The 461,373-nt window shown below is 47.1% G+C and carries 459 protein-coding genes, 6 tRNA genes, 1 other RNA gene and 4 pseudogenes (2 of these 470 cut by a window edge); 236 read left to right on the top strand and 234 right to left on the bottom strand.

Annotated features, from left to right (window positions below; all coding sequences use genetic code 11):
• The 9 genes from SIB79_RS06260 to SIB79_RS06220 all read right to left on the bottom strand — a co-directional run.
• A protein-coding gene (locus tag SIB79_RS06260; RefSeq protein ID WP_063403881.1) for a hypothetical protein crosses the window boundary here: on the bottom strand, window positions 1-296 show its beginning. 916 nt of this gene lie to the left of the window's left edge; only the first 296 of its 1,212 coding nucleotides appear in the window; the start codon lies at window positions 294-296; its stop codon lies off the left edge, out of view.
• 23 nt (window positions 297-319) lie between these two features.
• Window positions 320-976: a translation elongation factor Ts gene (gene tsf / locus SIB79_RS06255; protein WP_063403882.1), complete on the bottom strand. Its 657-nt coding sequence runs from the start codon at window positions 974-976 to the stop codon at window positions 320-322.
• 82 nt (window positions 977-1,058) lie between these two features.
• Window positions 1,059-1,778: a 30S ribosomal protein S2 gene (gene rpsB, locus SIB79_RS06250; RefSeq protein ID WP_011129963.1), complete on the bottom strand. Its 720-nt coding sequence runs from the start codon at window positions 1,776-1,778 to the stop codon at window positions 1,059-1,061.
• 140 nt (window positions 1,779-1,918) lie between these two features.
• A complete protein-coding gene (locus tag SIB79_RS06245) occupies window positions 1,919-2,851 on the bottom strand; it encodes a glycosyltransferase family 2 protein (protein WP_196757627.1) in 933 nt (310 codons plus the stop codon).
• A 101-nt stretch (window positions 2,852-2,952) separates the two neighbouring features.
• Window positions 2,953-3,108, bottom strand: coding sequence for a hypothetical protein (locus SIB79_RS06240; RefSeq protein WP_011129965.1), 156 nt, complete (start codon window positions 3,106-3,108; stop codon window positions 2,953-2,955).
• Between the two features lie 37 nt (window positions 3,109-3,145).
• Window positions 3,146-3,835, bottom strand: a complete 690-nt coding sequence (locus tag SIB79_RS06235) for a DevA family ABC transporter ATP-binding protein (RefSeq protein WP_063403884.1) — start codon at window positions 3,833-3,835, stop codon at window positions 3,146-3,148.
• Between the two features lie 42 nt (window positions 3,836-3,877).
• Window positions 3,878-5,047: an ABC transporter permease DevC gene (gene devC, locus SIB79_RS06230; RefSeq protein ID WP_063403885.1), complete on the bottom strand. Its 1,170-nt coding sequence runs from the start codon at window positions 5,045-5,047 to the stop codon at window positions 3,878-3,880.
• Window positions 5,047-5,931, bottom strand: a complete 885-nt coding sequence (locus tag SIB79_RS06225; RefSeq protein WP_063403886.1) for an HlyD family efflux transporter periplasmic adaptor subunit — start codon at window positions 5,929-5,931, stop codon at window positions 5,047-5,049. The genes devC and SIB79_RS06225 overlap by 1 nt, the downstream gene beginning before the upstream one ends.
• Window positions 5,932-5,951: 20 nt before the next feature.
• On the bottom strand, window positions 5,952-6,746 hold the full coding sequence (locus tag SIB79_RS06220; protein ID WP_063403887.1) for a phycocyanobilin:ferredoxin oxidoreductase: 795 nt from the start codon (window positions 6,744-6,746) through the stop codon (window positions 5,952-5,954).
• 61 nt (window positions 6,747-6,807) lie between these two features.
• Here SIB79_RS06220 and SIB79_RS06215 point away from each other — a divergent pair, with 61 nt between their 5' ends.
• Together SIB79_RS06215 and SIB79_RS06210 are read left to right on the top strand one after the other, a co-directional pair.
• Window positions 6,808-8,004: a M16 family metallopeptidase gene (locus SIB79_RS06215; RefSeq protein WP_063404111.1), complete on the top strand. Its 1,197-nt coding sequence runs from the start codon at window positions 6,808-6,810 to the stop codon at window positions 8,002-8,004.
• Window positions 7,908-9,275: a M16 family metallopeptidase gene (locus SIB79_RS06210; protein ID WP_063403888.1), complete on the top strand. Its 1,368-nt coding sequence runs from the start codon at window positions 7,908-7,910 to the stop codon at window positions 9,273-9,275. Before SIB79_RS06215 ends, SIB79_RS06210 begins: the two co-directional genes overlap by 97 nt.
• On the opposite strand, the gene SIB79_RS06205 is transcribed toward SIB79_RS06210, so the two are convergent.
• Window positions 9,272-9,511, bottom strand: a complete 240-nt coding sequence (locus SIB79_RS06205; protein WP_041384313.1) for a DUF3148 domain-containing protein — start codon at window positions 9,509-9,511, stop codon at window positions 9,272-9,274. The two genes, SIB79_RS06210 and SIB79_RS06205, sit on opposite strands and share 4 nt — an antisense overlap.
• Window positions 9,512-9,567: 56 nt before the next feature.
• Between SIB79_RS06205 and SIB79_RS06200 the strand changes: the two genes are divergently transcribed.
• The 4 genes from SIB79_RS06200 (at window position 9,568) to SIB79_RS06185 (ending at window position 12,798) form a co-directional block, all read left to right on the top strand.
• Window positions 9,568-10,140, top strand: a complete 573-nt coding sequence (locus SIB79_RS06200) for a biotin transporter BioY (protein WP_011129973.1) — start codon at window positions 9,568-9,570, stop codon at window positions 10,138-10,140.
• Window positions 10,137-10,634: a signal peptidase II gene (lspA, locus tag SIB79_RS06195; protein WP_011129974.1), complete on the top strand. Its 498-nt coding sequence runs from the start codon at window positions 10,137-10,139 to the stop codon at window positions 10,632-10,634. Before SIB79_RS06200 ends, lspA begins: the two co-directional genes overlap by 4 nt.
• A 176-nt stretch (window positions 10,635-10,810) precedes the next feature.
• A complete protein-coding gene (locus SIB79_RS06190; RefSeq protein ID WP_236072655.1) occupies window positions 10,811-11,203 on the top strand; it encodes a carbamoyl-phosphate synthase subunit L in 393 nt (130 codons plus the stop codon).
• Window positions 11,200-12,798 (top strand): YcjF family protein, encoded by a 1,599-nt coding sequence (locus tag SIB79_RS06185; protein ID WP_063403889.1) that lies wholly within the window; start codon window positions 11,200-11,202, stop codon window positions 12,796-12,798. The genes SIB79_RS06190 and SIB79_RS06185 overlap by 4 nt, the downstream gene beginning before the upstream one ends.
• An 87-nt stretch (window positions 12,799-12,885) precedes the next feature.
• On the opposite strand, the gene SIB79_RS06180 is transcribed toward SIB79_RS06185, so the two are convergent.
• Complete coding sequence (locus SIB79_RS06180; protein ID WP_063403890.1) at window positions 12,886-14,298, bottom strand: pyridoxal phosphate-dependent decarboxylase family protein; 1,413 nt, start codon at window positions 14,296-14,298, stop codon at window positions 12,886-12,888.
• A gap of 102 nt (window positions 14,299-14,400) precedes the next feature.
• Here SIB79_RS06180 and SIB79_RS06175 point away from each other — a divergent pair, with 102 nt between their 5' ends.
• The gene (locus SIB79_RS06175; protein WP_063404113.1) at window positions 14,401-14,892 is read left to right on the top strand and encodes a nucleoside deaminase; all 492 of its coding nucleotides are present in this window, start codon (window positions 14,401-14,403) and stop codon (window positions 14,890-14,892) included.
• On the opposite strand, the gene SIB79_RS06170 is transcribed toward SIB79_RS06175, so the two are convergent.
• Window positions 14,834-16,018 (bottom strand): pyridoxal-phosphate-dependent aminotransferase family protein, encoded by a 1,185-nt coding sequence (locus SIB79_RS06170; protein WP_063403891.1) that lies wholly within the window; start codon window positions 16,016-16,018, stop codon window positions 14,834-14,836. The genes SIB79_RS06175 and SIB79_RS06170 overlap by 59 nt on opposite strands.
• A 548-nt stretch (window positions 16,019-16,566) precedes the next feature.
• On the opposite strand from SIB79_RS06170, the gene glnA reads away from it, so the two are divergent.
• Complete coding sequence (gene glnA, locus SIB79_RS06165) at window positions 16,567-17,988, top strand: type I glutamate--ammonia ligase (protein WP_063403892.1); 1,422 nt, start codon at window positions 16,567-16,569, stop codon at window positions 17,986-17,988.
• Window positions 17,989-18,855: 867 nt separating this feature from the next.
• On the opposite strand, the gene SIB79_RS06160 is transcribed toward glnA, so the two are convergent.
• The 4 genes from SIB79_RS06160 to mnmH are packed head-to-tail and all read right to left on the bottom strand — an operon-like array spanning window position 18,856 to window position 22,449.
• Window positions 18,856-19,857: an AI-2E family transporter gene (locus SIB79_RS06160; RefSeq protein WP_063403894.1), complete on the bottom strand. Its 1,002-nt coding sequence runs from the start codon at window positions 19,855-19,857 to the stop codon at window positions 18,856-18,858.
• Complete coding sequence (locus SIB79_RS06155; RefSeq protein ID WP_063403895.1) at window positions 19,854-20,936, bottom strand: AI-2E family transporter; 1,083 nt, start codon at window positions 20,934-20,936, stop codon at window positions 19,854-19,856. The genes SIB79_RS06160 and SIB79_RS06155 overlap by 4 nt, the downstream gene beginning before the upstream one ends.
• A 33-nt stretch (window positions 20,937-20,969) precedes the next feature.
• Window positions 20,970-21,323, bottom strand: coding sequence for a photosystem II reaction center protein Psb28 (gene psb28, locus SIB79_RS06150; protein WP_063403896.1), 354 nt, complete (start codon window positions 21,321-21,323; stop codon window positions 20,970-20,972).
• 25 nt (window positions 21,324-21,348) lie between these two features.
• Window positions 21,349-22,449 (bottom strand): tRNA 2-selenouridine(34) synthase MnmH, encoded by a 1,101-nt coding sequence (gene mnmH / locus SIB79_RS06145; protein ID WP_063403897.1) that lies wholly within the window; start codon window positions 22,447-22,449, stop codon window positions 21,349-21,351.
• Between the two features lie 39 nt (window positions 22,450-22,488).
• Between mnmH and SIB79_RS06140 the strand changes: the two genes are divergently transcribed.
• Window positions 22,489-23,205 carry a GUN4 domain-containing protein gene (locus tag SIB79_RS06140; RefSeq protein ID WP_011129985.1) on the top strand — a complete coding sequence of 239 codons (717 nt, stop codon included), beginning with the start codon at window positions 22,489-22,491 and terminating at the stop codon, window positions 23,203-23,205.
• Between the two features lie 64 nt (window positions 23,206-23,269).
• Window positions 23,270-23,740 (top strand): ATP-binding protein, encoded by a 471-nt coding sequence (locus SIB79_RS06135; protein WP_155724660.1) that lies wholly within the window; start codon window positions 23,270-23,272, stop codon window positions 23,738-23,740.
• 659 nt (window positions 23,741-24,399) lie between these two features.
• On the opposite strand, the gene SIB79_RS06130 is transcribed toward SIB79_RS06135, so the two are convergent.
• Together SIB79_RS06130 and SIB79_RS06125 are read right to left on the bottom strand one after the other, a co-directional pair.
• On the bottom strand, window positions 24,400-24,705 hold the full coding sequence (locus SIB79_RS06130) for a DUF3104 domain-containing protein (RefSeq protein WP_074161341.1): 306 nt from the start codon (window positions 24,703-24,705) through the stop codon (window positions 24,400-24,402).
• Window positions 24,706-24,884: 179 nt separating this feature from the next.
• Entirely contained in the window at window positions 24,885-25,139 is a 255-nt protein-coding gene (locus SIB79_RS06125; RefSeq protein WP_063403898.1) for a DUF6439 family protein, read from the bottom strand.
• 54 nt (window positions 25,140-25,193) lie between these two features.
• On the opposite strand from SIB79_RS06125, the gene SIB79_RS06120 reads away from it, so the two are divergent.
• The gene (locus SIB79_RS06120; protein WP_074161342.1) at window positions 25,194-25,466 is read left to right on the top strand and encodes a hypothetical protein; all 273 of its coding nucleotides are present in this window, start codon (window positions 25,194-25,196) and stop codon (window positions 25,464-25,466) included.
• Window positions 25,467-25,526: 60 nt separating this feature from the next.
• Here SIB79_RS06120 and SIB79_RS06115 read toward each other — a convergent pair whose 3' ends face one another.
• The 3 genes from SIB79_RS06115 to SIB79_RS06105 all read right to left on the bottom strand — a co-directional run bounded on the left by SIB79_RS06115 (window position 25,527) and on the right by SIB79_RS06105 (window position 27,740).
• A complete protein-coding gene (locus SIB79_RS06115) occupies window positions 25,527-25,808 on the bottom strand; it encodes a hypothetical protein (protein ID WP_063403899.1) in 282 nt (93 codons plus the stop codon).
• A gap of 96 nt (window positions 25,809-25,904) precedes the next feature.
• Complete coding sequence (locus SIB79_RS06110; protein ID WP_063403900.1) at window positions 25,905-26,978, bottom strand: class I SAM-dependent methyltransferase; 1,074 nt, start codon at window positions 26,976-26,978, stop codon at window positions 25,905-25,907.
• A gap of 522 nt (window positions 26,979-27,500) precedes the next feature.
• Entirely contained in the window at window positions 27,501-27,740 is a 240-nt protein-coding gene (locus SIB79_RS06105) for a Nif11-like leader peptide family natural product precursor (protein ID WP_063403901.1), read from the bottom strand.
• A gap of 854 nt (window positions 27,741-28,594) precedes the next feature.
• On the opposite strand from SIB79_RS06105, the gene SIB79_RS06100 reads away from it, so the two are divergent.
• Window positions 28,595-28,807 (top strand): hypothetical protein, encoded by a 213-nt coding sequence (locus SIB79_RS06100; protein ID WP_063403902.1) that lies wholly within the window; start codon window positions 28,595-28,597, stop codon window positions 28,805-28,807.
• 129 nt (window positions 28,808-28,936) lie between these two features.
• Here SIB79_RS06100 and SIB79_RS06095 read toward each other — a convergent pair whose 3' ends face one another.
• The 7 genes from SIB79_RS06095 to rsmA all read right to left on the bottom strand — a co-directional run bounded on the left by SIB79_RS06095 (window position 28,937) and on the right by rsmA (window position 35,099).
• Window positions 28,937-29,197 carry a hypothetical protein gene (locus SIB79_RS06095; RefSeq protein WP_011129994.1) on the bottom strand — a complete coding sequence of 87 codons (261 nt, stop codon included), beginning with the start codon at window positions 29,195-29,197 and terminating at the stop codon, window positions 28,937-28,939.
• Window positions 29,190-30,269, bottom strand: a complete 1,080-nt coding sequence (secF, locus tag SIB79_RS06090) for a protein translocase subunit SecF (protein ID WP_063403903.1) — start codon at window positions 30,267-30,269, stop codon at window positions 29,190-29,192. The genes SIB79_RS06095 and secF overlap by 8 nt, the downstream gene beginning before the upstream one ends.
• Window positions 30,270-30,272: 3 nt before the next feature.
• Window positions 30,273-31,760, bottom strand: coding sequence for a protein translocase subunit SecD (gene secD / locus SIB79_RS06085; protein WP_063404115.1), 1,488 nt, complete (start codon window positions 31,758-31,760; stop codon window positions 30,273-30,275).
• Window positions 31,761-31,763: 3 nt separating this feature from the next.
• The gene (locus SIB79_RS06080) at window positions 31,764-32,747 is read right to left on the bottom strand and encodes a pyruvate dehydrogenase complex E1 component subunit beta (RefSeq protein WP_063403904.1); all 984 of its coding nucleotides are present in this window, start codon (window positions 32,745-32,747) and stop codon (window positions 31,764-31,766) included.
• A gap of 203 nt (window positions 32,748-32,950) precedes the next feature.
• Window positions 32,951-33,304, bottom strand: a complete 354-nt coding sequence (locus SIB79_RS06075; protein ID WP_011129998.1) for a DUF3082 domain-containing protein — start codon at window positions 33,302-33,304, stop codon at window positions 32,951-32,953.
• Window positions 33,301-34,260 (bottom strand): 4-(cytidine 5'-diphospho)-2-C-methyl-D-erythritol kinase, encoded by a 960-nt coding sequence (gene ispE / locus SIB79_RS06070; protein WP_063403905.1) that lies wholly within the window; start codon window positions 34,258-34,260, stop codon window positions 33,301-33,303. Before ispE ends, SIB79_RS06075 begins: the two co-directional genes overlap by 4 nt.
• Window positions 34,257-35,099: a 16S rRNA (adenine(1518)-N(6)/adenine(1519)-N(6))-dimethyltransferase RsmA gene (gene rsmA / locus SIB79_RS06065; protein WP_063403906.1), complete on the bottom strand. Its 843-nt coding sequence runs from the start codon at window positions 35,097-35,099 to the stop codon at window positions 34,257-34,259. Before rsmA ends, ispE begins: the two co-directional genes overlap by 4 nt.
• A 39-nt stretch (window positions 35,100-35,138) precedes the next feature.
• On the opposite strand from rsmA, the gene SIB79_RS06060 reads away from it, so the two are divergent.
• Window positions 35,139-35,507 (top strand): hypothetical protein, encoded by a 369-nt coding sequence (locus tag SIB79_RS06060; protein WP_063403907.1) that lies wholly within the window; start codon window positions 35,139-35,141, stop codon window positions 35,505-35,507.
• A gap of 301 nt (window positions 35,508-35,808) precedes the next feature.
• Here SIB79_RS06060 and gdhA read toward each other — a convergent pair whose 3' ends face one another.
• Entirely contained in the window at window positions 35,809-37,164 is a 1,356-nt protein-coding gene (gene gdhA / locus SIB79_RS06055; protein WP_063403908.1) for an NADP-specific glutamate dehydrogenase, read from the bottom strand.
• Window positions 37,165-37,415: 251 nt separating this feature from the next.
• Window positions 37,416-37,796: a YraN family protein gene (locus SIB79_RS06050; RefSeq protein WP_063404116.1), complete on the bottom strand. Its 381-nt coding sequence runs from the start codon at window positions 37,794-37,796 to the stop codon at window positions 37,416-37,418.
• Between the two features lie 586 nt (window positions 37,797-38,382).
• On the opposite strand from SIB79_RS06050, the gene SIB79_RS06045 reads away from it, so the two are divergent.
• From SIB79_RS06045 to SIB79_RS06030, 4 genes are all read left to right on the top strand, one after another.
• Window positions 38,383-39,372, top strand: coding sequence for a DMT family transporter (locus tag SIB79_RS06045; RefSeq protein ID WP_236072656.1), 990 nt, complete (start codon window positions 38,383-38,385; stop codon window positions 39,370-39,372).
• A gap of 233 nt (window positions 39,373-39,605) precedes the next feature.
• Window positions 39,606-40,082 (top strand): pentapeptide repeat-containing protein, encoded by a 477-nt coding sequence (locus SIB79_RS06040; protein WP_063403910.1) that lies wholly within the window; start codon window positions 39,606-39,608, stop codon window positions 40,080-40,082.
• 22 nt (window positions 40,083-40,104) lie between these two features.
• A complete protein-coding gene (locus SIB79_RS06035) occupies window positions 40,105-40,536 on the top strand; it encodes a hypothetical protein (RefSeq protein WP_063403911.1) in 432 nt (143 codons plus the stop codon).
• 269 nt (window positions 40,537-40,805) lie between these two features.
• Window positions 40,806-41,006 carry a hypothetical protein gene (locus tag SIB79_RS06030; RefSeq protein WP_063403912.1) on the top strand — a complete coding sequence of 67 codons (201 nt, stop codon included), beginning with the start codon at window positions 40,806-40,808 and terminating at the stop codon, window positions 41,004-41,006.
• Between the two features lie 737 nt (window positions 41,007-41,743).
• Here SIB79_RS06030 and SIB79_RS06025 read toward each other — a convergent pair.
• Window positions 41,744-42,097, bottom strand: a complete 354-nt coding sequence (locus SIB79_RS06025) for a rhodanese-like domain-containing protein (RefSeq protein WP_063404117.1) — start codon at window positions 42,095-42,097, stop codon at window positions 41,744-41,746.
• A 532-nt stretch (window positions 42,098-42,629) separates the two neighbouring features.
• On the opposite strand from SIB79_RS06025, the gene SIB79_RS06020 reads away from it, so the two are divergent.
• Entirely contained in the window at window positions 42,630-43,004 is a 375-nt protein-coding gene (locus SIB79_RS06020; RefSeq protein ID WP_063403913.1) for a DoxX family protein, read from the top strand.
• Between the two features lie 539 nt (window positions 43,005-43,543).
• Here the strand turns inward: SIB79_RS06020 and SIB79_RS06015 are convergent.
• The 3 genes from SIB79_RS06015 to SIB79_RS06005 all read right to left on the bottom strand — a co-directional run bounded on the left by SIB79_RS06015 (window position 43,544) and on the right by SIB79_RS06005 (window position 45,475).
• Window positions 43,544-44,179 carry a gonadotropin-releasing hormone-like protein gene (locus tag SIB79_RS06015; protein WP_413681163.1) on the bottom strand — a complete coding sequence of 212 codons (636 nt, stop codon included), beginning with the start codon at window positions 44,177-44,179 and terminating at the stop codon, window positions 43,544-43,546.
• Window positions 44,180-45,068: 889 nt separating this feature from the next.
• Window positions 45,069-45,290, bottom strand: a complete 222-nt coding sequence (locus SIB79_RS06010) for a hypothetical protein (RefSeq protein WP_063403915.1) — start codon at window positions 45,288-45,290, stop codon at window positions 45,069-45,071.
• Entirely contained in the window at window positions 45,287-45,475 is a 189-nt protein-coding gene (locus SIB79_RS06005) for a hypothetical protein (RefSeq protein ID WP_155724661.1), read from the bottom strand. The genes SIB79_RS06010 and SIB79_RS06005 overlap by 4 nt, the downstream gene beginning before the upstream one ends.
• 8 nt (window positions 45,476-45,483) lie before the next feature.
• On the opposite strand from SIB79_RS06005, the gene SIB79_RS06000 reads away from it, so the two are divergent.
• The 4 genes from SIB79_RS06000 (at window position 45,484) to SIB79_RS05985 (ending at window position 47,897) form a co-directional block, all read left to right on the top strand.
• Window positions 45,484-45,936 (top strand): 23S rRNA (pseudouridine(1915)-N(3))-methyltransferase RlmH, encoded by a 453-nt coding sequence (locus SIB79_RS06000; RefSeq protein WP_063403916.1) that lies wholly within the window; start codon window positions 45,484-45,486, stop codon window positions 45,934-45,936.
• 358 nt (window positions 45,937-46,294) lie between these two features.
• Complete coding sequence (locus SIB79_RS05995; protein ID WP_063403917.1) at window positions 46,295-46,555, top strand: 2TM domain-containing protein; 261 nt, start codon at window positions 46,295-46,297, stop codon at window positions 46,553-46,555.
• Between the two features lie 346 nt (window positions 46,556-46,901).
• Entirely contained in the window at window positions 46,902-47,240 is a 339-nt protein-coding gene (locus tag SIB79_RS05990) for a cupin domain-containing protein (protein ID WP_236072657.1), read from the top strand.
• Window positions 47,241-47,420: 180 nt separating this feature from the next.
• Complete coding sequence (locus tag SIB79_RS05985) at window positions 47,421-47,897, top strand: LexA family protein (RefSeq protein ID WP_063403919.1); 477 nt, start codon at window positions 47,421-47,423, stop codon at window positions 47,895-47,897.
• A 113-nt stretch (window positions 47,898-48,010) separates the two neighbouring features.
• On the opposite strand, the gene SIB79_RS05980 is transcribed toward SIB79_RS05985, so the two are convergent.
• Window positions 48,011-48,649 (bottom strand): hypothetical protein, encoded by a 639-nt coding sequence (locus tag SIB79_RS05980; protein WP_063403920.1) that lies wholly within the window; start codon window positions 48,647-48,649, stop codon window positions 48,011-48,013.
• A 126-nt stretch (window positions 48,650-48,775) separates the two neighbouring features.
• Entirely contained in the window at window positions 48,776-48,949 is a 174-nt protein-coding gene (locus tag SIB79_RS05975; protein WP_155724662.1) for a hypothetical protein, read from the bottom strand.
• 64 nt (window positions 48,950-49,013) lie between these two features.
• Between SIB79_RS05975 and SIB79_RS05970 the strand changes: the two genes are divergently transcribed.
• Window positions 49,014-50,288, top strand: a complete 1,275-nt coding sequence (locus SIB79_RS05970) for a Y-family DNA polymerase (protein ID WP_063403921.1) — start codon at window positions 49,014-49,016, stop codon at window positions 50,286-50,288.
• Between the two features lie 428 nt (window positions 50,289-50,716).
• Here the strand turns inward: SIB79_RS05970 and SIB79_RS05965 are convergent, their stop codons facing one another.
• The 4 genes from SIB79_RS05965 to SIB79_RS05950 all read right to left on the bottom strand — a co-directional run bounded on the left by SIB79_RS05965 (window position 50,717) and on the right by SIB79_RS05950 (window position 54,705).
• Window positions 50,717-51,013 (bottom strand): hypothetical protein, encoded by a 297-nt coding sequence (locus SIB79_RS05965; RefSeq protein ID WP_011130018.1) that lies wholly within the window; start codon window positions 51,011-51,013, stop codon window positions 50,717-50,719.
• A gap of 39 nt (window positions 51,014-51,052) precedes the next feature.
• Window positions 51,053-51,307: a hypothetical protein gene (locus SIB79_RS05960; protein ID WP_011130019.1), complete on the bottom strand. Its 255-nt coding sequence runs from the start codon at window positions 51,305-51,307 to the stop codon at window positions 51,053-51,055.
• Window positions 51,308-51,652: 345 nt separating this feature from the next.
• Window positions 51,653-53,707: a DNA primase gene (gene dnaG / locus SIB79_RS05955; RefSeq protein WP_063403922.1), complete on the bottom strand. Its 2,055-nt coding sequence runs from the start codon at window positions 53,705-53,707 to the stop codon at window positions 51,653-51,655.
• Between the two features lie 185 nt (window positions 53,708-53,892).
• Window positions 53,893-54,705 carry a CsgG/HfaB family protein gene (locus tag SIB79_RS05950; RefSeq protein WP_236069647.1) on the bottom strand — a complete coding sequence of 271 codons (813 nt, stop codon included), beginning with the start codon at window positions 54,703-54,705 and terminating at the stop codon, window positions 53,893-53,895.
• A gap of 222 nt (window positions 54,706-54,927) precedes the next feature.
• On the opposite strand from SIB79_RS05950, the gene SIB79_RS05945 reads away from it, so the two are divergent.
• Window positions 54,928-55,842 carry a DMT family transporter gene (locus SIB79_RS05945; RefSeq protein WP_063403924.1) on the top strand — a complete coding sequence of 305 codons (915 nt, stop codon included), beginning with the start codon at window positions 54,928-54,930 and terminating at the stop codon, window positions 55,840-55,842.
• Between the two features lie 209 nt (window positions 55,843-56,051).
• Here SIB79_RS05945 and SIB79_RS05940 read toward each other — a convergent pair whose 3' ends face one another.
• Complete coding sequence (locus tag SIB79_RS05940) at window positions 56,052-56,267, bottom strand: hypothetical protein (RefSeq protein ID WP_063403925.1); 216 nt, start codon at window positions 56,265-56,267, stop codon at window positions 56,052-56,054.
• Window positions 56,268-57,114: 847 nt separating this feature from the next.
• Between SIB79_RS05940 and ruvA the strand changes: the two genes are divergently transcribed.
• The 3 genes from ruvA to SIB79_RS05925 are packed head-to-tail and all read left to right on the top strand — an operon-like array spanning window position 57,115 to window position 58,642.
• Window positions 57,115-57,792, top strand: a complete 678-nt coding sequence (gene ruvA / locus SIB79_RS05935; protein ID WP_063404118.1) for a Holliday junction branch migration protein RuvA — start codon at window positions 57,115-57,117, stop codon at window positions 57,790-57,792.
• 58 nt (window positions 57,793-57,850) lie between these two features.
• Window positions 57,851-58,120, top strand: a complete 270-nt coding sequence (gene rpsO, locus SIB79_RS05930; protein ID WP_011130024.1) for a 30S ribosomal protein S15 — start codon at window positions 57,851-57,853, stop codon at window positions 58,118-58,120.
• Between the two features lie 36 nt (window positions 58,121-58,156).
• Window positions 58,157-58,642, top strand: a complete 486-nt coding sequence (locus tag SIB79_RS05925; protein WP_063403927.1) for a PAM68 family protein — start codon at window positions 58,157-58,159, stop codon at window positions 58,640-58,642.
• On the opposite strand, the gene SIB79_RS05920 is transcribed toward SIB79_RS05925, so the two are convergent.
• From SIB79_RS05920 to trpD, 8 genes are all read right to left on the bottom strand, one after another.
• Complete coding sequence (locus SIB79_RS05920; protein WP_063403928.1) at window positions 58,631-62,146, bottom strand: DNA polymerase III subunit alpha; 3,516 nt, start codon at window positions 62,144-62,146, stop codon at window positions 58,631-58,633. The two genes, SIB79_RS05925 and SIB79_RS05920, sit on opposite strands and share 12 nt — an antisense overlap.
• A gap of 76 nt (window positions 62,147-62,222) precedes the next feature.
• Window positions 62,223-63,683, bottom strand: coding sequence for an Asp-tRNA(Asn)/Glu-tRNA(Gln) amidotransferase subunit GatA (gene gatA / locus SIB79_RS05915; protein ID WP_063403929.1), 1,461 nt, complete (start codon window positions 63,681-63,683; stop codon window positions 62,223-62,225).
• Between the two features lie 36 nt (window positions 63,684-63,719).
• A complete protein-coding gene (locus SIB79_RS05910) occupies window positions 63,720-63,977 on the bottom strand; it encodes a DUF1816 domain-containing protein (RefSeq protein WP_063404119.1) in 258 nt (85 codons plus the stop codon).
• Window positions 63,978-64,060: 83 nt separating this feature from the next.
• Window positions 64,061-65,668: a 23S rRNA (guanosine(2251)-2'-O)-methyltransferase RlmB gene (gene rlmB / locus SIB79_RS05905; RefSeq protein WP_063403930.1), complete on the bottom strand. Its 1,608-nt coding sequence runs from the start codon at window positions 65,666-65,668 to the stop codon at window positions 64,061-64,063.
• Between the two features lie 14 nt (window positions 65,669-65,682).
• On the bottom strand, window positions 65,683-66,090 hold the full coding sequence (locus tag SIB79_RS05900; protein ID WP_063403931.1) for a Mini-ribonuclease 3: 408 nt from the start codon (window positions 66,088-66,090) through the stop codon (window positions 65,683-65,685).
• The gene (locus SIB79_RS05895; RefSeq protein WP_081215514.1) at window positions 66,087-66,443 is read right to left on the bottom strand and encodes an STAS domain-containing protein; all 357 of its coding nucleotides are present in this window, start codon (window positions 66,441-66,443) and stop codon (window positions 66,087-66,089) included. The genes SIB79_RS05900 and SIB79_RS05895 overlap by 4 nt, the downstream gene beginning before the upstream one ends.
• 73 nt (window positions 66,444-66,516) lie before the next feature.
• Window positions 66,517-67,656 carry a glutamine-hydrolyzing carbamoyl-phosphate synthase small subunit gene (gene carA / locus SIB79_RS05890; protein ID WP_063403932.1) on the bottom strand — a complete coding sequence of 380 codons (1,140 nt, stop codon included), beginning with the start codon at window positions 67,654-67,656 and terminating at the stop codon, window positions 66,517-66,519.
• Between the two features lie 30 nt (window positions 67,657-67,686).
• Window positions 67,687-68,742, bottom strand: coding sequence for an anthranilate phosphoribosyltransferase (gene trpD / locus SIB79_RS05885; RefSeq protein ID WP_063403933.1), 1,056 nt, complete (start codon window positions 68,740-68,742; stop codon window positions 67,687-67,689).
• Between the two features lie 20 nt (window positions 68,743-68,762).
• Between trpD and SIB79_RS05880 the strand changes: the two genes are divergently transcribed.
• From SIB79_RS05880 to SIB79_RS05870, 3 genes are all read left to right on the top strand, one after another.
• Window positions 68,763-68,894, top strand: coding sequence for a hypothetical protein (locus SIB79_RS05880; RefSeq protein WP_268873547.1), 132 nt, complete (start codon window positions 68,763-68,765; stop codon window positions 68,892-68,894).
• A 348-nt stretch (window positions 68,895-69,242) separates the two neighbouring features.
• Window positions 69,243-70,994: an ABC transporter ATP-binding protein gene (locus SIB79_RS05875; protein ID WP_063403934.1), complete on the top strand. Its 1,752-nt coding sequence runs from the start codon at window positions 69,243-69,245 to the stop codon at window positions 70,992-70,994.
• 322 nt (window positions 70,995-71,316) lie between these two features.
• The gene (locus tag SIB79_RS05870; protein WP_196757629.1) at window positions 71,317-71,628 is read left to right on the top strand and encodes a TlpA family protein disulfide reductase; all 312 of its coding nucleotides are present in this window, start codon (window positions 71,317-71,319) and stop codon (window positions 71,626-71,628) included.
• Window positions 71,629-72,263: 635 nt separating this feature from the next.
• On the opposite strand, the gene SIB79_RS05865 is transcribed toward SIB79_RS05870, so the two are convergent.
• The gene (locus SIB79_RS05865) at window positions 72,264-73,097 is read right to left on the bottom strand and encodes an ABC transporter ATP-binding protein (protein ID WP_081215673.1); all 834 of its coding nucleotides are present in this window, start codon (window positions 73,095-73,097) and stop codon (window positions 72,264-72,266) included.
• A gap of 887 nt (window positions 73,098-73,984) precedes the next feature.
• On the opposite strand from SIB79_RS05865, the gene SIB79_RS05860 reads away from it, so the two are divergent.
• Entirely contained in the window at window positions 73,985-74,695 is a 711-nt protein-coding gene (locus SIB79_RS05860; RefSeq protein ID WP_063403936.1) for a lipase family alpha/beta hydrolase, read from the top strand.
• 176 nt (window positions 74,696-74,871) lie between these two features.
• On the opposite strand, the gene nadA is transcribed toward SIB79_RS05860, so the two are convergent.
• Window positions 74,872-75,864, bottom strand: a complete 993-nt coding sequence (nadA, locus tag SIB79_RS05855; protein WP_413681162.1) for a quinolinate synthase NadA — start codon at window positions 75,862-75,864, stop codon at window positions 74,872-74,874.
• Between the two features lie 64 nt (window positions 75,865-75,928).
• Here nadA and SIB79_RS05850 point away from each other — a divergent pair, with 64 nt between their 5' ends.
• The 3 genes from SIB79_RS05850 (at window position 75,929) to SIB79_RS05840 (ending at window position 78,899) form a co-directional block, all read left to right on the top strand.
• A complete protein-coding gene (locus tag SIB79_RS05850) occupies window positions 75,929-76,774 on the top strand; it encodes a TIGR04168 family protein (protein ID WP_074161344.1) in 846 nt (281 codons plus the stop codon).
• Window positions 76,768-77,844 carry a hypothetical protein gene (locus SIB79_RS05845; RefSeq protein ID WP_063403938.1) on the top strand — a complete coding sequence of 359 codons (1,077 nt, stop codon included), beginning with the start codon at window positions 76,768-76,770 and terminating at the stop codon, window positions 77,842-77,844. Before SIB79_RS05850 ends, SIB79_RS05845 begins: the two co-directional genes overlap by 7 nt.
• Before the next feature lie 278 nt (window positions 77,845-78,122).
• A complete protein-coding gene (locus tag SIB79_RS05840) occupies window positions 78,123-78,899 on the top strand; it encodes a glycoside hydrolase family 104 protein (protein WP_063403939.1) in 777 nt (258 codons plus the stop codon).
• A 12-nt stretch (window positions 78,900-78,911) separates the two neighbouring features.
• On the opposite strand, the gene SIB79_RS05835 is transcribed toward SIB79_RS05840, so the two are convergent.
• Window positions 78,912-79,694 carry a TPM domain-containing protein gene (locus tag SIB79_RS05835; protein ID WP_236072658.1) on the bottom strand — a complete coding sequence of 261 codons (783 nt, stop codon included), beginning with the start codon at window positions 79,692-79,694 and terminating at the stop codon, window positions 78,912-78,914.
• A gap of 58 nt (window positions 79,695-79,752) precedes the next feature.
• Between SIB79_RS05835 and SIB79_RS05830 the strand changes: the two genes are divergently transcribed.
• On the top strand, window positions 79,753-80,970 hold the full coding sequence (locus SIB79_RS05830) for a class I SAM-dependent methyltransferase (RefSeq protein WP_063400461.1): 1,218 nt from the start codon (window positions 79,753-79,755) through the stop codon (window positions 80,968-80,970).
• Here SIB79_RS05830 and aroB read toward each other — a convergent pair.
• Window positions 80,963-82,081 (bottom strand): 3-dehydroquinate synthase, encoded by a 1,119-nt coding sequence (gene aroB / locus SIB79_RS05825; RefSeq protein WP_063403941.1) that lies wholly within the window; start codon window positions 82,079-82,081, stop codon window positions 80,963-80,965. The genes SIB79_RS05830 and aroB overlap by 8 nt on opposite strands.
• A gap of 84 nt (window positions 82,082-82,165) precedes the next feature.
• Between aroB and SIB79_RS05820 the strand changes: the two genes are divergently transcribed.
• From SIB79_RS05820 to ssrS, 3 genes are all read left to right on the top strand, one after another.
• Complete coding sequence (locus tag SIB79_RS05820; RefSeq protein ID WP_063403942.1) at window positions 82,166-83,074, top strand: carbohydrate ABC transporter permease; 909 nt, start codon at window positions 82,166-82,168, stop codon at window positions 83,072-83,074.
• Between the two features lie 57 nt (window positions 83,075-83,131).
• A complete protein-coding gene (locus SIB79_RS05815; RefSeq protein ID WP_236072659.1) occupies window positions 83,132-84,313 on the top strand; it encodes a 5-(carboxyamino)imidazole ribonucleotide synthase in 1,182 nt (393 codons plus the stop codon).
• A gap of 6 nt (window positions 84,314-84,319) precedes the next feature.
• A non-coding RNA gene (gene ssrS / locus SIB79_RS05810) (6S RNA) lies at window positions 84,320-84,503 on the top strand.
• Here the strand turns inward: ssrS and SIB79_RS05805 are convergent.
• Together SIB79_RS05805 and clpS are read right to left on the bottom strand one after the other, a co-directional pair.
• Window positions 84,498-84,788 (bottom strand): DUF2103 domain-containing protein, encoded by a 291-nt coding sequence (locus SIB79_RS05805; RefSeq protein ID WP_063403943.1) that lies wholly within the window; start codon window positions 84,786-84,788, stop codon window positions 84,498-84,500. The genes ssrS and SIB79_RS05805 overlap by 6 nt on opposite strands.
• An 802-nt stretch (window positions 84,789-85,590) precedes the next feature.
• Window positions 85,591-85,887: an ATP-dependent Clp protease adapter ClpS gene (gene clpS, locus SIB79_RS05800; protein WP_063403944.1), complete on the bottom strand. Its 297-nt coding sequence runs from the start codon at window positions 85,885-85,887 to the stop codon at window positions 85,591-85,593.
• Window positions 85,888-85,959: 72 nt separating this feature from the next.
• Between clpS and petN the strand changes: the two genes are divergently transcribed.
• From petN to SIB79_RS05780, 4 genes are all read left to right on the top strand, one after another.
• Window positions 85,960-86,061, top strand: a complete 102-nt coding sequence (gene petN, locus SIB79_RS05795; protein ID WP_006041398.1) for a cytochrome b6-f complex subunit PetN — start codon at window positions 85,960-85,962, stop codon at window positions 86,059-86,061.
• 1 nt (window position 86,062) lies between these two features.
• Window positions 86,063-86,215 carry a hypothetical protein gene (locus SIB79_RS05790; RefSeq protein ID WP_167523912.1) on the top strand — a complete coding sequence of 51 codons (153 nt, stop codon included), beginning with the start codon at window positions 86,063-86,065 and terminating at the stop codon, window positions 86,213-86,215.
• A gap of 437 nt (window positions 86,216-86,652) precedes the next feature.
• A complete protein-coding gene (locus tag SIB79_RS05785) occupies window positions 86,653-86,796 on the top strand; it encodes a hypothetical protein (protein ID WP_236072660.1) in 144 nt (47 codons plus the stop codon).
• Window positions 86,793-87,707: a hypothetical protein gene (locus SIB79_RS05780; protein ID WP_236072661.1), complete on the top strand. Its 915-nt coding sequence runs from the start codon at window positions 86,793-86,795 to the stop codon at window positions 87,705-87,707. Before SIB79_RS05785 ends, SIB79_RS05780 begins: the two co-directional genes overlap by 4 nt.
• Here the strand turns inward: SIB79_RS05780 and psb29 are convergent.
• Window positions 87,674-88,402: a photosystem II biogenesis protein Psp29 gene (gene psb29, locus SIB79_RS05775; RefSeq protein WP_063404124.1), complete on the bottom strand. Its 729-nt coding sequence runs from the start codon at window positions 88,400-88,402 to the stop codon at window positions 87,674-87,676. The two genes, SIB79_RS05780 and psb29, sit on opposite strands and share 34 nt — an antisense overlap.
• Window positions 88,403-88,460: 58 nt before the next feature.
• On the opposite strand from psb29, the gene clpP reads away from it, so the two are divergent.
• Window positions 88,461-89,075, top strand: a complete 615-nt coding sequence (clpP, locus tag SIB79_RS05770; protein ID WP_071818070.1) for an ATP-dependent Clp endopeptidase proteolytic subunit ClpP — start codon at window positions 88,461-88,463, stop codon at window positions 89,073-89,075.
• 254 nt (window positions 89,076-89,329) lie between these two features.
• Here clpP and ftsH (SIB79_RS05765) read toward each other — a convergent pair whose 3' ends face one another.
• The 3 genes from ftsH (SIB79_RS05765) to pyk all read right to left on the bottom strand — a co-directional run bounded on the left by ftsH (SIB79_RS05765) (window position 89,330) and on the right by pyk (window position 94,587).
• The gene (gene ftsH, locus SIB79_RS05765; protein WP_063403946.1) at window positions 89,330-91,246 is read right to left on the bottom strand and encodes an ATP-dependent zinc metalloprotease FtsH; all 1,917 of its coding nucleotides are present in this window, start codon (window positions 91,244-91,246) and stop codon (window positions 89,330-89,332) included.
• Between the two features lie 320 nt (window positions 91,247-91,566).
• Window positions 91,567-92,796 carry an ABC transporter permease gene (locus tag SIB79_RS05760; protein ID WP_063403947.1) on the bottom strand — a complete coding sequence of 410 codons (1,230 nt, stop codon included), beginning with the start codon at window positions 92,794-92,796 and terminating at the stop codon, window positions 91,567-91,569.
• Window positions 92,797-92,802: 6 nt separating this feature from the next.
• Entirely contained in the window at window positions 92,803-94,587 is a 1,785-nt protein-coding gene (gene pyk / locus SIB79_RS05755; RefSeq protein WP_063404125.1) for a pyruvate kinase, read from the bottom strand.
• Between the two features lie 79 nt (window positions 94,588-94,666).
• Between pyk and SIB79_RS05750 the strand changes: the two genes are divergently transcribed.
• Window positions 94,667-94,996 carry a nucleoside triphosphate pyrophosphohydrolase family protein gene (locus SIB79_RS05750; protein ID WP_011130058.1) on the top strand — a complete coding sequence of 110 codons (330 nt, stop codon included), beginning with the start codon at window positions 94,667-94,669 and terminating at the stop codon, window positions 94,994-94,996.
• Complete coding sequence (locus tag SIB79_RS05745; RefSeq protein ID WP_063403948.1) at window positions 94,993-95,541, top strand: hypothetical protein; 549 nt, start codon at window positions 94,993-94,995, stop codon at window positions 95,539-95,541. The genes SIB79_RS05750 and SIB79_RS05745 overlap by 4 nt, the downstream gene beginning before the upstream one ends.
• Here the strand turns inward: SIB79_RS05745 and SIB79_RS05740 are convergent.
• Genes SIB79_RS05740 through ilvA form a run of 3 tightly spaced genes read right to left on the bottom strand, consistent with a single transcriptional unit; the run spans window position 95,532 to window position 97,973 of the window.
• Complete coding sequence (locus SIB79_RS05740; protein WP_011130060.1) at window positions 95,532-95,831, bottom strand: YggT family protein; 300 nt, start codon at window positions 95,829-95,831, stop codon at window positions 95,532-95,534. The genes SIB79_RS05745 and SIB79_RS05740 overlap by 10 nt on opposite strands.
• 26 nt (window positions 95,832-95,857) lie before the next feature.
• Window positions 95,858-96,391 (bottom strand): SMC-Scp complex subunit ScpB, encoded by a 534-nt coding sequence (gene scpB / locus SIB79_RS05735; RefSeq protein WP_063403949.1) that lies wholly within the window; start codon window positions 96,389-96,391, stop codon window positions 95,858-95,860.
• Window positions 96,392-96,428: 37 nt separating this feature from the next.
• Window positions 96,429-97,973: a threonine ammonia-lyase, biosynthetic gene (ilvA, locus tag SIB79_RS05730; RefSeq protein ID WP_063403950.1), complete on the bottom strand. Its 1,545-nt coding sequence runs from the start codon at window positions 97,971-97,973 to the stop codon at window positions 96,429-96,431.
• Between the two features lie 117 nt (window positions 97,974-98,090).
• Between ilvA and dxs the strand changes: the two genes are divergently transcribed.
• Together dxs and SIB79_RS05720 are read left to right on the top strand one after the other, a co-directional pair.
• Window positions 98,091-100,025 carry a 1-deoxy-D-xylulose-5-phosphate synthase gene (gene dxs, locus SIB79_RS05725; protein WP_063403951.1) on the top strand — a complete coding sequence of 645 codons (1,935 nt, stop codon included), beginning with the start codon at window positions 98,091-98,093 and terminating at the stop codon, window positions 100,023-100,025.
• A gap of 4 nt (window positions 100,026-100,029) precedes the next feature.
• Entirely contained in the window at window positions 100,030-101,247 is a 1,218-nt protein-coding gene (locus SIB79_RS05720; RefSeq protein WP_063403952.1) for an NAD(P)/FAD-dependent oxidoreductase, read from the top strand.
• Between the two features lie 21 nt (window positions 101,248-101,268).
• Here SIB79_RS05720 and psaK read toward each other — a convergent pair whose 3' ends face one another.
• The 3 genes from psaK to SIB79_RS05705 form a co-directional block, all read right to left on the bottom strand.
• Complete coding sequence (psaK, locus tag SIB79_RS05715) at window positions 101,269-101,529, bottom strand: photosystem I reaction center subunit PsaK (RefSeq protein WP_011130065.1); 261 nt, start codon at window positions 101,527-101,529, stop codon at window positions 101,269-101,271.
• A 68-nt stretch (window positions 101,530-101,597) separates the two neighbouring features.
• Window positions 101,598-101,936: a DUF3593 domain-containing protein gene (locus SIB79_RS05710; RefSeq protein WP_063403953.1), complete on the bottom strand. Its 339-nt coding sequence runs from the start codon at window positions 101,934-101,936 to the stop codon at window positions 101,598-101,600.
• On the bottom strand, window positions 101,933-102,235 hold the full coding sequence (locus tag SIB79_RS05705; RefSeq protein WP_063403954.1) for a DUF2499 domain-containing protein: 303 nt from the start codon (window positions 102,233-102,235) through the stop codon (window positions 101,933-101,935). Before SIB79_RS05705 ends, SIB79_RS05710 begins: the two co-directional genes overlap by 4 nt.
• Window positions 102,236-102,307: 72 nt before the next feature.
• On the opposite strand from SIB79_RS05705, the gene csaB reads away from it, so the two are divergent.
• Window positions 102,308-103,372, top strand: coding sequence for a polysaccharide pyruvyl transferase CsaB (csaB, locus tag SIB79_RS05700; RefSeq protein ID WP_063403955.1), 1,065 nt, complete (start codon window positions 102,308-102,310; stop codon window positions 103,370-103,372).
• Window positions 103,373-103,488: 116 nt separating this feature from the next.
• On the opposite strand, the gene SIB79_RS05695 is transcribed toward csaB, so the two are convergent.
• The 10 genes from SIB79_RS05695 to SIB79_RS05650 all read right to left on the bottom strand — a co-directional run bounded on the left by SIB79_RS05695 (window position 103,489) and on the right by SIB79_RS05650 (window position 112,523).
• The gene (locus SIB79_RS05695) at window positions 103,489-104,457 is read right to left on the bottom strand and encodes an ABC transporter ATP-binding protein (RefSeq protein WP_063403956.1); all 969 of its coding nucleotides are present in this window, start codon (window positions 104,455-104,457) and stop codon (window positions 103,489-103,491) included.
• On the bottom strand, window positions 104,454-105,272 hold the full coding sequence (locus tag SIB79_RS05690; RefSeq protein WP_011130070.1) for a carbohydrate ABC transporter permease: 819 nt from the start codon (window positions 105,270-105,272) through the stop codon (window positions 104,454-104,456). The genes SIB79_RS05695 and SIB79_RS05690 overlap by 4 nt, the downstream gene beginning before the upstream one ends.
• Entirely contained in the window at window positions 105,269-106,135 is an 867-nt protein-coding gene (locus SIB79_RS05685; protein WP_063403957.1) for a carbohydrate ABC transporter permease, read from the bottom strand. Before SIB79_RS05685 ends, SIB79_RS05690 begins: the two co-directional genes overlap by 4 nt.
• Window positions 106,132-107,400 carry an ABC transporter substrate-binding protein gene (locus SIB79_RS05680; RefSeq protein WP_063403958.1) on the bottom strand — a complete coding sequence of 423 codons (1,269 nt, stop codon included), beginning with the start codon at window positions 107,398-107,400 and terminating at the stop codon, window positions 106,132-106,134. The genes SIB79_RS05685 and SIB79_RS05680 overlap by 4 nt, the downstream gene beginning before the upstream one ends.
• 199 nt (window positions 107,401-107,599) lie before the next feature.
• The gene (rpmB, locus tag SIB79_RS05675; protein WP_063403959.1) at window positions 107,600-107,836 is read right to left on the bottom strand and encodes a 50S ribosomal protein L28; all 237 of its coding nucleotides are present in this window, start codon (window positions 107,834-107,836) and stop codon (window positions 107,600-107,602) included.
• A 66-nt stretch (window positions 107,837-107,902) separates the two neighbouring features.
• The gene (htpG, locus tag SIB79_RS05670; protein ID WP_011130074.1) at window positions 107,903-109,813 is read right to left on the bottom strand and encodes a molecular chaperone HtpG; all 1,911 of its coding nucleotides are present in this window, start codon (window positions 109,811-109,813) and stop codon (window positions 107,903-107,905) included.
• Window positions 109,814-109,903: 90 nt separating this feature from the next.
• A complete protein-coding gene (locus tag SIB79_RS05665) occupies window positions 109,904-110,128 on the bottom strand; it encodes an indolepyruvate ferredoxin oxidoreductase subunit alpha (RefSeq protein WP_011130075.1) in 225 nt (74 codons plus the stop codon).
• Window positions 110,129-110,163: 35 nt separating this feature from the next.
• Window positions 110,164-111,342, bottom strand: a complete 1,179-nt coding sequence (locus SIB79_RS05660) for an ATP phosphoribosyltransferase regulatory subunit (protein WP_063403960.1) — start codon at window positions 111,340-111,342, stop codon at window positions 110,164-110,166.
• Window positions 111,343-111,364: 22 nt separating this feature from the next.
• Complete coding sequence (locus tag SIB79_RS05655; protein WP_063403961.1) at window positions 111,365-112,252, bottom strand: inositol monophosphatase family protein; 888 nt, start codon at window positions 112,250-112,252, stop codon at window positions 111,365-111,367.
• A 133-nt stretch (window positions 112,253-112,385) separates the two neighbouring features.
• Complete coding sequence (locus SIB79_RS05650) at window positions 112,386-112,523, bottom strand: hypothetical protein (protein WP_155724663.1); 138 nt, start codon at window positions 112,521-112,523, stop codon at window positions 112,386-112,388.
• Here SIB79_RS05650 and SIB79_RS05645 point away from each other — a divergent pair.
• Window positions 112,491-112,577 (top strand) — tRNA-Ser (locus tag SIB79_RS05645). The genes SIB79_RS05650 and SIB79_RS05645 overlap by 33 nt on opposite strands.
• Before the next feature lie 343 nt (window positions 112,578-112,920).
• On the opposite strand, the gene pstB is transcribed toward SIB79_RS05645, so the two are convergent.
• The 3 genes from pstB to pstC form a co-directional block, all read right to left on the bottom strand.
• Window positions 112,921-113,739, bottom strand: a complete 819-nt coding sequence (gene pstB / locus SIB79_RS05640) for a phosphate ABC transporter ATP-binding protein PstB (RefSeq protein WP_063403962.1) — start codon at window positions 113,737-113,739, stop codon at window positions 112,921-112,923.
• Between the two features lie 68 nt (window positions 113,740-113,807).
• The gene (gene pstA / locus SIB79_RS05635; protein ID WP_063403963.1) at window positions 113,808-114,728 is read right to left on the bottom strand and encodes a phosphate ABC transporter permease PstA; all 921 of its coding nucleotides are present in this window, start codon (window positions 114,726-114,728) and stop codon (window positions 113,808-113,810) included.
• A gap of 1 nt (window position 114,729) precedes the next feature.
• Window positions 114,730-115,683 carry a phosphate ABC transporter permease subunit PstC gene (pstC, locus tag SIB79_RS05630; protein ID WP_063403964.1) on the bottom strand — a complete coding sequence of 318 codons (954 nt, stop codon included), beginning with the start codon at window positions 115,681-115,683 and terminating at the stop codon, window positions 114,730-114,732.
• 147 nt (window positions 115,684-115,830) lie between these two features.
• On the opposite strand from pstC, the gene dnaK reads away from it, so the two are divergent.
• The 5 genes from dnaK to SIB79_RS05605 all read left to right on the top strand — a co-directional run bounded on the left by dnaK (window position 115,831) and on the right by SIB79_RS05605 (window position 120,818).
• Window positions 115,831-117,825, top strand: coding sequence for a molecular chaperone DnaK (dnaK, locus tag SIB79_RS05625; protein ID WP_063403965.1), 1,995 nt, complete (start codon window positions 115,831-115,833; stop codon window positions 117,823-117,825).
• Window positions 117,809-118,711, top strand: a complete 903-nt coding sequence (locus tag SIB79_RS05620) for a DnaJ domain-containing protein (protein ID WP_063403966.1) — start codon at window positions 117,809-117,811, stop codon at window positions 118,709-118,711. Before dnaK ends, SIB79_RS05620 begins: the two co-directional genes overlap by 17 nt.
• A gap of 51 nt (window positions 118,712-118,762) precedes the next feature.
• Entirely contained in the window at window positions 118,763-119,173 is a 411-nt protein-coding gene (locus SIB79_RS05615) for a DUF3110 domain-containing protein (RefSeq protein WP_063403967.1), read from the top strand.
• A 2-nt stretch (window positions 119,174-119,175) separates the two neighbouring features.
• A complete protein-coding gene (gene murQ / locus SIB79_RS05610) occupies window positions 119,176-120,126 on the top strand; it encodes an N-acetylmuramic acid 6-phosphate etherase (RefSeq protein WP_063403968.1) in 951 nt (316 codons plus the stop codon).
• Window positions 120,127-120,389: 263 nt separating this feature from the next.
• Window positions 120,390-120,818 (top strand): peptidylprolyl isomerase, encoded by a 429-nt coding sequence (locus SIB79_RS05605; RefSeq protein WP_063404126.1) that lies wholly within the window; start codon window positions 120,390-120,392, stop codon window positions 120,816-120,818.
• Between the two features lie 20 nt (window positions 120,819-120,838).
• Here the strand turns inward: SIB79_RS05605 and ribBA are convergent, their stop codons facing one another.
• Window positions 120,839-122,599 carry a bifunctional 3,4-dihydroxy-2-butanone-4-phosphate synthase/GTP cyclohydrolase II gene (gene ribBA / locus SIB79_RS05600; protein ID WP_074161345.1) on the bottom strand — a complete coding sequence of 587 codons (1,761 nt, stop codon included), beginning with the start codon at window positions 122,597-122,599 and terminating at the stop codon, window positions 120,839-120,841.
• Window positions 122,600-122,611: 12 nt separating this feature from the next.
• Here ribBA and argC point away from each other — a divergent pair, with 12 nt between their 5' ends.
• Window positions 122,612-123,718 carry an N-acetyl-gamma-glutamyl-phosphate reductase gene (gene argC, locus SIB79_RS05595; RefSeq protein WP_063403969.1) on the top strand — a complete coding sequence of 369 codons (1,107 nt, stop codon included), beginning with the start codon at window positions 122,612-122,614 and terminating at the stop codon, window positions 123,716-123,718.
• Here the strand turns inward: argC and purN are convergent.
• On the bottom strand, window positions 123,715-124,437 hold the full coding sequence (gene purN, locus SIB79_RS05590) for a phosphoribosylglycinamide formyltransferase (protein ID WP_063403970.1): 723 nt from the start codon (window positions 124,435-124,437) through the stop codon (window positions 123,715-123,717). The two genes, argC and purN, sit on opposite strands and share 4 nt — an antisense overlap.
• Window positions 124,438-124,676: 239 nt before the next feature.
• On the opposite strand from purN, the gene SIB79_RS05585 reads away from it, so the two are divergent.
• The gene (locus SIB79_RS05585; protein WP_063404128.1) at window positions 124,677-126,374 is read left to right on the top strand and encodes a PDZ domain-containing protein; all 1,698 of its coding nucleotides are present in this window, start codon (window positions 124,677-124,679) and stop codon (window positions 126,372-126,374) included.
• Window positions 126,356-127,294: an N-acetylmuramoyl-L-alanine amidase gene (locus SIB79_RS05580; RefSeq protein ID WP_063403971.1), complete on the top strand. Its 939-nt coding sequence runs from the start codon at window positions 126,356-126,358 to the stop codon at window positions 127,292-127,294. Before SIB79_RS05585 ends, SIB79_RS05580 begins: the two co-directional genes overlap by 19 nt.
• Here the strand turns inward: SIB79_RS05580 and SIB79_RS05575 are convergent.
• The gene (locus SIB79_RS05575) at window positions 127,286-128,098 is read right to left on the bottom strand and encodes a hypothetical protein (RefSeq protein ID WP_063403972.1); all 813 of its coding nucleotides are present in this window, start codon (window positions 128,096-128,098) and stop codon (window positions 127,286-127,288) included. The genes SIB79_RS05580 and SIB79_RS05575 overlap by 9 nt on opposite strands.
• A gap of 87 nt (window positions 128,099-128,185) precedes the next feature.
• On the opposite strand from SIB79_RS05575, the gene SIB79_RS05570 reads away from it, so the two are divergent.
• Window positions 128,186-129,784, top strand: a complete 1,599-nt coding sequence (locus tag SIB79_RS05570) for a glucose-6-phosphate isomerase (protein ID WP_063404129.1) — start codon at window positions 128,186-128,188, stop codon at window positions 129,782-129,784.
• 6 nt (window positions 129,785-129,790) lie between these two features.
• Here the strand turns inward: SIB79_RS05570 and leuS are convergent, their stop codons facing one another.
• Window positions 129,791-132,427, bottom strand: coding sequence for a leucine--tRNA ligase (gene leuS, locus SIB79_RS05565; protein ID WP_063403973.1), 2,637 nt, complete (start codon window positions 132,425-132,427; stop codon window positions 129,791-129,793).
• Between the two features lie 57 nt (window positions 132,428-132,484).
• Window positions 132,485-132,706 carry an Hfq-related RNA-binding protein gene (locus SIB79_RS05560; RefSeq protein ID WP_063403974.1) on the bottom strand — a complete coding sequence of 74 codons (222 nt, stop codon included), beginning with the start codon at window positions 132,704-132,706 and terminating at the stop codon, window positions 132,485-132,487.
• Window positions 132,707-132,732: 26 nt separating this feature from the next.
• On the opposite strand from SIB79_RS05560, the gene dapF reads away from it, so the two are divergent.
• From dapF to SIB79_RS05535, 5 genes are all read left to right on the top strand, one after another.
• Window positions 132,733-133,635, top strand: a complete 903-nt coding sequence (gene dapF / locus SIB79_RS05555) for a diaminopimelate epimerase (RefSeq protein ID WP_413681161.1) — start codon at window positions 132,733-132,735, stop codon at window positions 133,633-133,635.
• A 191-nt stretch (window positions 133,636-133,826) separates the two neighbouring features.
• Complete coding sequence (locus tag SIB79_RS05550) at window positions 133,827-135,026, top strand: cysteine desulfurase family protein (protein ID WP_063403976.1); 1,200 nt, start codon at window positions 133,827-133,829, stop codon at window positions 135,024-135,026.
• Window positions 135,027-135,063: 37 nt separating this feature from the next.
• Window positions 135,064-135,699 carry a DUF1995 family protein gene (locus tag SIB79_RS05545; RefSeq protein WP_074161346.1) on the top strand — a complete coding sequence of 212 codons (636 nt, stop codon included), beginning with the start codon at window positions 135,064-135,066 and terminating at the stop codon, window positions 135,697-135,699.
• A gap of 122 nt (window positions 135,700-135,821) precedes the next feature.
• Window positions 135,822-136,337, top strand: a complete 516-nt coding sequence (locus SIB79_RS05540; protein ID WP_063403978.1) for a DUF4330 domain-containing protein — start codon at window positions 135,822-135,824, stop codon at window positions 136,335-136,337.
• Window positions 136,334-137,653, top strand: a complete 1,320-nt coding sequence (locus tag SIB79_RS05535; RefSeq protein ID WP_063403979.1) for a D-alanyl-D-alanine carboxypeptidase/D-alanyl-D-alanine-endopeptidase — start codon at window positions 136,334-136,336, stop codon at window positions 137,651-137,653. The genes SIB79_RS05540 and SIB79_RS05535 overlap by 4 nt, the downstream gene beginning before the upstream one ends.
• Here SIB79_RS05535 and SIB79_RS05530 read toward each other — a convergent pair.
• Together SIB79_RS05530 and coaD are read right to left on the bottom strand one after the other, a co-directional pair.
• Window positions 137,616-138,551 carry a hypothetical protein gene (locus SIB79_RS05530; protein ID WP_063403980.1) on the bottom strand — a complete coding sequence of 312 codons (936 nt, stop codon included), beginning with the start codon at window positions 138,549-138,551 and terminating at the stop codon, window positions 137,616-137,618. The genes SIB79_RS05535 and SIB79_RS05530 overlap by 38 nt on opposite strands.
• Before the next feature lie 20 nt (window positions 138,552-138,571).
• Window positions 138,572-139,045, bottom strand: coding sequence for a pantetheine-phosphate adenylyltransferase (gene coaD / locus SIB79_RS05525; protein ID WP_011130100.1), 474 nt, complete (start codon window positions 139,043-139,045; stop codon window positions 138,572-138,574).
• Between the two features lie 74 nt (window positions 139,046-139,119).
• Here coaD and SIB79_RS05520 point away from each other — a divergent pair, with 74 nt between their 5' ends.
• From SIB79_RS05520 to SIB79_RS05505, 4 genes are all read left to right on the top strand, one after another.
• Window positions 139,120-139,602 carry a flavin reductase family protein gene (locus tag SIB79_RS05520; RefSeq protein WP_063403981.1) on the top strand — a complete coding sequence of 161 codons (483 nt, stop codon included), beginning with the start codon at window positions 139,120-139,122 and terminating at the stop codon, window positions 139,600-139,602.
• Entirely contained in the window at window positions 139,559-141,562 is a 2,004-nt protein-coding gene (gene uvrC / locus SIB79_RS05515; RefSeq protein ID WP_063404130.1) for an excinuclease ABC subunit UvrC, read from the top strand. Before SIB79_RS05520 ends, uvrC begins: the two co-directional genes overlap by 44 nt.
• Before the next feature lie 66 nt (window positions 141,563-141,628).
• Window positions 141,629-142,216, top strand: a complete 588-nt coding sequence (gene hemJ / locus SIB79_RS05510; protein WP_011130103.1) for a protoporphyrinogen oxidase HemJ — start codon at window positions 141,629-141,631, stop codon at window positions 142,214-142,216.
• On the top strand, window positions 142,209-142,865 hold the full coding sequence (locus SIB79_RS05505) for a PHP domain-containing protein (protein ID WP_063403982.1): 657 nt from the start codon (window positions 142,209-142,211) through the stop codon (window positions 142,863-142,865). The genes hemJ and SIB79_RS05505 overlap by 8 nt, the downstream gene beginning before the upstream one ends.
• Window positions 142,866-143,426: 561 nt before the next feature.
• On the opposite strand, the gene cobN is transcribed toward SIB79_RS05505, so the two are convergent.
• Entirely contained in the window at window positions 143,427-147,206 is a 3,780-nt protein-coding gene (gene cobN, locus SIB79_RS05500) for a cobaltochelatase subunit CobN (protein WP_063403983.1), read from the bottom strand.
• Between the two features lie 79 nt (window positions 147,207-147,285).
• On the opposite strand from cobN, the gene SIB79_RS05495 reads away from it, so the two are divergent.
• Window positions 147,286-148,206 carry a branched-chain amino acid transaminase gene (locus tag SIB79_RS05495; protein WP_063403984.1) on the top strand — a complete coding sequence of 307 codons (921 nt, stop codon included), beginning with the start codon at window positions 147,286-147,288 and terminating at the stop codon, window positions 148,204-148,206.
• Between the two features lie 57 nt (window positions 148,207-148,263).
• Window positions 148,264-151,908 (top strand): methionine synthase, encoded by a 3,645-nt coding sequence (gene metH / locus SIB79_RS05490; RefSeq protein ID WP_063403985.1) that lies wholly within the window; start codon window positions 148,264-148,266, stop codon window positions 151,906-151,908.
• Window positions 151,909-152,004: 96 nt separating this feature from the next.
• On the opposite strand, the gene SIB79_RS05485 is transcribed toward metH, so the two are convergent.
• Window positions 152,005-152,235, bottom strand: a complete 231-nt coding sequence (locus SIB79_RS05485) for a hypothetical protein (protein WP_011130108.1) — start codon at window positions 152,233-152,235, stop codon at window positions 152,005-152,007.
• Window positions 152,236-153,708: 1,473 nt separating this feature from the next.
• On the opposite strand from SIB79_RS05485, the gene SIB79_RS05480 reads away from it, so the two are divergent.
• The 3 genes from SIB79_RS05480 (at window position 153,709) to SIB79_RS05470 (ending at window position 155,960) form a co-directional block, all read left to right on the top strand.
• Window positions 153,709-154,410, top strand: coding sequence for a SpoIID/LytB domain-containing protein (locus tag SIB79_RS05480; protein WP_236072664.1), 702 nt, complete (start codon window positions 153,709-153,711; stop codon window positions 154,408-154,410).
• Window positions 154,400-155,245, top strand: a complete 846-nt coding sequence (locus tag SIB79_RS05475) for an ATP adenylyltransferase (RefSeq protein ID WP_063403986.1) — start codon at window positions 154,400-154,402, stop codon at window positions 155,243-155,245. Before SIB79_RS05480 ends, SIB79_RS05475 begins: the two co-directional genes overlap by 11 nt.
• Window positions 155,246-155,330: 85 nt before the next feature.
• Window positions 155,331-155,960 (top strand): sigma-70 family RNA polymerase sigma factor, encoded by a 630-nt coding sequence (locus tag SIB79_RS05470; RefSeq protein ID WP_081215675.1) that lies wholly within the window; start codon window positions 155,331-155,333, stop codon window positions 155,958-155,960.
• 35 nt (window positions 155,961-155,995) lie between these two features.
• On the opposite strand, the gene SIB79_RS05465 is transcribed toward SIB79_RS05470, so the two are convergent.
• Window positions 155,996-156,181: a hypothetical protein gene (locus SIB79_RS05465; RefSeq protein ID WP_063403987.1), complete on the bottom strand. Its 186-nt coding sequence runs from the start codon at window positions 156,179-156,181 to the stop codon at window positions 155,996-155,998.
• 246 nt (window positions 156,182-156,427) lie between these two features.
• On the opposite strand from SIB79_RS05465, the gene SIB79_RS05460 reads away from it, so the two are divergent.
• The 3 genes from SIB79_RS05460 (at window position 156,428) to rlmD (ending at window position 161,734) form a co-directional block, all read left to right on the top strand.
• On the top strand, window positions 156,428-157,993 hold the full coding sequence (locus tag SIB79_RS05460) for a DUF3370 domain-containing protein (RefSeq protein WP_236072665.1): 1,566 nt from the start codon (window positions 156,428-156,430) through the stop codon (window positions 157,991-157,993).
• 28 nt (window positions 157,994-158,021) lie between these two features.
• Complete coding sequence (locus SIB79_RS05455; RefSeq protein ID WP_063403989.1) at window positions 158,022-159,095, top strand: hypothetical protein; 1,074 nt, start codon at window positions 158,022-158,024, stop codon at window positions 159,093-159,095.
• 1,241 nt (window positions 159,096-160,336) lie between these two features.
• A complete protein-coding gene (rlmD, locus tag SIB79_RS05450) occupies window positions 160,337-161,734 on the top strand; it encodes a 23S rRNA (uracil(1939)-C(5))-methyltransferase RlmD (protein ID WP_063403990.1) in 1,398 nt (465 codons plus the stop codon).
• On the opposite strand, the gene pheT is transcribed toward rlmD, so the two are convergent.
• Window positions 161,724-164,171 carry a phenylalanine--tRNA ligase subunit beta gene (gene pheT / locus SIB79_RS05445; RefSeq protein ID WP_063403991.1) on the bottom strand — a complete coding sequence of 816 codons (2,448 nt, stop codon included), beginning with the start codon at window positions 164,169-164,171 and terminating at the stop codon, window positions 161,724-161,726. The genes rlmD and pheT overlap by 11 nt on opposite strands.
• A 123-nt stretch (window positions 164,172-164,294) precedes the next feature.
• Here pheT and rpmG point away from each other — a divergent pair, with 123 nt between their 5' ends.
• From rpmG to SIB79_RS05430, 3 genes are read left to right on the top strand one after another with little or no spacing between them, the layout of a single operon-like run.
• Complete coding sequence (gene rpmG / locus SIB79_RS05440) at window positions 164,295-164,495, top strand: 50S ribosomal protein L33 (RefSeq protein ID WP_011826119.1); 201 nt, start codon at window positions 164,295-164,297, stop codon at window positions 164,493-164,495.
• Between the two features lie 38 nt (window positions 164,496-164,533).
• Entirely contained in the window at window positions 164,534-164,755 is a 222-nt protein-coding gene (gene rpsR / locus SIB79_RS05435; protein WP_011130118.1) for a 30S ribosomal protein S18, read from the top strand.
• Window positions 164,756-164,766: 11 nt separating this feature from the next.
• Window positions 164,767-166,818 carry a ribonuclease catalytic domain-containing protein gene (locus tag SIB79_RS05430; RefSeq protein ID WP_063403992.1) on the top strand — a complete coding sequence of 684 codons (2,052 nt, stop codon included), beginning with the start codon at window positions 164,767-164,769 and terminating at the stop codon, window positions 166,816-166,818.
• 42 nt (window positions 166,819-166,860) lie between these two features.
• Here SIB79_RS05430 and SIB79_RS05425 read toward each other — a convergent pair whose 3' ends face one another.
• Window positions 166,861-168,672, bottom strand: coding sequence for an FAD-dependent oxidoreductase (locus tag SIB79_RS05425; protein WP_063403993.1), 1,812 nt, complete (start codon window positions 168,670-168,672; stop codon window positions 166,861-166,863).
• A 698-nt stretch (window positions 168,673-169,370) separates the two neighbouring features.
• Between SIB79_RS05425 and metG the strand changes: the two genes are divergently transcribed.
• Both metG and lptC read left to right on the top strand, forming a co-directional pair.
• Window positions 169,371-170,915, top strand: coding sequence for a methionine--tRNA ligase (metG, locus tag SIB79_RS05420; RefSeq protein WP_063403994.1), 1,545 nt, complete (start codon window positions 169,371-169,373; stop codon window positions 170,913-170,915).
• A complete protein-coding gene (gene lptC, locus SIB79_RS05415) occupies window positions 170,915-172,099 on the top strand; it encodes an LPS export ABC transporter periplasmic protein LptC (protein ID WP_063403995.1) in 1,185 nt (394 codons plus the stop codon). Before metG ends, lptC begins: the two co-directional genes overlap by 1 nt.
• On the opposite strand, the gene SIB79_RS05410 is transcribed toward lptC, so the two are convergent.
• Window positions 172,071-172,694: a cofactor assembly of complex C subunit B gene (locus tag SIB79_RS05410; RefSeq protein ID WP_063404132.1), complete on the bottom strand. Its 624-nt coding sequence runs from the start codon at window positions 172,692-172,694 to the stop codon at window positions 172,071-172,073. The two genes, lptC and SIB79_RS05410, sit on opposite strands and share 29 nt — an antisense overlap.
• 68 nt (window positions 172,695-172,762) lie before the next feature.
• Here SIB79_RS05410 and SIB79_RS05405 point away from each other — a divergent pair, with 68 nt between their 5' ends.
• The 8 genes from SIB79_RS05405 (at window position 172,763) to SIB79_RS05370 (ending at window position 179,050) form a co-directional block, all read left to right on the top strand.
• The gene (locus SIB79_RS05405; protein ID WP_063404133.1) at window positions 172,763-173,170 is read left to right on the top strand and encodes a tellurite resistance TerB family protein; all 408 of its coding nucleotides are present in this window, start codon (window positions 172,763-172,765) and stop codon (window positions 173,168-173,170) included.
• 33 nt (window positions 173,171-173,203) lie between these two features.
• The gene (gene psb32 / locus SIB79_RS05400) at window positions 173,204-173,893 is read left to right on the top strand and encodes a photosystem II repair protein Psb32 (protein ID WP_063403996.1); all 690 of its coding nucleotides are present in this window, start codon (window positions 173,204-173,206) and stop codon (window positions 173,891-173,893) included.
• 10 nt (window positions 173,894-173,903) lie between these two features.
• Window positions 173,904-175,052 (top strand): proton extrusion protein PcxA, encoded by a 1,149-nt coding sequence (pxcA, locus tag SIB79_RS05395; RefSeq protein ID WP_063403997.1) that lies wholly within the window; start codon window positions 173,904-173,906, stop codon window positions 175,050-175,052.
• Window positions 175,039-175,599 carry a bifunctional adenosylcobinamide kinase/adenosylcobinamide-phosphate guanylyltransferase gene (gene cobU / locus SIB79_RS05390; protein WP_063403998.1) on the top strand — a complete coding sequence of 187 codons (561 nt, stop codon included), beginning with the start codon at window positions 175,039-175,041 and terminating at the stop codon, window positions 175,597-175,599. The genes pxcA and cobU overlap by 14 nt, the downstream gene beginning before the upstream one ends.
• A complete protein-coding gene (locus SIB79_RS05385) occupies window positions 175,596-176,096 on the top strand; it encodes a tRNA (cytidine(34)-2'-O)-methyltransferase (RefSeq protein ID WP_063403999.1) in 501 nt (166 codons plus the stop codon). The genes cobU and SIB79_RS05385 overlap by 4 nt, the downstream gene beginning before the upstream one ends.
• 119 nt (window positions 176,097-176,215) lie before the next feature.
• Complete coding sequence (locus SIB79_RS05380) at window positions 176,216-177,172, top strand: M23 family metallopeptidase (RefSeq protein WP_063404000.1); 957 nt, start codon at window positions 176,216-176,218, stop codon at window positions 177,170-177,172.
• A 37-nt stretch (window positions 177,173-177,209) separates the two neighbouring features.
• Window positions 177,210-177,283 (top strand) — tRNA-Met (locus SIB79_RS05375).
• 711 nt (window positions 177,284-177,994) lie between these two features.
• A complete protein-coding gene (locus tag SIB79_RS05370; RefSeq protein WP_413681160.1) occupies window positions 177,995-179,050 on the top strand; it encodes a peptidoglycan DD-metalloendopeptidase family protein in 1,056 nt (351 codons plus the stop codon).
• Between the two features lie 471 nt (window positions 179,051-179,521).
• Here the strand turns inward: SIB79_RS05370 and SIB79_RS05365 are convergent, their stop codons facing one another.
• Together SIB79_RS05365 and SIB79_RS05360 are read right to left on the bottom strand one after the other, a co-directional pair.
• Window positions 179,522-180,652, bottom strand: a complete 1,131-nt coding sequence (locus SIB79_RS05365; protein ID WP_063404002.1) for a CapA family protein — start codon at window positions 180,650-180,652, stop codon at window positions 179,522-179,524.
• Window positions 180,653-180,848: 196 nt separating this feature from the next.
• Window positions 180,849-181,142: a hypothetical protein gene (locus SIB79_RS05360; protein WP_063404003.1), complete on the bottom strand. Its 294-nt coding sequence runs from the start codon at window positions 181,140-181,142 to the stop codon at window positions 180,849-180,851.
• 171 nt (window positions 181,143-181,313) lie between these two features.
• Between SIB79_RS05360 and SIB79_RS05355 the strand changes: the two genes are divergently transcribed.
• Window positions 181,314-181,916, top strand: a complete 603-nt coding sequence (locus SIB79_RS05355; RefSeq protein ID WP_063404004.1) for a peroxiredoxin — start codon at window positions 181,314-181,316, stop codon at window positions 181,914-181,916.
• Between the two features lie 22 nt (window positions 181,917-181,938).
• Here the strand turns inward: SIB79_RS05355 and SIB79_RS05350 are convergent, their stop codons facing one another.
• Entirely contained in the window at window positions 181,939-184,791 is a 2,853-nt protein-coding gene (locus SIB79_RS05350; RefSeq protein ID WP_063404005.1) for a UPF0182 family protein, read from the bottom strand.
• Between the two features lie 32 nt (window positions 184,792-184,823).
• Entirely contained in the window at window positions 184,824-186,683 is a 1,860-nt protein-coding gene (gene ftsH / locus SIB79_RS05345; RefSeq protein ID WP_063404006.1) for an ATP-dependent zinc metalloprotease FtsH, read from the bottom strand.
• A gap of 86 nt (window positions 186,684-186,769) precedes the next feature.
• On the opposite strand from ftsH (SIB79_RS05345), the gene rpmF reads away from it, so the two are divergent.
• Window positions 186,770-186,946, top strand: a complete 177-nt coding sequence (rpmF, locus tag SIB79_RS05340; protein WP_011130135.1) for a 50S ribosomal protein L32 — start codon at window positions 186,770-186,772, stop codon at window positions 186,944-186,946.
• Here rpmF and SIB79_RS05335 read toward each other — a convergent pair.
• The 3 genes from SIB79_RS05335 to SIB79_RS05325 are packed head-to-tail and all read right to left on the bottom strand — an operon-like array spanning window position 186,910 to window position 189,021.
• Complete coding sequence (locus SIB79_RS05335) at window positions 186,910-187,941, bottom strand: kinase (RefSeq protein ID WP_413681159.1); 1,032 nt, start codon at window positions 187,939-187,941, stop codon at window positions 186,910-186,912. The two genes, rpmF and SIB79_RS05335, sit on opposite strands and share 37 nt — an antisense overlap.
• Window positions 187,931-188,266: a DUF565 domain-containing protein gene (locus tag SIB79_RS05330; protein ID WP_063404008.1), complete on the bottom strand. Its 336-nt coding sequence runs from the start codon at window positions 188,264-188,266 to the stop codon at window positions 187,931-187,933. The genes SIB79_RS05335 and SIB79_RS05330 overlap by 11 nt, the downstream gene beginning before the upstream one ends.
• Entirely contained in the window at window positions 188,263-189,021 is a 759-nt protein-coding gene (locus tag SIB79_RS05325) for an HAD-IA family hydrolase (protein WP_063404009.1), read from the bottom strand. Before SIB79_RS05325 ends, SIB79_RS05330 begins: the two co-directional genes overlap by 4 nt.
• A 69-nt stretch (window positions 189,022-189,090) precedes the next feature.
• Between SIB79_RS05325 and recJ the strand changes: the two genes are divergently transcribed.
• From recJ to SIB79_RS05245, 16 genes are all read left to right on the top strand, one after another.
• The gene (gene recJ, locus SIB79_RS05320; RefSeq protein ID WP_063404010.1) at window positions 189,091-190,989 is read left to right on the top strand and encodes a single-stranded-DNA-specific exonuclease RecJ; all 1,899 of its coding nucleotides are present in this window, start codon (window positions 189,091-189,093) and stop codon (window positions 190,987-190,989) included.
• Window positions 190,986-192,353, top strand: coding sequence for a chloride channel protein (locus SIB79_RS05315; RefSeq protein WP_063404011.1), 1,368 nt, complete (start codon window positions 190,986-190,988; stop codon window positions 192,351-192,353). Before recJ ends, SIB79_RS05315 begins: the two co-directional genes overlap by 4 nt.
• Window positions 192,354-192,547: 194 nt before the next feature.
• Window positions 192,548-192,922 (top strand): YkgJ family cysteine cluster protein, encoded by a 375-nt coding sequence (locus tag SIB79_RS05310; protein WP_063404012.1) that lies wholly within the window; start codon window positions 192,548-192,550, stop codon window positions 192,920-192,922.
• Between the two features lie 52 nt (window positions 192,923-192,974).
• Window positions 192,975-193,274 (top strand): TMEM165/GDT1 family protein, encoded by a 300-nt coding sequence (locus SIB79_RS05305; RefSeq protein WP_011130142.1) that lies wholly within the window; start codon window positions 192,975-192,977, stop codon window positions 193,272-193,274.
• An 8-nt stretch (window positions 193,275-193,282) separates the two neighbouring features.
• Window positions 193,283-193,591: a TMEM165/GDT1 family protein gene (locus tag SIB79_RS05300; RefSeq protein ID WP_063395925.1), complete on the top strand. Its 309-nt coding sequence runs from the start codon at window positions 193,283-193,285 to the stop codon at window positions 193,589-193,591.
• A 118-nt stretch (window positions 193,592-193,709) separates the two neighbouring features.
• Window positions 193,710-196,100, top strand: a complete 2,391-nt coding sequence (locus SIB79_RS05295; RefSeq protein WP_063404013.1) for an RNB domain-containing ribonuclease — start codon at window positions 193,710-193,712, stop codon at window positions 196,098-196,100.
• Window positions 196,101-196,103: 3 nt separating this feature from the next.
• A complete protein-coding gene (locus tag SIB79_RS05290) occupies window positions 196,104-196,712 on the top strand; it encodes a flavin prenyltransferase UbiX (protein WP_063404014.1) in 609 nt (202 codons plus the stop codon).
• Complete coding sequence (locus tag SIB79_RS05285) at window positions 196,709-197,242, top strand: hypothetical protein (protein WP_074161347.1); 534 nt, start codon at window positions 196,709-196,711, stop codon at window positions 197,240-197,242. Before SIB79_RS05290 ends, SIB79_RS05285 begins: the two co-directional genes overlap by 4 nt.
• Before the next feature lie 78 nt (window positions 197,243-197,320).
• Window positions 197,321-197,836: a DUF2996 domain-containing protein gene (locus SIB79_RS05280; RefSeq protein ID WP_063404016.1), complete on the top strand. Its 516-nt coding sequence runs from the start codon at window positions 197,321-197,323 to the stop codon at window positions 197,834-197,836.
• Between the two features lie 201 nt (window positions 197,837-198,037).
• Window positions 198,038-199,450, top strand: coding sequence for a TldD/PmbA family protein (locus tag SIB79_RS05275; protein ID WP_063404134.1), 1,413 nt, complete (start codon window positions 198,038-198,040; stop codon window positions 199,448-199,450).
• A complete protein-coding gene (locus SIB79_RS05270) occupies window positions 199,450-200,838 on the top strand; it encodes a TldD/PmbA family protein (RefSeq protein ID WP_063404017.1) in 1,389 nt (462 codons plus the stop codon). The genes SIB79_RS05275 and SIB79_RS05270 overlap by 1 nt, the downstream gene beginning before the upstream one ends.
• Entirely contained in the window at window positions 200,835-201,869 is a 1,035-nt protein-coding gene (fmt, locus tag SIB79_RS05265) for a methionyl-tRNA formyltransferase (RefSeq protein ID WP_063404018.1), read from the top strand. Before SIB79_RS05270 ends, fmt begins: the two co-directional genes overlap by 4 nt.
• Window positions 201,870-202,072: 203 nt before the next feature.
• Window positions 202,073-202,804 carry a hypothetical protein gene (locus tag SIB79_RS05260; protein WP_063404019.1) on the top strand — a complete coding sequence of 244 codons (732 nt, stop codon included), beginning with the start codon at window positions 202,073-202,075 and terminating at the stop codon, window positions 202,802-202,804.
• 892 nt (window positions 202,805-203,696) lie between these two features.
• On the top strand, window positions 203,697-205,007 hold the full coding sequence (locus SIB79_RS05255) for an aromatic ring-hydroxylating dioxygenase subunit alpha (protein WP_063404020.1): 1,311 nt from the start codon (window positions 203,697-203,699) through the stop codon (window positions 205,005-205,007).
• Window positions 205,008-205,153: 146 nt separating this feature from the next.
• Complete coding sequence (gene mfd, locus SIB79_RS05250) at window positions 205,154-208,735, top strand: transcription-repair coupling factor (RefSeq protein ID WP_063404021.1); 3,582 nt, start codon at window positions 205,154-205,156, stop codon at window positions 208,733-208,735.
• 81 nt (window positions 208,736-208,816) lie between these two features.
• Window positions 208,817-208,987, top strand: a complete 171-nt coding sequence (locus tag SIB79_RS05245) for a hypothetical protein (protein WP_196757461.1) — start codon at window positions 208,817-208,819, stop codon at window positions 208,985-208,987.
• 92 nt (window positions 208,988-209,079) lie between these two features.
• Here the strand turns inward: SIB79_RS05245 and SIB79_RS05240 are convergent, their stop codons facing one another.
• Genes SIB79_RS05240 through SIB79_RS05230 form a run of 3 tightly spaced genes read right to left on the bottom strand, consistent with a single transcriptional unit; the run spans window position 209,080 to window position 212,289 of the window.
• Window positions 209,080-210,435 (bottom strand): S41 family peptidase, encoded by a 1,356-nt coding sequence (locus tag SIB79_RS05240; RefSeq protein WP_063404022.1) that lies wholly within the window; start codon window positions 210,433-210,435, stop codon window positions 209,080-209,082.
• A 37-nt stretch (window positions 210,436-210,472) separates the two neighbouring features.
• A complete protein-coding gene (gene ispG, locus SIB79_RS05235; RefSeq protein ID WP_063404023.1) occupies window positions 210,473-211,693 on the bottom strand; it encodes a (E)-4-hydroxy-3-methylbut-2-enyl-diphosphate synthase in 1,221 nt (406 codons plus the stop codon).
• Window positions 211,690-212,289, bottom strand: coding sequence for a uracil-DNA glycosylase (locus SIB79_RS05230; RefSeq protein ID WP_063404024.1), 600 nt, complete (start codon window positions 212,287-212,289; stop codon window positions 211,690-211,692). Before SIB79_RS05230 ends, ispG begins: the two co-directional genes overlap by 4 nt.
• Before the next feature lie 305 nt (window positions 212,290-212,594).
• Between SIB79_RS05230 and SIB79_RS05225 the strand changes: the two genes are divergently transcribed.
• From SIB79_RS05225 to SIB79_RS05200, 6 genes are all read left to right on the top strand, one after another.
• Window positions 212,595-213,773: a pyridoxal phosphate-dependent aminotransferase gene (locus SIB79_RS05225; RefSeq protein WP_063404026.1), complete on the top strand. Its 1,179-nt coding sequence runs from the start codon at window positions 212,595-212,597 to the stop codon at window positions 213,771-213,773.
• Window positions 213,774-213,796: 23 nt separating this feature from the next.
• The gene (locus SIB79_RS05220; protein WP_063404027.1) at window positions 213,797-214,696 is read left to right on the top strand and encodes a putative selenate ABC transporter substrate-binding protein; all 900 of its coding nucleotides are present in this window, start codon (window positions 213,797-213,799) and stop codon (window positions 214,694-214,696) included.
• Window positions 214,693-215,436, top strand: coding sequence for an ATP-binding cassette domain-containing protein (locus tag SIB79_RS05215; RefSeq protein ID WP_063404028.1), 744 nt, complete (start codon window positions 214,693-214,695; stop codon window positions 215,434-215,436). The genes SIB79_RS05220 and SIB79_RS05215 overlap by 4 nt, the downstream gene beginning before the upstream one ends.
• Window positions 215,433-216,998, top strand: a complete 1,566-nt coding sequence (locus SIB79_RS05210; RefSeq protein WP_063404029.1) for a hypothetical protein — start codon at window positions 215,433-215,435, stop codon at window positions 216,996-216,998. The genes SIB79_RS05215 and SIB79_RS05210 overlap by 4 nt, the downstream gene beginning before the upstream one ends.
• Window positions 216,999-217,020: 22 nt before the next feature.
• Window positions 217,021-217,698: a GDSL-type esterase/lipase family protein gene (locus SIB79_RS05205; RefSeq protein WP_063404030.1), complete on the top strand. Its 678-nt coding sequence runs from the start codon at window positions 217,021-217,023 to the stop codon at window positions 217,696-217,698.
• A 166-nt stretch (window positions 217,699-217,864) separates the two neighbouring features.
• Window positions 217,865-218,548, top strand: coding sequence for a sigma-70 family RNA polymerase sigma factor (locus SIB79_RS05200; protein WP_236072668.1), 684 nt, complete (start codon window positions 217,865-217,867; stop codon window positions 218,546-218,548).
• 37 nt (window positions 218,549-218,585) lie between these two features.
• On the opposite strand, the gene SIB79_RS05195 is transcribed toward SIB79_RS05200, so the two are convergent.
• From SIB79_RS05195 to SIB79_RS05185, 3 genes are all read right to left on the bottom strand, one after another.
• A complete protein-coding gene (locus SIB79_RS05195; protein WP_063404136.1) occupies window positions 218,586-219,338 on the bottom strand; it encodes a DUF92 domain-containing protein in 753 nt (250 codons plus the stop codon).
• A gap of 307 nt (window positions 219,339-219,645) precedes the next feature.
• A complete protein-coding gene (locus tag SIB79_RS05190) occupies window positions 219,646-220,422 on the bottom strand; it encodes a 16S rRNA (uracil(1498)-N(3))-methyltransferase (RefSeq protein ID WP_063404031.1) in 777 nt (258 codons plus the stop codon).
• Window positions 220,423-220,430: 8 nt separating this feature from the next.
• Window positions 220,431-220,880: a DUF3531 family protein gene (locus tag SIB79_RS05185; protein WP_011130165.1), complete on the bottom strand. Its 450-nt coding sequence runs from the start codon at window positions 220,878-220,880 to the stop codon at window positions 220,431-220,433.
• A gap of 117 nt (window positions 220,881-220,997) precedes the next feature.
• On the opposite strand from SIB79_RS05185, the gene SIB79_RS05180 reads away from it, so the two are divergent.
• On the top strand, window positions 220,998-221,630 hold the full coding sequence (locus SIB79_RS05180) for an ABC transporter ATP-binding protein (protein WP_063404032.1): 633 nt from the start codon (window positions 220,998-221,000) through the stop codon (window positions 221,628-221,630).
• A 378-nt stretch (window positions 221,631-222,008) separates the two neighbouring features.
• On the opposite strand, the gene SIB79_RS05175 is transcribed toward SIB79_RS05180, so the two are convergent.
• The 4 genes from SIB79_RS05175 to SIB79_RS05160 form a co-directional block, all read right to left on the bottom strand.
• On the bottom strand, window positions 222,009-222,704 hold the full coding sequence (locus SIB79_RS05175) for a CPP1-like family protein (protein ID WP_063404033.1): 696 nt from the start codon (window positions 222,702-222,704) through the stop codon (window positions 222,009-222,011).
• 38 nt (window positions 222,705-222,742) lie between these two features.
• Window positions 222,743-222,994 carry a hypothetical protein gene (locus tag SIB79_RS05170; RefSeq protein WP_041374804.1) on the bottom strand — a complete coding sequence of 84 codons (252 nt, stop codon included), beginning with the start codon at window positions 222,992-222,994 and terminating at the stop codon, window positions 222,743-222,745.
• Window positions 222,995-223,070: 76 nt separating this feature from the next.
• The gene (locus tag SIB79_RS05165; protein WP_370520991.1) at window positions 223,071-224,753 is read right to left on the bottom strand and encodes a peptide chain release factor 3; all 1,683 of its coding nucleotides are present in this window, start codon (window positions 224,751-224,753) and stop codon (window positions 223,071-223,073) included.
• 411 nt (window positions 224,754-225,164) lie between these two features.
• The gene (locus tag SIB79_RS05160) at window positions 225,165-225,845 is read right to left on the bottom strand and encodes a class I SAM-dependent methyltransferase (protein WP_063404137.1); all 681 of its coding nucleotides are present in this window, start codon (window positions 225,843-225,845) and stop codon (window positions 225,165-225,167) included.
• Window positions 225,846-225,971: 126 nt separating this feature from the next.
• On the opposite strand from SIB79_RS05160, the gene nrdJ reads away from it, so the two are divergent.
• The 3 genes from nrdJ (at window position 225,972) to SIB79_RS05145 (ending at window position 229,304) form a co-directional block, all read left to right on the top strand.
• The gene (gene nrdJ, locus SIB79_RS05155; RefSeq protein ID WP_196757632.1) at window positions 225,972-228,314 is read left to right on the top strand and encodes a ribonucleoside-triphosphate reductase, adenosylcobalamin-dependent; all 2,343 of its coding nucleotides are present in this window, start codon (window positions 225,972-225,974) and stop codon (window positions 228,312-228,314) included.
• Window positions 228,315-228,486: 172 nt separating this feature from the next.
• Window positions 228,487-228,753 carry a spectrin repeat-containing protein gene (locus SIB79_RS05150; RefSeq protein WP_011130172.1) on the top strand — a complete coding sequence of 89 codons (267 nt, stop codon included), beginning with the start codon at window positions 228,487-228,489 and terminating at the stop codon, window positions 228,751-228,753.
• Window positions 228,754-229,109: 356 nt separating this feature from the next.
• Window positions 229,110-229,304 (top strand): hypothetical protein, encoded by a 195-nt coding sequence (locus SIB79_RS05145; protein WP_063404035.1) that lies wholly within the window; start codon window positions 229,110-229,112, stop codon window positions 229,302-229,304.
• A 76-nt stretch (window positions 229,305-229,380) separates the two neighbouring features.
• Here SIB79_RS05145 and SIB79_RS05140 read toward each other — a convergent pair whose 3' ends face one another.
• Entirely contained in the window at window positions 229,381-229,833 is a 453-nt protein-coding gene (locus SIB79_RS05140; protein ID WP_063404036.1) for a hypothetical protein, read from the bottom strand.
• Between the two features lie 145 nt (window positions 229,834-229,978).
• Here SIB79_RS05140 and SIB79_RS05135 point away from each other — a divergent pair, with 145 nt between their 5' ends.
• Window positions 229,979-230,230, top strand: a complete 252-nt coding sequence (locus SIB79_RS05135) for a hypothetical protein (RefSeq protein ID WP_063404037.1) — start codon at window positions 229,979-229,981, stop codon at window positions 230,228-230,230.
• Window positions 230,231-230,307: 77 nt separating this feature from the next.
• Window positions 230,308-230,394, top strand: a tRNA-Ser gene (locus tag SIB79_RS05130).
• A 97-nt stretch (window positions 230,395-230,491) separates the two neighbouring features.
• Here SIB79_RS05130 and SIB79_RS05125 read toward each other — a convergent pair.
• From SIB79_RS05125 to SIB79_RS05115, 3 genes are all read right to left on the bottom strand, one after another.
• Window positions 230,492-231,577, bottom strand: coding sequence for a fatty acid desaturase (locus tag SIB79_RS05125; RefSeq protein ID WP_063404038.1), 1,086 nt, complete (start codon window positions 231,575-231,577; stop codon window positions 230,492-230,494).
• A gap of 433 nt (window positions 231,578-232,010) precedes the next feature.
• Window positions 232,011-232,754 (bottom strand): type 1 glutamine amidotransferase, encoded by a 744-nt coding sequence (locus SIB79_RS05120; RefSeq protein ID WP_063404138.1) that lies wholly within the window; start codon window positions 232,752-232,754, stop codon window positions 232,011-232,013.
• Window positions 232,755-233,522: 768 nt separating this feature from the next.
• Entirely contained in the window at window positions 233,523-233,936 is a 414-nt protein-coding gene (locus SIB79_RS05115) for a hypothetical protein (RefSeq protein ID WP_063404039.1), read from the bottom strand.
• 949 nt (window positions 233,937-234,885) lie between these two features.
• Here SIB79_RS05115 and fldA point away from each other — a divergent pair.
• Window positions 234,886-235,410, top strand: coding sequence for a flavodoxin FldA (gene fldA / locus SIB79_RS05110; protein WP_063404040.1), 525 nt, complete (start codon window positions 234,886-234,888; stop codon window positions 235,408-235,410).
• Window positions 235,411-235,861: 451 nt separating this feature from the next.
• Here the strand turns inward: fldA and SIB79_RS05105 are convergent, their stop codons facing one another.
• The 4 genes from SIB79_RS05105 to SIB79_RS05090 all read right to left on the bottom strand — a co-directional run bounded on the left by SIB79_RS05105 (window position 235,862) and on the right by SIB79_RS05090 (window position 240,909).
• Entirely contained in the window at window positions 235,862-237,457 is a 1,596-nt protein-coding gene (locus SIB79_RS05105) for an iron uptake porin (protein WP_063404041.1), read from the bottom strand.
• 342 nt (window positions 237,458-237,799) lie between these two features.
• Window positions 237,800-238,729 carry a polyphosphate kinase 2 gene (ppk2, locus tag SIB79_RS05100; protein WP_063404042.1) on the bottom strand — a complete coding sequence of 310 codons (930 nt, stop codon included), beginning with the start codon at window positions 238,727-238,729 and terminating at the stop codon, window positions 237,800-237,802.
• 132 nt (window positions 238,730-238,861) lie between these two features.
• A complete protein-coding gene (locus SIB79_RS05095; RefSeq protein WP_063404043.1) occupies window positions 238,862-240,184 on the bottom strand; it encodes an ATP-binding protein in 1,323 nt (440 codons plus the stop codon).
• Entirely contained in the window at window positions 240,184-240,909 is a 726-nt protein-coding gene (locus SIB79_RS05090; RefSeq protein WP_196757633.1) for a response regulator, read from the bottom strand. Before SIB79_RS05090 ends, SIB79_RS05095 begins: the two co-directional genes overlap by 1 nt.
• Window positions 240,910-241,111: 202 nt before the next feature.
• Between SIB79_RS05090 and SIB79_RS05085 the strand changes: the two genes are divergently transcribed.
• Entirely contained in the window at window positions 241,112-241,576 is a 465-nt protein-coding gene (locus tag SIB79_RS05085; protein WP_063404139.1) for an EF-hand domain-containing protein, read from the top strand.
• Here the strand turns inward: SIB79_RS05085 and SIB79_RS05080 are convergent.
• From SIB79_RS05080 to SIB79_RS05070, 3 genes are all read right to left on the bottom strand, one after another.
• Window positions 241,573-241,974, bottom strand: coding sequence for a hypothetical protein (locus SIB79_RS05080; protein ID WP_011130185.1), 402 nt, complete (start codon window positions 241,972-241,974; stop codon window positions 241,573-241,575). The genes SIB79_RS05085 and SIB79_RS05080 overlap by 4 nt on opposite strands.
• 130 nt (window positions 241,975-242,104) lie before the next feature.
• Entirely contained in the window at window positions 242,105-242,722 is a 618-nt protein-coding gene (locus SIB79_RS05075) for a DUF4335 domain-containing protein (RefSeq protein ID WP_063404045.1), read from the bottom strand.
• Window positions 242,722-243,321, bottom strand: coding sequence for a DUF3038 domain-containing protein (locus SIB79_RS05070; RefSeq protein ID WP_236072670.1), 600 nt, complete (start codon window positions 243,319-243,321; stop codon window positions 242,722-242,724). The genes SIB79_RS05075 and SIB79_RS05070 overlap by 1 nt, the downstream gene beginning before the upstream one ends.
• Between SIB79_RS05070 and SIB79_RS05065 the strand changes: the two genes are divergently transcribed.
• On the top strand, window positions 243,320-243,883 hold the full coding sequence (locus tag SIB79_RS05065) for an adenine phosphoribosyltransferase (RefSeq protein WP_236072671.1): 564 nt from the start codon (window positions 243,320-243,322) through the stop codon (window positions 243,881-243,883). The genes SIB79_RS05070 and SIB79_RS05065 overlap by 2 nt on opposite strands.
• Here the strand turns inward: SIB79_RS05065 and SIB79_RS05060 are convergent.
• The 4 genes from SIB79_RS05060 to dapB form a co-directional block, all read right to left on the bottom strand.
• Window positions 243,874-244,086: a DUF2949 domain-containing protein gene (locus SIB79_RS05060; protein ID WP_011130189.1), complete on the bottom strand. Its 213-nt coding sequence runs from the start codon at window positions 244,084-244,086 to the stop codon at window positions 243,874-243,876. The genes SIB79_RS05065 and SIB79_RS05060 overlap by 10 nt on opposite strands.
• Window positions 244,087-244,107: 21 nt before the next feature.
• Window positions 244,108-245,298, bottom strand: a complete 1,191-nt coding sequence (locus SIB79_RS05055; protein WP_155724667.1) for an FAD-dependent monooxygenase — start codon at window positions 245,296-245,298, stop codon at window positions 244,108-244,110.
• A gap of 371 nt (window positions 245,299-245,669) precedes the next feature.
• A complete protein-coding gene (locus SIB79_RS05050; protein WP_063404047.1) occupies window positions 245,670-246,326 on the bottom strand; it encodes a hypothetical protein in 657 nt (218 codons plus the stop codon).
• Window positions 246,327-246,343: 17 nt separating this feature from the next.
• Window positions 246,344-247,195 carry a 4-hydroxy-tetrahydrodipicolinate reductase gene (gene dapB, locus SIB79_RS05045; RefSeq protein WP_063404048.1) on the bottom strand — a complete coding sequence of 284 codons (852 nt, stop codon included), beginning with the start codon at window positions 247,193-247,195 and terminating at the stop codon, window positions 246,344-246,346.
• Between the two features lie 115 nt (window positions 247,196-247,310).
• Here dapB and SIB79_RS05040 point away from each other — a divergent pair, with 115 nt between their 5' ends.
• Entirely contained in the window at window positions 247,311-251,354 is a 4,044-nt protein-coding gene (locus tag SIB79_RS05040) for a magnesium chelatase subunit H (RefSeq protein WP_063404049.1), read from the top strand.
• A 23-nt stretch (window positions 251,355-251,377) separates the two neighbouring features.
• Here SIB79_RS05040 and folP read toward each other — a convergent pair whose 3' ends face one another.
• From folP to SIB79_RS05025, 3 genes are read right to left on the bottom strand one after another with little or no spacing between them, the layout of a single operon-like run.
• The gene (folP, locus tag SIB79_RS05035; RefSeq protein WP_155724668.1) at window positions 251,378-252,244 is read right to left on the bottom strand and encodes a dihydropteroate synthase; all 867 of its coding nucleotides are present in this window, start codon (window positions 252,242-252,244) and stop codon (window positions 251,378-251,380) included.
• A complete protein-coding gene (tpiA, locus tag SIB79_RS05030) occupies window positions 252,198-252,929 on the bottom strand; it encodes a triose-phosphate isomerase (RefSeq protein ID WP_011130195.1) in 732 nt (243 codons plus the stop codon). The genes folP and tpiA overlap by 47 nt, the downstream gene beginning before the upstream one ends.
• A 33-nt stretch (window positions 252,930-252,962) precedes the next feature.
• Window positions 252,963-253,160 (bottom strand): RNA-binding S4 domain-containing protein, encoded by a 198-nt coding sequence (locus tag SIB79_RS05025; protein WP_011826035.1) that lies wholly within the window; start codon window positions 253,158-253,160, stop codon window positions 252,963-252,965.
• A 37-nt stretch (window positions 253,161-253,197) separates the two neighbouring features.
• On the opposite strand from SIB79_RS05025, the gene SIB79_RS05020 reads away from it, so the two are divergent.
• Window positions 253,198-254,976 carry an ABC transporter ATP-binding protein gene (locus tag SIB79_RS05020; RefSeq protein WP_063404050.1) on the top strand — a complete coding sequence of 593 codons (1,779 nt, stop codon included), beginning with the start codon at window positions 253,198-253,200 and terminating at the stop codon, window positions 254,974-254,976.
• A gap of 131 nt (window positions 254,977-255,107) precedes the next feature.
• Window positions 255,108-255,344, top strand: coding sequence for a DUF6447 family protein (locus SIB79_RS05015; RefSeq protein ID WP_196757634.1), 237 nt, complete (start codon window positions 255,108-255,110; stop codon window positions 255,342-255,344).
• A 559-nt stretch (window positions 255,345-255,903) separates the two neighbouring features.
• Here the strand turns inward: SIB79_RS05015 and SIB79_RS05010 are convergent.
• On the bottom strand, window positions 255,904-256,578 hold the full coding sequence (locus SIB79_RS05010; RefSeq protein ID WP_063404052.1) for a DUF3386 domain-containing protein: 675 nt from the start codon (window positions 256,576-256,578) through the stop codon (window positions 255,904-255,906).
• Between the two features lie 35 nt (window positions 256,579-256,613).
• Window positions 256,614-259,922 carry a carbamoyl-phosphate synthase large subunit gene (gene carB, locus SIB79_RS05005; RefSeq protein ID WP_063404143.1) on the bottom strand — a complete coding sequence of 1,103 codons (3,309 nt, stop codon included), beginning with the start codon at window positions 259,920-259,922 and terminating at the stop codon, window positions 256,614-256,616.
• Window positions 259,923-260,042: 120 nt separating this feature from the next.
• Between carB and SIB79_RS05000 the strand changes: the two genes are divergently transcribed.
• From SIB79_RS05000 to SIB79_RS04980, 5 genes are all read left to right on the top strand, one after another.
• Window positions 260,043-260,678: a DUF3318 domain-containing protein gene (locus SIB79_RS05000; protein WP_063400572.1), complete on the top strand. Its 636-nt coding sequence runs from the start codon at window positions 260,043-260,045 to the stop codon at window positions 260,676-260,678.
• The gene (rsfS, locus tag SIB79_RS04995) at window positions 260,671-261,039 is read left to right on the top strand and encodes a ribosome silencing factor (protein WP_063404053.1); all 369 of its coding nucleotides are present in this window, start codon (window positions 260,671-260,673) and stop codon (window positions 261,037-261,039) included. The genes SIB79_RS05000 and rsfS overlap by 8 nt, the downstream gene beginning before the upstream one ends.
• A 158-nt stretch (window positions 261,040-261,197) precedes the next feature.
• Window positions 261,198-262,175 carry an asparaginase gene (locus tag SIB79_RS04990; RefSeq protein ID WP_063404054.1) on the top strand — a complete coding sequence of 326 codons (978 nt, stop codon included), beginning with the start codon at window positions 261,198-261,200 and terminating at the stop codon, window positions 262,173-262,175.
• Window positions 262,176-262,223: 48 nt separating this feature from the next.
• Window positions 262,224-262,300: transfer RNA gene (locus tag SIB79_RS04985), tRNA-Met, on the top strand.
• A 310-nt stretch (window positions 262,301-262,610) separates the two neighbouring features.
• Complete coding sequence (locus SIB79_RS04980) at window positions 262,611-262,835, top strand: hypothetical protein (RefSeq protein WP_063404055.1); 225 nt, start codon at window positions 262,611-262,613, stop codon at window positions 262,833-262,835.
• Between the two features lie 47 nt (window positions 262,836-262,882).
• Here SIB79_RS04980 and SIB79_RS04975 read toward each other — a convergent pair whose 3' ends face one another.
• The 4 genes from SIB79_RS04975 to SIB79_RS04960 all read right to left on the bottom strand — a co-directional run bounded on the left by SIB79_RS04975 (window position 262,883) and on the right by SIB79_RS04960 (window position 266,782).
• Window positions 262,883-263,338 carry a pyrimidine dimer DNA glycosylase/endonuclease V gene (locus SIB79_RS04975; RefSeq protein ID WP_063404145.1) on the bottom strand — a complete coding sequence of 152 codons (456 nt, stop codon included), beginning with the start codon at window positions 263,336-263,338 and terminating at the stop codon, window positions 262,883-262,885.
• 1,045 nt (window positions 263,339-264,383) lie between these two features.
• On the bottom strand, window positions 264,384-265,034 hold the full coding sequence (locus tag SIB79_RS04970) for a ParB-like protein (RefSeq protein ID WP_063404057.1): 651 nt from the start codon (window positions 265,032-265,034) through the stop codon (window positions 264,384-264,386).
• 363 nt (window positions 265,035-265,397) lie between these two features.
• On the bottom strand, window positions 265,398-265,853 hold the full coding sequence (locus SIB79_RS04965; RefSeq protein ID WP_063404058.1) for a hypothetical protein: 456 nt from the start codon (window positions 265,851-265,853) through the stop codon (window positions 265,398-265,400).
• A 620-nt stretch (window positions 265,854-266,473) separates the two neighbouring features.
• On the bottom strand, window positions 266,474-266,782 hold the full coding sequence (locus SIB79_RS04960; RefSeq protein ID WP_063404059.1) for a hypothetical protein: 309 nt from the start codon (window positions 266,780-266,782) through the stop codon (window positions 266,474-266,476).
• A 538-nt stretch (window positions 266,783-267,320) separates the two neighbouring features.
• Between SIB79_RS04960 and SIB79_RS04955 the strand changes: the two genes are divergently transcribed.
• From SIB79_RS04955 to SIB79_RS04940, 4 genes are all read left to right on the top strand, one after another.
• Window positions 267,321-267,632: a hypothetical protein gene (locus SIB79_RS04955; protein ID WP_155724669.1), complete on the top strand. Its 312-nt coding sequence runs from the start codon at window positions 267,321-267,323 to the stop codon at window positions 267,630-267,632.
• A 3,108-nt stretch (window positions 267,633-270,740) separates the two neighbouring features.
• On the top strand, window positions 270,741-271,184 hold the full coding sequence (locus tag SIB79_RS04950) for a CopD family protein (RefSeq protein WP_063404062.1): 444 nt from the start codon (window positions 270,741-270,743) through the stop codon (window positions 271,182-271,184).
• A gap of 324 nt (window positions 271,185-271,508) precedes the next feature.
• Window positions 271,509-271,679, top strand: a complete 171-nt coding sequence (locus tag SIB79_RS04945) for a hypothetical protein (protein WP_155724670.1) — start codon at window positions 271,509-271,511, stop codon at window positions 271,677-271,679.
• Window positions 271,680-272,424: 745 nt separating this feature from the next.
• The gene (locus tag SIB79_RS04940; RefSeq protein WP_236072672.1) at window positions 272,425-272,655 is read left to right on the top strand and encodes a photosystem I reaction centre subunit VI; all 231 of its coding nucleotides are present in this window, start codon (window positions 272,425-272,427) and stop codon (window positions 272,653-272,655) included.
• A 485-nt stretch (window positions 272,656-273,140) separates the two neighbouring features.
• Here SIB79_RS04940 and SIB79_RS04935 read toward each other — a convergent pair whose 3' ends face one another.
• The gene (locus tag SIB79_RS04935) at window positions 273,141-274,010 is read right to left on the bottom strand and encodes a proton-conducting transporter membrane subunit (protein WP_413681158.1); all 870 of its coding nucleotides are present in this window, start codon (window positions 274,008-274,010) and stop codon (window positions 273,141-273,143) included.
• 312 nt (window positions 274,011-274,322) lie between these two features.
• The gene (locus SIB79_RS04930; RefSeq protein ID WP_063404064.1) at window positions 274,323-274,541 is read right to left on the bottom strand and encodes a hypothetical protein; all 219 of its coding nucleotides are present in this window, start codon (window positions 274,539-274,541) and stop codon (window positions 274,323-274,325) included.
• Window positions 274,542-274,759: 218 nt separating this feature from the next.
• On the opposite strand from SIB79_RS04930, the gene SIB79_RS04925 reads away from it, so the two are divergent.
• The 3 genes from SIB79_RS04925 to SIB79_RS04915 all read left to right on the top strand — a co-directional run bounded on the left by SIB79_RS04925 (window position 274,760) and on the right by SIB79_RS04915 (window position 277,446).
• Entirely contained in the window at window positions 274,760-275,008 is a 249-nt protein-coding gene (locus SIB79_RS04925; RefSeq protein WP_236066112.1) for a hypothetical protein, read from the top strand.
• 643 nt (window positions 275,009-275,651) lie between these two features.
• The gene (locus SIB79_RS04920) at window positions 275,652-275,807 is read left to right on the top strand and encodes a hypothetical protein (protein WP_196757635.1); all 156 of its coding nucleotides are present in this window, start codon (window positions 275,652-275,654) and stop codon (window positions 275,805-275,807) included.
• A 538-nt stretch (window positions 275,808-276,345) separates the two neighbouring features.
• On the top strand, window positions 276,346-277,446 hold the full coding sequence (locus tag SIB79_RS04915; RefSeq protein ID WP_063404066.1) for a metallophosphoesterase family protein: 1,101 nt from the start codon (window positions 276,346-276,348) through the stop codon (window positions 277,444-277,446).
• An 8-nt stretch (window positions 277,447-277,454) separates the two neighbouring features.
• Here SIB79_RS04915 and SIB79_RS04910 read toward each other — a convergent pair whose 3' ends face one another.
• On the bottom strand, window positions 277,455-277,853 hold the full coding sequence (locus SIB79_RS04910; protein WP_063404147.1) for a DUF2721 domain-containing protein: 399 nt from the start codon (window positions 277,851-277,853) through the stop codon (window positions 277,455-277,457).
• Between the two features lie 619 nt (window positions 277,854-278,472).
• Between SIB79_RS04910 and SIB79_RS04905 the strand changes: the two genes are divergently transcribed.
• A complete protein-coding gene (locus SIB79_RS04905) occupies window positions 278,473-279,582 on the top strand; it encodes a DUF389 domain-containing protein (protein WP_063404148.1) in 1,110 nt (369 codons plus the stop codon).
• A 131-nt stretch (window positions 279,583-279,713) separates the two neighbouring features.
• Here the strand turns inward: SIB79_RS04905 and SIB79_RS04900 are convergent, their stop codons facing one another.
• The 3 genes from SIB79_RS04900 to mscL all read right to left on the bottom strand — a co-directional run bounded on the left by SIB79_RS04900 (window position 279,714) and on the right by mscL (window position 284,197).
• Window positions 279,714-281,684, bottom strand: a complete 1,971-nt coding sequence (locus SIB79_RS04900; protein WP_063404067.1) for a mechanosensitive ion channel family protein — start codon at window positions 281,682-281,684, stop codon at window positions 279,714-279,716.
• A gap of 1,390 nt (window positions 281,685-283,074) precedes the next feature.
• Window positions 283,075-283,704 (bottom strand): isochorismatase family protein, encoded by a 630-nt coding sequence (locus SIB79_RS04895; protein WP_236072674.1) that lies wholly within the window; start codon window positions 283,702-283,704, stop codon window positions 283,075-283,077.
• Window positions 283,705-283,804: 100 nt separating this feature from the next.
• Window positions 283,805-284,197: a large conductance mechanosensitive channel protein MscL gene (mscL, locus tag SIB79_RS04890; protein WP_063404070.1), complete on the bottom strand. Its 393-nt coding sequence runs from the start codon at window positions 284,195-284,197 to the stop codon at window positions 283,805-283,807.
• An 809-nt stretch (window positions 284,198-285,006) separates the two neighbouring features.
• Between mscL and SIB79_RS04885 the strand changes: the two genes are divergently transcribed.
• The 3 genes from SIB79_RS04885 to SIB79_RS04875 all read left to right on the top strand — a co-directional run bounded on the left by SIB79_RS04885 (window position 285,007) and on the right by SIB79_RS04875 (window position 286,822).
• Complete coding sequence (locus SIB79_RS04885; protein ID WP_236072675.1) at window positions 285,007-285,429, top strand: hypothetical protein; 423 nt, start codon at window positions 285,007-285,009, stop codon at window positions 285,427-285,429.
• A gap of 277 nt (window positions 285,430-285,706) precedes the next feature.
• Window positions 285,707-286,114 carry a hypothetical protein gene (locus SIB79_RS04880; protein ID WP_074161348.1) on the top strand — a complete coding sequence of 136 codons (408 nt, stop codon included), beginning with the start codon at window positions 285,707-285,709 and terminating at the stop codon, window positions 286,112-286,114.
• Between the two features lie 225 nt (window positions 286,115-286,339).
• Window positions 286,340-286,822, top strand: coding sequence for a Fur family transcriptional regulator (locus SIB79_RS04875; protein ID WP_413681174.1), 483 nt, complete (start codon window positions 286,340-286,342; stop codon window positions 286,820-286,822).
• A gap of 16 nt (window positions 286,823-286,838) precedes the next feature.
• On the opposite strand, the gene SIB79_RS04870 is transcribed toward SIB79_RS04875, so the two are convergent.
• On the bottom strand, window positions 286,839-287,318 hold the full coding sequence (locus SIB79_RS04870; RefSeq protein ID WP_063404073.1) for a hypothetical protein: 480 nt from the start codon (window positions 287,316-287,318) through the stop codon (window positions 286,839-286,841).
• Complete coding sequence (locus SIB79_RS04865; protein ID WP_236072676.1) at window positions 287,315-287,587, bottom strand: DUF3721 domain-containing protein; 273 nt, start codon at window positions 287,585-287,587, stop codon at window positions 287,315-287,317. The genes SIB79_RS04870 and SIB79_RS04865 overlap by 4 nt, the downstream gene beginning before the upstream one ends.
• 35 nt (window positions 287,588-287,622) lie before the next feature.
• On the opposite strand from SIB79_RS04865, the gene SIB79_RS04860 reads away from it, so the two are divergent.
• The gene (locus tag SIB79_RS04860; RefSeq protein ID WP_081215681.1) at window positions 287,623-288,018 is read left to right on the top strand and encodes a cell division protein SepF; all 396 of its coding nucleotides are present in this window, start codon (window positions 287,623-287,625) and stop codon (window positions 288,016-288,018) included.
• Window positions 288,019-288,049: 31 nt separating this feature from the next.
• Here SIB79_RS04860 and arsS read toward each other — a convergent pair whose 3' ends face one another.
• Together arsS and stpA are read right to left on the bottom strand one after the other, a co-directional pair.
• Window positions 288,050-289,048, bottom strand: a complete 999-nt coding sequence (gene arsS / locus SIB79_RS04855) for an arsenosugar biosynthesis radical SAM (seleno)protein ArsS (RefSeq protein WP_063404074.1) — start codon at window positions 289,046-289,048, stop codon at window positions 288,050-288,052.
• Between the two features lie 584 nt (window positions 289,049-289,632).
• Window positions 289,633-290,838 (bottom strand): glucosylglycerol 3-phosphatase, encoded by a 1,206-nt coding sequence (stpA, locus tag SIB79_RS04850; RefSeq protein ID WP_063404075.1) that lies wholly within the window; start codon window positions 290,836-290,838, stop codon window positions 289,633-289,635.
• 324 nt (window positions 290,839-291,162) lie between these two features.
• Between stpA and SIB79_RS04845 the strand changes: the two genes are divergently transcribed.
• The gene (locus SIB79_RS04845; protein WP_063404076.1) at window positions 291,163-292,674 is read left to right on the top strand and encodes a hypothetical protein; all 1,512 of its coding nucleotides are present in this window, start codon (window positions 291,163-291,165) and stop codon (window positions 292,672-292,674) included.
• A gap of 123 nt (window positions 292,675-292,797) precedes the next feature.
• Here the strand turns inward: SIB79_RS04845 and SIB79_RS04840 are convergent, their stop codons facing one another.
• Together SIB79_RS04840 and SIB79_RS04835 are read right to left on the bottom strand one after the other, a co-directional pair.
• The gene (locus SIB79_RS04840) at window positions 292,798-295,506 is read right to left on the bottom strand and encodes an AAA family ATPase (protein ID WP_413681157.1); all 2,709 of its coding nucleotides are present in this window, start codon (window positions 295,504-295,506) and stop codon (window positions 292,798-292,800) included.
• A gap of 55 nt (window positions 295,507-295,561) precedes the next feature.
• Window positions 295,562-296,776 carry a DNA repair exonuclease gene (locus tag SIB79_RS04835; RefSeq protein ID WP_063404078.1) on the bottom strand — a complete coding sequence of 405 codons (1,215 nt, stop codon included), beginning with the start codon at window positions 296,774-296,776 and terminating at the stop codon, window positions 295,562-295,564.
• A gap of 198 nt (window positions 296,777-296,974) precedes the next feature.
• Here SIB79_RS04835 and SIB79_RS04830 point away from each other — a divergent pair, with 198 nt between their 5' ends.
• From SIB79_RS04830 to SIB79_RS04810, 5 genes are all read left to right on the top strand, one after another.
• Entirely contained in the window at window positions 296,975-297,199 is a 225-nt protein-coding gene (locus SIB79_RS04830) for a helix-turn-helix domain-containing protein (protein ID WP_063395174.1), read from the top strand.
• 909 nt (window positions 297,200-298,108) lie between these two features.
• Window positions 298,109-299,224 (top strand): phosphotransferase enzyme family protein, encoded by a 1,116-nt coding sequence (locus tag SIB79_RS04825; RefSeq protein WP_063404156.1) that lies wholly within the window; start codon window positions 298,109-298,111, stop codon window positions 299,222-299,224.
• A 20-nt stretch (window positions 299,225-299,244) separates the two neighbouring features.
• Window positions 299,245-299,793, top strand: coding sequence for a DOMON-like domain-containing protein (locus SIB79_RS04820; protein ID WP_413681156.1), 549 nt, complete (start codon window positions 299,245-299,247; stop codon window positions 299,791-299,793).
• A 750-nt stretch (window positions 299,794-300,543) separates the two neighbouring features.
• Complete coding sequence (locus SIB79_RS04815; protein ID WP_063404081.1) at window positions 300,544-301,590, top strand: SDR family NAD(P)-dependent oxidoreductase; 1,047 nt, start codon at window positions 300,544-300,546, stop codon at window positions 301,588-301,590.
• Between the two features lie 164 nt (window positions 301,591-301,754).
• Window positions 301,755-302,570: a CDP-alcohol phosphatidyltransferase family protein gene (locus SIB79_RS04810; protein WP_063404082.1), complete on the top strand. Its 816-nt coding sequence runs from the start codon at window positions 301,755-301,757 to the stop codon at window positions 302,568-302,570.
• Between the two features lie 304 nt (window positions 302,571-302,874).
• Here the strand turns inward: SIB79_RS04810 and SIB79_RS04805 are convergent, their stop codons facing one another.
• Window positions 302,875-303,942, bottom strand: coding sequence for a transglycosylase SLT domain-containing protein (locus SIB79_RS04805; protein WP_063404083.1), 1,068 nt, complete (start codon window positions 303,940-303,942; stop codon window positions 302,875-302,877).
• Between the two features lie 16 nt (window positions 303,943-303,958).
• On the opposite strand from SIB79_RS04805, the gene SIB79_RS04800 reads away from it, so the two are divergent.
• The 4 genes from SIB79_RS04800 (at window position 303,959) to SIB79_RS04785 (ending at window position 307,915) form a co-directional block, all read left to right on the top strand.
• Window positions 303,959-304,654, top strand: coding sequence for a hypothetical protein (locus tag SIB79_RS04800; protein WP_063404084.1), 696 nt, complete (start codon window positions 303,959-303,961; stop codon window positions 304,652-304,654).
• Window positions 304,655-304,697: 43 nt separating this feature from the next.
• Window positions 304,698-306,026, top strand: coding sequence for an O-acetylhomoserine aminocarboxypropyltransferase/cysteine synthase family protein (locus tag SIB79_RS04795; RefSeq protein WP_011130253.1), 1,329 nt, complete (start codon window positions 304,698-304,700; stop codon window positions 306,024-306,026).
• 14 nt (window positions 306,027-306,040) lie between these two features.
• Window positions 306,041-306,934, top strand: a complete 894-nt coding sequence (locus SIB79_RS04790) for a homoserine O-succinyltransferase (protein ID WP_063404085.1) — start codon at window positions 306,041-306,043, stop codon at window positions 306,932-306,934.
• Between the two features lie 246 nt (window positions 306,935-307,180).
• Window positions 307,181-307,915 (top strand): outer membrane protein, encoded by a 735-nt coding sequence (locus SIB79_RS04785; protein ID WP_081215682.1) that lies wholly within the window; start codon window positions 307,181-307,183, stop codon window positions 307,913-307,915.
• Window positions 307,916-308,348: 433 nt separating this feature from the next.
• Here SIB79_RS04785 and SIB79_RS04780 read toward each other — a convergent pair whose 3' ends face one another.
• Both SIB79_RS04780 and SIB79_RS04775 read right to left on the bottom strand, forming a co-directional pair.
• Window positions 308,349-311,027: a glycosyl hydrolase family 18 protein gene (locus SIB79_RS04780; RefSeq protein WP_063404087.1), complete on the bottom strand. Its 2,679-nt coding sequence runs from the start codon at window positions 311,025-311,027 to the stop codon at window positions 308,349-308,351.
• 497 nt (window positions 311,028-311,524) lie between these two features.
• On the bottom strand, window positions 311,525-313,195 hold the full coding sequence (locus SIB79_RS04775) for a bifunctional aminoglycoside phosphotransferase/ATP-binding protein (protein WP_236072678.1): 1,671 nt from the start codon (window positions 313,193-313,195) through the stop codon (window positions 311,525-311,527).
• A gap of 103 nt (window positions 313,196-313,298) precedes the next feature.
• Here SIB79_RS04775 and SIB79_RS04770 point away from each other — a divergent pair, with 103 nt between their 5' ends.
• The gene (locus SIB79_RS04770) at window positions 313,299-313,904 is read left to right on the top strand and encodes an alpha-ketoglutarate-dependent dioxygenase AlkB family protein (protein WP_063404088.1); all 606 of its coding nucleotides are present in this window, start codon (window positions 313,299-313,301) and stop codon (window positions 313,902-313,904) included.
• Between the two features lie 293 nt (window positions 313,905-314,197).
• Here the strand turns inward: SIB79_RS04770 and SIB79_RS04765 are convergent, their stop codons facing one another.
• Both SIB79_RS04765 and SIB79_RS04760 read right to left on the bottom strand, forming a co-directional pair.
• Window positions 314,198-314,635 carry a hypothetical protein gene (locus tag SIB79_RS04765; protein ID WP_063404089.1) on the bottom strand — a complete coding sequence of 146 codons (438 nt, stop codon included), beginning with the start codon at window positions 314,633-314,635 and terminating at the stop codon, window positions 314,198-314,200.
• A 356-nt stretch (window positions 314,636-314,991) separates the two neighbouring features.
• Entirely contained in the window at window positions 314,992-315,156 is a 165-nt protein-coding gene (locus tag SIB79_RS04760) for a hypothetical protein (protein ID WP_155724673.1), read from the bottom strand.
• A 1,175-nt stretch (window positions 315,157-316,331) separates the two neighbouring features.
• Between SIB79_RS04760 and SIB79_RS04755 the strand changes: the two genes are divergently transcribed.
• Entirely contained in the window at window positions 316,332-316,529 is a 198-nt protein-coding gene (locus SIB79_RS04755) for a hypothetical protein (RefSeq protein ID WP_074161349.1), read from the top strand.
• A 9-nt stretch (window positions 316,530-316,538) separates the two neighbouring features.
• On the opposite strand, the gene SIB79_RS04750 is transcribed toward SIB79_RS04755, so the two are convergent.
• Complete coding sequence (locus SIB79_RS04750; protein ID WP_236072680.1) at window positions 316,539-316,874, bottom strand: GRAM domain-containing protein; 336 nt, start codon at window positions 316,872-316,874, stop codon at window positions 316,539-316,541.
• 117 nt (window positions 316,875-316,991) lie between these two features.
• Between SIB79_RS04750 and SIB79_RS04745 the strand changes: the two genes are divergently transcribed.
• Together SIB79_RS04745 and SIB79_RS04740 are read left to right on the top strand one after the other, a co-directional pair.
• Complete coding sequence (locus SIB79_RS04745; protein WP_063404092.1) at window positions 316,992-317,300, top strand: hypothetical protein; 309 nt, start codon at window positions 316,992-316,994, stop codon at window positions 317,298-317,300.
• A gap of 66 nt (window positions 317,301-317,366) precedes the next feature.
• Entirely contained in the window at window positions 317,367-317,702 is a 336-nt protein-coding gene (locus SIB79_RS04740) for a DUF3303 domain-containing protein (RefSeq protein WP_196757636.1), read from the top strand.
• A gap of 670 nt (window positions 317,703-318,372) precedes the next feature.
• Here the strand turns inward: SIB79_RS04740 and SIB79_RS04735 are convergent.
• Window positions 318,373-318,699, bottom strand: a complete 327-nt coding sequence (locus SIB79_RS04735) for a DUF3764 family protein (RefSeq protein ID WP_236074540.1) — start codon at window positions 318,697-318,699, stop codon at window positions 318,373-318,375.
• An 86-nt stretch (window positions 318,700-318,785) separates the two neighbouring features.
• The gene (locus tag SIB79_RS04730) at window positions 318,786-318,956 is read right to left on the bottom strand and encodes a hypothetical protein (RefSeq protein WP_236072681.1); all 171 of its coding nucleotides are present in this window, start codon (window positions 318,954-318,956) and stop codon (window positions 318,786-318,788) included.
• Window positions 318,957-319,410: 454 nt separating this feature from the next.
• On the opposite strand from SIB79_RS04730, the gene SIB79_RS04725 reads away from it, so the two are divergent.
• A complete protein-coding gene (locus SIB79_RS04725; RefSeq protein ID WP_063404093.1) occupies window positions 319,411-319,680 on the top strand; it encodes a hypothetical protein in 270 nt (89 codons plus the stop codon).
• 44 nt (window positions 319,681-319,724) lie between these two features.
• A complete protein-coding gene (locus SIB79_RS04720) occupies window positions 319,725-320,042 on the top strand; it encodes a hypothetical protein (RefSeq protein WP_063404094.1) in 318 nt (105 codons plus the stop codon).
• 124 nt (window positions 320,043-320,166) lie between these two features.
• Here the strand turns inward: SIB79_RS04720 and SIB79_RS04715 are convergent, their stop codons facing one another.
• Entirely contained in the window at window positions 320,167-320,394 is a 228-nt protein-coding gene (locus SIB79_RS04715) for a hypothetical protein (protein ID WP_063404095.1), read from the bottom strand.
• A gap of 32 nt (window positions 320,395-320,426) precedes the next feature.
• Between SIB79_RS04715 and SIB79_RS04710 the strand changes: the two genes are divergently transcribed.
• The 3 genes from SIB79_RS04710 (at window position 320,427) to SIB79_RS04700 (ending at window position 321,653) form a co-directional block, all read left to right on the top strand.
• Window positions 320,427-320,645: a hypothetical protein gene (locus SIB79_RS04710; protein ID WP_155724674.1), complete on the top strand. Its 219-nt coding sequence runs from the start codon at window positions 320,427-320,429 to the stop codon at window positions 320,643-320,645.
• Between the two features lie 110 nt (window positions 320,646-320,755).
• On the top strand, window positions 320,756-321,196 hold the full coding sequence (locus SIB79_RS04705) for a cupin domain-containing protein (RefSeq protein ID WP_063404097.1): 441 nt from the start codon (window positions 320,756-320,758) through the stop codon (window positions 321,194-321,196).
• A 388-nt stretch (window positions 321,197-321,584) separates the two neighbouring features.
• On the top strand, window positions 321,585-321,653 hold the full coding sequence (locus SIB79_RS04700; protein ID WP_413681173.1) for a CCRG-2 family RiPP: 69 nt from the start codon (window positions 321,585-321,587) through the stop codon (window positions 321,651-321,653).
• Window positions 321,654-322,741: 1,088 nt separating this feature from the next.
• On the opposite strand, the gene SIB79_RS04695 is transcribed toward SIB79_RS04700, so the two are convergent.
• The 3 genes from SIB79_RS04695 to SIB79_RS04685 form a co-directional block, all read right to left on the bottom strand.
• Window positions 322,742-323,038, bottom strand: coding sequence for a hypothetical protein (locus SIB79_RS04695; RefSeq protein ID WP_155724676.1), 297 nt, complete (start codon window positions 323,036-323,038; stop codon window positions 322,742-322,744).
• A 260-nt stretch (window positions 323,039-323,298) separates the two neighbouring features.
• On the bottom strand, window positions 323,299-323,805 hold the full coding sequence (locus SIB79_RS04690; RefSeq protein WP_413681155.1) for a hypothetical protein: 507 nt from the start codon (window positions 323,803-323,805) through the stop codon (window positions 323,299-323,301).
• Between the two features lie 86 nt (window positions 323,806-323,891).
• On the bottom strand, window positions 323,892-324,350 hold the full coding sequence (locus SIB79_RS04685; protein WP_063404100.1) for a prepilin-type N-terminal cleavage/methylation domain-containing protein: 459 nt from the start codon (window positions 324,348-324,350) through the stop codon (window positions 323,892-323,894).
• A 129-nt stretch (window positions 324,351-324,479) separates the two neighbouring features.
• On the opposite strand from SIB79_RS04685, the gene SIB79_RS04680 reads away from it, so the two are divergent.
• On the top strand, window positions 324,480-324,632 hold the full coding sequence (locus tag SIB79_RS04680; RefSeq protein ID WP_236072682.1) for a hypothetical protein: 153 nt from the start codon (window positions 324,480-324,482) through the stop codon (window positions 324,630-324,632).
• A 34-nt stretch (window positions 324,633-324,666) separates the two neighbouring features.
• Here SIB79_RS04680 and SIB79_RS04675 read toward each other — a convergent pair whose 3' ends face one another.
• Window positions 324,667-325,368 carry a DNA-binding response regulator gene (locus SIB79_RS04675; protein WP_413681154.1) on the bottom strand — a complete coding sequence of 234 codons (702 nt, stop codon included), beginning with the start codon at window positions 325,366-325,368 and terminating at the stop codon, window positions 324,667-324,669.
• A 177-nt stretch (window positions 325,369-325,545) separates the two neighbouring features.
• Between SIB79_RS04675 and SIB79_RS04670 the strand changes: the two genes are divergently transcribed.
• Complete coding sequence (locus SIB79_RS04670; protein ID WP_236072430.1) at window positions 325,546-325,761, top strand: hypothetical protein; 216 nt, start codon at window positions 325,546-325,548, stop codon at window positions 325,759-325,761.
• 126 nt (window positions 325,762-325,887) lie between these two features.
• Window positions 325,888-326,025, top strand: a complete 138-nt coding sequence (locus SIB79_RS04665) for a hypothetical protein (protein WP_413681153.1) — start codon at window positions 325,888-325,890, stop codon at window positions 326,023-326,025.
• Window positions 326,026-326,113: 88 nt separating this feature from the next.
• Here SIB79_RS04665 and SIB79_RS04660 read toward each other — a convergent pair whose 3' ends face one another.
• Window positions 326,114-326,266 carry a hypothetical protein gene (locus SIB79_RS04660; RefSeq protein WP_196757577.1) on the bottom strand — a complete coding sequence of 51 codons (153 nt, stop codon included), beginning with the start codon at window positions 326,264-326,266 and terminating at the stop codon, window positions 326,114-326,116.
• Window positions 326,267-326,704: 438 nt separating this feature from the next.
• Between SIB79_RS04660 and SIB79_RS04655 the strand changes: the two genes are divergently transcribed.
• The gene (locus tag SIB79_RS04655; protein WP_063403033.1) at window positions 326,705-330,469 is read left to right on the top strand and encodes a hypothetical protein; all 3,765 of its coding nucleotides are present in this window, start codon (window positions 326,705-326,707) and stop codon (window positions 330,467-330,469) included.
• 1,221 nt (window positions 330,470-331,690) lie between these two features.
• Here the strand turns inward: SIB79_RS04655 and SIB79_RS04650 are convergent.
• Window positions 331,691-331,945, bottom strand: a complete 255-nt coding sequence (locus SIB79_RS04650; protein ID WP_011825842.1) for a guanylate-binding protein — start codon at window positions 331,943-331,945, stop codon at window positions 331,691-331,693.
• A 212-nt stretch (window positions 331,946-332,157) separates the two neighbouring features.
• Between SIB79_RS04650 and SIB79_RS04645 the strand changes: the two genes are divergently transcribed.
• Window positions 332,158-332,544: a hypothetical protein gene (locus SIB79_RS04645; protein WP_063403032.1), complete on the top strand. Its 387-nt coding sequence runs from the start codon at window positions 332,158-332,160 to the stop codon at window positions 332,542-332,544.
• Window positions 332,545-332,558: 14 nt separating this feature from the next.
• On the opposite strand, the gene SIB79_RS04640 is transcribed toward SIB79_RS04645, so the two are convergent.
• Window positions 332,559-332,744, bottom strand: coding sequence for a hypothetical protein (locus SIB79_RS04640; protein ID WP_236072520.1), 186 nt, complete (start codon window positions 332,742-332,744; stop codon window positions 332,559-332,561).
• A 30-nt stretch (window positions 332,745-332,774) separates the two neighbouring features.
• Between SIB79_RS04640 and SIB79_RS04635 the strand changes: the two genes are divergently transcribed.
• Both SIB79_RS04635 and SIB79_RS04630 read left to right on the top strand, forming a co-directional pair.
• A complete protein-coding gene (locus SIB79_RS04635; RefSeq protein WP_268873532.1) occupies window positions 332,775-332,903 on the top strand; it encodes a hypothetical protein in 129 nt (42 codons plus the stop codon).
• Window positions 332,904-332,971: 68 nt separating this feature from the next.
• Complete coding sequence (locus tag SIB79_RS04630) at window positions 332,972-333,181, top strand: hypothetical protein (protein ID WP_081215623.1); 210 nt, start codon at window positions 332,972-332,974, stop codon at window positions 333,179-333,181.
• Between the two features lie 60 nt (window positions 333,182-333,241).
• Here SIB79_RS04630 and SIB79_RS04625 read toward each other — a convergent pair whose 3' ends face one another.
• From SIB79_RS04625 to SIB79_RS04610, 4 genes are all read right to left on the bottom strand, one after another.
• Window positions 333,242-333,409 carry a hypothetical protein gene (locus tag SIB79_RS04625; protein ID WP_155724574.1) on the bottom strand — a complete coding sequence of 56 codons (168 nt, stop codon included), beginning with the start codon at window positions 333,407-333,409 and terminating at the stop codon, window positions 333,242-333,244.
• 578 nt (window positions 333,410-333,987) lie between these two features.
• Window positions 333,988-334,230, bottom strand: a complete 243-nt coding sequence (locus tag SIB79_RS04620) for a hypothetical protein (RefSeq protein ID WP_052646222.1) — start codon at window positions 334,228-334,230, stop codon at window positions 333,988-333,990.
• Between the two features lie 392 nt (window positions 334,231-334,622).
• A complete protein-coding gene (locus SIB79_RS04615) occupies window positions 334,623-334,829 on the bottom strand; it encodes a hypothetical protein (RefSeq protein ID WP_413681152.1) in 207 nt (68 codons plus the stop codon).
• Between the two features lie 20 nt (window positions 334,830-334,849).
• Window positions 334,850-335,077: a hypothetical protein gene (locus SIB79_RS04610; protein WP_155724573.1), complete on the bottom strand. Its 228-nt coding sequence runs from the start codon at window positions 335,075-335,077 to the stop codon at window positions 334,850-334,852.
• A gap of 309 nt (window positions 335,078-335,386) precedes the next feature.
• On the opposite strand from SIB79_RS04610, the gene SIB79_RS04605 reads away from it, so the two are divergent.
• Both SIB79_RS04605 and SIB79_RS04600 read left to right on the top strand, forming a co-directional pair.
• Window positions 335,387-335,548, top strand: coding sequence for a hypothetical protein (locus SIB79_RS04605; protein ID WP_196757576.1), 162 nt, complete (start codon window positions 335,387-335,389; stop codon window positions 335,546-335,548).
• Between the two features lie 49 nt (window positions 335,549-335,597).
• The gene (locus SIB79_RS04600) at window positions 335,598-335,858 is read left to right on the top strand and encodes a hypothetical protein (RefSeq protein WP_196757575.1); all 261 of its coding nucleotides are present in this window, start codon (window positions 335,598-335,600) and stop codon (window positions 335,856-335,858) included.
• A gap of 37 nt (window positions 335,859-335,895) precedes the next feature.
• Here SIB79_RS04600 and SIB79_RS04595 read toward each other — a convergent pair whose 3' ends face one another.
• Window positions 335,896-336,213, bottom strand: coding sequence for a hypothetical protein (locus tag SIB79_RS04595; RefSeq protein WP_413681151.1), 318 nt, complete (start codon window positions 336,211-336,213; stop codon window positions 335,896-335,898).
• A gap of 141 nt (window positions 336,214-336,354) precedes the next feature.
• Here SIB79_RS04595 and SIB79_RS04590 point away from each other — a divergent pair, with 141 nt between their 5' ends.
• A complete protein-coding gene (locus tag SIB79_RS04590; RefSeq protein WP_268873535.1) occupies window positions 336,355-336,570 on the top strand; it encodes a DUF3764 family protein in 216 nt (71 codons plus the stop codon).
• Between the two features lie 179 nt (window positions 336,571-336,749).
• Here the strand turns inward: SIB79_RS04590 and SIB79_RS04585 are convergent, their stop codons facing one another.
• The gene (locus tag SIB79_RS04585) at window positions 336,750-336,941 is read right to left on the bottom strand and encodes a hypothetical protein (protein ID WP_063403030.1); all 192 of its coding nucleotides are present in this window, start codon (window positions 336,939-336,941) and stop codon (window positions 336,750-336,752) included.
• A 17-nt stretch (window positions 336,942-336,958) separates the two neighbouring features.
• Between SIB79_RS04585 and SIB79_RS04580 the strand changes: the two are divergent.
• The 3 genes and pseudogenes from SIB79_RS04580 to SIB79_RS04570 all read left to right on the top strand — a co-directional run.
• Window positions 336,959-337,138: pseudogene (locus tag SIB79_RS04580) on the top strand (carbamoyl-phosphate synthase); the annotation flags it as partial.
• A 406-nt stretch (window positions 337,139-337,544) separates the two neighbouring features.
• Window positions 337,545-338,225 carry a hypothetical protein gene (locus tag SIB79_RS04575; RefSeq protein ID WP_155724572.1) on the top strand — a complete coding sequence of 227 codons (681 nt, stop codon included), beginning with the start codon at window positions 337,545-337,547 and terminating at the stop codon, window positions 338,223-338,225.
• A gap of 947 nt (window positions 338,226-339,172) precedes the next feature.
• On the top strand, window positions 339,173-339,391 hold the full coding sequence (locus tag SIB79_RS04570) for a hypothetical protein (RefSeq protein WP_063403027.1): 219 nt from the start codon (window positions 339,173-339,175) through the stop codon (window positions 339,389-339,391).
• Window positions 339,392-339,698: 307 nt separating this feature from the next.
• Here SIB79_RS04570 and SIB79_RS04565 read toward each other — a convergent pair whose 3' ends face one another.
• From SIB79_RS04565 to SIB79_RS04550, 4 genes are all read right to left on the bottom strand, one after another.
• The gene (locus SIB79_RS04565) at window positions 339,699-340,034 is read right to left on the bottom strand and encodes a hypothetical protein (protein WP_063403026.1); all 336 of its coding nucleotides are present in this window, start codon (window positions 340,032-340,034) and stop codon (window positions 339,699-339,701) included.
• Window positions 340,031-340,321, bottom strand: coding sequence for a SemiSWEET transporter (locus SIB79_RS04560; protein WP_063403025.1), 291 nt, complete (start codon window positions 340,319-340,321; stop codon window positions 340,031-340,033). Before SIB79_RS04560 ends, SIB79_RS04565 begins: the two co-directional genes overlap by 4 nt.
• A 293-nt stretch (window positions 340,322-340,614) precedes the next feature.
• Window positions 340,615-340,830 carry a hypothetical protein gene (locus SIB79_RS04555; RefSeq protein ID WP_236072511.1) on the bottom strand — a complete coding sequence of 72 codons (216 nt, stop codon included), beginning with the start codon at window positions 340,828-340,830 and terminating at the stop codon, window positions 340,615-340,617.
• Window positions 340,817-340,951 carry a hypothetical protein gene (locus SIB79_RS04550; protein WP_268873531.1) on the bottom strand — a complete coding sequence of 45 codons (135 nt, stop codon included), beginning with the start codon at window positions 340,949-340,951 and terminating at the stop codon, window positions 340,817-340,819. The genes SIB79_RS04555 and SIB79_RS04550 overlap by 14 nt, the downstream gene beginning before the upstream one ends.
• Before the next feature lie 81 nt (window positions 340,952-341,032).
• On the opposite strand from SIB79_RS04550, the gene SIB79_RS04545 reads away from it, so the two are divergent.
• The 3 genes from SIB79_RS04545 to SIB79_RS04535 all read left to right on the top strand — a co-directional run bounded on the left by SIB79_RS04545 (window position 341,033) and on the right by SIB79_RS04535 (window position 342,044).
• Window positions 341,033-341,173 carry a hypothetical protein gene (locus SIB79_RS04545; protein WP_196757578.1) on the top strand — a complete coding sequence of 47 codons (141 nt, stop codon included), beginning with the start codon at window positions 341,033-341,035 and terminating at the stop codon, window positions 341,171-341,173.
• A 170-nt stretch (window positions 341,174-341,343) separates the two neighbouring features.
• Window positions 341,344-341,622: a hypothetical protein gene (locus SIB79_RS04540; RefSeq protein ID WP_036912024.1), complete on the top strand. Its 279-nt coding sequence runs from the start codon at window positions 341,344-341,346 to the stop codon at window positions 341,620-341,622.
• A gap of 221 nt (window positions 341,623-341,843) precedes the next feature.
• A complete protein-coding gene (locus SIB79_RS04535) occupies window positions 341,844-342,044 on the top strand; it encodes a hypothetical protein (protein WP_236072509.1) in 201 nt (66 codons plus the stop codon).
• On the opposite strand, the gene SIB79_RS04530 is transcribed toward SIB79_RS04535, so the two are convergent.
• A complete protein-coding gene (locus tag SIB79_RS04530; protein ID WP_011130271.1) occupies window positions 342,032-342,772 on the bottom strand; it encodes an amino acid ABC transporter ATP-binding protein in 741 nt (246 codons plus the stop codon). The two genes, SIB79_RS04535 and SIB79_RS04530, sit on opposite strands and share 13 nt — an antisense overlap.
• Window positions 342,769-343,797: an amino acid ABC transporter permease gene (locus SIB79_RS04525; RefSeq protein ID WP_063403024.1), complete on the bottom strand. Its 1,029-nt coding sequence runs from the start codon at window positions 343,795-343,797 to the stop codon at window positions 342,769-342,771. The genes SIB79_RS04530 and SIB79_RS04525 overlap by 4 nt, the downstream gene beginning before the upstream one ends.
• A gap of 231 nt (window positions 343,798-344,028) precedes the next feature.
• Here SIB79_RS04525 and SIB79_RS04520 point away from each other — a divergent pair, with 231 nt between their 5' ends.
• The gene (locus SIB79_RS04520; protein WP_041384377.1) at window positions 344,029-344,265 is read left to right on the top strand and encodes a DUF6868 family protein; all 237 of its coding nucleotides are present in this window, start codon (window positions 344,029-344,031) and stop codon (window positions 344,263-344,265) included.
• A 175-nt stretch (window positions 344,266-344,440) separates the two neighbouring features.
• Here SIB79_RS04520 and SIB79_RS04515 read toward each other — a convergent pair whose 3' ends face one another.
• From SIB79_RS04515 to SIB79_RS04505, 3 genes are read right to left on the bottom strand one after another with little or no spacing between them, the layout of a single operon-like run.
• Window positions 344,441-344,950 carry an HdeD family acid-resistance protein gene (locus tag SIB79_RS04515; protein ID WP_063403023.1) on the bottom strand — a complete coding sequence of 170 codons (510 nt, stop codon included), beginning with the start codon at window positions 344,948-344,950 and terminating at the stop codon, window positions 344,441-344,443.
• Between the two features lie 29 nt (window positions 344,951-344,979).
• A complete protein-coding gene (locus SIB79_RS04510; RefSeq protein ID WP_063403022.1) occupies window positions 344,980-345,873 on the bottom strand; it encodes an ABC transporter permease subunit in 894 nt (297 codons plus the stop codon).
• A gap of 6 nt (window positions 345,874-345,879) precedes the next feature.
• Window positions 345,880-346,929, bottom strand: a complete 1,050-nt coding sequence (locus SIB79_RS04505; protein WP_063403021.1) for an amino acid ABC transporter substrate-binding protein — start codon at window positions 346,927-346,929, stop codon at window positions 345,880-345,882.
• Between the two features lie 840 nt (window positions 346,930-347,769).
• Here SIB79_RS04505 and SIB79_RS04500 point away from each other — a divergent pair.
• Entirely contained in the window at window positions 347,770-349,083 is a 1,314-nt protein-coding gene (locus SIB79_RS04500; RefSeq protein ID WP_063403020.1) for a hypothetical protein, read from the top strand.
• A 361-nt stretch (window positions 349,084-349,444) separates the two neighbouring features.
• Here SIB79_RS04500 and SIB79_RS04495 read toward each other — a convergent pair whose 3' ends face one another.
• From SIB79_RS04495 to SIB79_RS04485, 3 genes are all read right to left on the bottom strand, one after another.
• Window positions 349,445-349,834: a putative quinol monooxygenase gene (locus tag SIB79_RS04495; protein ID WP_063403036.1), complete on the bottom strand. Its 390-nt coding sequence runs from the start codon at window positions 349,832-349,834 to the stop codon at window positions 349,445-349,447.
• 332 nt (window positions 349,835-350,166) lie between these two features.
• Window positions 350,167-351,747, bottom strand: coding sequence for a SulP family inorganic anion transporter (locus tag SIB79_RS04490; RefSeq protein ID WP_063403019.1), 1,581 nt, complete (start codon window positions 351,745-351,747; stop codon window positions 350,167-350,169).
• Between the two features lie 32 nt (window positions 351,748-351,779).
• Complete coding sequence (locus tag SIB79_RS04485; RefSeq protein ID WP_268873534.1) at window positions 351,780-352,976, bottom strand: FAD-binding protein; 1,197 nt, start codon at window positions 352,974-352,976, stop codon at window positions 351,780-351,782.
• Window positions 352,977-353,219: 243 nt separating this feature from the next.
• Between SIB79_RS04485 and SIB79_RS04480 the strand changes: the two genes are divergently transcribed.
• Window positions 353,220-354,317, top strand: a complete 1,098-nt coding sequence (locus SIB79_RS04480; RefSeq protein ID WP_063403017.1) for a sirohydrochlorin chelatase — start codon at window positions 353,220-353,222, stop codon at window positions 354,315-354,317.
• 80 nt (window positions 354,318-354,397) lie between these two features.
• Here the strand turns inward: SIB79_RS04480 and SIB79_RS04475 are convergent, their stop codons facing one another.
• Window positions 354,398-354,598: a hypothetical protein gene (locus tag SIB79_RS04475; RefSeq protein ID WP_155724571.1), complete on the bottom strand. Its 201-nt coding sequence runs from the start codon at window positions 354,596-354,598 to the stop codon at window positions 354,398-354,400.
• Between the two features lie 108 nt (window positions 354,599-354,706).
• On the opposite strand from SIB79_RS04475, the gene SIB79_RS04470 reads away from it, so the two are divergent.
• The gene (locus SIB79_RS04470) at window positions 354,707-354,973 is read left to right on the top strand and encodes a DUF2811 domain-containing protein (protein WP_011130280.1); all 267 of its coding nucleotides are present in this window, start codon (window positions 354,707-354,709) and stop codon (window positions 354,971-354,973) included.
• On the opposite strand, the gene SIB79_RS04465 is transcribed toward SIB79_RS04470, so the two are convergent.
• On the bottom strand, window positions 354,954-356,609 hold the full coding sequence (locus SIB79_RS04465; RefSeq protein ID WP_063403016.1) for a GMC oxidoreductase: 1,656 nt from the start codon (window positions 356,607-356,609) through the stop codon (window positions 354,954-354,956). The genes SIB79_RS04470 and SIB79_RS04465 overlap by 20 nt on opposite strands.
• 131 nt (window positions 356,610-356,740) lie before the next feature.
• Here SIB79_RS04465 and SIB79_RS04460 point away from each other — a divergent pair, with 131 nt between their 5' ends.
• On the top strand, window positions 356,741-357,082 hold the full coding sequence (locus SIB79_RS04460; RefSeq protein WP_063403015.1) for a hypothetical protein: 342 nt from the start codon (window positions 356,741-356,743) through the stop codon (window positions 357,080-357,082).
• 92 nt (window positions 357,083-357,174) lie between these two features.
• Here SIB79_RS04460 and SIB79_RS04455 read toward each other — a convergent pair whose 3' ends face one another.
• Window positions 357,175-357,450 carry a hypothetical protein gene (locus tag SIB79_RS04455; RefSeq protein ID WP_063398190.1) on the bottom strand — a complete coding sequence of 92 codons (276 nt, stop codon included), beginning with the start codon at window positions 357,448-357,450 and terminating at the stop codon, window positions 357,175-357,177.
• A 218-nt stretch (window positions 357,451-357,668) separates the two neighbouring features.
• On the opposite strand from SIB79_RS04455, the gene SIB79_RS04450 reads away from it, so the two are divergent.
• The gene (locus SIB79_RS04450; RefSeq protein WP_413681150.1) at window positions 357,669-357,794 is read left to right on the top strand and encodes a hypothetical protein; all 126 of its coding nucleotides are present in this window, start codon (window positions 357,669-357,671) and stop codon (window positions 357,792-357,794) included.
• A 204-nt stretch (window positions 357,795-357,998) separates the two neighbouring features.
• Here SIB79_RS04450 and SIB79_RS04445 read toward each other — a convergent pair whose 3' ends face one another.
• Window positions 357,999-358,223 (bottom strand): hypothetical protein, encoded by a 225-nt coding sequence (locus SIB79_RS04445; RefSeq protein WP_041384382.1) that lies wholly within the window; start codon window positions 358,221-358,223, stop codon window positions 357,999-358,001.
• A 148-nt stretch (window positions 358,224-358,371) separates the two neighbouring features.
• Here SIB79_RS04445 and SIB79_RS04440 point away from each other — a divergent pair, with 148 nt between their 5' ends.
• The 4 genes from SIB79_RS04440 to SIB79_RS04425 all read left to right on the top strand — a co-directional run bounded on the left by SIB79_RS04440 (window position 358,372) and on the right by SIB79_RS04425 (window position 363,043).
• Window positions 358,372-358,554, top strand: coding sequence for a hypothetical protein (locus tag SIB79_RS04440; RefSeq protein ID WP_074161305.1), 183 nt, complete (start codon window positions 358,372-358,374; stop codon window positions 358,552-358,554).
• 114 nt (window positions 358,555-358,668) lie between these two features.
• On the top strand, window positions 358,669-359,118 hold the full coding sequence (locus SIB79_RS04435) for a hypothetical protein (RefSeq protein WP_063403014.1): 450 nt from the start codon (window positions 358,669-358,671) through the stop codon (window positions 359,116-359,118).
• 251 nt (window positions 359,119-359,369) lie between these two features.
• On the top strand, window positions 359,370-360,170 hold the full coding sequence (locus SIB79_RS04430; protein ID WP_063398253.1) for a prohibitin family protein: 801 nt from the start codon (window positions 359,370-359,372) through the stop codon (window positions 360,168-360,170).
• 626 nt (window positions 360,171-360,796) lie between these two features.
• The gene (locus SIB79_RS04425; protein WP_236072508.1) at window positions 360,797-363,043 is read left to right on the top strand and encodes a cation:dicarboxylate symporter family transporter; all 2,247 of its coding nucleotides are present in this window, start codon (window positions 360,797-360,799) and stop codon (window positions 363,041-363,043) included.
• Between the two features lie 292 nt (window positions 363,044-363,335).
• Here SIB79_RS04425 and SIB79_RS04420 read toward each other — a convergent pair whose 3' ends face one another.
• Window positions 363,336-363,698: a hypothetical protein gene (locus tag SIB79_RS04420; RefSeq protein ID WP_155724569.1), complete on the bottom strand. Its 363-nt coding sequence runs from the start codon at window positions 363,696-363,698 to the stop codon at window positions 363,336-363,338.
• 453 nt (window positions 363,699-364,151) lie between these two features.
• Window positions 364,152-365,003, bottom strand: a complete 852-nt coding sequence (locus SIB79_RS04415; protein WP_063403009.1) for a carbohydrate kinase family protein — start codon at window positions 365,001-365,003, stop codon at window positions 364,152-364,154.
• 202 nt (window positions 365,004-365,205) lie between these two features.
• Here SIB79_RS04415 and SIB79_RS04410 point away from each other — a divergent pair, with 202 nt between their 5' ends.
• Window positions 365,206-365,397: a hypothetical protein gene (locus SIB79_RS04410; RefSeq protein WP_196757574.1), complete on the top strand. Its 192-nt coding sequence runs from the start codon at window positions 365,206-365,208 to the stop codon at window positions 365,395-365,397.
• A 299-nt stretch (window positions 365,398-365,696) separates the two neighbouring features.
• Here SIB79_RS04410 and SIB79_RS04405 read toward each other — a convergent pair whose 3' ends face one another.
• Window positions 365,697-365,870 carry a hypothetical protein gene (locus SIB79_RS04405; RefSeq protein ID WP_155724567.1) on the bottom strand — a complete coding sequence of 58 codons (174 nt, stop codon included), beginning with the start codon at window positions 365,868-365,870 and terminating at the stop codon, window positions 365,697-365,699.
• A gap of 162 nt (window positions 365,871-366,032) precedes the next feature.
• On the opposite strand from SIB79_RS04405, the gene SIB79_RS04400 reads away from it, so the two are divergent.
• Window positions 366,033-366,218, top strand: a complete 186-nt coding sequence (locus SIB79_RS04400) for a hypothetical protein (protein ID WP_063395317.1) — start codon at window positions 366,033-366,035, stop codon at window positions 366,216-366,218.
• A complete protein-coding gene (locus SIB79_RS04395) occupies window positions 366,215-366,490 on the top strand; it encodes a hypothetical protein (protein WP_063403007.1) in 276 nt (91 codons plus the stop codon). The genes SIB79_RS04400 and SIB79_RS04395 overlap by 4 nt, the downstream gene beginning before the upstream one ends.
• A 184-nt stretch (window positions 366,491-366,674) precedes the next feature.
• Here the strand turns inward: SIB79_RS04395 and SIB79_RS04390 are convergent, their stop codons facing one another.
• Complete coding sequence (locus SIB79_RS04390; RefSeq protein ID WP_063403006.1) at window positions 366,675-367,007, bottom strand: TIGR02450 family Trp-rich protein; 333 nt, start codon at window positions 367,005-367,007, stop codon at window positions 366,675-366,677.
• A gap of 338 nt (window positions 367,008-367,345) precedes the next feature.
• Here SIB79_RS04390 and SIB79_RS04385 point away from each other — a divergent pair, with 338 nt between their 5' ends.
• Window positions 367,346-367,609: a hypothetical protein gene (locus tag SIB79_RS04385; RefSeq protein WP_236072505.1), complete on the top strand. Its 264-nt coding sequence runs from the start codon at window positions 367,346-367,348 to the stop codon at window positions 367,607-367,609.
• Window positions 367,610-367,782: 173 nt separating this feature from the next.
• Here SIB79_RS04385 and SIB79_RS04380 read toward each other — a convergent pair whose 3' ends face one another.
• The 3 genes from SIB79_RS04380 to SIB79_RS04370 all read right to left on the bottom strand — a co-directional run bounded on the left by SIB79_RS04380 (window position 367,783) and on the right by SIB79_RS04370 (window position 370,014).
• Complete coding sequence (locus SIB79_RS04380; protein ID WP_063403005.1) at window positions 367,783-368,436, bottom strand: OmpA family protein; 654 nt, start codon at window positions 368,434-368,436, stop codon at window positions 367,783-367,785.
• A 4-nt stretch (window positions 368,437-368,440) separates the two neighbouring features.
• On the bottom strand, window positions 368,441-368,929 hold the full coding sequence (locus SIB79_RS04375) for a hypothetical protein (protein ID WP_063403004.1): 489 nt from the start codon (window positions 368,927-368,929) through the stop codon (window positions 368,441-368,443).
• Between the two features lie 770 nt (window positions 368,930-369,699).
• Window positions 369,700-370,014, bottom strand: a complete 315-nt coding sequence (locus SIB79_RS04370; protein WP_081215620.1) for a SemiSWEET family sugar transporter — start codon at window positions 370,012-370,014, stop codon at window positions 369,700-369,702.
• 784 nt (window positions 370,015-370,798) lie between these two features.
• On the opposite strand from SIB79_RS04370, the gene SIB79_RS04365 reads away from it, so the two are divergent.
• The gene (locus tag SIB79_RS04365; protein WP_063403003.1) at window positions 370,799-370,978 is read left to right on the top strand and encodes a hypothetical protein; all 180 of its coding nucleotides are present in this window, start codon (window positions 370,799-370,801) and stop codon (window positions 370,976-370,978) included.
• Between the two features lie 570 nt (window positions 370,979-371,548).
• Here the strand turns inward: SIB79_RS04365 and SIB79_RS04360 are convergent.
• Complete coding sequence (locus tag SIB79_RS04360; protein WP_063403002.1) at window positions 371,549-372,430, bottom strand: DMT family transporter; 882 nt, start codon at window positions 372,428-372,430, stop codon at window positions 371,549-371,551.
• A gap of 72 nt (window positions 372,431-372,502) precedes the next feature.
• Between SIB79_RS04360 and SIB79_RS04355 the strand changes: the two genes are divergently transcribed.
• The 3 genes from SIB79_RS04355 (at window position 372,503) to SIB79_RS04345 (ending at window position 373,114) form a co-directional block, all read left to right on the top strand.
• Window positions 372,503-372,661 carry a hypothetical protein gene (locus tag SIB79_RS04355; protein WP_413681149.1) on the top strand — a complete coding sequence of 53 codons (159 nt, stop codon included), beginning with the start codon at window positions 372,503-372,505 and terminating at the stop codon, window positions 372,659-372,661.
• A 207-nt stretch (window positions 372,662-372,868) separates the two neighbouring features.
• A complete protein-coding gene (locus SIB79_RS04350; RefSeq protein WP_196757573.1) occupies window positions 372,869-373,027 on the top strand; it encodes a hypothetical protein in 159 nt (52 codons plus the stop codon).
• Window positions 373,028-373,040: 13 nt separating this feature from the next.
• Window positions 373,041-373,114 (top strand) — tRNA-Pro (locus SIB79_RS04345).
• Between the two features lie 35 nt (window positions 373,115-373,149).
• On the opposite strand, the gene SIB79_RS04340 is transcribed toward SIB79_RS04345, so the two are convergent.
• Window positions 373,150-373,332: a hypothetical protein gene (locus SIB79_RS04340; RefSeq protein ID WP_063403000.1), complete on the bottom strand. Its 183-nt coding sequence runs from the start codon at window positions 373,330-373,332 to the stop codon at window positions 373,150-373,152.
• A gap of 136 nt (window positions 373,333-373,468) precedes the next feature.
• Here SIB79_RS04340 and SIB79_RS04335 point away from each other — a divergent pair, with 136 nt between their 5' ends.
• The 5 genes from SIB79_RS04335 to SIB79_RS04315 are packed head-to-tail and all read left to right on the top strand — an operon-like array spanning window position 373,469 to window position 376,996.
• Entirely contained in the window at window positions 373,469-373,777 is a 309-nt protein-coding gene (locus SIB79_RS04335) for a hypothetical protein (protein WP_063402999.1), read from the top strand.
• Between the two features lie 33 nt (window positions 373,778-373,810).
• A complete protein-coding gene (locus tag SIB79_RS04330) occupies window positions 373,811-374,113 on the top strand; it encodes a hypothetical protein (protein WP_063402998.1) in 303 nt (100 codons plus the stop codon).
• A complete protein-coding gene (locus SIB79_RS04325) occupies window positions 374,110-375,042 on the top strand; it encodes a hypothetical protein (protein WP_063402997.1) in 933 nt (310 codons plus the stop codon). The genes SIB79_RS04330 and SIB79_RS04325 overlap by 4 nt, the downstream gene beginning before the upstream one ends.
• Window positions 375,039-376,661 (top strand): AAA family ATPase, encoded by a 1,623-nt coding sequence (locus SIB79_RS04320; protein ID WP_063402996.1) that lies wholly within the window; start codon window positions 375,039-375,041, stop codon window positions 376,659-376,661. The genes SIB79_RS04325 and SIB79_RS04320 overlap by 4 nt, the downstream gene beginning before the upstream one ends.
• Window positions 376,662-376,681: 20 nt before the next feature.
• The gene (locus tag SIB79_RS04315; protein WP_063402995.1) at window positions 376,682-376,996 is read left to right on the top strand and encodes a hypothetical protein; all 315 of its coding nucleotides are present in this window, start codon (window positions 376,682-376,684) and stop codon (window positions 376,994-376,996) included.
• Here the strand turns inward: SIB79_RS04315 and SIB79_RS04310 are convergent.
• Entirely contained in the window at window positions 376,993-377,145 is a 153-nt protein-coding gene (locus tag SIB79_RS04310) for a hypothetical protein (protein WP_413681148.1), read from the bottom strand. The two genes, SIB79_RS04315 and SIB79_RS04310, sit on opposite strands and share 4 nt — an antisense overlap.
• Window positions 377,146-377,505: 360 nt before the next feature.
• Here SIB79_RS04310 and SIB79_RS04305 point away from each other — a divergent pair, with 360 nt between their 5' ends.
• Window positions 377,506-382,026, top strand: coding sequence for a calcium-binding protein (locus tag SIB79_RS04305; RefSeq protein WP_155724564.1), 4,521 nt, complete (start codon window positions 377,506-377,508; stop codon window positions 382,024-382,026).
• A 432-nt stretch (window positions 382,027-382,458) separates the two neighbouring features.
• On the opposite strand, the gene SIB79_RS04300 is transcribed toward SIB79_RS04305, so the two are convergent.
• From SIB79_RS04300 to SIB79_RS04285, 4 genes are all read right to left on the bottom strand, one after another.
• Window positions 382,459-383,415, bottom strand: coding sequence for a hypothetical protein (locus SIB79_RS04300; protein ID WP_063402990.1), 957 nt, complete (start codon window positions 383,413-383,415; stop codon window positions 382,459-382,461).
• 525 nt (window positions 383,416-383,940) lie between these two features.
• Window positions 383,941-384,906: a hypothetical protein gene (locus SIB79_RS04295; protein ID WP_063402988.1), complete on the bottom strand. Its 966-nt coding sequence runs from the start codon at window positions 384,904-384,906 to the stop codon at window positions 383,941-383,943.
• A gap of 644 nt (window positions 384,907-385,550) precedes the next feature.
• Complete coding sequence (locus SIB79_RS04290) at window positions 385,551-385,811, bottom strand: hypothetical protein (protein WP_236072503.1); 261 nt, start codon at window positions 385,809-385,811, stop codon at window positions 385,551-385,553.
• 60 nt (window positions 385,812-385,871) lie between these two features.
• Entirely contained in the window at window positions 385,872-386,024 is a 153-nt protein-coding gene (locus SIB79_RS04285; protein WP_413681147.1) for a hypothetical protein, read from the bottom strand.
• A gap of 360 nt (window positions 386,025-386,384) precedes the next feature.
• Between SIB79_RS04285 and SIB79_RS04280 the strand changes: the two genes are divergently transcribed.
• From SIB79_RS04280 to SIB79_RS04270, 3 genes are all read left to right on the top strand, one after another.
• On the top strand, window positions 386,385-390,644 hold the full coding sequence (locus SIB79_RS04280) for a calcium-binding protein (protein ID WP_063402985.1): 4,260 nt from the start codon (window positions 386,385-386,387) through the stop codon (window positions 390,642-390,644).
• 48 nt (window positions 390,645-390,692) lie between these two features.
• Window positions 390,693-391,016, top strand: coding sequence for a DUF2062 domain-containing protein (locus SIB79_RS04275; protein ID WP_268873533.1), 324 nt, complete (start codon window positions 390,693-390,695; stop codon window positions 391,014-391,016).
• A 227-nt stretch (window positions 391,017-391,243) separates the two neighbouring features.
• A complete protein-coding gene (locus SIB79_RS04270) occupies window positions 391,244-391,411 on the top strand; it encodes a hypothetical protein (protein WP_155724562.1) in 168 nt (55 codons plus the stop codon).
• Between the two features lie 97 nt (window positions 391,412-391,508).
• On the opposite strand, the gene SIB79_RS04265 is transcribed toward SIB79_RS04270, so the two are convergent.
• Window positions 391,509-394,133: a hypothetical protein gene (locus tag SIB79_RS04265; RefSeq protein ID WP_155724561.1), complete on the bottom strand. Its 2,625-nt coding sequence runs from the start codon at window positions 394,131-394,133 to the stop codon at window positions 391,509-391,511.
• 558 nt (window positions 394,134-394,691) lie between these two features.
• Entirely contained in the window at window positions 394,692-395,642 is a 951-nt protein-coding gene (locus SIB79_RS04260; RefSeq protein ID WP_063402983.1) for a calcium-binding protein, read from the bottom strand.
• Window positions 395,643-395,940: 298 nt separating this feature from the next.
• Between SIB79_RS04260 and SIB79_RS04255 the strand changes: the two genes are divergently transcribed.
• Window positions 395,941-396,618 carry a transposase gene (locus SIB79_RS04255; RefSeq protein WP_063402982.1) on the top strand — a complete coding sequence of 226 codons (678 nt, stop codon included), beginning with the start codon at window positions 395,941-395,943 and terminating at the stop codon, window positions 396,616-396,618.
• 265 nt (window positions 396,619-396,883) lie between these two features.
• Here SIB79_RS04255 and SIB79_RS04250 read toward each other — a convergent pair whose 3' ends face one another.
• Window positions 396,884-397,891 (bottom strand): carbamoyl-phosphate synthase, encoded by a 1,008-nt coding sequence (locus SIB79_RS04250; RefSeq protein WP_413681146.1) that lies wholly within the window; start codon window positions 397,889-397,891, stop codon window positions 396,884-396,886.
• Between the two features lie 359 nt (window positions 397,892-398,250).
• Between SIB79_RS04250 and SIB79_RS04245 the strand changes: the two genes are divergently transcribed.
• A complete protein-coding gene (locus SIB79_RS04245) occupies window positions 398,251-399,276 on the top strand; it encodes a calcium-binding protein (protein ID WP_063402764.1) in 1,026 nt (341 codons plus the stop codon).
• 123 nt (window positions 399,277-399,399) lie between these two features.
• Here the strand turns inward: SIB79_RS04245 and SIB79_RS04240 are convergent, their stop codons facing one another.
• Window positions 399,400-399,522 carry a hypothetical protein gene (locus SIB79_RS04240; protein WP_268873526.1) on the bottom strand — a complete coding sequence of 41 codons (123 nt, stop codon included), beginning with the start codon at window positions 399,520-399,522 and terminating at the stop codon, window positions 399,400-399,402.
• A gap of 252 nt (window positions 399,523-399,774) precedes the next feature.
• On the bottom strand, window positions 399,775-400,947 hold the full coding sequence (locus tag SIB79_RS04235) for a tyrosine-type recombinase/integrase (protein WP_063402765.1): 1,173 nt from the start codon (window positions 400,945-400,947) through the stop codon (window positions 399,775-399,777).
• Window positions 400,948-401,128: 181 nt separating this feature from the next.
• Between SIB79_RS04235 and SIB79_RS04230 the strand changes: the two genes are divergently transcribed.
• From SIB79_RS04230 to SIB79_RS04185, 10 genes are all read left to right on the top strand, one after another.
• Window positions 401,129-401,198 (top strand) — tRNA-Ser (locus SIB79_RS04230).
• Window positions 401,199-401,369: 171 nt separating this feature from the next.
• Window positions 401,370-401,504 carry a hypothetical protein gene (locus SIB79_RS04225; protein WP_268873527.1) on the top strand — a complete coding sequence of 45 codons (135 nt, stop codon included), beginning with the start codon at window positions 401,370-401,372 and terminating at the stop codon, window positions 401,502-401,504.
• Window positions 401,505-401,507: 3 nt separating this feature from the next.
• A complete protein-coding gene (locus SIB79_RS04220) occupies window positions 401,508-401,711 on the top strand; it encodes a hypothetical protein (protein WP_236072436.1) in 204 nt (67 codons plus the stop codon).
• A complete protein-coding gene (locus SIB79_RS04215) occupies window positions 401,711-402,022 on the top strand; it encodes a hypothetical protein (protein WP_063402766.1) in 312 nt (103 codons plus the stop codon). The genes SIB79_RS04220 and SIB79_RS04215 overlap by 1 nt, the downstream gene beginning before the upstream one ends.
• The gene (locus tag SIB79_RS04210) at window positions 402,019-403,491 is read left to right on the top strand and encodes a DUF3854 domain-containing protein (protein WP_413681145.1); all 1,473 of its coding nucleotides are present in this window, start codon (window positions 402,019-402,021) and stop codon (window positions 403,489-403,491) included. The genes SIB79_RS04215 and SIB79_RS04210 overlap by 4 nt, the downstream gene beginning before the upstream one ends.
• Before the next feature lie 168 nt (window positions 403,492-403,659).
• Window positions 403,660-404,271 carry a hypothetical protein gene (locus SIB79_RS04205; RefSeq protein WP_063402758.1) on the top strand — a complete coding sequence of 204 codons (612 nt, stop codon included), beginning with the start codon at window positions 403,660-403,662 and terminating at the stop codon, window positions 404,269-404,271.
• 20 nt (window positions 404,272-404,291) lie between these two features.
• Entirely contained in the window at window positions 404,292-404,606 is a 315-nt protein-coding gene (locus tag SIB79_RS04200) for a hypothetical protein (RefSeq protein WP_413681144.1), read from the top strand.
• A 164-nt stretch (window positions 404,607-404,770) separates the two neighbouring features.
• A complete protein-coding gene (locus SIB79_RS04195; protein WP_236072446.1) occupies window positions 404,771-404,992 on the top strand; it encodes a carbonic anhydrase in 222 nt (73 codons plus the stop codon).
• A 782-nt stretch (window positions 404,993-405,774) separates the two neighbouring features.
• Window positions 405,775-407,127 (top strand): hypothetical protein, encoded by a 1,353-nt coding sequence (locus tag SIB79_RS04190; protein WP_063402779.1) that lies wholly within the window; start codon window positions 405,775-405,777, stop codon window positions 407,125-407,127.
• Window positions 407,128-407,140: 13 nt separating this feature from the next.
• A complete protein-coding gene (locus SIB79_RS04185; RefSeq protein ID WP_155724523.1) occupies window positions 407,141-407,635 on the top strand; it encodes a hypothetical protein in 495 nt (164 codons plus the stop codon).
• 139 nt (window positions 407,636-407,774) lie between these two features.
• Here SIB79_RS04185 and SIB79_RS04180 read toward each other — a convergent pair whose 3' ends face one another.
• A complete protein-coding gene (locus tag SIB79_RS04180; RefSeq protein WP_063402777.1) occupies window positions 407,775-408,875 on the bottom strand; it encodes a hypothetical protein in 1,101 nt (366 codons plus the stop codon).
• Between the two features lie 142 nt (window positions 408,876-409,017).
• Between SIB79_RS04180 and SIB79_RS04175 the strand changes: the two genes are divergently transcribed.
• From SIB79_RS04175 to SIB79_RS04165, 3 genes are all read left to right on the top strand, one after another.
• Window positions 409,018-409,164: a hypothetical protein gene (locus tag SIB79_RS04175; RefSeq protein WP_155724522.1), complete on the top strand. Its 147-nt coding sequence runs from the start codon at window positions 409,018-409,020 to the stop codon at window positions 409,162-409,164.
• A gap of 166 nt (window positions 409,165-409,330) precedes the next feature.
• The gene (locus SIB79_RS04170) at window positions 409,331-409,759 is read left to right on the top strand and encodes a hypothetical protein (protein ID WP_155724521.1); all 429 of its coding nucleotides are present in this window, start codon (window positions 409,331-409,333) and stop codon (window positions 409,757-409,759) included.
• Window positions 409,753-410,100, top strand: a complete 348-nt coding sequence (locus tag SIB79_RS04165) for a hypothetical protein (protein WP_063402775.1) — start codon at window positions 409,753-409,755, stop codon at window positions 410,098-410,100. Before SIB79_RS04170 ends, SIB79_RS04165 begins: the two co-directional genes overlap by 7 nt.
• An 83-nt stretch (window positions 410,101-410,183) precedes the next feature.
• On the opposite strand, the gene SIB79_RS04160 is transcribed toward SIB79_RS04165, so the two are convergent.
• Window positions 410,184-410,432, bottom strand: coding sequence for a hypothetical protein (locus tag SIB79_RS04160; RefSeq protein WP_063402774.1), 249 nt, complete (start codon window positions 410,430-410,432; stop codon window positions 410,184-410,186).
• A 592-nt stretch (window positions 410,433-411,024) separates the two neighbouring features.
• Window positions 411,025-411,207, bottom strand: a pseudogene (locus SIB79_RS04155) (carbohydrate kinase); the annotation flags it as partial.
• 189 nt (window positions 411,208-411,396) lie between these two features.
• Here SIB79_RS04155 and SIB79_RS04150 point away from each other — a divergent pair.
• Window positions 411,397-412,779, top strand: coding sequence for an urea transporter (locus tag SIB79_RS04150; RefSeq protein WP_236072444.1), 1,383 nt, complete (start codon window positions 411,397-411,399; stop codon window positions 412,777-412,779).
• Window positions 412,780-412,792: 13 nt separating this feature from the next.
• Here the strand turns inward: SIB79_RS04150 and SIB79_RS04145 are convergent, their stop codons facing one another.
• The 4 genes from SIB79_RS04145 to SIB79_RS04130 all read right to left on the bottom strand — a co-directional run bounded on the left by SIB79_RS04145 (window position 412,793) and on the right by SIB79_RS04130 (window position 416,741).
• Complete coding sequence (locus tag SIB79_RS04145) at window positions 412,793-413,983, bottom strand: substrate-binding periplasmic protein (protein WP_063402771.1); 1,191 nt, start codon at window positions 413,981-413,983, stop codon at window positions 412,793-412,795.
• Between the two features lie 116 nt (window positions 413,984-414,099).
• A complete protein-coding gene (locus SIB79_RS04140) occupies window positions 414,100-414,339 on the bottom strand; it encodes a hypothetical protein (RefSeq protein ID WP_155724520.1) in 240 nt (79 codons plus the stop codon).
• Between the two features lie 176 nt (window positions 414,340-414,515).
• Entirely contained in the window at window positions 414,516-415,247 is a 732-nt protein-coding gene (locus SIB79_RS04135; RefSeq protein WP_236072442.1) for a phosphatase PAP2 family protein, read from the bottom strand.
• 534 nt (window positions 415,248-415,781) lie between these two features.
• Complete coding sequence (locus SIB79_RS04130) at window positions 415,782-416,741, bottom strand: carbamoyl-phosphate synthase (protein ID WP_413681143.1); 960 nt, start codon at window positions 416,739-416,741, stop codon at window positions 415,782-415,784.
• Between the two features lie 223 nt (window positions 416,742-416,964).
• On the opposite strand from SIB79_RS04130, the gene SIB79_RS04125 reads away from it, so the two are divergent.
• Both SIB79_RS04125 and SIB79_RS04120 read left to right on the top strand, forming a co-directional pair.
• Window positions 416,965-417,111 carry a hypothetical protein gene (locus tag SIB79_RS04125; RefSeq protein WP_155724524.1) on the top strand — a complete coding sequence of 49 codons (147 nt, stop codon included), beginning with the start codon at window positions 416,965-416,967 and terminating at the stop codon, window positions 417,109-417,111.
• A 236-nt stretch (window positions 417,112-417,347) separates the two neighbouring features.
• The gene (locus tag SIB79_RS04120) at window positions 417,348-419,141 is read left to right on the top strand and encodes a M10 family metallopeptidase C-terminal domain-containing protein (protein ID WP_155724525.1); all 1,794 of its coding nucleotides are present in this window, start codon (window positions 417,348-417,350) and stop codon (window positions 419,139-419,141) included.
• Between the two features lie 204 nt (window positions 419,142-419,345).
• Here SIB79_RS04120 and SIB79_RS04115 read toward each other — a convergent pair whose 3' ends face one another.
• Complete coding sequence (locus tag SIB79_RS04115) at window positions 419,346-419,606, bottom strand: hypothetical protein (protein WP_155724526.1); 261 nt, start codon at window positions 419,604-419,606, stop codon at window positions 419,346-419,348.
• A 218-nt stretch (window positions 419,607-419,824) separates the two neighbouring features.
• The gene (locus SIB79_RS04110) at window positions 419,825-420,640 is read right to left on the bottom strand and encodes a hypothetical protein (protein WP_063402788.1); all 816 of its coding nucleotides are present in this window, start codon (window positions 420,638-420,640) and stop codon (window positions 419,825-419,827) included.
• A gap of 189 nt (window positions 420,641-420,829) precedes the next feature.
• Between SIB79_RS04110 and SIB79_RS04105 the strand changes: the two genes are divergently transcribed.
• The 5 genes from SIB79_RS04105 to SIB79_RS04085 all read left to right on the top strand — a co-directional run bounded on the left by SIB79_RS04105 (window position 420,830) and on the right by SIB79_RS04085 (window position 426,048).
• Window positions 420,830-421,612, top strand: a complete 783-nt coding sequence (locus SIB79_RS04105) for a neutral zinc metallopeptidase (protein ID WP_063402789.1) — start codon at window positions 420,830-420,832, stop codon at window positions 421,610-421,612.
• 10 nt (window positions 421,613-421,622) lie between these two features.
• Complete coding sequence (locus SIB79_RS04100; RefSeq protein ID WP_063402790.1) at window positions 421,623-423,935, top strand: ATP-binding cassette domain-containing protein; 2,313 nt, start codon at window positions 421,623-421,625, stop codon at window positions 423,933-423,935.
• A gap of 290 nt (window positions 423,936-424,225) precedes the next feature.
• Window positions 424,226-424,444, top strand: a complete 219-nt coding sequence (locus SIB79_RS04095; protein WP_155724527.1) for a hypothetical protein — start codon at window positions 424,226-424,228, stop codon at window positions 424,442-424,444.
• A 246-nt stretch (window positions 424,445-424,690) separates the two neighbouring features.
• Window positions 424,691-425,278, top strand: coding sequence for a COP23 domain-containing protein (locus tag SIB79_RS04090; RefSeq protein WP_063402792.1), 588 nt, complete (start codon window positions 424,691-424,693; stop codon window positions 425,276-425,278).
• Window positions 425,275-426,048 carry a S1 family peptidase gene (locus SIB79_RS04085; protein WP_155724528.1) on the top strand — a complete coding sequence of 258 codons (774 nt, stop codon included), beginning with the start codon at window positions 425,275-425,277 and terminating at the stop codon, window positions 426,046-426,048. Before SIB79_RS04090 ends, SIB79_RS04085 begins: the two co-directional genes overlap by 4 nt.
• Window positions 426,049-426,060: 12 nt before the next feature.
• Here the strand turns inward: SIB79_RS04085 and SIB79_RS04080 are convergent, their stop codons facing one another.
• From SIB79_RS04080 to SIB79_RS04020, 13 genes are all read right to left on the bottom strand, one after another.
• Window positions 426,061-427,806, bottom strand: coding sequence for a serine protease (locus tag SIB79_RS04080; RefSeq protein ID WP_063402794.1), 1,746 nt, complete (start codon window positions 427,804-427,806; stop codon window positions 426,061-426,063).
• A gap of 25 nt (window positions 427,807-427,831) precedes the next feature.
• Window positions 427,832-428,692: a protein phosphatase 2C domain-containing protein gene (locus tag SIB79_RS04075; RefSeq protein ID WP_063402795.1), complete on the bottom strand. Its 861-nt coding sequence runs from the start codon at window positions 428,690-428,692 to the stop codon at window positions 427,832-427,834.
• Entirely contained in the window at window positions 428,689-429,447 is a 759-nt protein-coding gene (locus SIB79_RS04070; RefSeq protein ID WP_063402796.1) for a vWA domain-containing protein, read from the bottom strand. The genes SIB79_RS04075 and SIB79_RS04070 overlap by 4 nt, the downstream gene beginning before the upstream one ends.
• 65 nt (window positions 429,448-429,512) lie before the next feature.
• Entirely contained in the window at window positions 429,513-430,847 is a 1,335-nt protein-coding gene (locus tag SIB79_RS04065) for a protein kinase domain-containing protein (protein ID WP_063402797.1), read from the bottom strand.
• Window positions 430,848-431,000: 153 nt separating this feature from the next.
• Window positions 431,001-432,644 (bottom strand): tetratricopeptide repeat protein, encoded by a 1,644-nt coding sequence (locus SIB79_RS04060; protein ID WP_413681142.1) that lies wholly within the window; start codon window positions 432,642-432,644, stop codon window positions 431,001-431,003.
• Window positions 432,645-432,715: 71 nt separating this feature from the next.
• Entirely contained in the window at window positions 432,716-433,213 is a 498-nt protein-coding gene (locus SIB79_RS04055) for a tetratricopeptide repeat protein (RefSeq protein WP_236072428.1), read from the bottom strand.
• 198 nt (window positions 433,214-433,411) lie between these two features.
• Complete coding sequence (locus SIB79_RS04050) at window positions 433,412-434,641, bottom strand: tetratricopeptide repeat protein (protein ID WP_081215601.1); 1,230 nt, start codon at window positions 434,639-434,641, stop codon at window positions 433,412-433,414.
• A 72-nt stretch (window positions 434,642-434,713) separates the two neighbouring features.
• Window positions 434,714-435,943 carry a tetratricopeptide repeat-containing serine protease family protein gene (locus SIB79_RS04045; RefSeq protein WP_413681141.1) on the bottom strand — a complete coding sequence of 410 codons (1,230 nt, stop codon included), beginning with the start codon at window positions 435,941-435,943 and terminating at the stop codon, window positions 434,714-434,716.
• A gap of 305 nt (window positions 435,944-436,248) precedes the next feature.
• Window positions 436,249-436,968: a tetratricopeptide repeat protein gene (locus tag SIB79_RS04040; protein ID WP_413681140.1), complete on the bottom strand. Its 720-nt coding sequence runs from the start codon at window positions 436,966-436,968 to the stop codon at window positions 436,249-436,251.
• Between the two features lie 502 nt (window positions 436,969-437,470).
• Window positions 437,471-437,665 (bottom strand): hypothetical protein, encoded by a 195-nt coding sequence (locus tag SIB79_RS04035; RefSeq protein WP_155724519.1) that lies wholly within the window; start codon window positions 437,663-437,665, stop codon window positions 437,471-437,473.
• A gap of 38 nt (window positions 437,666-437,703) precedes the next feature.
• The gene (locus SIB79_RS04030; RefSeq protein ID WP_236072440.1) at window positions 437,704-438,378 is read right to left on the bottom strand and encodes a hypothetical protein; all 675 of its coding nucleotides are present in this window, start codon (window positions 438,376-438,378) and stop codon (window positions 437,704-437,706) included.
• A 355-nt stretch (window positions 438,379-438,733) separates the two neighbouring features.
• Entirely contained in the window at window positions 438,734-440,323 is a 1,590-nt protein-coding gene (locus tag SIB79_RS04025) for a DUF4214 domain-containing protein (protein WP_063402769.1), read from the bottom strand.
• A gap of 715 nt (window positions 440,324-441,038) precedes the next feature.
• Window positions 441,039-441,254 (bottom strand): hypothetical protein, encoded by a 216-nt coding sequence (locus SIB79_RS04020; protein WP_236072430.1) that lies wholly within the window; start codon window positions 441,252-441,254, stop codon window positions 441,039-441,041.
• A 177-nt stretch (window positions 441,255-441,431) separates the two neighbouring features.
• Between SIB79_RS04020 and SIB79_RS04015 the strand changes: the two genes are divergently transcribed.
• On the top strand, window positions 441,432-441,812 hold the full coding sequence (locus tag SIB79_RS04015) for a hypothetical protein (RefSeq protein ID WP_413681139.1): 381 nt from the start codon (window positions 441,432-441,434) through the stop codon (window positions 441,810-441,812).
• Window positions 441,813-442,011: 199 nt separating this feature from the next.
• Here the strand turns inward: SIB79_RS04015 and SIB79_RS04010 are convergent, their stop codons facing one another.
• Window positions 442,012-445,647 (bottom strand): calcium-binding protein, encoded by a 3,636-nt coding sequence (locus SIB79_RS04010; protein WP_155724546.1) that lies wholly within the window; start codon window positions 445,645-445,647, stop codon window positions 442,012-442,014.
• 476 nt (window positions 445,648-446,123) lie between these two features.
• On the opposite strand from SIB79_RS04010, the gene SIB79_RS04005 reads away from it, so the two are divergent.
• Window positions 446,124-446,462: a hypothetical protein gene (locus SIB79_RS04005; RefSeq protein WP_196757562.1), complete on the top strand. Its 339-nt coding sequence runs from the start codon at window positions 446,124-446,126 to the stop codon at window positions 446,460-446,462.
• Here the strand turns inward: SIB79_RS04005 and SIB79_RS04000 are convergent, their stop codons facing one another.
• Window positions 446,463-446,621 (bottom strand): hypothetical protein, encoded by a 159-nt coding sequence (locus SIB79_RS04000; RefSeq protein ID WP_196757561.1) that lies wholly within the window; start codon window positions 446,619-446,621, stop codon window positions 446,463-446,465.
• A 12-nt stretch (window positions 446,622-446,633) separates the two neighbouring features.
• Between SIB79_RS04000 and SIB79_RS03995 the strand changes: the two genes are divergently transcribed.
• From SIB79_RS03995 to SIB79_RS03985, 3 genes are all read left to right on the top strand, one after another.
• On the top strand, window positions 446,634-446,909 hold the full coding sequence (locus tag SIB79_RS03995; RefSeq protein ID WP_196757560.1) for a hypothetical protein: 276 nt from the start codon (window positions 446,634-446,636) through the stop codon (window positions 446,907-446,909).
• A 551-nt stretch (window positions 446,910-447,460) separates the two neighbouring features.
• On the top strand, window positions 447,461-447,994 hold the full coding sequence (locus SIB79_RS03990) for a tetratricopeptide repeat protein (protein WP_236072479.1): 534 nt from the start codon (window positions 447,461-447,463) through the stop codon (window positions 447,992-447,994).
• A 276-nt stretch (window positions 447,995-448,270) separates the two neighbouring features.
• Window positions 448,271-448,732, top strand: a complete 462-nt coding sequence (locus SIB79_RS03985) for a hypothetical protein (RefSeq protein WP_081215610.1) — start codon at window positions 448,271-448,273, stop codon at window positions 448,730-448,732.
• A 195-nt stretch (window positions 448,733-448,927) separates the two neighbouring features.
• Here the strand turns inward: SIB79_RS03985 and SIB79_RS03980 are convergent, their stop codons facing one another.
• Window positions 448,928-449,872 (bottom strand): hypothetical protein, encoded by a 945-nt coding sequence (locus SIB79_RS03980; RefSeq protein ID WP_063402868.1) that lies wholly within the window; start codon window positions 449,870-449,872, stop codon window positions 448,928-448,930.
• 321 nt (window positions 449,873-450,193) lie between these two features.
• Between SIB79_RS03980 and SIB79_RS03975 the strand changes: the two genes are divergently transcribed.
• Window positions 450,194-451,192 (top strand): hypothetical protein, encoded by a 999-nt coding sequence (locus tag SIB79_RS03975; RefSeq protein ID WP_063402867.1) that lies wholly within the window; start codon window positions 450,194-450,196, stop codon window positions 451,190-451,192.
• A 736-nt stretch (window positions 451,193-451,928) separates the two neighbouring features.
• Window positions 451,929-452,657, top strand: a complete 729-nt coding sequence (locus SIB79_RS03970) for a calcium-binding protein (protein ID WP_063402866.1) — start codon at window positions 451,929-451,931, stop codon at window positions 452,655-452,657.
• An 89-nt stretch (window positions 452,658-452,746) separates the two neighbouring features.
• Here SIB79_RS03970 and SIB79_RS03965 read toward each other — a convergent pair whose 3' ends face one another.
• Entirely contained in the window at window positions 452,747-452,908 is a 162-nt protein-coding gene (locus tag SIB79_RS03965) for a hypothetical protein (protein ID WP_236072478.1), read from the bottom strand.
• 1,305 nt (window positions 452,909-454,213) lie between these two features.
• The gene (locus tag SIB79_RS03960) at window positions 454,214-454,444 is read right to left on the bottom strand and encodes a hypothetical protein (protein WP_063402864.1); all 231 of its coding nucleotides are present in this window, start codon (window positions 454,442-454,444) and stop codon (window positions 454,214-454,216) included.
• A 65-nt stretch (window positions 454,445-454,509) separates the two neighbouring features.
• Here SIB79_RS03960 and SIB79_RS03955 point away from each other — a divergent pair, with 65 nt between their 5' ends.
• Complete coding sequence (locus tag SIB79_RS03955) at window positions 454,510-454,989, top strand: nucleoside deaminase (protein WP_063402863.1); 480 nt, start codon at window positions 454,510-454,512, stop codon at window positions 454,987-454,989.
• Window positions 454,990-454,992: 3 nt separating this feature from the next.
• On the opposite strand, the gene SIB79_RS03950 is transcribed toward SIB79_RS03955, so the two are convergent.
• From SIB79_RS03950 to SIB79_RS03935, 4 genes and pseudogenes are all read right to left on the bottom strand, one after another.
• Window positions 454,993-455,643 (bottom strand): hypothetical protein, encoded by a 651-nt coding sequence (locus SIB79_RS03950; RefSeq protein ID WP_063402862.1) that lies wholly within the window; start codon window positions 455,641-455,643, stop codon window positions 454,993-454,995.
• Between the two features lie 352 nt (window positions 455,644-455,995).
• Window positions 455,996-456,463 (bottom strand): annotated as a pseudogene (locus tag SIB79_RS03945) (carbamoyl-phosphate synthase); the annotation flags it as partial.
• 138 nt (window positions 456,464-456,601) lie between these two features.
• Window positions 456,602-456,934 carry a DUF3303 domain-containing protein gene (locus tag SIB79_RS03940; protein ID WP_063400611.1) on the bottom strand — a complete coding sequence of 111 codons (333 nt, stop codon included), beginning with the start codon at window positions 456,932-456,934 and terminating at the stop codon, window positions 456,602-456,604.
• 99 nt (window positions 456,935-457,033) lie between these two features.
• Window positions 457,034-457,182: pseudogene (locus SIB79_RS03935) on the bottom strand (Nif11-like leader peptide family RiPP precursor); the annotation flags it as partial.
• 884 nt (window positions 457,183-458,066) lie between these two features.
• On the opposite strand from SIB79_RS03935, the gene SIB79_RS03930 reads away from it, so the two are divergent.
• Together SIB79_RS03930 and SIB79_RS03925 are read left to right on the top strand one after the other, a co-directional pair.
• Entirely contained in the window at window positions 458,067-458,483 is a 417-nt protein-coding gene (locus tag SIB79_RS03930) for a hypothetical protein (protein ID WP_063402861.1), read from the top strand.
• Window positions 458,484-458,912: 429 nt separating this feature from the next.
• Window positions 458,913-459,140, top strand: a complete 228-nt coding sequence (locus tag SIB79_RS03925; protein ID WP_063402860.1) for a hypothetical protein — start codon at window positions 458,913-458,915, stop codon at window positions 459,138-459,140.
• Between the two features lies 1 nt (window position 459,141).
• On the opposite strand, the gene SIB79_RS03920 is transcribed toward SIB79_RS03925, so the two are convergent.
• Window positions 459,142-460,836 carry a hypothetical protein gene (locus SIB79_RS03920; protein ID WP_155724543.1) on the bottom strand — a complete coding sequence of 565 codons (1,695 nt, stop codon included), beginning with the start codon at window positions 460,834-460,836 and terminating at the stop codon, window positions 459,142-459,144.
• A gap of 436 nt (window positions 460,837-461,272) precedes the next feature.
• A protein-coding gene (locus SIB79_RS03915; RefSeq protein WP_413681138.1) for a hypothetical protein crosses the window boundary here: on the bottom strand, window positions 461,273-461,373 show its 3' portion. 52 nt of this gene lie beyond the right edge of the window; 101 of the gene's 153 nt are visible here — the last part of the coding sequence; its start codon lies beyond the right edge, outside the window — the gene reads right to left on this strand; its stop codon occupies window positions 461,273-461,275.

Raw genomic sequence — 461,373 nt, 5'->3', positions numbered from 1 at the left:
CGTTCCATCTGGCGAACCAGATCCATCAACTGCTCGACAGTCAATAAGGAACAGCAATGACAGACCAATTGCTCAACCTGATCTTGAAAAGCTGCCCTTGTTTTGTCCGAAAGCCCACTCAGACGATTCTGATCCCGATCAGTTATCAACAGGAACAGGGCTTGACGGACAACATTAAGCAGTTCCCTCCGTAATAATTGCAGGTAGAGAGCTAAATCGTGGTACAGAGTCAGCGACAAGCGCTGACTCTGCTTTTTTAGTGAGGCAATCTGCTGATCGGGCTCGAAGCGTTGCAATCTCTACTTCTCCGCAGCCAAAATTAAGCAGTCTTCATGGACGCTACTTCCGTAGCGAAATCAGTCTGGTCGACTTCAATCCCCTCCCCAAGGGTGTAGCGGGTGAAGCGGCGAACCTTGATATTTTCTCCAATCTTGCCAGCAACTTGCTTGACGAGTTCCGCAACCGTCATGGAGCTGTCACGGATAAAGGGTTGCTCAAGCAAGACCAGTTCCTTAAGGCGCTTGCCAATTCGTCCTTCAACAATCTTTGCCTTGATCTGTTCAGGCTTGCCAGAAAGATCATCGCGACCCATCTCAATAGATTTTTCCTTTTCAACGACATCAATAGGAATCTCTTCTGTGCTCACGTATTCAACATTCGGGCAGGCCGCCACTTGCATAGCGACATCCTTTAAAAGCCCTTGGAACAAATCACCACGAGCAACAAAATCAGTTTCGCAGTTCAACTCAAGAAGTACCCCGACCCTGGCTCCGGTGTGGATGTAAGTACCAATGGCACCTTCAGCAGCAATGCGAGAAGATTTCTTCTCTGCACTGGCAATACCCTTCTGACGCAGCCATTCGCTCGCCTTGACCATATCTCCGTCACTCTCTGCAAGGGCTTTCTTGCAGTCCATCATTCCCGCGCCGGTCTTGTCGCGCAGGTCCTTGACAAGTTTGGCTGATACGTCCGCCATTGGTAATCGGGGTGAGGAGTATTAGGGATGCAGCCGACCAGATGAGGAGGACGGCGGCGAGAACTTAGCGCTGTAAATGGACTTAATCGTCGCTGTCGTCAGCACCTCTTTGGTCATTAGTGCCATGACGGCCTTCGTTGATGGCATCAGCCAGTCGGCCCAGCACAAGCTGCACAGAACGAACGGCATCGTCATTACAAGGGATCGGGACCTCGCAAAGGTCAGGATCGCAATTGGTGTCAAGCATGGACACCAAGGGAATGTCCAACTTTCGGGCTTCAAGCACAGCGTTGGTTTCACGGCGTTGATCAACTAGCACCACGACATCAGGCAACCGTCTCATCCCTTTGAGACCACCGAGGTACTTCTGCAGTCGCTCAAGTTCGCGACGCAAAACAGAAGCTTCTTTCTTGGGTCGCATGGCAATAGCACCACTGGATTCCATCCGCTCCAGATCCTTCAATCGATCAATTCGAGCCTTCATCGTGGTCCAGTTGGTGAGCATGCCACCAAGCCAACGTTGATTCACATAGGAAGCTCCGCAGCGAGTGGCTTCCAACGCCACCACTTCAGAGGCCTGCTTTTTGGTACCAACAAAAAGGAATCTCTTTCCACTTCGGGCGGAAGAACGAGTCCATTTGTAGGCATTGTTCATGCAGATCGCGGTCTGCACTAGGTCAATGATATGGACTCCATTACGCGCACAATAGATGTAGCGCGACATCTTGGGATTCCAGCGACGGGTTTGATGCCCAAAGTGGGCACCCGCCTCCATCATTTCTGAAAGCGTGACAACAGCCATAGGTTTTAGGTTTCGGGTTCGCCTCCACCTGCCAGGTATGCGAGACGATTCAGCCAAATGGCATGGGTCGACTCATTCATCACCCGAAACGGACAGGTGTGCGGAATGAAAGAACCATTGAAATTTATCAAAGCGACAGCTCAGCGCAGCCCTGTTAGTGCTGCTTCTTTGAAGAGAGCGCGTACCCCGATTCGGTTTAGGGGTAAACGCAAGAGCTCCATTGCCAAACCTTGATGACCGTTGCGAATCAACCAGCCAAGTAAAGGCCTGAGGCTGCGCTCATTAAGTAATCCACCGAGCGTAAGCAACTCCCATAACAACCGATGAAGCCAGGTGAATTGGATGATGAAACGCACCCGTCGAGTCGGGTGCTTGCGATAAAAGATCAGGCCCATTTTGGCCCGCTCCCGCTCAACTCTGATCAGGTCAGGAACTTGCTCAAGACGCAGGGCAGGATGCCAGTGATAACCAACTGCTTCGGGACATTTCACCAACTCAACACCCATCTGTCGAAGTCGTTCCCCCAGCTCTAGATCCTCCCAGCCATACAGACGGAAATTGGTATCGAATAGTCCAGAACGTTCAAGTACCTCTCGATCAATGGCCACATTGCCTGTCGCGAAGTAAGCCCATGAGTTGTCTTGGAATTTGTGAGGTTCTGTAGTGGGCTGCTCGAAATTTGCCGTGTTGATCACCGCGCCATAGGTGAAAGAAAGTCGATCACCGCGTTGCTGCCAACTTTTTTGCAAAGCTCTCGCATGACAGGCGAGAAACGACTCGGTGACAATGAGATCACTATCGATAAAAACAATTAGATCACCTCGGGAATTATCTACCCCGCGATTACGCCCCTCTGCCGGGCCCCCATGCTCTTGCTCCACCACGCGCACATGTGGAAAGCGAGACGCCTCATCCCTCAGCCAGCTCGGTGTGCCATCCGTGGAGCCGTCATCCACAACGACCACCTCATAACCATCTAGCTCAGAGAAAAGGATCTGTTGCTCGAGAGCTAACAGACACTTCTCAAGGATCGATCGACGGTTGTAGGTGGGTATCACGACGCTTGCGAACATTCGCAACCACATCTGCTGCTGACAAGCAACAGCCTAGAGACATGAAAAAAGGGGGCCCATCAATGCCCCCATCTCTTGATTTAAAAAGTCTGTCGATGGGATTAGTCGGCAGCACCACCGTTGTTGGCAGTTCCGGTTACACCATTACCAGCTCCCTCACCTCGGCCGTCATTGCGTAGCTTGCGCTTCTTGAATTTGCGGGCATAGGAGCGATTCCGCTCTTGCTTTTCTTTCTTGAGGTTTCTGCGCTTGGCCATGCTGTTAAAACTTCCAAACTAGAGATCTGTAACCAACCTAACCAAGAGAGGAGATCAGGCGACCATCTTCCATCTGCACCAATCGATCCGCGATATCAACAATGCGGGGATCATGGGTCACCATTAACACCGCACAAGACTGTTCTCGGGCCAATCGTTGAAGCAGCTCAACCACTTCCCTTCCTGTGACGCTATCGAGGGCTGCTGTGGGTTCATCGGCTAGCAATAGCTGAGGTTGAGCCGCCAGCGCACGTGCAATTGCGACTCGTTGTTTTTGGCCGCCAGAAAGATCATGGGGCAGTTTGCTGAGGTGATCGTCTAGCCCCACAGCCCGCAACCAATAGCGAGCCTGATCACGGCGAGCCCGATAAGACAGACCTGGCAACAAATCAGCTCCCATCTGCACGTTCTGTTCAGCTGTGAGACACCGCAAAAGATTGTGGCCCTGAATAATCATGCCGATATGACAGCGAAGCTGTTGGCGAAGGCGACGATCTGATCCCCGTAACTGATGGCCGAACACGCATATATCTCCTTCTTGAACTGTGCGTAGCGCTCCGATCAAAGTGAGCAGGGTGGTTTTGCCACAGCCTGAAGGCCCGCTGAGCAACACCACCTCGCCAGGGGCTATTTGCAGAGAAATGGACTGCAACACCTGACGTCGCATTGCACCAATGCCAAACCAGTGGCTGAGACCCTGAACTTCAACCATGAGCTTTTCATTCATGGCGATGTCTTCTGATCGAATGATTGAAAGAGAACAGACCCATCAGAAAATCTCTGCAGGGTCGGCATCGACCAATCGGCGCATCGCCAGCACCGCTGAGCCCATGCACATCGCCAGGATCAGGCTGAAAACAAGCACGGCACGCGGAAGATCCATTGCCACAGGAAGTTTTGTCGAACTGCGGACCAAGGCGTATAGGGCCTGGCCGGCGGCATAGGCCGGCACATATCCCATCACTGCCAGGAAGATCCCTTCGCGAGCCACCACGCCTAGAAGAGTCTTCAAGCGATAACCCATCGCCATCAGAGTGGCGTACTCAGGCAGATGATCGCTGACATCGGTGTAGAGGATTTGATAGACAATCACGCACCCCACAACAAAACCCATTGCTGCACCGAGGCTGAAAATGAAGCCAATGGAAGTACTGCTTCGCCAGTAATTCTTCTCAAACTCAATGAAAGCCTGCTTGGTAAAGACCTTCACATCGTTGGGCAAGCTCGCCGTGAGAGATCGAACCACAGCGTCTGGATCTGCCCCTGGTCGCAGCCTTAGCAAACCGATTTCAATGCTTCCAGGCGGATTGCTGGGTAACAGCTCAAGGAATGTTTCCCTGCTGGTGAGCAGATTGCCGTCAGCTCCAAACGATGGCCCCAGGCTGACTAATCCCGCTACCCGAACCCTTTTTCCGGCGAGCTCAGTCTCAACAGTTCGGCCCTCATCAAACCACTTGGCAATAGGTCCGAATTCATTTCGAGAACGCTGATCAAATAAAACTCGACCACGACTTGTGAGCGCTTTTGCCTTGGCCGCAAGCTCAGGATCTGTGAACAGCGAATCCCCCGGTTCAAAACCTAAGGCAAGAATCTGTCGGGTCGTGAGGGTTTGCGGATTTCTCCAAAGCAAAAAATTCCAGTTCACAGGCGTGATGCCCTGGACATCTGGATGTGCCATGGACTGCACCAACCGACGCCTTGGGAATCCACTCATGCTGATCGAGCTCATCGAGCGAGGGCTCATCAACACCAGGTCAGCATCAAAGAGACGATGCACGGTGACACTGGCATCGAACAAACCATCTCGGAAACCCAATTGCATGAACATCAGGATTCCGGCGAAGCAGATTCCTGCCAGAGCAACCAAAAGCCGTAAAGGTTGACGACTCAGTAGCAACCAAGCCAGAGGGATCCTCCGCTGTTGCCAAAAGCCAGACATCACGAGGGCTGAAAGCGAGCGATCACCTTCATCCCCGCGAGACTTCTCACCCGAGCAGCTGAGTTTTGGTCAAGACTGACCCGAACTTCAACTACGCGGGCATCTGCATCACCAGTTGGATCAGTTGAGAGCACATTGCGCTGACGAACCTGGGGGCTAATGCGTTCCACACGACCCATCAAAGTCCCATCGAATCCACCGTTTTCACTGGTTAAGCGAACAACTTGTCCAACATTCACTCGATTCACATCCGACTCATAAACTTCGATCAAGGCTTCCATGGTCTGATTGGCGCCAACTTCCATCACGCCATCACTACCTGGACGCTCCCCGACGCGAGTGTGCACCCTTAACACCACACCATCGAGGGGAGACTTCAATTGACTATCAGCGAGATCAGCCTCAAGTCCGCTGATTTCAGCCAAAGCCTCCCGACGTTGGCCATCGATTTTGACGAGTTCTTCCTGTTTTTCCTCCAAATCCACCAGAGATGAAGCTCCAACCAGGGCAGCTTTTTGATAACGAGTGACCTCCCGGCGCTGCATTCGCAACTGAACCTCGAGGGTCTCCAGTCGAGCTTGGACAGCTGCCAGATCAGCAAAAGTTTTAGGTCGGTTGTCGAACTCTGCTAGAACCTGGCCACGCTTAACCGCATCACCTTCACGAACACTGAGCTTGGCAACCCGTGGAGTGCCCCCAAACCCGCTAGCAGGGGCGGCCAAGCGACGGACATCACCAGCGGGCTCAAGTTGCCCCAAGGCTGCAACAGCTTCAATTGGTCTGGCAGCTGGAACCAGCACAGCACTTTCTTGAGGTGTCTCAGGCCGACGCGTAAGGCTCCAGATACCAATAGCTACAACAAGGCAGATTCCTCCGGTTATCAACCATCTCCAGGTTTTGTTGCTTAAAGGGGAGGTGGATCCTCGAACAAGATCTCCTCGATGTATCGATCCGCCCATTGAGGATTGAAGGCTTTCTCCAGCACTCCACGTGTCTTGTCGTTGCGTTTCTGTTGGATGCAATAGGAGAGTTGGCTCTTATGCCTTTGGATCGTAGATGCCGCATCAGAAGCATCGGGAGTCGCGTCAATGACGCTAGAGATAAGAGCTTTGAGATAGCCATCTGCCAAATCCACGAACCAGCTTTCCTCTTGGCTACTAGCTGGACGGATGAACTGGACAAACGGCGAGAAAATGGATCCCCATTCAGGCAATTCCCTCACCTGTTGAAACGCAGGAATGGGCAGTGACTCAAGGCCATGGAGTAGGGCCACTGGCATTGTTAGGCCTACAGGCGAAAGATCCACGATGGCCGCAGAAATACCGGCAGGACCAGCAACAATATCGGCTCCAAAAATTGGTAGATCAAAGCGAGGATCGGGAAAGAAGACGCAATGGAGTACTTGCAGTCCCCCTCCCAGCCTTGCTATCTCCAAATGCAACTTGCGCATCCCCCGACAACGATGCAATTCATTGCTAATCAGCAGCTCCTCTCCATCAAGCTGGCCGCTGATTGACTCCATCACTGAATCCAGTGCAAATGAACTGAGCTCCGGTAACTGCGCCCTGCGCTGCCTGATTCGTGCTGCCAACGACTCGATTAACGGATGAATTGCCGGGCCGCTTGTGGAGGGAAAAGGCAGCACGATGGCAAGAAGGATCAGAATGGGACTTTGACATGCACCTCTGACACGCTCCACCCCTAAACCCAGTCTTCAACACTGGGCTCTAAAGAACAAGACCCGCTGCGTGTTGGCATCCATGCCAGATGCACCACTGACTTGTTTAGACCTCTGGTGCAAAGCAGGTAGTTCAAGCGAACAAAAAGGAGAGGAAGGACTAGCCCACTTTCTTGAACACATGGTGTTCAAGGGAAGCTCACAGATGGAGGCGGGAGAATTCGATCGCAAAATCGAAGCGCTTGGAGGCAGCAGCAATGCCGCCACAGGTTTCGATGACGTCCACTTTCACGTTCTTGTACCACCATCGGCAGCTAGGGCAGCACTTGATCTACTGCTCAACCTCGTTCTGACTCCAGCTCTGCGTTCAGAGGCCTATGCCATGGAGCGAGACGTCGTATTGGAGGAAATTGCCCAATATCGAGATCAACCGGATGATCAAGTCCTCCAAAAGCTTCTCGAAGCATGCTGCGAAGATCATCCCTATGGCCGAGCCATCCTTGGCTGTGAAGCAAGCCTAAAAACAAGTACTCCCGAGCAAATGAGGGAGTTCCACAGCCGCCGCTATCGAGGCCCGAACTGTTGCCTAGCAATTGCGGGTGCCATTCCGATAGGCCTGGAAGAAATCTTGAACAACAGCCGTCTGGCTGAGTTGAATCAACAAACGATGGAGGACATTGATCCTCCCATTTCTCCAACGCTCAGCTTTCAAAAAGGGCGACGAGAAATTCAAGTCCCCAGGCTGGAATCCACCCGGCTATTGATGACCTGGCCGATGCCCCCTGCCTCAAACCAAGAGATGGTGATGGGAGCTGACCTGGCGACCACCCTGCTTGCGGAAGGACGTCGCAGTCGACTGGTGCATCACCTCAGAGAGGAATTGCAAATCGTGGAATCGATCGATATGGATGTAACCGTGTTGGAACAAGGCAGCCTTGTATTGCTAGAAGCATGCTGCAACGAGACGCAGCTGGACAGGGTGGAAAAGGAAATCCACCATTTACTGCAGACGAGCCTCGAATCAACACCCAAGAATCAGGAGATCGAACGAGCTAGCCAACTGGTTTCAAATGGACTGTGTTTCAGCCTTGAAGCTCCCAGTCAAGTAGCCGGCCTGGCAGGGAATCAAGCTCTTTGGAATCGTCCTCAATCCTTGTTGGCACCACTTGATCACCTGTCTGCATGGACGCCGACTCGACTTCTCGAGCAAATGCTTCCATTACTGCAACCAGAGCGGAGCTTCACCCTTGTTGCCAGACCGATGGAAGCAGACGAATGAATCCTCTCGATGTGGTTTTAGATCCAATCGCCGCACCGGGAGTTATCGCCGCCAAGCTCTGGGTTAGAGGCGGCAGTGGTGCTGACCCAAAAGGGCAACGGGGAGTTCATCAACTGCTCGGAGCCCTCTTGACCAGGGGCTGTGGACCCTATGACCACCTTGCTCTGGCCGATCTCGTTGAAGGCTGTGGGGCAGGTTTGCGCTGCGATACCCACGAAGACGGATTGCTAATTAGCCTCAAATGTGCTGATCGTGATGCCGAACGACTTCTTGATTTACTTGGCTGGATGTTGATCGATCCGCATCTGGATTCAAGTCAAGTAACGCTGGAAAGGGATCTCAGTCTTCAGGCCTTGCAAAGACAAAGAGAAGACCCATTTCACGTGGCTTTTGACGGCTGGCGGCAGATGGCTTACGGCAGTGGCCCCTACGGCCACGATCCCCTTGGCCTTAGCGAGGACCTCAACCAACTTGGTCGACAGCAATTAATTTCGCTAATCGACGGGCTAACAGCACAATCACCTGTGCTTGCCCTCTCTGGGACCCTTCCAGAGGATCTTGAACAGCGGCTGGAGGCAATGGAATCTTTTCAGCGCTGGCCCAATCAGCCACTTCAGCAAGCGAGAAAGTCTGAATCGAGCAAGATCTCAACAGAGAACATTCAGCTCGAATCCAACATTTGTCTTCAGCCTGAACCTACAAGTCAGGTGGTCATGATGCTTGGACAGCCAACCCTTGCGCATGGCCATGAAGACGATCTAGCACTGCGTCTACTGAACTGCCACCTGGGATTAGGCATGTCGAGCTTGCTGTTCAGGCGTCTACGAGAGCAACACGGGGTGGCCTACGACGTAGGCACTCATCACCCGGTACGTAAGTGTGCCGCTCCATTTGTCTTCCATGCCTCAACAAGCGAAGACAAGGCAAAACTCACCCTTCAATTGCTTCTAGATAGCTGGTGGGAACTCAGCCAGCAAGAGATATCAGAAGAAGACATTGAACTGGCACGCGCAAAATTCCATGGTCAACTCGCTCATGGAGCTCAAACCACTGGACAACGAGCAGAACGCCGAGCCCAATTGCGGGGACTAGGGCTGCCAACCAACTATGACCAGCACAGCTTGGAGGCAATCAAAAATCTTGATGGAAGCGCTCTGCAAAAGGCAGCTCAACGACATTTAAGAATGCCCTCGCTAAGTCTCTGTGGCCCAGAAAACAGCCTTCAAATCCTTGCCAAGGACTGGCAACAGCAAGTGGTTCAAAGCTCTTAATCCCCCTTTGCGCCATCAACATCTGAAAGGTCAAAGATCAGGCGATCCAGTGGGATCAGAAAGCTGCCATGACGAAATCGCACAACAGCCATGTCCTTGGCTCGCAGGCCAACGATCTCGCCAAGCTCTTCTGGGGAGACCAAATCCGGTGGCCGTAGCATTGGCATGGGATCCGCGGTCTTTAGATAAGGCAAAGGCACCTTTAAACGGACCTGTTGACCAATAACCGGTTCCATCAGAAATGAGCAATGCCACTCTCCTACTGCAGGATGGAGCAAGCTGAAAACCCTTTTTGCGAGCCCTGGCTACCTGGAGCGGCGCCCTCGCCGGCCTGATGATGATCCTTGTAGGAGGGTTGATCCCTGCTGCGCTGCTCTTGCCTGGCCTTGACTTACAACCGCACGTGTTAACGCTTCCAAGTACTTGGCAGGTGCCAGCTCTATTGCTGTGTGCACTCGTATGCGGTCCGCGTGCTGGAGTCATTGCTGCAGTTGCCTATCTCACCATTGGCCTCGTTGACCTACCCGTATTTCATGGTGGTGGAGGCCTCAATTATGTGCTGACACCAGGTTTTGGCTACCTGGCTGGATTCGTTCCAGCTGCCTGGCTCAGTGGTCGTCTGGCCCAGCAACCAGGCATGAATGATGTACTGAGCCTGACGATTGCAGCAATCGCGGGGCTGATCATGCTGCAACTTTGCGGCGTACTCAATCTGCTTATCGGATCTGCCCTATACCAATGGCCTGATCGCATTCCAGAACTGCTATTTAGCTATACCTTTGGGCCCCTACCCGCTCAACTAGTCCTCTGTGCAGGCGTTGGCGTACTTGCCTTGCCATTGCGAAATCTTCTGTTTGTTGAATGAATCAACCTCAAATACTGAAGCAACGTCAACTATCACGCAGGGCAATGCTGCTAATCAGCATCCTGCTGATGCTGATTGATCAGATCAGCAAAAGCTGGGCCCGTCAACAACTCAGCTCAGGCTTGGTACTCCCTTTTGTTCCTGGGCTATTGCAGTTGCGTCTGATCAGCAATACAGGCGCAGCTTTTAATCTTTTCAATGGAGCAACATTCCTCTTAGGGCTGCTCAGCCTGGCTGTGACCATTGGTTTGATGGTCTGGATTTGGAGAGCAGGACAGATGCCGATATGGCAAGGCCTTGCAATGTCCTTTCTGCTCGGCGGAACGATCGGCAATGGCTTGGACCGATGGCGTCTAGGGCACGTCACCGACTTTCTGCAACTTGTACCGGTGGACTTTCCGATTTTCAATGGAGCCGATGTGGCGATCAATTTGGCCGTGATCTGCTTCGGAATCGATGCCCTGATAAGACGCCATGGACAACAACACACCTAAGCCTTGTGCCATGGCTGGAGTGATCATCAATTAGATCAGTCAACCCGATCGAAAAGTTGTTCTTTAAAGCGATAGCTGCCGCTTTAGTGGAAACGTAAGGATGGAGTTTGCCCTTACTTGATCATCAAGACAAATATTTGGTCTCTAGATGATCTCAAACCCACCAATGCACGTTGTTGGCGTTGGAGGAGGGGGCGAGAGCTGGAATGATGCGACGCCGATCAAATCAAGATTTCACGATCCTCAAGGATCGAATGACCTATTCGCCTCATTCCTGCATACAGCCAGCGAAAGCATCAAAATTGCTGGTCTGGGCAGATTCAGAGCATGCCTTAAATGGTGGTGATGAACTGGACCAGTGCAATAGGTCTCTTGGCGATATGGAAGATGGCAAGACCGGCACAACCATTAATGCCAGAGATCTGCTAATGATCGGCCATGAGCCTTGCGGATACAAATTCTTGGTCTCTGGCTCAGCAATGATGCCAACAGCTCCAGATCCCAGACGCTGTCTTTCTGGTCAAAGATCATTGAACCTGCAGGCCAGCGGAAGCATGACAAACAAATGATCTCCCGTCAGCGGCTGCTCCTATGGACCGCCTGCGCGCTGGTGGTCTTGCTCGTCATCGGAGCTCTAGTGCAAGTGGTGAGGAACCTGCTCTGGGATTTGAGTTACCTACTACCTCCCTGGTTGCTAGGCCCGGTGTTGTTACTAACAGCAGGCCTCATCATCTTGATGATCTATCAGGTTGGATGGCCTTGGTGGAAGGCTTTTAAGCGTCAGAACTTAGAAACTGCTCAAAACAATCAACGGCCCCTTTCCCCTCCAAGTAGCCGTAATCAAGCAGCCAAGCAAAGTCTTGAAAACATTGATCGCCTGCTTGAACGCCTCAAAGACGAGGTCACTCGAGAAGGGCTTAAGCAAGAGAGAGAAAGGGTGGCTGATGAACTGGCCCGTGGTGATCTGATGGTGGTGGTGTTCGGTACTGGTTCCAGCGGCAAGACATCTCTGATCCGAGCACTCCTGAACGAAATGGTGGGTGAGGTTGGTGCACCCATGGGATCCACAACCAGTAGCCAGATTTATCGACTGCGTTTAAAGGGACTTGATCGAGGCCTTCAATTAGCTGATACCCCAGGAATTCTTGAAGCAGGCAGAGCCGGTTTAAGCCGAGAGAAGGAAGCAAGGCAACGAGCCAGTAGAGCTGACCTGATGGTGGTGGTTGTGGATTGTGATCTACGCGCTTCAGAGCTGGAGGTCATCAGTAACCTCGCCAATCTCGGCAAACGATTGCTCCTAGTTCTGAATAAATGCGATCTTCGCGGTGAAGAAGAGGAGCGACGGCTTTTGGCGCAGTTGCGAGGGCGATGCAAGGGCTTGCTTGAAGCTGAGGATGTGATCTCCTGTAGCGCTGCACCGCAGTCACTGCCGCGCCCCGGTAAACGACCTTTGCAGCCTCCTGCTGAGGTCGACAACCTGCTGCGTCGCCTTGCGTCAGTGCTACATGCCGATGGTGAAGAACTGCTTGCAGACAACATTCTGCTGCAATGTCGCCATCTGGGAGATGCCGGTCGCCAGCTGCTGGATCGACAACGCCAGGATGAAGCGCGTCAGTGTGTTGATCGTTACAGCTGGATTAGTGGTGGTGTTGTCGCTGCAACCCCCCTCCCAGGAGTGGATCTATTGGGGACGGCAGCGGTGAATGCCCAAATGGTGATGGAGGTCGCCCGGGTCTATGGAGTTCAACTCACTCGCAACCGAGCACAAGAACTGGCGGTATCAGTAGGGCGCACTTTGGCAGGACTTGGCATTGTTAAAGGTGGAGTGGCGATCATCGGCACAGCTCTCAGTGTCAACTTGCCCACCCTGTTGCTGGGCCGAGCGGTACAAGGGGTCGCTGCTGCTTGGCTCACACGCGTTGCTGGAGCCAGTTTCATTACCTACTTCCAGCAGGATCAAGACTGGGGGGATGGCGGTATGCAGGAAGTGGTGCAACGTCACTACGATCTCAACCGACGGGAATCTTCGCTGGAACGTTTTCTCACGACAGCCCTGCGGCGGGTGGTTGAGCCTCTTCAGCGAGAGAAACGGCGACAGCTCCCGCCACGCCCAGGGCCTCGGGGGGTGGCGGACGCATCGGACCTCGGGCATCCAGAACTGTGATCAAAGCCAGGTAGAACAATCCAATCGCTACTGATAAAACAGTCGTGATAATCGCCACCCAGCGGCCTCGTGGGGGTGATGAAGCCATTAGCGCAAACCCAGCAAAGATTGATTCATCAGAGTTGCCAACCGATTGAGATGAATCGATTGCGTATGGGGGTTGCCCAAGACCACCTTGAGGAAGTGACGACCATGATGCAAGGGTCTTGAGACCATCAACTGCTGTTCCAGCAAGTTTTGCCGAGTTGCTAATGACCAGACTGAGGCTTGATCTGCATCGGCGTTCTTAGGGGTACAGGCAATCAGATGCAATGGTCCGCTGAGAAGAATGAACCTGGATGCATCGAGTTGACGCGCGAGCGACTGACGACGCTGAATCGCCCCCTCCAGCAAGCACTGAATTCCCTGCTCCCCGAGTTGACGCAGACCCAACCAAAGCTTGAGCACCTCTGCTGGCCGAGTTCCTTGAAGGCCAATTTCACTTCCATGACCGTCTCCCCAGGCTGGTTCCATATAGGGCAAGCCAGTCGAGAAGGCTGAAGCAAGATGGGATTGGTTCGCGACTAGCAATAGGGATGATGTCTTAGTGATCCCAAGCAACTTTTGAGGATTCACTGTGATCGAATCGGCTAGAGAGATTCCTTCAACCACAGAAGCAGTGGCTGCTGTTAGAGCAAAGACCCCTCCAATGGCTCCATCGACATGCAACCAGACCTGCTCGCGTCTGCATAGCTCTGCTACCGCTACCAAGGGATCTACAGCTCCTTGGACAGTCGTCCCTGCTGTCGCCACAACGGCTAAGCATGGTCTCCCTTCTGCGCGGAGAGCTTTCAGTTGATGCTCTAGGGCATCGAGATTCATGCAGCCCTCTTGATCGACAGGCACCGTCTGCAAGGCATCGCTAGCCAATCCCATGACCCGAATGGCCTTAGCGAGTGATACATGGGCGTCGACACTTGCAAGCACCACTGCCCTGGGATCATCTTGAAGATCTGCCTGTTGGCGAGCTATCACCATCGCCATGAGGTTGCTGAGGCTGCCACCACTGGCTGCCACACCACCAGCCGTCAACGGCAGCCCCAAGCGCTCAGTAAACCAGCGGCACATCTCTCGCTCTAAACGCGAAAGACTGGGTGACAACTCCTCGGCCAAAAGATTGTTGTTTAGCCCTGCGCAGATCAAATCGGCAGCGATGGATGCCGTTAGAGGAGGCGGATCGAGATGAGCCAAAGCACCTGGATGGGAAGGCTGATAAGCCCCTTCCATCACCAACTGCAAATCGTCCAGCAAGGCATCAACTGAAAGACCTTGAGGCGGCGGCGCCACATCAGGCAAAGCACTAAGCGCTGGTAAGGGGCCTCGATTGCTTGCTGTTGCGAACCATTGACAAAGTCGAGCACTGGCCTGCTCCAGAAAAGTCTGCAGTTCTGGATCGAAACGGTCAGGCTTGGCAAAGGGCGCCAAGGTCGCAGTCGGCCTTATCTGGGGAGTGCCAGCCAATAACGCTCGTCATACAAGTTCTATTCTCCCTCCTGATGGCATTGTTTGATCAGGAGCTGCCACTTAGCGGTGCCTTTAGCGAAACCTCTTGAACTAACCAACATGCAATGCCGCTGTTGGATGTTGCGGCTACTGACTCGAGCAAAACAACTTGGCGATCTTGGAGACGTTCCTGTGAGTGCCGTAGTGCTGGATGCCGATGGCCGCTGTATCGGACATGGCAGCAACCAAAGGCATCGAAGACGTGATCCATTAGGCCATGCAGAACTGATTGCACTCCGACAGGCTGCCTGGCTCAGAAGTGATTGGCGATTTAATGACTGCACCCTGATTGTCACTCTGGAACCCTGCCCGATGTGCGCGGGAGCACTAACACAAGCGCGCATGGGCCAGGTGATCTTTGCTGCACACGACCCCAAACGAGGCGGGCTTGGTAGCACAATCAATCTGGGGGAACACCCCAGTGCACATCATAAAATGCGTGTTCTTGGCGGTGTAATGGAAGTTCAAGCCAGGCAGCAGCTAGAAGCCTGGTTCAAGCAGCAACGGCAACGTTTTCACGAAAACGAGGTAACTCTGACTCGAACAGATTGAGCAACAGCTCAACGTTTTTAGGGGTGGAGTTGTATCCCATCAAGCCAATCCTCCAGATCTTGCCAGCCAAGCTTCCTAAGCCGCCGCCGATTTCAATGCCGTGCTCATTCAGCAAATGCAGACGGAAGGCATTGCCATCAACTCCATTAGGAATGCAAACAGTTGTGATTGTGGGCAAACGCAAGGCTTCAGGTACATGCAACTCCAAACCAAGACTCTCGAGCCCTGCCCAGAGCACTTCGGCATTGCAGCGATGACGATCCCAAGCGTTTTCAAGGCCCTCATCCGCAAGTAATCGCAGCGCTTCACGCATCCCAAAGTTCATATTGACCGGCGCAGTGTGGTGATAAACCCTGTCGCTTCCCCAATACTGATTCAGCAGCGACACGTCTAGATACCAATTGGGCACCTTGCTACTACGGGCCGCAAGCTTCTCTTCGGCGCGGGGTCCCATGGTGAAAGGGCCAAGACCAGGAGGGCAGCTGAGCCCCTTTTGGCTGCAGCTGTAAGACAGATCAACCTTCCATTGATCCAGAAAAACCGGCACAGCGCCTAAGGAGGTGACCGTATCAAGCAGTAAGAGGCAATCGTGCTTATGGCAAAGATCGCCGACACCATCCATTGGCTGACAAACCCCAGTGGATGTTTCTGCATGCACTAGAGCCAGAATTGCTGGGCGATGCTCGATCAAAGCTGCTTCTAGCTCTGCAAGGGAAAAGGCTTCTCCCCAGGGTTTTTCAATCAACTGAACATTGGCTCGATAGCGAGCAGCCATATCGGCAAGGCGATTGCCGAAATAACCGTTTACCGCAACCAATACCGTGTCACCAGGTTCAACGGTATTGGCCAAGGTCGCCTCCATGGCAGCACTACCAGTACCGCTCATCGGCAGTGTGAAACGGTTGTCGGTTTGCCAGGTGTAGCGGAGCAACTCCTGAACCTCACCCATCAATTTCAGATAAAGGGGATCAAGGTGGCCAATCGGAGAGCGCGCAAGTGCCTGAAGCACCTTGGGATCGGCATTTGAGGGCCCAGGCCCAAATAGCAAGCGGGTAGGCGTGGCAATCGGTTCGAGAACCGTCTTATGAGATTGGTCAACCTGGGGAAGGGTTTGCGTCGTCGCCAAGGCCCTTGGTTAGTTCAATTATCTAGAGCCTAAGCAGTCACCCTTCATCCCCGGGACTTTTTTGAGGGATTGCAACGGCAACCAAGCAGGTCAATCAATAGCGAGGGCAATAAAAAAATACTGATTTTTTTTTTGCGTCTCTTGGCAGCAGAAGGGAAGAAAGTAAAAAAACGCTAGCTCGTCTGGCAAAGTCCCTTTGAAGCCTGATTCCCATTTACTGAAAGCAGGCTTCAAAACAGTTCATGCAGATCGAGCGAAGGCTGAAAGAAAATGGTTGTAGCAACCAATCAACCCTGTGATGAGATCAGCCATTGAGGACGAATGGACGACTTGGACGAGTTGAGGGATATAGAAGCTAAACAATCAAAATCAGTGATCAAGCCATAAAGTTCTCCCAGACTTAGATCAGCTCAAGCTGACAGAAACGGTTACGGAATCCACCCAGAAAGGAAACAAGGCTTCATTAGAAGGTACCTGTTGCTACAAAAAGGAGGCCATGCGGCTGATTACGGTCGCTCTCTTATCGCCGGCTCGGCCTCATCTTCGCCATGGGCAAATCACCCCAAGACGTCCTCCGCCAGATCAAGGACGAGGGCATTGAACTGATTGACCTCAAGTTTACTGATCTGCACGGCAAGTGGCAGCACCTCACCGTTTGTTCAGACTTGATTGATGAGGAAGCCTTCACTAATGGATTGGCTTTCGATGGATCTTCCATCCGTGGATGGAAGGCCATCAATGAATCAGATATGGATATGGTGCCCGACGCCAGTACGGCCTGGATCGACCCCTTTTATCGCCACAAGACTCTTAGCTTGATCTGTTCCATTCGGGAACCTCGTAGCGGTGAGCCCTATGCCAGATGCCCCAGGGCGCTTGCCCAAAAAGCCCTCGGTTACTTAGCCGGCACCGGCCTGGCCGATACTGCCTTTTTCGGCCCTGAGCCAGAGTTTTTCATCTTTGACGACGTCCGCTACAACTCTGGCGAAGGTGGTTGCTTCTACAGCGTTGACACGATTGAGGCCCCTTGGAATAGCGGTCGCATTGAAGAAGGCGGCAACCTTGCCTACAAGATCCAACTGAAAGAGGGCTACTTTCCGGTTCCACCCAACGACACCGCCCAGGACATTCGTTCCGAAATGCTGCTGTTGATGGGGCAATTAGGAATCCCGATGGAGAAGCACCACCATGAAGTTGCTGGTGCTGGCCAACATGAATTGGGGATGAAGTTCGCTGAGCTGATTGAAGCTGCGGACAACGTGATGATTTACAAGTACATCGTCAGGAATGTTGCACGTAAATACGGCAAAACGGCAACATTTATGCCCAAGCCGGTGTTCAACGACAACGGCACCGGGATGCATGTTCACCAGAGCCTCTTTAAAGGAGGCCAACCCCTGTTCTTTGGAGAAGGCACCTACGCCAACTTGTCACAGACGGCTCGCTGGTATATCGGCGGCATCCTTAAGCATGCTCCCTCCTTCCTGGCTTTCACAAACCCCACAACCAATAGCTACAAGCGTTTGGTGCCAGGTTTTGAAGCTCCTGTAAACCTTGTTTATTCCCAGGGCAATAGGTCTGCAGCTGTTCGCATTCCGCTCACTGGCCCAAACCCGAAAGCGAAGCGTCTTGAATTCCGCCCAGGCGATGCCTTGGCCAATCCTTATCTAGCTTTCAGCGCAATGATGATGGCGGGCGTTGACGGCATTAAAAACCAAATTGACCCTGGCGATGGTTTCGATGAGGATCTATTTGAACTACCAGAAGAACGCCTTGCCAGCATCCCCACAGTGCCAGCTTCACTTAATGGTGCGCTCGAAGCGTTAAATGCAGACAAGAACTACCTCATGGAAGGGGGAGTCTTCACCGAAGACTTCATTGACAACTGGATTGACATCAAATACGAAGAGGTGCAGCAATTGCGTCAACGGCCTCATCCCCATGAGTTCACCATGTATTACGACGCATGAGGTTGGGTGAAAAGATCACCATCTGTTTGAAAAATAGGGAAAGTTATTCATTTAAACTAATTTTCAAGTCCCCGCAATCTAGGCGGGGACTTTTTAATGACTTAGTATTCAGGAAAATATGGCTTGTTTTAAAGAAATTTCCTCCGATGCACTTTGACTATTGAAAGGAATTAGAATTTAATGGCTATGAATGCTTGTTCGTGGGACATGCATTGACAGCATGTTGTGATGCTTAATTGCTAGCATTAGTGTGTAAATAGTAAGCCATCTAAAATTAATATCAACTGCATTTTGCAGCAGAAGATTGAATGGAGCACTCATTCCTTTAGCTCAAGCTAAATGGTTAAGTCGAATACCATGAGTTCTTATGATTTGCAACCATTAAGTAATGGACAAGCTTGAGAAGAAACGTCTTCGTAGTCAATGACAGAAACAGCTAATAAATCATCCAATAATGCGGATACGGTTGTTTGTATGAACAACTTTACGGCTTCAAGTAGATTTTGACTTTGCTGAGCTTTTGAATTACTACATTCAAACTTTAAATTTATCAAGCTGCCTAGTCTAGAAAGGTAGTTGTATATCTATTCTGTGTCTGCTTACGCCTATTTCCTTGATGCAATCCAACAAAAAGACTTTCTCAATTCAAGAGAGAAAGGGTCCGTTGTTGTTATTCACCTTCCTGGCTCAGGGATGTGCAAGGGGGATGTGGAAGTGGTTAATTCTAAATGCAATACCAAATATATCTATAAATCCAAAAAGCTTATGGACATAAAATTGGCCAGCATGAAGTTGCAGTCGTGATTGACTTGTGTTGCCAATCATCAATAAATGACAGCCTCATAACAAGCGAATATTGTTGGATGATTACGCCCAACTATCCATGATCTGTTTAACAACCACCTTCTCCATTCCAACCTGCAAAACCACCACAAGTGGCAGAGCCAACAACACCCCTGGTAGACCCAATAAGGCGCCCAAGCTCAATTGAGCCATTAACGCCACGGTGGGAAGCAGGTTGACCGTACGCCGCAATAACAGCGGGGTGAGCAAAAACGCCTCAAGATTCTGCAAAATCAGCCGCAATACCAGAACTTGCAGCATTAGTAGGGGTGAAACAAGCAGTGCCATGGCCAATGGCAGCAGGGAGGCGGCCGTTGGCCCAATGGTGGGGACGAAGGTCAGCAAGCCACAGACCAATGCACTCAATAGGGCCAGAGGAACCTTGAGCAGTGCAAGCCCTGCCCAAGTGAGCACAAACACGCTGCTGGCTGAGATCGTCATCCCAGCAAGCCAGCCACCAAGAGCCAAACGGCATTGATCAAGCAATTCAGCCATCTCCTGTCGCGCAGGCCGAGGCGTTGCAGCAATCACCATTTGGCGATGGGATACAGGATCTAGCGCTAGCAAGACAGCCAGCAGGCTCATCAACAACAACTGAATCAGGCTGTTGGCGGCCCCGCCTGCCACGCCAAGCAATTGCGAGCCCAAGGGTTGGATCCGATCCCAGCTGAACTGTTCGGCAAAAGACTCTTCCAGATTCATCAGTCGCGGGTTGCTGACCAGCATCGATTTCAGCTTGGTCACCAGAGTGGGTACGAGGTTGCCCAACTCTTGAACCTGGGTGATCAACTCAGGCACCAGCAGCTGGAAAACCAAGGCACCGCCAAGCAGCAGCACCACCAGCACCACTGCTAGCGAAAGGGGACGAGGCCAGGAGAGGCGGTCCTGAAGTTTCTCAATTAGGACATCAAGTGCTACTGCTAATACCACTGCTCCAAACAGCACTAACAACACCCAACGCAGCTGCCAGGTGAGCAAAGCCAGCACCACCAGAGTGAGTGCGACAAGAAGGGTGCGGGCATTCATGGCGCCAATCGCTTTTTCTTCCAGGGATCAAGCAAATCGTGGATGACCACCTCGCGAATCAACACTTGCAGCACGACAGCGAGTGGCAGCGCCAACAGCAGGCCAAGAGGACCAAATACCACTGTGAAGACAAACTGGGCTGTGAGAGTCAGCCCGGGCAACAATTTCACCTGGTGATGCATCACTGATGGAGTGATCACATAACTTTCCAGGTTCTGAATCACCACATAGAGCCCAAGCACAGCGACTGCTTTCCAGGGTGCATCAAGTAGCGCTACCGACATCGGAAAGATCGTGCTCAAGGTTGGCCCTACATTTGGGATCACGTTGAGCATCCCAGCAAGCAAGGCATTCGCCATCACCAGCTTGATCCCAAGTAGTGAAAGGCCGATTGCGGCAAGCAGGGCCACACAAAAGGAACTGATCAGTACACCCACCATCCAGCTGCTCAGCGCATCTCCGCATTGGCTCAGGATCGAACGGGCTCGTCGCCTATAAAACGAAGGCAATAACGAGATGGCTACATCTCTGTATGCCGTCGGTTGCACCGCCACCATCAAGCTCATTGCCAACACAAACAGGAGTTGCACCAAGCCGCTGCCGAGGTTGCCTGCAAGGCCCAGAAGGCCTTGCAGGCCTTCCCTCACTCCTGAGGCCAAGCTTGCACCATCTGGTAATGCGTTTAACCCATTTGCAAACAGCTGTTCTTCCCAGCCACTCTTGTTGTTGTCAACTCCGTAGACCATTGCAGAGGTTTGGTTGATGGCGCCGATGGCCAGCTTCCAGAGTTCCTTCGCTGCTGAAGGAAGTTGTAAAAGCAATTGTTGGAATTGCTCTGTAAAGGGGGGCACCACAATGGCGGTCGCCATACTCACAACAAGCACAAGACCGACCAAGCAGATCAGGAGGGCCATGCTGCGAGGCATGGGTTTCCTTGAGCGCAGCTCACCTACCAGAGTGCAGAGAGCCATGGCAAGAACAACGCCTGCAAAGAGGTGGATCAGCACCTCTCTAAGGCTCCAAAACAGCACACCCGTGGCCATCAGAGCAGCCAGAGCAAGCCATTGGGAAAATTTCACCCGTGTTCAGGCGGCAGCCTTTGCATTCTCGCCTTAGCTTTGGGAGTAACCCAGACCGTTGCAAGCTGCATAGCGTTTGGCAAAACGCATGAAGCGTTCAAAATCCTCTTCTGATTTCCAGACGTAGGTGACTTCAAGTGCGCTTGGTTTGCCATTCACAAAACGTGCATTCACCTCACGCGTCACGAGTTCGCCTTCTTCGTCGATCATGAACATGCCGGTGATACCTGCCCACGTTTCCGGGGCCATGATCTCTGGCTGATCAAAGACAAAAAGAGCTCTGCCGGTACGGCCGTCACTACTGCGTGTGAGTTTGATGTCGGGAACGACAGGTTCATCAACACCACGTGTGAACTGAATTGCCGCAGTTTTGTTCGATTTAGCCATTGATCTCTACGACAAGATATGGATCTTACGTTGAGTTCATAACCAGCTGTGGCTTGGGGCTTGATCTAACAAGCTCTCGTTCAATCAACATCTCAACGGCTTTGGTTGTGTTCAGTCCGCAAAGATCCACGCTTTGTCTTTGAGGGGTCCTGCTTAGTTCGTAGTCATAGCAACGGTCGTAGTAATCCAACATGGCGCGACAGGCTTGGTCCCAGTTCTTAAGAGCGATTGCATCCAAGGCCTGTCGTGTGCGCTGTGGGCCTAAACGGCGGCTGATGCGTTGGGTCGCTTCCTGCAAAGACTCACGGCCATGCTGGCCATACACATCAACTAGTTGAGCAACCCGTTCATCAAGTGAACGGTTGATCTCCAGCACTGGTGCCATTTGCATCTGATGGAAAAGTGCTCTGGGGATTCTGCAGCAACCCACCTGTGAACTTTCCGCTTCCAGCCAGATTTCATCAGCAGAACTGTTTTGACAGCGCTGTAAATCTTCGGCAAGGAGATTTTCGTAATGTTCAGTGCTTGGTTGTGGGGGTAAGCCCAACCCACCAAAGCTGCTGCCCCGATGGTTTGCCAAACCTTCAAGGTTGACGACAGCGACCCCTCGTTGTGCCATGGCAATGAGCAGATTAGTCTTGCCCGTGCCTGTTCTTCCACCGAGTAATCGCAAAGGCCATGTTTGCTCAAATTGTTGCAGCACCCATCGCCGATAGCTCTTGTATCCACCCTCCAGAAGCACAGGCTTGAGATCCAGAAGACCCGCTAGCCAAGCAACACTCGCGGAGCGCATGCCTCCTCGCCAGCAGTAAATGCGTAGATCAGATGCAGAGGCGTCTTCTGATTCAGTGGTTGGATCTCTGCTGAGTTTCGCCAGGGCTTCAGCAAGACCTGACAGCTTTGGACCTGTGAACTCAAGACCCAGCTTGATCGCTTGCTGACGACCTTTTTTTTTGTAAGTGATGCCGACCGCCGCCCGTTGCTCATCGCTGAAGAGAGCAATGTTGATCGCACCTGGCCAATGTCCCTTATTGAATTCAGCTGGGCTGCGAACGTCCACAACCGGACCATTGGCCTGACGGAATCTTTCGATCGAGTAAGGAGTATGTGTACCCATTCCTGACATAGTGGGCCAGCGGCGAGCCAGAAGAGCCGGTTTCGATCCATGATCTCCGGTCCCCCCCCCTCCACCAACCAGAGCGTTGAAGAACTACTGGAACGATTTACCAGTGGTTCAAAGCGTCAACGGCTCAGCTTGGTGCCAACGATTGAAGAACGGGCAGAAGAGCTGGCTGCATTAGCTCAAGCAGCTCTTGCCTCTTTTGACCCAGACGGAGACGACTGGGCTGCAGGATGGATTCTGCAAGTTTTTCAGCGTCATCAGCCGCAGGTTTTGCCCAGCCTGTTGAGCAGTGAGTCGAGTGGCTGGTTCTCGACCCCATCAGCAGTGGGGATCGACTATGAGCCTTTGCAACGTGACCTACTAGCCGAAAACTTTGAGGAGGCAGATCGCTTCACCAGTGCAACGCTGCGCAAGCTCGCAGGACCTGGAGCCGAGCAGCGCGGTTACGTGTACTTCAGTGAGGTGCATGCGATCAATGGCCTCGACCTGGTCACAATCGATCGTCTCTGGACTGCATATTCACAAGGAAGGTTTGGGTTTACGACCCAAGCGCGCTTGCTGAACGCTCTCGATGGCAGGTATCACAGCCTCTGGGCTCGTATTGGTTGGAAACAGGATGGAACATGGACACGTTATCCAGGCTCCTTTACCTGGTCTCTCTCTGCCCCTGAGGGGCATATGCCTTTAATTAATCAGCTACGGGGTGTGCGCTTAATGGATGCGGTGCTGCATCATCCATCACTTGCAGCCCGCCGTTAGAGCAGATTTCAGCTTTAGGCATCGGCCTAGAGCACGCGAAGGGTTATGGTCAAAACAGGTCTGAATGGTCCTGATGCCTTCCTGGTCACGGGCAGCTTCTAGGCTTCTATTCAGCGTTAGCCCTCAAGGGGTGGCTCCGCTGTTTCGTTGGGCTGATTTCATTCTTCCTTCAACTCTGCAGCTCACTCCTTTGCTGGAGATCCTGCTTGAACCTGTTGCCTGTCATGACACCAGCTATCGCCTACAGCTTGGATTGCAGGAGGCATTGGTTAATGCAGTGCAACATGGCAATTGCGGAGATCCAGGCAAATCTCTTCGAGTTCGTCGAATCTTTACGCCTAACTGGATGATTTGGCAGATCCAGGATGAAGGGATCGGTGTACCGCTCAATGCTCGAGTTGGTTGCCTTCCAGCTCAACTCGAAGCCAACAGTGGACGTGGCATGTTTCTGATTTATCAGTGTTTTGATGATGTGCGCTGGAGCCAGCGCGGCAATCGCTTGCAGCTCGCTTGTCGTCGGCCGAAAAGCAGTTGAGACTGCTGACAGCGTATAAACTTGAATGCTCTTAATCATAAGAGCTAATAATTAGAAGCGAAGCCGAGGTGCACTTGGAGGTGCATTTGCCTTTTGATTAAACAAGAAAGCGGATCAATTCATTGTTTCAATTGACAGTAAAAGTAGTATCCACCTGATTCTCACTTTTTAATCAGTATTTCAGCGCTTTAACAGCTTCATTCATCGATAGACCACTTCTATTTGAAGCAGGCCTCCCCTCTAGCTAATCGGTATTTTTTGCAAGGCTATAGCTGACTAAAAGCTTTTTTTAATAGAGACTAAGCATGGACTTAGTGGACTTTTTGAAAGTAAGCTTGACGTTGGCAAGTGGCCTGCCAATATTTTTAAACAGAGAACTATTTTCTCTATCCAGGCCTTGCTTTTGTTAGGCTTAATCGGCAAAAAGTAAAGCAATCATCTCTTCTATGATCATTTCCATAGAGCCGTATGAATGCAAAAAGAGCCTAAGCGAAATTTCGATCATTCAGCATGAAATAGCGCCTTCATGATTCAATCTGCCAAAGTTTATCAAAATGTTCCCTTCCATAACATGAGCAAATTGATCAAACGTTGTTTCGTCTTGTTTTCTTCTCTTTAAAAGAGATAAAGTCATCATGCCTGCTGTTTGAACAAGGTGCTCACTTCTCGCTGATGCATGCGTTTTGTTGATGTTGAGATCTCACTGACCGGACTACCTTTGTGACTTGATCAGCATTGACGGTTTTGATTACACCAGTATCAATACAAGCGACCTGAAATAGAGACGGGTCAGGACCTCTAGCTCCAGAGACAATATGAATCACTTCTCCCATCCACCAACTCTCCGTTGCAGGACCTTCACTCTCTTGAACGATCACCACATCTCCACAGGTAACAGCAAGGAAGATTGATTCCTCTTGCAAAAAGCCTGGACCTACTTCTGCGGCCCTCGTTAGCGACGTCAACCTGCCCCGTGCTAGTACATCTGTTCTAACACGGGTATCGCGCTTTGCCTGGTTGAGTGATTGTGGGTTGCTTCGATCGCTGCAGGCCCAACCAACGGCCTGAATGGGAAGTTCTGATGCAGGTTTGCATGAGCATTAGGGCCATTGCTGCAAAGGCCATTCCTGTTGCAAGAACCGTCTTAATCCCTGCCGCAACCAGGAGCTTTCAGTTCGCGCCTTAGCCAGCGCAGGCTTTGATCGGTAAGGGCCTCAACATCAGAGCGTTCTCCACCTTGAAGCAGCTGGACTAAGGCTCCAGCAAGAAGCTCTGCAGCTCTGCGGTCGGCATCTCCTTTTTGTTGATGCCAGTTGTGATCATTGAGGCTTAACTGAGCATGAAGCTCCATGGCCTGGCGTTGGACCTCAATTGGCCACTCAGCTTGCTTGACTCCCATCTTTATCAGCGGATCACTTGGTCTATTTTGCTTGTGATAGTAAAAGCCGTCTGAATGGTGATACGGTCACGTCAGGTTCGACTCCGTTGGCTGCATGGGCTGTCAAGGCTGATGCTTTTGGGGCAGCGCCAGGACAGACTGAAAAGATCTCCCAAGATGCTGGCAGCAAGACGGAGCAAACAGAGGAGGCAGCTCGCGCGTCAGATACTGGAAATACCTTCAGAGCAATGGTTGCGGCCTAAGTCGTCTGGCGAGTGGATTTGGCGGGCCCTGCGTTGGGGTGGACCTGGAGTTGCCCTTGGTTGGTGGCTCAGCCAGAGCGGGTAATTGCGTTTGAATTCAGATCAAACGGCTGTTAGTAGATCCTGCTCGACTACTACAAGTGACTTAGAGATAGATATCTGGAATGGCATGCTCCAGAGGAGGCAGTGGCATCTCGCTAGGGTTTGAAGTCTGTTGACCGCGCATCCAAGCATTACGAAGAGATTGCCGTCGTTGATCTTCTGCAAGGACCAGTCGGTCTGCAGCGGCTGATGGGCTTTCACCGTGAAGTAATGCCGTTCGCAGGCAAATTCCCAACCCTTGTGCCTCGACTTGCACTTTGCCTTCCATTAAGACAATTTGGAAGGTCCATCCCTGTAACCACCGCAGTTGAAAGGGATTACTCATGTTGTCCCTTCAGGAAAAAATACACCGGATTTTGCATCTAACAAGAGCACCCTATTTGTGAGACTCGATTGAACTACCGAGTGTCAGGAAACCCGCTTAAGCGTTGTTTTGGGGCGGTTTGAAAGCAGTCCAAACTCGTGTCATGAAGTGAGACTCGGCAGCAATGCCCTCAAAACCGCTTGCTTGGAAACGTGCCTCAATGTTGTCGGAGATGTAATCGCGGTAGTACGGCTCATGAAATATCCGCCGGAAGTTCTCCATGGCAGGGATGAACTTGGGCGAGTCTTCCATTTGTACAGAATCTGCTAGGACCAAAACTCCGCCTGGTTCGAGCACGCGCCAGCATTCGTCAAGAACATTTTGCCGGGCCGAGCTCGGTAATTCGTGAAACAGGAAAACGCACGTGATGCCTTGCACACTTTGATCAGCAAACGGCAGCTGTTCAGCATTACCGCGCACCAGTTGCGCGAGTTCTCCATTGCGGCTATTGAGCGAGCGGCTGGCCTGACGTAAATAAGCTGCTGATAGATCCAACCCCAGCAGTTCAACTTTGGGTAGGGCGCTGCGAATCTGTTGCAGGGTTCGACCGGTTCCGGTTGCGACATCCAACACCCGAAGACTGGCGGAGCTGCGGTTTTGGAAGCGTTTCAGCCCGCGCTTGAGAGGCGCTAAAACCCTGCGCCGCATGGAGTCTGCAGTGCCGTTAAAGAGAATCTCTACCTGCAGGTCATAAAGTTCTGCAGAGTGGTCGCTTAGATAGCCATCGGTTTGATGATGAAAGTTTTGCAGGTAGTAATCGGGATAGATCTCTGAATCGACATCGTTTGGCAGATCATGAATATTGCGTGCCTTGCGCCGCTGCCATGTCGAGGGAAGATCTAACCAGACCAAGGGGTAACGGCTCGCCCATTCCAACCACGGAGCTTCAAAGAGCTGCGTTTTTGGATAAATGCCTTGTTCAGCTTCATGCCAGTCAAGTTGCTCGAGAGCTGACATTGAGCTGCGCAGCTCCATCAGCAATTCTCGCGGAATCGGTTCAATGCTTGGCATCGCATCAGGTGCCAGCAATTCCATCAGCTTTGTGCTCAATTCCTTGTGGGCCAGGCCCGCAAGAGTCTTGCTCTGCTGCAGGGTTTGATAAGCGAACTTGGTGAGGCTTGGCTGCGCCATGAACCTGATTTGGGTGTGCTCTATGTCAGCGGATCAGCCTTGCAATTGCTGAGATCTCAGATTATAAGCCTTGCCTATTCAATTAAGGATCTATGACAATGCATGTGAAATGCTTCGCGAAGCTTTCGCTTGTGATTGCTTTAAGCCTAATTTCTTGTTGATTAATCCAACAGATTAGGATCCAGTTACGAAGAATGATCAATGGCTAAAGGCCTAATCGTAAGGATGTTTCGTATTAATCATTGGAAGCATCTATTGATTTGTTGCTAATCAATTGGCCTTTGTGATTAATGCTATTAGAAAGAAGATTGGCGATCTAAATGCATCTTAAAGGCACAGGTCTTAATATTAAAGAATAATGCAAGTCAAAGGCTATATCAATAATGTCTGTGATGCGTTGCAGTGAATATCTTTGTAAGCTTATATAGAGCATTCGGTTGATATCAGAAGGAATGAAGAGATGAGCCAAATCGCGAAAGGTTCTTTGGCTAGATCAGTTTAAATTGCTACTCGTCCACAATTTTATAGCCAGGGACGCTCGTCTGCAGTTTGATTATTGAGCACTCCATCAGCCTGCTGAAGGTCTTTACTTTCTAAAGCCTGAGCTTGTTTTTTGAGGTTGTCCATTGTGATAGAGAATCCAGCTTCTTTGGCAAGCACCACAAACCAATGAGTGTCAACACGTTGTGCTTCAAGCTTCTGCTGAAGCACCGGATCTGATGCAACTTTGGAAAGCAACGCTTTAAGATCCTCCTCTGGCATGTTGATCAAAGAATGAAGAAGACAATGATTTTACTATAAATGGGAAATACTCTCGAAGAGAATCATATAAGTTGTTCATGTTTGCAGAGAATTTTGCTATTGATATCTTGCTTGGCTGGCCGATGTGCTTAGAAATAGTGCAAACCTGCTTTGCTTAGCTTCCTGCGAAGCTCTGTCATTGAGCTTCTGTGGAGTTCATCCCTTTTTCAATGTTGAAGGCTGTCCTGAAATAGGTCTCCTTGAATGAAAGAACACCATTGGGGCTGATTTCCTATTCTTGTGGTTGCATGAGAAACGTTTGCAGTTAGGCGCTTGTGGATCTTGTGGCTAACCATTCTCGCGCATTGAGAAATTGGCTGAGGTGATGCATCCGACCAATCTTCAGCTTTGAAGGTGGCATATGGAGACGAAACATGCGCCATGAATCGAAAGCGGTACACATGTACTAGCGTGCCAGTATCGCCTTGTCAACTCCAGCTGTCACTCCGCTCTCAAGCCAGGTCTGAATGGCTACGCCAGCCCATTGGTGCAGAACCCGTCCTTGCTGATTTCGTAAGAGAGGCCAGATCTTGCAGAGGGGCATCCCACGGGCCCCATGGATCACGCTGGTAAGTCAGATCGGCAGTTGACTGGCTAATATCTTTGGGGATCAAAGCCTGCTTGAGCTGCTAAGCCGAAATAGAAATCATCGAAGGGCACCTTTTAGCTGCCTTGCACAACGATGAATGCAACGGCATGGGCTGAAAATGCCATTGCTATCTATGCCTTCTTCCTGCTCAACTTAATGATCTCAACCCGAACTAATCACCGCGATTTCAGATAACATTAGTTTCTCTTCATTGAGGATCGTTAAGGTGCGCTCTGCAGCGATAACGAGTGTTGCCAAGCCCGGCTTCGATTGTGGTGCACTTCTCCCAGCTGATCGTTGCATCTGCATGTATTTGCTGCCAGTTTCGCTCGATGGCGTTGTTCTGATTCCAGCTGATTCAGCGGTAAAACTGCCGGCCCAACTCAATGGGACAACGAGCATACTGATGGGAAAACAGTTGCCTACGGTGAAGCTTTAAGAGTGAGCTGGAAGGTTGCAAAATCAGTCTTTTGATTGAGGACATTATTCCTTTTCTTAACTCGCCAACACGAATCCTAAGTAGTATCAATAACCTCGCGAAGAGATCATCCAAGCCTTAATCTTTGTATCATTCAATTGGCCCTTTAATGTTGCCGCCGGCATCTGAACGCCGCCGCGAGACCCCATATCGGCGCCAAAGCGAAGGACTGCAAAACAGCACAATCACAGCAAGGCAGTGATGGCGAACAGCAAAAATCAACTGTGTAAAGGTGAAATGCTCCCAGAGCAAGAGAAACTCTGTTCGTAAATCCCAGAGAGACAGACCCAAAAGAAGAACGGGCAACCAACGATCGCCAGATAGGCCACGGGAGCGGGCCCTTTCAGCCATCTGAAATCGTATCTCCTCCCTCAATCGGAGGCTGGGAGGAAGACAACGGCGGTTGTGGAGCAGCAGCAGGGGCTGATAAAGGCCCTGCCGGAGGACCACTGCCTTGCCAGAGGCTCAACAATGAAGGGGCTAGAGCAATACTCGACCAGCTACCAACCACCACTCCAAGAGCAAGTGCAACCGCAAACCAGTAGAGCGTCGCACCGCCAAAGAGGATCAGAGCGAGCAGAGGCAGCAGGGTCGTACCGCTGGTGTAGAGGGTCCTTGTGAGGGTCGCGGATACGGCACGATCAACCTGTTCCGTCAGTGGCAGGGAGTTGTCTTCACGACTGCGCTCACGAATCCGGTCAAAGACCACCACAGTGTCATTGACCGAGTAGCCGGCAATGGTGAGCAGCGCTACCGCGAAGAGGCTATCCACCTCAAGCGTTATCAACAGGCCCAGCCAAGCGAATATCCCACAAACAATGATCACGTCATGGGCAAGGGCCACAAGGGCCAGAAGGGCATATCGACGGTCGTAACGGAGGCTGATGTAGATAGCGATTCCCGTGAACGCAACCAAAAGAGAAATCAAGCTGCTGCGCAGCAATTGGCCTCCCAGACTTGGGCCAATGGTGTCGACCGATTGACCACCACTCTGAAACGGACCCGCTACAGGATCCATTGCCTTGATGACAGCTTGCCCCTGAGCAGCAGAGAGGAAGGGCAACCTCAAGACTAGAGACTGACCCCCATCAAGAAGCTGAACCCTGGCTCGTGAGAGGTTTGGAGCAACCTTGTCTTTGTTAGCGGGTAACTCAAGAGCCCCCAAAACCTCTTCAACACTTGTGGTTTTCAGCGACTGACAGCTCTTGCTACAGCTGCGCTCCAGCTGGATTTGAGTTCCACCAGTGAAGTCAAGTCCTGGACGAAGGGGAGCACCAATCGAAGGGTTCAGCCAACAGAGGATCAAGCCCACCAAACTCAAAACCACAAACAGGCCTGAGATTCCCCAAACTCGTCGTCGTTGACGACAAAGTTCAAATCTCAGTGGGCGTTGACGAGTTCCTGAAGATGATGAAACAGCCATGGATCAGGCGAGAGAAGAAGGCAACTGTTTGGCAGGCAAAAAGTTGGTAGGTCGCCTCAAAGCCTGATAGCCCATCAAAAAACGCAGCAGAGTGCGAGTGCAGCTCAATGCCGTAAACAAACTGAGCACAACACCGATGCCGAGGGTGGCGGCAAAACCTTTAACCAAACCCGTACCCAGAAAAAAGAGCGCTGCGCAACTAATCAGAGTGGTGAGATGGCCGTCAAGGATCGACGACAAAGCCTGGGAAAATCCAGTCTCGATCGAGCGAATCAAGGTGTTTCCACGCCGCAATTCATCTTTGACACGCTCAAAGATCAGCACATTGGCATCCACTGCCATGCCAATACTGAGGATGAAACCCGCAATCCCAGGCAGGGTAAGGATGACAGGAATCAGAGCATACATAGCGAGATTGAACAGGGCATAAAGACTCAATGCCAACACCGCCACCAAGCCCGCAAGGCGATAAGCAACCACCATGAAAACAGCCACCAAGGCGAGACCAGAGAGCGCTGCGATCAAGCTGCGGCGAATGTTTTCAGCACCAAGGGTGGGACCAATGGTTCGAACCTCGAGAATTTCTACTGGTAATGGCAACGAACCACCTCGTAACTGAACTTCCAGGTCGCGGGCATCTTCAGCATTGAAATTACCGCTGATCGTGGCCGCACCACCAGTAATGCCAGCGGCTCTGAACTGTTCCCCGACGCTGGCTTCACTGATCGACCTTCCATCAAGAACGATGCCAAGTAGACGACCTGTGCCAGCAATTGATTGTGTTAGCTCGGCGAATTGATCTCCGCCTTCTCGGTTGAAGCTAAGTGTCACCTCCCAGCTGTCAGGAACGTTCTGCTGTTGCTGACGCCCAGCTGTGACCAGATCCTTCCCGGTTAAGGACGTGGGCTCGAAGAGTTCAGCGATCTTGGTGCTGACTTTCTCATTCAATTGTTCCAGCTGCTCGACCTCACTGCCAACACTGCCTTGCAAACCAAAGGCCTGCTGCGCTTCAACAAGTTGCTGTTTGTCGAGTTCATCATCAGAGGGAGACTCTCCGGATATCGCACGCTCCTGCTTGGACTTGAGAATGCTCTCTACCTGTCGTTTTAGGCGCTGAAGGCCGCGAACCTCCTGTTCTGTGCCAGGTTTTTGAGCTCGAAACTCAAGTAAGGCCGTCTCGCCAAGCACCTTGGCAGCCCTGGTGGGATCCTGTTCTCCTGGAAGCTGCAACACCAGTTGATTGTCACCAATGGTCTGCAGGGTGGATTCGGCAACACCCAAGCCATTGACGCGACGATCCAAAACAGCTTTGACCGCCTCTAGCTGCTCCGATTTCACGCGAGTGATCTCACCAGCGGGCTGCACTTCAAGAGTGAGCTGACTGCCACCACGAAGATCAAGGCCCAACTCAAGCGGAAAGCTTGCAGTGACAGAACCTGCCGCAATGGCAAGAGCAAGAATGAGCGCAAACCAGCCTTGTTGACGTGCCATCAATCAAAGCCCCTTAAGAACAATCTGCTTAGCCGCTTCAACAATCTGATGAGGCTGAATGATCGTGAAATTCTCCAATTTGCCGTTATATGGAGTGGGAATATCCTGACTGGAGAGGCGAATTGGGCGAGCATCGAGTTCGTCAAAACACTGCTCAGTAATCAGCGCAATCAACTCAGCACCAATCCCACCAGTTTTCATACACTCTTCAACCACAATCACCCGATGGGTTTTACGGATGGAGCGAACAATGGTCTCCATATCGAAGGGCTTGAGACTAATCAAATCGATCAATTCCACATCGATGCCGTCTGTCTCCAACTGTTCAACAGCCTTGAGACAGTGATGACGCATACGGGAATAGGTGAGGATCGTGACGTCTTTACCCTCACGAACCAGATCTGCTTGATCTAGGGCACAGACATAATCACCGTCTGGGAGCTCCTCAATCAGGTTGTAGAGCAGCACATGCTCGAAAAAGAGAACTGGATTGTTGTCTCGGATCGCGGCTTTCATCAAGCCCTTGGCATTGGTTGGCGTGCTGCAAGCAACGATCTTGATCCCAGGCACAGCGTGAAAATAGGCCTCGAGTCGCTGACTATGTTCAGCACCGAGTTGGCGTCCCACACCACCAGGCCCACGCACCACGGTGGGAATTGTGAAATTTCCGCCACTGGTGTAACGAAGCATTCCCATGTTGTTGGAGATCTGGTTGAAAGCAAGCAACAGAAAACCCATGTTCATGCCCTCCACAATCGGGCGTAGGCCAGTCATGGCGGCGCCAACGGCCATACCCGTAAAACTGTTCTCGGCAATCGGTGTATCCAACACCCGCAACTCGCCATATTTCTCGTAGAGATCCTTGGTGACCTTGTAGGAGCCGCCGTATTGGCCGACGTCCTCTCCCATCACACAAACATGCGAATCTCTGGCCATCTCTTCATCGATGGCATCTCGAAGAGCATTAAAGAGAAGCGTCCCTGACACGTTTTCGTTGCAATCCCGGCCATGCCGGTGGAAGAGGCCAAGCTATCTCAGCCTGAGCAGCATTAGCCTCCTGCGGCAAATGCTGAAAGCAGCAAAACGGACAGCAACAGACCAGGAGAGAGCAACAGCACCAACTGACCAAGATCGTGAGGCGTCATCTGTAGAAGTCCTGAATCGGCAATCAGGCTGTCAACCCACAAAAGCTAGGCAGCATCTGGCTCCTTGCCAGCAAACAAACTGCGAATAAACACAAGGGTTAGTCCAAAACCAATGAAGGCAAAGCTGAATGTGGCTAGAAAACACATGCCGATGATCAGGGTTTTAAACCCCGAAGCAATGCTTTGGGCAATCGCAGAGCTGTAATTAGGCGAATGAAGAGCGAAATAAGTCACTGTCTTCTGGCTCAAAATCAGGCAAAGCCAGGCAAAAAGTCCACTGGTGATCGCCCCAGAAAGAAAACTGAGCGGGCCCTTACGTGGTGTCGCAGGCGTCTCTGCCAATGTGTTGGATGACTCTGCATCTGCCTTCTCGAAAGAGCTGTTTTTGGAATCGCTCATGCTTCCAGTTTGATGCCTTCACAGCGGAACGCGCAGCACCAACTGCTTAAACCAGCTGCGGCGAAGGCAGGCTGTTGGAGCTGAAGTGCAGCCTGAGCTGAAGCAACGTCAGCAAAAAGGGCAAAACAGCTTGGACCAGATCCACTCATCGATACTGCAAGAGAACCAGGCAAATCAGTGAGCAACTTCAATGTGGTTTGCACAGCCGAAACTTCGGGTGCAACAACCTCCTGAAGGTCGTTGCGCAGAGGTGGCGGATCATCAGCCCGTAAAGGATTCAGCCAAGAAGATTCTCTGAGCTGCTGACGATGTTGCTCAAAATCAGATTCCTTTGAAAGATAACGACTACTGAAAAGTTCCTTACAGCGTCCATAAGCCCAGGGGGTTGAAACGCTCACTGATGGATCCTTCACCAACACCACGGCCATTGATGCTTTCATCGCTTGTAGCGATTCCAACCTTTCCCCACGGCCGAAACACAATTGGCTTCCACCTGCCAGGCAAAAGGGCATGTCGGAGCCAAGCTCAGCCGCAAAACCTTCAAGTTGACCCTGAGAAAAATTGAGATTCCAGAGACCGTTTAACCCCACCAGTGTTGCTGCACCATCACTTGAGCCGCCCGCAAGACCAGCTCCAATTGGGATGCGTTTTTGCAATTCAATCGCGGCACCAAGGTCAGAGAACCCTGAGCGCTCGCGTAATAAATGCGCAGCTCGCACGATCAAATTGTCGCCAGCAGTGCTGAGGCTGGAATCATCGCAGCGAAGGCTGATGCTGCCATCAGCCGTATTGCGGAAATGAAGTTGATCAGCGAGTTCGATGCTCTGCATCACCATCGCTAGCTCATGAAAACCATCAGACCTCAGGCCAAGCACCTCAAGATGGAGATTGATCTTGGCTGGCGCCGAGACGCTAACCAGATGCCCTGAAGCAGCTGAAGGGTTAGATATGCTCATGGCTCAGGGTCTACTAGATCCGCCCGATTCAAACCCCTCGCCAATTCCACCCAAGTAGCAGGGGACAGTTCTTGGGGGCGTTGCTGAAGGCTGATGCCAAGATCATCAGCCAGAGCATTCAGTTCAGCAGCAGGAAGAACCTTGGCAAGAGTGTTGCGCAGCATCTTGCGCCTGGCCAAAAAAGCCTGACGCAGCAAAGACTCAACACGTTTGGCGAGCAGTGGCTCAAGGCGCTGTTCAGGAGCAAGAGGTTCAATCAAGATGACCTCAGAATGAACTTTCGGCGGCGGTTTAAAAGAGCGCGGCGGCACTGGGCAAACAGTTGTGCAACGAGCGAGCAACTGCAGGCGCACGCTTAGAGCACTAAAACAGCTCTGCCCGGGCAAGGCACGAATCCGTTGAGCGACTTCCTTTTGCAAAAGAAGCACAAGGCGTTTATAGGGATGATCAACAGGTCGATCCAAGCGACCGAGAAGACGCTCAAGCAGAGGACCGGTGATGTTATAGGGAATATTGGCCACCACTTTGGTCGCAGCACGGCCATCAGCAAGAGTCAATGGAACAGACAACACATCACCTTCTTGCAAGCTGAATCGGGCTTGATCTGCAAAACGCTGCCTCAACCCAGAGACCAGATCGCGATCAAGTTCAACAGCATGAACAGTAGAGGCAGAAGAGGCCAGCAACCTTTCAGTGAGTGCTCCACGACCAGGACCTACCTCCAGCAGACGATCATCTGGTTGAACATCAGCTGCATCGAGAATCTGAGTCAACACAGCGGCATCGATTAGCCAGTGTTGAGCAAAGCGCTTGCGAGCGTGATGTCCGGAAAAGGCCATCCCTCAACTTTGCACCAATCGGTATAGAGGGCGGCGCAATTGATTGAAGATCAAAAAAAGCTGCAGACAAAACTCGGAGTCAAACTCGCTGTTCCAATCAAAAGCGGCGATAGATCCCTGATTGTTCCAAGTCTGCGCACTGCATGGATTCTTGATTTGCATCAAAACAACTCAGCTCAAACAATTGGCTTCATCTATAGACCGACAACACCCTTTCCTGCTCATCCCACCAAGACGATCAAAATGGAGTGCTTTTGGAATCCGGGATCGATTACACCACTAACAACATTGGCTCCACATGATTCAAGGTCTATGCACGTGGTGGCGTTGAAATCTGGGATTCATCCAACCGAAACATCGATTGGAGAGCTTCTGCTGGTTTTACCGTCCAATTCTGATTCAAGCTAAAAAAATCAACACAACCCTGTTGATTCATTGAGTTGCTTTAATTAGCAGCATCAATGTCAAGGTCGTCAATTCGAATCCAATCGAGTGTGTTTCGATATTGACGGTCACATCTAATAGCGACTTCAAGGAAATCTGTATTTTTATTGGTTTTTTGCAATCTATGCAGGCACAATGAAAATGAGAGATTATTAAAGTTCTATCATCATCAACCCGATACACAGAGTGTAAAAATCATGAAACTTTGCTTGTCCCTTTATTCGACCTCAGCCGAACATAATCATATGTATCCAATGATATAAAATCAAACAATTCCATAAGCCAGCATTGCATCAGCAACTTTCGTAAATCCTGCAATATTGGCTCCTGTAATGTAATCAGTGTAGTCTTCGAATTTATGACTATGCTGAACACATTTGGAGTGAATTTCCAACATAATTGACTTTAAGCGTTGATCGACCTCTTCACGACTCCAAGATAGACGCAATGCATTCTGACTCTGCTCAAGGCCAGAGACTGCGACACCCCCAGCATTTGCAGCCTTGGCAGGAGCAAGTATTACTTTTGCATGACGAAATTGATGAATGCCGTCAAGATTGGTTGGCATGTTCGCACCTTCAACAACTGCTTTAACACCATTGTTGATTAGTTCCTGTGAATCTGCACGGTTAATCTCATTTTGAGTAGCACAAGGGAAGGCAATATCACAGGGAACATTCCATGGACGCTTTCCTGCGTAAAAATCAACGCCTTTGTAGTGATTAGCAAATTCATGGATTCGCCCACGGCGAACAGTCTTTAGCTCCTTGACAAACGCAAGCATCTCGAGATTAATGCCGTTTGGGACGTGTACAAAACCATCTGAGTCAGAAAGAGTAACAACTTTGGCTCCTAGTTCAATGGCCTTTTCAACTGCGTAGAGGGCTACGTTTCCAGAACCGGAGATGGAACATATTTTGTCAACAAGAGAGTCCTCTATATGATTGAGCATATTTTCACAGAAATAAGCACATCCGTAACCCGTCGCTTCAGTACGAACAAGACTTCCACCGAATGACAGCCCCTTGCCAGTCAAGATTCCACTAAACCGATTTTCAAGGCGCTTGTACTGACCGAACATATAACTAATTTCACGAGAACCGACTCCGATATCACCAGCAGGTACATCTGTGTCTTCACCAATATGTCTATGAAGTTCAATCATCAGAGATTGACAAAATCGCATTATCTCCCGGTCACTTTTACCTTTAGGATTAAAGTTAGATCCACCCTTCCCTCCACCCATCGGCAGACCAGTAAGACTGTTTTTAAAGGTCTGTTCAAAACCTAAAAATTTCAGGACACTCAAGGTGACATTGGGATGGAAACGTATTCCACCTTTATAAGGGCCAATGGAATTATTAAACTGTACACGCCATGCTCGATTTGTGCGGATATTGCCTGAATCATCTTCCCAGCAGACTCTGAAGATAACGACGCGGTCAGGTTCCGTCATCCGCTCCAGAATTTGTGCATCTTTGTAAACACGGTTGGAAAGAATAAAAGGAATTAGAGTTTCAACAACTTCATGGACGGCTTGATGAAACTCAGGTTCTCCAGGATTTCTCTTCATCAGACCTTTCATGAAATGATCTATCTCATGGCTAGTAGCATCAGACATCAGCTGTCCTTTCTCAAGAAGTCATTTAGTATGATTTCATGGCAAGCGCCTAAAGTGAATTTAATACAGAATATTATCCAGATCAGCTTAAAAGTATGACCAAGGCATTCTCAGGAATCATGAAAAACTTGGCAATAAACAGACAACAGCCTGATCCAGTTTTATGATGCATTTTATCCGCATAGCAAACAGTTGAGGAAGTTAAGGAACTGTCAGCAATCTGTCTTCAAGAGATGAAGAATACAGTTGCTTTAATCAGCAGCATCAATGTCAAGGTCGTCAATTCGAATCCAATCGAGTGTGTTTTGACTCGGCGGTAAGGGCACCAATGCCAACACCAACTCCAAGCTGTGTTCAGCGAAGTAAGGATGAGTTGCCAGCCAACATCCAATCGCACGCATCAATCGCAGCTGCTTTCCTTTGTTAAAGGCACACAATCCCCAATGATCTAATCCACGAGAACGACGAGACTTCACTTCCACAACCAGCAGCCATTGCTGCTTCTCAAGCACAAGATCTAACTCGCCATAGCGACATGACCAACGTTGGCTCACCAACTGCCATCCGTGTCTTTGTAGGAGGCGTAACACACGCTCTTCGCCCCAACACCCCTTCCGGGTTGAATCCATCATTTGCTGCTGCATTCACATGAGAATTCCACCCATGCATCGATGCTGTACCAATACACAAAGCAGCACGTATGAATTCAACGCGAAAAGTTCAAGAGAATGATGCCCCAATTATTGCTTATTAAAGTGATAGGTAGATTCATTACTTTAAAGCTAAACCCAATAGGATAGACAAGACCAGTAGTTTTTTTTATTGCTGACAAGGTTTAGATTGTGCTGCATTTAAAATCTATTCAATACACTTTGTGATTCGCCGGGCGATTGCCTTGTTTGATAGAATTGCATCTTTGAGACTATTTGAAAAAAATATTTTTCAGTGAATTAATTGAACGATATGTTTTTGAAGAGTTATCTCCACTTGGGGATTACTAAATTGAAGCGATTGAGGAATTTTGCTGGCAACAGTGCAGAGTAAAGTCCTAATGCAAAGCAGCATGAATGAACCTCAATGCTAAATTTGTAAACAAGATGAGATCAATAACGGTATTCTTATGCTTGTTTTTATTACAAGCTTTGGCTAATAAGGAAATGGTTTGCAGATGACCCTATTGATCATGCTCAAGTGATTGAGGTAAGAAGCCTTAAGCACATGAACTGGGATGCTTCTTATTGCAGTAGAATGATAAAATTTATAGAAAGAAATTCGATGGGACAGACAAATCAAATCCAGGGATCTCGATTTCGATATGTACTTCTCATCTTAATTACTCTAATCTGGGGATCTCAGTTCTTACTTAATGATCTTGCTCTAGAAGTCTTTACTCCTCAAGCAGTTTCATGGCTTAGAGCGACGATTGGCTTCCTAACACTGAGTGGATTCTTGTTGATCTTGCCTGAAGCTCATGATAATCCGGTTTCAAAGATAAGTTATTGGCGTCAAATCATTATGATTGGCTTCTTTGAAGCAACTCTTCCTTTCTTCCTTGTTGCCTGGGGTCAGCAACATGTCAACAGTGCTATTGCCGCGATCCTGATGTCACTCGTAGCAATCTTTACTCTTATTTTAGTTGTTATTTTTGTTCGTAGTGAGCCAGTTACGAGAGGAAAGTTTATTGGTATTGCCCTTGGTTTTGCAGGTGTTGTTGTGTTGTTATGGCCTCAGGTTAGCCTGTCTCAACAAGCCAACAGCCTACTTGGAAGTGCAGCAATTTTAACCGCTGCACTGAGCTTTTCCATTAGTCTTGTATTGATTAGAACCCTGCCAGAGATGGGTGCTCCGATAAAAATAGCAAGAGATATACTTCTTTGTGGTGCCATCGAGTTAGGAGCTTTACTGCTTTTGCTTGGCCAACCTTTAACACATCACCTTATCGAGAGTAATGCGGTACTAGCAATGGTTGCTCAGGGTGCTTTTGCTGGAGGTCTGGTTTATGTGTTGTATGTTCGTCTTGTTGGTCTTGCAGGAGCTACATTTGCCGGCTTCGTTAACTATCTAGTTCCTTTAGTAGGAGTTTTTCTAGGGGTTGTTTTCCTGCAGAATAAGCTTTCAGCAAGTGCCTATGCTTCTCTGTTGATTCTAGCGCTTGCAGTCTTTGCGAGTGAGTGGAAGCCAACCCCTAAATTAGTAGGTAGGCAATAATCTCAATAGTAAATCCTTAAACAGTCTTTTATTTTTTTTGGTATTGGTTATAGGATTTATTTTATTCGATTAACCTGATAAATTATCTACTTGGATGATTCATGGGTAAATGTTGATAGCACTCGTAGAAGCTTTTATGGGGATGCGGATGCGTAGCTCAGCAAACTTCTTTCTCAAGAGCCATCATTCCTCTACCTATGGACCTATGGTTTAACTATTTAACCCCTAACCCAATGTTCGCTCGACTACTTGGCTTTTCTGCTGCTGCCCTTCTACTTCTATTGCCATTGCAACCCAGTTGGGCAATCATGAATCATTCCCAACAGGTGTTGGTCAATGCAGATTTCTCGAACCAAGATCTGCGAGGTGACACATTTAATCTTGCCAACCTGCGAGAGGCCAATCTATCTGGGAGTGATCTAGAAGGATCCACCCTTTTTGGAGCCAAGCTTCACGATGCCAACCTCAGCAACACCAACTTGCGAGACTCCACCCTTGATTCCGCCATATTTGATGGAACTGATCTCACCAATGCAGTGCTTGAGGACGCCTTCGCCTTCAACACCCGCTTCAACAACGTGACCATTACAGGTGCCGACTTCACCAATGTGCCCCTGCGAGGCGATGCTCTCACAACGCTTTGTGAGGTGGCGGAGGGAACCAACCCGATCACAGGTCGCAATACGGCAGACAGCCTGGGCTGCAGCTAAATACTCCACGCCAACCACTCCGATGAGTTTTGATCCCCGCAGTCTTAAACGTCTACGTGAACTGGGTCGCCAGTTACCCCGGCCCTTGCCAACACCAGTTGCTTCAAGTACAGCAGAGCCTCGAGCAAGCAAACGTCGTCATCGCATCGAAACCGAAGACGATCCACAGGCCCTCTTCCAGGAATTGATGCAGGTGAGCCCTGATGGCACAGTTCCTCCTCACTTGATGGCCCGCCTTAAGGCCGCCGAAGCCAAACGACAGACTCAGGAGTCGGCTGAAGGAGTCCGCCAACAACAAGGCGAAATGAACCCCCTCGACAGATCCTCCTCCGCCAGAAAAGGTAAAACGACCGTTACCAAGACACCCCCGCTGACGCCTGGCAGCACAGAGGAGAGTCTTTATGTTGCTTTCGGGCAGCTGCTTCTCGAAGACGAAGACGAAGACGAGATTTGATCGTCTTAGAACTGAATCCGGCTTGATCAAGTCCCGTGAAGAAAGTGCTTAGCCTGCATAGCTTTTCTTAAGACAATGATCGATGCAAAGGGCATCTTCAAAGAGGGCTTAGGTAAAAGTCTCATTAACGAGAGAAGGCAACATTCAACGATAGAACCCTTCATCTGAAGGGTTGATCTAGAGCAGAAAAGGGTTTAGATCTAAATTGTTAACTCCAGAATCTTTGCTTTGAGACTTTCTTTTACCTCTTTTCATTTGAACCCTAACCGATGAAGTCAAACACTGGTTTGATTGTTTTCGTTTCCACTGGATTGCTTCGTGTCGTTCTTGCTGCAGTTTTAGCGGTAACAGCAATTCCATCAATGCGGATGTCCCTAGCAAACCCCGTAAAGAAACAATTTGAACTCACCACAAGCCAAAGGGAGTTTTTCGGCAGTTTGATCAAGAATTGGAATCAAGACTCATTCTAGTTTCTTTAAGTCTTTCAGCTGCTTCTATCGTCAAAGCAACAACACTTGCCTGTGGAGATGCCAATCTGAAAGGCGGTCACCTTTTGCCGTTGCTGTTAATGCTAGGCAAGCAGACCATGCAATAGATTGTTTTGAAAGCCCATTCACTAATAATAATGTCACGGCATGATGTTGATGACTAAGTTCCTAAAACTATGATCTTAGCCTATAAAGATTATAGAGGGCTGGAAGATTTTCTTTGAATAACTAATAACAAATCGTTTGTGTAATAAATCAATAATTTCTTGCGCAGACATGCCAAGAATGATTCAGCCTATGGTTTATCTAAGGCTCTTCATTTAGATATAATCCTTTCAGTCTCTTCTGGTTAAGTTTTTATGAATAGATCGGATCCTTTTTATATCCCAAATCTTGTTCAATCAATCGCTTCACCCGCAAATTAGACTTCTCTTTGAGCTCAAAATGGTTTTTTCCATCCTGATTGTCAATTTCAGATGGTCTTCATCTGCCAACATTTGCAATTGATGACTGCCCATCTTTCTAGATGAGCTATTATAATTTTTTCTTCTTTTTGCATGGCTATTAATAGTATAGATAGTGATCAGACCTGTTTTTAACTGTTCAACCTCTGTACAGATCGAGTAAGCTGACAATTCTTTAGTTAATTCCTACGTTAGAATAATTTTAACAGTAGTTCTATATCAATCTGGAGCTTTGCATGTGTTTTGAACACTTGCTTAATAGCGGGGCACGCTTGAGTCGACATTGATGCTCCAAGCGTCGATTCCGCCTTCTAGATTCCAGACCTGATAACCAATCTCCTGCTCTAAAAGCCAGGTCCCGAAGTTCCAACTGCGTATACCAGCATGGCAAATCACGACGACAGGACGGTCGTTTGGTAATAGTTGAGGAAGAGTTTCGATCCAATCAGAAGATCGACTCAGCGGTAAATGCAGTACATCGGCTGGGAATGGGGCTAACTCAAGCTCCTGGTCTTCTCTCACATCCACACAGATTGGTAGAGATGATGAGTCGCTTAACCAGCGATGCAGATCCTTTGCAGAAATAGGGGTTGGAGTGGGCTGATTCATTGTTAAATGATTGGCTTCGATGTGAGTTTCGTTCATCTCGTTCCACTTTGATCGCCATTGGTACGGATGATCCTGTATTTCAGTTTGATGTAACGCAATCACTATCAATCTGCCTTACCAAGGTTTACCCGAGAGACCATAGCCAACCCTTAGATGGAATCACATAAGTGTCTCACAGTCAAGTCAAACAAGATCATATTCATGACATTACTGTGCCTCTTAGCAGCCTGTAGGTTGTTCATCTTTTTTTGAAGAGTACTCCTTCCACTGTTCTTGCTGCTATCAGACCATTTTAATTGCAGATATTGGAACTAGTGGGTGCTTCATCCAAGCCTTTAGCTGGCTCTGATGACCAAACGCGTTGAGTGATCAAATCAGTAGACGCGTCTAGTCTTGAACACGCTCATGTTCATTGCAGATAGCTCTCAATCGATCAGGATTGCTTTCATGAATGCTTTTTTGTAAGGAATCCATACCAATTGGGTCAGTACAACATCATTCGTAGATAATTAGCAAAGAACCAATCAGACCAATGCCTCAACCACATGTATGGAAGTTAGTTGATTTCATCGGCAGGCTTTGTTTATCCGCAGTTTTTGTTGTCGCAGTTCCGTCAAAGATTATCAAGTTCTCATCAGTAGTTGAAGCAATCTCAGGGCAGGGGATCCCTGAACCATTAGCACCCTTCTTGTTGTTGGCAGCAATTGCCTGCCTTATTGTTGGCTCAGTACTTCTTGTATTTGGCAAAAGTCAAAAACTTGGAGCATCACTATTACTTATTTTTCTTGTGCCTACGACAGTCATCTTCCATGCATTCCCCTTTCAGCCTAAAGCACTATTTATGAATCTTGGGTTGATTGGTGGCCTTACTCTAGCCTTGACTAGACCGAAATTCATCGAAGGATAAGTTTGCCGATAAGCATTAAAGTATAGCTTTTTTGTTTTTCATCTATTATTCATAATAATAGCTCTTTTTTGTCTGGTCAGGTTAAATAAAAGCTTATATAGCTTTACTGAATAGCAACTATCCAATAGCTTTAACGACAACATCAGTCTGCCTTGTTAGCAGCTCTATCCTTGAACATTCTTAAACATTTAATTTTTAATCTAAAGGGGTCTTGTTCCGCCTCATGATCAACTCGATCACAGCAAGTTTAGGTACTATAAACATGAATCTCTTAATATTAATCTTATTCCCGTCTAATTTAGCAAGCGAGATCTGTTTTGTTTATTCAAAATGCTTGTTTTACTGTTAGACTAGATATTGAAACCATATGCCAATCCTTTCTTTGTTGACCCATTCCTTATTTTGGCATGATGATCTTCACTTTTAACCACTCTTTTAGGCTTTCAGTAATGCTTCGTGGTTTTGATCTCTGCTTTTTTATTGACTTGATATCATGATCAATACTAATGCTGTTGATTTAGTTTGCCAGATCAGTCGAATCAACCTAGTACAGGACCTGAATTAGAATCCAGGTAGTCTGCCTGACCACTATCTAAATAAGGCTTGATGGTGTTATTGAAATGATCTTCGCTACAAGTAAGCATGATCAATCCGTTGCTTATTTCCCAATACCAGTGTTGCTCTTTTTCTTGCTTGGCAAATTCTAAATTTCTTACTGTTAAAGGTAATGAGGATGTGATTAGTCTGATGCCCTCATTCTCTTGTTCTTCAATCACGTCATTACACTCTTCTTTTATAAAAGCATCCCATTGCTTTGCAATCGCTTCTAATTCCTTATTATTAGAGTTTTCAGAAAGCCACTGCCTATTGAAATCACTAGCGCCAATATCTCCTCTACTATCCTCAATAATAGATCTCAAGAGGTAGTCTTTATTTCGTTCAAAAAGTTCTATTTTCTGGCCATTCGATAACAGCAGTAGTTGTGCTGGAGGGGGAGATTTATAGGCTCTGCCAATAGAAGGAAGGTCAAGTCCACCGATCCTTCCCAGCACATCATCCCAACAATAATTTAACCAACGATCAACCCAGAAAATCTTATAGGAGATTAATTGTTGTTGACTAAGTCTGAAGTGGTCAAACAGGTAGTCTTCTTGCTTCATGATGCTTGCTGCCATAGGTGCCTTTTGGCTTGACAATAGATTACAGCTTCTACCACTGAAGTTGAGAAAATGTTTGAGAACTATGTGAATGGCCTTGTTTGTAAATACTTCTATTACCATTAGTTTTATTATCTTTATGCAGGTAATTAATTTGGTCGATGCTGATTCTAACCAGTTCATCACCTATCGATATCAATATTACTCCTATCAAGCGGAAATAAGAATAATTACTTTAGAGACAGTCTAATCATTCATGTTAATCTTTATCTAATTGTCTGTGCAGCTTTATTGATATCAGGGGTTTATGCCCAAATGTCTATTTTTTACAACTGTATTGGTGCGTCAATTCTTCATGAATCTATTCCATAAGTGTTGCTAAGGATTGGCTCCTTTTATTTTAAATCTAATTGGATTTACTTGCTACTTGCTACTTGCTTTGAACTCTACTCCCTGTGATTTTTATTTGCTTAAGATAAATCCTTTGTTATCATCTCAATCATCCAATCGCTAGTTCAAATTAATTGCTTCCAATCTTCGCATCGCGCATGTACTTTGCCTTGAATGTTGTAACGAGGATGCTTCCATGGGCTAGTCATCTTATGCCACGAATGCCTTTCTATATTGCATCTGTCTACAGTTAGATCCATATCTACGCCAAGATAATTATTAAGAATAATGCCTGCAGAGATAGCTTTAGGTTGACCAAGCCTTAGTTTTTATCGTGGCGTTCCATGTACATTGTTTTACTCTGGTTGAGATGGTTGTTTGCCTTCGATGCATTTAGCTTCTCGCTGATTACTCGCTCTGGAGGTGATCTCGCTCAAATGAAAGTGTGAGTTTGCTCATCGATCTCTAACTCCAGGAAATGCTCCGCTGGCGAATGGAGAGGGCTTGATGTGGCTGTCTACTTCCTTTCCTTCTTTGCCAGTTGTTTCTTTCGCCATTTCCTCCAGGGAGGGACTGTGTGATCACAAGCGACCCACCAGATTAATAAACCAGGCAAAAACCAGCCACTGCTGCCTCCGGCGAGCATCACCCAGATCCCAAGTGCAAATAAAGGCCAGGCCAACCATTGTGACCACTCCTTCGCATAGAGCTCCTGCCACTGCACCCAGATCTTTCTCACCCTTCTCCCCGTAGACGATATCGACCTTTTAGCAAACCATTAGATGCTGTTCTGACCGGTCCTAATCGATCGCGCCATTGCCGGCCTTCTATGCGCTGCTTCGCTCTGCGGTATTGCGCCTGAAGCACTTCAAGTATCTTTCTCTGCTGGGGATGTGTTGAACAGTGCTTATAACCGAGCATCATGGAGAGGGATGTTGCTGCAGCTGTACTTGAGAAACTGTGCGTTTAGAATCATCGCCGTTGGCAAGGTTCGCAAAGGCTGGATCCAAGACGGCCTAGCGATGTATCAAAAACGCCTACCAGGCTTGATTATCACAGAGGTTCGTGATGGATCTATGCCGCGAGAAGCGGAAGCGATCAGGGCCGCACTCAATAGCAACGAAGTGCTGATTCCTCTTAGCGAAGAAGGGGAAGCGCTGACTTCAGTGTCCTTTGCTAAACGCCTTGAAAAATATGGCTCTCAACGTCTTGCCTTTGTGATTGGTGGCGCAGATGGCCTATCAGCAGAGCTGAAAAACTCAACCCAATGGCAGCTCAGTTTGTCTGCGATGACGCTTCCCCATGAACTTGCTCGCCTGTTACTTGTGGAGCAGCTCTACCGAGCACAGACCATCCTGCAAGGAGGTAAATATCACAGGAGCTAACGATTGTGAAGATCTGAATTGCGATCACTGATAAAACAGCTGCATTAGATTAAAGCGATAACTCTTGAGCATACTGAAAAGGAAATCAGTTTAAGACAATGATGATGCTCAAATGTCAGATTGCTTCAGCAATATATACCACAACACTCTCTCCAGAATGAAATCCAACCATCCTCCTAGTCTTTATCAGTTGCCAGCCTGGGCGTCTGTTAATTCTTAGTTAGCCAAACAAGATCAGAACCTTAAAATAGGATGCTGTTCAAGTTCATGTCACTAATATTTACTTTGAGCTGACCAAACTTATAGTTGACTTTAAGCTGGTTATTGTCCACCAAATGATCAATAGAGGTCTTTTGATATGCCTGAAGATGAAATTTTGCGCAAAAAAGCGTTATCACAACTCAGGAAGAAAAGGATACTGAAGAGACAGGTTCAAACCTACTTCACTGTGAACCTTGCTCTGATTGTGATTTGGTTGGTAACTGGCATGGGCTACTTCTGGCCCATTTGGCCTATTTTTGGATGGGGCATTTCTCTTGCTGTGCAGTCTTGGAAGCTTGCTCATCCAGAGAGAGACTTCAGCACAGAAGAGATCGAGGCAGAGATGCGCCGCAATTGATTTAAATCAATACTATTACATACACCTATCTTTTTCAATTGGCTTCAGTTAAGTGAATGCCCAGAATGATAAGTGAGTTATGGCTTGAGGAATATTAAGACCTAAATGTTTCTGCTATCCGAATCTTTCTCTGGCCAGCTAATGACTTTCAAACGTGTTTCATTAATGCAGACTATGACGCTAAGTCCCTAATCTCCTTGCGCCTACACCTTTTTAATTGATCATGCAAAGACTATTTCTTGCGCCACTAGCAATTATTGTGGTTTCGACGATTTCATCAACGTCCTTAAATGCACATGATAATGCTAAATATAGCAAAGATCTTGGTGTTAAGATTGAAACACTTGTGCAAAGTACTAAGCAATGGGATGGAAACTTTCTTCCGGATTACCCAACCAGCAACGCTGAAATCACAGTTCTGCGTATCACGATTCCAGCCGGAGTCACCCTGCCATTGCATACCCACCCAGTCATCAGTGCAGGAGTAATCCTTCAAGGCACGCTTCAGCTAACTCTTCAAGATGGAACGACACGCCTTTTCAATCAGGGAGCTGCGCTGATTGAGACAGTGAATACAGTTCATACCGGAAAAAGTCTTGGTCCAAAAGACACTGTTGTTCTCGTTTTTTATGCAGGCAGCAAGCATCTTCCGAGGACTGTTCAGGTGAAAACGAAAGCCTTTTGAGAAAGGTTCCTTAGGCAGCGCTTAAAACTTAAAAGCTGGCAGGTGCTACAGAGCAGCTCGATCAAGCACGAGCGATCTTGTAAAGAGGTTGCTACCGCCCGGGGCACACCCCTATCAAGCCAAATCAGAAAACCACCCCAATGGAACGGGTGTACTATCGGATTGATGCCCGATGCCGCGATGGAGTTCAGCGAGCCTCTTCTTCATTTGTACTCCGAGCGGAAGCAGCAGATCCTGCCATTAGCGAGTGAGCACGTGGCGGCAGGCTTCCCCTCCCCTGCTGAGGACTATATCGAGATCGGTATCGACCTCAACGAACAGTTGATTCGTCATCCGGCTAGCACCTTCTTCCTGCGTGTTAGCGGCCACTCAATGACAGGTGTTGGCATCCACAATGGCGACCTCTTGGTTGTCGACCGCAGCCTGGATGCACGCCCCGGTCACATCGTGGTGGCGATTCTTGATGGTGCCTTCACACTCAAACAACTTGTCAGCCACCGTGGTGTATTGCGTCTAGAGGCCGCCCATTCCAATTACCCACCGCTGGATCTGGCCCGCTTCGGTGACGTGCAAATCTGGGGTGTGGCAGTGCATTCCATTCATAGCCTCAACCCTGCGCAGCAAATATCCCACTCAACACAACGCCTACATGAATAGGTTCAAAATAGGCAAGACGATGAATAAGATTGCCCAGCATGGCAATAGTGTTGTTGCTCATCTTTAAAGATATTGCCTTTAAATCGTATATAGAGATAGGCAAGTTTGGTGGATCAAATGGCTGACTTTTGTTCACCCAGATCGCGTAAGGCAAGGATGCGATCAGACCAATAACAATGAGAGGAGCCTTTGAAATCCCATAACGTGTCGGTCAACTGACCAAGCCATTGACGCCTTTCTTGTTGTTCATTTGCCTCTTGATCGGAAACCCAAGCAGAAACAGAGGTGTGGGAGTAATTCAGGGATTTCTCCTCCGGCCCCCTTGCCCAGCCAAGATCTTCCAGATACTCGTGAACACTTGCATCTACAAATGCAAACCAATCATGTAAGTGTTTAATACCATTGGCTTTAATCGCTTTTTGCTGAAGCTCTGATGCTCCTTCTGGAGACTCAACATGGCCATGCACAGCTAAGATTTCTTCTCTGATATTGAGCCATTCGCAATCACCCTGTGATTGAAGCTCATAGTAACGTTCGCGGAACTGATCATCTTCTTTGCAAAGCCATTCGATCCAGACCTCTTCCATCAATTCTCTGATCTCTTGCCTATCTCCTCTCGATAGCCATTCAGAGAAGGTTTCCTTATTGATTCTCTGAATAATATCTTTCTGATGCTTGCTTAGAGTTGGTGCCATTGCAAATCCTTTGGTCTTGTTGGTTTTACAAAAGACCCGACCGACGCGGTTGCTCATAACATGGAATCAACCTATGTGGCCAGGTTCAGCTAAGACGTCATAGACGACTTTTTGTAGACATTGTTAGGGATTCAGCTACGCCTAGCCGGCCATTGAGCCAGCATCCTCTATTGCAAAAGGCTTCTAGGTCACAACGACAGGCTTGAGGTTGGAAACCTTGATGCAGCCAAGCAAGACCAATGCAGCCAAACAACCAATCAAAGTAATGATTGGCCGCCAGTCTGCATTGACATTCTCCTCGCCACATTGACGACAACCATTGCGACTGGCTGTCACAGCAAAGCACGTTCTCGCCATCAAACAGGTGCTAGTGCATTTGTATTAGAGTAGGGCATGGTTTCGCTCGCTCCCCTTCAGTGCCATGTCTCGGGTCACGGCCCTGATCGACGGCAACAATTTCTATGCCTCCTGTGAGCAAAGCCTTGACGCCTCGCTGATCGGTCGTCCTCTGGTCGTGCTCTCCAACAACGATGGCTGCATTGTTGCTCGCAGCTCCGAAGCGCGTGCTCTCGGAATCAGTATGGGCACGCCCTATTTCAAGGTCCGTCACAAATTGGACCGACTTGGCGTTGTCGTGCGCAGCTCCAACTACGCCCTCTACGGCGATATGAGCCAACGACTGATGAGCTTGCTGGAAGCCCATTGTGAGGAGCTGGAGATTTACTCGATTGATGAAGCCTTTGCTTACATCAATGGCCCCTCTGATGACAACCTAAAGCCCTGGGCCCGTCAACTACGGGCCCAGGTGCATCGCAACCTGGGCCTACCGATAGCAATCGGACTTGGCGCCAGTAAAGGTCAGGCCAAACTCGCCAACCACCTGGCCAAGGCCATACCGGCTCACGCTGGAGTGTTCAACCTACTCACCGCTAGTGATCCAGATACATGGCTCGAGAGCGTCGCTATCGAAAATGTATGGGGCATCGGTCGCAAGTTGGCCCATTGGTGCCGACTTAGAGGCGTAACCAATGCCCGGCAATTGCGCGATATGCCACGTAGCCAACTTCATGCCCGCTGCGGCGTTGTAGGCATACGCCTACAACGAGAATTACAAGGTTATGCCTGCCTTCCTCTAGCCCTAGCCCCAACATCAAAACAGGAAACCTGCGTTAGCCGCAGTTTTAGCCGACCAATCGCCAACCTAGAGGAATTACGCCAGGCAATCGCAAGCTACGTGGTGCGCGCCAGTGAAAAACTGCGACGACAACAGCAACGGGCCGGGATCCTCACCGTATTCACACGTACCAGCCCATTTGCGCCATCGTTTTATAGCCAAGCCGCTACCATCCAACTGGATTTGCCAAGCAACGACACTGCAATCTTGCTAGCAGCAGCCTTGCCACTAGTAGAGCGAATCTACCGGCCCCATCGCCGCTTAAACAAAGCCGGGGTGCTGATGCAAAACCTACAGAGCGCAGACCATCTGCAACAACACCTGTTGGTAGCAGTTCATGCCGATGAGCAGCATCGTCGCGATCGACTAATGAACACCGTCGACCGACTCAATCACCGTTACGGCAGCGGAACCGTGAGTTGGGCTGTTTGTGGCATGCAGCCAGGATGGAGCATGCGTCGTCATCAACTCAGCCGCGCGGCCACAACTCGCCTCAATGACGTGCCGTTGGTGCTGGCCTGAAATTTAGAATTGAATGTCAACAGATCTCATTAGTTAGTGGATTGGGCTGGATTTGATTGGCTCGGTTCCATCCACATCTCCAATCCATAAAGAATGCGCCATACAGAGAAGAAAGAAGTGAGGATAAATAGAAAAGTTACTATGAAAAAAGTCTTGGTTATTAGACGAACAAATGAGAGCCTGGCTGATGGCCTAGAAGGCAACAAGTGCGTGGTTTCATGAGCCAGGCAAGTAGAGCAAATTATTGAAGACCCTCCCGTTCGCTGAATACTCTTGGCAAATGCTTCAGTAATCTCAACAGATTTACCGCAAAGTCTGCAAAGGTGACTGAACGCCATTAAAATAATCTCAAGGCAGAGTAACTGATCTACAGATATACAATGAAGAAGAGAGGTTTTGTTATTTGATCATTAGGGGGTGCATGCATTTTAAAATTGCTGCAGAAGCTGCACCTCCTCTTCGCGACGATTCAACAGCAATACCATGCGCTCACCATGGCAAGCGAGGCCGGTCTGATGACGCAGCAGTTCAGTACTAGCCAAGGCGACACCACAAGTTTCAACCAAAAGCACCGGCAAAGTTGCAGCATGACCTTGCATGCCCTGCAAATCAAGCGCCTGACGCACTGCGCGTTTTGATTTATCCATTCCCAGCCGTTCAACAAGCTGAGGCCAGAGATGATTCACCGGCGTGCAACCAGCAAAGGCAATAGGGACGTCACTCATCAGAGGCTAATCGCAGCAACCTTTGGATTAAAACAGCGATCATGAGGAAAGTTGTTGTACAGCTCCTGCAATCATCGCCGGGGTTACCGGAATCGTCTCGATTGCATCGGCATTATCAAGATAAGCGTCGAAGGAAGAGTAGTGATCCACATGAGGATTCGCCCCGTCCTTCGCACAGGCTTCTGTCCAGTCGCCATCTTCAGGTTTTACCACGATATAAGCCTGGAGAGACTCCTCTAAATCACCTCCATCACCAATGCCCTCACCGTGCCAAATCGCTTCGTAGAAGCTCATGCCATCAAATTTAAGAAGAGATCATCAGTTTAAAGAGCCATGGTGCAGTTAAAAGGCCTCAGTACACCTCCGTAGAGACAACCATCTGCTTAGAATGACAAGTGAGTTTCATCTTTAAGCTCCACAACTTGACGCCTTATCTAACAGCCCTACAAAGGATTCGCTGACCTGCGCAGCTGTTGCTAATGGACTGGAACGTAGATGGTAAAGCCTCGCTGAGCGGTGCATTCAAAAGCTAGAAAAGATCAGCGAGAAGATGCAAGCAGGAATCGTGATGGTCAATCAAGACAACAAGTTCTTTGATATCGCCGATTGGCTTGTGAAGCGCATCCACAGACTGATGACCTAAGCCGGAATGACATCCTGGCCTGAGAAGCCACCACACCGCTGCTGATCTAAGTGACCAATATGCTTGCGCTCGCTGTAATAAAGCTCCTGGAAACGCAACGCATCGCTGTTGAGCTCCTCAAACATTGCTTCGATACGCTTTTCCATATCGACTGATTCAGTAGGTTGCTGTCGCTCTTCTTGAATCAAAGCAGCAATACAACGCTCAAGAGTTTCAAGACGCTGACCACCCCAGGCCTCAAGAAGATGACGACAACGCTTGAGGGATTTCTGGCGTTCTAGAGCCGCTGCTGTGCCCCGGAGCTGAAGCAGTGGCTTAGCCATAGCCGCCAAATGAACCTCGCCAGGCTCTAATAACGGGGTAAGACGAGCGACTAGAGCACTGTTCTCCAGGAGCAACTGATCGGTAAGCAGCCGTGGTAACTCAATATCCTCCAAATCATGACCAGAGTCAGTTCCGCGACTGATCGCCTCTAAACGTCCTGCACCAAGATTGGTTTCCTCCAAATCAGTGATCGCCGCCCAAAGCAAACGGTGATGTTGTAAGGCAAAATCCTCCAGCTCTCGCTGTCGTAACTCCCTGCGAATGGCAGCCCGATGATTTGAGCAATGGAGATATAACCTCAGGATTTCCGCCTCGCTGCGCTCCCGTTGACTGGCCTCGCCAGGTTGCTCATGGCGACTTGAGCGGCCATGCCAGCGCTGCCCTTTCACTTGTTGGCGCAGATCTTCCTCCAACTGCAAGGCCAACCGGCCCTGCCCACCGCTCAAGCGTTCGGCAACCTGTTGCAGGTAGTGGGTCCGTACGGCCGACTGGGGCAACTTGCCGAGCAATGCAACCAGGCCACTCACTGCTTGCTGAAACTGATCCGCTTGACTTAAATCACGGCCCTCCAACACCTGTTGAATCTGCCAATCAAGCCAAAGAGGTGACTGATCTAATAGAGCCCTGTAATCGCCAGCACCATGATCTTTGAGAAATTCATCGGGGTCTTTGCCAGAAGGCAAATGAAGCACTCGTAATTCCAACTGGCCTTGCAAAGCCAGTTGTTCAACTTCGCCAATGGCTCGGTTCGCAGCACGAACACCGGCTCCATCAGCATCAAAATTAAGCACGATCCGCTTCCCTTCGCTGCAACGGCAGATCTGGGTGATCTGCTGACTACTCAAAGCAGTGCCTAAGGAGGCCACTGAATTGGTGACACCTGCAGCATGCAATGCAATGACATCGAAATATCCTTCGACTACCACAGCCCGGTCATCCTTACGGATGGCATTCGCCGCTCGATCCAGTCCAAACAAATGTTTGCCTTTCTCGAACACGTCTGTCTCAGGAGAGTTGAGGTACTTCGGCTCTGAGCCATCAAGACTGCGTCCACCGAAACCAATCACCCTTCCCTGGCGGTCGTGGATCGGCACCATCACACGATGACGAAAGCGATCGTAAAAACCTCCCCCCCCCTTGCGCGCCACAACAAGCCCGGCGGCTTCCAGTAATTCAGCAGACAAACCTTCCACCTGCTGGAGGTGCTTGAGTAAACCATCCCATTGCTCAGGGGCATAGCCAAGCCCGAAGGATTCCAAGGTGAGTTCACTAAGGCCCCGCTTCTCAGTGAGGTAATTCAGCGCACTTGCACCAACTGGCGTACGCAGCTGGCCACGAAACCAACCGGCCGCCAATGCAAGCGCACGATGAAGCTTGTCTCGACGAGAGAGCTGCTGACGTAGTCGTTCCTGCTGGGGCCCCTCGACCGTCTCAACAGGTAGTTGATACTTGCGAGCAAGCTCCAGCACCACATCACCAAAACTCTGGCGCTGAAACTCCATCAGGAACTTGATCGAGTTTCCACCAGCTCCACAAGAGAAGCAGTAATAAAACTGCTTCGCTGGCGAGACCGTCATCGATGGTTTGCTGTCGTCATGGAACGGACAGATCCCTACGAATTCACGGCCCTTTTTCTTTAGAATCACATGTTCGCCAACGACATCAACAATGTCGGCACGCTCCTTGACGGCCTCGATCGTGCGCGGGTGAAGACGGGGTACGGGCATGACCTTATTTTGCTGGTTGCGCCGTGAGAGGTCGAGAAGAGAACATGATCAGCAAAATCAATCCATACGACAAGCAAGGCCGAGATAAATAAGAACTCAAAACCTCTTCAAAATCGTCCTCTCTGTATTGGCAGCGCAAACGGCGTAATCAGCCCTGCCGCAAAACGACAAAACTTTGATCGAGATCAATCGAGTTGGAGCACATCACGTGTATTAGAGCGTCGAATTGATTCCTGCTGCTGATAAGACGCCAAACAGCCATCACGAATCACCAATAGGCAATTCACATAATCAGCACCATCAATGAGAGCTGCGCGAATGGCTTTTGCTGCGGGAGTGCGATTACTTTCGCTGGATGATTCTTCATAACTAAAAGTGCCTGCAGCCGCAAGGCCATAGGCCCCTGCCCCTCTTGCTCCGGTTGCACCTCCTACAAGCCCAGCCAAGGGAGCCAAAGATCCGCCGGAGCCTTTCTGTTTAGCTGTGCTGGTCGCACGCCCCTCTACTGTTCGCGCACCGACAACCTCTCCAGTGGAGGAATCCACCACCCGTAGGTCGATGGAAACATAAGCCTTGGATTCCGAAACAGTCTTTGAGCCTCCAAAACCCATAAAGCGCATCCCACTTCCAGATTGCTTTGTTTCAACCCCATCCTCGTAGCCACTCACACGCCCCATAATCAAATATTGGGCGCCACGCATTTGACGGCTACGTGCGGCGTTTCCGTCGTTTCGCACAATCCCCAACTCGGCAAGCTCTTGCTCAGAGAGGACGGCCTTGAGATTCTGCCGTTCCACGACTGTTAGTCCACCAGCAAGGGCTAGTTCATTGGAAAGAGCATCCGCGAGCTGACGGCTCACACGCGGGCTCCACCAAGACAACCTGCCTACCTGGTTTTTAAAGTCAGGTACAGAAACCGTTGGGCCAGCCCAGGCGGTTACTGGAACAAACACAAAGGAAGCCACTGCTGCTGCAACACCAAAGGAGGAGAGTTTCACGGCTTTTGAATCCATTAGATATTTCTACAGTCGGGCAATTTAAAAAGAATTAGGAGAGTGGGTTGCTTCTCGTAAAGCAACGCGACTTGCTATCACCAATTTGGAACGTCATGGCGATCTCAATCCTGTTGCTGGTCTTTCCTTGCTGCAATGGCTTTCAGGGATGGCCTCTTCTCTTGTGTTGTTGACTATGCCATTGCCTCAGTTCTGCGGATGAGATGAATGATGTCGATGCAGGGCAACAACCAACCGCAGACAATCAGCCAATGGCGTGGATTCAAATCACTCCTGCTCGCCGCTCTGGCCTTCAGCTTGATGACCGTTTGCGTCAAACACCTTGGTGGTCGTTTGCCTGTCGCAGAAATTTTGTTTGCAAGATCTCTGATCAGCCTGGCAATTACTCGGTTCATGCTCAGTCGGGTTGGGGTTTCCCCCTGGGGACACCGTAAAAGGTTGCTGTTATTACGAGGGCTGCTGGGCACAGCGGCATTGTTCTGTGTATTTGACGCCTTGGCGTCCTTACCCCTTGCTACAGCAACTGTTCTGCAATACACCTATCCAACTTTTGTTGCGTTAGCGGCATGGATGTTTTTAAGAGAAAGAATCCATCCTCGTATTGGCATAGCAGTATTTCTTGGTTGGTTGGGGATCACCCTGGTTTTAAAACCCGCATGGCTTGGCACAAGCTTCACCGGTTACTCCCCTTTATCTGTCTCTATTGCACTTTCAGGTGCTCTATTTACAGCTCTGGCCTACGTCTGCGTACGTGAGCTTTCCAAGCAGGAACATCAACTTGTGATCGTTTTCTACTTTCCATTGACATCAGTGCCAATAGCCTTGCTCTTCCTCGGGAATCAGGGAGTCTTGCCACTTGGAATCGATTGGCTCTGGATACTGGGTATTGGCCTATTTACCCAACTTGGGCAAATCTGGATTACCGAGGGATTAACTCTTTTACCAGCAGCTACAGCAGGTTCAATTGGCTATTTCCAAGTTTTGTTCGCAACTCTCTGGGGTGTACTGCTGTTTGCTGAACCTGTTGATGGCTGGTTCGTGATTGGAGCTCTGTTGGTACTGGGAGCAACACTCATCAGCTTCAGAAGCAGACAAGAAAATATCCTAAAGCAATCAACATGAAAACAAGATAGCGACCTCATTCTTGTTCATGGAGTTGTAAACGATGGGTGGCAATTTCTGTAAAAATACCTTAAAAGTGCACGCCTAGGAGCAACTGATAAGAAATAGATCTCGTTACTTTTAAGACATCTAAACCTGTCGTAGGTAGTCACGGTTGGTAGGGGAGTCATGTAACCCACTTGCTGGTCCTAAAATGGGGTCAGAACAACCTAGAAACTACTCCCACCGTAGGTCTTGAACCCAGAATCTTCCTTAACTTGACCATCCAAGTCCTCTAATGCTTCCTTTACATCTTTCGGGTTATTAGATTTTAGATCATATGGAACACTGTCTATTCCACCACTAACACCCTTCAGCTCATCATTTGAGAGTTCCTTGGCTCTTTCTTCCCAGTACTGAGAGTTCCTCGTTTCTTCGTCAGTCATTAGGTGTTTCTGCTAGGTATTCTAATGATAGGCCGTGTGAGGAGATGATCTAGTCACCTCTATCTAAAAGGGACGGAACCTTTATGGGTTCGTTAGTTATATTGATTGGAATTCAAATACCAATATCAATAAATGACCACAAGATAAACGAGTGTAGAAGTAAGCTGGAGATCTTGTATAGCTATCATCCCGCAAAAGACTCAATCATTAAGGGTAAAGGTTGGAATAAGGAGAAGGGTGAAAGTCTGAAAGAGAGAGCCAGAACTTGTAGATTATACTTGTCCAAAATCAATGGGGTCTATTGAGTCTAGCTTTACTCAGTAGATAAGCTTGTCTAACCTCGTCAAGCCTATAGGCAAAACGGTATTCAGGTTCTAGTTCTTCTTTGAGTAGACAGTTTGGGCTTCTCTTCTGAAGATGGTCATAAATAGACAGGCAAATACAACTTACTCTTTTTAAAAAATGCTCTAGAAATTATTTAACGAACTTTCTGCAGGTAGTGAATCACTAGGTAGCTGTTAAGCAAAGTCACCCATTACCCCCCAAGACCCAATTCTCACGTAGATGACTGTTATTTCGCTTGTCAACATGCACTCCACTCCTATCTGCTGAACTCCTCCTCTTAAGATCTAGGAGACTGGTAATAGCGGTATGCAACAACTCAATCTGTAGGACCAAGGCCTCTGGCGGACATCCACTGGCGAGGCTACTGATAACCATTGCAGGAATTGAGTTTTAGACCGGTTACGCAAAGCAAAACAAGCTCCAGAAGCTCTGAGCAGATCCTCGAACGATCAAGCAGAGGCTGGACATATCAGGCAGCATGGATGATATCAAGAGCAACCTTATGATTGGCTGGCTGCAAGGGCAAAAGGTAGAAGCCTGGCAGCAAGGGACTCGGCAAGGAGTCGTTCTGGCTTGTGCTGGTGTTGGTTACGAGGTTCAGATTGCACCGCGCCATCTCAGCGAAATGGAGCACGGGCAAAACACATTCATCCTCTGGATCCATCAGGTGCAGCGTGATGATGGATCCAGCTTGTTTGGCTTCCCGGAACGACGAGAAAGGGACATGTTTCGTACCTTGATTGGTGTCAGCGGCGTGGGGCCCCAGATGGCTCTCGCTCTTCTAGAGGAATGTCAGGCCGGAGAACTTGTAGAGGCGATTGTGCAGGGAGACCTACGCAAGCTTTGTCAGGCTCAAGGTGTAGGCAAGCGCACTGCCGAACGTCTTGCGGTGGAATTGCGCACAAAGTTGGCTGAATTTAGTTGTCGTAATCCTGGAATGTCCCTGGTGGACAATGGTGTGATCGATTCGCATCAGCTCAAGGATGCAAGTCTGCATGAGCTACAGATCACCCTCGGGGGCCTTGGCTACGAAGATCTTGAAATACGCCGTGCCATAAGGGCTGTGGCCAGCGGTGCTGCAATAGGAGCCAGTGACATGCCTGAGTCTGTCCCTTCCATCGACGACACTGACGCCTGGCTGAGAGCAAGCCTGCGCTGGCTTAGTCAGGAAGCTGCCTAAACAATGGTCCTCAAAGAGTTAGATTGTTTTTTTGGTCTCTTAGGGCAAAACGCCAAGCATGTCGCTCGATACAACAGAAAAGCAACAGCTGATCAATGCCAACCAAACCCATGGCACCGATACGGGGTCTGTGGAGGTGCAAGTGGCAATGCTTAGCGAGCGGATTACAAAGCTCAGCTCGCACCTGCAGGAGAACAAGCACGACTTCTCATCCCGTCAGGGACTGCTTAAGATGATTGGTCGTCGCAAGCGCCTGCTTAGTTATGTACGCGGAAAAAGTGAACAGCGCTACAACGGCCTGATCACCAAACTAGGCATCCGCGGTTAAATCCCTTTTGGCGATTTCCCTCTAATTCTTAAGCAGATGGCCGAACGAAGCAAAGCTATGCCTTTCGAGCCAGAAAAGAGCGGAACGGCCAACAAAAGCCTGCCCCAAAAGGGATCCAAATCGCCAAAGATCAAGAAACCAAAAGCGACTTCCAGCAGTCAGCAGGCTATTCCAAAGCCAGTGGCAAATCGCATGCTGCGGCGCGTGATCTTCGCCTCGGGTCTGCCTACAGCTGCAGGGATGGGTGTTTTTGTAGTTAGTTATCTGATTGTGAGCCGTGGCATTGCTGATATCTCACCATTCATCACGCTGATCACTTCAGCAGCCTGTTTCCTCGTTGGCTTGATAGGACTGAGTTATGGGGTTCTATCTGCCAGCTGGGAAGATGCCCCAGGCAGCCTGCTTGGACTGGAACACATTGGTCGCAACATAGGAAGAATGCGCGATTCAAGCAAAACTAATCAACCTGGCTCAAAATCAGAGACCAAGCCAAAGGATTCCGGACAAACATCAGACAAATAGTCGGTCGCTGCATCGAGCTTTGAATGCCTGCTGTTGAAGGGAACTGAGTGCAGCAGAAGCGTCTCGAACGCAGAACTGATGACCTAGGCATACGTAACGCACCTGGGGACCCTGGCGAACCGCTGCCACCACGGGCACTCGCACGCCAAATTCATCCTTGGCTGGGCGATGCTGATGGAGACATTCCCGAAGCTTGTGCTGCACAGTGATGTCACAGGCTTCATCAGGCATCAACTCCACCAACAGCAGTCGTAGGTCATCGATGGCGCGGCAATCATCAATGATCAATTGGATACGGTCGTCGCGACGATCAACAGAGGCCCAGATGAGCAGTCGCGCTTCCAACGTGAGGTGATCTGATAGACGGGCATAGCTCTTGGGGAACACCACAGCTTCGCAACTACCGGTGAGATCCTCAATCTTGAGAACTGCCATTCGATCGCCCTTGCGGGTTGTGACTTGGCGCATCTCCGTCAGCATCGTGATCACACTGACCTTCGCCTTGTCAGGCTGATCCTCAAGGCTGGCAAGACCAATGGGCGCAAGCAATTGAGCTGGAGCAGTGAGCTGCTTGAGAGGGTGATCAGAAAGGTAGAAACCAACCAACTCTTTTTCAAGTCTCAGCTTTTCAGTCGGTGGGTAATCGGTAACCGGTGCTGCCTTGGGTGCAGTGCTCAGCTCATCAGACGTTTGCTCGTCTGCTGCTCCAGCTACAAGATCAAATAGGTTGCCCTGACCACTGAGTCGATCACGGGCACGAGAAGCAGCCCAGTGGATCAGAAGCTCCAAGTCGGCAATTAACTGGGCCCGGTTCGATTCAGGGTCTATGGCATCTAGGGCTCCGCAATGAATAAGAGATTCCAACCCGCGACGATTCAGAACATTGGAGGGCAGACGATCACAGAGATCGGCAAGGGAGACAAAGGGGCCATCACCATCGCGATTTGCAATTAGCTGCCTGATTGCACCATCGCCAAGATTTCTCACAGCAGAAAGACCAAACAAGATGCGATCACCAGCAGGGGTGAAATCAATCCCTGAAGCATTCACATCTGGCGGCATCACTTCAATTCCCATCGCATTGCAATTCGAGATATAGCGCTGCACCTTGTCACTAGCGCCAGCATTGACTGTCAGTAATGACGCCATATAGGCAACTGGATAATGTGCCTTTAAATAGGCAGTTTGATAAGTAACAGCGCCATAAGCTGTTGAGTGACTCTTGTTGAAGCAATATTCGGCGAACAAAACCATTTGGTCGAAAAGCTCATCGGCGATCTTCTGATCAACACCACTTTGACTTGCTCCTTCAACAAAAATACTGCGATGTTTCTGCATCTCTGAAACCTTTTTCTTGCCCATTGCACGCCGTAGCAAGTCAGCTTCGCCCAGAGAATAGCCAGCAAGATCCTGGGCAATCTTCATGATCTGCTCCTGATAAACCATGATCCCGTAAGTCTCCTTAAGGATTGGTTCAAGGGCAGCATGAGCAAAATCAATTGCCTCTCGACCATGTTTCCGATTGATAAATTTTGGAATCAATCCGGCATCCAAAGGACCTGGTCTGTACAAAGCTAAAATTGAGGAGATATCTTCAAGAGATGAGGGGCGAAGGTCACGCACAATCTGTCTCATCCCAGTCGATTCAAGTTGAAAGATGCCCTCAAGATCTCCTCTTGCAAGTAAGGCAAAAGTTTCAGGATCCTCTGTTGGCAATTGATCAGGATCAATTCTCTCTCCATTGCTGACTTCAACAAGCTCAAGTGTTTTGTCAATCATGGTGAGATTCTTGAGCCCAAGAAAATCCATCTTTAATAACCCCATCGACTCCACATCCTCCATGAAGTATTGAGTAATTACCTGTCCATCGTTATTGCGCTGAAGGGGTACAAGATCATCTAGGGGCTCAGCAGCAATGACGACTCCAGCGGCATGAACGCCAAAGGTTTTATTTGTACCTTCAATGCGCATCGCCATATCGACCCATTTTGTAACTACTGGATCGTTCTGATACTTCTCACGGAATTCAGCATTCGGCGAATCGCTGCCGATCATCGCCGCTAGTTTTGCAGGCTTTCCCCTTACTACGGGAATAAGCTTGGCAAGTCGATCGGCATCTCCATAGGGAATATCAAGCACCCGGGCTACATCCTTCAAGACGGCCTTGGATGTCATTCGGTTAAAAGTGATAATTTGAGCAACCTTGTCTTCGCCGTAACGACGCGTGACATAGTCGATCACCTCACCACGACGTTCAATACAGAAATCAGTGTCAATATCAGGCATCGACTTACGCTCAGGATTAAGGAATCGCTCAAATAACAATCCGTTTTGAACAGGGTCAATGTTGGTAATACCAAGGGCATATGCCACGAGTGAGCCAGCTGCTGACCCCCTCCCTGGTCCTACTGGAATGCCCTGTTCACGTGCAAAGCGGATGTAATCCCATACCACCAGGAAATAGGTGGGGAAGCCCATCTGTTCCATCACGCCCAGCTCATAGGTGAGCCTTTCGCCGTAATGGTCATCAATTGGATCTGTCGTTGCCAGTTTCAACCTTTGCCGTAGCCCCTGCTCAGAGACCTCGTGTAGATAACTCACGGCGCTATGTCCTTCAGGAATCGGGAAACGAGGCATCTGATAACTACCGAGGATTGAGTATTCCTCTACTTTTTCGGCAACGGCTGCTGTGTTGGCAATAGCCTCTTGCAGCACATCAGGTTCGAGATGATCGGCGAATAGCCGTCCCATCTCCTGTTCAGACTTGATGTATTCAGTACCTGTGTAGCGCAGACGCTTCTCATCACTGATCAACTTGCCTGTCAGCACACAAAGCAGGGCGTCATGGGCCTCCACATCGTTCTTGCTGAGGTAATGGGCGTCATTGGTCGCAATCAGCTCAATCCCTAGTTCTTTGGCGATGTTCACAATCTCTACATTGACGATTCGATCTTCCGGCGAGCCGTGATCCTGAACTTCGAGATAGAAGTCTTTGCCAAAGACCTCCTGGTACCAACGGGCCACATCCCTTGCTACATCAATGCGACCGCGCAAGATGGCTTGAGGAATCTCCCCACCAAGACAAGCGGTGGCAACAATTAACCCCTCGCTATAGGCCTTCAGCAGTTCTTTATCAATGCATGGCCTTGCAAAGATGCCTCGGCCGCGCATGCCGCGCAGATGGCTAATGCTGGTGAGTTTCACAAGATTGCGATAGCCAACAGCGTTCTTAGCAAGCACCACCAGGTGATAACGACGCTCCTTCTTCGGTTGCGGATCCTCAATAGACCCGTTGATCACATACATCTCATTGCCGATGATCGGCTTGATCTCAGCGTTCTTGCAAAGCTTCAGCAGTTCAATGGCGCCATACATCACACCGTGGTCGGTGAGTGCCAGAGCGGGCATGCCTAGCTCCTTGGCTCGCTTCACCATCTGGGGGAGCTGTGTAGCTCCGTCCAGAAGGCTGTAGTCGCTGTGGTTGTGAAGAGGAACGAATGCCATGCCCCCAGCCTAGGAGGAGGCGCAAGATGCAGGGTTGCTCAAGTAGTCAAACCCTGCATCTAGTGCAATAGATCGTTTAGGGAATGAAGTTTCCCTGCGGGTGATTTGCCATCACGTTTGCTGCTTGCTCATAGTGAAAAGCCACTTGTAGGAGGCGTGACTCCTCCAGCACATTTGCAATCAACTGCACCCCGATCGGAAGGCCATCGTCATCGAATCCACAGGGAAGACTGATGGCAGGTAAGCCAGCCAGGTTGGCTGGGATCGTCAGCAGGTCAGCCAGGTACATGGCAAGTGGATCATCAGCGTGGGCACCGACTTGGAATGCAGTGGTAGGTGATGTGGGTGTCAGCAGCACATCGACCGTTTGGAAGGCTGCATCAAAATCTTGACGGATCAATGTGCGGACCTGCTGGGCTTTCTTGTAGTAAGCGTCCATGTAACCAGCCGACAGGGCATAGGTGCCGATCAGGATGCGTCGCTGCACCTCGCTACCAAAACCCTCTGCGCGACTTCGGGCTGTCATCGCGGCTAGAGCATCAGCTCCTTCAGCTCGGTAGCCGTACTTCACCCCGTCGTAACGCGCCAAGTTGGCCGATGCCTCCGATGGGGCAATCACGTAATAGGTGGCGATGCCATCGCTAAAGCGTGGGCAACTCACCTCAACCAGTTCCGCTCCCAAGGATTGCAGCTTCTCTGCCGCTGTCAAAACTGTTCTCTTCACTTGCGCATCCAAGCCGTTTTGGTCAAAGCACTCACGAATCAAGCCGATGCGTACCCCAGACATTGGTTGCGAAAGGGCAGAGCAATAATCGGGAACAGCAACATTGAGACAAGTGGAGTCACGAGGATCAGATCCTGCGATCACTTGTAAAAGCTCAGCAGCATCGGCCACGTTGGTCGTGAATGGTCCAACCTGGTCAAGAGAACTGGCAAAAGCCACCAAACCCCAACGACTGACACGGCCATAGGTGGGTTTAAGGCCTACGACTCCACAAAATGAAGCGGGCTGACGGATTGAGCCCCCAGTATCCGAACCCAAGGCAGCCATGCATTCACCTGCCGCAACAGCTGCTGCACTGCCACCAGAACTGCCACCCGGCACACGGCTGATATCCCAGGGATTGGATGTAGCCCCAAACGCAGATGTCTCGGTCGAGCTACCCATGGCGAACTCATCGAGATTTGTTTTCCCGAGAAGCACAGCACCGGCCTGCCAGAGGCGCTCAGTGACGGTGGATTCATAGGGCGGCACAAAGGTTTCCAGCATTCGACTGGAACAGGTGGTGCGTATTCCTTTCGTGCAGAGGTTGTCCTTAATTGCCAAAGGCACACCAGCCAGAGGTGGCAGAGACTCACCCGCAGCCAAGGCCTCATCGATGCGATCGGCATCGGCACGAGCTCGATCTGCTGTGATATCCAGAAAAGCGTGCAGAGTGGGATCCACCACTGCGATACGAGCAAGTTGGTGATCTGTGAGTTCCCTGGCGGAAACCTCGCCGAGCTTTAGTTGCTGACGCCATTCAGCGATCGCCATCGGCTTGCGGTGCTGTGCTGTGCAGCAGCGACGCTATCAGTCGTCTGACCAGCCTTCGACTGCGATCGTCAGCGGCTCAACGCGACGACAACGCACGAGGGTGTGATTCACAGACGCAGGTCCCTCAAAAGAGAGATCCGCAACGAAGGTCGATAGCTTGACCTCAAGACTCTTTCGGGTCAAAAAAGGGCCGAACCAATAGGTGACATTTGGTTCACGGGTTTCAACCCTGGCCCACCAAGCCAAACCAAAGCCATTGACGAGGCTACGCAGGGGCCTAATCAATGAGCCCATGATTGAGGTTTGCGGATGAGCATTATTTTGCCTCGTCATGTTCCAATTGGTGTTCCGCTGTCGGCTGCCAAGGAATTTTTGGATCAACGCTGAACACTCTCTTCATCAGGTGATTGATCCTCACGAACGTCAAAATTGCAATCCTGACTGGTCAGCAAATCCTCATCCTCAATCGAAGTTCTTTCTGCCTGCAAATCCCCTATTTGGCGATCCATAGGTGGTTCATCATCTTTGGAACAAAGTTGCTGGTTAGCCAAGCTGGACGGCAAAGCCTCCCCAAACCGCTCAATCTCATCTGGCTGATGGATTGGCGAATGATTGGTCTTGGCAATGGGTTCTGACTCCACGGAAATGGAGTCGCAAGAGATGACCGGCAAAGGGCATTGAGGCCGCACGATCCTGGGGGATGGAGTTTGGCCATGAACCCCCTTCATCCAGCCACGACGGGCAACCTCGTATAAACACATCGCAGTAGCAACAGAGGCATTCAGACTGGGAGTAACCCCCCGTAATGGAACGCGTACAAGCTGATCGCAATGGCGACGAGTTAGGAGAGAGATCCCCTGCTTCTCTGATCCCGTTACGATCACTAAAGGTCCGTCTAAATCGACATCTGGAAGGGTGATGTCCCCTTCCTCCGCCAGGCCAATAACTCGATATCCCGCCTGCTTCAGTGCTTCTAAAGAGCGATTGAGATTCACGACACGCGCTACTGGTAGATGCTCCAAAGCGCCTGCTGCAACCTTGGCCACCGAACCAGTGAGACCAGCACTTCGTCGTTGTGGGAGAACAACTCCATGGGCGCCAAGAGCCTCTGCAGATCGAATAATGGCGCCAAGATTGTGGGGATCCGTTAGGCCATCGAGGGCAAGTAAAAGGGGCGATTCCCCAAGACCCGCACATCCCTCGATCAGACTTTGCAAATCAAGAGTCTCCGCTGCAGCAGTCTGTAGAACAATTCCTTGATGCACAGCACCACCTGTGAGTTGACCGAGACGAGCCCAGGTAACTTCTTCCACCAGTACTCCTGAGGATTTGGCCTCACGAAGCAATTGCAAAAACCTTGGTGCGCTTCGTAAATCTGATGTGCACCAGATGCGATGAATCGGGCGCCCAGCTTCCAGAGCAGCTTGGCTGGCATGACGTCCCCAAAGCAAATCATCGGCAGCAGCAGGTCCAAATGTTTCTGCCTCTGGAACGCGATCCGAAGTAGATGGATCGAATCTTTTTGAAGGCAATTGCCTGTCTGCAGGACGTGAACGTTCTCCCAAGGAGGGACGTCGCCCTAGCCGTTCATCGCTGCGACGTCGTGATGGTCTCTCATCACGAAATCGACGAGCCTCTTTTCTGTCAGTTTCACTTGCACGCCCTTGTTCAGAGCGAGGCCGATCCCGGCTAAAACGCCCCTGCTCAGAGCGAGAACGATCACGGTTAAAACGGCCCTGCCCAGAGCCTTCACCATTGAATACTTTTGAAGGGCTATCACCAGCTTCTCCATCAGGCCTGGAGCGATACACCCCTCGCGGTCCAGAGGAACGACCACCCGATGGGCGGCTGCCGGAAGAGCGGCTTCCATAAGCAGATCGACCAGAAACCCCATCGCCATCCCGTCGGATCCCACCAGGACGACCTCCTCTAGGACGACCACCACGAGGGGGGTTGCCTGAACGGCGATCAAAGCGGGAGCTCATAAGAAGAGAAGAAGCTATAGCAAGTCGTGTTCGGTCTCCTCCAGTTGATCCAAGAGCTGCGCAAGCCGCGCCGGATTCTGCAAAAAGAGCCAGCCAACCATTGTCTCAAACCCTGTGGCCTTGCCGTAGGTCGCTGCATCTCCACGGCGTGGTCCTCGTCCGGATTTGTTACGACCTCGCCGTACCAAATCCTTCTCAAGATCTGAAAGATGCGGATCTAAGCGAAGCAGAGCTTCTGCCTGAGCAGCGGCCTTAACCTCGTCAACAACAGCTCGGTGTAGATCTTCAGATCTGCCAGGTTGGTAACAATTACGCAGACGCTGATGCAATTCCCAAACAGCATCACCAAGCCAAGCCAACTGTAACGGTCCCAGTTCATTAGCACCGCCAATCGCTGACTGACTACGAATCCAATTGTTCAAGCTTTCAACTGATTTAAAGCCGTACGCAGATCAACTGCCAGGTGGAGAAAATCCTCAAGCCTCACAAGTTTCACAGTTTGGACGACCCTTGCATTGCCCACAAGGGCAAATGACCGTTTGGCATCGGTGCACTTCTTGGCAGTTTGAACCAAAGCCCCTAGGCCAGAAGAGTCAAGAAAGTCAATCTTGTTCAGGTCAATAACCAAAGGAGCAGCATTGGCCAAGAGCACATCCTCTACGTAGGTGATGAACTGCTTCTCGGAATAAGCGTCTAGCTGGCCAGTGAACTGGAAAACCAGACAACCCTGCCGACGTTCAAAACCCCCTCTTAGAGAAACGGTCAGTCGCTGCAATTCTGTGATGGGACCAGTCCCCCGGGACGCAATGGCACGAAGTGTAGTGATACTGAGTGATCCGCACCACGCTTCAGCGACGATCTGCCATCAGCTCAACAAAGTGAGCGAAGTGGTGGTCTGCATCATGAGGACCAGGACTCGCCTCCGGGTGGTATTGCACACCAAAAACAGGTCGATCCCGATGCGCTATCGCGGCAACAGTGCGGTCATTGAGATTGAGATGGGTCACAACCACGCTGACCTGTGACAGAGAGGAGGCGTCAAGTGCGAATCCATGGTTTTGACTGGTGATCTCCACCTGCCCCGTTGTGCCGCAGGGATGGTTGAGCCCGCGATGGCCATAGGCCAATTTGAAAGTACGGCCACCCATGGCAAGCCCAATAATCTGATGACCCAGGCAAATGCCAAACAGGGGGATATCAACCTTATTGAGAAGATCTTTAACCAGGGCAATACCACCAGTCACGGCAGCAGGGTCACCAGGTCCATTAGATAGAAAAACGCCCTCGGGTTGTGAACTCAACACGGTGGCTAAATCGGAACTGGCCGGCAGGACGGTGACCTCACAACCGTGAGCGACCAAACGGTCGAGTATGGCCCGCTTGATACCGAAATCAATCGCGACAACGCGATAGGGCGAATCAATTTGTTGCTTCAACCTTTGATCAAAGCCCACAGCACAAGTTGATCTCCAGAGGTATGGATCTTTCGTTGAGACCTGATCTGCAAGGTTTAATCCCTCCATCGATGGAGCCTGCTGCAACAGTTCCATCAGCTGCTTAGGGGTGGAACCATTGCTGCTAATGACCCCATTCATGGCTCCGACCTCGCGCAGATGTCTCACAAGCGCCCTGGTATCAACACCTGAGATACCAACAACTCTTTTCTCCTCAAGCCAAGTCTGCAGCGACTGTTGGCAACGCCAACTGCTCGGCGTTGGGGAGAGTTGACGGGCGATGACACCCCTTGCATGAGGCCGGGATGATTCTTGATCATCAAGATTTACGCCTGTGTTGCCCAACTCTGGATAGGTGAATGTGACCAACTGACCGGAGTAACTGGGATCCGTAAGGACTTCCTGGTAGCCCGTCATGCCGGTGTTGAAAACCACCTCGCCCATCGCGTCACCGCGATGACCAAAGGCCTCCCCCTCAAGCACCGTGCCATCAGCAAGCATCAAGAGCGCCGAATTTCGCGATGAAGCAATCATCAGCAGAAGGATCCCGAAGTCATCGCAGTCTCATTCTCCAATTTGATGATCAAGTGCCATGCGGAGCCCTTCTAGCCGTTGCCAGGGGAGGCCTTCCTGCAGGCAAGTCTTTGCAGTAGAAACACCTGCTCGTAAATCATCTTGTAGGCCAGCAGCCCAGAGCACTAGGGCTGTGTTCAATGCCACCACATCCCGTTGAGGGGCGGTGCCACCTCCCTGAAGTACAGCGGAAAGAATCGCTTGATTTGTTGCCAAATCACCACCCTGGAGAGCCTGCAAAGGAGCTCTAGTAAGCCCGAGTTCTGCCGAATCGATCGATGCTTGTCGCAAGTGACCATTCTCAAGCAAACGCATTGCATTGGCTCCCTCCAACGACGCTTCATCAAGGCCTCCAGCGCCATGGACAACAACGGCACGCTGCAAGCCAAGCCGTTGCAATGCTTCCGCCATTGGATTGAGCAGCTCAGCCTTAGCTACCCCGAGAACCTGGGCATTTGGTTGCAAAGGATTCACCAGTGGACCCAGAAGATTGAAGACGGTGCGCACTCCAAGGCTGCGCCGCAATGGGGCCAAGTTGACCAAAGCGGGGTGCCAGGCTGGGGCAAATAAAAATGTGACGCCTACCTCAACCAGGGCCTCCACCACGGAGACAAGAGGGGCCTTGAGCTGTAGACCCAGGCCCTCAAGAACATCTGCTGAACCGACTTTGCCACTTGCACTGCGATTGCCATGCTTAGCCACATTCGCCCCGCAGGCGGCAGCAGTAAACGCCACTGCGGTTGAGATGTTGAAGGTGTCTGCACCGTCGCCACCTGTTCCACAAGTGTCGACCATAGGGATGTCTGGCAATGGGCAAGGCAAGGGACAAGCACCTCGCAACACCTGGGCCATGCCTGATAACTCATTTCCTGTTACTCCCTTGGCTCGCAAAGCCGCTAGAAACGCACCGGTCTGCACAGGGGTTAGTTGTTCCGCCAACCAAGCCTCCATCAAGGCAGTTGCTTCCACCTCAGGAAGGTTTTGTCCCTCGAGCAACATCTCGAGGATTTGCGACCAAGAGGAAGAGGCAGTGGCTGAAGTAGGCATCGGAGCAGAAAAAAACCCGGGTGCAAAGCACTCCGGGCTGGGTGATGGGGACAACACCACTATCCCCTAAAACTTTGCTACTGGCGAGAATTTCTACAAGAGAACAGCAAGAAAGACCTCTGATCCATCCAAACGGCGCTATTGAAGCTTGATAGGAACGACTTTCTGATTGCTGCAACTAGTGCCAAGGCCAAAGGTCTCAGGCATTTAGCGCTGCGTCATTCAATCCCAAAAACTTAAGGATCTTGAGAGATTGATACTAAAAATCTTGCACCCCTGAAGGACGATGAATCGAATCGACAATCAGGGCATAGAGACCAGATTGACATCCGGAGCTCGTTCGTTAGTGAGCAGCAACGTTACTTAATCGCCAGCATTTACCTGGATTGGATGGTTCTAATGCGCATTAGCTAAGGATCTGTGATCGCAATGTTTCAAGAATCCCTCTAGGCTCGCTCATTAAACTGGCTGCATAGGTTGAACCATGTAGCGATATCTGCATGGCAGCATTTCGCCTCGATCTCATTGGTCGTTATCTAAAGCCCCATCGCCGCACTGTGCTGATGGGTGCAATGGCCCTCGTGGTGGTGAACATTGTCAGCGTCATCATCCCCCTAGAGGTGAGGCGCATCATTGATGATCTCCAAGAAGGCTTTGCCATCACTGACGTGATGCGTCAGGCCAGCTGGATTGTGATTCTCGCCAGCATCATGGGCGTCGTGCGTTTGGTGTCTAGGCAACTGGTTTTCGGTGTCGGTCGCCAAGTGGAGGTGGACCTGCGCCAGCGCATCTTTGACCACATGCTTAGGCAGGAACCAGGCTGGGTGCAGGAGACCGGTAGTGGTGAAGTCATCAGCCGCGCAACCAGCGATGTTGAAAACATTCGTCGTCTACTTGGCTTCGCGATTCTTAGCCTTACCAACACTGTGTTGGCTTACTGCTTCACTCTTCCCGCGATGCTGGCCATCGACCCAGGCTTAACCCTGGCCGCGATCTCTCTCTATCCAGTAATGCTTGGCACTGTGCGCCTGTTTGGGGGGCGAATGATGCGCCAACAAAAACGCCAGCAGGAAGCTCTATCAAGTCTCAGCGAACTGATCCAGGAGGATCTCTCAGGCATAAGTGCCATCAAGATCTATGGCCAGGAGCAACCTGAACAGGATGCCTTTGCTGAGCGAAACAATACCTATAAAGATAGTGCTATTCGCCTGGCACGAACTCGCAGCACCCTCTTCCCCTTGCTGGGTGGAATCTCCTCGGTTTCACTGCTCCTACTTTTGGCACTTGGCAGCGGTCAACTGGAACAAGGCACCCTCAGCATCGGCGGATTGGTGGCCTTGATCCTTTTTGTAGAGCGCTTAGTTTTTCCTACGGCACTACTTGGTTTTACCCTCAACACGTTCCAGACCGGACAGGTGAGCTTGGAGCGTGTGGAAGAGCTTCTGCAGCGCATCCCGATGATTCGCAACCCAACCACACCATTAAGCCTGGAGACGCCGCTCAAAGGTCGAATCGAAGCACGTGAACTGCGGATTCGTTACGACAAAAGCAAGACCGACTCGCTGTCGGGACTGAGCTTTGTGATCAATCCAGGTGAACTCGTCGCCGTGGTGGGGCCAGTGGGATGTGGGAAAACGACCCTGGCAAGAGCTCTCGGAAGGATGGTGGAAGTTCCAAGGGGGCAACTTTTCATTGACAACCATGATGTCAATGATTTGCTGCTCGAGGATCTGCGCAGCAATGTGGCACTTGTTCCGCAAGAGGGCTATCTCTTCACCAGCAGCCTCGCCGACAACCTTCGTTACGGCGATCCTCAGGCCTCTATGGAGCGAGTTGAAACATCTGCTAGGCAGGCCCGACTGATGGATGACATCAGGGGCTTCCCGGATGGATTGGAAACGCTTGTAGGCGAAAGAGGCATCACTCTCAGTGGCGGGCAGCGTCAACGAACTGCTCTTGGCAGAGCACTTCTAGTGGAGGCTCCTGTTGTGGTTCTTGATGACGCTCTAGCCAGTGTGGACAACAAAACAGCTGCGTCAATCCTGAGTTCGATTCGTGCCCAACAGAATCAGACAATCCTGATGATTAGCCATCAGCTTTCTGCGGCCGCTGCCTGCGATCGAATTCTTGTGATCGAACAAGGACGCCTGGTCCAACAAGGCCATCACACTGACTTACTTGCTGTCCAGGGACCATACCGCAGCCTTTGGGAACGGGAGCAAGCGAGTGATCAAATGGAAGCCGTTGCCTAAGCAAATCAAAGCTTTTATCAATGATATGGGATCATAACAATGGAAAGACAATTTGCACTCTGCTAATATAAATCCAATGATTTTTTAACGCACAGCGCTCTAAGAATAAGGCTTGTAGTGTTGCTATTTTCTTTTAGACTATAGAGCTATGCAAATTTAGTTTTTAGATAGTTGTGATGATAAAATCATTTTACCTTAATATGATTAGCCTCCATTGATTTGGCTTCCGTTAATTTAAGAAATTTTTGGTAAATCTGCATTTCACTTAACTTTATATTTCATGGTAGCCTATTATGTAGCCACTCATTATCAACCGAGCATCATGGGATCAATCACAGTTTTAAAGTTCAGCTCAGAGGATTGTGGCACTTGTCACCGTATGAGTCATTACGATGAGTCAGTCAGTAAAGAGCTTGGTTATTCTTTTGTGAATGTCATGCTTCAGGATACAGATGTTTATCGCCGCTACCGGCGATTGCTTCTTGTCCAATACCCAAATAAAGTAGGCATGGGTTGGCCTACTTACCTGATCGTTAGTGATCCAGAAGGCGAATTTACAATCCATGGTGAACTTAAAGGAGGAATGCCAAAGGGAGATTTTCGCAACAGACTGTCCTCAATTGAAATCAACTGATACACCTACTCTCTTTAATAATTGATCTTTATCTTGTTAGCTACTAAGATATATACATTTGCCTTACATGACAATTAGAACTTTTATTTATTTTTTAGCTTATCACTAATAAACTCACATTTTGGTTAGCCTAATTCTTAGCATGTACTTTTCTTTTTGTATGTTATGTCCATGTCATTTATCTTTCTCCCTCTGTAATAAAATCTCTCTTTGATGTATTTCTGTTCTTCCGTTGATAACCTTTATTATTGACTCTATTGTATGAATTTATGAGCTCTAAATCCTGTAGTTCTTGTGGTGGCTCTATGTTTAGGGCCGACCGTTCGCTTGCCGGTCGGTTGGTTTGCATGAACTGTGGAACTCCATTAGGGGCAAACACTAGTAATAGGCAAAGTCATCTATCAAGAAGGACTACCTTAAGTTCATCATTTAGATTACGCTGGCAGACAATACTAGCAATCTTTATCATAAGTTTATTAATTATATTAATTATGGCTTGATCGCTTAAATTCTAATCTAATTTGTCAAAAAACAACCTCATTACTTAATTAAACTCTAATAATATAGCGTTCCTATTATTTTAAAAGCAGCTTAATGCTAAAAAACATTATTATATGCCATTGAATGTTTACAAACTAACCTGGAATGAGTTGATAATATCCATTTACAAAAATAATTTCAAGCGGTGTTTCATAGAGTTTTTCTAGTGGTTCTGATTGTAGTAGATCATTAGTCGCTCCATCGCGAATGATTGCTCCTTTCTTTAGGAATATGATTCTTTCAATTTCTTTTACTATATCTTCTACTCGATGTGTTATTAGAATGATCGTAGTTTTGCCTTTACACAAGCTGCGAATGCATTTTAGTAACTGGTGCCTTGCTTTTAGATCCAGTCCATTTGTGGGTTCATCTAATATTAAAACTTCAGGTTCATTTATCATTGCCCTAGCTATTAATAGTCGCCTCCTTTCTCCATCTGATAATTGACCGAATGATCTTACATCGATGTCTTCAAGTCCAAGCTCTGAAATAAGGTTCTGTACTTTTTTGATCTCTTTTTCGTTCGGGCTACGGTTACGGTTAATTCCTATTGAGCCATAAAGTCCAGATAACACAACATCCTTAGCACTAATATAATCTGGTGTTCTTGCCTCCAGGTCAGTGGAAACCACCCCTATACGCGAACGAAGCTGATTTAACTTAATTGTTTGATTACCAAAGATTTTTAGCGTAGAGCCCCTTTTTACGATCGGATATATATTTCGTGTGATTAATTTTACCAGTGATGTTTTGCCAGATCCATTTGGCCCTAGGATTGCCGTGTTTTCTCCTTGCTTCAATGTTAAGGAGAGGTTTCTGAAAACTTTGGTAGGGCCAAGCCAGGCCTCTACGTCCTTAATTTCCAGCCATGGGTTTTCATCTTTCATCAGCTTTAGAGCAAAATTTCTAAAACTCTCTTGCTCCTTCATTATCTTCTTTCTTTCTTTTCAGTCAAGCAACTGCTGTCTTAGTTGTTTCTATGCAACAATAATATTTGACTTCTAGCTCGCGCTATAATCACATAGTTATATAAGCCATTCTCTTAACAGCCTTACCATATAAATGGTAAGGCAATTTTTTATTGCCTTTTTACTCTCTCTTCCACATCATTTTTCATATTATAACCTTTTCACTCCATTCCCGAAGAGATGTAGCTCTTACCCGAACGCCATATGACTTCTATCTACAAAGCTTTACCTGCTTATCCATGCGATAATATCCTAAGGATACCTTTCTATTGAATTTAACTTGTATTTGAATATTCTCTTCTTTCCACATAGAATGTTTGAAAGTAAAGTCAACTAATGAAACAGACAGTTTTCTATCGCCTCATTACTTTGAGCACATTCTTCCTTTCTTGTTATTCATGGTGGCTTCTTTATAATCAACAGTCTTTATGGTGGATCTTGCTAGGGTTAATGTTGCTTATTACAATACTTACTTTTGTTTATGGTTTAAAGTCTGTTCGTAGGATTCTAGCCGTTCCTGGCCTGAGTCTCCCAATCTCAGATTTCCTACTCACGGCTTCTGCTATTGGATATTTTGCTTCAGCTTTGGTTGGATTTATGATTTTAATCTTTCAACTCCCATTTCACGATAAAAGCTTTATGATCTTCCCCCTAATTATCGCTATTTTAATGTTTGGAGGTGCAACCATTGGCCTTTACCACGATCAAATTTGATTGGCTTTGATTTTTTTATTCTTATTTCTAATTTAATTTATTCTCTAATGGCTACATCTGTTTAAATATTCTATCCAATTTGCTATAGTGATCTTATCTCTAGCATCACTCCCTCTGCGACTTAAGTTTACTCCATGCAATCTGTTGATCCTAATCAACCTGTTTTAATCCTAGGTGGTTTCTTGATCACAGATGAGGCCTATGCCTCTTTGGCTAGATGGATTCAGAACAATCAAGGTTCGATTGTAAAGGTCGTACCTTCTTCTAAATTTGACTGGCTGCTCACTTCATGGGCCATTGGTTGGCGCAGACTCCTTGATCGAGTGGATGCAATTGTTCAAGACCTTCAGTCTCGATCCAATACAGGAAAGGTAACACTTATAGGCCATAGTTCGGGTGGTGTCATGCTTCGCCTTTATCTCGGAGAACATCCCTTTTCTGGTCGTGTTTATAGTGGATATAAATCTTGCAATCGACTCATAACACTAGGTAGTCCGCATCAAGCTGTTCGTGCCACCCCTCTGCGGTCCCAGGTTAATACTCTCTATCCAGCTTGTTTTTATGCTGATCATGTAGATTATTTTTCTACTGCTGGTCGATTATCACTCGACAGTCAAAATGCCAGCCAGTTTGCCAGGTATACCGCAGCTAACTCATATCGCAGCATCTCAGATGACCCTCTATTAGATGGAGACGGCTTAGTCCCTGTCAGCTCCGCACTTCTTACTCAATCTCGAAATCTTGTTCTCAATGACACAGCCCACGGAGGCCTCTTTGGCGCTACTTGGTATGGCTCAATAGAGCGAATAGAACAATGGTGGCCTTCCGCTATGGGATATGCCTAAGGCATGAAGGTTTTAGTTTCCGTAGTATTTTCCTGAATACTTAAACAGTTAAATATTCTTGTCTTCTTTTCATTTCGCAGTATTGGCTAGTTTTTTCCACACCATCTTAAAACTAATAAGAATTATTTCTGAGAGTTCTCTCTTGTTGTGTTGATCCACTGATTCACCTTGAACAATTAATGTTCACTAGACTCCTGTGTTTCTTTCATGCTTAGCATCCGTTGAATAGGAATAAAAGCCTTTTGACGTAACTCCTCTTCGATTTCTATCGATGGCTTCATTGTGCTTAAGCAGCTCCATAGCTTTTCTAATGTATTCAATCGCATATATGGGCATTCATTGCAACTACATCCGTCAATACCTGGAACATCCATAAATTCTTTCTTTGGGTTCCTTAATTTCATCTGGTGTAGGATTCCTGGCTCTGTTAGTACGATAAACTTTGTGCATGAGCTTATCTCTGTAAATTCAAGTAATTTGCTCGTTGAGCCAATATAATCCGCCAACTCTAGTAAATTTTCTAGGCACTCCGGATGGGCTATTACCTTTGCTTCGGGGTGCATGATTTTTAATTTTAGTAGAGCTTCTTCGCTGAATGTTTCATGCACCATGCAGCGTCCAGGCCAGATCGTCAGTTTTCTTCCGCTCTGCTTTTGAACCCATCTGCCCAAGTTTTGATCTGGAGCAAAAAGGATTGGTTGATCCTTCGGTAATTGATTTACAAGTGCTACAGCGTTGCTACTTGTACAGATTAGATCGCTTTGGGCCTTAACAGCAGCTGTGCAGTTGATATAGCTCACCACAATGTGATCTGGGTGCTTGTCTCTGAATGCAGCAAACTCATCGGCTGGGCAGTCATCAGCAAGGGAGCACCCCGCTTCGAGATCTGGTAGCAATACAATTTTTTCCGGGCTGAGAATCTTTGCTGTTTCAGCCATGAAGTGCACCCCGCAGAACACGATCACATCAGCATTTGTGCTAGCAGCTCTACGTGATAGTTCCAGGGAGTCCCCAATGAAATCGGCGATGTCTTGGATCTCTGGATCCTGGTAGTAGTGAGCCAGGATCACGGCATTGAGTTTTTTACGTAGCTCAGCAATGGCAACCTTTAATTCTTTCCTAGTTGATGGCACTGGAGAGACCGTCTTGGCGGTGCAAACAGCGGTCATTCGGACCATCTAGGGCAGTATGGCCATAGCCTAGACATTTGCCACGTCACACCAGAGCCTCGCCATTGTTGGAGACCTCCATGGTGTTTGGACACCTGATGATCAGTACTTACTGACTGAACTTCAGCCAGATGCTGTGTTGTTTGTAGGTGATCTCAGCGAAGGTGATCTCAAGTTGGTCAAAGCAATACAACAGCTCGCTCTGCCGACAGCTGTCATTCTTGGTAATCATGACCACGGACGTGATCACAGCGGCGCAGTCCTCAGACGTCAATTGACCTTATTGGGCGACCGTCATTGCGGTTGGAGTTTGCGCCAATGGCAGTTTCCACCGATTGCTGTCGTTGGGGCCCGCCCTTGTAGTGCTGGTGGTGGCTTTCACCTCGCCAAAGCCGTTCAGGCGGTTTTTGGCCCGATGTCGGTCAGTGAATCTGCTGACCGTATTGAGGCCGCTGCGAAGCAGGCACCATCCCAATGGCCCTTAGTGATATTGGCTCATTCCGGTCCGACGGGCCTCGGCTCTGATGCTCAGAGCCCTTGTGGTCGCGATTGGAAAGTTCCCGCTCTCGATTGGGGCGATCAGGATCTTGCGATGGCCCTTGATCGCATCCGTAAGGATCGTTTGCCAGATCTGGTTGTCTTTGGCCACATGCATCATGAACTCAAACGCGGATCAGGTTTGCGGCAAACATGTGTTCAGGATCGCTTTGGCACTGTCTTTCTCAATGCCGCTTGTGTACCGCGGCGTGGAAGTGATTCCTCTGGTCGTCAGTTGTGTCACTTTTCCTGGGTCGAGTTCCTTGATGGACAGCTCAGTCAGGTGAGCCACCGTTGGTTTCTTCCAGATTCATCCTTGGCCTATGAACAGATTCTTTTTGAAAGAGCAACACCATTGGTGACACAGTGCTGATTTACCTCTGCTTGAGCAGCCATGGCTATGGCCATGCAGCACGCCAGGCAGCTGTTCTTATAGAACTGCATCGTCTTCAGCCTCAATGGCGATTCGTAGTGAGTACGGATGTGGACTTCCAATTCCTCAACCTTGCGCTGCAAGGTGTCCCTTTCGAACACCGCAAACTGCGCTGGGATGTGGGCATGGTTCAGGCGAATGCCTTAGCCATTGACCAAATGGCCACTCTCAAGGCTTTGCAGGAACTTGAACAACACATTCCTGCCCAAATTGCGGCTGAGGTCTCTTGGATCCAGTCTCAACAGATGTCGGTGCTTGTACTTGCTGACATTCCACCTGCTGCTGCTGAGTTAGCTGATCAGCTTGGTGTTCCTTTGGTATGGATGGGCAACTTTGGTTGGGATGAGATCTACGCCCCTCTAGGAGATTCTTTTCTTACCCATGCTGAAGCTGCGTCAGCTGAATACTCACGTGGGCAGAAGTTGTTACGTTGCCCATTCTCACTTGCAATGGACTGGGGGCTACCTGAACAGAGCCTGGGCATAACTGCGTCCTCACCTCGTTCACTACCGCTAGGACTCCAGCAGAAACTTGAATCTTTTCAAGGTCCAATCGTGATGGTGGGATTTGGCGGGCTGGGTTTGGCACTCGACTCAGAGTTGTTCCAACGCTGGCCTGATCACCTCTTTTTGATGCCCAAACGACGATCTGTTGACCTTTTTCTGAGCATGCAATCACCTGACAATGTTTTGTATCTACCCAGGTCAATTCGAGTTGTCGATGCTCTTCCTTACTGCTCTAGGCACCTTGGGAAGCCTGGTTACAGCAGTTTCTGTGAAGCCATCAGCTTGGGTGTCGGCCTTCATGTGGTTCTTCGAGAAGGCTTTGCAGAATCGGTAGCACTGATCAACGGCTTACAAAGCCATGCAGCCCATCGGCTGCTTGAGCGCGAGGCCCTCGAGCTTGGAGAATGGGAGTTAGATCAACCCTTGATACCAGCTTCTCAGCAACCGCTGGCTGTCGATGGATCCGTGGCGGCAGCAAGTGCTGTAGTTGAACTGGTCTCTTAATCAGAATTACTAATCAAAAATCTTAGATCGTTCAATAAGCACAACGCTGATTCTTCAACTTGGATTTCAGCGATCTTTGGGCCCAAATCAACCATTGCCGCATGTGGACGATCCTCGCACCGGCACACGAGGGCTGTCCCTTTGGGTCAGCTTCGTCAAAGTCAACCCGATTATTAAATAATTTGGTTTAATAGTCACCCTTGGCTCATCGGCAACTCCCATTCGCTTCTGGGAATTGCCCAAACCTTCCCCCCATTCCAAGGGTTTTTATTCTCTGAATGCAACGAATGATCGCTCCCGCATCGACTGTCTATCGTCTTCTATCAGTAGTCGCAGCTGGTTTTCTCCCTTTCTCAATAGCAGCTGGAGCAGCGCAAGCAACCAATACCCATATCCCTCTCCCTCCTTCACTTCCATCTCTTGAGCTAACAGCACGTTCCCAGTCGCTAAGTAATCCAGAACAGGTTCCCTCAGCGGCATTGCCATATGTGATCACCCCGGAGCGGCGGGCCCTTCTCAACACCATTCGCTTTGCAGAAGGAACTTGGAAGAATGGGCATGACCTTGGTTATCGAGTGATGTTTGGTGGAGGTCTCATGGCCTCATTAGATCGTCATCCCAATCGAGTCATTTACTCCTCTCGATATGCAAGTGCTGCAGCAGGGGCTTATCAATTCATGCCTTTTACCTGGGACATGGTGACCCGCAGTCTTGGTTTGCGTGGTTTTGGTCCAGAAGTTCAGGATCAGGGAGCTCTCTTTCTTGTTCAACGTCGCAAGGCTTTAGGTCTTACCGATTCAGGGTTTATGACCCCTCTATTAGCAGCAAAACTTGCGCCTGAATGGGCTTCATTCCCCACTCTGAGCGGCAGGAGTTACTACGGCCAGCCTGTCAAACGCTTTTCCAGCTTGCTTGGTTTCTACAAGTTCAACTTGGCGCAGCTCAGGTCGATCAGGGATCAGCGCCGTCATGATCTTGCGGCACCTGGTAATGACGCAGCTAGGAGACCTGTCTGCAAACCCCCCACAATTCTTTGCAGCATTCAAAGTCGCTGATATCAATTGAAGCTAAGGCTCTGACTCTCGCTTTTGCCTACCCCCCAATGTTGCTTGAGCAATAACGTATGCCGCTACAGCTCCTCCCAAAAAGCCCAGCCCGTTGCGAAGGAGTGGTAGAAGATCGCTAGTACGCGACACGACAGGGGCAATCCCGAAGATTCCAAACAACATGATCCATAGCGGGGAAGCGAGCAATAACCAAGGCCAAGCGATCAGTTCACCTTCTTTCCTGGGGTAGGAAGCAAAGCCAGCAACCAAACCACCAAGTAGCGATGTGGTGAATGTCAACAACCATTGCTCCAATGGCAGCCCAGGTACAAATTGACAACCACCTCGATCCAAACAGGTTTCTACGGCATTGAGTGAATCGAGGATTGCGATGTCCTCGCCATGATCCTTCACGTAAAACTGGTTCCCATAGCGGGTTTGCAGCTCTACCCAGTAGGTACGAGGCATTAGTGCATATAACGCATCACCCACGTTGAAGTTGAGAAGATTTCCACCGCGTGGGTCGGCGACAATCAGCAAACTACGTTCATCAAGCCCCCAGTACTCTCGAACTGCAAGCCCAGGAGTTCGTTCGTACTGGGTCAGTACACGTAATTTCCAGCCTGTTCTCGTCTCATAGTCGTCTAGTGATTTTTCCAGGTTGGTGAGTTGCTTTTCGCTGAAGACCTTCGCCAGATCAACCACTGGTGTTTGCTGCTGGGGAAGGAGTTCAGGATTGTCGTAGGCGTAAACCGATCCTGCGCAACAAAGCAAGCAAAATAACCATGCCAACAGGCTTTTCATGATTTTTCGCCTCTGATGTGCTCCCATGGGCCTGTTTCAGTGACAGGCATTCTCTCGAATGGATCTCTGCTCTGTGCCTTGTCCAGCTTGGTTGGTCAACCGAATAGTTCAGGCTGGAGGGAGCATCAGCTTCCATCAATATATGGACTGGGCCTTGCATGACCAAGTCTATGGGGCCTATGCCTCCGGTCAGCTTCGTATTGGTCGTCAGGGTGATTTCGCGACTTCTCCTTCCTTAGGAGCTGACTTTGCCCAACTTTTGGCCATACAACTGGTTGATTGGTTCCAGCAACTTCAGCAGCGTGTTGACAAGGGAAAGTCTTTATCGTTGATAGAGGTGGGGCCTGGTGAAGGCGATTTAAGTGCTGATCTGATCTCAGCCCTGGAGGATCTGTGCCCAGCGCTGATACCAAGACTGGAGCTGGTTTTGGTGGAGAGCAATAAGGCCATGGCCTTACGACAACGAGAGCGACTGAAATCTGTCACCAGTGTGCCGATTCACTGGCGAAGTCTTAATGAGTTGGCTCAAGCTCCCGCTATCGGCGTGATGCTTGCTCATGAAATGTTGGATGCTCTGCCGGTGGAGCGGTTGGTGTGGCGCGATCAACGTCTATGGCGGCAGGGTGTTTGTCTTGAGAACGTCGATTCGGTTGCTCATCTTCGCTTCACTGAGCTTTCTCTTACAGACGCTTTGCATTCAGCTTTAACTGAGGCCCGAATGTGTTTGGGCATTCAGATCCCCCCTCCTGATGCTGCTGATGGTTGGTGCAGTGAATGGCATGGTGAACTGAAATCGTGGTTGAGTCAGGCAGCCTCTGCTCTGCTTTGTGGCCCCTTACTTGTCATCGACTATGCCCTCGAGGCCCGTCGTTATTACAGCGCGATGAGACCCTGCGGAACTCTGATGGCTTATCGCCAGCAGAGAGCTAGTGGTGCATTGCTTCAAGATCCCGGTCGGTGGGATCTCACTGCACATCTGTGTCTCGAAACTCTTCAACACCAGGCCGAACAGCAGGGTTGGACCTTCCTCGGTGAGTCTCGACAGGGGCAAGCACTCTTGGCACTTGGCTTGGCAGAGAGGCTTCATGCTCTCCAAAGTCTTCCTACCAGTCAGCTCTCTGCTGCCCTCAATAGAAGGGAAGCACTGTTGCGTCTTGTTGATCCAGTCGGCTTGGGAGAGTTTCGTTGGTTGGCTTTTGAGTTGAGGCCTAAACCATCTCTTGATGCTGAGGTCGGTGAACTTCGCTGCCGGTTCCTAGAGGACCCAGTTAGCTGAGCTCTGATAGGCATTTTCGGATTTCTTCTCTGCTTACGTCATTTTTGATTTCGACGTTGCCAATGCCGGTAGGAATCACAAAGCGAAGCTTTCCATCTTTGACCTTCTTATCCCCTTGCAGGGTATACAGCACCTCCTCTGGATCTAGCTTGGGCCAAGCAATCGGCAGCCCTGCCTTTGCGATCAGCGACTTTTGCCTGTTGGCATCATCCCTGCTCCAGCTCTGTCGCAACACCGCCAGCTCCCCAACCGCCACCATGCCGATGGCGACAGCTTCACCATGCAGCCAGGTTCCATAGCCACAGAGGGTTTCCACCACATGCCCGAAGGTGTGCCCGTAGTTAAGGATGGCGCGCAGCCCGCCCTCTCGTTCATCTGAGCTCACCACTCTCGATTTCGCGAGTGCTGAACATTCGAGAATTTTCTCCAGAAGGTCTTGATGGAGTTGTGATGGTGTGTCTAGTTCTTGAATGCCTTCTAGGAGTTGAAAAAGTGCTGAATCACCGATCACCCCGTATTTGATCACTTCGGCCATCCCTGCGCGGAATTCACGTTCTGGCAATGTTTTCAGAGTTGAGGGATCGATTAATACAAGCCTTGGTTGGTGAAATGCTCCGATCAGATTTTTCCCGCCCGGGTGATTGACGCCTGTCTTGCCACCAATCGCGGCATCCACCATTGCCAGAAGGGTTGTAGGAAGTTGCACCACCGAGATACCTCTTAGCCAAGTAGCTGCTGCAAATCCAGTCATGTCGCCCACGACCCCACCGCCAAGAGCAACCATCAAGGATCCTCTTTCTAGCTTTGCTTCATAGGCTGCATCGTGAATTAACGCCACGCTCACTGGCGTCTTTTGATCTTCTCCGGCCTCGATCACCAGCAGAGTGGGCCTGAAACCGCTCTCCTTAAGGCTTTGGAGGCAAAGATCACCATATGGCTCAGCAACATCAGCATTGCTTACAACCAATACCTTGATTCCCTCTTTCAGCCCAGCACGGCGAAGCTCCTTACCAATACCCCGCAAGCCTTCCCCCCCAATGACCACCTCGTAGGGCTGGTGGCTCAGTGCTACTGGGATGCGTTGGGCGTCGATATTCACGAAAGCGGACATGAAAGAGCAAGTCTGCTGATCTCAGTTTGCCGGGTGGCATCAAACGCCCCCACGTAATCTCCTGTCAGTACAGGCATTGTGGTGATGGCTGGTCCTCTGTTTCGGGGATTAAGACAGTCTTGGAGGACCACTCTTGTGGCATGGGTATTCCTCTTGCCTGCGCTCGTCCTGCTCAGCTTGTCGGTGCTGATACCAGCGCTGATGGCTCTTTTGATGAGCTTCACCAAAACAGGTCTCGACGTTACAGACCCCCTTGTCTTTGTGGGTTTGGCCAACCTGCGACGTCTTGCTGGTGATCCGATGTTTTTTAAGGTGCTGATCAATACTTTGATCTACCTGGTTGGGGTGGTTCCACCGATTGTTTTGGGTTCTCTTGCATTGGCGGTGTTGTTGAACCGTTCATTACCAGGTATTCATTTTTTACGCGGTGCGTTCTACACACCCGTGCTCGTGTCGATTGTGGTTGCGGCCATCGCATTCCGTTGGCTTTATGCAGAGAACGGTCTTATCAATTCCTGGCTTTCCGCCTTTGTTGGCACAGATTTCGTGCCGATTGGCTTTCTCACGAATCCATTCTTGGCACTCCCGGCAGTGATGCTTGTAACCCTGTGGAAGGGGCTTGGTTATTACATGGTGATATTTCTTGCTGGCCTCCAAGGAATTCCTAAAGAGCTTTATGAGGCAGCCGAACTTGATGGTAGTGATGGCTTGCGCAAACACATCGACATCACACTGCCGTTGTTGCGGCCTTACGTAACCTTGGTTGCGGTGGTCTCATCGATTGCGGCCACAAAAGTGTTCGAAGAAGTGTTCTTGATGACTCAGGGGGGACCCGCCGACACCACTCGAACCCTTGTCTACTACGTTTACGACCAGGCTTTTGCTGAGCTTGAGATCAGTTATGCCTGCACGGTGGGCTTGGCGCTTTTCCTTTTGGTCCTGTTGCTCACTGCTGTGCGTTTGGCCTTTGCTGGTGATCAGGGCTTGCTCTGAAATCTCAATTTTGTTGGGATGCAATGCTTGCAGGATTGCGTGGTTGATTCTCTCTGCATGAGCAGCGTTAAAAGCCCAATGATTGGGGTCGTCGGTGGTGGTCAGTTGGCTCAGATGTTGGCGCAAGCAGCAAAAAGACGCGCTGTGGATGTTGTCGTGCAGTCTGGATCTGCAATCGATCCCGCTGCTGTTGAAGCAACTCGACTTGTCTTGGCCGACCCAGTGGATGTTGAAGCTACTGGCAAGCTCGTGCAGGGCTGTTGTGGCGTCACGTTTGAGAACGAATGGGTCGATATTGATGCTCTGATTCCCCTTGAACAACAAGGGGTGTGTTTTTCTCCGTCTCTTACTGCGCTTGCTCCATTGGTCGACAAAATCTCGCAGCGTCAGTTGCTTCGTGATCTAGATCTTCCTAGCCCTGATTGGACTTTGCTGAGTTCGATTTCTTTTGCTCAGCCAGAGCTTCCTACGGAGTGGAACTTTCCGGTGATGGCCAAGTCAAGTCGGTGGGGATATGACGGCAAAGGAACCAAGGTTCTCAAGAGTGTCGAGGATTTATCGCAACTTCTGCGTTCAGTGGATCCAACTCAATGGCTGCTTGAGAGCTGGGTGCCGTTCGAAAAGGAATTAGCCATTGTTGTTAGTCGAGATGCTCAGGGCCGTGTTCGTAGCCTGCCTCTTGCTGAGACTCATCAGTTCCAACAGGTGTGTGATTGGGTGATTGCACCTGCGAGTGTTGATCATGCTGTGGAAATGATGGCCTACAACATGGCAGCGTCTCTTCTAACAGAGCTCAATTACGTGGGCGTGCTTGCTGTTGAATTTTTCTACGGACCAGACGGACTACAGGTCAATGAAGTTGCACCTCGCACTCATAATTCCGCACATTTTTCGATCGAAGCCTGCAGCAGCAGCCAGTTTGATCAACAACTTTGTATCGCGGCGGGCTTGCCAGTGCCTGAAACCCATCTCCATGCACCTGGCGCCTTAATGGTGAATCTTCTAGGTTTGCAAAAAGGGGCTGAGTCCTCTCTAGATGAGCGCCTAGCGAAGCTGCGCAGTTGTGATCGCTTCCATTTGCACTGGTATGGAAAAGATTGTGAAACTCCAGGACGCAAGCTCGGTCATGTGACCGTGCTGCTTAATGGTGTTGATGCGCCCAGCCGTCAGCTCGAGGCGGAAACTGCCTTAAAGCATATTCGCTCAATTTGGCCGACGCAGGACACCGTTTGCGCTTAAATTCTGCTTGAACTGCTGTGTTGGTGACGGCCTTCTTCTAGTGCTCTGATCTGACTCTCTTTCGATTTGGGGAGGCTGTCGTGAAGGTGACGTAGACCGGACTTGCTTCCGGAAACGAAGCCCCACTTTGCTGCCCCTTCTGGTTCTTCCAGGTCGAACACTGGGGCTCGCACGGCATGGCGGTTCACCTCTTTTGAACGCCTGGACGACTGTGTTTAAGTCGTTTCAATAATGACCCTTCGTCCAATTTTGTGACAACAAAAACCTCCTGAGCTGAGCTGCCAAGTCTGGCAACCAGTTTGAAACCACCCTTGATCGGCGTTGTGATTCTCAGGCGAAGTTCTGGACAATGACCTTTGACGCGTCGGATGACGGCTGGTGTAATCGTTTGAATGCTCTTCTCCTCTGCAAGGGCCTTCAACCATGGAATTAGACCCTCTACGTAGGTGCTGTGCGTGATTACAACTCGGCCCATCGCAACTTTTTCGTGTAATTGATCGAAACTAGCCAAAGTTTCAAGTTGAAGGCAGCTCTGTCTAAGAGGCGATGCTTAAATCCTTTATTTTTGCTTGCGGCGGTTTCGATTCCAAGCATTCTACTTTTGCTCCCAGGTAAAGGCCCTCCCTGCAAGGTTCATGACGAAGAGATTCACGCGTTGTCTATCCACCCTGGCGAGGTTGTATTCAATGTGCCTGAGAGGGGTCTAACCCTTTTAATCGAGACTATAGGTAAATTTTATTTTTCTCACTCTTGCTAGGATCTTCATTCAAAGTTCAGATATATTCTGGGTCATTGTTAACCCAACAGTCAAGGATTGTTCTTCTTTGAGCAATCCCTCAATAACTATATTACGAATTAGTTTGTAGGCTAGATTCAGCTTTTGCTTACCAACGTCAGTATTTTGAACTCAGAGAGTATTGTTTGTTTGACTATTTTTGATAACTATCGAGCATGAGTCGTGGGGCCATTAGAGCGTTGTAATATTGAGATTTCTACAAATGAGTCTTTGCTGATTTTCTTTGTATTTGTTGATGGAAGTCGAACTATCTATGTTCTTTAAGTTGTCAACAATATTTTTTTGGCAGGATCTGTTCCTTTCAAGTTGATTAATCATGATTGTTTATATTAACGCTTCCAAGATTTTGTTCAATGCACATTCACCTAGGCATTGAGCGCTGAATGTTTTTGCCGTTGCTTCTCGAAAAGCCTTTTGTCAATCTTGAAAAAAGAAACAAGTACATTGTGCTGTATTGAAGGTTGATCAGCTTTGCCTTGTTTCAGCACCGTTCAAGTGGTGCCATTGTTAGCCCCTCCCCAGACAGTTGCTGGTGGTAGAGCTCGGCCTGCTCAAGTGGACCACACCAGACCTCTGCTGAACCTTGACCGTCGATTTGATGCGCAAGATTCCAGGCTCTCTCCTCGCTCATGCCTGGAATGATCCTTCGCAGACAATCAACGACGTGCTGAAAGGTGTTTACATCATCGTTGAGCACGATCACTCGAGCTTGTGGATACCTCTGAGTTTGCTTGGCACGTTCAATAAGTGGCGTAGTACCAGGAGTCGCGAACGTCATGACTGATGAAGGCTTTGACGTGTAAAATGGTTGAAGCCTTACCAGGCTAAGTCAATCTGATTTGCGTCTTCTATGTTGTTCACTCTCGCCTGGGCCTCACTGGCGGCTGTGTTCAGTTTCTCTATCGCCATGGTCGTGTGGGGACGTAATGGCGACGGTACACTGAACTTCTGAGGTGCCTGAGGCTTTCCAAAGCCTAGGGAGCAATCAGCTTCTCGCCGGAGCAGCTGTCATCCTTTTGGCCTTTGTGACCATTTCGGTTATTTATCTTTCAGTCGTTGATCGGCTAGATCGTCGTCGTCGCAAAAAGACAAATGAGAAAGTTTGATCCCCAGCTGCCATAGGTAAAGGGCGATTGGATGTCTCAGCATTCCCTAGGCCTCTTAAGGCTGAAGAAGATTGTCTACATCCCTTGTCGCTTTCCTGTCAGTTCGGCTGGAATTTGCTCGCTGCTTTTAATCCCAACGATCGTTTTCCTGCTTTTAAAGGGGCATTTGTCATCTAGCCGCACAGAACGGTTAGGGACACTTGCTCGCTTGATGACAGAGATGACTTTGATCCAGAGTTTTCGAGGAGATCCGCAAGGCCAAGCCCCGCGTCTATGGCAGGACCGTCTTGGCATGAACCTGGCCAAGGACCTTTGGCGACGTCAGGGTCGGGGTCTCTGGTGGCAGGCGTGGGCAAATGATGGCGAGGCTTATTTGCTTTTGCCAGAGATCCTTTGGCCGATGAGTGTTAATTCAAGCATTGCTTTTAAGCGTCTTGATGATGTGGTTGTCATCGCTTCAGATGGCTTGCATCGTCAACAGCTACTTCAAAGCCTTGGTGAAGGGTTTGTTCATTCTTCTGCTGCTCAATCGTCTTTACAGCGTTTTTGCAATTCTGTTCTACAACATGGGCCAGCGGTGAGCTGGAGTCCCGATGGCTTGGCTTCAGTGAGTGGAGCAATGGCACCACTTTTGCAGATTTCACGTTATGGATGTTTGTCACTGCGATTGGATCGTAATCAACTCAAATGGCAAGGAGTTGTTGGTTATCGCCCTTTTGGTTTGGCTCTAGTTGGCATTGATGCCAGCCCTTTTCAGTATCGCCCTATGGCGATCAAATCGCCAGGTAGACCTGATTCAGATCAGGCTCTCCTCAATATGCAAGTGAAGAGTATGGACTTGCTTTTTGGCAGTTTGCTTTCTAAGCAGATTATTCAGGATTCCCTTAATAAGAACTATGGCATTAATCAGCAATTAGGGTTGAGACTCGCATCATTACCACTTGATCTTAGCTTAGCCAAGCAACGTAAAGGGCCTTTTCAAGCCAGCATTCAAATCCAACTTAATCTACCAGAGGGCTCCTCACGATGGCAACCAGTTATCGATACTGTTAGTCAACATCTGGAAGCACAAAACTTCATTAAAGAAGATAACTCTGTTGTCAAAAATGATCAAAATACTGACGCTGACTTCTCTGGACTTACGCTCTGGAGACAACCTTACACGGATGGTGAGAGAGTTGTTGGTGGATGGGTTTGGCAAAAACAAAATGGAAAACCTACTCGTTTTGGTATTGCTATTGGCGACTCACCAATGCTCACTGAGATCTCTAATAAAACTATCAACCTAGTCCATCCTGATGTTATGAAAATGTCCGCTGATACAGCTGGATTGTATCGTTTAGGTTTACTTAATGGATCCTGGCCAGCCCCAGTTAAACAGGCTAAGTTGTTAAAGATGAACCTAAGTTATTTGCGGGGTGCCAAACTCAAAAAAACAGACTGGTGGTGGATGTCAGGTCAGCTGATATTGGAACAAGCTTCAACCCCCTGAGACATTTGCTCTGATGATCCAGTGTTGAGTTTTGCAGATTCATTTTGTTCCCGTTTGCGACGTTCAGATTCTAGAATTTGTTCAGTTAGTTCTACAGCCTGGGCCATCTTCTCGAGGTTGGACTTGTAGAGGTTCAGATCTTTTTCAACTCTGGCTTTGGAGAATCCAACTGATTCACTTAGTTCATAGGCGATTTGGCTTAGTTTTTCGGGATCAGAGGATTCATCACCTTGGGCAGATGCGAGAAGGCTGAGCAACCCCACGGCCATTAGGCGTGAGTAATGAAAAGTGGTGCTGCCAGTATTACGCAATGCCTTGGCGAGAGCTTCAGGAGCCCCTTTGCCTTGTTGTTGGATCCAGCCTTGGACCTCCTCAAGATCGTGACCCCGGACCGACTCAAGAGTTTGTTGGGCCTGCTTGCGCAAAGCATTTGGGTCGAAGCCGCAGCTTCGACATAGGGCATCGAACAAGGTCTTGACGTGAGCTTCTGGTCGGTAACCACGCGTGAAGACATCAAAAACTTGGCTAAGGCCAATAGCAAAGAGTGCGTCTGGGTGGAAATGCTTCTGGTGGCTCAGGAGATGCAGCTCGACAAGAAGTTCATCGGTTGTACGTCTGTACAGCGACGGGATGACATGAGGGAAATCATGATTAAACGCACGTTTGCTGTCAGCAATGGTCTTTCGGTCACTCAAGTGCTTGGCCCGACCTTTTCGCACCTGACCATAGCGCTGCTACGGCGCCGTTAAGATCGTGAAAACCGAGCAGAGCAGCATGATCCCGATTGTGATTGAAGAGTCGGGCCGCGGGGAAAGGGCCTTCGATATTTATTCGCGCCTTTTGCGTGAACGGATCATCTTTCTTGGCGAGCCTGTGACAAGTGATTCGGCAAATCGAATTGTTGCTCAGATGTTATTCTTGGAGGCGGAAGATCCTGAAAAAGATATCTATTTGTATATCAATTCACCAGGAGGTTCAGTATATGATGGCCTCGGAATATTTGACACAATGCAGCATGTCAAACCAGATGTTCAAACCGTATGTGTAGGGCTTGCAGCAAGTATGGGAGCGTTCCTCCTCTGCGCTGGGGCAATGGGTAAACGCAGCAGTTTGCAACATTCTAGAATTATGATTCATCAGCCGCTTGGTGGTGCCAGAGGGCAAGCGAGTGATATTCGTATTCAGGCTGATGAGATTCTCTTCCTAAAGGATCGATTGAACCGAGTATTAGCAGATCGTACAGGTCAACCTCTGGAGAGAATTCAAGAAGATACCGATCGAGATTTTTTCATGTCTCCCGCAGAAGCTGTTGGTTATGGACTTGTCGATAGTGTGATTGATAAGCGTCCGGTTCATTCAGTCAATTGACAAGGCTGCCTTGTGATAGGTAAGAATTGCAAGGCAAAAGAGTTTCTAATAGATATTTGTCAATCCATTAATTCTGAAGGAATTGTTTGACTTGTTTGTAATTATGAAAACATTTATCAAGAATCATCTTGGTGTCAAAATTGTTTTTATTCTAAAATTAAAGATTACATCTTGAAGCGAATGGGGATGCATTTTCAGGATCCATCCGCTGATGCTTGATTTCCTGGATGATTATTATTAAACTGCTAGTTCTATTAGCTCTGGAGGATAGGTATGCTTCTTTCCTTCTCTGGAACAGATGTAAACTCTGTTACTACTGAAACGAATTCTTCTCCGTCTATGGTTTCCTTTTCGATGAGGATTTCAACCAGTCTATCCATAGCTTCCCGGTGTTGCTTGACGATTTTTACAGTTTCGCTATAGCAATGCTTAACCATTTCCCGAACTGCCTCGTCTATTTGGCGGGATATTGCATCTGAAATCTCGCTTCGAGTCATCAGGTCTCGTCCAATAAATACTTCTTGATTTCCGCTCTCTAGAGAGACTGGCCCTAAATCGCTCATGCCAAAACGTGTCACCATTTGGCGTGCCATGGATGCTACTTGCTGGATGTCTCCACCTGCACCTGTTGTGATCTCTGCATCGCCAAAAACAACATCTTCTGCTGCTCTGCCTCCTAGTGCTCCCATGATTCGAGCCTTGAGTTGGGCTCGAGTCACCAGCATTTGCTCTTCATCTGGAGCAAACCATGTAAGCCCCTGAGCCTGACCTCGTGGTATCAGAGTCACTTTTTGGACAGGGTCATGATCTTTAACTAATGTTCCTATTAGCGCATGTCCAACTTCGTGGTAAGCGATCAATCTCTTGCTACGTCCATCAGTGAGTGGGCGCCCTTCCATGCCCGCGATGATTCTGTCAACGGCATCGTCAATTTCATCAAGGCTGATAGCCTTTTTACGACGTCTAGCCGTGAGGATTGCCGCCTCATTAAGTAGGTTGGCAAGGTCTGCCCCGGTAAATCCAGGTGTCCTTCGGGCTACATTCTTTAAGGAAAGATCTTCTTCAAGTTTCTTGTCACGTGCGTGCACCTCAAGAATTGCAAGTCGTCCTTTGATGTCTGGTGCATCCACACTGACTTGCCTGTCAAAACGCCCTGGTCGCATCAGCGCAGAATCCAGTACATCAGGACGGTTTGTTGCTGCAATAATGATTATTCCGCTATTACCTTCAAATCCGTCCATTTCTGTTAAGAGTTGGTTTAGAGTTTGTTCTCGCTCATCATTCCCACCACCTATTCCGGCACCACGTTGTCGGCCTACGGCATCAATTTCATCAATAAAGATTAGGCAGGGTGTGTTCTCTTTTGCCCGTTTGAATAAATCTCGGACTCGACTCGCGCCGACACCAACGAACATCTCTACAAATTCCGAACCAGAAAGTGAGAAGAAGGGAACACCTGCTTCTCCTGCAATTGCTTTGGCAAGCAGTGTTTTGCCAGTGCCTGGAGGCCCTACCAGCAGAACACCTCTTGGAATTTGAGCACCTACCGAGGTGAAGCGTTCGGGTTTCTTCAGGAATGTCACCACTTCCTCAAGATCCTGTTTTGCTTCAGTTACACCTGCAACATCATCGAATTTGACTCCAGTTTCAGCTTCCATTGCGAAGCGGGCTTTTGTCTTGCCGAACTGCATTGCCTGCCCTGGGCCTCCAGGCATTGAGCTTGATCGACGGGCCAGCAGAATTAGGCCGCCAATGAGGAGTAGCGGGAAGAGGAGATTGCCTAATAAGCCAAGCGCCGGCGGAGTGGTACGAGCAGGATGAATATCGAAACTGATCCCCTCGCTCTTGAGTGTGTTGATTAACTCCGGAGCAAGACCGGGGAGATCAACTCTTAGCCGTTGTACGCGATTGTCGAGTTCGGGATCTACGGCTTCCACTACTGCATTCCGTCCACCGTCGTAAATATCCACGGCGGTGACTCTTCCTGCTTCCACATAGTCGAGGAAGCGGCCGTAGCTCATCCGAGTAACCGCAGCATTACGCGGAGCGAGAGTTGCGTTACTCGGCTGCTCTCCTGTGAGCTTGCCATTTCCTAAAATTTGCCAGGCGAGCAGCAAGGCAACACCGATTGGCAGCAGCCAGAGAGCAATGAGACGCCAGCGTTGATTCATCTGCTAGAGGATGGTTCACTGACTGTAACGGTGTCGATGGTTAGATCGTTGGCTGCTAGATCCTCTTCTGGCACCATCTTTCTGAGCTTTTGAGCTCAGATTCCCACTTGCGCTTTTAGATGCTGCTTTGAGCAACCAACATCTTTGAGCCAAAAACCGTTTTGTTTTTTCCAGAAAGAACGCGTTGGTTGATTGAGTCATCAATCCCATGCAACCCGCTTTGCTTGCGTTGGGCGCTTGACCTCATTGTTTTCGTAGCGGGGGAGTTGTGATTGCTACCCCTTTTTTGATTTGCCTATTCTCTGAAAATCAAAAAGGATTTACAGGCGCCGGAGGGCAACGATTGGGTCAAGTCTTGCTGCACGTCTGGCGGGCAAAACACCAAAGATCAAACCAATTGATCCAGAGAGACTAACGGTGATTAGAACGACGCTTATTCCGATTGCTGCCGGGAGAGGGGTCAAAACTCCGATTGTTGTGACGGCGCCAACACCTACAGCTGTGCCAATGACGCCACCAAAGCTTGCAAGAACGAGTGACTCGATTAGGAATTGGCTCAATACATCGATATTGCGAGCTCCTAGGGCCTTTCTTAGTCCGATTTCCTCAGTGCGTTCACTGACCGCAACCAGCATGATATTCATGATTCCGATTCCTCCTACTAGCAGCGATATCCCTCCGATTGCTGCCAACATGAGGGTTAGTCCTCCGGTGATTGTGTTGACGATGCTGAGGGCATCTTTCTGTGATCGAACTGCAAAGTCGTCATCTCTCAGGATTCGATGTCGTTGACGGAGCAGGTTGGTGATCTGGAATTTTGCTGCCCCAGTGCTTTCTTCATTCTTGGCTTCCACACTGATAAAACTAAGGCTGACGCCATAGGTTGGATCTCTGCCTGTGAGCCGGCTAACCATTGTTGTGAGTGGAATATACGCGTTTTCATCTTGATTGTTTCCAAACACCGCTCCTTTAGGAGCCATTACACCGATTACTTCAAATGATTGATCCTTAATTCGTAGAGTCTTACCGACTGCAGCACTCGTTGGAAAGAGTTTGTTGACAAGGTCGGGACCAATCACAACCACATTGCGTGCGCTACGAAGATCTAGATCACTAATAAATCTTCCACGGGCTACTTCGAAGTTGCGCACTGGTAGAAACGATGGGGTCACCCCAGAGATTGAACTCGTAGCACTTTGGGCACCCGCTTGAATCACCTCGCTTGAGCTGATCTGTGGTGCAACTTCTTTCACGCTTGGGACTTGCTCAGCGATTGCATCTGAATCTTCGATGACGAGATTTCGCGGGAAGGCCACACCGCGACGACGAGTGTCGTTGTTGCCAGGCACCACAAACAACACATTGGCGCCCAGGTTGCTTAGTTGAGCCTCAGCCAGATTCTGAGCCCCCCTGCCAACCCCTACCAGGGTGATGACAGAAGCATTGCCTATCACAATGCCGAGCATTGTCAGGAGACTACGTAGGCGATTGGCTTTAAGGGTTGAGAACGCCATGCTCACCGTTTCGATGAGCGGAAGTGAGCTATTCATGAACCCTCAGAGCATTGAGTCGAGCTTCATTGGCAGCTTGCCGCCTGTGCCGCGATGAACTTTGCCATTACTGAGCTGCATTGTTACCACGTCTCCTTCAAGCAGGTTTCTCGTGGCATGTGCTATTCCAATGATGAACGGAATCCCTAGGCGTTTTGAGATAATGGCTGCGTGGGATTCCTCTCCTTCTTGTTCTGTAATCACTCCTGCAGACTTTCTGATTGCATCGAGATAGTCATCGCTTGTTTCATGAATGACCAGAATCTCCCCTGGTTCAATTTTTGTAGAGTCGTTTGGGGAGAAAGCAAATCTGACCTTGCCGCTAATGGTTCCTTTGCCAATACCGATCCCTTGGCCAAGCACTGCACTGACAATTCCTACTTTGACAAGATCTGTGGACCCGCTCACGCCAGCAAGGGTTCCTGCAGTTTGAATTGTTAGATCTCCTTCTTTGAGAAGACCCAATTCCTGGGCAACAGCAATTGCAGCACTGAAGGTTGCAGTGGTGCTTTTCTGGGTTGGGACAAGCAGTGGGGTGACACCCCATGCCAATTGAAGTTTTCTTGCTACAGCCAATTCGTTGGTTACGGCCAAAATTGGCGCTGCTGGGCGGAATTTACTGACGTTGTGGGCAGTGGCACCACTTTCAGTTAGTGGCACGATTGCTGCCGCGTTGAGATGACTGGCGATGCTGCTGACGGCTGAACTAATCGCGTTGGAAATGGTGCTGGCAAGATAAGTTTCGATTGGACGCTGTGGATAGTCCCGTTCAATCCGTCTGGCAATGGTGGCCATCGTTTGAACCGCCTCCACTGGATAGTCTCCTACAGCGGTTTCGTTCGAGAGCATCACTGCATCAGTACCATCTAGGATCGCATTTGCTACATCACTGACTTCTGCTCTGGTGGGCCTCGGGCTTGAGGCCATCGAGTCGAGCATCTGGGTGGCTGTGATGATTGGAATTCCAAGGCTGTTGGCCTTGCGAATCAAATCCTTTTGCAGTAGAGGCACTTCTTCGGCTGGCATCTCAACGCCTAGGTCCCCCCTTGCAACCATGACTCCATCACAGAGAGGAAGGATTGAATCGATTTGATCAATCGCCTCAAATTTCTCGATCTTCGCGATCACTGGGGTGCTGTGCCCATGATCCCCGATGAGTTTGCGGATCTCTTTCATGTCCGAAGGGTTTCGCACAAAGCTCAGTGCGACCCAGTCCACACCTTGCTGGAGTCCAAAGGCGAGATCTTGGCGATCTTTCTCTGTAAGGGCGCGAACCGATAGCTGTACATCAGGGAAGTTCACTCCCTTGTTATTTGAGAGCACCCCTCCCACTGTGACGATGCAGTGCAAGGTTTGTTCGCTTTGATCGATTTTTACGACTTTCATCTCCACTCGACCGTCATCAAGCAAGATTCGACTGCCAGTCGTGACTTCGTCTGCAAGCTTTTCGTAAGTGACGGTTGCCACTGACTGATTGCATTGAACTTGTTTGGAGGTCAGTGCGAAGGGATCGCCATTGGCCAAAGTGATAGGCCCCTTATCAAAACGACCCAGGCGAATTTTGGGGCCTTGCAAGTCTTGAAGAATGCCAATGTGCATCCCCAATTCATCAGAGACCTGGCGGATGGTGGAGATGCGCTTGGCGTGCTCGTCATGGTCTCCGTGTGAGAAATTCAGCCGGAAGGTGGTAGCACCTACCTGCACGAGTTCTCGGATTCGTTCGGCGGTCTCGGTTGCCGGACCTATGGTGGCAACAATTTTGGTCCGTCGTGTCAGATCAATCTGGGCCATCAACGGGACCTGAAACATCGCGGAAACTACCATCCAGGCCTCAAAACGTAGTTATTTTCAGCGTTGCCAATGATTTTCTATGGACATTAATCATTACCAGCATGGAGCTCGAGCTACGGCCCGCTATCCGAATGTGGGTCAGAACCCGATTTATCCAACCCTTGGGCTCACAGGTGAGGCCGGTGAAGTCGCGGACAAGGTCAAGAAGGTCCTTCGAGATCAACAAGGTGTTTTTGACCTGGATACGCGCCAAGCAATCAAGCTTGAGTTGGGAGATGTGCTTTGGTATGTAGCCCAGTTGGCTAGTGAGCTGGGCTTTGATTTAGAAGATGTGGCTCAAGCCAATCTCGATAAGCTTGCTAGCAGGGCATCACGTGGCCAGATCTCAGGAAGTGGTGATCAACGATGAAGGAGAATTTTTTGCAAAGCTCCATCTTCAAGGTAGTGCTCACTGCAGTTTTACTGGTTTTTAATCTGGTTTTCAGTGATCAAGCCTTAGCGGCAACCCTCAGTGTGGATCAGTTGAGTATCGATGCTTGTGATCAAAAGGATCCAGGTGCGCAGCCCAGTCTGACTAGGCCTATCGGCGCCAGTTGCTATGTGCTTTCAGGTGAGGTGACCAATCCAGGCAACTCTGCCGTGATTGATAGCGATGTTTTTGCTCAGATCTTGGATCCAAGTGGTGAACCTGTTTTGCCAAACCGTGCTCGGGTTGGTTCTATTGGCGACGTGCAACCCGGGTCAAGTATTTTTGCAGTGCGGTTGGCGATTCCGGCAGGAACTCCAGAGCCTTTACAAGTGAAGGGGGCAAAGGTAAAGGGATTCAAGGCTCCTGTTCGTACTCGTGCTGGAGACGATGATGAGCTGCTTCCGCTTGAACAGGCTGTAGACCCTGGTCTTTTATGGGGAACCAAGGCAGTGATCCCTTCGGAACAACCGCTAGATCAGCTGTAATAGCTCATTCCACTATTCAAGATCGCCACACTTGCAGTATTCAGCATTTGTTGCAGAAGACTCAGGGCTACTAACGCCAGGATCGCTGAGAGATCCAAGCCTCCAAGGGGAGGAATCAAGCCACGAAAAGCATTGAGGTAGGGATCTGTGATTGAGCTAACGGTGCTCAGTACTGGATTCGCCCAGTCCAGATTAGGGAACCAGCTCAGCAGCACGCGCACGATAAGCACTAGTGAGTAGATCTCAAGTGTCTGGGCTAGTACCTGTAGCAACGTGGCCAGGATTTGCATGGGTGAAGACAACTATTCTGAGAACTCTATGCAACCTGAGAAGGTTCGGCTGAACCTAAATCAGGAAGTACTGAGAAGGTTCGATGGAACTTTTCAGAGAGCGTGAGCCAATAAGACCTGCCCTCGCTCTGTCGTTTGCGTTCGATGAAGTTCTGTGCAACTAGTTCTTTGATGTGGTCGTAGGCGCCTGATCCACGTATATCGATCAGCTCCGATTGAAGAATTCTTTTTTTCAGGGCAATGGTGGCAAGGGTTCTGAGTGTTGCTATGGAAAGATCAACGGGTAAAAGGTTGTGGACCAGCTCGCCAAGGCCTGGACACAATTGAAGGCTATATCGACCATTGTTCTCTTGGATCTCTAAGGCTGTATCTCGCTGTGCATAGCCTGCCGTCAGCGCAAGTAGAGCTTGCTCAATCAGTTCTTCAGTCTCATTGGCTAGCTCTGCCATCTCTTTGAGCGTTACAGGGCGACCCTTCAAATAAAGAATGGCTTCTAAACGTGCTGGTAAGGAGAAGCTGGAGACCTCATCCCTCTCTTGAGCTGGGGAATCGGTGGCCATGGCAGGCCCTGCTATGGAATATGCCAAGTTACCGCGATCAAACGGTCTGTGCACCCAGAAATAAGCAGTAGGCGGGGTTGTTTGTTTCTTCCCAGTTTGGGTAGCCCAGATCTTCAAGAAAGCGCTGCCAATCGTCCATTTCGTTGTCCTGAACCAACACACCTACAACGATCCTGCCGACATCTGCTCCGTGATTGCGGTAGTGGAAGATGCTGATACTCCATTCAGGGTGAAGGGCACTAACAAAGTTCATAAGAGCTCCTGGGCGCTCAGGGAACTCAAAGCGATAGAGCAGTTCGCGACATCCATCTCGGCAAAGGGTTTTAGCTGAGGCAGGAAGCCGACCACCCACCATGTGACGAAGGTGCCCTTTGGTGAGCTCGTCGTTGCTGAGATCAAGGCATGCGAATCCTGACGACTGCAGTCGCGTTAAAAGCTTGGTTCGATCATCCAGGTCTAAAACCTGTACCCCGATGAATATTTGAGCTCTATCCCCTTCTGCCATTCGGTAACTGAATTCGGTGAGATTTTTCCCTGCTAGGACGTTGCAGAGTTTTCGCAGGCTGCCTGCCTGCTCTGGGATTTCCACAGCGAGTATTGCTTCCCTTTCTTCCCCTAGCTCTGCTCTTTCGGCGACAAAACGAAGCCGTTCAAAGTTCATGTTTGCGCCACATGCCACGGCCACAAGAGTGCGGTCTTGAAGATCACGTTTGGCGATATCTGCCTTCATGCCAGCAATTGCCAGTGCGCCAGCTGGTTCAAGAATTGAGCGGGTATCTTCAAAAACATCTTTGATCGCTGCACAGATTTCATCAGTGCTTACCGTCACCATCGCGTCTACGTGCATCTGGGCTAATGAGAAGGTGAGTTTTCCTACTTGACGTACAGCGACTCCGTCGGCAAATAGGCCAACATTGGGCAGCTGAATACGTTCACCAGCTTCAAGAGAGAGCTTCATTGCTGCAGCGTCGTAGGGCTCGACACCGATAATTTCGACTTGCGGCCACAAGCTTTTGACATAGGTGGCAATCCCTCCGATCAGTCCGCCACCGCCAACTGCGACATAGATTGCATCTGGTGGATCTTGGATCTGGCGCAGGATTTCTAGAGCAATCGTCCCTTGCCCAGCAATCACCTCTGGATCATCAAACGGGTGGATAAACGTGAGTCCATCTTTTTCACTGCGACGCATGGCCTCTTGATAGGCCTCGTCGTAGGTCTCTCCATGTAGTGCGACTTCAGCGCCAAGAGCACGGACTGCCCGTACCTTCATTTCGGGTGTGGTGATAGGCATCACAATCACAGCTCTGCAATTGAGATAAGAGGCGCTCAGTGCCACTCCCTGAGCGTGGTTTCCAGCACTTGAAGCAATCACGCCACGCTGCAACTCTTCTTTGCTGAGAAGGGACATGCGGTTATACGCACCACGCAGCTTGAATGAGAAGACTGGCTGTAGGTCCTCACGTTTCAACCAGATCTTGTTGTGAAGACGGCGACTGAGGTTTTTGGCCAGTTCCAGGGGGGTTTCATGGGCTACGTCATAGACACGTGCCCTCAGAATCCTCTGTAGATAATCGTCCATTACGACAGTCTTGCAATATTCAGATCCGTCAACTGTTTGCACTTGCCAGGGTTGCTTTCGTCGTTCTATAGCTGAGAAGACCTAGATTGAATGGGTTGGAGTGGGACAGGAACGCGAATGCGTCTGAGCGAGTTAACCCATCCGAATCAGCTTCATGGCTTGAGCATTGCCGAGCTTGAGGATGTAGCACGTCAGATACGGGAACGCCATCTTGAGGTGGTGTCCACCAGTGGAGGTCATTTGGGGCCTGGGCTCGGTGTTGTTGAACTCACTCTTGCTCTTTATCAAACTCTTGATCTAGATCATGATCGAGTTGTATGGGACGTTGGCCATCAGGCTTATCCACACAAGCTGATTACTGGTCGATATGGCGACTTCAATACCTTGCGTCAGCAGGGTGGTGTCGCTGGCTATCTGAAGCGTTGTGAAAGTTCGTTCGATCATTTTGGTGCCGGCCATGCCAGCACCTCGATATCAGCGGCACTCGGCATGGCCGTTGCTCGTGAGCGTCGTGGTGAATCGTTCAAATGTGTAGCTGTAATTGGTGATGGGGCTCTTACTGGCGGCATAGCACTAGAAGCGATTAATCATGCCGGCCATATGCCCAATACACCTTTTCTGGTTGTTCTCAACGACAACGACATGTCGATTTCTCCGCCAGTCGGAGCGTTGTCGACCCATCTAAACCGCATGCGCCACAGCGCGCCTGTGCAGTTCATCTCGGATAGCGTCGAGGAGAGGGTCAAGAGTCTGCCTTTCATGGGAGGGGAACTGCCTGCCGAACTCGACCTGCTCAAGGGCAGTATGCGCCGATTATCCGTGCCGAAGGTAGGGGCTGTTTTTGAGGAGCTTGGCTTCACCTACATGGGCCCTATTGATGGCCATGACATTGAACGCATGGTTCGAACCTTTGAGACGGCTCACAAGGTTGGTGGCCCTGTACTCGTTCATGTTGTTACGACCAAAGGCAAGGGCTATCCCTATGCCGAAGCAGATCAAGTTGGCTATCACGCCCAATCTGCGTTTGATCTAAGTACTGGGAAAGCTCTTCCCTCAAAAGGAAAGAAACCACCGAGTTACAGCAAGGTGTTTGGTGAGACGCTCATCAAGCTTTGTCAGCAGGACAGCACTGTCGTTGGGATCACAGCCGCGATGGCCACAGGTACTGGCCTTGACCTCCTGCAAAAGGCTGTTCCTGAGCAATACATCGATGTAGGTATCGCTGAACAGCATGCTGTAACTCTTGCTGCTGGGATGGCTTGTGAGGGGCTCAAGCCTGTGCTGGCGATTTACAGCACATTCCTGCAGCGCGCCTTCGACCAATTGATTCACGACGTGGGGATTCAGAACCTGCCAGTGACCTTTGTGATGGATCGCGCAGGCATTGTTGGCGCTGATGGACCGACCCATCAGGGTCAGTACGACATCAGTTATTTCCGGGCCATTCCTAATTTCACCGTGATGGCGCCCAAGGATGAGGCTGAACTTCAACGCATGTTGGTGACATGTCTTCAACATCAAGGCCCTGCAGCTCTCCGTATTCCAAGAGGATCAGGAGAGGGAGTACCTCTGCTTGATGAAGGCTGGGAGCCTTTGGCAATTGGTCGAGGCGAAGTGCTTTGTGAAGGTGATGATCTTTTAATCGTTGCTTATGGAGTGATGGTGCCTGCTGCGATGATCACAGCTCAGTTTTTGCAGGAAGCAGGTATCAAGGCCACTGTGATCAATGCTCGCTTCCTAAGACCACTTGATCAAGCCTTGATTCATCCGTTAGCCCGTCGTATCGGTCGTGTCGTCACGATGGAGGAGGGTGCTCTTGCTGGTGGTTTTGGTGCCGCTGTGGTTGAGTCCCTTAGTGATCAAGATGTCTTGGTTCCAACGTTCCGAATTGGAATCCCTGATCAATTGGTAGACCATGCCAGTCCCCAACAGAGCCGGGAAGCGCTGGGGCTCACACCAACACAGATGTCTGAACGAATTCAAGAACACTTTTGCTTGAATTCGAAGCCTTCTCTTGTAGGCCAGGAAGCACCGAAGGCCCTGTCAACCTGATCAATTGACTGTTTTGGTGGCAGGTGCAGGGCCAGCAGGAGCTCGGCTTGCACAACGACTTGCTAGCCAGGGGATTGCTGTAACTCTTGTTGAACGCTTAAGAGAAGCCAATCAGAATTCTTTTTCTAGTGCTGTCATCCCTATCCAGGCGGTGTCTGATCTCTGCATTCCTGCTGAAGCAATTGCAAGCCATTGGAAAGGGTGGCAATTGGTGGATCCAGATGGAATTCAACATCAATGGTGGTCTCAAGATGACCTTGGTGTGGTTCTCAACTTCGGCTCGCTACGTCACCAGCTCTGGCAGCAAGCGATAGAAGCAGGTGTTGAATTTTTATTGGGTTGGCGTGTTCACTCCGTTCTTACGGACAATGACGGCGCAAACGTTGAATTGATTGGTCCAAATGGCTTGTGTCAAACAAGGAGAGTGAGCTGGGTGGTAGATGCCACAGGTCATCGCCGCCTTTTATTGGGTTCAACTGCAGGATCCAAGCCTTCTGATACCGATTGCATGCTTGAAGGTGCTGGCGTTGAGTGGATCCTGCAGGGTGATCAAAAAACAACAGATCTCTGGCGTGACCGGGTTTGTTTTTTTTTGGGATGCCAGTGGATTCAACATGGTTATGGCTGGATTTTTCCCATGGCTGGTAATCAGTTGAAGGTAGGAGTTTGCCGTCTGCCTCCTCCACTGAAGGAGTGCCTCGAACCGATGAGCAGCATCTTGAACCGCCTGCTGATCAAGAACCAGCTTGATCAGCTACCAGTTATCGATAGACATGGCGGAATCTTGCGCAGCAGCTTAAGGCGCAGTGAAGCTCACGTTGTTGGCAGGATTGTTGGAGTTGGTGACGCTATTAGTACTGCCAATTTGCTCGGCGGAGAAGGCATCCGTCATGCTCTCGTTAGTGCAGAGGTGCTTACTCCTTTGCTTGTTGAAGCCTGCTGTCATCCATCCAGCTCAAATCAAGACAAAGACAACAAGGTCTTGATGCAATTTGAACGGCTCCTGCGTCTTCGTTTGGGTTGGCGCTGGAATCTTTCAGGTCGCTTGGCAAAGCGAACATGGTGGGGTTTGTGCGATCAAAAAGGCGATCGACGCTTGTCAGGTTTGATTAATGGGCTGTCAATGCGAGTCAGCGCTGAAGATCTGAGCCGATTGTTGTTCGAATACCGCTTTGAGCGCTACGGACTCCGCCTTCTTCCTTATTTAATGGGCTGGCGATGAATTCGCCAGCCCTAGTGCTGTTCAGAGAACGCCGCGTGAAGCTAATCCGAGGATTGTGCCCATGCCAAGGATGTGGCCTAAGCATTGGGATCCGACAACGGAGGCGTGGCTCATGCCTCCATAGAATTTGTTATTAGGCATGTCGAACCCTTCATTTTGGTGTTCGATGTTGGCCTTAGCAATGACAAATGCGAGCACGTTGCAAGCGATCATCACCATGCCCACCGCAGGCGACCAGGTGAATGTGGAAGGAGCAGCTGCAGCCAGGAGGTGCGTGAACATTTAGACCGTGGAAGCGACGCCTTATTGTCCGACATTGATAGGAGTTCTTGGCATACAAGCCATACCTCTTAAGAGTTTTTTACCACCTGTTGCTGGCCAGCACGAATAAATCCCAAAACCACGAGGGCATCGCTTAGCACTAGAAAGGCTTCTGCCGCCCCATGGAAAGTATCAACTTCAACCAGCTCAAGTCCATAAATTTGATCAGCCAGGATCGAAAAAATGATTGTCATAAACACAAAAAGAAGAGTGAGCCGGAATCCCCAGATGGATAGTCGTGGCAAGCTCTTGCTCTGTTGCGCCCACCACAGGAAACCGAGATAGGGAATTAAAGAAAGGCCATATAGAGGACCTGGGTCCATCTCAACGAGGGAGTTCAGAATCTCAGTAGAAGTGGCAAAAATCATGATTGCTGTCGTTCTGAACGCACCAAATTCCAGGTAGCTGCGGCCAAACAGCAGTTGCCAATCAGAGTCAGCCACGCTTGGAGCACAACAATTCCACTAAGGGCTTTGCTGTTGTCAAAAATATGCCAGGTGATGGCTGTCATTGCACTCACCAAGTTGGGGAGCATTGCTAGAGCCAACCATGACATTGCCCTGTTTTGGTTCCTTTTCCCCCATTGCACCACCAGCACAATCGCAAGCATCCATTCGAACAAGGATGCGAGGTGGATCCACCATGTGCCTAGAGATAGGGCGTGCACGTGATTCGCTCGATGGCAGCAGCCTAGGGAGGCTTGGTCGCCGTTAATGTTTGATGCAGCTATTGCTTGGCTATGGCAGTTCAGGCAAAGCAATGCAAGGCAGTGCTGTTATGCGGCTACTACGGCGAGCACAACCTTGGCGATGATGCTCTTTTGCAGGTTTTACTTGAAGAGCTTCCCTCACGTTTGCAGCCTTGGATCACGGCAAATGATTCAAATGTGATTAAGGGTTTAGCTCCGAAGGCTCAAGTCATTAACCGACGCTCATTGCTGGAGAGCATTAGGGCACTTTTTCAAGTTCAGGGTTTGATTCTTGGTGGTGGCAGCTTGCTGCAGGACAGCACGAGTTTTAAGAGCCTGATCTACTACTTGATCTTGATTGTGATAGCCCAACAACGTGGCGTTCCTGTTGTGCTTTGGGGGCAGGGCCTGGGGCCATTCCGTTATCGCTTGAGTCGATGGATGGTTAGGAGAGTCTTACGCAGGGTGCAGGCGATCAGCTGGAGAGATCCAGACTCTTTTCAGCTTGCTGAGCAGTGGTGCCTACCCTCTCCGATGCTGATGGCACCAGATCCAGTTTGGCAGCTTCCCTCTAGGAGCTGGGAGGGTGGCCAAGCAGTTGTGCTCTGTTGGCGTTCCACCTCAATGCTTGATCGCTTTGGCTGGCAGCATTTGCTCCAAGCCCTTGAGATGATCCTTATAGATATTGATGCTCCAGTTCATTGGCTTGCTTTTCATCAACGTCAGGATGAAGACCTATTCCGAACACTAGATAGACAAGGATTGATCAGTTCCAGCTTGAGATCAAGAAGTCATTCCTTTGCATTTGATTCACTAACAGAGGTTATGAATCAGTTCACGATGGCCAGATTGGTGCTCCCCATGCGACTGCATGCACTAATCCTGGCCCAATTGGCTGGTAGTCCCACAGTGGCACTCAGCTACGACCCGAAGGTGTCATCTGCAGCTTTGATGGCAAATGTGCCCTTTACTGATTTGCAATCGTTGCCTGACATTCGTTTGCTTGCTGGAATATGGAGGCAGGTCTTAGATGTTCCTCCTGACCTTGGAAAGATCGAAGCAATCCGCAAACAAGCTTCTCAACACAGTAAGATAATAGACAGGTTCTTTAATTAACGTTCAAGCTTCAGTTTGCCTTCTTTGACTATTGTTAAACATGACAATGACATATGAACTTTACTGATCAATACAATTCGCGATATTCTTTGCTAATTAAATCTTTTAAACTATTGTCAGCATCTTTCTCCTGAACTGGCATTGAAATGATGTTCTTTGTCTGGGGACCAATTCAGCTTAATGGTCTCGGGAATTGTGAGCTCGCTAGCGCAAAGCATCCTTAGTGGACCTCTGTTGCTCTCAAGAATGAGCAACTGGGATGTTCCCAGCCACTCCCTGTAGACAAGACGGCTAGGAATCCCATCTGAACTTAGTTGCAGATGTTCTGGTCGAATTGCTTTGATAATGCCTGATTCTGCTGGCAAAAGGTTGATCTGGGGGCGTCCTATAAAGCTGGCCACAAAGAGTGATAATGGATTGTTGTAGAGCTCTTGGGGAGTACCGATTTGCTCGATCTTTCCATCTCGCATTACGGCAATTCGATGTGCCATGGCCATGGCTTCATGTTGATCGTGTGTGACGTAGATGACTGGCTGACTGCCTTGAAGAATTAAATGGCGTAACTGGGGTCGCAGATCTTCGCGCAGCTGAGCATCCAGATTGCTCATTGGCTCATCAAGTAGATACACCAGAGGATCTCTGAGAAGAGCTCTGGCGAGTGCCACTCTTTGACGTTGACCACCTGAGAGTTCTGCCGGATGTCGCTCTGCAAGATCCTCTAATTGCATTAATGCCAGAACAGATGCCACTCGTTGTTTGCGATCAGTGGCGGATATTCCACGAACCTGAAGACCAAGTGCAAGATTGGCAAAAACTGTGAGATGGGGAAATAATGCATAGCTCTGAAACACCATGCCGATGCGTCGGTCAACAGGGGACACCTTCGTGACATCCTCGCCAGCGATAGTGATCGAACCTTCGTTGGGCTGGTCGAGTCCTGCTATCAGCCTGAGAGTGGTGCTTTTGCCACATCCACTTGGTCCAAGTAAGGCAAGGCATTCACCCTCGCCCACTTCAAGGTCTAGATGACGAACAATCCAGTTTCTACCGAAACAGCGACCGATGTTTTGTAGAACAAGATTCATCCTTTAATTGCTCCCTGTGTCAGACCGGAAACGATCTGTCGCTGAAAGATGAGCACGAGTAACAAGAGCGGCAGAGCACCTAGAACGGTGGCAGCTGCATAAGCGCCATAGGGAATTGAGTAGACCGATGAACCTGCAATTCGTGCTATGGCAACTGGAAGTGTGAGGAGATCAGCTCGACTAATCCAGGTCAATGCGATTGGATATTCATTCCAGGAGAAGAGAAAGACCAAGATGGCAGTGCTTGCGGTTGCAGGACCGATTAGGGGAATCAATACCCAGCGCAATCTTTGCCATAAGTCAAAACCTTCAAGCCTCGCGGCTTCTTCTAGTTCAGAAGGTAGATCGCGGAAGGCTGATAAAAGCAACAACACAGCCAACGGCATAGATAAGCCTGCATAGGGAAAACTGAGCGCAAGCAGATTGTTTCCGAGGTTGAAACTCCTTGCAAGTTCTAATAACGCCAAAAAAAGCAGAACATATGGAAATAGAGCTGCACCAAGCAATATAAGTTTGGCTGTTCTGGCAATATTTTGCGAGACCCTTGAAAGAGAATAGGCGGCTGGAATGGCAATCAGTAGGGTTAATCCTGTTGAGCTAATGCCAACGATGACACTGTTCAATAGATAACGCCAGAAGGGAGGGTTGGCTGTCAATACCTGGCGATAGTTGTCAAGTGTCCAACGCTGATTATGCTCAGCCAATGGTTGTAGAAGAGCTTCATGGGTGCAAAAAGATGTATAGAGCTGCCAAAGCAGAGGTGCTAAAGACCAAAGCAGGAGAACAATGATCCAAAGATTTCGCTGACGCATCATTTCATTGCCTCTCGCCAATGGCTGGCCTGGTTGATGATCAGCCAAACAAGCAGACAGGCAATAACAAGTAGAAGAAACCCGCTGATCATTACGGTGGCGCTATAGCCAAAATCTAGGAATCTCATTGCGTTTAAATAAGCATATAAAGCAAGGCTTTCCGTGCTTCCTGCCGGACCCCCACCAGTCATCACCTGAATCAAGTCGAAAACGCCGAAGGCCTGCGCAAGGCGAAATAAAAGACTAAGGAGTAAATAAGGTTGCAAGAGCGGCAAGGTGATCTTAAATAGTGCGGCTCGTGGATGGCCACCTTCGAGATAGAAAGCTTCGTAGAGATCATTGGGAATAGTTTGCAAGCCAGCCAAAAGAATCAGAGCAGCAAATGGCGTGGTCTTCCATACATCACCAACAACCGTGGCCAGCCAGGTGATATATGGATTCGAGAGGATGTTTAGAGGTTGTAGTCCAATCAGTTCGGTGAACTGCTCAATAGGTCCGTAAGGTGTATTAAAGATCCAACGCCAGCCAAGAGCCATCACAGTCGTTGGCAGAGCCCATGGGAGCAAACTGATGGCCCTTACAACACCTCGACCCCGCCAACGCTGATCGAGTAAGAGGGCTATCGCTATAGCAAGTAATAGTTCTAGGCTGACTGAAACTGTTGCGAAGCGGGCTGTCTGATAGGTGTCTTGCCAGAAGCGTTGGTCGTGCAGTAGACGAAGCCAATTCGCACCATGATTAGGAATCGCAACTAAGCCTGTGAGGACTGAATCAGCATGGAAGCTCAACCAGGAATAACGAAGTAGAGGGATACCAAAGACGAAGGCAATTAATAGAGCTGCCGGCAATAGAAGCAATTGGATCATTTAGTTTCTCTTGCCGCCATAAGAATCTTCTCGGTGTTTGCTTGGGCGTTGGCCATTGCATCGCTAACACTGGATTGGCCTGTTAAAATCGAACTAAGATTTCGTTGTAATACATCACTAATCTGTGCATAAAGAGGAGTTGATGGACGTTCATCAGTGCTTTCTAGGGCTTTAGCAAGCTCCGGAAGAATTTGTGACTTTGAGAGCAGCTCTTGGTCTTTGAATAGTTCAACTTTGGTTGGCGTATAACTTTCGTTCAAGAACAGTATTTTTTGTGCAGATGTTGAAGTGAGGAAGGCAATTGCCTCTGCTGCTGCTTGAGGGTTCGATGAGCCCTTGAGGATCGAGAAGCCCCAGCTGCCTAGGGTTGATGTGGATCGATTGCCAGCGGAAGCAACCATCGTGGTTACGCCAACATTGCCTCTAACATCGCTGTTAGGCTTCTGAAGTTCTCCCCAGGCATAAGGCCAGTTACGCATTAGCGCAACATCTCCAGACTTAAACGCTTGTAGAGCTTCATTTTCTGCGTAGTTGATCACTGCTTTGGGGCTTGCTCCACCGAGAATCAGTTCACGCAACCAACTTGCAGCCTTAAGACTTGCGGAGCTGTCGAGGCCAACATTATCGGTTTCGGGTTCAAGCCATTGCCCTCCAAATCCGTCAAGAACTTCTAGAAATACACAACTTAGGCCTTCATATTGACGGCCTTGCCAGACATAGCCATTAGCAACACGACCTTCTTTTTGGAGTTTAAGACTAACTTTAATAAGTTCCTCAGGGGTACGCGGTGGTTTACTCATCAAATCAGTCCGCCAATAAAGCAATCCCATGTCCGCCACAAGCGGCCATCGATACAGTTTCCCGTCGAAATTATTTCCAAGCATTGCCCCCGGAGCAATGGAATCAATCTTTTGTTGGTCGATCCATGGATCCAAGGGAATAAGCCATCCTGCGGCGGCGTATTTCGGCAACCAAGTTACATCAATTAAAAGTGCATCGAATGGACTTTTACCTAAAAGCAGACTGCTGATGGCTAAATCAGATACGGCTTCTGTTTCAAGTGGACCTCGAGTCACCCGTAGTTGGATCATGCCATGATGATCTTTGTTGAATTGTTGTACCAGATCAGTTGTTGACTCAGCAAATGGAGCTGGCATCAAGATATTGATCTGAATAGGGCGAGTACTCAGGGCCCAACTTGCAAATAGTGCGACACTGCTCAAAGAGAATAGAAGAGCTATCTTCGTAAATATCCTTCTCTTCATGGCTGCGTTGCTTCTATTTTATCAACCAAACTTTTCATTTGCTCTTCTCCACAATCTTTGACTGCGTATGAGTCGACAGTAGCAGTCGTTATCACATGGTTATTTTCTGGACTTCTAAGCATGCTTAGCATTTCTTCAGACAACTTAATGCCATGCTCCAGCATCTTGATGGTAACTAGTTTGCTAAATTATTTAGGGATTAGATCTTGTTCAGGTCAATCCCTAACGATTTGGCATAGACACCTAGACCTTTTTTTTGGATGGTTTTCAGTGCACGGGTGCTTACACGAAGTTTCACCCAACGGTTCCCTTCAGCCCACCAGAGGCGCCGCTGTTGCAGGTTGGCCTGTTGCAGCTTCTTTGTGCGGATGTGGGAATGGCTCACAGCCATGCCGTTGTTGGCGCGAGTTCCAGTGAGCTGACACACCCGGGACATGTCTTGATCCTCTACAGAGCTAGGGCGCTTAACCCAGACTAAAATTTTATCAAATCCAGCTTTCCTTTAAAAAGCTCGATCCATCAGCTGTCCCATCAACACAGCACTTCGGCTTTGGAATCCAGCAAGTTCATTGGGCTCCAAACCTCCTACACCGAGGCGAGCCATGTCGTATAGGTGACGGGCTAAGCCTTGTGCCAAGGATTCGGTTGGAGATACACCTGAAGTGCTGACCAGCACGGATCCAGATTTGAGTTTCAAAAGTCCTTCGACAAGTGGATGACGACGATTGACAAGAAGGACATGATGCTCGGGAAGACCTGGCAGCCTTTGATCCATGAGAGCTCCAATGTCGTTCATACGTCGCATCTGTTCTGGCAGCAAAATCATTGCTGGAGGTGCGTTATCTCCCTTAAGTGCTTGTACTTGTATGGTGACCTTGTCGTTATTAAGTGATTGCTTCATTAGAGTTCTCAGGCTTTCAGACTTGGTCTCTCCTTCCTGGTCAGTTAGTTCAGGTTTGTCCTCTTTAAGAGTGTCATCCAATTCGGCATCAACGCGCTGGAATCGGAGATCGTCATGACGCGCTTCAAGCCATGGAAGGAATTGGCTGTCTATAAACGTTTCGGTTTTAAGAATTTCAGCCCCCTGTGAAGTCCATAAGCTGAGGGCACTCGCTTGGGCAACTTCATCCGTGCAGTAAAGAATGCGATTGTTTGCTTCTGTACTCAGACGACTTTTGTATCCACTCAGCGTAGTGAAGGCTTTTTCCCCACAAGGAATTGGATCTGGAGTGCCCCCATCTGTTTCTTTTGAAGCCAGAGCAGTCGTACCAAATAGGATTAGATCGGCAACTTGATCAGCAAACTTTTCATCTTCCATTGATCCTATTTTGACGAATGGTGCTAACGCATCCCATGCTTCAGCATAAAAAAGAGGTTGTTCAGCCTTTAATCCTCGCAGACGATCGGCAACTTTCTTTGCAACAAAATTCCCAATAGATCTAACACGTCTGTCTGTTTGTAATGCGCTACGACTTACATTAAGTGGAATGTCAGGTGAGTCGATCACACCTCTTAGAGGAAGAAGGTAGTGTGGTACTACTTCTTTAATTGAATCACTGACAAATACTTGATTGCAGTAGAGTTTTATCTCACCTTTTTCCCAATCTGCGCGACCACCAATTCGAGGGAAATAGAGAATACCCTGAAGGTTATAGGGGTAATCAGTATTTAGGTGTACCCAAAGAAGAGGATCACCTTGGAATGGATATAGATAATTATAGAGTTCGATATACTCCTGATCAGTGATTTCTCTTGGGTTGCGCCTCCAAAGAGGATTTCGCTTATTGATTGACTCGCCTTCGAGTTTTACCTCAACAGGCATAAAGTCACAGTATTTTGTGATCAGAGTACGGATTCGACTTGGCTCGATGTATTCCAACTCTTCATCCATAAGATGAAGGATGACATCGGTTCCCGCTTCATTGCGTTCGGCTTCTTGGATGTTAAATCTTGGTGAGCCATCACAGCTCCAACGAATAGCTTTACTCTCGGAACAAGCAGACTTAGTGACTAGCTCTACATGCTTCGATACCATGAATGAAGAATAAAAACCTAGCCCAAAATGACCAATAATTCCGTCACTTTCCTGCTTGTATTTTTCAAGGAAGTCTTCTGCACTTGAGAAGGCAACCTGATTAATGTACTTCTTAACCTCATCGGTTGTCATGCCGATTCCGTTGTCAGAGATAGTGAGTGTCTTTGCTTCTCGGTCAATCTTGATATCAATAACTCCTTCTTCAGCTTCAGTGCAGTCACCTGCTATGGCTGCCATGCGTCTTTTGCTTATTGCATCGACGCCATTGCTGACTAGCTCTCTCAAGAAAACCTCGTGGCCGGAATAAACGGCTTTCTTGATGATCGGGAAAATATTCTCGGTGTGAATCTGGATTTGCCCTTCTTCCAGTACAGTCATTGGTTTCACTGTTTAGGATTTGACCTTAGGTAGTCTTTGCCTCAGTTCTCAAGCTGGTTTTAGGTGGGGTGACCGTACCTAGTGATTAATTCAGCTGCTTCGCTGTAGATCACGTCGCTCCTCGGGAAGGACAGCTCCTTCTACGGGGCAGACCTGGAGGCAGATACCGCAATCAATGCAGATGTCGAAATTAATCAAATAGAAATTTCTTCCTTTGTTGTTTTTGCCTTGACCAGGCTGAATGCAGCCGACAGGGCATGCCTGAGCACAGTCAGCAACCCCTTCACATATTTCTGTCACGATGCTGTGTGGCATGGCCTTGCAGATCGGACGACGAGACTCTCGAAATCCTAATGATCTAACCAGTCCAGTGTGCTACAGCCCCGATCTGATAGACGGCTGAAGGCATCTTCACGATCGCGACAGGCTTCAAGTTCAACAACAGCACGCTGGCCCTGCTTGTGCCAGTGACGCTGACGCTTGAGTGCATGTTCCAGCGTTGCTTGCTCGCCGTAGGCAACAAGGGTTGTTTCCACAGCGTCAGACGCTTTGATCTCTTTGGTCAGCAGTTCACGAATATCGTCTATGGCGAAACTAAAGCCCACCCCTGCTGCTTGAAGCCCTTTGGCACCGCAACGAGCTACAAGGTTGTCGTAACGCCCCCCACGAGCAATCACGACAGGTGCAGCATCGCTTTGACATACCAACTGAAACACCAGCCCGGTGTAGAGCTCAAAATGGGGCTGAAAGGTTGGATCCAGTTGCAGGTCAATCCCCTGATCAGCGGCCAGTGGACTCATCTGTTCAAATAGCCTTTGTAGGTTATTGAGTGCTTGTTGAGTTCCAAATAGGCCTGATAAGCGTTCGAGCACGTCTAGGGGTTCACCACGGCACTCCAAGTGATGGAGGAGGCGCTCGAATTGCTCATTCGGCAGTTGCAGGCTTTCAAGAGCAAGGCGGTCATAGTGGATCAATGCTGTTCTTATTTTTTCGCGTTGATCGTTTTGAAATGGCAGCATGATGAGATCCATTAATGCTGTGTGGCCAACGAGTAAACGTGGCTGGTGTCGTTTACTCAGTTCGAGAGTCTCCACTGCTGAAAACAGCAGGGAAAGAAGTTCCATTTCCGCATTGATGGGCTCGACCCCGAAGAGCTCTACACCGCTTTGAAGGTTTTCTTCGATGCAAAGGCTTCCTTCATCAGCAGTACGGCTTTCAAAAATTGTTCCTGCAGCCCATAGCCTCAAAGGACGAGGTCTTTGTTTAAGCCTTGTACAAGCGGCGCGAGCGATTGATGCTGTCATCTCTGGTCGTAGACCAAGGGGTTCATCGGCCACCAATCGCACGATGTCCTTACTGGCAATAGCACCACCAGCTTTCAAGGTTTCGAGCCGCTCGACCCTTGGAGGAGAGACTTCGTCGTAGCCCCATAGTCGATAAACCTCGGCAAGTCGCTGGCTAAGTTTTTGGTTTAGCTCGACCTGCTGGGGGTTCAGATCGCGAGCACCCGCTGCCGGTTGCAGGGCCATCCCTGATTTTCTCGGAGTGACTTCAGGATCCCATGCCCCTGAGTTCGGGAGCGCCAAATGAATCCGCTTCAAGGGGTTTTACTTTGCTGAGTTGATCAACAAGCAGTTTCTGCATTCCAGGCGGACAGGCCAGCACCCTGCCACTATTCAGATCAAATGTGTCACCGCGGTAATCAGTCACCTTCCCTCCAGCTAGCTCCACCAGGGCTACTCCAGCAGCAAGATCCCATGGAGCAAGACCGCGTTCCCAATAACCATCGAGTCGCCCAGCAGCCACAAAAGCCATGTCCACTGCTGCTGCACCACCACGTCGCACGCCACGTGTTCGGTGTGTCATCCAGCAGAATTCGGCGTAGTTGTTGTCTAAGCGGTTTTGCCTGTCATAGGCAAAACCGGTCACAAGCAAAGAATCAACCAGGCTTTTGCATGATGAAACCTTGATCGGTTTTTGATTGCAAAATGCACCCATGCTTGGGGCTGCCCAGTAGATCTCATCAAGGAAAGGCACAGCTATGGCGCCAAGGATTGGTGTTTGCCGCCAAGTGAGGCCAATCGAGGTAGCGAAGAACGGATAGCCATGAGCGAAATTGGTTGTTCCATCTAGTGGGTCAACACACCAACAAAGCGAACCTTGGCCAGAAAATGATCCGCTTTCTTCTGCGAGAAGGGCAATGTTAGGAGTTTCCTGCTGGAGAAATTCGAGTACACACTTCTCAGCGGCTAGATCTGCATTGGTGACAAGATCGCCAGTTCGCCCCTTGCTTTCGATGCTTTCAAGATGTCCATAGTGGCCCATCAAAATGGCACCACCACATTCAGAGGCCTTACGCGCTACAGCTGCAAGGCGCGCCAGATCTTCATTGTTCAACCCAGCTTGCTCAGCAGCAAGGGTGCAGTTCAGAGGTTTCAAGCTTCACTACCCATCAATTTGGTATGCCATCAGGAATTTATAGATTGAATGATCCTCTGAACCCCAGTCCATAGAGCGTGTCTTGTTCCTGCGTTTCCGTTTCCAGTGGAGTGATTGCTTTGTGCTCACAAAGTTAGGTCATCTCCTTTGTCGCTAGTGGACTGGGATTCTGTTTTTTGGTGTCATGTATGGGTCTACTGGAGAGCCCTGCTACATTCACGAGGGCCTGAAAGCCGCTGGAGAGGTGGCCGAGTGGTCGAAGGCGCAGCACTGGAAATGCTGTATAGGGGCAACTCTATCGAGGGTTCGAATCCCTCCCTCTCCGTTTCAAAGGAAGTCTGATACCGTCTGATTCGGTATGGGCTTCCTTTTGGAACGCTTTTATAGAAGTCGTTTTCGGGCATTTTCGGGCTTTCCTCCGTCTGATGCAATCTCATTGTGTATGACTGGTTTTTTGTTTTTTATGCGAAGCGTGTCGGCACGAAGACCAAGGCGTTTATGCACGGGCCGCCAAAATTAGGTAATCGATGTCGTTCACCTTTGGTATTAATGCCTTGTTTTAAAGGGAGCTTTAATTTTATTTGGCTCTAGAGAATAGCTAATAGCTATTAATCGCAACTACACATCTAGCTATAAACTTTGTATCTTTAATAAATACCATCATACCTTCAACCAAAGCGGCCGGATATATAATTCTGAGTAGCCTCCTGAGCAGGTGAATGGAAGATTTTCTCTGTTTCATTGAACTCAACAAGATAACCAACTTTTCCTGATCCACCTTCTTGTACCTCAGCATTGAAGAAAGCTGTGAAATCACTAACTCGAACAGCCTGTTGCATATTATGAGTGACAATTACAATCGTAAATCTATTTTTTAACTCATGCATTGTCTCTTCAATTTTAAGTGTAGAAATAGGATCAAGGGCTGAACAGGGTTCATCCATTAAAATCACTTCTGGTTCAATAGCGATTGTTCGTGCTATGCATAGCCTTTGTTGCTGGCCACCTGATAGAGAACATCCGCTTTCTTTAAGCTTATCCTTGCATTCATCCCATACAGCTGCTTGACGAAGTGAGCGTTCAACAAGCTCATTCATATCACCTTTATATCCATTAATTCTTGCTCCAAATGCAATATTTTCATAGATGCTTTTAGGGAATGGATTCGGTTGCTGAAATACCATCCCGATGCGTCGGCGTACCTCAACTGGATCGATATTTGGGGAATACAAGTCGTCTCCATCAAACATCACTCGACCTGTAAGAGAACATCCTTCTATCAAATCGTTCATGCGATTTAGAGATCGCAGAATTGTTGATTTACCACATCCAGATGGTCCGATTAAAGCTGTAATTTTGCCGCGGGGTATCTCGCAGTAAACATGTCGTACTGCTTCAAATTCATTGTAACTTATAGTGACGTTCTGAAGTGATATGCAGGGATCAGTTGAAATCTGTCTTGGCCGAGGAGAGGAAGTGGCTGTCATGGATCAGCGCGCGATTAATAATGAAGGCAATTCAGTTGTCAAGATAAAAATAGTCTTGTGTAAGTGACTCATTTTGAGGTTAAGTGGCCAATCCAGCGTGAAAGGATATTCATCGCGAGAATAAATACTACAAGAACAAATGATGCTGCCCAAGCCAATTCATTCTGAACTTGATAGGGTTGAGTTGAAAAATTATAAATCAAAACCGAAAGTGTCGCGATAGGATTGAAGAAAGCATCTGAACCACTAGGCCAAAAATATGAAAAGAGTGCTGTAAAAATCAATGGTGCTGTTTCACCAGCTGCCCGAGCAACTGAAAGAACGACTCCTGTAGCGATTGGAGTAAATGCCATTGGCAATGTAATGTGGGAAATGGTTACAAATTTAGAGGCGCCTACTCCAAGTGCACCTTTGCGAAGGTTGTCTGGTACCAATTTTAGGCCTTCATCAGTGGTTTTTATCACTGTTGGCAACATCAGGATTGAGAGTGCTACTCCGCCAGCTATCGCACTGTATGAACTGCCAAGAATGACACGTGAAGAGACAATTATATCGTAGACAAAGACGCCAGTAATAATTGAAGGAACACCTGAAAGAACATTGGTTCCAAAACGTATAAATTTAGAGAATGGTCCTTCACGTGCATATTCGGCAAGGTAGATACCTCCACCAACACCAACAGGTATAGCGATCATTCCTGCTATGGAGGTGACAATAATAGTTCCCAAGATTGCGTTGCCAATACCTCCGCCATCGAGTCCTGGGGGAGGCGGAAGCATAGTAAAAAGAGAGATACTTAATCTGGTTGCTCCTTTGAAAATTACATAGGTTAAAACAAGAATTAGTGGCAGAATGGCTACGAATGAAAATAATCCCGATAATATTGTGCAAATTCTATTAATTCTATTACGCCTCAAGCCTGGCTTGTAGTAAAGATTGGAGGATAGATCCCCACTTGTTGAAATCGCTTCGCTAGTCATTGATTTCATGTTAGTATTTAAGACTTAATCGTTTGACCATCCATTGTGAAACGATATTTACAGCAAGCGTTATCACCATAAGAATAAATGCTGCATAATAAAGTGATGAGACCTGAGTTCCATCAGCTTCTCCAAACTGATTGGCTAGCATCGCAGCGATTGTGTTGCCTGGGCCAAGCAATGACCAGCTAAAATTATTGGAATTTCCTATAATCATTGTTACTGCCATTGTTTCACCCATGGCTCTTCCCAGGGCGAGTAGTACGCCTCCAGCAATGCCCGAAATTGCCGCTGGTAGAATGACATTAATGATAGTGCTCCAGCGTGTTGCTCCAACCCCATAAGCTGCTTGACGCAGGCTAATTGGTACTTGATTGAGTGAGTCTCTTGAAATAGCTGTAATGATAGGAAGTATCATCACAACAAGTATCAAGATCGCTGGGGTCATTCCAGGCCCCATTGGCTGAGTACTAAAAAATGGAATCCAGCCAAAATATATATACAGGAAAGAAAGCCAGGGTCTTAGGAAGGGCTCCATTACAAAGATTGCCCATAGGCCAAGTACCACAGATGGAATGGCCGCTAGTAGTTCAATCATTACTCCTATGATGTTTTTAGCTCTTGTAGGTATAAAGCTTTCGGTTATAAAAATTGCTGTTCCAACCCCTAGAGGAATCGCAATTAATAGTGAAAGCAATGAGGTTACTGCTGTTCCATAGATGGCGGTTAACACTCCGTACTCATCATCAACAGGGTTCCAATTTGATGTCACTAGAAATTTCCACCCGTAGCGCCCCATCGATTCAAGTGACCCCCAAAAGACAACGATCAGGATCGCTACAAGTATCAGTGCAACCATGGATGCCATTGATATGGCGATAGTTCTAAAGCTGCTGTCGACGAATTTTTCATAAGCCGGACGTCTTCTGAGCACGTACAGCTCTTTCTGCACACCAGTTGGCATACCACAGCAATACAGACATAAGAAACCTAATCCTGAGAGGGGTGCTTTTGCATTAACAGGCCATTAACAGTCCAACATCCACATTGCTAAAAAGGCTTGGTTTAGGGTGCTTTTCGCCGTTACCTTGGAGCTTCAGTAAACGCGGCCATGGGGCGGATTGTTGGCATAGACCTAGGGACAACAAACTCCGTTGTGGCGGTGCTTGAGGCTGGTCGCCCTCAAGTGATCGCTAATGCGGAGGGCAGTCGCACGACTCCCTCAGTAGTGGGTTACAGCAAAGAAGCAGAGCTACTTGTCGGTCAATTAGCACGTCGCCAGTTGGTGCTCAATCCAAGAAATACCTTTGCCAATCTCAAGCGCTTCGTGGGACGAGGCTGGGATGAAATGGATGACAGCAGTCTCTCTGTTCCATACACCGTAAGGGCCAATGAACAGGGGAACGTGCGTGTCTCCTGTCAAGTGACGGAGCGTGAATATGCACCCGAAGAACTTGTGGCCAGCATCATTCGCAAGCTTGTGGATGATGCGGCGACATATCTAGGAGAGCCTGTTGAGGCTGCTGTAGTGACAGTACCTGCCTATTTCAATGATGCCCAACGTCAGGCGACTCGTGATGCCGGCAGGCTCGCTGGAATCACAGTGGAACGGATCCTCAACGAACCCACTGCTGCTGCACTGGCCTATGGCTTTGATCGCAGTGCCGCTCGCCGTGTTCTTGTCTTCGATCTGGGTGGCGGGACGTTTGATGTCTCACTGATGCGTGTCGCCAATGGTGTTTTTGATGTCAAGGCCACATGTGGTGATACACAACTAGGGGGCAATGATTTCGATCAGCGGATTGTTGATTGGCTCGCTGAAGCTTTTAAGACCAAGCATGACCTCGATTTACGCCGTGATCGCCAGGCACTTCAACGCTTGATTGAAGCAGCAGAAAAAGCCAAGCAGGAACTCTCTGGTGTTCTTAGTACTCCGATTTCTTTGCCTTTTATCGCAACGGGGCCTGATGGCCCTCTTCATATCGAGACCAGCCTTGATCGCCCCACATTTGAAGGCCTTTGCCCCGACCTTCTCGACCGTCTTCTGAATCCAGTGCAGACAGCTCTGCGTGATTCTGGCTGGTCTGCTGCTGATGTTGATGATGTTGTGCTTGTTGGGGGTGGCACCAGAATGCCGATGGTTCAGCAATTGCTGCGAACCCTCCTAGCCAGTGAACCGTGTCAATCTGTCAACCCTGACGAAGTCGTGGCTGTTGGCGGAGCTGTTCAGGCCGGAATCCTTACCGGTGAGCTTCGAGATCTGATGCTCAACGATGTCACTCCCCTTTCATTAGGGCTGGAAACCGTTGGTGGGTTGATGAAAGTGCTGATCCCACGAAATACACCAATACCAGTGCGCCAATCCGACGTGTTCAGCACCTCAGAGGCCAACCAATCCTCTGTTGAAATTCATGTCTGGCAGGGTGAACGTCAGTTGGCAGCAGATAACAAGTCTTTGGGTCGCTTTCGCCTGTCTGGCATTCCACCTGCACCAAGAGGTGTTCCCCAGGTGCAGGTTGCTTTTGATATTGATGCCAATGGTCTCTTGCAAGTGAGTGCAACTGATCGCACCACAGGCCGCAAGCAATCTGTGAATATTCAAGGAGGTTCCACCCTTAACGAAGAGGAATTGCAAGCCTTGCTCGCCGAAGCTGAAGCCAAGGCAGGAGAAGATCGTCGTCGTCGTGCATCAATTGATCGTCGTAATAGTGCACTCACACTTGTTGGTCAAGCTGAACGAAGACTTCGCGATGCAGCTTTGGAGTTGGGCCCATATGGGGCTGAGCGGCAGCAGCGGGCTGTAGAGACAGCGATGCGCGATGTGCAAGACCTGCTTGAGCAGAACGATCTACAGGAACTTGAGCTTGCCGTTGCTTCTCTTCAGGAAGCCCTTTTTGGCTTGAATCGACGAATTTCATCAGAACGGCGTACTGACGCCAATCCACTCCAGGGCATACGTAACACTCTTGGCTCGTTGAAAGATGAGCTCTTCTCAGATGATGACTGGGATGAAGATCCTTGGAACAGCCCTGCCCGGCAGTCCGACGGCCGACGCATCTACAGGGGACGTGAGCTAAATCCCTGGGACGATGACTTCTACCGCTAAACCGGATTACTGGTCTTTGCTAGGTGTCTCTCCAGACAGTGACGCCTCCCAGCTCAAAAGGGCATTTCGTCGCGAAGCACGGCGATGGCATCCAGACCTCAATGGCAATGATTACCACGCCGAAGAACGCTTCAAATTGGTTAACGAGGCCTATGCAGTTCTGAGTGATCCAAGACGTCGGGCTGCTTGGCAGGGATCGATGTCGACAGAGCAAGCCATTACTGATCCTTTCGCAGTTGGTTTTCCAACTTTCGATGAGTATCTGGAAGTGGTGCTCGGTTTGGAGCGCACAGACGAACAGCCTGTTGACGTTGCTGATCCTTTCCCCTCAGAACAAGTCGACTGGCCAGCGACGTCTCCACCACCACCTCCTCCTCCCGTACAGGCCAGTGATGATCTCGAGACGTTGGTCGAGTTGACCCCTGAGCAAGCCCTCTATGGAACTTCAGTGGATCTTGAGCTCGATGACGGCACTCTTTTAGAGGTTGACACACCGCCTTTGGCTGGCGATGGCTGGCGGTTACGTCTTGTGGGCGTAGCCCCTGGAGGAAGGGACCACTTCCTTCAGTTACGCGTTCAAACAGAAGACAGACTGAGGATTGACGGACTTCGTGTGCTTTATCGCCTTGAGTTGTTTCCACCTGATGCAGCTCTTGGCTGTGCAGTGGATGTCCCAACCCTGTCTGGTCCTGTCACACTCCAAGTGCCTCCAGCATCATCAAGTGGTCGTTTATTGCGCCTTCGCGGAAGGGGACTTGAGCTTGATGGACGCAGAGGTGATCAATTGGTTGAAATTGTGGTGGTTATTCCTGCTGAACTTGCTGAAGCCGAACGTGCCCTCTACCGACGACTTCAAGAATTGGCTCTTGATCCGGAAAATCTATAAAGCCGAATTAGATAATCGAGTGAGAGATCCCATCGGTCTGGCCTGATCCACATGCGCGTGTACGTCCTCCTCTATGACGCCGGTAAAGACAACGAGGGTATTCATTCCCTCGAACTTGCTGGCAAGACAGCTGTGCTGATGTTCGAAAACGCAGATGATGCCGAGCGTTATGCCGGTCTTCTTGAGGCTCAAGACTTTCCTTTACCGACTGTTGAAGTGATTGGCCGTGATGAGATTGAAGATTTCTGCCGCCAGGCCGGATATGAAGCTCGTTTTGTGGAGGTTGGCTTTATGCCAAAAACTGATGAGGAGCGTCTTTTATTTGCTCCACCAGAATCAAATCGAGATGTGAGTCACTGGCAGGATGAGGATCATTCCGTTGCAGACAGCAATGGATTGGATCAGCAAGTTGAATCATCAGATCTTGAAGAGATTCGTAAGCGGCTTGAAGGGTTGATTTGACCATGACCAATGTATTTGCAGATCTCAATTTGCATCCTTCAGATAATCGAGGGCATCTGTTGACTGAACAGGTCAATCCCAAAAGTGAATGTTTGGATCAACTAACCACAGAGTCCTTAGTGACACTTTTCTGCGAAGAGGACCGAGAGCCACAGCGCGCCGTCGCAGCGGCTACACCCGAACTTATTCAGGCAGTTGAAGCGATTACGGACCGGCTTCGAAGCGGAGGTCGCCTTTTTTATTTGGGTGCTGGCACCTCCGGACGACTAGGTGTTCTTGACGCCGCAGAGTGCCCACCAACCTTTTGCAGCGATCCTGACCTTGTTCAGGGTGTTCTTGCTGGTGGTAGCGCAGCTTTGCTGAAAAGTTCCGAGGGACTTGAAGACATTGAACAGTTAGGGCAAAAGGATCTTGAGGAGCGTGACTTTAGCCCTGCTGATTGTCTTGTCGGTATTGCGGCCGGGGGAACGACTCCTTATGTCAAAGGAGGACTTACATACGCAAAGGAAATCAATGCTTTGGCGATTGCAATTTCATGTGTGCCTATAGAACAAGCTGAGTTGCCATGCAGTATCGATATTCGTCTTTTGACTGGCCCTGAATTACTTACAGGTTCCACGCGCTTGAAGGCTGGTACCGCAACAAAGATGGCTCTAAATATTCTTTCAACCTGTGCAATGGTTCGGCTTGGCAAAGTCTTTGGTAATCGAATGGTTGATGTTTCTGCTACCAATATCAAGCTGATGGATCGTGCCTTGCGAATCCTGCATGATTTAGCTGATGTTGATCGAGTTCGTGGAACTGAGTTGCTTCAAGCAAGCGATGGATCTGTAAAAGTGGCTCTGCTGATGCATACTTGCGGTTTAGATGCTGAGGCTGCCCAGAAACTACTGATAGAGCATAATAATCAATTGCGAACAGCTTTGGCGAGTTGTAATAATTGCATTGCTTGATTTTAATTGTGTCATTGCAAGAAACAAGATAATAAGATCATTCTACTCGGTAGGTACACGATAGCAATAACAGATTCTAAACGATTTGCATATCTTCAAATGGCATATACAGCTTTCCTATGAATCGTTCCATGCCTTGTTGAATGCTGTTTATACAATTGAATCTATTGCTTTGATTTAATTAATATTTCTAGAGATGTCGCGAAAGTTGGCTTCACTGACTAGACTATTTTTTTGAGCATCCAACTGTGACCAAGGCCCTGATGGACACTGATGCTGGTTTGATTGAGTTGGACCTCTTTGATGATGATGCTCCCAACACGGTTGCCAATTTCACAAAGCTGGTTAAGGAGGGTTTTTATGACGGCCTGTCTTTCCATCGTGTGATCGATGGTTTCATGGCTCAAGGTGGCTGCCCAAATACTCGTGAGGGGGCAAAGGGGATGCCTGGAACCGGTGGGCCTGGATATACGATTAATTGTGAAATAAATAGCAAAAAGCATCTCGCCGGTTCTCTTTCTATGGCTCATGCAGGAAGGAACACTGGTGGAAGTCAATTCTTTCTTGTACATGATGCTCAGCCTCATCTCGATGGTGTGCATACCGTTTTCGGTCAGGCTGCCAACATGGATGTGGTCTTAGCCTTAAAGAACGGCTCTAGGATCAATAAAGTAACCATTCAAGAGAATTGAAAATATACAGCTGGTCTCTTTCACGACCAAAGGATCAGATTGGGAAAGCTCGTGGCATCCCAATCTTTTAGTGGGGAAAAATCATCTTTAAATAGTGTTTCCAACGACCGCTCTTCTCTCTTTAGATCTTGAGGAGGATGCATTGCTTGCTCAGCACGGTCAGTACGCAGAAGACCAATTCGACGGCTCCCTGACCATTGAATCAACTCTTGAAGCAGTAACTCCAGCGATGCTTTTTTAAGTGGATCTGATGAAACCTCAGAAGAGGTTTTCACTCGTGGACATACACGCCATACAAAGAGGGGGCGATCCCATAGAGCAAGTAGACGGGGTGAGCTTTCTGCTATGAGCTCAAGTTCATTGCTTTTGGCCCAATCATGTGCACGGGTCCTCAGCTTAGCTAACGTCTCTCCGTTCACCTCACCGTCCCAGGCAACCACAACAAAAGGTCCAACTTCTGGCGCTTTATTCTCTGATTTGCCAGCATCAATCAAGTGTCCAAGTTTTTCCCGCTTAACAGCTAAATAAGCGGCGTTGTGATCTCCAGGACAGATCACTAGGGGGACACGACTTTCGACTTGTAAGCCATATCCACCCAGTCCAGCAATTTTGCGTGGGTTGTTTGTAAGTAGACGTAAACGGTGGATGCCAAGGTCAGTGAGAATTTGAGCACCAACCCCATAGTTGCGCAGATCTGCAGGGAAACCCAAACTTTCATTGGCTTCCACAGTGTCTAGACCGCCATCCTGAAGGCTATAGGCCTTTAATTTGTTAATTAGTCCAATGCCCCGACCTTCCTGGCGGAGATAAACAACCACGCCTTCACCTTCCTGTTCGATGCGAGCTAACGCTGCCTCAAGTTGGGGGCGACAATCACAGCGCAGTGATCCAAAAGCATCTCCCGTAAGACATTCGGAGTGCATGCGCACTAAAACTGGTTCTTTCAGTTTTCGTGGATCGCCCTTGACAAGAGCAATGTGTTCCGATCCATCCAAACCATTTAAATAGCCGATTGCCTGAAAACTGCCAAAGAGACTTGGTAAATCGGCAGTGGCTTGACGGTATACAAAGCGTTCGTTCTCAAGACGGTAACGAATGAGATCGGCGATGTTGATGAGCTTGAGTCCCCAACGCCGCGCATAGTTTTGCAATTGCGGCAGTCTTGCCATTGATCCGTCTGAGTTTTGGATCTCGCAGATCACGCCAGCTGGAGCAAGCCCTGCCAGCTGTGACAAATCCACGGCGGATTCTGTATGTCCAGCCCTTTTGAGAACACCTCCTTGACTCGCTCTAAGTGGGAAAATATGTCCTGGGCGGCGTAGGTCTCTTGGACGAGTCTCCGGATGTAGGGCCACTTGAATCGTGCGCGCTCGATCCTCCGCTGAAATACCGGTAGAAACCCCTTTTTCAGGGCCTGCATCGATGCTTACGGTAAAAGCCGTTTGGTTGGCATCTGTGTTGCGATCAACCATCAGCGGCAGGTCAAGTTGATCTAGGCGACTGCCTTGCATCGCAAGGCAGATCAGACCACGAGCCTCTGTGGCCATGAAATTGATTTGCTCAGGCGTAGCGAACTGAGCAGCACAAATTAGGTCGCCCTCGTTTTCTCTGCGCTCATCATCAACAACCACAACGCATTCACCGTTTCGGATCGCGGCAAGTGCATCAGAAATGTCGTCGAAGCGGATCTCGACCGATTCAGCGGGTATAGGAGATGTCCTCAGGGCCTTAGGGATGAACGTACTGGGTTCATTATCGACACCAGTACGATCAGCCGGCATCCGCTGAAGGCAATGGAAAGTCCCCCTCGCTCTCCAGCCTCTGACATTTCTCAGGTTCGAGGCAGTCGAGTAGCGGTTATCGGCGCTACGGGCTACGGCGGTCTTCAAACCATCAGATTGCTTGAGGACCATCCCCACCTCCATGTGACCTACCTGGGCGGCGAACGAAGTGCCGGCAGGCGATGGAGTGAGCTTTGCCCTTTTTTACCCATCCTTGATGATCCTGAAGTTCAATCTCCCGATCCTGACAAGATCGCTGAATTCGCCGATTACGCAGTCCTCAGCCTTCCCAATGGACTTGCCTGCCAATTAGCACCGCAACTGCTGAAACGCAATGTTCGGGTTGTAGATCTCTCTGCTGACTTTCGCTATCGCTCACTGGAACAATGGAAACAAGTTTATGTCCATGAAGCTCAAAACCTCAATCGAGATGATGTTCAGCTTTGTAGAGAGGCTGTTTATGGGTTACCTGAATGGAAGGGACCTGAAATTGCAGTTGCAAATCTTGTCGCTGCACCGGGATGCTTCCCAACCGCAAGTTTGTTGCCCTTGCTGCCTTTTCTAAAACAGGGATTGATCGAAAACGATGGTTTGATTATCGATGCAAAAACTGGCACCTCTGGTGGAGGGAGGTTAGCGAAAGAACAATTTCTTCTGGCAGAGGCCTCGGAGTCGATCATGCCTTATGGCGTGGTAGGACATCGACATACATCAGAAATCGAACAACTTGCTAGTGAGGTTGCCGGACAGCCGATTGAGCTTCAGTTCACACCCCATCTCGTACCGATGGTGCGTGGACTGCTAGCGACGGTTTATGGACGTTTGAGAGATCCTGGATTGACCGCTGAGGATTGCACAACTGTGCTTAAAGCGGTCTATCGACATCATCCCTGCATCGATGTTCTTCCTGTGGGAACGTATCCAGCGACTAAGTGGGTGAAGTACTCCAACAAAGCTGTTCTTTCTGTTCAGGTCGATAACCGCAACAGCCGGCTTGTCTTGATGAGCGCTGTCGACAACCTGATTAAAGGCCAAGCTGGTCAAGGGGTTCAATGTCTAAACCTGATGGCTGGATTACCACCAACCACAGGGATGTCTTTACTGACCTTCTACCCTTAATTTTGAGCTGCGTTTCTCCAATTCTGGCCAGCAAGAGCAACAGATAATGGAAGCAGTTGATGCTCCATTCGCTGGATCCTTTTGCTGAGGCTCTGATGGTCGTCTGAGCTCAAAACTGGAACTGCAGCTTGCGCAAGCACCGGACCGTCATCTACTTGAGGTGTAACCAGGTGAACGGAACAACCACTGATAGGAACTCTCGCTTTAAGTGCTTGCCCAACCGCATCTAAACCGCGAAAGCTAGGAAGCAGAGATGGGTGAAGATTAATAAGGCGATTCGGGAAAGCAGCAATCAGGATTGGGGTGACGATTCGCATCCAGCCGGCCATCACCACGCCTTCTACAGCATGGTTGGTGAATGTCTTTACCAAGGCCTTATCCAGTTCTTCTCGACTACTGAATTCGCGATGATCGTGGATGACACAAGGCACACCTAGCCGTTTGGCCCGGAGACTTGCTTCACAATTAGGGTTGTTAACCACCAATATGGAAATATAAGCATCAAGTTGAGAATTTTGAATGGCTTTAACCAGTGCTTCAAAATTGCTGCCATTCCCTGATGCCATCACGCCAAGATTTAAGCGAGGGTTGAATTTTGGGCTGGCCTGGAGGGGTGGCCAGATCAGCGATCGCTTCGCATCCTTTTCATAGCAACTGTTCTGAAGAGGATTCGAAGCAGCACTGGTCAGAGAAATCTCCTTTTTATCTAAGTTGTTCATCTTGTTGACGATTGCGAAGACCAGCTACCTACATGCTCTAAGCACATCCAATTCACAACTTAATTCCTATGTGCAGCATCCAATTGGAACCCCTGCTGTGATCCATGATCTTTTTAGACAAAGTCAAGCCTTCAGATGGCTCAAGGCCATGATCAAGAACATCTTCCGTAAAGATACCCTTTTCCAGGGCCATTACAGTTGTTGCATAACGTCTTAGCTTGTTTTTGAGGTTGAGTGAGGTGGTCGAGGTTGTTGAAGTCCATCTTGATCTGTGTGACAAGGCAAGTCAGACCTTTAAGGTCAGCCTGAAATGGAAGCCAAGAACACATCGTCAGAGCTGGTCTCTGCCGATATGGACCCCAGGCTCATACACCATTAGAGACCATGTTCAGTATCTCCACAGTCTGAGCCTTTCTCAAGCCTCAAATGATTGTCAAGTGCAACGGATCGGCCCAAGTGGTTGGAAGGCTGATCTCGACACTCTTGATCTTGTCACCCTTGGCTATGTCATTGAGGCTCGACAGCTCACAGTGCGCACCTGCTACTTAGATCCGGAGTTTGCATCCCTTTGTCTTGCAGCGGCTGTGATGGAAATCGATGGTCAGCGTTGGACTCCTCATTGCCTCACCTTGGCCCTACCAGCGGGTTGGAATGCCTACGTTCCTCTCGCTGGAGAGAAACCACTCTGGGCTAAGGATTTTGATCATCTTGTTGATGCTCCTATTCATGCTGGCTGTTTCGTTTCTCAGCCCTTTGTTGTCAAAAAAAATTCTCATCAACTTCTCTGCATAGGTGATCCTCCTATGGGATGGCCAGCAAACCTTGTGAATGATGTCAGCGCTATTTGTAAAGCTACCTGTTGTCTAATGGATGAACCTCCACCAGCAGGAGATCTCTACCAATTAGTGATTCATATGTTAGAAACGGGTTATGGCGGCCTTGAACATGATTATGGCGCAGTTTTGCATTATTCCTGGCGGGCATTAACTGAGCCTGATGGCTATCGGAAGCTCCTACAATTGATAGGGCATGAGTATTTGCATCAATGGAATGTGAGACGTCTTCGACCCAGGGAATATCGACCTTACGATTATTCTCAAGCTGTGATAAGTGATGGACTCTGGTTTGCCGAAGGAATCACTAGCTACCTTGACCTCACCCTGCCATTCCTTGCTGGGCTGAGCGATCGCTCAACATTACTAAAAGATTTATCTCTAGAGTTTTCACCTCTATTAATCAACCCAGGTCGTCAAGTACAGAGCCTGGCAGACAGTTCACGTGAAGCCTGGGTGAAATTGTATAAAGCAACACCGGCCAGTACCGATTCACAGGTCAGTTACTACAGGCTTGGTGCTGCGATGGCCTTTTGCCTGGATGTTCGCCTACGCAAGCAAAACTCGTCATTAACGCAAGTACTCCGTGACCTTTGGCGGAAGTTTGGGGGTAGTCATCGAGGTTATTCCAGGTTAGACATCAAAGCTGCCATCGCTAAGTTCGATCCCAATACTGCTAATGAGGTTGATTCATGGCTTGATCAACCTGACTCTCTCCCGTTGACTTCGATAGTTACAGATCTTGGACTGAGGTTTGAAGAGAGATATTCAAACAAAAGAGAAATAGGTCTTACTTTAGTTGAACGAGAGGGGCTTATTTACGTGTCAAGAGTTGCTCTATCTAGTCCAGCCCATCATGCAGGTCTTGTAGTTGAAGATGAATTGCTTGCCGTCGGCGGATTTCGATTGCGAAAGGTCGATGATTTATACAAACTTATCTCCAATGAAGAGCCTGTATCGATCACTTTTTCAAGGCGAGGACGACTTAGTGAAACAGCACTTACGAGTGGTTTGCCCCAAGTCGATCACTGGGATATTATTATTGATTCTGAGGCACCAGCTGAGTTAAGCAATCTACGGGATCGATGGTTTCAGATTATTTAACCACTCTGATTATGTCTATTAGGAGCAAAACTAAACGATTGCTAATCATACTCATATTTTCAATAAGTGGTTTGATAATAATCACCTGGCATACAAAGAAGAGCATTTCTGATGATCAGTCAAAATTAAATCAAAGCCTCCAAAGCCATCTAGAACGACTTGGGCAATTCTCAGAAGAAGACAATCAAAAGTCAAATGGCCTGCCATCAACAAGTCAACAAAAGCCGCCGCGAGCAATATCATGGTCATCCCCACTTTCAAAGCAATGCTCTGATATCGATCAACGACTTAAGAAACGTCTTAACCACCGTCAACAGCAATTGGCAACTGAACGCAATTATGTAGTTATTGATTCATCGAATTATGGCAAAAGATATCGCTGGGATCTTTATGGCCGTCGAGTTGATCCGACTCCTAGTGTCGTAATTCTACATGAGACTACCGATTCGTATCAATCTGCAATCTATACATTTAAAGATTATCATCGCAAGGATGAAGATCAAGTTAGCTACCACACATTGATTACATTGGATGGGCGAATCATTGATGTTGTACACCCACTTAATAGAGCATATGGAGCAGGAAATTCTGCTTTTCTTGGTGAGTGGGTTGTGACAAATCCACGCTTTAAGGGATCCGTCAATAACTTCGCTTTGCATTTGAGCCTAGAGACACCATGGGATGGTCGCAATGGCTATCTAAAACATAGTGGTTATAGCGACAAACAATATGATTCTCTTGCTCTAGTCTTAGCAGATTGGATGGATCGCTTCAATATTCCCCCAGAAAATATCACTACTCATCAGCATGTTGATTTAGCAGGTGAGCGATCAGACCCCCGTAGTTTTGATTGGTCAAATCTACAGCGAAGACTAGCGGCGATTGGTTATCTTTGTGTAAGTAGCAATCCCTCAGATTAAGGGCAGCTGGGCTGAAGAACGTTGGGAGTAAATCAGACCATGTAGTTCAGGGTCTTGCATATAACGAAGAATTCTTGCGGGATAGTCAAGCTTGCCATTATGAAGATAAGCCAGTGTGGCGATCGCCTTGGCATGTTTATAAGAGCGACTAGCTTGGATTAAGGCATTAGAAGGTAAGCCTAAGTCATCCTTTAGACGCGCAATCTTTCCTGCAAGTAACTCAATATTAGATTCTGGATTGAGAAGTAAATTACGAGCACTTGAAATTTGTTCTGCCGTTGGATGCTGAGGCAAACGTTTTTGATGGATGAGTTCAGAGATGCCTAGTTGGGCTGGCCCATGGGTCTTCAATAGACCGGAATGAGCCACAAAAGGGATGTTTTCGCCTGGTTTTGAATGCTGAATTTCATCAAAGAGGATCGCTGTGACCAGCATTGGGTTGACGCGGTATCGCTTGGACTCGCGCACGATCACAGGTTTTAATTCATCCAGTCGATTGACTGTCTGAGCTCGCAGTGGCTGGAGGTGATCAATTCCTTGTGTGAACAACTGAGCTAAAGGCGTCTGAGGGCCATGTACCCCGAAACGTTTTTGAAGATATCTGAGCTCTTCTGCTGTGAAATCGGTTGGATCAAGGTGATTAACGGTTGCAATATTCAGCGGTGGTGATTGACGTGTCTGGCTTGCCTGCCGGCCATAATTCTCTGTCATGAGAACCAAGAAAAGCGAAGCCAGGACTACAAAGTCGGTTAGTCGAAGACCTCTTTTGAGTGTTTGTAGGATTCCGAAAAGAGTCTTGATCATCGCGCGAGGTTAGCCTGAGTGTCTGAGAAAATGGGCAGGCATTTTGATCGTGGATCGTTTCGAGCTGTGAGCGACGTGCATCAGCTGATTAGTTTCCCGGATTTCAGTGCCAGCGATGCCCAGGTTCAGTGGCAGCGCTTTAACAATTTGCTTTGGCATCACAACGATCTTGGAATTTGGCTGGACATCAGCCGAATGCATATCAATGCAGAAGATTTTGAACGGCTAGGGCCACGCTTTGATCAGGCTTTCAAGGCCATGCAGGCTTTGGAACAGGGAGCTATCGCTAATACTGATGAACAACGGATGGTTGGCCACTACTGGCTGCGTCAGCCGCAGCTGGCGCCTGATCAAGAGGTCTGTGATCACATTGCCAAGGAAATTGACCTGATTGAGACCTTTGGCAGCAATGTGATCAATGGCTTCATCAAAGCCCCCAATGGCAAAAAGTTCACCGATGTGCTTTGGATAGGGATTGGAGGCAGTGGCCTAGGACCTTTATTAATGATTCGTGCTCTTCAGAATGCAGAGCAGGGATTGCGATTCCATTTTTTCGACAATGTGGATCCTGATGGCATGAGTCGCGTTCTTGGCAGTCTTGGAGATGCCCTGAGCACCACTTTGGTGGTCACCGTCAGCAAATCTGGTGCAACTCCTGAACCACACCTCGGCATGGAGCAGGCTCGTCAACGCCTCGCAGCGATGGGAGGTCATTGGGCTGGACAGGCCGTTGCCGTGACGATGCTCAATAGCCAGTTAGATCAGCTTGCACAGAAGGAATCCTGGCTTAAGCGTTTTGACATGTTCGATTGGGTTGGCGGTAGAACAAGCATCACGAGTGCTGTTGGCCTTTTGCCGGCAGCTTTGATTGGTTGTGATATCCGCGCTTTTCTTGCTGGTGCTGCGCAAATGGATGAGGCCACACGTGTGTCTGATCTGCACAGCAACCCAGCAGCTTTGATGGCCGCTGCTTGGTTTGTTGCAGGAGATGGGCTTGGGCGTCGTGACATGGTTGTTCTTCCATATAGAGATCGCCTTGAGGTCTTTAGTCGTTACCTGCAACAGCTGGTAATGGAGTCGCTAGGCAAGCGTCTAGATCGGGATGGCAATGTTGTTCATCAAGGCCTTGCTGTATATGGCAACAAGGGTTCAACTGATCAGCATGCTTATGTGCAGCAATTACGCGATGGTGTTGACAATTTCTTCGCCACATTTATTGAGGTGCTTGAGGATGTTGACAACATACCGGCGATCAACAATGAGCATCCAGGTGATTTTCTCGATGGCTTCCTGCAAGGCACTCGCGCAGCGCTCAGCCAGGGAGGTCGTCAGAGCCTCACTATTTCGATGCGTCGATTTGATCCTCGTCGACTCGGCGCATTAGTTGCTTTGTTTGAGAGGGCAGTTGGTTTATATGGTGAACTTGTCAATATTAATGCGTATCACCAGCCTGGAGTTGAATCAGGTAAGAAAGCAGCCGCTGCCATCCTTAACTTGCAGTCTAGAGTTGAAGACTTGCTTGCTGATGGTGTCGAACGTTCAGCTGGAGAGATCCATCAAGTGATTGGAGATGGGTCAGAAGAAGCCATCTTTTGGATCATGAGGCATCTAACTGCGAATAAGCGTGGTTATGTTGCTGAAGGTGATTGGGGAATTCCGACTTCACTCCGTTTCAGCAAAGGCTGATCGTTTCTATGGCACTAGGTTCACCAATTTGCCTGGCACAATGATGATCCGTCTAGGAGGTTGACCCTCTAACCATTTAACGGCGATGTCACTGTTTAAGGCCAATTCTTCTAATGCCGTTTTGTCTGCGTTTGCAGGAACCTGGATTGTTCCACGTACCTTCCCTTTGACTTGAATGACCAGGTCAATCGTTTCGAGTACAAGTGCGCTTGGGTCGATTACAGGCCAGGATTGTTGATGGATGCTTCCATGCCCATGAAGCTTCAGCCAGAACTCTTCTGCAAGGTGAGGAGCAAAGGGTGCCATTAATCGAACTAAAACTGAAAAAGCCTCTGCAGCCACTTCAGTACGAACCTTATCTAGTTTTCCACTCAAGGAGTTGGATAGCTTCATGAGTTCGGAGATGGCTGTATTTAATTGAATGTCACCACTTAAATCCTCAGTTATTGCTTCTATCGCCTTGTGAGTAGCTCTTCTCATGTTGATCTCTTCTTCACTGAGATCAGCTGAATCTATGATCAAGTTTGCCGAAGAGATGGAGGCATTGTCACCATCAGTCTTAGGCCATGAAAAACTATCAATCAGACGAATAAGTCGTTGCAGAAAACGAAATTGACCTTCAACATCTGCATCATCCCATTCCAGGTCTTTCTCTGGGGGCGCTTTAAAAAGTATGAACATTCTAGCGGTGTCGGCACCGTATCGATCAATTACAACGGCAGGATCAACGCCATTATATTTTGATTTAGACATCTTTTCAAACAGGACCTCTAGTCTGTCTCCAGACTCTGGGTCCCTCGGATCACTATCATCACTAACAAGTTCAGGAGAAATATAACTGCCATTTTTAGCATTGCGGTAGGTGAGCCCTTGAACCATGCCTTGAGTAAGTAATCGATTAAATGGTTCTTTGAAGCCAATCAGATTTCTATCGTGGAGTGCTTTGGTAAAAAAGCGTGCATATAGGAGATGGAGGATTGCATGTTCAATACCACCTACATATTGATCAACAGGCAACCATTTATCAACAATATCTTTATCAAATGGACGTTGACTATTGAGTGGATCAGCAAAACGTAGGTAATACCATGAAGAACACATAAAGGTGTCCATCGTGTCTGTTTCCCTGTGAGCGTTTTCACCACAAATAGGACATTTGACCTCAACCCAATCCTGTTCTTGCGCTAAGGGGGACCCTCCTTTTCCTGAAAGATCTATGTCCCTAGGAAGGGTTACAGGTAGGTCCTCTTGCGGAACAGGCACTATTCCACAGCTTGCACAGTGAATGATAGGGATCGGGCAACCCCAGTAGCGCTGACGAGAAATGAGCCAATCGCGCAAACGGTATTGCACTTTGCTTTGAGCCCAACCCTCAGAGGCTCCATGGGTTGTAATCGCAGCCTTCGCTTCCTCTGTGGAGAGACCATCAAAGACACCGGAATTTACAAGTACTCCGGCTCCGGTCCAGGCTTGTCCATCATTGTGATGCTCGTCTGTATCTGGCATCTGAACCACAATGCGTATCGGTAGTTCGTAGCTGCGAGCAAAGATGAAATCCCGCTCATCATGAGCGGGTACTCCCATAACGGCTCCTGAGCCATAGTCAGCCAATACGTAATCGGCAATCCAAACGGGTAGTGATTCGCCATTGACTGGATTGATCACCTGTGCACCGATCGGGACCCCTCGTTTTGGTTGGTCCTCAGCGGTGCGATCCTTGACGCTGAGTTGGCTTATAAGGTCACAGAATGCAGTAACGGCAATACGTTGTTCCGGACTTGTTAGGGATTCCACCAAAGGGTGCTCAGGTGCCAAAACCACATAACTTGCTCCGTGAAGTGTGTCTGGCCTTGTTGTGAAGACCGTGATGATTGAGTTGGCTGCACCAGCGACTCTGAACTTGATCTCAGCACCATGAGAGCGACCAATCCAATTGGCTTGCATCGTGCGGACACGCTCGGGCCAACCAGTCAATTCATCAAGGTCATCAATTAACGCATCGGCATAGTCGGTGATTCGCAGGAACCATTGCTTGAGTTGTCGCTGTTCCACAAGAGCGCCTGACCGCCATGAACGACCCTCGCCATCGACTTGCTCATTAGCCAGAACAGTTTTGTCGACGGGATCCCAGTTGACTGTCGCTTCCTTCTGATAAGCCAATCCACCCGCAAAAAGTTCAAGGAACAACCACTGGGTCCAGCGGTAATAGTCCTGATGGCAAGTCGCCTGTTGCCGGTCCCAGTCAATCGACAAACCCAGTCGATCAAGCTGGGCCCTCATTTGGGCAATATTTTGGTCTGTCCAATCACCTGGATCTACGTTTCTGGCGATGGCTGCATTCTCAGCTGGTAAGCCAAAGGCATCCCATCCCATTGGGTGAAGTACCGCATCACCTCGCATGCGCTGCACCCTGGCAATCACATCGGTAATCACGTAATTGCGTACGTGGCCCATGTGCAGTTTCCCTGATGGATAAGGGAACATCGATAGGGCGTAAAAGCGTTTCTGGTTAGTCTCTGCGACTGGCGTTCGATCTAATCCTTGTCGTAACCACTCCTTTTGCCAACGCGTTTCAAGCTCAATAGGGTCATATCGAGCTGAGGATTGGCTGGAGGCAGACGTTGAGGGGAAAGACTCCGTCACGTACAAGTTTCACCAACTTTCGATCGTGCCATAACAAGATGACGCTAGGGAGTTGAGTTAGCCCAGTGGACGAATTATCAATACAGCCCGACGGTTAATCAGTACAGGTTGACTCGATCCAGGCCGTTCCAGGGCAAGGAATTCCGGGTCCTGCCAAAGCAAGCGGCCTTCCAATCGGAGCCCATCAGCTAATTCAAGACTGAGAGGGATCTCGTCCCGAACCCAACTCTGAATCAGACGAATCCCTGGAAGGCTGGGATTGAGAGGGGGGGTCTCCATAGGATTGGGATCGTTACATGCTGGTTATGTTGCAGTTCAGCAAATATCAGGGACTCGGCAACGACTTCCTCCTGATTGATGGGCGTGAGGATCAGCTGACTCAACAAGTGATCAATCCTGATCCAGCCTGGGTACGAAAAATCTGTGATCGACACTTCGGCATTGGAGCTGATGGGCTGATTCTTGCTTTACCACCTAGGGCTGATGGTGATCTGAGAATGCAAATTTTCAATGCTGATGGCAGCCTGGCCGAGATGTGTGGCAATGGCATCCGTTGCTTAACACGTTTCTTAGCTGATATCGAAGGAGATTTGTGTGTTCAGCGGTGGAACATAGAAACCCTAGCAGGAATAATTTGTCCAATTTTGCAGGAAGATGGACAAATTTGCGTCGATATGGGATCTCCATTCTTAGATCCAGAATCGATACCTACCACTCTGACAATCGGTTCTGCTGGATTGCCCCAGGGCGAGTGCCACTTGGGTGGTACATCATTGCATGTTGCAGCAGTAGGAATGGGTAATCCCCACGTGATCGTGCCTGTTGAAGATCTTGAAAGTATTCCGTTTGAAAATTGGGGACAAAGACTTGAAAAACATCACGCCTTCCCAGCCAAGACAAATGTTCATTTCTTGAAGATACACAGCCCGACTCAACTTGAAATTCGCGTTTGGGAGCGTGGGTCGGGACCAACCCTGGCTTGTGGTACAGGAGCCTGTGCATCTCTTGTAGCAGCTTGTTTGCTAGGTCTTTCTGATGACCATGCAGAGGTTCTTTTACCAGGTGGTGTATTACAGATCAGTTGGCCAGGACGTAGTGGTTCTGTTTTTATGACGGGGCCCGCTGAACCTATCTTTGACGGGGTTTTAACACCTCTTCTCTCACCAAGTCATGCTGAGGTCTTGCCTCAAGATGATCAGATTATTTGAAGACATTGAATAGTCTGAAAATATTTATAGCTCTTGAATTTATAGAGACTCCTATCTTGTATAAGATAAAAAACCTGAGGTTGATTCCCTTGAAACGGTGAATGATTGTTTAACTAGTATCTTGTTAGAGAGCTTGATCGCTCCTGCTTTTGATGCATCTGGGCATCACACTCGCATCGGTCTAGGAAAGGATGGACAGTTCTAGTTCGTGCCTATCTGAAATTTATCTGGATGCTTGTGCAACGACCCCGCCTCGACCAGAGGTGATTCAACGCATCTTGGAAGTTCAGGAGAGTGCCTGGGGTAACCCGTCGAGTCTTCATGGCCCAGGCCTGATCGCTGCTGAATTACTTGAACGCAGTCGTCAGAAGATTGCCTCATGCCTAATGGCTAGCTCAACCGAGCTGGTCTTGACCTCGGGGGCTACAGAATCTATTCATTTAGGCCTTTTGGGCATGGCTCGTTCCATGCAGTCGGACCGTCTAGTGATTTCAGCGGTAGAACATCCTGCTGTTCTTGCTGCAGCTCAGGTCCTCAAGCGTGAGGGCTGGGAGGTGTGTTACTGGCCTGTTGATCCACTCGGTCGCGTCAAACTTGAGGATCTAGATCTGATGCTTGCTCCGCCAACACGATTGGTCTCAATCATCTGGGGGCAAAGTGAGGTCGGTACCATTCAACCGATTGAGACGATTGGCTTAGCTTGTAGGGAGAGGGGCATTGTTTTTCACACTGATGCCACTCAAGTTCTTAGTCAGGGACTACTGCATTGGGCTGATCTGCCAATAGACTTACTTAGCGCATCAGCACACAAGTTTCAGGGTCCTAAGGGAATTGGCTTGCTTCTATTAAGACCTGAATTGATAGATGTTTTACAACCTTTGCAGGGTGGTGGTGGCCAAGAACAGGGGCTTCGGGCTGGTACTGAATCTGTCGCCTTAGCAGCAGGCATGGCGATGGCCCTCGAACAGTTGAAACTATCCAGGTCAGGGTGCGCTGATGTTGAGCTGGCCGATCAGGTGAAAGTTCAACGAATGCGTGACGCGTTAAGAATCAACCTGCAGAATTTGCCTGGACTTCACTTCACCGGCGATCCAATCAATCGTTTGCCTCACCATATATCCATGCTTGTGGGATCAGGAGATGACCAGCCCATCTCTGGTAGAGCTGTTGTGCGAGAACTTTCACGACTTGGCGTGGCAACAAGTAGCGGTAGTGCCTGTATGGCAGGGCAACCTAAAAACAGTGCTGTCCTGCAAGCCATGCAGATCAAACCTGAGTGGCTTCAGTCAGGATTACGTTTCTCTCTGGGTTCATGGTTAGACGAAACACAGTTGGATCAGATCCCTGATCTTCTGCAGCAGGCCATGATTGCAGCAGCATCGCCAGAATGAGCCTTACTTCTAATCCTTAAATCATCCACCCCAGCCTGTGATAAAAACTCTTCCCGCTGACCTCCACGCTGCCGAGAACATGGTTTTGGAGGCTCTACAAACCTCTTTAAAGGATCAACCCCTGGGGCGGTGGGAGGTGAACTTGAAGTTTGAGGGCTTGAAATTGATGCCCGTGGCTCTACGCCTGATGCAGAATCTGCAAGAAGATGGGTTTGAGATTGTTCTTGTTTGGCCTGATATGGGTGGTGCAGCACTGGCTAAACACAATGCTCCTGAACTTGCTAATCAGATCTCTTCAATCAATGATTTGCTCGGTGACCTGAATGGAAAAGATGATGATCGTATCTTTTTGGTTGTTGCACCACAACCCAGCGATTACGAGCAGTTTGAACTCCTCTGCAACAAACATTCAGGGGCTGTTGTCATGCTGAACGGCCGTTTGGAAGATAGTGCTGTTGGAATTGGAGGCGTTGCTAGACAACGTAGACGAGGATTTTTATCTTTATGGCGTAAGGCCTATTGGCTTGAACCATTGGAGTCTGGTGCGTTGATGCGTTCGCACCCAGGCGAATGGATCTTGTTTCGTGCTGATGTTGATGGGTATCGAGAGACGACGACCTTCGACCAGCGTCCAGATGCTGAAGCCATCGACGCTGCTCTTATTGGCACTTAGTAGATCAAGCGGACATGAGGCAAACAACAGTAATCAGTTCATTGTTTGCATCGCTTGAGAGACCAATGGTTGACTTGATCAATCGGATCGGTCTCCGTATGGTGCAGCTCTGAAGAGTTTTTATGAGTCGCCAAACCCTTTTGAAACAATTCACCCATATTGATGGGATTGCCGCAATCGTGGCACTCATCGCTCTGGGGGGTGTGTTGTGGAGTCCGAAGTTAAGTCATTCATTGGCCAGGGCCACAGGCGTCATGAGGCCTGTGAAGGTTTCTGTCGATGTTCGCAACGTGCCTACAGCTGAGCCAAATGCACTGATCGAAGCTGCATTGGCCCAGGGCCGCACCAGTATCGTTATTCGCAATCAGCCTGCAGGTTCACTGAAACTTAAGGGCATCGAAGACCTCAGAAGCAAGCTCGTGGCGGTCCAACCAGACGGCTCTGTCGTCATCGCAACGGATCCCAATTTGGCTGCCAACAGTATTCTTGATGCTCGCTTCATACTTGAAGGTGACGGCACAGTCTCCAAGACGGGAGTTGTGTTAGCTGGAACAAAACTCAAAATTGGCACACCAGTTGAGCTAGAGGGATCCAGCTATCGAATCAACGGAACCGTGAGTGGTGTCAGTGTTCAATGAGGATTCTCCATGCATGTTCCAAGATCGCCAAGAGAAACCATTCTCAATTGTTGATCCGAATTCTTGGAGCTGGGGGAATCCTGATCGGTTCAAATGTGAGTGCAGCACCAACAGTTCTTTCACCACCCCCTCCAGTTGCCGTCCAGGGCTGGCCTTCCCTTCAAACTGGGCGACTCTGCCCTTCCTTGCAAAGGAGTTTCAAATCCTTACTCGGCCAAGGCTCATCGGCATGGAGCGTGAGCGTCTTAGATCGTCATGGTCAGCTCCTTGCAGACATCAACGGAACTATTGCCAAAGTTCCAGCCTCCAATCAGAAGTTGATTACAACTGCCTTTGCGCTCGATAAGCTCGGCCCTGATTTCAAGTTGCGCACCCAACTTTTACGACGCCCTAATGGGGTACTTGAAATCAGTGGTGAAGGAGATCCTGATCTAGGTATCACAGAGATACAACGCTTTGCGATGGCAGCTCTTGGTCAGGGTGGTTCGCGCACTTTTCGTTCCCATGACGATCTCCAATTACTGATCCGAGAGGAGCCTCAAAAACGCTGGTGGCCTAGTGATTGGCACCCAGCTGACCGCATTTATGCCTATGGAGCACCGATCACCCGTCTTGCACTAACAAGCAATGCCCTTGATGTGGCTGTGACCAATCCAATTGGTCGTTTACAACGCTTGCTGGAGCGCGAAATACATCGGCAGGGGGGCAGCGCTCACTTAAGTCTTGTCAACCACGACCAGGTGAAGACAAGTTCTGCCCAGTCCGTTCTTCTTCATGAGGAAGATTCCGCACCAATGCATGCCTTGGTGAGTCTTGCTAATGCGGAGAGCCATAACTTCACAGCAGAGGTGCTGCTTCGACACGCCGCAGAAAGCTGGGATGTGAGGCTTGCCTCCAGGGAGGCTATGCGCTGGATGCAACGACAAAATCTTCCTCTGACAGGACTACGCATAGCCGACGGCAGCGGGCTCTCAAGGAACAACCGAATGAGCAGCCAAACTCTGGCGACTTTGTTGATGCGAATGGGGCATCATCCTCTTGCTCCCTACTATCAAGCCTCAATGGCCATCGCCGGACAGCGTGGGACGTTGCGCAAACTGTTTAGAGGTACTTCACTAGAAGGGAAATTCTGGGGAAAAACAGGCACTCTCAATGGAGTGCGTTCTATCTCAGGAATTCTTGAGACAGAAGATGGACCACGATACGTGAGTGCAATAGCTAATGGCGCCAGCTCACCAAATAGAACAATCGGCTTGTTGTTGAAGGCTACCCAACGCTTCAGCCCGTGTTCTTCATCGCTCTCAACTTCGAAGTAGCTCTACGCCCCCGATTGATCGGCACGGCCTTGTCTGTGTGTTGGTCAGTTGAACCGCGACTGTCATGGCTGCTGATAGTTTGAATTTTCACCAGCTCTTGGCGACCAGCAATGATGACTTGAGCGATTTCTTTGAGGCGCTGCTCAAGTTCTCCAAGGGTCTGTTCGGCATAACGGTTTGCACCGTCCTGGACACCAGCAGCTTCTTGACGACTGCGCTGAATAAGTGACTCACATTGCTGGTGAGTTTGCTGCCTGAACTGAAGAGCATCGTTATGTAGCCGTTCAGCTTCGTTCTGAGCTTCCTTCTGGAGTCGTGATCCCTCTGATCTGATCTGATCTAGTTCTTGAATTGCTTGTTGAAGGTTGCGTTCGTGCTGTTCGGTCAGCTGCCTCTTGATATCTATGGCTTCACGATCCAGTTGTTGTCGACGCTCCAGGGCCTCCTGCTCAAGTTGCTGTCGACGGCTAGAGAACTGCTGCTCAAGCTGAACAAGTTTCGACTGCATCTCATGTTCCAGCTGAACAGATTGCTGCCTGGTTGCTTGTAGCAGCTGTTCGCATTGTTGGCGGCTCTGATCACGAAGCTCGGCAACCTGTTTTTCCGCTTCTTGACGAATGGAAGCTGCATTGACCAATTGCTCGCGCTGTTGATTGGCCTGGTGAACGATCTCTTCGGCTTGTTTTCGCGCAGTTGTGATGAAATCATCACGTTTTTGGAGCAACTGATCGGCCTGGTTCACTTGCCCAGGGAGTGTCTCTCGAACGGCATCAAGCACTTCGATCGCTTCCTGTTCATTCACCAGGCGAGCGCCACTAAAGGGGATACGGCTGCCTTCCAGAACTATCTCTTCGAGTTGGTCGAGCTGTTCGAGAACGGTGAACCTAGGCTCGCTCATCACAGTTTTAGTTTTAAAGCTCAATTAAATAACCTGTGGAGGTCTTGTGCCACCACCTCAGGCACCATGTGATCAATATTGCCACCAAAACGGGCGACTTCCTTCACCATAGAACTACTGAGAAAGCTGTGATGAGCAGCAGTCGCAAGGAAGATTGTCTCAAAATCAGGAGCCAGGGAGCGGTTTGTATGAGCAATTTGGAGCTCATACTCAAAATCACTCATCGCCCTAAGACCACGCAGGATCAGATCAACCTGATTGTGACGAGCACAGCTCACTGTGAGGCCTTCAAAGCAGATCACGCTTACACCCTTGCAATGTGCTGTAGCCACATGAATCTGGTTAAACCTCTGTTGCAAGGTGAATGTTGATGTTTTGGCAGGGTTGCTTAAAACCGCTACAACAACCTCGCCGAAGAGTGCGCAGCCGCGCTCAATCAAATCCAGATGACCAAGCGTTAAAGGGTCAAAGCTGCCTGGGTAAAGGGCCCTCATGATCCAATCAAACCACTTCTGGATCCTATGCAGAGAGGTGCTGCTTAGAGTTGGTAGATCTGATGAGATGCTCAATGGCACTGGATCTAGAAACGAAAAAGGTCTTGCTTCGCAAAATCCCCCATGGTCTTTTTATTTGTGGAGTCCGCGAAGGTGACGAAATCAACGGCTTTACGGCAAGTTGGGTGACCCAAGGATCGTTCGAACCTCCCCTTGTTGTTATGGCAGTTCGATCAGAGGGAAGCAGTCATGGAATCATTGAGCGAACGAAGCATTTCTCGCTCAATGTGCTTCGGGCTGATCAGAAAGAACTTGCGGCAGTTTTCTTCAAGCCTCAGTCGGCGATGGGAGGGCGCTTTGAGTCAGCCCCCTTTCGTTATGGCGAATTGGGTCTACCCCTACTAGAGGATGCTATTGGAGGGGTTGAGTGTGAACTTGTGGGCCAGGTCGTCCATGGTGATCACACTGTGTTCGTCGGAGAAGTGAAATCAGCCCATCTAAATCAGGATGGGGATGCGCTTAACCTCGCTTCAACGGGTTGGTCATACGGCGGTTGAAAATAATTTGAGCAACGCTTCTCAGCGCACCATCCTTCTAAAGGATGAAAATAGACTTGAGCAAAGGCTTAAGGAGATTCCAGCTGAACCTGGTTGTTATCTCATGCGTGATGTAGAAGACAGGTTGTTATATGTGGGAAAATCAAAATGTTTACGAAATCGAGTCAGAAGTTATTTCCGAAATAGCAGTGACCATGGGCCGCGTATTCGATTGATGGTGCGACAAATTGCTGAGATTGAATTTATCGTTACTGATAGCGAGGCTGAATCCTTAGTCCTGGAATCTAACCTGATCAAAAATCAACAACCACATTTCAATGTGTTGTTAAAAGATGACAAGAAATATCCATATCTTTGCATAACATGGAGTGAGGAATATCCACGTATCTTTATCACAAGAGGGCGACGTTTCCGAAATAAGAATGATCGCTTCTATGGTCCATATGTAGATGTAGGACTATTACGTAGAACCTTATTTCTAGTCAAACGTTCGTTCCCGCTGAGACAACGACCACGGCCACTGCACCAGGATCGCACCTGCCTTAACTATTCAATTGGACGTTGCCCTGGCGTATGCCAGCAGAAGATCACACCACAGGATTATCATCAAGTTCTTCGCAAAGTTGCGATGGTCTTTCAGGGCAGGAATCAAGAGCTTAAGGTTTTGCTTGAGAAGCAAATGGAACGCTATTCAGATCGAATGGACTATGAGTCAGCCGCTAATATAAGGGATCAGATTAAAGGGTTAGAACAACTTACAGAAGGACAGAAGATGAGCTTGCCAGATTCAAGCGTAAGCCGAGATGTACTAGCCATTGCAAGTGATCATAGGGTTGCTGCAGTTCAGCTTTTTCAGATGCGTGCAGGTAAACTTGTTAATCGTCTTGGCTTTACTGCTGATGCAGTCGATCAAACTCTTGGAAGTGTACTCCAACGAGTTATCGAAGAACATTATAGTCAAGTAGATGCTGTAGAGGTGCCGCCAGAAGTTCTTGTTCAATACTCATTACCTCAGCAAGAATTGCTAGTTGATTGGCTCAGTGAGCACCGAGGTCGGCGTGTTCAAATCAGTTGTCCTCAACGCCAAGCGAAAGCAGAGTTGATAGAACTTGTTGAACGCAATGCAGTATTTGAACTATCGCGTGCGAAGAGTGGTCAGCAGCAACAGGAATTGGCAACAGAGGATCTTGCCCAGTTGCTTGAACTCACGAAACAACCAAGAAGAATCGAAGGATATGATATTAGTCATATCCAAGGAAGTGATGCTGTTGCATCACAGGTTGTATTTATCGATGGGCTTCCCGCTAAACAGCATTACCGAAAGTATAAAATTAAAAGTAGCAGTATCAAATCTGGCCATAGCGATGACTTCATGGCGATGGCTGAGATTATGCGCCGTCGCTTTCGTCGTTGGGCAAGGGTGAAGCAAGAAGGATCAAATTTTGAAAACCTGCAGCGCTGCAGTGGCAGTACCTTGCAGACAGATGGTCTCAATGATTGGCCTGATGTGGTGATGATTGATGGCGGTAAGGGGCAGCTTTCATCAGCCATGGAAGCATTACGAGAGCTTGACCTTCATGAGGATCTCGTCGTTTGTTCATTGGCTAAGAAGCATGAACAGATCTTTGTACCTGGACAAAGCAAACCATTGGATTCTGATCCTGATCAGTTGGGTGTTGTCCTTTTAAGGCGGCTTCGCGATGAAGCACATCGCTTTGCAGTGAATTATCACCGCCAACAAAGAGGGGTAAGAATGAACCGATCGCGGCTTACAGACATCCCTGGACTTGGCCCTAGGCGTGTCCGTGACCTTCTTGCCCACTTTCAATCCATTGATGCTATTCAGTTGGCTAGCGTCCAGCAAATCAGTCAGGCACCAGGGCTTGGACCAGCACTTGCCTTACAGGTTTGGACCTATTTCCACCCTGAAGCCGATATGGCTTTCGAGGAGGTTGCCTGATCAAGACAGATCACTTTTTTTAACTCTCACTACTAGTTCATCTCAGCAGATTGCTAATTGTTATCCATGACTTTTCCGCCCGAGGCATACCTGTGGTTTAAAACCCTCCACATTGTTGGGGTTGTGGTTTGGTTCGCCGGCCTTTTTTATCTTGTGCGCTTGTTTATCTATCACGTGGAAGCCGCTGACTTGGAACCAACTGTCAAAAAAGCATTTGAAGAGCAATACACGCTGATGGAGCGTCGATTGGCAAATATCATCACCACTCCAGGGATGATTCTTGCCGTTTCCATGGCTGTTGGATTGCTAATCACCCAACCGAGTTGGCTTAATCAAGCTTGGATGCAAGCAAAGCTTGCTTTGGTGGCTGGGCTAATCGCTTACCACATTTTCTGTTATCGGCTGATGGGTCAGTTGAATCGCGGGGAATGCAGCTGGAGCGGCCGTCAGCTTCGTGCCCTAAATGAACTTCCAACTTTATTCTTAGTATTAGTAGTGATGCTGGTTGTCTTCAAAAACCAGTTTCCAACAGGTGCAGCTACTTGGTTGATCGTTGGCCTTGTACTGTTTATGGCTGCTTCAATTCAGTTTTATGCACGATGGAGACGATTAAGACTTAGTCGACAATTGGAAAGCCCGTTAAATAATGGCTAATGTTTCTCATCCTCTAAGTGAAATCCTCTTGGGTGTTAGTTCTGAGAGTTGTCCAAATATTATGAATTTTCACTGTCATACTATTTTCAGTGATGGCAGCCTTGAGCCTGAGCTTTTAATTGCCCAAGCAAGCCAAAGAGGTTTGCAACATATAGCAATCACTGATCACCACAGCACTCAGGCCCATCATCCTATGACGGAATGGCTTGCTAGGCGAAGTGATCAAGGATTACCAGTTCCAAGACTTTGGAGTGGTTTAGAAATCAGTTGCTTGTTGAAAGGTTGTCTTGTCCATGTCCTGGCTCTTGGCTTTGAGGTTGGGCATCGTGCTCTTCATACCTATTGCCAAAACAACTCTGCAACCGGGGGATCATTACAAGCTAAAGCTGTAAAAGAGGCGATTCATGAGGCCGGAGGATTGGCAGTATTAGCCCATCCAGCTCGATACCGCTTGCGGCATGAACTTCTTATAGATGCAGCCGCTGAACTTGGCTTCGATGCTGGTGAGGCATGGTATGACTATGACTTTAAGACTAATTGGCATCCAACACCATTCATATGTGAAGCAATCGATGATCAGTTGCAGGGTCTTGGGCTAATGCGTACATGTGGCACTGATACTCATGGATTTGACCTCAGCGGACGCTAAATCGCATCTAGCTCATTAACATGACTATAGTTTTCAGATTATGCTTAGAAATATTGATCGATCAATGCTCTTGTTACATGTTTGGGATAACAACTTGTAATAAATAGAATCCCTGAAATATGATTACAAATAAGGCAACAATTAGGTTTTACTTGATGGCATTAGCTTGGTATTAATAACCCCAGCCAACATCAAAAGATAATTCAGGGCCTTTATTAAAAATAAATCTCAATAGTTAGTCGATGGCATCAAAAGATAGGCTTTTATTTTCCAATGGACGCCTGGCCTTGCTTTTAAATCTTTTAGTTACATGATGAGTTTCTTAACCCTTTTCAGCTGGATGCATTACTTATCCAGAGCTTGAAAAAAATATGGCCTTAGCAGTGAGCCGACTAGCGAGGAAAAAATAAAGCTGCAAGGTATTTACTCATCAATTTATCCCTTGACAAATTGTTCTCACTGCTATAAATAATGACCCTTAAAGTTAGAAACGTTAAGCTGGATTCGCGTCGAATACAATTGCTAGAGAATAAATCAGTATGATTATTATTATTCAGGGAATCATTTTACAGGCAAAAAGTCATCTGGCTTTGATTCAATCTGAGCCTCACTGGTATAAACAAGTTGTTTGAGTATTGCTATCTTTTCGAGCGATGCTGACTCCCACATGCCACGGTTTGCGGCTTCCAATAAGCGTTCGGCCATATCTCTAAGAACCCATGGATTATTGTCATGGAGGAAACGTTGAATATCTTTTTCTTCTAGCCATTGCTCACATAGAGCGCTATAACACCAATCTGGAATACGATCAGTCGTTGCATCATAAGCGAAAAGATAATCCAAACTTGCGCCCATTTCAAAAGCTCCCTTGTATCCATGTTGTTTCATACCATCGATCCAACGTGGATTCAACAATCGGCTACGTACAACTTTGTCGATTTCCCGTTCAAGTCGACTTAGCCTTGGACGCTCCCGTCGAGAATGATCTCCGAACCAAAGTTCAGGACGTTGACCTGAGATCACTTCCACAGCAGTTGCTAATCCACCGTGAAATTGGTAGTAATCATCTGAATCGAGGAGATCATGCTCGCGATTGTCTTGGTTGTGAAGCACGACCTGCACATCCTGCAAGCTGCGCTCAAGACCCTCTCGATCAAGGCTTGGATTAGATGCACCGTCATATCGCCATTGGCTCCAGCTCAAATAGGCCTCACCAAGATCGGAACGATCCTCCCAAGAGCCAGAGTCAATTAATGCTTGAAGCCCCGCGCCATATGCCCCTGGAGCAGAGCCATAAATTCTGCCTTGGGGTCCGTGCTTGCGCGTGGTTGCTGCCAATGGATTAAATTTTTCATCTTCTTTTAGATTTGAGATGAGTTTTTGAGCCTGATGCACCCAACTCACAAGTTGGGGAAAAGCGTCACGAAAGAGACCTGAGATCCTTAGGACCACGTCAACCCTTGGACGTCCAAGAAGGCTTAAGGGGATCACCTCTAGATCAATCATTCGCCTACTGGGACCATCCCAAACAGGTCGAACACCGATCAATGCCAGCAGTTGCGCAATGTCCTCGCCGCCATTTCGCATGGTTGCTGTTCCCCATACAGAAAGAGCAAGATGAGTTAGTGGCTCACCATGCTCAAGTAGATGTAAGTCCAACAGCTGTTCAGCACTTCGCTGCCCCAGGTCCCAAGCTGCTTCTGTAGGTAGTCCACGCAGATCCACTGAATAAAAATTTCGGCCAGTAGGAAGAACTTCCGGGCGGCCACGAGTTGGTGCTCCAGAAGGGCCACTTGCTATACGGCGTCCAGAAACAGCTTTGAGGAGTGCTTCATATTCTTTCCTCGGACTAGTGATAAGGCGAGGCCAGAGATCATGTTCGATTCGTGAAATTAGGGGGTCACTTTTAGCAGACTTGAGCCAATCTCGTAGTGGCTTTACAAGTAAGTTTTCATCATTGCCCTTCCTCTTTTCAATCTGCTTTTTGCCTAGAAGAACATTTAAAACCATCAAAGCTTGTTCTTCTATCCAGGCCACTGCATCGCCTTTTCTTCGAGCCTTGTCAAGGCCAAAGCTGATTAAAACTTTACTGTCATGGTTAGAAAGCAACTCACCTTCTTCATCACACCAGGGATCACAGTTCAATTCGAGGCGCCTTGCGATGGCTTGTGTTAGTCCTGGCTGATCCGAAGAAGGTGACCGTGCTATTGCTAGAAGAAGTTCAATGGCACTCTTATCAGATGGTGCTTGACCAAACCGATGCAACCCTGTGCGAATTTGAGACTCCTTAAGTTCACAAAGATAGGCCTCAGCTTGTTCAAAACTTGTGATCAGCAGATCACGGTAACTTTCTGATTTATCGAAGACTTCGGGAAGCCCAGGAAAATTATTTAAGCGCAAAAGATCCAACAATTCTTCCTCTAGTTTGTGTACTCGTTTCGCACCCAGCTGTGTAGCCTCGACATATTCATCCAACAAGGACTCAATCCTAAGTAAATCTCCATGAAGCCCGGCTCGACCAAGGGGTGGGGTGAGGTGATCAATGATCACAGCGGCTCCACGACGTTTGGCTTGAGATCCCTCTCCAGGGTCATTAACAATGAAGGGATAAGCATGTGGTACTGCTCCAAGAGCAAGATTTGGATAGCAGGATTGACTAAGACCGACACCTTTACCTGGCAACCATTCGGCACTTCCATGTTTCCCAACGTGAATCAACAGATTGGTTGCATGTACCTCTCGCATCCAAAGATATTGAGCAAGATATCGATGAGGTGGTGGTAGATCAGGTGAATGAAGGTCAGCAATTTCATTGCTGTCGTAGCCACGACTCGGCTGAATCAATACCACGACCTGGCCAAAAAGCATGCCATGAATAGCAAAACCATCGGCTTCGAGATCCTCAGCTTGTTCAGGTAACCCCCAACGTTTAATAATCGGCTCACATGCTTCTAATGGTAAGGTTTTCCACCACTTCAAATACTGTGAAAGTGAGAGATATGACAGTGGTTGTCGGTTTTGACTTTCTGGATCATTGGTACGCGATCTGAGTAGATATTTCATCAACTCCTGGCCATCGGCAGGAATCGGATTGCAACCGAGGTCATGTCCGCTCTCTTGTAACCATCCCAAAATGGACGCTGTGCTTGCAGGAGTATCCAGCCCTACTCCATTAGCCAGTCGCCCATCACGGACGGGGTAATTGGCCAGAACAAGGCTGATGCGTCGTTGGTTTGGCTGAGATTGTTGAAGCTTGATCCACGCCTTTACATGACTGACCGCCCATGCCAGTCCTTCATCATCAGGCTCCATGACCTGTACAGCTGTTGCGAGTGAGGCATTCGCCTGCACAGTTGAACGAAAAGCACCAGGCCGAGAAGTGATCCGCCCATCTAGTTCTGGCAGAACGACTTGCAATGAAAGATCTAGAGGGTCTAACCCTCTACTGCTGTTGATCCATTCCTTGCGGGTGCGACCGCTGCTGAGTACTTGCACAACCGGTACATCCAAGGCCTCCCATAGATCTGAACCAAGCCCAGCTTCTTGAAACTGCACTGATGCAAACGAGGTGGTCGTCATCACTGCAGCGACGTTCTGTTGCTTAAGCAGGTGTTTTACGCCTTGCTGAACGGCAGGATCTCTAAGGCTGCTGACCCAGAGAGCACGCGGGACTAACCCTTGTGCACGAAGTTGCGTATTAAGGGCTTTTGGAAAGGCAAGATCTCCAGCCTGAGAAAGGGCGCGATACAGCACAACTCCCACCTTGGGCCCATCTTCATGTCGCCAATCCCAAGGTGAAGGGTCAACCATCGCCTTCAACACGATCTGATCAAGATCGATGGGAGTTCCTACGAGAAGTTGCTCAATGACTCGAAGAAACATCACCATGTTGTCCACACCACCTTCACGCATCAGCTCTGCGAGCCGATCAGCCAATGGGATGGGGTGGCTTCCGAGGGAATGAAGCTCAACATCCAAATCTGTAGTGCCAGAAAGAATCAGCAATTGACGAGGCGAGGCTCGTTGTTGCCAAATCCCAAGTTGTTCAAGCCCGTAGCTCCAGTGACCCCGACCACCAAGAAGGCGAACAACGATGAGCTGGGCTTTAGCTGCCGTCGTAGCGAGATAGTGATCAACCTGAGCTGGATGGGAAAGAGCGGCGAGAGGCAGCGCGCGAATACGACCCTTCCATGCCTGCTGTGATGGAAATTCAAGAACAGAGGCAAGAGTAGAAATATCTGTTCTCGCACTTGTCAGTAGAAGGATTTGTGCCTGTGGTTGTTCAACGAGGATCATTTCCTCGGCTGGTCCTTCACCTGGCAGGCTTGCTAAACGATGCATTGGCTCATTCTTTGATGGAAAATGCCACGTATGAGACGAGGTAATGAGAAGATTTGGCCATTAGGGCCCTATCCAAGTAATGCATCAGTTCCTGCCTTATGCCTGGTTCCAGGGAGCTTGTGTTCCATTCGAAGAGGCCAAGATTTCTGTTGCCACACATGCTTTGCACTACGGCACAGGCGCTTTCGGAGGCATGCGTGCCATACCTGATCCCCTAAACAGCAACACCATGTTGCTCTTTAGGGCAGACCGTCATGCCAAAAGACTCAGTCAAAGTGCTCGATTGTTGCTGACGGAACTCAGCGAGACAAGAATTCTCTCAGCGCTTGAAGCAATGTTGCAGGCGAATCGACCAACCACTCCCATTTATCTACGACCTTTCGTCTACACGAGTGATCTAGGCATTGCGCCTCGACTCCACAATATTGAAACTGACTTCCTTATCTATGGTCTAGAACTTGGCGACTACCTATCTCCAGAAGGCGTGAGCTGCCGGATCAGTAGCTTTACGCGCCAAGAGGATCGCTCACTGCCGCTACGAGGCAAGATCAGTGGTGCTTACATCACAAGCTCTCTCGCGAAAACGGAAGCGGTCTTAAGTGGATTCGATGAAGCATTGTTGCTCAATAGCAGAGGCAAGATCAGTGAAGCAAGTGGCATGAACCTATTCCTGGTCAGGGATGGTCAGTTGATTACCCCCGGTGTTGATCAAGACATTTTGGAAGGGATCACGCGATCCAGTGTCCTTGAACTGGCACGGGCGATGGGCTTATCTGTGATTGAACGCCCTGTGGACAAAACGGAACTATTTATTGCTGATGAGGTGTTCCTTACCGGAACAGCTGCAAAAATCACGCCAATACGTCAGATTGAATCAACCATATTGGCTACAGAACGACCGATTATGAATGCTCTTCGAGACCGTCTAATCGAGATAACTCAAGGACGTGATAAGGATTATGAGCACTGGATAACACGTATTTGTATGACTAATGACTGATTCTTGAGAAGAGCAACCGATCTATCAGTAAGGGGCTATCTAGGATCGCATCAAAGCATGAGAGACAGGATGACAGCAGGACCATTGGATATCACCAGACCAGAATCAGCTTTTTTGGCACGCCTCCACTCGTCAGAACGTCCAGTTCTTGTATTTGATGGTGCCACGGGTACATCCCTGCAAAAACAGAATCTCAGTGCTGATGATTTTGGTGGTGCATTACTAGAAGGATGTAATGAGAATCTTGTCGTTACTCGACCAGACGCAGTGAAGGAGGTGCATCGCCAATTCCTTGAATCAGGTTGCGATGTCATTGAGACAAATTCCTTTGGTGCTGCTTCCATTGTTCTTGCGGAATATGGATTAGAAGGCCAGGCCTTTGAACTGAATAGACAAGCTGCACGGTTAGCAAAATCAATGGCAGTTCAATACAGCACAAAAGATCAACCTCGTTTTGTCGCAGGATCCATCGGACCAACAACAAAGTTGCCCACACTTGGACACATCGCATTTGACACGATGCGTGACTCCTTCCAAGAACAAGCAGAGGGACTATTAGCAGGAGACGTTGACCTTTTTATTGTTGAGACTTGCCAGGACGTCCTACAAATCAAGGCCGCTTTGCAAGGAATAGAATCTGCATTCTTAAAAGCTAATGAACGTCGCCCTATCATGGTTTCAGTGACAATGGAAACCACAGGAACGATGCTTTTGGGGTCAGACATCGCTTCTGTTGTGACAATTCTAGAACCATTCCCTATTGATATTCTTGGTCTTAATTGTGCTACTGGTCCTGAACAAATGAAGGAACATATACGCTATCTGTCAGAACACTCACCTTTTACAATTAGTTGCATCCCCAATGCAGGTCTACCAGAAAATATTGGCGGGGTTGCTCATTACAGATTAAAGCCACTGGAACTAAAAATGCAACTCATGCATTTTGTTGAGGATCTTGGTGTTCAAGTCATAGGGGGATGCTGCGGTACAACTCCAGAACACACTTCTGCATTAGCAGAACTTGCAAAAGAGATGCGTGCTGCTCAAAGGCCATGTCGACAAGGTGAAAACGAACAGCAACGCCAACTCTTCGGGTATGAACCATCAGCTGCTTCAATTTATGGAATTACTCCCTATCACCAAGACAATTCATTTTTGATCATTGGTGAACGTCTAAATGCAAGTGGTTCAAAGAAAGTTAGAGAGCTATTGAATAGTGAAGACTGGGATGGTCTTGTTGGTCTTGCACGAGGGCAGCTTAAAGAGAATTCTCATGTTCTTGATGTTAATGTCGACTACGTTGGGCGTGATGGTGAGAAAGATATGAATCAACTTGTTAGCCGACTCGTAACTAACATTAATCTTCCATTGATGCTCGATTCAACAGAATGGCAGAAAATGGAGGCAGGGCTAAAGGTTGCAGGTGGTAAATGTATACTTAATTCCACAAACTACGAGGATGGAGAGGAACGTTTCTTCAAGGTTTTAGATCTAGCGAAAAAATATGGTGCTGGATTAGTCATTGGCACAATCGATGAGAATGGTATGGCAAGAACAGCGATGCAAAAGGTCGCGATTGCAAAACGAGCTTATCGTGATGCAACTGAATATGGCATACCTGCTCATGAAATATTCTATGATCCACTTGCTCTGCCAATTTCAACTGGTATCGAAGAGGATAGGCGAAATGGCCTTGAGACAATAGAAGCAATACGAGTTATTCGTGATGAGCTAGAGGCAGTACATGTTGTTCTAGGTGTCTCTAATGTAAGCTTCGGATTATCTCCAGCTGCCAGAATTACTCTCAACTCGGTATTTCTTCATGACTGTACTGATGCTGGAATGGATGCAGCTATAGTTTCACCTGCAAAAATTCTACCTCTCAATAAAGTAAGTGATGAACAACAAAAGATATGTCGTGACTTAATAAATGACCATAGACGTTTTGAAAATGAGATCTGTACCTACGATCCTTTAACAGAGCTAACGAGTCTATTTGAGGGGGTTAGCACTAAGGAAGCGCGTGCTTCAGGGCCTTCATTGGCTGATTTGCCTGTTGAAGATCGACTCAAGCAACACATTATTGATGGAGAGAGAATTGGCCTGAATGAAGCCCTCGATGAAGGTTTGGAATCTTACAAGCCTCTACAACTTGTCAATACATTTCTTCTGGATGGAATGAAGGTTGTTGGAGAGCTTTTCGGTTCAGGAAAAATGCAACTTCCTTTTGTTCTTCAATCGGCTCAAACGATGAAGGCAGCCGTTGCTTACCTTGAACCGTATATGGAAAAATCAGCAGGAGATAAATCATCTAAAGCAAAATTCCTAATTGCTACAGTAAAAGGCGATGTACATGATATTGGCAAGAATCTAGTTGATATTATTTTAACAAATAATGGCTATGAGGTGATTAACTTAGGGATTAAACAGGACGCGGCTTCAATTATAAATGCTCAAATGACACACCAGGCAGATTGTATTGCTATGAGTGGACTACTGGTAAAATCAACAGCATTCATGAAGAGTAATCTTCAGGAATTTAATGATTCTGGTATTACCGTTCCAGTGATATTAGGTGGTGCAGCTCTGACCCCTAGATTTGTAAACCACGATTGCAGCGAAGTCTATAAAGGGAAGCTAATTTATGGCAAGGATGCATTTACAGATCTAAGGTTTATGGACGCCTATGTCAAGGCACTTTCTAATGATCGTTGGGATGATTGTAGAGGGTTTCTTGACGGCACTCCTGATGGGTTGACACTAGGAGGACAATCTACTGAACCTGATTCACCTCACTCAAACAATGACGAAGATCCTCAAGAGGAAAACCAAAAGAACATCCAAGATATTAATTTAGTAGTTAATACTAATCGTTCTGAAAAAGTCCACCAAGAAGACGCAGTTACTCCTCCATTCCTTGGTTCAAAACATCTGAAATTAGACGCAATTCCTCTTGACGAGATCATTCTATATCTAGACCGAAACGCTTTATTTTCAGGGCAATGGCAAATACGCAAGAGAAAGGATCAATCTCGCGAGCAATATGATCAGTATATTAATGATGAAATAGAACCAATATTGCAGCATTGGCTCCATAGAATTCGTAACGAGTCACTTTTACATCCTGGACTCGCATATGGATATTTCCCATGTGGTCGGAAAGATAATGATCTTTTAGTTTTCAATAATGAAGACCATAGTCTGCTTGGCAAGTTTAATCTTCCACGCCAAAAAGGTGGTAATAGATATTGTATTGCTGATTTCTATAGAGACCTTGAAGGCGGCTTGCCTAAGGATATTTTACCTATGCAAGCAGTAACAATGGGTGAGAATGCGAGTATTTTTGCGCAGAAGTTATTTGAATCAGATGCATATACTGACTATCTCTTTTTTCATGGACTTGCAGTTCAACTGGCTGAGGCTCTCGCCGAATGGACGCATTCTCGAATACGTTGTGAGTGTGGATTTAAATCAGATGAGCCTAAAACTTTGCAAGATGTACTTGCACAGCGCTACAGAGGTAGTCGCTTTTCATTCGGCTACCCTGCCTGCCCAAACGTTGGCGATTCTCGCCAACAATTGAAGTGGTTAAAAGCCGACTTAATCGGTTTGACAATGGATCCAAATGATCAACTACACCCTGAGCAGAGCACAACGGCTCTGGTTACTCTTCACAGTAAGGCTAGATATTTCAGTGCCTAAATTGCAAAGCCTTTATTCAGCGATTTGAAAAAAGAATTTTGCTTTTCAATTTCACGACAATCATATATCCCATGAGAAGTGAGCTTTTTGCCTGGTCTAATCCTGGCAAAGCGCCTCCATTGTATCGATCACTTCCTGTTGAAAATCGTCTAGAGAGCCTGAGTCGCTGAGGTCAAGTCCTTCGCCTGCAGCGTTTTGGGTCAGTTCATGGAAGTGAAAAGCACCTTCCCCATTAGCGAGGAACTCGATAGCCGACGATTCACCACTTTCGCGAAAGGCATCGCAAAGAGCAAGGAAGGCGGCGTCTTCTGTGAACTCCCAATCCATTGAGGAGGCATATCTGATTGACCTTTAACGCCTGCCCCCCGTCATCCGTCAACCATCTCGAAGAAAAATGTGCCACTACTTCGGCAGACTCCTATGCTCAAACAGAGGAGCCTTGGCTCTATAAAGTCAGTGATAGCAATTGATCTGCAAGGCAATGCGGTCTTTCTTACTGTGTTTGCCAAGGAATCTTTGGTGAAGCTTGGTCACATCGGATCAAGACGCATTTTTGGCTTTTGTTGCTTTAGCTGCGCTTCCGACCTCCCTGCAACACCTCATAGCCATTAAGCAAGATTGGCCCTGGGAGCCTCTAGGGAGGCTATTCAAGGGGGGTTGCGGCAAATTCCCCATTGAGGCCTACTGACACGCTTGTGAAGGCGTTGGCGGCGCATCGATGACCATTGGCCTCATCGTTGATCACCATGGTTCTGACCATTTGCTGAATGATTGGTTTAAGCACGTCTCAGTAACCGGAAAAATATCTGTAAATAATCAATTTCTATCTGGCTTTTGGATGCAGCATTGGCTTTCAATCAATTTAAGTGCTGTACTAAATACTTCAAAAGGCTTTCAGAAATAAAAAGATTTACTAGGCAAGCACTGCATAGGCAAAGTTTTTCTTTGCAGAGATATTCAATAAAGGCACTGACAATTGCCCAGCTTATGAATTACTCTAAACATTTACCGATATCCACCAGGCATAGGCCTACCATAATGTTAGATACAAAAAATTATTTTTATTTATAAATTATAGATATATGTAATGGTCCCTAATCAAAAGAGGTTGTATTACGGCTATAGTTTATTTGGCTTTAAGGAATACCAGACTAGACGCTCGTGAAAGATTTCAAACATCCGGTCTATTGTAATTATTAAGTGGATCTAACAAAGCATTCGTATAGTCAGATGCTTTTCGAAAAATAGATTCTGATCTTATTATAAAACCATCTCTAAAATAGCTAGATTTTGCTATCATTCGCAAAGGAAAAGAATTGATTTGCAGTTAATTTGAATATCACTACATTATTGGCAGATTTCTCCAATTCTAAGTTTTATGGAATTTTCAATACAATCTATAGGCTGTGTTTAATGTTGGATTTGCAATTCATGGAATCAAACTGTTAAAGGATTGACAGTTGCGCATTCAACTGCAAAAGTGATCTTATTAATTTATTTTTAATGTACCAATCAGGGCAAATTCTAGGATTTTAAATTTTCCGTGAAACATCAAGGTCATAATCTTCTGAATTTTTCAAAAGCCATACTATCTTGTGGTCTCATCGTGGCTGTCATTAATATCATTCTAATCTCAATTCATGGTTTCCATCAAAGAACAGCAAGAAATCAACTTATGAAGCTCTTTCTGGAGGGTATGCAAGCCATAAAAGAAGAAAATCACTTTCAAAAAATTCGAAGAACGATTCTTCGCAAACAACAACCTATTCTGCACTTCTCTCTTCTAAGGATGTTGATTGCTTGTCTTTAGAGTTAAAAGTTGGTCTGATTAGCCAAAAACCACCAATACAAATAAAAATAAAGGATTCAGGGTTTTGTAAACTTCCCTCTGGCAGGCTTATTAACGAGCATACTCTAAATAATATGTTGAAGATAAAGAATTCTCAGATTGCTGATATCAAATGTTTTGCCACCACCAGTATGTGCATCCTAGTCAACAATCAGCCTTATAGATCTAAAGTTTATTTAGTTAACCGGAGCAATGGCTGGATTGCGGTTAACCAACTCTCGCTTGAGGATTATGTCGCTTCTGTTGTTGGTGCTGAAATGCCCAGTCTTTGGAATATGGAGGCTCTTAAAGGTCAGGCGGTTGCTGCACGTTCTTATGCGCTTGCCCATATCGCAAGACCTGCGAACAAGGATTTCCATCTGGGTGACACCACCCGTTGGCAGGCATACCGAGGGATATCAAGCCAAACATCACGCTCTACGCAAGCAACTCAAGCCACCAAGGGAATTGTTCTTCGCTACAAGGGAGGAATTGTTGAAAGCCTTTATGCGTCAACGGTAGACATCACTTTACAAGCTCATGGCCACCTAGGAGCGAGCATGAGCCAGCATGGGGCCCAGAAATTGGCACTGAGTGGTTTGAAGTTCAATGAAATTCTTGCTAGGTATTACACAGGTGCTTCCTTAGCCAAACTACAAAGCCGTGGCAATTGAGCATTACTGGGATCAGGCGCTTGAACGCAGCACTGCAGCACAACTAAATGGTGCACTGGTACCTCTCAGCACCGAGCTCACAAGAATTCGAGCACGAAAAGGAGAACCCTTTGAACTGCGCAAGCTAAAAGGCCACCCGCCATCTCATCTCCTAGCCAGAGGTCCAAAACCTAACCCTTTTTTACCTTGGGACCCAAGCTTGGAGGTTAGTCAAATTGGCATGAGACATCTGCTAATTCTCAATAAATATCCGGTTCAAAAGGGACACATGTTGTTGATCACACGTGAATGGGCCCCTCAGCATGGTTGGCTTAGTTGTGATGACTGGGAGGCACTGCTAAGTGTTGATCAGGACACCAAGGGGCTTTGGTTTTTTAATAGTTCTCCAACGGCTGGAGCTAGTCAACCTCACAGACACTTGCAATTGCTAAGACGATGCGACGCCGATCGCAGTTGTCCTCGACAGGAATGGTTTCAATCATTAGTAAACTCCTCACCCAGGGAAAGCTGTCAACTTACTCAATGCTGTGCTGCAACAGCTAGAGCACAGAATCATGATGCTCAAATTCATTATCAAGCTTATCTAACGCTTGGCGAAAAGATTGGACTTGGTAATCCGGCAGAGAATCAACATCCAAGACAACCATACAATTTGCTGCTCACGAAGGAATGGATGGCACTGATACTTCGAAGCCGAGAGGGAATTGCAGGCTTCAGCATTAATGCACTTGGATTTGCCGGTTACCTTCTAGCCACAGAAACATCTGATCTGGACTGGCTTAATCATCATGGGCCTGAGGCCTTGCTAGAAGGCGTGGTCAAGACGATTCAGTGATTCTACGGTTGTGCTTCAGGGCAATTACATGGATCTCTAGAGGGACAGGCGATCGCTAAACGACCGCTTTTTACTTCCGGTTCAAATGATGAATGACAAACTCAAACGTCGAAATAAGCAGATCGAAGAACATCTGCAACTCGTTAGGCCAATAGCACTCCACTACGCTTTTCGTACTGGACAGGACAAAGAGGACCTCACTCAGGTCGGAATGTTAGGCCTTATCCGAGCCGCACAATTCTTTCAAACCAGTAAGTCAGTACCATTTTCCGCCTTTGCAAAACCGCATATACGTGGTGCCATCCTTCACTACCTCAGGGATAGTGTAGGACCTGTTAAATTACCTAGACGAGTTGAGGAGCGAGCTCAGGCACTTCTCAGAGATTCAACCTTGATCGACAGAGCCAGTTTTTTTGAAAAGCTCAGTGCAGTCGATAGAACAGCCATAGAGAGCTACAAGCAGAAAGGACGCTGGTACCCTCTCGATCATCAATTCATAACAGCTGATAAAGATCAGTGGAGTGAACTGGTCAACAGGGAACGGAAACGAATGCTTATGAATGCTCTAGAGAAGCTCGATTGCCAAGAGTCTGCGGTGGTTGATCACGTAGTACTAAGAGGAGAAAGCCTTCGCAGTACAGCCAGTTACCTGGGGATCAGCTGTATGACCGTACAAAGACGTGTGAAGCGAGCGCTTCGGCTGGCTGGCTGTTGATTGCTCTGAGTTGTCTCCTGACGCTGATTCCCCTCTCAGGAAGCAGGATTTTGATCCCTCTGGATCTGTTGCTCCAAGGTCTCTATAGCTGCTTTCACTGCAGACAGGCGACGCTCTAGACCATCACGCAGGAAAAGAAGCATTTCAAGCTTCCTGTTCTGATAGTGACGGCGACGGTCTGCCGAGTCAACATTTGAGCTGATGCAAAAGGGAGAGAACATGCCGTTCCTACAGTTGGGTGAATCTTCGCGAAATTCTGCCAAGAGTGCGAAATTTCTTTCTTTGCGGTGTTGGCTGGTGTGACTAGGTTTGAATTGACGAGTTGCTCTAGGCGCTCGCTGCTCAACGTAACAAATCCCTCCGGCTTAAAGGTGTCACAGAAGATCTCATTACTAGTCTCATTAAGTCTCTCGACTCTTGCCTGTGAGATTGGTTTCGCAAAACCATCATGGTCATACGTGCCCTTAATGGCTGGACAGTCAGCACGTCCTCTCAATGGAAGCTTTAATAAAGTTCCCGTTCTCCACTCCAACCAGCCGGAAACGGTTGTTGGTTCAGGAATACTTGTTAATACAGCTCCGGGCTCAGCAGTAGTCGTCCGTACAGGGCAACAATTAAGAAATGCACAATTTACCTTTGACGGCAAGTTCGGGATTCACATTCATCATAAGTATTATCCTCGCGACAGACGTAAACTTGGCAACATCAGAAAACGTGGATTGCTTACTGTTGCAGCAATAGCACACAATCCAACAGATTCATCAATTGAACTTAAATTTGATCGAGGTTCAGTTAAAAATAGTTTTGAGGCTCCATATCATTCGAATAAACTTATGGGTGTGAAGCCCCTGGGACCTCGTCCCTGGAATACAGGTCCGGGGGATGCAACAGCTGTACAGATGCTGCGAGGTAAATTGGACAGAAAATTAGCAGATAATATTGTCATTCCACCTCACACTAAAAAAATTGTATTCACAACACAAATACCTGCAAGAGGGATTGCCAACGGACTGCTTAGTGGGACTAGCAACGGACCTTTTCAATTAGCTGTAGTTGCAGCAGAAGGGGCCACATCAGAACAGAATCTGATCGCTATTCTTAATTCAAGGCGATTGGCGCCCGGACGTACTTATCTCAATAGAATCAGTGAAATTGAAACGGGCAAGGTTTTTTCGCGTGTAGCAGGAGTAGCAATTGGTGATCACTATACCGCTAAAATAAATCATGACCTTAAACATGGTGCTCTTCATGTACCTCTTACCAGTACTCGCAAACATCATTTTGGCACAAAAGAGATCCAGGTCAACCGACTGGAAACTCGCATGATTGATTCTGCCGTAAATAATGTAGGCACTTACGGGGTACGTTTTGATATCACCCTTAATCTAAAAGGCTCAGGCACTCATCAATTAGTTTTAAGCCACCCTGCAGCAACAGAAAAAAAGAAACCATTCACGGCATTTCGTGGTTCAATCGGAATCAAGACTGAGAATAAATACAAAGAAGTTCATGTAGGACTACGCTCAGGACAGAGTCTTCCTATATCTGACCTAGAGTTGACAGCAAATAAGGATAATCCTATTACTATTAGTTTAGTCTATCCTGCAGACAATACACCGGGGCATCTGCTAAGTGTTGTTCCAGTTGCACAGTATACTCAGGCTATGCAAAAAGAAGGAAAGGTAAAGAAAGTAAAGCAGCCTGTGACAGCAAGTAATAATTATATTGCCAAACCATTAACTCCAAAGCGTATAGTGAAGACAAAGGTTGTTGAGATGAACAGGAATTCGATGAAACAAAGACATCAAGACAATTACAAATTGAGCACAAACAAAAAGCAACTACTAACGAAGGAATCCATTGGTCACAATTCTCCGGTCAACATGCCACCAATACTCATTTCCAGTCCTAGTACAAATAATACTATGCCATCAGCAATTATCAATCCGCAAAGAGTCAATTCGAGCCTTAGAAAACACTACAACGAAGCCATAAAGGCACAACAGCAATGGTTGCATCAACTGCAAAACTAATAGGCTTCCAACAGTTGATCGGATTCAAGTGAAAGCGTCCGAAGACAATTCGAGGCGACGGATTACCGTTGAACTACCAACTCATCTAATCGCAAGACTTGATGAACTTAAAAGGGAATGGGGGTTAAGAGCTAGAGGGGATCTATTAGTACGTTTACTTGAAGAACTTTTTACCCCTCAAGAGAATGATCAAGATGATCAACAGTGTGGAGAACAAGATCAAATAAATGAGCAAGCCCAATTCGAAAATGATGATAGTGGGTCATTGTCTAGATCATTACCTACCGAATACGATGAGACAAAAGCACTGGTTTTAATAGGGCAGGGTTCGAATGATAGAGGTAGACCTGGCGTAAAGCCAGAGGGAAACAAAGTAGAAAGTAGTTATGAAGTTAAGACAACACATTCAGTTGGGATTGATTTACCAGGCTTTGTGCGTAAACAAACGGATAGTCTTAGAGAAAGTCTTGGCAAAAACAAATCAGGTGAAAATTCGAGGGACTTGCCCTTAGTTACAACAGTTGCTGAGACTGATGTGATTGAAAGTCTTAATGCCGCAAATCGACACTGGATATCACTTTATGGAAATCCCCCAGGGGAGACAGTTGTTGAAGCTGCAATGATCTGGTTAGCAAGGGACATATGGCTTCATGTCGATGGCACTGATGGAAGGCCGTTCACATGGAGTGCAGCAAATCGTCTGATGACAGAACTCTGTTCAAGTTGGCAGGTTAAACCGGCGACCTTTGAGCTTGTGATGGTGGTTGCTGGGATTTTGGAGGATCCGTTTGCCTGCAAAAGCCTTTCAGAGAGAATGCCCACACTAATCCGCAGATTTGTCAATCGCTTTAAACGAAGTCGTCAGGTCACCTCGTTCCAAACACTTGAATCAACAATGACACTTCATGGAGCACTCAAACTACTCAAGCTTCCATCGCATGCTGGTACACCAATGACACTTTCTACCATTCGAGAGGCCTACAAATTTCAGGCGATAACCATCCATCCGGACGCTGGAGGTTCAACAGAGGCAATGAGAAGGCTAAATGAAGCATATCAATTGCTTAAAGAGCTCTACCGAGAGAAACCCAGTCAGTCTTAATAGTCTACTCTGTGACCCAATATTAGTCTAATTGCGAGACCATGTAAATATATAGTAGATAGACTTGGAGAATCTTTTGTGGTTAAGCCAACTTCAAACAACGAATACAAAAAATGGGCTGAAATATCTCTATAGGGAAAAATTCCATCTGCCAATCAGCTGCGGCTAAGCCATGAGCCATCAACTCTCATATATTTATTTAAAGACTTACAGCGAGACTACCAATAAGACTCATGCAAGATCAAGTAGAGAAGGGATGAGTTGTTGCTGTTGTTATCAGTGAAAAAAATAATATTCTCAGATTCAATATTCGCTAATACTCGAACGGTCCGACGAGTTTATTGGAAAAACCCGGTTTACTTGTGCTCAAGGTGAACTTGTTTATCGGTCCATGCAGCGTCCAATACAGTACTACCCTTCACAAAAGCTTGCTATCAGAGGCTTTGTAAGCCTGCGTAACTGCATTTTACACAGGTACTCAGGATTTCTTGTATTGCACTCCCGCCCATGGGGGTATGTGTGGTGGGGCGGAGGGGGGAAGGAAGCCAACCATGCAACGGTCGCGCAATAGCGGGGGCGGGGGGCACGACACTATGCCTCTTTCTGATCATATAGGTCTTGAAATGAGACTAGGAAAGAGTCGCATAATATACGCGTAAGACACTACGAATGGATCATCTCTCCTTTTGTGGACTTATTATAAGACTATACGCGAGTCTTATCTAAGACTTTAGAGTCGAAGGTGATAGTGTAAATTGTTAGATATATTCAACGCGTCATCAGGCTTGCTTGCCCTATTGAATAGGATGCCAGGCCCGATCCACAATGTTTTGCCCCAATTATCCAGCAAGTGGCGATATGCTCAAAAAGCAAAATCTCAATTGAAATCGTGAATAGTGCTTATGAAATCCACTATTTCAATGCCATAGTCCTGTCTAAACAAAACTCTTCGTTGTGAAGTGTCAGTTTTTTGCAATTGATTATCAAAAATAAGACTTGAGGATCTTCTCCTGAATATTCCACCTTCGTTTCGGTTGAATTTATTAATTGGTGTTCAGACACATAATCATGGCGCTCACTCTAAGCAATCTATAATGAATTTACATCCGAGCACTTGAAAGGCTCCTGGATCTGACTAAGATTATATTTACCAAACCCAGTACCACATATTTGGATACTTATGATTTATTTACAGACAGTATTGACTTTATTGCTATGCCTAATAAATAGGAAGACTTGCTATGACTAGCTCTACAGACTCAAGTTTGACATTAATACCTTCCCCAGGTGATAAGGTTGAGATCACATGCTTAGATTTAGATCGTCATGGTAATGGTCTGGCACGATGGAACAATTGGGTTGTGATAGTCAATGACCTTCTACCTGGTGAACGTGCACAAATAGAGTTTGTAAGGCGCCATCGAAACCAGTTTTTAGCCCGCAAGGTTCAAACAATTGAGACAGTTTCAAGTCGCAGACCGCCCCCATGCAAAATCGCTAAGGAATGTGGAGGTTGCTCCATACAGCATCTTAGTGATCATGGACAAACTTTATTAAAGCAAGGTCATCTGCGGGAAATACTTCTACGTTTAGGTCAACTAGATCATATGATGGAACCAATCATGACTGATTATAATAGAGCTCTCGGGTATCGAAATAGAGCATTAATTCCTCTATATCGTAATAGTGAAGGACAGTTACATATGGGTTATTACCGACGCGGCAGTCACCAAATTATTGATCTCAATCGATGTCCGGTTTTGGATCGAGGAATCGATCAATATCTGGCCTCGATCAAGGATGATCTTCAACAGCAGAATTGGCCTGCAGATTCTGACCTATCTTCTGGCGAAGGACTCCGGCATCTAGGCATTCGTATTGGCCAAAAAACAAGACAAGTTCTGATCACACTGGTAAGTAGTACCACTCAACTCTCTGGCCTCCATCAACAAGCCAAGGAATGGTACAGTCGGTGGCCGGAAGTAAGAGGAATAACTTTAAATATTCAACGACAGAGGAACAATCTTGTTCTTGGTCAAGAAACTATATTGCTTGCTGGTGATCTTGAAATTGAGGAGCTTTTTTACAATCTCTCCTTATTGATTTCAACCACAACATTTTTTCAAGTAAACACTTTTCAGGCAGAACGGATTGTCTCAAAATTGATTGAATGGCTATCCACTGCTTCGCTCGACATCAATATAATTGACGCATATTGTGGAATTGGCACAATTTCTCTCCCCATTGCTGCAACTGGATATCATGTAATAGGTCTTGAACTTCATGCAGAATCTATTGCTCAAGCAAATAAAAATGCCCTACGGAATAGTCTTGATAATGTTTCGTTTTTATGCGGTGATGTTGCCTTATTATTGGCCAAGAAACTTCAACATAATGATGTGTTAGTGCTAGATCCACCGCGTAAAGGTTTAGATCAAATGGTGATTAAAACAATCCTTTCAATTCAACCTGAAAGAGTGGCATATCTTAGTTGTGATCCTGCCACATTAGCTCGTGACCTCAAGCAATTGATCGTACCAAATGGACCCTATCAGATTGATGAATTACAACCCATTGATTTCTTTCCACAAACAATGCATATCGAATGTCTGGCACTGTTAATTCGTATTAGCTCCTAAGCTCTGCAGAAAACTGCTTTACAAGTGCTTGACGTACCTTCTCGTGAATCGGGTTGACCTTGTCTTCACTAAGAGTCCTGTCTTTACTCCGATAGCGCAACCTGAACGCTTGACTGCAAGAGTAAGGATCAAGCTGTCCACCCTCAAAACGATCAATCAGCTCTACATGCTCTAGAAGCGGTTTACCAGCTTTTCTGATCGCCTGGATCAAATCTGAACACCTACATTCCTTTGAAACGATCACAGCTAAATCAAGTTCCATTGCTGGAACTGTCGGGAATGGTCGGAAGGTAGGGTTCCATCGATTAGATCGTGTCGCAGCTTGGATGATGCACTGCAAGTCTAAAGCGAATAGATAGGTTGCTTCAGGTAGATCAAGACTTTCCGATAGTGCTGGATGAAGCTGCCCAAAATCCCCGAGCAGTTTGCCTTCGACATATAACTCTGCAGACCGCCCAGGATGAAGTGAAGGATTGTCCTTGAGTGGACGGTCGTTAATGTCCAACTTCAACCCTTGAAAGACTTGGGAAAGCTGACCACGTGCCTGGTGATATGTCATTGACTTGATCTTGCCGCTTGTACTCCATCGTTCAAACCTTCGCTCTGCACAGATCACGCCACCAAGAACAGCGCGTTGGTTGATGAGCTCGTCAGTGACTGTATAGACATTGCCTATTTCATATAACCAACAACCAGGCTGCGATGACTGGAGGTTGCGTTGGCAAATTCGTAGATGCTCCTCCCAAAGATTGGTACGCAGGTGGCTGGTCTCAGCCAATAAAGGGTTGCTAATTGCAATTCGTTGTGGTTCATCACTATCAGCACCCACTAACGACAAGGTCGTGACTTCCTGCAATCCTGCTCCGCACAACATCTGCCTCAATAGGCGTACAGCTGTTTGAGCAGTCGTTAGCCCACCAGGTTCAAGCGGAACTGGCAGGTTGGCCTCAAAACGATCAAAGCCAACAAGGCGAGATACTTCTTCGATCAAATCAACCTCTCGCGAGAGATCTCTACGTCGTGATGGTGGAACTATGACCAACCACCCTTCGTTATAAGGAGACAACTCACATCCGAGAGCGAGCAGCGAAGTCTCGATAATGTCGTCTTCTAGGTACCTGTTGTCATTCTCATCAGCTATTGGTCCGAGTAAGCGATGGATAGCTTCGCGGCGAAGTTTTACAGGCTCAGCTGATTTTGGGGCCTCACCATATACCCAACATCCATTTGATTTAATACCTAAATGTTCCTCCATTAGTGTCACAGCTCGACGGGCTGATGCCAAAGTCATTTCAACAGGCAAGCCTTTCTCAAAGCGACTGCTTGCATCGGTCCTTAAGCCAATAGCTCGGCACGTAGTTCTCACGGCCGTTGGGGTAAACATTGCGGATTCCAGCCATACTCGCCTTGTCTTGGCAGACACACCGCTTTCAGCACTACCCATAACACCCGCAAGCGCTATTGGAATGTCATGGCAGGTGACGATCTGGCAATTTTCGTTAAGTTCAAGTTGATGTCCATCTAGGCCATTAAAAAGTTCATTATTTCTTGCTTGTCGAAGGCCAAAAGATTCTGCGGAAACTGTTAGACCTGTGATCATTTCAAGAGCATCAATATCAAAAGCATGCAATGGCTGACCTTGCTCCAACATCACCAGATTTGTAATATCGACGACACCATTCACTGATTTGCATCCTGAACGCTCCAAGCGTTGCTTTAACCAGGCTGGAGAAGTTAATTCACCATCCACATTCTCTAAGGCGGTTAAGCCATAAAGACCACCCTTAAGCATGGACGCAGAGCTGGTGGAATCAGGCTCAAAAGACTTATGGATTGGGGCCATATCAAGTTGCGGAAGCTGCAGGCTTGCGCCTGTTAAAGCAGCAACTTCCCTTGCGATACCAACCATCGACATTCCATCGGGGCGATTGGCTGTGATTGCCAAATCAAGCACTGTGTCATCGAGTCCGAGCAGAGGGCCTACAGGCTGGCCGAGGTCTGGAACGTTTTCAGCGATCTCTTCAAGGATGGCTATTCCATCACCATTTGATTCCAGCCCTAATTCCGCTAGTGAGCAGATCATTCCTTGACTTGGAACCCCCCGAAGCTCACTGGCCTTGATCTTGATTCCGACAGCAGGCAGGGTTGCTCCAACCATGGCAACAGGTACGTGTATACCAAGCCGAACATTTGGAGCCCCACAGACGATCTGAAGACCTTCGCCCGACCCGACATCCACCTGACAGACACTGAGTTTATCGGCATTGGGGTGGGGTTGATGGTCTTTAACCAACCCAACGACCACGCCTTGTGCACGACTAGCTAAATCATCAATAGCCTCAACCTCAAATCCAGCCATCGATAGGCCTTCGGCGAGGATCTCGACGCTCTCATTCAGCTGTACTAGATCCTGCAGCCAGGAGAGAGGAACCCGCATGGATCAGCTAGATGCAGCCAAAGATCTTACGAAGCAAGTGAACGACGGCGTCAAGTCATGTGAGGCTGCCCTGTAGGATCTTAGTTCTTCACTACGCTTCGCATCTGCGGCGCAACGTCCTTTATGGCCAAAAACAAGGGCGTCCGGATCGTGATCACTCTTGAGTGCAACGAATGCCGGTCCAATCCCGCCATCGACAAGCGGTCTCACGGGGTGTCCCGATACACCACTGAAAAGAACCGTCGAAACACCACCGAACGGCTGGAAATCAAGAAATTCTGCCGTTACTGCAACAAGTCAACAACTCACAAGGAGATCAAATGACTTTGCAGTTTCGAAAAGCATCCCAGCGTTCTTAAATCATGTCCAGTTCCTTTTTTAAAAAGCGTCTTTCGCCAATTAAGCCAGGCGATCCCATCGACTACAAGGATGTTGATCTTCTCAAGAAGTTCATTACTGACCGTGGCAAGATCCTGCCTAGACGCCTTACAGGTCTAACTTCCAAGCAACAACGTGACCTCACTAATGCTGTAAAACGTGCACGTATTATTGCACTTTTACCATTTGTTAATCCAGAAGGCTGATTGCAACAGCTTTGACACCTTCTCTAAAGCAAGGTGATTTAGTTGGCTTTATTTTAAAAGGTCAACCACAAATTGGACTGCTAACTTCACTGAAGGGCAGCCGAGCAATCCTAAGAGTTGCAGGAACACGGCGAGAACAACAGCTAGCCAGTCGAGAGCTGTGCGTTCTCAAGCATAATCACAACATGGTAGAGGTGGAGACATCTCTACCCACCATCAGTGAAGTTCGCAAACTTAGTCTTAATTCACGCGATTTAATTGCTGGTTGGCGATTGCTCGAAGGCGAAAGGCGTAAAAGTAAGACTTCACCAACAGCACTCAAAATTACAGAACTAGCTGATTTACTACTTACTAATGATGATCCTATCCATCTCGCAGCATTGTGGTTTTGGCTTAATAGCGACCAACCTTTATTTCGAGTTCGACGTGACCACATGGTTGAAGCACGTCAACTTATTGACCTACGCCGCATCCGCCAGCTGCGCCGTAAGCAACAATCTCGAGCGCAGCAACGCCTAGAGTCTCTCGCATTACTGATAGCAGATTCACCTCTGAGCAAAGATCAGTGGCAGGATTTAACCTCGGATCTTCAGTTAACTATCAACCGTTTAATCGAACTGGCTGACGGTCCAGAGGATGCTTTTTTGGCAGATGAACAAGCTCTTCAGCTGATTAAAGATTTAAAATTGCGTAGATCGCTGAGCGACCTCCGTTATTGGTTGATCAAGAAAGGCTGGCGCGATCCACACGATCTAACAACTCTCAAAGGCAGTATCTGGACAAAATCTTTTGAAGGGAATGTACAAGCTCAAGCGGACCAATTACTCAACAAGTTTGAGCAACTATCTTTCGCAAGCGATTATAATCGTATTGATTTGAGTGATTTAAGGACCTACACCCTCGACGATCATCAAACTCAGGAAATTGATGATGCAATCTCTTTGCAGTGTGTTGATCAAGATAACTGGATTTGGATCCATATCGCCGATCCGGCAAGACTTATTCCTGTGGACAGTCCCTTAGATCTTGAGGCTCGTTCAAGAGCAACTAGTCTCTACTTGGCTGATGGCCTAAGACCAATGCTGCCATTGAGTGTTGCAGCAGACGTTCTCAGTCTTAGAGCTGGCCGTCGCTGTGCAGCGTTGAGTGTTGCTGTGGTTCTAGACGAATCAGGCTGTATTGCCGACACTCGTGTTTGTCGTACTTGGATTCGCCCTTGCTATCGGCTCACTTATGAAGATGGGGATGAATTGATAGAGCTTGCGCCTCCTGGTGATGAAGATCTTTCAACACTCGCAAGCCTGCTCACAAAACGCCAATTATGGCGTGAGCGACAAGGTGCACTGCTGCTTGAACAATCTGAAGGGCGATTCAAAGTCAAGGATGATCAGCCTGAACTTCATGTTGTTGAGTCAAGTCCAGCCAGACGGCTAGTCAGCGAAGCCATGATTCTGATGGGTACTGTTATTGCTGAATTTGGAAAGCGTCAAAACATTGCTCTGCCCTATCGCAGCCAACCTCCGACTCAACTACCCAGTGCAACTGACTTATCACAGTTGATTGAAGGACCTGTAAGACATGCTGCGATCAAGCGTTGCCTTAGCCGAGGTGTCCTTGGTACTCGTCCGATGGCCCATTTCAGTCTTGGCCTCTCTGCCTACGTACAAGCCAGTTCGCCGATCCGTCGCTATGCAGATTTACTTGCCCATCGACAGGTGGTGGCTCACTTAGGAGGCTCAGTTCCATTAAGCGAGCACGCTCTCATGGAGCAGTTGGATGTACTTGAAGACCCTCTTCACCAAGCACAGCAAATTCAACGCGAAGACCAGCGACACTGGCAAAAGGTGTGGTTTTTAAAACATCGCCATGAACAATGGCCTGCCCTATTTCTGCGCTGGTTGAGGCCTCAAGATCAGATTGCACTTGTGCATGTGGAATGCTTGGCTATGGATCTTGCCTGCAAGATCCATGGTTTGATCGACCCTAGTCCAGGTCTTGCATTGATCATGAGAGTTCTTGTTATTGATCCATTGACTGATCAGATTGAGCTGGTCGCCAAGTAACTTCTCAAATCATAGAAACAAACCAACTACCAAAAGCAGTTATTAATCTAAAACTCGAATCAACCTCAGCCATGGTCCCCATGGATTAGCAACTGCTAGAAAGTTTACATTCTGCTGGTCTTCACATGATTCTAGCCACCGCTTTAATGCCGGCTCCAGTGTTATTAATCGCCATGATTTAGACTTGGTGTCTAGAGAGAATGTCTGATCAGAATGAACACGAAGGCAACCTGAAAACTTTTTCACATGTTTATTGAGTGGTGTTTGATCTGGCAGTGGCATGTCTCCTACATTTGCTTTAAGATTAAAGCCTTCAATCACGCTATGGTTGCTGAGGCAATCTGGTTGCGCCAAAACAAATTTCTGAGCATTACGCCAGTGAGGATGCCATGCCGGCCAATCCCAAATCGGAACAATAGCTGCTGGGGCATAAATATCATGCAATAGTTCATGCTGTATTTCTGAAATATCAACTTCTGCTGGTTGAAGCCTCTTTTTCAAGGCTATAGCTGCTGCCATTCCAGCAGCCTGGCCAAGATTGAAAATCATTGGCTGTAATCGAGTTGCACCATTAGCTATATGACTCACACTAAAGGCCTTATCAGCTATCAGAATATTCTCCACTTCGCTACTAAGTAGAGCCCCGTAAGGAATGCAGAATGGAGTACCTGTCCATCTCCCACCCCATCTACAACTTTTTGAGGCTAACGGCCAATCTTTACCAGGATAATGATGATCATTAGCGTAAGTCCCTACAGCAATACTGGTGCAACGTCCCTGTTTATCTAAAGGGATTGGTCCTCTGGCTGCTCCAGAGGCTAATGGCAGAAGATCTCCTTCCACTAATGTGTATTGACCTTTAAGGCGTCGCCCTTCACGCCAGTAGGGCATCAATGCCAGGCTTTGATTGATCCCTGGAAACACCTTGCCAGGCTTAAGCCAACCCTCACTAACTGTTTGAAGAGCCTGTAGGAATGACAAGCTATAAAGCTGCATTTCTACAGCAAGCTGGTTTTTAATTTTGACGTCTGAGCTGCGAATACGCTCCAAGCCTTTATGCCAGTCGTTTCCATGAAGGGGCCAGTTGAGCATTACTAAACCGCCTGGAAGGCGGCCATAGGTAACGGTGCGCTCAAAACCAAACGCCTTAGTTGCAGCTTCGAATGGTCGAGGCAAGCACCCTGGTGATGAAGGTGATTGTGCATGTTGATCGAGTTGACCCATCACAACCCAAGTAGGGGATTGAACAGGCTGGCTGGCAAAGAATGGATCGGAATTCAATTGTTTTGCCGAAGGGGCGCTTGGCTCATTCCAGAGTTCTTGTGATTCCCAACCCCAACGGTGAGAAATGTCTGCGAGGGAAAAGCTGTCGCCTAAATCACTTCCATCAATGAATAAGTCGAAGCGCAGTTGATGTTGTCGCCCTTCAAGCTCCAGCTCAAGCAAGACAAGGCGATCTCCCTCACGTAACAGTGATTTGAGCTGAACGTCATACCACCATTCGAGATTGGGGAGATCTACAACCCAGCTCCGCAAAACCACTTCTGCGCGAGCGGGATTAAAACCAAAGCAACTCACCCAGTTCTGATCCAGGCCATCCTGTTCAACTTTGGCGATGTCTTGAAGGAAGGCCCCCCACAAGCCTGTCTGCCAGCAACTGAGTTCATGGCCGTCTGGAGCCGAAACGCCAGCTGCACTGATCATTCCACCAAGCCACGCGTCTGGTGTTAACAGCAGAGTTCTAATTCCTTGTCGAGCAGCTTGCACGGCTGAGGCGACGCCTCCTGTGCCTCCACCCCAGACCACCAAGGGCACCTGCGTAGTGGAAAAAATTTTGTTCGCAGACACTGTCATCCCAAAACATAATCATCTTTGCCAGAAAGCAATTCAGCTTCATGACAAAGGTTGCTTAGACAACGCTGGCGAGGCGCAACAAATTGTTCATAGAGGGGATTTGACTTGATCATCGTCGAAATAAGAAAAATCTCCAGCCAAACATTTTGCTGTCACTCTCAAAAGAACATTGCCCCACTCTCATGTGCACGATGAATTTGGAAAAAAGAGGGTCATCAGGATCAAATTATCAAGCCAGTGCCAGATGGAAGCTCAAGGTCGAAGGTCTTGATCACTTTCATCAGGCCAAGAGTGAGAACATCTGAATCTCAAGCGCTGCTGCCAAAACCTTAACCATAGTCAGTTCATCTGTTCTGATATGGCCATATCTACGTTTGGCTCCCACAATCGTTGTAGGCAGAATCTCTGCGGACTAAATCGTTGCCGCCGCAAAGTGCTTGAGGAGTTTTTTTGTATCGTGTGCTACTTGAGAAACCCAGTCAAGGGGTGCTACCGGCTGCATCTCAGCTAGGTTTTCAGCAAGTCGTTGAGGATTGAGGGGGGCAAAATTTCCGTCGGCTTGCTCTAACTGGTTATAAACACAACGCTAGGAAGGCAAGGCTTGGTCTGAGAGATGACGGCAGACGATCAATAAGCTGAAATGAGTTGTCTGGTTAGGATCCGGCCGCTCTGCGCAGCAGCAGAAACTCCCCACAATGATGACCTATACCATTACGACCCCTCTTTACTACGTCAATGACAAGCCCCATCTAGGCAGCCTGTACACAACCATGGCCAGTGATGCACTGGCTCGTTTCCAGAGACTAGAAGGTAAGCAGGTGATGTTTGTTACAGGTGTCGATGAACACGGCCAGAAGATTCAACGCACAGCAGAAGTCAATAACATCAGCCCCCAACAACATTGTGATCAGATCACAAGGAGTTATCAAAATCTATGGTCTCGTTGGGGTATTTCAAATGATCGCTTCATTCGTACAACCAGCCAACGCCATCAGTTACTAGTAGAGGCTTTTTTTCACCGTGTCGAGACCTCCGGCGATGTATATCTTGGTCGGCAGCAGGGGTGGTATTGCGTCGGTTGTGAAGAATACAAGGACGAACCTCCACAAGCCCAGTCACCATGTTGCCCTATTCACCAGAAGCCTCTTGAATGGAGGGATGAGGAGAATCTTTTTTTCAAACTCTCTCGTTTCCAATCACAAATCGAAGATCTCATTTCGCAGCCGGATTTCATCTGGCCAGTCATGCGCCGCAATGAAATACAGAATTTTGTAGCTCAGGGTCTTAGGGATTTTTCAATTTCAAGAGTTGATGTTGATTGGGGCCTACCAGTACCTGGTTATCCAAAACACACTTTTTATGTCTGGTTTGATGCGCTTGTAGGCTATTTGAGTGCTCTTTTAGATGATGGTGGCCAGGTTCGAATAGAACGTCTTGAGGAGTGCGGATGGCCTGCATCAGTACATTTAATTGGCAAGGATATCCTCCGTTTTCATGCAGTCTACTGGCCCGCAATGCTGATCTCAGCTGGCTTACCCTTGCCAAAACAAGTTTTTGGCCACGGCTTTCTCACTCGTGAAGGTCAAAAGATGGGTAAATCACTAGGAAATGTTCTTGATCCAGAGAAACTGCTAGAAGTGTGTGGTGAAGATGCTGTTCGATGGTATTTATTGCGTGACATCCAGTTCGGTCATGATGGTGACTTTCAGCAGAAAAGATTTATGGATTTAGTTAATAACGACTTGGCAAATACAATCGGAAATCTGCTGAACAGAACTTCGACTATGGCAAGAAAATGGTTTGAAGGATCTGTCCCTTCACATCGCAATGAAATAGATTACGCTCATCCCTTAGTGACAACTGCTGAAACAACAATTACCATCGTACGTCAATCAATGCCATCCATGGCTTTTCATGATGCAGCTGAGGCGATCCTTAAATTGGCTATTGCAGCCAACGTCTACCTCAATGAAACTGCACCTTGGAGTCGAATGAAGACGCCTGGTAATGAAGCCGAAGTGGCTGATGATCTTTACTCAGTTTTGGAGGCATGCCGACTTGTAGGACTATTAATTAATCCTCTTGTACCTTCTCTAAGCGAACGCTTGCTCAACCAATTGGGACTAAGTATTGATGGCAACGATTGGTCTAAAGGTTTAGCTTGGGGACAATTGCAAAGTGGAGCTTTATTGCCACCATCTCAACCCGTAATGCAAAGACTAGAACTCTCTTCTTCCCTCTAATGAGATTCAACCTTCTACCATTACGTCATCTTGGCAGTCTGCTGCTGATCTTAACTATGGTGGGATGTCAGGAATCCCCATCACCAAAGAAGAAATCATCAGTTCCTTTCGTATTTAAATCTCTAGAACTTCGCCACAAGCAAGCTGATGGATCACGAGACTGGGACCTAAACAGCCCCTTAGCGCGCTATGAATTAGGTAGCAGAGTTGTAAGGGCTCGCAACCCAGAGGGTGTTCTGTACAAAGAAAACAAACCATCATTTGAAGTTAGTGCTCAGGCCGCCACAGTTTTAAAAGATGGTGAGACAGTGCTGCTAGAAGGAAATGTAAAGGTTCAGCAGCTTAAAGGAGAAAAAGTGTTGATCACTGGTGATCGTTTGCGTTGGACACCTAATGAATCGAAGATGGTGATTGAGCAACGACCCCAAGCTCTTGATAATCTTTCAAGAATTAGTGCCAAGACAGTATTGTTTCAACAGTTAACCCAAGAAATAGTATTTAAAGGTCCAACAAAATTTGAACGTTGGAAAAAACAACGCAATGACAATCATGAACCCTCCATTGTGATCCGCGGACGCAATGGCCGTTGGAATTTAGACAGCGGCACACTTAATGCTATGGGCCCAATCCTTGGCCACCGAATTGTAAATAAAAGTGATATTCCACAGCAACTTACAGCCACAAGCTTGCAAGGAAACACTAAAAAGGGTTACCTCGATCTAATCACGCCTGTTACACTAACGATTCCAGAACAAAAAGCAAGTTTACTTGCACAGACAACGCGTTGGAAATTCAATAGCGAAAAGATTGAAAGCAATCAACCATTCACCGCAACACAGGAAAGATCAACCTATCGCGGAAACAGTTTCAAAATTGATCTTGCCCGTACAGAAGTAGAAATTCCTCAGAAGTGTGAACTTAGTCAACCTGGCGAACAACTCAAGGCTGAAAAATGTATTTGGAATTGGAGCACGGAGGAGGTTCAGGCAATTGGCGATGTAATCTTAAAGCGAGAGGCAAATAATCATATTACTCGAAGTGATAAACTAAAAGGACGAATTGGAGATAAAGGAACAGTGTCTTTCTCGTCATCTGATTCTAAAGTGAGATCACAACTAACAATTGAAGGAGGCAAGGAAAAATCGATCCTTTCCTCTAAGTCCTCTCCTCCAATTCAGTTCTAAGACGTTGCGACCATCCAATCAACCAGAGTTCATCTGAACGACTAAAACATCGCTCGGAACATCCCCCCAGAACAACCCAACCATTAGATGCTAATGGATAGACCATAACAGCAGGCAAGTTCTCAACAATTGGATTAAATTCGATTCTCCCAGGAAACAATGATGTGTTAACTAATGAAATCAATTCGTCTCGATCTCTAGCCTGTCTACAGATCTCACCTGGAACGAATTTACCATTACCACTTATTCCTCGACGTAAAAGAACCTGATTATTCCAATACACTAGGATCACTGCCGCTGGGGTTGCTGTAAGTAATAAATGACTTCCCCAGGCAAGTTCTTTTTGTAACTCATCGTTCAATCCATCTACTAATTCGAATCTCTGATTTCCCTCAAGGATCTGCTTACTGGGAGCCATCGGGCTCGCTTGTGTCCATAACACTGCCATAAGCATCAACCCCACGGCGGCAACGCCAGCCAGGACCTCAGCACGCTGAAAGCTCGGCGTAACAAGGTCCACAGTCAAAGCATTAAATACTGCCAAAGACAGGGTCAACAGCCCGGCAATCAGGGAAATAAGCGCAACTGGTCGCATCGAACGAAACAAAAGCGATGTCAGATGCACGCACTCTTGCTCAAATGGGTTGTGTTGTTCCAGCTTTCATGACCGACGCTGAAGCCTTTGCAGCAGTTGCCCTCGCTGCCGTTTCTTGTGACGGGGTTCTCGGTCGCGACGAAGCCCATGCCCTTCGTCGCCTACTTGAATTCAGATACCCCTATCGGGAGAGCTCGGAAGCCGCTATGGGCGAGCTTTTTGATCAACTCCTCAGCCTGTTGCGCCAGGAGGGTGTAGATGGACTGATTAGCAAAGCCTTACCTGCCCTGTCTTCGCTTCAACAGGAAAGTGCCTTGGCAGTTGCCGCCCAACTGGTCCATTCAGATCGCGAGGTCTCAAAGGAGGAAGCTGCTTTCCTGGAGGATCTAGCTTGCAAGCTTGACTTACCTTCTGATCGAGCAATGATTGTGATTCAAGCAATTTCTGCTCTGAATCGAGACAGCTTGCTCAGCTGACGTCAGACTGCATTATGAGCTGTTGTTGAACCGATGCCTGTGCTGAGATTGAGATCAAGCCGCTTTCTCGGTGTTCTGATCAGCATCCTCCTGGGTCTGATTCTCCTTGTACCAGGAGCCTTTGCCATAACAACAGAAGATTTTCCTGTTGCAAGGCCTGAAGGCCATGTTGTGGATTCTGCTGATGTCCTCAGCAGAGTGTCTCGTTCTCAGATTGAAGGACGTCTTGTTGAGCTCGGAAACGAAAGACTTGATGCTCGCTTGATTACTCTTCGTAAACTTGATTATGGCGTTTCCCTTTCCAACTTCGGTAGTTCGCTGATCGATCGATGGTCCACAAACGCTGGTGAAAAAGAGCTGCCCCTGCTAGTGATGTTGATAGATGCACAAACCAAGCAAACTGTTGTCTTGGCAGATACAAGTTTAAAAAGCACATTACCGGACGCCCTTTTACAGAGCACTGGCCGTACGACAATGAACAAGCCAGTAGTGGGAGGCGAGCGCTACCAGCAAGCATCCTTTGATGCAATTGCTCGCTTACAAGTTGTATTGGATGGAGGGGAGGACCCAGGACCTCCTATCGAAACATTTAGCGCAATTAAGCAAACCAATATCCCATCACAAGAACAAACACAAAGCAGTAATGCAACACTTGTGGTCGTTGTCTTGATGGTTGTAGGCACCATCGTTCCGATGGCCACTTGGTGGGTGTTCTCTCGCTGAGTCAAACACCATGACGCTTAGGGACTGGATGAGAACATTTGGGGAAGCTCGATCGATAGACATCAATAATGACCTTGAACGTGGTTACGAAGCAGCACTTCTGATCCAGACACTTGAGCTTGAATACTACGGCGATCGGCCTATAAGACCCAACCTGCAACTTTCTGTTCCTCGATCATTACAGTCAACCATATTGCACAAATTTCATACGGCTGTAAATATCTGTCGCTTAACGTTTGAGGCTATTAAGCCTAATATCAGCCAACTTGACAGTCAGGAATATCGAAAATTTCAGTTAATTGAGAAGATTGTTAATCGCTATGCCCCGAAGCGTTCTTCAAGATCAACATCCATAAGCAGGGCACCAGACCCTCTTCCCAGATCACTTCTTGGTTTAGTTGATAAGGTGCGACGACAGCTTGATCCAACATCCGAGGCGACATTGGTTGCAGGTTTTCGCCGCCGTCGCGATTCCACTCTGATCTCACTAAAGATCATCTTGCTGCTAATTCTGGTGCCGTTACTTGTGCAACAGATCAGCCGAACTTATCTCATTACCCCGGCGATTGACTACTTGGCCCCAGAGCTGCCATTTCTGAGTTATCCCAAACCGCAACTTGAAGAACAAGCAGTTGAAAAACTTAGAGTTTTTAAGGCAGAGATAGAGTTTGATGCCCTACTCAAAGGTGATTCAATCCCAAGTCAAGACGAACTACAGAAGGCTCTGGCAATAAAAGCTATTCAACTTAAGGATGAAGCTGATAAAGAAAGCACACATGCAATAAAAAATGTCCTAGCAGATCTCGCAGCACTGATTGCTTTTGCTTTTGTTTGTATAATTAATCGGGAAGAGTTGAGAGTTCTCCGAGGGTTTCTAGACGAAGCAATTTACGGCTTAAGTGACTCTGCAAAGGCATTCGCAATCATTCTTTTTACAGATATGTTTGTAGGCTTCCACAGTCCCGAAGGGTGGCAGGTATTATTGCAGGGGATTGCAAATCATTTTGGATTTCCAGCTCGAGAAAATTTCATACTTTTATTCATTGCAACCTTCCCTGTGATACTTGCAACCATCTTTAAGTACTGGATTTTTCGTTATCTCAATCGAGTCTCTCCCTCTTCTGTTGCAACCCTACGCGGAATGAATGGTAGTAGCTAACACTATTCCTATACTTAATGGCCTTACCCTAGTTTCAGGCCCAAGCAGAGGTGGAAAGAGTCGATGGGCTGAACACTTGGTCAAACAGTTCAAGTCTGTAACTTATATCGCCACCTCGCAGAGAAGAGCTGGCGACCTGAATTGGGAGCAAAGGCTTGAAAAACATCGTAATCGTCGACCAAAGCACTGGTCAGTAATTGAATCTGGCCCAGACCTTAAAAAGGCAATCATTCAAATGCCAAGATCAGATGTTGTTTTAATTGAAGCCTTGGGTGGTTTTGTTGCATGGCATCTCGACCAACCTTCGAGCAATTGGAGAGCCCTGAAAAACGATCTCCTGCAAACGATTAAACAACATGATGCATCCATCGTAATTGTCATTGAGGAAACTGGCTGGGGTGTTGTACCAAGTACATCCAATGGAGGTCTTTTTAGAGATCGTCTTGGGAAGCTATCTCAGGAACTGGAACCGTTGGCATCAAACAGCTGGCTTGTCTTACAGGGTCGAGCATTGAATCTCAAACAGCTTGGTATTGCGGTGCCATGAACGATCCAAATGAATGTTCACCATTACGCGTAGCTCTATACGAGCCACGTATTCCACCAAATACAGGAAATATCGCCAGGACCTGTGCAGCCTTCCACATTCCACTAGCTCTGATTGAACCTCTTGGGTTCAGCCTTGATGATCGCTATCTACGTAGAGCAGGAATTGATTACTGGCCTCACGTCGATTTATCAGTTCATTCTGACCTGGATACATTTCGCAGGTGCCTGCCATTGAATCATCGACTGATCGGTTGCAGCAGATTTGGAGGAATCCCCCTCCGTTCGATGCGTTTCCAAACCGGAGATGTTTTGCTTTTCGGCCGTGAGGATACCGGTCTTCCTAGCAAAACACGTCAGCAGTGTGATCAGATCACGACAATTCCCATGCCTGGAGCAGCAAGTGAACAGGGGCAGGGCGGAGTAAGGAGCCTAAACCTGTCTGTGGCTTGCGCCATCGTGAGCTTTGAGGCTGGCCGGCAACTGGGGTTGTGGTGAGTAAACCGAACCAAGCTTGTTTCTGCGACCCCTTGCCTAATCGAGGGGAAATCAGCTAACTTCTCCCGGACTCCGGCCAAGTTCGGCTTGATAGGGGTTTTGAACTTCGACTTTAGTGAATGAAGCCCCTGTTGTTGCTTATCTCTTCCATTGCAGCACCAGTGCTTGCTTTAGGAAACCTTGGGTCCTTGCCTGGCTATGCAAATAGTGCTGTCCGGGAGAAGGTCAAGATCTCAAGCACAAGCTCACAGCAACTGGTATGGATAAAAGTTGCCCTACCCATAACCATAGAGGAACTTGCAAGCAAGCTCGGACTGAAAGCGACTGAACTGTCAAAACTCAATAAAAATTCATCACATACAGAACTGAGCAAAGGCAGTTGGATTGTCTTGCCAAGATCTGTTCATGGCAACTTGGGTCGAATTAGTTACCTGGATTCAGATGCGGCACTGCTGCCTCCCCCACCTCCATTTGATGAAACTAAGAAAAAAAATTCTTTTTACTCTTTCAATGATATAAATAAGAATAAAAATAAAGTACAGATCCAAACAAAAATAAGTAGCAATAATATCCTTAAAAAGGAGTGTTCACTTGAGTCTCCATGTAACTGCCCCACCTGCTTAAATGATCAATCATCTGTAAGCACGGCTGATCTGTTCACCAAAAATAATGACATGCTTCAACTAGGTAGCATTGATTCCTACATATGGCCTACTAAGGGTGTATATACATCTGGATTCGGATGGAGATGGGGGAGAATGCATCAGGGCATCGACATCGCCAATCTGACGGGCACACCCATCAGGGCTTCTAAAGACGGAATTGTGACCCATGCTGGTTGGATGGGTGGTTATGGTTACCTTGTGGAAATCTCTCACTCAGACGGTGCATCGACTAGATACGCACACAACAGCAAACTCTTAGTCCGCAAAGGCCAGCTTGTACCCCAAGGAGCTACCATCGCAAAAATGGGCAGTACTGGGCGTAGTACTGGGCCACATCTTCATTTTGAGATCCGAAAGAAGGGTGGCTTGGCCATGAATCCAAGAACGCTGCTTCCAGCCAATATGGTTTGATCGAAAAATGTCCATCGTTTATTGTTGTTGACGACAAGGCTCGGTAGCTCAGCTGGTTAGAGCGTGGGATTCATAACCCCAAGGTCGGGAGTTCAAGTCTCCCCCGAGCCATTTTACCCTCTCAAATAGTTAACCTTCCGCTAATTAATTTATAATGCTATTGAATCTAAAAAATAATTATAGCTATAGATAAAATCATAGCCTAACTCATTTCAAGTGACACACATTTAATAACCGGAAAAATCGGGGTTAAGATTTGTTCAAATAAACCCATGAACCTTAACCGTAACAAATCAAACCAGACCAAATAATAAATAGAACATAATTCCACAAAACCTAGGCGAAAATCAAGGAATATTAGAAAGTGAATCCAGGTAAATGTCGGCAAGATTTTGGAAAATAACGAGATCGAACTGACGTCGAGTGAAAATAGATATCAACCTCCGGCAAGAGCTGATTAGCCAGATTTGAGGTTCTTGGCAATTTTGTAAGCCTGAACAAGATTTTCAGAAGCACGCTCACCGCAACTAAAACATCAATGGCTTTATGCTGACAAGCAAAGGCAGGTCAAAGCGACGACGGTCGCCCTGGGTATAAATACTTGCAAAGTATTGATGTCCTCCAGGATTTTTAATCGCGTTTCTCTCATTTTTACCCTTGCACAAAGATGAGAACCTTTTCTGTAGGTTCAAATCAGGAATAGCCAATCAAGCACCCCTTGCGCATCTCTACTTCAAACGTTAATTTTCGCGCGAACTCCTCAAGGCGGAATGTCTAAGGGGTAGAGCACTTCGATTGGTCTCCATGAACTCGCTGCCGTTGTTGATCTCAACCATCGCTGCGCCAGTACTTGCACTGGGGACACTCAACCACCTGCCTGGTGAAGCCAGTAAATATCATCATCCCTCCTCCCATCCATTACCACCACCTGTTTTCCCTGAGCCTGATGGAAAGATATGGGTCAAAATCAACAAACCAGCAACGATTAAATTCATTGCTCATCAGCTTGGCATCTCCTTATCTGAGATTTCAAAAATCAATGATCAGCCATCAGGAAACAGCCTAAAGCCTGGTAGTTGGATTGTCTTACCTGTATCAGCCAAATCTCGCCTGAAGTGGTCTCAGAATCTAGACATAGCATCAGTGAGCCCCAACCCACCGCCAGTTACCGCCCCCGCTCCACCTTCAAGCGTGGTAAAAATACAAAGCGGAGACTCGATTGCATCAATTGCCAAGCAGCATGGACAAACACATCAGAGGATTCGACAGCTAAATCCAGGTCTTGAATTCAATCAACTCACAGTTGGTGGGAATATTCGAGTTGCCAAGGCAACACGTCCTCAGAAAAGGACATTAACTACAAGTCTTGGCAGTAACAACCTACAATCCCTTTCTCTACTCAGTAAAGGAGTTGGCTGGATAGATCTAGGTGACACGAACTCTTATATTTGGCCGACAAAGGGTGTAATCACCTCAGGGTATGGCTGGCGTTGGGGAAGAATGCATCAAGGTATTGATATCGCAAATAAGGTCAATACACCTATCCTTTCGGCCAAAGGCGGCATTGTTTCCTATGCGGGCTGGAAAGGAGCTTACGGATATCTTGTAGAAATAGCACATGTAAACGGAGATTCAACTCGTTATGCTCACAACAATCGACTACTTGTTAAAAAGGGTCAGATTCTACCCCAAGGAGCCACAATCGCAACAATGGGGAGCACAGGACGTAGCACTGGGCCTCACCTACACTTTGAGATAAGGAAGAAGAGCGGTACAGCAATCAATCCAGCAACACTCCTACCCTCAAAAATAGTAACAATAGCGCCCAATCTCCAATATTGCTATCATCATAGATCCTTCCACGAACATCATGTGTGATCAAATACCTAAAACAATCCCACACATTCATTTGTCTACTGATAAGGGCAAACTTATATGCTTAAAGATTTTAGAGTCCTCTTGCACTTATATTTCTTGAAATTATACTTTTCAACTCCTCAGCCAGCCAGCCAAGAGAATTGATCCAAATGCCATGCCCATAGAATTCAAGTTCTTGTTAAATTAGTGCGAATCATACCTTAAGAATTAATCATAGTAAAGATTAGTAGCGTAGATATTATCACTGGCGGCCATCTATACGTTTCATTTAAAGGGATGGTTGGTCAACAATAGATCAGAAGCATCTTTTTCGACCAATGATATCTTCAACAAAAGTTAGATTAAATCAATCAAATCACCATGGCAATTCATTTATTAAACCAAACAATTTCACTCCTGCTTAATATGAAAATTTAAAGATCAATAATTCAATCGTTTAATTGTGCTATTCAGCATTAATACGCAAACTATTTATTTGGCAATACTTCTCCCTTGCTTTGGCAAATCGTACAGCTTAGATAAGCCTATACGACATGATTCTCCTTCACAACTTACAGTCGTCGTACTAACAGAGCCTAGTTCAAGTTCTCTACTCTGGTTATTGTAACTCCATTCAGTCTGTAACACAATATTGTTCTTTTGTTGACTTAAAGATGGGTGTATGAAGTTTCCAAGACTCGTAGCCAACACTCCTAGTCCGCTCGGTGTTTTGATAATAGACACGGAATCAGCAACGTGGGGGCCTGAACCTATAGCCACATCTACGAGCCCCATGTTCAGCCATGACAGAAGAATATTCTTCAACCGTTGATGACTAGATTGATTCCAGCTATGTAAGGCCAGAACTCTCAGCCCCTTTTTGGATGCCATTATAGATTTGTAGTGATGCAGATCACTATCACAAACCATGTTTCGACAATGCTTCAAATTACCGCCAACATATGCACTTAGGAAACGTACTGGTATCAAGCTGCCACTAACAGATATCAAACCCTCAGCTGCTCCTTCATCAGCGAACTCATAAACTCCGCTAAATAGAGCCTCTTTGTTATCGGCTCTTAAATTAGCCTGTAAATTTTGAACATGAGACAAGGTCTGAAGTGGGCCATTGCCTTCAACAGACTTTAAGCAATCGAAGGTATGGTTGTTAGCTAATCCGATTAGATTAAAGCCCAGCCCTATAGCTGAGCCAAGTTCTCTTGGATGAGTAAGAAAAGCATAATGTGAAGGTAGCGGCTTAGACCAAAAAAGATCACAAGTACTGCCAACAGAACTTTCCCAGTTTATATAATTGATATCGCCAATTAGATTGTATGATGGATCGAATTTGTGGTAAGCCTTTCTAAAGCTATTGCCAAATACAGGACGGGCAACATGCGAGCGTGACCAACCTGAATCCCCAAATGAGTTAAAACTAAATTTGACAATTCCAGAACTAGACCTACCTGGCCCAGCATCTACTTTTCTCGTTTTATCCATTGAATTCGAATCAGCATCATTCTGACTTGCATATATATTGATCCCGCGAAAGATATCAACAAAAGAAATAATTACAGAAGAAAAAAACACTGCACGAATCATCCCGTTTAACTTTTTCATCATGACTCTGACATAAGTTTATATTGAGCTTGGCATGAATTATACGGTAAATCGCATTACAAGCTTAAATCCTTCCATTAAGCTTGTAATATTATTCTTGCTTAAAAGGATCAAATAATATTCATTGTGCTTTGATAGCAGTATGCCTAAAATGGAAATTGAAACTTATTCGAGAATTGAATCGATCAACACAAATCAACTAACGCATTTCAATTGCATTAAGTCTTTGTCGAAATGAACTCTGGTTCTCTTTCGCTTCTACAGCCTGTGTTTTATCGCTATGGGATGCCTCAGGCGTGTAGGGGCGCCTATTGGCTCGGTAGCTCACAGATCGAATCGGCATCGCCTGCAGGGTTAGCTTTCTAGTGTTGGGATCGCGAATTAGTGGTTGGAGCTTAAGTTCAGTCCTAAGCTGATTGAGAAGGCGAAAATGGCCTGTGTTACTGAACTTACGTAGCAAGGCTTGGTCCCAGGCTGTTGTTTGTTTGAGCATGTAAGAAGTTTAGATGATTCCCGTTTCAGCCATATTGGTTACCCTTAGCGATTGCGATCAAAATAGGCATGGCATGATAAATTTGAGTAGCCAACTAGAAGTCATACCGACTTCACTTTAGCTCTGATTAAGCACATCTCTTGCAGAGCCATCAACTCTTAACTCTCCATCATGACGACCAACGAATGCCTACGGGTGGGTCAGCAGGCCCCAGACTTCAACGCTACAGCTGTTGTTGATCAGGAGTTTAAGGAAATAAGCCTTTCCCAGTACAGGGGGAAGTATGTGGTTTTATTCTTTTATCCTCTAGATTTCACTTTTGTATGCCCAACAGAAATTACAGCATTTAGTGATCGTTACACTGATTTCTCAAGTCGAAACACAGAGGTATTAGGTGTTTCAGTCGATAGTCAGTTCAGCCATCTTGCGTGGATTCAGACATCACGTAAGGAAGGAGGGCTTGGTGACATCAACTATCCACTGATAGCTGATCTCAAGAAAGAGATTTCGACAGCCTATAACGTTTTAGATGATGCTGCTGGAGTAGCCCTACGTGGTTTGTTTATCATTGACCCAGATGGAGTCATAATGCATTCAACAATCAACAACCTACCAGTAGGAAGGAACGTGGATGAGACATTACGTGTACTGCAGGCCTTTCAGTATGTACAGTCACATCCAGATGAGGTATGCCCAGCTAATTGGACACCAGGAGAGAAAACAATGAAACCAGACCCAGTTGGAAGTAAGGAGTTCTTCGCCTCAATAAACTAATCATTAATCTATCAATACATAATTAATTTGATTGATCTGCTGCCTTAATTGGTGGCAGATCATTTCTATTTAAATACACTGCTTTATTGCTTGATCCGTCAACCAAGGCCCTTAGGCCTTCTCCGAGATCCTCAGCCATGGCAATCCTTTTGCCATCACTAACAACTACCCGGGTAAGGGTTGGTAAACCACCTTGACGTGCCCTTAGGTAAACAGGTTCTACATAAAGAAGGGCCTTGCCTAGGGGTACAACAAGAAGGTTGCCTTGCACAACTTCAGATCCAGCACGATCCCAAAGACCAAACTGTTGGCTGATCTGTGGGTCCTGATTGATAAGGGCCTGAATCTGTTCAGGACCGAAGATTGGCGTTTGACTTGGGAAACGTAGCAAGACTAATTTTCCATAATGCTCACCATCACTGCGAGCAGCGAGCCACGCTGAAAGATTGGGGCGAGCCAGTGGTGTTAGTGGTTGTAATAAGAGAAATTCTGAACTTTCTTGAGTACCTAATTGTGCAGTGATGTGATAGGGATCAACAGGAACCTGCCGCCTACCATAGAGTTCCTTTGGAACCTGCCAAACATCATCACCGCTATAGAATATACGAGGATCAGTAACGTGGTATCTAAGTAATTGCTGTACCTGTACATTAAACAAATCTGTAGGCACCTTGAGATGCTCTCGCAAGCTTGAAGGCATCTCCTCAAGAGGTTTGAAAAGATCTGGAAACAATCGCTGCCAACCCAATATTATCGGATCCCGCGGTTCACTCACATACAAGTGAACACGACCACTGTATGCATCAACAATAGCTTTGACTGAGTTACGTAAATATCGCAGCGGGCGACCATCTGGGAGGTTTGCTGCGTAGGGGTATGTGCGTGAGCTTGTATAAGCTTCAACAATCCAGTATTGGTTTTGCTTAGCTTCATAATCAAGATCTTTAGAACTAACTGAAGTAGAGACCAAATATGGGTCACCAATGACTTCAAGGAATGGCGCTATTGCCCTCACTCTTTGCCTTACTTCGCGCCTAATAAGAAGTTTGGAATTATTCGTTAGCGATCCTGTATTAAGGAGACGAGGTTCGAAAAGGTACATAGCTGCTGCTAATTGTTGCCAGGGATGCCCCACCGGCACACCTCCTGATCCTAAATAGTGATTGTAGATATTCTTATCACCTACTGGATAATCCAGTTCTTTTAGTTTGCTCGGAGCAAGAGCATAAGGAGAGGGTAACATTCCAAAATAGAGAGCTGCTCTCCCAATAGGGACAGCCTCTTTGACATCTTCACGAGTAATGCCTAGCTCAGAACTACCCTCAAGACGTGTTGAGGTTCCTAGATCACTGATAAAATAGTCAGGTAGACCATCGGGTGCTCTTGTATTGACTGGACTGAGAGTAAAGCCATATCCATGCGTGAATACAAAATGACGATTCAACCAAGTACGTGAACGTTTTGGAAGTGCAGCCTGATCAAGTTCACGTGCTGTGATCATGACCTGTTGACGGTTCGCGACGTCAGGCACAAAGCGATAACGATCGACTGCTGCATTTGAAAAGCGATAGTAAACCCTCAATTGCTGTAATTGACGATTGGTTGCCAATAGAGGCTGACTGTCCCATAGACGAATATTCCTTAGTGTGCTAGCACCTTGTTCAAGATCAAGTTGAGTTAACTGAGGTTGAGGATTAATAAGTGTGGTAGTTATCGAGTCAAGCTGAAATGCTTTCCTTGTGGCTTTAATTGCTCGAATGATGTAAGGGGTTTCTAGTTTCAGTTCTCTAGGTTTGACGACCATCCACTGCACAAATGGAGCCAAAAGTACTTCGAGAAGAATTGCTCCTAAGCCAATAATTGAAGCAATTAATCTCAATAGACGCCTTTGTTGTATCCATGGAAATGGAATTACCAGAAATGCGAAAACCAAAATGGCCAAGCTTGCCAAACTTCGCAGAGGAAGTATCAGGTGAGCATCCAACCAACCAGCTCCGGCCACCGTACCGTTCTGCGTCCAGAGAAGTTCATGACGTGATAACCATAAAAATGCTGAAAGTGTTAAAAGTATGATGCCGATTAGTGGCCTTAAAAAATTGCATTGTCTAGGAGATAAACCTTTGAAAACCCAATCCGAAAGCGATTCAGGCTGGGCTAACTTCATCCATATAGTCGTACATGTTGTTAAGATTAGTTGGGCCAACAGAACAACCAAAGCAAAGGCTAGTGCTGGAAATTGGCCGAGCCCAAAACTTACATCGCCACCCAGTAGTGGTTCTTTAATACCTGTAGGAGGTATAGCAAGGGCGAGTGCCCATAGCCCCCAGCCTCTAGCAATCGAGATACTGAAGCAAAAACAACCCATTAAATGAGCAATCCTTCCCCCTCGGGCATTGCCAAGCATCACGCAAATTGAGATGAATACACAGGACAGCGGAATCACCAGCGCCCAAATGTCTTCAAAAGGTTCACTCCACCAATGCCCAAGGTCAAATGGCTTGAAACAAGCTAACCACGCCAATCGACTGAGTAATACAAGATCACCGACCACCACCACGAAGCAGCCAAGTAGCCCCAAGCCATAACGCCATCCATGCAGGGAAAGGGATGGCTCTTCCAAGTTGCTTGCACCTTCGAGTTTGATCCAGTTGCGCTGCCAAAGCTGACAAGTCGCGACAACCAGAAGGGCGAGGAGAAGTCCTCCCAGTTGCCAGAGCCAACGGCGGAGAAGCATCCCTTGCCAATCAAATTGACCGAACCACAACCATTCGACTTGAACCCGCATCAACAACCAGAAAGCTGCAATAGAGAGCAAGAGCCAAAGCCATTGGCTCTTGAACCATTGCAAGGGTCGGGCAAAACCAGCCAAGCCCATCGACTCAATCAACACAGGCTAAGTCGTTCTAGTTACACGCCCACTGGCTGTGACTGATCAACAGTCAATCCAGCCAATTGAAGAAAACGATCAGTATGGAGAGTTTCCTCCTGAATCAGAGCATCAACCAACAGATCCATCACTTCCCTTCTTGGCGAAAGCAAGTTAATTGCCTGCTCTAAGGCTTCAACCGCTAAAGCTCGTATCTGCTCGTCTATGACTTTTCCAGTCGATTCAGCGTAGCTCGGGCGTGTATGGATCAAATCACGTCCTAGGAAAACCTCTGAGCCCTCTGTCTCCAACGCGATAGGCCCAAGGCTCGAAAAGCCGAACCGCGTCACCATCTCTCGAGCCAGATGCGCAACGCTCTGCAAGTCGCCACTTGCACCCTGGGTGATTTCATTGAGTCCAAAAACCACCAACTCTGCTGCCCGGCCGCCAAGGGCAACCACAAGCCTTGCGAAGAGATATCCCTTTGTGACCAGGCCTGAATCAAGGATTTCCTCATCTGGACAGAAACGAGTAAATCCGCCAACGCCTCCGCTACGAGGCAAAAGTGTGACCTTATCTATGCGATCGGCATGAGGGGTTAAAGCTGCTACCAAGGCATGTCCAATCTCGTGATAGGCAATCAACCTCTTTTTTGCACTGTCTTGCAGAGGTGCTGCAGAGAGTCCCATCGTGATCCTTTCAAGCGCCGCTTCAAGCTGTTCAGTGCCAATGCATGCTTTCTCCTGCCTTGCTGTGAGGATGGCAGCTTCGTTCAATAAGTTGGCAAGATCAGCCCCTGAGAAACCAGGCGTTCGACGTGCCCAATCCTGCAAACATACCTCCTCAGCAAGGGGTCGAGTTCGAGCATGAACAGCGAGGATTTCCTTGCGACCCCGACGATCAGGAAGGGAAACTTCAATACGACGATCAAAGCGTCCAGGCCGCATCAGTGCCGCATCAAGCACATCTGGCCGATTGGTAGCTGCAAGAAGAATGACGCCAGAATTATCTGCAAACCCATCCATTTCTGTCAGAAGCTGATTCAGAGTCTGTTCTCGTTCATCATTTCCACCACCGATGCCAGCCCCTCGCTGTCTCCCCACAGCATCAATTTCATCTATAAACACGATGCATGGGGCTTTCTCTTTAGCTTTGCGGAATAGGTCTCTTACTCGACTAGCACCCACGCCAACAAATAATTCCACAAATTCAGAGGCCGCCATAGAGAAAAAAGGCACGTCTGCCTCACCAGCAATTGCCTTGGCCAAGAGGGTTTTCCCTGTTCCAGGAGCACCCACTAGAAGAACACCCCTTGGGATCAGGGCGCCAAGCTTGATGAAACTCTCAGGTTGCCGCAAGAAAGTAACCACCTCTTGCAGCTCCTCTTTCGCTTCTTTAATGCCCGCTACATCATCAAAGCGAATAGGTAGATCCTCTTGCGGTTTCAACCGAGGTTGACTACGTCCAAATCCCATTGCTCTGTTTGCCACTTGAGCAGAACGACGAAAAAGAAACGTCAAGCCAACAACAACCATCAAGATCAATACAAGATTGCCGGCCATTCCTGCAAATGCCTGTTCCTGACGAATGTCCTTCACCGTCAGAGAGGTATCAGCAGCCTCGGCGACTCGTAGGATTTGTTGGTAATTATCGAAGATCGCCACCTTCTCCTGGTGTCCATCCTTGAAAACCACCACGACTTCTCGCCGAGCTGGTATCAACTCCAACGACTTAACCTTTTTTTCTTTGATCTGATTGAGCAGCTGGCTATAGCTGATTGTGGGTTTCTGCTTGAAGGGCGCAAAGGATACAGCTTCAGATGAATGCTGAGACTGATCTGCTTCCAGAGATGAACGCTTCAGAGATGGCGACCCCTGCAGTGCCGATGGACCTGAACTCACAGCAACGTTGCGGTGTCCAGAGCCTAGCTATTTGACGCAAGGCCTTACTAAAGGGGAGGATTATCGTTTGGCTGTTCCTGCCTGAGATGGCTGTACCGAAGAAAAAAACCTCCAAAGGCAAACGTAATCAACGTCATGCCATCTGGAAAGCTAAAGCCGCCACAGCGGCTCAACGCGCTCTATCAATCGGTAAATCGGTTCTAAGTGGTCGAGCACAAGGATTTGTTTATCCAATGCAAGAGTCTGATGATGATGAGTCTTGATATCCCCTCTGACCGACCCACATCAACTGGCGTGCAGGCGTAAGGGTAGCGACGACATCAGCCTCTATCCCATCGAGACAAGTTAAGGGAATAGAGGCAAGGATCATGCGCACAAAACCCTCAAACGATTCTTGATCAAGGCAAACACCACGATTTAGTTGCATCAAGCTCTCCTGGTTAGCTTTCCAAATTCGTGTAGAGCTTGGGTCGATTGCTTTCAGGTGCCAGAGAGTATCTAAACGGTCCCATATCGGCACATAGCCGTTCAACGCCTCTTGGACAACAAGGCGATAATCATGCTCAAGCTTGTTTAGCGGTGGTACGAGCTGATCCGAAAATTGGCCTGCCTCTGCAAATTTGCAAGGCAAGCAACCAAGGATCCATCCTTCTATGACAAGTACCTTTGGATCAGAAAGGTGCCAGCCATCTCGATCACCTCGACCATGGCGGAGCGCTTTGTCGAACATCGGTGCTTTTAAGTGACCAGTTGACTGCCATGTATCCAGCACACTGGCCAACAAATCGAGATCATGGCTGCCTGGAAGCGCTCTAGGCACTCTCCAGGGATTACCGCTCATGCTTCGATCGAGCTCAGGGAATGGCCAATAAAAATCATCCAATGAAATCACCTTGATCGGCCAACCAAGTTCTCCAGCAGCGGCTTCGAGCCAACAACCAAGGCTCGTCTTTCCGCAACCCGGAAGGCCTGTTATACCAAGCAATGATCGATCGCTTTTGCCAAGACACCCTTCCACAAGTGTGAGTAACGGCAAACCAAGCCCCCAAATCCAATCGGTGCGGGTAGATGGATGCCAGAAAGGCCTTTTTAGCGAGATGCCGCCTCGCTTTTGCCAATGGATAAGCCAAGCTTGTGGATCAGGCCAACCCAATTGAACGAGTAACTGTTCAAGAGGTTGAATTGGAAAGAGAATCTGGGGGTCGGCAGGGTCAGACCAAGGCGTTAAAAATTTATTTTGATGATGATCAAGAACCAAGCTTGAAGGCCTCGAGGACAACTGCATAAACCGCGCCAATCCTCAGGTTGTCCAAAGCCAACCAGTGCAACGGCCAAGGCTCAATCTCAACACGGCTGCGCAAGAAGACCAATAGCTCAATGATCAAAACCATCACAATGACAACAAGCGGTCTCATATCAATCTTCTGCAGGTAATAGACAGTGAGGTTGCTACCGAGATAAAAACCAAGCAACAAAGCGATCAGAGCAATGCTGCGCCGCCGCCATGATCCAAGCCAAACTTGAGCAAAATGCCCCCACAGCTGACGCTGGAATTGTGCAAAGCGTGTGTTTTGTAGGCTCATGAAGGAGCCATATCGATGAGTCTTTGTAAGTACTCCAGCTTGACCAGCTCATGAACACAAGGGGGGCCTACGAGCACTTTGCAGGGCAACCCTTTGTCACCAAGATGGTCGAACACCGCATTGGCTTGGTGGAACTGTGATTTCAGCTCCTGATCCCATGGGGATGGGGTGAGCAAGCATGGCAGATTTGCAGCTCTAGCGGCAGCAAGTCCAGCTGCAGAATCTTCGATCACTATCACCTCATTCTTGTTGAAACCACTGGCGCAAAGTGCATGCAGATAGCCCTCTGGATGTGGCTTGCCAAGGCAAACATCCTCAGCGGTGATGCATCCCTGGAATGGTGAATCACCATGAGGGAAATTCACCTCAAGCAAGGCGTTTACAGAGTCGCGACCGCTTGTGGTTACCACCCATTGCTCCACTCCATTCAGTTGGAGTTCCGTGAGAAGACGCCGCACACCCGGTCTCCAAGGGACGTATCCAGAACGTATTCTTTCGATGTAGTGGTGTTGTTTACGTCTACGCAACTGAGCCAAAAACTCTTCATTGAACTCTTCTCCCAGGCGCCCAGCATAGGTCTCAACACGTTGTCTCCCACCTGGTATTCGTAGAAGTTCAGCGTAGAGGTGGCGATCCCAAAACCAAGCAAGTTCCGCCTCGGCAAACGCTTCATTAAAGGCCACGCGATGGCCTTCCATTTCTGTGTCAGCAAGGGTGCCATCAACGTCCCAGAACACTGAACAAAGCTTGTTCATGTCTAGCGGCGATACAACTCCCTGACAGCTTGAAGCAACGCTAAAAATGCAAAAGGTTGCCTAGGACCATTGTCATCATCCGAACATCCCACCTGGAGCTGGCAGCTGCCGAGGCCCATCCCCTCTGACCCTCTGCCAGAAGTTCCTCTTCCTTTGCCTCTAAGGGCCGTGCTGGTTCGCAGAGGCGTGCTGGATTCCTCTACAGCTACAACGATCCTGGAACCACCCAAACCACCAGATCCTTGCGATCACTTTCCTGATCTAGCGAAGGCCATTGTGCGTCTGCAGGGAGCCTGTCAAATAGCAGAATCAGTCGCCATCTGTGGCGATTACGACGCCGATGGGATGACCAGCACAGCCTTGCTAATGGTGACGTTGAAGTGTCTTGGCGCTCAACCAATAGCTGCGATCCCGAACCGAAAAAGTGAAGGCTACGGTCTCAATCGCGACATGGTGACAAGGCTTCATGAACAGGGAATTCGACTGATTGTCACCGTCGACAACGGTGTAACAGCCCAAGAGGCACTGCAACAGGCAGAAAACCTCTCTATGGAGGTGATCCTCACCGACCACCACACGCTCCCAGACTCACCTCTTAATGTGCTCTGCCTGCTTCATCCATCAGTAACACCTCAAGACTCACCCTACCGATGCCTGGCAGGCGTAGGTCTGGCATACCTGCTTGCTTCATCTCTTGCTGAAGCGATGGATTGCAAAGAAGCTATAGGGCCTGCAAGAGATTTATTCTGTATTGGAACAGTAGCGGATATGGCACCGCTCACTGGTGCAAATCGAGCCTTCTTGAGAGAAGGTCTGAACAATCTGCATCGAACCCGATGTAAAGGCCTTAGAGCTCTCCAACGGCTGGCTGGTATAGAAGAACGTCCCCTTAAAGCCGAAGACATCGGTTTCCAGCTAGCCCCAAGGATCAATGCCGTAGGGCGTCTAGGTGATCCGCAGCTCGTGGTGAAACTTTTGACTGTCGATAACGAAGACGAGGCCATGACCCTTGCTCGTCAATGTGACCAGCTCAACCGGCAGCGCAAGGATCTCTGTAATGCCATTGAGGCAGAAGCTATAGCCCTGGTTGAGGCCGAGGGTGCAACACCTCCACCATTTTTGATGCTTGCTCAGAATCATTGGCACCATGGCGTGATCGGAATCGTGGCAGCTCGTCTAATGGAAAGATATTTTCGCCCAACTGCATTACTTGCTGGTGAGGGAGACGGACGTCTACGTGCCTCTGTACGTGCACCATCTGGGTTCGCTGTGAATGATTCTCTCAAGGCCTGTGCTGTTCATCTTGATCGCTTTGGTGGCCATTCAGCAGCAGGTGGTTTTACGATTCGAGCTGAAAAAGTAGGAGCACTGCATGAAGCATTAAATAAGCTGGCTAGCAATTGGCATGCAACTGTTGGTGGTGGGGTCTCTATTTCACCAGAAACACTTTTAAAGCTTCATGAGATCAACTTGGATCTATGGAATAGCCTTCAGCAACTAGAGCCCTTTGGCATTGGTCACCCAGCTCCACTGTTCTGGGCACGGAATTGTCTTGTTGTTGACCAGCACAGAATGCGTGGTGGTCACCTGCAACTAATTTTGGCCCAAGGTGACTGCCAGAGAAGGGCAATTGCGTGGCGATGGATAAGCGAAGCCCAAGTTCCTGAACGGATTGACGTAGCATTTCGAATCAACATGAACCACTGGCAAGGGGAGGACCGCCTGCAGATGGAGGTTGTCGCCCTACGGGCATATTGCCCTGAAATCAACCTTCATCGCAAAGATAAAACCTATCGCTGCCTTATCGATAAAGAAGGTCAAATGGTACTAGTTAATCCTAAAGGTGAGGTTCTAAAAGCCATCTTGTCAAGCAATGGAAAGCTTAAATGCACTGACAGTCGAGCTAGACATCCTTACATTCATAACCTGATCGAAGAGGGATTAATAGGTCTGGGACTTCGCCCATGAGTTTTGATCTACGACGGCTCGAACAATTAATCCCAGGAGTGATTGGAAGAAAACAATCTGAGATTATTCAGCTCTTTCAACATCTTTTATGTCTTTTGATTATTGGCCTTCTAATCGGCCTTGCATGCCTGCCACTCAACCTGATTGATGGAATTCAAAAGTCTCTATTTCAGCAGTTACCAGCAACAACAGGAAGTGCATGGCGGCCCATTGGTCTGATATTGGCACTTTTGCCGATAGGAGTGATGCCAATCCTCTTGTTACTGCAGCGGGGGCCATGGCGAGATGCAGCTGGCTCTGGGATACCCCAGACGATGAATGCTCTTGAAGATCACTCACAGCTAGCACCTGCTCTCGCTGCACCTAGAACGATTCAACGTGGCCTTCTCTGGACTATTGCAACGGTTGCCCTTTTCCCTCTTGGACGGGAAGGGCCAGTGGTGCATGTAGGAGCAGCTGTTGCACGTGCAATTCACAAACGTTTTAAGCGTTGGCTCCCTTCACTGAATGAGCGTCAGATTGTCGCTATTGGTGGCGGTGCCGGACTTGCAGGAGGCTTCAATACGCCTCTACTAGCACCAATATTCATGATTGAGGAACTCACAACTGAATATTCCCTCACTTTGATTTGGCCTGCTCTTGTGATTGGAATCTCCGCGGCTTGGTTTAGCAGCGTTGGCGGAGAACCAATCTTCGGTCTTGGCATGATCAATGTAATGGCTCCAGAATCCGAGCAGCTCTTAATTGCTATTCCAATTGGGATTTTGGCTGGGCTTGTGGGGGGATTCTTTAATCGAGGCCTTGTCTGGTGCTCTTCATTTCTTGAACCATGGGTGCGTCAACGACCAATCCGCACTGGGCTTTTGCTTGGAATATGCCTAAGCGCCTTGGCTCTAAGCAGCTGGGGGACAAGCACAGGTGATGGAGAGGGGCTTCTGCAATTGTTGATTCAAGAAGGCATGCCGAACCATTTCCCTGATGGTGGTTCTATTTCACAAGGAATAACGTCTATATGGATCACCTTGGTTCGCGTCTTGGCTCCGATGATTGCACTTTCACCTGGTGTACCTGGAGGCCTTATTGACCCTTCACTTGCGTTTGGAGGTCTCCTCGGTTACACGTTCTGTGGATTGGTTGGTTCAAGCACTCATCTCGGCCTAGGGCTTGGAATGGCTGCTGGTTTGGCTGGTGCCACACAGCTTCCCCTTGTCTCGATTGTGTTCGCCTGGAGACTAGTTGGCGATCAGCAACTTTTTACAGGTGTGATTCTTTGTTCAGTGCTGGCCGCCTACATAGGACGGTTGGTGGCACGTAAGCCCGTCTATCACGCTCTTGCCGAACTTCAAAGACCTAATCGGTTTTGATAGAAGCATAGAAATATAATTGCTGGACCGGCTAGGGCGACTGCGCCAAGTGGCCCAAAGATCTCGAGAATGCGGATGGCAGTGTCCATAGCGACTTAGAGATGATCCCTTTTGACTGGTAGAGAATACGAGATTGCCCTCACATAAAGTGTGACTGATTACCGACTCTGTGATGCCTTGTCACAGCATGAAGGATGAGCGATGCCTGGACGAAGTGGCAATGCATACAAAATTGCGGAGCCTGCTGCCGTCTAGATCCCACTGATCGAGGAGAAGCGATCGCAGTACTGAATGAAAGGCAGCAACAGATTTATTTCGGGATGGTCAACCCCGACGGCTGGTGCAAGCATTACGACACTGGTGGACGTCGTTGTCGCATCTATAACTCCCGCCCTGATTTCTGCAGGGTTGGTTTACTGGCATCACTTTTCAATCTGCCGCAGGACAAATCAGAATCATTTGCAATCCACTGCTGCCGCCAGCAGATTCGATCTGTCTATGGCGGTAGAAGCCGAGAGCTACGAACCTTTGAACGTAGCCTGCGCCTGCCACTTCAAAAAGATGGTTAAGGCATCAACTTCTAAGGACACAATTGCAAAACCCGCTCCTGAGAACGGAGCAATGGGTTTCACAACGGTGTTGTTAACGACATTCACCACAGTCTTTTTGGCTGAACTTGGCGATAAAACCCAGCTGGCAACCCTATTGCTATCAGCTCAGTCAGGCCAACCATGGGTTGTGTTTCTCGGGGCTGCCCTAGCTCTCATCTCCTCCAGTTTGGTGGGCGTCTTGGTGGGTCGCTGGCTGGCTGGAATCCTGCCACCAGAACGCCTGCAAAAAATGGCCGGGGTGCTGATGGTGGGCTTGGGGTTATGGCTTGGACTACAAGCAACACAATCTCTGCTAATCGCAAGCCAATAATTAAGTCTATGGATTTCACCCTGCTGTTATCGACATTCATCACAGTGTTCCTTGCCGAACTCGGTGACAAGACACAGCTGGCAACCGTAGCCATCAGTGGAACAACAAACAGACCTTTTGCTGTTTTTCTTGGTTCTGCAAGTGCTTTGGTCTTTGCAAGCCTGTTGGGGGCCATGGCCGGAGGATCGATGGCTGCTTTAATCCCTGAAAACCTTTTGCAATTGCTGGCTTCGTTAGGCTTTCTGATCATTGGCCTACGCCTTATGTTCTCAAACCTGAGTCTTTCTTCTGCAGAGGAGGAAGCCCCTGAGAAATAAATGCTTTTAAAAGTCTAGAATTAACTCACAGCCAATGTTGACTCTGCGCTGTCTTCGGATTCCTCTTTGGTGATGGCACCGCCGGTAATGAAGACTGGTCTTCTACCTTCCTATCTCAATGAAGTTCACGGTCGCTGACCTGCTTGACCAGTTACCCCCCACTGGGGGACTGGAGATCAAAAAACTCGAAAAAATTCTCAAGCTCACCACAAAGGCCGATCGCGACGGTCTTGAAACAGCCCTTCAGGCTCTCTTGAAGCTCGGCATTGTCAACAACGAAGAAGCCGGTGCAATAAAGCGTAGTGATGACGAGTCACTGATTGAAGCTCGTTTGCGCTGCAGCAGTAAAGGATTTTGCTTTGCCCTAAGAGATGATGGGGGAGACGATATCTATATTCGCGATCATCAGCTCAACCATGCCTGGAACGGAGATCGAGTACTAGTCCGCATCACAAGAGATGGGGGACGTCGAAGATCGCCAGAAGGTGGGGTGCAATGCATCCTCGAAAGGAGCACCACCAGCTTGCTTGGCCATGTTGAACGCAAAGATCAAAATATCCTTGCAATACCTCTTGATGACCGCATCCTTGCAACGATCCAACTGCCAGATGGTGATCAAGCCCATCTGAATGATGTGGAGCAGATAAGCGTGGTGGAGGTGAAGCTTGATCGCTATCCCATTGCCCAGTTCCCCGCTGAAGGGCATGTAGCACGGTCACTTCCCTTGAATGGAGGCCCCTCAAGTGATCGTGATCTTCTTCTTACCAAAGCCAACCTTCAAGATCGACCTGGTCCACCTCGCAGCAGCTTAAAGACCCCAACGGCTAAACATCGGCAAGATCTGAGCTCGCAACCAGCGTTGCTACTGCGTAGCTGGCAGGTATCTGATGCGCCACCCCTACCAGCGGTGTATGTGGAGCCCCATGCAGGTGGCACACGTCTGTGGATTCATGCGCCTGCTGTAGCAGAACGTCTGAGTATTGGGAACAACCTGGATCTCTGGCTAAGAGATCGAGCGGAAGCTCTCTGCCTTGGAGAAGTTTGGCATCCCCTACTCGGCCAAATTCTTTCAAAAGCCTGTTCATTTAAAGTTGGGGAAATCAACGATGCAGTAAGCGTTGCTCTCGACATCTCGGCAGATGGTGAGGTAACTAATTGGCATTTCAGCCTTAGTTCAATCAAGCCAGTAGCCGAAATCGGACCTAAGACCCTCACAGCTCTTAGCAACAGGAAACCAAAAGCAAGAACAGTCCCTGCTGCTCTGAAGCCCGTTAAGGATCACTTAGCCCAACTCGAGACATTAATCTTTTGTGCTCGTACATTGCAAATGGGAGAACAGGCCAGTGGCTCTATAGAGCTTGATCTGGCTGTTCCAGAACTTCAATGTCTTGGCGACCTCCGCTGGGCAGACCCTGATTCATATCATCATCAATGGGCTCTTCCTCTTGATCAAACTGACCCCCAATCAGTTTTGAGCCCAATGATTAGAGCTGCTCATCGTGCCTGGGCGCAACATGCCCAGAACTTGCAACTCCCTGGCCTGGTGATTGAGGCTTCAGAAGCAGACAACAACACCTTGAACGACGTTGCTAAATCAGCATTAGCTCTTGATATTTCCTTGGAACTTGATGAAGAAGGTAGACCTGCTGCCACAGAGCTTGCAAAAGCATTTTCGACAACAGCCTGTCGAAGAGTGCTGGATCAGCAACTACGCCATGCACTGCCAGAAACGGTGTTAAGACTGGGAATTCATGATAGTCAAAAAGAGAATGGAAACATTGAATCCGACCATGAAGACACAAAGACAAAGGATTCGAACCTACAATCACCTTGGTGCTGTCCAACTATCCATTACACCGATCTTGTTAATCAAGAGATCATAGTGTCACTTTTAAGTAACGGTAAAGATCGTCCAAATGTCCGACAAAAGGAAAAAGTGGTTCTGGGGTCCCGTGAATGCTGGCAACAAATCAAATGGCCACTATTCAGCACAAGCCAAGCAAAGAACCTAGAAGAAATCTGCAGTAAAAGCCTCGTGCATCGCCTCAACACACTGCGCCGTCAAGCTGAAGAGCTTCGACAAGACCTGATCGCTATGGTTCAGGCACGTATCGTGGAACCCCTTGTTGGGGAAGAGCATCAGGGGGTGATAAGCGGAGTGCAGAGTTATGGGTTCTTTGTGGAAATTCCACCTTCTATGGCAGAGGGCCTTGTCCACGTCAGCTCTTTAAATGACGACTGGTACGAATATCGCTCACGTCAAAACCGATTGGTGGGTCGCAAGAATCGCAAGATCTATCAACTTGGTGATCAAGTAAACGTGAAGGTTGTCAAAGTTGACGCCTTAAGGAACCAAATTGACCTCGAAGTTAATGGATCAGCAATAACTGTTGAAGCAAATATGAATGTTGATTCTGATCTAACCAATCAAGCAACAACAACAAAAAGTGAGGTCAAAGGCAAAATCACCAAGAATAATGAACAACTAGTCAGCTCAAGTGAGGCATAATTTGTGGATCCCTATGTCCTTGCCGTTTCTGGAGCTTCAGCTCAACCTCTAGCTGAAAGATCGCTGCATCTCTTGCTTGAAAACAACCGTGACGTCCATTTGATTTTCAGCCACGGGGCTCTACAGGTGTGGAAAGCCGAAAGAGGAATTGAAGTTCCAGTGGATCCTTCTGATCAGGAGAAATTCTGGCGCGATCATCTACAAGTAAAAAATGGCAATCTGACATGCCATCGCTGGAATGATCAATCTGCCAGCATCGCAAGCGGTAGTTTCCGCACCCGCGGGATGGCAATTGTGCCCTGCAGTATGGGCACAATTGGTCGAATTAATGCTGGTGTATCAATCGATCTAATCGAGCGTTGTGCAGACGTTCACCTCAAAGAGGGGCGGCCTCTGGTGATTGCGCCAAGGGACATGCCCTGGAGCATCATTCACCTTCGCAACCTCACATCACTTGCAGAAGCAGGAGCCAAAATTGCGCCACCAATTCCTGCCTGGTATACAAAACCAAACACAATTGAAGAGATGGTTGATTTTCTTGTTGTGAGATTGTTCGACCTCTTTGATGAAAGGCTCGCCCCCATTAACCGCTGGAATGGTCCTTCACAATGACAAGACTGCAAAAGTACTTACTTTTGCCTTGCCTGAGTCCTCTACTGGCGGTGGTTGTAGTAGCAGGTTTCAATCTCAACCAACCTGTCAACCTACGGATATTGAATTGGCGATCTCCAACCTGGACACTAGGTGGGTGGATGGTCCTTGGCAGCAGCGCAGGGGCAATTTTCGCCCTAACCACAAGTCTCTCCTTACCACTAAGCAGAGACCCATTACATGATCATTTCCATCAAGGTGTAAGAGAGGCTTCGCCCAATACCAGCACCCCGTGGCAACGAAACTGGCAGGCAGCTAACGATGAACCATCCCAATCAAGACCAAAGCATGATGAGAACCCAGAACGGGATTTAAGAGATCCATCTCCCACGGTGGCTGTGCCATTCCGAGTCGTACGAAGATCATCAGTAAGGCGGCAAACGCATGTTGAGAAATCGCCCCAGCGTCCACCTGTCGAGAGCAACGTTCCACATAGATATTCATCAACAGAAAATGATTCTTGGGGAGATTCTCTCAGTGAGGACTGGTAAACCAATAGCGCATCGAACTCAACGGATCGTTGAGTTCGTCGCCAAGCTGTTTAAAGTTTATTCGTCTGTACTGATCCAGTGAACGACAACGGCAACGACAACCGAGTAAATCCTAATGCTGATGCTCAAAAGCCAGCTGAACAAAAACCAACTCTAGAAAATCCAGTGAAAACCAACCCCACTGAAGATCAACAGGAGGGAGCAAAGCCTGTAACCGCCAAACCTCCAGCTGCAAAGGTAGAAGACAAACCTTTTGAGACCTTTATTCGTGATCACTTTCTTCCAAACATAAAACAGGCACTTACTGAAAGAGGTATGCCACCATCAACTCTTGAGCTGATTCAGGGAGATCGACCAGTTGTCGGTGATCCTTGCTGGATGGTCTGTGGTGAGATCCCCCTCGGTCGTCGCTTTTGGCTTTGCTTTGCAAGTGATTCAATCGCTTCTAAAAAGACTATTTCTCTAGCTGAGACTGGAACAGAACCAAGTCTCATAGAGCCATTCCTAATTGATGAAAAAAAGATGACATTGACTTTATTGCGCTCACGTCTGTTGCAGCGGCTCAATGGTCAGAAATGGTTGACTGCAAACTGAGAGACTTATTAGCCTGTTCAGGCTTATAAACGTATTTTCGCCGTTTCCAAAGCCACGATGCAGAGAACGAAATAAGCATTTTTTTTGCGGTTCGCCTGGATCTGTGCTGTCCATCTACATATCTGCGCAAATTCTCTCCATAATCAACGCAAGCTGCAGGAGAAATGGTTGGTCTCGACCTACACCCCAGATCAAAGCCTGATGCATAAGGCAGAAGCCTTGAATAGCCACTGGCAACCACAACTGGAATTACTACTAGCGCGTGGTCGAACTGCCGGTGCTGATCTGGTTGAGGTCTACCTGGAGCAAATTGATCATCTCAGCGTCCTTGCTGAACAAGACACCGTTACAAGTGTCACTCCATCCTTCGGCAGGGGTGCTGGGATCAGGGTGTTCCTGGGCAAACAAGATGGCTTTGTCAGCACCAATGATCTTTCAGATGCAGGCCTGAAGCATGCCTTAGAGCAAGCTCTCAGCATGCTTGGGCTTGAGGTTAATGAGGCTGGTCGCTCATCATTTAATGGTCTGCCGAACCTTCGTGATTTCGCCATCGATAAGGCCCACTGGCTCAACCAATGCCCAGAGCTATATGAAGCAAGTGATCGCCTTCTAAATGGAACTCAATTGCTTGATCAATATGGAACCCATCTGCAGGTGCGGCGAGGCAGTTATGCCCGCGACTGGCAGGAGGTTCTCGTGGCTGCAAGTGATGGCACCTTTGGACGCGACATCCGTTTGCATCAGTCCATAGGGCTTAATGTCCTTGCTACAGATGGCGAGCACCGCTCAAGCATTGGTCGCCGTTATGGCACATCGGGACGTCCAGACGACCTTCGCAAGTGGGATGCCGAAACGAGCGCCAAGGAAGTTTGCGAGAGCGCAGGCACGATGCTTTATGCCGATTACGTAGACGCCGGTCAAATGCCAGCAGTACTCGCCAACCGCTTTGGTGGTGTGATTTTTCACGAAGCATGTGGGCATTTGCTCGAGACCACTCAGATCGAGCGCGGTACAACACCTTTCAGCGACAAGTTGAACCAATCGATCGCCCATGAAGCTGTAACGGCAATCGATGAGGGGATTACTGATGGGGCCTTTGGTTCCCTGAGCATGGATGACGAAGGCATGGAAAGTCAGCGAACGGTATTAATTGAAAACGGTGTGCTCAAGCAATTCATCAGCGATAGAGCCGGTGAGCTCCGTACCGGTCACCAGCGCACAGGCAGCGGCCGACGTCAGTCCCACACATTCGCTGCAGCTAGCCGCATGCGCAACACTTATATCGCCGCCGGCCAGCACTCACCGGAACAACTCATCGCCTCGATCGACCGAGGCCTTTACTGCAAATCAATGGGTGGAGGCAGCGTTGGACCCACAGGTCAATTTAATTTTGCTGTAGAAGAGGGCTATCTGATCGAGAAAGGCAAGCTCGGCAAACCTGTAAAAGGAGCCACTCTGATTGGCGAAGCAAAGGATGTGATGCCACGGATTTCGATGTGTGCCAAGGATCTTGAGCTGGCAGCAGGTTTCTGCGGGTCAATAAGCGGTAACATTTTTGTCACCGTAGGGCAGCCTCATATCAAAGTCGATTCAATCACTGTGGGAGGGCGTTGATGATGTCCGAAATAAAAGCAGCAAATGTAATCGAACTCGACACTCATTCTCTACGGGATAAACTCAGTCAACTTGCTAGCCGCGAGAGTATCCACCAATGGGATTTAGGAGCAGCATGCAGCACAGATAGTTCTGTTCAAATTGATCGTGGCGAAGCCAAGCAAATGAAGGGTGCGCAACGCAGCTCAATCACAGTACGTGTATGGAACAACAAAGGGCTTGTAGGAATCACAAGCACGTCAGATCTTTCAGAAAAAGGAATAGAGAAAGCGCTTATTGGTGCTCGTCAGGCAAGTGACTTTGGCAACGCCGATGACGTTCCTGCCTTCTCAACACTCGCTAAATCTCCGTTACCAAAGCTAGAGCGACCTCTAAGACCAGCACAGGGAATTCAACGAATGCTTGAGGTTCTTAAAGAGGCCGAAGCTGATCTTCTTAGTCGACATCCTGCTATACAGAGCATTCCTTACAACGGTCTAGGAGAAGCAACCTACGAACGAGTTTATCTCAATAGCGATGGTGCGCTTCGTCAAATGAAGCGTAGTCAAGCCAGCCTTTACCTTTTTGCCCGCGCAGAAGAAAGTGGACGTAAACCACGCAGTGGTGGTGCAATTCGCCTTGCTCTAGGTAGTCACGATCTGGATATTGATGGATGTATTGATGAAGCAGCGGAACGAACAATCAGTCATCTTGACTATCAGCCGATCGACACTGGGTGTTATCTCGTCTGCTTTACACCAGAGGCTTTCCTAGACTTGATCGGTGCCTTCAGCAGCATGTTCAATGCCAGAGCAGTGCTCGATGGCGTCAGCCTCAGCCAACGAGAAACAATCGGCAAAAATATCGCCGTTCCATTCTTCTCCCTTCATGATAATGGCCTACATCCTGCACATGTAGGGGCCTCTAGTTTCGATGGTGAAGGCACACCTACTCAAAAACTTTGCTTAATCAACGGTGGAAGACTTGAGAGTTTTCTGCACTCGGAAGCTACCGCAAGGGCATTTGGTGTACCACCAACTGGCCATGCCGGACTGGGAGCAAAGGTATCAGTGGGACCCGATTGGTTTGAAGTGAGCAACACTGAAGGTCAAAACAGTGCAAATACTCATCTGCAACACAGCAGGAGCAAAGAAACCTTCGTGTTAATCGAAGGGTTAAATGCTCTACATGCTGGGGTTAAAGCAAGTCAGGGTTCATTCTCTCTGCCATTTAATGGTTGGTTGGTTATCAAAGGGGAAAGGGTGTCGATCGAAGCAGCGACAGTTGCTGGAGACATCCGTACGCTGTTGAATAGCATTGTGAATATGGAAGCTGAACAGGTGATCACACCAGGTGGGGTATCTCCTCATGTGTGGGTCGAAGGCTTATCAATTACTGGTGAAGCATGAGGGTGCTGTTCTGGGGTACCCCCAGCTATGCAGTGCCAACTCTGGATGCCTTAAAAGTCTCAGGCTTTGAAATTGTTGGCGTGGTGAGTCAGCCTGATCGTCGGCGGGGGCGCGGTAATCAGCAAATGGCCTCACCCGTCAAACAACGAGCAATGGATCAGGGGTTGCGTGTATTCACCCCTGAACGGATTAGGGATGAGGGCGACATTCAAGCAGAATTAAAATCACTAAAGGCTGATATTTCTGTTGTAGTCGCCTTTGGGCAGCTTCTTCCTTCAACAGTTCTCAATCAACCTCCTCTCGGTTGCTGGAACGGTCACGCTTCACTGCTACCCCGCTGGCGAGGAGCAGGACCGATTCAATGGAGTTTGCTAAGTGGTGACACCGTGACAGGCGTTGGAATCATGGCAATGGAAGAGGGGCTTGATACAGGCCCTGTTTTAGTCCAGGAAAGGGTTGCTATCGGCTTACTCGAAAATGCGAATCAGCTGTCTAATCGTTTGAGCTCTATAACAGCAAAATTGTTTTTAGAATCAATGCCAAGGATTGCAGCAGCAGGCCCTGGTGTCGAATCGGAACGTTGGAAACAATTGGAAGTCATCAAACAGGAAGAGATTGAAGGTGACCCGACATATGCCCGAATGCTCTCAAAAAACGACCACATTCTTGATTGGAATCAAACTGCAATGGATTTGCATCGCAGGGTTATGGGCCTTTATCCAAACGCATTCAGCAGCTGGAATAACAAAAGGCTGAAAGTACAAGCCACTGAGCCACTTGATGAGGAATTGAAATCCAAGCTTTCTGAAGAAGTAAGGCCACTGATTGGACGCTGGCAAGATGGAGAACATGAACCGGGAAAGATCCTGGCTTGCGAATCCGATCTGGGCCTAGTCGTAAGTACAAAAACGTGCCCTTTACTCATTCGACAAGGCCAATTGGAAGGCAAAAGCAAGGCGCTTGGAGAGGTGTTAATACAACAATTGCAAGCGACTGTTGGCCAGGGTCTTGGGGTGGGGTTCAACATCTAACACAAGGGTTATCGTTGCCAGATGTCCTCCTTTAGCGTGTTTCAAAAATTGTCATAGGTTCAAACCAGACTTGACCAATCCTGACAGGAGCATGCTTAGAAGACCAATGTCAAAAGGCGAAAGGAATAGAGAAATCACAAACAGCGCAGTTATGAGTTGGTGTGATCAATAATGCCCAGAAAGACTGGCTTTAGCCATTGGTGATGCAGATCCAGGTAAAGTTGTGCCACACAGACCCAAATCGTTGCATTGTGCACGTTTCGGGTTGGAAAGGTGGTGAGCCTCTGGGAAGTGCCTTAGGAGAGGGACCGACGGCTGAGTCTGCAGAAGACCGAGCCATAGAAAGACTGATCCAACGACTAGCCAACAAGACAAGCCATCTCAATGATAGTGATTTAGTTGAGACTCAAGAAACTGATTCAGATTCAAGCACTAATAAAAGATTAATCAGCGTGCCATTCAAAAAAGATGAGCAGAATCATCAACCAAATAATATAGAACAATTATCAACATCAGAGCAACAAGGAGAGGCTCTAACAGATCCCGAAGACTGGAGTGATGAATTGGCAGCAATAGATCATGAGCTACAAAGAATCGGATGGGATAGAGAACAGGAGATGCTTTACCTGCAGAAGTGCTTTGGTCACTCAAGTCGTCATCGCATCACTCGCTACAGTGATTTAACTTCCTTTCTGAATCAACTAAAAGGATTAGAGCCTGGAGAAGACCCTAATGAGGCTAGCCAACCATTACGCCGAACAGATCTTCTGAGCCAATGTGATCAGTTGCTCGAGAAACTTAGATGGACACCAGAGCAAGGCAGAAGATACCTACAAGAGCAACTAAAAGCGAGAAGTCGACAACAATTAAATGATCAACAATTGCTGAGTTTCAACATGCTTCTAGAAGCAGAGCTGATATCAAATAGGCAATAATCAACATAAATATATTGTCTGCATGATTCGTATATGTTTATGTGGTGACAAACAAAAAACCTAAGGATAGCGATCATTGAGTCAGCAAATAGTAAATATATCGCCAAAGGCTGTATAAAAGCTAAAGAGTGGCATCAATGTAGACCAATTAAGAATGGCTTTTAAGTTTGTTCGGAATTAATATACACAAACGCTAAAGGCCCATAAGATAAATTCAAGAGGTATCAATACTCTAGGTCAACATGAGCTTGATAGATAATCAGAATTGGAAGCCTGAAAGGAGGATTGGATGCCTATAAATTAAGGCTGTTGAGCATGCGGCAACAATTAGACCGAACTATCCTGTTGCATCGGAATGAATCAATGGCACGGAATCAGGCCTCAGGGAGTAGCATCTTGCACGATATTATGAATCTAAAACTCTTAAGCTGTCAAAAGATCCACAATAAGTTGTTGTCATAAGTGGCAGCTTAATTAGGAGGACAACATAAGAGTTAAACTGCCAATTGAAATCCAGGAAGAGATACTGCTAGTCTTTTCGCTGATTAGTTTGCGTTGGTATATTGCATAAATTGTTAGCGTTAAATAATTTTAGCCTGAATAATCAACTGAGTTGTCAAAATACGAAGATGCCGCAACCCGTGCCGTCAAGGCAGGAAAGATCTACCAGAAAGCGGTGAGCTAAGTGCTACGAAGGTCCTGTCAGGGGGGGGGGTGAGGCCCAGGGGTCACCGGTGTGATCGCCTGCAGCGCAAGGGTTTATCAGTCTTAACGTCGCATCCAAGAGGCCAATGAGAAGCTCACCAGAATATCAATATTATTACGCCATAACTGCAGAATTTACAAACCAGTTGCCTGCACGATAAAATCGAATTAATAAAAAAAGACCAAGTTGACAGTTGAGTCTCCAATCGAGAAAGCCATACGTCCTTCAGTAGGCCTACTGGGTTGGTATTCCGTCTGTGCCAGTAAGTTATTAAAAGAAAATGAATTATATCATCTTTCCATGTTTAATGAGCCATTAGTGATATACAGAGACAAGAATAATAAGCCGAGATGTATCAAAGATTCATGCCCGCATCGATCGGCATCTTTTCGTGGAGGAGAAAATCAAAACGGTGAAATTGTTTGTCCTTATCATGGAGCTCGCTATACGACATCCTGCAATCAGGATGGATCAGACAGAATAACATGCAACCATATTATTGACTCTCATTATGATAACTTCGCGAAAAATTTACACCTCAGGCAATATCCCTGTGTAGAACAAGGTGACTATATATATATTTATTATACAGGAGAAGCACAGCCTAGCCCAAATGATTTTCAGATAAAATCTAACCTAGAGAATAGTCTTCCAGAGGCATATGGCTTTGACTTGAATGATTACGAATATGAAGAAGTATTTATAGACTTTAAATGCGATTGGTCTCGCATCATAGAAAATCATTTAGACATCCTGCATATCTTTTGGCTACATGGCAATACATTGCCAGGAAATGATGTCAACAGAAAAACAATTAAAAGCTTCAACCAGTCAATTAATAAGGACCAATATCATCTTCGAAGTGTCTACCATGAGAAAGAAAATAACAAGGATGAATTCATTTCTCAAATCTTCATCCCTCCTGGCCGTGTGATTATTTTCAAGGGAGCAACTGAGCAGGCAAGATATGTACAAGTTTTAGATCATATCCCCTTGTCACATAATAGAGCACGAATCATTGTTCGTCATTATAGAAAGTTTCTTAGGAATAAGCTTCTGTGCAAATTACTCCTCTTTAAACAAAGGCAACAAAAAGTGTTTTATAATATTTTCTCGGAAGATTATCTCGTCTTACAAACTCAAACGTTTAATGAGCAAATGGGATACTTGAACCAAGGCCAAGCCAAACTTTTAGCAGAAGACAAGATGATTAATCTTTTTTGGGATTGGCATCAACACTCACTTGAAAAAGAACACCCATGGGATATACACCCCACAACCGCACATACAAATACAATTCATCAAGACATGTTGATGCTATACCCTCCTGCAAACCCACAGTTATCTCATGATATTAAACGTATAATCGATCGCAAAGTAGCCGTACGACTATTCTCTATAATACTGATCATACTCGCGTTAATTTTTGCGCCAGACTTAGTTCAACAAATAAAGTCTGGCAATGTTTCAATGCCCATGGTTGGAACTCAAGAATAAAGATCTAATTTCCTAGAGATTTTGATTTTTATTGATATGAGTTCTGTTCAAGAATTAGGCCTTGCCTAACAATTGAACAAAACACTTCACTTGGGCCTCACAAGCTATATTTATAACTTGTCAATTTTGATGATTATTTAGCAACCATGCCTCTGAGCTCATTAGTTCGTCAGCTTCAGAAGTCTACTCTCACTGGTGAGTTGGTGGATAGAAGTAATCGAAACGACCGCTTACTGATGCGGGGAGCCGGGCGAGTCGGGCGCGCATTGATTGCAAGTGCAATAGCTCGTAAGCAGAACCGTCCACTGGTTGTGATCGTACCGACACTAGAAGAGGCCAATCGCTGGTCTTCGCTGCTTGCAATGATGGGTTGGTCGCATAATCATCTCTACCCAACAAGTGAAGGATCACCTTATGAGCCATTTGACCCCACAACAGAAATCGTATGGGGGCAATTGCAGGTTCTAAGTGAACTTCTTGGAGAATCATCCCGAAGTTGGGATCGAGCCATTGTGGCCACAGAAAGAGCTTTGCAGCCACATCTACCTCCTGTTGATGCACTCGCATCACAGTGTGAAATACTCTGTCGTGGAGAGCATATAGACCTGGAAAGCTTAGCCAATACTCTTAGCAAACTTGGATATGATCGAGTTACAACAGTTGATCAGGAAGCTACCTGGAGTCGTCGTGGTGACATCGTTGATATTTTTCCAGTAAGCAGTGAATTACCAGTTCGCCTCGAGTTATTCGGCGATGAACTTGACAAATTAAAAGAATTCGACCCAGTCAGTCAACGTTCCCTGGATGAAGTTAATGAGCTTTGCCTAACCCCTTCAGGGTTTAGTCCATTAATTGCTCATCAACTACGAGAGTCCATGCCCGATGGGCTTGACCGTCTTGTTAGTGAGGAGACTTTAGATCAACTATTAGAAGGTTCTACACCAGATGGTATAAGAAGGTTAATGGGTATTGCATGGAACAAACCTGCCTCGCTACTTGACTACATTCCTGCCAACTCCTTTATCGCAATAGATGAGAAGCGTCATGGCTCTGCACATGGAAAACTATGGCTTGAACATGCAGAAGAACATCACATTGATGTGGGTCAATCAATGGGATTGTCGACTGATGAACAAAAAAAGTATTGGCCTCCATTGCTTCATCGCAGCATCAAAGAAAGCTATGCAACCACAGATCGCTTTGCTGGCATTGATCTTGCCGAACTCCATGAAGACGATGGTTATGCAAATAGTTTTGATCTTGCCAGTCGACCAATTCCAGCCAACCCAAACCAGTTCGGCAGATTAGGAGGGCAAATCAAAAATTATCAGAAAGAACATCATCCCGTTTGGCTTTTATCAGCACAACCAAGCCGGGCTGTGGCTCTTCTTGAGGAGCATGACTGTATCACACGCTTCGTCCCAAACGCTAAAGATCACCCAGCCATTGAACGTTTGCTCGAGCAAAACACCCCAGTAGCTTTAAAGACAACCGGTTCTGTGGATTTAGAGGGGCTGATCTTGCCAGCCTGGCGTGTTGTTTTGATGACTGACCGTGAATTTTTTGGTCAAAAAACCCTTGGCTCTACCGGTTATGTTCGACGACGACGGCGGGCGGCGAGTCGTACGGTTGACCCCAATAAAATGTGCTCTGGAGACTTCGTCGTGCATCGCAATCACGGCATCGGTCGTTTTCTGAAATTAGAAAAACTAGCCATCAGTGGTGAGGTCCGTGACTATTTGGTTATCGAGTATTTGGATGGAACACTCAGCGTGGCCGCCGATCAGCTCGGCAGCCTCGGTCGGTATCGATCAACAAGTGAATCGCCACCAAAACTTAATCGCATGGGAGGAACAGCGTGGCAAAAAGTTAAAGAGCGCACCCAAAAGTTAGTTCGCAAAGTTGCGATGGATCTGGTCAAGCTCTATGCAGAGCGACTCCAGTCCCCTGGATATGCCTTCCCACCAGATGGACCATGGCAGATTGAACTCGAAGAATCTTTTCCCTATGAACCAACACCTGATCAGGTCAAGGCAGTCGTTGATGTAAAACGCGATATGGAAGCAGCACAACCTATGGATCGGCTTGTGTGCGGAGATGTTGGTTTCGGAAAAACAGAAGTAGCAATACGAGCGATCTTCAAAGCAATTACGTCTGGACGCCAGATAGCCATGCTTGCGCCCACAACAGTGCTAGCCCAACAACACTGGAGAACACTTTCAGACCGCTTCGCTCCCTACCCAATCAAGGTCGCCTTACTGAACCGATTCAGAACAAGCTCAGAACGAAAATCAATACTTAATGGCCTCAAAGAAGGGACAATCGATGCAGTTGTCGGTACCCACCAGCTACTCAGTAAAAACACAACATTCCAGAAACTAGGGTTGTTGGTTGTTGATGAGGAACAGCGTTTTGGAGTCAATCAAAAGGAAAAGATCAAAGCTCTTCGTAAGGATGTAGATGTTTTGACCCTTTCAGCCACACCAATTCCGCGAACCTTATACATGAGCCTTTCAGGGGTAAGGGAAATGAGTCTGATCACAACCCCTCCACCATTGCGCCGGCCTATCAAAACCCACCTAGCCGCTTTTGATGAAGAAGCAGTTCGTAGTTCTATCCGCCAGGAACTTGATCGAGGCGGACAGGTGTTCTATGTCGTTCCTCGTGTTGAGGGTATTGAAGATGTAGCTCGTCAACTTCAACAGATGCTGCCCGATTTGAAGTTGTTGGTAGCCCATGGTCAGATGGCAGAAGGCGAACTTGAGAGCTCGATGGTCGCCTTTAATGCAGGGGAGGCCGACTTGATGCTATGCACCACGATCGTTGAAAGTGGACTCGATATCCCACGTGTGAACACTATTCTCATTGAGGATGCTCATAAATTTGGACTAGCACAGCTCTACCAACTACGTGGACGTGTGGGTAGAAGCGGTGTTCAGGCTCATGCATGGTTGTTCTATCCGGGTGACGCATCCCTCAGTGATACCGCTAGACAACGCCTAAGAGCAATCCAGGAATTTGCACAGCTAGGAAGTGGCTATCAACTAGCGATGCGAGACATGGAAATCCGTGGTGTGGGAAACCTTCTCGGCGTTGAACAAAGCGGCCAAATGGAAACCATTGGTTTCGATCTTTACATGGAAATGTTGCAGGAATCACTTGCTGAAATCCAAGGACAGGGCATTCCATCTGTAGATGACACTCAAATCGATCTGCCGGTAACAGCTTTCGTGCCAGCGGAATGGATTGTTGATGGTGACGAAAAGATCGCTGCCTACCGAGCTGCCGCAAATTGTGCTTCTCATGAATCACTGATTGAGTTGGCAGCTAGCTGGACAGACCGATACGGAGCCATTCCTGGTCCTGTGCAATCACTTCTTCAACTCATGGAGCTCAAACTCTTAGCTCGTCGCTGCGGGATCTCGAGAATTAAGCCAGAAAAGCCAAATATTGCGATGGAAACGCCGATGGAGGAGCCCGCCTTCCGGCTACTTAGGCAAGGTTTACCGCAACACCTGCATGGCCGACTGATTTACCAGACTGGAAGTGGAAATAAAGCCAAGGTGCTGGCACGAGGTCTAAGCGTCTTGCCTATGGAAAAACAGCTTGAACAACTGATGGAGTGGTTGCGTCTCATGGCCACACAGATTCCTTGCGAGGATGGATTAACTGCAATTCAGCAAAAGCAGCAAGCCATAGAGCGAGACGAGGCCGTCATTACCCCCTAAGCCCTTCCAGCGCAACTATATTAAGAAGTCTTTACAAAAGCGCAATTCTTCGTTACATTTGAGCAAATAGCGAAAAGTGCCTTGGGGGAATTCACTGAGATCGGGAGCAACCAGGGAATGATGGGATTAATGAGCGGATTGTTGAGTCTCGCCGCCATTGCCATTTTTGCTGTTCTTCAAAGCGAAGCAGAAAACGATGACGACGACTCGAATTCAGGTGGAGATGGTGGCTTAATGCAACCTGTTACTTAGAGATTAAACGGGGCGTAATTATTATGCGCTCGTACATATCCTGCAAGGTCATACATTAATCATTATTTAACAGGAAGCCTAACTTTTAGATATTATAGCGTTGATGGAATAGCCTGAGGAAGTTTAACTCCTACAGGCTTATACATTGGTCCATCAAGTATTTTGTTTAGGGCTTTAATTAGTGTTGTTTCGGCCACCTTGTATTGACTATCCTTCTCAGAACCAAGATCCTCAAGCTTAAGATTATTGATTTCTTTTTCAGACATCACGGCCTTAATATCTGGCTTGATGCCATTTTTATGAATGTCCGTTCCGCTTGGAGTGAGATACTTAGCGATCGTGACAGTAAGACCAGAGCCATCAGAAAGGCCTCGAACTGATTGAACCAAGCCCTTGCCAAAGGTCTTCTGTCCTACAAGTACACCACGGTGATTGTCTTGTAGTGCTCCAGAGAGGATCTCACTTGCGCTTGCTGAGCCTTCATTCACCAAAACAACAACAGGGCGTTGGGTTAAGGCACTTCCATTCGCTCGGCGTACATCTTGAATGCCATCACGAGTTTTTGTTCGAACAATTGTACCTTCATCAAGCCATTGGCGTGCGATATCAATACTGGCTTCAAGCAAACCTCCAGGATTACTACGCAAGTCGAGTACATAGCCTTGCGCACCCTCTTTTTTTAAATTCTTGATAGCACTTCGCATTCCTTTAGCTGCATGGGCATTAAACTGTTTCAGGCGGATATAACCAATCTTTGTACCATTTACTGTCGTATTTAACTGGATATCAACTGCCTGTATCTCAATGCGTGCACGTATCAACGGGACCTGGATAACTTCACCCCTGCGACGCAGACCAAGGGTGACCTCACTACCTTCTTTACCACGAATCAACTTAACAGCATCCGCTGTAGACATGCCCTTAGTGGATTGTCCATTAATGAAAACGATCACATCCTTAGGTTGGACACCAGCCTTAGAGGCAGGAGTTCCTTCGATTGGTGAAACCACAACTAATTCTTTTGTATCCTTGTCTAGAGAAAGCTGGATGCCAACACCTGTTAATTCTCCTGAGGTGTCGATCTGCATTTCCTTAAATTCCTTTGGATCTAAGAATCGTGTATAGGGATCATCCAAGCTTGCTAACATGCCACGGATCGCTTCATAGGATTCTGAAGTGGCTGAATAGTTCTTGGCTAATAAGTCCTTGCGTAGTCCCTTCCATACTTCAGGGTTATATTTACCTGTGGAATCAAGATAGTCACGATATACAATCTGCCAGACCTGATCAATCACCTCTTTGGGGCTATCACTAATAGCGGAAGAAGAACTGCTTGGTAAACCCAAACTTGGAGAGGCAAGTGCAATAGCAGCTCCTCCCGCGCCCAGAAGGACCAGCCATGAACTGCGCTGGCGGCCTAATGAGCGAAGACTTCTAGAGATGGGCATAGCGTCCAAATTGGACTGATCTCACACAATAACGACTTCAAGGCGGATCCACCCATCGACCGTCATCCTTAATCAACTGGATCAACGCATCTACACCCTCAGACTCAGAAACCTTGCGAATCTCATCTCTGCCCCGATAGAGGGATATGACTCCTGGGCCTTTACCAACATAACCATAGTCAGCATCTGCCATCTCACCTGGGCCATTCACAATGCAACCCATTACCGCAATATCCAAACCAACAAGATGGGATGTGGAATCGCGCACTTTCTGAACAACCTCTTCAAGGTTGAACAATGTTCGGCCACAACTTGGGCAGCTGATGTACTCGACCATCGTTTTGCGCAGCCCGATGGATTGAAGAATCGAGTAACAAACTGGAATTTCTTTCTCAGGCGCCTCGGTCAATGAAACTCGGATGGTATCGCCTAGACCTTCTGCTAAAAGCGTTGCGATGCCCGCTGTACTTTTAATCCTTCCATAATCCCCATCACCAGCCTCGGTTACGCCCAAATGAAGGGGATAATTGAAACCCTCTTGATCCATCGTGTCAGCCATCAATCGATAAGCCGCCAACATCACAGGCGCTCTAGAGGCCTTCATCGAAATCACGATGTTATGAAAATCGAGCGAATCGCAAATTCGCACGAATTCCATTGCTGACTCAACCATGCCAAGAGGAGTATCTCCATAGGCAAAGAGCATGCGTTCAGCAAGCGAACCATGATTCACTCCAATACGAAGAGCTTTGTCTTGCTGCTTGAGACGAGTGACAAGCGGTTCAAAATTCTCGGAAATGCGTTCTCTGATAGATGCAATCTCTTCGGAGCTGAACTCGGTTCGATCTGGATCAGCTTTATCAAACACAAAAAGGCCAGGATTGATCCTCACCTTGTCGACATGGTTTGCCACCTCAAGGGCAATTTTCATGCCGTTGTGATGGACATCAGCCACAAGGGGTACCGGTTGATAGGTCTCCCTAAGCCGTTGACAAATCTCACCGACGGCCTTGGCATGACCGAGAGATGGAACAGTTAGACGAACAATTTCACAACCAGCCTCATGCAAGCGTCGTATGCCTGCTGTTGACCCCTCCACGTCAAGGGTGTCCTCGTTGATCATCGACTGCACCCTGACAGGATGATCACTACCGATCAAGACACCTCCTACGTTGACAGTGCGCGTTACACGTCGGTGGATCTGGGTGTCGTATCTCCTGGATGTGCTGGATTGATACTCAGCCATGGTTGCACTCATGGCAGACGGCGCCTAGATGAATCCAACATTGGCACAACAGCGCACCTATTGACTTGTATGAGCCTTTGGCGGACCTCGAGCAGATCGCCTCTGGTGAGGGCAACAGGAGCACCATCTACTGGAGATGGATTGCGAAGGAGGTAGGCAGGATGCAAAAGCGGCATCAGTAAACGACCTTGCCAATGCTGCCATTGACCACGAAGACGGGTAATTCCTCCCTTGATACCAAGGATGGCTTCGACTGCTGTCGAGCCAGCCAAGGCAATCACGCAGGGATCAACCAACTCAATCTGTTGTTGCAACCAGGGACGGCAAGAAGCAATCTCAACAAGTGTCGGTCGCCGATTCTTAGGGGGCCGGCATTTCATAACATTGCAGATGTAGGCATCAGTTTGAGGGTCAAGGCCAACACTCTCCATCAAACGATCTATAAGTTGACCAGAACGTCCTACAAAGGGCTTCCCTAGCTCATCCTCGCGAGCGCCTGGCGCTTCCCCGATCAGCATCAAAGAGGCATGTGGGTTTCCACGACTCACAACAACCTGAGGCTGGTCAACAGGCAAGTCACAGGAACCACAGCCATTAGTGCGCTCCATATGAGCCCCATAGACATGGGTCAATCCTTGTGAGTTTTATTTTAATTAATTGCGAACAGCTGCAACGTCTCTGATGGAAAGCATCGACTTGCGTTGAGGAGATCTAGGCGAATTCAGACTAAAAAACCGCGAAGAGTCTCCAAAAACTAGCTCTTGGCAAGATCGATTGACCTTCAAAGGACAGTGGTTGCGACCCAAGTCAACCATGAGCATTAAAAAGCCAATCGAAAGATGTTGGTTGTCCATGTCAGAGCATCAGGCAAGATGTGGTCCTTACGGGCATCCCGCAAGGGGATGCGGCACCAATGCCACTCCCGCCTCATCTTTCCGACCGAGTCGTTGCCCTTCAGCCCTCACTCACACTGGCAATCAGTGCTCGAGCAAAGGCCCTTCAGCAAGAAGGCCGCGACATCTGCAGCCTGAGTGCTGGTGAGCCAGATTTCAATACCCCTGAATTCATCATTGATGCCACGGTGAAGGCACTCCGTGATGGGATCACCCGTTATGGCCCTGCCGCCGGAGATCCCGAACTCCGTGAGGCAATAGCAACCAAGCTCAGCAAAGAAAACACTGTGCCAACCAATGCAGAGCAAGTGTTGGTGACAAATGGAGGCAAGCAAGCAATCTTTAACTTGTTTCAAGTGATCCTCAATCCGGGCGATGAGGTTTTAATCCCTGCTCCTTATTGGCTGAGTTATCCAGAAATGGCCCGCTTAGCTGGTGCAAAGGTGACAACACTTCCCTCCACTCCAGAAGACGGTTTCTGCCTAGATCTCAACAACCTAGAAGCCTCCATCGGCCCTAAAACCCGTCTTTTATTACTTAATTCCCCTGGCAACCCAACCGGCCGTGTGATGGCACGCAAGGAGCTGGAAACTTTGGCTGATCTGCTGAGAGATCATCCCCAGATCCTGGTCTTGAGTGATGAGATCTACGAGTTCATTCTTGAAGAAGGGCAACAGCATCACAGCTTCTCGGCCATAGCACCAGATCTTTCAAACAGAACCTTCATCGTTAACGGCTTTGCCAAGGGCTGGGCAATGACCGGTTGGCGTTTGGGTTATCTAGCCGGCCCCGCTGATGCTGTAAAAGCTGCTACTGCCCTCCAAAGCCAGAGCACTAGCAATGTCTGCAGTTTCGCTCAGCGTGGAGCCTTGGCCGCGCTACAAGGCTCAAGGGAGTGTGTGAAAAAGATGGTCAAGAGCTACAACACCCGCCGCGAACTCCTCACATCTGGCTTGCTTAGCCTTGAGGGAATGAGCCTGGTTCCTCCAAAAGGTGCCTTTTACGCCTTCCCAAAACTGCCACCTGAAAGCCTCGACTCAGTAAGTTTCTGTGAGCAAGCTCTTGAAAACCATGGGCTTGCAATGGTTCCAGGTGCAGCATTTGGAGACGACAGTTGCGTCCGCCTCACCTGTGCGGTTTCACCAGAAACGATTTGCGATGGACTAGAACGTCTCCGCAAAGCTCTCAAACAGAGCTAAACACAAAACACAATAAAAACAACATGCCTTCAAGACCAGGCGGGGCGTTGGTCCGCACTGCATTGATCTGCTTCTTTGGGTTGATGAGCTGCACTAATCAAACTGAGAAGACACTTCGTATTGGGGCAATTCCCGATCAGAATCCTGAGCGTTTGAACCGTTTATACGGCCTACTCTCGTCTGAACTGAGTAAAGAATTAAATGTGCCCGTTCGCTACAAAGCAGTAACGAACTATCCAGCCGCAGTCAGTGCATTCCGCACCGACAGCCTTGATCTTGTTTGGTTTGGAGGCCTAACAGGTGTACAAGCTAGGTTGCAGAAGCCAGGAGCAGAAGTTATCGCGCAAAGAGATATTGATGCCAAATTTACAAGTGTATTCATAGCCAATACAAAGAGCGGAATTAAGCCATTAAAAAGCCAATCTGGGCTTCAGCAACTTAATGGGAAGCGGTTCACTTTTGGCTCCGAAAGTTCCACCTCTGGAAGATTAATTCCTCAGCACTTCCTTCAGCAAGCAGGTGTGCAAATGAATGATTTTTCTGGAGGCAAACCAGGTTTCAGTGGCAGTCATGATGCAACAATTGCTTTGGTGCAAAGTGGTTCTTTTGATGCTGGCGCACTGAACGAAAGTGTATGGGAGTCGGCTCGAAAAAATGGCCGCATCGATCCAGCCAAAGTGAAAGTGATTTGGAGAACGCCCCCATATGCAGACTATCACTGGCTAGGACAACCCAATCTCGATAAAAAGTTTGGCGATGGTTTCACTGAAAAACTAAAGTCTACCCTAACTGGATTAAAGAAAAGTTCGAAATCACAAGAAAAAATACTTGAACTTTTTGGGGCAAGTAGTTTTGTAGATGCAGACCAAAATCAATACATAATTATCGAGAAAATAGGCAGACAACTAGGAAAGATTCAGTGAGAAAATTGCTCGAAATAAGGGGCGTATTTGTTCACAGTAGTAGAGGGAATCGGCTTAATGATATCAACCTTAGCATTTCTTCTGGGGAGCGTGTTGCACTTGTAGGCAGCAACGGATCAGGAAAAAGTAGCTTATTAGCGGTTGCCAACGGAACTCTTATTCCTGATTTAGGGAAGGTAATGTGGCAAGATTATTCAACCTCAAACTTAGGGAAACGTCAACGAAAAAAAATAGGAACGCTGTGGCAAGATCTTCGCCTTGTAGAAGAGCTCAACGTTGCACAAAACATCAACTGTGGTGCGTTAGCTAACAGAAATTTACTATGGGCTCTAGCTAATTTACTCAAGCCAATCGAATTAAATGCCTGCAGTGAATGTCTTAAAAAAGTAGGTCTTTCATCGAGCATCCTTTCTACAATGGTAAGCGAACTCTCGGGGGGACAGCGACAGCGAGTGGCAATAGCACGCCTCTTACGTCAAAAACCAGAACTCATTCTCGCTGATGAACCTTTATTCAGTCTCGATCCAATCCTTGCAGAGAAAATCCTCCATCTTTTCTTGGACAACACGATGACTAGTGATATGGGCGAAGAAAGAACCCTTTTGATGAGCCTGCATCAACCATCCTTTTTTCGGCACTTTGACAGGGTAATCGCACTTAAGTCTGGGAGAGTTGTCTTTGATCAACCTGCTGAATGTCTTGATGAAGAAGCCTTAGCCTTGATCTACGGATCTGCATGAGTCGCCTCAGTCCAACTCCTCAAATCCTGAGCCTTTTGCCAGCACTGGCTTTATTGCCTGTACTTATTTCTATACTCATAAGTTTCCACAATGGTGGAGTCACTCTCCTATGGGAGTTTATTTGCGCTGCCGTTCATCCATCTATTCAAGCAGAGGTCGTTCAAAGTGCATTTAGAGGAATACAGATCACTTTGGCCACAGCTCTTCTTAGCTGGTCAATAAGTTCAATAGTTGGAATTTGTCTTGGCATAGCCAGCGCCAGGGTGGTATGGGAGACCTTTTTAGGGACAAACTGGCCAGCGATTGTGATTCGCAGACTTTTGGCAATGCCGCGCGCAATTCATGAACTCCTCTGGGGTTTGTTGTTACTTCAAATGGTTGGACTGAGCCCTTGGGTAGCAATTGTTGCAATCGTCATTCCTTACTCCTCACTTGTTGCTCGAGTCGTAAGTGATCAACTTGACACCCAGGATCGTCGAGCCCTAAGGGGCTTAAAACAGGCTGGGGCGGGCTCCTCTTCCGCCTTAATTACAGCTCTTGGCCCTGCGATGGGGCCTGTCTTAATGAGTTATGTCGGATATCGACTTGAATGTGCATTAAGAGGTGCAACCGTGTTGGGGGTTTTTGGATTGGGTGGTATTGGCACTGACCTTCAACTGGCACTTCAATCTCTTCAATTCCATGACGTATGGACAGCTTTATGGTTACTAGCAGCAGTAATGTTTAGTCTTGAGCAGATATTAAGTTTGATACGTAGATATTTCAAATTATCGAAGAATGGGATTTGGCAAATTGCCAGTATATTGATTGTCTTATTGATTCTATGCGCACTAAGTATTCCCTGGCTAAATGCAGTTGATATTGATCTAGGAGAACCTCTTCACTGGAGCCCCCTTCCATTGCCAACCGTTGATGAGCTAATAATTGCTATTCACACTCTCCCATGGATCCAATTAATCAGCAGCACGATGTTGCTAACAGTGTTAGCAGCAGGAATCGCTATCGGAACACCGCCACTAGCAATGATGCTTTGGCCAAGCCGACTGGGAATAGCAATACAAAGAATCATCTGGGGCCTGCTAAGACTGATGCCAACCCCTCTTACTGCTCTATTTTTGCTGCTCTTCAGCAAACCGAGTGTGGCTGTTGCTGCTCTTGCACTTGGAGCCCACAACATTGGAGTGATGGGTCGCCTCTTAAAAGAAGGGCTTGACCAACAAAGCGACAACAACTTGAAAGCCTTAAGCGCGACTGGCGCTGGAGCACGATCGGCTTGGCTCTATGGATGCTTTAGCGGCCAAAGCCGTAGCTATTTAGCCTATGCCGCTTACAGAACGGACGTGATTTTGCGAGAAACCGTGGTAGTTGGCATGGTTGGAGGCACTGGACTGGGTTGGCAGTTAATCGAATCTCTTGGTTCGTTCAACTGGGCACAGGTCAGTGTCCTAATCGCGGTGTTCACAGCTCTGACCTTGATCGGAGAATCGATCACTGATCGCTTGCGATATCACTGGACTGGTTCAACTAAAAAGCTACCTATGGTTGTAGACCTACAAAGCTGATCAGGTTCCACTTCTCGATGTGATGGCCAATACATACAAGAGACTCGTTGTCATAGGTGACAGTGGTGTTTATGGATGGGGAGATCGAGAGGGTGGCGGATGGTGTGAACGTCTGCGATGCCAATGGATGAGCCTCCCTGATGCCCCAGTGGTCTACCAGCTTGGAATTCGTGGTGATGGACTGGAAAGTGTTGCCAAACGCTGGCAAAAGGAATGGCAAAGTCGAGGCGAACTCCGTCGTCAGGTTCCTGATGCAGTTCTTGTGGCGGTGGGCCTCAATGACACAGCACGTATTGGACGCCCCGATGGCCGGCCCCAACTCACGGCAGAGGCCTTTCGCTTTGGCCTGCAGCAAATGCTGACAGAGATGAAACACCTCACCAAGGTGATGGTGATGGGCCTCACTCCTGTCGATGAAGCTGTAATGCCATTTGCGCAATGCCTCTGGTATTCAAACCAATCGGGGTCGGTTTATGAAGCCCAGCTTGAGGAAGCCTGTCTTGAGGTTGATGTGCCATTTCTGCCGTTGCACAACGCCATGCTCAATGAACCTGCCTGGCTGAGCTGGATCGAACCCGATGGTATCCATCTCAACTCAGAGGGACATGACTGGATCCACCAACGGGTGATGGCATGGACATCGATGCTGGAGTGGGCACAGCTCGAACCACTAACAAACTTCACTCCTACGGTTGGCTGAGATCACCCCTAAGGAATCCGATGTTCATCCTTTAGTTGGTTTACCAGTGCTGCAGCAAAGCAGAAAGTTAAGGATGTTAATAGAAAGTCAAGTCATGGCGCAAACTTCTTGCAAAACCTTGAGAAGAAAGAGAGCAGAGTGCTCTGGGAATCAGCGTTCATTTTCATTGCCCAAATCGATACAAAAACGCAATCAGGCTGTAGTTGAACACCTTGGATTGGCGAACCTTGCAGCAACTCGCCAAGCCACCCGTGGCGGAGAAGAACTGGATGATCTCATTCAAGAAGCAAGGCTTGGATTAATCATGGCGATGGAGAAATTCGATGCCAATCTTGGATTTAAAGTAAGTAGCTATGCAATGGCTCGTGCCAACGGCCAGATCCTCCATTTCCGCAGAGACAGAAGCAAGATTGTGAGAGTGCCCTGGCGACTGAGAGACCTATATACCCGCGGCATGAGACTCCAGCAGAAGCAGCAGAATGATGGCTTAAAACCTTTCACCGAAGAGCAACTGGCTGCACAATTAAATGTAAGTTCAGACCGCTGGCATCAAGTTGCGGAAGCCATATGGCAGACACACCTTGTATCTCTGGATGCCAAAGAGAGTTCAACAGGTGGCAATCATGTTGAGAAGAGAGTCCCATTATTGGAACGGCTCAAGTCACCAAAGCAGAAAGAACCGGATCTGCAATACCAATGGCTAAAAAAGGCTATTCAGCGTCTAACATACCACCAGCAACACTTGCTTTACGCCCATTACATCGATGACATCAGCTTGAGACAGTTAGCAAAGCGCGAAAAGATGAAGGAGAACAAGCTGCGAAGAGTTTTGCGAGGTTTAATTAAATAACTTCAACTTTGGTCCACAAAGAAATCTGATTAGCTGGTTAAGCAGCCAAACCAAGCCAAGCGGCGATTGCGATGGCAAAAACAGCAGCAAAGCTTGTCTGTAATCCATTAACAAGTTCATTACTCAGCCAACTAATTTTGTTCTGAGCAATTGCGCCTAAAAGGCTCTCCATAAGAGTGGCCAATAAGCCAATCAAAGCAACATAGATCGCCTGGAAACCAAAAGGCAACAGAGATAGGGAGACCATCACGAAGGTCATCAAAAGACTGCCAAGGGCACTTGCGAGAGTGCCCTCGAGACTGATGGCTCCATCCGTACCAGCAGGTACAGAACGCAGCGTGGTTATGAGCACAGTGGTTCGGCCCCAACGTTTGCCTATCTCACTGCCGAAGGTGTCAGCAAGTTTCGCAGCAAAACTTGCTGCGAAACCGATCATCAGCAAAGACTGGGAACCAAGGCCCAGTTTGATCAGGATTGCCACTACAGCACCAGTGGCTGCAGATCCCCAGACATTTTCAGGCCCACGCCTGCCACCACGTCCCTCAGCAAGGCCAGCGAGTTTCTTCTGGGCCATGCCAAGACGGGTGACCATCGATCCCAGTACGAGATAAATCACTACCGCAAGCCACCCACGCCAGCCCAGACACCCCCAGAGGATGGTGCCTAGTGCCCCGGCATGAATCCATCCGGAGGAAGTGAGTAATGGCAGCCTCTGGGCCAGCGCAATCAATAGAGCGTTGAGAGCAAAAGCCCAGAGCCATTGAACCAGAGTCGGATTAGAAAAAAGCATCAACTTTGATAGCACTGCCTTTGGCCAGATTGGACAAGAGACAGCAAGCGTGGGCTATTGCTTGACGCTGTCTGGCAGACCAGAGCATGAAGCAGAAAAAACAGCCTACGGTTTTGATCTTCTCAATCTCAGCATTGAGAAAATTATCACCTCAAAAGACTGTGCAGAAAATCACTGAAGAAGTCCAAGCCCTCGAGCCAAAGGAAGCCGCTATGAGATGAAGGTTTGCTTGAAAAAGACGCCGATAAGCGCTGACATTCGTGAGTAAAAATGCAGCCGCGTAGATCAAAAACAAGCCTGCAGGAATTCAATCAGATCTTGACTGATCTCTTGACAAGCTGATCCGTCGACTTGAAACCATTGTTTGAGCAGCTGCCACAGCAGCTGTGCAAGTACGCATGATTGAATCTCCCAACGCCACAGGCACCCAACCGGCGGCCTCAGCGGCACACTCTTCAGATGGGCTCCAACCACCCTCAGGACCAATCGCAACTGTGACTTGGTTGATTTCTGGGGTCAATCCTTCCATCAAAAGTTGTAGATCAATCAGTCCCTGCCGACGAGTGGTGGCCAAAGCAAAAACTGCATGATCTGGTGGACTTTTCCACAAGGCTGAAGCTTCTGCTATGGGCAAAAGTTCTGGCTGCCAAAGCTGCTCAGATTGCTCAACTGCTTCCCTAAGGATCACCTTCCATCGCAATGGTCGCTCCTCCGCCTGAGGAGTACACCTATCAGAACGTAGAGGCTGAATCAGGTTGACGCCTAGTTCACAACTCATCCTCAAAACCTCCTCAAAGCCACGCTTTGGGAGAACAACAGCCAAACCGAGTTGTTGACGATGGCGAGGTTGTTGTAGAGAAGGAGACGAAGGTGACGTGTCAAGTTTTAAAAAATCACCTGCTTGTAGATGGGCCTCCCAGAAATGGCCAACACCATCAACAACCGCAACCGCTTGCCCATTGCGAAGGCGAAGCACTCTGCGCAGGTAATGGACTTCGTCTTGCTTGAGAGATAACAAATGGTCAGAAGCAGTGATTGCATCAAACCGCTGCGATTCAACCAAAAGGCGCCTGAGCTCAGCCAAGAGACTGCTTAGGCCTCCACAGGAAAGATGCTGTCGGGATGGGGCTCAACAGGCCAGTCATCATTGACACCACCAATCAACACTTCATCCAACTGCACCACATCGGAGTCAATTTGTTGGAGAGCGTTGATCAAGACATCAAGTGCAACAGCATCACTTGTACCAAGATCAACCCAACAACGTGCCCAGCAGCCTTGATATTCCAACTGGCCCATGTTGTGCATCAGCGCAGGGATCACGGATCTGGCGTCTTCATTGTCGTAAGTGATCCAGCTGAGATCCGCACCTTCCTCATGGACTTGTAGGTTCTCAGCATTAAATCCACCCAAACGGCCAATCACGTACCAACTATCAAAGATGCCATCGACGTAATTTTGCTCACCCTGGCTTGGTACATCGGCAAAGTGAAGCCATAGCCAACAGTTGAATGGATCAACCTCGCGGAAACGAACGTCCATGAAAGCTCGACGATGGCTGCATCATCGCGGCATTCGACAGATCCGTCTGCATAAGCAAGCATTCATCAATCAAATTGGAGGATCATTAGCTGCTGTGAGCAGAGAAGTGAGGTGCTCATGCTGGAGCTGAAAGACATTCAATACCGTCCCTCAACATCTGAAGAACCTGTGCTGCAGGGAGTTGATCTCCTTGCTCATGCGAGCCAACCCGTTGTAATAGCTGGCGCTAGTGGAAGTGGCAAAACCAGTCTGCTAGAGGTGATCAGTGGACTTGCAAGTGCTCAACAAGGCGCCATTTACTGGGAACACAAACCCTTAAATCAGCGTCAACGACGCTGGATGTGTGGGGTCGTCTTTCAATTCCCAGAGCGGCACTTTCTTGGTTTAACTGTTGCCCAGGAGCTGCGCTTAGGGCATCGGCGACTCACCAGTGTGGAACAAACACAAGCGCTACAAAAGGTGGGACTGACTCAAATCGACATGAAGCAAGCACCGGAACGTCTCAGTGGAGGTCAACAAAGACGGCTTGCCCTTGCTGTTCAGTTGCTGCGCAAGCCAACCATTTTGCTGCTTGATGAACCCACCGCCGGGCTTGATTGGTCAGTACGTGATGAGGTATTGGAACTGCTTTCCAAGCTTGCACGAGAACAGTTGTTAATCGTGGCCACTCATGAGCCAGAACTCTTTGTGGGCTTGTCAAGTGCAGCGTATCGGCTCGATTCAGGTCGGCTTCATAAGCTGCCTCAATAACTCACAATCAACTTAGATAACTAGCTGCCTTCGCAATCGAAAGTCACAGAAAAGCAATTCACAATGGCCAACCATTGATAAGTAACGCTTCAAAAGCGAATTGGGTCAGCGATCTACAGATATGTCTTGATCTTTAAATCAATAGGTAGTTGTTGAAGTTAAAAAAATTACTTCCAAGACGGCTTGAGGGCCGACAAGTATTGCAACACTAAGTCTTTTTGCTGAAGAACTCAAAAGCATTCTTCAGGAAGCTCGCAATATAGAATTAAACAACAATTCAAAAGAAATATTCAATTTCTAGCTAAAAGTAAAATAAGAGCTTTTTATCAGTTAATTATATCGAGAAAACAAGCCATTGTTCGCATGGGTCTTATCTACTCAATCCAAAAGGAGTGCACCAGCCCAAAGCAACAACACTGTTGGCACCGCTTCAAGCTGGTCTCCTGTAATCGGCAGGGTAACGCTTGGTATAGCTGTCATGGCTTGCAGGAGGAGTCCCCCAAGAATCAAGCCGCTAGCAAGCAAGAGAACACTCCAGCCCAATGATGCAAGTGGGCGACGACCTCGTCTGATCTGACTCAGAAACAGAGCAATTGTTGATACAGCAAGGATAAGCTCCGTACTTCCAACAGGAGCAACAATCACAAGCAATAAGGCAAGTCCTCCCAAGACCAATCGAACCGTGAGGCCCTGTCCTTCAGGTAGAGAGAGATTCGGCCAGAATTCTCCTGATTTGGTGTTAGCAGTTGATGAATTGATATTGCGTAAACGTGTAAGCAGAGCATTGCTTCCACCACTACGAGCAGCTGTCTCGACCTGCAGCTCCTCTCGCTGAGAGGCATTAACTGCAGCATTGCTCACTTTGCCAAGCTGACGTTCCTTGAGACTGGACATGAGCACAGCGTCATAAGACGCTTCAACCCTTGCCTTGGCTTGAAGGTCATCGCCTACCTCTAAAAGCCGCTTTTCCTTTGCTTGTTGCACAGATTCGAAGCTGGCTCCTGGTTCAAGACCAAGGATGGAGTAGGGATCCTGCGACCCTGGATTCGAACTGGAGCCGATGCCCGAGGCCATGGATCTACGAGAACTACTCTGAGCGTATCGAGACCAGCTCAAAAGAGGGGTGAACCATAGCGATAGCCATGGCTGTTCTGGAGCTGTTTGCAACAAACCAAAGCCTCTTGCTGTCCCATCCACTGCCTACTCTTGAGCAACGGCATCTGTGGTGGAAGGTGGAAGCCAACAAGCATTTCAACCCTTTCAGGTTGATCATTGCAGCTTGCAGCACGAAAGCAAACGTACTCAGTGCCACCATCAACACAGGGGCGTATCAGCCATTGGTTGTCCACTACCACTGAAAACATTCTTTAACGATTCTGGCTAACTAGAGCAGTGAATCGCGAGTTCTTTTCGTCAGGAAAGCAGATTTAAGCCCAACGATCAAAGGCTGATCGGTTCTACACCACTAACCACAGGCGCAACAGCACTAAGTTCCAACGCAGGGTGATCATCAAGAAGCTGGTTAAGGTTCCACTCGTTCTTGAACAAGAGAACAGGACGCTGCCAGGCATCCTGAACGGTCTTGCAATTAAAGATCCGTCCCATCTCATCTAGAGCAGGCCAACCATCACTGACCCACCGTGCCACCTGGAACCCCATAGGCTCAAGACGGGTCTGAACGCCATATTCGTTTTCTAAACGATGCTGAACAACATCAAGCTGCAACTGACCTACTGCAGCAAGAATCGGATCCCGCTTGCTCTGATCAGTATCGTAGAGAATTTGTACAGCACCTTCCTCTCTTAACTCATTAACTCCTTTACGAAAATTTTTAAATGCTGAAGGATTCGGGTTACGTAACCAGCTAAATATCTCAGGACTAAAGCATGGTATACCCTCGTATTCAACTCTAGATCCTGTATACAGAGTATCACCAATCGCAAACATACCAGGATTATTTAGACCAATAACATCACCTGGATAGGCATCATCAACGACCGAACGTTCTTGGCCAAATAACTTCTGTGGGCGAGATAGACGTATGGATTTACCGGTTCGTGCTAGGCGCACCGTCATATCCTTTTCAAAACGTCCGCTGCAGACCCTTACAAAGGCGACACGATCACGATGGCGAGGATCCATATTGGCCTGTAATTTGAAAACAAAGCCACTAAAGGATGGTCGCAGAGGATCAACAGGGCCCTCACTTGTAGAACGAGCTACCGGACGCTGCGCCATCTCAAGAAAGGCATCAAGGAAAGGCCTTACCCCAAAATTGGTCATTGCTGAACCAAAAAACACAGGTGTCAACTCGCCTGCATGGACTAATTCCAGATCAAGCTCTGCACCTGCTGCTTCCAAGAGCTCTAACTCTTCCAAAGCTTGGTCCAAAAGCTCCTGCTCGACAAGGCTTGGCAATTCCGGATCGTCAAGATGAAGGTGGCGTTCACTGGCTTGCCGGCCCCTTTCCGCTCTTGTAAAAAGAACAACATTTCTAGTTCGACGATCAATAACACCACGAAACAACTCCCCACTACCAATAGGCCAATTCACGGCCCAAGGTATTAGCTCCAACTCTGCTTCAATCTCATCCAACAGCAACAGAGGATCCCGCCCTGCACGATCCATCTTGTTTATGAAAGTAAAGATTGGAATGTTTCTCATGCGACATACCTCAAACAATTTTCTGGTCTGAGGTTCTAAACCCTTAGCTGCATCCTCCAACATCACTGCATTATCTGCAGCCGCCAGGGTGCGATAAGTGTCTTCGGAAAAATCCTGGTGTCCGGGGGTATCAAGAAGGTTAATTGTGTTATCTGCATAATCAAACTGCAGCACGGTGGAGGTGATCGATATACCCCGCTGCTTCTCCAACTCCATCCAATCGGAGGTCACCTTGCGCTGCTCACCACGGGCTTTAACAGCCCCTGCTTGCTGGATCGCACCTCCGTAAAGCAACAATTTTTCTGTAAGGGTGGTCTTCCCCGCATCTGGATGGGAAATGATCGCGAAATTGCGGCGACGGCTAATGGCCTCAGCCAACGAGGCCTCAAGGACTTGATCTATATCGATTGAAGAGGCCGAATCAATCGGCGGGCTCGTGGAATCGGGAAGAGAGGTCAAGCTGTGACGAAGATCTGGCGGGTGCAAGTGCATATTAAAGGTGCGATAAATGACCAAGCCTTTGACTGGGTCTAAGATTCATAAGACAAGGAATTCACTTCGCGGCAGGTGTAAAGGTGATATTTCAGCCTCTGTCAATGATTGATTGTGATCAGTTTTGCAATCTCAACTCATCTCAGTGAGAAATACTGCTTTGGCAAAGTGCTTAAGCGTACTCAATCATTCTGATCCATCGAAGCAACCAAGATCATCGATTTCTAGTACTGAGCCCTACCTGAGGGCCATGGCACCAACACCAACGTTGATCTCAATTCTTTCTTCAGCGACAACTCAATTCAATGGGAAAAGACTGGCGCCATCACTTATGAAAACAGACGAGAAGGCCTCATAAATGAAACTGACCCTATGCAGTTAGATCGTGCCAAATACGTCGAGATACCTATCCTCAACTTCGATCACATGCAAATGATCTAGACCTGCATGAACAAGCTGTGACTGCACCTCATCCAAGGTGAAGGCTGCGTGCAGAGACGCCAAATAATCACGAATCAAAATAGAAGGTGCTTCCTGCATGTGTTTTTGTTGAAGCGCAATAGCATGTTTCGTCGATAATGGTCGACGCAAATCGCGATGAAAAACAAACGCACCTGGGGCTGCTAAATACTTAGTGACCTGCCATAAAAGATTGGGGTCATGAAGGTGGTGAAGCAAGCTATTACTAACAACGAGAGCAGCCGAACATTTCAAATCAACGCATTGGTTCACGAGTGATGAAAGATTGGAACAGCGATAGGTCAGTCGCTTAAGTTCAGCGGCCATCGCTTTTTGCCGTTGCAAAGCGTGATCAAGCATCGCTTGAGCACCATCGATGCCAAGCACCATCACTTCAGGCCAGAGCCGCTGGAGACGCTCGCAAATATTTCCAGGTCCACAACCAAGATCAACGATCATGCTGCCTGGAGCAGGAATCTTGCACAAGCTGATCAGATACTCCTGCAAGCGTTGGATTAATGCCTCATCACCACAAGAGAAATCTGCTTCGGCATAGGCCCTGGCCTGAAGCGGATCATCCATTAACTCTGGCTCAGGCAAACGCTTCACAAGATCTCAATCAGATTTCTCACTAGTCTCAACCAGGCACTGTCGATGGTGTTACTAAAGCTTGCAGACACCATGAGTGGCGGTAGCGTTGCCTTACTTATCGGAATAAGCCAACCTATGACCCTGACTTCGAGCAGACCTGAGATAGCAATGACAGCCTTAGAAGCCAGCGGACAGCGTGGTGATTTCCCTGCCACGGCTCCAGCGGCTAACCCGGTTTTTTATCGCACTTACAGCCGCCGCACCTCGTCGGGACGAGAAAGCTGGAACGAAGTCAGCACACGCAACCTCCAAGGACTGCAGCAACTCGGCAAACTCAGAGCTGAGGAAGTAGCGCTGATGTCGCGCATGCAAGCCGAGAAAAAGGCTCTCCCCTCTGGTCGTTGGCTATGGATCGGTGGAACTGATTGGATCGAAAGAGCAGAGAATTTCTCAGGTGCCTATAACTGCACATCCACCAACCTGGTGGACTGGGAAGCCTTTGGTCTAATGATGGACCTTGCGATGATGGGCTGCGGAACTGGTGCTGTCATTGAACCTCACTTGATTGATCAGCTTCCGGTGGTTCGCAACCCCATCAAAATCGTTGGCGTCACAGATATTGGCCTAACAGCAGCACATCAAAGACAAGAGCAGACAACGCACAGCATTGAAAACGACAACGTCTTGATCAAGGTTGGAGACACACGTCGTGGCTGGGTTGACAGCTATCAGTTATTACTCGAACTATGCAGCGATGAGCGCTTCGCTGGACGAACCATCAATGTGAGTATTGACCTTTCAGACGTAAGGCCAGTAGGCGAGACCCTCAAGGGCTTTGGTGGCATGGCCAATCCAGTGAAGCTGAAGGATCTTTATACCCGTGTCGCTCGACTGCTTGGTAAAGCAGTCGGCCGTCGCCTCACTTCAGTGGAGTGTTGCCTCTTAATCGACGAAGCCGCAGTAACGATCGTGGCAGGAAACATTCGCCGCAGTGCTGGCATGCGTCAGTTCTCGGCGGAAGATCTTGCAGCTGCAGAGGCCAAAGAAAATCTCTGGCAACAAGATGCCGAAGGTAATTGGCGCATCGATCCCGAAAAAGATTCGCTACGCATGGCCAATCACACCAGGGTTTACCACAACAGACCGAGCCGATCGATTGTGGTTGAAGCCGTAAGAAAACAATTCCATTCTGGAGAGGGTGCCATTCAATTCGCACCAGAGGCCATTGCTCGCTCCAATGCAGACCTGCTCACCACACAAGAATTACGCCAGGAATTCATTGGGATCTACTGCGATCAGGGAAAAGACGAAGCAGGTCGCTGGTTGCAGACCAACCACGGTCCGATCGATGCCAGCGAACTAGAGCATCGACTAGGCCGCTATGGCCTAAACCCATGCGGGGAAATTCTTGGAGCCGACTTTCACTGCAATTTGGCCGAGATCCATCTCAACCAAATCGACCCTTGCGATGAAGACGGTCAAGCCGATGCTTTCAAAGCTGCTGCTCTATCTGTTGCCTGCCTACTAAACCATCGCTTTGAAGTTCCCAGATATCGCCAAAGCCGTGCCTGGGATCCAATTGTGGGCGTGAGTTTTACTGGTTTATTTGACTTCTTCGTCCATGCCTTCGGTACTGGTTGGCTCAGATGGTGGGAAAACGGTCGACCAGACACAGATGAAGGTCGCCAATTTAAGCAAAAGGAAGCATCCTTTTTGATCCGTTGGAAAAAAATAGTCAACGAAACTGTCTGGGACTATTGCGATCGCCACGAGTTGCGTCGCCCTAGCCGTTGCACCACAGTTCAACCAGCCGGAACGAAAAGTCTGCTTACAGGAGCAGCGCCGGGATGGCATCCTCCTAAGGCCCAGCGTTTCATTCGTCGGATTACCTTCCGCAAGAATGATCCTGTGGCGATGGCATGTATGGACTACGGATACACCGTTGTGCCGTCTCAATCTGATAAAGATGAGCAGGGTCGCTTGTTGGATGATCCATTTGATCCACGCTGCAGCGAATGGTTGGTTGAAATCCCCACGGAAGTCAGCTGGGCCAACCTGCCTGGAGCCGATGCTGTCAATATCAATAACTTCTCAGCACTAGCTCAATTTGATTTCTACATGCAAGTGCAAAGCCATTACACGGCCCACAACACTTCAGCGACGATCGAACTGCGTGAGGATGAGATACAGAGTCTGGGCGAAGCATTGCATCAGGCCATTGACAACACTGAGGGCTACATCTCTGCTGCGCTGCTTGCTCGCTTCGATGCCCACAATGCCACCTTCCCGCGCTTGCCGTTTGAACCGATCGATGCAAACACATTCGAGCGCCTGCAAGCAGAGGTGGTTAATCGGAGGGTGAGGAGCAACTTCTTCGAAGCTCTTCACTCCTATGACCAAGGTGAACTGATGGAGGCGGGGCCGGCAGGCTGTGACTCAGACAAATGCCTACTTCCACTTGCCAAACCTGGGAGCTGACAAAAACGCTGATGGGATCCGTGCTGGATGGTTCACCAGGACGGATCTCTAGGCAAGAGGCATAAAATTCTGACGAAACCAAATCAATTGGTTGGTAAAGACCATTGCAACCAAAAGCGATAGGTGGCTATTTATGGGGTGAGGAAAGTTCGATCTACACCTCCTTAAGCCAATGAGCACTGCCAAGATCAAGGTCAATGCGATGAGTAAAAGCACACGCGAAGCAATAGTCGACAAACTCAGGGCTTGTCAAACAGATGAGCAGTTACTTGCATACGATGCTCAATTCAATATTGAATCCAATACAGGCCCCTTATATCTGGTGATTTGCGAATTTCTACATAATCGCACCATCTCTCGTGCGATCGCCGCCAAGTGGCTAAGGACACTACTTGAAGACCGCGAAAATAAACTTCGAATGGTGAGTGTAAAAACCTAAAATATTGCCTTAGATCCATGTAAACACGATGCTCATGAACCTGAAGAATGATAGACAGACCAACACCTCATTAGTTAACAACTATTCAATAGGAGTTTGACAAGAACAATGAAGAAGAGACTCCAAGAAGCATGGAATTCATTCTGTATTTTTTCATCACTGATCTCTACGTTGGAAAACCTATCAATCACATGCCTCGAACAAAGCCAAAAAAAGGTTTAAAAAACTGATATAGCTTTAATCGCAGGATAAATACATTAACCATCCTCCTATCAAATTAATTGATTGATCTTTGCGATGGCTAGAGATGGGAAAGTAGCCCTAGGGTATTACTATTAACGTGCAGCCATACAAGCATGAAGCCCAAAATTGTTGATGGACCAAATCAATCGAAACGAGGAGAAGAGTTTTCCGCTTTAGCAAAGATTTTTGCTATTGGGATTGCTCCGCGTGGAATCATTGCAATCGGCATCGTGCCGATGGGCCTTGTAAGTATTGGAGTGGTATCCATGGGCTTAGTGAGCATTGGCTGCGTAGGCATGGGGATATAGGCTACGGGAATGAATGTTATGGCTGCTTGGTAAGCAATACTAATCAGAGTACATGGAATATTGGTTAATAGGCATCCTATTCAGCTCTATTACAAGCCAAGCAGCCACCATTGATTCGATAAGGAGAAAGGTGACCATTAAGACAATAAGTGCCTCTAAAAAATTTCTTTACTCCAATTTCCCTAGCATGAGCATCAGTTAAGGGAAGTTTTAGCCATTGCTCTGGAACCTTGCCTACAAGATTCTTTCGATTAATTAGCGCCTGCTTTCTTCTTAAGTTCTCCTCACGATCATTCTTATCACAAACAGCCTCAGTTGTGAGTTCACGAGAACATTCAATGCATTCGGTAATATTCTTTTTCTTTCTCAACCGATGAGATAAAGAGTCACTCGGAACTTCACGTTCATTGCCGCAGCTACAACGGCACCACCAATAGCAGTTGCCTGCTGCGGTTCTGCGATCGGACGCACGAACAACAGTTAGGCGACCATAAACTTCTCCGAGCCGATCTCGAGGCTTACTAGGCATCAGTAACTTCTCAAGTCATGCATTAGCAAACATAATTGGTCAAAGGATCTGCTAGCAATTCAATAGGTTGACATATCGATGGAATATAGTCAATACACCTCTACAATATAAATGAGATATTCGTGACATTCTTACAGGATTAAAAATGGGCACTGATAAAAAAGATGATTTCGATTCATCTTCATCACTAAATTGGAGCAATGTGCGCTATGAATTACCTGCTACATTCGTCGATGAGCTTGCCGGAAATGGAAATTTTGAAAAGTTGGAAACTTTTGTCTCTTCTCTTCAGTTTATCGGTTTATTCCACGGCGGCAATGCAGAGAAAGACGATGATTTGCTTGCTATGACGAGTGAAAACCGGTGGCCATGGCTGACAGAAGACACTGTAGTCTGATCTAATACGAGCATGGTCATCATCCATTCAATGTCATGGTTTAAACTATCAAAGCTGACTTCATCGAGTCAGTTGAGGGAGAGGTGGTCGAGTGGTTGATGGCTCTGGTCTTGAAAACCAGCATGTCCGCAAGGGCATCGTGGGTTCGAATCCCACCCTCTCCGTTTTAGTTACCGTAATATCAGATAATTAGATTTCAAAATAGTTTCTATATTGATTGTGGTGAAAATAAGTAGAACATCTACGTTTATGAAGACCTAGTCAAACAGTTTGTAGATTTGCCTCTGCAAGTGTGACTAACTTATTGGATTCTGAGTCCCAAAGAATATAAGCAAAGCAATCTGGTATGTCTGTAATGCGTAATTTCTTTGCTCGATGCAGAAGTGCTTTATTATGTGCATGGCATGCCTTCAATCTATAATTAGGTATCCGCTCGCAAAGATGATGAATGCTGTGGAAAGAAATATCTGCAAAAAACCAATTAAGCCATAGTGGAATATCTAAATTGCTACTCCCTTCAATTGCTGCAGTAAAGTAGCTCCAGTCGTCATTACCATGAGCATAGGAACCTTCGAAATTATGTTGAACAAAAAAGATGCAAATAAAGATTGCTGCCGAAGCTGTCATCACCAAAGAGTAACAAGTCCAAAACAGACCAACTCCAAGCCATCGACTCATTAATAACCAACTTGCTAGTACTAAGAGGTTATTTGCCAGAAGATCAGCTAATTCTCCAGAGGTATACCAATAACTTGACTGATGGTTCAGTAATTGAGAGCGAAAACTATTAATACTTTTCCAGCCATCATCTCGAAGACCTAAACAAAATTGACGGCACTTAGACCAACAATATTCTGTCAATCCCAGGATTAAGGCCAATCGAGGCTTAATTATGAGGTAAAAGAAACCACCAGGAAATAACATCAATGGATGACGACTTATAAAATATATAATCTTGTTGATTTTAGAAAGAGATTGATACTGAGCAAGAGTCAGTAAAGCTGAAGGGCCTCGATAAAGCTGCCAATTTCCATTGTGTTTATGATGATAGGCATGCCCTCGTGACCAAGGGTGTTGAGGTATCGCATTCAGCACTCCAAGAAAAAAACCGGCTGAACGGTTGAGCCATCGGGAGTGAAAAAGAGAAGCGTGTCCGCAATCGTGCATTAAAGCAAAGCAACGAGACGACAGCAAAACCAACAGGACAAGAACAATAAAAAATTGAACGGCCTTCAGGCCAACTGGAGAGGATGCATGCCCAATCAAAGACACCATCAGCCATAATCCAGCGATCGGAACAAGAGTGGAGAACAACTGCCAACAAGCCCAAGGGTCACTGCGTTGCATGTAGGGCTCAATGACGAAATCAGTCCTGTTTAGAGGCCTGTTCTCTGGTGGGATTGGTGGATCGTAGGATAGTGTTGGGATCTGGCTAACGTTTGAAGTGTGCCTCTAATATGCCACTTTTATCAGCAAACTGTGCCTTTGCATAGAGGTGGATGAAATCACTAAGCGGGTTAAACACATATGGGGCAACTGATCTGGAGATGATGGCTAGGCAAGCAGCGCTTAAAAGGTATTGAGAACTTCATTGAGTAACAATACAGGAGAAGCAGAGATCCAAGCCAACTACTCTTCAAATAAATATATTGACGACAAAGCATCATGTTTTAAACCTATAAAAAATCAGACTATAAATCAATTGTGATTCATATGCGAATCCAGTTTTGGAGTGTCAGCGAAAAATTTCGCAGCAATAGATTGCAGAATATCCAATGATCTAAAATTGTGATGGCCAAAGCTCGCGAAATAATTCTGAAAGTAGCTTTAGCCGCCTAGGTCTACTGCTACTACTATACAATTGCTGCTGATCATGCAAAATATCTGCTGCGTTATCGCCAAGGGCTGCACAGATGAAATCATTGTCTTCAGCAATCCATCGAAAAACATCTTCATCCTCGACTTCTAGATGAAACTGGAGCCCATAAGCCAATGGGCCAATTCGGAACAATTGCTCACGGCAGCGAACACTACTGGCAAGAACGTTGGCATTTTTAGGCAGAATTATCCTGTCGCCATGCCAATGCAAAACATCCAGTGGCTGGATTAAAGACCTGATGACTGACTGATTTCCTGCCTCGAGCGTGGATGTAATTGGTGCCCACCCGACCTCCGCAAGTGGTCGCGGTGGATCGCCGCCCAACAGCGGTTCAACGCCACCACCACAAGCATGTGCAAGTAACTGTGCACCAAGACAGACACCAACAAAAGGGATCTGATGCTCCAAGGCTTGTTGAATTAAAAGAACCTCATCCAATAACCATGGGAAGGCTGGGTTATGCAGATCGCCTACGCCCATCGGCCCTCCTAGGACCAGCAAACCATCTCCTTTAACCAAAGAAGGCAAAGGTTCCCCTAGGTCCACACGGATCACATGGACTGCCATCCCGTGTTGTTGTGCAAGGTCTTCAAACAAACCAGGAGTTTCACGGTCTAAATGTTGAACAACAAAGAGGCGAGTCATTTGAATAGAAAATAAATTCTTCACACTAATATTGTTGAGGTTAACTGCTACAGCAGTACCAACAGCCTGATTGATAAGGGTTGGCTGCTGAAACGAGCTCAATAAACAAATAAATGCAAATAAAGCAAGTAAAAAACAGTGACTATAAAATAATACCTTATGTTAATCAATGAAAGTTAAACAGGCAGATTTGATTTATTCTAGAATCACGAAAAGCAATAAGGTCATTGGACGAAAGCATTGCGCACAACATTTGAACCATAAAAAGATATAAGCTGCTGATTACATAATAATTCAGCGTCTGTCTGGAGGATTTAATCAGCATCATGATGAGCATTACTGATCTTAGACCTGTAAAGTGAGAGAATCAAGAAACAGATTGAAAATGAGCGAGTACTTCGAGTGAAATTCACAGGGAAAATAAGGTATAGAGTCTGTAGGAGTTTTTTCTTCAATATCGTGGACCTGAAAGTAACATCTATTGGAAGATCATGAAGCCAAATGATCTAATTACGCAATATTGAATAGAAAGATTATAGTTAATCAATCGATAAGATTCACAGCAGAAATCAATTTTTTATATTGCATCTATGATCGACAATTCGCAATCGAATAAAGCTTCTATAGAGGTGCTGGTTTATGTATAAAAATCAACCTCACAAAGTAGGTGAAAGTCAATGTATAGTCAATGAACAATAGAGTTGATAGTGATAAAGTCTAAAACCGTAATAATAAATAATCGCAGAATATAATTGCTTAGCCGACCCATTACCAAGCCTTGAAGCTAACTGGCTGATATTTAGCAAACTCTAGGGTCCAGCCTCTTTCGGCTATTTTTTTCAAATTCAGAAGGAAGCTCGAGAAGTCTCCATTTTGGATCCAGGCTGCCTTGATTGCGGGTAGATCCTCCGGTAAACGCTCCATTGGCAGTTCTACAAGTAGGAAGCTGCTTGCTCCAACAGCTCGGTTCAAGGGGCCGTCATCTGTACGTTGCCATATGCGCAGCAATAATTCCAACGCAAGGGCCTTGCCATCATCTGATGGCATGTCATGACGCGCCTGTTGACCACCAATTTCCTCATTGCTCGGTGGAAGAGACTGTGATTTACCTGAAAGTGGTAGTGCACGCTTACCATTTTGCTCAAGCAAGGCCAAGGCGATTAAATAGGGAGCATCTGCCATAAGGCATCATCGGATCCTCCATCATGACGGGTTAACAGGCCTGCAATGGCAAGAAAAGCAAAAAGGCTGTATTCAAATCACTCTAAGGATACATTGCCAAATCCAGACAGTGCATCAATTCCTTCATCCAGATTGAATAATGAGGGAATGCTGCCATGATTTGAATTAATCATGAGTACGAGGATGGACAACCCAGAACGCCCTGTATGGATGAACTGGGCATTCCTAGGTATATTTCTTTGGACCAGCTGGCAGTTAGCCGGATTTTGGATGGAACGCCTCAACGGATAAGCCATCAGCTGAGTTAAAGCACAAAGGTATAAAGATTGCTGCCTATAGAGCAAAGCTCAAAAGAATCCTTTAACAATAATCCCCACAACCAATGATAAGTCTGATTTCTTTAACCATGAGACATGAATCGAATAAGATCAATACAAGCTTTAATTAATTTAAGTCATTAGAAATTAAATAAACCAAGCGATAGTGAATAAAAACTTTCAGCAGAGGTTTGTAATATAAACAAGATGATCATTAATCTAAGAATAAATAGAAAGGCGTAACAACATATACTGCAGAAGAGGCAAAATCATGCTGAAGGTATATAGAATATGGGTTTGAAGGAACATAAATCACTCATTTGATTCAAACCCTGCAGCTCTTTAAGGGCTCATCTAGCCAGAGCCTCATTCAATTAAAAAACCTGTCTAATGAGTCAGTTTCTTAAAGAGACAAGATTGGACAAATCATTGCCTGGTCTAAACCTAAGTTTCATGAAAAACCACATTACCTTCATTTATAAAATGCAAGCAACAGAGCTTGCTTGCAAAGGAAAATCTTAGAGCCATCTAGAACAACCAATATGTAGTATAAATAGGCACGGCATTGAGTTAATAATGAACGACATAAATAAGCCTTGCTGCATTAAGACTGGTTTGCTTTTATTAAATCCATGGCTGTCGGCATCTACTTTGCAACAACAACAGGTAAAACTGAGGATATTGCTGATCGGCTTCATCCTCTCCTCAATGGCACTAATACACCTCAGGATTTAGCTGATCTAAAGGACTTAAGCCCGCTAAACGATTTAGATGCGATTATCTGCGGTATTCCAACATGGAACACAGGTGCAGATAGTGAACGATCTGGTACAGCGTGGGATTCAATGCTTGAAGACATCTCCAAGCTAAGCCTAAGTGGTAAACAGGTAGCTATCTATGGGCTCGGAGACTCATCAACTTATACTGAAAACTTCTGTGATGCTATTGAAGAACTTCATCAGTGCTTCAAAGATGCAGGCGCTACAATGGTGGGATATGTCTCAAAGGATGGTTATACATTTGAAGATTCAAAGAGTTTAATAGGGGACAAGTTCTGTGGTCTACCCCTCGATGAAGACAGCGAATCAGATATGACGGATGATCGACTGATGTCATGGGCAATTCAGCTTAAGCAAGAGATACCTGCGTTAAATTAATGATACTTACAAGATATCTCTATTTAACAAGAGATCACAATTGCAAAGAACTCATCCACTCTTTTTTTCACATCTCATTGCTCGATTAATAGCCTGGTATTAATCGATGAAGAGAGAAGATATTTCATCGCCACAATAAAGATACATGAATCAGACAAGTTTTATTCATGTATCTTTATTCAGAGATCAGCAGATCCTTTGTGAGCTCAATCAGGCCTTCTAGTTTCTTAAAGCGACTAGTAGGATACTTTTTAGACATGATATTCGCTAGGCTCTATTACCGTGAAATGTGTAATGCCTATATTGATTAAACAAATAGTTCATCATGTAAAAATTGCAAATGCCTTTTGCGATCTACAATTACACATGAAAGAGTGTAAAAAATGCTCTGGATTATCTTCTAACACAACTTTAAAATATCAAGCTGTTGATGCAAGTCAAAGCTTGCGATCTAGAAGCTGAATGTCGTTCTCAATACACCACCAAACTGGTTGAGTGTTTCATCAGTATCCATAAGCCCTGAGGCAGGGCGACTCAGATAGAAGAGGCCTGGGGTAACAACAATGTTGTCAGTCGCCTGGAACTTATACCAAAGCTCTGAAACATAGTTTCCATCATGAGGTGTGCCACCACCTTTAAGCCTGGTTGCGAATGGTGCCTGGCCGATCGCGAAACCACCAGCGTTACCTTCAACAAACAGATCATTCCATTCGAGACCAACCATCCAGGACTGCGACTGAGAAACTTCTCTCTCGTTAACATCATGGTCATCCTCAAAGCTGGTTGAATTGATGCCCCAGCCAAGGCTAACTGAAGGGATCCAACCATTCTCTTGAGGCATCCTGTATGCAGACAATGCGAAGGAATTTGTATAGCTATCGGTTCCAGAAGTGAATCCGTAGCTATCAGCTACATCCATACTCGAGTAAAGGACAAGATCATTATTTTGAAGATAGCTATAGGTCGCAGCGACGCCCCACTGCTCATCGATATATCCGATTTGAGCAGTTCCTGTTCCAGCTGAACAATCATTAGCTATGCCACCACAAAGATCATCATTGGAATTGGGATCACCGTTACTTCCATTGGCAGCAACATAATTGACACTGATTGCCCAACCATTGTTCTCCCACCAAATGCCAGCCCCCTGACCCAGATTTTTGTTGAAAGCACCAGCTGATGCACCAGGTAATGTGACGACATCCAAAACCGTTGAAGATCCATCACTTGCATAGGCCGTTGGCCAAATTGCAAGCATGTCTTCCTGGCCAACGATTGCGCCAAGAGTTGCGGTGAAGCTCTCACCAATCGGGAATTGGTAAAAAATCTTGTCGATATACACGAGATCGGCACCAGTTTCTGACTCAGACGCAACTTCCAAGGTCGAGAGGTTTGTGGGTCCATCTCCTCCGAATACAGTCTTTCCGAAGTTACCTGCACGCAAAGTAGTAGACAGTGAGTCCTTACCTGTAAAGCTCGTGTTCAGCACAAGCTCAAGGTCATAGTTGAAGCTGGTTGCACCCCACTCTTTGTTATAGATTTCTCTTACGTCGTCAAGTGAGCCAGCAAAGCTATTTGCACCGAGAACAAAGGAAGCCTGACCAACAAGCTTGGTGGTGGTGGAGAACTGAGTGGCTTCGAGTTCACCAACGCGGGCTTCTAGGCCATCAACACGGCCCTTGAGGATGGCGAGCTCCTGCTCGAATTCGTTGAGAAGACGACGCAGTTCGTCGGTGACTTCAGTAATGCGATCGAGGCAGGCATTCAATAGAGCAGCCGCTTCAAAGCGGGTCATTGCTCTGTTGCCCAGGTAGCTACCACTTGGATAGCCAGCTACACAGCCGTAACGCTCAATCAGGTTGCTCAGAGCCTGATAAGCCCAGTCGGTTGGGTAAACATCTTGGAATTGGGAGATGCTGGTGACCTGCTCGCTGGAGGCCGAATAATCGGACACACCTTTGATATCTAGGTCTGCGGCATTAGCAGCCATAGGGGCCATCAGGCCCAAGGCAGCAGGTGCCACCAGCAATTGCTGGAAGAGTTTCATTTGGTTCCTCACACAGATAGGGGAGAAAGGCGGATGATAATGATCTGTTATTAGCATTAGCCTTTGAAAGACTATTAGTGCCTATACAGACAGAAATTGCGATATTATCATGATCAAGCATCGAATTCTGCATCTAAAACTTGACATGCAACTGAAGGCGCTCTAATCAATGAATCTCTAAGAAGAGCTGGCTTAATTATTGGTTTGACTTGAAAGCTAGCCTTGTAATAATAAAACTATCGACACATAGGCAACGCCATCAAATTCTGCAAAATAGTATTGAGACTGAGGAGTAGTGACTACTATGATAGAAACATTATTAAGGGGAGGAGTCCAATAAGATCAATCATAAGGATAGGCATTGGGTACAAAAAACTGCTCATTAATTTGTGGGCGCTCATATTCACCCTGTTCAGGCCTAGCTGGAAGTTTGATGGCCGGCGGTGTCATGTCTTCCCAGGGGACCTTGCTGAGCAAATGCCTAATACAATTTAGACGAGCTCTACGTTTATCATCAGCCTCTACGGTGAACCATGGAGCTTCAGGAATATTGGTGTGAGTTAACATCACATCCTTTGCTTTGGAAAATTCAACCCAACGATTACGAGCTTCAAGATCCATCTCGCTAAGCTTCCAACGACGCGTAAAGTCGTTAATCCTTGACTGGAATCTGGCCTCCTGTTGTACGTCACTAACTGAAAACCAATACTTGAGTAAAAGAATGCCACTTTGTACGAGCATCCTTTCAAATTGGGGACAAGCTTGATAGAAGCGATCTAGCTCATCTTGTGTACAAAAACCCATGACCCGTTCCACTCCAGCGCGGTTATACCAACTGCGATCAAACACGACAATTTCTCCAGCGCTAGGGAAATGATCAACGTATCTCTGGAAATACCACTGAGTCTTTTGTTGATCTGATGGAGTTCCCAAGGCCACAACACGGCAACCTCGGGGATTCAAAGGTTCTGTCAATCGTTTGATCGTGCCCCCTTTACCAGCGGCATCACGGCCTTCAAACAGCACAATCATGCGAAAACCAGTGGCTTTTATCCAGTACTGCATCCTCACCAAATCAGACTGAAGCGTCTTCAATTCAGACTCATATAGCTTCTTGTTGAGACGTTGAACACTTGAATAAAGGCCATCTGAAAATGCTGATGGATGTTGGATATCTTGATCAGTAGCATCCAGACTTTCCATATCCAGTTCACTGATTTTCTCTGATGACACAGAAGCCTTCTTCTGTTTCTTGTTCTTATCTTTGCCCATTTCATCTTTCTAGCAAAGCAAACTTGTATTGCCTGCTAAAGTGACAAAAAGAAAACATCAATCAAGTTTTCTCAATCCTTGAGCAATCTGACATAAACAATTGAGAATATCAACGGCGTTTTACGCCAATGACTAGTCAGGAGGATTAAAAGGCAATTGAAGCCTTACGGCAAATCGACCAGGTTGATCTTTATTGGTTCCATCAGAAGCAACAAAACTAAGTTGGCCTGCATGTCGACTAACAACATGAGCAACGATCGCCAACCCGAGGCCGCTATGCCCCTGTTCCCGGCGTGATTCATCCAAGCGTTGAAAAGGTTGTAAGGCTCGCTCCCACTGATCCATTGGCATGCCTTTCCCCTGGTCCCAAACTTCGATGTGATAGCTGTGTTCAAAGCCACGCAGCGACACAGTCACGGGGGCTAAACCGTAGGTAAATGCATTGTCGATGAGATTGACAACTGCTCGTCCCAAGGCAACAGGCCTCACCTTGGCCATAAGAGGTTGAAGATCAAGCCTCAGCAAGTCGGCAGAATGAGCAGCGCAGACTTCTGCCATCCACGCCTCTAGAGGCAACTCCACCAAGGCTTCGCTATCACCACCACCGGCAAAAAGAAGAAACTGGCCAGTAATTCGCTCAAGAGACTCTAAATCCCTTGAACATTGCTCACGATCCTTAGCACTGAGGGATGGCAAAGACAGCCGAAAACTGAGTCGAGTTATGGGGGCTCTCAGATCGTGGGCGATGCCTGCAAGCATCGTTGCCCTTTCAAGGCGGTTGGCCGATAAGCGTAAAAGCATGGCGTTGAAACGTTGTGTGAGGCGTTGAACTTCAGGAGCTCCAACTGCTGCTACAGCCTCAGGATCAATACCATCGCCAACACGAGCGAGAGCCCTTTCCAGCCCCCTCAACGGTCGATCAACCTGAAAGAGAAGAAAAAGACCACCACAAATCACCACGGCACCAACCAAAGCCAGCCCAAACATGATTGGCTCCGGTGGCCAACCAAACGCGGAACGCAGTCCAACTCGGAGCCAAACGGGCTCTAAAGGGGAAATAAGTTCAATCCAAGCTCCACGTTGCGCAGCTTCAGCCGAGAAAGGAACCAAAATTGGACAATGGGAGAGTCGTTGGCATAGCTGCCTCTGAAGCGCATCTGTTTGCCGCTGAAGAGAATGATCAAATCGGGGCGGATCTGGTGGTCGATCGATCACTGCTAGATCCAGCCCTGTTAGCTCAGAAACCAAAGCAGGGGGATACCGCTCAAGAGCTAACTCAGTAAGACGAACGTTGAGTGATAGATCACGACCAAGTTGAACGGTCTGAAGCATCTCTAACTGTCGGCCAAAGAGCACCTGCAAAACCAATAAACAAAGCGCCCAACTGCCAAGAACAACGCCACTCCAGCCCAAAGCGGTGAACACGATCGCCGACCTGCGTTGTGTCCGCGTCATCAGCGAGACCTGGGCTCACCATCAGGGACAAAAACATATCCATAGCCCCATACCGTCTGGATATAGCGAGGTCGACTGGAATCGGGTTCGACCAACCTTCTCACCCTCGAAACCTGAACATCCATGCTTCGACTATCTGTATCACAAGCTGGCCCACGTGCGAGTTCAATCAATCTTTCCCTAGAAAGAGGGCGATGAGGATGTTGTACAAAGGCAGACAACAAGCTGAATTCCCCACTCGTAATCACAACTGGAGAACCATTTTGGGTCAGGGTACGAGCAGAAAGATTCAACACATTCCCACCAAAAATCACATCGCCACCCTCGGCTAAAGGGGTGCCAGCAGGAAGCGCACAGCGCCGTCTCAAAACGGCTTCAATACGAGCAGAAAGCTCTCGTGGAAGGAATGGCTTGCCGAGGTAATCGTCTGCACCTTGCTCGAGACCGATGATCCGATCAACGGCCTCCCCCCTCGCGGTAAGCATCACAACAGGCAAATCATCCCCTGCATCACGCAAACGACGCAGAGCGGAAAGGCCATCATCACCCGGCAGCATCAAGTCAAGGACAACAAGATCAGGTCGTTGAAATTCCAACCGTGCTTCCAGTTGCTTGACATCGCTGAGACAGCGAACGTCATAACCCTGGTCAATCAGATAGGTACCCACCATCTGACGCAGTTCTGGGTCATCGTCCACAACCCAGATCATCGAGGAGCGTTCCATCACTATTGCGTGCTCTAGAAGCCACTGTTCCTCGATGGTATAGACAATCTCTATCTCTTTTTTTAAAGGGGTTGGAGCATGTCACAGCTCAAAGAGCTTTGGTCATAGTTCAGTCATCGACATTGATGGACACGATCCATAGGCTGATTGCATGACAAATCAGCCAAGGCCTCCTCTTTGCTGGCCGAAATCATTGCAGTCAATGGTTTTCAGGTTCATCACTGCAGGACTGATCAGCGCTGGAGCTCTGCTGAACCAAACCGCTGCCGAAGCACTACCAGATGGCATTGAGTATTACGGCCAGCGCATGGAAGCCATGTTCTTACGACTGGACCTCAACGGCGATGGTCGGCTGGATGCAAGCGAGGTTGGAGAAAAGACTTACCTGATAAGAAGGCTGAATAGAAAGAATTCACGAGGTTATTTAGTTTTAGAGGACTTGCGACCTCCCGGCACTCATCCAAACGGTAAACGTCTCCAACAACGTTTCAAGCAAGCTGATATCGACGGCAATGGGAAACTCAATCGCGATGAAGCTCAGTCAATCCGCTGGCTGGCCAACAACTTCAACAAACTGGATTTAAACAACGATAGAGATATAACGATGGAGGAACTTTGGATGCTGCAAAGATCGCTGGCGCCGCATCCTCATCCTCGCAAGCACTAACGACGCATCTGGCGACGGATTGGCCTTCTGGAAACCTTCTTCGGCCTACTCCATAGTTGTGTAAAAAACCTCAACATCCGCCAGCTGCCACCAAGGAGAAGGATTAGTCCAAGCATCACGAGTCCAGCCAACAAAATCACCGAACCAAGACCCAAAAGGGCCTCAAGCAGATGAGTGATACCGCGAATCAGATCAGCGATTGCTTCGCTGACAATCACCACCCCATCGAGTCGTTGAGGAATCCAGTTCAAAAAAGCTAATAAACCGATGCCGCCAACCAACATCAGCATCGATTCAACACATTGACGCCAAAGAGGAAGCACCTTTCTGGGTCGAGATCTGCGGAAAACCTGTCGTTGACGATCTGAGTTATTGAATTTTCGAAGAGGACTGCTCATGGGATAATTCAGTAGGGTGGTCCGCTTCAACAGGACACGATTAATTCGATCTTCAAGCCTGCATACCTGCCAATGGGAGGTATAAAAGTGTTTTCAATAGACCGCAATTCTGGCCTGCAAGATCTGTTCGTCAACGATCAGAACGTGATTGCAACTCTGGCGCATTAGAAGTGGCAGGGGACAGCGTTCCTTCTGGATTGCGTGGAAGAGGCAGCAACAGACCAAGACCTGCAATCAAAACCAATGCTGCGCCACCAATCAATGGAGCTCCTAAGCGTTGGCCAAGAGGGACTCGCTCAGCCAATTCCTGTCGAGGCAATGGGTAATCAATTGGCAACTCCCAGTGAACCTGCACTCGTGAGTCAAGACGAAGTTCATCCAGACAACGCACGAGATCAGCAAGCTCTGCATCATCAAGGTTAAGAGTGAGAGGAGGGACATTCGGCTGACTACTACGCAAAAGCAGTTGATGTCTGTCCCCAACAGGAGACATAACAACCACACTGGTTTCGTCACCAAAAGTTCGACTGACACCAGAAATGCGGTGGCGTGAATAGGGGAGCACAGCAGCCATCAAGGCCTGCAAATGTTCACGCTTGCCTTCTAGCTCTGGTGAACCAACCAACTGCAGCCGCCAACTCGACAGGATGCCTAGAACACCATCCCCGTGACCTGCGGAGAAATCTGGCAGCCCCTCCACCTGAAGGCGGACTGCCGTTTGGTCATAACGGAAAGAGAGGTTCAGCATCAGGGTGTCGGATCAAGCAGGCTGGCGCGCAGGCGATCGACTCCTCCATTACCAGCAGCAAGAGCAAGCGTAAGCACCAGGTCACGCTGAATAGGCTGAGATTGCTCTGGCCTCAACAGACGCTGAACAGCTCCGCGCCGAGGATTCATCCTCTCCTCGATCAGATCGCGCAGTCGCTGATCCAGCAAAGTCCAGCGCTGCAAATTGAGTTCTTCTGGTTCACGTGAAGAAAGCAGCTGATGAAGAAGGGGATAAAGACGGCTTGCCATAAAACAAAGCAGGCGAAGCAAAGCCTCAGTATCAATAGAACTGAGGTCACCTCGACGGGTAGCGCGTCTCAGTGGATTGTGACAACGTCGCTTCCAAAGCTCAACCCGGTTGGGGAACTGTTTCTGCAAACCCAACTGATTGGTTGCCCACAGCATCGCCTCACCACCATTGAGATCAAGTGATTCGACCACAAGCAAGAGAAGGTCTAGACGCTCAAGTCCTCTCCTGCCAAGAACGGTGTTGTTCTGCACGCCGCTCTGCTTTTGCTCAAAGGGTTTCTGTGGCTGAACAGTTGAAGAAGGATCTGAAGTGGTTGTTGCATTGATCATGGCTGCGATGATGCCAGGCCTAAGGCCCCTGCGTCACCACTCTTTGGATCTTCGCCACCTCATTCAAGACGTACCAGACTTTCCAAAACCTGGAATTCTCTTTCGGGACATCAGTCCCCTGCTGCGTGATCCCGATGGCTGGGATGAAGTGATGCGACAGCTAGGAGATCTCTGCACAGAACTCAAACCCGATTTAATTGTCGGAATCGAATCACGTGGATTCATTGTGGGAACAGCGTTAGCAACGAATAAGAAAATCGGCTTTGTTCCGGTTAGGAAGCCTGGCAAATTGCCTGGTGATGTTCTTGGCATCGACTATTCCCTGGAGTACGGCAGCGATAGGCTCGAGATTCATGCGGATGCTCTGCAAGATCATCCCCGTGTCTTATTGGTGGACGACCTTCTGGCGACTGGAGGAACTGCAAGAGCCACAGTCGAGTTAATCGAGAAAGCTGGTGGCGATCTGGTGGGATGTGGTTTTGTGATCGAATTAGCCGCTCTCGGCGGGCGGCAGCAACTTCCAGTTGAGATACCAGTGAAGTCACTGATTATCTACTCCTGATCATTTTCCCAATCGAGAACCTGCTGATACTGAGCCAAGCTGAGTAAACCGAAACTCCAAAGCACGACCGGCAGAGGTGCTTGCTCAAGTTCTGCCTGACGCAAGCCCAAGTTCAGAGCGTTCTCGCTAAGGCCGAGTTTCTGTTGCAAAAACTGCAGTAACTGGGGTGAGAATGAGGGCTGCGGATGGCTACTGATCACCATTTAACCAACTGCAGTAGACGATCATTCTGGCAACAATCTGATGACTGTGATCGGTCCATCTGTCATGGCCTTCAAAAGCAACTGACGCAACAACGAGAGGCGAGCCAGAAGAAACATCAGCGGCAGTCGAACCATCAGCAACAGGATGTTTCGACTGGAGAAAAAGCGCACGATCAGATCAGTAAATAAACCAACCAACACGAGATCAAAAATGCGCTTGCGGGCATAGACCTGAGGCAACTTCTCAACAGACAACTTGCCGTAATCGACATTCTTCACAAGGTTCATCAACGTGCTTACGTCACGCCAACAAAGATTCAACCCTTGTCCTCCGACAGGGTGACAGCGATGCCCCGATTCACCCACAAGGACGCCACGACCTCGCTGTAAACGAAAGGCAAAGGCGAGTTGGAGAGGGAATGCCGCAGGACGATCCAAGAGCACATCTGGCTGAAGGCCATCTGGTAACACCGCAGCAAGATGATCAAGAAAGCACGACGGAGACAGACCAGCACGTTCTTGGCATCGTCTCAAAGGACCACTCCAAACCATCTGGAAGACCTCACCTCCCATTGGCAAGACAGCTAGAGGACCTTCAGCACGAAAAAGCTCATATGCCATCAAAGGATCAGCACCCCGAAGCAGCACCTTGGCGGTTAAACACCCATTTTGATAAGGATGGTTCCAAGTGTTGATACCCCATGCCTGCCGGGTAAGAGATCTCGGACCATCAGCCGCAACAACCAAATCGTGCCCATCGAGATGATGATCATCAAACCTCCCCAAATTCAAAAGCACCTTTGGAGATGTCTGAAGACGATCAATCAGCAATTCCATTAATGGTCGATGGTCAAGAATCCAGCCGACGGCACCGTGAAGCTGATTTTGGCTTGAAAGATCATCAACCTCAAAATAGGTATGACGATTCAGCTCCTGATCATCTAGCCGCAATCTTGTAAATGGAGCGAGATGAGGAATCAGTGAGGCCCATAGATCAAGTGATTGAAGCAATCGCCTTGATGAATGCGTAAGGGCATAGGCTCTACTTCTTGCTGGCAACTCTTCAACTGTTAAGGGGTCACAGAGGGTGACGCTGTTACCTAGCCGAGCAAGAGCAAGCGCCAAAAGGGTCCCAGTGGGACCAGCGCCAAGGATCTTCACTCGTATGTCAACTGGCAAAGACCCTTTTGCTGCAGAGTGGAACCGGTTCAAGTGGTCAACCAGAAAATGAGAAAAAGATCACTAGTGATTTTGCTGCAAGTTCGCCAATAGCTGTGAATTGATCAATCATGTTCTAAAGCTCCTCAAAGCAGTTTCCCAACCATCTCCGCAAAAAGTGAAGGGCAATGCAATATCCATGAGCATGGCGAAGCCTCCACAGAGATGTTAACTGGCTGGCACCCCCCACGGTATTTCAGTGGCAAATCCTAAAAGTGTTCAATCTTAAAAGTATTGATTGATCAACCATTCTCTTGTTGAGAACCTCACAGAGGAATCGATTAATTATATAAGTCAAACGAACGATGCCATTTGCACTCCTAAGACTTTTCAAGCTAGTGGCAAGTAAAATCTCTTAGCGCGATTCAGCTGGTCTGGCGAGCTAAACGCAACTGACACAACTCCTCAAATGCAGGCCTTAGCAAAAAGGGATACTCCCCGACCCACAACCGCTGCCCTGGCAACCATGCATCAGTCAGTGCAGCGATACGGCTGAAATCCTTGCGATCGCTCAGCACAAGGCAACGAATGAGAGATCCAGCTCGGATGAACTGATGCTTCTTGGACATCGGAAAGCTCAGTTGACCCAAATATCCATCTTCATCCTCTAACTCAAGAACAATCCAAGTACGTCTGTTCTCAACAAGCTCCAACTCTCCAAGCTTGTTCGCTTGCTCATGACGGTCCAGCACTCGTTCACGGGTGAACACATTGGCTACCTCACCTTCGAAGATGGCCGCCGCCGGATAACGACGAAGGCCTGCATTGCGCTGACCCGCTTCAACGATTGGGCCCCAAAGCACATAAAGCAGAAGAGCCACTCCAACAACAAGCCAGACAGCACCCCATCGACTCGCCAGCTGACTCTGACTAATCAATAATGTGATCACTCCTCCAATGGCGGCGATCATGACCCTCTGCAGAATCTTGCGAGGGTTGCCAAGGGCCGCTGCGAATTGATTACTGGTAGCCACTGCAGGGATAAGCCTCTGAAGCTCTCCTGGACGCAAAGGGACCAACATCGACACGCAAATGAATTTCAGATGAGGCGTTCAAGGCCATAAACCAGACCTTGAAGCTGTCGCACCTTACGAACGGTTAGCAACACACCTGGCATGTAGGCCGAACGATCAATGGTGTCGTGCCGGAGTGTATAGCTCTCTCCAGGAGCTCCGAACATCACTTCCTGATGGGCAACCAATCCAGGCAGACGAAGCGAATGGAGTCTTAAGCCACTAGCTCGTAAGCCACCACGGGAACCAGTCAGCGATTCATGCTCATCAACTTCAGGCGAATTAAAACTTTTACCGAGCTCCTCCATCATCTCTGCAGTTTTTATACATGTGCCACTCGGAGCATCAGCCTTACGGTTGTGATGCAGCTCAGTCAGTTCTGCATTGTCATAAAAGCGTGCAGCCGCAGCTGCTGCCTGTTGCAGTAAGACCATGCCAACAGAGAAATTTGGAATCACAGCGCCTCCCATCGACGCTTTTGCTGCAAATTCACTGAGATCAACCAACTGCTGATGTGAGAGTCCTGTGGTGCCTATGACCGGATGAACCCCATAGGCAAACGCCGCCCTGGTGTGCTCATAAACCACTGAAGGATGTGTGAAATCAACAAGCACAGCGCCTTGTCCAGGGCCAGTCCTATGAAAAGACTGGCTGACAGAACAAAGACAAGCCTCAATGTCGGACGTCAAAGCAACATCAAGAACACCAATTCCAAGCTCCTCGCCTATCTCCACACCTTCCTTGCCTGGCGTTGTGTCGACTGCACCAACCAACTCACAATCCGAAGCGAGATGAACAGCTTTGATGACCTCAGCCCCCATGCGGCCCAGTGCGCCAGCAACCACAACAGGAATCAACTCTGAAGGGACTGAGGTCATGGGAGGGCGATCGCTGAATAAAGCCTATGGGTCGACTCATGTAACACCCAGGCAGCGAACTTCACTCTGAGCCCCAGACAACCTAGGCTTCATCGAAATACTTTGCAGTACTCCAATGTTCACGCAGGTTCGCTCAGCCGATCGCCGAGTTGCTCCTGCGGAGAACCACAGCCATCAAGCTGTCATGAAAGCGGTGTATTTGGTACTCGAACCTCAGTACCAAAGTGCGCTTTCCCAGGCCGCAAACAGCCTCAATGCACAAAATGGAGCCATTGGCGTTGAACTGAGTGGTTACCTCATCGAAGAACTGCGCGATCCAAGCAACTTTGCCGACTTCCAAGCCGATGTAGCCGAAGCCGATGTTTTTATCGCCTCGCTGATTTTCATTGAAGACCTAGCTCAGAAAGTGGTGGACGCTGTCACCCCCCATCGCGATCGGCTCAAAGCCATTGTTGTTTTCCCTTCCATGCCAGAGGTGATGCGGCTCAACAAGCTTGGCACCTTCACCATGGCCCAGCTGGGACAGAGCGATAGTGTTATCGCCAACTTCATGAAAAAGCGAAAGGAATCAAACGGTGCTGGATTCCAAGACGCAATGCTCAAACTATTAAATACACTCCCCAACGTTCTTAAATATCTGCCGGTTGATAAAGCACAAGATGCAAGAAGCTTCGTGCTCAGCTTTCAATACTGGCTAGGAGGTACGCCAGACAACCTACGCAACTTCCTATTAATGCTGGCGGATAAGTATGTCTTTCCAGCGACAGAAGGGGAAGATCGTCCAAAACTAGACATCGTGGAACCAGAGATCTTCCCAGACCTGGGCATCTGGCATCCGATGGCCCCGTCGATGTTTGAAGACCTCAAGGAGTACCTCAACTGGACGACCAGCCGCACAGATCTCTCAGAGAAAGCTCGCAAAGGCCCAATGATCGGTCTTGTCCTGCAGCGAAGCCACATCGTCACTGGTGACGATGCCCACTATGTCGCTGTCATTCAAGAGCTTGAGTTCCGTGGTGCCCGTGTCCTCCCCATTTTCTGCGGTGGGCTTGATTTCTCTAAGCCTGTCAATGCCTTCTTCTTCGACCCAGTCAACCCTGACCAACCCCTAGTCGATGGGGTGGTTTCCCTCACTGGATTTGCCCTTGTTGGTGGCCCTGCCAGACAGGATCACCCCAAGGCTATCGAATCTCTCAAGCGCCTTAGCCGCCCTTATATGGTTGCGCTCCCGCTTGTCTTCCAAACAACTCAGGAATGGGAAGTTAGTGACTTAGGCCTGCATCCAGTTCAGGTTGCACTACAAATCGCCATCCCCGAATTAGACGGAGCCATCGAGCCAATCGTGCTCTCTGGTAGGGATGATGCCACCGGCAAAGCCCACACACTTCAAGACCGGGTTGATGCGATTGCTGAACGAGCAATCCGTTGGTCATCTCTACGAATCAAGTCAAGAGCTGAGAAAAAATTAGCAATTACTATTTTTAGTTTCCCTCCAGATAAAGGAAATGTTGGCAGTGCTGCCTACCTCGATGTTTTTGGTTCCATCCATCGTGTTTTGGAGGAAATGAAGGCTCAGGGCTACGACATCCAAAACCTCCCCAAAGACTCCAAAGCACTGATGGAGGCGGTAATCAATGATCCTGAAGCACTAGAAGGAGCACCAGAACTGGCCATTGCACACCGTATGAGTGTGGCTGAGTACGAGCACCTGACACCTTATTCAGAGCGCCTTGAAGAAAACTGGGGCAAGCCGCCAGGAGAACTCAATAGTGATGGTCAAAACCTACTGATCTATGGACGTCACTTCGGCAACATCTTTGTAGGCGTTCAACCCACCTTCGGCTACGAAGGAGACCCAATGCGCTTGCTCTACTCAAGAAGCGCCAGTCCTCATCACGGCTTTGCTGCTTACTACACCTATCTCGAAAAGATCTGGAAAGCTGATGCTGTGCTCCATTTTGGCACCCACGGATCTCTCGAATTCATGCCAGGCAAGCAGATGGGCATGAGTGAAACCTGCTATCCAGATTCATTGATCGGAGGGCTGCCAAATCTTTATTACTACGCAGCAAACAATCCCTCCGAAGCAACGATTGCAAAAAGGCGTGGTTATGCCTCCACAATCAGCTACCTCACTCCTCCAGCAGAAAATGCAGGACTTTACAAAGGTCTAAAAGAGCTAGGCGAACTGGTGGGGTCCTACCAACAACTGCGTGAAGGCGGTCGTGGTGTGCAAATCGTCAATACCATCATTGAAACCGCACGCCAATGCAATCTTGATCGCGACGTAGACCTGCCAGAACAAGACGCGGCAGGACTAGATCTCGACCAACGGGATGCCGTTGTAGGCGCGGTGTATAGCCAATTGATGGAGATCGAGAGTCGCCTTCTGCCATGTGGACTTCACACGATCGGCAAACCACCCACGGCAGAAGAAGCGATAGCGACTCTGGTAAGCATCGCCGCCCTTGAACGTGAAGACGATGGTCTTCGCTCGCTTCCTGGGCTGTTAGCAGAAGCAATAGATCGCAAAATAGAAGATATTTACAAAGGAAATGATGACGGCATTCTTGCTGATGTAGAGCTCAATCGCACTATCACTGAGGCATCTCGTGTCGCCGTTAGGGCGATGGTGCAATCTCTCACGGGACGAGACGGACGCGTGAATATGAAAGATAATTCAAACTGGTATTTGGATTGGTTTTTTAATCTACTTCAGCGTTTTGGTGTAACACGCCCCAATGCATGGCTGCAAGCCTGTAGCAAAGCTGGATTCGGCAACATTGATTCCATTGAGCTTGACAAACTGTTTGCTTATTTGCGCGGTTGCCTTGAAAAGATATGCGCAGACATGGAAATGCAGAGCCTTCTGCGTGCCCTCGATGGAGAATATGTGCTTCCTGGTCCAGGTGGAGACCCAATTAGAAATCCAGGGGTTCTGCCAAGTGGCAAAAACATTCACGCTCTTGATCCACAGGCCATTCCTACCAGAGCTGCCGTTGCTGCAGCCAAAGGAGTCGTCGACAAATTAATTGAACGTCAACGCCAAGAACAAGGCGATTGGCCAGAAACAATTGCCTGTGTTCTTTGGGGTACAGATAACATCAAAACCTACGGCGAATCACTTGCACAAATTCTCTGGTTTATTGGTGTAAATCCAGTACCAGACTCTGTAGGTCGTGTTAACAAGTTAAAACTCATTCCCCTTGAAGAGCTTGGTCGACCAAGGATTGATGTGGTTGTGAACTGTTCAGGAGTATTTCGAGATCTGTTTATCAACCAAATGGCATTAATCGATCAAGGCGTCAAGATGGCAGCTGAGGCCGATGAACCACTGGATCAAAACTTCGTACGCAAACACTCCCTTGAACAAGCAAAGGTACAAGGCACAAGCCTTAGGGATGCCGCTTGCCGTGTATTTTCTAATTCAAGTGGAAGTTATAGCTCAAACGTAAATCTTGCAGTAGAGAACTCAACATGGGAAGAAGAGAATGAACTTCAAGAGATGTATCTTTCACGCAAGACATTTGCCTTTAATGCTGACAACCCAGGAGAGATGAACCAAAACAGAGAAGTATTTGAATCTGTAATGAAAACAGCAGATGTCACTTTCCAAAACCTTGATTCTGCTGAAATTTCGCTTACTGATGTCAGCCACTACTTCGACTCAGACCCCACAAATTTAATCAAGGGTCTTAGAGATGATGGCAAAGCTCCCGCGAGTTACATCGCAGATACAACAACAGCAAATGCGCAGGTCCGCTCACTGAGCGAAACGATTCGATTGGATTCCCGTACAAAGCTACTCAATCCAAAATGGTATGAAGGCATGGTCAACTCAGGCTATGAAGGCGTTCGCGAAGTCGCCAAGCGCCTGAACTTTACCCTCGGCTGGAGCGCAACTAGCGGACAGGTAGATAACTTTGTCTACGAAGAGTCAAACGAAACCTTCATCAATGATCCAGAGATGCGTAAGCGTCTCATGGAACTTAATCCACATAGTTTCCGTCGTATTGTTGGCACCTTATTAGAAGTTAATGGCAGAGGTTACTGGGAAACATCTGATGAGAATATTCAGCAATTGCAAGAGCTTTACCAGGAAATTGAAGATCGAATTGAAGGAGTAACAACGCCAGACAACCAATCGTCTGGCGAATGATTAAAAAGTAACTCAAACCCTAATTACCAGAGTCTGCTAGCCATTTGAAGGGTCTGATGGATTGGGCCCACATCATGCACTCTTACCATTGCCGCCTTCGCCTGCACACAACGGCAGGCCACGGCGGCAGTACCCCATAGACGAGCCTCTGGGTCCGGTTGGTGCAAAACATCTCCGATGAAGCGTTTCCTTGAGGGCCCAACCAAAACAGGGAAGCCTTCAGAGCAAATCCTCTCTAGATGCTTCAACAACATCAGATTTTGTTCAGTGGTTTTAGCAAAACCCAAGCCTGGGTCCCAAATCAACTGATCAGATCGAATACCAGCAGCCAAAGCTTGATCCGTTCGACGAAGTAGTCCAAGACGAACCTCTTCAATCACATCGCTATAAGTGGCGAGTTGATCCATGGATTGACTGTTGCCACGGCTATGCATCAACACATAGGGACATCCTGCTTCGGCAACAACCCTCAGCAACTCAGGGTCACGCCTGCCGCCGCTGACATCATTAATCCAATCTGCACCTGCTTGCAGAGCCGCCTCCGCCACCTCCACAAGGAATGTATCCACAGAGATCAACGCCTGCGGGTGAGCTGCACGTATTACATGAAGAGCAGGCATCATTCTGTTCAACTCCTCTTGCCAGCCAACCTCCTCGGCCTTAGGCCTCGTGCTCTGAGCACCAAGATCTAGTACATCAGCCCCTTGCTGTATAAGAAGAGTTGCCTGTGCGAGGGCACTAGCAGGCTCTAGATAATTGCCACCATCGCTAAAAGAATCGGGCGTGATATTAATCACACCCATCAGGTTCGTTCGCTGTCCCCATTCCTGAGGCCAAGGAGATTTAACTGGTTTGATAATTGGCAATGCGAGCAAAACTCTCTGGGTCAAGGGAGGCACCACCCACCAACACTCCGTCGATATCACTCATTGCCATCAACTCATCAATATTTCCTGGTTTGACCGAACCGCCGTACTGAATGATTAGTTCTGAAGCACCGACCCAACGACGAATGAGGCCACAGATACGATTCGCCTCCGATGCTTCGCACGTCTTGCCCGTGCCAATGGCCCAGATGGGCTCATAAGCAACCACAAGCTTGTCTGGATCGGTGTCTTCCAGTCCCTGTTCCACCTGTCTTCGAATAACACGCTCAGCCTCTCCTCGTTCACGCTGCTCATCACTTTCACCCACGCAGACAATCGGGATCAGACCATGCGCTTGGGCTGAACGAGCACGACGATTGATCTGTTCATCGCTCTCACTGAAGTATTTGCGTGGTTCACTATGCCCAACAATCGCGTATCGCACTTGATGCTCCAGAAGCATCGTTGGCGAAACCTCTGCGGTATAAGCACCATCATCCTCCCAATGCACATTCTGGCTTGACAATTCCAGACGAGTGCCGCCAACGGACTCTGCCATTGAGGAGATAGCGGTGAATGGTGGGGCAATCACTACATGACGGTCATTGGGAGTGGCTTCGATTAATGGCAGGAACATGGCCGTGTACTCCCGTGCCTGAGCACAGGTCATGTGCATCTTCCAGTTGCCAGCGATCACGGGTTTACGCACGCTCGGGTCCTCTGAAGTTCCGCAGGGGCTAACTTACGGCCCTGTCGAAGCATTGCCGACAAAGACCGCCTCATCTGTGCCCAATCGAACCCGGTTGCCTGAACTCAAATGGCGGCCACGCCTTGTTTCAACAGAGCCATTGACAAACACCTGCCCTGACTGGATCAGCTGTTTCGCCTCGCCTCCAGTGGCCACCCAGCCCTGCCATTTAAGAAATTGATCCAACTTCATTGAATAAGCAGAGCGTTCACGCAACTAGTGTGACTCGATGTTTTCCTCCTCCGAAGCCGGCTTCCGCAGATTGCTTCCCCTCTTACGCCCTCACCTGCGCAGGCTGATCTGGGGAGGTGTGTGCATGCTGATTTACGTAGGATGCTGGCCGCTACTGGCATGGCTTGCTGGGCAGCTGATTCCAGCGATCGGGGCAGGCAAGCTGGCCCAGGTCGTCCAAGTGATTGCCATAGCACTCACTGTTTTTCTGGTTCAAAAACTGGCTCAATTCGGACAGGACACCATGCTTGCCGGGCCAGCATTGCGAGTGAGCCAAGACCTGCGTCGTGATTTGTTTGCACAGCTGCAACAAGTCGAACTAGGGGCCCTCGAGAAACTGTCTTCAGGAGATCTGACCTATCGGCTCACTGAGGATGCCGATCGGGTGGGAGAAGTGATTTACAAAACCATTCAAGACACCACACCAAGTGCTCTGCAATTGGTAGCGGTATTTGGCTATATGGTTTTTCTTGACTGGCAACTATCACTAGCCACCCTGCTGCTAGCGCCAATGGTGGCGATCTTGGTAAGCCAGTTTGGTGCCAGAGTCATGAGAGCTGCCGAACGCAGCCAGCGTCAGGTGAGCGATCTTGCAGGGCTACTTGGTGAAGCAATCCAAGGGTTGCCTTTGGTGAGAGCTTTTGCTGCAGAACCCTGGCTTCAGAAGCGCTTTGATGCCGAAGTTGATCTTCATCGTCAAGCGCGATACCAAACCCTGCGTCTGCTCGCTCTACAGCATCCTGTCGTGGGCTTCATCGAAGCCGCTGGCATCCTCACAGTCTTGGCGATTGGTGCCGCTCGGATTCAAACCGGCGGGATGGATGGGCAAAGTTTCAGCAGCTATGTGGCTGCCTTGCTGATGCTGATCGATCCCATTAGCCACCTCACCACCAATTTCAATGAATTCCAGCAAGGCCAGGCCTCACTACGACGCCTACGAGAAATTGAACGCGAACCACAGGAACCTCCTGACATTGACCAAGCTGAACCATTGGGTCGCTTAAAAGGTGATCTAGTGCTTCGTCACGTCAGTTTTGCCTATGTCAATGAGAAACAGGTGCTACACAATCTGTCTCTAGAGGTGAAGGCTGGCCAGATCGTTGCACTCGTGGGTCCATCTGGTGCTGGAAAGAGCACTCTGTTTTCATTACTTTTACGCTTCAACACGGCCCAGCAAGGAAAGATTCTTCTAGATGGTCATGAGCTCAGCCAGGTCAAAGCCCAGGAGCTAAGACAGCAGGTGGCCTTGGTGCCGCAACGAACAACAGTCTTCTCTGGCAGCGTCGAAGAAGCCATTCTTTTCGGTCGAAGTGTGAGCCAAGAGAAGGTCAAAGAAGCAGCAATCCTTGCCAACGCTCACGATTTCATCATGTCCTTACCGGAAGGATATTCCACTCAATTGGAAGAACGCGGCACAAACCTTTCTGGTGGCCAACTGCAACGCATCGCCATTGCCAGAGCCGTGCTCGGCAATCCAGCCGTGCTGCTGTTAGATGAAGCCACTAGTGCACTAGACGCAGAAGCGGAAACAGCGATACAACTTGGACTACGTCGTGCCATGCAAGGACGAACCGTTCTAGTGATTGCCCATCGTCTGGCAACTGTTCAGGAAGCCGATCAGATTGTTGTCTTAGAACAAGGACGTATCAGTGATCGTGGCAGCCATGACGAACTAATGGCCCGTACGGGACGCTATAGAGAGCTCTGCGAACGACAGTTCATTCGTGATTTGCAGAGTGTCTCAAAGAAAGACAAAGGGATTGAACGCTTCCCATAGGATCAAGATCCTATCTTTGGTTCAATGCTAAAGGTAATGCTAATGCTCTGTTTCCCCTAACAATGGCTCCCAAATGGCCCTTAGGTAGGTCTAAAAGTACAAATGACACTCAAGAACAGAACTCAAACACAATGACTGACTCTGCAGCCAATAAATCTGACCCAGTGCTCACCTTCGAAGGCAAGCGCTACGACCTGAATGCACTACCAGATGAACTGAAGGAACTGATCCGTGGCATGCAAGTTGCTGATGCCCAACTACGCATGCACGAAGACACACTAAAAGTGCTGGCAGTAGGACGTCAGACTCTGGCAATGCAATTGAATGAAAAACTCAAAGACGTCAGCCCTCTGCCAGACGCCTCTTGAAGTGACGTTTTCAGCCTCACGTCTACCCCCATTCAAATCGATAGTTTTTGTTTATGCCAAAGAATGTTCGCTATCGCACTCACTAGTAAGCCAGTCAGGCTTAGAACAAGCATGAGCCCATAAGGGTATGAGCAACAGCCAAGACAAACCCTTGATCAGTAACAGGGATTGCAGCAGCCAAACCTGAAATAGTGCCAGTGTCATCTCCATGGCCATGGTGGCTCAATGTGGAGTCAGTAAATTCAGCAAGCTATTGATCGAGCCTCATAAAAGCTAAAGCCGAATGACCTGCATGATGAACAGCAATAGCATTGGCGTAGCAAGGGCATAAAGCCCACCCCTAATATCATCAAGCTGACTGTGAGCAAGATAAGGTTGATAATTGGTCAACCACAGAAGAAAGCTTTGCTCGAGTAAACTAAGTATAATAACATCTAAAAACAGATAGACTTAAAAGAATTAATTGGCTTTTCTAATAAAATCAATGCTGTCAGCACTGACAATCAAGCAAAGACTGCCATCTTAATCTCTAGTAAGTTAACAACCATTATCACTTATTTTAAAGCTGCTCAAGCTCTACGAACTTAAATAACTGCCGTTCAGCAGCCATTCCAGCAAAAGCATCTTTTTCCACTAACCTTTCACTCAATACCCACAAGCCATCATCAGCCAAGGGCACAAAAGTATCAGTGAACTGACTTACCCCACTGGTAGGCTCATTTGTTTTTGGGTCGTGGTATTGACTGCTATAAGTATGACTTAGGTAGCCATAACCTGTATCCGTCGTACTTTTTGTAAAAATGGTCACCACTGTTCCGTGAATATGGCGATGAACCATCGTCACCACATCATTGTTGATGCGATAACGATCACCAAGATTTTTACCTCCAACGATCACTTCTAAGCCAACATCATCGTTATCACCTGCGGTAAAAGTGTTTTCACCATGGGTCTTTTCAAAACTGCGTCGTACTCGATGTATGGCAACTTCCCATAGCTGGGAAGAGACAGCCTTAGCGATCAATTCATCTTCAATACCATCAACATGGGCCTTGAGATCTGCTCCCAACTCAAACTTCCCTTCCACAACGCGATCATCCTTGACCCAGAGACACCGACCCCGATAACCAGAAAAGACCGGATCCCAGGTGTAGCGATTCTCATAAGCCGCCTGAAATAGTTCTCGACAATCACTACCAGGAGCCAAAACAATAGGGGAAGCGTTAGCGATCACGGCAAGAATTTCAGTTGAACAAGCCTAATGGGAGATCAAACATGGATGTCTTGAAGGGCCGCTACGGATAGTGACTGTTGCTGGAGTGCCGTGATTCCCTCGACAGCAGCTCGTGCTCCAGCAATCGTCGTAAGGGTAGGCACGGAGTAATCAAGAGCTGCTCGTCGCAAATATTTGTCGTCATGAGCGGCCTGACGGCCAATAGGTGTGTTGATCACCAACTGAATCTGACCAGAGCGAATCAAATCTTCGATATTGGGACGTCCCTCATGAACCTTAAGTACTTGCTGAACATTCAATCCAGCCCGATTAAGGGCTTGAGCAGTTCCGGAGGTGGCCGTGAGATCAAAGCCAAGTTCAATCAGCCTTTCAGCGACAAGTATTAGCGCTGGCTTATCCCTGTCATGAGTAGAGAGAAAGACAGTTCCACGAATAGGGAGGGAATCACCAGCTGCAATTTCAGACTTGGCAAACGCCATGCCAAAACTGGAAGCTGAACCCATCACTTCTCCAGTGGACCGCATCTCCGGGCCAAGCACCGAATCGGCCCCAGGGAAACGACGGAATGGCAATACGGCTTCCTTGACAGACTGAAGAGGCGGTTGAGGCTCATGCGTAAGTCCAATAGCCGCCAACGTCTCTCCTGCCATGAGCCTAGTTGCGATCCTGGCCAGGGGTACTCCTGTGGCTTTAGCCACAAAAGGAACGGTACGAGAAGCACGAGGGTTGGCCTCGATGATGAACACTTGTTCATCACCCGCTTCATCCCGCTGGACAGCGAACTGCAGATTGATCAACCCCTGAACTTTGAGCGCAAGGGCCAACGCTTCACTCCAGAGACGAATCGTGCGAAGGGCTTGCTCACCAAGAGAGATGGAAGGAAGGCAGCAAGCGGAATCACCAGAATGAATTCCAGCAGGCTCAATGTGTTCCATCAAACCGCCAATCACTACAACTCCATCAGAGTCACAGAGAGCATCAACATCAACTTCCACAGCATTTTCCAGATACTGATCGATGAGCACTGGATGATCAGGTTCAACCTGAACCGCTTCAGCCATATAGCGATTCAACTCTTGTTCATCAAACACCACCTCCATGGCTCGGCCTCCTAGCACATAAGAGGGACGAACAACAACGGGATAACCAATGCGAAGTGCTACGGCTCGGGCATCTTTTTCACTGCGAGCCAAGCCATTACGAGGCTGGCGAATTTGAAGCTGCCGCAGGATCGCCTCGAACTGTTCACGATCTTCAGCCCGATCAATTGATTCTGGTGATGTACCCCATATCCGTGTGCCTGTTGACTTTCCGATCGAACTCTCTAGCCAACGAAGCAAGGGAATCGCCAACTTGAGTGGGGTCTGACCACCAAACTGAACAATGACACCATTAGGCCGTTCAGCCTCGATCACATTGAGTACATCCTCAAGAGTAAGAGGTTCGAAATAAAGTCTGTCACTGGTGTCATAGTCAGTGGAGACAGTTTCGGGATTACTGTTAACCATCACAGTGACAAATCCCTTGTCCTGCGCAGCAAATGAAGCATGGCAACAACAATAGTCAAACTCAATTCCTTGGCCAATGCGATTAGGACCGCCGCCAAGAATCATCACTTTTGCGCGGTTGTCTGTAACGACCTCAGTTTCCGGCTCAAGTTTATACAATTGGTCATCAGAATCAAGACGGTACAGGGGTCGCTCATAAGTTGAATAATGATATGGAGTAGTAGATGAAAATTCGGCAGCGCAAGTATCAACTGTCTTAAAAACAGGTTTGATATTTAACAGTTCACGATGTGCACGTACAGCGAGCTCGTCAGAACCTGTCGCCCAAGCAATCTGACGATCGGAATAGCCAAGCTGCTTCAAGCAGAGTAGAGACTCCTGATCCAATTCATCTAATGTGCGGCCATGCAGATGCGTTGTCTCAAAATTGATCATGTGGCGTAATTTGGCTAAAAACCAAATATCAATTTTGCTCAAATCGTAAATATCATGGTCACTGCGTCCGGCCAACATCGCTGTTCTCACTGCCATGATCCGCTCAGGAGAAGGCGTGCGCAACAAACGCTCAATTTCTGTAGGCGTAAATTCTGGCTCTTGACGATCACAACCCCAACCAGCCCGCCCAATTTCTAGAGAACGCATCGCTTTCTGAAAAGACTCTTCGAAACAGCGGCCGATCGCCATTGCCTCTCCCACAGACTTCATTGCCGTAGAGAGAACAGCAGGGCTGCCCTTAAACTTCTCAAATGCAAATCGTGGAATCTTCGTGACGACATAATCAATTGTGGGTTCAAAACAAGCTGGTGTCTTACCCGTGATGTCGTTGATAATTTCGTCAAGGGTATAACCAACAGCAAGACGAGCAGCAATCTTGGCAATTGGAAACCCCGTGGCCTTACTTGCCAGCGCTGATGATCGACTAACGCGCGGATTCATTTCAATAACAACCACCTCGCCATCATCTGGATTGATCGCGAACTGAATATTGCTACCCCCCGTAGCAACACCTATCTCACGAATAATGGCAATGGATTGATCTCTAAGCCTCTGATACTCACGATCGGTGAGAGTTTGCGCAGGAGCAACAGTGATTGAATCTCCTGTATGAACACCCATTGCATCGAGATTTTCAATGCTACAGACGATCACAACGTTATCCGCCAAATCACGCATCACCTCTAACTCGAACTCCTTCCAACCCAACAACGACTTTTCGATCAAGATCTGAGAAACCGGGCTGGCATCAAGACCGCTTTTGCAGATCGCTGCAAATTCTTCAGGGTTGTAAGCAATGCCACCACCACTGCCACCAAGAGTGAAGGCTGGTCGGATGATACGCGGAAAACTATTAATCACTTCACCAACCTCTTCTGCCTCCTTGAGGCTGGAAGCAATCCCTGAAGGACAAACGTTGACGCCTATATGCTCCATCGCCTGCTTAAAAAGCTGGCGATCTTCGGCCTTTCGAATTGCAGCTAGATCTGCACCGATCAACTCAACGCCAAAACGTTCGAGTGTGTGGTTTTCAGCCAATGCGACCGCCAAATTAAGAGCCGTCTGGCCGCCCATGGTTGGCAGCAACGCATCAGGGCGCTCTAACTCAATGACGCGAGTCACCACCTCGGCTGTGAGCGGCTCGATATAGGTGCGATCAGCCATCTCCGGATCCGTCATGATTGAGGCCGGATTGGAATTCACCAACACCACCTCAAAACCTTCATCCCGCAAGGCCTTACATGCTTGAGTGCCGGAATAATCAAATTCACAGGCCTGGCCAATCACGATCGGACCTGACCCCAGCAGCAGGATGCGACGCAGATCAGACCTACGGGGCATGGAATTTCGGGTGTTGGCCAAACGCGACTAGCTTCCCACGCAACGTCAGAGATAGCTCAGGAAAAACACCCAGGTGCCATGTTGTCGCTAGCTTGATGAGTACGGAGAGAGATCAAGACCATGAGCGAACTCCAGCGCCTTAAGGGGCAGCTGCCGCCAGAAATGCAGAGCTGGGTGTTCGTGGAGGCGGCAGCAGCGGTAGATCCACCGCTCATCACCCTCGAGGAAATCGGACGTGATGAGGTCGAGATCCAAATCGATCTCGAACAATGGGACAATTTCGCGCTCGACCATCGCAACTTGCTCTTTTGGCATGAAGTTGGTCGAGTCCAGAACGACACCATTCCTCGCGATGGCTGGGAAATGGCTGCTCTAGCCATCGGCCTCGGCGGTGCAATTGGTGAACTCTGGGTTCAAGACGGATTGTTGCTATTAATGGCCCTAGGTCTCTCGGGCTTCGCTGGATATCGGCTCTATTTAAAGAACAACTCTGAAAAGCGGCTTCAGGATGCAATCGCTGCCGATGAACGGGCTATCGATCTGGCCTGTCGTTTTAATTACAGCGTGCCGAATGCCTACAAGAGCCTTGGGGGAGCGCTAAAGGAACTTGTGGAACAAACCCGCAAAAAGAAGAAGCGAAGCTTCTATGAAGATCGATTGGAAGCCCTTAGAAAAAGTGCTGGAAAAGCTCGAGCAGAGATGGCTGAACAGGAAGGATCTCGCCAATCCGTAAGCAGTGAAAACGTCTATGGATAGTGAACAGCTAGCAGAAATGGCCGCTGAAGCCTGCGACGATCGCAAAGCTACAGACATTCAACTAATCCGAATCGATGAGGTCTCCAGCCTGGCGGACTGGATGGTGATTGCCGGAGGACTGTCTGAAGTCCAAGTACGAGCAATTGCTAAATCTGTGGAAGATCGCCTTGAGGTAGAAGCCGATCGATTGCCATTGAGAAGCGAAGGTCTTAATGAAGGGAAATGGGCTCTGCTCGATTACGGCGAATTAATCGTGCATGTTCTACAGCCAAGCGAACGAGGCTTTTACGACCTGGAAGCCTTCTGGAGTCATGGAAAGCATCACGGCTTCATCAGCTCGAATCTCTCTCAAGCATCCTGAGACTTAAAAAACACCACTTTGAATGAGTAGCAATTAACACCAACTCGAAGTTCCATTACTTGGTTATTTGGCACGAACCATGGTCTTCATCACAAGCTTCATCATCCAAGGGGGCGAGTCTCTGCCAGGCTCTCTGAAGCCCAAAAGTCTGCTTGAGCATGAATCTTCCAACCTGGTTCGGAAGCTCCCAGCGTTCGAGCACAACGCCTCTTGAAGTAAGCCTTAAGCGTGGCTCCAGCGTGGAGTCGATCCATCGCGTGCATGCTGTGGTTTGCGATGGGCGAGGGCGCGTCCTGATGCGAGCGGGTTGTGCAGACTTTGAAACCTTCATCCGTTCAGCTCTAAAGCCCTTTCAAGCACTGCCATTTTTGAGTAGTGGTGCAGCGGAGCAAATGAACTGTGGGGAAAAAGGATTAGCAATCTGCTGCGGATCCCATTCAGGGACACCCGCCCATGCCCGCGAAGCCTTCAGGTTGCTTTGGAATGCCGAGCTAGACCCAAGCCTGCTGCAATGCCCGATTCCAAAAGGAGGCACGAGCCCGCTAGAGCACAACTGCTCCGGGAAACATGCTGGCTTTCTTGCGACGAGCAAGAAAATGGGTTGGCCCCTTGATTCATACCTGCAAGGCAACCATCCTCTGCAAGTCGAAGTGAATCGACGCATAGCCGAACTGCTTGGGCTACCGGCCGACGAGCTCGTAGCTGCCAGGGATGACTGTGGAGCACCAACCCTTCGCCTACGGCTAGACCAAATCGCTCTGCTCTATGCCCATCTCGGGGCATCACGTCAGGCAGAAATGGAACAAGTTATTAGGGCAATGTTGGCCCATCCTGAACTCGTAGCAGGGGAAGGCCGATTTGACACTGAGCTCATGCAACGAGCTCATGGACAAATCGTGAGCAAGGGTGGAGCAGAAGGTGTCCAATGTCTGAGCCGCGTTGGTGAAGGGATGGGTGTGGCGATCAAAGTAGAAGACGGATCCAAACGAGCAAAACACGCTGTTGCGCTCCACCTACTTCGCCAACTTGATTGGCTCACCCCAACCGGCCTGCAAGAATTAGAGGAACAGGTGTTGCTCATTGCTCCAGGTGTGCAGCTGGAAGTGGCCGGCGCTCTTCGATACCAGGAAACCTAAACAAAGACCAGGTTGGACAAGCCTCAAAAGGTATGCTTTGAGGGTCACCGCGGGGTAGAGCAGTCTGGTAGCTCGTCGGGCTCATAACCCGAAGGTCGGGAGTTCAAATCTCCCCCCCGCCACCACTTAAAAGCCCCTCTCTGAGGGGTTTTTTAATGTCCTGGACTAGGAAGTTCTAAAACTGACAGGAACCAGCAAACTGTTGCTAAAAGGACAGGAAAAACCCCAATGATCACCGTAGGTCTTGTAGTTGCACCTACCAAAACAATCCGATCCCGGTACACTTAATTGAGGACAGACAGCCATAAAAAGGTTCACTTACGTCAACCTTTATGAGGACCTCCAGACATTGGCCACGAGCAACATCATTTCGTGATCGTTGTCACAACATAAGTCAAAAAAGTTTGGCTGAATAGGGGCAACCAAAGGAGAGCTATGAGCGTTGAGATGGGATCGGCGAACTGCCTGCATCTGATCGAATCAAAAAACCACATCGAAGCGGCAATGGTTGGTGTTGCTCACCTAGAAGACGCTGAGTCTCTAAGGCATCAATTACGTTGCATCCATCGCCAGCTGGAAGGCATGCATGAGATGGAAAGAATCCACGCTGCCACTAGGCTGCCTGTGGTTGAGGTGCTGAAGCCCAGACTCATACGCTGACACCAGGCAGCTCCCAGCATCGGGATCCGCGAATCAGCACCTATCTTCTAAAGCAAAAAACCAGACTCAGACGTATTCCCTGGTGAATCACCATCTTGTTTTTTTGTCCAGCGATACCAAGTGGGCTTTTGATTGATTTTTTCTTTGATTCTTTTTCTTATTAGCTCAATGTCTTTTGGATTAGGCTCCCAGTCTTTATAAAAGTCACTTGGCCACTGCTCTTTTTTGAATTGACGTTCTGGATCTGGACGCATACCTCTACTTTTCATTTCTTTTATCAGTTCTAAATATCTTTTATGCAAATACTTACCCTTGTTGTAGAAGAACTTAACGTGACCAATATTTAAGGTGAATTCTTTGGGTAGTTGTTCTTTGGTTCTCTGCCAGTTTTTTGACTTTAATGAGCGTTGGAGTGCGGAGCCAACCATAAAAATTTCTCTATATTCCGCAACTAAATGTTGATCAGATAATTCACTTGGCTTGACCAAGTTGATTCTTGTCATACAAAAGTTCTTATTTGAAAAGGGTTCATTTATTCGAGCTCTCTGAAACTTTGGCCTTAGAAGCATCTATGCTTGTCTTGCTGGTGGTGTCAGTCGACTCAGACGTCTTCTCTGGTGAAACACCGTCATGTTTGAGAGAGTGATCTCCAGAACACCCCATCGCGTGAACGGGAGTGCAAAGCAATAGAGCTGCAAATACGGTAGCTAGAGGATGGATCATTCTGTTGATTGTCAGTACCCCTTTTCTACTCAATCAATCACTGAACTGACGAAGAGCCCTCGAAGGGACTGTTGATTTCCATCGATCGACCATTGATCACTTCAATATGGCGATCCAGCTAACTGCGACGTAAAACATCATTGAACTGAGGAGCCAAAAACATCAGAATCAGATGGCCTCTACGTCTAGCCATAACATTCAGCTCTCGAGAAGGAGATCCATGGATCAGTACTTAGGTTCCAAAGCAAGAGCCACGAAATCGCTAAGGCGAGGAGAGGTGCCCCCCGGGCCAGATTGGGAAGGAGGATTTATCGTGGAAGTCAAGGAGTGATTGGCAGTTTAAAAGCTCTAGTAACTGGAAGGGAAAACAGCCATATTTAGCGAACTCACAACTCGAAGGTCGGGAGTTCAAACCTCCACCCCGCTACCACCAATTAAAAGCCAGGGGAGGAGGTTGATGTTGACCTGCAATTGAGATCGGAAATTAACAGGAGAGGACAAACTTGCCGAGTTTGCTGTATTTGCACCAACTTTTAGCATTAGTTGCAACACGGTCTGTTTTTGCGCTGAAGCCTAAAAAGTTTCTCAAATGTTCCACGGTGTTGGAGTTCATCAACGCACCCACTTGAAGTGGAGGCCGCAAGCGAAACGGAAGGAAGCGATCACCGACAGGTTCGATCAATTTGGATCAAAAGAATGCCCACTCGAAGTGCCAGAACGTCCTGATGGCGTTCAGGCAAACAGAAAACTGAGCCACTCAAGAAGCTGATGGTCTAGTCGAGCACTTCCGTCTTCTGCATGACTTTCGTCTGATGAAAGGTGAACTCACCCAATCCAGCCATCCAGGTGGGAGGCAGCATTGGAACGTACCAAACTGCGAGCAGCCGGCAATGCCGGTTCAAGGCACTTACTAGAAAAAGGCGGTAACGCGCGACTGCGCAGCCAGGTTCCCCAACGGAATTCGTGATATGGGATCAATGGTTCAGGGCGTATCAGCCCTTCACTTTTGAGCTTCCAAGCGAGGCTTCGGTAGGGGTCGTCCTCAAGCTTTAACAAGCTCTTAGGTAAACCCTGTGGCAATAGGGGGCCATGGCCTCGTCCGTTGTAGAGATACAACCAACCTCGGTCGGTCAAAAGCTGAAGGCTCTCTAAATCATCCTCAGTAGGACAATTTTCGATCAGATATCCGTAGGTGGTGGCGTCTTGGTCAAGATCCAATAATGCTCGCAGACGGTGATGACGATCAATCATCCACAGTGAACCTGAACCGTTCCCTACAAGGGGAACGGGCTTTCCCTTCAAATATTTTTTTTGATCATTAGGGCTTTTTCCACGGAAATCGAGCTGACGACTCTTCACTTCCGCCAAGCCCACGCACCACTGGGTGGGCTGGAGTTGAGCCACGGAAACCTCAAAAAGCTCAAAGCCTTCATCAGCACTGGGGATCCGCTTATAGCTGGGCAGATGAGAGGACAAGCACCTATGGCAGGTGCCATCATCCTGACAAAGCCCAAAAAAATGCCTCTGGACTTACTCAGCTAGGCAGGCCAGAACCTCTCAGAGTGAGTTAAAGAGATGAAAGTGACATAAGCATCTTGTGTTGGCACAAATGATTAGAAACGGTTTGTGGAATGATGCTTGGTACGGATTGATTGCCAATCCACTGCTACCTGGTCAATGCTTGTATTCGCCTCTAATCGTAGGAGTCTTATTTATTTTTAGCGGTGAAATTGAGCGTGTACAATAGACATACAGAATATTAAAAATGGTTAAAAAGTTCTTTCAGTTGAAAAGGCCACTATCCACAGAGAAGCCTATTTGTGAATTTTAAGATCAAGCCTAGAGCTCGAATGATTTTGCAAGAAGTCGAGCTTGCTTGACAAATTCTGCAATCTGGATTGAATCAACTGCTGCTCGCTGCCCATTACTCACTGCACGGTAATGATCGGCAACGGCCCAAGCAGTGGTATGAAGATCAAGCTGGAAGCGTGGAATCAGATGCAAATGCAAATGATGAGCTCCTTCTCCAAAAGCAATGGAATAAACCCTGTCACACTTGGTAAGCCGTTGTACAAGCCCACTACCAATTTGCATTGCCTTCCCCCAAGATGCTGCTTCATCGGGCTGGAAATCAATAGGTCCTGCCAAATGACGACGTGCATCGAGCAGTAGCCAACCAAGCAAAGGAGCTGGTGCTGGATGATGGCGAAAAACCCAATGAGTTGTGCGAACAATTTCATAGTTAAATTGATCACTAGCGCTGAGATGGTGTTCACAGACTCCACAATTCTTCATAAATAGAATCAAATACTATGTTTTAGATAAACAAGTTCAAATCGAAGGCGGATGAGATCAAACAAGCATGATTACAGTTGTTTATGCACTAAAGAAATTCCCAGCAGATTTAGACCTCCTGATAGTTCCTCAGCAATAGATCAGCACCTTTGTGGATCACATCCACAACATAACCATTCTGAACTGAACCATGGGCGTGATCACATCGGATGAGCATAGTGCTGAAGGTAGGGAGGGATAACTACCCCATAAAACTCTGAGGGTAGATGACTCTTGTCTACAACGCTGAGATCCACACAAACAAACAAGTCAGTAGAAAGCTGCCTTGCATCGATTAGGCCTGTGATTGGTCGCTAGATCAATGGGGTAAGAGCATGCTCAGACAGTCGAAAGGAGATTTCTAAGGCAATGATTTGGATTGGCAACGTCGCAGGAGGATCTCGACGCTGGCCAAAGATCGTTTAAACAAAGTTATAAAGTTGATCTCAGCTGAACAAAGTTGTGCGGGGGGTAATGAAGTTAGAGCCCTGGATGAGCAGCGATTGCCCAAACCAAAGGAGCAGCACCGGCAACGATTGCGCTCAGAAGTTGGGCAATGATAACAACGACCTGCTTAGAACTCATAACAGAGGCCTGGGGGTTCTGGGCAAATCAGGTTCACTGGGATCCGGGCACTCGCAGTTCTCGACTTCACCGCATCCAGAGCAATAAATCTCTGCGAAGAACTCCTCACTGTTGCTCGTTTCGATTTCGCCAATATTGGTATTGCCTATAGGTGGCGCAAAATCGAAGCCACTAAGCAACTCCCGAACAATCAGACGAAGTTCTTCAGGGTCCTCAGTAGTGTCAACCCGAGCCTGCGCTCCTTCTACTGCTAGAAGCCTCATTGCTGGAAGTTGCTCAGATCCTTCTGAAATTGGGATCCCCATTGCCTGAGGTTGAACTGGTAATCATTACTATTAATACAGACCTGTACAAGAACTTGTGTGGACTGTGAGCATCTGAACACTAGACACACCCGTCTGAAGACTTAATTAAGCAAGATCGCGGAGATGGGTCGCTATCAAGAAAAATTAGCTGAGATACAATAAGAAGATCGTTAGAACATGGCGAGGAGAACTAAAAAACTGGAGCTTTCGATTCGATTATATTAAATATATGCAAAAAATTATAGGCATAAAAAATTCAACCCAAAACTTTAATTACGCATTAGCCCAAACGCCTCAACGATGACTGAGAACCAATAAAAAGTTACTAATTCAACAGAATTCTCAGTCACCAATGGATAAACTTTGCTGCCTAGAGGGATAAGCAATTAGATTTCGAAATATATTGTTGATTTGAGCACACAAAATCAACAACTCAATGCGCTATGGACAGGGATTTGACAGTGTGGGCTATAATGCATAGATACTGTAACAATTGCCCTCTCCATGAGGGGGGTTGCATTTATCCATGGAAAGAATCATGACTGTAACCAAGTCCGGTCCAGCCAATAAAAACAGCATACGCAAAGTCCAGCTGATACCCAGAAGCTCGCATTCAGAGCAGGTGAGACTTGTGAATACAAGCCTTCCTGGCATAAAAGTAATCTCAAGGAAAGATCTATGGAACGACTTTAGGAATCGATTAAAAATAAACAATTATGAGATTGGATTACTGGCAAACGATCTAAATAAACTTGCTCAAAGAATTCAACCAGTGATTATCAATGCAATTGATACTGTAGAGGGCGTTATTAGAAGTTTCAGAAAAGCGCTTCATATGGACTCAAAATAGCAAAAGATTTTCTTGTTGCCAAGAACACAAGAGCTCTAATAGTTCAATATGCTACATCATTTCCTTAGGGAAATGTCAAATTTACTACTAACAACAGATTATCAACATAGGATCTATTAAAGGCAATCAAATAGATAGAGTAGGCCAATACATTAAATAGATTGATCCTAATCATTGCCATTGAAGTATAAAGGCACGATGCTCTATGATCCGGTAAAGTTAATCACATTAATCCATTTACAAGGCCAACTAAGTTAATTAATCATGACCTCAAGTTGATTTTTAAAAGGGATTAAATCAGCATAAGCAACAAAGCTCTGGAACTAGAGACTTCGGGAGATGCGAAGGTGCAACCCATGGAAATCAAGCACTAGTCATCAGTAAATGCAGCTTATACCATGAAAGAAAATCTGGAGAAAGATCTTTCATTTCTAATGCACATATCATCCTCTCAAAAACGTAAGCTTGTAAACATCTAACCATTTCGAAGATTTGGAGGCAAGTACATGATTGAAAGCACATATAAAGTCAATGTTAGAAGGATAACAATTGGTAAACAGGGAAACAGGGAAACAGGGAAACAAAGGACGGATTGACATCATGAATAGGAAGAAAAGAATGATAGATGTGCACATGAACTAGAAGCATAGGGATTGTCCTAGTAAGGACTTATGAAAAAAAGAAAGGAAATAATATTATTAATCACAAAAGCAATGAATCAGTCAAGATAGAAATTAAAATACAAATCTAGCAGAAATAAGGCCAGCTAACAGCACTGTTTAGCAGCTCTAATCAAATATAAAGTCAAGACAACAATTATTCGCTGGACAGTACGGTATAATTATAATAATTTGATTTTAATGATGGGTAAGACCAAGCAACATAAAAAACTCGTAAGGTTGGCTGAGAAAGCTGAGCTATGCGCGACACGAGAAGAAGCTCAAAAGCTCATACGCAAAGCTGAAAAGGCCCACGCAAAGCTGGAATCATAGAAGCTGTTGCTCTTGAGCTCTAGCAGAGATTCCAGAATTAAGTAAAATATCTCTAGTCAACAATCTGAAGTTAAATGGATTACCTGAGACTACGTAACGAAGCAATTTGATAACGGCGACAAAGAGTTCTCGACTAGGAAATTAATTTGAGAATGAAGCACAAGCAAACCATTGCTCTGCTAAGACCATAATAAAATCAAGTTGCTTCAGGGAGTCGGTCGGTGAATGGGTAGGTTAATCCTGGCAACTGTCTCAAGTATGACTCTGGGGAATGTCTGTTCAAGGTACATTTTCAAAACTATCGCGTCTGGGGGGATAAGTGCTATCACTAGCCTTGAATGTTGCTAGATATAGCAAAGAAACTATCAATGAAATTGCTGCTGCTGTTGCAATGAAATAAGCGAGCATCTGCATCAGATCAACGAATATAGGTAATGGGACGCTACATCCAAGCAACCGCAAGAATCTTCATTCCGTTGTCTTTCTCATTGATATTAGGCATTTGATCATCCAAAAGTAGATTTCAAACCACAATGATGATCAACGAGAGGCCACGAATGGCGCGAAAACTAACAAAAGGCAGCTCATAACAATATATACACAGTAAAACATTAGAGCATGAGCTTGTCTTTTCGAAATCAATTATGTAAATGAAAGTCGAGCAACCAGAATGAGATGTAAAAGCCGAAAATAGAGAACCTTATCTACAAATCATAAAGATAGGTTAATTCACCTGCTTGTAAAGAGCGTATAGAATAGGAAAACATATTAACTACAACGTTACAAGGAGTATCATAGACTTAATGGTCAGTTTTGAACAAAGTAACGCGTTAATGAACAGCTCAGTTCTTATAGACAACAGATACTGTCTTAACAGTAGCATGTATTGCTAGTATTTCAATCACAAGAAGAGTTTTTACCATGCAACTGAGAGAAAGTAAATTAACAACAATAATGGTAAATCATTAAACAGTAGAAAAGCTAAAGCCACTCAATTGAAAGAAAAATAAAACCATTTGACTATTTTCTGGAGAAAAAGGTTAAGGCCTATTCTTCTTGTAAAGCAAAGCATAACTTATAGATAAATTTGAATACTTACGAGGGATTTGTTCGTCAATTATCTACGATCAATTAGAATACCGTGCAATTGAGGTAACAGGGATACTATTCTACACATCTCGAGATTTTTAAAAGAACAATATTATTTTGTAGGGCCATTTATATGCACGAAAGGATTATTTGCACAATATCCAGACAAAACTAAAGAGCTACACAATATCGTCTACACTAGTGACATAGGCTAACCCTATCGGCTCAAAACAATCCAAGCTTAACAAGCATACAACCAAGCACCCAGAATTTCTAACTCAATCCAATGACAACTATTCACATTCTCGACAATTTAGAGCCTTTTCTTAACTCTGTTGGGCGTATCTACGAGGTAGGCGGCGGGATTATTACTGTTTTAGCGATCCTTTGGATTCTAAACTTCGTTGCAGGACTAATCCGTAACACCTATTCGGCTGGCTACTCATTGGGTAAATTTTACAGAGCATATATCCATCGCTATTTAAAGACTATCGTTGTCGCACTTCTATCTCTAATAACGAAGAAAATTTCCAATTCATCTGATTCTACAAAAGAAACAATCAAGGCGTAGCTTTGAATTAAGAAGAACGATAGGAAGCAAAGTGATTTAGCAAGAGCAGGAAGGGAGCAGAATAATTCACATACCATTAGTGATAATCTTAAGTCAGCAATACAAAATATTAACCACAAAGAAATGGAAAATGCTAATAAAAAGGCCTTTGCGGTAGTCAATTGGTGGACTAAAATAAATAAAACTAATGGAAAAAATAGTAACTTGAAGAAAGCAAGAATGACTCGCTTGAGAGTGTTTCATATAAATGCCATGGCTATCGACAAAGATAATCTATTAATTATAATATCTTTAATTCGAACAACTGGAAGCTTATTGTAATCAAAGAGTATCCAGATCTGGAAGAATAAACAAAACGAAAAAAGTAATATTGGATCAAAAGTAGACATTTGCTATAATCCCTGCAAGAATGATTTGTATTCAAGCCATTTTTGTTGGTTAGACACTCGGGCATCAATGTTGTTCTCAGTCCTGGTCATACTCCACATCCTTGCAGCTACGGTTTGGACTGGAGGACAGTTGATTTTAAATCTAAGGGTCCTGCCAGATGCTCTCAAAGAAAAAAGTGTGTCTCATGTCCGCTCATTTGAAAAGATGTTCGAGCCCTTAAGGGTGACATCACTAGCAATTCAAGTCATTAGTGGTCTCTGGTTAACATGGATCTATCTACCAGGAGGCCGAGGACTTTTTACATTTCAGACACCAATTACATCCCTACTAACAACAAAGTTGATCTTGTTGGCGATCGCTTTTGCATTGGCTCTGCATGCACAAATAAGACTCATTCCTAATCTCAACGACGACAATCTTATTGAATTATCTTGGCATATTCGTAGCATTACAACAGTATCGATTGCCTTTGTGATTGTCGGTGCAGGTATCAGATTAGGAGGATTCTGAGTTAACGAGAATCGTAAATAGTTTCGTATAACAGTTCTATTTGTTGGATATCTAATCAGACATTAAGACTAGATAGTGAGCTGGCTGAGTGTAGGGATAAGCGATTTGACATCCTACCTTCTGTTACAAGATCCTGGCTATCTCTGTAAAGGCATGTGTTGATAGAACTGACACAACCATTTGTCATGTCCAAATGGTACTGAATAAGTACCATTCCTTTCCAGCCCAAACATTCACCGTCGCCCATGAATCTATTGACATTCTTGAAAATCAATTACTAACCCAACAACTACAAAGTTAAAGCCCATTACCATATCCCTCCAGATGACTCAACAATTGCTAGATATGGAGCTTGCTGAGCTTTTCCCGTGGACAATTCATACCCGCTGGCTAGAAGGTCCTCCATGTATGTGTGAAGAGTGCCTGCAGGATCGCCGTCAAGCACGTCTTAGTGAATTTGGATGGGTTCGTCAACACCAACTATTCGACCGGTAAGCAAGGATTAGACTAAGCGCGTCAATCAATATTAATACTTATTAATGTAATGTATTTAGGCCCGCATTGATTCTTTGATTACACACTGAAAAAAACCACTTCGCACCCATTGATATTGCCTTAAGTTAGTTATGGCTATTTTCACCAATAGTATTTTTGCGCTTATGTCTAATGAAGAGAAAGAAGTAAATTGAGAATTCCAATCAATTAAAAATGCCTTGAGATAATGTCAAGGAGTTAATTATTTAAGGCATTAATTATTGATCGCTATCATTCATTCTAATAATATAGATCGAACCGAAGGCTAAGTATGTATGGGGTTTACGCCTCGGCCAAGACAAGTCAAACAAGTGTGATATGTAACAGGCGAAGACTTCAAATAGCCAACACCACCACAACGTATACAAACAGATGAACTCTTAATATGTGAAGCTTTGAGAAAGCGAGGGTCTGACATGTGGGAGGATTTTAGTGTTGTCTTCATTGTTCTTACCATGAAACAGGAGTGCAAGCACCTTGACATTGACTTGCTCACCATCACAGGCCAAACCCCTCTACACAAGCCCCAATCGGAATAATCTTCACCAATAGACTTGTATAAAACCTCAGCAGACAAGAGTCATTATTGCCTTAGACCCTAGGCAAAATCCTTTTTTTATTCGGTGCAAATAGTGATAACTTCGACTAATGTCAATATATTGCTGCTATGCATATAAAGTAAAAACCAGTAAACGCCATTAAGCTTATGCCTCAGATCCCATTACTATTGCCAAAAATCAACGACATGAAACTCCCGGCAAAAACTGCCCTAACAGCTGGAATTGCAACAGCTGTCATCATGATTCTGCCTTACATTATAAATCTGATGTTTACAGTGCTTCCTGGGTTCCTAGGAGCACTTACCAGCATTGTAACGCCTATTTTCACAGCAGCGGGGCTGGCCTGGTTCATCACCTACATCTGGACAAAGAGGTAAAAGAATATATCTCTAGGCAAGAATGGTTTCAAACAGTAATAAAATTGCAATAATGGTTTATTGGTTCATGAAATAGTTGCTCAGTATATATATTGAGCTTGTTTGTAAAAGCACGGCAGGCTCACTTGATAAAGCACTAGTTTTGATAATATTCATACAATTAGCGTTACAGTCTCAGTTATGAATAGTGCTGGCAAAGCATCTCCACGGACCCTATCGAACAAATGAAATAAGTAAACTCAGCTAATCTTTAGCTAATAAGCAAAGTAGAAAGGTGCGTAGTATTAAAACCAAGATTCGCAAATAGATGCACTATTCTAAGCCATAATATCATTAAGGTTATTAGCTGCAAATGCATTCGATAAAAGCATCGAGATTGCTACATCTACTTCTCTGTAACCTCGATCTTAAAGACTTGATCATCTTTCTTACGGATAACCTTAATCACTATCAATACTCTCTCCCTGCAAACTAAATATAATGACTCAAACAAATAAATTGGCCAAAACCGTTCCAGGCAAGGCCCTAGCTCCAGCAGCCAAAACTGGTTCAAGCCTGGCAACGACAAAAACACCTGCGGCAACTAAGGTTGTTGCATGAATGAGAGCCGAGACAGGAACGGGTGTTTTCAACACATCAGGCCGCCAGATATACAATGGAAACTCTATTAGTTTTGCAATTGGTCCCATAATAATAAGGAAGCAAAGGAGAAGAGTCGTTGGATTTGAAAGCTTACCGCTGATAATCGCTTCTTCGAGAAGGGGGCCACTTTCATCAAATCCAAAACTTCTGGTCACCCAGAACAAACCAAGACTACCAAGTAGAAAAGCAACGTCACCAACACGGTCTACCAGGAAAATCTTTTGGGTTGTTTTGGAAGAGCCATTGGTGTCGTACCAAAAACCAACTAGAAGGTATGAAGAGATCCCAACCAGCAGCCAAAAGACAAACATCTCTAATAGGTTTGGACTTAGGGCTAGACCTAATAAGGCACTAGTAAAAAAGCCTAGATAAGTAAAAAAACTCACATAGTTTTTTTTGCCCACCATATAAATATGTGCGGACAACATCAACAACATTCCTGCAGTGCTAATCAGTGCAAGCATCTCGGTACTAATGCCATCTACAACAAAACCAATCTGTAAATTGAGATCAGTTAAGCCTGGCAAGTCGAAGATCACCATACTGGCAGCAGTTCCAGCCCTTTGTTCCGCCAGAAGGGCGTAACTGAGTACAGCTGCTGCACCAACACAGCTAACTAACAGGAATGAAACCGGCTTACTCAACCGGTTCATGGTGAGCTTGAAACTGATCAACAAAAATCCTACAAAGCATGCACCTGCCAAAGGCAACACTGGAATTAACCAAGCGAGTTCTGAAGGTAAAGGCATTAGGTGAATTTAGTGAAGTTAGAATTTGCAAGTTCCTTTGTCAGGTCTTCAAGTCCAACCAAGCAAATTAAGCCGAAGACACCAAACATGGAAATTGGAGAATTTGATCCATCACTAATAGGACGAGTTTCCCTGTTGGTAGCAAAGCCTGAGCAAGCCGCCAAATAGATCCTTAGCGTTTGGACATGAGGCCATGACTATGAAAAGGCACGTCGACTGCATAAGGATTCAGTTAAGCCTGAAGGAAATCACCCGAATATCCAACAAGATTCTGAATCACAGTGAGTTAATCCAATCCAAAATACCCATCAAAAGCTGGTGAAACGAGGGTACCGTGCGATCCAGTATCAAGATCAGTACCACTAAAGCATTCAAAGCAAATACTGAGACAGAAACGGCTATGCCAAGCTTTTTCTCGCGTGGAGAGATCCGATCGTTGGCTTCTGAATTGTCCTTTGGCGTTGCATCCACCGCAATACTCAGATGATCTTTCAATGTCGATGCTAAAGCAGGGAACAGAAGCCGGCGGATAAATGTAGAGGCTATTCATCCTTTCTGTATGTCTTGAAATGGAAGGCCTATTAGCCGAAAATCAAGCCATATCAGCAAGCTGCCATAACAAGGAACAATTCAGAGCCCCTTAGGCAGCCGTTATCGGTGCAAAGAAAGCGGCATGAGATGGCAGGATGAGGACATGCGTAACTTTGCCGGCAATGATGATCAACAGAATGCGCGAAGCCATCGTGGATCAACTTCGTTCTTGCAGTACACCTGAGCAGCTTCTAGCGCTAGATGAGCAAATAAGAGTCGAGACCGATGCAGGCCCGCTTTATCGCTTGATCTGCAACTTCCTGCGAGATCGCACGGTTGCTCCCGTCGAAGCAGCGAGATGGCTTGACACCTTGATGGACCATCGAGAGAAGCAACTGGACGACTGTCTCAACCTCCACTGTCAGCTTTAAGAACAGGAACACTCTGCAGCAGTTCTTTAGGGGGATAAAGCCAACAGCAGAGCACAGTGCTGGTGCCCCCCAGCAAAACGATTTCAATGCAAAGGATTTAACGCATAGAGGCTCTCGAATGACGATTGCCGCGGCCATCAATGACTTCACTCTCCTCAAACCCGTTGAAATCGACGACAAGTCGCTCAACGCAAGAGTCGACTGAAGCAACCCAAGCCCAGAACAGCCCACAAGCTGGGTATATTTACTCAACAATCAAAGCTGAGACGCCAAAAGCGCTGGAACCAGCTTCAAGAAAATCATACCTGGTCAAGATTGGGGCATAGGTCGCAATAATCGCTATGGATAGGCCAATTTGATCTGATTTTTAGTGCTCTTACTCTCCATATCACTAGCGCACACAAAAGCCCTTATCCCTTACGCGATTAAAAGCGTTGAATCGCCATGTGATCAACAACCCTATCCAAAGAAAACAACAAGAAGCTGTTCAGACTTCACAGCCAGACCACTGAATGCCACTGACAGAAGGCTTGAGGAGAGATAGGGTTGTCCCAGACAAGACTACGATATTAATATTTTCTTAAGATACATTTGCGCAAATAAGCATAGACTTAAGAGCTATAGCTTCCCAAAAATCCTTTCTATGCGCCAATCTTTTTCTGGTACGACTGGTGCAGTACAGCCTTTGGCCACACCACGTATCCAATCAATCCGTGAAAAGATCAGCATACAGGAACTGGAGCTACGACTTACAAGACTTGGTTTAGCAACAACGACCCATACTCCAAACCCTAGCTAGCAACAAAGTCATCATCGAAATTTAGAAAAGAAAGACAAAAGATTAAAAGTTGATCACCCTAAAATGGATCTGCAGAGAATTATAATCTGCACAAGTCTAACAAAAATCATAAATTGCCAGCCACTCCACAGTCCTGGCAATAGTCTTTATCCTTCACTAAACAGTTTTTAAAAAAGACTCGATTGACAAGAAAGCCTCCAAGAAAACAGGCTCCAACAGTACGATAAATAACGAAACAAGTGACTATGCAACTACGAGCAATCCATTCATATGATTGGAGCAGGAGTGGAAATTAGGCACCGATAAGAGCTTCAATAACAAAAAATTCACCTCTAAGTCGAGCAAAGAAATCGTTGAAATATTATATTTATCTGTAGAGAAATCGCTTGCACCTCTCCACTAACTGGCCGATCGTGCTCGTCAGCGGGGCAATGTGGAGCAAAAGGGTTAACTAGAGAGAGAAGCGAAGGTTGAACGGCAAATACAAGCTTGCGCTATCAAGCCAGAATGACCAAACAACGGCCTGATCCTCAACGCTATGTCCCTTAACCGCCGAGACTTCCTAAGCCTTAGCGGAGCAGGAATGGCCAGCTTGTTTCTTCATAGGGCCCTTGCCGCAAACCTGGTCAGTGCTCCGTCAAAGTCTCTCTTGTCTGAGCTGCCAAGGGGAGATCAGCGAATCGCACTGATCAGCGACCTCAACTCAAGTTACGGATCAACCAGCTACGTGTCTCAAGTTCATCGTGGCCTTGAGCTTTTAATCAAACTGCAACCCGATCTTGTCCTTTGCGCAGGCGATATGGTTGCGGGACAGAAGCTCGGGCTCACTTCAAACCAGCTCGATGCAATGTGGTCTGCCTTTGATGAGCAGATACTGCAGCCCCTAAGAACTGTAGAAGAGTCTTTCGCTCCAACCATGGGCAACCATGATGCATCAAACAGCCGCACACATTCGCGATATGTGTTTGAGCTCGATCGTCTGCATGCTCAAAAGTTCTGGCGTACTCGCCAAGGATCACTTGGACTCACATTTGTTGATGCCCATCAATTCCCTTTCCGATACAGCATTCGTCATGGAGAAATCTTCTTGCTAGTTGTTGATGCCTCTTCGGCCAACATCTCAGCGGATGACTGGGCCTGGGCCGAGAGCCAGCTAGACGGATCAGGAGCTCGCCAGGCAAAGTTGCGAATGATGATGGGCCATCTGCCGCCTTATGCGATTTCAAAGGGACGCGATCGTGCAGGCGAAGTGCTACACGAACCAGAACGTCTGCAGAAACTGCTTCAGCGCAAAAATGTACATCTATACATTAGTGGCCACCATCACGCCTGGTATCCGAGCCATGTGGGTTCCGTCAATCTGCTTAGTCTCGGTTGCATGGGTAGTGGGCCCCGTCAAAGACTCAACGACAGAACCCCCCCACAACAGACCATCACCTTGCTCGACCTTTTCAGTCAACAGGGCGAACTTGTAGAGACCACTATTGAACTCGATGGCCTTCAAGTCTTACCAGAACAACTACTGCCCAGTTCATTACAACCAAGCGTTGGCCCAAGGCTTGACCTGCGCTCAACCAGAGTCAATCTCAACAACAAATCAACTGCCAACAAAAAAAGGCTTTCGTTAAAACATAATTAGAAAAAGGCTTAAAACCATCGTCTAACCTGAGTAGTGGCCAACTGCACCTCGCGTTGAAAGAGAAGGGCCGCTGCCATTAGGCATACCATCGCCATAACGAACAAAGGCACCACAAGTAAGGCAAGATCAAGTTGAGTGACCACACTGATAAAGACAACAGCTACAACCAGTGCAACCAATAGAATCGTGATGGTGAGAAGTTCAATCGCTTTCATCACCAACGCCATGCGCCTCTTCAATGCTTGTAACTCTGTTTTGCTCTCACGCTCGGATGAGACAGGTGTATCCCGGCTCTGGGTCAAAGCTTGAAGCGCACGAGAACGATCAATAATGCGAACCAATCGGCTATTGAGAACTACCAGCAAACCTCCAATACCTGCGAGCAAGAAAACTGGCGCAACAGACATCTGGATGGCCCTCGACAGGTTTTCAGCGGGTTGATGACCCACTTGTGCAACCAGATCAACAAGCCCCAAGACATAAATCATGAGCAAACGTATCGAGCAGTCAAGACAAGCTACCAAGACCCAATCGAAAAGAGATGTTTGGCCTAATTAACGCCAGCTAAAAGTATGAAAGGGAATTCACTTACTATAAAGACTGGTGAATAGCTACCTACAGATTTAAGCGAAGAGATTCGGGGACATTGTCAAAGAGACTTTGTAACTGGAGATGTTAATGCCTGTAGGAACAGGCTAAAAGGGTAGATTGGTTCAAAGGCAGAGAGATAGATAAAATTGAATTTAATTGATCACTACAAATATGAAATAGTCTGGCTTCAAAATTGCCGAAATGATAGAGGGCAAAGTAAATATCATTCGTCAGCAGAAGAAAGAAAGAATCGGCCTAAATAACAACCTCAAAACGGAAAGAGAATGCAAGATCTGTTATTACAAAAAAGAAGAAGGGTGATACATAGGCAAATAAAACAAGCAAATTGGTTAAATGTTTTGAATAGTTTCTAGAAGATGAAACTTGAACAGGGATAACATAGCCTTAAAGAACCAGGTTCGAGTTAATTACAAAATGAGCAAGAATCCCTTGCATCGCGCCTTCGACTTGCTAACAGGACAATGGTCTATTTTTTTAGAACAACCTGTTCCAATTGATGTGCTTGATGAGGAACGCATTGCTAACTCTTTACCTTCCTTTGGCTTCTTTGTTTTACTTATCACATCAACAATAATCGCAACCTTTGGACTGATTGCCAACAACACTGCCGTTGTGATTGGAGCCATGATCGTGGCTCCATTAATGAATCCAATCTTGAGCATGGCGTATGGGATATCAATTGCAAGCAGCCTGTTGATCCGACGATCATTAGTGACCTTGATCATAGGTACAGGTGTCGTTGTTATCACAGCTGCTTTAATAGCAGCGTGCATGCCGATAAGAGTCTTAGGCTCAGAGATACTGGCTCGTACATCACCAAATCTGATCGACCTGCTAGTGGCTATTGCGGCCGGAACAGCTGGTGCTTTTTCTCTAACTCGCAAGCGTATTGCGAGTTCTATAGCTGGGGTCGCAATCGCAGTTGCGCTTGTGCCTCCACTTTGCGTTAGTGGCATTGGGTTGACGCTTGATCCAGAGATCAATGCCAGATTTGCTAGAGGGGTAATAAGGGGGCTCAACCATGAGGTAGCTACAGGGTCGTTCATACTTTTTCTGGCCAACCTTATAGGCATCACCTTTGCCGCATCACTGACTTTTCTAAGTCAGTCCTATGGATCGATCAAGCGCTCATGGGTTGCATTATTAGCATGGTTAGCACTGATCATTCTTATTTGCATCCCTCTAAATTCCTCGTTAAGAAAGTTCTTCGTTACAAAGAAGATTGAGATGGAACTCTCAACCATCGGGGCAACTCAACAAGAGCAAGGAGCAACAAATATAAAAATACCAGGAATTAAGCAGAAGATGCAGATCCGTTATATGTATGTAAATTTAAAAGAAGATCGTGCTGTTCTAGATCTGGTACTCAATGTCCCAGAAGGCACACTGACAGAAGAAAAAGTAACCTCTATTAATAAAATCCTGTTTGATTCAATAAAAGAGTTTGGGATTAGACAACTCGATGTAGACACAAGAATCGTTCCTTCACGAGTTCATCAGTACAGGGAGACTCTTAAGGAATAAATTTATTAGACCACAAATTGAGGGATTGGCAATTAAACATTTGAAGAAGAATCAGACCATTGCATCTGCAAATACTACAACTGACTGAACATTACTTCGATGTAGAATTTATATGATTTAGTTAGAGTGAATCATTTTTGACGGGAAAATAACACATTTTGAATAGGAGCACCAAGTGTAATTCCCTCTCGGTCAAAAGCTTCTTTAATCTGCAACCTAAACTCACGGCCTAAACTCCACTGGGCCAAGGGTTGAGTTTTAATCCAAACACGGATTAAACAACCTGATGATTGAACCTGATCAATCCCAAGGATCTCGGGATCATCAAGAAAATAATCACTCCATTGCTTATCATCTCTCATGGTATTGGCTACAAGCCGAACCACATCGAGCACATGGCGAAGATTCTCGCGAGCTGATACCTTGATCTCAAAGTTAACTCGTGACCAATCCTTAGTAAGGTTCTCTACGGTTCGAATCTGGCTATTAGGCAGAGTTGTTAGTTGACCATCAGAACCACGAAGTTGAGTGTTGAATAAATTCATATTTTCAACAAAGCCACCAAAGGTGCCGATTGTAACGACATCACCTATTGCAAAACGATCACTAGCCAAGATAAGAAATCCGTTAAGAATATCCTCCAGCACATTTCGAGAAAGAAAACCCACGCCCACAGCAATTACCCCAGCACTGGTAAAAATAGACCGGTCGACTCCTATTGTTGTCAAAGTCAAAACGAGACCTAGAAAGATAGTGACTACAGTTGCTCCACCTTTAAGAACCTTAGAGTACGTACTTGCCCTAAGGGTATAGCGCATCGAACTAACATCCCTGCTAGAAACGCGCCTTATCCAATTGTTAATATTAAAATCAATGATAATGACAACCAAAAGCCGCAAAATAAAGATACCTAGCCAAATCAAAGGAATCGCAATCGACTGCTGCAGGGCAATAAATGCGTATATACGCATTGAAGGAAAAACAGCAGTAGCAGAAAGCAAGACTAAGACAGAAAATGCGATTCGAAGGAAATTACTTGCTAATAGAACGAGTTCTAAGAAGTTCTGGGTCTGGTTCAATAAAGAGTGAGTATAAGCAGCGGATCGAGGAAGATTATCGATGGATTGATTAGGGTGTTGCTTTGCAGACTCATTGACATTATCGACGACAGATGAATCCTTAGAATGATCAAGTGAATCGATATCATTAACATATCCGTCATTACTGGAAAGCGACATAAGGTTTCCCGAATAAGCAGCCATGACATCGTCTTTAAAAGATTCTGCAAGTGATTCCTGTTTAAGCAATAAACGACGATTTATGGAGAGCAATGAAGCTCGTATAGTCTTGAGAAGAAACAAGCCTAAAAGGCCTGTTAACAATAAGCCGACAGAAAGTAAAACACGTAATCCAGGAAAGGAGGAGGAAAATTCTTGGCCCCACAGGCGATCACTAAAATTAATCCTTATTCTCTCCTGCCACTCTTGCGCCAACTGAGGGATCTCAATGCCTGCATGCTGAGCATCTGGAGCAGTGACAGTAATTACTGTCTGTTTAAAAAGACGATACTTTGGATTGTCTGGCAAATAGATAACTGTGGCTTTATTTTGGGTGCCGATTTCCACTGCAGGAGTAAGAGGATGTATAGGTTTCTGATGTAAGAACCACCAGAAGCATGGATCATAGATTTGTTGTGAACTGTAAGTAGAAGTCTTACCAGACAACTGGGTCTCTCGCCAAAAACTAACAAGGCGATTTTTGACAGATTTAACAGTTAACTGTACAGATTGAGCTCGCTGTTCAATGTTCTGAGCTGCCTGCTGTGGACTGATATTATTTGAAGCCTGCGCAGCAAGAGTGAGACGGTTGTTCTGGCTAAGAATTCGAACAGGAAAAACAACTCTGCTGCAGTAAAGGCGTCCACATCGCCAAGGTCTATTAAGGTCCCATACAGGTCGGTTCATCGGGTTACTGATAGGAGCTGCAGTTGCCCCGAACGAGATCTGTGCAAAAGCAGGAAAAAAAAGCAGACTGATCAGTAAGCCACAAAAAAGACATACCAACCAACGTAAAGCTAATTTTTTTTTGGAAAGTAGTTGCATTACCAATTCTTATCCATCTAAGGATTGTAGCTAGATTAAATGAGCTGCTGATCGATAGCCAGCAAAAACAAGAAAAGTTTGATCCATAAGCATTATCTGTAAACAGGCATTAGAATTTTCCTTGCCTATGCAATTTCCTACGATTCCAATTATAAAGCAAAGCTTAAAAGCAATAGAAGAATCCGGATCTGGCAATACTATTACCTAAAAGATGCTTAATATAAACAAACAATACTACGTGAAAAAGATGAGTACGCATATTTAAAAAGAGCAGGTTATAAGCTTTTGCAAAGAGAACTGATCTACAGAAGATATCTAAAGCCAGCGAAGGCAATGAGAATAAAAATTCATCACACTGTTCGACATAAAAACTCAATAATAAAAAAGATTATCAATACACTAAAGACTTAATAATAATAACAAAGCAAGCAGCAGCAAGCCAATAGGAAATTGTAAATAATCATAGTAAGCAAGGGTTCGCTTTAAATCATCATGCTTTAGAATATAGATCTAGTGAATAGGCAAGAATTAACATGGTCAGGCTTATCAATCAGCATATGCCATTGATAATCTAAGAATGATTAAACGATGGAAGATACTCTAATACTTTCAAAAAGTGGATCTTTTCACATGATGAATTGCTAAATTCGTATATCTTATGCAAAAGCGTATTGCCCAGCAAAATGAATAAGGCTAACATTAATTTAAAGCTTACTATAACTATAGTAAGTCAGGATGATTACGTCTAGAAGGTTTCGTATTGGTCTAGTTCTATCGGAATTAGTTAGAGAAAAGCAGCAAAAGATTTATCGAATTAGGACTCTGACTTTTTTACTGAGGGCTCTAAGCTTGCCAAATCTGCTGTTGCTTCAGCTATATTGTTGCTGAATTTACAAGTTCCCAGATAACAACCTAGAAAACGCTCTCCTTGCTTGGCAGTAAATTTATGGATAGTGCCACCTTGGGCAGTGGAATGAACAAGAATAGCTTGAAGAGCCATAATAGGATGTAAACACTAGCCTATTTTCACGCAATACACCAGCATTGCCATAGGTGGATGTACTGCCTTGATAGAAAGCATTCAATGTGCCAAACAAATTAATAAATTCTAATGGATTAAGCTTCTAAAAATAATTGTCGTTTAAAAAAGAATCTGGACACAACTTGCTGGCAGACATAAATAGTGAGCATGAGGGTGTATTGTATTCATCCCAAAAATGCTGGTAAGATTAATCAGTACAATCAAACAGAATAGAACTATCATCTTTAGTTAAAGGTAAAGCTATAACTCGATAGCCACACAGTTAAATAGTCTGAACTCAAGAAAGGCGCTAATAATAAGTTCTAGAGATCATTGGACTTAGTGAATGTAAAGTGACGCTAGAGATTATCATTCTGATAGGCACTCCTTTACTAATTTACTAATAGTTTTAAATTCGACTCTATCAGCTCGATGACACCACTCAAACATCACTGATTCTGTAGTTGTTAAAGTCACACCAACAGACTCCATACGTCTTAATGCAAACTCATAGTCAATTCTCCTACGACTACCAATTGCGTCGACAGCGACAAAAACCTGATAATCATTTGAGATTAGATCTAGTGCTGTTTGAAGGACGCAAACATGAGCCTCAATTCCGCAGAGAAGAATCTTACTAATACCAGACTTCCTAAATTGATGAAGGATTTCTGCACATCCAACACAACTAAATGATATTTTTGGGTAAGGCTTATGTACTATCCTTTTCGCAATTAGTTCTATTGTATGACCAAGACCTTGAGGATATTGTTCCGTTGCAGCCATCTCTATACACAGAACATTCGCAGCATCAATCAGACGCCTGATATTCCAAACGATCTGTTTCTGATCATCAACAGCATGTATCAATCTCTGTTGCACATCTATAATCAAAAGGGCTGTGTCTTTAGATTGCATCAACATTGGCCTATGCAAAAGAGAATCAGTAAACGAAGTCGATAAATCCGAAAAAAAGTTTTCGGAATAATCTGTGTTCATAGGGATGCTCAGGTAATACACCAAAAATGGCAGCCAATCAAGCAGAAGCGCTTCAGTGCATTAAGAATGCCTAAACTAGTTGTGTAAGAGTTTGATGAGCTCAAAGCTCACGTCTCTCCAGTGCAATTGCTAAACGTTCAACCGCTTCGGCTAATTGCTGTTGGGTATTTGGACCTGCTGCAGCTTTAGCCTCTTCTTTGCGTTTGAAGCGCTCGATAGCCCTCACCACAACAAATACCACGAAGGCAATGACCAAGAAATTGATTATTGCAACCAGCAAGGATCCGCCGGGCAAGTCACTTAGTGTCTCTACCTTAAGTTTACGAAGGAAAGGGTCCATCGCAGCGATAGTGACCAACTTGACAAGTGCATCCACCACCTTGGAGAAGGCACCACCTACGACAACAGCGACCGCTAGATCAACGACATTGCCGCGATTGATAAATTCAGTGAAGTCATGAAGGACGTTGGTTATTTTGCGACGGTATGCCATATGAAGCAATGACTAAAAAGACACCATAGTGACCCTCTCAGTGAGATGACACCCCAATCCTAAAAAATTCAAACGATTTCCCCCTTCTAAATCTTCAGGGCTTGGTCAGAAGAAATCTTGTTAAATAACTAATGAATACATTTAACTGATTAATTCGTCAAAAGAATAAAAATCCCCTGGCCTCCACTGACCAAGGGATCGTTTATGCGTTCCTTGAATAGTATTGCGTATATCCATGAACTCCTGAGTAGTCGAAGGCCCACATAGGTGTGCCGGATGTATCAAGCAGACGAGTCAATCAATCTATTGAGATGGGGTGAGTGATTTAAAATCATAGAATTATATGTATTTCTATGACATTAAATATAACAACTTGTTGGGGGAGGTAATGCAATTGCAGGCAAACCTTACAAACATCAAGCAAGTAATGGATCAGTTTCAGACAATGCCAAGGGGAAAGGTAGAAATAGTATTATAAATACTGGAATTAGAAAAGATTAAAATGAGATTACTATACGATATGTTTTGAAAAGCACAGATCAAGTACGCCAATATCTGGCAAGGATCTTTAAATTATTAATAGATGAGTAAGCAAATCTGTCCGTGACATGAGAGAGCAGATATGCGGTCAAAATGATACCCTTATCCGATACATTTTATGTTAATACGTTGTTTTTTTCTCTGGTGCTAGTCTTAAGGAATATCAGCCTTCCAGCCATCAACATCAAAACGTGCTTAGAGAGCTGATGATTAGACCTAATCAAAATTGCCTTGCATCCTTTTTGAAGAGGTGTACAAACCTGACTTCCATGAGTTGGATTGAAACGTCCATTTTAGTGATTGGCTCCTTTGGTTTCGTTGCCCTGATGCATATAGCGCCTGTAAGGGCAACTCCACTCAAGCTCATGTGCTCTTATATCTATGAAGGGAAAGCATATATGGAAATATACATTGTCGACTCCGAACAATTATTAGTAGAGATAAGTTATCCATTTGCACCATCTGAAGAAGATAGAAATATCATCGAGAGACTTATCGTTGAATCAACCTCACCAGTTATTGTTGTTGCTAGACTTCAAACAAGCAACAGTCATTACTTCAAATATGAGATCAACAAAGTAAACCTTGAGATCAAAACATTTTCAGTAAGCCTTGTCGCCGGAGTTCAGGCGATGACAACCCGTACTTGCAAGAGAATTAAAGATTCTCCTAGCCATCAGATCAAGATTTAAAACTCTAATGGTGGTTTCAATTCACTCAGTTAAGGCTAGGCACCTAATGCAGAAAAGCTATGCTCAATGAGTAAGTTTGCAGGATTATAATCGGTCTCAAGTATCGTTACCTAAAGAGCATTAACAGTTTCATCTAAACTTATGATCACAACAATTAATCTAAATAGACAAAAAAATCAATTACATTTTACCAATTTGTACTCAATAAAATTTAAATATACGAGTAGTTTGCTACTGACCTAATTTTTCCATAAGCGGAATCCCTGGTAGACCCGTTTTGACGATCGACAACCATAGGGAATGGCGAATTGTGCAATTTGGCTGGAAGGCGATTGCAACCAGTGTGAACCAACAGAGCACTAACGCCTACCTCGACGACATGGGACTTACAACGGCAACTGAGCCGGATAGCACCATGGCTACTGATCGCAGCCCTGCCGACATCAGTTGGGAAAATCTCGATGGGCTGAGCTACTGCACACAGACTCTCGCAGCAGATGCCACAGACAAAGCATCTCACAACCTTTTAGGCCACAGGGATCAGCACTCTTTGATCAACTTCAAGGTGCTAGCTGTCACGGCCCAGCCAGCGGACAGGGAACAATCAACAGGCAGTGGAAAAAGTCATCAAGGACCAAACAATCTGGCCTTACACCGACCTTTTAGTTCGCGGGATGGGGCCTAGCCTCGAAGAAGCGATCATCGTGCATGCAGGCGAGGCTACAACTGCCTAGTAGCGCTATCAGGCCTTGCCACAAAGACAGAAGGACCAACGATTGGCTTGGCTCAAACAACTTTAAAGAAACAACGCGATCGACCTTCAGAGGCTGCCTTGCTTGCAGGAATCTCAAACCATCAATTGCGCCAATCACTCTCATTAGCGGTTACTGTTGAGAAATGCATTGCAGAGGTGGCCTTGCCTACTTCTTCGTCCCTGGCCCGTATCCATGGACAACTTGAGGTTGGCTTGCATCAGGGTGGTCGACGTTTAACGCCTCAAAGACGCCGCGTTCTTGATCTCTTTGAAAGTATTGGTTCTGGCATTCACCTCAGTGCTGAAGAAGTGCATCGGCAACTTCTAGAAGCAAACTCGAAGGTGTCTTTAGCAACGATCTACCGCACGCTGCGCTTGCTTGTCGAGATGGGCTTTCTACACGAGTTGGAAATAAGCGATGGCGGACATCGCTTTGAATTAGCAAGTCACGACCATCCTGATCATCACCATTTGGTGTGCGTGTGTTGTGGTCGTACTGAGGAGTTTGAGAGCAAGCCAGTACTGGAAGCTGGACGCTCTGCTGCTGAGCGGATCGGGTTCCAACTGATCGAGTCAACCTTGAATGTAAGGGCTCTATGTCCGTCTTGTCAGAGACCCTCTACAACCAATGTCCATTGATGGCTGATGACAAACATCAGTGCTGAGAATGCTGATCACACGGCATCCAATGGGTTCCCATCTGGTGAGCGCCTTTGCATCCCAACTCACGTGCCTTCGCTTCGGCCTCCAATTGAGTGGGGTAGGCCATCAAGCGAGGGTCCGTCTGCGCCGCAGACTTGCCGCTCACGGGAAGGTGATTCTGATGGGAATTTTCAATCTCCGACCCTCCCAAAGACACCAAGCCCATGCTTAATGGACCTGCCGTCCACACTCCCATGGTGCTTACACCAACAGAAAGCAAGCCCATCCCAACGACAGAAGCATTGATCACCCCCATGGCCACAACCCCAATGGAAACAACACCCATGGGAACAACACCAATGCAAACCACTCCCATTGGAACAATACCGATCGAAATTGTGCCTAAGGGAGCTATCCCAATAGCCAGCTTTTTCGGTTTGCTCCCGCAGTGTGCTGATGCTTTGTCATCGCCAGTTTTATCAGCAGTGTTCATGGATTGTGTTGAGACTCCATTTGAATGCCGTGCTTGTCACAGACCATCCACATCTGAGCCATCTGATGGGCTCCCTTACAACCAAATTGTGGGGCTGCAGCTTCTGCCTCAGCTTGAGTTCTAAACATCGCCTGCTTCGGTTCAGTCGCTGATGTTTCAGCAGCGTTGATCCCTACTTCGCTCATTAAAACTGTCAATCCAGTCGTTGCAGCAATCAACAGTAGCGATCGACTTAATGTAGTTGAAGCTGATCGGCCCATGAGCTCCATTATTTCCACCATCCATGATGCATCCAGATTGAAGGATGCACAACAAAATCCTCTTGCTCGTTTTTGGCGAGCGAGAGCTAGATCGGGCCCATCGACTGCACCAAAACTCCACAAGCATCGAGGCTATGGTCTCACCGTTTGCTGACTGGTGGCACGAGATCGTCGTGTTCAAACCATTGGTTTTTGAAGAGGCCTTTGAAGCGGTTTTGGCTGTCCGCGAGCAGCGCACGGTTTTGCTCAACATCTGTCGGATGGACCCGGAACATGCCCGGCGCACCATTGATTTTGTGATTGGAGCTGTGACTGCGCTTGATGGACAATATGTGCGCATTGACGAGAAAGTGTTCCTATTTGCACCTTCACTTGTCGCGATCAAGACGTTGCAAGGTTCCCTTATAAGAGATTCAAGCAGTAAATCTATCGAGCGCTGATCATCAGCTTTGATCACAGGGCCTTGAATGATTAACCGATCTCTCCCTCAGATTGAAGGGCGCCGCCACAACTTGATCCATTGCCTGCAGTGCAACCAAAACAATGAGGTCCAACAGTGATTGGTTGACCAGGCCATTGAATTTCGACATCCAGCAAGTCCCTGAGGTGTTGAACAGGCCCCTTAAGGTGAAGACTCAGTTGCTGGTTAAAATCACAGTCAAAAAGCTGGCCCTGCCAATTAACACTGATCAAGCTTCGGCACATGACCGTTTTTAGATTATCGGGATTATGAGCACCTTCTAAAAGCTGCTGATAACTCTCTCGCTGGCCGGACATGGTCAACTGTTTAGCGAAACGTTGAATCGGCATGTTCGCTATCGTGAATAATCTGGTGAATTCGATGCCATAACGTTGTTTCAGCTCTTTACGATAGGCCTCTTCTAGTTGAGCTTGAGGAGGAGGCAGCTGAGGACCCTGGGGGTTAAAAATCAAGTTGAGAATTAGTTGCTCATCGTTTTGCCCATAACCAAGTTGATTCAACTGACGTAATCCAATAAGGCTGCGTTCAAACACTCCTTTGCCACGTTGTTGGTCTACATTCTCCGCCTCGTAACAAGGCAGAGAAGCCACCACAGTGACACGATGTTTTGCGAGAAAAGCCGCCAAGTTTTCCTGGCCTGGCTCAGTGAGGATGGTTAGGTTGCAACGGTCGATAACCTCCACACCCAAACAGCTGGCCTTAATGACCAAATCCTTAAATCCTGGGTGAAGCTCGGGAGCGCCACCGGTGAGGTCAAGACATTCCAGCTGGTATTGATCCAACACCTTTGGTATCAAGGCCATGGTTTGGGGATCCATCATTTCCAGACGGGTCGGCCCTGCATTCACATGGCAGTGGGCACAGCTCTGGTTGCATCGGTAACCAAGGTTGACCTGCAAAGTACGTAGGTTTTCCCGATGCAGCTCCGGGAAAACCTCAGATCGAAACGCAGTTGTTGATGTGTCGTGAGAAGGCAACACAGAAATCATTTGAGTGCAATCATCCTGACGTAGCCAATGGCAAACAAACCACTTAGTTAGTTATTATTGCTGATGTCGAAACAAACTGATGATTCTTTGCAAACATAACTTTTAGCGAGACGACTTAACAGAAGTACAATACTTTACTTACGTTCAACGGGAGCTCTTTATTGAAGTACTCATCCACTAGCACAAGAGCAAAGAGATCACAATAAAACATTCACAAGACATCCTATGCTTGCTACATTTGAGCTCAAGTCTGTACAACATTTACGTTCCAACTCTTGCTTTATCGATCAAGAGAGATAAATACCAAGACGATCAATCATGCTGCAAAGAGGATGTAAAATACTCGAAGTGTAGGGCAGGTCTCAATGCCGTGCTTCCCAAGAGGCACCAACAGGCAGTAATGTATATTTACACTAAAAACTGATTAACCTTAAAAAGAATCTCTTTCTAAAAAAGACATGGTTAAAAACAATCAATCAAGGTGAAGGAACTCTAGTGCTTATCTCTAATCTCACCCTTAAGGCCCAATAGGCACGAAGGAATGGTCTCATCTTAAGCCTACCAAAGATTGCTAATTACAGCATTCAACGAGCTGAACGACGTTCAGCAAGTGACCTAAACCAAGCCACGTATGTGCTGGGGCCGCTAGGAACCAGTACATCAAAATGCAAGGGATCCTCAGGATCACTGATCCCTTGTAAACGTTCATCCGCCAAGCTGGGTCGGTATACTTCACCACCACTACTATCGACAAGAACCACTCGATTGGTTCGGTTATAAGTTGCACCTAAATCCTGTAGCAAGGTAAGAAAACCGCGGTCGCTTCCGCCACGTAACCATCCAGTTCCATCTGGAGATGGATTGGATGTAACCGTATCACCCACACCCATCAAAAGTGGCATCTGATCAACAGGAATATGTTTGCGGCAGAGATCCAACAATCCCTGATGAGTCTTAGGTGCTGAACGCACATCAAAGTCTTTGCCGAGAGGAGCTTTGCCTTTGTGTTTAGCGATATGCTTGTTAATCAAAACCAATAATCCGGCTTCCTTGACAGCACCTTTGAGCATGAACTGGATATCAGTGGTGCCTACATCGCCAGGGGCAGCAGGCTTGAGCCTCTCCCGTTGTCCATCACAGCCCATGTTGGGAGCAATATGCAGAAAAAACGAATTAGGCAAACCAGCACTTATTGCACTATTAATCAATTCATTCATCAACTCCTGCAGCATAATTTGCAGGGATTGCTGAATACCAACATCGTCAGGAGTCAGGCTAAACAAGCCATTCAAGAGAATTGTGGGCGATAGCTCTGTATCAAGAACTGACACCTTTGCGAGGGTTTGGATCTCATCAGAGGTGATCTGGGGAATCAATGCAGGGAGACGCTGTTCCAGCAAGGTCTGCATTCGGCTAGGCAGTGCAGCAAGAAAGGCAATTTCTGCATCACTTATGCCGGGATGACTGATCTCGCCATAACAATTCTGCAGTTGCACTCCGCCTGCGGCTAATCCCGGTAAGTAGAGGCCCTGCTTAGCCGGCAGCTGGGGATCACCCAAAGCCCTCTCGACTACACAATTGACTCCACGATGTCCGCCATGCTCTCCATTGGTCAGAACAGAGAAAGACCCCTCAAGCCTTTTGGCTGCCCATACGTAGGCAGGATCCAAAACTCTCGTCAGAGGATCCTTGACAAGAGGGATACAAACGCCGTCAAGATCCTGAACGATCAAGAGGTCTTCAGCACTGACCATCTCAGCCAAAAGCTGATCGAGGTCGATGTGGCCCATGTTTGGTTGCTATGGCCGGGTCTACACACCTTCCCACGTTGAGCACGATGGGCCAAGCCACTGACATGGAAACACAGTGGCTAGCACCTGCTGACTAATGAGCAGCTGTATTGGCGCGAGGTGAAAGTTCAGCTGTTTGTTGAGCAGATCCTGATTGAACTAAAGGCCACAAAAGCAGTCCGATCTGAACAGAAGCTGCTCGATTTATAATAGAGATTAAACGTTTTAATATGGTGATATGCAAATTTCCATTTTCCTGAGATCAGCTGCATCCGTAGGGTTAAAGAAGACAACAACAAATCTGCATAGAAGCAAGGAGAAGTGATGAACAACAGTTTTTTCACCAAGTCCCTAAATCCGGAGTTGATTCAAAGCAGAATTAAAGCACTTGAAAATGGCAATGTCGGGTTCTACAGCGTGGGGCTTTATCCAGCCTCACTGGCTTACAACTGTGCGATGCAAACCGCTGGTGTCAGCTTATTGCTTGCCCCGCGTCCAGAACGAGAATTGCTGGGAGCCTTTCCAGAGGGTTCTTTGGATGGAATGGACGAGGCCCATGTTGCATCTGTTATCAAGATGGGCACACATGTAAAAGCTGGAGTTCGTGTCACAAACACACTGGCTGATCTAATTGAACGCTGTGAACTCGTCGTGCTCAGTGCGAACAGCAACCATGTAGAGCTAGACCTTGAGGAAGCTTGTCGACTACGTGAGGAGATGAAACGAGAACAGGTTGTTCTAGCTTGTCTGGCCGGTTCCTTCTCTCATAACCAGATCAATAATGAATCATATGTCCTATGTGAAAAGCAACCAAATCTAGCGTTCTTCTCAGGATTTCACCGCCATGGAGCATTGCGAAATCCGTTTGATAGCTTCACGGCCAACTTCTGCCATCCAAATGCACTGACAGCGATGCTTGGAGCTCGAATGCTGGATCGATTGTCACCAAATATCCAGGTATCGTCAGGTGTTCACAATATTGAAGGGCAATATATCAAAGCAACAAAAAATATGGCATCAATATTTGCTGGGTTTGGTTATACATATCACCATGATAATCCAGGCGTACTTCCAACTCTGCTGACCTTACTTTTAGATCAGTGTCTTGATCAAGCTGCCACAGTATCGATGTGTAGAAATGATCGTCATGGGCTCTACAATCAACAACCATTTTCATTAACTGAGCTTGGTTACGGAGTGCAGCGCATTGAAGCCGCATTGGCTCGAGATGGGGAGATGGAAAAGGTGCGAGATCACACCTTTGCACAACTTACTGCCATGGTTGCAGATGTTAGGGGCAGCATGATGCTTCCGGTTTGTGGCAAACCAACGCGTAACTTTCAAGCTGGGCAAGTACTCGCTAAAAAGATGAAGGAAGAAAAGCGCTGCCCTCATCAAATGGAAGAATTTGAAGAATGGTGTGAATCTGATGGGCTACAAAAGGGAGGGTTAGAAGGCTTGAAGTCTCTGCGTTATTGGCCACAGATTGTTCGTAATTACTCTATTCCTCTGCATGATTCATCGATGGTGAATCTTTTATACATGTCTATCTATGGAAATCAGTCCAGCAAAGGAGTTGCTTATTCTGTGATGACAGAAAGCCGTGAACTCACTAATTACTGCCAGGAATCTGTCAGACCAACCCATAGCCGCAGATATGCCGAAGCTCTTCAAAATCTTGACAACCCAGAGGCCATTGATCTCATCGTTAATGCAGTGATTGCCGACAATGGGCGTCGTGCAATCCGAGATGATTCATTCCTTAATGATTCGGAGGCAGTGGACAAGACACCAGCTTATCTCAGAGCGATGAATGTAATCGAGACAAGCCTATAAGTAGGATTCCCCAGCAGATCACAAGTAATTTCAAAACATCTGCTGAATTGAAAGCAAATATCCATTGATTTGAATCATGAGCAAGCTAGCTGATCTACTTATCAGATTATAAGTCTGAGTCAATTAAGGACTTGGCAAGTAAATAGTCTTATCAGCAATTGTTTCATAAGGGGTTGGGTCGCAACTGAGCACAATCACCTGAAGGCCTCGGTTTACCGCCTGGGTCATCATCCTGAGCACTGTCTCGATGCGATCTGGATCAGTATTGGTAAAAGCATCATCAAACAGAATTGGCAAACAGTCGCCATGTCCTCCTTTGAGGGCATCTGCGATCGAAAGACGAAGAGCCCCATTGAGCTGTTCCTTCATGCCGCCACTTAAATCTCGAAATTGTACGTTTTGACCGTCACGTCGAAGGCCTAATTCTCGAAATCCATCATGAGGATCGAAATTAAGGTGACAACGATAATTTTGGTTGCCAAGCAAGGGCTCTAAGTAAGAACAAATTGCCTGACTAAGTGGAGTCGTATATCGATTTGATAGTTCAGCTTGTGCTTGTTGAAATGATTTTAAGAGTCTTTGCTGTGCATGAGCAAGCATCAATTGTTCACGCTCCTCCAGCTTAGCCTGATTGAAATTTACGCGGGCTTCCTCAAGAGCAGCATAAGGTTCAAGGCTTCCAAGCCCTTCGCAGCGTTCACGCAGAGCTCCTCGTTGTCCGCTAAGCAGCTGTAAATGTTCCTGCAAACGTTTTTCTTGGGCATCCAACTCTGCAAGAGCTGACTTGATGGCTTGTAGAGTTTGTTTTCCGAGCTGTTGTTCCAAATCAGAAACTTTCTGTCCCAAATGAATCAGTGATTGATTAAGTTTCAGTAGTTTTTCCTCAATCTCTGGTTCAGGACCATGTTCAGCCAAAAGAGATTTCATATGTTGTTTTCGTTCGATTTGTTTTGCACTTAACACCTCAAGCGAAAGTGTAAGCTTCTGTAAGTTCTTGTCTTGCTCATACTCTTCTCTATGCAGCTGCTGAAGTCGCAACTTGATCACCTTAATTGACTCACTAATGGTTCTGTAGCTCTGGCGATATCGCTTAAGCTCAACGCGAATGGTATCGAGATCAAGAAGTTTATTCAAGCTTCCATCATTAGAGAATAAACTATCATCTAGCTTTGAAAGTTCTGATTCTGAGGTCATCTCTTGTTCAAGTTCTTGCTGACGATTTTCAAGTTGTTTTTTCTGTAGAGATAGGCTTATATTTCCATCATGTCCATCTTGACATCCATTGAGTTGTTCGTTGATAAGATTCAATTGCTGACTCAACTGATTCCTGTGATTAATCTTTTGTTCGGCTTCCTCCAAAGATTTCACTTGCCAAGCCTTCAGGGTCTCCGTGTACTTCAGAAGATGCCTCTCATGGTCACGTTTTAGTTCTTCAATTCCCGTACCTTGGCCAGGATTAATATGGAAGCAAACTCCATCACCAACATTCACGGTGAAGCTTGATATAAGGCGTCTCTTCTCACCCTCCTTCAAGGGAAAACCATCGACAAGTACAGGCTGATCTGCACGTTCTAGATTGAATTCAGATGCCATCGTTTCAATGCGAATAGAACATCCTTTGACTTGGTCATAACAATCACGAAGACGCTGCAAGTTAGCCACACCAAGATCAGGCAGTGCATCGAGTTGAATTTGCAGTGTTTGGGATTGTTTGCGCAAGCGTTGTTGCTCGTTGTGCTGTCGTTGGAGGGATTCGCGTTGAAGCTTGAGCTGTGTGAGTTCTTCTAACCGTCTCATGTGCAGACCCCTTAATTCCCAGTCCGATCGTTGTTGATCCAGATCATCGAGCTTTTGCTGTGTGGTCTCAATCTGCTTTTTGGTCTCACTAAGGCTGTGCTTAAGCAGAGTCTGCTGCTCACTGCCATCCTCAAGATTCTTCTGGCAGAGGAGAAATTCATTGTGGATTTGATGATTGGCATGAAGGACGCTTTGCAGTTGTTTCTTTCGCAGTTGAAGAGGTTCGAGCTGCTGTCGATAAAGGAGCAGAGCAGCTTCGTCCTGGCGGGTCTGCTCCTGTTGCGTTTGCAACTCGAAACGTCGCTTCTTGAGGGCAGGTTTGCGGTTTGACGTGAGCAAATCAAGCTCATGTTCAAGTTGATCCAACTCTGCACTGGTGGATTCAAAGCTGTCGCGTTGCAGTTCAGCAGTTTTAAGAGCATCTTCCGCTCTCTCTCGTTGTTGCTGACATTGCCAAAGAAGTGAGTTACGACGAACCCCTCGACTCGTGAAAGTGGCTTCCACAAGAGCCTCCAGCTCCCTACTCACCTTTTGATCAAGAGGTGATTGCAAAGACACTTCTGCCCGTTGCTCCAATTGCTGCATCAACCCATTGAGGTCGTAATGCTGGGGTCCTTGATCTAAAAGATTCTGGCCAGCGAGTCCCTGTAACACCCAGAGATGAGCCCATCGACTCGGAAGGACTCGCGCTGCCTGACGACTGCCAACGATCTCATCAACTCCGAGAAGTTTTGCTAGGAGCTCTTCTGCCGCAGAACCGCTGAGTGGAACTTCTTGCCCGGTTCCATCAAGCCTTACGCTGCCACTCTGACCACTAAAGCGTTTGCTCAACGACCAGATCGCACCTTTTGCTTCAAAAGAAAGTTCAATGAGGGGGTGACCTGGAAAAAGATTAGAGCGCAACGCTTCTACTAGCGATCCGCTAGCTGTGGCCTTGAGAAAAAAGCCTCGATGCATCGCCTCCACAAGTGAGCTTTTCCCGCTTTCATTGGCTCCAGAAATCAACGTCAATCCGGAAGAAAAGTCGATGTCCAAGAGCCGATGACGGCGAATATTTTCAAGATGGCAGTGCAATAAGCGCATAGGGCGATCAGTTATTTAAGGATGACTCACTGCAAAGACGATGGAGTTCACAAAGAGCTAACTCGATCAGCTCGGCTTCGCTCTGCTGTTCAGTTGTAAGAGATTTGGTAAGTTCAAGGTTTTCAAGTTCTCCCTGTAGTTGTAAGGCAATAGAACTAATCAAATGATCTTCACTGCGATCAGTCATGGCCCGAAGTTCTTCCTGACCTGGACGTCGATGGCAGGTTCCTTTGATGCGTACATGCAGCAATTGCGTCCTTAGCACCTCGATTAAGGCATCAAAGCGTTGATACTCACTAAGGCTCAGTTGTCCATTAATTTCAAGCCTCAATAGATCACGACCTACTCGACTTCCAATGCGCTGCTGGAGAATCCGCTCCAGTCGATCAAGATCGCTAGTGGTTCTGAGCTGTACCCGAAGATTGTGCCAGTGCAACCCAGCCGTTGATACAGACTTCGGGATGGGACATGTCCCTCGATCGATATCAAACACTAAAACCTGCCCACGCTGGTCCTGGTCCCCCTGATCAAAGCGATCCGGTTCAGGGGTTCCGCAATACCAAGCACGATCTCCTACTTGTTTGAGATTGTGCCAGTCGCCAAGAGCGACGTAATCAACCTGCCCATGTTGGATCATGTCAAGATCAATGCGGTTGATCCGCTCCGACTGACCAGCACTGTCTTGGTTGTAATCAGTGCTCTCGAATCCGTGCACAGCTCCATGTGCAAGAACAATTCGAGGACAATCTTCAGCTAGATCCTGCCAATCCAGCTGACTGATCCAAGCTGAGGGGTCTTGGCTATCGCGCTGACGTAGCAGAGGGCAAGGCAAAACAAGCGCATGATCAATCAAAACCGGCTCCGGTTTAAGAAGCAACTGCATCAAAGGTGCTCGTTCCTTCAACTGCCTTTGAACATCCTGGCGCTGCCAAACACCTCCAGCTCCACCATGGTCATGATTGCCCGGGATCACCAGGACTGGACGATTCATAGAACCAATCACCTCCAAAACCTCCATCACCACAGCTGATGGGACGGTGCTGGAATCGAACAGATCGCCTGCCACCAGCACGGCATCAACGTTGTGCTCTTCGGCAACAGCAGCGATCCGTGAAACAGACAAGATCCGCTGCTGTTGCAGGCGAAAGCGCTTCTGAGGATCTGTGATATTCCTAAAGGGCTTGCCGATTTGCCAGTCAGCGGTGTGGAGAAATCGGGGCAAAGCTGCAACACACGCCGGGTCCCCATGCTGCCGTGAGTCTGCTATTTCTGGAGCCCCCTCAGGGGAGATCAACTTGGCAAAGTGGCCCTAAAAGTGTGTCAAGCACTGACCTCAAAGGTCTTCTGGGCTGGAGCCAGTCAGACTTGGTCATAATTCCCCGCAGAGATAGTCAGATTTAAAGCAGTTCAGCTGCGCAGCATGGTTCTGCCACCCTTAGTGTTCGAAGTGAAATCATTAACGCCTCGAGAACGCTTTGTCCTCCGTCTGGTGTGTGACGGGTTCACCAACCGCGAGATTGGTCACCAGATGTTCATTGCAGAAACAACTGCTCGAGGGCATGTCAACTCAATCCTTCGCAAATTAGATGTCCGTAATCGTGCGGCCGCAGCTGCTGAGGGTATACGACGTCAATGGGTTGCCTAATCAAATCTTGTGTTGAAGAATCTTCGTTGAAATCCTCACTGCGTTCAGCTTGATTCAAGCGGATTGATTCTAAAGCCCAGAAGTGATCTACAGAGACAAGGGCTCGCTAGCAAGTCCTGTAGATCACCACAGTTGTCGGTCTCATAAGTTCCATAGAGCAAAGCAAAGTGCTTCTTGTGTTGTCTCCAGATATGTAGCGAGACGCCTTGCCTTGACAGATCAGTTGAGCGAACAAGTATAACTGTTTCGAAACATTCGCAATAGAGGTCACTCCTGATGAATGGAGTTGCCATATTAAAGATTTTAGATTGCGCGCGAGACAAGAGTCAGATCTATAGACAAGGATTAGAATGTTAAGTTGCAGAAACTGTTGCTGTGAAAGAGCTGCAACAATATGCAGATCAAAAAGGTGGTCTATATGGTTACTCAACCAACCTAACAAGACCCAATAACATAGGCGGTCATAGATTCTCCATGCCTTGATCGACAGGAACAATAAAGCTCGATTAACTATAGATTACTTATCAAGCGATTGCCTGAAAGCCAGACACTGTGATCAATACCAACCCGCAAACTTAGCCTGTTAACATAATAAACTTACTACGATTAGCATCAATCTCTATATCTTGAACAAGGCTTACCTCTCCAACTCAAAACATAACAATCATTCCAAGCATGATGCACTAAGCAACCATGCCCTAACCTAAAGAATGCAATCCGTGCAGAACTAGCGTGATGCCTGGAGCAAATCATCGAGTCTTAAAGTCAAGGCGAGAGCTTCGGAGATCCACCGCCTGCTTTTCCGCACACTGTTCTCTGGCAAAAGCCTTTAAAAGACATCATCGTTGCTAATAAAGACACAAGTAAGCAGTCTTGGCCAAATCCCCACTCGTGACCATCAATACTCTAATGAGTATTGCTGGTCAGTTTTGTGCTCAAGGAAATATATCAAGTATCGATGTACTGGGATCTGGCAACGTCAATGATACTTTTTTAGTGGCCTTGAGTGGTACTGAACCTCAGAGCTTTGTGCTTCAACGTCTCAACACCCATGTGTTTGATCGACCTGATCTCGTGATGAAAAATATGCTCAACCTTGTTGAACATGTGGAAAAAAAATTAGCCTCAAATCCATCAGAGCTAACCGGCAGGAGATGGGAGATCCCAAAAGTTCTACCAGTCCGTGGCTTAGATGAACATTGGATTGAACAAGATGGACAGTTCTGGCGTTCCATCACCTACATCAACTCCGCTACACCTGTTGAGGTACTCCGCGACTATGAACACGCTAAAGAAATCGGATATGCCCTTGGCATGTTTCATTACCTCATCAGTGATCTCCCCAACGATGGATTAGCAGACACGCTTGAGAATTTTCACGTTACTCCTGCTTACTTACAACAGTTCGACATTGCCCAAACCATAGGATGCATTGGTAGCGTTACAACTTTGAAGCGAGACTCACGCCTTAGCTCGGCGATGCATTTCATAGAGACCCGTCGCGCTGGCGTCGATGTACTAGAAGCCGCACTTTGTCGTGGTGAACTAAAGAAACGTCCCATTCATGGTGATCCGAAGATCAACAATGTCATGATCGACAACCTCACAAGCAAGGCGGTGGGGTTGATTGACCTCGATACCGTCAAGCCTGGCCTGGTTCACTATGACATTGGTGATTGCCTTCGTTCCTGTTGTAATCCAGCAGGAGAGGAAGCTACCGATATCAGCCAGGTTCAATTTGATCTCTCACTATGTGAAGCAATCCTTGATGGATACCTATCTGTAGCAAGAGGCTTCTTGAGTGAAAGGGATTATCACTACATCCCCGAGTGCATCAAATTGATCCCATTTGAACTTGGTTTGCGCTTCCTTACTGATCACCTCAATGGCAACATCTACTTCAAAACGAAACATCCAAACCAAAACCTTGATCGCGCGGAGGTGCAGTTCCGCCTCATGGAAAGTATTGAAGCTCAGTGGACCTCTATTGTTGGCTTGGTAGAGCGCCTGAGGAGCCAAAGCTAAAGATGGCTCGCCATGCTGTCATGACACGCCAAGTATGCACTCTGGTTCCCTATGAACCAAGGCAGAAACCAAACTTACTAGTTAGTGCTGAGTTTGTATGGCATGAAGAAGGGATTCTTGAGCTCAGTTATGGGCTTCGGAGTCGAGGAGAAGCTGGGCTCAACGATATTCAAATGCCAGCCACTGCAGTTTCACCACAGCGATGTGATGAGCTTTGGTCGAACACGTGCTTCGAGGCATTCCTCGCTCATCCTGGGCAAGAGAAATACTGGGAACTCAATGTTGCCCCTAGTGGTAATTGGAATCTTTACTCCCTTGAGAACTACCGCAACGGACTCAAACCAGAGCTCGGCGTACTCCTCCCAACCATCAGCATCCATGGTGGACCAAAAGATTTTCGCTGTGATGTGCTTCTCAATTTACAGCCCTGGTTTCCAGCTATTTCCTGCCCAGAGTTCTCTCTCACTGCGGTCATGAAACATGCCGATGCAAGTTATAGCTATTGGGCCATTCGCCACACAGGCCAAGGCCCAGACTTTCATGACCGCCGAAGTTTCATTCAACCCTAAATCGTGCACTCCTCCTGGGGACAATTCAGCAGCTCAAAAGCAAAACCATGCCAATGCTCTAGATCAGTCAGATTTAGCATTCGTAGAACTTCATTGAAACATTGAAGTTTGATGTCTAATAGATTCCGAAAGAATCAAGCAGCCTTAGGTTTCTTGATCATCATCACTGTAGCCATCATGATTACAGCGCTCAACATAAGTAAAAAACAGCTTTTAATACGGGAAGCCTCCTTAGTCCATCAATGTCTACGAATAGCTGATCTCAGCGCTTGCACATCCATCGATATGGAACGAATCCATCCCAATACGCGTGAACTGATATGGCGGATGATCAAGAAACTGCAGAAGAGCTGGTCATGAGAAAGACAGAAAAGGTTCGCTTCTCTACAAAATAAATACCAACGACTCTGATCACCATGTTTAATAAAATCGTTATCATTCAGATTGCAGCCATCCTTGCCGCTTGCTGATATGACAAAGATGAGGCAATTATTAAATGGGGTGGACTGCTGGTTGCCGTCGTGACTTCGGTTGTCAGCTTGGTGCAGAGCTGAGCACTAGACAAAAAACAGTCGTTAGCTTCTAGGCGGAAAGAACTCTTAACCAGCCTTTTTTCTTGCCTAAAAAAGAAATTGTGGTTGGTCTGAACGCAAAGGATGGTGCGACGAATTCAATTCAGCTCGTAGCAGCCTTGAAGGCCATCCCCTAGAGCAAGGCAACAAGCACCATCTTCTGCATAGGGTGCAAACCATGACCAAAGCCCCCTCGTCAACAGTCCAAAGCCGCCGAATCCTGCTCACAGGAGCAAGTTCTGGAATCGGCTATCAAGCTGCAGTTCAAATGCATCGTGCCGGACATCAGCTAATTCTGCCTTGTCGAGATCGGTCTACAGCTACGGCAACGCTTAAAAAGCTCTCAGAGGAAACAGTTCAACATCAGCAAGAGAGAAGCCCAGTTTCAGCTCCAGTCATGGACTTAGCTGATTTGGAAAGCATCAAACAGTGTGCTGATGATCTATTGAGCATCGGCCAGCCAATCGATACCTTGATCCTCAATGCTGGCCTTCAATACACTGGTGCAGCAAAAGCGCAGCTCTCATCTCAGGGCTACGAACTCACCATCGCGGTGAATCATCTTGGTCATCAGGCCTTGAGCATCCGCCTATTACCGCTGTTAGATGCAGGGATGAGCCCACGTGTAGTGGTAACAGCTTCCGAGGTGCATGACTCCAATTCTCCTGGCGGACGCTTTGGCAAGCCTGCTGGCTTAGGTGATTTGACGGGTCTCAAAACCGGAGCCGGCTTTGAGATGATTGATGGCAGTTCAAGCTTTAATGCAGACAAGGCCTACAAAGACAGCAAGCTTTGCAACGTACTGTTCGCTCGGGAATTGGCAAGACGACTGAGTTTGCGTTCCATACAGATACCAGTGCTGGCATGGGCACCAGGGCTAGTGATACCTCGCAGCTCAGGAGGCTTCTTTCGCTACAGTCGGCGCTACAACGAATGGGGTCAGCGGGTCTTTTCACTCGTGGTGCGAGATCTGTTGCGCATTAGCGAATCAGCAGAGAATGCGGGGTCTCTACTGTCGAGACTTGCGACAGATCAATCGTTAAACACCTCTCCATTTAGCTATCGAAGCAATCGGCTTGACGGTCCAGGGCAGCACCGTTTTGAAGAAGCAAATGTAAGCAAGGAAGCACAGGACAACAAACTGGCCAAATCGCTGTGGGAAGTGAGCGCCGAGCTGATAGGACTACCTACTGAGCTACCACCTGCCTCAGTATCACAATGCTAAGCTTTGTTCAAGAGGACCTAATCAAGTGTATATATAGGCCCTGAATTATAAAAAAGTAGAAGCGACAACATGCAGCATGTATCTCAAATCCACAATCAAAGTTTGACAAGTCTTGATCGTAAAACTATTGCGATTTCTACTAAGCCAACAATAACACTACTGTAATGCCAAAACTCCCCCCTGAACATAAGTTTTGGGACCTGTCAGATTATGCACGTCCAGGGGCAATATGGCTGGTAAAACGACTGCTGCCTACATCGATAGGCGCTATCACATTAACATGGCTATTTACCGCAGTAGGCCTAGTTAGTGTACTGCTAATTTTTAATCGTTATGCACTTACACTTGCAGGCTCACTGCTGATATTAAAAAGCCTGCTTGATGCGGCAGATGGTGAAATGGCTCGCGCAAGAAATCGACCATCACATACTGGTAGATACTTGGACTCAATAAATGATTTAATTCTGAACGGGCTTGTGTTGTTTGCGATTGGCATCCCGCTGATGATACCTTTTTGGAAAATTGCGCTGACCTGGATCTCAATTCAACTGCAAGGGACAATATTTAATTATTTTTATGTGATTAAAAGGCATCAGGCATCCGGGGATAAAACAAGCCGTATATCCGAAGTGACTTCTCCAGTTCCTTACCCTCAAGAGAACCCAAGAGTGTTATTTATACTTCATAAGCTATATCTAATTTTTTACGGTTGGCAGGACTGGATTATCGACACAATGTTCAAGGGCAATCAAATAACCAACTCAAGATCTCGCCCAATCCCAAACTGGATTATGAGCTTAATCTCAATCTTTGGATTGGGATTCCAACTACTGATTATAGCGATACTTCTCTGCACCAATACCCTAGAGCTAACCTTTCCTATCTTTTTGATCGTCTACAACATCATCGCGGCTATGGTTGTCTTTAGTGTTTTAATATTAGGGTCAAAAAAATTACAAAAAAGAACCGCAAGGCTCTAGCTTCTACTTTATTCAATCTTTATTGAAGGAGAGATATTAACTACAATCCACTAGTTCCAGATCAACCCAATAACATTTACTGCAAAGAGCAAGTTCCCTAAATTGATTGATCTACAGAATTCAAGAACTACCTACAAAAGACATCTCATCGTCAACAAGTGGTCAAACCAAATAACTTTAGATCGCTAGAGGTTATAGCGTTACTCCATGTGCTGGGATTAAAAACTATTGAGTATTCAAGGCCTAATTCATACTATGTTAGCCATTGATCATCCTCCTGACAATTCTGAATTGATCAAAGTGGTTATCTTGGGTCACTTGCTGGAAACTTCCTTAAATAGGTAGAAATAGGAATTGGCTTGTTTTGATTATAACCAACAGGCAGCCATAAATCCCCAGCATCAATGTCAAAATGAATTTCCCAATGATAAAGGCCAGTGAATGCGCGCGGATCTTCCTTCAATAAGGCTGTGTATTCGAGCACGGCCCTTCCGTAATGGTCGCTATTGTTATATCCCCACAACCCTTTACGGATATCTTGCAGCCCGCCGCGGCGTACTAGATAGCGCGCGGCTGCCTGAATCGCGTCATGGGGGTCACGGATGTCCCCTTCTCCAATACCATTCTCTTGCCAAGTTGTTGGCAAAAACTGCATCGGTCCTTGAGCATTAGCTACAGAGACACCATCGATGCGGCCCATTCCTGTCTCAACAAGGTTCACTGCCGCCAAAACTTCCCAGTCGATACCAGTTGAACTTTCTGCTTTGCGGTAATAGCTCAATAACTTCTCTGCAGGCTCGGGCGGAATGATTCTCCAGGCCGGCATTAAGCGAGGTCTAAAGGATCTCCTGTGCATCGCAAGAAACTCACGCCTTGCGGCTAAATGCCGTTCAGCCACATGACGCCAACGGCTCGGCAAGTGAGCCAGCACCTTATTAGAAGTGGGTAGATCCTTAGACAACACTCGGTAGATGAGCTGTTGTTGATGGCCAAGGCTTGGGAGATCTTCTTCAGGTGTTGATGGTTGAAGCAGCGCTTCTTCTACCTCTTGAAGAAGATCCGCAAGCTTGATCGGATCATCTGGAACGATGGGGTAATGACGCCCATCAGCCATACGTGGCCGATCGACATCGCTTGGCAGAATCGGACTTTTTGATGCGGATTGGCGTTCCGCCACAAAAACATTCGTGGTACTTAGTGACTTCAAAGCCAAGCTACCCATGAGGCTTAGAACCCCAGCGCTGAAAAGCATTAGAGCGAGGTGACGTTTCCTCATGACAACCAACTCAAAGGCAAAGATGACGCTAAGGGAACTAACCAACAAAGGCTCGATGGCACTGATCAGCCCGCCGCCGCTTACGCTGCCGTCCATTACATGAAACCCTCGCGTGGCCAAGGAATCCACTCACCGAGCTGATGATCTCAAAGAACTTGGCTGGTCCAGCGAGGACGTAGCCCGCTATGCGGAGCTATGGGACTACCGGCAGCGTTGGGGTGCAATGAACTTGGAGCGAGAGGACCGCCAGTTCCTAAGAAAGGCTGAAGCCGCTCTGCCAGCAATCGTCACTGGCAAGGCTGCAGCCAAAAAAGCCACTGAGGACAAGTCTTATTACCGCAGGCTCCGCTTCTATCTCCAGGCCATGAATGAAGCAGAGTTAGCTCTCGCACTTGAAGAGAACGCTCGTGGCGCATGGCCGATCCTGCTGGAAGAAGAATTGCGAGCTCTCGACTATTACGAACCTGTTCTCGGCCTACCAGACACCCTGAAGGCCAAGAAGTTCGATGCTGTACGTGAATCGATTGCTAACCGTGCATCAAAGCTTGCTGATGAGCAGGGCCTTGTGGTGAGTTTTGATTTCCAGGCCCCCCTCAACGCTCTCAAAGCTCAAGAGCCGACAAAATGGCGCCAATTAAGAGAAGAAGACACTGCAGCTGATCAGAGCTATCCCATACTCAATGCCTCTGTGGTCGAAGGCTTCCGCCAGGAAGTGAGGGCCGAATTGGTGCCCTTAATTCGAGAAACACTGCCATCCTTAGCCAAGACAGATAAAGCTGCTCCACCTGACGACTGGAACCGCGCCTGAGACTAAGTTGCTAGAAAGAAAGGACCTTCCTTTTTACGTGTAGTTGACTTCACATCGCTTCGAAACCCTCCAGCTTCATGCCGGCCAGGTAGCTGATCCTGTCACGAACTCACGGGCTGTACCCATTTATCAAACCAGTTCGTATGTCTTTAATGACGCTGAACATGGTGCCAACCTGTTTGGTCTTAAAGAATTCGGCAACATTTACACCCGTCTGATGAACCCCACGACGGATGTGTTTGAAAAGCGTGTTGCGGCTCTTGAGGGAGGGATTGCTGCTGTAGCGACAGCTTCCGGACAATCAGCCCAGTTCCTGGCAATTACAAATTGCATGCAGGCTGGTGACAATCTTGTCTCAACATCCTTCTTGTATGGAGGAACCTACAATCAATTCAAGGTGCAGTTTCCCCGCCTTGGCATTGATGTGAAGTTTGCAGATGGTGATGATGTTGATAGCTTTGCCACTCAAATCGATGCCAACACAAAAGCAATTTATGTGGAGTCGATGGGAAACCCTCGCTTCAATATCCCTGACTTTAAAGGCCTTTCAGGCTTAGCAAAAGACATGGGAATCCCATTAATTGTTGACAACACCCTTGGAGCAGCTGGTGCTTTGCTTCGGCCCATAGAGCATGGCGCTGATGTGGTGGTGGAAAGTGCCACCAAATGGATTGGAGGCCATGGCACCAGCCTTGGTGGAGTGCTTGTGGATGCTGGCACCTTTAACTGGGGCAATGGTAAGTTCCCACTGATGAGTGAGCCAAGCGCGGCATATCACGGTCTGGTGCACTGGGATGCTTTCGGGTTCGGCAGCGACATCTGCTCCATGCTCGGCGTTCCAAGCAATCGCAATGTGGCCTTTGCACTGCGAGCTCGAGTTGAGGGACTGCGTGACTGGGGAGCAGCTCTTAGTCCATTCAATTCATTCCTACTTTTGCAAGGGCTCGAAACATTGAGTTTAAGAGTGGAACGCCATGCATCCAATGCCATGGCTCTTGCTACATGGCTGCAGGATCATCCCAAGGTTGCCAGTGTCAACTATCCCGGCCTGAAAAATGACCCATACCACGCACAGGCCAAAACATACCTAACGAATCGAGGCATGGGATGCATGCTGATGTTCTCCCTTAAAGGGGGCTTTGATGATGCCGTGAGCTTCATCAATGGTCTTGAATTAGCTAGCCATCTCGCCAATGTTGGTGATGCCAAGACCTTGGTGATTCATCCTGCATCCACCACGCATCAACAACTTTCTGCTCAAGAGCAGGAATCTGCAGGAGTCACTCCCACAATGGTTAGGGTATCTGTTGGCCTTGAACACATCGAAGACATCAAGGCTGATTTTGAACAGGCCCTAGCGGCCATCAGCTGAGACTGGAGGCATCGATGGCGCTGATCCTGCCACGCAGTTATCACAAGATCGCCGCGGTGGAGAAGAACCGGATCTCATGGATCGAGCCGGAACTTGCAGAACGTCAGGACATCCGGCCATTAAGAATCGGAATCCTCAACATCATGCCCCTGGGCAAGCAGTATGAATTCAATCTGCTGCATCCCCTAGGGCTTTCACCTCTACAGATCGAACCGATCTGGATAAGGCTACGTAGCCATAGATATAAAACATGGGACCTTGCTCATCTCGATAATCTCTATGTGAGCTGGGAGGAAGCGATGGAACCCAATCCTCTTGATGGTTTGATCATCACTGGAGCCCCAGTTGAACATCTGCCATTTGAGGAGGTGAACTACTGGCAAGAGCTAGTAAAAATCATCGAAGAGGCACGGCAGAACTGTGCAAACACGCTTGGCTTGTGCTGGGCTGGTTTTGCCATGGCCTATCTCGAAGGTGTCGATAAAAAATCATTTGCCAAAAAGTTATTCGGGGTGTTCCCAATGCGCAGCTTGGTCCCCGGCCATGCACTGATGGGCACTCAAGACGATCGATTTGTGTGTCCGCAAAGTCGCCATGCTGAGTTGCCTGATGGCGCAATGGAAGCTGCACAACGACAGGGACGTCTACGTTTACTGGCCCATGGTGAGAAGGTTGGCTACACAATCTTTGAGACCACCGATCAACGCCAACTGGTGCATCTTGGCCATCCGGAGTACAACGCGGGGCGCCTGTTAACAGAGATGGAACGTGATCAAGCGCGAGGTGATGTTCAGCCCCCTGAAAACTTTGATCCAGACAACCCTCTAACTCTATGGCGATCACATCGCAATCTACTGTTTCAGCACTGGCTATGGTTCTGCTATCAAAGAGTAAGTTTGCGTGACTAAAATGCTGTCATCATCACGACATATAGAAAAAACAATAACCAAAAGAGTCAAGAAGTCTCTCTCAATGGACCGTCAAAAGCACGACATCTAGGGGATCTTCCTCATGCCTCGCTCACTTTCTACGACTTGTAAATACAATCAAGGCAAATCCATTTGGTGCAATCAAGAAACTGGCAGACATGAAAACAGTTCTCTACCTATAAGGCTACAGTCTTCCAAATAAGTACTAAAATAAGACCATTCACCATGAGTGACCAAATGATAAAAAAAACAAGATTTGCGACCTGCCTGATCTTTTCGGTATTGATTATGCCTGGAGCAGTCATGTCAGAGCCTATCAATGAGCAATACGAGCAAAAGAATCAAACTGAATCAAGCAGAGAGCGTAATGTTGAAAGCAGCGGTTTCTACACTTCGGTAGGCCTGTCTGTCGGATTAACTAGCAATTTTACCCTTGAGAGCACCAACAACTCAGCTCCTTGGATATCAGACGAATCTTATCAAATCAATAAAACAATAGGTCCAAATATTGCTATAGGTTATATCTTCCCGGGTGCATGGCGTCTCGAGGGTGAATATTTAGGTCTTTACCCAACAGCCACGAACAAATTCAAAATACGAGGAAGAAAAACCTGGAATGACGGAGATCAAGTCGCGACTAATTTAGTGCAACTCAATGTAATCAAGGATATTAAAACAAATTCTAAGTTTACTCCTTATATCGGCGGAGGATTAGGTTTTGCCTTCAGTCAATACAATGTGATGAATGGTCTTCACAAAGGGTCAGCTTCAGGAACAACCTTTACTGGCCAAGGCAAGGCTGGAGTTTCCTATGAGCTTTCCAAGGATACAAGTTTTTACTTGGGTTACCGCATTGTATGGATTAATGGAGGCAATACTATCGATGTATGGAGCGACAATCCTAAAACTCAGGACTATTTACAGCAGAGTGTAGATGCCGGCATTCGCATCCGACTCTAGCAATTACTTTAAAAGTGATCTGCCGTAGAAAATTAAATAGTTAATATTGCTATCAAGCCTAATCCTTCGGCTTCACAAGCGTCTCATTGAAAAACACAACCAAAATCACCATCGACTATTGCTATCACTAGGCAGAGCTAGAAAATTAGCTGATTCTCTACAAAAGGAATTTCATCAGTGTTTGCTATTGCCAATAATTTATCATTATCGCTTCTAGAAGGATTGAGACTTGATGGCGTACCAACCTCATCAAGAACGTCCGCTTGGTCTTGGAAACTCACAATTGTATGAATGTCTCCAAGGCGGTAATCAATAAATCATCGCCTTACTTGCTTAAAAGGCAGTTCATCATTCAGATCATCGTGAAACCCTTCTGAATCTATCTACAAATGTTAAAAAGACATTCTGTCGATAGAGCCGATCAAGTCGGTAATCAGGCAAGAGTGGTGAAGTCGCTGATGTTGAACTGCCCATCACCACCGAACACAACATCGAAACCAGGGCTACGTGCAATGACCAGATCAGGAGAGACCCCACCACGAAGAAGATCGGACGCAGCACCAATCAAGCTCTGCTCGCCAGAACTATCGCTGGATAATGCCCAGAACATCATTCCGCCCAGCTCAGCTGCATCGACGTAAGCAGCTTTGCCAGCAATTGTGCTTGGGGTCTCGATCGAACTCCAAATCTGCTCCTGGTCGTTGTAGAGATAGGCAGCCTTGGCATCGTCGTCCCAGGCAAGGTCATAGGAGCCATTATTGATGCCAGTAACGAGATCCTTCTGGTCATAATTGCCAGCCTCATAAGAACCGGGAGCAGAGTTTGCAACGCCCAGCTCTCCATAACCCAACTTTTCACCACTATCGACGCCACCCCATGCCCTCGTGTAAGTCGGTACTCCCAATACCACCTTGTCGGGGGCTATCCCAGCATTTCTGAACTGCTGAATGGCAGTCACGACGTCATAACCACCAGCATCCGCCGTCATCGCAGCCTGGTGTCCTATAACAGACTCCCAGCCGCCATGGAAGTCATAGGTCATCACATTATACAAATCGACGTAAGCATCAATTGCCGGAAGGTTGAGATTAGCCAGCTTCTCTTGACCTCCCGCGGTAAAAATTGAGATCTCGTAGTCCTCGCCGGTGCGAGTCTCGAGGAGATCCATCTTCTGACGCAAAACCTTCAGCGTCGCCGCGAAGTTGGCGCCGTCTTGATCACTGAAAGCATTACCGCTAAGACCACCTCCTCCTGGATACTCCCAGTCAAAATCAACGGTATTGAAGAAATCGTAAGTCTCGAGGGTTGTAATGACGCTGTCAGTAAACCGCTCGCGGCCGGCCACATCATCGAGGGCAAGGCTGAACTCGTCAGACAAGGTCCAACCACCAAGAGCCAGGCCAAGACTGATGTCGGGATTCAGCTGCTTCAAAAGGGCAAACTGACGTAGGTTGCCTGCAAGCTCACCGTTGACGTCCCGGCCCACTGGGACACCACTCACGCTCACGCTTCCATTCCCATTGATGCGAGTCATAAATTCAGAACCAGACGTATAGCTAGAGCGACGTGAATCGTCCAGGGCGGCCCACTCGTCGGCACTAAAGGTACGGCTAACTTGTTCCTCGCCGCTGTAACGCTTGTCGGTGGCAGCCCAAGAATCAAAAAGGTTGACATCTCCATTGGCCTTAACATCTAAAAAGGAGTAGTTGATGTGGGTCAAGTCTTCGACATTGATGTCTTGCACCAAAAAGTCGCGGGAGTAGATTCCCCACTCTTCGAAATAGCCCACGATCCGCTTAGATCCATCTGCGATGTCCGTAGAAGACACCTCCAACAGATACGCGTCGTCATTGGTCCCCATCTCAGGCACAAAATCAGTGGTCGTCGCGGGATTAGACGTCTCAGCCTCCTGAGGCTGCATAGGATCTGCCTCAACAGTGATGCCGCCTGATGGCATCTGTGTCTGACCGTCAGCAAAGAACAGTTCGTTGTTGAGACTGCCACTATTTGGCAGACCCACGCTCTGAGCGTTGAAACTCACCTCAATACTTTGGCCAATAGCGATGCTCTGGTTCCAGGATGCAGGTGTCAATGTGATCCGGTTGGTACTATCCGCCAACAACTCAATCTGAGCATCTCCGGCCCAGCTCTGGAAGTTTGTATGCGGAGTCACGAAAGACACCGACCAGCCATCTAGATCTGTATTGCCGGAATTTGTGAGCGTGAGCTTTCCACTCATGCCTCCCCAATACAGGGAACCACTCACCTCAAGCAAAAGCGGACCATTGCTGGCCAACATGGCATCACAAGTAGACATATCAGACTCAATGGCGCTGTGGTCCAAGGCGATGTGATGTGCGCTGTGATGTGCGCTGTGATCAACCTTGTTGATGATTAGCGTTTCAGCCGCCTGAACCAACTGGCCAGAACGCACCTGGTAGCCATCGGTTGTTGCACCTCCAATTGACTGCGGTGTCAGCAATAACTCCCGACTAACCAGGCTGACGTCATCCTCAGCAACCCAAAAGGGTTCCTCAAGGTTGTCTTCCATGACCTGGTCAAAATGGAACTCCAGGTTGCCTGCATACAAATCAGTACGTTTCACTCCCACCAACAGCAAGCTCTGTGATGAGGGATCCACTGAAATCAGTAGGCCCGCGTCGGTGTCGGTCAATGACAAACGCTCACGCGTGCCTAGATATAGAAAGTTCAGCTTCTGGGTCTGGGGATCAAAGTTCTCGACCCGCTCATGGACGCCATATTCATGGGAACGTATGTAGACCGTGTCCGCATCGCGCGGACCGATACCCAACTCCCAGGACATCACACCACCGATATCCTCTCGCAAGTGTTCATTTCCAACCGGGGCGAAATTTACAAGCGTTAACTGGTTCCAGCTAATTCCATTGCGATTGTGATCAAGAATCCTTTGATAATCACTATCCTGCCAAGGATTAACGAGCACCGCCGTGCCATCGACAAGCTTGCCAAGGATTAGACCATGTACGGAGATATCGCCAAAATCAAGACGATCGCGAGATGGATCGAAGCCCGTGATGTCTGCCCCTGAGGCGTTAACCACAAAGGTCTTACCACCAAGTTGAAAAGCCATTGAAGTAAATCCGCCTACGCAAGAATTCTTGTCTTGAATACAGCGCAAGAGAACCCTACAAGTGAAGGGTTTTTCAATGATTCAGATGATACTCAGAAGCATCTAAGAGTTGATTAAGCCAAGGGGAAGCTCAGTCATAGCTATTTCCAAATGTGAATACTAAGAACAAACATACATGAAATAAAATGTCGTTATTATTAACGATGTGCGAAATACCTTAAACCATCATTTTTACAAAAACAGAACAACAGAGAAGATCTACAAAAAAGATAAAAAGGTTTTTCTGATCACGAAACGTAGAGCCTGAGAAGGTTACCGAATCATAATGGTCAATGAGCCAAAAGATAAGCCAAGTAAATCATATTCTAGTTATTTTTCCTATCTTAAACGTAGAGCCATACAAAAGCAGCAATCTATGGCCAAAGAATCTTCACCCTTTCTCCCCACAAGAGAAGCAAAGTCATAATCTATGGCAAAAGCCAAGTGTATCGGATGCACTAAGGATTCAGCAAAACACGCAAACGTTCTAGGCCAATGCTGATAGAAGTTTTTTCTGTAAACCTAACCGTCAGATCTTGCTCATAGGTGGTTAGAGGTTCAATCCACGCTTTCTGCAGTTCACGCACGCTTAAATCTGCCTCAGAGGGATCAGTTCCAATCCCCATCCTTGTAGCGATACGCTGCTGAGCTGTGAAATCACTACATTCACAGGCCACGATGGCAATCGGGCATCCTTGCTGACGCGCCAATGCAAACATTCGCCGTCGTTCTCGTTCGCGTAAGAAGGTGGCATCAACAATTGTGGTGTAACCACTGCTCAAGCAACTTTGAGTTAATGCCGGTAGGCATTGATCAAACAACCACTGGGTGACCTCAGGTTGATAAGGGTCTCCATGAAAAAGTGGTGCAATGCCACCACTTGTCATAGTTCCTTTCTCAAAGCCAAGCAGCTTGTGCAACGGTCGGCGACCGAAAGCACGCTGACGTTCAACATCTGAACGCAATCGTACTGCTGGCAACTGCTGATAAAGCTGCTCACTCAAAAAGGATTTACCACTACCACTGAGTCCATGCATCAGCACAATACCGGCTGATTTTGTTTGCTGGACCTCTCTTGCCCGCTGAATGTAGAGGTTGAGATCCTTAAGCAGCCGTTGAAGATCTTGCTGATCAACAGAGTGATGCTGACTCTGGGAGCTGAGTTGCTGCCATTGCAGGCCACTCACTTTGGCGCGCACAAGCGCTCGGTAAGCCGAATACCAAGGCCAAAGATCAAGAGCCTCGTAATCGCCGGTGTGCTCAAGCCATTCGTTGAGTATCACCATGGCATCACCCTGATGATCGTGTACCTCAAAATCCATCACTAGAAATGCCATTTCACTAATCGGATCGATCCAACGAAGACTTGGATTAAAATCAATGGCATCAAAGACTTCTAAACGTTCATCGTTGTTTAAGTGTATATTGCCGACATGAAGATCGCCATGGCATTCGCGTATGGCTCCTGCGTTGAGTCGTTGTTTAAAACGAAAAGCCAGTTCTGGCTGAATCCTCTTAATCCAAGCTCGATGCTGCTCAAGCCAAAGCTCTAATGGCTCAGGAAGTGTCAACTGATCCAATACACGCAAATTGGCATGAACAGGATTGATTACCGCATCAAACCCACCAAAATCACCATCTGCAACGGCCGTTTTGACACTGAGATGAAACTCTGCAAGATCGAAAGCAAGTCTTTTTAGGGATTCAGTCTTCAAAACCCCATCACTCAGATAAACACTGAGAAGACGAGAGGCAGGGAACTGACGCATCTTCACAGCAACCTCAACCACACCCTTTGTGGATGGATCATTCAATTCAAAGTTTTCATCGAGAACTTTGGCGCCATCAACTGATTCGAGAATCCTGGTCACACCTAGATAAAGGTCTGGAGCCAAGCGACGATTTAGGCGCAGCTCCTCTTGGCAAAAATGAAGGCGTTGCTTCAGCGTGGTGGCGTCTACAAAGTCAAAATACACAGCTTTTTTGACTTTGTAGACATAGGAACCGGTCAGAAGCACCCAGGAAATGTGGGTCTCGACAAGCTTCACAACCTTCACCGGATGTGGATAAGCCTCAGGCTTCATTAATGCCTGAATCAAAGCGGGTTGGTTTTGCTTGGTCGTGGTCACCCGCGGAGTGTTTCAGCTATGACTCAACACTCGCATCTGTGACTACTCTCCGCCATCTATAAAGCCAACATGATTCTGTTCAATAATGTTGGCTAGGAGCTCTATGGCACAGCCATCACAAAGACACGGTTGGGCAGAAGCTCGCCCTTGGACGTGGATGGCCAATTGGTTGAACTGCGCTGATGCTCGATCCTGGCTGCATCGACTACAAGACGGTGTGGCTTGGGAGCAACCGGTTGTTCGAGTCTACGGACGTCATCACGTTGTCCCACGACTGACGGCATTCATGGCAGCTGAGGGGGTCAATTATCACTACAGCGGTATAAGCCATCGCGGCGAAGGATTACCTGATTGGCTCTATCCCTTACTCAGGCGAGTGAATGCGACCTGCAAGGAAAACTTCAACGGTTGTTTACTGAATCTCTATCGCAATGGCAACGACAGCATGGGTTGGCATGCGGATGATGAAGCTGAGATTGAACCAAACACACAGATCGCTTCCTTGTCACTGGGAGCAACAAGGGATTTCTGTTTAAAGCATCGCCATCAACCGTTGCGGGAAGTGCTTCATTTGCAGGGCGGCGATCTTTTGATCATGCACCCTCAATGTCAAAGAGAATGGCTACATGCATTGCCGAGACGAAAGAGAGTGCTTCAACCAAGAATCAACCTGACCTTCCGTTGCTTTATCAAAAGCCAAGGTCTATAACTCATTAGAATGCTTATGGGTGATCAATTCTATTTGACAACCAAATCGGATGCAAATAAATATTATCGATTGCCATGGACTGGGAATTTTCACCTCAATCATATCCATGATGAGTGGCATCAAATTGCCGTGCATTTCCGCAGGATCAATGGAATCAGAGATGGTGATCTTCAAATCAGGATCTGATCTTTGGCTGAAGAGGTAATGATATTGCTTATAGATGAGAAGTTGATAGCTAGTTCTGTGGTGTCAAGTCAATAAATACTGTAAATGCTGATCTGTCTGATCTTTGGCTAATATCTTTTCGTTCCAAGAAAGCCATCCTTTGTACAGTATCCAGCACGCCATATTCGGATATTGGCAGAGGCCCAGGGGCACCAGTAATTTCCCGGAAAATCACGGCCATCTAGCATTTTTTGCGCCGGAATATAGATAACATTTGTGCCTTTGATTTCCTGTACGCCAGCAAATTCTTGCTCCCATGGCTTAAAATTAGGATCTCTAAATGCACATCCTCGCGAAAAAAGATATTTCACTGTTTTTTTGCTGGCATCACCTTTTCTGGCTGATTCCCTCCTAAGTATTGCATTGCATCCGCCCCATGGATGACTCGACATATAGTAAGTATCTATTACTGTATATGTATCTTCGGCCTTGGCGGGAGCTTCTGTTACCACTGCTGTTGCCGTGATGGTAACAATGTAGAAAGGAATTGAACGGGAGAAGCGCATTGGTTGATTCTTCGGCAAGCTTTTGGTGCGACTTGTGCGTCAAGCTCGTTAGAGACGATATTAGTCGTGGGTGTTTTAGCACTAGACATAGTGCCTTTTGATATAATATATAGAAAATAATGTTTGACGCAGTGATGGAAAGCCAGTGAGCGATAAGGAGAGGCGAAGGGAATGCAGTACTGGAAATGAACGTTTAAAAGAGCACTCATTATCTGAGATATTTGTATTGGTTCCAACTAGGTCACATCAACTGCAGCAAAAGGAAACTGATAATATTTTACGACTGAACATCAAACAGCCCCGTATCATGGCGGGGCTGCTTATTGAACATAGAAAATGAATGGATAGTCAATTAATCAGCCTTCTTCCATAGAGTCATGGCTGTTTATGACATATTCATTAAGCTCATCAAGAGCGTTTATAACATCATCGGATTGATCATTGATCCACTTTTTCCAATCTCGAAATATCCAGCCTGACAAGCCACTACCATTGATCATTGTAAGATCATCCAATGTCAATTCTTAATCAAGAAACCCAGCGTTGTTAATTTGTTTGATTTGGTGGTGAGGGTTTTCCTCTGTCAAATGAGCCATGTCAGCAATTAATGATTGATGTGTTGATCTAGAGCAAAAGCTGCTGTGAGATTAATCAACCTCTTGAGAATGGTGTCTGGTCAACACCTTGCAAAGCTTTCAGGCAGGTTTAATTCTGGCAACTAAGCCGTTACAGCCACATCAATGAAAGCAAAAATAAGACTGAGGTACATCAACGACTGAAGATCAAAAAGCCCCGCCATGATGCGGGGCTTTTGTTTATTTATTTTCTCCCCCTAGAGCGGTGGCGACTTTTTGTTTTCATCCTTCACCGCTATCCATAGATTCACTCAACCTCTTTAAAAACGCAGTGACCTGGCTCAATGCCATCGATGAGTTCGAACACAGACTGATCAAAGACATGCTTAGCTTTTGATAAGCAGAGCAAACAACTGACATGAAGAAGGGCACCCGCGTCGGATGCCCTCAACTCCAGGACAGGTTTTCAGGGTTTCAACGTCCTCGGACTCCTGACCCAGGTCTAAGCAAGCAGGTACAAGGTTTCAGTAGGAAGAATTGCTCTTTTCCGCTTTTCCCACAGAGTGGCTAGCAATGTCCTCTTCCAGTGGACATCGGCATCAGTGAACTTTTTGAGGCTTTGCGGGCTTCAGTTCCTTAAGCAGCTCTCGCAGCCCCACTAGTGCAAGCACAAAACTGATCCCCATGACAATCACAGCAGGTGTGTCCATGCCCTGAAAAGCGAAGCACTTATCTAATAGCTACCCCTTGGCTTGGTCGAGATGAGAAATTTTACTCATTATTGATTCTGGGTTGTACAGACCGAGGAGTAGAATAGAAGGCGACACTCCACACACAGTTTGTCGTTTGGTGCTACTCGATGAGGGTGTCCTTTTCTTATGCGCCTGTGATTAATGCTTGAAACAAGGGCAAAGAAGTAACGGGGGGCCTGCCAATTACCTGCGTCGATCAATCAGGCAAGTTGCGCTTCCATGACTGGGTTTTGGTATGTGAAGGCTTGACTCAGCCTGTTGTGCAATTGGTTGGCAGTGAAGAGGATTTCAGCGCAAAACTGGTAGGTCCATCACCGCCCTAATCGTTAGTGGCGACGTATTTGGCTATCTCCGCTGCGCACCTCTCAAATGACTGTTCAACAGGGATATGCCTTGATCCGTGAGGACATCGATCAGGAAAATATCCAAAGAACAGATCTTGTTGCTCAAGCTATTCATCTACTGATGGGAAGCGCAAGGGTTGCTTTAAAGCAGAACAACCCCGGTGCTGTTGTGAGCTCTGTAGCTCAATTCGACAAGTTATGTGGGTTAGGAGTGAGGAAATAGTTAGGGGCCTTAGTTCTGTCCCTCTTTTAATTTATTGATTTCATTGATCCAAGGAGTTCTTCTCAACAGAATGAATTTATCTTCATGACCTGAACGAGAAGTCACGGCTAGAGTGTTGGGAAAGATAGGGATAACGTTTAAGAATTTTGTCCAATCCTTTCTTAGCCTATTGATTTCAGAAATTGAGACGGTGGTTACCCCTGCTTGAATGTTGAGCGCATGTGACTCAAAAATCAATCTTGCTGTGGTCAGATAAAGCATCCCTCCAACAGTCTCAATACCTCTTTGATGGTTTGCCGGCGATTTCTTGACAAGCTTTTCTCCAACTTCAAGAACAGTCTTCACGCAAGGGACCATTTTAATTTAAATTACAATAGCTTCAATTAAAGAACCTTCAAGCCTTCTTTAGTTAAGACCTAAGAAGTTGTTGCCTTACCGATCCACCCAAAAGATCACCGGCGAATGTTGAATACGCTCAGAACTATCCATGCCAACCCAAAAGCGGCTGGGGTAAGGAAAGGCTTTGATGACCCCTATTCCAATTATGGCCACTACAGCAGATTGAAGGCAGACGGCATCAGTGAATGGAGCCCTGCCTTTTTAAAGCTCTCGGCCACTCTGAATATTTGTGCCAGGCGCTATGAGCGTTTCTGCCAGCGTTATCGCCATCACGGCAAAGCTGCTCCCAAATGCCATTGGGGTCGTCGCATACTCGAACGACTGGTGAGCAGTGCCAGCCCCGCTGGTAATCAGAGCACTCCTCCTCGCTGAAATCTCCGGTTTTCAGGGCATCGGGACTATCCCAAGACACACAAGTGTTCCGTTGCTAAGCAGAAGATGCTTTGCCTCAACCTTGTGCAGCATTACCTGATTGTCTGGACTTTCCCCACTGTTGAGGGGGCCTGGGATTCGTGCCCTGGATTTTCGGACTACATCAATGCAGGAGGGCCTGGCGACAAATTCGAGGGCTTTGAGCTCAAATATCGCGTCTGCGAACCTGTGAGTGGCAGTGGGGTTGCCATCGCAGTAGCTAGCGATATCGGCAAGGTTTGGGCCCACCTCGGTCCTTGGATTAAGGGCTATGGCATCCAATTCGAGGTCACTGCTGTGGTGTCAGATGCAGAGTTCGCAGCAATGTGGCCTGGCGTGGAGGAGGCTGCTGCTGTCGAATAAAGACCAACAAGCGGCAGACCGGCTGGCTGCTGATGGGCGCCAGCAAGAGACAACTCAACCAGTGTCAGGAGCACTGGTTGAGCCAATGGCAGCAGCGACAGGGAAATAGCAAGTGCCGTTCTTCTGCGTGGCATCTGCTGGGTGCTGCTGGGATCAAGTTAGGCCGGCTATCTTTCGTCTTTAGTAGTGGGCTTTCATGTCTTAAGCCTTCATCTCTTCACTTTCTAATCCTTTGCATTCGAGCCATTCACCGCAACAAAAGGATCAGCCAGATCGCGAGTCATAAACCTGGCATAGAGACACATATGAACTTCTAAGCTATGTCCCATCTCATCTGCTATTTGTTTTAGGTGTAAACCTCTGGCATGTTTCTTGTTTCAGCCACTAGGTCAGACCAACTGTAGGAATGGATAAAGGATGAGATGTTTCTCCTTTAAAAGCCCTACCTAACGCAGCGGGAGGAATAGGACTGTCTGGTTAGTACCAATGACTTACAAAGCTGTTAGATCTAGATCTAAAGAAAGCCACTACAACCACCGTGGCCTCGAGGGTGCCTGGGAGGGATTCCCGGATGAGGTGACTTAGGGGCCCTACTTTCTAGGGCGCCGCAAATGATTGAAAATCAATCCAGCGCTAGCCCACCTCCTAGCGGTGTTGGTTGAGCTGTTGCCTAATGATCGATCCATTGAGTAATTGCTGTTTCGTCATAGATATGACCACTTGATTCAATCATTACTTTTGCCTCAGGGTCATTCCACATGCCCATCGCAACTCCCTCCTCTGCTTGGAATATCACAATCGCTCTTGATGAATCTTCTTTGTGTAAGCCTCTGTACAGAGATGTGATTCCGCCTGCTTTCAACATTGCTTTGTTGTCTTCACTGTCGTAAACAGCTCTCCACTCGTCAAAGGTTTTACTGATTTTGAAGTCAAACACGGTGGTTTCGATTGCCATTTCCAATGAAAAATTTCGACCAATTAGACCATGCTTACCCACCAACTAGCTGTACGTGCTGAACATTGATAGCGCTCTGAGATCTGTTGCTAGCTATCGCCCATGCATCGATAGCACTCAAGCAACGTTTAGTGAGGGTTGAAAATGCATCCCCGAAATGGTGAAATCCAATTTCTCTTCTCTAGCGCAGTACCCACATTCACCTGCGCATAAAGGTCTGCTGTTGCATCTGGGGTAAAGCGGGCATAGCTACTCAGGTGCACCTCAATCGTGTGCACCATGGCTTGGGCGATGTTCACTATCGGTAGACCTGCATCATGTGATGCTTTGGCATAACGATGGCGGAAGGTATAGGGCTTTAATACCTCACCAGCCTGATCAGCGTCTTGTCGTAGTTGATGCCATATCGCCTTGCGCTTGAGATAAGTGCCAAGCGCATCACCAGCGTTGGCTTGTTGTTCTAATGGCGGCAGTTGTTCGCCAATCTGTAGAAGGCCCTGCAGGTTGAAGTCGATAGGAGTGCTATCTGATTCTTTGACTAACAGGGTATTGAGTCGACGAGGTTCAGTGCGCTCCCATTTCTTGCTTACGTTACTCTTGCGGTAGATGGGTCCATAATTCAGGCCCTATTGGTCCATCCTTCTGACCTAGAACTGCACGTTTTGATTATTACGTAGGTGTAACAGATTGAGTCGGCACATTAAGGTGACGCGTCACCAGGGATCCCTTTTGAAATTATTGAGGGTGAGGACGATGAATCAGACCTACTTCGACGAGCTGTTCGAACGTTGGCAGGCAGCCGATGAGGTTGATGCTGAAACGCTCCAACTGATAAAAGATACTGTTCGATTTACCCAAGAGACAAGTGACGACAGCTTGCGGGGTCATGCCCGTCAGCTGCTTTCTGGTGTTTACCACCTTCCGAGTACTCCTCAAGAGATTGCTCTGATCGGGGAAGCGTTAGAAGGCACAGGCACAGTTCCTCCTGAAATACCTCCTGAAGACAATGGGTATGGCCTATAACGAAGCTCGATAAAGAGGGATGGCTCTCTCAATGGACGGCCAGTGTGGAGCAGTCCCCTCAAATTAGAAGCAAGCGCACCAATCACGTCTACGTGGATTTCCTGTGGCGAAGGGCTGTCGGCAGCGATTGCTTTGAGCCACCTCCTGCAAACACCCACAAGCTTTTAAAACCAATAACTTGCACTTGGCTTTTGGCATGGGCAGCAGTTCTCTTCTTGCTCCCTCGCCTAATCCTTCTCTGGGCTAACGAATCACGTCACACCAGAATCCAGCGCTATCGACATATGGGCTACTCCTGGCAACAGATCGCTGATCGCTATCACTGCTCAGCCAATACAGCGAAGAGGTGGCCCGCTACCTGACTCAACTTCTCAATGGGGGGGTAGCTAACGCCTCCAATCTCGACTTGATCACAAACTGCATCCCATCAAGTCCCATCACCACCATCGCACTCATACATGCAGCTCCCCACTCTCCAAACTCTTCCTAATCCAATACACACTCACCCCTGAACTCGATTCCTCGCTCCCAATACTTCTCCATTACCAACATCTCTTCTCGTAACTCGGCAATAGAGCCCATACGGCTACCAAGGCTGTTCCTGGAACTTAACCTGGTCTTACGACCAACTAGTTCATGCCTTTCCCTAACGGCACCTGGTTGACTTACTTCTCCCAAAGCGGCATCCAATACAAATCCATCACCTTTATCCATGATGGCAAATCATCCTCCTCAGTTACCGTCCCTTGCTGAGTCAACAGCCGCGGGGCAAGAAAAAGTCTTTGCCAAACGTCACCCTTTCTTTAACTGAAGTCGCTGGCTTGGCGTCACAATTGCTATGCCAAACTGAGAAGCTTGGGCGTAATTATCTGACCATTGTCTGGGAATTGCCAGCACTAAAAGCAGCCTTCGAAGCCACTATTGGCTCAAGCACTATCGAGATCAAGAGTCTTATCCTTGCCTGATGGCTGTTTTGATCGGAGGAAGTCCACCTTGTTCTTACTTTATGTGTTTATAATTATATTTTCAATATATACGTTATAATTAGCTTAGAAGATTAAATGATGAACAACAAATGAATGAGAAGCATTCTGATCACGCAGATAAAACAAAAATGCCGTCGTCAGAAACTCTTAAGCAAGTATGCCAGCCTGAGGAGCGGGTGTTAGGCAGGGCTGATGATGGCAGTGTAATGGAGTTTATGCTTCAAACTGAGCATGGAAATACCTACTTGTGCCGTTTCGCCCCTGGCTTTATTTCACATGCTGCCATTCAATTATGTACAGAAGAAATATGGTATTTTATTCAAGGGGAAGGGGTATTTTGGATAAAGCATGAAGGCATTGAAAGACATGTGCCTTTTAATGCTGGCACCGCGTTACATGCACCTTGCGGTGGAGCGATGCAATTTCGTAATAATGGACAGTTGGAAGCTGTAGCGCATGTAGTGACCATGCCTCCATGGCCTGGTTCAGATGGCGCTAAATTAACCAAAGGCCCATGGGAAAGTGTTTGATTCAGCTCTTTTAGTAGTGGTCTAACTCTCGTGGGTGCCTTGCTTCAGATAGCGTTAGTCCCTTTAGGTTCTGGGGTTGCTGGCCCATAGTGGGTTGAATAATTACGACCAAACAATGCCCCGTGCAACGGGGTATTAAATACCACGGGCCACCCACGGCAACGCTGCTCCCAATTGCAATTGGGAGCTCGCATGCTTAAACAGCATTTAGTCATTCCAGACCATTCTGGAAAAGGGCTTGTGTCAGGTGTTATCACCTGCGATAACTAGTTCTTGAGTTTTTGTAATTAACTTCACACAAGGCGTTGACCTGGTTCATCTCATGGCCTGCTGAATCCTGAGATTATGTGTGAGTCGGAGGGATGACCTCCCCTACTCAAACAAAATCATGACCAACATTGAACTAACGCTTGAGCAGCTTCAAACCATTTCTGAAGGTGGGAAAACTGAGCGATAGGCTCGTCGAGATGCCCGCAAAGCAAAACGTGATCAACGCAAGCACAAGCGCGAATGTGGTGACGGCCCACCGGTCAGTGATTGTCCCCTCGGGTCAGATTCAGAGTCTGGTGTAGACAACCATGAGATTGATACATATCCAGCTGCGGTCCTTGGGGCCCTTGCACCTGACCACGCGAATCACGAGGATTCAGCCCCGCAACTTGCTGGGTTTTTTATTACCTGGAGCCACTGCAGATATTGCTATAGATGGTGTTTTGAAAGGTGCTTTTGGGTTCTTTTGCTTTACCGGCAAATTGAATGGGTGCTTCTTCCGCAGCTGTATCATCCGAAATCAGTGTTAGAGCATTCGGCTTAACTAAATCCATGATTATCGGCATCAAGTAGCAGTAAATTTCGCTGTAGCAATAGAGTCTGCGACAGTAATCAAACGCTTAGACTTTAGTGATTAAGCTAGGAATATAAGTAGTTTTAGGGTAGATAGATTTTCGATAGATTTGTTATAAATACGAAAAACTATTGCTCGCTAATGCCTACTAGACAAGACATCAAGGCAACTTTCTGCAACTCAATATACCAGGTATCCGATAGCATTTTAAGCGAATAGTGAAGTGGTCAAAGAAATAAAAAACACCTGATATGGAAGTGTCCTTTATAGTGTTTTAGCCAGAATAGTATTTACTCAGTCATTGGAGCTGCCAATACGTTGTCGCGTGTGGCCAAGCTCTAACAACGATCAGGCGATACAAAGACCAATCAGATGGTTGTTTTCCCGTTGCTGTGGCAGCAAGCGGGGTAGAGGTTGGAAGGATTTGCCATAGCGTTTGGAGTGGCTTGAGCGAGAGATAAAGCCAATATGGTGCTTAATGAAGCCAATCTTGCGTTCATGATGATATCTGGAGACAACAAAGAAATACCCCCCACCTAGAGAGGAGTAAGTCAAATGGTTTTAGCGATTACGATCGAAATCACTGTTCTTTTGGGAAGTACAACCTTCGTTATTCCGCCAGTGCCAGCTAGCATCAGAATCATAGTGCCCTGATTCAGATTCATCACCTTCACAAAGGGTGGTAGCGACATCTGAATCAGTTAGTATTTCTGTCTGGTCATCTGTAGCTTGAAGTTCAAAGGAACGTCTAGCCAGTTGGCGTAATTTCCTTGTCCTTCAAGACTTTCAATGGAATAAACCAGATTCTCTTGAGGATCTAAAGTGCAGTTATCTGGAACAGTTGCTAGTGCATCATCTGCTCTAGATCTAGCAGCAAAGATGTTGGCATCATTCTCTGCATTGCTTAAGTTAGTGGATTTAGCCTGTGCCACTGTTGGCATTAAAGCCATTACAGCAACAATAGAGACTGTGAAACCCAAAATGGATAAAACAATCATTGTGGTTACTAGTTACATTTTGTCCTCCTTGGTAGTAACACAAAGGAATACACCCCCCGACAAGAGGGGTGTGAAGGTTGTCAAATAGATGACTTAACTGGCGTCTGAGGGAATCCATCAGTGACCGCAATGCTCCATGATTCAGTTTTGCCATCAGCATAAAAGACAGCGACAGAAGCAGGTGCTATATAAGTCACACCACTTGGTGCAGATGCATGAGTAAATCCTGTGCAGTTACCGGTTAAGCGGCTAGGGAACTTTCAGTAATCTGGATGCCTACCGTATCCATGGTCAGATAGGTCATAGAGCCAGTCATCTGGGTTTGATTCCAGATATCTAGCTTCAGACCAGGCTGGAGATGGAATGCAGGCATTAAGGTTACCTGCCTTCAGGTGTTCGTTGTACCACATCACACCCCATTGGTCATTTGGTGGACATTCAACGTGTGAGTATTTAAGGGGTGCTTCAAAGGCGAACTGCCTGTCAGGGTTAGTGTACTCTTGAGAAATTTCAGGCATTAACCTAAAAGCACGAGTAACTTCTGCAACGAACCTACCTTCACCTTCTGTGCAAGTAACTTGCCAGGAGCGTTTACCTAAGTCCGTAGTGCTACAGACATCGGTTGCGACAGGTTCATCTTCTCCGCCTTCATATTGGGCAGCGAATATAACAGCAGCAGATTCAGCTACGCCAAAGTTCTCTGCTCTCTTCTGGGCAATGACTGGTTGTAAGGAAATATGTGCTATCTGAGGGGCAGCAATGCCCATGACAGTGATGCCAACCAGCATAGAAGTGATGTTCATAATGATTACCTCCAATGAGAAAAAAACCCCCAGAGAAGGGGGGCATTGGATCATCCTTCAACAGGGGAACTAGGGAAACCGTCAGTCAAAGTGACAGTCCAGGTTTCATCAGGACCAGTTGCAGCGAATACACTGTCATCGGCACAGGTATCAACACCACTAGAAGCGCTAGTCAATGTGTAATCTTCTAAACCGCTAGGTTTAGCAACCTTGGTGAAGTCAGAGCCATCACCAACCATCAGTGCAGCTGTGCATTCCTTAGCTTGATTGACAACAGTTGTCTTAGCTGTGGAATTTTTAGCAGCATTTTGTGCGTTAAGGAGCTGTGGAGCACCTACAGCAGAAAGGATACCGACAATCACGATTACAACCATGAGTTCAATCAAGGTAAAACCTTCATCAACCTTTGTAAGAGCTGAGGTTTTAGTGTTGTAACACTTGACGATCTTGTTGAGTAATTGAGTTTGCATTTGTTTGATGGAGAGTATCCAATAGAACACATTCACCATCTCTGAATCAGCCTGGAACTACATCACCTAAACGGGGGAAAGAATTCTGGAACTATTCCCCCATGTGGGGGATGTTGAAAATGACTCTCAACGGGAAGCTGTGATTGAATACTTAGTTTCAGTTGAACGATGGATGAAAAACAAAAACTAATCAACTACTTCGATAAATTTAGAGCTGAAATTTTAGAAAAACTAAACTGCGACACCACAACGGAGCTTTTGTCTGACGAACGCAAGCTACGCCTAGTCAACGCTTATCTAGACATCGTTTCAGAGGGCTGACGCTACTGACCTAGGGGAAACTCTTTGAACGTGCTCACCCGACGATGCGATGTCTGATCGCAAAGACAGCTGCTTGAGTTCGATCACGCACCCCAAGCTTGCTGATGATTGTGCTCACATGGCTTTTGACGGTTTCAGTCGAGACGAAAAGGGACTCAGAGATTCCTTTATTGGAAAGCCCTCCGACAATTGCATTGAGAACCTCTAGCTCCCTTTCTGTGAGCTGATAGTCGATAACAGGGGCATCATTGAGCTGTTTGTTATCACGCGCCAGATCACGTACGTCAGCTGGGTAGTAGATCCCGCCTTTGAGTGTCGTCAGTAGCGATTGAATGAAGTCGCCATTACCACTCCCGACAGAAGAAACAAACATCACGCCATCGGCACCAGCATCTAAGGCTTCATCGACAACTTCCTTCGTTTCGCGTCTAAGAAAGATCAGTGCCTTGATCTCAGTCGAAACAAGCTTTGCTTCTTTGACTAGGTCGATCCCATATCCCTGCTCTAGGTCATCAGAGGTAAAAAGGATGTCAGGGCGATGTTTGCCAATCGCTTTTATGCCTTCTGCTTGTGTTGTCGATGCAGCGGCAATGGAGTCATAGATCGGCTTGACGAGGCAAAAGCTATTGAGAGCTAAGCGATCCCCCATGCAGGCAACAGATGTTTTGCCTGCTAAGGCTTCACGGCACTTCCTGCGAGCAGTCTTTAAAGCTTCTGAATGGTGGTCGAATTCCATAGACCAAACGCTACAGGGCTAGAGACATAACCCCCATTTAGGGGAAAACAGAGGTAAATAAATCACTGGATTGGGTGATGAGTTTTTAAAGCAATGCCGAAAGAGTGAAGGGGTTAAGGGAAACCTCTCAAAACGCGCACTAAACCAATGGGAATGGAAGTAAGACACGGCCTCGACATGATGTCTCACTCTTTCAACCAGTTGAAGACTGAGCCGAAGCCTGACACCAGCTTAAAAGACAGCTTTGACCTACTGACGGAAGCTTTCCTCGAAGCCGACAAGGCCAATGCTGAGTTGACGGCTATCTACTTAGGCAAATTGGAAGAAAAGATCGAGCGCAATAAGGAGCTGCTTGATCAGATCGTCAAGCGACTTGATCAGCTTTCTAGTTAATGCTGGCAGGTAGCCACGCATTCCCTGAATGCTGGAACTCTCCAAGCCGTGAAAGTAATCGACACTCAACCTATTGCTATCGCTTTGCCTAATTCTGCTAAAGCCATGCTCCCTCAATCCACTCACATGGCTAATGCTGCGCTGCCTCAGAGTGGGGTGTCGATGAACGCCAAGCACGGAACTACCTGCATGAAGCACGGCAGGTTGTTATTGATGACGTCAACCATGACCGCAAGGTTGTTGTCGCTGAGATGGTTCACATGATGAAGGCCGTTATGAAGGAAGGCTTTCGTACCGGTCAGCTGAATTCAGTCATTGGAGCAGCGAATACGTTGTCGCGTGTGGCCAAGCTCTAAAAACGCTTACCTGCTTGTTTAGGGGCTTGAAACAACAAGTTCGCGGGGATGTTGATGGAAAGCCTTGCATCCGTAAAACCTATAGCGGTCACGGTGAAAATCCCAGCCCAAGGGTTGAGCGGAAGTGGCTTATGGCTGTTGTTGCTCAACTCAGAAGTGATGTGGGTTATCAATAAGCAAATAGTTAGAAGCTCTAGATCTGCTGAGCAGCTGCTTGCATATTTTCTTTTTAATGAGGTTACTGGCTTAATTTGAAGTATAAAGTCTCGTATGATTATAAAAGTAATCCTGTGAATCAGGGACAACTTTTATGCCCAGAAACGATAACTATACAAGAGGCAGTAATTAATAGAAATACATGCCAAGGGTTTTTACATATTTATCTGTCGCTACTGTTAACCTTCCCTTACTCTAAATGTCTTCCGCATTCCATGGACTCCTATCTAGGCTAAACAGTTGCTCTGAATATACAATAAGTTCTCTCTTGGTTGAGACTAAACAGTAACTTCTGCAATTCTGAAAAAAAATAGATATTGCCAATTTGCACAAAAATGACTATGCTCTAGTATGTTCGTAGGATCTCAAGAATGTCTTCTACTCATAGAGAATTAATATGGGTCACAAATAACAAAGACTCTGGACCGGGCTCGCTAAGAGCTGCTATAGATCAAGGGCATAAATACGCGAAGCAAGATAAGGCGATAGAAATCGCATTCATAGGTAATTTTAGCATCAAGCCGATGCAAAAGACCAACCTTCATCAATACACTATTAATGGCGGTGACTGGTTAATTAATAACAGAGCCACTAAAAATATTACTATTGACGGATCAAACCAAAAAACCCTTGACAGGGTGAGATCATTATTTGGGATTAATAGTCCTGAAAAAATGGATGGGGCATTATATGGTAATAAGCCAACACGCGTTGATATAACTCGAATCAATCTTGTCAACAATGAAGTCAAAGGAGGAGCAACCAGAGGTAGTGGTGGAAGTCTCGCGGCTGGAGCGGCAGTTCTACATTGGGGTGGGCATTTAACATGGAAAGATAGCGTAATCCAAAAAAACAAAGTTAGTGGTGGTATTGGGAAGTCGGGTGCAGCAGGTGGAAATGGTTGGTATCGACACGGTTACGAGAATTCAACTATTGTCACACCAGAGGAATTGAATGAGGATCGTAATGAAGGGTTTCATGGTTTTAGTGCAGGTGGTGTCTCCCCGATACCGTTTGAGAGTGTTGTTCGTCCGGTCGGTCTAAATGGTTTGCCAAAGCCTTACTTCTCCACCTCTGGCACCCGTCTGGGTCAAGGTATTGATAGGCTCGTTACATATTCAGTGTACCCGGGTCCGAAATCGGGTATAGCTGGTCATGGTGGTTCTGTTAGGCATCTCTGGGGAGTTGTAGGTAGAGACGGGTGGGATGGTCGAAATGGGCGTTCGCTAGGTGAAGGCGGTCAAGGCGGAGGAGGAGGAGGAGGTGGTGGTGTGGCTCATCAAGACCAAATTTACGAGGAGAGCAATCCAAATGTATGGGGAAGTGGTGGAAAAGGTGGTAATGGAGCGAATGGAGCTTACGGAGCAGGTGGGGGTGCAGGTGGTGGTGGTGGTGGAAACGCTGGGACCAATAAAGTTTCTGGATTATCGATCTTTAAATCGTGGAATACAAGTCGATCAGCGACTTGGACAGCTGCGCAGTCAGGACGTGGTGGAAAAGGTGGCGAATGGGCTACGGATGGCACCAATGCGTCAAAACCCTACCGCCAAAATGCTGGCAGTGGAGGTAAAGGGGGAGATGGAGCTGCTCTTGGTGTTTTCACAAGTTTTGCGTCAGACACACAAGATTCATCTTTAAAATTGGACAATATCGATTTCATAGATAACGAGGCCAAAGGTGGAAAAGGAACGGGTCGATTCAGGACTATTTTCTCTAAGAATACCGAAGTTAAATTTAATGATGTGACAATAGAAAGGAACGGTAAGACAAGTACAGTAGCTGAAAATTGGGGATTTAAGAGTCATCATTCAAAAAATATAGTTCATCAAGCTGATGGCAAATTTAAAAAGATGGACAAGCATGATGCCCCTGTAATCATTCATTCAGCCTCCTATGAACAAAAAGATGATGCACAAATAGCAGGTAAGGAATTTAGGCTTAATCCGAATGTCGATAATGTAATTTCTTTAAAGGCTTATAACGAAAGTAAGTATACACAAGATGTTGAGATTAAAGGGTCTGAAAACCTATTAAAAGCTCTGAACATTATCAATGATACTGCTCTCCAAACAGAAAGTGAGGCCGAGATTCAAAAAACTCACAAAGGAATCATGAAAGGCATCCCAGTAATAGGCAGCTTTAATGATGGAGTCTTAGCTGGGTTTGTAAAAAAGGAGGGGGGGAATTTGCTTAAGGATCAAGCAACAAAAAGAATTACTAAAAGATGGGGAGAAGGAGTGGCCAAAACAGCCAAGAAATTTGTCGGTCTTATTGGTTTTGGAGCATTTCTCGTTGAAGGAATTATCAACCAACTAGAAGAAGATGCTCGCATTAAGCAAGAACTTGAAATCAAGAAAAAGATCGATGAGACACGCAACAAAGTTAAAACTCTTATACCAGATAAACTTTCGATTGATCCGATCAAAGTTATACATTCACGGACAAACGATGTATTTCGAGATTTTGTAATTGGCCAAGATCAGATTATTTTCGATGCTGGCATCAGACCAACACTTAAATACAGAGCAGACGGGCGTATTGATATAATGATGGGTGCCATTTCAGAAAAGGAAACTGACAATAAAACAACTAAAATTGGAGAGATATGGTTAGATGAAGATCAACACGCTCTTATTGCAGGTACTGTATGGAGCAAGGATGAATACTTTGACACTCTTCTTCATGTGCGTGAATTTGGAGACCACAAACGCTATGTTTTAGCTAAAGATACGACGTGGAACTACCTTAGGGGTAATGCACTCACGCAGCAAATTACCACATCAATCGCTAATGACCGTCTAATTATCGAGCGAGACGTAGAAGGGGGAGTTAAAAATGACGAACAAATCAAAGTCCATACTCACCAAGGAAATGACCGTATCACAGGAGATCAGGGTAATAGCAAAATTAAAGGAGGTCGAGGTAATGACTTTATTGCACCAGGTCTAGGTATAGACGAAGTTATTGGTGGCCCAGGCTTTGATACGGTCGATTATAGCAAACTTGACCATTCCATTACTATTAGCACTAATACAGACGATAAATTAGAAGCGATAATTAATGATAAGGGCAGCAAGCTTCTATCTAAAGATTCACTTGAGGGAGTAGAGTCTATTCATTCAACGGGTGGAAGTAATATTGATCTTTCAAAGGCAAAACAGCCTACAGAAGGAATTGATCTTTCAAACCTAGAACAGCGTACAAAAGGAATTACTTTCAATCATCCTTCATACTTGATTGCGACTGGTTCTGGTTCACAAATCGATGGTTCCAATTTTGATGATATTGTTATGATTAGTTATCATAGTGATTTTAATATTGATCCTACAAGTTGCATCGAGCAAAAAAGTACCGTAACAAAACTAGATGGGAAGGGTGGCAGTAATATTCTTCTGATTGATGGTCTCTCTAATTATTTATCAAAAGGCAATAGCTTCGAACTTGTTATTAAATGGAACCCAGCGGAAGGTAAACTTTATGATGCCACTACAGGTATATGGAGAGATGATGGTAAGCAAAACTGTAACGGCATACTTTATAATACAACAGGCGGTGCTAAGCATTCAATTCTTACATTCAATAATATCATTAACCGACCAAGTTTCACTGATTTTGATTCAACAAATGGATGGAATATCAATGCAGATGGCGGCTCGGCGTCAAGAACGATTGACGTATCGGACATTGCTGCAGATAGCGCTGCTGCTAATAAAAGAGTTTTTTCTACCAATACCATTACGGACGAGGATCTAGTAGATAATAAATTTAAAAAAATCATCAATCAGAAATGGAGTATTGACGATGACTTAATTGACTCGGATGATATCGATTGGGGATATTTAGACAAAATTAGCGGTATTGAGGATAAAATGTTAGACTATTATAAAAATCTCCGCTTTATTGAAAAGCTCAATCCCAATGTAGTTTCTACTCTTTTGCCAGAACTAACTAAAGGCATTGCCTCTAAAGCTAACCCACTAGATGATGAATTTGAAACAGGTTCCAATGAAGAATGGAGCGCTAACAATGATTTTATGGCCTCGGAGGATACTGATCAGAAATATTTTAATCTTACTGAAAAGCTAAATCCTAAGACAGCTTCTATTTTTCTGCCTGAACTAACCGATTATATTTAGGCTGTTAAATATAATACTGGCAATCCAGATACCCTAGCCATGGATATATAAATAATAGTGATCTGCGCATAAGTGATAATTAGATCATTAAGCCAAGGAGCTTCAGTCTCAAGTCAGGTAGTAGCCTATAAAGCTAATTCCCTGGAATCAGGCAACTATTATGCTTAGATATACTATCAATCAAATCGCTCTACCTGCTTCATCGTGATATAGCAGAGACAGGTAAGTCAAAGCGTTGTGGTAATTCCTTCTCTGAGTTAAAGATTGTGGATTGATTGGATGGAACTCAAGATGAAAGCTGCCGCTTGAAGATACCGCTTTGAGCTGTTTACGGCTTAAGACCAGAGGAACATGGACGCCTATGCTTCAAGGATGGAGTAACTATCAATGAACTTTGGACCATCTACCGCAAGAGCAAAGCACCAAGCAAAGGCAAGCGATAAGGAGAGGCGAAGGGAACACTGCACTGGGATTGAACGCTTAAAAGGGCACTCATTATCTGGTTGATTGCTGGTTGCAGCCATCAGGCTGCATCAACTGCAGCAAAAGGAGACTGAATAACTTCGATGACTAACCATCAAAAAGCCCCGCCATGGTGCGGGGCTTTTGCTTATTTATTTTCTACCCCTGGGGCGGTGGCGACTTTTTGTTTTCATCCTTCACCGCTATCGATAGGTTCTCTCAACCTCTTGCAAAACGCAGTGACCTGGCTCAATGCCAGCAGTGAGTTTGAGCACAAGCAACAAGAACATATCCATTTCCTCTGCAAGTAGCACAAATAACTGACATGAAGAAGGGCACCCGCGTCGAATGCCCTCAAGTCCAGTACAGGTTTTCAGGGTTTCAACGTCCTCGGACTCCTGATCTAGGTCAAAGCAAGCAAAAATAAGGCGTCAGTAGGCAGTATTACTCCTTTCGATCAACGATCTCTAAACGCCCTAGCACTCCCCTTTCGCACCACTAAGGGGCTGGATCGCACAAGCATTTTTTGCTGCTAAGGACACAAAAAAGAACCCCCGAATCTGATTGGGGGGGTTCAGGTAGGCCTTATCTTGTCAACGACGATCTCTATGACCGGTTGTATCTCTTGAAACCCTTGCGGTCACTTATCAGCAACTGACCAACTCATACAAGAAAAAGGGGCCCGCAGGCCCCGTAAAACGTACCGTTGTATCCCAGCGAACGACGGCAGATGGGTCCCACTCCAGCTGCCGATAGCGGTCACTCTTTTGTGGCCGCTAACTCTTTGTCTGGCTCAGCTGCTGGCAGGGCAGCTTGGAGTTCGCCGATCTGCTCGTTAAGGCGCTCAATCACCTGAGAGTGATGCTCTTTGCGAGCTTCAAGTTTGGCAACTTGGCGCTCGTTTTCTTGGGCACGCAGCTTGTTGTACTGCGAATCAGGAATCACAACAACGCGATCACGAGGAATGCTGTAGCCGAATGGAACGTCAAAGACGGAATCGAATAGTGAATACATGATTGTTCTCTTCAAGACCCCTACAGTTTGACTCCACCAGAATGTTCAACCGAACCAAAAGGGTCGTGAGAACCAGGGCCGGTCGGCGATCGACATCCCGTTTTGAACGTCTCTGGTACGGTTTTCGCGACTCAAAATCGATCGTCTCCTCAAGCGCTAACAACAGCGTCTTCGCTTAACCAAGATTCAACGCTTGACTCTTCGACTCGCTGTTGTTCTCCTCCTCAGCAAGAGGAGCTTCGAGCCGTTTCTTTGCTCTTTGTGCTGTTCGCTTCCTGTTCTTGCCTCTTGTGGCCATGCTGAATACAGCAAACGTTTGTCAGTTCTCCAGTATGGAATTGAACGGTGGATATGTAGGCCTTGCGATCATTTGCCTCTATTTCGCTATCTGGCCGTTTTTTGGGATCGCCAAAGAACTGGGGTGGTTCAGAGCAACAAAGGAGATCAGACTTTCACAGGAAATCAGCCTAGACACTGAATCAGGACGCGATCACAGCCCAATCAGTCGGGATGATTCATTCAAAAGGGATCTGGAGAAGACCTTCGCGCATAGCCCTTCACAGGTCTCCGATGATTGGAGGCCATTACCAGGAGGGTGACACGACCCTTACTACTAGTGAGATGCCGTGGCCATCCAGCCCTCTTCTTGCTGTCTTTTTCGATAGCTCCCTGGCCTCAACCACTTGGAGGTAGATTCTCTTTTTTTTAGGAGGGCCGGCACGCCTTTCATCGGCCGGCCTTTGATCACTTCAATCTGGCGATCTAGAGAACTACAGCCGAGAACATCTTTAAAACGCAGATACCAATACCCCTTTGAGTCAGATCAACAGTGCGTCTTGCCATTCCTGACCGCCCTCAGCGTCGAGACCTACGCGTCAATGCCTATGTACTACTGAAACCCAGCGCTAAAGATGCTCTGCGCTTCTACGGCCCTGACGTTTCTCAACAAAGGAGCTAAGACAAGAAGAGACTGGTCAGAACCTATGGAGGACAACCTTGTTCAGAAAGAATTGCTTTATCTATTCGGTGGGATCGTTGCTATTGGTGCTGCTGGCCTCCTGGCCTGGTTCCGTTCGGGCAGGAGAGGCAACGGCTGATGGTGAATCGGAGCAGATGGCACAGGCGCAGGCGCAGCGAAAAGTCCCTCAAGGTAAAACTGTCACTGACATGTCGTGCATAACAATTGCTGTTGCCATGAGCACGCGCTATCGCTGCACGGCCACTTGGGCTGATTGAAAGTCCAAATGAAAACCCAGGGCACTTGGTGTGATCTCATCACTTGTTTTGGGCAGTCAATCACTGAAACCCTTTCGTGTTCTTGGGAACAAATTGTTTTTGCTTCGGTTTCTTGTCGGCTTTCTTGTCCCTTTGAAGCCAGACAGCTAGACCACCACCACCAATAACACCGAGTGCAACCAGCAGATAGCGCAAATTGTCGCCTGCTTGAACAGCGGTGTCTTCCATAGTTTTCGAGGTGTCTCCTGTTGTCCTAGCTCTTTTAGGGGCGGGGAAGCACTTGGAACACTTACCCAGTTACATCAAACCCATGAGGCCGAGCAAGTCTTTTGAGCTGAACACTATGAGGTTGGGCCGTCAATCAGCCGTCCTCACCGTTCCCTCCAAAACGCCAGGCAAAGAAGGCAGCAGCACCAATAACAACAATCCCAATCTCAAATAGATAGAGCCTCAATAGTTCTGGTGGCAAAGGTTTTTAGGCGGTTTGTCTTGTCCTAACTCCTTTGTTGAGAAACGTCAGGGGGCGTTGAAGAGGGTCACCCCTTGGCAATGGGGCTTAGCACTAACGAAAGGCTCCTGATGGTGAGGGGTGCGCATGGCCAACTTTTAACAGATGAACCAAAGCCGAATTGGGAACGCCAAGTTCACCTGCAATGCGTTCAGCTGTAACTGCTGCGGAGTGCTAGCAGAAGGGAGGGCGACTCCTGGTGTGGAGTTCTTCCCTTCGATAAGCGGCGAGTTGCAGCAATACTTAGCTCCTCGTCTGATGTCTAAGAAGCTACGGCAGGTTATTAGGCCTCTCTATCTCAGCAAACTGATCTGGATCGACTGGTCTCCAGAACCTTCAGATAAAGCTGCTCGTCAATTTCTCGGATGTCGTACTCCGTTGGCTTTACTCCGTGAGCATGCTCATGAACCACCATCCAGCAGCTGCGCTCCAACTCCCCGCCTGCACTTGCCGAAAGCTCTAAAGCCTTAGTGACAAGAGCGTCTAAAACTGCCGGGTCTGGTTCTGTCAATTCCAGCTCTCGATTAGCACACATCATCATGTTTAGCAGGCAGAAATACACCAAGGCTTAGCGACTGCGAGAAGACTTGCTGGCATGCAAAAAGGCCACGCCCTCAGGGCCTTGATCCAGCAACTCCCTGATGTTGAGACGTCTAAGAACAGCTTTGATCACATCCCGATATGTCATAAAAACCAGGCCGGCTGATTTTGATGGGCTGCCTCGAAGGCCCATAGCGGATCACAAGCATGCAAGAAAAGGACGGCCACAGCGAGTACCGCCCATCCACGCTGTGTGAGGAGTGTCGTAGCTCTGTTCTACTTCTTCAAAAAACCTTCCTTAGAAGCAGAACAGGTATAAGCACTCATCCCTTAACAGTGATGGATGTTGCTAGAGCGTGTGTCGAAAGGACAGGGCCTCCTCCGGGGGGCTTTTTATTGGCCTTTTTTAGACAGGGCCATGTAGTTGGTCATGTTGGTGAGCTTGTCTTCCAGCCTTTGCTTGAGCGTGTCGTGAGCTGAAATGACATTCTTGAGTAGAACTCGCATCTCCTCAATGTCATCTAGTGAATCGACCTGAGAGCGTGCGCTCTCGATCGTGCCTTGTGAGGCCTTCTCAAGCCCCACCCAATTCCTCAACACTGCGTGACCCCCTTGATGTATCAAATGTAGCTCTGAACACAAGGGGCAAGGTGTGACACCTCGACCCGTAATGGCTGAAACCGCTCACCCTTTGGTGTCTGGCTTCGCACAAGAGGGCAGATCCGACCCTCCCATGACACTCCAGGAACTTCAGGATCAGCCCTTAGCCTTTGCTCAGGACTAGAAATTAACCAGAGCCCAAGCCATCCATCAGCCTCACCATTGCGGTGATGGTCCACAAGGTTCATGTCTACAAGTCAGCCTTTGATTTTGTTCACGGTGAAAACGCCTTCAAGGTTATGGCTGGCGAGATTAATGACGACAAGCGGCTCCGATTTCTGGTTTGACTAGTTTTAAAAAAGCGAAGATCTGCAGGCCCCACGCCAGGGCCTTTTTTATGGGGTACCTAAAGAATTAAGTGCAAAATCGGTGACAGATCCAAGGCACGTCGAGTTGCTGACTCAATAAGACAAAAAAAGTGTCCGGGATTGACAACAAAAAACGGGAAAGTCCTCGATGGTTGCAGAAGTCGCCACGGAAACGATGTCCAGAAGCGCTTGGCTCAACCCCCCAACTCGCTGCTCGGCAGCCTCGACCTGGCGGTCCTTTTACCAACCGTCAAAACAGACGTCGCCCTCACCGTCCGTGATTACTTCAAAGGATTCTTCGTCTATTCCCGAGGACACCTCAACGTCTCCAAAGTAATCCCGTTCATATAGCCCCCACCCCAGTAGGAATCGATCCCCTATTGAACCCACTTCAAAAGCGGTGACAGACTTAGCGTCGCCCGATAGGCCAGGAGATGACATGCGCTTCCTACTGATCGCAGCTGCAACGTTGATCTTGACGGTGGGTCCTGGTATCAGGGCTTGGTCTTCTTCTGAAGAAGATCCCTGGATGCAGGGAACTGTTGCCTGGAGCCGGCCAATAAAAAAAACCCACACGAGGCGGGGCGTTGATGGTTTTGTCGGGGAATTGATCGCGCACAACACTTCGCGCCCTGCTTTCCCCATCGAGGGTATTGTATAGCTTTCAGCCGAAGCTTCAGGCTCCCCGAGAGAAGTTTTTAGCGACTGCGAACATATTGCCCAACAGTCCAATACTGTCCATCTGCATAGTCTTGACACCTGGCAGACATAATTGGCTTACCAGTTTGTTGATCAACTAAAAAGCCATTCCTGAGTCCTGTAAGGCAATCTGGAAGATTTGGATCAATAGGATTTACCTTTGGGCAAGCAGAGGCAGAATTGATAAAGGATGCACTAAAAACAGCAGCAGCAATAGAAAAAAAGACTTTTATTGATCTCAAGGTGTTGTGAGGCTCTCGCCCCGTAAAATCCCACTCTTGGCGGGGACAATTAATGATTCTTGCGTTGGTGATCACTGGCGCCTAGCACCTTGCCGAGTAACTCTCGACACAGCACGCAAAACTAATTTAGTAAATAATCGAGCAATTGCTGGCTATCTAATGGAAACTACCGTCTGCATCTTCAAGCTGACCGTCCCCTTTGCGCAGTAGGTCGCCATCTTAGACAGTGAGGACTTGAGCAAAATGAATACAGCAGCAGGAGTGACACCGCTGTATCGGGGTGTCAGCACTGAAGATCCCAGCAAGGTGGTGGTGATCCACCAGGCAGCCACTGGCATGGCCACAAAACTGATGGAAGACAACAAGGAGCTGATTGAAAGCAGCGGCCATATATGGGATAGCACTGAACTCAGTACCTACACCACAGAGTGATCGAGGCTCGAAACCCTGAAAACCTGTCCTGGACATGAGGGCATTCGACGCGGGTGCCCTTCTTCATGTCAGTTATTTGTGCTACTTGCAGAGGAAATGGATATGTTCTTGTTGCTTGTGCTCAAACTCACTGTTGGCATTGAGCCAGGTCACTGCACTTTTAAAGAGGTTGAGTGAATCTATGGATAGCGGTGAAGGATCAAAACAAAAAGTCGCCACCGCTCTAGGGGGAGAAAATAAACAAGTAAAAGCCCCGCCATCTTGCGGGGCTTTTTGATGTTCAGTCGTTGATGTCCCTCAGTCTTATTTTTGCTGTAGTTGATGTGGGCTGATAGCTGAAACCAGAGACCTCCCAGATAATTAGTGAGCATTTAAGTGTTCAAACCCAGTGCAGCTATCACTCCGCCTTCCTCTATCGCTTACTGGTGCTGCGGCTCTTGCCTTAGCCAACTCTCCCATCCAACCAGTCGCTGCTCAAGAAGTAGAAGGCAGTGCAGCAGATCTCGGCGTCATGGAGATCAACCTCAAAGACGCTATTCAGTTCAACTGGGGCTTTCAAGGTGCATTGCACTGCAAGAAGTATTAGCAATTTTTAGGACTGGCGAAGAAACTATTCTCGTAAAACTTTATCGTTTTAGGAGGAATCAGGTTGAGTGGTTAATCGCCTGCATGAACTTTAGACGCAAGGGATCAGATTTCAGTTATGATTTTAGCAAGGTGAAAAATTTTAAATGAAACAGAAGTATACGAATGTACTTTTTACTGCTCTTTTGAGTAGTACTATTTTTTTGTTCGATTGCAATGCCAATGCAGGGTTAATGGATGAATATAAACTTCAAAATTAGTGTACATGGGAAAGCGCAAATTATGCTATTAGTTCAGAAAAAAGACTATGTCTTTTGCAAGGTAATAAAATAATAACAGTCTACGAGGATAATCACCCAGGAATATCTGCGCGTCTAAATCAGAAGGTATTGTCAAGTAGGCATAATGAGAGAAGGATAGAAGTATGGGAGAAAGAAGGGAAGAAATTGCATTTATACACTTGCGATGCAGCAATACAAGTGGGGTTCATTGTATTTGAAAATCCAAACAATTGGAAGTGCAAAGGCATAATAAAGATAAGGACCAGTGCTTTTAAGATAGATCAAGAATATAAAGCCAAAGAATTAGAAAGGAAAAAGCGAGAAACCTTAAATGACAAAGATAGTACGCTAGGTTTTGTATTTAAAACTAAATTGGAGGCAGAAATAGAGGCAGAAGAACTTGGATGTAAAGGAGTCCATAAAATGGGAAACATGTGGATGCCTTGCGCGGTTAGGCGAGGGGTTCCTCCTGTCATAAAAACCATTAGCAAACCATCAACAGTCGCCTTGGCTGAACATCTCACAAGCACTGATGCCGTGCTATATAGTACTTACTGGTGCCCCCATTGCCATGAGCAGAAAGAGCTGTTTGGTCTAAAGGGTACCGCCCAGCTTCAGATAGTGGAGTGTGCACAAGATGGTCAAAACAACCAACATGCCATCTGCGAAAGAAAAGGCATAGTCAGCTTCCCAACTTGGGAAATAAATGGAAAGCTTGTCTCAGGAGGAGTTATCCCACTTAATAAGCTAGCTGATTTAAGTTCCTACGAAGGACCAAGAGAATTCTAAAATAACTAATTAGTTCCTAGTATGCCCTATAGATTGGCAATTGGTTTCTCTGAAATTTTAAATTTAAGTTTTCAGTTTTTTGAAAGCTATTTGAGAAACAGCAAAACGAAAAATCACTAGAAATACTGCGCACATCTATCGAGTACCTTGTCATTCACTATGGCAATAACAACTACTTTCTGTGGGTCATTGTAGGTCGAGGTCCTTGGATCATTTTTGACTGCATACAAAAGCTCGCTATCAATGACATCAAGAGATCTCCCCTCAGAAAGCATTCTACATTTAATATCAGCGTAATGGTTGGTTAACCGATCAGCATCAGGTGGCAACTCGAATGCCTGAACAGGCAATGCAGAAGTCACAACAAGAGCAAAAATAAATAGAATTGATCTGTGTATTGAAAAGGACCTAGAATTGATTAAAGAAGGACGATTGAGAATACTTAAATGCACTTACTTGCAAATGAAGGGTTTCCGATTGTTAAAATACATCTTCTAGTAACGTTGCATTTGTGAATCAGGCAGTGTATATCCCCATCTTTCATTAGGTCCTCGTTGCGGGAAAACAATTCATGAAAGTAGCATTCTTGTGTCACCATCCCTAATTCCATTTGGTTTTCTAAATCTCAAGGCAAGCTGATGTCAATCCTCAGGAATCTGATTGAGCCTTTCATCCCAATCCAAACCTAAACGTATTGTCACACTATCAATAGCTGTGAGTCAGATCATTCCAACAGAGCGTGATGCTGCTAGAAAGGTAGATATTGAAAGGATTGATTAATGGCCAACCTTAAGGAAGCAGCATCACTGATCAACGAGCTAAGCCAAGCAACGCAGCTGGAGCTATACAAAAGCTGGCAGCATAATCAAGAGGCAGCAGTCAGCAGGCTTGTTGAAACAGCATAAGAAAAAGGACAGGCAGGCTATGACGCAGCAACAGTAAAAAGGTTGATCGAAGAATTTATTGCTGAAGTGCAGAAGAACGATGAGAATGAAGACTTAGAATTAAGCGAAGCGGAACTCGCGGCAGTGTCCGGAGGGTTCGAAATGAAAGGACGGAAGATTGTTGCTGAAGAAAATTCAGGAAATGAAACTCGAGAGGAAAAGAAAATGTCGAAAATGCTAGAATTGACAAAAGAATTAAAAAAAGAGAGATACTTTAATTGAAAAAAAAATGAGTAAAATTAGTAAAAGGGCAATAAAAAATCATCCCGACTACTAACGTGACCGACTTCAGATCTCGGAAGAGAAGAATTTTACTAGACCTGTTAAACATCTCCATGGCAGTCAGCGAAGAATCGTTATGCAATCAAGGCTGAAATTAGCCTTCAATACCTGGCACCTTCTTGCCAACAAGCTACGTGTAAAGACGTTTAGTTGATAGAGGCCAGATCTGAGAATAGTTAAGTGCCACTAAAAAGCTAACCATCAACTTCTGGGCTCTAATCAATACCTATATCTCCTAAAATCACTCTTAGAATGTGAACTGAATATCACCATCTCTGATTCCATTGGCCCTGCGGAACTTCACCGCATCCTGATGCCAATCCTCGGGGATTTGATTGAGGCGAACATCCCAATCCCATGGCAATCGTTGTTGGCCTGGAGCAACCCTCTTTTTCTTATTTCTATTCCTTGAATGACTGACTAGTCGTTTAAGCATGCGTCTACCCCAGTGGCACTTGGGAGCAGCTTTGCTGTGATGGCGATAACCCTGGCAGAAATGCTCATAGCGCTTGGCACATCCATCAAGTGTTGTCGATAGCTTTAAAAAGACTGGGTGCCATTCACTGATCCCATCTGCTTTCAACCTACTGTAGTGGGCTGCTTCGCGTAGATTAGCTTCAAAGTAAGGATTGTCATGTTGAGGATGAAGGTAATGATGTTTGCAATGAGAACAGGAAGAGCATTCGTTTCTATCGCATAGATGATCCAAAATAACAGACCAGTGATAAACATCAAGAGCATCACTATTGATACATCATCAGCCTTCTTGCTTTTCCATGTCTTTATGACCTGAGGTATGAATGCAATGGTCGTTAATGCAGCAGCTATAAAGCCGAAGGTGTTAGGCGTTATGAGTTGATCAATGCCCATTTAGAACTCTAAGAATTAGTTTCTAGAAAATAATTCTCTCAGTGTAATTGCACAGCATCGTTGCCTATCTAGAGAGCGTACCCCAGTAGCTTTTGGGAGTGCCTTGGCAAGACGGTCCTTGCTTAGACATTCCTCTGCAAAAAAACCTTTATCGGATGTGCTCCACCCAGAAAGCCAACAGCTGTTCATTTGACGGAGCGAGTGGTGCTTTGTTTTCGATAAGGAATTGGATGATGGTTGCCTTCCTTGTGTATTTGCTCCGTCCAGTGAGAGCCATGTGTGACGCAATGGCTCTACGCTCTGACACCTTCAGCTTTTCGAACGGCTCCTTCTTTGCTGGAGGAACGACCTAAAGGCGCGAGGGGAAATGCCTTGGCCTCCACCTCATTCTTCAGAGCCTGAAGCGTGCGGGCCTGGGAGTCGATGTGCTCCCCAATGTCACGAGCCAGCTTCTTGTCGAGGATGTTGATCTCCTCAATGGCTTCAAGCAACCCATCAGCGATCGACATCGACCACCTCCTTGGCTGCCTCACGCCGAGCAAGCCATGCCTCCTTCGCCTGATCCAATGCAAGGCGGAAGGCCTGGATGAATGCCCGCACAGCCTCAACCATGCTAGACCCAGAGAACACGCCCCAAGAACCGTTCTCCTCAAAAGCCTCTTCTAGAGCTTCTCCTGCGTTCTCGAGCTACTTAAGCAGCTGGTTATAACCATGGAGGATCTGGTTCAGCTCAGCCTTCTGGCGCAGGCTGAGATCCATCTTCTCCGGCAAATCAGCTCGTTCAGCTTGGAGCTGAGAGATATGCGCCTTTTGACGACCGACTTTTCGCTTGTATTGGCAGGAATGGCTTGAAATGTCATTCGCTGACCATTAAGCCCCCCTTTGGGGAAGAGCAAACGTGAAGCTGTAACCAGCAATCAAGAGCTGAATGATCACTGACCAGAAGATCATTTACTTACCACCTCTGGACATGCGAGCTCATCAGAGGTGTGCAAGGCTGCAGGGATGGACATGTGATCTAGATGGAGACGCACACTGCTCTACTCACGTTGATCTCAATGGCGGTGTTGGTTGGCCTTGGTGTTGGCTATTTGGCAAAAACTGCGATGTTTAAGAACGGCCCAATCGAGAGAGGTCCACTCGGGCAAATGAAGGCAGGAGGGCTGTTTGACTTCGGGGCTGGGGAAAAGGTCAGCTCTCAACGAAAGCCTCCCTATCAAGCAAAGATCAGCCAGGACGAGACAATCAAAGCGCGACTGGAGAAGACCTTTGCTGATAGCGCATCAGGAAAGGACGACTGAGAATGACTGTTGCGCAATGAATTACCAAGTATTATAACGAAGTTATTGTTCTTGCATGATCCAATTGGTTGTGTGGCAAAGGCATCAAAGTAATGGCAAAGCAAAACTCTCCTTGATTAGTATTTTAATAAGTCTTGGTTTTAACAAGTCTTGGTTATCAGTGCTTGAACGGATACCGCTCTTGGATGTTTGGGTAGAACGCAGATAATGACAGAAGGCCGGTGAATGCAGGCGATGTTGATACTTATATCAAGGGAGCTCACTCCGTTAGTGATAACCGTGATGTCTTCTTCTCGTATGTTGCATCAGGACTAGAAGCTTTCAGTAACAGCTGGAATTTCAATGCCTATGCACAAGTTTCAATCACTGATGTCGAAATTGCTTCAATCCTAAAAATCCCTGGAGAAATTCACATCATTTGATTGAGAAAACGGCGGCTGCGCTCTTCACGAGCATTCGCGAAAAACTCATCTGGTGATGAAGTCTCCACAACCTTGCCCTCATCCATAAACAACACCCGATCTGCCACCTCACGGGCGAAGCCCATCTCATGGGTGACAACCACCATGGTCATCCCATCATTCGCTAGCGACCGCATCGCATCAAGAACCTCCTTGACCCGTTCCGGATCGAGAGCGCTTGTCGGTTCATCAAAAAGCATGATTTCGGGTTGTAGTGCGAGTGCACGTGCAATGGCTACTCGTTGTTGCTGCCCTCCACTCAGCTGGCCAGGGTATTTACCTGCCTGCTCGGCAATTCCCATCTGAGTTAATAAATCATTAGCGCGTGCCTCCGCCTCCTTTCGAGGCCGACGTTGCACACGAATCGGTGCAAGGGTGATGTTGTCGAGGATGGATAGATGTGGGAAGAGATTGAATTGTTGAAACACCATGCCCACACGTTTACGGATACGTCGTATTTGATGTTCATCGTGGTCTGCATCTAAGGGGATACCAAGCACTTCAAGTCGCCCTTCATCAAGCGACTCGAGTCCATTGAAGGTTCGAATCAAGGTGCTTTTACCAGAACCCGAAGGACCCATTACGACCAAAACTTCTCCGCTTTCAACATGCAACGACACCTCATCAAGAGCTCGCTGATGATCACCAAAGGATTTAACAAGGCCCGTGGCTTGAATGGCTGGAATCATTGCTTTGAAGTCGCAGACCTTGTGGGGCTCAGTTGATGTTCAAGATGACGGGCAAGTAAGGCCATAGCAGTGCAAACCAACCAGTAAACACCTGCTAGCCATACATACACCTCCAGATACCGACCAATGAAATCAGGGTTGGCCAATAGGCTGCGACTGATCCCCAGGAGTTCCACCAAACCCAAGATGGCCATCAGGCTGGTGTTCTGAAGTAATCCAACTGCTTGGTTGGTCAGAGCCGGTAGGGCTGTACGAAGTGCCTGCGGCAACACCACAAGTTGAATTATTTGCTTCGGGCTTAGTCCCAGCACAGCAGCAGCTTCACGCTGGGTTCGTGGGATCGCCTGCAATCCACCTCGTACGTCTTCAGCGATGTATGCAGCAGCAAATAATGCGAAGGCCAACACAGCGCGCAGAACTCGATTCACTTCTAGATGCATGGGAAGGAAAAGGGGAATCAACAGCTGACCAAAAAACAACACTGCGATCAGAGGAACAGCCCGCATCACGTCGATATAGATACTGCAACTTCGTTGGATCACGGCCAGCCTGGTTTGACGCCCGAGTGCCAAAAGGATGCCCAGCGGTAGAGCAAGAGCACCACTGCAGGCGGTTAGCAGCAGGGTGAGGGTTAGGCCACCCCAGGCATGAGAAGGGATCGGCAGTAAACCGAGGCCACCGGCAAGAAGAACCACACCACAGGGCACCATCGCAATCCATACCAAAGGCAAGGCCTTCCGAATCCAACCCCGACGTGGCCCCAACAGCGTTAATAAGGTGAGGCCTATCAGCAGCGCAATCCAAAGAAATGGGCGCCAACGTTGATGAGGTGGATAGCTGCCAAAGGCATACAGCGGAAGGTTTTGGCTAACGACTTGCCAATCCGCATCAACAAAAAGCCAATGCAGGGTTGTGGTCGCAATCCAACCAAGCAGGGCAAGCAGCAAAACAGACATCAAGCCATCCAGAGGGGTGGCCAATAGGTGCCGTTTCAGACGTTTAAAAGGGCTTGGCCCAGACTGCATCAGGATTTAGCAGGTGTACTCAGGAGAACTAGAAACTCAATTCGGACCACTTCTCTTGGGATAGAAACGATCAAGGGACAGGCTCAAACGCATAGGCCATCGATGCAAATCATCAACGTAAGCCCATTTGTACATCCTGTTGAAACAGAGGTTCTGTTGCCCTTGTTGAACCAAGCATGGACAGAAGCAAAAGCCATTGCTATTTCTTAGAGATCAACCAAGATCTAGGCAATGGAGAGAGCTGAATTCGCTGAAATCTTTGCCAAGGCAACGGTGCTGAATTTCGCACTCTTGACCTTCTGGCTGATTGCTTTTATACGGCATCGTGAATGGGGCTACCGCTGGCATTCACGATGGTTCATCGATCTCAGCAAGAGAAGCTTTGACCGCCTCCACTACGGCGGAATGATGCTTTACGAAATCATGATCATCCTCTTCTGCTTGACACCTGCTTTGGTACTTAGGTGAGGTTAATGATCCTTTTAGCTTCTGCATTGCCTCGGAGTGCATTGGCTACAGCTAAGTAGTAGTGCAAATGTTCATGGATTCAATGCATCCCTGTGGGAATGTTGAGATCTCAGCTTATTAATCGAGACTGGTCTCATTGGCGATACTTGATGATGTCGCCAATGAGATCCACTTGCTATGCGGTCTCAGCAGGCTTAGGGCCCCTCAGCAGGTTGATTGCAGATAGGAACAATGCTGCTCCGAATAATGTTCCTAGAGCCCAAATACTGTCTGAAGGCCATTCAATAACAAGTAAGAGACCGAAGATTGCAGTGATCACTCCATCGAAGACCACCAATCCACCTAAAGGGCTTGGAGATGCTGCACCTCCAGCCAATTCCATCAAGCCTTCTATGAGCAGCAAGACCCCTGCAAACAAGGTAAGGCTGATTTCACTATCAACCGGGTCGATCAAAATCCAAAGAGCAGCTGCGATATAAAGCACGCCACTGAAGCCTCTAAACACTTTGCCCTGCAGGCTTGCTTCACCGCCAAGACGCAATAATTGGCCAATGCCTGCGGCACAGGCAGCCCCCCCGAGGGCAATGGTTAGCAAGGTGGCCGAGGCAAAAGGCAAAAGGATGGCAATGGCAGCTGCAATAAACAAGAGCACTGCTGCGATGCGCCGTTGAAGTAAAGAATCCATGAAAAACCTAAACCTTATTTAGCCTAAGGCTATTGCTGGGATCTGATCACAACTCGATTGAGAACTTCCATCCCTCCAGTGATCAGAAGGTTAAGCAGCAAAAAACTGATCAACAACAAGAAGAATCCTTCAATCGCCCTGCCGGTCTGTGTGATTGTCGTATCACTTACCGCATAGACATCGGCATAACCTACGGCGATCGCCAATGTGCTGTTTTTGGCCAAGTTGAGATATTGGCTTGTTAGGCCAGGCAGGATGGCTGGTAAAGCTTGAGGTAACACCACCCGACGCAACCCAAAACCTTCTGGCAAACCAAGACTGCGAAACGCTTCCCATTGACCACGCGGAACAGAATTCAATCCACCGCGGACAATTTCAGCAATCGATGCTGCTGTGAAGACGCTTAGGCCCACTAATAAAGCCGAAAATTCAACGCTCAGATGTAGACCAAGCAATTCGATCCCTTGGTTCGAGACACGTATCAAGCTTCCTAATGGCGCCAAGGGGGTCCCGGAAAGGCTTAAGAAAGCAACGAAATACCAAAACAACAGCTGAAGCAACAGAGGGATCTGCCGGATTAAGGCCACATATCCGCTCGACAGTGCTCGTAACAGCAGATTGCGGCTACTTCTGGCAGCCCCTGCAAGCACTCCAATCACCGTGGCCAGAACAAGGCCGCAAAGGATGACCTTGAGGCTGTTTAACCAGCCCATGCAAAGAGCCCAGGCATAACTATCCGAAGGCCTATAAGACAGCGGATGTTCAGCTAGAGCAAAGCCTGCAGGTCGTCCTAACCAAAGAAAGCTGAGCCCCATGTCCGTGCGGATCAGATTCACAGCGAGATTGTTGATCAACACGCCAAGAATGGTCAGCAGAGCGAGAGCGACGCCAACTTGCAAGCAAAAGTGCTGCGAGCGCTTCATGGGGGGTTAGTTAAAAGGTGGCGCGATCAGTAAGCCACCTTGCCGATAGGAGCGATTTAGGCCTCTGGGAATTGGCACAGAACTGTTTGGACCGAGGTGGCGGTTGTAAATCTCTCCATAATTGCCTGTGGCTCGGATCACCTTGACAACGAAGTCATCTGCCAGACCAAGCTTTTGACCAAGGCCAGCATCAACGCCTAGAAAGCGTCGCAGCGAAGACATCTGCGGGTTTGACTTGGCTTGTTTAAGCTTACTGTCGACATTCTCTTGAGTAATACCAAATTCCTCAGCTGCAAAAAGAGCAAAGATCACCCAACGCATGGCATCACCAAGACGCTGATCTCCACCCACTGAGGCTGGGGCAAGCGGTTCCTTGCTCAGCACAACATCAAGAATGATGTGCTGCTCAGGATTAGGAAACCCAGATCGGGCCGCTGCTAGCTGAGAACGATCGGAAGTCATCGCTAGACATCGACCCTGAAGGTAACCGGCGACAACCTGATTGAGATCTTGATACTTGATCGGCGTATAAGAGAGCTTTCGCACCTGAAATGCATCGTTGAGGTTCTGTTCCGTCGTGGTGCCTGAGCCCACACAGATGTTGCTGGCTTTCAAATCCTGAAGGCCCTTAATTCCGCTACTTCGCTTGACCATCAACCCCTGGCCATCGTGAAACACCACAGGTGCAAAGGTGAGACCATTACCTCCTGCTGCATCCCGACTGAGATTCAATGTGGTATTTCGCGAAAGCAGATCAATTTCGCCTGTTTTTAGAGCAGTGAAGCGTTCGGGAGCTGTAAGAGGGCGATATTGCACTTTCGCGGCATCGCCAACAAATGCAGCGGCCATAGCGCGGCAGATGTCAACATCTAGCCCTTCATAGCGACCATTGCCAAGTAGAAAACTAAAGCCTGGAATCTTACCGCTGACGCCACAATTTAATTGACCTCGCTTGTTGATTAAATCAAGCCGAGAAGAATCCTCTTGATCAATCGAGGCACATGCTGTCGAAAATAAAGCGAGGCTTAATACAGAGGCAGAAAGAAACCTTCTCATGGTCAGGAGATCTTTTAGCTATTTTTACATGTCCGCGACAATCGATTAACGGCCTCCCTTTCAAAAATTTTTTAATTTTAGCACTAATTTCAGTTGAGCTCTAGGGGCGAGAGATATGGCTAGATTTTTAAGATACAAGAAGGTAAGATAATACATTTAAAGCCAGCATGATCCTGCAAAGAAAAAAGGCTATTTTTAAATAGCGGCTATAGAGCGGCAATAGCGTTAAATAATTTAGACCTAATTAAAGATGCCTAGCCTTTCGGCTAGAGAAAAGCCTGTGAAATAATAAAATAGCAAATTGATAAGTAATTTAATGAACTATTTATAAATAAATCAAGAGAAAGGCGACTATTTGAATCTTGACATGGTGAGTGTAGGATCGTTAATAAACTTGAGAATATTCCAGATCCAGGCAAGGAGCATGGAAATTGTTATGTATATAGACACCCAAAATGAGGTTTATGGAATAACCACTATAGATAGGTCGCACTGCAAAAATCTTTAAATCAACAGCAATAAGTGATGGTTTTATTGTCATTTGTTTAAATAGAGAAAATTGACGACTTCCAGGACACTTTGTCTTGCGATTTGCTTTAAATTCTTTATTGCAAATATAATTGTGTTAGGAGAGTGAAGCAATAGAGCAGATTTTGACTTTGCTTTTGTTTTTAAGCCTTTAGTTGAGATACAGGCATTGTTTATGATCTCAACAAAAAAGTCATCTAAACACTAAGGACCTTGAACAAAAACAAAAGAATAAACTTATAACAATCTGGAAGAGACTGAAATTCAGATGAATATATGCTATCATTTTTGTAAATTAATTTGAATTTCTCAATGGCTGAATCAAAACCAAGAGTATTAGACACTGACCTGACTGCTGACGAATGGAATGGATTAGAACTCTATGGTGTAAAAGAGAGGTATGGCAATGCAATGACATGGGAAAAAATTCCGAGACGTGACAAGAAGTCGGGTTGGTCAATCGTAAAAGAAGCAATCATGAGCCAACCGCTATTCATTCAAGAGCTTTCAAGAATACAAAGTCAAAAAATACAGACTAATGTTTTAAGTTATTATATTGGCCAAGGGGAAGATATAATCCTATCGCCTAATGCGAGAGCTTCTACGATAAACACTCCAAACGAAACACGAAGATTTATCAATAATGTCTTTATGGAGGTGGGAGTTCAAACAGGACTTGATATAAAAAGAGTACATGACATTTCCAAGGCAGTGATAGATATACATATAAGTCCTAATGATAATTTAAGTACAAGGCCTGGTGAAACATTGGTAGGTATTGCTTTTCCAGGTAAATACGATCACCCAGCAGATGGTTACCACTACTGGACAACAATATATGTTGCAAATATCGAAGATGAATTGGAAGAGACAATAAAGCATGAAATTGGCCACGCATTTGGCCTAAGCCATCCTGGAACTGCTGATGGTTTTTTTGAACCAGCCCCCTCTAGAAATGGATATAATATGCTAGACACTTTGATGTCTTATAACGAAGTAATCGATGGTCAAAGTAGTGATATCTATAACCATGTAGAAAACTCTGCCTTGGAAACATTAACAAAGGCAATTAGTCAATATCCCAATATAGATCCACTTCTAAGAATAGATCGTAGCAAAGGGCTTGATCCAGATAAAGGTATTGACTATGATAGGTTTAGATCGATAGGAAAACTAAATGCACTAGATACCTTAAAACTTGGTAAGAAGAATATGGTTCCAATTGAAGATAGTAAGAGTGATTTTGACTATATTGGAATAGGCCATGCATCGAGTAATCATTTTGCTGGGACAGTAAAAAATGACCTAATTCATGCAGGCAAAGGAGGAGATAAAATTTATCTGAGCCAAGGGTTTGACACTATCTATACTGGTAAAGGTAAGGATAGAATCTATTTAACGAATGATAACCTAACAGATATCCAATCATATACAATTATTGAAGACTTTGATGTCCGTAGGGACAAGCTTGAATTGGCTACTGATGATGATATAATCGATGCGCTACAAATTACTAATCTAGGCAATTGTACAGCTATTTCAATTCATGAACGACCAAGCGCTATTTTTAGTAATATAGAATTTGATGAGTTCCTGGCCGCAGATATTCCGGAATTTCTAATATAATCACCACAATTATTATTTTATAGCAAAAATCTAGTAGCCGTAAGAAAAAAGAAGAATCAATCAGCATATTATGTATGCATCTGCTACGATATCAAAATAATGAATAAAAAGATAACTTGCCAAAGTCTCATATAAGATATTTGGCAATGCTTGTCTTCGCAGCAAATGCATGTCTGGGCCTTGGAGTCAAGTTGTAATCATTATTTTGAATTGCTAGATAGCACTAGTAGCTAATTTATTGTCTATAGCAGTCGCTAATATTTTTCATTGCGCGAATAAAAATTTGATTGTAGTAATAAATTATCGCTAAGCTATGCAGGCATAATCTTTATGAGTTTAATCTGAAAATCTTAGTGAAATACTACATCCGGCTATAACCAAATGTGGTCTCGAAAATCTTTAATGGCAAGCCAGTGGCTGCCATTGCAGCTCGACACTCAGCACCAATGGTTCCATAGACCTCAACACTAAAACCATCACCAAGTTCTGCATGCTTGGCGAGATAGTCACCAACGATGGGGTTCGATAGATGAGCCAAAAAGGCTGCATCATTTGCATAGACCTCAGACCAAACAAACGCGTGGGGATCATCTGGATCCTGATCAAAGGTGTGATGCAACATCCCAGGCTCAGAATCTTTTACCCCTGCATCTGTCGTCTCTGCCAATGAAAGATAATCATCAACACAGCCTGGTTTTACATGGATGCGAGCCAGCAGAAGAAAGGGCGTAGAAGCATCGAAGTTCGCCATGAAAAGCATTGGTGAGCTTAAGAGTTATAGCAGCCCAGAGTAGGTGTGTGTGAGAATTTCAAAATGAACCAAGACATCATTTTTTCAGCAGCAAATCAAACTCATGATTTTGTAAAGTAGCACGTTTTATGGTTGGTGAAATATACAGCCTGACTGGAATATTCCTAGGAAGTTATTGCATTAATAAAATGTCATCGTGTCTAAAGAATCAATGATTTAGATGAATATAACACCTTTAAGCCAGTTCAAGATTTGAAATCATTGGCGCTGCAAACAACTCTAACGATAAGACGACTTAGAAAATCTTGGGCATCATCTCAAATATAACCCTTCTAGATATGAGCAGGCTCTTGATTGCCGCCTATGCGTTCAAATAGATCAAGACTTTCCTTGTTAAGGCCAATCACATCCACCTCTGAACCTCCAAGGCGAAGCTTGCGGATCACCTGATCCAATGCAGCAACTCCGCTTTGGTCCCAGATGTGTGCTCGCGACATATCGATCGTCACTTTGGCAGGGTGCTTGTGAATGTCAAAGCCCTGTAAAAAATAAACCTTGCTCACGAAGAACAATTGTCCACTGACTTCATAACGAAGCTCATCAGGGTTGACTTGAATAACACTGACACGGATCACTTTGGCAACTTTACGGCTGAAGAGTATTCCAGCGAGTGCAACACCCGCTAAAACTCCCAGCGCCAAATTATGGGGTGTAGTGAGCATGGTGACGGCAAAAGTCATCAGCATCACAGCTGTATCGCTACGAGGAATCTTTTTCAGCTGACGGAGTCCGCGGATATCAGCAGTACTGACAGCAATCGCAATCATCACAGCCACTAAAGCCGCCATAGGGATTTGTTCTAACCAGACTCGTCCCACCAAGATCATTAACAATAAACTGACGCCAGAAAACAATGTTGAAAGTCTGCTACGCCCACCATTCTCTGTATTCATTACCGATTGGCCCACAAGTGCACAACCGGCCATTCCTCCAAAAAGAGAGGAGACAACGTTTGCGATTCCCTGGCCTCGAGCCTCAACATTCTTGTTTGATGTGGTATCAGTTAAATCATCAACGATGTCTTGGGTGAGGAAAGTCTCAATCAGCCCAACCAAGGAAACCGCGAGAGCTGTGGGTAACACCAATCCAAATGTTTCGAGGTTGAATGGCACTTTCCCATCTGCTAATGACCCAAATGGAAGTGTGAAACTAGGAAGACCAGTCGGGAGATGTCCTAAATCTTTAACGGTTGGAATATCGAAGCCGAAGCCGATGCTAATGATCGTCAAAACAATGATGGCCACGAGCTGAGAAGGCAACAGGCGAGTCAAGCGTGGTAAGCCATAAATAATCACCAAGCCAAGCATCACCAACCCCCAAACCAAAGGGATCTGTCCACCAGTAGGCAAAATCTGGGTGGCATGATCGCTAACTACAGCTTCTCCGTAATGCAGATTCAGGCCTAATTGGGGTAATTGAGCTTGAAAAATCAATAAGGCGAGTGCATTCACAAATCCACTTAGAACCCCTTGAGGAACAAAACGCATTTGATAGGCAAGTCTCAAATAACCCCAAAGGATTTGCAAGAGCCCAGTCAATAGGCCTGCTGCCATCAAATAGGCAAGGCCTAGGCCTTCACCAACGGCATTACCAGTCGCCACAAGCCCTGTCATCAACAGTGCTGTCGAGCCAGTCGCTGAGGTGATCATCCCCATACGTCCGCCGACTATGGCGATGGTGACTGAAAGGCAAAACGCTCCAAAGAGGCCCACTTGAGGATCAACACCAGCGATGCCTGAAAAGGCAATCGCCTCTGGGATCATTGCGAAGGCAACCACCAGCCCGGAGAGGAGATCTTTTGGAGGGTTGCCTAACCACTGTTTGATCAACGATGGTTCTGACCGGTTAATCATTAAAAAGGCTGGCTTTGACGGCAGACCTTATCTCAAAGCGACGGCAAAATACCGTTTGGGTCATGACGAGCCTTAAGTTCTTGAAGACCTGGTAACCATTCGCCGAATGCTGCTTTCAGCTCCCGCTGATGCCATGGCAGATGCGGATGCATCTGAGCCAGATGAACTCCTGCGCAATAAGGCTCAAGCGTTGCCCATACCTTCTCTAGCCAGTTGAGACTTAGCGCTCTGATATGGCTATCTCCAGCCGGCCAGGCTGCCGTGATCCATGGTTTCCAGATCGCCTCACGGTGAATCAAAGAACTGACATCCTTGCGTTGCCGACTGGCGACTCCGCCGAGTTGTTGAACAGCCAAGGAACATCTTGGATCTGGGCGTTCTGCCATCAGTTCGGCAAGGGACGTGATCACTCCCTGACAGGCAGACCCCCAAGCAGGGCCAAGCAATGCAACGACTTCAGAGTGGCAACGCCCAATCGCTGCGTTTGAAACAACAGGCAATGCAAATGGTGGCAATTCATGTATGCCAGCAATATCGTCAATTTCAACAACGTTTGTGCAGAGAGTTGTTTTTTGCAGCTGATTGAATGTCGCAACAGCGGCTGCATCGGCAGAAAGAAGCACTCCGTAAGCGTGGATTTCATCCCCCCAGATCAACTGCAGGCTTAACGAATCAGGCCAGCTTTCAGCCTGATGGATAAGCTCCAACAGCTGTTCAAACGTCAAACTTGATTGCCAGATACGCAGCGGTTGCAGCAGATGTGTCTGAAGCTTCAGGTCTGTGATCACTGCCAGAAAAGGAGCTGCTCCGCAGAGGCCACGCCAAGCCAATTGATCTTCAGAGCAGCAAGCAGCTTCCGGCTTGGAGCGAACAAAGCTTTCTCCATCGCCCCATACACCTTTGATCTCAAGGATTTGATCAATTGCTAATCCTTGACTGCGACTCAAAGGGCTGACTCCTCCAGTGAGGATGTAACCGAGGCCTGGCAGTCCTGATAGCCCTGTGGGAAAACTTCGTCCGTGCTTGGCGAGTTCCCTGAGAAGACTCTCCATTGTCTGACCAGCCCCAATCTCCACGTGTTGGGTGCTGGGATCGAAATGGATCTGGCGACAGCTTTGGCGCAGATCCAGAGTCCAGTGTCCTTCAGCTGCACAGCGACTGGTTGTGCCTCCGCTGCAAACCATTAAGGGTTTACGTTTGAGCTGTAGCGAGCGCATCAGCGCAGGAATGTCATCCGCTTTGGGATTGAAGACTCCTGCGATGCAAGCATCCTCTGCAAGTGCGTTTGGAACATGGAGGCGACGATGAATGGCGGCCTCTTAACCCTCATTGATAAGCGTAACCATCTCTGTCTTGAGGAGAAAGCCCTTGCTCATCAGGCTTCAGTCAAGATCTCATTGAAGACATCGAACTTTGCCTTGGTTCTCTTGCTTCACGACAACAGATAGGGTCTTTCTAGGTCGCTCCTCACTGTGAATTCTGCATCCTTAGATCATCCAGATGGTCATCTCGGCATCCTGATCTGTGGGCATGGCAGTCGGAATCGCTTAGCCGTTGAGGAGTTTGCCCAATTAGTCAAGGCCCTCAAGCCAAAATTTCCAACAGTTCCCGTTGAATATGGCTACCTGGAATTTGCCCGTCCAGTGCTCAGAGAAGGCCTTGATCGGCTACTTGAACAAGGCGTGAAGAGGGTTCTTGCAGTTCCGGCGATGTTGTTTGCCGCAGGCCATGCCAAAAATGACATCCCCTCCGTACTCAACAACTACGCAGCTGAAAGAGGGGTAATCATTGATTACGGTCGCGAACTCGGCATTAACGACTTAATGATCGGTGCGGCCGGCGCCCGCTTGAAAGAGGCGCTTGAATCTGCTCCTGAAGTCCCACTTTGTGAGACGCTCCTGGTGGTCGTAGGTCGTGGCTCCTCAGATCCTGATGCCAATTCCAATGTGGCCAAAATCACCAGGATGTTGGTAGAAGGCTTCGGATTCGGTTGGGGTGAAACCGTGTATTCCGGCGTCACCTTCCCCCTTGTGGAGCCTGGCTTGCGTTACCTAGTCCGCCTCGGTTTCCGCCGCATCATCGTGTTTCCTTACTTCCTCTTCTCAGGGGTGTTGGTGAGTCGGATTCGACAGCACACAAAGCGGGTTGCAGATGATCATCCCAATATTGAGTTTCTTGCGGCCAAATACCTCGGAGACCACCCCCTTGTCATCGAGACCTTTCGGGATCGCATTGACGAGATCTTGCGTGGCGGAGATACCGCAATGAACTGTTCGCTATGTAAATACAGGTCTGAGCTTCTCGGCTTTGAAAACGAAGTTGGTCTTGCGCAGGAAAGCCATCACCATCACGTCGAAGGCCTTACAGAGAGCTGCACCCTGTGCAAAAAGGAGTGCACTGGTGCCTGTCAGCCCGACGGCATACCAGTGTCCCTAAAGGAAAAGGCTCATGACCATGACCATGACCATGACCATGACCATGACCACAGCCATGGTCACTACCCCTATCCCCATGCTGAGCATCCATTTGGTCCAGTCAGCCTGAGAAAATCAAGCGAAACTGAAACCTAAAATCACTTATAGAACGCAAGGATCGTCAGCAGCTTTCTCACTTGCGATAGACGCGACTCGACTTAGATAAGTAAGGCTGATCAGTCGTCAGGGGGGGCTTTTCTTCGACTGCTTTCCACAGTTCTACGAGGGTTTTCCACGGTCTGTTGGGCAACACTCTTGATGGGAAGGTGACTCTGTGGTTTAACAGCTTTGTTACTGATCTGCGTTACATCAGTAAGCCTTGGACTGCGTTCGGCTCCCTGCTCAGCCCAATGAAGCCGGAACGCCTGTAAGCACATGAGTCTTGCCTTTCCACGGGACAGCTTGCTAAGTGCTTGCAACGATTGACGCTAAGCCCAAGAGTGTGGCTTCCTGGTGTCAAGAAAAAAACTCGCTGAAGGCGTTCTATGGATCGAAATCACCTCGAGCGCTGCGTTGAAATCAATGATGCTTGCCAATCAGTTGAGGCCACTTCCACCTATGTGAGCCTTGAAGCAGAAATTCCAGAAGTGCTCTATCGAGGCATGAAGGAATTCATCGGGTCACATCCCAACTGGGACCAATACCGTGTGATGAGTTCAGCCATCGCCCATTTCCTGTTTCAAAACGGCTGCGGGGATCGAGCCGTTACTGAGCGGTATCTCAATGACCTTTTCAGCCACGCCGAGGCCTAAGGGCTTCTAGACAAGCCCTTCTTGTAATCGCCATCATTGTCAGAGTGGGACTCTGCCAGGCGGATGTTGGCCAACACGCTCCATCCACAACAAGCACATTTGGACATCGCCAAAGACGGTTCCAACGGTCCACCACACTGCAATCTTCACTTTCTCCCATCGCAGCACCGCCAACTTCATGGATGTAATACCCCGGCGGTGGAGACGTTTCACTGAGAGCTAGCGCACCATCGAGAAGGGGTTCGAGAAACATCAAATTAATCAGCTCCTTGAGCGGCAACATTGTTCCCCCAGCTGACTGGATCGCTGCCTTGATCGTGCCTTGCATGTGATCAACCATGGCCTGCTCGTTCTCCCCCCATCGACAATCGATATGTGGTACCGGAACACCCCAGCGATCCAAAGTGCTTGACAGCGTCACTTTGTTGTGAGGTGAAGGCAACACTTCACCATGCCCAATCAGAAAACCTGTAGCCGTCTCTGGTTTACGTTTCAACCAATCTGGGGGTTCAAAGCGATCAATCCCTCCCCAGAGTCCATAACCCCGCAAGAACTTCAACTGATTTTTAGGCTCTAAGCAAGCACCGAAAGGAAGAAAAAAACTGCCAGCTCCAGAAAGCACATTTGCTGTTGAGTCAGTCTCAGACACCTGCTTCACTTGGGTACGTGGCAGAGCAAAGAAACGACAGGTGGAGACGTGGTCCATCAAATAGCAACCGAGGTTGCCCGAGGGGTCAGTAAACCCCTCGCTGTGATGGTTCACTTCGGAACTCAGCAGGAGTCGAAGACTCTGAATTGTCGAGGCACAAAGCACCACAAGCTCACCATGGAGCTCTTGTCGGTTGCCGTTGTGCTGATCAATCACCAGCACCCCTCGGGCTGCTTCATGATCTGGATGCATCAGCAACCGCTCAGCCTTGTGGTTGCTGAGGATCTCTACCTTGCCTGTGGCAAGTGCCATCTGTAAGGTGCTGCCCGGACTGCTTGAACGAGGCCAAGGTCCATCAACTGAAGGTTGGTGAGGTCCGAACCCTCGTGAATGAATGACTGGATAACCAAGTTCCGTATCAACAGCGCTAGCGAATTGTTGTTCGCTAGCTGTGAACGGTAATGGGGCGATGTAGTTGCCATCCGGTAACTGTTCCAACCCATCCACATGACCATGAACCTTCAAGCGCTCTTCTAGGGCGGAGTAATGAGGGGCTAACTCGCTGTATTGCAGTGGCCATTCAGGCCCATACCCATCTCTGCGCGAAGCCTTTAAGTCCTGATCTGAAAGGCGAAGAGTGATTCCACCCCAAGTGAGGCTGCGCCCCCCCACCTGACGACCCTGGGTCCAGATGAAGGGGTGTTCAGAAGGATAGGTATAGGGATTCTCCTTTTCATTCGCGTAGAGCAACGGATTCGCTTTCCAATAGCCAGGATGTTGAGCCTGAGATCGATGTTTGCCGCTACATAAACCATCCAAACGTCTAAGGGTGTTTCCAGGTTCTGAGCCCAGGGCTTTTTGAGCAGACAAATTTGGCCCAGCTTCTACAACGAGTACACGTACTCCAGCTTCTGCAAGGGTTAGAGCCGCAACCCCTCCAGTAGCACCAGAGCCGATCACGATCACCTCATAAGGGTGCTGAATCACGCTTGCATAGACAACATCAAGACAGTTTCGCCCCTCACGTGCATAGATACCATCTCGATCTCACAGACCTGCGCGTTGACTTGATGCCTTGGAGAATGGATGTGCTGCTGCAATAGGGAGTTGAAAGTCTCGTGCTCGCCTTAAAACTTGCGACGGGAAGTACTGTGAATGGAAATGTCTATGTTTCCAATCCATTGAGTCCGATTGTTGGTAGCCACTCAACTGAACCAGGTGTCCCTCCACAAGAATCTCAGGACCGCTGGTTCAAGTCAGATTTACTTCGACGGGAGGTGAACCTCTCAGAGTTGTACGAACTCTCTCAAGGTGAACTTGATCTCCTAATGGCCGAAACCGCAACGATTCGCAGCGACCCAGACTCTAGTCGAAACAATCGTGGCAAGTTTGTAGTCGCAGGTTACGTTCTGGAGCTGGCCAAAATCATCAGTGATCGTCGAGCTAATCAATCATCATGATTGGAGCGGCTATGAGCTAGGCAAACTTAGATCCTGAAGGAGATTGAGAAAGTACTCTCCAACCTCCTTATCAATCAAGCGGTACATTCGCATTAACGACGCAGCACTCCTCTTCCTCCGCCAAGGAAACCAATATCAAACAGAATGCCCATTGCAAGAATCAACAATCCACTAAAGCTGCTGAATCCACCATCCAGTGCGATTGCCCAACAATAAGCAAGGGTTGTTGTTGGAAGCAAAAACAGCCCTAACAATGGCCAGATCCAAACGCCAGCAAATGGACCCATGATAAATGGTTGATAAAAGAACCAAAGTGCAATCAGCACAACTCTTGGGGCTAGAAGTCCAAGCAAGCCGATTAAACACATGATTGATTCACCACTCTTCTTTCAATAGATAGCAATTCCTGCTTCACCTGGTTGAGATGGCTGGCGAAATCCTCACCAGAGTAAAAACTCAAACTCAGCAAAGAGGTTAAAGACAAGACTTGCCCATAGGCAGCTAACGGCCGCTTGCTCTCCTTATCAGAATTTTCAAGAACCAAAGACTGCCAATGAGATACCGACCTTCCTGCAATGGCCAGGTCTTGGACAGCTCAGACCGCATTGTGCAACGCACCAGTCCAGCTGTTGACAGAGGAGAAGAAACCCTGATGTTGAAAAGAATTTATGCAGACCGACAAAGCCGAGTCAAGCAAATCTTTGATGGTTAGACCAAATTAGGGAAATCAAAAGGAGCAAAGATTTGAGCCTGACCCAAATGATTTAGATGTGCTGAAGCGAGATCAGCAAAAAAAACAGTATTTATTTCTAGAGAGCATGAGCATTCTGAAGACGTTATGGCAATTCCCTCCATGAACCATGGAGGGCCATTTCAGGCTGAGCCCAGTTAGATGCTCGCCTTATGAAAAGAAGGTTCAGCCTTCTTTTTTGACGAAGACTTGCGTGGCAAGCAGGAACAGTCCTCCAGCGATAAGCAGTGCTATCTCGGGACGGATTGAGGGGCCGACTGCTGAGGCAAAGAGCACTGCAGGCATAACCACGTCCATGACGTCCATTTCAAAATCGCTGCCACTTCTAGCACTGAACAACCCCCCTCGTCCATCAACGTCATCAAAGGCCATGACAACCAATGCACTCAAGCCAAACCTGCTGAAACAGCTGCAAAGACACGCAGAGGGAGCGCCTAGAAGACAAATCTAAAGAAAAGCTGAGTAAAGGTTGGGTAAGAATTGAGCTTCAGCAGTGCTTCTAAGGCTTATATGTATCACCCGATACAGGGAGCCAATCATGAGCACCCAAAACTCCAGAACACCAAAACCCGACAAAAGCCCTCCCCAACGCAAAACCACCTTCAAGTGGAACAGCAACGGAGAGTTATCTGCGGTGGATATGGCACGAGTACTCGAGCGATTGACCAACCCAGCGCTGACCCAATGCGATCTTGCCTGTGAAGTTGATCAAAATACCTAAATCAACTTGATATTGATTCAGGCTTCATGTACTGCCTAATCGCCTTGGAAGCTACTCGTGCCATTGAGCCAAGCCCAGCAGCTGTGGCACCATCAACAAGACAAATAGATCGCCATGACAATTCTCAAGACCATCATGATAAGGCTGAAGAGAACAGCGACTATAATAGCCTTACTAGCACTTGTTTTGACAATATTCTCCCCTGCAGCAGTCTTCGCTTCTGAGATTGTTGATGTAGAAAATCCTACGCCATTAGAGCTCAAAGTCGCACAAGGCTATGCAGGCAAATTTTGCAATGGAGTTGCCATGGGCCTTACGCAAGAAAGTGCTCTTAAAATTGCAATTGCTGAAAATCGCAAACCCTCATTCAATCCCTCGTTATGGACTGCTGTCATCTCCAATGACAAGCAGCTAGAAAGTATAGACGAAAACAAAATTGCATCACTTGTTACATCAATGGTTGTCGATAAATGTGGTGACCCTCTTGGGCTAAATAGCCAAACTGATGTGGATGACTTTACATCCTATTTCATATCTACGCGAGAAGACTCATTGAGTAATTGATGAGTTCTGATCATCATTGAAATGTCCATAACAATGCAGGTAATCCTCCAGATAACTCATCCTTAGATGAATGCATTCGATCACCTGCGGCTGCATGGTCGATGTATTTAAAGGAGTTCGCCAGAGTTTCGTTAGATCTACTGCTTGGCTGAGGGCCAAAGAGCTCAATGGTGTTGAGGTCCTCAATCGAAGCGCCCAGTATCAACAAAATGCAGGAAAGCTCCATAGGCTTTAGCAATCGCGATTTAGACATGGAAACCCCCTTTCGTAACGTCACTCCCAATACCCCTGGAGGTGCGGCATCACTTCTGATCGCTCTCTTGTTTTCCAGCTTTATCTTGATCACGCAGGCTTTGTTCGTCGTCCCAGCAGGTCAAGTTGCAGTTGTGACCACGTTGGGCAAAGTCAGTGGGGGGTCTCGTCTGCCAGGGCTAAACCTCAAAATTCCGTTCATCCAAGCAGTAGCTCCCTTTGATGTTCGCACGCAGGTGAGGCCTGAGAAATTCGCCTCCCTAACAAAGGATCTTCAAGTCATTGAGGCCACTGCCACAGTGAAATATGCAGTACGGCCGAATGAAGCCGGGCGTGTGTACAGCACAATCGCCAGCAATGACCGCGAAATCTATCCACGCATCATTCAACCCTCCCTGCTCAAGGCACTTAAATCAGTGTTCTCCCAATACGAACTTGTCACTATTGCCAGCAAGTGGAGCGACATCTCAGAGCTTGTGGAACGGGCTGTCGCTGATGAACTCGATAAATTTGACTATGTAGAAGTTCGTGGCCTTGATCTCACTGGCCTTGTCATCGCTGAAGAGTACAGAGCCGCTATCGAACAAAAGCAGATTGCAGAGCAACAACTTCTCAGAGCGCAAACTGAAGTTAAAATTGCTGAGCAGGAAGCACAGCGATACGAAACCCTCAACCGCACCCTCGACGACCAGGTGCTTTTCAAACTGTTCCTCGACAAATGGGACGGTAGCACTAAGGTTGTGCCTGCTTTGCCAGGATCAAAAGGAGGCGGGACGCCTGTGATCGTAGGGGGACGTTGATCATTAATCAGATCAGCCTAATTCTCAACTGTGGAAAGAACTGAAGACGAAAATTCACTACCAGACAAAAAGCCAGTTAAAAGTCAGTTAAAAGCTAATAAAATCCCTGATTAAATATCCAAGTATTTAATCTCTGTGTTATAGTGAATTCCAACACTCACTATTGCCGTTAAATTGATTGTGGCAATAGCACGGCAATCAAAAAGAAGAGTTATTAGACTCATTAGAAAGGAGTTATCGTCACGGTGAATAATTAGAATTTGTCAGCAAATTATGCGGAAGAATATGAGTCGGTTCGCTGCCGCTTAACACCTCGATAAGTAGAAGCAAGCCATATCGTAAATTTGTGAATAGAAGATCAGTCGTGAAGCCATGCTTCCTCTGTCATTTAGCTTTTAATAGCGAATTAAGACGATTGAGGCAATGCTGAAAAGCACGATTGGGTCTATAATAAACAAATAAGTATTGAGGCTTCTATTGCCAAAAAGACATTTCTGTGTTGATAAATTTAAACTCTGAGATTTTTAAGCACTACGCATTGATCAACTGATCATTAATCTTGAGTGACAGGTTCTCAACTCTGTGCTTGCCTTTAATGGCTAACCGTGAGAAATCGTTTTACTGACGTGAAACGCCCTCCGGGACATGGAGTTGCCGAGATGGTTCCCGGACTGCGATGGCTTCTTTGGCCACTGAGCCGCTTTCTGCGTCAGAGCCTATCGATGCAGATCCTTGAAGGTTTACTGGCAGGGGTTATTGCTGGGCTGATGCTTCCCGTCGCCATGGTGGGCCTGCTTGCACCAATAGGGGAAGGCTTCCTTCGCCTGTTCCAGATGCCAGTTGTGCCGTTTTTGAGCATTTCGCTCGTGGCTGGAGTGGGACGCCTTGAACTTGCTCAAGCAAGTCGGCTACTCGGCCGAGCAGCGATTGTGCTGGTCGGCTTCTGGGTGGTCGTGCTCGGGGCAGTGCTTTTGATTCCCCTTGGCTTTCCAGATTGGCGGGAAGCATCGTTCTTTCGGCCAAGCCTCTTAGAGGCTGCTAAGCCGATGAACCTCATCGAACTGTTTATTCCAGTCAATCCATTCGCTGCATTTGCAGACACACAAATCCCAGCAGTGGTGCTGTTTTCTATTGCGCTCGGCATCGCTTTGATTTCAGTTCCAAAAAGGCAGGGCTTGATCGAGGTGTTGGACCGGGTTCAATCAGCGCTGTTGAAGATCTCTGCATACATCGCAAGGTATACACCACTTGGAGTGTTTGCGATCCTCGCAAGCACGACGTCTCAAGTTTCACCATCAGAGCTCCCTCGACTCGCCATCTACATTGTTTTGCAGGGCGGAGTTGCAGTTGTCCTTACATTTCTCTTCCTTCCCTACCTCGTTCAGGCAGTCACCCCTATCAAGGCCGGGGAACTGATCAAGTCTTTCCGTACACCGCTTTTGATTGCGTTCTCAACAGCAAATTTACTGGTGGTACTTCCATTACTAATCAATCAAGGCAAACAGCTCTTGATTGAGGGGATGGCAAGACAACGTTCCCTTGGCTTAGAAGATCGTGAAAGCCGTAAAAAGTTAGCTCAGTCGATCGAATTACCGGTTGAGGTGCTAACGCCTCTTGCGCTGGTCTTTCCTGATATGGGCCGAGTGTTGTCGCTTGCTTTCGTCCCTTTTGCAGGTTGGCTTACAGGCAATCCGTTAACAGTCGAACAAATGCCCAGCTTCCTCATCACAGGTCTGGCAAGCACCTTCCTTGAAGGCGTGCTTGCGATGACATTCCTGCTGAGCAAGATGGGCCTGCCTACAGACATGGTGAATCTCTACATCGCCCTTGATCAGTTGGCTGTAGCACGTCTTGGCACGCTGCTCGCATGCATGAGTGTGATCAGCCTTGTACTTGTTGGTACATGGATCAGCCTTGAGGGATTTCGATACAGATTATCGAAACTCTTACCGGTTGCTATCTCAATGCTAATCATACCAATATTCATCAGTGTGAGTCGGTTTATTCTCAATCAAATTCCGCAGCCAAGCAATCCATATCGAAGTCAACTCGAGAACCAAGGCTTTGTTCTGGCCAAAGAAAAAGCAGAGCTAATCGAGGAACCCAAGCCACTCGAAGAAGCCGGTATCTGGCCGTCAATGCAGGCTAGAGGAGCAATCCGTTACTGCATCCATAAGCAGGATTATCCAATGGCTTATCGCAATGTAAAACAAGAGTTAGTTGGTGCTGATGTAGAAACTGGTCTCTTATTTGCAGAGGATATGGGCATGAAAGCCAGCTTTATTCAAATCGATCACTTGGGTAATCCAAATAAGGTTAGACCAAATGGACTCGAGGCACTGAAGAATGAATTATGTGACCTAAAACTATCCAGTGATATCATTGTACCTCAGGAGTCTGCTGAGGTGTTGTACACTTCAACCAATCAAAGCTATGGCATAGGATTGCTGTTAAAGGGGAGTCGATTCAGTAGCAAATATAGATGGAAAGAGATCAAGGCTATAAAAGGTTTTCGAGTTGGCCTCGAAGCTCATTCCCCATACAGTATCAATTGGGTGCAACGATTGCTTCCGCACGCTATCTTGAACACATCGCAAGGAACGGCCGAGCTACTCAAGGAACTCAAAAATGATAACCTTGACGCAGTAATCATTTCGGCCCAGAAGGGTGCTGCTTGGAATGTACTCGAACCAAGCCTCACATTACTCGTGCCAAAACCTACAAAAAGCCTGCCGACCGCAAGACAAGTTCCTGAAGATGCGATTGAGCTTTCGAGGGTTTGGAATCATTGGCTAAAGCTGCAGGGGTTTGACGGAACTAAAAATAAAGTTTATCAACACTGGGTTGAAGGAATTGCAGATGAAGAAAAATGATGACAACAACAATATCAACCGAGCAATAAACAAGACTTGACAGTTGACTAATCAATTTAAGATCGATATCCTGCAAACATGTAGGTCAATGATATTGCTGGAATACGCTGAAATTTTAACGAGGAATCAATATTATACCCGTAAAAAAAATGACAATAAAGAATCAAACCACTGATCAGATTCAGTCATTTTGATCAAAGGGTGTTCTGTTTAGAGATCAATAACCCAATAGTTTTTGTAGCGAAGCAAAATCTAAGTACAACCATCTGCGACAGCCTGCCTCTCTCTTGATCTAGTCAGGATTGCCAGCCTTGGTCAGGCCAGAAGAAAGGGGATGAAGCTTTTTCCTAGCGCGAGGCGGCGACACCCTCAACCGTGAAGTCGGTGCACTGCTGGACAATTGATGGGCATGTGGACCCCATTCGGGGATAGGTGCAGGTTGTGCATTCCGATTGACATGCGTTGAACGGATTGGAGTTAACGATGAGCGAGAAGGCTTTATCCGTCGTTGGGAGCGCGATGCAGTCAAGGTGATCAACAATGCGATTGCGCTAATAAATACGGGGCGCAAAGTAAAAACTGAAAAGCGCCCTCCAAGCAATAGGGCAATGCCAACAACAATGGTCAGCTCGTAAGGGTGTGGAGAGGATCTCATTGATCGTCTTCCAATTCGGTAGTACTCAAGCTTCTAACGCATTGATCTTCTTGTCGCAAGGATTGCCTCGCTCTTCGAAAGTCCTGATCCAGCAGCTGAGCTGCCCATCGGTTGAGAACAATGCAAAGGGCGAATGGGTAGATGCTCAATTGATCAAAGCCGATAAGACGTCTTGCTAACAAGCAAAAAAGTGCTCAGGGACCGCGCAGATCTTGGACATCAATCAGGTGTGATTTCTTGGATTTATAGGCTGATCATCCTCCCGGCCAATTGCCTCTGCAAACCAAGCGCCATCTTTCTGAATCAAGCTGAGCGCTATCTCTAATTTTGCTGATAAAGATCTGATCGCGATTGCCTAAGTGAATCAGGTTGATCCTCACTTCAAGCTGCTCACAAGCTATTGGCAGGCTTGCCTTCAAGTCTGAAGGTCGAATCAACGCCCAACTCTCAGACTCACTCATCACTGGAGTATGGCCCAAAATGAGTTGCACAGCTTGCACCGCAGTGAGCCCCTAGGCTGATGGCCTGTTCATCAGTCCAACCAGCAGCCAAACCTGCAGTTACCCCAGCGGCAAAGCTATCGCCACAGCCATAGGCATCCACGACTGGAGACTTCAGTGAAACAGCTTGATAGCGTCCGCCAGGCCATAGCTGACCGCCTAAAGCTCCTTCAGTCGCAATTCTCAGCCGGGGAGTTGGAAAGAAAGCTGTATCTGGAACGTGTTCGCCTGGATCAAGACCACTACCAATCAGCGCATCAAGCTGAATATTCGCCTGCTCAAGTGTCTCTAGACGAACGCGAGGAGTAGCTGCCAACACACCAGCATGACGACAATGATGCAGTGCAGGTGCATCTGCAGCGGTCACAAAAACACCGTCGTAACCAGCAAGGGCTCCCCAGCCCAGCGCATCTTTTGCTCTGGGTTGTATACGCTCGCCAATCACTGTAATTGCCCGTTCCCCATGAGAATCAACAAGGCTGATCGCCCGACGAGTGGGTTGATCACGCCAAGCCACAGTCAGGCTTAAGCCAAGCTGCTGCAGTCTTTGAAAACTCTTTTCGCCGTATGAATCTCGACCTAGAGCTGTTATGAATTGAACGGGTTGTTTAACGAGCCGAGCCAATTGCACCGCGACAACAGCTCCACCGCCAGCGGGCTCTTCAAAAGAATGATCTGCATGGCTGATTACCCCAGGCTGGGGTAATTGATCTGTAGACAGGAAGGTCACCCATTCAACGTGGCCCACAACGGCCAACTTCAGCTTGGGAAGATCTGGCAGATCCTGGGGTTCCAAGAGATTCATGGTGATTGATTCACTCAATAGAAAAAGGATGCATCAGTACGGCATGGTCAGGCCGATGGGGCTGTTGGCTATCGATTTGACTAGTAACAAGCCTGGGCCGCTCGCTTAGGCCATGATCGTTGCAGGGCATGCAAAAAGCCTTGGCTGATTCGTGGCCTTAGAAAAAAGGAGGACTGGCGAATGGCGTGCCTCTTTGCTATCCATGGGTAACTGCCAAAGCACAATGGCAACACTTTTACAGGCAACTGGGGTGGAGCTAGAGCCATACCTTTGCGAGCATTGCTGTCAGATTCGAAGTCAACAAAAGGAAGCCCAGAGAGTCTGGCAACTCCCGAAATTCCAAAGCGGTCGCTGGCAGCGTCTTGATCTGCATCATTCCAGCAAGGCCGCATAATCTAAGAATGGCAAGCAGATGATCGACAGAACCAAAACCCAGTTCTTCATGGGAGCTAGGTTGGCCATCTCCTGGTTCTCTCAGCATGATGATTTGCACTGTTCACTGATGTAGAGAGTTCGCATTCAAGCTCTCAAAAGAGGGCCCAAAAGCCTTTCGCAAATGATCGTTATCGACAAGAGTTTCCTTCATTGAATGAGTAGGAAACCAGTCTGCTCGAAGGGCCTTGTAGAAGAGACGATAGGGAGAAGGTCTGACCCGTTACGTGATCAGCTTGATTAAAAACGGCTTGAGACGATTCAAGACCTGTGCTGCTCGCGATTGAGTTCGAGCAAGACCTGATCCTCAATAGCGTTCCGAAGCCATGAGGAAATAGAACGACGCTCATTTCTTGCCAAACGCTCCACCTCTGCCGCAAGCGAAAGCGGAAGGTTGACAGCCAGTCGCCTGGTGATGGTGAGATTGACAGGCATTGCCCTGAAGCTGCATCAGCCAACACACAATAGCCATAAGGGATCCAAAGTGAAGCATAGGGGTATCCCTACACACAAGGGGTTGCACTTTGCAGTAGAAAAAGTCGATGATTCAGATGCCGACAACCTCCGGCATTAAAACAACTCCACCGCAATGAGTAAATGAACAACACAATCAAGAGAACTTCAGCAACGCGTGGGCTGACAAACATCCACACGATCAAGTTGGCAGTGCTCGATGCAATCGAATATGCAGAGCAGCGAGGTGATTTAAACCTAGCTCTGGCCTACGCCGCTTTCCTCAAGAAAGACCTCGACCCATTGATCAAAGAGAGGCTAGGACTATGAAACTCACAAATGTTGTAGCAAAACATGGCTTCGTTCCATCTGCTCTTGCCCAAATCAACAATGCCAAGCTCTATGAGCGCAACAACTCAGACGGAGTTACAGAACTACTTTGCGTTCAGAAGATAGGCAAGGGCATGAGAGTTGACCGCATGCCATTGCTGATAGCATCTGGTTTAATCATCCCTATCGGGGAGGCAGTGAAACAGATCCTACCGATCTCAGAGCTCGAGGGATTTCTAGACATAACACTTAAGCCGGCTGGGTTCGATTAAGCTGGTTTTCATTGAACAGCAAAGCTCTAGTTATAAAGTATGCAAGCACTAAGTGGTAAGCGGTTAAGAGTTAATAAGAGGCCAATCTAGGAACAAGCAGATATCAATAATTAGAGAGGGGAGTAAATGGTCTTTGATTCAATCATCTATCAATAGAAAAAGAAAAGTCAGGCATCTAATCAGCTCAACTGTTTTCTTGATCAAACCACGGCCGATCATCAAAATCTTCAGAAGGATGCAGACAAGCCTCTTGCATATTTTGATCTACTTGTTGATTAACTATCTGATCATCAGTTGTTTTTGTTTCAAGTTTAGGGAGCTGTTCCCAGCCACTGTCCCACATAGAGGAGTCTTTCATTTCCTGCCAAGACACACGTAATCGTGCTTGGCCATCAAGCACAGAAACGAGATTCACCCATCGATCTGAGCCCTTGCCACCGTAGTTGATGGCAACAAAATGGCGAAAACCAAGCCGAGAAGTTGTGCTTGTCCAAGCTTTGTTGGGTGGCCAGTTCATAGGTAGAATAAGGCGATGCAAAAATCGGAAATTACATTTGTACCAAGGATTCGGAGTCGATGGAAAATATCTATAGTTTTAGTAACGAAACAAAGACAGGAGGTTCTGTTCTTTAACCATGAAAATCCTAGAGCTATCTTGAACAAAATTATGGGATTGTAGTGGGATTATGATCTACCCGGCTGGGTAGTCTCGCGGCAATCACGCTCTTTTAAACCATGGCTAGCTGCGAGTATTCTGCAGAGAACGGAAGCCTAGGGAATCAATGGTTTGCGTTAAGTGGTGTCAAAGATGACGACTATCAATTGATTAGAGACCCTAAGCATCTAAATTGAGACATGGCTAAACTCAAGACCGACAAGTCAGCACCATGGCCCTTGTTGGTGATCAGCTTCTTCATCTCGTTATTTATTGGCAGCCAATTAGGGCTTGTTGGACAGATGCTCTTATCTGATATCAGTGAGCAAATGAATTCTAATGGAAGCAAAGATCAACAGTATAGAACTGAGAATGAAGAGCCACAGACTCAACAGTCAAGCTGTATCCAGCCCGCAGATGGTGGCCCAGCATTGAATGAAAATTTTGAGCCATGCACAAATTAGAGTGTTTTTTCTGATCCTTGAAACAAGATTCTTAAGATGGCTAACACAGCCAGGCAGCCAATCAACAAAGTAGCTGATTAGAACGAACAGAATACAGATTCGCGACTAACCTTGGCAAGGAGAAATTAAATAACAAGAAAGATTACCGGATTTGAATTTCTCGCTAGTAGAAATTAGTCTCCGGTTTTAATGATAATCTCAACACGTCGATTACGTTGACGCCCTATTGGATTATCGTCGCCTTCTTCAGTTGTGTTAGAGGTCACTGGCTTCAATTCCCCAAAGCCCATGGTGACGAATTGAACATTGCTTAGGCCACCCTCAGAGACAAACCAATCTCGAACTGAAATTGCACGCTTCTCAGAAAGAGTTTGATTGTAGTCATTCGAACCCTTTGAGTCAGTATGACCCTCGATGCGAACGTCCCCTCGGGAAGACTCACGGATGCGTTTGGCGACAGTCTCAAGAGAAGTAACAGCTGATGGCTTGAGGTTGGCTTTATCGAAATCGAAGAGAACATCAGCAGCAAGTTCAATAAGAATCTCACGTTCTTTCTCAATAACAATGTGTAGATCTTCAATAGAGTACTCAATCGTATTTACGTCAAAAACCAAATCATGGGTTTCATACAAAAGACTGTTTAGTTTTTGCTTGGTGTTATAAGTCGGTTTATCAAGCTTACTGGATTTACTAGTTGCTATAACAGGCATGGGTTGCTGAAAATCATATACCCAAGCCTGGATAGGTTTTATACTACCTGATTGTATTAGAGCAACAGAAAAGGACATTAAATAGAAAAGCCGTTGATACCTAATTGGTAATGACATTGGATCAACCTTCTATCCGTACATCCTCTATAGGTACTGTGCCAGGTATATAGATCGAAACACTCTCTACTTCAACTGGTGGCGCAGGGAACTTAGCCCAAACTTTATAAGAGCTTCCGGGGTTCAACTTTGTTGGGCTATTGACTTTGGTAGTCATAGGGTTTTTATCTGCTTTGACAACAAGATGTTTCTTCTGGTTAACATTATCAACTATGTATGAATCCGCGAGCCAACTGCTTCTAAGATTTGTCCAACAATGTGAGTTGCACAATGTCACTTCCTGGTCTGTGTTATTAATATAGCGCCATTGTAAAGTAAGTGTATTATCGCTTGATCGCTTTACCCTAAGAAGGGCTACGTCGAGTCCATTTTCATGCTCTTCTAAAGCCAAAACTTTCTCATTTCTTGGAATCGGTTCTCTGGCAATCTTTTTCTTTTCTTCTTTTGCCTGTTGTTGATCCTTTTCTACCTCCACTCTCTCCTCAGTACTCATGTCTCTAGAGGATTCCTGAGGCTCACTGCTCCCTAAACATCCACTACACAGGATCATTACAAGGGATAAACTGGTCAAGGCAAGTGGGGCTGATTTTTGGTTGCTCATGATGTTGGATTTTGATTTGACATTCGAACAATGGAATTAATTGACAATTGTATTAGTATTCTTAACTTTTTTATAACTGACTCATGAAAAATAGGCAAACCAGTGTTACGAAAATCAACCTTTCATTATCAAAACATTTCTCAGCAATCAAATGAAGGGGTAATTTTACCGAAGACTTGCTTCATTTAAAATGTTTACAAAACAAAGATTGGGCTTCATAATGACGGCCGTGATTCGTTAGATATTTCACGCGTTTTAAAATCTGTGCCTTTTGTTGTTTTTTGGGAGTGTCGCTGTTCATTGGTCTGAAATAAGTGAGAAAGCATAAAGCTCTCAATGTTGATAGTTTCTCCCAATAATGCCTGATCAGTAGTGATCAGAGACGAGATATGCTGTGATCCTGCTCACACAAATATTCGTCGATGCAAAGGCTTTGAACCGTAAACGCAAGAAATTCACTTTGATTAGGGAAACCCAGGCAATGGTAAATACTTATAAGCTGGTTGCAATTGAAACACTTTGCATCAAGTATTGAGTTGAGTCAATGTTGTATGGCCACTCAATCTAAACACTTTTACGAGCATGTTATAGCCATTGAACTGTTATTAGGTTTGTCTTTCCAATAAAAATAAATTCATGAGTAAACTCGTCATTCACGAATTTTATTTTGATATCTCCGTTGCCTCGCCAGCTGGCCTGTCAAAGACAAACTTGAGAATTAGGATTGCAAGTCCTAGCATGAAGGTGATCACATTGAACAGGATCACTGGCATAGAATGTATGCCCCAGCCATATATCTCCCATAGGATGATGCCGGCTATGAAAAGAATGAACATCACGTAAGAGATGTCTTTTGCTGATTTAGACCGCCAAACCTTGACTAATTGAGGAACAAAAGCAATTGTGGTTAGTGTTCCAGCTATTAATCCCAAAACATCCATAGAAGAGAGAGAGTCCATCAGGGCCTCCTGAGCCATAAGGATAATTTTTGGCTAAGCCTTACAGACTCTATTGCAGTGGCCTGACGTGATCGCTACGTCAAGACAACTAATGAGGTCAGCATTCGTATAGCCGTTGCTTGCCTGCCACGGGGAGTGAATGTCTTACGTTGCTACAAAGCCCTGGTTGTTTCCTTGTTCTGACATGAGTCGATCTGCTCTGCTTCGCTCTACGCAGCAATGCTTCTAGAACCAACCTGCTGAGCCTCAGGGGTGACGATCCACAAATGATGAGAACGTCTTCGTTGTTTGCCCGATTTCAGCAACACTATCGGCTCAGACAAGCAAAGCCCTTTGCCTGTCATGAAATTTGGCAGTCAAACAAGAAATAGAAAGCATTTGTCTGGTGATTTGCTGAGGGATGGTCAGGCAAGGTCTTGCTTTTCTCTGCAGTGATTGACCATTGTCGAACTCCAACCTATGGCTGAACAGAGCTTTAACCAATTTCACTGGGCTCCAACAACTCAACCAGGCAAAGCTGGGTCGACTGCAAGGGTAGACAGATGTTCCAATGATCTTCAGGAACAAACTGCTGCTTGTGGGATCTCTGTTTCATCTGGCCTCTAGCGCAAAACAGCATTGGGTATGACTGGTCAAGCTCATTGCATGACCAGATGGCAGCTATCTAAGGGTTGTAAGGCAGAATTCGCCGGCGTCTTCCATTTTAATCAAGACTTTCAAGCAACGTCTCCCTTCAAGAATTCCACCAAGGGTTTTTTCTTGGTTGATTGTTTGCTGTAATTGGATATTCTCAATTGATCTGATGACAACTGCTCGAGACCGAATCAATGCTCACCTCCCTATCGTTCTGGAGGTTCTGCGCACTGGATCCTTGGTTGTAATTGCCCTAAGCACGATCTGCGCTAGTCAGTCCCTTAAGCAAATGGCTGGTGGTCACGATGCGCCCTCTGAAGTGAGTGCGACCCATAAGGGGCCTAACTGAAGCCAAAACTGAGTAGTTCTTTATCGACAGCGATAGAGCAAATATAAAAGTAATGCTCATTCGTCGACTTTCCATTTGAAGGTTGCTTTTTCCCTAGCTATGTTCTATGCCAAACGTTATGAAAAGACAATGAGCATCTATTAGCAGGGCACTATGGGCATTGAATGACAATCCGATTATTTAGACTCTCTGGCTGTCTTCAAGCGACAAGAGAAACCTTGCTTTGTTAAGGCTTCTCAATATCTGATGCGTTAATTTATGACATCCAGAGTTTATACATGGCTACCTAGTAAAAAATAATGTCAGCCTAAGAGCTAGAGTCAAGACTTGATTCTTCTCATCAGACTTTCGCCAGGTGTTATCAATAAGTTTAAGAACAGTTTCTTCAACTTATCTGATTTTCTAACGCCTAACCTTTTGATTAGAACCTGGCAATCTTTAAGACACCAAAGCCAACTCTGACATCTTTGATGGCCACGCCCTCTTAAGTTATGGTTAATGCCATGGCGAGCCTGAGTTGGTTGACAAAATTAAAGGATTCTATTTAATAGAGTTAAAGTTTTTTTGTATTTAGCTAGTTACTGCAAGCCAAATTCCAAAAACTGCCATAAAAGATGCAGCTATTCCTCCAATCCTTAGTCTATCGCCTTCATAGCGGCAAAGAAGCAAAGCCATTACAGGTGAGCTGCTCAGTAATGTAACCCCAATCCCTAAGGGAAGCTTTTGCAGAGCTAGCTGTTGCAAAATAATCCCAAGGTTGGTTCCCAACAATGTTGCAAACAGAATCCTGGGCCAACGGATTTGCGACGGACGTGGATAAGGAACTGACCGAATGCATTTTCGAAGCCAAGGAATAATGAGCAATAATCCACCTAGTAAGCGAATGGCAGCACTTTGTAAAGGTGTGATCTGTCCTAGAAGGAGTACTTGTCGTGAGAGTGCGGCACCACTAACGCCGCAAATCACACCAGAGAGAGCAAAGAGTAGCCCCAAACGTTGAGACGAGAAATGACGGCTGACAATCATTCCCTTTTCGGGTGGCTGCTGAAAGGCTGCAATCACAACTGATGTTGCAACAAGGATTGCTCCAAGCCAAGACCTAAAATTTATCGTCTCAGCTAAAAATGTCATTCCGTAAAAGCTCGCCAAAAGAGGTCCTAGCGCTTCAATCGTCAACGTTCTTCGTGTTCCAAGTCGTCGCAGAGCAGCGAAGTAGAAGCTATCTCCCAATGCAATACCTAATGCGCCACTGGCCATCAACAACATCAAGCCATTGGTCTGCTCAGACCATGGCAAGAATAGAAGTACAGGGCACAAAAATAATGTGGCAATGACGATCTTAAGACCATTTAATTGCCAGGCAGTTAATGACGTATCGATTGAGCGCCAAAGACTACTACTTAATGTCCAAGCAAGAGATCCAGAAAGCGCGGCTAAAACACCAATAACCATTGAATGATTTAATCAGAATAGAGAAGTAAAATCACAGCTTCTCTGTAGGCTAGAGATTTCTATTGGGGCTAGGTGATGGCAACCCCCATGTTGGAATCGGCGGTGGCTCTTCTCCAGCTGCCAATGATTGTTGCCAGCCTTCTAGCCAGGCTTTCATTTCTTTCGGAGTCAGCACTCGCTCCAAGCGGCGAATCAATTCTTGTGGAGGGTGTGGCATCAGTATGTTCCTGATTAGTGCTGGCCAAACCACAGATTTGCCTCTGCTCGACCAGTCTCCATCATTAGCTTCTGAACTTTTAGTCCACCTAGATATAGCTCTACCAGCATGAGGTGAACATGATCATGGACAATCGCTCGATTTTAAAGTCATGACTATCAAAAATATGGCGTAGGTGATCCCTGCCGACCCTTGCTGAAACGTCTGCACCAACCAACGTTGTGGGGGTTGTCGTTGCGATTGTCAGAGCAACAAGGGAGGAAAATCAGCCCGATCGGCTGAGTGACGCCCACGCCACAGACGAACTCAGAGTGATTCTCTACAAAATGGCCGAACCTATTGGTGGCAAAGGTTTTACTGATAAGCACTCCAGAGATTAGGATTCTTGCGTGGCGGGGCGTGGCGCAGCTTGGTAGCGCGGGTGCTTTGGGAGCACTAGGTCGCAGGTTCGAATCCTGTCGCCCCGACTTGAATCTCAGCGAATAGCAAAAGCAGGTTTGCGCTAAGGCTGCGCTAGGAGAGGTTGCTGCCACGGCCGTAGCGCAAGACTTTCGATCAAGCGACTCAGCAGCTGTTGACTTATTTCAGAACCAGTTGGTACATTTTTTTCACCGAAAGAGAAGAGCGCCTCGGGTCCCCCGAGCTGCTCTCCGCCAGGGTCTCCCTGGTCCCTAACCAGCTCCATTCATGAGTTGGCTCACTGGAAGTAGTGAGGGTTTCTATGAGTTGGCTCACTGGAAGTAGTGAGGGCTACCCATAGAAGTTTGTCGAAAGGACGGTTCTGTACACCCCCTTCTGAGGAAGATTCAGCAGAACTGTCAATGTCCCGTAATCGTTACGCCAACAAAGCTCGCAATGAAGCCCGTATTCATGGGCAGACTTTGCGTGGCAAGTCAAAGCGTGATGTAAGCCGACAAATCACGCGTTTGATCATGGCCGGGCGGGATGATCTCGATGTCAACTCAACGCCTGCTGACTGGCTTAGGTCTGATGCTCGCTTTAGTGAGCGCGTCGCAAATGGCGAGGTGCAAACACTTGCCTCGCATGGACTGTCTCAGTCAACGCTGGATCAGCTCAAGCAATTGAGAGGTTTCGAGGACGAGTTCAAGCAACGCTTGATTGATCTGTAGCTCTTCTGAAGAAGGGGATCTTTTCTGATCCTCATGAACACTGACCAACCCATTTGGGCAACAACAGAAGAAGCCGCCGCTGCATTGCAGATGGGCAAATCAACTCTGTGGGCCCTTCATCGTGGTGAAGAACTCACCGCTGGCCAGCATTGGATATACCGGACAGGGAAACCAAATAGCCCTGTCGGCTGGAGCATCCCGGCCCTTAAGCAATGGCAGATTGAGAAAACCAAACGAATCACCAAAGCACGCAAGCAGGCCACTGCAATCAAAGCCGCTGAAGTCGAATCATTTGATGAGCCTGATGCCGTTACGCCTAACGAGGCGGAATCATGAGGTTCTCAGAACTGCATCGCCTTGAAAAACTTCAAGATGCGCTTGCTCTTCTTCCAGTTGGCTGGGGGAGTGAATGTAAAGGCCCGATGCTCAAGGGCTGGCCTGATCACCCAGGACACACCACAGAACAGCTACAGAACTTCCCTGGCATTCGTTCTGTTGGTGCTCGCACTGGCGCACTAACTGGGCCGCTGTTGGCTTTTGATTTCGATGGTGAAACGTCTATTGAATACGCCTGCTCAAAGGGGTTGGATCCACGGTCTGTCACAACGTGGCAGGTGCACCGCGATAACGACCCATTTCGTTTGAAGGTTCTGTATCGGCCAACACCAGATCAGATCGCGCGATTGCCACACCTTGGCGGGACTCCTGAATTTCAAGGCAAGACCATCACCGCAAACAAAGAAGGGGAACGAAAAGGTGAAGCTCTAGAAGTTTTCTTTGATGGTGCTCGTCACGTCATCATCTGTGGCGAACATCCTTCTTCTGGTGGCAATTACTTCTGGCCTGAAGGACTAGGCCCAGAAGTGTTCAGTGCACCTCCAGATGACTGGATGGAGTATGCGATTGAAGTGGCCACTGAAACCACGAACCGCAAACGCACAGGTGCAAAACAAAGCACCACACGCCAAGGCACGCGCAAGCTCAACCCGTGCCCTATTTGTGGCAGGCATTCCGGCTCTGGGGGTTCTTCTCTTTGGTGTGACGAGACATCAGACGGGCTGATTCTTTGCATGCCGGGCAGCACTTTTAGCGCTGAACAAAAACATGGCCCGCTCGTAGTAGGGCAAATCATCAATGGCTTGGCAGTCGTAAAACGCACCCCAATCCCTGAAGGTGATGTTCTGACCTTCAAGGCTCATGAGCAGCTAACCAGCAGAAGGTCACGTCCTATGCGGACTTTTCGTTGGGGAGCTGTAAGGAAATGACAAGTCCAATCCCCAACCCTTCTCCTGCCGAACTCAAGCGTCAACTTCAAAAGGATCGAAGCAACTTCAACAAACTGCGCGGATATGCAGAGCAGTTATTGGCCGAAAAGGTTCGACCTGAAGAACGCTCAACCCTGCTAAAGGCCGTGGCATTTGACGTTGGCCTTCAGCTAGGGCAGAAAGAAATCTTTGCTATTAACGCTGAAGCAAGAAGACGGCTTCAAGGAAGTGCTGGACCTGCAACGCAGAAAGATGAATTTGATATTCCCGAACAGATCTGGGCGTGGGATCAAATCCTGGCCGCACAAACCCCCAACCTGCTTGTTGCATTGCAGAAAGTAGGCAAGACAGCATTGATGGCTGGTCTTATCTCCGCATGGCATTACGGCAGAGGTGAATTTCTCGGTTATCAGCTGACAGGCCCGTGTCCGCCGGTCTTAATCGCTGGCACTGATCAAACCATCGCTGATTGGCGTGCTGTATTGGCTCCGGTTGGTCTCATGGAGCAATCGGATACAGGCAAATGGCGACTTACTCGAGAAGGCCCGATCAAACGTCTCTGGTCTCGATCACGCCCCGTTTACTTCGATATGCAGGGTATTGAAGAAATCAGCGAAGCCTGCGCTGAAACCCCCGGAGCCCTGCTGTGGTGTGACACGTATGCAGCGTTGATCGCACCATTGGGCCTCGATGAGGCAAAACCAGAAGCGGCTGAGCCGCTTTACAACCTTATGGAGATGATCGAGCCGTATAAGACAACTCCGGCTTTATTGCATCACTCCAGCAAGTCCAGAGCCAACGAGCGAGCCTCTAATGCCTCTCGTAATTCAAATGCCATCCCTGCGGCTGTCTCACAAATCATCAGCCTTCAATGGCTTGAGCCTGACAAAAAAGGCGATCAACGCATCAACCTCACAACAGAAGGTCGCAATAGCAAACCGATTGATCTTGTTATTGAACAGATTGATCGCAGCCAATGGATTAGCCATGGCACTGGTCAAGACATCAAGGAAGCCAAGAATCTTGAACAAGTCGAAGCCAAGCTCTCTGCGCGGCAAAGGAACGTCTTGCAAGAGGTTCGTAATCAGTGGACTGATCATCACCTCGAAAGTGATGCGCCAGGAGTGTTTAGCGCGCTCTCTGATGACGAGTTCGATCACGTTCGCAAAGCTCGCGCGACCCTTGAGCAACTCGTCGACAAGCATTTAATCGATAAGCGCAACGTCAATGATCCACGAGCTGGCGGCACTGTTATTCGCTACCGGCCCATTGGCTCTGATCTCAGCCTCGCGCGCGTGGGTATCCAAAAACACCCTCCCCAGCCTCCCCAGGTTCCGGAGGTTGCTAATGCAAGTCTGCGATTTATTCAGTCTCCTTTGTCTCCTTTGCTCAATGCAAAAGAGGCTGAGGAGGCTGAGGAGCCTCAAAACAAAGCCCCGCGCGCGCGAGGTAATACCTCTTCTCTCCTCGGGCTGCATGAAGACATCTTCTGGGAGATCGTCGACGAAAACCCCGACGCTTTGCCGAATCCAATCGCTAACAAGTTCATGGTTGCTACTGGTCGAATCCTCGAGGGTCGGCAGGTCCGTGCATTACTGCAAAGCCGACCCCTGAACTAATTCCTGCCAGAATCCAAAGCATGGGTAAAAAATGCACCAAGTACGAAAAAGAAAAGCGCATCCTGCAATTTGTACAGATGCTCTCTAAAGGTGCAGTCAACTCAGAGTTGATTCGATATGCCGCGGATGAATGGGGTATCGGAAAACGACAAGCTGAGGACTATCTCGCAGAAGCACGGCAGGTTGTCATTGATGACGTCAACCATGACCGCAAGATTGTTGTCGCTGAGATGGTTCACATGATGAAGGCCGTGATGAAAGAAGGCTTTCGTACAGGTCAGCTGAATTCAGTCATTGGAGCAGCGAATACGTTGTCGCGTGTGGCCAAGCTCTAAAAACGCGTAGCTGCTTGTTGAGGGGCTTGAAACAGCAAGTTCGCGGGGATGCCGAGGGGAAGGCTTGCATCCGTAAAACCTATAGCGGTCACGGTGAAAATCACAGCCCAAGGGTTGAGCGGAAGTGGCTTATGGCTGTTGTTGCTCAATTCATAAGCGATGTGGGTTATCAATATGCCTAAGCGATACAAGCTGACGACGCAATATTTACCACTCAAGAGTTTCACTAACAGAATTGAATCTATAGTCCTAAAAAAGTCTATCTAAACTCCGAAGGCTAATATACAACTTCTTGCTCAATAAGCCAAGCTACTTATTCCAGACAGAGATCCTTTTATACCTCTCAGAAGTTTCAGCAGACATCATTCACGCTCATGAACAACATATACACAGTACACAAGCCGCACTATCTACATTGAAAACCAAGCCAATGAGTATTAAGATGATTTAGATAGATACAATTCTAGATAGTAGGCACGTTACCATTCTCCTATCAAATAGAAAGGTTCATGAGCGCATCAAGGAAAGTTCTTCTAGTCAACACCAATGCAGACTCTGCAGCTGCTGGAAAGACTAAACATACACTACGCTGGGCTCTTGAACAAACACAGAAGGTTGAAGGCGATTATGAAATTGTCTTCCAGCGAGCTGACAATAAAACATATACGAATAGCTTTGGCACTGGCTACTGGACATTTGCACTAAGAACGCCTCTGCCTGTCATCGAAAAAAGCAACATCAAAATCAATACTTCTGTCCCAAAGTCTATTGTCATAATCCCTCAAAACGCGAAACAAAATACAGATGGCACATACAGTCATGGGACAGTAGGAAACGCCCCCCTATTGACTATTGCCAATCCTTATAAAGCATCACAAGCCACGATCCCAATAGTAACATTAAATGAGGTTAATTTCGTCAATAATAGTGTTAACGGTAAGAATGGCTCGAGTGCAAGTAAGGGTGGTGGAGGTGGTGGTGGTGGACTTGGCGCAGGGGCAGGAATTTTACTAGGAGCAGGAACGCTAAATATTAAAAATTCTATTTTTCAAAATCTCAAAGTAAGTGGTGGAAAAGGCGGCAGCGGACAGGTGAATTTCACTGTTCCAGTAACCATCATTGGTGCAGGTGGTGGTGCTGGAGGGCCGCTTCATGGATCTTGGGAAGGTGGAGCAATGGGAGCTAGATCACATGGAGACGGTGGAATATTTGGAGTTGCACCTCCCGCAGCTGGACAATCAGCAAAGGCTGGAGGGCGAGCAGGCGGTACAGGTAACCACCTATCCCCTAATTATTGGGGGACCAATGGTGGACATGGCGGAGCTGGAGGGAAAGCTGGAAGGGGGGGTACTGACGCTGCATGGAACAACGTTCACGGTGGAACCGGCGGCAGTGCAAGTAGCACCACTGAAATAGGGCGTGGTGGAGGCGGAGGTGGAGGTGGAGGTGGAGCTGGTAGCTACGAATATGGTGGAAATATGCATCAAGGAAATTCAGGCCGAGGAGGTAGCGGAGGAAATGCGGGCTTTGGTGCAGGTGGTGGTGGTGGTGGTGGTATGGGGGGACTCGCCGTTCAGAGTGTGGGGAGGCGAGCAACGCTCAGGTGGTATCTCGGCAGACCAAGCTCTGGAGGATCAGCCGGAAAGAGCGGTGATCACGCTGGCCCTGCAGAGAGTGGCTATGGCGTTGGCCATAAATTTATAAATAAAAATGAGGGTTTCCCTGGTGGCAAAGGCGGAGATGGTGCATCCCTTGGAGGCGCAATATCTATCTTAAGTGACAACGCAACTGTCAATTTGGAGAGTGTAGACTTTATCGGAAATACTGCATCCGCAGGGCCTAAAGCAAGTCAATACGCGACACTATTCTCGAGATACAAAAAACCTGGGATAGTAAAACTCAAGGATGTAAACTTTTATACGTCTACTAACGACGGGAATCCAAGAAAAAACCTTCAAGGCTTAATTACAAGCAATGGCATTCATGCACATCTGGGGCAACTAAATGACAATCAATCGTACAAGCCTCCGGTACATATGGGTACATCATCGATCATAAAAGAGAATGTGGCCAAGATACGCAACAAGCAAATAATTCAAAATAAGCATGGCACAAGCGACACAAACATCATTAGCTTTGAAGACTCTGGTTCAGGCAAAAGAACATCAACCGTTACTAGTGATTTTACTGACCCAAATAATCCCTTTCATCAAATACATCGACAATTGGTGCCCGATCAAACAGATACAATCGAGCAGGAGTATCAAGATGCTGTCAACCAAAGCTTTTGGGATGCCGTCAACGGGGTCGCGGGTGACATGCCAGATATCATCGAATCAACATTAATCTCGAGAAATATACTCAAGGAAGCAGAAATATTCGATCCCAAAATTCCAATTGCAACAACAGTGCTTAAAAATGCATTCAGCCACCTTTACACAAAATATAATGCCAAGTCGAAACGTGATAAAGACATGGCGGCGAATAATAAGAAGCAGAAGGAGCTCTTTGACTTTCTAAACCAGAATAGAAAAGCTCAGATAGGAAATGTTACTTATGACATAAAACAGCAGAGGAGGTCAGTAGAGATTCATGACTTTACGGTTGGGGAAGATATCATTCTCTTCCCCAATATGACAAATGTAGAGAATATCCAGGTCACAAATATTAGTGGAACAAGCAATGGTTACTGGATCAAAACAGCACAAGATACTAATGAAGCTAGGGGAATCTGTAAGATCTTTTTAAGTGCAGAAAGCGCACAGGACATGAAAACTGCTACAGGAGGCGCACAGTACATCAACAGTCTGATAAGACGGCCTTCGCAAATTAATAATGAAGATGTCCTAGAGACCTACCAAAAAGGAATTCATAAAGATACCTGGACTATGTCAACACGGCAACTGCTTGATAAACAAGACACTAGGGATGTGCTTTATGGGCCCGCCGACACGATTGTCAGAATTGATAGAGCAACAAGCGACGGACCTTCAGTTCGATATAAAACCGAAACAAGAAATGGTGATGATCAAGTCTATGGCTCAAATGGAGATGAAGACATAACCACACATGGTGGCGACGATCTAATCATGCCTTACAGGGGTAACGACAACATTAATGCTGGTAATGGCAATGACATAGTCAGTTATACATGGCTAAAAGATAAAAATGATCAAAGAATAGCTATCAAAGTGGTTGGCACGACCCATGACGATAGAGGGCATCAAACACCAAGGATGAAAGTGACGACTGCAAACCAGGCAGTAACCCTAAGCTCAAATATCGATAATGCTGAATCGATCGCAGCCTTCGGAGAAAGTGATATTAACCTCAAAAATATCGGTAGCCCTGAGGGTGGTATCTATTCAATTCGTACAGGTTCTGGAAGCGTAGTCAACGGGAGTAAGTTTAATGACTTGATGATCATTTCATATGATCTCGATGAAAATGCAGGCTCGGATAGTGAAGCGCCGTTTAAAAAGACAACCAAAATTTACGGCAATGGTGGGGATGATGACACAATTAGGCTTTTGATAGATAAACTCCCAGCTGGCTGGGTATTATCACCGTTACTACTAGACTATAACAAATCAACGAGAAGTGGCGCAGTTAAAATAGGCAAACTTGCTCCATCATCGTCGAATGCTACATTCGATTCCTTACACACAATATTAGAATACGAAGGGATTGATGTAAAGAATGTCTTGCATCAAGGCATAGGAGATAAAAAAGCAGAAGGGTGGCGGCGGTGGAAATTGGCGAGACGAACTGGAGATTTGGAAGATTGGCGAAGCTATCAGCAGTTCTATGGGAGGTCGTTTAGTAAGGGGTTCCTAAACGACGACAACCTTCAACCTTCCTTTGGTTTTCGTAATTTAGACAATAGAATGCCTGCATTTCATTTCATGGAGAAGAGAGACCAATTTCTCTCAGGAAAACTAGATAGATATTATCTAGATGATTATGATATTTATGATTATGATGAAGACCTTGGCAGTGACGAAACGGATACTATTTATAGTGGAGAAGAAAATGATAAAGTCTATGGCGGTGACGGCGAAGATAATCTCTACGGAGAGTCTGGTGACGATTTTATTGATGGAGATGCGGGTAATGACACCATTAATGGCGGCATCGGTGACGATATCCTCCATGGAGACAATGGTGATGATCAAGTAGTTGGTGGGGAAGGCAAAGATATCATCAGCGGAGGCAGTGGCAAAGATATTATCAACGGAAATAATGGCAATGACAAACTGACCGGCGGTGACGGACAAGACAATCTCAATGGAGGCTCAGGGCAAGACTTTCTCGGCGGTAATCTTGGCGTTGACTCGTTATCAGGAGGTGATGGCGATGATATTCTCAGCGGAGGTGATGGCGCAGATATTCTCAGCGGTGACTCCGGCGACGATGCCCTCTACGGGGACAATGACAATGACCAACTCTCTGGAGGTGACGGAGACGATGGACTAAGTGGAGGTGACGGAGCGGATATCCTTAGAGGGAATCGTGGCGATGATTATTTAACTGGAGGTGACGGAGCGGATATCCTTAGAGGGAACCGTGGCGATGATTATTTAACTGGAGGTGACGGAGACGATATTCTCAGAGGCAATCATGGTGATGACTTAATCAATGGAGGTGACGGAGCAGATATCCTTAGAGGGAATCGTGGTGATGACTTAATCTATGGAGGTGACGGCGACGATATAATCCAAGGGGACCTTGGTAATGACCAACTAGAAGGTGCTGCAGGCGAGGATTCATTTGTCTTCGGCAAAAAACCGGGCACTGATACAATTTTAGATTTCGACGTGAATAAGGATAAAATCATTTTAGAAAATTACGGCGAAAACCTAGATACCTTGACTTTCAAAAACAAACGTACTGACGCTGATGAAAGTATTGTTGGTGTCATTCGTGGCAATGATGGCCTCAGAATCAAGCTCTATGATGTTGATGTCGAATCGAATAAATTCGCGGATGAGTGGTCTGAATTTATTACCAGTGATTCGTCGTCTATATGAACCATCTAATTACCTCAAGAAAAAGTTTTCTTCCATGTTCTGGCTGCCATAGGCACCTGGAGAGGAGCTAGTAGATGATAAGTTTAAAAGAATCATCAATCAGAAATGGCGATCAAACTCTCAGGCTGTGGTGATTAAGTTAGGAATATAAGTAGTTTTAGGGCAAAAGAAGTTGAAGATGAATTTGTGATGAATGCGTAAAACTATTGCTGGTTTTCGCCTGCTAAAGAAGACACTAAGGCAACTTTCTGCAAGTCAATGGTGCCAGGTATCGATGGTTGTTTCAAGCCAATAGTGAGGTGTTTCAAGAAATAAAAAGCCCCCGCTTTTGCAGGGGCTTTTGGCGGGTATCCTCCATCAAGCGAGTATCAAGGATCAAATTACCCCATTAATCAACAAAGCGCCACTTAAGGATCAATAGGATCGGATTCGTCAGAAACATCCCACAAGGACAATGCAAAAATCGTGCACCCTTACATCCCGATTGGCTGGTGTTGCAGATAACGCCTGAATTGCAGGCATCACTGCTGGTTCACTCTTGCTTGGTGCTCCATAACCATTGCTTCCAAAGCGATATTTAATGTCTGCCGTAAAGAGTGTATCAAAGGCTTCGTCGTAAGAAAGATTGGCGCCAAGCGTTAAACCATTGCTGATGTTGTAAGCCAACCTTCCTTTAACACCAGAACCATCAGCATCATCTAAATCGCCTTGCTGGTAGTAATAACCAACAGAAGCATTGAGATCTGGTGTGATGCTGTAGCCAACATCTAAGCCGTAGGTATCAAGAGCACCACCTTTGTAATGGCTATTCAGGCGTTTCTCAACATCACCAATAGGAACCAGTGCATATGCATTGAAGTCCCAAGTGTCTGAGACTGCTTCTAACCCTGCAGCAACCTGAGAGAAGAAGACATCACGCTTATCAAAGACATTGACGCTGGTATCCGCATCACCTGTATTCATCGGCCGACTGTCATAGCCAGCATTGATGCCATACATCCAAGAGCGATCACCATTGAGCCAGCGATAACCAAGCCTTGTTGATGTGCTGATCGTGGTACCAGCGACATCGGTATTAACGATGCTGCTTTCACCATCTCGATCAGCGAAGTTGGCATTGGCTAGAGCATCAATAAACCAAACGCTGTTCTCGCCAACGGCAATCGGAAGAAACGCTCCAATACCTGCTTGATTGGGTGTTCCTGCTCCTTGCAATGCGCCTTGGAATCCCCAGTTGAACTGCACAGCGTCTTTGAGGTTGATCTCCATCACGCCTAGATCATCTGCACTGCCGTCGTCTTGAGCAGTGACTGGCTGGATTGGTGAACTAGCTAAGGCAAGTGCAGCAGCACCAGTAAGCGATAGAGGAAGGCGAAGGGAACGCTGCACTGGGTTTGAACGCTTAAAAGGTCACTCATTATCTGGAATGTTTTTGGTTGCTGCTATCAGCAGACATCAACTGAAGTACTCGATCTCACCAGGGCAACAAGGATTGCCATGGGCTTGGGATATTCGCCTCAATCAAATTCCTGAGGATTGGCATCAGATTGAGGTGAGATTTAGAAAAACAAATGGAATTAGAGATGGAGATCAAACTCTCAGGTTGTGGTGATTAAGTTAGAGAATATAAATAGTTTTAGGGTTAATGAAGTTGAAGATGAATTTGTGATGAATACTAAAAACTATTGCTGACTTTTACCTGCTAAAGAAGACATCAAGGCAACTTTCTGCAAGTCAATGGTGCCAGGTATCGATGGTTGCTTCAGGCCAATAGTGAGTTACTTAAAGAAATAAAAAAGCCCAGCGATTGCAGGGGCTTATAGAGGGTATCATCACTCACACATTCATGTGTTTTGTGGATCTAATTCCCCTCTCCCCATAACACAAAAAGTCGTGCACCCTTACTACACACCTTCAGCCACATCCCCACCACGACAAACAGTTAATATTAAAGTCGTGCACCCTTACATCCCGATTGGCTGGTGTTGTAGATAACGCTTCAATCGCAGGCATCACTGCTGGTTCTTTCTTGCTTGGTGCTCCATAACCATTGCTTCCAAAGCGATATTTAATGTCTGCCGTAAAGCGAGTGTCAAAGGCTTCATCGTAAGAAAGATTGGCGCCAAGTGTTAAACCATTGCTGATGTTGTAAGCCAGTCTTCCTTTAACACCAGACCCATCAGCCTCACCGAGATCACCACTTTGGTAGTAATAACCAACAGAAGCATTGAGATCAGGTGTGATGCTGTAGCCAACATCTAAGCCGTAGGTATCAAGAGAACCACCTTCGTAATGGCTGTTCAGCCTGTGTTCGTCATCACCGATTGGAACCAGTGCATAGGCATTGAAGTCCCATGTGTCTGAGACTGCTTCTAAACCTGCAGCAACTTGAGAGAAGAAGACATCACGCTTATCAAAGACATTGACGCTGGTATCAGCATCACCTGTATTCATTGGCCGGCTGTCATAGCCAGCATTGATGCCATACATCCAGCTGCGATCACCATTCAGCCAGCGGAACCCCAAGCGGGTTGAAGTGCTGATCGTGGTGCCAGCAACCTCTGTATTGATGATGCTGCTGTAGTTGTCGTAGTCAGAGAAGTTGGCGTTAGCTAAGGCATCAATAAACCAAACGCTGTTCTCACCAACAGCAATGGGAAGAAAGGCGCCAATGCCGGCTTGATTGGGTGTGCCTGCTCCTTGTAGTGCACCTTGAAAGCCCCAGTTGAACTGCACAGCGTCTTTGAGGTTGATCTCCATCACCCCGAGATCTGATGCATTGCCGTCTTCTTGAGCAGCGACTGGCTGGATTGGTGAACTAGCTAAGGCAAGTGCAGCAGCACCAGTAAGCGATAGAGGAAGGCGAAGGGAACGCAGCACAGGAATTGAACGCTTAAAAGGTCACTCATTCTCTGGTTACTTGCTGGTTGTAGCTATCAGCCCACATCATTTGCAGCAAAAGGAGACTGAGAAGCTTCGTATATAACGTCAAAAGCCCCGCCATGTTGCGGGGCTTTTGTTTATTTATTTTCTCCCCCTAGAGCGGTGGCGACTTTTTGTTTTGATCCTTCACCGCTATCCATAGATTCACTCAACCTCTTTAAAAACGCAGTGACCTGGATCAATGCCACTGGTGAGCTTTAACACAAGCGGTGAAGGTGATACGTTCTCTTTGATGGCGACGCCAAAATCAGCGCATTAAGAAGGGCACCCGCGTTGGATGCCCTCAAGTCCAGGACAGGTTTTCAGGGTCTCTACGTCCTCGGACTCCTAATACAGGTCTAAGCAAGCAGAAACAAGGTGTCAGTAGGAAAAAGTACTGCATGTTGATTGGCTCAACATGCTTGATTTATTGCCCGTGCCAAGACTGCTGTTGTTGTTGCCATCAGACTGCCCAGTAGAAAAGATGCTGCAAGTGGCACCAATGAAAGGGCAGCAACAAGTGCAGTGGTTCAGCGTGACATCAGGTGAGTGCTACTGGGTTCAGAGGAGGTCGGCTAACTCTCGGCTTTAGGAGTGCGATTTCACGTCTTAAGCCTTCGTCTCTTCACTTTCTGCTCTTTTGCACTCGAGCCATTCACCGCATCAAAAGCATTAGCCAGATCGCGAGTCATAAACCTGGCATAGCTGCCCATATGAACTTCCAAGCTATGTCCCATCGCATCTGCCATTTGCTTCGGTTGTAAACCTCTGGCATGTCCTGCTGCGCTATAGCGATGACGAAATGAGTAAGGCGTTAATTTCTCGCCCTCAGCTTCTGCTTCCGCTGCAATCGATTGCCACATTGGCTGTCTCCTTAAGTAGGTCCCAACAGCTTCACCGGCCTTACCTGGTTGTCCCAAGCTCTAAAAACGCTTACCTGCTTGTTGAGGGGCTTGAAACAGCAAGTTCGCGGGGATGTTTATGGGAAGGCTTGCATCCGTAAAACCTATAGCGGTCACGGTGAAAATCACAGCCCAAGGGTTGAGCGGAAGTGGCTTATGGCTGTTGTTGCTCAACTCAGAAGTGATGTGGGTTATCAATATGCCTAAGCGATACAAGCTGACGACGCAATATTTACCACTCAAGAGTTTCACTAGCAGAATTGAATCTATAGTCCAAAAAAAGTCTATCTAAACTCCGAAGACTAATATACAAATTCTTGCTCAATAAGCCCACCTACCTATTACAAACAGAGATCCCTTTATACCTCTCAGAAGTTTCAGCAGACATCATTCACGCTCATGAACAACATATACACAGTACACAAGCCGCACTATCTAAATTGAATGCCAAATAAATGAGTATTAAGATGATTTAGATAGATACAATTCTAGATAGTAGGCACGTTAGCATTCGCCTATCAAGCAGAAAGGTTCATGAGTGCATCAAGAAAAATTCTTCTAGTCAACACCAATGCAGACTCTGCAGCTGCTGCAAAGACTAAACATACACTACGCTGGGCTCTTGAACAAACACAGAAGGTTGAAGGCGATTATGAAATTGTCTTCCAGCGAGATGACAATAAAACATATACGAATAGCTTTGGCACTGGCTACTGGACATTTGCACTAAAAACGCCTCTGCCTGTCATCGAAAAAAGCAACATCAAAATCAATACTTCTGTCCCAAAGTCTATTGTCATAATCCCTGAAAACGCGACAATAAACAGTCGTGGGACAGTAGGAAACGCCCCCCTATTGACTATTGCCAATCCTTATAAAGCATCTCAAGCCACGATCCCAACAGTAACATTAAATGAGGTTAATTTCGTCAATAGTAGTGTTAAAGGTCTGGATGGCGCGAATGCAAGCAAGGGTGGTGGAGGTGGTGGAGGTGGACTTGGCGCAGGGGCAGGAATTTTAATAGGAGAGGGAACGCTAAATATTAAAAATTCTATTTTTCAAAATCTCAAAGTAAGTGGTGGAAAAGGTGGCCACGGAAATCCCAAAAAGAGGATTGTATATAAGAAACAATGGGTTAAGCCATATTTCGAAGGTGGAGCAGATGGAGCTTTTTCAAAGGGAGCAGGTGGAATATATGGAGTTGCACCTGCCGCAGCTGGACAAACAGCAAATGTGGGAGGGAAAGGAGGCGGTATAGGAAACCACCTATCCCCTAATGGGGGGACCAATGGTGGACATGGCGGAGCTGGAGGAAAAGCTGGAACGGGGGGTACTGACGCTGCATGGCACGGCGTTCACGGTGGAACCGGCGGCAGTGCAAGTAGCACCACTGAAATAGGGCGTGGTGGAGGCGGAGGTGGAGGTGGAGGTGGAGGTGGTAGCTACGAATATTGGGGAAACATGCATCAAGGAAATTCAGGCCGAGGAGGTAGCGGAGGAAATGCGGGCTTTGGCGCAGGTGGTGGTGGTGGTGGTGGTATGGGGGGAGTCGGCACTCAGAAAGTTGGTATGTACGATTGGCATAAAGGCAAACCAGCATCTGGAGGATCAGCTGGAAAGAGCGGTGATCACGCTGGCTCTGCCGAGAGTGGATATAGCCATGATCAACTCAGACCAGGGGTTGGGCTGAAGGTGAAAGCTTCCGTGAACACGGGCATGCCTGGTGGCAAAGGCGGAGATGGTGCAGCCCTTGGAGGCGCAATATCTATCTTAAGTGACAAAGCAACTGTCAATTTGGAGAGTGTAGACTTTATCGGAAATACTGCATCCGCAGGGTCTAATGCACATGAATACGCGACACTATTCTCGAGATACAAAAAACCTGGGATAGTAAAACTCAAGGATGTAAACTTTTATACGTCTACTAACGACGGGAATCCAAGAAAAAACCTTCAAGGCTTAACAAACAAGGCTTTAAGGAATGGCATTCATGCACATCTGGGCAAACTAAATGACAATCAATCGTACAAGCCTCCGGTACATATGGGTACATCATCGATCATAAATGAGAATGTGGCCAAGATACGCAACAAGCAAGTACTTCAAAATAAGCATGGCATAAGCGACACAAACATCATTAGCTTTGAAGACTCTGGTTCAGGCAAAAGAACATCAACCGTTACTAGTGATTTTAGTGACCCAAATAATCCCTTTCATCAAATCCATCGAAAACTTGTGCCCGATCAAACAGATACAATCGAGCAGGAGTATCAAGATGCTGTCAACCAAAGCTTTTGGGATGCCGTCAACGGGGTCAAGGGTGACATGCCAGATATCATCGAATCAACATTAATCTCGAGAAATATACTCAAGGAAGCAGAAATATACAATCCGATGATTCCAATTGCAACAACAGTGCTTAAAAATACATTCAACCACCTTCACACAAAATATACTGCCAAGTCGAAACGTGATAAAGACATTGCAGCGAATAATAAGAAGCAGAAGGAGCTCTTTGACTTTCTAAACAAGAATCGAAAAGCTCAGATAGGAAATGTTACTTATGACATAAAAGAGCAGAGGAGGTCAGTAGAGATTCATGACTTCACGGTTGGGGAAGACATCATCCTCTTCCCCAATATGACAAATGTAGAGACTATCGAGGTTACTAGTATTACTGGTGTAAGCAATGGCTACTGGATCAAAACAGCAAAAGATACTAATCAAACTCCTGGAATCTGTAAGATCTTTTTAAGTGCAGAAAGCGCACAGGACATGAAGACTACTGCAGGAGGCACAGATTACATCAAGAGTTTAATAAGACGACCTTCGCAAGTTAATCCTCAAACAGATACCTTAGACACATACAACGCAGGAACGCATAAAAATATATGGGCCATGTCAACACGGCAACTGCTTGATAAACAAGACACCAAGAATGTGACTTATGGGCCTGCCGACACGATTGTCAGAATTGATAGACCAACAAGCGACGGACCTTCAGATCGATATAGAACCGAAACAAGAAATGGTGATGATCAAGTCTATGGCTCAAATGGAGATGAAGACATCACCACAAATGGTGGCGACGATCTAATCATGCCTTACTTGGGTAACGACAACATTAATGCTGGCAATGGAAATGACATAGTCAGTTATACATGGCTAAAAGATTCGAACGATGAAGGAATAGCCATCAATGTGGTTGGCACGACCCATGACGATAGAGGGCATCAATCACCAAGGATGAAAGTGACGACTGCGAACAATGCAGTAACCCTAGACTCAGATATCGATAATGCTGAATCGATCGCTGCCTTCGGAGAAAGTGATATTAACCTCAAAGAGATTGGTAGCCCTGAGGGTGGTATCTATTCAATTCGTACAGGCTCTGGAAGCGTAGTCAAAGGCAGTAATTTTGATGACTTGATGATCATTTCATATGATCTCGATGAAAATGCAGGATCGGATAGTGAAGTGCCGTTTCAAAAGACAACCAAAATTTACGGCAATGGTGGAGATGACACAATTAGGCTTTTGATAGAAGACCTCCCAGATGGCTGGGGACTATCACCTTTGCTACTAGATTATAATGAATCAACAAAAAGTGGCACAGTTAAAATAGGCAAGCTTGCTGCATCATCGGCGAATGCCACATTCGATTCCTTATACACAATATTGGAATACGAAGGGATTGATAAAGACAATATCTTGCATCAAGGCACAGACGCGACAACACTGGGAGGGAAAGACCTGTTGCTCACAGAAGAACTAACCGCAGACATAGCTCGTCAATACGATCTAGACCTTGGCACTGACAAAACAGATACTATTTATAGTGGAGAAGAAAATGATAAAGTCTATGGCGGTAACGGCGAAGATAATCTCTACGGAGAGTCTGGTGACGATGTTATTGATGGAGATGCGGGTAATGACACCATTAATGGCGGCATCGGTGACGATATCCTCCATGGAGACAATGGTGATGATCAAGTCTTTGGTGGAGAAGGCAAAGATATCATCAGCGGAGGCAGTGGTAAAGATATTATCAACGGAAATAATGGCAATGACAAACTGACCGGTGGTGACGGACAAGACAGTCTCAATGGAGGATCAGGGCAAGACTTTCTCGGCGGTAATCTTGGCGTTGACTCGTTATCAGGAGGTGATGGCGATGATATTCTCAGCGGAGGTGATGGCGCAGATATTCTCAGCGGTGACTCCGGCGACGATTTCCTCTACGGGGACAATGACAATGACCAACTCTCTGGAGGTGACGGAGACGATGGACTAAGTGGAGGTGACGGAGACGATATTCTCAGAGGCAATCATGGTGATGACGAAATCAATGGAGGTGACGGAGCGGATATCCTTAGAGGCAATCGTGGCGATGATTATTTAACTGGAGGTGACGGAGCGGATATCCTTAGAGGCAATCATGGCGATGATTATTTAACTGGAGGTGACGGCGACGATATAATCCAAGGGGACCTTGGTAATGACCAACTAGAAGGTGGTGCAGGCGAGGATTCATTTATCTTCGGCAAAAAACCGGGCACTGATACAATTTTAGATTTCGACGTGAATAAGGATAAAATCATTTTAGAAAATTACGGCGAAAACCTAGATACCTTGACTTTCAAAAACAAACGTACTGACGCTGATGAAAGTATTGTTGGTGTCATTCGTGGCAATGATGGCCTCAGAATCAAGCTGCAATATGTTGATGTCGAATCGAATAAATTCGCGGATGAGTGGTCTGAATTTATTACCAGTGATTCGTCGTCTATATGAACCATCTAATTAGCTCAAGAAAAAGTTGTCTTCCATGTACTTGCTGCCATAGGCACCTGGATCAGTAACCCGATCACCTATTTGCCGCTCTATTGGTTCAACTATCAAGTTGGCTGTTCCCTACTTGGCCAAGGGCAAAATGACCTTGACCTCACTCAACTCAATAACCAAGATCTTTGGACTCAAGGCTGGGCCTTCAGCACTCGCCTTTTACTGGGATCAAGCTTGGTAGGAGCACTCGCAGCTCTATTAACAAGCTTTGTTGTCTATGGATTGGTCAAAGGGCCAGCAAAAGCAAAATCGCGACAGCGGATTTATCGTAAATTTACCTTCAACTTCTTTTGCCCTAAAACTACTTATATCCCTATTTGAATCACCACAGCTTTAGAGTTTGATCGCCATCACTAATTCCATTTGTTTTTCTAAATCTCCCCGCAATTTACTGCTAATCCTCAGGGATTTAATAAACCGAACATCCCAATCCCAAGGCAATCGTTGTTGACCTGGTAGCAGATGCCTGAGATGAGTTGGAGGCAACTGAATCGCCTTGCCGATTGGCTAGGTCTTGCTTAAGAGCTAAAATCACTTGAAGACTTCAAATGATGCTTCGGGTTTCGCTCTTCGCATGGGCCTTGCTGGCGGGTATGAGTACAGCCACGATCGCTCCTTCCAGAGCGAATCCAGCGGATGGCTTCCAGCTCCGTTTTGCCCCCTTAGCGGATGTGGTCGAGATGCCACCGGCATTGATGATTAGCTTCTTCTTTTAACAGTTGCCATAACTTATCTATGATGTTTTATTTTATTATAATGAGATCCAGAGCAGTTGCATATACATTATTGAAACATATTATATTTAGAGTATTTTTATGAGTTTTCTGTGGCTAATTTATGTAAAAGTGAAATGCTAAAGTCTTTTGTTTCATTAGAATCGAAACCATCCAATTTGTCCTTCCAGTCTTCACTTGATAACCCGTTATCGAGAATTGTTGATCTATCTGCAATAGTAAAAAGGATATCTGATCTGTTTGAGTTGCTCATGTTGGACCAATCGCGATGAGTAATTATATCCTTTTTAAATAAGCCTGATTCAATCAGTAAATGATTCATGAATTCCTTTGCAGTGTATATATCATCTGAGCCTGACATCATTCCTGTGACCACATCCATGCCGACCTCACTTGCATTTAAACAAGCCAATTCAATTGATTTATTAGGGCTATAAGCGGCGGTATAATTAGAATTCGCTGAAACATTGAACAACGCTTGGCCTATTGCTTCTCCATCATAGAAGAAACGAAGCATGTGAAAAGCCAGATGATCTTCATTTTCACCACTAGGATTATGCAATTCGGCTGTTAACTTATCGCTGTCCATACCATTTGAAACAGTTATCTTGTCATCCACCCAATCATAATCTGCAACGGAAAAACTTATATTTTTTGACCTTAAGCGTACCTCATCCCTGCCAGTCCCTAATTCAATATGGTGACCATATCCTTCCTTAATAATATATTGGTCATGACCAGAACCTAGATCTGCAGACTGCGGAGATGATGCAATCACCTTATCATTACCTTTTCCAGCATGTATACTGTTGCGGGACGAATTAACTCCAAGTTTAAAAGTATCTCCTCTGTCATTACCATATAATTGCGAATTTGAGAAATTGTGGAAGAGATGATCCCCCTGCTGAGATGCATTCACGAGGTCATAGCTTCCTGTTCCTCTGATTACAGATCTTTCCCCTTTTTTTGTTGAAAACTCGATGGCAACTCCTGTTTGATCTGATGGTGTTGTGTCACCCTTACCTAAATCGTAATGAGTTGTTTTTTCGTCTGAATCAACTTTAATTGAATTTCTTGAAGCTTCTGCTCCCTGATTATTATCGTTTGTTTTTAAAAATTGCGTAGATAAGCTATCAGGTGTTGAAATTACGGCGTCATTTGGGCGAAGGGTAGGCCATGTTTTTATTTGAAAATCGTATGACTGCTTGGTCTTTGCAACAACTGTGCCATTATATTGTATACCCTGTGCGTTTTTTTCTCCGACACTCCCTGGTTCGTAACCAAATACAGCTGGGCCTTGGAAGCTATTTGCCAAAGATATAGCCTCTGCAGCTGTCAATGAATCACCCGGTGTAGTGCCATAAGCATCCCCGGTTTCGTGCGCTAGTGATGTCGCGCCATTCCACAAGAATTTATAATGACCATTTTTCACGTTGCTATTGGGAGTTATCAGCTGATAACCCTCAGTTAGATATACGTGGCCTGCAGGTGATACAACCCTACTGTAGGAACCCTGCGCTTTATTAGCGACTTGCTGATATCCCCATTTCATTCTACCTGTATTACCTTTTATATAATAGCTACCAGTCACAGGGTTATATAATTTACTCTTAGACATCGTAATTGCTGTTGTATATTCTACACCTTTTTGGAATATTGTAGTATTGGTTATAGGCTGGCCTTTTGTATTAGTGCCCGCCCATTTTAATACGTATTCGTCTTGATCAGAATCAAGTGTTGAAGGTAGTTCTGCGCTTAGCCCATATGTCAGTGAAGTGCCGTTAACAATCTCTCCCGACTTTGAATAATTAACCTCATTCGCTTGTGACCAAGTTTGATTATAACCTGCTGTTACTGTGGATGATACCTTCACGCCAGGCAAGTCGGCCTCAGCTGTTGCTGCGATTGACAGATTCGCTTCATGCCCTGTTGTGCCTGTAGTACTTGTCCCATTAGTAACCGTACTGGAAACATTATCCGAGTATGTGTATGAGAGCTTGATTTTCTGCGACTCGATGTTCCACGCACCAGTGAAGCTACCTTGCATAGATTTATTTTTGTCATTTGGTGCATTTTCAATCGTGGGCCGGTAATCATTATTGGCGGAGGCATTTGTATCGTCATCATGATAGTTATTCAAGCTGTTAAAAGTGGGCCCCCTTGAACAGGACGAGTTCGTCGAAAATGCGACATCATCGAGAGACATTTCTATGTCATCAGGCCAAAACCTTGGAGCCGCTAATGATATCATCTTGTATGGATCACTATAACTATCACATGCTATGCCTGGCCACTGAGACTTAAAACTATCTGCAGCATATACTTTGTTATGGGCGGCTAATAAAAAAAATGGATTTCCAGCAGTAACTCCACTACTTGGCTGCATCAGATCTTCAAAAGTAGTCAGTCCACCAACATTTAGGTTGACAAAATCACTGTAACTAAAACTCTGATTTGTCCCGAAATTAACACTGACACCCTCTGGGGAATTTAAATGCCAATCTGCGGGAGCAGCATATAGTGAAGGAAGGTGATGCGACCAAAAATCATAACCATAATGACAATATTGTAAAAAAGGTTGGTTCTTAAAATAGGATTCTGCAGAAAAAATCTTTTGTATCAAGGCAGTACCAACTCCATACCTTGCAGCTTCGTCTACATTGAGAATATTTGGCGTGCCAGTAGAGGGTGTTGAAGATGCCAATAGAATTACCTAATAATTTGAATAATCCTACTTGACAATAAGTGCATGGTTGAGAGTCTTTTACTATTACTTTATCTATGCTTTACTTGGCGTTGTATTGCTCAGCATGGGTAATGAAGCATCTAAGTCTTATCTTTTTATCGATGGTCAGTTACCGTCATGATTGTCTATTAAAAATATTGCCAAGAGATGGATCAAGAATTGACTTGGTATCCAATAATTTGATGGGACCGAGAAAGTAAGGCAACTAAGGCATTACTGGCTTAGATCCTTCCCGCATCCCATTTGTTCAGCATGAGTCTTTAATGCTTCGGCAAAGTTGTAATTAACATCCTAGATAATCTTGGTGTTGGAGAAGGCGGATGAGAAGGCTAAGCCAATTTACTTGTTTAGTTGATACCCTTATCTAGCCATATACCCTTTAGTTGTCCAGAATCAACACGAAATAGGTCGTCTAATTCATCACTTAAATAGCCGTTAGGAACGATGTTAATAGCAGCTTGGAAGTTTTCTAGAGTTACGCGTGCGTCTTCACTTGGTCTGATATATTTATGAATTCTAAGCAAGCTCGACTTTCAAACCAGCTCTATCAAATATACCCTCAACCAACAAACTTCCATTATCTCCGAAAATGTGCAGACCCACTTCATGATAACTAATGCTTCTAACAACAGAAGTAATAATAGTATCTCCTTCGTCCTGATTGTAGTCCTTAACAATATCAAAACCAAAGCCGAGGACAAACTTGTCAGCACCTAAATTTCCGTTTAAAGAGTCATTACCCTTATTGCCATCAAGGAGATCATCATTTTGGCCTCCAAAAAGCAAGTCATCTCCCTGGCCTCCGTATAGAAAGTCATTACCAATATTTCCATATAAAATATCGCTACCATTGTTACCGTAAATATAGTCTGCATCTTTGCCTCCGAATATCACATCATCTCCTTGACCTCCATAGGCGATGTCGCTTCCTTGATTTCCGTAGATCTCATCATTACCTTGATTGCCGTAGACTTCATCATTTCCTGCCTTCGCGTAGATCTCATCATTGCCTTGATTGCCAAAAATCTCATCATCGTTACTGTCACCGATCAGATAATCTCCTTCATAAGTTCCACTTAGGGAGTCATTGCCATCTGAGTAAGCCTCATCATTATCCTTAATGGTTACCAAAGCAGAAGTTGACGAGAATTTAGCCCCTGGATTGGAAGATGAGAGCTTGATGTAGAATGTTTCATCATCTTCTTTTTCATAATCATCTTTAGTCTCTATTGTAACTCTCCTGGTCTTTTGAGATGGAGAAAAGACAAATACATCGTCAACATCCCAATAATCATTCCCAGAAGTAGCTGTCCCAGCTTCCGTCGAGACGTACAAAATAATTTGATTTCGCATATCTCCACTGCGGCTAATTTTTACTGATGCTTTATCTCCCTCGTCAATTTTTACTTTGGAAATCTTAAAAGTTGAAACTCTAACCTGTTTAGGCTCGCTGCACCCGCATCCCATAGCGCCTAAATCTCTAAAAAATCATTATACGATTTAGAATAGGTAGCAATGGAATTTTGATCAGCAATTTAATGTTCGGTAATGGATTGGATTGGGTATTCGTTGAATCTTTGTCGAGTGAGTAGCACAACTGTTGTAGTCTTGCTGTAAAGAGATACTCTCTTCCCTGTGTCGAAGGATTAAAGTTGTTTCTTATTTGCATCTGACGAAATTTCAGGAGAACTAGTCAATAAATTCTATTAAGCCAATTTCTTTAATGATAGACGCTTAGTGTTTAACAATACTCTATGCTTGATGTCTGAATGGAGTACTTAAAAAGGCCAAGCAGAAATTTGCCGTGAAGGTTTATGGGCTCTGCCTGATGGCTAACCACCTTCACTTACTGCTTAAACCAGAGGATGTAAGGGATTTGCCGAGGTTGATGCACTGGTTCGCTTGGTATTCAGCCATAGCCTTGAACCGATTGAGCGGTCGTTGTGGGCACTTCTGGGAGGCCAGGTATTTCTCAACGCCGATCCACCCCAAAGATCACTGGCGAATGCTGAATAGCTTGAGGTATATCCATGCCAATCCCAAAGCAGCTGGGGTCAGGAAAGGCTTTTATGACCCCTATTCCAACTATGGCCACTACAGCCGGTTAAAAGCAGACGGCATCAGTGAATGGAGCCCTGCCTTTTTAAAGCTATCGGCAACGCTTGATGGTTGTGCCAAGCGCTATGAGCGTTTCTGCCAGCGCTATCGCCATCACAGTAAAGCTTCTCCTAAATGCCATTGGGGTAGTTGCATGTTTAAACGACTGTTGAGCATTGCAAGCACTAAAAGCAAGCAGAAGAGGGTTTCACCAGGTCAACAACAATTGCCTTGGGATTGGGATGTTCGCCTCAATCAAATCCCTGAGGATTGGCATCAAGTTGCAGTGAGATTTAGAAAAGCCAATGGCATCAGAGATGGTGATCAAAGCCTCAAGATGTGGTGATTAAGTTAGAGAATATAAATAGCTTTAGAGCAGATTAAGTTGAGGGTAGATTTGTTGTGAATACGAAAAACTATTTCTGATTAGTACCTGCCAAAGAAGACATCAAGGCAACTTTCTGCAAGTCAATGGTGCCAGGCATCGGATGTCGTTTTAACCGAATAGTGAGGTGGCTAAAGAAATAAAAAGCCCCTGTAATTGCAGGGAGCTTAGATAGGCTATGCTACAAACATCTACACATCCAAACAGTCATTCGCTACCAATCACATCAACAAAAAGTACCGTCGCAGATACCCCCGCTCGGCTCTGTCTTCACATCAAAGCATTTATACACACCATTTACATAAAAACACCCGTCCGCCACCCTGACATCCCGATTGGCTGGTGTTGCAGATAACGCCTGAATTGCAGGCATCACTGATGGTTGTTTCTTGCTTGGTGCTCCATAACTATTGCTTCCAAAGCGATATTTAATGTCTGCAGTAAAGCGTGTATCAAATGCTTCGTCGTAAGAAAGATTGGCACCAAGTGTTAAACCATTGCTGATGTTGTAAGCCAGCCTTCCTTTAACACCAGAACCATCGGCTTCACCGACATCACCACTTTGGTAGTAGTAACCAACAGAAGCATTGAGATCTGGTGTGATGCTGTAGCCAACATCTAATCCGTAGGTATCTAAAGCCCCAGCCTCGTACTGGCTGTTCAGCCTGTGTTCGACATCACCAATGGGAACCAGTGCATAGGCATTGAAGTTCCAAGTGTCTGAGACTGCTTCTAACCCTGCAGCAACTTGAGAGAAGAAGACATCACGCTTGTCTGTGACATTGACGCTGGTATCAGCATCACCTGTATTCATTGGCCGGCTGTCATAGCCAGCATTCACTCCATACATCCAGCTGCGATCACCATTGAGCCAGCGATACCCCAAACGGGTTGAGGTGCTGATCGTGGTACCAGCAACATCGGTATTAACGATGCTGCTTTCACCATCTCGATCAGAGAAGTTGGCATTGGCTAAGGCATCAAGGAAGAAGACGCTGTTCTCACCAACGGCAATGGGAAGAAACGCTCCAATACCGGCTTGATTGGGTGTGCCTGCTCCTTGCAGTGCACCTTGAAAACCCCAGTTGAACTGCACAGCGTCTTTGAGGTTGATCTCCATGACGCCGAGATCTGCTGCACTGCCGTCGTCTTGAGCAGTGACTGGCTGGATGGGAGTGCTAGCTAAGGCAAGAGCAGCAGCAAGAGATAAGGACAGGCGGAGGGAACTCAGCACTGGGATTGAGCGCTTAAAAGGTCACTCATTATCTGGCATGTTTTTGGTTGGAGCCACTAGGCCAAATCATTTGCTGTAATCAGATCGACACCTGGTCTTGTCAGCTAGATGTATTAGTCAACAGCAGCTCTAGATGCATCAATTCTTATGTGATGCATGCACAGAGCAGTAAGTGAGTTGATGCTCTTGATGCTTTGTCGCAAAACCGTTGTGGTTCAAGGGATATGGGCTGCGAATAAAGCCGTGTGATCACGATCACAGTTCCGCTTGAGTCAGGTCATCATCTCTGAGATTGATTCGAGAGATGGTGTGTTCATCGATAACAAAAGCTTTCGTCAACCACAAACATCACACTAAAAATGATGACGACTTTCTTTGGCGGCATAGGCCCTGATTTGAAGGCTGGTAGCAAAGGCAATGATCTGCTATCTGGTGGTGGTGGCGATGACCGCCTGGTCGGGATGGCCGGAAATGACCGCCTTTATGGCGGTTCCGGGAATGACTACCTCCACGGCGGTTCCGGGAATGACCGTCTCTTTGGGAATGTAGGGAATGACTGTCTTTACGGTGGCATAGGCAATGACTACCTCCACGGTGGCAGTGGGCATGACAGGCTCGAAGGCAATGATGGCAATGACCATCTCTACGGCGGTGGCGGCAGAGACATGCTCTTAGGTGGCAACGGCCAAGACAATCTCTACGGAGATAACGGGCATGATTGGCTCAGCGGCAATGATGGTAAAGACCATCTCTACGGCGGTGGCGGCAGAGACATGCTCTTAGGTGGCATGGGGAATGACTACCTACACGGCGGCAGTGAGAACGACCTCCTCAATGGAGAGACTGGTAATGACGTCTTGATCGGCGGTAGTGGTAATGACCGTCTCTTTGGCGGTTTCGGGAATGACCGTCTCTTTGGGAATGAAGGGTGTGACAAACTTGAAGGACAGTGGGGAGATGACCATCTCTACGGCGGTGGCGACAGAGACAGGCTGTTAGGTGGCATGGGGAATGACCTCTTGGTCGGAGGTGCTGGTAATGACGATCTCTATGGCGGTTCCGGGAATGACCGTATCTTGGCTGGTATCGGTAACGACTCCCTAGTCGGTGGTAGTGGGAATGACTACCTATGCGGTGGAATAGGTAGCGACACTATGCAGGGGGGGGGCGGCAGGGATACGTTCCGAGTGATAAAAGGATTCGGTTGGGACACCATCGAGGACTTCACGAATGGGCAGGATCGGATTGCATTTGGGAATGGCACCAGTGGTCTAAACATCATTAACGCCTTCGGACATGCACATGTCTATCAGGGTGCTGATCTGCTTTGCCGTGTAGACAACGCAGCTGGCGACCTTCAACTTGTGGGTAATTTCCTCATCTAATTAATAAGCTGTAGTCAATAGCTATACAGGAATAGAATGACCTCCTTCCCATCACTGGATGGCTTTATAGAAAAGAAAGAACTGCTTAAGTAGGATTCTTATCATCAACAACCATTTAATCTGTTAGCCAAGATCTGCTGCACTGCCGTCTTCTTCTTGAGCAGCTACTGGTTGGATGGGAGTGCTGGAAAGGGCTAGAGCAGCAGCACTAGCGACGGATAAAGAAAGACGAAGGGAGCGCAGCACTGGGATTGAACGCTTAAAAGGTCACTCACTATCTCGTTGATTGCTGGTTGCAGCCATCAGCCCACATCATCTGCAGCACTCAACCTGAACCGGCACATACCGTTGAGTCTCAAACCCTTGGACAAGACTTGCCCCAACCTTGGACACAGAACCACATCTAGTCTCAGCTAATGAGATCTTGAGATCGCCTAATCAACAGACCTAACTGTCACAGCTAAACCTGCGTATCTGCATACCCATCAGTGACGCAGCTCATACATCTACGGCCTGTGATTGATTCCAATCTTCTGCACTAAGCCTGCCTTGGCTTTCACCTTGTTGGATGAAGTCCTTAACGACATTCACCTGAACTGCATTCACCTGTGCATAAAGATCTGCTGTTGCATCTGGGGTGAAGCGGGCATAGCTACTTAGATGCACCTCAATGGTGTGCCCCATTGATTGAGCAATGTTCGCTATCGGTAGTCCTGCTGCATGTGATGCCTTGGCGTAGCGATGACGAAAGGCATAGGCCGTCAAAACTTCACCTTGATGCTTGGCTTCTTCTCTTAACAGTTGCCAGACCTTGCGACGTTTTAGGTAAGTGGTTAATGACTCTGCACCATGCCCATTCTTTCCTAACGGTGGTAACGTCTCGCCTGCTGCGAATCTTTCTTCAAGGTTCCACTTTGACTTGTTGCCATCAATATCTGTGACCTGTAATGCATTTACTCGACGGGGTTCAGTTTTCTCGCCTTTGCGGCCTCCTTTGCTCTTGCGGTAGATGGTCCAAAGTTCATTTCCATTGGCTCCACCCTTGATCCTTAGGTATCGAAGTTCCTCTGGTCGTAAGCCGTAAACAGCGCAAAGCTGAATCGCAAAGCGCCAGCGTTCATCTGGCGTTCCCTCCAATAACTGCAGAATCTGTGGATCGCTTAACGCATAGCCAACCCGTTTTGCCTTGCGAGGTTCAGACAAACTTTTGGGAGGTGAATAACAAGCTTTGAGATGCCCCCTTTCCACTGCCCATTCAAGAAAGGCATAAAGCTTCTGTCGCATGATCTGACGCTGCCTGGTGCCTTGCTCCCATTGCCTCAAGACTTTTATGCATAAGGCAGTCCCATCAGAGGGTCGTTTCTTTGCTGTTGTGAATAGCTCAACTACACGGCTCAGAACAGGTAGATATTTTTTACGCCATGTCTCATCACCAGCAGCGGGTCGTTCGTCTCTGAACTCTGTAATCAATTCGTCCCAATCAATCTCTTGCTTACTACTTGCGGTATCAGCAGACTGAGCGGCTTTCTCTAACGAGAGATTGCCACTGATCGCTCGCTTAAAGATCTGCTGAATACGCGGCAATGCGGCAACTGCCCCTGCTTCGCTCCATGGGTATGGGAGTAAAACGCTTCCATCACCCTCGATGCGCAATTGCATCTTGCCTCGCATCTCGCGCACTCCCCATCCGGTGGTGGTTGCTAGACGGACTTGCCTGCGAAATGGCTTAACCCAATCTTACGAGGCCATATTTTGCGCCGAATTTGCGCCGAATCGTATGTTTTAGGTTGGCATGAGTTGGTCCAGAATGGCAAGAGAAGTATTTGTAATCGGGCTTTATGACTTAAGTCTTCGGGCTGTCACTAGACTCACTCTAGTGCTTTCGGAGCACTAGGTCGCAGGTTCGAATCCTGTCGCCCCGACTTGAATCTCAGCGAATCGAATATCCAGCCGTGCGAAAGAGGTGCGAAAAGCCTTTTGTTGGCGGTGCTGCTTTCGCACAACTTCTCTGACGCCTGTTGACAGGTAAATGCAACGGATGAAGAATTGGCCTACTGAGAGATGCACGCACAAAGCACTGTTTCGGCAGCTCCTTGAATGTGCTCCTGCCAGGGTTCTCTGGTCCCTACCCGATCATCAGCCATGTGATTGGTGCGCCGGAGGTGGTGCTGGCCCCTAATAAGGGTTGCTCGAAAGGCAGTTCTATTCCCCCTTCACTGGAAGCGTAGAACTTGCCTCGTCCTGCTCGCCATCACAACAAATCCCGTCGAACTTTTCGATGGAACGGAGTGACTTTTCAGGTCTCTCCAGAATTCTGGGAGGAGTGTTTAGCAGCTGACGCTAAACCGTTGGAGCTAATGCTCTACTCGCCAGAGGTTGAGGCGGAGCTGGACAGGATGGCTGCCAAAGCGAAGGGATCAAATAAGGACCACTAATGACCACATCACCCGTATGGGTGCCGGAGGCTGTTGCAGGCGAGCAGCTTGCAATGAAACCCAGCACTATGCGCTGTATGCGCCGTGAGCGCAGGATTCGTCCTGGTGTCGATTGGATTTATTCAACCGGCGGCAAGAACAGCAGTGTTCTTTACAACGTGCATTCAATCATTGAGCTGCAAATGCAGCGAACGATTCAAATTGCACGACAGGAGGATCAAAAACGCCAGACAGAAGCTGAGGGGAATCGTCTGGCTATTGAGACCTATGACGAGCCTGATTTTGGTACGCCAACAGGGTCGGAGGCATGAAGTCCTCAGAACATCTCGCCTACCTGAAGGAGCGAGGGGTTGATCCCGCACGACTGGGTGGGCGTTATTCCACTGAGGGCTCTGATCTCTGCATCCTTTACTGCGATCCACAGGGCAAACCCTATAAAGACAGCCGAGGCAATCCATACCGCGTTCGCCGTCTTTTCCCTACGGGTAAACCCAAATTCAAGGCGCCTCCAGCATCAGGCTCCCGCCCCTATTTCAGCCCTCTTATGCCAGAGGGTTACCTCGATAACATCAACATCCCGCTGGTGTTAATTGAAGGCCCAGTCAAAGTCGATAGTTGTTATCAAAACATCCCCACTGGATACTGCTTTGTCGGCTTGACTGGCACCTGGAACACCAAGGACCGACGCGACGAGAACGGAGTATGGAATAACAAGAACGAAACCCGTTTACTGCCGGAGTTGAAAGCCATTCCGATGCGTGGCCGCAAGGTCATCATCCTTTTTGACTCCGACATTGAAAACAACATCAGCGTTGATCAAGCCGCCACTGACATTGGCAACTGGACTCGCAAACTTGGAGCAAAGCCCCACCGCGGCACCCTCCCTTCTGAACCTGACGGCTCAAAAAACGGTGCTGATGACTTCCTCGTCCGCCACGGTGGGTCTGCCCTGGAAGATTTGCTGGACTCAGCAGAGATCGAAGGCTGGCCGCTGCCGGCAGCGCTGCTCACCCATAACGGCGACTTGAAGAAGATCTACACCCCAGGAGAACTGAAACGCTTAACCCGTTCCCTGGCAGAAGTTGGTGATGTCAAAACTATCGACTCCACATGCCAGGTCCTGGCCACCAAGCTGCGGATCCCTTTCGATCAGCTCCTGGCTGACATCGATGACTGCAGGGCTGGCACTACTGAATACGGCTTTCTCGGGCGCGCTGAGGATCTTGAAGGTGACGACGACATCGACAGCAGTTGGGTTATGCCATACCTGCTGCCAAAAGAAGAAACCATCGTCATCAGCGCAGATCCAGGCACCGGTAAATCACTGCTCTGCTATTCCATCGCTCATGCGGTAGCAACTGGATCTGACTTTCTCGGGTTTCCGGTAGCGAAGGGTGTGCCGCTCATCCTCCAGCTTGAAGAAGGTGGCAGCTTTAAACGTCGCTTCAAAGCGATTGGCCTTGCTAGAAGCGAATTTCATCCAGGACTTGAACTCAATAAAGAGTGGTACTTCAGCCCGAAATTTGACCTTGCGAAAAATCGCCATGTTGAACAGCTGAAACTGTTGATCCGCAACAACATTGATTTAGTCATCGTCGATTCCGCCCGTGCTGTAGCTCGCAGCATGAACGTCGACGAGAACCATGCTGAATTCGGGAAACGGGTGATCCGCAAGATTGCCAAATTCATCAATGACTGCGGCAAATCCGGGGTCATCATTCACCACAACAACGGTTCAGGCAAAGCCAGTGGGACCAAAGATATCCCCGCGGCTGTCTAGGGTCTTTTTAACCTCAAATCAGTTGAGGGTGACGAAGAACTACGCACTCTGCAGACCGATAAGAAACGCGAAACCAGCATCCTTTGGCAACTGCGACTTCAGCGCAGTGAACTGATCGAAGGTCTGCCAAACGGTTGGACCTGGAAGCTGGAAGCAGATCTCAGCCATATGGCTCCAGAGCAGAAATGGCGTGATCGATTCCAGAACCTTCTCAAGCAGCAAGAACAGCCCATCGGACTGCGTGATGCCGCTGAGCTGATGGGTTTGTCATCCGATGAGGAGAAGACTTTGCGCAGCTCCGTCGGACGCGACACAGCTTGCCGAAGGTGGCTGACACAGAAACCACGACAGGGAGTTCCTGGTCTGTATTTCATGCCGCACGAGTTCAGGAATGGCTCTAATCACCTCCAACAAAAACACCAAAACAAATCAGGGGTTCAAACAAGAGAGACACACCCCTTAAAGAAAGGAGTGGAAATGTTGGAAGTAGGAGTAAAACCCTTTGAAAGAGAAGGGATTAAACCTCAAACAAACCCTAAAACACACATCCAAGCTCCAACACCTGAGGTCGATCAGCTCCAACAAAACACCCCACTTTTCTCAGGGGTGTCTCTCTCTCCCCCCATCCTCAACGGTCACACCGACGCCGTTTGGGAGGTCATCGACAACAACCCCGGGCTTCATCCAGCTCGACTTGCTAACAAGATCTATGCCGAAACGAATGTCGAGATCAATGGCAGTCAGGTCCGTGCATTACTGCAAAGCCGACCCCTGAACTAATTACTGTCAGAATCAACAGCATGGGTAAGAAATGCACCAAGTACGAAAAAGAAAAGCGCATCCTGCAATTTGTACAGATGCTCTCTAAAGGTGCTGTCAACTCAGAGTTGATTCAACACGCTGCCTCAGAGTGGGGTGTCGATGAACGCCAAGCACGGAACTATCTGCATGAAGCACGGCAGGTTGTTATTGATGACGTCAACCATGACCGCAAGATTGTTGTCGCTGAGATGGTTCACATGATGAAAGCCGTGATGAAGGAAAGTTTTCGGACAGGACAGCTGAATTCAGTCATTGGAGCTGCCAATACGTTGTCGCGTGTGGCCAAGCTCTAAGAGTGGCCCTGATGGCCAGTGACCAGCTTCCAGAAGGAGTGGGGCGAGATTTCTCCAGAGAGGTTGAGAGTATGAACAACGCCCAACTAGGCAACAGCTAGAGGGCGCCTAGCCCAGGCTCAGTTGATGTTTTCCTGGTGGGGCACTCCCTTGCAACTGAGTTCATGCCTCTCAGACACCCCCTCTTTCATCGGACGATACTGGCGCTGTTTTGGGATTCAAAAGAGGCAGGCTTTGTGCACCCCACACTGGAGAATATTGACGGCTTTAGAGAAGAGCTTCTACGAGAGCTGGAGGAAGGCATCAAGCCGATCATTGAAGAGCGTTGCTATAGGGATCCAACAGTCGAAAGATCAGAAGAAGAATCCCAAATCCCTCAGTGTTAAGAGCCCTTCTATCGGTATCCCCAGAAATGGCCAACAGAAGGGTGATCACGTGCTGTCCATGCTGGCCAGTTCAGCCACGCCAAACCTGATCATGAGGTGGGGGACTAGTGCTACCCCTTAAATCAGAGAGCATGTGAATAGAGACCTTGAGCATGCTGGCGTTAGTCGCCAGAAGTTAGTGGCGCAGTTCACGCATGGATTGATGGCGGCGTTAGGCAAAGCGATTGCATCTGATCAACCTGCGGCTGTTGTTGGTTGCGCTAGAGAACTAAATAGCTTGCTTGGATTAGCCCCCTCTAGTAGATAGCTTCCGATTTGTATTCGCCCTGAATCGACCATATATCTATAATTATAAATAGTAGGGAATAAACGCCTCCTAGGTGGGAGAGTATCAATGACTTATTGATACACCAGCGCCAGTACAGATCAGCGCTAGCAAGGATATTGGAATTAGCAATAAAGATGCTCGTTGCTGCAAAAGTAAAGAGTTTTAGCCTCTCTTTGATTGCTGGAGTTATCGATAAGGTTTGGCTAAGGAGGCTCCTTAAAGCCGTCACTATTGACAGCCAAATACCATTGAGATTAATTCAATCTTTTATGAAGTTTGCAGTTAATCATTAACGGTTTAACGCGATATGCATGACTAGCCATCATTGATGGCCCGTTGTTGCATGTTTAGTACTTAAAAAGATCTTTTGAGAAAGTCAATGTTTTAATTATATATAAATAAGAGCTCAGCTTTAAAGCAGATGCGAAAATCGACTAATGGCTCCATCAAATAAATGAGCTGGGCAACAAAGGCTGGTGGCATTGGTGATGCTCGTGGAAACGGCATCAGCGCCTTAGCAGACGGCTCCACGTTCATCACTGGCTACTACCACCGTCTGATGACCTACTCCCGAGGTAGCGCCAGCTTTGGGTCAACAACACTCACATCAGCCGGCAGTGCTGGCCACGTCTTCATTGCCAAGCTCAATGCTGATGGTTCCTATGCCTGGGCAACAAAGGCTGGTAGCAGCAGTTTTGACTCGGGTCACGGCATCAGCGCCTTAGCAGACGGCTCCTCTTTAATCATTGGCGCCTTCTATGGCAGTGCCAGCTTTGGGTCAACAACACTCACATCAGCCGGTAAAGAGGACGTCTTTGTTGCCAAGTTGAATCCTGATGGTTCATGGGGGTCCACACAAACAGCAGTTCCCACCTATCAGCTATCAACCTCAGCCTCTAGGCGCAATGAGGGTCAGTGGTTAACAACAACAGGGAGGACGACCAATGTTGCGCAAGGTACAAGGCTTTATTGGAGCCTTGGCGGCAATGGCATTAACGCCAATGATTTCTCTTCTGGATCCTTAGGCGGCCCAGTCACTGTTAGTCGCAACGGCACTTTTAGCTTTAGTCATCGCATCAAGAAGGACCAAACAACAGAAGGCACAGAAACCCTCAACATCAAGCTCTATAGCAACCGGCAACGCACAAATCAGGTTGGCAATACCGCCTCAGTCACGATCAACGACACATCAATTACTGCAATAACAAAACTAAACAATGATTATGTTCAATTTTCTACTCCTAAAGGCACACAAAGACCAACAGGTGCCATGGCAAAATACTATGACTATGTTGATCGTTACCCATTAACGCTAAAACAAGCCTTTATTACTGATTACAGATCTGGCAAGACAGCATCACAACACCTTTGGGGGCAGATGCACTGGTTGAATAACGGCAGTAAACAAGGTCGCGTACTTGAAGTCAAAACTGGTAAAGAAGATGCCAATGACTACGGCGCCTACGTCGAGGACTACGGCACCACACTGCTCGATGAATATCGTAAGGATTCACGTGCCATCATTAATGGCGGCAGGCTTTCCCTTTTTAACTGGGGGAAAGAGCATTACAACACCATGGGGAAAGCAAGAGGACGGCAGATCGATGGTGGTGCTGACTTTGGTGCAATTATTAAACTCAATTCAAGCCTCTATGCTCGTTGGCAGGATGCACGTATTGCCAATCCAACCCTAACGGCATTTGATTTTGGTTACCGTAATCAAAATGTAATCAAGCAGACCTTAGGTGTGAAACTGGGTCGCGATACAAAAGAGAAATTGACTGGTCAGCATGTACACACTGTTTAATAAGACTCAATTCTTGTCTGTCCTGGGATGTAGAGAAACCGGAATTCCGCTTATACAATTATTTGCTGTTCATGTTAAGGAAATCGTCGACAAAAACACTATTCACCTAAATGATTGCAATAAAGAGATTTTGTCTAAGCACCGTAAAAATTGGGTGATGATGGAAAAGCATAGAGATAGAGGCGATCCGGTTAAATATGCTGCCCCAATAAAGGATTCGCTCCACTATTTATCACTAAAATATAGAGAAAAAAGTTTTTCCGGGCTTATTGAAGATGTTGAGAAAGTAGTAAGAATATTTGAATTTGACAATAAATTTTCTTGCGCCCTTATGTCAAAAATCCTTTTAGTGAGGCACCCTCAACCAGGCGGGCAAATGTTATATCATATTTACGACGGGAGCCATAGATTAGCGTATTTTAGTTTTTACGGTTTGAAGTCAATACCTCATCGTTATGTGCAAATCGCTGATAGTGAAAATGATCTTCATGCTTTGCTTCCTTATTAGTTTCTCTGATGATGTGAATAGCTGTTTCAAAAAGTCTTTTGTAGGGATAGCTCTCCTGATTTTAATTGGATTTTTTAGATTCTTCTTTGTGGGCGCCCCATTCGAACTTTATGGTTCTTAACCATTTTGAAAAATTGTTTTATATGAAGCTTTTGAGTCGTTTTTGCGATATATTCGCTTGCGAGTATTCTGCCACTAGCTGATCAATTAAGACAATTTCTGCTATGCAGTCCGTTGAGTGAATGACATGACAATGAGATACTCCCGGGCTTGTATTAGGTAATTTAATATTTTGCATGTCACCACTAAGCCTTGGGTTGAATTGCTCGCGTACTCTCCATTTCATATCGTTAAAAAGTTTTCTTGATTTTTCATCTAGTTTGGCTGGGTCCTTCGGGTAGATTGTGTCTTCCTTGTACGCAAATTTGATTACAGCAAAGCTATATAGGTTATTATCGCTCAATCTAGCTATCTGAAGTAAGAGTCTGCATTTTTCGTATATATGAGAGGAGTGTTTTTCTTTGCAGTAAAGAATTTCCAGGAAGTCAGATAAATCAACTCTTTTTATCGATGTAATTCTGTTTTCTACTGGTAAAATATTTCTACTGCTTGTGCTCAACATTTTATTAATATCTTGAAGTTGATGTAAGCCGTGTTCCCAGATTACATATGTATTCAATCTGTAATTACATAGTTTGGGGTATTTTAGATTGCATATCTCAAGAGATCCCTCAGGTGCTGGCGTGGTGCATTCTGAAGAAATACTGTGGAAGCATGCTTTCGAGTAGTAGATGCTTGGGTAATATTTCCCATAACCATAAAAAGTGGAATTACGTTTATAGCTGAAAATGCAAATATCAATATATCTTTTGTTTCGCTCCATGGAAATCATCGAGTCATAATTGCTGACTCTGATCAGTCTAAATCCTTGACTAATAAGACTTTTAATTGTTTTTGTGCAAAAGATCTTGAGGTCTTTGGCATCGATTGCAATGTCGTCATCGTGATCGGGTATAAAGCCTCTATAGACAGTAAATCCTAAAAGAGTCTTGCCTTGTAGCCAATGTCTAATGCCGGATCCTGTAAGAGCTATTGAGATATCGCAAAGGTTCTCTTTTCTGATCTTATATTCGAGTTCTTTGTTCTTTTCGAAAAAGGATGCAGATTCTAATTGAAATTTCGCGAAATTGATTGAGTACTCTTCCTCCCACCCCAATATTTGAGCGGCTATTCTCGTCATGCCATTTATCACTTTATATCATAGGTTTTGATCTTAAGGCATTGCTTCGAGTATTTACTCCCTGGATTCTCAAGATTTTATTGAGGTTAGTCAACTGCAATAATAAAGCTCGACGACTGGTTCTGATGGATTTAAAAGTCTGTTGAAGTCCGCTGTTGTCGAGAGATGTGCGGGCGCATCTCCTGCCCTTCTAGCTCCCAATGCCGATGCAGTGGCTTCTGCTGAGCTACAAAGCCGAACTATGAGTTTTTCCGTGCTGGTGGAAGCAGTGGGATGTCCTCCTCAATAACTTCTATCAGATTGTGAACCGACGAGCAATCATCTTCTACGACCGCAGCACGGAGTGGAAGGTAGGAGGCAACGGCAAATCCTTGCTTGCCAAGTCCTTTCGGCACATCAAACCCTGGCACTTCGTGGACATAAAGAAGGAGCAGTCAGGGGACAACCGATTCCTCATGTCTGGGTTCACCCCTGACAAGGAGATCGTCGTTTTGTCGGACACCCGTAAGGAGTTCGACCTGAAGTCCATCTACAACCAGATCACTGACGGGCTCACCCTTTTGGACAAGGGCGTCGCCAAGTTGGTCATCCCTGAGGAGCGAGCACCCAAGACGATCATCACGACCAGCTACACGATCGATGCCACTTCCAGATCAGACCGTCGTCGTCTTTGGTTCGTACCCATCAGCACCTTCTACTTAGAGCAGGAGGAACTGACTGGAAAGAACCTGCTGACTTCCATAACGGGCGTCTCTGCGACAAGCACGTCTGGGACGAGAGGGAGTGGGGTGCCTTCTATACGACCTGCGTTTACTGCCTCGACCAGTACCTCAAGGACGGTCTGCAGAAGTTCGACGACCACCTTGGTGGCAACGATGTGCTGACAGGAACCAGCGGTAACGATATTCTCTCAGGTGGCTTCAATGATGACCTCATCGCTCATGGTATGGGAGGAGAGGATACAGTTTTTGGCGGTCCTGGCCGTGATGTTTTTAGGCTGAATACGGGCGGGAAGTTAAATATCCGTGATTACAGAGATGGTGATGACTTCATCCAACTCGGCGATGGCCTCTCTGAATCTGATATTCAGATGAGCTTTAATGGGTTTAATAACACCACTAGCTTCCAAAGCGGATCAGAGGTGCTGGCGACGGTTTATGGAGTCAAGCCCAATAGCTTTAGCTTTGCGCAGCAGTCTGATGGCATCGATAATGTGTTTATCTAGAAGGATATTTTGAACTAACCATAATGACCGGAATGACCTTCTGTGTATCTTCTCTGAATCACAAATAAATAAAAGCTAGTTAACTAAAGATTGCAACTAGTGGCAGTTTTCATAAGACCAGTGCAACGGGCCACGCACATCAAAGCTGCTACTAATTGCCATTCGGGTAGTCGCATGCTCAAACGACTGGTGAGCAGTGCAAGAAATAGAAGCAAGAAAAAGAAAGGAGAATGAATAAATCGCAGACTTGCATTAGCAACCTCCGGAACCTGGGGAGGGTGTTTTTGGATACCCACGCGCGCGAGGCTGAGATCAGAGCCAGGGGATTTCATTTGTGAGCTGTTCCCCCAGTTAGGTAATGCGTTACTGCTCAGGCAGTCCTGAAGGACTCGTAAACGTCACGCGCTTGGCGGCCAAGCTGTTTCACATCAGTCACTGCTAGGTTCAATTCCTTCTGATGGATTTCCCATCGTGCTTGAAGGTTGAACCACTGCTCCTTCCAGGTGACCAAGTCACTCTTTTCTGCAGCTAGCAATGTCTTTAGTTCTTTTTGCAACTCCCCTTATATCCCCGCTTACAATCCCAGCGCACACAAAATGTAAATCACAAGAACAGACCCAAAAATCGTTATTCCAACCATACTTTTGACACGCATCCATTTACGGTCCCATTTATAAGGGGCCATTAAAAAAATCGATGTCAACGTGAACAGAGCAAACCCTATCGTTGACCAGTGAGGTTTATCACGTGCGATCAACATTGAAATACCGTGAGAAAGAAAAAACAGTTGAGACACATAGGACGAAAGGGCACCCAAGTTGTAGACAATCTCTTTGTGCTTGAAAAAAAACGAAATCACGAGCGGTCTTGAATTTCTACCCAAAAAATACATCTCATTTGTTCAAGAACAACCAAAGCCATGCCTCACCTGCCTAAAAATGCTTCCACCTGAACTTGCGTGGACTGCGGATCAATGCCACCAGGATCACCGCAGACCAACGCACCAAAGGCGGCAGCGAAACGAATGCGCTCCCCGGGCGCTGCAACCCACCGTTGCAACAGCCCGGCCGTAAAGGCATAGCCAGCACAGGTGGGATCAACAACTTCACTGGGCTGAAAAACAGGCTACACGCTGCTCTCACCTGCGAGATGCCAGCGCACTGGCGCCGCTCCATCGGTGACCACTACATCCGGCCGCTGGGGCAGTGCTCTGCGCAGCTTTTCCCAGGTGATCTTCATTAATCACCCCCTAGCGGTGCTCTCCTGCTTCTGGCCTTCCTACTCCAATCGCCCTGGATGGCGCTCTTAGCTGTTGTTGGAATGGCTGCCGCCAACACCGTGTCTCGCCTTCCCAATCTTGGCCAAAGCCTCCGAGATCAGGGTATCCATGGCTTCAACGGTGCCCTTGTCGGATGCGCAGCAGCCGTTCTATCGGAGTCGAGCTCCCTCTTCGATGCCGCACTAATGGCGATTTTCGTGGCACTCGGTGGCGGACTCACAACCGTGATGATCGAGCTATGGCGGCGACGCTTTCATCGCCGCGGCGATCCGCCAGCGCTCACACTGCCGTTCTGCCTAACCACCTGGGGACTCATGGTGTTGGTCAGTCCTCGCATCCCTGACTCCATCGAGACGGTGCAAGCGGCTGCATCCACCAGTTCCTTGCAAGCGTTAGCGCTCGGAATACCGCACAGCTTCGGACAGGTCTTTCTCTGCTCCGACCTTGCCAGCGGATGGCTCGTTCTCCTGGCAGTCGCTGTTGCAAGCCCGATGGCAGCCGCCCTCGGAACCTGTGGCGCACTGATCGGGATGATCACCGCCTTGGCAAGCGGGACGGATCCCGCTGCCATAGCCCAAGGTCTGTGGGGTTACAACGGTGTTTTGGTGGCGATCGCCCTTGGCGGTATCTTCCACGCCCCCGGACGCAGAAGCCTTGTCATCGCTCTGATTGGAGTCTCGTTGGCCAGCCTGCTACAGGCAATGCAGGGGAGCTGGATCGGCAACCTGCCACCACTCACCCTGAGCTTCGTGCTCACAACGTGGATGATGCAGGGTCTGGCTGGACCAGCGCTGCCGGCCTTAATTCCGGTTGCTCTGCATGCCGTGGTCACCACTGAAGAACATCGCAAACGGTTTCTCGTGGCGAATGAGCTGCTGGGCTCTTTCCGCCAAAACCTGAAACAACGAATCGAAGGCACCCTCCCAAGCGTTGGGCTGGAACAGCCAGAAACGGAACGGAACAGCCAGATGCAACATCTTTTTGATCAGCTCGACCGCAATCGTGATGGCAATCTCAGCCTTGAAGAGCTTCGTCATGCACTGGCAATGGAAGGGGCGAGCGATGGCAACCAGCTGCGACGGACGTCATCCCTGAATGATCAATTAGCGGCAACGATGGCTTCGATGGATCTCAATGCTGATGGACGAATCAACTGCAATGAATTCAGTCAGCTCATCCAACGACTGCAACGACTGCGACAGGGAGAGGAGCGCTTACTGCTGTATTTAATGCCAGTGGATACCAATGGCAACGATCGTCTCGACCATGATGAACTCGACCGACTCCTGACGAGCATCGGCCAGCCAGCGCTCACTTCAAAAGAACAAGCATTAGTTTTCATGGACCACGAGCAGAGCCTGAGCTGGCATGATTTCGTCGATCGCCTTCTGTTGAGCTAAATCATGGCCGGGCCTAAAACGTTGAGCGATTGCTCGTAGCTCCCGGGCCTGCGAGTGCTTCATTGCGAAGCTGCTGGAGCAAACCGTTGCGCTTGAGCTGGCTAATCGAAAGGTTGATGCGCTTCACCGTTTCAGGATTGAGCTTGGGGGACAAGGCAAATCCCTGAAGTTCTGGGCGAATGCCAGTCATCGGCAAAACAGGGATGATTCCGGAAGAAGCCGCATGAGACTGGAGATAACGGAGTTGCAACTCGTCTGCCAGCACCGCGTTCACGCGACCATCCTTGAGAGCCAACAAGGAATCACGAATCGAATTAATCGGCACACGTGCAGACTGGGACTGATGTGAAGAATCAGCCAACTGCATTCCAAGCTCCTTCAATAATTCTTCGCTGACAGTTCCGGATTTATAACCAATGCGCATCGCTGATAATTCATCAAAAGAGTTCAAACGACGACTCGCCAAACCTTGCGCCTCTTGGACTAATTCCACAGTGAGAAATCCCACCAAAACCGCACTGGAAATATTACGAACGACATAGGCCGCCATTAATACAGCGCGCCCTCTGGTCGTATCAACAATCTCCGCATCGCCTTCACCAGTAAGAATAATCGTAAAGACTTTGACAAAGCGATGCAAGGGGCTCTTCCCCCCATGCTTAACCAAGCTCGAGTAATCCTCAACCCACCAAACAAGTGCACTCATCACAAACAACAACAGCGTTAAAAGGGCGACCATGCGCACCAATGAAGGGCTGAATAACGCCGCAAGAAAAGCTCGACTCAAACTGAAAGGATCATTGGCGACCATGACAGCCTGACCATCCTCCTGAAAAGGCAAGCTAAATTGATATTTGCGAAGCCGACTAGGGCTTAAATTGATACATTCAACAGCTACATCAAGTTCATTCAAGCGCGTCGCATCCAACATCGACTGAATAGAAGACATCGGCATCAGCCTGTAATGAAGGTTTTCGCGTTGCGCAACTTGCGTCCAAAGGTCAACAGCCAGCCCCCTCCAAACACCAGCTTCGCGATAACTGCAAGGCTGGCTTCCAGCAACCACGCCAACCCTTAAAACACGTGGCTCTGCCAATCCACCGGCAGGAGTGCAAACACTCCAGCCAATCAACAGCAGATTAGCAATCAAGAAGCGACACTTACAACGTTGATCCCTTCGCAGCAAACCAGTTACTTTTCCCATTAATCACCTTGCCGCAAGAATCCTAAGCCGCAAAATATTAATGAGCACAGTTCTACGCTAAAGCATCACAATCTGCATGATCGCTTTATCAAGGGGCATCACGGAAATGGGCTTCCTTAGCAGCGTGAGCCCCCGACGCCATCAAGTGGCGGAGCTAGATCGTGGATGTCGACGCGATACCCCCCCTTCGGGATCGCAAATCTCACCGAGGTATTCAGACCCGCTGCGTCATAACGCTCCAAGGCCAAACGCAGACGACCAATTGCCACACGGACAACGGGGTCGATCGTGGGATCAAAATCATCTCCGCGATCCAGATGCCGTAGGGATCGAGCGCCTCTTGAGGAGCAGGCCAACGTCCGTCAGCGCGGAACATCCAAGGCTTTAGCGCAGCATCGCAGCGACCATCCTCGATCCACCACACCAACAAATATGCGGTCAAGCCGGATGCCCGATCAACCAAGTCGTCTAAGCCACTCACATTCGCCACTCCGCTTATCGCATAACCCCGCTTATCGCATAACCCTGAGCACTAGTCGTAGACAACTGGCATTCCCGCTGCCGGTGGCGAGATCAGTGCCTTGACCTCTGGCTGAACAGACAGCTTGAAACGCTTCCACTGAGGGCTGCGCAGGATCTGTTTCACAGCAGCTTCCCCAAGACGTTGACCCGCTTCCACATCACTCGGATAGTGCATGCCGCATGTCACGCGAGCCGCCATCCCCTGATGCCCAACCGCCAGCAAGCGCTCACGGCGTTCCGGCAGAAGGTCCGCCAGAAGCAAGCTGGTGGTTACATACCAAGTGGCATGGCCACTGGGATAGCTTGCCGAGTCCTCACGAGGGAGACAGGGCTTGAGATCCTGATGGGTCACAAACGGACGTGAACGGCCCATTGCATACTTGAGCTGGTTTTTAACCTCATCAACCAAGCGTACGAATTGCGGCACGCCTGCCCGGATGCGTGGTGCTGTCTTCACGAAATCCGAACCAATGGCCCCTTGAAATCGACCGATGTCGCGATCGAGGTAACTCCATGCATGACCCACCAACTCGGAATCACGCGCAAATTGCTGCCAACGCACCACCGCCAGATCCCGTCTCCATCCATCACTGTTCGTTGCCGGTGGCATCCCGACCACATCCGCTAAGGGGGCAAAACGGAGCTGGAAGCCATCCGCTGGATTCGCTCTGGAAGGAGCGATCGTGGCTGTACTCACACCCGCCAGCAAGGCCCATGCGAAGAGCGAAACCCGAAGCATCATTTGAAGTCTTCAAGTTATTTTAGCTCTTAAGCAAGACCTAGCCAATCGGCAAGGCGATTCAGTTGCCTCCAACTCATCTCAGGCATCTGCTACCAGGTCAACAACGATTGCCTTGGGATTGGGATGTTCGCCTTAACTAGTTTGCTGAGGAGTGGCATCAAGTTGCTGTGAAGTTCCGCAGGTCAAATAGAATCAGCGACAGTGATCAAAGCCTCAAGATTTGGTGATTAAGTTAGAGAGTATAAATAGCTTTAGAGCAGATTAAGTTGAGGGTAGATTTGTTGTGAATACGAAAAACTATTTCTGATTAGTACCTGCCAAAGACGACATCAAGGCAACTTTCTGCAAGTCAACGTGCCACGTATCGATGGTTGCTTCAAGCCGATATTGAGGTGGTTGAAGAAATAAAAAGCCGCCGCGATTGGAGGGGACTTAGATAAGCTATGCTGCAAACATCTACATACATCCGGGCAGCCCTCCCCCTAACATGGACTCCCGTGACGTTATCCCCCGCTAGTAAGCTCTGTCTTCCATCTAAAAGCATTCGTAATCGTCGAAGACATAAAAACACCCGTCCGCCACCCTGACATCCCGATTGGCTGGTGTTGCAGATAACGCCTGAATTGCAGGCATCACTGATGGTTGTTTCTTGCTTGGTGCTCCATAACTATTGCTTCCAAAGCGATATTTAATGTCTGCAGTAAAGCGTGTATCAAATGCTTCGTCGTAAGAAAGATTGGCACCAAGTGTTAAACCATTGCTGATGTTGTAAGCCAGCCTTCCTTTAACACCAGAACCATCGGCTTCACCGACATCACCACTTTGGTAGTAGTAACCAACAGAAGCATTGAGATCTGGTGTGATGCTGTAGCCAACATCTAATCCGTAGGTATCTAAAGCCCCAGCCTCGTACTGGCTGTTCAGCCTGTGTTCGACATCACCAATGGGAACCAGTGCATAGGCATTGAAGTTCCAAGTGTCTGAGACTGCTTCTAACCCTGCAGCAACTTGAGAGAAGAAGACATCACGCTTGTCTGTGACATTGACGCTGGTATCAGCATCACCTGTATTCATTGGCCGGCTGTCATAGCCAGCATTCACTCCATACATCCAGCTGCGATCACCATTGAGCCAGCGATACCCCAAACGGGTTGAGGTGCTGATCGTGGTACCAGCAACATCGGTATTAACGATGCTGCTTTCACCATCTCGATCAGAGAAGTTGGCATTGGCTAAGGCATCAAGGAAGAAGACGCTGTTCTCACCAACGGCAATGGGAAGAAACGCTCCAATACCGGCTTGATTGGGTGTGCCTGCTCCTTGCAGTGCACCTTGAAAACCCCAGTTGAACTGCACAGCGTCTTTGAGGTTGATCTCCATGACGCCGAGATCTGCTGCACTGCCGTCGTCTTGAGCAGTGACTGGCTGGATGGGAGTGCTAGCTAAGGCAAGAGCAGCAGCAAGAGATAAGGACAGGCGGAGGGAACTCAGCACTGGGATTGAGCGCTTAAAAGGTCACTGATTATCTGGTTGATTACTTGTTGCAGCTATCAGTCCACATCAACTGCAGCAAAAGGAAACTGAGAATGTTTTACGCCTGAACATCAAAAAGCCTCGAATACAGATGGGGTTTTATTTGACTGCGTTCACCTGCGCATAAAGATCTGCGGTTGCATCTGGTATAAAGCGGTAATAGCTACTTAAGTGCACCTCAATCGTGTGCCCCATTGTCATCGTTGAGAAGGTTGGGCAGGTTCCTGTCTTCTTGCAGCAGGTTCACAGCTTCGGCGTTGATCTGGTCGCGACCAAGGGCTATCCCAGTGCAACTCAAATGTATGAGCTGGCTCGTGAGATCGATGACTAAATAAGGAATGGGCAAGCCGTTGAGCTGTTGGTCTGCGCTGACTTTGACCCTGAAGGCGATGACTGGCCTCGTGCAGCACTAGAACAAATCAGAGGAAATGTCAGCGCCCTTCATATGGTCGACAGTCAACGGGTGCTGGTGACAAGGGAAGATCTTGATGACATCGGTCCCGCTATGCAATATGTCCCGCTATGCAATATATTGTACTTTGAATTCCTACCCGATGGTCCTTTAAAATGAGTTCTACCCCTAGAAGTCTCATCGGAGAGAGTACGCAAATTGGAACCAAGAAAGATGATGTACTTGTGGCTTCGTATGGAAAAGATATTTTAATTGGTGGCGACGGAAATGATTTTCTTTTGTCAGACGACTATGACGATATCTTGCTCGGCGGTAGCGGTAAAGACAAATTTGTTTTGGCAAAACTTGAGAATCCAACCAAGCATCGAACAATATATATACCTGACTTCTCAATATTAGAACAGGATTGTATCGACTTCTCGCATCTCTTAGGCTCGGATGCATACAACTATATTGGAAACGAAAATTTTTCAGGTCATGGCAATCAAATAAGGTATGTACCATTAAAGAAAGGTAGAAAGAAAGGTAGAAAGCAAAAAGATGTTCCAGATTTAGCTCTGCATTATGACAAGAATGTTTTTGATAAAGTCTACTCTGACAGTGGTCAGGGTCTATGGCATTCTCATTTCCATAAGGATTGGATGTTTCATGGGTTGTATAAACCCGCAAAGCTCATCATACAAGACGAAAATCTTCATGAAACAACAATCGTTATTGGCTATAAAGAAAATGGAAATCCTCATTCCAGCAAATATTATTCTAGTAAAAGTTCACTTTCGACAGAATCATTAGCAGCTCATTCTTCAGCTTTTCTGCTGGCCCCATCAGAGGCAGGAAGGAAGTTTTCCCGGTTCTCCCTTGGTTTCCCCCCCCAAGGCCTTCCCAACCCAGGCCATATTTTCCCCAAACCCAAACCCAACCCCAGGCCAAAGTGGAATCCTCCTCACATCTCCTTTCCACACCCGCATCCGAAACATAGAAATCCCTTCCACCCGCATCCTCCGAGTTGGCCAAAACCAAAACCTCACCACACATACCCCCCGATAATTCCAACGGTTCCACATAGAAAAAATCCAAGCCCCAGAAACCCAATACCCATAAAAGGCTTTCCTCTTCCTGTTTTGCCTGGAGCCTCCAGTACCCACAAAGGCGTGCCAATTCCTGGCGGTGGTGGGTGGATCAAATTTAACTATGGCTTGAGTGATTTTCAGGCAACTGCTTCTAATGTAACAGTCCCCAATTTGCCACAAAGTGGAAATTTTTACTCGGGAAAGGCTGGGTTTGGAGCAGATACTACGATTCTTGGAGCAATGACAGCTTCATTCATACTAAATACTGGCGCTAAAGGGACTTATGTATCACCTCCAGCAGGTATGAATCTTTACCCGAAAGCACCACAAGTTAAAATTGGGACTGCTCCGGTCATTGGATCGGCTGGATTTTCTGGAAGTGTAGGTATTTCAAGCGTGTTAACTATTGATGAGAATTCAGAAAATAAAAGTTTTGCTTTTGATGTCACGCAAAAGTTAGGTTTACAACTAAATATTGATACATATGTAGAAGATAATCTCTTAGGGACTGTAGCTGTTTATACCCACCTTGCCGGTCTCGACCAAGGTACAGAAGTCAACGGACCTGATGATCTTACCGGGCTTGATTGGACATGCTCGATTATTCCAAAAGTATCCGGTAAAGTTGGCATAGGAGCCCAAATAGGCGACCTTGGCACTGCAACTATTGTTGATATAGGCCCAGATTTCAATTTAAAGTTTAGACTAAATTTAAATGATGGGGGCGGAACAATTACATTTGACCCTACGCTATCTGTCGGAGGCGATATCGGAAAAGTTTCAATTGGTAGTTTAGATGTTGCCGCATTGGACTATACAATTGCAGAAGCACCCTTTAGTGATTTCGTAAGTGAGTTACCAGTAACCATGAATATTTAAGAGGAACAATTTCGCCTTGCCTTAAATCGTTTTTACTTAAGACTATATTCTTATACTGCTCCCTTTAAAGAATACTATTGACTCTACCAATGCTTATTACCTGGCAATATAGTTTACAGATTTATATTGTTTTTCTAACACTCACTTAAATCTGTAAGTAGAACAAAAAACTGACATAAAAAAGGGCACCCGCGTTGGATGCCCTCAAGTCCAGGGCAGGTTTTCAGGGTTTCTACGTCCTCGGACTCCTAATACAGGTCTAAGCAAGCAGTAATCATGATTTCCTTTCTGCTCTGATGAGCTTTCTGGAAGCTCTAGTTGCTTTTTGGCTTCATCTTCATTGTAAAGATCAGGATCATATGTGTCATTCGTTTTGCAGACTCCATATTTATTGCAAGTACTTTCTGCTTTTGCACTAGCGATAAAAAGCGTCAGAAGAGCAGGAACGAGTAGCAAGCGTTGCATGGTTGGCATCCCATTGCCCAAGACTTAGCAGGGGAAGACCCAGGCACTGCTAGTTCGCAAAAGATTTACTTGATCAGATGCAGTAAGGCTGCATAGGAATCGGTGTAGTGGATGCAGTCTTTGCTTTAGCCAAGGTGCACTAGCAAAAGTTGCAGGGGGCTTTGTTTTTCGGCGAGTTGTTTTAGAGCGGCCCCTTCGCTCTTCTCAGACTTCCTCCCTCACCACAAGGGCTCATTTCTTTGAGGTGCACTTTGAGGGACTGGTGCAAAAGGGCCTGTGCTTTCACCTTTGGGAGACCTTGACTCTGCTTTTGGCTCTACTGGTGCTTTCTCTTTTGGTGTTGAAGGAGTCTCTGCTGCTTCATCAGGTTTCTCTGAATCCTCCTTCTCGCGCTCTTTTTGCTCTTCTGTTTTTTCTTCTTCTGCAGAGCAAAGGCCAAGGGGTTCGCAAAGCGCTGGCACCGTAAATAATGCGTAGGCCGCGGACAAGCCTGTTAGCACTACCAAAACGATGAATAATCCCACCACTATTTGGTCACTTCCACTTTGAAGAGAAGAAGAATGCTTTGCGGCTGGCGGGCTTGAAGGTTTGGCGAACTGGTCCACCACGGTGGATGGCAGTTCATCAGATGACTTGCTTAATACCGCTGGAAAAGATGGCTCTGGTGTGGATGTTCCCTTAAAGGGCATCTGTGGCTCTGATGGCGGAGTTGATTGGGCTTGATCAGAGCGGGCGCTCAAGTAACCATCAAGAAAGCTGGCAATGCGTGTGACCAATGAGGGCGCAAGCATTTCATGGGCTGTTGTTAGAAGCTCATCTCGTTGAGGAACTAGCCCTGCTTCTGACTTTGCGTTGATGAATTGAAGGAAGGTTGGTTGAGATGCCAGCAGGCGTATTGAAGGCAGCAGCGATACATCCGCTCCCATCAGGTCTTGCAGCAGATTCAAGGCCGTTTGCAGCTCAACTGGCCGTCGAGGCTTTAAAAGCTGAGCAAAGCGCTGGCCAAGCTGTTGATCAGAAGCCTGCGTCGACATACATCACCAGCGATGTTGTTCTTGTGATAGATAATAGTAAACATATAGGGAGATTTTCCCATTGGATCAGATCCAGGTGCCAGATTCACTCATCGATCAATTAATGTTCTTGAAATCATCATCATTCAACAGGTAATCTTTACGCAGTTAGTTGAATGGTTTGCCCACTAATTATCGCTGATCACGCTAATGACCAAATCCACTTTTAACACCATTAATCAGCTGTCATTGAAAGGATGCTGGAAATCTTCTCTAGCCCTTCTTGTTGGTCTCGGTGCATTCTGTCAACAAGTAAATGCTCAGAGCACTACAGCGGTAGGAGTAGCCAGGGCAAGCGAAGTCTTAATCAAGCGCTACGACCCTAAAGTTAGAGATGTAACCCTTGTTGTTCCAGCTCCAGCAGGGACACCGACGGCTTGCATGCAAGACAACAAGAGCACAAATGGTGATTGGGAAGCTTATTACTGCACTTTGGATCGGAATATATTGATTTCACAAAAGAATCTTAATCTGATCGAAAAAAGATATGGCCTAGCTGCAATAGCAACACTAGTCGCTCATGAGTTTGCTCATGGAAGGCAACATGCCATTGCTGGCTTTATGAGGGATGCAGTTTGGTCAGTCGTATTTGATGAGCTACAAGCTGATTGCATTGCTGGTGTTTACATGCGCCAGGCTACACCGATTTCTCTTTCACCTCAGCAGATTGAAAAATCAAGAGACTTCCTGGAAAGCATTGGTGATTATTCAGTGCAGGAAAGGTCTTGGCATGGAACACCAGGCATGCGTGGAGCTGCCTTTCAGTTCGGCTACAACAAAGGAAGCCTCAATGCATGTTGGGCATCGAGTCAACGCAATTGGCGAAAGACCCTCGAGGATGCTCCCGATCAGGTCGATAGGGCTATTGAGAATGCCCCTGCCACGCTTGATAACTTGATTGATCGCGGCCAAAAGTTCCTAGAAGGCCTCTAAATAGAAAAAAATGAGTGTTGTTCTTTTTAGTCGTTGTCGCAACGAAGAGACCATCGTCTCTTTGTCTGTTGGTGAGTTGAGCATCGGGCGTTCGCCTGATGCAGACATCAACTTGCCAAAAGATTGGACCTTGCTTTCGGCTCTACATCTGAGCTTGCAGGTCACCAGTGATGGAAGCCTGGCTGTTCGTGATGGGGTGGCTGGCAAGCCAAGTTCCAATGGAACTCAGCTGAACTGCAGTTATCTCCCAGCTGATCGTTGGACACCCTTGCGATTTGGCGATGAGCTGCAAATTGGCAGTCAAATTAAAGATGCAGTGAGGCTGGCTGTCCTTTCAGATGCCACTAACACCAGTCAAGGTTCATCAGCTGAGCAGCAGCGCCAATGGCAGTTGGAAGGCAGAAGTCTGACGATGGGTCGTGGACTGGACTGTGTCATCAAATTGAGAGGGCCAACGATATCGAGATTGCATTGCTCGATTAATCGCTCTGGCAATGACGTCGTTCTTCTTGATCAAAGCCGGAACGGTATCTTTGTGAATGATCGGCCAGTCAATCGTCAAGTGCGATTAAGGGATGGCGATCAGATCAAGGTTGGGACCTCAGTCTTTGTATGGACTAATCCTTGGCTCAGTCGTCAAACCAACGGCAAAAGCTATCGAATTGATGTGCGCGACCTATGGCTCAAGGGTCGAATCAGTGGCAGTAACTTTTCCATTGAGCCCGGGCAGCTTGTTGCCTTTGTTGGTGGCAGTGGCGCAGGTAAATCAAGCCTGCTAACCACCATCGTTGGCCAAAACCTTGACTATCAAGGTCAGATTTTGGTCAACGGCAATGAGTTGCGGGAGACCTATGGCGCCATCAAGCAGGAAATTGGCTTCGTTCCACAAGACGACATTGTTCATCTTGATCTCACTGTGGAAGAGGTTTTGCGCTATTCCGCGCGACTGAAGCTTCCCGATGTGGACGAGCAACGCGCAGCCGTTGAACGTGTGTTGGATGAATTGGAAATCAGCCATCGCCGCAAGGCATTGGTTAGAGAACTAAGCGGTGGTCAACGCAAGCGGGTGAGTATCGGCGTCGAGTTGATTGCCGATCCGCGGATCCTGTTTCTTGATGAGCCCACATCCGGCCTCGATCCCGGGCTTGACAAACGGATGATGGAATTACTGAGAAGGCTTGCAAATTCTGGGCGAACGGTGGCTTTGGTGACCCATGCCACCAATAACGTGATGCTTTGTGATCAGGTTGTTTTCCTCGGTCGAGGTGGCCACCTTTGTTACGCCGGACCACCTAGCCAGTGCCTTGATCATTTCAAGTTGACTGGCGATTTTTCTGACATTTATCAGTACCTAGAACGCAGTGATCAAGAGATTGCCACAATCGCAGATAGCTATCGAGCAGGGATCTTAAAAGTCTTGCCGAACGTTTCCAGTCAATCTGGTTCGACATCACATTCACTCGACACTAAACGAGCTGGCCGGCTTGGGCTTGCGACTCAACAGTTCCGCACATTGCTCTCTCGTGATGCAATCCTTACGTTTAGAGACAGCACCTCACTTGTTCTTAATGCAGTAACAGCTCCGTTGGCTGTTCTGATGATTGCTTTTGCTGCAAATAACAGGCAGATATTCTCAAACCTAGATGCCATTGATGCCAGGACATATCCCGATGCATTGAGAGTCCTATTTGTAATTATTTGCGCCACTACCTGGGTTGGACTTTCTACATCTTTGCAATCACTTGTGAAAGAGCGAGGAATTTTCTTGCGGGAGAGGTCATTCAATCTACTGCCGGAGTCTTACCTGAGCGCAAAAATCATTGTGATGGTATTGCAGGCTGTTGTTCAGTCCCTATTGATCCTAGCAACTGTGAAGATATTCTTTGACTCACCAGATGCCATATTCCTAAATTGGCCATTGTCAATAGCCTTGGTTTGCTTTACAATTCTGGTCACGATTGGATCGCAGGCGTTAATGACATCAAGCCTGGTCAAGAATAGTCAGCAAGCCAGCAGTATCGCTCCATTGCTTTTAATACCTCAGCTCATCTTTGGCGGAGTGTTGTTTACGCTCAGTAAAACCGCCGATGATATTTACCCATTAATAACAAGCCGCTGGGCAATGAAAGCGATGGGAATTTACTCTGATATCACTGAGTTAATTCCAGGTGGCCAGGCAGGTATCGACCAGATGCCTGGCGCTAGTTCCTACGAAGCAACTTTAAATAATTTACACGGGTCGTTCATTGTTATGGCTTCTCAGTGCACTGCTTTTTTACTGCTAACACTAGGATCTCTACTGTTTTTAAAACACAATCGCTAAGCCCAGATTTACAACTATTCTTTGTTTTTGATCATGAGAGATTCAAGGTCAGATGACAATCAATTCACTCGACTTTTCCAAAATAACCTAGCGTGATGCAACCAATGAAGAGAACAACAGCTCTCCATTCTGCTTTGATCGAAATCTTGGCTGCATCTGGTTTTAGCTTGCCTGTGCAGGCTGGACTTCTCTCGCCACTTTTTTGGTTGGATCGGCCACGGCTAGAAAGACGCCTGGCCAAGAAATGAGTGGAACTAACTGCTGGAGACAATGCGAGTCTCAGGGAGAAAATGAAGCCAGCCTGCAAGGAATTTATCAAGCCGGTAGTAAAATGCCTGATGAAACAGATGGAAGCCTCTGGCAGGGCTTTTGGAGTGATTGTCGAGATCCTACATGGTGAATTTGGCGAAGACAGCCAGGTTGTCATCAGGCTGTGTAGCGCTTTTATTTTCAACTTGCCTGCTAAGACTTTTATGGATGTTCCATTAAGAGATATCCTGGATCACTGAGAAAAAATTCTAAAGAGACCAACTTGAAAGGGATAAAGGTATTGAACTTGGATAAGTTTTTAGGAAGCAGCGAACATTCCAATTAGATTGAGAGCAGATGGGGCTGAGCAGGAAGTTAGTCTTCAGTGAGTCCGATCCATCGTTGCCCCTCGTCGCTGGACATCTTTTATGGCCAGCAAATGCCCCCATGTAGGGGATATACGCATATTTGTTTTTCTGGGATAATCAGATTAGTGAACAATGCCCATGAAAACCCTTCAAAAAAGATTTGCCTCTGTTGCGGCTTGTTCCCTGATGGGAACGGCAGCGTTTATCGGCGTTGACTCCTTCGTTCCTAAACCCGTCAAAGCTGCCGGTGCCAGCAGCTTTTACTGCGGCCAAGCCTCTGGCGCTCCAGCAACCCTTGCCAAGACAGCAAGCGGCAAGAGTGTTCCTGTCATCCGTTGGACCAGCTCAACATTTAATTCTGCCGGTTGGGATCAAAGCAAGCGTTGCCAAGTTGTTTCGGCTCGCTTTGAGCAATATCGCAAGCAAGGAAGTCTGCAGTATCTGACAACTGGTCGGATGAATGGCCAAGCGGTCATCTGCACAGCAACGAGCAAAGGTGGCGCCTGTGCAGGTCTGCTCTACACACTCAAGCCAGGTCAGAACCCAACCAAGACTCTTGCTGATCTCCTTGATGTAAGGACAAAAGCGAAAGGGCCGTTGAATGAAACAACCTCTCGCCTTTACCTAAAAATGAGTGATGTGATTGATGCGAAATCTGGCATCAGCCCATCAGCATCGATAACTGTTGACACCCCATCATCAGCAACGACTGAAGCTCTTTGGTGATCAACAGAGCACTAAAGCCTAGGGCGATGGCTTTGAGATTGGCTACAGCAGGAGCCATTGGCTTACTTACAATCACTCCTGCTGTTGGTAATCCACGTCATCAGAGCACCGTTCTCATCCGTAGTGGCGATCAACATGGTTCTGGAGTGATAGTCAAGCAAAGCAATGGTGGTTATTGGGTGGTCACCAATAGCCATGTGCTTGGCAAAGTTGATGTGCATTGCTTAGAGAGCAGTGAGAAGGGTTTGTATCCGAGCGTCAAAGTTCCGCTGGATAACAACAATGCTGATCTGGCTTTGCTGTGGTTCAAAGCAGCAGACCAACAGGAGCGTGTCGCATTACTTGCTGAGCCAGAAGAAACAACTGATGCCATTGATCTAGTTATTGCGACTGGCTATCCCGCCAGAGATGACTACGTAGAGCGCAAAGGGTTAACGGTTCCGTTGTTGAGCGAAGCGTTAGAAGGCGGCTATGACCTCACCTACACCAGCGATATTGATAAAGGCATGAGTGGTGGTGGAGTCTTTGATAGCAATGATCGTTTAGTCGGCATTAATGCAACGCATCAAGAGCCACTCTGGGAGACAAGCCGGCAGTACAAATCAGGGCATCAAGTCTCAGAGAAAATGAATCAAAAACTAGATCAAGTAGCTATTGGCCTTGATATACAGCAGGTAGTGAAACTATTGAAAAGTGCTGACCAGCAAATAGAAGCACCAATGATTAATGAAAATATAGACAACAACTGCAGTTCAGCATTAGAGGAATAAAGAGCTGTTATTTCATCGCATATTGCGGCACCAGGCAGCATCTGCGCTGTTTAACCATTGATCTGCTACTTGAGACCCAAGTGATGCTGCTTTTTTGAAATCTTCACAACCTCCTTTTGCATCATCCAGCATGCCTTTTGCTGCGCCACGATTGGCATAGGCTTTTGCCATACGCGGATCAAGTTCTATTGCCTTGTTGGAATCAGCAATTGCTCCTTGAACATCTCCTGATTTAATCTTAGCAAGACCACGGTTCTCGTAGGCAAGAGCATACTGTGGATCAATCTCTATTGCCTTGTTGTAATCAGCAATTGCACGCTGGTAATTGTCTAAATTATCGTAGACAAGGCCACGATTAAGATAGATCCTTGCTTTTTGTGGGCCAATATCTATTGCCTTATTGTAATCAGCAATTGCTCCTTTATAATCCTTGGATTCGAGCTTTACAATGCCTCGATTGTAGTATGCATCGGAATGCTGCGGATTGAGCTCTATTGCCTTGCTGTAATCAGCAATTGCTCCTTGATAATCTCCTGAATCGCCCTTGTTAATCCCGCGATTAGCATAGGCATTTGCATTGCGAGGATCAATCTTTATCGCCTTATTGTAATCATCTAGTGCCCCTTGAGGATCTCCCAGCACTTGCTTAGAAACACCCCGATTACTTAATGCCACCGCATTAGTAGGGTCTATCTTTATTGCCTTGCTAAAATCAGAAAGGGCACTTTTAGGATCACCCATATTACTCCTGGCTAATCCACGATTGACGTAAGCGACTGCATTATCAGGATTAATCTCGAGGGCTTTATTTTGATCATCAATTGCTCCTTGGTAATCACCCAAATCATTCTTCGCATACGCACGTATGATGTATGCAAAGCCAGTTTTGCGTAATTTCAATGCCTGATCTGCTAGGCGGATCATAGTCTGCTCTCTTCCTTTCTTATTGGCCGAGGCAAGCACTTGTGCATAGTAGTCATCAGCATTTGTAGCAGTGTTGTTTGCAACAACAACTGGCGAGCCACTAAGGAAAAGCTTGTAATAACTAATCGGTACACCTTGGTTGACACCAGTCTTCATTGAGACTTCATTCCCATTGGAAGCATATTCATTTTTTTCACCCCTGCCGTGAAGACCAATCAACTCTCCATCAGCATTGAGGAGGACACCACCACTCATTCCAGCGGCTGTCTTGTTGTCATACAGCAGTTGATAGCCCTGATCAATGCCTACTTCTGCGTTGGCAACAACATCTCCAGTCTCGTAACGAAGGTTTTGTGAATTAGCTAGAGGGAATCCAGCGACGTAGATCGGATCATCGTATTGAACTGTTTTTACATCTCCAATTGATGCCACCTCATAATCTCCTGAACTGGAGAAGGTAAGGACTGCCATATCAATCTCACCTAATCGCTGGATACTGCCTTGCTCCAGTTGATGATCCTTGCCATCGGAGGTATAGATCCCAACCTCTTCTCCAGGTCTATTGCTGCTGACCACATGCCAAGCCGTGAGAACTGTAAAGCGATTGCCGTCTTTTTTGACGAGAACGCCAGATCCTTGCGTTGCTCCTTCTATGCGAACAGTGATTGCCTTTGCGACCTTGGCAACAGCAGAAGCATCTTGAGCAACTGCTGCTGCTGCTTGAAGAAGGACTGCGGTGGTTGCTGTGGTGATGCCAGCAGTGCCCAGTAGCAGTGGTTGCCCTAGTGGCAGCAAAGACAGGGCAGCAGCCGTAAGAGCACCCTTAGCTTTCATCGAGTAGTTCCTCATTCTCTAGTTCTCATTTCCCAAGGATATTGATCGCCACGCTTACGTCATCGCCGCTGCCCTCTGTTGTGATGCGATTGAGCCCAACATCTAGAGCAGTGCATTCACCATCAGCCCCAGTAACAGGCACCTCGCTGACTAGGTAATCCGCCAATGCTAGAAAGTCAGTATCAGTAGTGCAGGATTTACGGATGCCATCAGTGCTGAGCATCAAAGCGTATGGATGCTCATTGCGATCGATGCTTTGCATCGTGCTCCGTTCAGCGAAGTGCAATAGAGCGTCGCTTTTGCAAAGACTGAAAGTCGATTCCCCTTTGATTCCAAGCGAGTCTTCGCTGTTGATTAGCTCTGCATTGCTTGCACCTTCACCTCTATTGGCTTCAACGCGCACTAGATCCCAATCACCGATGCCCGTACACCCCCACCAATGAGGCGTGAGGATCACCAAGCCAAGCGTGCTGCCGTAGGTGTAGAGAGAAAATCCTTCTGCTTTCTGTTCTGGGGTTTTCTGGAACCTCCGCCAATCATTGGCCACCGCGAAGCGCCAGTTCTCCACGATCTTGCCTGGGAGTTCACGCTTGAGCCATTTATGCCATTCGGACAACGTCGACCTTGAAGGAGCTGACCAACTAAGAAGTCTCCTGCCTAAATCTTTTCGAGCTTGCTGGATGGCAATTTCACACGCAAGCTTGCTGCCCACGTCACTGCGCCAATAACGAGCACCGCCATGGCCATCAGCCACAACCATCAACTTGATGGGCACTCCACTTCTGCTACGAAAACTGGCGCTTAAGGAAGAGTCCTGACACACAACGCCTTTGCGCCGATGACTGGCACCGATGAGGCTGCGATAGACGGGAGGTTGCCAGTTCACCAAACCACTGGCCCTACACCGTCAATGGGGTCAATCAAGGTTGGGGGTAAATCAGGCAAAGGGATATTGCCTTCACTTGCTGATCCTTGCGTTCGACTTACGGGCATCGATGCTGCACCAACAACGGCAGTAGATGCCCACTCGATGTACTGCGCCAATGCTGTTGCATTACTTGCTTGCAATGGTTGCCTTGCTGAGGTGCTTACTCCCTGCCTTGAGCGTCCGACTTGTCCACCTGCTTGAGGGGCAAGACCAATGAAATCCTGCAGAACATCCATGTTCGCGTCATGACCAAGAGCAATGGCCAAACGCACGGCTTTTTGTGCCCACATCTGATTCATCAACTCTTTGAGCCCAGCATCGAAATCATCAGTGGGTTGGCCATCAGAGATCAACACCAATACTGGTGGTAAGGCTCTTTCTTCCATCGGCGGGCTACTGAGCTGAGTTGCGACCAGTTCAAGCGCTTCTCCCATGGCCGTAATGCCACCAGCTTGAAGATCAACCCATTGCAGTTGCTCCACTGCTGTGGGTTTTGAGATATGCCAACTGGCTTTATCAGCAAAGCTGACCGCGCGCACCAACACCCTTGCTTCTGGGTTATCACGCGCCACCTTCACCATGCCGGGTAATGACTGACGGATGGCTTGATTCAGGGCCTGCATCTTCCCTTGCGCCGCCATTGAGCCAGAGCAATCGCAGATGTAGATGAAATGCAGCGGGCGATTGGTGAGGCGAACGTTGGGGAAAGGCATGGAGGCTTCGCTTCAGGGGAGAGAGGCAGCGGCGAAAGAGGTCTTTGTCAAATGGCGTTTGTTGATCAGATGGTGGTAATTACATCACCCATTGGTGTGAAGAACTGAATAACAGCAGCGAGGTTGCAAGTTTTGCCTGCTTCCAATGTTGTCTTAGATCCATTGCTCAAAATTGCTGTCCAGGGTTCAGTTGTGAGGTTTTTCAAGCCAAGCATGCTCGGATCAGATGGGTGCTGCACGATCTGCCCCACTGGATGCTTCAGATCTGGTGGTTTGAGGTTGTCGAAATGGTGGGGATAAATCTCGTTCTCAGCACTAGCAGCCACCACACCATTGGCCAGTCGCAAAGTCTGCGGTTGAGTCAATGCGCTCTTGCAGTTCCAACAAGTTGCAGATGTGGCTAAGTCATTAGGGAAGTTCTCCTGACCGCATTGATCACAGAGGACTCGATGATCGATGGTCTTGGCAAGGACCTCCTTCCATTGACCTGTTAATGCGCGTCTTTTCGGGGCCTTCATGCCATCACAGAAGGTCTGCAAAAAAACGTTCTGCAACGTCTGTGGGTAGATCGGCCAAGTGATCAAGGCCGCGGCATGTTCTTCTGGATTGGGGCGATTGCGCTCATTCTTTGGATCAAAGATGAACAGCGGATCTTCTCCATACAGCTTTCGGCGTGCAGGTTCATCAAGGCACTTGATGCCAAGGTCCATCTGGCCCCTCAGTGGGTCGTGTCTGGTGAATAAGCGGAACAACAACGCTGCAAGCGAAAACAGATCGCTATTGGTGCCAGGCCGGGCTCGAGTCATCAACACTTCTGGAGCAATAAAGCCTGGAGTGCCAAGCACGCTGCTCAACTTGCGGCCGTCGACATCCACGTTGTCGTTATCGCAGATCAAAATGCGGCCCGTCTGAGCTTGAAGAAATAGGTTCCCCAGTGAGATGTCCTTGTAACAGAGCCCTTTGCTATGGAGGTCATGAAAGGCATCTGCAAGGAAGAAGCCAGCCCTAAGAACGTTTTGCAGGCTGATTTCAATGCGGCCTGCGTAGTGCTCGATTGCTCCCACAAAACCTGGTGGCCGTAAACCCATCAGATAGCCGCAACCAGGATCGGAAAGCTTGATTGCTTCTGCAGTAGCAGGGGCGGGCCTTAGTAAGGCAATTGGCCAAAGAAAGTCACTATTGGGCGCCGTTGCACGAATACTTTCCCCTAAACGCTGCGGAAGATTTGGATCTCTAGCCAGGTAGCTAGGGAAATACCACTTCAAGGCCAGATGCTCACCGGCCACATCCACCTCAAACACCTGACCCTGGCCACCCCCCCCCAAACCACGCAAAACCTTCAGTGGCTTGGAGAGTCCATCGAACTCCAACAAGCTGCCTTCTGGAAGGATCCAATTCACGGATAACTAAAAGGGCTATGGCGCGTTGCTTGGAGTCTGATCGAAAACAACATTGATATGAGGCATGTCGGCCTATTGAAAAACAATCTGTGCTTCAGGGCAGGGGTAGTGATTAGGTCTTATTTGATCTCTAGGTGCTGGTGATTTATCTACTCATCGCATATTTCGGCACCAGGCACCTTCTTGACTTTGTAGATATTGGGAGGTTCCCTGATAACCTAGAGACGATGCCCTCTTTAAATCTTTACAGGCACTTCTATCTTGACCAAGCGCATGTTTTGCAAGACCACGTGTGTCTAACGTGGCGCCATCATTTGGATTGATTGCAAGTGATTTATTGGCATCCTTAAGAGCATCTTGAAAATCTCCTTGTAGATATTTAGACCATCCGCGGTTGTTGTAGGCACTGGCATACTTCGGATCAATTGAGATCGCCTTGTTGGCATCAGTAATTGCTCCCTGATAATCTCCTAAATACATCTTGGCAACACCACGCATATCGTAAGCATAGACATACTGCGGATTAATGTCTATTGCCTTGTTGTAATCAGCAATTGCTCCTTGAGTATCTCCTAAGTTTCTCTTGGATACACCACGATTGCTGTAGGTCTCAGCAAGTTGCGGATTAATTGCTATTGCCTTGTTGTAATCAGCAATTGCTCCTTGATGATCTTTTAGTTCACTCTTGGTAGCACCACGGTTGTTGTAGGCATCGGCATACTGCGGATTAATCTCTATTGCCTTATTGAAATCAGCAATTGCTCCTTGATGATCTTTTAGTTCACTCTTGGCATTGCCACGGTTGTTGTAGGAAACTTTGTCCTGCGGATTAATCTCTATTGCCTTTGTGTAATCAGCAATTGCTCCTTGATAATCTTTTAAGTCATACTTGGCATAAGCACGAAGAAAGTATCCTCCTACACTTGATCGCAATGCTAATGCCTGGGTTGTCAACTTAATAACTGTCTGTTCTCTTCCCTTCTTTGTCTGGGATGCTTTTGCTTGCGCCAGATAGTCATCAGCAGTGGTTGCAGTTGTCTTGGCAACAACAACAGGAGCACCACTTGCAAAGAGTTTGTAGTAAGTAATTGGCACGCCTTGATTAACTCCTGTCTTCATTACTAACTCACCACTTGATGCCTGTTCATCTCTCTCTCCCCTGCCATGAAGTCCCACCAAATCTCCATCAGCATTAAGCAGCACGCCTCCACTCATTCCAGCGACTGTTTCGTTGTCGTATAGCAGTTGATAACCCTGATCAATTCCTACTTCTGCATTAGCAACAACCTCTCCAGTTTCATAGCGAAGGTTTTGTGAATTGTTTAAAGGGAAACCTGCCACATAAATCGGTTGATCATGCTTGACCTTTTTGATATCACCAACATATGCAACCTCATAAGCACTGCCACTAGAGAAGGAGAGCACTGCCATATCAACCTCTCCCAACCTTTGGATGCTGCCTTGCTCTAGTTGGTGCTCATTCCCATCAGAGGTATAGATCCCAACCTCTTCTCCTGGCCTATTGCCACTAACTACATGCCATGCCGTAAGCACCGTGTAGCGATTGCCTTCTTGCTTGACGATCACCCCTGAACCTTGTGTTGCACCTTCTATGCGAACAGTGATTGCCTTGGCGATGCGTGCCACAGCAGAAGCATCTTGTGCAATTGCTGGACCCTGCTGAATAACGACTGCTGTGGTTGCAGTTGTGATGCCAACGGTGCCCAGAAGCAGTGGTTGCCCTAGTGGCAGCAACAAAGAGACGGCAGCAGCAAGGACAGTTCTTCTGCGTGACATCAGGTAGGTGCTGCTGGATTCAGGGTAGGTGGGGTGTCTTATCAGGTCTCTAGGTGCTGTTATTTATGTCCTCATCGCATATTGCGGCACCAGGCACCATCACCACTGGCAAGATACTTAACGTTTTCCTGGCGCCCTAGAGAGGCTGCTAACTTAAAATCTCTACATGCTCTTCGTTCATCATCTAATACCAGATGGGCATTAGCTCGATTATTGTAGGCAATGACATAATCTGGATCAATCTGTATTGCCTTGCTGTAATCAGCAATTGCGCCTTGATAATCTTTTAGTTCACTCTTGGCATTACCACGGTTGTAGTAGGCATCTGCATATTCTGGATCAATCTCTATTGCCTTGTCGAAATCGGCAATTGCCCCAAGATAATTTCTCAGAAAACTCTTTGTAAGGCCACGATTAGAGTAGCCATAGGCATACTGTGGATTAATCTCTAATGCCTTATTGAAATCAACAATAGCTCCTTGAAAATCCCCGCTTCGCCCTTTCTCAACTCCAGAATCTAGATAATTGGCAGCACTTTGAGCATGTGCTGCCTGGGTTGAAAGCAGCATTGCACCAGTCGCCAGAGCAGTGCTAGATCCCAGTAACAGTGGTTGCCCCAGTGGGAGGAGCGATAGTGCAGCAGCAACGGCAGTGGTTCGGCGTGTCATCAAGGAAGTTCTCTGATGCTTTAAAGAGTAGGCAGGGGGCTTCGTTTTTCGTCGAGATTTTTTTAGAGCGGCCCCTTCGCCATTTTCAGACTTCCTGTCTCACCACAACGGCTCATTTCTTTGAGGTGCACTCTGAGGGAATTGGCATTCCTTCCTTACCCACCCAGCAGCATCTTTATCTCCAAGAGATGATGCTTCTTTCCAATCAGCACAAGCACCTTTTAGGTCTCCTACTAATTCCTTGGCAATCCCGCGGTTCTTGTAGGCAACGGCAAGTTGCGGATCTAATTCTATCGCCTTATTGTAGTCAAGAATTGCTACTTTATTGTCTCCTAAAGCACTCCTGACATTCCCACGATTTACAAAAGTAAGAACATGCTTTGGATCAAGTTCTAGTACCTTTTCATAATCAGATATTGCTCCTTGATAATCACCAATGTTTTTCTTTGATATGCCACGATTGCTGTAGGCATCGGAATACTCTGGATTAATCATTATTGCCTTTGTTAAATCAGCAATTGCTCCTTTGTAATCTCCTAGGTTTCTACCCTTGATAGTCCCAAGGTTGTAGTAAGCAACGTCATACTGCGGATTAATCACTATTGCTTTGTTGTAATCAGCAATTGCTCCTTGATAATCTTTTAAATTACTCTTGGCAAGACCACGGTTCAAGTAAGCATCGTCATACTGCGGATTAATTACTATTGCTTTGTTGTAATCAGCAATTGCTCCTTGATAGTCTCCTGATTTCCTCTTGGCATTACCACGGTTGTAGTAGGCAGCGTCATCCTGCGGATTAATATCTATCGCCTTACCCCAATCAGCAATTGCTCCTTGAGTATCTCCTGATTTAACCTTGGCAACACCACGGTTGGTGTAGGCAAGAGCAGACTGCGGATTAATCTCTATTGCCTTATTGTAATCAGCAATTGCTCCTTGATAGTCTCCTAATTCATCCTTTGCACTACCACGATTGTAATAGGCAATGGAGTCTTGCGGATTAATTTCTATTGACTGATTAGCATCATTCAGTGCTCCTTGGTTGTCGCCTAAATTTAATTTTATACCACTACGACTGGCATAGGCATTTGCATCTTGCGGATTAATTTCAATTGCCTTATTGAAATCAGCAAGTGCTCCTTGATAATCACCTTTATTAAATTTTGCATATCCGCGTTTCATGAAAACTGCCGCGCTTTGAGCATCTGCTGCCTGGGTTGAAAGCAGCACCGCACCAGTCGCCAGAGCAGTAGTAGATCCCAGTAGCAGTGGTTGTCCTAATGGCAGCAGCGATAGTGCAGCAGCAATGGCAGTGGTTCTGCGTGTCATCAAGGAAGTGCTCTGATGTTTTAAGGGTAAGTCAGGACTTATTTGGTCTCTAGGCGCTGTTGTTTAATCTCCTCATTTCATATTGCAGCACCAGGCACCACCTTCGCTTCTTAACCATTGTGTTGTTCCTTGATTTCCAAGAGATACTGCCTTTTTGTAGTCGCTACAGGCACCTCTTTTATTGTTTAAATCGTACTTGGCATTGCCGCGATTGTTGTAAGACCTGGAATACTTCGGATTAACGTCTATTGCCTTGTCGTAATCAGCAATTGCTCCTTGATAATCTTTTAATTTACGCTTGGCAACACCACGATTATTATAGGCAATGGCATGCTTCGGATTAATTGCAATTGCCTTGCTGTAATCAGCAATTGCTCCTTTATAATCTTTTGATTTACGTTTGGCAATACCACGATTATTATAGGCAGCGGCACGCTGCGGATCAAGTTCTATTGCCTTTGTGTAATCAGCAATTGCTCCTTTATAATCTTTTGATTTACGTTTGGCAATACCACGATTATTATAGGCAATGCTATACTGTGGATTAATTGCAATTGCCTTGCCGAGATCAGCAATTGCTCCTTGATAATCTTTTAATTCATCCTTGGCATAAGCACGAAGAAAGTATCCTCCTACACTTGATCGCAATGCTAATGCCTGGGTTGTCAACTTAATAACTGTCTGTTCTCTTCCCTTCTTTGTCTGGGATGCTTTTGCTTGCGCCAGATAGTCATCAGCAGTGGTTGCAGTTGTCTTGGCAACAACAACAGGAGCACCACTTGCAAAGAGTTTGTAGTAAGTAATTGGCACGCCTTGATTAACTCCTGTCTTCATTACTAACTCACCACTTGATGCCTGTTCATCTCTCTCTCCCCTGCCATGAAGTCCCACCAAATCTCCATCAGCATTAAGCAGCACGCCTCCACTCATTCCAGCGACTGTTTCGTTGTCGTATAGCAGTTGATAACCCTGATCAATTCCTACTTCTGCATTAGCAACAACCTCTCCAGTTTCATAGCGAAGGTTTTGTGAATTGTTTAAAGGGAAACCTGCCACATAAATCGGTTGATCATGCTTGACCTTTTTGATATCACCAACATATGCAACCTCATAAGCACTGCCACTAGAGAAGGAGAGCACTGCCATATCAACCTCTCCCAACCTTTGGATGCTGCCTTGCTCTAGTTGGTGCTCATTCCCATCAGAGGTATAGATCCCAACCTCTTCTCCTGGCCTATTGCCACTAACTACATGCCATGCCGTAAGCACCGTGTAGCGATTGCCTTCTTGCTTGACGATCACCCCTGAACCTTGTGTTGCACCTTCTATGCGAACAGTGATTGCCTTGGCGATGCGTGCCACAGCAGAAGCATCTTGTGCAATTGCTGGACCCTGCTGAATAACGACTGCTGTGGTTGCAGTTGTGATGCCAACGGTGCCCAGAAGCAGTGGTTGCCCTAGTGGCAGCAACAAAGAGACGGCAGCAGCAAGGACAGTTCTTCTGCGTATCATCTGCTGGTTTCTGATGCTTTAAAGAGTAGGCAGGGGCTTCGTTTTTCGTCAAGATTTTTTAGAGCGGCCCCATCGCCATTTTCAGACTTCCTGTCTCACCACAAAGGCTCATTTCTTTGAGGTGCACTCTGAGGGAATTGGCATTGCTTCCTTACCCAACCAGCAGCATCTTTATCTCCAAGAGATGATGCTTCTTTCCAATCAGCACAAGCACCTTTTAGGTCTCCAACTAATTCCTTGGCAATACCGCTGTTTCTGTAGGCAGCAGCATACTGCGGATTAATCCCTATTGCCTTTGTGTAATCAGTAATTGCTCCTTGAGTATCTCCTGATTTCCTCTTGGCAAGACCGCGGTTGAAGTAGGCAAAGGCATCCTGCTGATCAATCTGAATTGCCTTTGTGTAATCAGCAATTGCTCCTTGATAATCTCCTAATTTTTCCTTAGCATAACCACGGTTGACGTAGGCAAAGGCATACTGCGGATTAATCTCTATTGCCTTACTGTGATCAGCAATTGCTCCTTGATAATCTCCTAATTCACCCTTTGCACTACCACGATTGTAATAGGCAATGGAGTTTTGCGGATTAATATCTATTGACCGATTAGCATCATTCAGTGCTCCTTGTTTGTCGCCTAAATTTAATTTTGTACCACTACGACTGGTATAGGCATTTGCATCTTGCGGATTAATTTCAATTGCCTTATTGAAATCAGCAAGTGCTCCTTGATAATCACCTTTATTAAATTTTGCATATCCGCGTTTCATGAAAACTGCCGCGCTTTGAGCATCTGCTGCCTGGGTTGAAAGCAGCACCGCACCAGTCGCCAGAGCAGTAGTAGATCCCAGTAGCAGTGGTTGTCCTAATGGCAGCAGAGATAGTGCAGCAGCAATGGCAGTAGTTCGGAGTGTCATCAAAGGGAGTGCTCTGCTGTTTTAAGGGTAGGTAGGCGTTCTTTCTCTCCTATCTAGCAGCAACTGCAAAACATGAAGAAGGGCACCCGCGTTGGATGCCCTCAAGTCCAGGGCAGGTTTTCAGGGTTTCTACGTCCTCGGACTCCTAATACAGGTCTAAGCAAGCAGTAATAAGGTGTCAGTAGGGAAAAGTACTGCATGTTGACTGTCTCAACATGCTTGATTTATTGCCCGTGCAAAGACTGCTGCTCTTGTTGCCGTCAGAGTTCCCAGCAGAAAAGATGCTGCAAGTGGCAGCAATGAAAGTGCAGCAACAAGTGCCTTCAAAGAGATCATCAAAATGGAACTAAAGCTTGGATGGGTAGCTGAGGTTGATTCGTTGGCATCTTCTAAAGAATGGCGTTCAACGCTCGCTGACCTGCGTAGACGAAAACTCCCAGGTGTCCTCGTCCGTCTGCCAGAGGTCCCAGACGTAGTGACATCCGCTTCTGACAGTGAGCTTGCCTCTAAACCCCGCAGGAACCTGCTGGAATAGCTCCTCAATGTTCACGGCAGGTTCGCCTTCAAAGGTGAGAACTTGTGTAACCCGCTGGCACATTTGCTCTGAGAGAACAGCTTTCAGCTCTTCAATCGTCATCAGTTCCTCTTCAATGGCTTGGCTGCATTGACCTGCGCATAGAGGTCTGCCGTTGCATCTGGCTTGAACCTGGCGTAACTACCGAGATGCACTTCAATCGTGTGCCCCATGGCTTCAGCGATATTGGCGACAGGCAGATTCGCTGCATGTGACGCCTTGGCGTAGCGATGCCTAAAGGAATACGTCGTGAGTTGTTCACCTGTGTTCAACGCCTCAGCTTTCAAGCTCCTCCAAACCTCACGCCGACGCAGATAATTATTCAAAGCCTGTGCTCCATCGCCATCGCTGTGCAGTGGTGGTAACTTTTCGCCAACTTGAAGCCGGGCTTGCAACTTCCAATCAATGGAAGAACCATCGAGATCACGAACAAGTAGCGGTAGCAGGCGACGCGGCTCTGTCTTGTCTCCTTTCCTGCCGCCCATCGACTTTTGATAGATGGTCCACAATTCGGAACCCTTTGCCCCGCCTTTGATCCGTAGCCATCGCAATTCTTCTGGTCGCTGTCCGTATACGGCACACAGTTGAATGGCGAACTGCCAGCGTGGATCAGGTGTCCCTTCCAGCAACCTGAGGATCTCTGCATCTGAAATGGCGTAACCAACGCGCTTGCTCTTCAGTACCTCAGGAAGCGTTGCAGGAGGTGAGTAGATCAGTTTCAGGTGACCTCGTTGCACCGCCTAAGTCAGAAAGCCATAGAGCTTTTGACGGCTGATCTGACGGGACCTGGAGCCTTGTTCCCATTGCTCGAGGCATGACATGCAAAGCGATTCCCCATCACGTGGTGGGGTTCCTTTGGACTTGTCTCGACATTTGAGCAGTACAGGCAGATAAATCTTCTTCCAGGTTTTATCACAAGCGTAGGGGACGAACTTCCTGTAGCTCTCGATCAGCTCGTCAAAGTTCAGTTGTTGTTTTGAGCTGCTTGTATCAGCACTTTGCGCTGCCTCTGCCAGGGTGAGACGTCCACCATTCCAGCGTTTAAAGATCTGCTGAAATTGCAGGTGATCATTAAGATCACGCTTAACAAGCTCAACTCAAGCCAGTTGTATCAGTAAATAGCCCTCTACTTTCTGGTGATTCAGAGATGATATATAAAAGGTCTTTGCGTTCATTAGTACCATCATTTAGCTCGCCAACGTATTTGGCTAAAATTTTGGGATCTGGATCTCTATCGAGAACGTTATTATACAAGATTGTGACAAAATCTGTGTTGCTTAAATTTGCTCCATAGCAATTTGCAAATTCCTGTGATTCAGCAAACGCTTTAGCAGTTTCCTTATAGGTTTTCTTGCCAGAGCTATTGACATTAATCCAGTTTTTAAAACCAGCTGCATCTGGTAAGCGACCAAAAGCTGCATTGTAAAGACGGAAGATGATACCTGAGGCATCATTGATGCCTGTGACTTGATCAAAGGTTGCTTTAATATCATATCTAGTTAAGTCTTGATTGGAGAATCTAAGCAAACTTACGCCTGTAATTTCATCAATATCTTGTCCAGTTTTGGACTGCAAGGCGTAACGCCCTTCGCCCAAACTGTAAAATTTATAGTCATCGCTATTGTCTTCATAGACCTTGCTGAAAGCCGTATAGGTATTATCAATTTCATTGATTATTGTTTGGTTATCTACTGTAATATCATCTTCTGCTCCCCAGAGCTTTTTCAATGTTTTCAAATCCAAGTCCGAAAATCCGATGGGCCAGCCTTCTTTACTTGATCCATATTCAGTACCCATAGGGTGTCTATATGACATTATTGTGTCAGCAGAAGTGAAATTTGGGTCTAATCCATCTCCATTGGGATGTGATAAGCCAAGAGCATGGCCTATCTCATGAACTATAGTACTCTTATCAATACTATTTAATTTTTCATTTGGGTTAGTATTTCTCCAAAGTATATCCCACCATGGCTCATCCCAATCCCTCCCAAGACTTAAAGCTTCTCCAATGTCACGACGTGCCCAATTGTGTTCGTATTCATTGCTGTATTTCGTATCAACGCTGTAGATATCTATATCGCTGACAATATCGCAATTTACAATAGAGGAATCATCATAGTAATTTTTCAGCTCTGACAACTGATCCTCATCCTCTTCAACACCGCGATAGTCATGATAGCCCACTCGTTCAAAATCTAAATCGATAACCTTGTCGAGTGATTCAAAAATACTTTCAATGAAAATCTGTGCTTCATTAGTTTGTTTGTGACATTTAACATTGGCTTCCGTTTTTCCATCTGCTTTTAGATAGTCATACTCAGCCCAAGTCGTATCAATATGATATAAGATAATTTCGTCTACCGGTTCCTTTTCAAGAACCTTTTGCATATGCTGAATAAACTCTGGTTCAGTAATATTAGGTGTATTAGAATTATATTCATTTGCTGTTGTTTGTGACGCAGAAGTAAACTGAGATCCAAGATCTGTCGACTCTTTTTTGCCAGAGTCTGATGAAATAGTATGAGAAGAAACAGTAAGACCTATTGCTTCAAGAAGCTGGCTAGGCTCCAATTCTGAATACCCAGGAGTTTTACGAGCTATCGCCAACTCAAGAATCTTGCTGCCATTTAGCTGTGACTCAGGCAGAGGTTTAAACCCTAAAGCTTTTAGAAGTGCTCTCATTTTGCTTAGTTGAACTGTATTAGATATTAGCATATTAATATAGCTGCATTTGAAAAAAATATTTATATCGATCTCTATACATATGGACTTGATTGAGTCTTAAGTCCTAGGCCCATGCGTCGGAGCAATCTATAAGGCAATTTACTGTCAATATCAATAATCGAACAACTCTACGAATGGTAGAACAAATGTAACAGGCTTAGCATGATCACAGTAAAACTACTGCGAGTTCCTCGAAAACAACAGGATCAGTCTCAGGATCAATCCAACGCTCTAATTAAGAACAAAACCAATCCATAAGAGACCAGAAAGTGAAAGCATAAGAGATGGTGGATTATCTTCATAATCTAAGTATCTAATGAGACAAGTCAATTCATATTTTAGAGGCCATATAACTTAGTTAGCTTATCTAATATTTCTCCATAGGCACCCTCCTTCATGACGACCTTCATCATGTGAACCATCTTGGCGACAGCAATCTTGCGGTCATGGTTGACGTCATCAATAACAACCTGCCGTGCTTCATGCAGGTAGTTCCGTGCTTGGCGTTCATCGACACCCCACTCTGAGGCAGCGCAGCATTAGCCATGTGAGTGGATTGAGGGAGCATGGCTTTAGCAGAATTAGGCAAAGCGATAGCAACAGGTTGAGTGTCGATTACTTTCACGGCTTGGAGAGTTCCAGCATTCAGGGAATGCGTGGCTACCTGCCAGCATTAACTAGAAAGCTGATCAAGTCGCTTGACGATCTGATCAAGCAGCTCCTTATTGCGCTCGATCTTTTCTTCCAATTTGCCTAAGTAGATAGCCGTCAACTCAGCATTGGCCTTGTCGGCTTCGAGGAAAGCTTCCGTCAGTAGGTCAAAGCTGTCTTTTAAGCTGGTGTCAGGCTTCGGCTCAGTCTTCAACTGGTTGAAAGAGTGAGACATCATGTCGAGGCCGTGTCTTACTTCCATTCCCATTGGTTTAGTGCGCGTTTTGAGAGGTTTCCCTTAACCCCTTCACTCTTTCGGCATTGCTTTAAAAACTCATCACCCAATCCAGTGATTTATTTACCTCTGTTTTCCCCTAAATGGGGGTTATGTCTCTAGCCCTGTAGCGTTTGGTCTATGGAATTCGACCACCATTCAGAAGCTTTAAAGACTGCTCGCAGGAAGTGCCGTGAAGCCTTAGCAGGCAAAACATCTGTTGCCTGCATGGGGGATCGCTTAGCTCTCAATAGCTTTTGCCTCGTCAAGCCGATCTATGACTCCATTGCAGCTGCATCGACAACACAAGCAGAAGGCATAAAAGCGATTGGCAAACATCGCCCTGACATCCTTTTTACCTCTGATGACCTAGAGCAGGGATATGGGATCGACCTAGTCAAAGAAGCAAAGCTTGTTTCGACTGAGATCAAGGCACTGATCTTTCTTAGACGCGAAACCAAAGAAGTCGTCAAGGAATTTCCATCACGCTTTAACTTACCTGTCTCTGCTATATCACGATGAAGCAGGTAGAGCAATTTGATTGATAGCATATCTAAGCATAATAGTTATCTGATACCAGAGCATTAGCTTTATAGGCTACTACCTGACTGGAGACTCAAGTTCCTTGGCTTAATGATCTAATTATTATTTATGTGCAGATCACAGTTATTTATATATCCATGGCTAGACTATCTGGGTTGCCAGTGTTACATTTAGCAGCTTAAATGTAACCGGCAAGTTCAGGCAGAAGAATAGAAGCTGCCTTAGGATTTAGCTTTTCTATAAGATTAAAATATTTCTGATCAGTATCCTCCGAGACCATAAAATCATTGATAGCCCTCCATTCTTCATTGGAACCTGTTTCAAATTCATCATCTAGAGAGGTAACTTTAGAGGAAATACCTTTTTTTAGTTCTGGCGAAAGAGCAGAAACTATATTTGGACTAAGCTTTTCAACAAAGCGAAGGTTTTTGTAATAGTCTAATTTTTCTTCCTCAATACCACTGATTTTGTCTAAATGCCCCCAATCGATATCATCCGAGTCAATTAAGTCATCGTCAATACTCCATTTCTGATTGATGATTTTTTTAAATTTATCATCTACTAGATCCTCGTCCGTAATGGTATTGGTAGCAAAAACTCTTTTATTAGAGGCATTGCGTCGAACATCGAATTTACCAATCTCTCTAGTAGCCCACCCTTGAAATCCATTGATCATCCATGAATACTGATCATTAAAATCAGTGAAGATTGGTCGGGTAGTGAGATTTTCGAATGTAAGGATTTCATGTCTGCCGCCATCTGTAACATTATAAAGAACACCATTGCATTTTTGTTTACCATTTCCCCATTTCTCTGTCCATCGGTTGGACTCATGAAAGTCGCCTTCACTTGGGTTCCATCGAACAACAAGTTCAAAATTATTACCTTTTAACATATGATTAAAAAGGCCATCGATCAGAAGAGTATTGTTGCCATCATTACCATTCAATTTTGTTACGCTATTATTTTGCTTGATGGAGCCTGCAGGATCAATATTAAATTCACTGTCATAACTAATCATAAAAATATCATCAAAATTGGAACCCTTGATTTCTGAACCAGAGCCAGTCGCAATCAAGTATGAAGCTTCATTGACAGCAACTCCTTCTGTAGGTTGTATTGCGTGTGAAAGATCAATATTGCTTCCACCCTTGGATCGAATAGACTCTACTCCACTGTAAAGTTTGTCTTTGATCTTATGATAATGAAGTGTATCTTTAGATAGAAGAGCTTTGCTCTCATTATTAATTATTGCTTCTAAGTTACCATCTTTATTAGTGCTAACAGTAATAGAATGCGCAAGATTGCTGTAATCGACCGTATCAAAGCCTGGGCCACCAAAAACTTCGTCTATACCTAGGTCTGGTGAAATAAAGTCATCACCTCGACCTCCTTCAATTTGGCTGCTACCCTGATCTCCTAAAATACGATCATTGCCTTGATGAGTATGAACTTGGAGCTGTTTATCATTTCCTACTCCCCCTTCCAAGTCTCGCTGGATAATTAGACGGTCATTAGCGATTGATGTGGTAATACTCTGCGCGTCTGCATTACCCCTAAGGTAGTTCCACTTCGTATCTTTAGCTAAAATATATCGTTTTTCGTCGCCAAATTGACGCACATGAAGAAGAGAGTCAAAGTAATCATTCTTGTTCCATGTAGTACCTGCAATAACACTGTGTTGATCTTGATTTAATCTTATCTCTCCAATTAAAGGTGCTTTGTTGTCAGTGACTGTTCTTGACTCTTGATCCATCTCTATATCAATACGCCCGTCTCCTCTGTATTTAAGTGTTGGTCTAATGCCAGCATCAAAAATAATCTGATCTTGGCCAATTACAAAATCCAGAAATACATCGTTTGTCCTTTTATGTAAAATTGGAATCGGCTCAATCGTAAGTTCATCTGGTATAAGAGTTTTAACATTTTCGCGTGTCTCATCGATCTTTTTCTTGATTTCAAGTTCTTTCTCAATGCGAGCATCTTCTTTTAGTTGGTTGTATATTCCTTCAGCGACTAAGGCTCCGACGCCAAGAGCGCCGCCAAGAAATAAGACGTTCTTAAGCGCTTTTCCTTTAAATGTTTCACTGACATAATCCGTTATTGTATCGCTAGCCTTTTCTACGACAAAATCCTTGGCGCTGTTAGCAACCATTGTACTAGTAAAACTATTGAAAACTCCTTTGTGACTTTGTTTAATCTCAGCCTCACTTTTCGTTTGGTGAACAGAATCATTGATAATATTTAGAGCTTTTAATAGGTTTTTAGACCCTTTAATCTCAATATCATGTGTATACTTACTTTCGTTATAAGCCTTTAAAGAAATTACATTGTCGACATTCGGATTAAGCTTAAATACCTTACCATCTATTTCTGCATCAGTTTTCAGTTCATAGGAGGCTGAATGAATGATTGCAGGGGCATATGCCTTATCTATCTTTTTAAATTTGCCAAAAGCATCATGCACTTTAGTTTTGTTTACTTCTGTATGATCACTCTTGAAGCTCGAGTTCTCATTAATTGCATTTCCGCGAGATGAACTTCCTGATGATAGTGTCAGTTCATTATGTTTAACCTCAATATCCCTAGAGAAAATAGCCCTGAATCGACCCGTTCCATCTCCCCCTTTGGCCTCGTTATCTATGAAATCGACATTGTCCAATGTTAAAGATGAATCTTGTGTGTCTGACGCAAAACTTGTGAAAGTACCAAGAGCGGCTCCATCTCCACCTTTACCTCCACTGCCACCTTTTTGGCGGGAGGGTTTTGCCCCACTGGTGCCATCCGTAGCCCATTCGCCACCTTTCCCACCACGTCCTGGCTGCGCAGGTGACCAATCCGGTGTTCGACTGGTTGACCAAAAAGGACCAGAAGCACTATCTGTGCCAGCGTTTCCACCACCACCTCCCCCTGCACCACCACCTGCTCCGTAAGCTCCATTCCCTCCATTACCACCTTTTCCACCATTTCCCCAAACATTCGGATTACTACGCTCGTAATACTGGTTTTTGTCACTAACACCACCACCTCCACCACCGCCTCCACCTTGACCGCCTTCACCTATCGAACGCCCACTTTGACCGTCACCACCTTGCCCACCATATGTTTCCCCCGCGTACACTGCACCTGGCTCACCACCCTGATGAAAAAAATGATTTAGCCAACTATTTATACCTACTGGATGTTGTTTCGAATATTCCTTACCGGCTGCTTTCGCACCTCTAAATCCCCATGTTTCGTAAGAGGTTTTAATACTTGAGTTCTTGTAACCGTGACGATACCAACCATTTCCACCTGCTGCACCCGACTTCCCAATACCACCACTAACTTTGTTTGATTGGATTACGCTATCTTTCCATGTTAAATGCCCACCCCAATGTAGAACTGCCGCTCCAGCCGCGAGACTCCCACCACCACTGCTGATAGCTCCCCCTTTGACTTCATTGTTGACAAGATTGATTCGAGTTATATCAACGCGTGTTGGCTTATTACCATATAATGCCCCATCCATATTTTCAGGACTGTTAATCCTAAATAATGATCTCACCCTGTCAAGGCTTTTTTGGTTTGATCCGTCAATAGTAATATTTTTAGTGGCTCTGTTATTAATTAACCAGTCACCACCATTAATAGTGTATTTATGCAAGCTCGTCTTTTGCATCGGCTTGATGCTAAAATTACCTTTGAATGCGATTTCTATCGCCTTGCCTTGACTCGCAGATAAGTGCCCTCTTTCTAAAGCATGTGTTAGCGAGCCCCATCCAAAGTCTTTGTTATTTGTGACCCATATCAATTCTCTTTTAACAGAAGACATTCTTGAGAACCTACGAACATGATAGATCATAGTCATTTTTATTCAAATTGGCAATATCCATTTTTTTAAGAATTTGCAGAAGTTACTTTTTAGTCTCAACTAAGTGAGAACTTGTTGTATATTCAGAGCAACTGTTTATCCTAGACAGGAGTCCATTAACTGCGGAATACATTCAGAGTAAGGGAAGGTTAACAGTAGCTACAGATAAATATGTAAAAACCCTTGGCATGTATTTCTATTGATTACTGCCTCTTATATAGTTATCGTTTCTGGGCATAAAAGTTGTCCCTGATTCACAGGATCACTTTTATAATCATGCGAGACTTTATACTTAAAATTAAGCTAGTAACCTCATTAAAAAGAAAATATGCAAGCAGCTGCTCAGCAGATCTAGAGCTTCTAACTATTTGCTCATTGATAACCCACATCACTTCTGAGTTGAGCAACAACAGCCATAAGCCACTTCCGCTCAACCCTTGGGCTGTGATTTTCACCGTGACCGCTATAGGTTTTACGGATGCAAGCCTTCCCATAAACATCCCCGCGAACTTGCTGTTTCAAGCCCCTCAACAAGCAGCTACGCGTTTTTAGAGCTTGGCCACACGCGACAACGTATTGGCGGCTCCTATTGCTTAATTCAGCTGACCGGTACGAAAGCCTTCCTTCATCACGGCCTTCATCATGTGAACCATCTCAGCAACAACAACCTTGCGGTCATGGTTCACATCATCAATGACAACCTGACGTGCTTCTGCGAGATAGTCCTCAGCTTGGCGTTTTCCGATACCCCATTCATCTGCAGCATGAGGATTTGATTAGGCAATGAAGACGTTGTCGATGCCTTCCGACTGCTGAGCGAAGGAGAAGTCCAGCGGATTTGTGCCGTAGACCGAGGCGAGGGTTTCGCTGCCCTTCATGAACGTTGTCGAGTTGTTGAATCCGTCAAAGACCACCTGCACATCCGCATCCGTCATGCCATCACCCAGTTGGATGAAGTCGGTGCCCTTACGAAAGTCACGGATGTTGAGCCTGCCTCCACTGTGCAGCTTGAACACATCCTTGCCGGGGCCTCCATATACAAGGTCGGTGCCACCATTAATAACTGTTCTGTTCGAGAGAAGCAAACTTTCTATCGCATTCAGCATCTAGAAATGACTGGAAGAAGACTGGCACCCTCAGCATTCTTCCTTCAAATCGGCGAACTGCAAGCTGCACTAGCAGACGCTGAGCCAACCAAAGAGTTAGCGGGTGCTGAAAAGTGACCGCTAGCGGCAGTTGGAGTGGGACCCATCTGCTTTAGTTTCGTGGGATACAACGGAACGTTCTACGGGGCCTGTGGGCCCTTTTTTCTTGTCTGAATGAGCAGTTACTGATAAGTGACCGTAAAGCTTTCAAGTGATAGAACCGGACATTGGACCGTCGTTAAAAAGGAATGTCTACCTCAATTCTCTATTAAGATTTGGGGAGTTCTTTTTTATCTTCTCAGCAGCTACAAAAAGGCTGAGGCAACCCAGTCAAGGATTGGTTCGAAGAGGTAGTGCTGGGGCGTTTAGAGACCCTTGATCGAAAGGAGCAATTTTGCCTACTGACGCCTTGTGGTTGCTTGCTTAGACCTAGATCAGGAGTCCGAGGACGTAGAAACCCTGAAAACCTGTCCTGGACTTGAGGGCATCCGACGCGGGTGCCCTTTTTAATGCCTTGCAGTTGCTTCCCTAATGCTGAGACTGTTTGCTCTAACTAGTCTGAAGGCATCGGAGTACGCCACCTTTTGATGTCCCGTCGTACTAGCGCCTTTGCTGCTGCACTTGCTCTGATGGCACTTGGGTCGCCATTAATCTCTGGATGCTCTAATTTTGCCTCGTATATGGCATTGAGCAGTGCCAATCAGAAATACGAGACGGGAGATTACAAAGGCGCAATTGCTGATTTCAGCAAGGCAATAGATATTAATCCGCAGTATACCGATGCCTACTCCAACCGCGGTGCTACCAAGGATGAATTAGGAGATCATCAAGGAGCAATTGCTGATTACACAAAGGCAATAGAGATTAATCCGCAATATGCCGCTGCCTACTACAACCGCGGTAATGCCAAGAGAAAATCAGGAGATAATCAAGGAGCAATTGCTGATTACAACAAGGCAATTGAAATTGATCCGCAGCATGCTCTTGCCTTTGCCAATCGAGGCGATTCAAGAGGAAGACTTGGCAAAGAAAAAGATGCCTGCATTGACTACAAAAAAGCAGCATCTCTTGGATATCAAAGAGCAGCACAATGGTTAAACAGTGAAGAAGGTGCCTGGTGCCGCAATATGAAAAGCGGGCATAAAACTGCTGTGAGTTTATAAAGTTCAACTAGTAAATACATAAAAGACCTCAAAGGAGCCTGTAGGACTGGAAGAAAGCAGCAGGACTAGTTGATAAGAATGCCGCCTGTTGGTGGAGGAGCACTGTCAGTGACCCATCAGTTCATCCAGATCGGTCTCTAACGGGCAAGGACTAAGGCGTTCTTCCTCTAGTAAAGGGAGTAGGAGAAAGCCTCTCTTCTATCCACAACGATTACCACGACTCCATCTGACAAGTCATGAGGCTCTATCTAGGTTGAAGAGATGGACTTGTCATAGATGTCTCGCCTTAGCTCAAGCTTGCTCCTGACACTGGTCTCACTGGCTTTTCATGGCGTCCATCAGCAGCCAGCCGTTGCAGGTTGCGCAAACTACGAAGCGGTGGGCTGGTTTACCAATGCCGTCACTGGCGAGCGATCTAAAGACATTGCAGGCACAAGCTTTCGTTGTGGCAATGCCTATAGCGCTGGTGGTGGCTTTAGAAGCACTGATCTCACAGTGACAACGACTGTCTGCATTAACGAGGAGATGTGCACCGATACCAGATTTGAGCCAAACACGACTTACGTTTCAATCAATCAAGGGAAATCAGTTAGTAGTGAGCAACACAAGGGTGAAATCCTTTCATTCACCAGGGATAGCATCACTGTGAAGGTTGAAAACTCTCCAATTTCATATTCCTGGAAAGACGGAAAATTTATCCCTTGTTATGAATGCCAGGTCTCCAAAGGAGGGACCTGATCAAATAGCTCCTGTACTTCTTTATCTCACTGGAGTCCTTTATGGATTTATTGCAGCTCTACTGTTCAGTCGTAAGACTTTCTCATTCACCTTTTACTGGAGTTGATGTGGGCTGATGGCTGCAACCAAACACATCCCAGATAATGAGTAACCTTTTAAGCGTTTAATCCCTGTGCAGCGGTTTCGTTTGAGCAGTCAATTGGCGAGGCACATTCTAGGTTTACCGGATAAAACTTTTTGCCTTGGTGGCTTTTCGGGTTTCTTCTCCCATTGGAGCAAGAGTGCTAGACCACCACCACCACCACTCGAGCCACCCCAGCCAAGTTGTTTTGATGCAGCAGCTGACTTACCAGGCTGTCCATCTCTCCCGGACATTTCCCAATCGTGATATCCACCAAATTCACCTTTAGATCCTCCTGCACCATTAACTTGATTTACCCAGTCAGACCACTCAATCGTAGAAGGAGCTCCATAATTAAAAGCTCCCCCGTTTGTACCATTGCTACCATTTGTCGCATAAGTGTAATGGTTACCCCACATGGGGACCCCTGGTAACCAGTAGTTCTCAACTCTCGTTTCGTGTACCCAGCCAGTTCCTCCTTTCCCGGTTCGATACCCTGTGCGTTCTCCACCGCTAACTGTATTTCCTTGTATAACACTATCTCGCCATGTCAAATTTCCGTTAAAATGTAAAATAGCGGATCCAGCTCCCAGTCCACCTCCCGCTCCTCCTGTTCCATGAGGCCCAATTTTGTTTTTTCTTTTTACAAGGCTGACACGTGATATATCAACAGTTAGATCTTTTAATAAAGATATAGACTGGTACTTATTTACCTGCCCCCGATCATAATTCGTATATGCGTTATCTCCAAAAACAAATAAAGATTGGTCATTTTTTAAACTGCCATCAATGACAATATTTTTGGTCGTCTTTTTATTGATCAGCCAGTCGCCCTTAACTAGAGAGAATGGAGCAGTAGGTTTGATTCTAAAATTATTCGAGAAAACTATTTCTACTTTTTTGCCTTGATCTACACTTATGTTGGCTTGCTTTATAGCATAGCGGAGTGAACCAATGCCACTGTCGTTAGCATTTTTAACCAAAAACTCATTTCTTTGATCATTGGTAGCTGTAGACATCTTTTCATTTTTAAATTTGATTTAATCATATACGATTCTTCTACGCGATGCATTGCTTTCCATGAAGCTTTTAATCATGCTTTATAGCAGTCTGGCAATGATCACTCGCTTCCCTGCTTTGTTTTTGTCTTCAAGAAATTGATCTAAAACCCTAACCAGTCTGAATAGTCAAAATACATAACAAGCTATTTTATTTGCTTAAAAATAACACCTTCCCTTATCGATACAAAGGGAGCCCTAGATATTGTCTTGCTTTTAGCTGTGCCCTAGAAAAAATGCACTAAGGTGGTGAAATGAGAGTTCGATGTCTCAAGAGCTTAGATGAACATTGAGTATTTAAAAGACGAACGCCTACCTAAGGGGGTGGGAAGATTTTGCGTTACCAAGGTCCAGGTTTCAGAAGCAGTCGCTAAATCAACACCTTCCGCTGTCAATGCAAACAGAATCAGAGACCTGCATGCAGTAATAATGAATGCATTGCCAAATTGGCTGTTTCGAGGGCGGGGTGTTTCTCTTTGCTATACGGATCGCGGAAAAAAAACGTTCCTATCAATGGATTTGCCAATAGAAAACGGAAGCGAATTTTTGGTTCCAGACCTTGAGGCCCTTAGATTTATTGCGAAAACAAAAAAATTACAACTGCCTTCCTTTAAAGAGCATTGCAGGCAATTTAATCGTCGTCATGAAATTATCTTCTGGAGGGGGGCAACCACCGGTCTAGGCAATATTCAATCCATAAACCATCTCAACTCAATCCCAAGAATTCAAATATGTTTATCAGCGTTATCATGCAGTATGTATGACCTGAGAATATCCAGTTTGGTGCAAGCAGATGAAAATGTTGAGGATGAGCTAAAAGAATGGATGATCGATAAAGGTATTTTTGCTGAGTATGTTTGTTCGGAGGTCTTTAATGATTATTTTGCAACAATAATGATGCCCGGAAACGCCACTCCTTGGGGAGTCCTGGAGAAAATGTATAACGGATTATTGATCATACAGCCCAGACAGTTTTTCCAAACGCTATTCGCTTATATGTTGAAGAGCAAGCACCATTGTATTCCTATCCCCAATTACTCTGCCTCTTCTTTGAAGCATACTGCCACCTGGTGTTTATCGAATAAATCAGACGCTTCCAAAATCGCGTGGAGAGGAAGGGTTTTAGCATATAGTTACTTATCTAACCTGAAAGCTATTTATATTGCGAAAGCTCTACTTATTAAATACGGGCTTGGAAGCACATTTTTGCTGTGGATTTTTCAGCGCATTTTCAATGCGTATGTGCTTTGTTTTTACTGGATCAGCAGAATCACTCGCTAGCAAAGGAAATCTTTTTGCATCGTGCTTGTCAGCCAGGTACGGTTTGCTTTGCCTTGGTTGATTGATTTCATGGCGCAGTGTGATGAGGTTATCAATAAGAACTGCCCCGCCCAAGCCAAGGCCAAAACCTTAACCACTCATTAAACCACTACCAAATAAAAAATCCTCCAGTGGTTTGATGTATTGTTGAGTGAACCAACCACAACCACCTTCGACGCGGTCAAGGAATTTAAAAAGAGACTAGGCTGGGAAGGATGGATTTCAGCTATCGGCTACTCGTTTTGAGCAGCGACTGGTTGGATGGGAGTGCTGGCTAAGGCAAGAGCAGCAGCACTAGCTACGGATAAAGAAAGACGAAGGGAACGCTGCACTGGGATTGAACGCTTAAAAGGTCACTCATTATCTGGCATGTTTTTGGTTGCTTGAACTAAGTCACATCAACTGCCGTAATCAGATCGATACCTGGTCTTGTCAGCTAGACGTATTAGTCAACAGCAGATCTACATGCATCAACTCTTGTGTGATGCATCTACAGAGCAGTAAGTGAGTTGATGCCCTCGAAGCTTTGCCGCAAAACCCTTATGTTTAAAAAGATATGGGCTGCCGATAGAACTCTGTGATCAAAATCACAGTTTCGATTGAGTCAGGTCATCACCTCTGAGATTGATTCGAAAGATGGTGTGTACATCGAGAGCAACTATGACTTTCGATACATATCAACATAGTTCTCAAAACAATGACTACTTTCTTTGGTGGCATAGGCCCTGACTTTAAGGTTGGTAGCCCTGGCATTGATTTGCTATCTGGTGGTGGCGGTGATGACCGCCTGTTCGGGATGGCCGGAAATGACCGTCTCTATGGCGATTCCGGAAATGACCGTCTTTATGGCGGTTCCGGGAATGACTGTCTTTACGGCGGTATAGGGAATGACTACCTCCACGGCGGTAGAGGGAATGATCTACTTAAAGGAGACACTGGTAATGACGTCTTGATCGGCGGTACTGGTAATGACTATCTCTATGGCGGTTCCGGAAATGACCGCCTATATGGCGGTTCCGGAAATGACTTTCTGGTCGGCGGTATTGGTTATGACGTCCTAAGCGGCGGTGCTGGGAATGACAACCTCAATGGCGGTCAAGGTCATGACCGTCTCTTCGCTGGTGACGGTAAAGACTACCTAGTCGGTGGTAGTGGAAATGACTACTTATGCGGTGGAAGAGGAAGCGACACTATGCATGGGGGATTCGGTAAGGATACTTTCCGCATCATCAATGGAGTTGGTTATGACACTATCAAGGACTTCACTGATGGTCAGGATCGGATTAGATTGGGTAGTGGTACAACTGGACTAAGTATTTACAACTCATCCTCTGGTCATGCATATGTCTCACAGAGTGGAGACCTACTTGCTAAAGTTGAAAATGCTGCAGGCGATCTCTCCATCGCTGGTAATTTCCTCGTCTAATTGATAAGCTGTGGCCAATAGCTATCCAGGAATAGGATGACCGCCTGCCTTCCCATCCCTGGATAGCTTTATAGATAAAAAAGAACTGGTTAAGTAGGTTTCTTATCATCATCAAACCATTTAACCTGTTCGCTAAGAACTGCTGCACGGCCGTCGTCTTCTTGAGCAGTTACTGGCTGGAATGGAGAACTCGATAAAGCAAGAGCCGCAGCACCAGTAAGCGATAGAGGAAGGCGGAGTGATAGCTGCACTGGGTTTGAACGCTTAAAAGGTCACTCATTATCTGGTTAATCTCTGGTTGCAGCTATCAGGCCACGTCAACTGCAGTAAAAGTAGACGGAGGAACTTCGAAGACTGAACATCAAAAAGCCCCGCCATGCTGCGGGGCTTTTGTTTATTTGATTTCTGCTCCTAGGGCGGTGATGATTTTTTGTTTTCATCCTTCACCGCTATCCATAGATTCACTCAACCTCTTTAAAAACGCAGTGACCTGGCTCAATGCCAACAGTGAGTTTGAGCACAAGCAACAAGAACATATCCATTTCCTCTGCAAGTAGCACAAATAACTGACATGAAGAAGGGCACCCGCGTTGGATGCCCTCAAGTCCAGGACAGGTTTTCAGGGTTTCTACGTCCTCGGACTCCTAATACAGGTCTAAGCAAGCAGTAATAAGGTGTCAGTAGGAAAAAGTACTGCATGTTGATTGGCTCAACATGCTTGATTTATTGCCCGTGCAAAGAATGCTGCTGTTGTCTATGAATCATTTATTGATGGCTCTAGTGAAGGCTCATCACTAGAGAACCTCAGGAGTAAATCGATCGATAAGCCTCAATAATTTTAACAAGATGTCTGGCCTTTTTGCCATAGAGATCGGGCAAGCATACCCCTATATTTTCAGGCCCGATATAAAGTTCCACAATCTTGTGTGTGTTGTATTGAGTTCTGATGTTTATAATGCCAATCGAATTAATATCTCTCCAGCGGTAGTGGACATTTTGGCGAAACATGTGGCGCCAGCGAATGCCTTCAGCTCCAATCTCTAGCCAGGAACTTCCGGGCCACATATGAATCACAGATACGAGTGCACCAGTGCTGCAACATAGAATTGTCGTTATTGTCCAGAATATTTCAATTGTCTCATTTGTGAGGCAGGTCCAAATACCAAAACCACAGCCCAGAAAGAGCACACTCCAAGTCACTTTGTTGGGATAGAGGACTTGGGTCCCATCATTGGATAAATCTATGGTCATGCACAACTGTACTAATAAGCCTTTCCTAGTCCAAGCGAAGCGAACTGACAAGGGGGAAGTAGCGCATTATGCAAAGTTCACTCGCCCATTAATCTATTCCATGTAAAAGTCAATATCTTTTCTTAGGTTGTTCATCATTGTCCATAGATCCTTTCTGCTTGTATTGACGACTTGCCGTGAAGCCTGAGGCTAAATAGGGTTGTAAGCAATACAAAACCTACAATTGGGAAAGCAAGGAGGTCGTGAGGTGCGGCTGATCCATCCCCCGACAAAACATTCTAAAGACCCCGCTAATTACGCGGTTTTTATTTGACTGCATTCACCTGCGCATAAAGATCTGCCGTTGCATCTGGTTTGAACCTGGCGTAACTACCGAGATGAACTTCAATCGTGTGACCCATGGCTTCAGCGATATTGGCGACAGGCAGATTCGATGCATGTGACGCCTTGGCGTAGCGATGCCTAAAGGTATAGGGCTTTAATACCTCACCAGCCTGATCAGCGTCTTGTCGTAGTTGCTGCCATATCGCTTGCATTTGAGATAAGTGCCAAGTGCATCATCAGCCTTACCATCCTTGGATTACTTCTTGCGGTAGATGCGATGGCATCGGATCAAGACCAAGCCTTCATGCGGCAGGCGATTAAGGTGATGCGCGATGCCGGTGTGGTGAACAAAACCGGTGGCCCCTTCGGTGCGGTGATCGTCAAGGACAGGCAGGTTATCGCCGCTGCAGGAAACAGCGTAATCCAAGATAACGACCCCAGTGCCCATGCTGAGGTGAATGCCATTCGCCAGGCTTGTCGAACACTCGACAGCTGGGATCTCACGGGTTGCGTGATGTATTCGAGCTGTGAATGTTGCCCCATGTGTTACTCGACCGCCTATTGGGCCAACATCCGCAGGGTGTTTTACGCCGCCTCCTGGAGTGATTACGACGATCTCTTCTCCGATCGCGCCATCAATGACGACATCCGCAGAGCCATGCCAGAGAAGCAGATTCGGATGGAGCAGATTCTTCAGGACGAGGCTCAGGCGGTATGGACTGAGTTCCGTCAGCTGCCCGATGGAGCGCGTTATTGACCTTCAGCCCGACAGGCCAAGACTGATAGCCCAACTCAACAGCAGGAGAGCCGCAAGCGAAAGGAGGCTTATCTGGCTATCTCGACGACTGCAGCGTCCGTTGATCCATTGGGCGTAGCAAGTTTGTGTCGCTGGCACCAATAGCCATCCCGTGAGAGCCACGGAACAGATGTTGCCCACCAAAATGGACGTGGAGTAGCCCAACCCCAGAGGGTTGATCAGGCTGTTGAGGATCAGCACCGTGGGATACAGACAAATCAACACCAGCAGGTTCACTTTCCAGGCAGGTGGAGGATCTCCCTCTGCGTCGCCGACAATCCATGAGGCAAAGCCCCGCCAGTTTGTTTCAGCCGAGTAGCTGTAGCCCAGCCCATCCATCGCCCGCAACAGTTGGCTCCGTTCGATGCTCACCATCCACCCCACGAAACACTCGACATCCCTCCAGTAGGTTCGTGTGATAAAGCGATTCGGGTCTTGTGAATCGATCAGATCGGGGCCAACGGTCCCCAGACACCCTGGCCAGTGTTGCTCGGCGGCCAACAGCCGTTGAAGTTCCAACAGAGCCAAATGCTGCGATTCGCTTTGGAGGCTGTGCTCCACCTGAAACTCAAATCCCTTAGATCCCTTACGGTGCTGGGGGGATATGCCGGCCATCCATGTCTCCACACCTCAGCAGTCTGCTGAGGCAGTTGATCTTTGCAACTCCTACATTTCCGGCGTTGGCGGCAGACCACTAAACGGGTTCACCCCACCGTTGAGCATACTGATTGATCAGCGCAAGCATCTGCCGGCATCGGTCCGCGCATACCACAGCCACAGGAGTGGGTAGGGAGATATCAGCCCGCCACTGCCGCAGCCCGCGCCGAGTCTCAGCTGATTGGAGACGATCAGGCGAATATCCAAAGAACAGATCTGTTGGTCAATCCATTCACCTACTGATGGAGAGCGCAAGGGTTGGTTGAAAGCAGACCAATCCGGGTTCTGTTGTGGGGGCTATGGCTCAACTATCTGTGATGTTGACGCGGGTATGAGCCTGACCAGTATTCATCGGCCGGCTCTCATAGCCAGCATTCACTCCATACATCCAGCTGCGGTCACCATTCAGCCAGCGATAACCCAAACGGGTTGAAGTGGAGATGGTGGTGCCAGCCACTTCTGTATTGATGATGCTGCTGGTGCCGTCGTAGTCAGAGAAGTTGGCATTGGCTAGGGCATCAATAAACCAAAAACTGTTCTCACCAACAGCAATCGGAAGAAAGGCACCAATACCGGCTCGATTGGGTGTGCCTGCTCCTTGCAATGCACCTTGAGAGCCCAAGTTGAACTGCACAGCGTCTTTGAGGTTGATCTCCATCACCCCAAGATCTGCGGCATTGCCGTTGCCTTGAGCAGCAGCAGGCAGCAGAGCTGCATTGGAGAGTGCTAATGCTGCAACACCGCTCAGCGATAGAGACAGGCGGAGTGAACGCTGTATTGAAAAGGATCTATTCAGCGCAGAATGCCTTGCTTCTGCTGCTGCCCGCTGTAGTAGGCAGTTTCAGCTTTGCTTAGGGTCAGTAAGCAATAAAAAACCCCGCGCTTGGCGGGGTCATGAATTGGTTGATTGATTCGATTAAACAGCACTGCGGGGTGGAAGCTTGGCAAACAGATCTTTATGCGCATCAACCACATCTTGACAGCTCATAACAGGGGTAAATTCCATCACAATTCCAAATTGAGCACGCCAGGGAGCGAAATGTGTGAACAGCTGCTTATCGCTCTCTGCCCTGCACAAGATGACGACACGCCCTTCGCCTGGCGCATGAACACGGAAAAGGAGTTCAAAACCTTCAAATTTATCTTCCTTTGCCATGGCTCCACTTTCCCATAGTTCAATGAACTGGGCATAGGCGGCTTTCTGAAGCTCAATATCTTCGAATTGGGCATCACATAGAAAGAGCTGCATTGGTTGTGAGTCGAAGGACTTTACTTTCTACATGAGCAAAAAGATGTTTTTACAGTTCGTCAGGATATTAAGATCCAGCTCTTGATCAGAACGGTTTTAGCGCTGAGATTTTAGATCTTCTTTGGTGATCGCAAACCCTGCAGTTTTAGCAATTGCCACAACATCAGCACCTTCTGCTTTGAGTTGCTCTTGTAGTGAGCTATCTGCTTGAACCTTGCGATGAATGCCTTGAGTTGTTCTTCTGATATCAGATTTAAGTTACTGTTTACTAAATAAAGCGCAATCTAGGGCTGATTAGAGAATGCAATTGAAGATTTGACTTTTTGCATCTATAAAAATGATCTACATGACGCTGAGATGTTCAGCACTGACATCTTCATGAGCAACAACTCGTTGAATCGTAGAGCTAGCTAAGGTAAGAGCAGCAGCACTAGCAACTGATCAAGAGAGGCAAATCAAGCGCTGCACTGGGATTGAACACTTAAAAGGGCTCACATTATCTGGCATATTTTTGGTTGCAGCTGTAAGGCCACATCAACTGCTGTAATCAGATCGATACCTGGGCTTTTGAGCTAGATGTATTAATCAACAGCGTGTCTACGTGAATGAACTATTATGTGTTGCCTGTACAGCGTTGTAAGTGAGTTAATGCTCTCGAAGCTTTGCCTAAAAACCCTTTCCTCTCCTTTAATATATGTGAGTATATGTGAGTTATCTCACATTCATTAGTGATCTTAAACAATGCATCCCTAGTTTATTAGAGCAATAATTGCATTAAGGCCAAAAGTCATTTCTAGTTCACTTTTAGACCCAGGAGTTATGACCCCGAACAAGCGTTCTTATCAGGAACAGCCCCAACTAATTCCTGGCAAGGGATTGCATTGAAACAAGTCGAACTTGCTATTCCATAATACGCTATCGACTCAGGCTATTTAGTAATTCAGGGGGCCCAGATCATGATGATGTGAACCTAATTCAAGAAAATAAAAAATTGTTCGTCAACTCAAAAGAGGGGCCTGATTATATTACAACAGGTTCTAACAATGATTTTATTCTATGTGGCTCGGGAGATGATTTTGCAAAAGGTTGGTCTGGTATTGATAGGTTGTTTGGCTAGGGAGGAAAAGACTACTTGCACGGTCAGGATGGCTCGGACTTTATTGATGGGGCGCAATCTTCTTATATCCTAACTGGTGGCTCCGATCCCGATGTATTCATTCAAAGAGCAAGTGAAGCTGGGACTGATCTAATTACCGACTTTAGAGATATTGGCGATAAGATTATTATAAGTGGTGGAAATTGGAAGGTTAGCAGGACAAACAATGGCCTGGCTGACCAACTTGTTTTAGTACATGAGTTCAATCGATCGACTAACCTTATAACTAAAATAGGTCAGGGTCCGCAAGCTTCTGTATCAGATGAAAAGATTCCGAGCGATATGAGTATGAATGGGTTTGCTGCGAAGATTCTCGTCAGCGACTCCGCACTTGAGATTATATGTTTAGACCTGAATGGACAGCCGGGAGGATTTAATTTATTCTATGAATAATAGAATTTCATTCCCGCTTTTATTTTTGTTTGTGATGAGATTTACGATATGGCATTGGGATATTAACCTCAACCAAATCCCAGACGAGTAGCATCCGTGAGTTCCTTTTTTTCTTCATCCGCTAAGTTCAGGTCCTGTGGTTTAATTATTAGGACTTTCCACTCTTTCAAAATACGCTCTCCCCTTTTCTCTTAGCAGATATAAGATCAACTAGCCATTGACTTCCACCTCCAGAAATACCATTTAAGCCTTCATCTACTCCTGGCTGTTCTTGCTTCCGTTGTGATCGCCACCTGCTACGAGGGCGATACCTGCACTACCAGCAAGGGTGAAAGGGTTCGGCTTGCCAGCATCGATGCGGCTGAACTACGCGGGAAATGAGCGCAGCCAGCAGCGCCAGAAGCCGCTCGTAACTATCTGAGAGATTTAGTGGTAGGAAAAGAGGTGGGGATTCGATGGATCAGAGAAGACCGGTATGGACGCACCGTGGGAGAGCTGTTCCTTGGAAAGATGAAAGTTCCGCAAGAGATGTCGCCAGCGGTCATGCAGAGATTTATGGGCGGTACGCCCATAAATGCCACTGGACGCGAAAGCATTAAAATCATCGCCGTCAGATGGCACCTTCAATTTGAACAGCTATCTAGGTTAAAACAGTAATTCAAGTCGTAATTAAATTATCAAAGACCACACTGAAAAATGCCGGATTTTCGTTCAACCATCCCTGCTCAATCAACTGCTCTCTTTCACTTTTAATACCTGTAGTAACATGCATTCCTTCAGGTGATTCGAGTTGCCAAATCGGATCAAGTCCTCGGTATCGCTTAGAATATGCTGAGAAAACAACACCATTGTTAATATAGCCATCTCTTTCAAACTCCTTTTTTTGGCCGCCCCGTATTGCATATACCAAGTCACCTGTATTGGGATGTTCAAACTCGAATACCGACTTGGAAAAGCTATCGTTAGGATTAGCTGCGTAGGGAACATCAACGAATTCCATTACACCGTTTCGCACTGCTGTCGCTGCATTAGCTGAACTTGATGTTAGCTTCATTGATCCCGTAATTGGATCTCTTAGCCGAAAAACTGCTGCCAAGTTGTCTGCCTCGTCATAGTCTGATAATTCCTGACTGGCATAACTAACTACACGTGGATTTTTGATTGCTTTTTCTATCCTGATAGTTTGACCTGGACTTGGCTGAGTATAAGACAATGAGGAAACAGGTGCCGTGCCAGGACCACCTGGATTGTAAATAGGTCTATGAGTATCCTTTCTAGGATCTGGAAGTATGACGTTTTTCAAGGATTTAACTGCTCTTTTAGAAGAGGCGCGAATAATCAGATCAAACTGATTATCATGATCTTCAGCATAACTATACTCAGGATCAGCCGTAAGACCTGGACCAAGATCAGCAATACCTAGGATTTTGATCCTACCTCCTTTAACTCGATACCACTGATTAGACTCACCTATTTTGATTGAATTCCCGCTTCCTACTCCCTTGGCAGTTAGCTGGAAAAAGTCAGAAAATTGTTCAGGTTTCAATCCACTTACGCCGTCGGGCGAAAATCCTCCAGAGGTGAAGAGACGAAGACGATATAATTTTTTACTGGTGCCGTAATATTCAACGCCGTGATTTTTTTCTGACCCTGTAAAACCATCGGGTCCATAATCACCTGCAAGACTCAATTTACTGAGTTTGGCGCCAACCAAAGTTGGTCCGTTGAACAAGTCGTATGGATTACTACTGGTCTTACTTAACCCTGAGCCATCGGCTAGTCCGTCAGGTGTAACCAGCTTCAGTGAATTATCTGAAGACACTACACGGAAGGTTGCAGGGTGGACTGCATCTTCATTATCACTAGGCAATCGATTTCCAAAATAGCCAAAAGCCACTACAGTCTGTCGCTCATTGAATTCATAATTAGGATTAAGTGCTACATATTTTGGCTTTACTACTTCACCATTGTTTAATTCAATCTCAAAGTTTTGGGGAATAACTGTTGAAGGTAATACTGGATGGCTAAACTCTATAGGCATCGCATCCATGAATGTTTCTGATACCGGTGAGTCACTGAATCCAGCACCAGCACTGATAGCGACAAGAGATATTCCACTTGTAATGTTACGAAGTGGAGCGTCAGGAAGAGAGATCTGGGATTCCACAATTCCCGCACCTGCATCTATTGCGAGCTGAATATTTTCAACAGAGTTAAGACGTGGAATACCTTGAATTCCTTCAAATCCATAACTTGCTGCCAAAATTCGAGGCTTTTTATCCAGTCCACCATAAATATCTGCACTGATGATTATGTCGCGGTGCAGCTGATCATACTTAGATGCTTGCGGCACGTCGATTACCTGTGCATATCGTCCAACTTTTAGCAAGCCTTAGCATCGCAGATCGCTCTCTTCAGAATTTCTTAATTTCCAAGGCAGAAAGTCCTTCATTGCAAAAAAGCTATATAGAAGTCTGCCTCGAAATCGCCCTTGATTTCCTCTCACTGTTTATCAATGACTGTATGCCACGAATAACGCAATATCCACTGCCCTAGGCAGATCTTATTCGCAGCTGTTGTACTAATACCTCTAAAAGACTCAGCAAAGCAGATTCTGTTGTGTTTGCAGCTGTATCTTTCTCTTTCTCCCTACTTTTATGCAGTAAGACGTTAATTGTTGTCGCGGAGATGGTTCACATGATGAAGGCCGTGATGAAAGAAGGCTTTCGCACAGGTCAACTCAACTCAGTCATTGGAGCAGCGAATACGTTGTCGCGTGTGGCCAAGCTCTAAGAACGCGTAGCTGCTTGTTGAGGGGCTTGAAACAGCAAGTTCGCGGGGATGTTGATGGGAAGGCTTGCATCCGTAAAACCTATAGCGGTCACGGTGA

Source organism: Prochlorococcus sp. MIT 1342 (genome assembly GCF_047304495.1).
Taxonomy (GTDB): domain Bacteria; phylum Cyanobacteriota; class Cyanobacteriia; order PCC-6307; family Cyanobiaceae; genus Prochlorococcus; species Prochlorococcus marinus_D.
This window is presented reverse-complemented; position numbering and strand designations above follow the sequence as displayed.

Excerpts from the sequence above, each read along its gene's own strand:
- tsf (WP_063403882.1), bottom strand. The coding sequence starts at position 976 with ATGGCGGACGTATCAGCCAAACTTGTCAAGGACCTGCGCGACAAGACC.
- rpsB (WP_011129963.1), bottom strand. The coding sequence starts at position 1,778 with ATGGCTGTTGTCACGCTTTCAGAAATGATGGAGGCGGGTGCCCACTTT.
- SIB79_RS06245 (WP_196757627.1), bottom strand. The coding sequence starts at position 2,851 with ATGTTCGCAAGCGTCGTGATACCCACCTACAACCGTCGATCGATCCTT.
- SIB79_RS06240 (WP_011129965.1), bottom strand. The coding sequence starts at position 3,108 with ATGGCCAAGCGCAGAAACCTCAAGAAAGAAAAGCAAGAGCGGAATCGC.
- SIB79_RS06235 (WP_063403884.1), bottom strand. The coding sequence starts at position 3,835 with ATGAATGAAAAGCTCATGGTTGAAGTTCAGGGTCTCAGCCACTGGTTT.
- devC (WP_063403885.1), bottom strand. The coding sequence starts at position 5,047 with ATGTCTGGCTTTTGGCAACAGCGGAGGATCCCTCTGGCTTGGTTGCTA.
- SIB79_RS06215 (WP_063404111.1), top strand. The coding sequence starts at position 6,808 with ATGCCAGATGCACCACTGACTTGTTTAGACCTCTGGTGCAAAGCAGGT.
- SIB79_RS06210 (WP_063403888.1), top strand. The coding sequence starts at position 7,908 with ATGGACGCCGACTCGACTTCTCGAGCAAATGCTTCCATTACTGCAACC.
- SIB79_RS06205 (WP_041384313.1), bottom strand. The coding sequence starts at position 9,511 with ATGGAACCGGTTATTGGTCAACAGGTCCGTTTAAAGGTGCCTTTGCCT.
- lspA (WP_011129974.1), top strand. The coding sequence starts at position 10,137 with ATGAATCAACCTCAAATACTGAAGCAACGTCAACTATCACGCAGGGCA.
- SIB79_RS06185 (WP_063403889.1), top strand. The coding sequence starts at position 11,200 with ATGATCTCCCGTCAGCGGCTGCTCCTATGGACCGCCTGCGCGCTGGTG.
- SIB79_RS06175 (WP_063404113.1), top strand. The coding sequence starts at position 14,401 with ATGCAATGCCGCTGTTGGATGTTGCGGCTACTGACTCGAGCAAAACAA.
- glnA (WP_063403892.1), top strand. The coding sequence starts at position 16,567 with ATGGGCAAATCACCCCAAGACGTCCTCCGCCAGATCAAGGACGAGGGC.
- SIB79_RS06160 (WP_063403894.1), bottom strand. The coding sequence starts at position 19,857 with ATGAATGCCCGCACCCTTCTTGTCGCACTCACTCTGGTGGTGCTGGCT.
- psb28 (WP_063403896.1), bottom strand. The coding sequence starts at position 21,323 with ATGGCTAAATCGAACAAAACTGCGGCAATTCAGTTCACACGTGGTGTT.
- mnmH (WP_063403897.1), bottom strand. The coding sequence starts at position 22,449 with ATGTCAGGAATGGGTACACATACTCCTTACTCGATCGAAAGATTCCGT.
- SIB79_RS06140 (WP_011129985.1), top strand. The coding sequence starts at position 22,489 with ATGATCTCCGGTCCCCCCCCCTCCACCAACCAGAGCGTTGAAGAACTA.
- SIB79_RS06135 (WP_155724660.1), top strand. The coding sequence starts at position 23,270 with ATGGTCCTGATGCCTTCCTGGTCACGGGCAGCTTCTAGGCTTCTATTC.
- SIB79_RS06125 (WP_063403898.1), bottom strand. The coding sequence starts at position 25,139 with ATGGGAGTCAAGCAAGCTGAGTGGCCAATTGAGGTCCAACGCCAGGCC.
- SIB79_RS06120 (WP_074161342.1), top strand. The coding sequence starts at position 25,194 with ATGGTGATACGGTCACGTCAGGTTCGACTCCGTTGGCTGCATGGGCTG.
- SIB79_RS06115 (WP_063403899.1), bottom strand. The coding sequence starts at position 25,808 with ATGAGTAATCCCTTTCAACTGCGGTGGTTACAGGGATGGACCTTCCAA.
- SIB79_RS06110 (WP_063403900.1), bottom strand. The coding sequence starts at position 26,978 with ATGGCGCAGCCAAGCCTCACCAAGTTCGCTTATCAAACCCTGCAGCAG.
- SIB79_RS06105 (WP_063403901.1), bottom strand. The coding sequence starts at position 27,740 with ATGCCAGAGGAGGATCTTAAAGCGTTGCTTTCCAAAGTTGCATCAGAT.
- SIB79_RS06095 (WP_011129994.1), bottom strand. The coding sequence starts at position 29,197 with ATGGCTGAAAGGGCCCGCTCCCGTGGCCTATCTGGCGATCGTTGGTTG.
- secF (WP_063403903.1), bottom strand. The coding sequence starts at position 30,269 with ATGGCTGTTTCATCATCTTCAGGAACTCGTCAACGCCCACTGAGATTT.
- secD (WP_063404115.1), bottom strand. The coding sequence starts at position 31,760 with ATGGCACGTCAACAAGGCTGGTTTGCGCTCATTCTTGCTCTTGCCATT.
- SIB79_RS06075 (WP_011129998.1), bottom strand. The coding sequence starts at position 33,304 with ATGAGCGATTCCAAAAACAGCTCTTTCGAGAAGGCAGATGCAGAGTCA.
- ispE (WP_063403905.1), bottom strand. The coding sequence starts at position 34,260 with ATGAGCATATCTAACCCTTCAGCTGCTTCAGGGCATCTGGTTAGCGTC.
- rsmA (WP_063403906.1), bottom strand. The coding sequence starts at position 35,099 with ATGGCCTTTTCCGGACATCACGCTCGCAAGCGCTTTGCTCAACACTGG.
- gdhA (WP_063403908.1), bottom strand. The coding sequence starts at position 37,164 with ATGTCTGATGCTACTAGCCATGAGATAGATCATTTCATGAAAGGTCTG.
- SIB79_RS06050 (WP_063404116.1), bottom strand. The coding sequence starts at position 37,796 with ATGATGGATTCAACCCGGAAGGGGTGTTGGGGCGAAGAGCGTGTGTTA.
- SIB79_RS06045 (WP_236072656.1), top strand. The coding sequence starts at position 38,383 with ATGAACTGGGATGCTTCTTATTGCAGTAGAATGATAAAATTTATAGAA.
- SIB79_RS06040 (WP_063403910.1), top strand. The coding sequence starts at position 39,606 with ATGTTCGCTCGACTACTTGGCTTTTCTGCTGCTGCCCTTCTACTTCTA.
- SIB79_RS06035 (WP_063403911.1), top strand. The coding sequence starts at position 40,105 with ATGAGTTTTGATCCCCGCAGTCTTAAACGTCTACGTGAACTGGGTCGC.
- SIB79_RS06030 (WP_063403912.1), top strand. The coding sequence starts at position 40,806 with ATGAAGTCAAACACTGGTTTGATTGTTTTCGTTTCCACTGGATTGCTT.
- SIB79_RS06025 (WP_063404117.1), bottom strand. The coding sequence starts at position 42,097 with ATGAATCAGCCCACTCCAACCCCTATTTCTGCAAAGGATCTGCATCGC.
- SIB79_RS06020 (WP_063403913.1), top strand. The coding sequence starts at position 42,630 with ATGCCTCAACCACATGTATGGAAGTTAGTTGATTTCATCGGCAGGCTT.
- SIB79_RS06015 (WP_413681163.1), bottom strand. The coding sequence starts at position 44,179 with ATGGCAGCAAGCATCATGAAGCAAGAAGACTACCTGTTTGACCACTTC.
- SIB79_RS06005 (WP_155724661.1), bottom strand. The coding sequence starts at position 45,475 with ATGATGCTCGGTTATAAGCACTGTTCAACACATCCCCAGCAGAGAAAG.
- SIB79_RS06000 (WP_063403916.1), top strand. The coding sequence starts at position 45,484 with ATGTTGCTGCAGCTGTACTTGAGAAACTGTGCGTTTAGAATCATCGCC.
- SIB79_RS05995 (WP_063403917.1), top strand. The coding sequence starts at position 46,295 with ATGCCTGAAGATGAAATTTTGCGCAAAAAAGCGTTATCACAACTCAGG.
- SIB79_RS05985 (WP_063403919.1), top strand. The coding sequence starts at position 47,421 with ATGGAGTTCAGCGAGCCTCTTCTTCATTTGTACTCCGAGCGGAAGCAG.
- SIB79_RS05980 (WP_063403920.1), bottom strand. The coding sequence starts at position 48,649 with ATGAGCAACCGCGTCGGTCGGGTCTTTTGTAAAACCAACAAGACCAAA.
- SIB79_RS05975 (WP_155724662.1), bottom strand. The coding sequence starts at position 48,949 with ATGGCGAGAACGTGCTTTGCTGTGACAGCCAGTCGCAATGGTTGTCGT.
- SIB79_RS05970 (WP_063403921.1), top strand. The coding sequence starts at position 49,014 with ATGTCTCGGGTCACGGCCCTGATCGACGGCAACAATTTCTATGCCTCC.
- SIB79_RS05965 (WP_011130018.1), bottom strand. The coding sequence starts at position 51,013 with ATGAGTGACGTCCCTATTGCCTTTGCTGGTTGCACGCCGGTGAATCAT.
- SIB79_RS05960 (WP_011130019.1), bottom strand. The coding sequence starts at position 51,307 with ATGAGCTTCTACGAAGCGATTTGGCACGGTGAGGGCATTGGTGATGGA.
- dnaG (WP_063403922.1), bottom strand. The coding sequence starts at position 53,707 with ATGCCCGTACCCCGTCTTCACCCGCGCACGATCGAGGCCGTCAAGGAG.
- SIB79_RS05945 (WP_063403924.1), top strand. The coding sequence starts at position 54,928 with ATGATGTCGATGCAGGGCAACAACCAACCGCAGACAATCAGCCAATGG.
- SIB79_RS05940 (WP_063403925.1), bottom strand. The coding sequence starts at position 56,267 with ATGACTGACGAAGAAACGAGGAACTCTCAGTACTGGGAAGAAAGAGCC.
- ruvA (WP_063404118.1), top strand. The coding sequence starts at position 57,115 with ATGATTGGCTGGCTGCAAGGGCAAAAGGTAGAAGCCTGGCAGCAAGGG.
- rpsO (WP_011130024.1), top strand. The coding sequence starts at position 57,851 with ATGTCGCTCGATACAACAGAAAAGCAACAGCTGATCAATGCCAACCAA.
- SIB79_RS05925 (WP_063403927.1), top strand. The coding sequence starts at position 58,157 with ATGGCCGAACGAAGCAAAGCTATGCCTTTCGAGCCAGAAAAGAGCGGA.
- SIB79_RS05920 (WP_063403928.1), bottom strand. The coding sequence starts at position 62,146 with ATGGCATTCGTTCCTCTTCACAACCACAGCGACTACAGCCTTCTGGAC.
- gatA (WP_063403929.1), bottom strand. The coding sequence starts at position 63,683 with ATGGCGATCGCTGAATGGCGTCAGCAACTAAAGCTCGGCGAGGTTTCC.
- SIB79_RS05910 (WP_063404119.1), bottom strand. The coding sequence starts at position 63,977 with ATGGGCTCATTGATTAGGCCCCTGCGTAGCCTCGTCAATGGCTTTGGT.
- rlmB (WP_063403930.1), bottom strand. The coding sequence starts at position 65,668 with ATGAGCTCCCGCTTTGATCGCCGTTCAGGCAACCCCCCTCGTGGTGGT.
- carA (WP_063403932.1), bottom strand. The coding sequence starts at position 67,656 with ATGATTGCTTCATCGCGAAATTCGGCGCTCTTGATGCTTGCTGATGGC.
- trpD (WP_063403933.1), bottom strand. The coding sequence starts at position 68,742 with ATGCCTACTTCAGCCACTGCCTCTTCCTCTTGGTCGCAAATCCTCGAG.
- SIB79_RS05875 (WP_063403934.1), top strand. The coding sequence starts at position 69,243 with ATGGCAGCATTTCGCCTCGATCTCATTGGTCGTTATCTAAAGCCCCAT.
- SIB79_RS05870 (WP_196757629.1), top strand. The coding sequence starts at position 71,317 with ATGGGATCAATCACAGTTTTAAAGTTCAGCTCAGAGGATTGTGGCACT.
- SIB79_RS05865 (WP_081215673.1), bottom strand. The coding sequence starts at position 73,097 with ATGAAGGAGCAAGAGAGTTTTAGAAATTTTGCTCTAAAGCTGATGAAA.
- SIB79_RS05860 (WP_063403936.1), top strand. The coding sequence starts at position 73,985 with ATGCAATCTGTTGATCCTAATCAACCTGTTTTAATCCTAGGTGGTTTC.
- nadA (WP_413681162.1), bottom strand. The coding sequence starts at position 75,864 with ATGACCGCTGTTTGCACCGCCAAGACGGTCTCTCCAGTGCCATCAACT.
- SIB79_RS05840 (WP_063403939.1), top strand. The coding sequence starts at position 78,123 with ATGCAACGAATGATCGCTCCCGCATCGACTGTCTATCGTCTTCTATCA.
- SIB79_RS05835 (WP_236072658.1), bottom strand. The coding sequence starts at position 79,694 with ATGAAAAGCCTGTTGGCATGGTTATTTTGCTTGCTTTGTTGCGCAGGA.
- SIB79_RS05830 (WP_063400461.1), top strand. The coding sequence starts at position 79,753 with ATGGATCTCTGCTCTGTGCCTTGTCCAGCTTGGTTGGTCAACCGAATA.
- aroB (WP_063403941.1), bottom strand. The coding sequence starts at position 82,081 with ATGTCCGCTTTCGTGAATATCGACGCCCAACGCATCCCAGTAGCACTG.
- SIB79_RS05820 (WP_063403942.1), top strand. The coding sequence starts at position 82,166 with ATGGCTGGTCCTCTGTTTCGGGGATTAAGACAGTCTTGGAGGACCACT.
- SIB79_RS05815 (WP_236072659.1), top strand. The coding sequence starts at position 83,132 with ATGAGCAGCGTTAAAAGCCCAATGATTGGGGTCGTCGGTGGTGGTCAG.
- SIB79_RS05805 (WP_063403943.1), bottom strand. The coding sequence starts at position 84,788 with ATGGGCCGAGTTGTAATCACGCACAGCACCTACGTAGAGGGTCTAATT.
- clpS (WP_063403944.1), bottom strand. The coding sequence starts at position 85,887 with ATGACGTTCGCGACTCCTGGTACTACGCCACTTATTGAACGTGCCAAG.
- petN (WP_006041398.1), top strand. The coding sequence starts at position 85,960 with ATGTTGTTCACTCTCGCCTGGGCCTCACTGGCGGCTGTGTTCAGTTTC.
- SIB79_RS05785 (WP_236072660.1), top strand. The coding sequence starts at position 86,653 with ATGATGTGGTTGTCATCGCTTCAGATGGCTTGCATCGTCAACAGCTAC.
- ftsH (WP_063403946.1), bottom strand. The coding sequence starts at position 91,246 with ATGAATCAACGCTGGCGTCTCATTGCTCTCTGGCTGCTGCCAATCGGT.
- SIB79_RS05760 (WP_063403947.1), bottom strand. The coding sequence starts at position 92,796 with ATGAATAGCTCACTTCCGCTCATCGAAACGGTGAGCATGGCGTTCTCA.
- pyk (WP_063404125.1), bottom strand. The coding sequence starts at position 94,587 with ATGGCCCAGATTGATCTGACACGACGGACCAAAATTGTTGCCACCATA.
- SIB79_RS05750 (WP_011130058.1), top strand. The coding sequence starts at position 94,667 with ATGGACATTAATCATTACCAGCATGGAGCTCGAGCTACGGCCCGCTAT.
- SIB79_RS05745 (WP_063403948.1), top strand. The coding sequence starts at position 94,993 with ATGAAGGAGAATTTTTTGCAAAGCTCCATCTTCAAGGTAGTGCTCACT.
- SIB79_RS05740 (WP_011130060.1), bottom strand. The coding sequence starts at position 95,831 with ATGCAAATCCTGGCCACGTTGCTACAGGTACTAGCCCAGACACTTGAG.
- scpB (WP_063403949.1), bottom strand. The coding sequence starts at position 96,391 with ATGGCCACCGATTCCCCAGCTCAAGAGAGGGATGAGGTCTCCAGCTTC.
- ilvA (WP_063403950.1), bottom strand. The coding sequence starts at position 97,973 with ATGGACGATTATCTACAGAGGATTCTGAGGGCACGTGTCTATGACGTA.
- dxs (WP_063403951.1), top strand. The coding sequence starts at position 98,091 with ATGCGTCTGAGCGAGTTAACCCATCCGAATCAGCTTCATGGCTTGAGC.
- psaK (WP_011130065.1), bottom strand. The coding sequence starts at position 101,529 with ATGTTCACGCACCTCCTGGCTGCAGCTGCTCCTTCCACATTCACCTGG.
- SIB79_RS05710 (WP_063403953.1), bottom strand. The coding sequence starts at position 101,936 with ATGATTTTTGCCACTTCTACTGAGATTCTGAACTCCCTCGTTGAGATG.
- csaB (WP_063403955.1), top strand. The coding sequence starts at position 102,308 with ATGGCAGTTCAGGCAAAGCAATGCAAGGCAGTGCTGTTATGCGGCTAC.
- SIB79_RS05695 (WP_063403956.1), bottom strand. The coding sequence starts at position 104,457 with ATGAATCTTGTTCTACAAAACATCGGTCGCTGTTTCGGTAGAAACTGG.
- SIB79_RS05690 (WP_011130070.1), bottom strand. The coding sequence starts at position 105,272 with ATGATGCGTCAGCGAAATCTTTGGATCATTGTTCTCCTGCTTTGGTCT.
- SIB79_RS05685 (WP_063403957.1), bottom strand. The coding sequence starts at position 106,135 with ATGATCCAATTGCTTCTATTGCCGGCAGCTCTATTAATTGCCTTCGTC.
- SIB79_RS05680 (WP_063403958.1), bottom strand. The coding sequence starts at position 107,400 with ATGAAGAGAAGGATATTTACGAAGATAGCTCTTCTATTCTCTTTGAGC.
- rpmB (WP_063403959.1), bottom strand. The coding sequence starts at position 107,836 with ATGTCCCGGGTGTGTCAGCTCACTGGAACTCGCGCCAACAACGGCATG.
- htpG (WP_011130074.1), bottom strand. The coding sequence starts at position 109,813 with ATGACTGTACTGGAAGAAGGGCAAATCCAGATTCACACCGAGAATATT.
- SIB79_RS05665 (WP_011130075.1), bottom strand. The coding sequence starts at position 110,128 with ATGCCACACAGCATCGTGACAGAAATATGTGAAGGGGTTGCTGACTGT.
- SIB79_RS05660 (WP_063403960.1), bottom strand. The coding sequence starts at position 111,342 with ATGGCCCTGCAACCGGCAGCGGGTGCTCGCGATCTGAACCCCCAGCAG.
- pstB (WP_063403962.1), bottom strand. The coding sequence starts at position 113,739 with ATGACAGCCACTTCCTCTCCTCGGCCAAGACAGATTTCAACTGATCCC.
- pstA (WP_063403963.1), bottom strand. The coding sequence starts at position 114,728 with ATGAAATCAATGACTAGCGAAGCGATTTCAACAAGTGGGGATCTATCC.
- pstC (WP_063403964.1), bottom strand. The coding sequence starts at position 115,683 with ATGCCAACTGGTGTGCAGAAAGAGCTGTACGTGCTCAGAAGACGTCCG.
- dnaK (WP_063403965.1), top strand. The coding sequence starts at position 115,831 with ATGGGGCGGATTGTTGGCATAGACCTAGGGACAACAAACTCCGTTGTG.
- SIB79_RS05620 (WP_063403966.1), top strand. The coding sequence starts at position 117,809 with ATGACTTCTACCGCTAAACCGGATTACTGGTCTTTGCTAGGTGTCTCT.
- SIB79_RS05615 (WP_063403967.1), top strand. The coding sequence starts at position 118,763 with ATGCGCGTGTACGTCCTCCTCTATGACGCCGGTAAAGACAACGAGGGT.
- murQ (WP_063403968.1), top strand. The coding sequence starts at position 119,176 with ATGACCAATGTATTTGCAGATCTCAATTTGCATCCTTCAGATAATCGA.
- SIB79_RS05605 (WP_063404126.1), top strand. The coding sequence starts at position 120,390 with ATGGACACTGATGCTGGTTTGATTGAGTTGGACCTCTTTGATGATGAT.
- ribBA (WP_074161345.1), bottom strand. The coding sequence starts at position 122,599 with ATGCCGGCTGATCGTACTGGTGTCGATAATGAACCCAGTACGTTCATC.
- argC (WP_063403969.1), top strand. The coding sequence starts at position 122,612 with ATGGAAAGTCCCCCTCGCTCTCCAGCCTCTGACATTTCTCAGGTTCGA.
- purN (WP_063403970.1), bottom strand. The coding sequence starts at position 124,437 with ATGAACAACTTAGATAAAAAGGAGATTTCTCTGACCAGTGCTGCTTCG.
- SIB79_RS05580 (WP_063403971.1), top strand. The coding sequence starts at position 126,356 with ATGGTTTCAGATTATTTAACCACTCTGATTATGTCTATTAGGAGCAAA.
- SIB79_RS05575 (WP_063403972.1), bottom strand. The coding sequence starts at position 128,098 with ATGATCAAGACTCTTTTCGGAATCCTACAAACACTCAAAAGAGGTCTT.
- SIB79_RS05560 (WP_063403974.1), bottom strand. The coding sequence starts at position 132,706 with ATGGAGACCCCCCCTCTCAATCCCAGCCTTCCAGGGATTCGTCTGATT.
- dapF (WP_413681161.1), top strand. The coding sequence starts at position 132,733 with ATGTTGCAGTTCAGCAAATATCAGGGACTCGGCAACGACTTCCTCCTG.
- SIB79_RS05550 (WP_063403976.1), top strand. The coding sequence starts at position 133,827 with ATGGACAGTTCTAGTTCGTGCCTATCTGAAATTTATCTGGATGCTTGT.
- SIB79_RS05540 (WP_063403978.1), top strand. The coding sequence starts at position 135,822 with ATGAGTCGCCAAACCCTTTTGAAACAATTCACCCATATTGATGGGATT.
- SIB79_RS05535 (WP_063403979.1), top strand. The coding sequence starts at position 136,334 with ATGAGGATTCTCCATGCATGTTCCAAGATCGCCAAGAGAAACCATTCT.
- SIB79_RS05530 (WP_063403980.1), bottom strand. The coding sequence starts at position 138,551 with ATGAGCGAGCCTAGGTTCACCGTTCTCGAACAGCTCGACCAACTCGAA.
- coaD (WP_011130100.1), bottom strand. The coding sequence starts at position 139,045 with ATGAGGGCCCTTTACCCAGGCAGCTTTGACCCTTTAACGCTTGGTCAT.
- SIB79_RS05520 (WP_063403981.1), top strand. The coding sequence starts at position 139,120 with ATGGCACTGGATCTAGAAACGAAAAAGGTCTTGCTTCGCAAAATCCCC.
- uvrC (WP_063404130.1), top strand. The coding sequence starts at position 139,559 with ATGCGCTTAACCTCGCTTCAACGGGTTGGTCATACGGCGGTTGAAAAT.
- hemJ (WP_011130103.1), top strand. The coding sequence starts at position 141,629 with ATGACTTTTCCGCCCGAGGCATACCTGTGGTTTAAAACCCTCCACATT.
- SIB79_RS05505 (WP_063403982.1), top strand. The coding sequence starts at position 142,209 with ATGGCTAATGTTTCTCATCCTCTAAGTGAAATCCTCTTGGGTGTTAGT.
- cobN (WP_063403983.1), bottom strand. The coding sequence starts at position 147,206 with ATGCATCGTTTAGCAAGCCTGCCAGGTGAAGGACCAGCCGAGGAAATG.
- SIB79_RS05495 (WP_063403984.1), top strand. The coding sequence starts at position 147,286 with ATGCATCAGTTCCTGCCTTATGCCTGGTTCCAGGGAGCTTGTGTTCCA.
- metH (WP_063403985.1), top strand. The coding sequence starts at position 148,264 with ATGAGAGACAGGATGACAGCAGGACCATTGGATATCACCAGACCAGAA.
- SIB79_RS05485 (WP_011130108.1), bottom strand. The coding sequence starts at position 152,235 with ATGGATTGGGAGTTCACAGAAGACGCCGCCTTCCTTGCTCTTTGCGAT.
- SIB79_RS05470 (WP_081215675.1), top strand. The coding sequence starts at position 155,331 with ATGATGAATGACAAACTCAAACGTCGAAATAAGCAGATCGAAGAACAT.
- SIB79_RS05465 (WP_063403987.1), bottom strand. The coding sequence starts at position 156,181 with ATGTTCTCTCCCTTTTGCATCAGCTCAAATGTTGACTCGGCAGACCGT.
- SIB79_RS05460 (WP_236072665.1), top strand. The coding sequence starts at position 156,428 with ATGGCTGGACAGTCAGCACGTCCTCTCAATGGAAGCTTTAATAAAGTT.
- rlmD (WP_063403990.1), top strand. The coding sequence starts at position 160,337 with ATGACTAGCTCTACAGACTCAAGTTTGACATTAATACCTTCCCCAGGT.
- pheT (WP_063403991.1), bottom strand. The coding sequence starts at position 164,171 with ATGCGGGTTCCTCTCTCCTGGCTGCAGGATCTAGTACAGCTGAATGAG.
- rpmG (WP_011826119.1), top strand. The coding sequence starts at position 164,295 with ATGGCCAAAAACAAGGGCGTCCGGATCGTGATCACTCTTGAGTGCAAC.
- rpsR (WP_011130118.1), top strand. The coding sequence starts at position 164,534 with ATGTCCAGTTCCTTTTTTAAAAAGCGTCTTTCGCCAATTAAGCCAGGC.
- SIB79_RS05425 (WP_063403993.1), bottom strand. The coding sequence starts at position 168,672 with ATGACAGTGTCTGCGAACAAAATTTTTTCCACTACGCAGGTGCCCTTG.
- metG (WP_063403994.1), top strand. The coding sequence starts at position 169,371 with ATGACCTATACCATTACGACCCCTCTTTACTACGTCAATGACAAGCCC.
- lptC (WP_063403995.1), top strand. The coding sequence starts at position 170,915 with ATGAGATTCAACCTTCTACCATTACGTCATCTTGGCAGTCTGCTGCTG.
- SIB79_RS05410 (WP_063404132.1), bottom strand. The coding sequence starts at position 172,694 with ATGCGACCAGTTGCGCTTATTTCCCTGATTGCCGGGCTGTTGACCCTG.
- SIB79_RS05405 (WP_063404133.1), top strand. The coding sequence starts at position 172,763 with ATGACCGACGCTGAAGCCTTTGCAGCAGTTGCCCTCGCTGCCGTTTCT.
- psb32 (WP_063403996.1), top strand. The coding sequence starts at position 173,204 with ATGCCTGTGCTGAGATTGAGATCAAGCCGCTTTCTCGGTGTTCTGATC.
- pxcA (WP_063403997.1), top strand. The coding sequence starts at position 173,904 with ATGACGCTTAGGGACTGGATGAGAACATTTGGGGAAGCTCGATCGATA.
- cobU (WP_063403998.1), top strand. The coding sequence starts at position 175,039 with ATGGTAGTAGCTAACACTATTCCTATACTTAATGGCCTTACCCTAGTT.
- SIB79_RS05385 (WP_063403999.1), top strand. The coding sequence starts at position 175,596 with ATGAACGATCCAAATGAATGTTCACCATTACGCGTAGCTCTATACGAG.
- SIB79_RS05380 (WP_063404000.1), top strand. The coding sequence starts at position 176,216 with ATGAAGCCCCTGTTGTTGCTTATCTCTTCCATTGCAGCACCAGTGCTT.
- SIB79_RS05365 (WP_063404002.1), bottom strand. The coding sequence starts at position 180,652 with ATGATGAAAAAGTTAAACGGGATGATTCGTGCAGTGTTTTTTTCTTCT.
- SIB79_RS05360 (WP_063404003.1), bottom strand. The coding sequence starts at position 181,142 with ATGCTCAAACAAACAACAGCCTGGGACCAAGCCTTGCTACGTAAGTTC.
- SIB79_RS05355 (WP_063404004.1), top strand. The coding sequence starts at position 181,314 with ATGACGACCAACGAATGCCTACGGGTGGGTCAGCAGGCCCCAGACTTC.
- SIB79_RS05350 (WP_063404005.1), bottom strand. The coding sequence starts at position 184,791 with ATGGGCTTGGCTGGTTTTGCCCGACCCTTGCAATGGTTCAAGAGCCAA.
- rpmF (WP_011130135.1), top strand. The coding sequence starts at position 186,770 with ATGGCTGTACCGAAGAAAAAAACCTCCAAAGGCAAACGTAATCAACGT.
- SIB79_RS05330 (WP_063404008.1), bottom strand. The coding sequence starts at position 188,266 with ATGAGCCTACAAAACACACGCTTTGCACAATTCCAGCGTCAGCTGTGG.
- SIB79_RS05325 (WP_063404009.1), bottom strand. The coding sequence starts at position 189,021 with ATGAACAAGCTTTGTTCAGTGTTCTGGGACGTTGATGGCACCCTTGCT.
- SIB79_RS05315 (WP_063404011.1), top strand. The coding sequence starts at position 190,986 with ATGAGTTTTGATCTACGACGGCTCGAACAATTAATCCCAGGAGTGATT.
- SIB79_RS05310 (WP_063404012.1), top strand. The coding sequence starts at position 192,548 with ATGAGCGATGCCTGGACGAAGTGGCAATGCATACAAAATTGCGGAGCC.
- SIB79_RS05305 (WP_011130142.1), top strand. The coding sequence starts at position 192,975 with ATGGGTTTCACAACGGTGTTGTTAACGACATTCACCACAGTCTTTTTG.
- SIB79_RS05300 (WP_063395925.1), top strand. The coding sequence starts at position 193,283 with ATGGATTTCACCCTGCTGTTATCGACATTCATCACAGTGTTCCTTGCC.
- SIB79_RS05295 (WP_063404013.1), top strand. The coding sequence starts at position 193,710 with ATGAAGTTCACGGTCGCTGACCTGCTTGACCAGTTACCCCCCACTGGG.
- SIB79_RS05285 (WP_074161347.1), top strand. The coding sequence starts at position 196,709 with ATGACAAGACTGCAAAAGTACTTACTTTTGCCTTGCCTGAGTCCTCTA.
- SIB79_RS05275 (WP_063404134.1), top strand. The coding sequence starts at position 198,038 with ATGCATAAGGCAGAAGCCTTGAATAGCCACTGGCAACCACAACTGGAA.
- SIB79_RS05270 (WP_063404017.1), top strand. The coding sequence starts at position 199,450 with ATGATGTCCGAAATAAAAGCAGCAAATGTAATCGAACTCGACACTCAT.
- fmt (WP_063404018.1), top strand. The coding sequence starts at position 200,835 with ATGAGGGTGCTGTTCTGGGGTACCCCCAGCTATGCAGTGCCAACTCTG.
- SIB79_RS05260 (WP_063404019.1), top strand. The coding sequence starts at position 202,073 with ATGCAGATCCAGGTAAAGTTGTGCCACACAGACCCAAATCGTTGCATT.
- mfd (WP_063404021.1), top strand. The coding sequence starts at position 205,154 with ATGCCTCTGAGCTCATTAGTTCGTCAGCTTCAGAAGTCTACTCTCACT.
- SIB79_RS05240 (WP_063404022.1), bottom strand. The coding sequence starts at position 210,435 with ATGCCCATCTCTAGAAGTCTTCGCTCATTAGGCCGCCAGCGCAGTTCA.
- ispG (WP_063404023.1), bottom strand. The coding sequence starts at position 211,693 with ATGAGTGCAACCATGGCTGAGTATCAATCCAGCACATCCAGGAGATAC.
- SIB79_RS05230 (WP_063404024.1), bottom strand. The coding sequence starts at position 212,289 with ATGGAGCGCACTAATGGCTGTGGTTCCTGTGACTTGCCTGTTGACCAG.
- SIB79_RS05225 (WP_063404026.1), top strand. The coding sequence starts at position 212,595 with ATGCCACTCCCGCCTCATCTTTCCGACCGAGTCGTTGCCCTTCAGCCC.
- SIB79_RS05220 (WP_063404027.1), top strand. The coding sequence starts at position 213,797 with ATGCCTTCAAGACCAGGCGGGGCGTTGGTCCGCACTGCATTGATCTGC.
- SIB79_RS05210 (WP_063404029.1), top strand. The coding sequence starts at position 215,433 with ATGAGTCGCCTCAGTCCAACTCCTCAAATCCTGAGCCTTTTGCCAGCA.
- SIB79_RS05205 (WP_063404030.1), top strand. The coding sequence starts at position 217,021 with ATGGCCAATACATACAAGAGACTCGTTGTCATAGGTGACAGTGGTGTT.
- SIB79_RS05195 (WP_063404136.1), bottom strand. The coding sequence starts at position 219,338 with ATGCTTTTTTCTAATCCGACTCTGGTTCAATGGCTCTGGGCTTTTGCT.
- SIB79_RS05185 (WP_011130165.1), bottom strand. The coding sequence starts at position 220,880 with ATGGACGTTCGTTTCCGCGAGGTTGATCCATTCAACTGTTGGCTATGG.
- SIB79_RS05180 (WP_063404032.1), top strand. The coding sequence starts at position 220,998 with ATGCTGGAGCTGAAAGACATTCAATACCGTCCCTCAACATCTGAAGAA.
- SIB79_RS05175 (WP_063404033.1), bottom strand. The coding sequence starts at position 222,704 with ATGGCCTCGGGCATCGGCTCCAGTTCGAATCCAGGGTCGCAGGATCCC.
- SIB79_RS05170 (WP_041374804.1), bottom strand. The coding sequence starts at position 222,994 with ATGTTTTCAGTGGTAGTGGACAACCAATGGCTGATACGCCCCTGTGTT.
- nrdJ (WP_196757632.1), top strand. The coding sequence starts at position 225,972 with ATGACCCTGACTTCGAGCAGACCTGAGATAGCAATGACAGCCTTAGAA.
- SIB79_RS05150 (WP_011130172.1), top strand. The coding sequence starts at position 228,487 with ATGAGCACTGCCAAGATCAAGGTCAATGCGATGAGTAAAAGCACACGC.
- SIB79_RS05145 (WP_063404035.1), top strand. The coding sequence starts at position 229,110 with ATGAAGCCCAAAATTGTTGATGGACCAAATCAATCGAAACGAGGAGAA.
- SIB79_RS05140 (WP_063404036.1), bottom strand. The coding sequence starts at position 229,833 with ATGCCTAGTAAGCCTCGAGATCGGCTCGGAGAAGTTTATGGTCGCCTA.
- SIB79_RS05135 (WP_063404037.1), top strand. The coding sequence starts at position 229,979 with ATGGGCACTGATAAAAAAGATGATTTCGATTCATCTTCATCACTAAAT.
- SIB79_RS05125 (WP_063404038.1), bottom strand. The coding sequence starts at position 231,577 with ATGCAACGCAGTGACCCTTGGGCTTGTTGGCAGTTGTTCTCCACTCTT.
- SIB79_RS05120 (WP_063404138.1), bottom strand. The coding sequence starts at position 232,754 with ATGACTCGCCTCTTTGTTGTTCAACATTTAGACCGTGAAACTCCTGGT.
- SIB79_RS05115 (WP_063404039.1), bottom strand. The coding sequence starts at position 233,936 with ATGGCAGATGCTCCCTATTTAATCGCCTTGGCCTTGCTTGAGCAAAAT.
- fldA (WP_063404040.1), top strand. The coding sequence starts at position 234,886 with ATGGCTGTCGGCATCTACTTTGCAACAACAACAGGTAAAACTGAGGAT.
- SIB79_RS05105 (WP_063404041.1), bottom strand. The coding sequence starts at position 237,457 with ATGAAACTCTTCCAGCAATTGCTGGTGGCACCTGCTGCCTTGGGCCTG.
- ppk2 (WP_063404042.1), bottom strand. The coding sequence starts at position 238,729 with ATGGGCAAAGATAAGAACAAGAAACAGAAGAAGGCTTCTGTGTCATCA.
- SIB79_RS05095 (WP_063404043.1), bottom strand. The coding sequence starts at position 240,184 with ATGACGCGGACACAACGCAGGTCGGCGATCGTGTTCACCGCTTTGGGC.
- SIB79_RS05090 (WP_196757633.1), bottom strand. The coding sequence starts at position 240,909 with ATGGAACGCTCCTCGATGATCTGGGTTGTGGACGATGACCCAGAACTG.
- SIB79_RS05085 (WP_063404139.1), top strand. The coding sequence starts at position 241,112 with ATGGTTTTCAGGTTCATCACTGCAGGACTGATCAGCGCTGGAGCTCTG.
- SIB79_RS05080 (WP_011130185.1), bottom strand. The coding sequence starts at position 241,974 with ATGAGCAGTCCTCTTCGAAAATTCAATAACTCAGATCGTCAACGACAG.
- SIB79_RS05075 (WP_063404045.1), bottom strand. The coding sequence starts at position 242,722 with ATGCTGAACCTCTCTTTCCGTTATGACCAAACGGCAGTCCGCCTTCAG.
- SIB79_RS05065 (WP_236072671.1), top strand. The coding sequence starts at position 243,320 with ATGGCTGCGATGATGCCAGGCCTAAGGCCCCTGCGTCACCACTCTTTG.
- SIB79_RS05070 (WP_236072670.1), bottom strand. The coding sequence starts at position 243,321 with ATGATCAATGCAACAACCACTTCAGATCCTTCTTCAACTGTTCAGCCA.
- SIB79_RS05060 (WP_011130189.1), bottom strand. The coding sequence starts at position 244,086 with ATGGTGATCAGTAGCCATCCGCAGCCCTCATTCTCACCCCAGTTACTG.
- SIB79_RS05050 (WP_063404047.1), bottom strand. The coding sequence starts at position 246,326 with ATGTTGGTCCCTTTGCGTCCAGGAGAGCTTCAGAGGCTTATCCCTGCA.
- dapB (WP_063404048.1), bottom strand. The coding sequence starts at position 247,195 with ATGACCTCAGTCCCTTCAGAGTTGATTCCTGTTGTGGTTGCTGGCGCA.
- SIB79_RS05040 (WP_063404049.1), top strand. The coding sequence starts at position 247,311 with ATGTTCACGCAGGTTCGCTCAGCCGATCGCCGAGTTGCTCCTGCGGAG.
- SIB79_RS05025 (WP_011826035.1), bottom strand. The coding sequence starts at position 253,160 with ATGAAGTTGGATCAATTTCTTAAATGGCAGGGCTGGGTGGCCACTGGA.
- SIB79_RS05020 (WP_063404050.1), top strand. The coding sequence starts at position 253,198 with ATGTTTTCCTCCTCCGAAGCCGGCTTCCGCAGATTGCTTCCCCTCTTA.
- SIB79_RS05015 (WP_196757634.1), top strand. The coding sequence starts at position 255,108 with ATGACTGACTCTGCAGCCAATAAATCTGACCCAGTGCTCACCTTCGAA.
- carB (WP_063404143.1), bottom strand. The coding sequence starts at position 259,922 with ATGCCCCGTAGGTCTGATCTGCGTCGCATCCTGCTGCTGGGGTCAGGT.
- SIB79_RS05000 (WP_063400572.1), top strand. The coding sequence starts at position 260,043 with ATGAGCGAACTCCAGCGCCTTAAGGGGCAGCTGCCGCCAGAAATGCAG.
- rsfS (WP_063404053.1), top strand. The coding sequence starts at position 260,671 with ATGGATAGTGAACAGCTAGCAGAAATGGCCGCTGAAGCCTGCGACGAT.
- SIB79_RS04990 (WP_063404054.1), top strand. The coding sequence starts at position 261,198 with ATGAATCTTCCAACCTGGTTCGGAAGCTCCCAGCGTTCGAGCACAACG.
- SIB79_RS04980 (WP_063404055.1), top strand. The coding sequence starts at position 262,611 with ATGAGCGTTGAGATGGGATCGGCGAACTGCCTGCATCTGATCGAATCA.
- SIB79_RS04975 (WP_063404145.1), bottom strand. The coding sequence starts at position 263,338 with ATGACAAGAATCAACTTGGTCAAGCCAAGTGAATTATCTGATCAACAT.
- SIB79_RS04965 (WP_063404058.1), bottom strand. The coding sequence starts at position 265,853 with ATGAAGAATTGTGGAGTCTGTGAACACCATCTCAGCGCTAGTGATCAA.
- SIB79_RS04960 (WP_063404059.1), bottom strand. The coding sequence starts at position 266,782 with ATGGGGATCCCAATTTCAGAAGGATCTGAGCAACTTCCAGCAATGAGG.
- SIB79_RS04955 (WP_155724669.1), top strand. The coding sequence starts at position 267,321 with ATGACTGTAACCAAGTCCGGTCCAGCCAATAAAAACAGCATACGCAAA.
- SIB79_RS04950 (WP_063404062.1), top strand. The coding sequence starts at position 270,741 with ATGTTGTTCTCAGTCCTGGTCATACTCCACATCCTTGCAGCTACGGTT.
- SIB79_RS04945 (WP_155724670.1), top strand. The coding sequence starts at position 271,509 with ATGACTCAACAATTGCTAGATATGGAGCTTGCTGAGCTTTTCCCGTGG.
- SIB79_RS04940 (WP_236072672.1), top strand. The coding sequence starts at position 272,425 with ATGCCTCAGATCCCATTACTATTGCCAAAAATCAACGACATGAAACTC.
- SIB79_RS04925 (WP_236066112.1), top strand. The coding sequence starts at position 274,760 with ATGATGATCAACAGAATGCGCGAAGCCATCGTGGATCAACTTCGTTCT.
- SIB79_RS04920 (WP_196757635.1), top strand. The coding sequence starts at position 275,652 with ATGCGCCAATCTTTTTCTGGTACGACTGGTGCAGTACAGCCTTTGGCC.
- SIB79_RS04915 (WP_063404066.1), top strand. The coding sequence starts at position 276,346 with ATGTCCCTTAACCGCCGAGACTTCCTAAGCCTTAGCGGAGCAGGAATG.
- SIB79_RS04910 (WP_063404147.1), bottom strand. The coding sequence starts at position 277,853 with ATGTCTGTTGCGCCAGTTTTCTTGCTCGCAGGTATTGGAGGTTTGCTG.
- SIB79_RS04905 (WP_063404148.1), top strand. The coding sequence starts at position 278,473 with ATGAGCAAGAATCCCTTGCATCGCGCCTTCGACTTGCTAACAGGACAA.
- SIB79_RS04900 (WP_063404067.1), bottom strand. The coding sequence starts at position 281,684 with ATGCAACTACTTTCCAAAAAAAAATTAGCTTTACGTTGGTTGGTATGT.
- SIB79_RS04895 (WP_236072674.1), bottom strand. The coding sequence starts at position 283,704 with ATGAACACAGATTATTCCGAAAACTTTTTTTCGGATTTATCGACTTCG.
- mscL (WP_063404070.1), bottom strand. The coding sequence starts at position 284,197 with ATGGCATACCGTCGCAAAATAACCAACGTCCTTCATGACTTCACTGAA.
- SIB79_RS04885 (WP_236072675.1), top strand. The coding sequence starts at position 285,007 with ATGAGTTGGATTGAAACGTCCATTTTAGTGATTGGCTCCTTTGGTTTC.
- SIB79_RS04870 (WP_063404073.1), bottom strand. The coding sequence starts at position 287,318 with ATGAACACTGCTGATAAAACTGGCGATGACAAAGCATCAGCACACTGC.
- SIB79_RS04865 (WP_236072676.1), bottom strand. The coding sequence starts at position 287,587 with ATGGAGCTCATGGGCCGATCAGCTTCAACTACATTAAGTCGATCGCTA.
- SIB79_RS04860 (WP_081215681.1), top strand. The coding sequence starts at position 287,623 with ATGCACAACAAAATCCTCTTGCTCGTTTTTGGCGAGCGAGAGCTAGAT.
- arsS (WP_063404074.1), bottom strand. The coding sequence starts at position 289,048 with ATGATTTCTGTGTTGCCTTCTCACGACACATCAACAACTGCGTTTCGA.
- stpA (WP_063404075.1), bottom strand. The coding sequence starts at position 290,838 with ATGGGCCACATCGACCTCGATCAGCTTTTGGCTGAGATGGTCAGTGCT.
- SIB79_RS04845 (WP_063404076.1), top strand. The coding sequence starts at position 291,163 with ATGAACAACAGTTTTTTCACCAAGTCCCTAAATCCGGAGTTGATTCAA.
- SIB79_RS04830 (WP_063395174.1), top strand. The coding sequence starts at position 296,975 with ATGGTTCTGCCACCCTTAGTGTTCGAAGTGAAATCATTAACGCCTCGA.
- SIB79_RS04825 (WP_063404156.1), top strand. The coding sequence starts at position 298,109 with ATGAGTATTGCTGGTCAGTTTTGTGCTCAAGGAAATATATCAAGTATC.
- SIB79_RS04820 (WP_413681156.1), top strand. The coding sequence starts at position 299,245 with ATGACACGCCAAGTATGCACTCTGGTTCCCTATGAACCAAGGCAGAAA.
- SIB79_RS04815 (WP_063404081.1), top strand. The coding sequence starts at position 300,544 with ATGACCAAAGCCCCCTCGTCAACAGTCCAAAGCCGCCGAATCCTGCTC.
- SIB79_RS04810 (WP_063404082.1), top strand. The coding sequence starts at position 301,755 with ATGCCAAAACTCCCCCCTGAACATAAGTTTTGGGACCTGTCAGATTAT.
- SIB79_RS04805 (WP_063404083.1), bottom strand. The coding sequence starts at position 303,942 with ATGGACGGCAGCGTAAGCGGCGGCGGGCTGATCAGTGCCATCGAGCCT.
- SIB79_RS04790 (WP_063404085.1), top strand. The coding sequence starts at position 306,041 with ATGGCGCTGATCCTGCCACGCAGTTATCACAAGATCGCCGCGGTGGAG.
- SIB79_RS04785 (WP_081215682.1), top strand. The coding sequence starts at position 307,181 with ATGAGTGACCAAATGATAAAAAAAACAAGATTTGCGACCTGCCTGATC.
- SIB79_RS04780 (WP_063404087.1), bottom strand. The coding sequence starts at position 311,027 with ATGGCTTTTCAACTTGGTGGTAAGACCTTTGTGGTTAACGCCTCAGGG.
- SIB79_RS04770 (WP_063404088.1), top strand. The coding sequence starts at position 313,299 with ATGGCACAGCCATCACAAAGACACGGTTGGGCAGAAGCTCGCCCTTGG.
- SIB79_RS04765 (WP_063404089.1), bottom strand. The coding sequence starts at position 314,635 with ATGCGCTTCTCCCGTTCAATTCCTTTCTACATTGTTACCATCACGGCA.
- SIB79_RS04755 (WP_074161349.1), top strand. The coding sequence starts at position 316,332 with ATGACTGTTCAACAGGGATATGCCTTGATCCGTGAGGACATCGATCAG.
- SIB79_RS04745 (WP_063404092.1), top strand. The coding sequence starts at position 316,992 with ATGTTGAATACGCTCAGAACTATCCATGCCAACCCAAAAGCGGCTGGG.
- SIB79_RS04740 (WP_196757636.1), top strand. The coding sequence starts at position 317,367 with ATGCTTTGCCTCAACCTTGTGCAGCATTACCTGATTGTCTGGACTTTC.
- SIB79_RS04725 (WP_063404093.1), top strand. The coding sequence starts at position 319,411 with ATGAATCAGACCTACTTCGACGAGCTGTTCGAACGTTGGCAGGCAGCC.
- SIB79_RS04715 (WP_063404095.1), bottom strand. The coding sequence starts at position 320,394 with ATGGATAAAGGTGATGGATTTGTATTGGATGCCGCTTTGGGAGAAGTA.
- SIB79_RS04705 (WP_063404097.1), top strand. The coding sequence starts at position 320,756 with ATGAATGAGAAGCATTCTGATCACGCAGATAAAACAAAAATGCCGTCG.
- SIB79_RS04695 (WP_155724676.1), bottom strand. The coding sequence starts at position 323,038 with ATGATTGTTTTATCCATTTTGGGTTTCACAGTCTCTATTGTTGCTGTA.
- SIB79_RS04690 (WP_413681155.1), bottom strand. The coding sequence starts at position 323,805 with ATGGGCATTGCTGCCCCTCAGATAGCACATATTTCCTTACAACCAGTC.
- SIB79_RS04685 (WP_063404100.1), bottom strand. The coding sequence starts at position 324,350 with ATGGTGAATGTGTTCTATTGGATACTCTCCATCAAACAAATGCAAACT.
- SIB79_RS04680 (WP_236072682.1), top strand. The coding sequence starts at position 324,480 with ATGGATGAAAAACAAAAACTAATCAACTACTTCGATAAATTTAGAGCT.
- SIB79_RS04675 (WP_413681154.1), bottom strand. The coding sequence starts at position 325,368 with ATGGAATTCGACCACCATTCAGAAGCTTTAAAGACTGCTCGCAGGAAG.
- SIB79_RS04670 (WP_236072430.1), top strand. The coding sequence starts at position 325,546 with ATGATGTCTCACTCTTTCAACCAGTTGAAGACTGAGCCGAAGCCTGAC.
- SIB79_RS04665 (WP_413681153.1), top strand. The coding sequence starts at position 325,888 with ATGGCTAATGCTGCGCTGCCTCAGAGTGGGGTGTCGATGAACGCCAAG.
- SIB79_RS04655 (WP_063403033.1), top strand. The coding sequence starts at position 326,705 with ATGTCTTCTACTCATAGAGAATTAATATGGGTCACAAATAACAAAGAC.
- SIB79_RS04650 (WP_011825842.1), bottom strand. The coding sequence starts at position 331,945 with ATGTATTCACTATTCGATTCCGTCTTTGACGTTCCATTCGGCTACAGC.
- SIB79_RS04625 (WP_155724574.1), bottom strand. The coding sequence starts at position 333,409 with ATGGAAGACACCGCTGTTCAAGCAGGCGACAATTTGCGCTATCTGCTG.
- SIB79_RS04620 (WP_052646222.1), bottom strand. The coding sequence starts at position 334,230 with ATGATGATGTGTGCTAATCGAGAGCTGGAATTGACAGAACCAGACCCG.
- SIB79_RS04610 (WP_155724573.1), bottom strand. The coding sequence starts at position 335,077 with ATGAACCTTGTGGACCATCACCGCAATGGTGAGGCTGATGGATGGCTT.
- SIB79_RS04585 (WP_063403030.1), bottom strand. The coding sequence starts at position 336,941 with ATGCTCACTAATTATCTGGGAGGTCTCTGGTTTCAGCTATCAGCCCAC.
- SIB79_RS04560 (WP_063403025.1), bottom strand. The coding sequence starts at position 340,321 with ATGGGCATTGATCAACTCATAACGCCTAACACCTTCGGCTTTATAGCT.
- SIB79_RS04555 (WP_236072511.1), bottom strand. The coding sequence starts at position 340,830 with ATGTCGATCGCTGATGGGTTGCTTGAAGCCATTGAGGAGATCAACATC.
- SIB79_RS04545 (WP_196757578.1), top strand. The coding sequence starts at position 341,033 with ATGGAGGATCTGGTTCAGCTCAGCCTTCTGGCGCAGGCTGAGATCCAT.
- SIB79_RS04540 (WP_036912024.1), top strand. The coding sequence starts at position 341,344 with ATGGAGACGCACACTGCTCTACTCACGTTGATCTCAATGGCGGTGTTG.
- SIB79_RS04530 (WP_011130271.1), bottom strand. The coding sequence starts at position 342,772 with ATGATTCCAGCCATTCAAGCCACGGGCCTTGTTAAATCCTTTGGTGAT.
- SIB79_RS04525 (WP_063403024.1), bottom strand. The coding sequence starts at position 343,797 with ATGCAGTCTGGGCCAAGCCCTTTTAAACGTCTGAAACGGCACCTATTG.
- SIB79_RS04520 (WP_041384377.1), top strand. The coding sequence starts at position 344,029 with ATGGAGAGAGCTGAATTCGCTGAAATCTTTGCCAAGGCAACGGTGCTG.
- SIB79_RS04515 (WP_063403023.1), bottom strand. The coding sequence starts at position 344,950 with ATGGATTCTTTACTTCAACGGCGCATCGCAGCAGTGCTCTTGTTTATT.
- SIB79_RS04510 (WP_063403022.1), bottom strand. The coding sequence starts at position 345,873 with ATGAAGCGCTCGCAGCACTTTTGCTTGCAAGTTGGCGTCGCTCTCGCT.
- SIB79_RS04505 (WP_063403021.1), bottom strand. The coding sequence starts at position 346,929 with ATGAGAAGGTTTCTTTCTGCCTCTGTATTAAGCCTCGCTTTATTTTCG.
- SIB79_RS04500 (WP_063403020.1), top strand. The coding sequence starts at position 347,770 with ATGGCTGAATCAAAACCAAGAGTATTAGACACTGACCTGACTGCTGAC.
- SIB79_RS04495 (WP_063403036.1), bottom strand. The coding sequence starts at position 349,834 with ATGGCGAACTTCGATGCTTCTACGCCCTTTCTTCTGCTGGCTCGCATC.
- SIB79_RS04490 (WP_063403019.1), bottom strand. The coding sequence starts at position 351,747 with ATGATTAACCGGTCAGAACCATCGTTGATCAAACAGTGGTTAGGCAAC.
- SIB79_RS04475 (WP_155724571.1), bottom strand. The coding sequence starts at position 354,598 with ATGTGCTTACAGGCGTTCCGGCTTCATTGGGCTGAGCAGGGAGCCGAA.
- SIB79_RS04470 (WP_011130280.1), top strand. The coding sequence starts at position 354,707 with ATGGATCGAAATCACCTCGAGCGCTGCGTTGAAATCAATGATGCTTGC.
- SIB79_RS04455 (WP_063398190.1), bottom strand. The coding sequence starts at position 357,450 with ATGTGTTTAATCGGCTTGCTTGGACTTCTAGCCCCAAGAGTTGTGCTG.
- SIB79_RS04440 (WP_074161305.1), top strand. The coding sequence starts at position 358,372 with ATGAGCACCCAAAACTCCAGAACACCAAAACCCGACAAAAGCCCTCCC.
- SIB79_RS04435 (WP_063403014.1), top strand. The coding sequence starts at position 358,669 with ATGACAATTCTCAAGACCATCATGATAAGGCTGAAGAGAACAGCGACT.
- SIB79_RS04430 (WP_063398253.1), top strand. The coding sequence starts at position 359,370 with ATGGAAACCCCCTTTCGTAACGTCACTCCCAATACCCCTGGAGGTGCG.
- SIB79_RS04420 (WP_155724569.1), bottom strand. The coding sequence starts at position 363,698 with ATGAGATCCTCTCCACACCCTTACGAGCTGACCATTGTTGTTGGCATT.
- SIB79_RS04415 (WP_063403009.1), bottom strand. The coding sequence starts at position 365,003 with ATGAATCTCTTGGAACCCCAGGATCTGCCAGATCTTCCCAAGCTGAAG.
- SIB79_RS04410 (WP_196757574.1), top strand. The coding sequence starts at position 365,206 with ATGGGTAACTGCCAAAGCACAATGGCAACACTTTTACAGGCAACTGGG.
- SIB79_RS04405 (WP_155724567.1), bottom strand. The coding sequence starts at position 365,870 with ATGCCTGTCAATCTCACCATCACCAGGCGACTGGCTGTCAACCTTCCG.
- SIB79_RS04400 (WP_063395317.1), top strand. The coding sequence starts at position 366,033 with ATGAACAACACAATCAAGAGAACTTCAGCAACGCGTGGGCTGACAAAC.
- SIB79_RS04395 (WP_063403007.1), top strand. The coding sequence starts at position 366,215 with ATGAAACTCACAAATGTTGTAGCAAAACATGGCTTCGTTCCATCTGCT.
- SIB79_RS04390 (WP_063403006.1), bottom strand. The coding sequence starts at position 367,007 with ATGAACTGGCCACCCAACAAAGCTTGGACAAGCACAACTTCTCGGCTT.
- SIB79_RS04385 (WP_236072505.1), top strand. The coding sequence starts at position 367,346 with ATGGCTAAACTCAAGACCGACAAGTCAGCACCATGGCCCTTGTTGGTG.
- SIB79_RS04380 (WP_063403005.1), bottom strand. The coding sequence starts at position 368,436 with ATGTCATTACCAATTAGGTATCAACGGCTTTTCTATTTAATGTCCTTT.
- SIB79_RS04375 (WP_063403004.1), bottom strand. The coding sequence starts at position 368,929 with ATGAGTACTGAGGAGAGAGTGGAGGTAGAAAAGGATCAACAACAGGCA.
- SIB79_RS04370 (WP_081215620.1), bottom strand. The coding sequence starts at position 370,014 with ATGGCTCAGGAGGCCCTGATGGACTCTCTCTCTTCTATGGATGTTTTG.
- SIB79_RS04365 (WP_063403003.1), top strand. The coding sequence starts at position 370,799 with ATGACAACTGCTCGAGACCGAATCAATGCTCACCTCCCTATCGTTCTG.
- SIB79_RS04360 (WP_063403002.1), bottom strand. The coding sequence starts at position 372,430 with ATGGTTATTGGTGTTTTAGCCGCGCTTTCTGGATCTCTTGCTTGGACA.
- SIB79_RS04340 (WP_063403000.1), bottom strand. The coding sequence starts at position 373,332 with ATGGAGCTGGTTAGGGACCAGGGAGACCCTGGCGGAGAGCAGCTCGGG.
- SIB79_RS04335 (WP_063402999.1), top strand. The coding sequence starts at position 373,469 with ATGTCCCGTAATCGTTACGCCAACAAAGCTCGCAATGAAGCCCGTATT.
- SIB79_RS04330 (WP_063402998.1), top strand. The coding sequence starts at position 373,811 with ATGAACACTGACCAACCCATTTGGGCAACAACAGAAGAAGCCGCCGCT.
- SIB79_RS04325 (WP_063402997.1), top strand. The coding sequence starts at position 374,110 with ATGAGGTTCTCAGAACTGCATCGCCTTGAAAAACTTCAAGATGCGCTT.
- SIB79_RS04320 (WP_063402996.1), top strand. The coding sequence starts at position 375,039 with ATGACAAGTCCAATCCCCAACCCTTCTCCTGCCGAACTCAAGCGTCAA.
- SIB79_RS04315 (WP_063402995.1), top strand. The coding sequence starts at position 376,682 with ATGGGTAAAAAATGCACCAAGTACGAAAAAGAAAAGCGCATCCTGCAA.
- SIB79_RS04305 (WP_155724564.1), top strand. The coding sequence starts at position 377,506 with ATGAGCGCATCAAGGAAAGTTCTTCTAGTCAACACCAATGCAGACTCT.
- SIB79_RS04290 (WP_236072503.1), bottom strand. The coding sequence starts at position 385,811 with ATGTGGCAATCGATTGCAGCGGAAGCAGAAGCTGAGGGCGAGAAATTA.
- SIB79_RS04280 (WP_063402985.1), top strand. The coding sequence starts at position 386,385 with ATGAGTGCATCAAGAAAAATTCTTCTAGTCAACACCAATGCAGACTCT.
- SIB79_RS04270 (WP_155724562.1), top strand. The coding sequence starts at position 391,244 with ATGATGCTTCGGGTTTCGCTCTTCGCATGGGCCTTGCTGGCGGGTATG.
- SIB79_RS04260 (WP_063402983.1), bottom strand. The coding sequence starts at position 395,642 with ATGGGATGCGGGTGCAGCGAGCCTAAACAGGTTAGAGTTTCAACTTTT.
- SIB79_RS04245 (WP_063402764.1), top strand. The coding sequence starts at position 398,251 with ATGATGACGACTTTCTTTGGCGGCATAGGCCCTGATTTGAAGGCTGGT.
- SIB79_RS04235 (WP_063402765.1), bottom strand. The coding sequence starts at position 400,947 with ATGCGAGGCAAGATGCAATTGCGCATCGAGGGTGATGGAAGCGTTTTA.
- SIB79_RS04215 (WP_063402766.1), top strand. The coding sequence starts at position 401,711 with ATGACCACATCACCCGTATGGGTGCCGGAGGCTGTTGCAGGCGAGCAG.
- SIB79_RS04210 (WP_413681145.1), top strand. The coding sequence starts at position 402,019 with ATGAAGTCCTCAGAACATCTCGCCTACCTGAAGGAGCGAGGGGTTGAT.
- SIB79_RS04205 (WP_063402758.1), top strand. The coding sequence starts at position 403,660 with ATGGCTCCAGAGCAGAAATGGCGTGATCGATTCCAGAACCTTCTCAAG.
- SIB79_RS04200 (WP_413681144.1), top strand. The coding sequence starts at position 404,292 with ATGGGTAAGAAATGCACCAAGTACGAAAAAGAAAAGCGCATCCTGCAA.
- SIB79_RS04195 (WP_236072446.1), top strand. The coding sequence starts at position 404,771 with ATGCCTCTCAGACACCCCCTCTTTCATCGGACGATACTGGCGCTGTTT.
- SIB79_RS04190 (WP_063402779.1), top strand. The coding sequence starts at position 405,775 with ATGAGCTGGGCAACAAAGGCTGGTGGCATTGGTGATGCTCGTGGAAAC.
- SIB79_RS04180 (WP_063402777.1), bottom strand. The coding sequence starts at position 408,875 with ATGACGAGAATAGCCGCTCAAATATTGGGGTGGGAGGAAGAGTACTCA.
- SIB79_RS04170 (WP_155724521.1), top strand. The coding sequence starts at position 409,331 with ATGTCTGGGTTCACCCCTGACAAGGAGATCGTCGTTTTGTCGGACACC.
- SIB79_RS04160 (WP_063402774.1), bottom strand. The coding sequence starts at position 410,432 with ATGAAATCCCCTGGCTCTGATCTCAGCCTCGCGCGCGTGGGTATCCAA.
- SIB79_RS04150 (WP_236072444.1), top strand. The coding sequence starts at position 411,397 with ATGGCGCTCTTAGCTGTTGTTGGAATGGCTGCCGCCAACACCGTGTCT.
- SIB79_RS04145 (WP_063402771.1), bottom strand. The coding sequence starts at position 413,983 with ATGGGAAAAGTAACTGGTTTGCTGCGAAGGGATCAACGTTGTAAGTGT.
- SIB79_RS04135 (WP_236072442.1), bottom strand. The coding sequence starts at position 415,247 with ATGATGCTTCGGGTTTCGCTCTTCGCATGGGCCTTGCTGGCGGGTGTG.
- SIB79_RS04120 (WP_155724525.1), top strand. The coding sequence starts at position 417,348 with ATGAGTTCTACCCCTAGAAGTCTCATCGGAGAGAGTACGCAAATTGGA.
- SIB79_RS04115 (WP_155724526.1), bottom strand. The coding sequence starts at position 419,606 with ATGCAACGCTTGCTACTCGTTCCTGCTCTTCTGACGCTTTTTATCGCT.
- SIB79_RS04110 (WP_063402788.1), bottom strand. The coding sequence starts at position 420,640 with ATGTCGACGCAGGCTTCTGATCAACAGCTTGGCCAGCGCTTTGCTCAG.
- SIB79_RS04105 (WP_063402789.1), top strand. The coding sequence starts at position 420,830 with ATGACCAAATCCACTTTTAACACCATTAATCAGCTGTCATTGAAAGGA.
- SIB79_RS04100 (WP_063402790.1), top strand. The coding sequence starts at position 421,623 with ATGAGTGTTGTTCTTTTTAGTCGTTGTCGCAACGAAGAGACCATCGTC.
- SIB79_RS04095 (WP_155724527.1), top strand. The coding sequence starts at position 424,226 with ATGAAGCCAGCCTGCAAGGAATTTATCAAGCCGGTAGTAAAATGCCTG.
- SIB79_RS04090 (WP_063402792.1), top strand. The coding sequence starts at position 424,691 with ATGAAAACCCTTCAAAAAAGATTTGCCTCTGTTGCGGCTTGTTCCCTG.
- SIB79_RS04080 (WP_063402794.1), bottom strand. The coding sequence starts at position 427,806 with ATGAAAGCTAAGGGTGCTCTTACGGCTGCTGCCCTGTCTTTGCTGCCA.
- SIB79_RS04070 (WP_063402796.1), bottom strand. The coding sequence starts at position 429,447 with ATGCCTTTCCCCAACGTTCGCCTCACCAATCGCCCGCTGCATTTCATC.
- SIB79_RS04060 (WP_413681142.1), bottom strand. The coding sequence starts at position 432,644 with ATGTCACGCAGAAGAACTGTCCTTGCTGCTGCCGTCTCTTTGTTGCTG.
- SIB79_RS04055 (WP_236072428.1), bottom strand. The coding sequence starts at position 433,213 with ATGCTGCTTTCAACCCAGGCAGCACATGCTCAAAGTGCTGCCAATTAT.
- SIB79_RS04050 (WP_081215601.1), bottom strand. The coding sequence starts at position 434,641 with ATGACACGCAGAACCACTGCCATTGCTGCTGCACTATCGCTGCTGCCA.
- SIB79_RS04035 (WP_155724519.1), bottom strand. The coding sequence starts at position 437,665 with ATGTGCCAGCGGGTTACACAAGTTCTCACCTTTGAAGGCGAACCTGCC.
- SIB79_RS04025 (WP_063402769.1), bottom strand. The coding sequence starts at position 440,323 with ATGAGAGCACTTCTAAAAGCTTTAGGGTTTAAACCTCTGCCTGAGTCA.
- SIB79_RS04020 (WP_236072430.1), bottom strand. The coding sequence starts at position 441,254 with ATGATGTCTCACTCTTTCAACCAGTTGAAGACTGAGCCGAAGCCTGAC.
- SIB79_RS04015 (WP_413681139.1), top strand. The coding sequence starts at position 441,432 with ATGGAATTCGACCACCATTCAGAAGCTTTAAAGACTGCTCGCAGGAAG.
- SIB79_RS04010 (WP_155724546.1), bottom strand. The coding sequence starts at position 445,647 with ATGTCTTCTGTTAAAAGAGAATTGATATGGGTCACAAATAACAAAGAC.
- SIB79_RS04000 (WP_196757561.1), bottom strand. The coding sequence starts at position 446,621 with ATGACGGATGCGGATGTGCAGGTGGTCTTTGACGGATTCAACAACTCG.
- SIB79_RS03990 (WP_236072479.1), top strand. The coding sequence starts at position 447,461 with ATGGCACTTGGGTCGCCATTAATCTCTGGATGCTCTAATTTTGCCTCG.
- SIB79_RS03985 (WP_081215610.1), top strand. The coding sequence starts at position 448,271 with ATGTCTCGCCTTAGCTCAAGCTTGCTCCTGACACTGGTCTCACTGGCT.
- SIB79_RS03980 (WP_063402868.1), bottom strand. The coding sequence starts at position 449,872 with ATGTCTACAGCTACCAATGATCAAAGAAATGAGTTTTTGGTTAAAAAT.
- SIB79_RS03975 (WP_063402867.1), top strand. The coding sequence starts at position 450,194 with ATGAACATTGAGTATTTAAAAGACGAACGCCTACCTAAGGGGGTGGGA.
- SIB79_RS03970 (WP_063402866.1), top strand. The coding sequence starts at position 451,929 with ATGACTACTTTCTTTGGTGGCATAGGCCCTGACTTTAAGGTTGGTAGC.
- SIB79_RS03960 (WP_063402864.1), bottom strand. The coding sequence starts at position 454,444 with ATGCAAGCGATATGGCAGCAACTACGACAAGACGCTGATCAGGCTGGT.
- SIB79_RS03955 (WP_063402863.1), top strand. The coding sequence starts at position 454,510 with ATGGCATCGGATCAAGACCAAGCCTTCATGCGGCAGGCGATTAAGGTG.
- SIB79_RS03950 (WP_063402862.1), bottom strand. The coding sequence starts at position 455,643 with ATGGCCGGCATATCCCCCCAGCACCGTAAGGGATCTAAGGGATTTGAG.
- SIB79_RS03940 (WP_063400611.1), bottom strand. The coding sequence starts at position 456,934 with ATGCAGCTCTTTCTATGTGATGCCCAATTCGAAGATATTGAGCTTCAG.